We start from the raw sequence: 457,070 nt of genomic DNA, 5'->3' as shown, positions 1-457,070 counted from the left end.
GATCGTGCCCTACCCGAGCCGCCCCGCCCGGACTCTCCATCATCCTTGGCTGCGCCGACCTGACAGTCATCCACGAGAGGCACTCCTCTGGAGGCGTCAGAGCACGGGCAGGAAGTCAGCGATCTGATACGGCCCCGCCGATGCGGGTGCCCCGCCCTAATTCTGCGACGGCGCCCGGCGGTAGTCGCCGCTCCGCCCGCCGGACTTGGCGAGCAGGTGGACGCCCGTGATCTCGATGTCCTTCGTCACCGACTTGCACATGTCGTAGACGGTGAGCGCGGCGACGGACACCGCCGTCAGCGCCTCCATCTCGACGCCCGTCGGCCCCTCCGTCTTGACGATGGCGCGCACATCGACGGCGCCGGCCGCGTCGTCCAGGTCGAACTCGATCTCGACGTTCTGGAGCACGACGTCGTGGCACAGCGGGAGCAGGCGGCTCGTCTGCTTTGCGCCTAGCACGCCGGCCACGTTCGCGACCGTGAGCACGTCGCCCTTGCGGATGCCGTTTTCGCGGACGAGCCGGAGCGCCTCGGCGCCGACCACCACGCGTCCGGCGGCGACGGCCGTCCGCGCGGTCGCGGTCTTGCTGCTGACGTCGACCATGCGGGCGCGGCCCTGGTCGTCAACGTGGCTGAGGGCGGAAGTCTCGGTCATGGGAGCGGTGGGGGGGACGCAGTCAAGATAGCGGGGCGACGAGAACGATGAGGCTCCGCCGGGCGTGTCCACCGCCGACGTCCGCCCCGCCCACCGCGAGCAGGCAGGCCTCGCCTACTTACGGAAGATCTTCTGCCCGATGGCGATGGCCACGCCCACGGCGACCCCAGCCATGAGCAGGAGCACGTACCACGCCGTGGAGCCCATCTCGATGCCCATTACGACAAGAGAGCGTCTACGAAGCCTGCCTTGGCCTCGGCGTAGGCCGCCGGATTCCCTTCGTGCGCAAGGGCCAACTCGCGCTTGCGGTGGGCGTAGTGCTCCGCGAGCGCGGGGTCCGCGCGGAGCCGGTCGCGTAGGTCTAGGCGGCGCCTCCACACCGCCCCGCCCGCTTCAACGACGAGGAGTTCGTAGATCTTGAACGCCCGCGTCCCCCTCCAGAACGTCCGCAGCGGTGCTCCAGCCTCCTCGTGGTAGCCCAGGGCTTCGAACGGCGCGGGCGGGGCGGCGGCCGGGTCGTCCACGCCCACGAGCAGGTCGATCGTGGGCCGGGCAGCCAACCCCGGCACCGCTGTGCTCCCGACGTGCTCGACCGCGTGGACACCCTCGACGGACCGCACAGCACTCGCCTCGCGCTCGAAATGGAGCGGCCACTCGGGGTCGTAGTTAGCGATAACGAGGCTCATGCTCGGGCGGGGCGGGTAAAGAGTACGCCACCCGGCGGGCGCCGTTCACCAGGGCGCACACCGCCCCGCCCAGCGACGAGGGCGGGGCGCGCGTCCTTCGCCGCCCCGCTCGTGTGCTCTAGCTCCCCGAAGGCCGCTCGGGGCGGGGTGGCTCAGTCGAAGTCCGCAACGAAGCCGATGTCGCTGTCCGCCCGCTCCTGGCGCGCCAGGAGGAACCGCTGGCCACCGGGGAAGACGGCGAGCCCCGAGTCTTCGGGCACGTCCTGGGCCGTGGCGACCGTCACGCGGCGCCCCGTCGAGGGGTCAAGGCGGACGACGGTCGCGGCTCGGTCGTAGCGCCGCTCTAGAACGTAGACGTAGGGGCCGGAGACGGTCCAGTTGGCCCAGTCGGCCGGCGAGAGGTTGGCCGGCAGGCGCCGAGCAGCGGCGTCCTGGGGGAGGCCGTCCGTGCCGGGCGGGAGCAGCCACAGGCCGCGCTTGTCGGGGCGGATGACGAGGAGGCCGCCGCCCGGCGCCTCAGCCGCCGCCACCCCGCCCCCGACCGTCACCGGCTCAGGGTCGCCGCCGGCCGCCGGCACGCGGTAGATCTGCCACGTGTCGCCGCGGTCGGACGCGAAGTACACCCACATCCCGTCGCGCGACCACGACGGCGCTACGTCGTCGGCCGAGTCGGTCGTGATCTGGCGGGCCTCGCCGTCGGGGAGCACGACGAACACGTCGGCGTTCCCCTGCGCCCGGGCCGAGACGGCCAGGCGCCGGCCGTCGGGGCTCCAGCGCGGCGAGCTCACGCGCGCGCCGCCAAAGTCGGTGAGCTGCCGGGCGCCCGAGCCGTCGGGGGCCGCCGACCACACCTCGTGGCTCCCGCTCCGCGTCGAGACGAACGCGGTCCGGGAGCCGTCCGGGGCCACGGCCGGCTGGAAGTCGTCGCGCGTCGAGCGGAGCAGGAGGCGGCCCCGGTCGTCGCCCGGGGCGAGTTGGATGATCTGGGACTGCACCCGCTGCTGGGCGAACGCGATGCCCCGCCCGCGGCGGGCGACGGACGGCCCGGCGATCTCGCCGCCGTCGGAGCCCAACGCGATCCATCGCGGCGCACCGCCCTCGCGCGGGACCCGCCACAGGCCGGCCGCGCCGTCCCGGTTGGCGGCGTAGACGACCTCGCCGTCGGCCGTCCAGTCCAACCCCGTCACTCCTTTCTGCTCGCGGGCCAGCCGGCGAACTGGTCCGCCCTGGACCGAGACGACCGCCACGTCCTGACGCCCGTCGAGCGCCGTGCGCACGAACGCGAGCCGCTGGCCGTCGGGCGAGAACGCCGGGGCGAGGTCGCCGGGGTACGTCGAGGCCGGCGACGTCAGCCGCTGCGGGCGCGAGCCGTCGAGCGGGAGGAGGTGGAGGCTGAACGCGCCCTGGCGCCCGCGCCGGGCCGAGAACGCGAGCGTCTGCCCGTCGGGGCTCCACACGAGGTCCTCGACGGCGAGCCCCTCGGGCTCGGCGAGCGTGCGGGCCGCCCCGCCCCCGGCGCCGACGACGTAGACGCCGCACTCGCCGCCGACCCCGCACCGGACGAACGCGACGCGCTGGCCGTCGGGGCTCCAGGCCGGGCTCCGCTCGTCGGCGGGATGGTTCGTGAGCCGCGTCGGGGCCGCCCCGCCCCGGGCGTCCTGGACGTAGACGTCGAACGCGCCGGGCTCGCCGTCGGCCGCTTCGCCGTTCCACGCGAACGCCACGCGCGAGCCGTCGGGCGAGAGGGCCGGGTCGCGCTCGTCGCCGGGGTAGCTCGTGAGCGGCGTGGTCGCGAGCGGGCGGACGCCCGCGACGCCGGCCTGGTAGGCGAGGACCGCGCCCAGGGCCACGACCGCGACGGCGGCCAGCGCCCACAGCACGACCGTCGGGCGCGTCCGCGTGGGGAGCTCGGGACGCCGGAGGTCGAGTCCGGGCGGGGCGGCGAGCGAGACCGCGCCCGGGGCGGCCTCGACGGCGACGCCGTCGACGGCCGTGGCCTCGACGTCGGTCTCGACCTGGGCGATCAGGCGGTAGCCCCGCTTCCGGATCGTCTCGACGTAGGACGGGCTCCGGGCCTTGTCGCCGAGCGCCTTGCGGAGCTCCGAGATGCACCGGGCCAGGACGTCGTCGGTCACGATCGTGCCGGTCCACACCTCGGCCATGAACTCGTCCTTCGTCACCGTCTCGCCCGGCACGGCTGCCATGCACGCGAGGACCTCCATGACCTTGGGCTCAACGCGGCGGACGGTCTCGCCACGGGTGAGCTGGTTCGCCATTGGCTCAGCCACCCAGTCCCCTACGCGGAAGGGAGCCGAGAGGATCGGGTGCGCAGGGGGACGGTCCGTCGTCTCCATGATCGAGGTCGCAGGGGTCCAGGGAAGGGTCGGTCGGCGAGACCTGGTGGGTCTCGGGCAGGGGAAACGAGGCGGCCTGCCCTGTCATGCCCAGCGCTGTCAGACAACGCAGGATAGCCGCAGTCCGCACAACGCGCCTAGAGCGGCGCGGACCTCTTTCCTGGGCTAGAACCTGTTTTTATGAGGCATCGGTTCCGATCCATCACCTAACCCTCACGCTCCTCGCACTCCGCCCCCATAGACTCCGCCCCGCCCTGCCCCATCTTGCAATCGCTCGCCCCGCTGCCCTCGTCTCTCTTCTCCCCTCCCCCAGGCAGCGCTGGCGACGTCTCTACTCCGAACAGACGCGCAACGGGTTTTGTGAGCCACCCCGCGCGCTCTGAGGCCGGCACATCCCCACCCTGCCGGCCGCCCGGGCCATCTCTGGCCCGCTCGCTGCCCGCCCCGACCCTCTGCGTCGGGGCGGGCAGCGTTGGGTTTACACGGCGCCTCGGGCGGGGCGGGCGACGGCGTGTCCTCGCTGAGCGCAGCGCCGGGCGCTCGCCGGCCGGCTTGTGCCCGCCCCGCCCGAGAGGGCGGGGTGGTCTCGGGGCGGGTCCCGCTCCTAGCTAGCAGGAGTATTTCTCGGGGGAGCACATCTGCGAACGTTCCTGTGCCGTCGTCCCAGCGGAGGCCAGTGTACGACCGGCGTCGTCCACCTCTGCCGGCGTGCTGGACTCAGACCACCGGCAGCATCCCTCTTCGGGGAGTTCAGAGACGGTTTCTACAGACGAAATCGGCTTCCCCGCCCCCTCCAGAGGTCTCCCCACGAGGAGGGGCGGTCGTATCCGAGGGGGCAGCGTTCGGGCGGGGCGGTCGGAGGCGCGGCCCCCCACCCCGCCCACGGCCCGTCCTGCAAAGACGGCGCCACCTGTGGAACGCATGAGAGCGCGCGCGTTGGGGACCCGCTGGAGCGCAGGTGCCCCGCCCGGTCCTCCATCACGACAGCGTCAGGGAATCCCGACCTCACCCACATGGGGTCGCGGCGGCAGCGGCGGACCTTGGCCGTCCCTGATCAACCACACCCCACCCATGACTACCCACCCCCTTTCGTTCTCCCGGACGGCCGCCGCTACGGCGCTGTGCCTCCTGGCCCTGCTCTTCTCGGTCCCTGTGTTCGCGCAGGAGGTCCCCACCGAGCCCGTCCCGGAAGAGACGCTCCCGGAAGAGACACTCCCGGAAGAGACGCTCCCCGAAGAGCCCGCTTATGAGGAGGAGGCCACGTATGAGGAGCCGGCCGCCGAGGCCACGGGCTCTGACGTCGCCGCGACGCTGGCCGCCGACGGCCGGTTTAGCGTCCTCCTCGACGCGCTGGCCCAGACGGGCCTCGACGCGGCCATCGCCGAGGGCGGCCCGTTCACGGTCTTCGCCCCGACCGACGACGCGTTCGCCACGCTCCCCGCGGGCACCCTTGAGGCGCTGTCCGACGACGACCTCCGCGCGGTGCTCCTGTACCACGTGGTCGAGGGCGAGGTCGGGCCGGACGCCGCCACGCTCGGCGAGCCCGTCGCCACGCTGGCCGGGCCGGCGCTCGAGTTCAGCGACGTCGACGGCAGCCTCGTCGTCAACGGCACGGCTGCGGCCGGCGAGGGCGTGACCGTCTCGAACGGGCGCGTCTACGCGCTCGGCACGGTCCTCCTGCCGCCCACGGCCGACATGGACAGCGACATGTAAGCCACGGAGGCTCGTCCCCCCCGCCCGCCCCGCCCCGCTCACGTGGGGCGGGGCGGTCTCGTTTAGTCGGCCTGGTAGACGGGCGCGCCGTCGAGGTACGTGGCGAGGACGCGGGCGTCGAGGATGGCCTCGGGCGGGGCGGTCATGATGTCCCGGGACAGGAGCACAAAGTCGGCCCGCTTGCCGGGTTCTATGCTGCCGACCTCGTCCTCCATGAAGGCGGCGTAGGCCGCGTCGAGGGTGAACCCGCGGAGGGCCTCGGCGCGCGTGAGCGTCTGGTTGCCGTACCACCCGCCGGCCGGTGCGTCGGCGGCGTCCTGGCGCGTGACGGCCGCGTGGAAGCCGAGGAGCGGGTCGACGCGCTCGACCGGGAAGTCGCTGCCGAGCGCGAGGCGTGCGCCCGAGTCGACCAGCCGGCGCCATGCGTAGGCGCCCCGCGCGCGGTCCCCGCCGACGCGCGTCTCGACCCACGGCATGTCGCTCGTGGCGTGCGTCGGCTGGACGCTCGCGATCACGCCGAGCGCGGCGAACCGCTCCAGGTCGTCGAGCGAGAGCACCTGGGCGTGCTCGATCCGGTGCCGCCCTGCCCCACCGTCCGCCCCGCCCGTGGCGGCGAGGGCCGTTTGGTAGGCGTCGAGGACCTGGCGGTTGGCGCGGTCGCCGATGGCGTGCGTGTTGACTTGCAGGCCGCACCGCATGGCGTCCTCGACCGTCTGGCGGAGCGCGGCGTCGGGGTGGAACAGGAGGCCCTGGTTGCCCGGGTCGTCGGCGTAGTCGGCCAGGAGCGCGGCGCCGCGGCTGCCGAGCGCGCCGTCGGCGTAGACCTTGAGCGAGCGGGCCACGAGGCGCCCGCCGTGCTCCAGCCCATCCGGGTACCGCTCGCAGAACGCGCCGAGCTCGTCCTGCGAGAGCATGGCGTAGTTGCGAATCGGGAACCGGCCGGCGTCGATGGCCCGGCGGTACAGGTCGAGCGACTCGATGGGCACGCCGGCCTCGTGGACGCCCGTGAGCCCGTACCTCGTCGTCTCCTCCAACGCACGCCTCAGCGCCTCCTCAGCCACCGCAGCGTCGGGGGCGGGGAGGGCGCGCGCGACGAGCGCCTCGGCGGCGTCGACGAACACGCCGGTCGGCCGGCCGGCCTCGTCCCGGACCACCGCCCCGCCCTCGGGGTCGGACGGGGCGGGCGCCTCGGGGTCGATGCCGGCGGCGCGGAGGGCGGCCGTGTTGGCCCACGAGGCGTGCCCGTCGATCCGCCCCAGCCAGACGGGCCGGTCGGGGAAGGCGGCGTCGAGGTCGGCCCGCGTGGGGAACGGCTCGCCCTCGCCCCAGTCGTTCTGGTCCCAGCCGCGGCCCGTCACCCAGGCGCCGTCGGGGAGGTCGGCGGCAAAGGCCTGGAGCCGCTCGACAACCTCGGCCCGCGACGTGGCGCCGACGAGGTCGGCCTGGAGGAGCGACGTGCCCAGCCCGAGCAGGTGGGCGTGCGCGTCGATGAGGCCGGGCACGACGGCCGCTCCGCCCAGGTCAAGGCGCGGCCAGTCGGGGTAGGCCGCCCGCACCTCGGCCTCGGACCCGACGGCTACGAACCGGCCGTCCTCGACGACGAACGCCTCAGCCGTCGGCCGGTCGTCGTCGACGGTGTACACCACCCCGCCCGTGGCGACGTAGCGTGCGGGCGGGGCGGCCTCCTGGGCGACGGCGAGCGCCGGGAGCAGGACGGCGAGGAGCAGGAGCAGGCGGGTCATGGGCGGGGCGGCAGCGGCGGGCGGGGTGGGCAAGATCGCAAGAGCGACGGCACGCAGGCGCCACCGTGCGGGGCGGGAGGTCGGACTGTGCGACGAGAGCAGGTAGAGCGACGAGAGCAGGTGCCCGCCCCGCCCGCACGGCGCGGCAAGGGCGGGGCGGGAGGCGGCCGGAACCTTTCGGAATCGCCCCGCCCTGCTCTACCTGCTCTACCTGCTCTACCTGCTCTACCTGCTCTACCTGCTACCCCCGCGGCGGCCGCTCGACCCACAGCGTCACCGGCCCGTCGTTGACGAGCGCCACCTCCATCTGAGCCCCGAAGACGCCGCGGCCGACCGCCCCGCCCAGGTGCCCCGAGAGCTCGTCGCAGAACGCCTCGTAGAGCGGCTCCGCGATGTCGGGCGGGGCGGCGCGCGTGTAGCTCGGGCGCGTCCCTTTGCGGGCGTCGCCGGCGAGCGTGAATTGGCTGACGACGAGTGCGCCGCCGCCCACGTCCATGAGCGAGCGGTTCATGCGGCCGTCGTCGTCGGGGAACACGCGGAGCCGGGCCATCTTGTCGGCCAGCCAGTCGCCTTCTGCGGCCGTGTCGCCCACGACGACGCCGAGGAGCACGAGCAGGCCGCGGCCGACCTCGCCGACGACCTCCCCGCCCACGCGGACCGAGGCGGAAGACACGCGCTGAACGAGGGCGATCATGGGCGGGACTGGGGACTGGGGACTGGAAGGTGCCCGACCACCCCGCCCTCGTCAACCCTCCCTCTGGCTCTTGGCGGGGTGGTCTGGGCCGAACCCTCTGCCGGCGCCCGGTCGCCTACTCCCCCGAACGCAGCGAGCGCACAAACGCGTCGAGCGCGCGTCCGCGGTGGCTGATCCGGTTTTTCTCCTCGGCCGTCATCTCCGCGAACGTCCGGCCGTCGCCTTGGGCGGGGCGGAACAGCGAGTCGTAGCCGAACCCGGCCGTCCCGGACTCCTCGGTGGCGATGAGCCCCTCGCACACGCCGTCGAACGTGCGCACGCCGTCGGCGTCGGCGTAGGCGAGCACGGTGCGGAACCGGGCCGTGCGGCTCGGCGCGCCGGCGATGTCAGCGAGCAGCTTCCGGCGATTGTCCTCGTCGTCCGCGTCGTCGCCCGCGTAGCGCGCGCTGCGGACGCCCGGCGCCCCGTCCAGCGCGTCGACCTCCAGGCCCGTGTCGTCGGCCAGCGATGGCGAGCCGGTAAAGTCGAGTAGCGCGCGTGCCTTTTTCTCGGCGTTGCCCGCGAGCGTGTCGGCGTCCTCCTCGACCTCGGGCGCGCCCAGGTCGGCGGCCGAGACCAGGTCGATGTCGAGGTCGGCGAGCCGAGCGGCCAGCTCGGCAATCTTGCCGGGGTTGCGGGTGGCGAGGACGAGGCGCATGCGGGTTCGGGGTTCGGGGTTCGGGGTTCGGGGTTCGGGGTTCGGCAAGATGGCCGTTCCACCCCGCCCACGCCACGGGGCGAACCCGCCGGCCGGGGCGGGGCGGCCTGAGAGGGCGGGGCGGCTGCACGGGGCTTCCCCTTGTATTCACGCCGTCCGACGGCCCCGTTCTTGGACTGCCCCGCCCCGCCCCCTAGATTCGGGGGCTTGACGTGGTGCGACCCCGCGCTCTCGGTCCGCCCCGCCCCTTCCCCCTCCACCAGACTGGTATTGCCTTGGCTATCGGCATCAAAGTTCGCGACAAGGAGTCCATCGACCGCGCCCTCCGCCGCTTTAAGCGGACCGTCAACCGCGCCCGCGTGCTGCGGACGTACCGCGAGAACATGGCCTTCACGAAGCCCTCCATCGTGAAGCGCGAGGAGCGCAAGGAGGCGGCCAAGAAGGCCCGCCGCGCGAACCGCCGCCGCTACTAGCCGAGGCCCGAGCGGGACCGCCGCCCCGCCCTCTGGGTCCGTACGCCCGTTCCTCCGCGTGGAGGGACGGGCGTTTCTGTGCGCGGGCGGGGTGGCCTACTCTCCCTCCGCCGAGGGCGGGGCGGGCAGCTCGTCGAGGTCCGCCGGCCGGCCGCTCGCCCGCTTGTTCCGGCGGAGGTCGCGCAGCCCAATCACCGGCACCTCCACCCCACCCCAGTCGACGACTTCCCGCTGCGCCCAGCACTCGTCGAACGAGACGCCGGAGACGGACGTGAAGACCTTCGCACGGTTTGGAGGCACGCCCATCCGGATGATCTTGTCGTCGCCGAGGAGTGCGGTGGGGACGAGTCCGGGGACGTCGAATCCGAACGCGCGGAGGGCGGTCACGACCCGCTCCGCGTTGTCCGGGCTCTGACGAACCCACACGTCGATGTCGCCCGTGGCTCGGGGGTACCCGTAGTAGATGACCGCGTAGCCGCCGACGAGGAGGTACTCAACTCCGCTCGCGTTCAGCGAACTCAATAACTCGCTGAAGTCGGGCGGTAGCCGCGTCTCCATAATTCACCTCGCGGAGGTACTGTGCCGTTTGCAGGCGGAACTCGGGCGTCTGCGCCCACCACCACGCGCGATCGGCCTCCTCGGCCTCCTCGAACGAGGAGGCGACCGAGAAGGCCGAGCGGTCCATGCGGGGCGGGGCGGGGCGGTCAGGCATCGAGCCCGAGCGCCTCGCGCACGATCCGCTCCTGCTCAGCCGTGTGGACCTTGGCGCTGCCGGCGGCCGGCGAGGCGGCGGCGGCGCGGCCGGCGTAGACCACGCGGTGCGAGCAGTCGCCCGTGACGTCTTCCAGGAGCGCGTCGAGGCGGTGGCGCACGAACGACCACCCGCCCATGTTGGCCGGCTCCTCCTGGAGCCACACGACGGGCTTGCCCTCGAAGCGGGCCAGCTCCTCGCGCACGTCGTTCTCGGGGAACGGGTAGAACTGCTCCAGCCGCGCAATGGCGACCGACGCGGGGTCGTCCAGCGCCTCGCGCGCCTTGAGCACGTCGTAGTACACCTTCCCCGAGCAGATCACGAGGCGGTCCGCCCCGGCGGTTTGCGCCCCGCCCTCTTGCGAGGGAATGAACGGGCGGTAGTGGCCGTCGGACAGCTCCTCCACCGACGTCACCGCCTGCGGGTGGCGCAGGAGCGACTTCGGCGTCATGACGATGAGCGGCTTCTTGGCGTCCCGCTTCACCTGGCGCCGGAGCGCGTGGAAGTAGTTCGCAGGCGTCGAGTAGTTGGCGACGATGAGGTTGTCCTCGGCGCACGCCTGGAGGAACCGCTCGAGGCGGCCCGACGAGTGCTCCGGCCCCTGCCCCTCGTACGCGTGCGGGAGCAGCATCACGAGCGACGACGTCTGCCCCCACTTGGCCTCGGCCGCCGTCACGAACTGGTCGATCATGATCTGGGCGCCGTTCACGAAGTCGCCGAACTGGGCCTCCCAGAGCACCAAGGCTTCCGGCTCGGCGACCGAGTACCCGTACTCGAACCCGAGCGCGGCGTACTCGCTCAGGAGCGAGTCGTAGACCTGGAACTTAGCGGCCCCGTCGCCGAGCTGGTTGAGCGGGGTGTGGCGGTGGCCGTCCGTCTGGTCGTAGAGGATGGCGTGGCGCTGCGAGAACGTCCCGCGCCCCGAGTCCTGCCCGCTCAGGCGGACCGGCGTGTCCTCCAGCAGGAGCGTCCCGAACGCGAGCGCTTCGGCGAGCGCCCAGTCGATCTGGCCCTCCTCGAACTGCTTCTGCCGGCGGTCGACGACGAGGCGGCCCAGCTTTTTGTGGACCTCGAAGTCGTCGGGCAGGTCGACGAGCGCGCGGATGACGCGGTCGAGGGCGGGGCGGGGGGCCGCCGTCGCGACCGGCTCCTCGGGCTCGACCGGGACCGGCGGCGGGACTGGGTCGAGGTCCTTCCGCTGCTCGGCGAGCTCCTTCGTCTCCTCGAACGCCCCGTCCAGCTTCCCCTTGAAGTCGTCGAGGATGCCCTCGGCCTGCTCCGGGGTTAGCTCGCCGCGGCGGAGCAGGAGCTCGAGGTACAGCTTCCGCACGCTCCGGTGGCCGTTGATCTCGGCGTACATGAGCGGCTGCGTGTAGCTGGGCTCGTCGCCCTCGTTGTGGCCGTACTTCCGGTAGCACACGAGGTCGACCACGACGTCCTTGTTGAACACCTGGCGGTAGTCCAGCGCCAGGCGCGCCACGCGGACGGCGGCCTCGGGGTCATCGCCGTTGACGTGGAAGATGGGCGCCTGGATCATGCGCGCGATGTCGGTCGCGTAGACCGAGGAGCGCGAGTGCATGGGGAGCGTCGTGAACCCGATCTGGTTGTTGACGACGAGGTGGACCGTCCCGCCCGTCCGGTAGCCTTCGAGCTGCGACAGGTTGAGCGTTTCGGCGACCACGCCCTGCCCGGCGAACGCGGCGTCGCCGTGGATGAGGACGGGGAGCACGCGGTCGCGGAGCTGCTTCTCGCTCGCGTCCGGCGTGGCCTCGACGATCCGCTGCTGCTTGGCCCGCACCATCCCCTCGACGACCGGGTTGACGGCTTCGAGGTGCGACGGGTTGGAGGCCAGCGTGAGCTCGGTCGTCGCCCCGCTCGGCGACGTGTGCGTGCCGGTCTGGCCGAGGTGGTACTTCACGTCGCCCGAGCCGTGGACGGCGTCGGGGTCGATCGTCCCCTCGAACTCGCCGAACACGCGGTCGTAGGGCTTACCGAGGATGTTGGTGAGCACGTTGAGGCGGCCGCGGTGGGCCATCCCGATCACGACCTCCTCGGTCTCCTGGTCGGCCGCGTCCGAGAGGACGGCGTCGAGGAGCGGGACCATGGTCTCGGCGCCCTCCAGCGAGAACCGCTTGTGCCCGATGTACTTGGTGTGGATAAACTGTTCAAGAGCCTCGGCCTCGTTGAGCTTCTCGAAGATCCGCGTTTTCCGGGCCGGGTCGATGGGCTCGCGGAACTGCTGCGGCTCGATCCGCTCGATGAGCCACCGCTTCTCGGCCGGCGACGAGAGGTGCATGAACTCGCTCCCCACGTGGCCCGTGTAGGTGTCCCAGAGGATGTCGAGGATCTCGCGGAGCGTGGCCCGGTCCTTCCCCGCGAGCCCGCCGCCCACGCCGGCCATGCCGCCCGTGAGGAACTCGCGGTCGAGGTCCCAGACGGTGAGGCCGTAGCTGGCCGGGTCGAGCTCGGTGTGGTTCCGGGGCTCGTAGCCGAGCGGGTTGGTGTCGGCGAGGAGGTGGCCGCGGACGCGGTAGGCGCGGATGAGCTCGTAGACGCGGGCCTGCTTCTCGATCTTGGCTGCCTTGCCGGTCGCCCGGAGCCGCCCCGTCCCCAGCGACGGCGTCGAGTCGGCGGCGCCGCGGAACGGCGGGAGGTGGAGCCCGAGCGACTGGAATACGTCGTCGTAGAAGCCGTCCTCGCCCTGGAGCAGGCCGGCCACGACGTTCAGGAACTCGCCCGACTCGGCGCCCTGGATCACGCGGTGGTCGTAGGTTGAGGTCATCGTCATGACTTCGGAGAGCCCGAGCCGCGAGAGCTCCTCCGGCGCCATGCCGGCGTACTCAGGCGGGTAGCCGATGGCGCCGACGGCGACGATCACGCTCTGACCCGGCATGAGGCGCGGGACGCTCATGATGGTCCCGATGCCGCCCGGGTTGGTCAGCGTGGCCGTCGTGCCCTGGAAGTCCTCGACGGCCAGCTTGCTGCCGCGGGCGCGCTTGACGACGTCGTTGTAGGCGCCGAGGAACTCGGCGAACGACATCTGGGCGGCCTCCTTGATGTTGGGCACGAGGAGCTGCCGCTTCCCCCGCTTCTCGATGTCGATGGCGAGCCCGAGCGCGGTCGAAGCCGCCTCGATCCGCTCGGGCGCCCCGTCCTGCTCGCGGAACGCAGCCTTCATGCCGGGGACCGCCTCCATGCCGCGCAGGATGGCGTGGGCGATCAGGTGCGTGAACGAGACCTTCGCCCCGCCCGTCGCCCGCTGGTGGCGGTTGATGAGCCGCCGGTTCTCGGCCAGCAGGCGGACCGCGATCTCGCGCACGGACGTGGCCGTGGGGATCGTGAGGCTGGCCTCCATGTTCTCGACGATCCGGGCGCCCACGCCGCGGATCGGGGCGGCCTCGGCACCTTCGGGGAGCGGCACGGTGGGCGCCTGTAGACGGGCGGGGAGGCTCGCCGGGGCGCCGTCGCCGCCGGCGGCCCCATTGCCGGAGGGCGGGGCGGGGCGGGCGGGCGCGGGCGGGGCGGCGCTCGACGCGTCGGCGGCCGGGGCGCTCGCGGCGGCCTCGGGCGCGCCGTCGCCGGAGGTGTCCGCCCCGCCCGGCGCGCTGTACGCCGGCTTCGGGTCGAAGTCGGCGAAAAAGTCGCGCCAGCTCTCGCTGACCGACTCGGGGTTTTGGAGGTACTGGGCGTAGACGTCTTCGACGTAGCCGCTGTTGAAGCCGAACATGCTCGCGGGGCGTGGGAGGGCGGGGCGAACCCTACGCGCCGCGCCGGCCGGCGGATTCCCGAAGACGGCAGGAACCACCCCGCCCCGCCCACGCGCGCGCCGAGGGCGGGGCGGGGCGAGCTGTTCGGTGCAAGAGCGGGGTGGCCGTGTCCGACCACAAGCGCGCGCCCTACAGCCACCCCGCCCGTCGGTACCACGCGACCGTTTCGGCCAGGCCCTCGCCGAGCGGAACGCGCGGCACGTAGCCCACGGCGCGGCCCGCCTTCGCCGACGAGCACGTCCAGGCGTAGCGGGCCGCGACCGCCTTGTCGCGCGTGAGCGGCGGGAGCCGCCCGACGAGCCCGCCGACGCGCTCCGCGAGCGCACCCGCCCCGCCCACGAGCGCCGCGGGAACGGGCAGCCTCAGCGTCCGCCGACCGAGGGCGCCTTCGACGGCGCGCCGCACCTCGTCCCACGCGTAGGCCGGGCCGCCGACGAAGTACGTCTCGCCCGCCGCCACCGGCGCCTCCACGAGGTCGACCATGCCGCGCGCGAGGTCGCGGACGTGGACAAGCGAGAGGCGCGGCACGTCGCCCCGCCCGACGACGGGGAACAGGCCGCGCGAGGAGCCCTTGATCATCTCGTAAATGTCGGTTTCGCGCGGGCCGTAGACGGCCGGCGGCCGCACGACGGTCACGTCGAGGTCGCCGTAGCGCTCGCGGACGGCGGCCTCCATGCGCGCCTTGCTCCGGCCGTACATCGAGATCGGGCGGGGCGAGTCGGCCTCGGTCGCCGGGACCGGCGTGCCGTCGGGGCGGACAGCGTTCGGCCCCATGGCCTCCAGGCTGCTCGTGACGAGGACCCGCCCCGCCCTGGCGGCGTGTGGCGCCTCGGCCGCCACCCCGCCCCGCTCGCGGACAGCGTCGAGGAGGGCGAGCGTGCCATCCACATTCGCGCGGTCCAGCATGGCCTGGTCGCGGGCACGCGTGAGGCCGGCGACGTGGACCACGAGGTCGGCCCCGGCGACGCCGGCGCGCAAAGCGTCGGCGTCGCCCAGGTCGCCGCGGATGGTCTCGACATCGTACTCGGCCAGCCACTTCGGGTCGCTCCGCACGAGCGCGCGGACGGCGTAACCCCGCCCCAGCAGCTCCTCCACGACCCAGCTCCCGACGAACCCGGTGCCGCCGGTGACGAACGCGAGACGAGACGGCATGGACGGACGCAGAGGGCGGGGCGGGGTGGCGCCCTACGCCGTGGGCGGGGCGGAGGTCCGCGCCGCTCGCCGCCCGCCGCGGGCGGGGCGGTCAGGGTCCTCCCGATCCGGGGCGGGGCGGAAACGCCGGCGCGCGCCTCGCTTTAGAGCAACTACCTCTCCCACCCCGCCCGATGACGCTCGCCGCCCTCTTCGCCTTTATCTGGGGCGCTATGATCGGCCTGTTCATGGCCGTCTGGCACTTTATGGGCAAAACGTCGGGCAAGGCGCTCGGGATCGCCCACGGGCTGTTCACCGTGTCCGGCGTCGTCTTGCTCCTGGTCGGCCTCCTGACGCACGAGGCGAACACGGGGTGGTGGCTCTTGGTCGCGTTCCTGGTGACGGCGGCGGGCGGGGCGTACCTGTTCTCGCGGCAGATCCGCGGCGAGCCGTGGCCCGGCTTCGTGATCATCGCCCACGGCGGACTCGCGATCGCCTCAATCGTCCTGCTGGGCCTGTTCCTGGCGGGCGACGAGCCCCCCGTTCTTGAGGACCCGGACGGCGACGTGCCGGCCGCGTCGACGGAGAACCAGCCGGTCCCGGTCGACTCGCTCACGCAGTAGCGACGACCGACCGCCCCGCCCCGCTGGACCGGGCGGCGGCCGGGTCTCTCCCACCCCGCCCGAGCCGTTCCCCGCCCCGCTCAGGCCAGGCGCAGGCCGACCACGCTCTCGACGTGGTGCGTGTGCGGGAACATGTCGACCGGCTGGACGGCCTCGACGGTGTAGGCGGCGGCTTCCAGGAGGTAGTGGAGGTCGCGGGCCTGCGACGTCGGGTTGCAGCTCACGTAGACGATGCGCTCGGGCCGGAGGTGCGCGATCTGGCCGACCACCTTGGGGTGGAGCCCGGCGCGCGGCGGGTCCAGGACGAGGACGTCCGGGCGGCCGTGCGCCTCGACGAGGTCGGGCTTGAACAGCTCCAGCATGTCGCCGGCCACGAACGTAGCGTTCGTCACGCCGTTGGCCGCCGCGCTCGTGCGGGCGTTCTCGACCGCCTCCTCGACCAGCTCGACCCCGACCACCTTCTCGACGGCGTCCGCGAGCGAGAGCGAGATCGTGCCGGCCCCGCAGTACAGGTCGTAGACCGTGTCCGTCGGCTTCAGGTGCGCGAACTCGCGGGCGACGGCGTAGAGCCGCTCAGCCATGACCGTGTTCGTCTGGAAAAAGGCGTTCGAGGCGATCTCGTAGGTGTAGTCGCCGATCTTGTCGCGGACCGTGCCCGGCCCGAAGACGACGTGCGCCTCGCCGTACGACGTCTGCGCGACGCCCTCGTTGACCGTGTTGACGAGCGTCGTGACCTCGGGGAACTCGGCCTGGAGGAAGGCCGCGAACGCCGCCATCCGCTCCTCGTCGCGGCGGCTCGTGACCAGGTTCACCATGCGGTCGGCCGTGTGCGCCGGCGTGCGGAGGCCGAGGATGCGGAGAAAGCCCGTGTGCTCGCGGGCGTGCCACGGCTTCCACCCGTGCTCGTGGGCAAACGCGCGGACGCCGTTGACGAGCGCCGCGCTCCACTCGCTCTGGAGGTAGCACGCCTTGAGGTCGAGGACCTTGTCGAACCGGCCGGGCACGTGGAGGCCGAGCGCGAAGCGGGTGTCGAACGTCTCGCCGGAGGCCACCTCCCAGTCGGTCAGCCAGCGCTGGGCCGAGAACGAAAACTCCATCTTGTTCCGGTAGAAGTACGTCCCGCCCGAGCCGTCGCGGAGTTCGGCCCCGAGGGCGGGGCGGAGCTCGGCGGCGCCCAGGTCGATCCCCGCGTGGCGCAGCGCGCCGACGGCGGCCTCCCCCTTCATCTGGAGCTGGGCCGGGTACTCGACGTGCTGCCACTTGCACCCGCCGCAGGCGTCGAAGTACTCGCACCGCGGCTCGGTGCGGAGCGGGCTGGGCTCCAGGAGTTCGAGCACGCGCGCCTCGGCGAAGCTCTTTTTCCGCTTGATCACGCGCGCGCGGACGCGGTCGCCCGGGACGGCGCCGGCGACGAACACGACGAACCCGCCCCGCCCGGTGCCATCGGGGCCGGTCTCGCCGCCGAGGCGGGCGAGGCTCTTGCCGCGGTCGGCGAACTGCTCCAGCGTGAGCTCGACCTCGCGGCCGCGCTTGAGGGCGGAGGGGGCGGGCGGGGCGGGGGCGGACATGGGCACGGGGCGGGGAGCGGGCGCCGAAGATACCGGCCGGGCGGGGCGGCCCCGTGGAGCGCGCGGGGAGTCGGCGGCCGCCCCGCCCCGACCGAACGTCCCCGGCGGACGGTGCCGCCCCGCCCGGCGTCCTCCACGGCGGGCGCCGCGTCCGTCCCGCCCGTCGGCGCCGGGGGCGGGGCGGACGCGCCCGCGCGCCTGGGCGACCCGGCGCGCCCTTTGCGTAGTCCCACCCCGCCCGCCGCCGTCGGCCCGCGCCGCCCTGGCGCGCCCGCCTCCGCGCCCGTCCGGCCAGGACCCGTTACCCATCGTGCCGGTCCGCTTCGAATCTCCCGCATGGCTTCGTCCGAGACCGCCCCGTCCGCCCCGCGGCTCCTCCTCTACCAGGCGCTCCTGTTCGTGGGCGGGGCGGCGCTCGTGACCATTGGGGCGGCGTACGCGCTCGGCGAGGGCACCGTGGGGCCGGCGGCGGGGCGGCTCGCGCTCGGGCTCTCGGCCGTGGCGCTCGCCGGGATCATGGTCACGAGCATGTGGGCGCGGCGGAACATGCTGGTCCTGGTCTACGCGCTCTTCCTCGTCGTCTCGGTGTGGCAGATCGGTCTGAGCTACGTCGGCGGCCTCTCGCCGGCGACGGCGTTCGGGGTCGTGCTCACGTTCGTCGGCTGCGCGGCGGGGATGACGTCGACGCGCGGCGTCGTCGCGTTCTCGGCCGCGTTCCTGACCGCGGCGGCGGCCGTGGCGCTCGCCGTCGAGGACCCGCTCGTGCCGACGAATGCGTACCTCGCCACGCTCGTGTCGCTCGCCGTGCTCTCGGCGCTCGTCTCGCGGACGGTCCACCGGAGCCTCCGGCTCATGGACGAGGCGCGGCGCGAGGCGCTCGGGGCGGCCCGCGCCAAGTCGGAGTTCCTGGCGACCATGAGCCACGAGATCCGCACGCCCATGAACGGCGTCATCGGGATGACCGAGCTGCTCGCGGCCAGCGACCTCACGCGCGACCAGCGCGACTACGTCGAGACGGTGCAGGCGTCGGGCGAGGCCCTGCTCTCGATCATCAACGACGTCCTCGACCTGTCGAAGATCGAGGCCGACCGGGTCGATCTCGAAGAGGTGCCGGTCGGGGTCCGCCCGTTCTGCGACGAGGCCGTCGGGCTCGTGGCCCGGGCGGCGGCCGAGAAGGGCGTCGAGGTCGTGTGCCGGGTCCGCCCCGAGGTCCCGTGCGAGGTGCTCGTCGACCCCGTCCGGCTCCGGCAGGTCCTGCTCAACCTGCTCTCGAACGCCGTCAAGTTTACCGACGCCGGCTCGGTCGTCCTGGACGTCGCGTGCGCGGAGCGGCGGCGGGGCCGCGCGGCCCTCCACGTCCGCGTGGTCGACACCGGCGTCGGGCTGGCGCCCGGGAGCGCCGAGGCCATCTTCGACTCGTTCGCCCAGGCCGACGCCTCGACCACGCGGCGGTTCGGGGGAACGGGCCTCGGCCTGACCATCTCGAAGCGGCTCGTGGCCCTCATGGGCGGGGAGGTCTGGGCCGAGGGCGAGCCGGGCGAGGGGTCCACGTTCCACGTCACGCTGTCGCTCCCCGAGCTGAGCGGGCCGCCGCCCCGCCCCGCCCCGACGGGCCGGACGCTGCTCGTGGTCGAGGACCACGACGACGCGCGCCGGGCGGTCGCCGACCTCGCCGCCGGCGCCGGGCTCACGGTCCGCGCCGCGGCGTCGGCGGCCGAGGCGCTCGCCTGGGTAGACGGCGGGGGCCGCTACGACCTGGCCGCCGTCGACCTCACGCTGGGCGCGGGCGGGGCGGTCGGGCTCGCCGAGCGGCTCCGGCTCCACCCCGACCTGGCCGACCGCCCGCTCCTCCTGCTCGCGCCGCTCGGCGCGGCCGTCCCCACGGCCGGCCGGTTCGACGCCGTCCTGACGAAGCCGCTCCGCACGGCGGCGTTCGAGGCGGCCCTGACCGGCCTGGGCGGGGCGGACCCGGACACGTGCGACGCTCCGGCGGCGCCCTCGCCGCCGGCGTTCGGCGGCCTCCGCGTGCTGCTCGTCGAGGACCACGCGGTCAACCAGCGCGTGGCGCTCGGGCTGCTCCGCCAGGCGGGCGTCGAGGCCGACCTCGCCGAGGACGGGGGCGGGGCGGTCCGCGCGGTCACGGCGGCGGACGCGGGCGGGCGCGGCTACGACGTGGTGTTCATGGACGTCCAGATGCCGGGCATGGACGGGCTCGAGGCCACGCGCCGCGTCCGCGCCGCGCTGCCGCCCGAGCGCCAGCCGCGGATCGTCGCGCTGACGGCCAACGCGTTCTCGACCGACGCCGCCGCGTGCCGGGCGGCCGGGATGGACCGGGTGCTCGCCAAGCCCGTGCGCCCCGGCGCGCTCCGCGACGCGCTCCGCGAGACGGTCGCCGGGCGCTCCGCCCCGCCCGATGGTGCACGCCCCGCGCCGACGGATGCCCCGCCCGCGGAGCCGGACGCCGCCCCGCCCGAAGCCGCCCCGCCCGAAGCCGCCCCGCCCCCGACCAGCGGCTCTGAGGGCTCGCTATCGGCCGACGCCGTTCTCGACCACCTCCGACCGATCTGCGAGGGCGACGACGGGCTCGTCGGCGAGATCCTCGACGCCTACCTCCGCACCGACGTCTCGCTGCTCGCCGAGCTGTCGGGGTCGGCGGCTGAGGTCGTCTCGGCAGCCCACAAGCTGAAGGCGGCCGCCGGCACGCTCGGCGCCGACGCGCTCGCCGCGCAGGCCCACCGCCTCGAGGTCGAGGCCCGGACGGGGTCGGCCCCGCGTGACGGCGTGCGGGCGCTCGAGCGCGGCCTGCTCGCGTTCCGCGAGAACGTGGCCGAGGCCCGGGGCCGGCTCCACACCGCCCCGCCCGTCGTCTCGCGCTGAGGCCGCCGCGGGCGGGGCGGTAGGCGGGCAGGGCGGACACGGGGCACAGGGGCAAAGCGGTGCGCGGGCGGGGCGGCCAGAACGCCCCGCGCTGGGACGGCCCCGCCCCGCGGGGGTACACCGGCCGGATGCGTCACGCTGGCGCGTACAAATCGTGCCGCCGAACGGGCGGCGCGGGCGGGCGAGCGCGTGCCCTCAAGGGAATGGTGTAACCCTCCGATACGTTCTGTGCCCCTCACCCCCCGCCCCGCCCCATGCCCGCACGCCCGATCCTCCGCCACCGCGGTTTCGACGTCGTTGTCCAGTCCGTCCCCGAGGGCACCCGCTTCGCGTTCGCCGTCCTGCACCGGGGCCTCCAGCTCCACGCGTCGACGCCCGAGTTCCGGTCGGCCGTCTCGGCGGACCGCGCCGCGCGCCGGTTCGTCGACGACGCGCTCGGCGTGTTCGCGTTCGGAGAAGCCGCGGCCGCGGCCTAGGGCGACGCCGGACCGCCGCCTCCGCCGTGCCACCCCGCCCGGGCGGGGCGGAGCCCCTTTCTACGAAAAGGCGCCGGCGGCGGGGTAAGCGGGCGCGAGATCCCGCCGGGGCTAGGCGCCCCCGCCCCGCTCAGTCGTCCTCGTAGTAGAAGTCCTCGTTGTGCGTCGGGTAGTCCGGCCACACCTCCTCGATGCTCTCGTACGGAGCGCCGTCGTCCTCCATCTCCTCCAGGTTCTGGATCACCTCGGCGGGCGCCCCCGTGCGGTCGGCGTAGTCGATGAGCTCGTCCTTCGTCGCCGGCCAGGGGGCGTCTTCGAGGGTCGCGGCAAACTTGAGCGTCCAATACATGGTCTCGCGGGGATCGTCGGGAGGAGGGTCGTCTAGAGCGCCGGCGCACGATAGGACCCGCCGCGGGCAAATGCAACGCCCGCCCCCGTGCAGGTTCCGTGGGGACGGCCGCCCCGCCCGCTCCGCCGGCGCCTCCGGGCGCTCTCCCCGGCCCTTCGCCGCGGGCGGGGCGGTCCCTAGTCGAACGACGCCGTCGGCGCCCGCGCGGCGGCCAGGATCTGGCGGTACTCGGCCGGCGCCACGTCCGGGACGAACGTCGTCACCGGGTTGAGCGGCGTCCGCGCCGCGTCCAGCTGGCGGACCTCGTAGTGGAGGTGCGGCGACGTCGAGAGCCCGCTGTCGCCGCTGTAGGCGACGGTCTGGCCGCGGCGGACGCGCGCGCCCTCGCGGACGCCATCGGCCGCGCGCGACAGGTGGGCGTAGCGGGTAAGCTTGCCCGCGAGCGGGTGCTCGATCTCGACGACGGTCCCGTACCCGCCCCGCGTCCCCACGAAGCTGACGCGGCCGTCGCCGGCGGCGTAGAGCGGGGTGCCGACCGGGGCCGCGAAGTCGACGCCGGCGTGGAGCCGCGAGACGCGGAGGATCGGGTGGCGGCGCATCCCGAAGCCCGACGTCAGCCGCGCGTTCTTGAGCGGGAGGATCGCCGGCTGCTGGCGGAGCACGGCGTCGCGGCGGGCGGCCAAGCTGCGGAGCTCGTCGTACGACTCACTCTGGAGCGCGAGCTGGCGTTCGAGCCGGTCGAACGCCTCGGTCGTCTCCTCCAGGAGGTCGGCCGTGGGCTCTGAGAAGCGGGCAAACGCGTCGTCGCGTACGCGCCGCACCGGAACGACGGGCGCCGCGTTCTCCGGCTCTGTCTCGCCGACCGCCCCGCCCGCCGGAACCGGGTCCGCCTCCAGGACCGTGCGGTACAGCTCCCGGTCCGTCTCCGCGAGCACGTCGACGCGCGCGGCGAACGAGGTGAGCCGGGCGTTGGCCGCCGCGAGCTCGCCCCGGAGCACGCTGATCTCCTCGGCCTGCGTGGTCTCGGCCGGCGCCGCGGCCGCCCCGGTCGACGCCTCGCTCGCGACGCCCATCCCCACGACGCCGAGCACGAGGGCCGCGGCCGCGCCCACTTTTGCCCACCCCGCCCGCCGCCCCGCCCTGCGGCCCGCCTCGACGGCGACGAAGGCGCCCGCGTCGTGGTCGTAGTAGTAGTAGCGGTTGGAGGACATACGGGCGGGGTGGTGGACCCAGAGGTGGAGGCCCGGCGCAACAACCGGGCCGGGGGCCGCAGCCCTCCCGCCGTCGGCGGACCAATCGCCAAGGTAGGGGCGTGGGGCGCCCTTTCGCCACCCCGCCCCGGTCTCCCCCCGCCCGCCCCTTCCGCCCCGCCCTACGGCCGGACGAGCGCTCCGGCGCACCCGGCACGTTATTCCACGTCCTCCTCGAACCATTCGACGCCGCGGCGCCCGCCGGGCGCGGCGCCCGCGCCCTTCGCCTGGATCCGGTCGCGGAGCCGGGCCGCAAACGCCTCGGCCGGGTCGTACCCGTAGTGCCGGAGCAGGTGGTTCATCGCGATCACCTCGCAGATGACCGTCACGTTTTTGCCCGGCGTAATGGGGAGCTTCACGAGCGGGAGGTCCACGCCCAGGAGCGGCGTCATCTCCGTCACCATCCCGATCCGCGTGTACTCCTCGTCGTTGTCCCAGGGGTGCACACGCACGACGAGCTCGATCCGCTTCTGGTGGCGGACCGCGCGGACGCCGAACATGGCCCGGACGTCGATGATGCCCAGCCCGCGGATCTCCATAAAGTGGCCGGCGAGGTCGGTCCCCGACCCCATGAGCACGCCCTCCGACTTCCGCGACGCGATCACCACGTCGTCGGCCACGAGGCGGTGGCCGCGCTCGACGAGGTCGAGGGCCATCTCCGACTTCCCGATCCCGGCCGCGCCGGTCAGCAGCAGGCCGATCCCGTACACGTCGACGAGCGAGCCGTGGACCGTCAGCTGGAGCGCGAACTGGTCCTCGAGAAATGCCCGCACCCGGTCCAGGAGCGGGACCGTCGGGAGCGCCGTCCGGTAGACCGGGACGTCGGCGTCGTCGGCGAGCGCGAGGAGGTCGTCCGGGAGCGCGTTGCCGGCGGCGAGGATTACGCACGGCGGGCCGAACGCGAGCAGCTGCCCGAACGCCTCGCGCGCGCCCTCCTCGCCCCGCCACGCGAGGTACCGGCACTCGGTGTTGCCGAGCACCTGGAGCCGCTGGTGCTCGAAGTGCTCGGCGTAGCCGGCCAGCACGAGCCCGGGCCGGTGGACGTGCCGCTCGGTGACGACGTGGTCCGACGCGTCGACGCCGTTGGCCGACTCGATCTCGATCCCGACCCGGTCCCGGAGCCGCGCGACGAGGTCGCGGACCGTGATCGACTCTTTCCGAAACGGCTGGGGCTGACGCACGGGGTACGGGGTACGGGGTACGGGGTACGGGGTACGGGGTACGGGAAGATGGCGGCGTGGCGCCACGGGCGGGGCGGAAAACGACCGGAATATCGGCGGGCAGCGAAAATGCCCCACCCCGCCCGCGGTGCATGAGGGCGGGGCGGCCGTCGTAGCGGCGTTGCATGCAACGCCGTCAGGCCGCGGCGTCGGGCGGGGTGGCGACGGGCGGGGCGGCGGGTCGTTCACCGGGCGGGGCGGCGTCATGCCGGACGTCTCGCCCGCGTCACAACCACCTCGCCCTTTGGGTCCTAGCCCCTCTTGGCTGCGCCGACGCTGCGCGGAGGCCAGGAGGGAAACTGCCGCCGCCGCCCGTTGACGGCGGCCTCGCCGCTCACCACCCCGCCCATGTCTACACGGGGCGGGGCGGAACAAAACCGGCGCCACCCCGCCCGCGCGTCCCTTTTCCCTTTTCCCTTTTCCCTTTTCCCTTTTCCCTTTTCCCTTTTCCCTCTTCTACGGCACGTCGACGGCGTCGAGCACGCGGCGGACGACGGCGTCGGAGGCGACCTCCTCGGCCTCGGCCTCGTAGGTCACGGCCACGCGGTGGCGGAGCACGTCGAGCGCGAGCGCGCGGACGTCGTCGGGCGTGACGTAGGCCCGCCCCGCCAGGAACGCGTGCGCGCGGGCGGCCAGCGCGAGCGCGATCGACGCGCGCGGGCTCGCTCCGTAGGCCACCAGCCCCTCGACGTCGGGGAGCCCGTAGCGGGCCGGCTCGCGCGTGGCCAGCACGAGGTCGACCACGTACTCCTCGACGCGGGCGTCGACGTACACCCCGCCCACGACGCGCCGCGCGTCGAGGATCTGGTCCGGCGTCACGACCGGCGCCGCCGGCTCGAGCGGGGCGCCGCGCGACATCCGCCGCATGATCTCCAGTTCCTCGTCGCGCGTCGGGTAGCCCACGACCGTCTTCAGCATAAAGCGGTCGACCTGGGCCTCGGGCAGCGGGTACGTCCCCTCCTGCTCGACCGGGTTCTGCGTGGCCAGGACCAGGAACGGCCGCGGCAGCGGGTACGTGGTCTCCCCGATCGTGACCTGCCGCTCCTGCATGGCCTCCAGGAGCGCGCTCTGCACCTTGGCCGGCGCCCGGTTCACCTCGTCGGCCAGGACCACGTTGGCGAAGATCGGCCCCTTCTGGACGCGGAAGCTGGACTCGGCCTGGTTGTAGACGAGCGTCCCCACGAGGTCGGCCGGGAGGAGGTCGGGCGTAAACTGGACGCGCTGGAACCGGGCGTCGATGGCCTGCGCGAGCGTCGAGACGGTCAGCGTCTTGGCCAGCCCCGGCACGCCCTCCAGGAGCACGTGGCCTCCGGTGAGCAGCCCGATCACGAGCCGCTCGACCATCTGGGCCTGCCCGACGACCACGCGCCCGACGGCGTCGAGGAGCGGGCCGACAAACCGGCTGGCCTCGGCGACCTGCTCGGTCAGCGCGCCCAGGTCGGGCGCGTCCGCCTCGGGGGCGGGGCGGGGCGGGGCGACGGGGGACGGGTCGGTCATGGGTGCGGGAGGGGCGCGCGGGGGGGAACGCCGGGGCGGGCGCAGCCCTCCCCCTACTCGCCGAGGACGGCGCCGGTGCCCAGGTCGGCCCCGTTCAGAAAGTCGGCCACGCTCATCCGCCGCTTCCCCTGGCGCTGCACCTCTAGGACCTCGACGGCGCCCTCGCCGCACGCGACGACGAGGCGGCCGTCGGCCTCGACGACGGCGCCCGCGGCGCCCACCGCCCCGCCCTCGGCGTCGACGCGCGTGCGGAGCACCTTGAGCGTCTCGCGCTCGCCCGCGGGCGCCCACGCGGTCCACGCGCCGGGGTACGGCGAGAGCGCGCGGACGTGGTCGTGGACGGCGCGGGCGGGGCGGGACCAGTCGATGCGGGCGTCGTCGCGGAACAGCTTGGGCGCTGGGCTGGCGAGTGCGTCGTCCTGCGGCTCGGCGTGGGCCTCGCCGGCGGCGATCCGGCGGACGGTCTCGACGACGGCCTCGGCGCCCAGCGCCGCCAGCCGGTCGTGGACGTCGCCGGCCGTGTCGTCCGGCCCGACGGCGAGCCGGCGCCGCAGGATGACGTTGCCCGTGTCGACCGTCTTCTGGAGGAAGAACGTGGTCACGCCGGTCTCGGCCACGCCGTCCATGAGCGCCCGCTGGATCGGGGCGGCCCCGCGGTAGGCCGGAAGCAGCGACCCGTGGAGGTTGAACGCGCCGAGCGTTGCCGCCTCGTAGACCTCGGGCGGCAGGATGCGGAAGGCGACGACGGCCAGGATGTCCGGCCGCAGAGCGCGGAGCGCGTCGTGGAACGCCTCGTCCTGGAGCGACGCGGGCTGGAGTACGGGCAGCCCGTGCCGCTCGGCGGCCTTCTTCACCGCCGAAGCCCGCACGCTCTGCCCCCGCCCCGCCGGCTTGTCGGGGACGGTGACGACGGCGACCGGGGCGAGGTCGGCGGCGACGAGGGCGTCGAGAGAGGGCACCGCGAAGTCGGGGGTGCCCATGAACACGGTGCGCGGGGAGTCGGCCATCCCGGAAGCTAGCGGCGCGCCCAGGTGGCGCACCGCGGCACGGGCGGGACGCGGGCGGGGCGGGCGTCTCCACCCCGCCCCCGGCGGGCGTATACCGACGCGCACGGGAGCGGCCCCGTGTCAACGCCGCGCGTTGTTCAGGGCGGGGCGGGGACTGGCGCTGCATTGACACGCCCCTCTTCCAGGCTGCGCCCTCCCCACGGGGCAACCGCCTACTCACACTCCTCGAACCCCCTCCGATATGAAAACCTACAGCACCCCCGCCCTCGCCGACCTCGGCGACGTCCGCACGCTGACCGCGGCCGACCAGCAGTCGACGCAGACCGACCAGATCTTCAACAACGGCGAGTCCATCGGGACGAGCCAGGGATCGCTCGACGCGTGCGTCTCGCCGAGCCCGAACCCGCAGCCCGGCGACACCTGCACCTGAGGTCTCTAGACCGCTCAGGCAGGACTCGCGAGCCCCGTGCTTCGGCGCGGGGCTCGCTCTGTTGGTGCGACCACCGAGCGCAGCCCGCTCGTCTGCGACTGTCCCTCTGGCCCGACGAGCACGTCTATCATATAGAACGGCAACGCGTTGTAGCGACAGTGACGCAAGGACGTTCTATACCCTGAGGGTCGCTCTACGCCTGCTCTCGGTGCCCGCCCAGCCGTGGCACAGCGCGTGCACAGGCGTTTCTCCTACGATGCCTCGCGGCGGCGCCCTACAGCGGGCCGCTCCCAGGCGCCGTACGCTTCGATCCCACGTCCACCATCCCAGCACAGCCATGAAGACCTATACCCCCCCCCAACTCACCGACATCGGCGACGTCCGCACGCTGACCGCGGCGGACCAGACGTCGATGCAGACCGACTCGATCCTCGACTCCGGCAACCAGATCGGGGAGAGCACAGGCTCGCTCGACGCCTGCGTCTCGCCGGCCAAGCCGCCGCGCCCCGGCGACCTCTGCAAGTAGAGGCCCCGCCCGCGTAGTCCGAGTCCCGGCGCCCTCCGCCGGCCGAGCCCCGCGCCCTCGTGGCGCGGGGCTCGCGTGCTTTATGGCCCTCGCCCGCCCCGCCCGCAGCAAGACGGCCGTCTCTGGCGAGAGGCCGCGCTCGACGGCCAAGGACCACCCCGCCCGAAGGTGTAGGGCGGGGCGGCGGTCCCGGAACGTCGAGAGAGAGGTATTGAGGAGGTGGCCTTCAGGTGCGCTTCAGGTGATGAACCCGCGAGGCGCGCCCCTGGACGGGGCTGCTAGAGTGATTTTCGGCGCACCGCCCCCTCGTAGTGCCGCGCCCTACGCCGCCCGCCCCCCCCCGCCCCGCTAGGTTGGTCACTCCCCTCTCACCAACCCACCTCGCCATGAAGCCCTACACCTCCCCCGCCCTGATCGACCTCGGCCACGTCCGCATCCTGACGGCGGCCGACCAGACCTCGGCGCAGACCGACCAGATCTTTACCAACGGCCAGGTCGTCGGCACCTCCAACGGGTCGCTCGACATCTGCACCACGGCGGACGACCAGACCTGCACCTGAGCAGGCGGCCAGGCCGCCGAGCGGCCTGAGCACGACGCGAGCCCTACGTCCTTCGGGTCGTAGGGCTCGCTCTGCGTTGTGGGCTCCGCAGCCGCCCCGCCCACGCTCACCGCCCGCCCGTGCCTCGGGGGCGGGGCGGTCTACATCCGAGTTCGCTCGTCCCACGTGGGGATCGCGAGCCGGAAGTCGCCCGACCCCGTGGGGTCGGTGAAGATGAACTGGCGGCCCAGCTCGTAGTACCGCCACACCTGGTACGGCCGCGTGCCGTAGTTCGAGCCCCGCTCCTGGACCTCGTCGGGCTCCCCGAACTGGATGTAGACCTCGCCGAAGTCCGTGTTCCACCCGCTCACGCGGCCGCGCGAGTACCGCCGGTTGGCCGACGCCACGCGCCCGTAGTACTCCTCCATCCGCTCGTTGCGGAGCGTCCCCGGCGAGGGGTCGCGGCGGTCCCAGAAGGCGAGGAACCGCTTGTACCGCTCGGCCGGCGTCGCCGCCCGGCGGATCGCGGCGATCACGTCGGACCCGGCCACGTGGCGAAGCTGGTCGATGGCGCGGTCGACGTCGGCGATCTGGCCTTCGAGCCCGGTCCAGCGGACGGCGAACGGCTTGGCCGTCTCGGCGAGGAGGTCGCCGCGGAGCGTCTCGAGCCGGAGCGTCAGCGTGTAGTCGCCGACGTCGAGGCTATCGGCGCCGACCTCGACGGCCGCCTCGGTCCGCCCCGCCCCAACCGCGAGCGCCGTCGTGACGGCGACGCCGTAGTCGGCGGCGCGGCGCGGTGCGAGGCCGAGGAGCGCCCCGAACGACGGGCGCTCACGCGAGCCGCCCCGCTCGGTCACGACGGTCGTCACCTGGAGATCGCGACGGGCCGCGCTGTAGACCTCGAACGAAGCCCAGAACGAGCCCGCGTCGGTCGGGATCGTGGCCCCGACGACGGGCTCCGAGGCCGGCGTGCCGGGCGCGGAGCGGAGCAGGAGCAGGTCGCTCACGGCGACGGCCCCGCGCGTGAGGGGCCGGACCGTGTGGACCTCCTCCGTCGTCGCCGTCCGCCCGCTGGCGCCGTCCTCGACCGTCACGCGGACGAGGTAGCGGCCCGGCGCGAGGCCGACAGGGAGAACCGCGCGGTCTTCGACGGCCGGGTTCTGCGTCGACCCGTAGTTGGGCGCCGCCACCTCGCGGGCCGCCGTACGGCTGGCGACGGCGGCGCCGAGGTCGCCGTCGTCGCCGGCGCGGTACACCTGCGCCGTCACGGCGTAGCGGGCCTCGAAGGCGTCGCCGCGCGCGAGGAACTGGAGCGACGTGTGGGGCACGGCCACGTAGACGTCGAGCCGCACCTGGTCCGCCGCCCCGCCCGAGACCGGACCGCCGGCGCGGCGCGTGACGAGGTCGACGGCCGGGCCGCCCGTCTGGGCGGCGGCGACCGGAGGCAGGATGGCGACGAGGGCCGTCAGGACGGCGAGCGCGGCGAGGTAGCAGGCGCGCATAGGCTCAGGGCGAGCGCGGGGTCGAGGGGTGGAAACCGGCAGAAACCCGGATCCCTAAGGTCGGGCGGGGCGGGGGCGCAGACGCGGCGGACGCGGCGAACCGTCGCGCGTGCCGAGCGAACGGGCGGGGCGGGGCGGCGAGCCGGCGCAGCGGTCGAAACGGAGCGGCGGGCGCAGCACTCGGGGCGGGGCGGGAGGCGCTCTACCCGGCGCTCTGCGCGCCGTCGCCGAACAGGGCGTCGACGAAGGCCGAGCGGTCGAAGACCTGGAGGTCGTCGATTCCCTCGCCCACGCCGATGTATTTAACGGGGATCTGGAACTCGTTGGAAATGCCAATCACGATGCCCCCCTTGGCCGTCCCGTCGAGCTTCGTGAGGACCAGCCCGGTCACGTCGACGGACTCGGTAAAGGCCTCAGCCTGGCGGAGCGCGTTCTGGCCCGTCGACCCGTCGAGCACGAGGAGCACCTCGTGCGGAGCGCCGGCCACCTGACGGTCCATGACCCGGCGGACCTTGGCGAGCTCGTCCATGAGCCCGACCCGGTTGTGGAGCCGCCCCGCCGTGTCGATGAGGACCACGTCGGTATCGCGGGACTTGGCCGCAGCCAGCGTGTCAAAGGCGACCGCCGCCGGGTCGGCACCCTGGTACTGCTTGATGATGGGGACGCCGGCCCGCCCCGCCCACACGTCGAGCTGCTCCGTCGCCGCAGCGCGGAACGTGTCGGCGGCGCCGAGGAGGACCGACTTGCCGGCCACCTTGTAGCGGTGGGCCATCTTGCCGATCGACGTCGTCTTGCCCACGCCGTTGACGCCGACGACCATGACCACGTGGGGCGTCGACGGGAGCGGGGCGTCGAAGTCGGCCGGGCGCTCGGGCGCGTTCTGGAGCAGGAGGTTCGCGATCTCGGCCCGGATGAGCCCTTGGAGCTCGGCCGTCGAGACGTACTTGTCCTCGGCCACGCGCGCCTCGATCCGCCGAATCACGTCGACCGTCGTCGTGACGCCCACGTCGGACGTCACGAGGACCTCTTCGAGGTCGTCGAGGACGTCGTCGTCGACCGTGTCCTTGCCGGCGACGGCGCGGCTGAGCTTGTCGAACAGGCCGGTCCGCGTTTTTTCGAGGCCGGCCTCGAGCGTCTCTTGCTCCTGCTCCTTCTGCTTTCTCTTGAACCCGAACAGGGCCATCACGTCGGTCGGTGGTGCCCAAGCGGTACCGGCGGGGCGGGGCGGGGGATCCCCGGCGCGTGTGCGGAGAGAGCGGAGAGAGCAGGGAGAGCGGAGAGAGCACGTGCCCGCCCCGCCCGTGCGGCGCAAGGGGCGGGGCGGGAGCCGCCGTGGAACTTTTCGTCGGCCGCCCCGCCCGCTGCTCTACCTGCTCTACCTGCTCTACCTGCTCTACCTGCTCTACCTGCTCTACCTGCTCTACCTGCTCTACCTGCTCTACCTGCTCTACCTGCTCTACCTGCTCTACCTGCTCTACCTGCTCTACCCGCCTCCGCCGCCCCGCCCGCCGACGCGGTGCTCGGGGCGGAGCGTGTTGCCGTCGGCGTGGAGGGCGGCCGGGCCGTGGCGGACGATGGCGACGAACCGGAGGCCGTACTTGACGATGGAGACGGCCATCGCGGCGGCCGTCAGCCCGACGAGGGCGTCGAGGACCGGGGGGCGCGCGGCGAGGAGCGCGGCGACGACCGTCGCGGCGAGCGCGGCCACGGCCACCTTCCCGCTCCACAGGGACGACGTGAACCGCCCGAGCCGCCGCGTCTGGACGAGCCCGCCGGCGGCGAGCAGCACGTCGCGCGAGACGGCGAGGGCCACGAACCACAGCGGGAGCGACGGGCCGGCCTCGGGCGGGCGCACGAGGAGGGCGACCGTGACCGCGGCGGCGGCCAGCTTGTCGGCCGTCGCGTCGAGCACCTTCCCCCACTCGCTGACGGTCCCGCTCCACCGCGCCACGCGGCCGTCGAACCAGTCGGTCGCGATCGCCAGCCCGATGAGCGCGAACATCCACCCGATGGGGCCGCCGTCGTAGACGAGCTTCGCGATCGGGACCACGAGCACGGCGCGCGACAGGCTCAGCACGTTCGCCGCCGTCCAGAACGTGCCCATCTCCGGGAACCGCCCGACGGTGGCCGGGCGGGGTGGAGCGGGCGGGGCAGGCGGCGTGGGCATGGGTGGACTCCCGCACGCGGGCGGGGCGGCGAAGATAGCCGGGCTCCCGCGGACCGATCTTGGGCGTCTCCCCGACGTCCCGCCCCGCCCCCCGAGTCCGCCTTGCGGGTCTGCCCCCAATCCGCCCTGTGCTGATGTCGCTGTCCGTCTGGCTCGCCGTCCTCGTCGCCGCGTTCGTCGTGCAGGCGCTGGGGTGGGCGTGGGCCGGGGCCGGCCTCCGCCGCGTCCAGGAGGGCGGGGTGGAGCCCGACGCGCCCCTCCCCCACCCCGCCCCGTTCCCGGTGAGCGTCGTCGTGGCGGCGCACGATGAGGCCGAGCGCCTGCCGGTGCTCCTCGACGCCCTCGGGCGGCAGCGGTACGACGGCGCCGACGGCCGCCCCGCCTTCGAGGTCGTCGTGGTCGACGACCGCTCGACCGACGCCACGGCCGACGTGGTGGCGCGGCGGGCGCAGGTGTGGGAGCGCCAGGGCGGGCCAGCGCTCCGGCTCGTGGCGGTCGCGCCGGGCGAGCCCGAGGCGGCCGGGCTCCCGCCCAAAAAGCACGCACTCGCACAGGGCGTGGAGGCCGCCCGCCACGACCGCCTCGCCCTCACCGACGCTGATGGGCGCCCGCCGCCGACGTGGCTCGCCGCGCTCGCCCTCTGGGCCGGCGGGGCGGACGGCGCGCCCGACGACGGCGCCGTCCTCGTCGGCTACGGGCCGATGGAGCCGGGGGCGGGGTGGACCAACCGCTTTGCCCGCTACGAGACGGTCCAGACGGCGACGCTGGCCGCGGCCGGGGCGGGGTGGGGACGGCCGTGGCACGCCGTCGGCCGCAACCTGTCGTACCCGCGCGGCCTCCCCGCCCGCGTCGGTGGCTTTTCGGCCGCGTCGCTCTCGGGCGACGACGACCTGCTCGTGCAAGCCGTCGCGCGGCAGAACGCCGCGCCGGTCGACTACGTGCTCGACGCGCGGGCGGCGGTGCCCTCGCCCGCCCCGCCCTCGCCGCGCGCGTTCTGGCGCCAGAAGCGGCGGCACGCCGGAGCCGGCGCGCACTACCCGGCCGGCGTGCTGGCGGCGCTCGGCCTGTTCCACACGGCGAACCTGGCGCTCTGGCTCGGCGCCCCGCTCCTGCACGTCCTGGGCGGGGCGCCGTACGGCTGGGGACTGCTCGCGGCCAAGCTGCTCGTCCAGCGGACGGCGCTGCTGCCGGCGTTTGACGCCTTCGAGGCCGAGGGCGACCTCCGCCTGTGGCAGCCGGTCCTCGACGGGCTCTCGGCGGGGTACCACGCCGTCCTCGCGGTGCTCGGCGCCCTGCCCAGGCCGCAGCGGTGGTGACGGTCCCGAGCCCACCGCCCCGCCCGCCCAGGGCGGGGTGGTGAATCCCTGCCGCCCCGCCATCCTGTAGCGCCGTCCCATGCGACGGCGCTACGCCGATGTCGACCCGTGCCACACGGCGCCGCCCCGCCCACACCGCGTGGACCGGCGGCCTACCGGACGCGCCCAACGACCACGTCGTACACGTTCGGCGCCCGCCGGTCCACGCGGCCGCCGCCGGTCGTCGCCGAGACCTCCTCGGCCACGCGCCGGAACCGCCCCGCCCCCTCGCCCGGCTCGAGCGCGCCGACGAGCATGGTCACGGTCGCGCCCCGCCCCAGCGGGGGGACCACGAACGACGGCAGCGCGAACCGGAGCGAGCCCGTGGCCGGCTCGAACACGGACTGCCCCGCCAGCTCGCCCACGCGGCGGCCCGCGGCGTCCTCGACGACGAGCCCGTCGCCGACGAACACGACGTACTCGTAACCCTGGTCCTCGGGGAACGCGTAGTCGGCCCCGTTGCCGACTGTGGTCTGGCCGCCATCTTCGGTGTCGATCGCGAACGCCACGATCGTCTGCGGGTCGCGCGGGAGGGCCGCGAACTCGGCGCGGACGTAGGTCGTCGAGTCGTCGCGGGCCACCTCGAGATAGGTCGCGTCGAGGGCGCCCCGGGCCACGCCCTCGGGGTAGACGAACGTGCTGGTCGCGCCCCAGTCGTCGCCGTCGGGGTCGGTCTGGCTCAGCACGACGCGCGCGCGGGGGTTGTCGCGGAGGATCTGGTCGGGGCCGAGATCGCGCCGGCTCTCGACCGCGCGCATGACCGGGTACTCGTCGCGGAGGTCGGGCGTGGCGAATGCGAACGCGCTCCAGTCGGCGGCGCGGTCGGCGAGCGGGGCGGAGTCCGTCAGCTCGCCGTCGAGCGTGGCGCCCTCGGGCGTGACCGCGACGTCGAACGGGTCGCGCGCGACGGTCAGCGTGTCGCCCTGGCTCCGCCCGAGGGGGACCACGACGCGCCGGCCGGACTCCTCGAAGACGATGGCCGCCCCGGCGGGGAGGTCGCCTTCGGGCTCGACGCGGGCGTCCAGGCCCGTCGCCGTGCCCGCGAGCGTGAGGCGGACCGCCCCGCCCCCCAGGCGCATCCGCACCGTCGTCTCGCCCCAGAACTCGGGCAGGCTGGGCGCCACGACGAGCGTGTCGGCGCTCTGGTAGCGCGCGCCGACCAGCCCCTCGACCGTCCCCCGGACGTAGCTCGCCAGGCTCCACGGGTTGACCGGCGCCCCGCCGACCGCCGGCGGCGTCTCGGCCGTGCGCGGGTGCCCGGCCACGAGCTCGGGGATCGCCCCGATCACGTCGCGGTCGAGGAGGAGCACCGTCTGGTTGCGCATGAGCTCGGCCGCCGCCCCCGCCCCGCCCGTCTCCGCGAACAGCGTCGCGACCGGACCCGCGAGCCACGTCCACACCGCCCCGCCCGTGCGCGCCGCCTCGGCCGGGTAGTAGTCGGGGGCGTCGAGGTACGGGTGGAACAGCGTGTCCGTCTGGGCCAGCGACGCGACGCCGTACGGGAACACGAGGCGCTCGGCGAGCCGCTGCGCGAGCGCCCCGCGCTCCTCCGTCGGGAGCCCGTCGAGGAGCGCGAGCGCGAGCAGGCCGCCGGGCCGCTCGCCGGGGGCGGGGCGGCCGCCGTCGACTCGGTCCGCGACGTCGCCGGCGCGCACGAACCGGCGCTGGAACTGGTCGAGCAGCACGTCCGACGTGTCGGCATACCACGACGCCGACGACCGCTGCGAGACGCCCATGATGCGGGCAAACTGCGTGGCCGTCTCGAGCGCCTGGTACAGCGCGCCCTGCCCCTCGGCCGTCGCCCCACGGCGGACCGCCCCGCCCCGCTCGGGGTCGCCGTCGAGGAACGTGCCGCGCGGGCCGCGGGACACGAGGAAGCCCTGGTCGTCGGTCGCGCTGCCGTTGCGGGTGTCGGGCTCGTAGATGCCGCGGAGCGCGAAGACCGTCTTGAACCAGAAGTCCGACCCGCCCGTCACGATCGAGCGGTCGCCTGTGGTGCGGACGTAGTCGCCGGCGGCGCCGAGGAACAGGGGCGTCCCGTCGGCGGACGCGAACACGGGGTCGCCGTCGTAAGGGACGAGGTCGGGCGCGCGCCCCAGCAGGTCGATCCGGCGGTCGAACCGCTGGGCCGCCCCGAGCGTCGTGACCAGGTCGCGGGCCGTGTCCCACTGCCCCAGGTCGAGGAACGCCCCGACCGTCCACGCGGCGGACGGGTACGAAGCCGGCTCGGCGCCGGGCAGCCCGGGCGCGAGGTACACGCGGCCCGAGTCGCGCCGGGCGAGCGCGTCCAGCGAGAGGGCCGCCCAGCGGAAGGCCATGTTAGTCGCCTCGTCCTCGGTCTCGAACCCGATGTCGTCGACGACGGCCGCCAGCCGGCGGCTCCGGCGCTCGCGGAGCGCGCCGGCGTTGGCGAGCGCACGCCGGGCCTCGGCGACGGCCGCCGCCGCCGTCGGGCCGGTCGACACGGCGACGGCGCCGGGCGTCTCGAAGGCGATCTCGCCCAGGCGGAACGCGGCGTCGCGGCCGCCCTCCGGCACGTCGGCCGCGACGGAGACCGACCGGACCGCCCCGCCCGCGGCCACGGCGGCCGTCCACACCGGCCCCGTCGCCGCCGAGTCGGCCGCGAGGTCGGCCGGGGCGAAGGCGAGCGCGTCGCCGGCCTGCTCGACGCGGTACAGCCCGGCCGCCCCGCGGTCGCCGCGGACCGGACGAAACGCGACGACGCCCATCTCGTCGGGGACCTCGACGAGCAGCGCGCCCGGCCGCCCCGCCCCGCCGTCGAGCAGCGTCACGCGCTCGCTGAGCCGGGCGGGGCGGCGCCCGCGGATCTGGTCGAACAGCTTGACGAGGAACCCCGACGTGTCGCGCGCCAGGTACGACCGGAGGGCCACGTCAGGCCGGGCCACGCCGCGGACACGCTCGCGCGGCCCGAGCGTCGTCGAGTCGGCATCGGTCCACCAGCGCCACCCGTCGAGGACCGGCCGGCCGTCGACGGTGTAGCCCATGGCGGCGTCGTCGCCCGGCGCCGCGAGCGCGTCGTACCACACGGAGCCGGCCTCGTCGGCCTGGAACGTGGCGCGGGCCTCGGCGAGCGAGTCGCCCTCGGCCGGCGCCTCGACCTCGACGGCGAGCGCGGCGAGCACGGCCGGCCCCTCGCCCGCCAGCCGGGTCTCGGCCGGCTCGTCGCCGCACGCGGCGAACGTGAGGAGCAGGGCGAGCAGCGCGGCGGCCCGCCCGACCGCCCCGCCCCGCCCGTCGCTGGGGGCGGAGGGGCGGGGTGGCACGACCGCCCCGCCCTGGCGCTCGGACCCACCCTTCACCTTCCCGCCCTTTCCAGACGAGTCATCCCCGCGCAGGCGGGGACCCATGCGGCCTTCCCACGAAGAACCCCGGCTGCCCGGCTGGCTCTCCAGGTCCGCCCACAGGTCCCGCCACGTCGGGTTCTGCTCGCGGATGATCCGCAGCTTCCACGCCCGGTTCCATTTTTTCAGCCGCTTCTCCCGCTCGATCGCGTCTTGAATGCTGTCGTAGCGCTCCACGTAGACGAGGCGGTCCGCGCCGTACTCGGTCGTGAACCGGGAGGCCGCCCCGCTCCGGTGCTCACTGATCCGGCGTGCGGGGTCACTCGTCACGCCGACGTAGAGCGTCCCGTTGGGCTTGCTGGCGAGGATGTAGACGAACCCGGGACGAGCCACTCTGTGGGGGGAATCGGATGGGTCCCCACCTGCGCAGGGATGACGACCTCGTGTGGAACTGGGTGTAGAACGAACCCGCCCCGCTTGTGCGGGTGGTACCCGGTCTCCAGCGTCGGGGTCCGGGGCGGGGCGGTCCGGCGCAAGATGCACACGGCGCCCCCCGCTGCCCACCCCGCCCGAGCGGCGGGCTACTCGTCCAGCCCGCGCGGGCGGACGTCGGGTGCGCGGGCGGGGCGGAAGACGACGGCTGCGCGGGCGGGGACGCGGAGGCCGTACAGCACGTCGGCCTCGCCCACGCTCACGACGAGCCCCGGCAGGTCCTCCCCGCCCGACGACGCGAACACGGCGACGAACGGGGCCGGCGGGGCGCCGCCGGGGAGCGCGAGAAAGCGGTCCTCGCCCCTCCGGTTGAGGGCCACGAGCCGGCGCTCGCCGTCCACGACGCGCTCGACGGCGAACGTCGAGTCGTCGCCGGCGAACGGGGCGAAGCCGCCGCGGCACAGGGCGGCGTCGGCGCGGCAGAGCGCGGCGAGGTCGGCGCACGCCGCCCCGCCCGGCGCGCACGGGGCGGGGCGGTCGGCGGTGACGGCCGCGAACGCGGCCTCGGCCCGCGCGAGGTCGGCGGGCGGGGCGGTCTGTGCCGCCGCCCCGGCTGCGAGGAGGAGGCTCAGCGCGACCGCCCCGCCCAGGCGAAGGCGCCTTAACGGGGCCGAGCGGCCGGCGGGGCGGACGAGCGGAGCGGGGCGGGCAGCGGTCACGGGCGGGCGGGATGGGCCGCGTAGAACGCGCGGCGCGCTGAGATCGCGCGGCGGCCCGCTACGCCGAGGGCGCCGTGGCCGCCCCGCCCGTCGTCTCGCGGACCACGAGGCGCGGCGCGAAGACGGTGTGCGAGGGCGGGGCGCCCGGGTCGTCGAGGCGGCGGCGCAGCTTCTCCGTCGCCAGCTGGCCCATCTCGACCATCGGCTGGTGGAGCGTCGTGAGTCCGAGGTAGGCGCTCGCGTCGACGTCGTCGAACCCGACGACGTCGAGGTCGCCCGGGACGCGGAGGCCGGCCTCGTGGGCGGCCCGGAGCGCCCCGAACGCCATGATGTCGGCGGCGACGAACACGGCCGTCGGCCGCTGGGCGGGGCGGTCGGCGAAGCGGTCGAGCAGGACCTGCATGGCTCGGTAGCCCGCGAACCGCGTAAAGCCCTGGAGGTCGTGGTGCCAGTCGGCGGAGACGACGAGGTCCGGGTCGGGCTCCCGCCCCGCCGCGGCCAGCGCGTCGTGGTAGCCGGCGAGCCGCTCGTCGCCGGGCGTCGTGCCGGGCACGGGCAGCAGGAGGCCGACGCGCTCGTGACCCCGCTCGATCAGGTGCTCGACGGCCACGCGCCCGCCCCACCGGCTGTCGACCGTGATCGAGTCGAACGCCTCGTGGGCGTCGTCGACGAGGACGACGGCCTGGGACGTCGCCTGGAGCCGCCGCACGCGGTCCGGCGTCGGGCGGACGGAGACGAGGAGGAGCCCGTCAGAGCGCCCGCGCTGGAGCGCCCGGCCGAGCTGGGCGTCGACGCCGGAGAACGTCCGGCTGGGGTAGACGAGGAGGTCGTAGGGGCTCCCGTCGAGCCCGCCCTGCGCCCCGCGGAGCACCTCCATAAAGAAGAACGAGGTCATCACCGGCACGACGGCCGAGACCAGGTTCGTCCCCTTCCGGGCCAGGCTCTGCGCGCCCGTGTGCGGCTCGTACCCCACCCGCTCCGCCACGCGGAACACGCGGCGGCGCGTGTCTTCGGACACCCGGGGGTGCTCGTTGAACACGCGCGAGACCGTCGCGATGGACACGTGGGCCTCGTCGGCGATGTCGTAGATGGTGACGGCCAAAACGGGGGCGGGGCGGTGAGCGAAAGCGCTTTCAACGAGCAGAATACGTCCCGCCCCGCCCGGACACGAGGCGGAGCAGCAGAACGAACCCGGAGAGGCCGGTGAGGGCCGCCCCGCCCGCGGGTGCGGGAGGGCGAGTCGGCGGTGCGCTACGCCTCGTCGTCCCAGCGCTCGATGAGGTCGATCACGGCGTCCGCGATCTCGCCCTGGTCGACGGTCCCCACGATCTTGCCGTGCTTGAACAGGTGCGCGCGGCCCCGCCCGAGCGACACGCCGAGGTCGGCGCCGGCCGCCTCGCCCGGCCCGTTCACGGCGCAGCCCATGAGCGCCACGTTGAGGTCCTTCTCGAACCCGCGCTTGGCGACGGCCTCTTCGACCTCGTCGACCACGGAAAAGAGGTCGCCCGCGAGGCGCCCGCACGTCGGGCACGCGATGACGTTGACGCCGGGGCGCCCGAGCCGGAGCGACTTGAGGATCTGGTGGCCCACGAGCACCTCGTTGACCGAGTCGGCCGCGAGCGAGACGCGGATCGTGTCGCCGATGCCGTCGGCGAGGAGCGAGCCGATCCCGATCGACGACTTGATCGGCCCGGTCTTGAGGCTGCCCGACTCGGTCACGCCCAGGTGGAGCGGGTAATCGGTCTCGGCGGCGAGCAGACGGTAGCTCTGGATCATGAAGTACACGTCCGAGTGCTTGACCGAGATCACGACGTCCTCGAACCCCTCGCGCTCGCAGACCTCGACGTGGCGCATCGCGCTCTCGAACAGGGCCTCGGGCCGCGGGAAGCCCCACTTGTCGAGGATGTCCTTTTCGAGCGACCCCGAGTTCACGCCGATCCGGATGGGCACGCCCCGGTCCTTCGCCGCGCGGAGCACCTCGCGCTCCCACTCGGGCTTGCCGATGTTGCCCGGGTTGATCCGCACCTTGGCGACGCCGGCCTCGAGCGCCTGCAGGGCGTACTGGTAGTTGAAGTGGATGTCGGCCACGATGGGCACCGGGCTCCCCGCGACGACCGCCGCGAGCGCGTCGGCGTCTTCAGGCCGCGGCACGGCCACGCGGACGACGTCGGCGCCGGCCTCGGCGAGCCCGCGGATCTCGGCGAGGCAGCCGGGCACGTCGTGGGTCTTCCCCGTCGTCATGGACTGCACGGAGATCGGGGCGCCGCCGCCGATCCGCACCTCACGCTCCTCGCCGTCGACCGTGTGGCGGAGGACGACCTGGCGGCTGTGGCGGCGCGGGCGCTGCGGGGCCTGGCCGGCCTGCTGCGATTCTTCTGTGGACAGCTCCATGCGGGCGGCCCCGTGGGCGGGGCGGGGTGGGTCTCGGAGGGTACGGCGGCGGCACGCGAACGTTCGGCCGCCCCGCCCGCGTGCGCCGCGCCGTGCCCGTTTTCGCCCGGCGCTCACCGGAGGGCGGGGCGGGGTGGGTCTATCCGCGGGCGGCGACCTCGGCCACACGCGCGGCGAGCCGTGCCACGAACGCGCGGAGGCTCGTCGTCGGGCTAACGTCGCGGAACCGGCCCTCCGCCCCGCCCTCAGCGCCTGACAGCAGGACGGTCGCAGCGTCGTAGAGGCCCTCGCGGACGAGCCTCCCGCACAGGATCTCGTAGCGCTCGGCGTAGGACGCCCCCTCGAACACAGCGTCCGGCTCGAAGTGGCCCGACGACACACGGACGGCGGACGACGACCCGGGAGCCTCTTCGAGGAGCATGAGGTAGCCAGTGAAAGGGCGGGGCGCGTCGCCGATAAGGCCCTCTCGAAAGGCCACGCGCAGGTCCTCTCCCATTCCGACGACCTCCTCCGCTCGGTTGTTGAAGTTGTTGCCGAAGCTCCCGACCTGGCTCTTGAGTTCGACGGCGGCCACCAGTTCGTCGCCGTGGACGACGAGAGCGTCCCAGTCCTTGCTCGGGCGGTAGTACCCGGGCAAGACCGTGTGCCGCAGGCGAGGCGTCCCTTGCGTGCCGCAGTAGACGGTGTCTTCCCCGAGCCCATTCGCCACGACGACAGCCCGGATCAGGTCGAGGAACCCGTCGAGGTTCTTTCCTGCCGTGACAGCCCCCCGGCTCCCGATGTCGGTCGTGCCCGATGCTGCCGATGCACGCTTCCGCGTACTCCAGAATACCTGCACAGCCTCTGTAGCACGCCGTTCGAAATCCGCGAGGTCAACAGCCATCAGTTCTCAAGTGTCTCGCAGATGGTAGCCCACTCCGCGTCTGACACACTGAACAGCTCCCGAGCTGCCTGGTCGCACGCCTCGCGCGGCCCGACCGCGGCGGCCGCCAGCGCCCTGCGCTGCAGGGCAGGCACCCTAGACCAGCGGGGAAGACGGATGCGGCGGAGGTACTGGGCCTGAAACCGGAGGTACCCCCCCCGCATCCGCACCGCGTACGCGGCGACCTGGAACTCGGCCACCCGCGAGCGCAGGACGGCCTGGAGCGCGCGCACGTCCCACTCGTCGGACGTGACGAAGTACAGGTTGTGGTGCGGGTACAGCTCTCCCGGGTCATACGCGACGACCGCCCCGCCCTTGATGTCGGGGATCAGGAGCTTCGGGGTCTCTCGGAGTCCGGGGCGCACTTTGTCAATGGTGCGGTACCACCTTTGAGGTGCCTTGCGAGCGACGTGCCGGTTGCGAACGACCTCGCCATGACTCTCGAGGTACGCGCGCAAGAGGGGGTAGGCGCCAATGTCTACGAGCGCACCCTCGTCGTCGAACGGATTGGCGAGCGCGCGGCCGGACCACTGGAGCGTGCCGTCCTCCCGGACGTCCTTCGCAACAGCCAGGGGGAGGACGCGGTCCGGCTCAATGGGGAGGTCAGGGGCGGGGCGGATAAACACGCGGTCAGCCCCGGTCGCTACCCCAATCCCGACTCGGCACTGGGCATCCTGGATGGTCGGGTGCTCGTGTTCTAGCCGGCGGAGGAGGTCCAGCGCGTCGGACGCTTCGAGGACCCAGGGAGCGGAACCCGACCCTACGCTTGTCACCATTCGCACGTCGTCACCCTCCCCCGTTGGGGCCTCCCCTCCTCGGGTGACGATCTTCGCAAGACGCGCAAGGTCAGCCGGTCCGACAGACGGGTTCTCTACGACTGCAATCTGGGTACGCTGCGCTCTGCCCTGCTGAATCGTGAACACAGACGGGTAAGCGTCCACCTCTGCGTCGAACACGTCGGCCCCGTGGAGCGTCACGACGTGGCGGAGCGCGTAGCCGCGCGTCACCATCTCGCGGAGTGGGCCGCCGTAGCGGTTCTTCATCCAGCGGTCCGCGCAGATGTACGTCAAGTGCCCGCCGTCGCTCAGCAAGCGAAGCCCACGTTCAATAAACGGGACGTAGAGATCGGCTCGGTCGTAGACCGTCTCGTAATCAGCTCGGTAGCGCGCGACGAGCGGGGCGGCGACGGCGTCCTGACGGACGTACGGCGGGTTCCCTACGACCACGTCGAACGGTCCGTCGAGCGGGGTGAGCAGGAAGTCGTCTTGCCGTAGCCACTCGTCCAGGAGCGCGTAGGCCTCGCCCTCCGGGATCGCGCGGTCCGCAAGCAGAGCGAGCAGCCGGGACCGCGTCGCCGCGGCCGTTGCCCGGTGGACCTCGACGGCCCGGATGCGCCCCCTGAGCTGGTCGATGGTCCGGTCTGGCGTCTGCTCCCACACGTCCAGCAAGCGCCGCACGGCGGCGATCAAAAACACGCCCGTCCCGAACGACGGCTCGAGCAGCCTCATGCGCAGGAGGTCCGCCGACGTGCGCCACCCCGCCAGGTCGAGGACGAACCGGGCGATATCGGGCTTGGTGTGAACGGCACCACGGGCCTCGGCTGGCGCCGTCGCCATCGCCTCCACTGCCGCCTCGACCGCCCCGCTCCGGCTCACGCCCCCGAAGATGTCGAACTGGACGGCGGGATCAGCAAGTGTCTTCATGCTCGAAACTACCGCCCGCGTGCGCCGCCCCGCCCCCGTTTTCGCCCGGCGCTGCGCGGCGTCCCCGGGCCGATTTCCTTTATCGTTCCCCGTCTGCCGGACGGTCGCGGGGGCGGGGTGGGCATCTTGTGCGTAGCGTCTCTGGCCGCCCCGCCCTCCCCCATCGATGCCCGACGCCCCGCCCGCCGACGACCGCCACCCCGCCCTCGACAGCCCCGCCCCGGAGGCCGACGGCACGAACGACGGCACGAGGATCGAGGAGGCCGCCCGCGAAAAGTTCGGGCTCCGCCGGTGGGACTGCCCCGCCCTCTACCGCGACACGGCCGACGCGGCGACCGACACCGACCTCCCGTTCTGGCTCGTCCTCCTGCTCTCGGGCGCCATCGCCACGCTCGGGCTCGGGCTCAACCAGACGGCCGTGGTCATCGGGGCCATGCTCGTGGCGCCGCTGCTGGGGCCGCTGCTCGGGCTCTCGCTCGCGCTCGCCGTCGGCGACGGGCGCCTCGCGCTCCAGACCGCGCTGACGATCATCATCGGGGCCGCGAGCGTCGTCGCGCTGGCGGCTGTGCTCGTGTTCGTGCTCCCGTTCCAAGACGTGACGCCCGAGATCGCCTCGCGCACGCGGCCGACCACGCTGGACCTGGGGATCGCCGTGTTCTCGGGCCTCGCGGGCGCCGTCGTGACGGTCTCGCGCGAAAAGCGGCTTTCGGCGTCAATCCCAGGCGTGGCGATCGCCGTCGCGCTCATCCCGCCGCTCGGCGTGGCCGGGTTCGCGATCGGGACGCAGCGGTGGGACCTGCTCGAAGGGCCGCTCCTCCTGTTCGGGGCCAACCTCGGCGGCATCGTCCTGAGCGGGATGGGCGCCTTCCTCCTCGTCGGGATGCACCGCGACGACGTGCTCGCGGCCGCGCGCGACTGGCACCGCAACACGTCGCTGCCCGGCCTGGCGGGGCGGATCGACAGGTCGCCGTCGCTCTCGTCGGTCCGCGTGTTCGAGTCGACGTGGGCGCGCGTCGGGCTCGTCGTCGCGTTTATCGCCGTCGTCTCGTTCCCGCTCACGACGTCGCTCATGCAGTTCCTGCGCGAGACTCGGGTCGAACGGGCCGTCAGTGCCGCCGCCGCACAGATCCAGGCCCGGGGCGACGCGTCGGTCCTCTCGCGCGACGTGACGCTGGGGGTGGGGACCTCGGACGTCCGGTTCCGCGTGGCGACGACGGGGTGGATCGACGAAGACGAGCGGGGCGGCGTCGAGCGGCTGATCTCGTCGGGGGCCGGCGAGCCGGTGACGGTGCGGTTCGAGCAGCTCCTGGCGTCGGACGGCGACCTCGACGCGATCGCCTCCCGGTTCTCGACGAGCCTCGCCCCGACCGAGTCCGTCGTCGCACCCGACCCGCCCTCGGTCACGCTGCAGCGGCTGGGCGGGCAGGTCACGGACGTGCTGGGCGACCTCGCGCTCCCCGACGGCGTCCGCCCCCTCGGCGCCGACGTGTCCGTCGGGGCGGGGCCGACGCGCGTCGTCGTGACCTACGCCGCCGCGCGGCGGCTGCCGCCCGAGGCCGAGGCCATCGTCGTCCGCCAGGCCGCCGCCGCCCTCGAGCTCCCCCCGGCCTCCGTCGGCGTGCAGTCCGTCGTGGTGGGCGCCCGGCCGGTCCCGGCCGACTCGGTCGGCGTGATGGGATTGGCTGGCCTCGCCGCCCGGTTCCCCAGCCTCCGTCTGACCGTCACCGCCGACTCGGCTGGCGTCGAGGGCCTCCGGCGCCGGTTCCTTCAAGCCGGCGCCCCGGCCCGTCAGGTCCTCGCGCGGCCCGGGGCGCCCGGCGTCCGGCTCTCGGTCGCGCCGCCGCAGAGCTAGCGCAAAGCACAGGTAGAGGCACAGGGTACTCGCGGTACGCGCGCCGAGGTCGGATCGGGCCGTACCTCGCACCCCGTACCCACCCGAAGGGCGCGCTAGCGCGCGAGGTCCGTGCGGAGCCACCTCGTGACCGTGGGCGTCTCACGCTCCTCCGCCTCGGCCCCCGGCCCGCGGCGGGGCGGGGCGGTCGGCGGCGGCGCCCCCGAAGCCAGCAGCTCGACGCCCACGCCGAGCGCCTCGCCGGGCGCGACGGCGACCGGGCTGTCCGCCCCGAGCGGGACGCGGAGCTCGACGACGAGGGCGCGGTCCGTCCACTGCGCCGCCGCCTCCAGCCCGTCGAGGCGGTCCACCGCGAACGTTTGCTCCGCCCCGCCCCCGCGCTGCACCGCGACCCGGTCCAGCCGCTCCTCGAACCGGCGCTTCTCGACCGAACCGCCCCGGGCGATCCCGGTCGGGAGCGGGAGCGGGTAGCCGATCCCGAGCACGCGCTCGGTCCCGCCCTCGGGGTCGAGCCACAGGCGGAGGCCGCCGGCCGAGACGCGCCGGATCTGCCGCTCGTCGCCGGCCACGAGCACCACGTAGAGCGCGTCGTCCGTGTGGCGGAGGCCGACGGTCAGGCCGCCTTCGCGGGGCACCGGCCGGAGCGCTTGCGGCCACTCGCCGGCCGCGCCGTCGACGACGACCGGGGCGGTCTCGGCGACGGGCTCCGAGGCGTAGAGGGGCGGGGCGGGCGTGCACCCGGCGGCGAGCGCGAGGCCGGCGAGGCCGGCGGCGAGGCGTCCCGTGAGCGGGGTCGTGGGCATGGGCGGGGCGGGGAAACGTGGGCACGCAACGGGCGACCGCCCCGCCCTCGCGCGTGCGCGGGACGAAGAAGGCGCCGGCCTCCATGCGGCCGCCCCGCCCGCGTACACGACGCGGGCGGGGCGGAGGTCCGTCGGAACGTGATTGGGGCGCCGACCCGCTGACGGACCGGCCTGCCGCCCCGCCGGCTCTAGGCCCGCTCGATCTGGGCGAGCCGCTTGCCGAACCGGAGGTCGCCCGACTGCGCGAGCACCTGGTCCACGAGGTCGGCCGGGACGTCGACGAGCGTCTGGGCGTCGTGGATGAGGATCTTGCCGAGCGCCTTGCCCGGGATGTCGGCCGTCCGCGCGATCGCGCTCACGACCTGGCCCGGGCGCACCTGCGCGTCGTAGCCCGCGTCGATGGCGAGGCGGACGTAGCCGGCCTCCCCGCCCTCGCTCCGGGCGCCACGGTGGGGTGCGCCGCGGTCGCGGCTGGGGGCGGGGCGGTGGCCGTGGTCGCGCCGCGCGCCGGGAAGCTGGATGCGCTCGACGGGCGCCTGGCCCCGCTCGCGGCGGGCGAGCGCGAAGGCGGCCGCGGCCACCTCCATCGGGTCGCGGCCCTCGGTGACGAGGTCGAGGACCAGCTGCCGGTCGGCGTCGGTGGCCGTCTCGAACGCCGCCACGACGTCGGCCTGGAGGCGCTGGGCGCGGACCGCCTCGACGTCCTCGACCGACGGCAGCTCGGCCTGCGGGATGGCCCGGCCGGCGGCCCGCTCGACGCGCTTGAGCAGGCCACGGTCCTGCGGCGTGACGAGCGAGAGCGCCACGCCGTCCCGCCCCGCCCGGCCCGTCCGCCCGACGCGGTGGACGTAGGCCTCGGGGTCGTGCGGGAGGTCGACGTTGAACACGTGCGAGACGTGGTCGATGTCGAGCCCGCGCGCGGCCACGTCGGTCGCGCACAGGATGCGGACCGTCTTGTTCTTGAACCGCGCGAGCACGGCCGTCCGCTGGGACTGGCTGAGCTCGCCCGAGATCTCCTCGGCCGCGTAGCCCCGGCGCGAGAGGTCGGCGGCGAGCGCCGAGGCGCCGGCCCGCGTGCGCACGAAGCACAGCGCGCTCGTCACGTCCTCGGTCTCGAGCAGGCGCACGAGCGCGTTCAGCTTGTCGCGGCCGTTCACGTAGTACCCACGCTGCTCGACGTCGGCCGCCGTCCGGTCGCCGTCGGTGACGGAGACGACCTCGGGGTCACGGAGCCGCTTCTGGGCCAGCCGCTTCACGGCCGGCGCCATCGTCGCCGAGAGCAGGGCCGTCTGGCGGTCGTCGGGGAGCGCGTCGAAGATGGCGTCGAGGTCGTCGGCGAAGCCCATCGAGAACATCTCGTCGGCCTCGTCGAGTACGACCGTGTGGACGTGCCCCAGGTCGATGGCCCCCTGCCCCACGAGGTCCACGAGCCGGCCCGGCGTGGCGACGACGACGTCGACCCCGCGCCGGAGCCGCTTGATCTGCTTGTGGTACGGCTGGCCGCCCGTGATGGGCAGCGTCCGCACGTCGAACGCGCGGCCGTAGGTGTGGACGGCGCTCGCGACCTGGACGGCCAGCTCGCGGGTCGGCGTGAGGACGAGGACCTGCACCGCCCCGCCCGCGGTCCCGGCCATCTTGTGGAGGGCGGGGAGGGCGAAGGCGGCCGTCTTGCCGGTGCCCGTGCGGGCCTGGCCGATGGCGTCGCGGCCGGCGAGGAGCGTGGGCACGAGCGCCTCCTGGATCGGGGAGGGCGCCTCGTAGCCCAGGTCGGCGGCCGTCTGGACGAGGGCGGGGTGGAGGCCGAGGTCGGAGAACGTCATAGCGAGATCGGCCCGCGCGCAGCGGGCGGCTGGAGAAGGCGGCCCCACCGTGGGGGTCGCCGGAATCGGTGTGTGCGGGGGCGTTTCCGCCACGCGGTCCACGCTCCGATTCCGCCCGCCCCGCCCTCTCGGGGCGGGCTGCGCGGGCACCTCTGATCGTCGCCTGGCTCCGTCCGGCCGCGCCCTTCCGGGCCGCCGGTCACGTATGGTCCCAACGTGCACAGGCTACGGCCCCGCCCCGCCCGCCGTGCGCGGTCCGGGCGACGAGCGCGCGAAGAGACGGTGCGGGCGGGGCGGCCAAGCCGGGGCTGGGGCCGCTCGTCCTACACGCCACCCCGCCCCGCCCACGGTCGGGGCGGGGTGGTGTCCTGACCCCTCTCCTCCCCGCCCCTGCGCGCGGCGGGGCGGGCGATATTGGGGCATGGATTCCTTTACCCTGTTTGGGCTCGACGGCGTCTGGGCCGTCGGCATCGGCCTTGTCGTCTACGGCCTCGGCTTCCTCGCGGTCATCGACGCGGTCATGAACACGCGGACGCCGCAGGGCGCGACGGCCTGGGTGTTCGCGCTCGCCACGCTCCCGCTCGTGGCGCTCCCGCTGTACCTCGTGTTCGGGCGGAGCAAGTTCGAGGACTACGTCGAGGCTCTCCAGGACTTCAACGTCCGGGTCCGGGAGGGCGTCGAGGGCGCCCGCCACGGGCCACTCGCCCCGTTCCTCGTCGAGCCCGGCGAGGACGCCGGCGAGGGCGGGGCGGAGGACGCCCGCGAGGCCGGCGAGATGCGCGCGTTCGGCGCCCTCTCGACCACCCCGTTCACGAGCGGCAACCGGGTCCGCCTGCTGGTCGACGGCGACGAGACGTTCGAGGCCATCTTTGCCGGCATCGACGCGGCCGAGCGCTACGTGCTCGCCCAGTTCTACATCGTCCACGACGACCGGATCGGGACGGCGTTCAAGGAGCGGCTGATCGCGGCGGCGCAGCGGGGCGTCGAGGTCCGCTTCCTCTACGACTCGGTCGGGAGTTGGAAGCTGCCCCGGCGCTACAAGCGTGAGCTGAGCGAGGCCGGCGTCGAGGTCTGCCGGTTTACCGGGCCGCGGAACTGGCTGAAGAAGCTGCGGCTCAACTTCCGCAACCACCGCAAGATCGTGGTCGTCGACGGGCGCCGGGCCTACGTGGGCGGGCTCAACGTGGGCGACGAGTACCTGGGCCGCGACCCCGACATCGGCCCCTGGCGCGACACGCACCTGGACGTCGAGGGGCCGATGGTCCAGGGCCTCCAGCTCTCGTTCGCGCGCGACTGGTTCTACGGGTCCCGCGAGCAGCTCGACGGGCTGGTCTGGGAGCCCGCGGCGGCCCCCGACGGCGACGAGTGCGGGCTGGTCCTCGCCTCCGGCCCGGCCGACGACCTCGAAACGTGCGGGCTCCTCTACGCCCACGCCATCGAGAGCGCTGAGGAGCGGATCTGGATCGCCACGCCGTACTTCGTCCCCGACGGCCGCGTGCTGGGGGCGCTCCAGCTGGCGGCGCTGCGCGGCGTCGACGTCCGCGTGCTCATGCCGCGCACGTCGGACAGCCTCCTCTTCAAGTACGTCCCCTACGCCTACCTCGACGAGGTGGCGCGGGCCGGCGTCCGGACGTTCCTCTACGAGGACGGGTTCATGCACCAGAAGGTGGCCCTCGTCGACCGCGACTTCGCGGCCATCGGCACGGCCAACTTCGACAACCGCTCGTTCCGGCTCAACTTCGAGGTCACGGCCGTCGTCCGCGACGAGGGCTTCTGCGACGACGTGGAGTCCATGCTCGTGCGCGACCTGGGTCGGGCGACGGAGATCTCGTACGAGGACCTGGAGGACAAGTCGTTCCCGTTCCGGTTCGCGGCGAATGCCACGCGCCTCCTCGCGCCGGTGCTGTAGGGGTTCGGGGTTCGGGGTTCGGGGTTCGGGGTTCGGGGTTCGGGGTTCGGGGTTCGGGGTTCGGGGTTCGGGGTTCGGGGTTCGGGGTTCGGGGTTCGGGGTTCGGGGTTCGGGGTTCGGGGTTGCCCCGCGCCGGCCTGGTCCGTCGATGAAGACCCGCCCCGCCCGCAACGCGAGAGGTCGTAGGGGCGACCGTCAGTCGCCCGGGGGCGGGGCGGTGTCATATGCAACGGTGTTGGCCAACGGCCTCTGGGCGGGGCGGCCAAGGCCAGACCGCCCCGCCCGCATCCTCCACCACCCCTAGGCGACGTTGACATTAGGCGAGCAGGATGAGCGTCGAGACCGCGTGGACGACCGAGAGGTCGTTGCGCGCCGTCTGCTCGTAGCGCGTACCGATCCGCCGGTAGCGCTTCAGTCGACCGATCAAGCGCTCGACCTGGTTGCGCTCGCGGTAGACCTCGCGGTCGAACGGCGGCTTCGCCGACCGCGCACCGTTCGGCTTGATCACCGCACCGATGCCCCCCGCCGACAGCGCCGCCCGGTGCGCGTCCGAGTCGTAGGCCGCGTCGGCGAGCACGGCCCCCGCATCGAGCCCCGCGATCAGCGGCAGCATCTCGTGGCCGTCGGGGGCCTGCCCGCCGGTGAGCGCGAAGCGCACCGGGTTGCAGAGCGCGTCGCAGGCCACGTGAAGCTTCGTGGTCAACCCGCCGCGGCTGTGCCCGAAGCCTTCGCGGTGGTTGGCCAGCTCGCTGGGCCCCCCCTTTTTGGCCGCCTCGCAGCGTCCTGGTGCACGCGCAGGATCGTGGAGTCGACCATGAGCCATTCCAGGTCCGGGTCCTGGACGCTCTCGAAGAGGCGCTGCCAGACGCCGCGTTTGCTCCAGCGGTTGAAGCGTACGAAGACGGAGTTCCACTTGCCGAAGCGTTCGGGCAGGTCGCGCCACCGCCCGCCGTTGCTGGCGACGAAGAGCACGGCCTCGAGGAAGAGCTTGTTGTTCGTCGCGGTGCGGCCTCGGTCGCCGGGCTTACCAGGGAGCAGGTGCCGGATGCGGTTGAACTGCGCGTCGGAGAGCGTATGGCGAGGCATGGTAGCAGCAAGAAGGGGAGGCTGCTATCGGCACCGACCCGCCCAACTCAAATGTCAACGTTGCCTAGCCCCTCCTGGCCAGGAGGGGGACTGCCGCCGCCTCGAGACGGCGGCGTGCCTGCCACGACCGCCCCGCCCCCATTTGCCCGCTGCTCGCCGCCCGCTGCCCGCTCCGGTCCCACGGGGGCGGGGCGGAACAAATCGGGCACCACCCCGCCCACGCGACTTTCCACTTTCCACTTTCCACTTTCCACTTTCCACTTTCCACTTTCCACTTTCCACTTTCCACTTTCCACTTTCCACTTTCCACTTTCCCCGCCCTACGCCTCGTCGCCGGCCACTTGCGCCTTCCGCTCCTCGGAGCCGGCGCGGCGGCTGTACCACGCCATGACGGGCGTGACCGAGAGGCCGTGGACGACGACGCTGGCCGCGATTGTGACGAGGACGAGGCCCAGCAGGCGCTCCGAGAAGCCGTCGTAGAGCCCGTGCGTCTCGGCGAACATGAGGTAGTAGACCGACCCGATCCCGCGGACCCCGAACCACGCGACGAGCTCGCGCTGGAGGTCCGACGTGGACGAGAACGCGAGGCCTACGGCCACGGCCGCCGGGCGGACGACGAGGAACACGACGGGCACGAACCACAGCGCGTCGAACGACCACTCGGCCAGGTGCAGCAGCGCGCCCACCAGGACCACGAGCGCGACCGCCCCGATCCGCTCCAGCTGCTCGGCGAACCCGAGGATGGCTGACGCCATAAAGGCCGGGGCCACGTGCTCGTCGACGGCGACCTCCTCCTCCTCCCCGTTCTTCGCCATCGCCTCGACGTCCTCGGCCGCCTCGTCGCCCGTCTCGCGGCGCTCCTCGTAGCGGAGCGCGAGGCCGGCGGCGAAGACTGCGAGGAAGGCGTAGGTGCTGATGAGGAGGGCCACCCCGTAGGCCAGCGCGACGAGCCCGAGCGCGAGGAAGTCGTCGGTCCCGATCGCCTCCTTGTGCGTCTTGCGCAGGTACACGACGAGGCGCCCGACGCCGAGGCCTAGGACAGCGCCCAGCGCGATCCCCCCGAAGATGGCCCACAGCACGTCGACCGCCACCCACTTCCACCCAAACTCGCCCAGCTCGTGGAGGCCCAGGAGCCCCAGCCCGAGCATGACGAAGGGGAACGCGGCGCCGTCGTTGAACCCGGCCTCGCCGGTGAGCGAGAACCGGAGGCGGTCGGTGTCGTCGGGGTCCTCGATCTGGACGTCGGACGCGAGGACGGGGTCGGTCGGGGCGAGGACGGCGCCGAGCAGGACGGCCGCGCCGATCGGCAGCCCCAGCCCCCACACGCCGAGCGCGGCGATCCCGAAGACCGTCAGCGTCATCGAGATCGTCGCGAGGCGGAGCGGGAGCCGCCAGCGGCGGTCCGTGAGCGGCGTGCGGAGCTTGAGCCCGGCCGCAAAGAGCGACAGGATGACGGCGATCTCGGAGAGGATCTCCAGCGGCTTCGCCTGCTCGATAGGGTCGATCACGAGGAGCCCGATCCCGAGCGGCCCGATTCCCAGCCCGACCAAGAGGTAGAGCTGCGCCGTCGAGAGCGGGAGCCGCTTGAGCGTCGTGCCCCCCAGCGCCATGAGGGTGAGGAGCAGACCAGCAACGACGAACCAGAGCGAAAAGGGCACAGGCGGCGGGAGGCAAAAGAAAAGAGGGCGCCCTCCGACGCCGCGCCCCGCCTGAGGGTCCCCCGCCCCGCCCGCTCAGGAAGCGCCCCCGGCTTCGGACGCGAGCTGCGCCAGGAAGGCGCGGAGGAACGCCGCTCGGCGCTCGGCCTCGGCCCGCCCCGCCCGCGTGCGCATCGTGGACGGTAGGCGGAGCAGCTTTGCGTAGACGTGGTCCGTCGCGTAGCGTCGGTCGTCGAGCGGGCGGGGCGGCTCGGGCGGGGCGGCATCTGGCGGGGCGGCGTCCGGGTCGGCCCACGTCGGCACGGGATCGGTCGGGTGCGTGAGCGCCGCGCCCAGCGCCCCGGCCGTCGCGTAGCACCGGGCCACGCCGATCGCACCGAGCGCGTCGAGTCGGTCGGCGTCCTGGACCACGCGCGCCTCCAGCGTCCGCGGCTCGACGCCGGCCGAAAAGCTGTGGGCCTCGATGGCGTGGGCGACCGCGGCGACGCGCGCCTCGGGCTCGCCGTGCTCCCGGAGCCACGCCGCCGCCCGCTCGGCCGCCCGCCGCGACGCCTGCGCGCGGGCGGGGTGGTCCTTCGGGAGCACGACGCAGTCGTGGAGCCACGCCGCCGGGAGCACCACGTCGAGGTCCGCCCCTTCGTCGCGCCCGATCCGCCCCGCCCACGCGACGACGCGGCGGACGTGGGCGAGGTCGTGGGCGGCGTCGCCGGCGACGTGCTCCCGCAGGAATGGCTCGCAGAGCGCGGCCCACCGCCCCGCCCGAGCGTCGAGGTTGCCGTCTGGGGGCGGGGCGGTCACGCCCACGCCTCGCGGTAGTCTTCAGCAAACTCGCGGAGCGAGCGGGGCGGGCGCCCGAGCAGCCGCTGGACGCCGTCGGCGAGGCGGCCGGCGAAGCCGAGGCGGGCGGACGTGTACAGTCCCATCATGACGGCGGCGTAGCCAGGTTCGGCGCCACGGGCGCGCTCGTGGCGGTAGAACTGGACGAGGCCCGGCCGTGTGTAAACGACGCGGCGGCCGAGGACGTCAGAGAGCACGGCGGCCACGTCGAAGTAGTCCAGCGACTCCGGCCCCGTCAGGTCGTAGGCGACGGCGCCCGCCGCCGGCGTCCGGTCGGCGTCCGTCAGCCAGACGGCCGCCGCGTCGCCCACGTCGCGGGCGTCTACGAACGACGTCCGCCCCGCCCCCGCCGGCACCACGATCTCGCCGTCGCGGACGTCGGCGGCGTGGACGTCGGAGAGGTTCTGCATAAAGTAGCTGGCCCGGAGCAGCGCGGTCTCCATCGACGACGCCTCCAGGTGCTTCTCGATGCTCCGGTGCGGGAGGACCGGGTTGCTCTCGGCGCCCAGGACGGACAGGAACGCGATGCGGCGCACGCCGGCGGCCTGGGCCGCGTCGATCACGCCGTTCATGTTCGCGCCTTTGCCCGGCGGGAGCATGAGGAATACGTTGTCCGCCCCCTCAAACGCCGGCCCGTACGTCTCGGGCTTTGTGACATCGAACGCGACGGACGCGGCGCCGTCCGGGAGATCGCGGTCGCCCGCGTGGCGAACGGCGGCGACGGCCTCGTGGCCGTCTTGGAGGAGGCGGCGGAGCACGGCGCTGCCTACGGTTCCGGTGGCGCCGGTGACGACGGTTTTCATGACGACGGGACCCCGGGCGGGGCGGCTGGAAACTCAGGACCACCCCGCCCTCGGTCCCAGGCGGGGTGGCCTAGACTCGGGGCGGGGCGGGCGGGTTCTCTCCGCCCCGCCCGCGCGGCCGTTGCCGGGGATCGGCGCCGCCCCGCCCCCCGCGTTCCCCCACGGGCGGGGCGGTTGCGGGCGGGGCGGGCGTCCAGCGGGCGGGGCGGCTACGCCACGACAAAGTTGACGAGCCGGCCCGGCACGGCGATCTCCTTGCGGACCGTGCCTTCGGAGAGGTAGCGGGCGACGTTCTCCTCCTCACGCGCCGCGGCGAGCATCGCGGACTGGTCAGCGCCAGCGTCCACGGTCACGGTCCCGCGGAGCTTGCCGTTGACCTGGACCGCGATCTCGACGGTGTCGGCCTGGAGGAGCGCTGGGTCGTACTCGGGCCACGGCGCGTAGGCCAGCGACTCGTCATGGCCCAACCGCTGCCACAGCTCTTCAGCGAGGTGCGGGGCGAACGGGGCGAGCAGGAGCACGAACGGCTCGACCACGCTCCGGGGCACGTGCTCCCACTTGGTCGCCGCGTTCACGAACTCCATCATGGCCGCGATGGCCGTGTTGAAGCGGAGGCCGTCGACGTCGTCCGTCACCTTCTGGATGGTGGCATGGAGCACGCGGAGCTGCTCGCGCGTCGGATCGGCGTCCGAGACCGCCACCCCGCCCTCGCGGTCGAGGACGAGGCGGTAGGCCCGCGCGAGAAAGCGGTGGACGCCGTCGACCGAGCGCGTATTCCACGGCTTCGTCTGCTCCAGCGGACCCATAAACATCTCGTACAGCCGGAGCGAGTCGGCCCCGTACTCGGCCACGATGTCGTCCGGGTTGACCACGTTGCCGCGGCTCTTCGACATCTTGTGCGCCCGCGACTGCACGCGGACGTCCGGGTACTCCCGGAGCACGAAGCCTTCTCCGCCCTTTTCGACCTCGTCGTCGCTGACCGTGACCGCCACGAGGCTGGAGCCGTCGCGGGCGTCCTGCCACGCGATCTCGTCGTCGTCCGTCGGCGCGGCGTGCTCCGCCGAGACCCAGCCGTAGGCGTCGCCCGACTCGTCGAGGCGGCGGAACGCCGTGTGCTCTACGCCGCCCAGGATCATGCCCTGGTTGACCAGCTTCTGGAACGGCTCGTCGGTGCTGACAACGCCGGCGTCGTAGAGCACCTTGTGCCAGAAGCGGGCGTAGAGCAGGTGCAGGACGGCGTGCTCCGCCCCGCCCACGTAGAGGTCGACCGGCATCCAGTACCGCTCCTTTTCGGGATCGACGGGCGCCCGGTCGTTGTCGGGGTCGATAAAGCGGAGGTAGTACCAGCACGAGCCGGCCCACTGCGGCATCGTGTTCGTCTCGCGCCGGGCGGGGCGGCCGGTCGCGGGGTCCGTCACCTCGACCCACTCCTCGATGCCCGCGAGCGGGCTCTCGCCGGTCCCCGTCGGGGTGTAGCGGTCGACCTCGGGGAGCGTGACCGGGAGCATGTCCTTGCCCAACGCGTGCGGCTCGACGCGGCCGTCCTCGTTCTCGACGTGGAGGACCGGGATCGGCTCGCCCCAGTAGCGTTGCCGGCTAAAGAGCCAGTCGCGGAGCTTGTACTCGGTGCGGCGCCGGCCCACGCCGTTGTCGTCGAGCCACGCGAGCACGGCGTCCGTGGCGGCCGGCGTCTCGAGCCCGTCCAGCGACGTGCCGCGGTCGGCGATGTCGGCGACCGCCCCGCCCGAGGCGTCGGAATGGAGGTGGCGGCCGTCGCCGGTGTAGGCGTCGGTCCAGTCGCGCGTGCGGTCGAGGTAGGCCGCGTAGAGCTCGGTCTCGTCGTCCGTCGACACGTCGGCGGGCGCGTGCGCCTCGATCCACGAGGCCGGCGGCTTGACGACCGTGCGGACCGGGAGCCCATGCGCGACGGCGAACTCGAGGTCGCGCGCGTCGTGGGCGGGGACGGCCATGATGGCGCCGGTCCCATACGTCGATAGGACGTAGTCGGCAATCCAGATGGGGATTTTCTGGCCGTTGACAGGGTTTGTCGCGTGCGCGCCCGTGAACACGCCCGTCTTCGCCTTCGACTCGATTCGGTCCCGCTCCGTCTTGCGCGCCGTCGCCTCGACGTAGTCGCGGACGGCGAACACCTGGTCCTCAGTCGCGATCTCGGCCACGTAGGGGTGCTCCGGGGCGAGGACCATGTAGGTCGCCCCGAAGAGCGTGTCCGGCCGGGTCGTGAACACGCGGAGCGTGAGCTCGTCGTGGCCGAACACGCGGAAGTCGACCTCGGCGCCCTCGCTCCGCCCGATCCAGTTCCGCTGCATGGCCTTGACGGACTCGGGCCAGTCGAGCCCGTCCAGCCCGTCGAGCAGGCGGTCGGCGTAGTCCGTGATCTTCAGCATCCACTGCCGCATCGGGCGCTGGACGACCGGGTGCCCGCCGATCTCGCTCCGCCCGTTGACGACCTCCTCGTTCGAGAGCACGGCCCCGAGCGCCGGGCACCAGTTGACTGGGGCGACCGACTCGTAGGCCAGCCCGCGCTCGTAGAGCGTGAGGAAGATCCACTGCGTCCACCGCACGTAGTCCGGATCCGTCGTGTTGATCTCGCGGCTCCAGTCGTAGGAGAACCCGAGCCGCTGGAGCTGGCGCCGAAACGTGCCGACGTTGCGCTCGGTCGTCTCGCGCGGGTGCGTCCCCGTCTCGATGGCGTACTGCTCGGCCGGCAGGCCGAAGGCGTCCCAGCCCATCGGGTGGAGCACGTTGAACCCCTGCATCCGCTTGGTGCGGGCGACGATGTCGGTCGCCGTGTAGCCCTCGGGGTGGCCCACGTGGAGGCCGGCGCCCGACGGGTAGGGGAACATGTCGAGCGCGTAGAACCCGGGCTTGCTCGCGTCGAAGCCGGCGTCGCCGGGGCCGGGCTGGCGGAAGGTCTCGTGGTCGCGCCAGTAGGCCTGCCACTTGCGCTCGATCTCGTCGTGGGGGTATCCGGCCATGCTCGTGTCGTGGGTCTCGGGGGCGGGGCGGCCGAAGCTACGGCGGCGCCTCGGCGGGGGTCCCGGGACCGCCCCGCCCCGCCAGGGCGCGCGGGCGGGGCGGGGGCACCGCGCGCGGCGTCTGCCGGAGCGGGCGGGGCGGCCGAGCGCTCTCCACCCCGCCCCCTGTTCACGGGGCGGGGCGGCCCCGAATTCCGAGGCCGGTCGGACCCGAAGGGCCGGTTGGTCAATTTACACGGCCTGTTCCTTCCGCCCCGCCCCACCCCGCCATGTCTGCCCAGGCCTTCCGTGACGCCCGCGACACGCTCCTCGACACCCGCACCGACCTCGCCGCGGCCCGCGAGCGGTTCACGTGGCCCACGCTCGACCGCTTCAACTGGGCGCTCGACGGGTTCGACGCCTGGGCCGCGGAGCATGCGGACGCCCCGGCACTTTGGATCGAGGGCGATGAGGGGACCGCGGCCCGGCTCTCGTTCGGGGAGCTGTCGGACCGCTCGGACACGTTCCTCCGCCGCCAGGGCGTCGGGCGGGGCGACCGCGTGCTCCTCATGCTCCCCAACCGCGTCGAGCTGTGGGAGGCGGAGACGGGCGAGGGCCGCCGCCCGAACGAGTTCTGGGAAGAGGACTTCGAGGCCGAGCTCCGCGGGTAGGACCGCCCCGCCCTCTGGCGCTCGGGCGGGGCGGAGGAGCGCTTCGACGCGCGCGGCCGGCGGGCGGGGCGGTCGGCCGGAGCGCCTCCGGTCCCACGGGGCCGTGCCGCGCGGGCGGGGCGGCGTCAGGCCGGAGGTGTCCGCGCGGCGAGGCCGCGGAGGACGTGCCAGACGGTGAGCGCGGCCAGCACCACCGTCCGCCCGTCCGTGTCGTGGGCCGGATTCAGCTCGACGACGTCGACCGACTGGACGTGTGCGCTCCGCCCACACACCTCAGCCGCCCGGAGCCACACGGCGGTGGAGAGCCCACCCACGCCCGGCGCGCTGACGCCCCGCGCGGCGTCGACGGCGTCGAGGTCGAACGAGGCCAGCGTCGGCCCGTCGAGGGACGCGACGAGGGCGTCGGCGCGCTCGGCCGTCAGGTCGTCCGCCCACACCACCCCGCCCGACGCCTCGGCAATCGCCGCGTGGTCGGCGGCGACGCGCCACGGGAGCAAGCCCGCGACCGTATACCCGCGGCACAGGCCCGAGTCGTGGTCGAGCAGCTGGCGGAACGGCGAGCCCGAGTGCCCCCGACCATCCGCCGGGGGGCGGACGTCGGCGTGGGCGTCCCAGTTGAGCGCCCGCACGGGCCGCCCCGCCCGCACGTAGCCAAGAAAGTGGCCGTACGCCGTCTCGTGGCCGCCGCCGAGCACGATGGGCACGACGCCGCGCGCGAGGAGCCCGCCGACGCGCTCGCCCAGCCGGGCCTGGTCGGCCTCTAGGTCGCCCGTCACTTCGACGTCGCCCACGTCGGCCGTGCGCTCGAGCAGGCCGACGAATGGGGCGGGGCGTCGGGCGTCGGGCGTCATCCGCGCCAGCGCCGCGCGGATCTCGGCGGGCGCCTGCGCGGCTCCGGGCCGCCCGCCGTTGCGGCGGACGCCCTCGTCGGACGGGAAGCCGACGAGGGCGACGCGTGTGTCAGTGGCGAGCGGGGCGTCGCGGAGCCAGTCGCCAAGGCGGGGGTCGGACATGGTGAAGGGCGGGCAGCGGGCAGAAGATGCACCACCCCGCCCACGCCGGGGGCGGGGCGGGGCGGGGCGGGGCGGGGCGGGGCGGGGCGGGGCGGGGCGGCACCGGGCGGGGCGGCGCCTGCCCAAACCGCCCCGCCCTCGTCACAACCACCCCTAGCCCCTCCTGGCTGCGCCGACGCTGCGCGGTGACCAGGAGAGGGACTGCCGCCGCCCTCTTTAGGCCTCAACGGCGCCAACGATCGCCCCGCTCGCTGCTCGCCGGCCCCACAGGGCAGGGCGGAACAAAACGAGCGCCACCCCGCCCGCACCCCTCATCCCTCATCCCTCATCCCTCATCCCTCATCCCTCATCCCTCATCCCTCATCCCTCATCCACACCGTCTCGCCCGCGGCCACGGCGCGGGCCGCCGGCTCGGCGCGCCAGCCCGCGAGCCACGCGTCCAGTGAGGGCGCCTCGAACACGGCGACGTCGGCCACCCCGCCCGGCACGAGCGTGCCGACGCCGTCCAGGCGGAGCGCGCGGGCGGCCTCGACGGTCGCGCCGCGGAGGGCCTCGGCCGGCGTCATCCGCTGGCGCGTGCAGGCGAGCCACATCGCGAGCGGGAGGCTCGCGCTCGGCGCCGAGCCCGGGTTGAAGTCGGTCGCCACGGCGACGCGCACGCCGGCGTCGAGGAGGCGCCGCGCGGGCAGTGGCTCCTGCCCCAGCACGAGCGTCGCGATCGGAAGGCTCACGGCGACCACGCCGGCCGCGGCGAGCGCCGCCCCGCCCGCGTCGGACACGTACTCGAGGTGGTCCGCCGACGCCGCGCCCACGCTCGCCGAGAGCGCCGCCCCGCCCGTGTCGCTGAGCTGATCGGCGTGGAGCTTGGCGCCCAAACCGTGTGCGGCCGCGGCCGCGAAGATCGTCCGGGCCTCGGAGCCGGTGAACGCGCCCTGCTCCACGAACACGTCCACGAACGCCGCCAGCCCGTCGGCTGCGGCCTTCGGGATCATCTCGTCCACGACTAGGCGGACGTAGCCGGCCCGGTCGTCGGCATACTCGGGGGGGACGGCGTGCGCGGCGAGCAGCGTCGACACGATCCGCTGCGGCCCCGCATCCGCCAGCCGCCGGTGGACGCGCAGCGTGCGCATCTCGTCGGCGACGGTCAGCCCGTAGCCGCTCTTGGCCTCGACCGTCGTCACGCCCTGGCGGAGCATGGCGTCCAGACGCTCCCGCCCCGACGCCTCCAGGTCGGCGTCGGACGCCGCGCGCGTGGCCCGGACGGTCGACAAGATGCCGCCGCCCCGCCCGGCGATCTCCAGGTAGGGCGTCCCCTCGATGCGCTCGACGAACTCGCCCGAGCGGTCGCCCGCGTGGACGAGGTGCGTGTGGCAGTCCACGAGCCCCGGCACCACGAGCCCGCCGTGGGCTGACAGGCGCTCGGCATCCGCAAAGCGGGCGGGGAGGTCGGCCTCGGGACCGGCCCACACCACGACGCCCTCGTCCCACACGAGGGCTGCGCGGTCGACGAGCCCGGCGCCCGGGTCGTCGGGCGGGCACGTCGCCAGCTGGCCGATGTCGGTGAGCGCGGTCATGGGAGCGGCCCTGTTTGGGTTTCGGCCGCGGCGACGAGGGCGCCGGAGCGGACGAGGTCCGTGGCCGCCTCGAAGTCGGCCTCGAAGGCGACGTCGTCGGTCCGCTGCGCCACGCGCTCGCGGAGCACGGCGTGGGCCGCCTCGACGCCCCGCCCCGCCCGGAGCGGGCGCCGAAACGCGAGCGCCTGCGCCGCGCACAGCGCCTCGACGGCCAGGACGCGCTCGGCGTTCTCGACCACGCGGAGCGCCTTACGCGCGCCCCACGCGCCCATCGAGACGTGGTCCTCCTGCCCGCGCGACGACGGGATCGAGTCGACCGAGGCCGGGTGGCACAGCGTCTTGTTCTCGCTCACGAGCGCGGCCGCGGCGTACTGCGGGATCATGAACCCGGACTGGAGGCCCGAGCGCTCGACGAGGAACGGCGGGAGCCCGTCGCCGCCGTCGACCAGGAGGTACGTCCGGCGCTCCGAGATCGAGGCCCACTCGGCGACGGCGATCGCCGCCGTGTCGAGGGCGATTGCGAGCGGCTGCCCGTGGAAGTTGCCCGCCGAGACCACGTCGGCCGCCCCGCCCGCCCCGCCCTCTGCCGGGGGCGGGGCGGCGACCTCCGAAGGAGACTGCGAAGCAACCTCCGCAGGAGATTGTGCAGCAAACACGAGCGGGTTGTCGGTGACGCTGTTCAGCTCGCGCTCGACCACGCCGGCCGCGAACGCGAGCGCGTCGCGGCTGGCGCCGTGGACCTGCGGCACGCAGCGGACCGAGTACGGGTCCTGCACGCGGCCGCAGGCGGCGTGGCTCGGGCCGATCTCCGACCCGTCGAGCAGGCGGCGCACGGCCTCGGCGGACTGCGCGTGGCCCGGGTGCGGGCGGAGCGCGGCCACGCGCGCGTCGAACGGCCGCGCTGAGCCCAGCCGGGCCTCCAGCGTCATCGCGGCGACCACGTCGGCCGTCGTCGCCAGCCGGCGCGCGCGCTGCGCGACCTCGACGGCGTAGGCGAGCATAAACTGGGTCCCGTTGATGAGCGCCAGCCCGTCCTTGGCGCCCAGCGCGACGGGCTCCAGGCCCGCCTGGCGGAGCGCGTCGGCGGCGGGGGCGGGGCGGCCGTCGTCCCACACCGAGCCCTCGCCGATCAGCGGGAGCGTGAGGTGTGCGAGCGGGGCGAGGTCGCCCGAGGCGCCCAGGCTCCCCTGCTGCGGCACGACCGGCACGAGGTCGGCGTCGAGCAGCGCCAGCAGGCCGGTCACAACGGCCGGACTGACGCCCGAGAAGCCCCGCCCGAGCGCGTGCGCCTTGAGCGCCAGCATCCGCCGCGTAAGCGCGGGCGGGGTGGGATCGCCGACGCCGCAGGCGTGCGACCGCAGCAGGTTGACTTGGAGCTGCGCGACGTCGTCGGGGCCGATCCGCTCTGACTTGAGCGCGCCGAAGCCCGTGTTGAGGCCGTAGTGCGCGCGGCCGTCGGCGAGCGCGGCTTCGACGAGCGCGCGGCTCTGGGCGACGCGGCCGTCCGGCCGGGCCAGGTCGTCGGCGAGCGCCGCGAGCGACGCCGCGAGGTCGGCGTCGAGCGTGTCGAGGCGCAGCGCCGGCATGTCGAGTTCGACCACCCCGCCCATCACTGCGGGTCCCCCGCCGAGGGGAGGTCGACGCCCCGCTCGCGCGCCGTGTCGAGGGCGACGTCGTAGCCGGCGTCGGCGTGGCGCATGACGCCGGTGCCGGGGTCGGCCGTGAGCACGCGCTCCAGCCGGCGCCCGCCGGACTCGGTCCCGTCGGCGACGCACACCATGCCGCTGTGCATCGAGTACCCGATGCCCACGCCGCCGCCGTGGTGGAGGCTCACCCACGACGCGCCGCAGGCCGTGTTGAGCATGGCGTTCAAGAGCGGCCAGTCGCCAATCGCGTCGGAGCCATCGAGCATCCCCTCGGTCTCGCGGTTCGGGGAGGCCACGCTGCCCGTGTCGAGGTGGTCGCGCCCGACCACGAGCGGCGCGCTCACGCGGCCCGTTTCGACGAGCCAGTTGAACCGCTCACCCGCCTCGGCCCGCTCGCCGTATTCGAGCCAGCAGATCCGCGCCGGGAGCCCCTGGAACTGCACCTTCTCCTGCGCCAGCCGGATCCAGCGGTGCAGGTGTTCTTTCTCGGGGAACAGGTCGAGGAGCGCCGCATCGGTCGCCGCGATGTCGGCGGGGTTGCCCGAGAGCGCGGCCCAGCGGAACGGGCCGGAGCCGCGGCAGAACAGCGGGCGGATGTACTCGGGCACGAACCCCGGGATCTCGAACGCCTCGGTCCGCCCGCGCCGGTCGGCCACCTGCCCGCGCAGGTTGTTGCCGTAGTCGAACGCGACCGCGCCCGCCCGCTGGAGCGCCAGGAGCGCGTCGACGTGCGTTTCCATGCTGTCGAGGACGGCCTCCTCGTAGGCCGCCGGGTCGGCTTCGCGGAACGCGTCGGCCTCACCCAGCGAGACGCCCGCCGGCAGGTAGCCCACGCGGAGGTCGTGCGCGCTCGTCTGGTCCGTCACCACGTCGACCGCTACGCCGCGGCGGACCAGCTCGGGCAGGACGTCGGCCGCGTTGCCGACGAGCCCAACCGAGAGCGCCTCGCCCCGCTCGCGGGCGCCCTCGACGGCGTCCAGCGCCTCGTCGAGGCTGTGCGCGAGCCGGTCGCAGTAGCCGGTCTCGACGCGGCGGCGGATGCGGCTCTCGTCCACGTCGACGCCGAGAAAGGCCGCGCCGTTCATGGTCGCCGCGAGCGGCTGCGCCCCGCCCATCCCGCCCAGCCCGGCCGTGACGACGAGCCGGCCGCTCAGGTCGCCCCCGAAGTGGCGGCGCGCGCACGCCGCGAACGTCTCGTACGTCCCCTGGAGGATGCCCTGCGTGCCGATGTAGATCCAGCTCCCGGCCGTCATCTGGCCGTACATGGTCAGGCCCGCCGCCTCGTGCTCGCGGAAGCGGTCCCACGTCGCCCAGCGCGGGACGAGCCAGCTGTTGGCGATGAGCACGCGCGGGGCCTCGTCGTGCGTGCGGAACACGCCGACCGGCTTCCCGCTCTGCACCAAGAGCGTCTCGTCGTCCTTCAGCCGCCGGAGCGTCTCGACGATCCGGTGGAACGAGGGCCAGTCGCGCGCGGCCTTGCCCGACCCGCCGTAGACGACGAGGTCCTCGGGCCGCTCGGCGACCTCGGGGTCCAGGTTGTTCATCAGCATGCGCAGCGCGGCCTCCTGGTGCCAGCCCTGGCAGGAGAGGTCGGTGCCGCGCGGGGCGCGAATGGGCGGGGCGGTCGTCATCGAGGGCGGGGCGGGGTGGCGCCTACAGGCTAGGACCGCCCCGCCCTCGCGCCCAAGGGCCGACCGATGGTACTGTGCCCGTCTCGCCTTCGATCCGATGGCGACCGCCCCGCCCTACGTTCGCTTTGGATATGGACACGCTCGACCACCGCCTGCTCCGCGAAGTCCAGGCCGACGCCCGCCTGAGCTACGCCGAGCTCGGCCGGCGCGTCGGGCTCTCCCCGCCCGCGGTCGCCGAGCGCCTCCGCCGCCTGGAGGCGTCCGGCGTCGTCACCGGCTACCACGCCGCCGTCGACCCCGCGCGGCTCGGGCGCCCGGTCCAGGCCATCCTCCACATGCAGGTCGACCGCGCCCGCTTCCAGCGGAGCGTCGAGCAGATCCAGCAGCTCGACGACGTGCTCCAGTGCTACCGGACGACCGGGAGCAGCTCGCTCGTCATGGTGGTCGCCGTCGCGTCGACCGAAGCGCTGGAGGCGCTCATCGACCGCCTGCTCCCCTTTGGCGAGCCGGTGACGCAGCTCGTGCTCTCGGTGCCGGTCCCGCGCCGGCCGGTGGCGCCCAACTCGTAGCGCCCCAGCCACGGGCGGGGCGGTGCCGCGCCTGTGCCGCGCCTCCTGCGCCCGCCCCGCCCGCTTTTCTCTCTACGCCGTTCGGGATGCCGTTCGGGCGGGGTGGCGCTGCGGTCCGGCGTCGCCCGGCTGCGCCCTCCGCCCGTTCCCGCCGCGGAACCGGGTCTCGACGAGGTCCACGATGAGGAGGCTCGCGACCAGCCACGCGGCGCCCGAGAGCCACCCCGCCACGACGTCGGTCAGAAAGTGGACGTTGAGGTAGACGCGCGAGAGGCCCACGGAGATGATGAGGAGCGGGCCAACGACGGCGGCGAGCGCGCGCGCCCACGCCTTCTCGGTCAGCCGCCAGACGAGGTAGACGAGCATCCCGTAGAACACGGTCGACGCGAAGGCGTGGCCGCTGGGGAAGCTGTAGCCCTCGGCCGGGATCACCTGGTCGACCGGGCGCGCGCGGTGGAACAGCCCCTTCAGCCCGAGCACCACGAGCCCGCCGCCCCCGCTCGCGAACGCGACGCGGAAGGCGGACCAGTACCGCTTCGCGGCGACGAGCGCGAGCGTCGCCACCACGACGAAGGTGATGAGCGTGAGGTTGTTGCCGAACCACGTCACGGCGACGCCCAGTTGCGGATCGGCCCCGAGCGCGTTGAAGACGACCTCGTGGGCGCGGGCGTCGAGCCGCGCGAGGTCGTCGCCTTCGGAGACGGCGTCGACGACCTCGACGAACCCCCACAGGAGCAGGGCGACGGCCACGAACGCGAGCGTGGCGCTGAGCCCGTACGGCACGCCCCGCTCCAGGCGGCGGCGGAGAAAGCGGGCGATGGCGGCCGGGGCGGGGCGGTCGGTCACGGGGCGGCGGGTCAAAACAGGAGGACGACGAGGGCGACCGCCCCGCCCAGGATCACGAGCCCGTTCAGCGCGAACAGGCCGACGAGCGCGAGCGCGAACGGGAGGCTGGCGAGGCGGAGAAAGCGGGCGGCCCCGACAATTCGGACCCACGCTCCCTTCGACGTGAGCGCGAGCCCGCGCGCCGCCCACAGCGCGCGACCCACGCGGAGGAGCCGGCTCCGCCCCGCCCGGCGGGGACGCGCCTCGGCGGGTTGCGCGGCGTCGGCGCGGCCGGTCGCCGCGAGCGCCGCGTCGCGGAGCTGGCCCGGCAGCGAGGCGAGGTCGGCCAGCGTCCACCCTGCGAGCGCGGCGGCGGCGGCGGGGACCAGCAGGAGGAGGGCCACAATGACGGCCACCCCGCCCACAGCGCCGGACCGCAGCGCGCCCTCGAAAAGGGCGAGCCAGATGACGGCCGCGGCCACGGCGCTCGCCGCCGCCGTCCGGTACGCGAACCGCACGAGCGCGCCGACGCCGGGGACGATCCGGCCCAGCCGCGCGAGCGCGCCGGGCGACGCGGCCTCCAGCGCCGCCCCGCCCTCGCCGCCGGGCGGGGCGGCCGTCTCCAGCACGGCGGGCGCCTCGGGCGCGAGGGCCGGGCGCAGACTGCCGGGGCGGGGCGCGGAATCCACGGGCGGGGTGGGCGGGTTGGACACGCCCCCCTTACGCCACCACGTACGCTTTGAGTTCGCCCGACCTCGCCGACGCCCTCCGCTCCGCCCGCACGATCGCCGTCGTCGGCTGCTCGCCGCGCGGGTTCCAGACCAGCCACCGGATTGCCCAGTACATCCAGCGCGCCGGCTACCAGATGGTGCCCGTCAACCCGAACCACGACGAGATCCTGGGCGAGACGGCCTACCCCGACCTCGCCTCGATCCCCGACGACGTCGTGGTCGACATCGTCGACGTGTTCCGCCGGTCCGAGTTCACCGCCGACGTCGTCCGCGACGCGTCGAGCCGCATGGAACGGACCGGCCAGACGCCCCTCATCTGGACCCAGCTCGGCGTCCACTCCGCCGAGGCCGAGCGGCTCGCCGCCGAGGCCGGCCTCCCCTACGTCGCCAACCGCTGCCTGATGGTCGACCACGCGGCGTTGGTGTGAGGGATAGAGGAATAGGGAATGGAGGGATGAGCAGACTCGTCATCCCCCGCTCCATCCCAACCCGCCCCCCCGGCCCGCCCGCTCTGCCCATCCCTCTACCCCTCCTCCTCCCTCCTTCATGTCCGTCCCCCCCGCCATCGACACGCAGAAGCTCCTCGACGCCATGAAGGGGGGCGGGGCGGCCGGCCTGAAGGTGCCCCCGCCCGTCTTCGAGGACATGGAGGCCGAGGTCCGCGACTACCGCCCCGGCGACGCCGAGCGCGACGGCGTCGGCGCGTCGATGCGGACGCGGTTCCCGGTCCTGGAGCGCTACCAGAACCCGATGGGCGTGATGCAGGGCGGGATCGTGGCCGCGGCCGTCGACAACGTGGTCGGCCCGCTGAGCTACCTCGTCGCCCCGCCCAGCGTGACGGCCCAGCTGTCGATGACCTACCTCGCCCCGGCCGCGCCCGGGACGGAGTACGTCGAGGTCGAGGCCCGGCTCGTCTCGCGGGCGGGGCGGCAGCTCGTGTTCGACGCCACGGTCACGGCGCCGGACGGGACCGAGATCGCCGTCGGGCGGCTCACGAACACGATCGTGCGCCGAGGCTGAGGACCGCCCCGCCCGCGTGGCGGAGTGGCGCGGGGCGGGGTGGCGCGCACCGGCATTTCCCGCCCCGCCCGCCGCGCCGGCACGTTGTCTTGACCATCGCACCGCAGGGACCGCGCCGTAGGGACACCATGCGTGGTGTCCCCGAACGGGGCACAGGGCCGCGGATCCGCGCCCGCGTGGCGCGAGGGCGGGGTGGCCTCGCACCGTTCCCGCCCCGCCCCTACGCCGCGTCCATCACGACCGTCTGCACGGGCGGGGCGGAGGAGCGGTCGAACAGGCACCCCGCCTCGACGCCCAGCGCCGCGAGCGCGCCGGCCTCCACCCCGCCCCGCTCGGCCTCCGGCCACCGCGCGTACATAGCGCCGAGCGCGTAGGGCGCGCCCGAGCCCATGGCCCAGAACCGCGAGAACTCGTGGACCTCGCGCATGTCGTAGACCCCGAAGATCCCCGTCGGCGCGGCGACCACGAGCGACACCTGCGTCGACTCGTACGGGTCGCCCTCCTGGCCCGAGTCCGGGAGCAGGTAGTAGTCCTCCTTGAGGACCGGGTGGAGCGCGCGGAACGTCTCGAAGAGGCCGCGCCGGCTCCCCAGGTCGGCGTCCTCCATCCGCTCCAGCGCGTCCTGGATCACGAGGACGTGGGCCGTGTAGCCGACGATGCCCACGTACGCCTCCCCGCCCGGCGTCTCGACGCGGACGATCTTCTCGCCGGCCGCGTCCATCTCGGGCGGCAGCCGCGTCTCGTCGAACGTGGTGAGCGCGTCGGCCGCGATTGCGATGCGGCCCCCGACACGGGCGACGGTGATCGTAGACATAGGGCGGGGTGGTTCGGGGTACGAGGTACGGCTGCTGACCCTCCACGTGCTACGTACCCGGTACCGAGTACCCCGTACCTACAGGTACAGGAGCGTCGCGACGGCGAAGAAGATGGTCAGGCCGAGGATGTCGTTGGAGACCGTGATGAACGGCCCCATCGCGAGCGCCGGGTCGATCCCGACGCGGCTCAGGCCCAGCGGGACCGTCGCGCCGATGAGCGTCGAGAGCACGATGACGACGAGGAGCGCGAGCCCGGACGTGAGCGCGAGCCGGGCGGGGTCCTCGCCGAACCCCGACACAACGACGATGAGCGCGAGCGCGAGAGCCAGGACGACCCCGTTCAGGAGCGCTACGGCCAGCTCCTTCCCCAGCCGACGCGCCAGGTCGCTCGACCACAGGTCGCCGGACGCCAGCCCCTGCACCGCGATCGCCGACGACTGGATGCCCGCGTTGCCCGCCATCGCCATCACGATGGGGATAAAGAGCGCGAGCACCGGGGCCACCTGCAGCGCCTCCTCGAACCCCACGATGACGAGGCCCGACACGTAGGCCCCGCAGAGCCCGAGCAGCAGCCACACGAGCCGCCCCCGGCTGACCGCGAAGACGGACGACGACAGCTCCTCCTCGCCCGTGATCCCGACCGCCCGCTGGATGTCCTCCTCGGCCTCCTCGCGGACCACGTCGAGCACGTCGTCGACCGTGATCCGCCCGACGAGGCGGCCGCCGGCCGAGACGACCGGGAGCGCGACGAGGTCGTACCGCTCCATGACGCGGGCGACCTCCTCCTGGTCGAGGTCGGGCTCGACCGCGATCGGGTCCGGCTCGGCCACGTCGGCCACGAGCGCGTCGGCGCGGGCCAGGAGCAGGCGCTTGAGCGGGACCACGCCCACCAGCCGCCCCGCCCCGTCGAGCGCGTAGACCACGAACACGGGGTCGACCGTGGCCGCCTTCTCGCGGACGGCCTCGGTCGCCTCGGCGACGGTCGCCGACGCCGGGACGGCGACGAACTCGGTCCCCATGAGCCCGCCGGCCGTGTCGTCGCCGTAGCTCAGCAGGGCCTCGACGTCGAGCGCGTCTTCGAGCAGGACGAGCACCTTTTCGACCTGGTCCAGCTCGATGTCGGCCAGCACGTCAGCCTGGTCGTCGGTGTCGAGCGGGTCGATGAGGGCGACGAGCGCGTCCGTCGAGAGGCCGTCGAGGAGCCCGCCCCGCTCGGCGCCCTCGAGCTCGGGGAGCACGAGGCTCCGGGCCTCGCCGGGCATCCACGCGAACACCTCGCGGGCGGCGCCCAGCGGGAGGTGCCGGAGCAGCGTCGCCTGGTCGGCCGCCCGGAGGTCGGCGACGAGGTTGACGACCATGCCCCGCTCGCCGCCCTCGACGAGCGCCTCCACGTTGCCGACCACCTCGTCGTCGACGACCGGACCGCCGGGCGGGGCGGGGTCGAGCGCGGGGGGGGCGTCGGTCACGGGCGGGGTGGGCAGGCCGCCCCGCCCGAGCCCCAGGCGGGGCGGGCGCTAGGCGGCGTCGAAGTGGCGGGCGAGGCGGACAAAGTCGGCCGGCGAGACGGCCTCAGGGCGGAGCGTGGCGGCCCACTCGGGCACGGCCACGCCGGCGGCCTCGGCGACCGTCCCGAGGCTGTTGCGGAGCATCTTCCGCCGCTGGCCGAACGCGGCGCGGACGACCCGCTGGAGCGCCGGGAAAGCTACGTCCGGCCGCTCGGCCGCCCCAAAGTCCAGGGCGACGACGGCGCTCTCCACGGCCGGTTTGGGCCGGAAGCAGTGGCGGGAGACGGTGAAGAGCGTGCGCGTCTCGGCGTAGAGCCCGAAGTACACCGAGAGCGTCCCGTACGTCTTCGACCCGGGCGGGGCGGCCAGCCGGTCGGCCACCTCCTTCTGCACCATCACGACCGCCCGCGCCACGTGCTCCCGGGCGTCGAGGAGAGCAAACAGGATGGGCGAGGTGATGTAGTACGGGAGGTTGCCGACGACGTAGAGCGCCGGCGGCGCGGGGACGAGGGACGGGGGATGGGGGACGGGGGAATGCGTCTCGGACCGCCCCGCCCCGCCCGACGTGAGCGGGGCGGGCCGGGAAGAGTCCCCCTCCTGGACAGGAGGGGCTAGGGGTGGTTGATGAACCGAGCGGGGCGGCTCGGAGTCCGCCGCCCCGCCCCGCCTCGCGAGAGCGCCCCAGTCTGCCTCCAGCACGTCGCCCTGGCGCACGTCGAGGGCGGGGTGGGCGGCGCGGAGGTGGGCGACCGCCTCGGGGTCCACCTCCAGCGCGACGAGGTCCGGGTAGCGCTCCAGGAGCACGCCCGTCAGCGCCCCCTCGCCCGGCCCGATCTCGACGACGCCCGCGCCGGGCGGGGCGGCGACGGCGTCCGCGATCCGGCGGACCGTGTTGGGGTCGGTCAGGAAGTGCTGGCCGAGGCGCTTTTTCGGACGGACGGACACGGGCGGGGCGGTAGACTGGGTGCCCTCAGAGCCCCGCCGACCCCGTGACGTTCCCCCGCCCCGCCCGCGCCGTCGTTCTCGGCGCCCTTTTCGCCGCGCCGGTGGCGGCCCAGGACGCTCCGGCCGACTCGGCCGCCGCCCCGCCCGCGGCCGTCCGCCTCGACGTGCGGCGGCTCGACGTGGACTCGCTGAGCGTCACGGCCCAAACGCTCGACGCCCGGCTCAACCTCGACGCCCACGTCGGCGACCTGGTGCGGATCGAGGCCGGCGTCCGCGTCCGCCTCGACAGCGTCGACGTCGACGTCCGCGGGGCCGAGGCGGTCGCCGACCTCCGCATCCAGCTCGACGCCGTGGTCCGGGTGCTCCTGGAGGCGCTCGCGGCCGTCCGCGAGACGCCCGCGCTCGTCGAGGGCGCCCCCGACGCGGCGGCGGGCGGGGCGAGGCGGGACTGAGCGGCGGCCGGCCTCCGGCTACTCCGCCCCCGGCTCCTCCGCCTCCAGGAGCGACCGCAGCAGTGCGAACGCGCTCGGGAGCGGGTCCTGAAACAAGACCTGCGGGTCGAAGCGGAAGCCCTCGACCGCCCCGCTCTCGAACACGCCGCCCGCCCACGCGGCCCGGTACGCCCCACCTGGCCGGTACGGCTCGCCGTCGAGGCGGTAGAACGTGGCCTCGCGGCGGACCGGGTCGACGAGCCAGTACTCGGGCACGCCGACGCGCTCGTAGCCCTCGAACTTCGTCTCGCGGTCGCGCCGCCCGGACGACGGCGACACGATCTCGACGGCAAGGTCGACCGGCGCCCGCGCGTCCTTGACGTCCAGGATGCCGAGCCGGTCGGCCCGGATAAAGAGGACGTCGGGCTCGTAGCCGTTCTCGTCGTCGACGCGCATCGTTGTCCGCGACCCGAGCACCTCGCCAAGCCCCTTTGCTTCAGCGTAGCCCTCCAGGAGGATGAGGAGGAACTTGAACAGGCGTTCGTGGAGGACGCCCGTAGACATGTCGATGACGGCGTTCCCGTCGATGAGGTCGCCTTTCATCCCGTCCGGGAAGAGGGCGACGTACCGCTCGTACGGCGTCATCTCGGCCGGCGCGTCGGTCGAGGGCGGGGCGGGAGCGGGGCGGGGCAAGGCCATGTCTAGAACCTACGGCACGTTAGCGGACCCGCTTCCGCCGGTTGCGGACGTAGTCCTCGAACAGGAACCCGCCGAGCTCGTCGAGGCCGGCGTAGTAGGCCCGCCCGTGGTTGACGTCGGTCAGCTGGCGCACGAAGTCCTGGAGGTACGGGTCGCGCGCGATCATGAACGTCGTGATCGTGACGCCCTCGCGGCGGCAGATGGCGCCCTCGTCCAGGACCTTGTTGATGATCTTGCGGTCGAGCCCGTAGGCGTTCCGGTACATCCGGCCGTTCTCGACGTGGCACGACGGCTTCCCGTCGGTGATCATGAAGATCTGCTTGTTCCGGTTCTTGCGGCGGCGCAGGATCTGGCGCGCGCGCTCCAGTCCGGCCCGCGTGTTCGTGTGGTAGGGGCCGACCTGGAGGTAGGGGAGGTCCTTCATCTCGACCTCCCACGCCTCGTTCCCGAAGGCCACGATGTCGAGCGTGTCCTTGGGGTAGCGGGTCGTGATGAGCTCGGCGAGCGCCAGCGCCGTCTTGCGCGCCGGCGTGATCCGGTCCTCGCCGTAGAGCACCATCGAGTGGCTGAGGTCGATCATGAGGACCGTGGCCACCGACGTGTGGTGGTCGGTCTCGAACACCTGGAAGTCGTCCTGCTGCAAGCTGAACTCGCCGATGCCGCCCCGCCGGAACGCGTTCGAGAGCGTGCCGGTGACGTCGAGGTCGTGGACGTCGTCGCCGAACGTGTAGGGCCGCGTCTCGGGCTGGCGCTCACTGCCCGCGCCGGCGAACGGCGTCTTGTGGTTGCCCCGCCCCGCCTTGCGGAGCGACGTGAAGATCTCCTCGAGCGAGCGCTCGCGGAGCCCGCGCTCGGCCTTGGCCGTGATGGACACGACGCCGCTCTCCTCGTCGCGGTCGATGTAGCCCTGGTTTTTCAGCTCGTCGATAAAGTCTCCGAGCCCCATCTCGTCGTCGGTGACGCCGTACTCGTTGTCGATGGCCGTGAGCCACCGGAGCGCCTCGTCGGCGTCGCCGCCGGTGTGGAGGAGGAGCTGCTGGAAGAGGTCGAGGAGCGTGTCGAACGTCGAGCGCTGGCTGCCGTGGCGCGCGTCGTCCCACTCCGAATAGCGGAACCGCATGGACGTAGAGGAATCGTTGGAGGCACAGCACGACGAACGCGCCGCCCCGTTCCGCCCGTGCCCGCCTGCGGCGTCCGCCCCGCCCCCGGCGAGCGGGGCCAGCGGGCGGGGCGGTTCCAGCCGTCCCCCCATGCCGGGAGCCTCCCGTGGCCCCGTATTCTTTACGGCCCCGACCGGGCGTGCGAGGACACCGACCGCCCCGCCCGCCGAGTTGTCGGTGAACCTCCCCCCTTAGACGGTCCCCCCATGAAGCGCCGCGTCTACCTCGTCGAAGACCACCCCGTGACCCGCGAGGGCCTCCGCGCGCTCGTGGACAAGACCGCCGACCTCGCCGTGGTGGGCGAGTCGGGCGCGGGCGCCGACGTGCTCGACGGGATCGAGCGGACGTCGCCGGACGTGGCCGTCGTCGACATCACGATCGCGGGGACCGACGGGATCGAGCTCACCAAGCAGATCCGGGCCGTCTACCCCGACCTCCCGGTCCTCGTGCTCTCGGCCCACGCCGAGACCGTCTACGCCGAGCGGGCCGTCCGCGCCGGCGCGCGGGGCTACGTGATGAAGCAGGAGCCGCCGGGCGTGCTGCTCGCCGCCATCCGCTCGGTCCTCGACGGCGACCTCCACCTCTCGGACGCCATGCGCGACCGGGTCGTCGGGAGCTACCTCACGTCGTCGGCGCCGGCGTCGTCGGCCGTCGACGAGCTCACCGACCGCGAGCTCGAGGTGTTCCGCCACTTCGGCCACGGCATGACGACGGTCCAGGTGGCCGACGTGATGATGGTGAGCCCTAAGACGGTCGAGACCCACCGCGTCCACGTCAAGCAGAAGTTGGGCATCGAGACGACGAACGAGTTCGTCCAGCGGGCGACGCTCTGGGTGTCCCAGAACGACGCGTAGACCGCCCCGCCCGGGCACCGCGTGGGCGGGGTGGCGGGACCGACGGGCGGGGCGGGTCAGTCGGGGAGCCCGAACGCGGCCTGGACGGCCTCGTAGTCGCGGAGGTCGACGCGCGCGGCGGCCTGGTTGGTGAAGAACAGCTCGTCGGGGATGACGACGAGGCGGAGATCGATCTGGTCCGGCCCGTCCTCGACGCGCTGCGGGAGGATCAGGTTGAAGAGCGCGTTCGGGTCGGCGAACCTCGACGAGGGGATCGAGGAGACGACGTCGAAGTAGAGGTTGCCGTTGTCGAACGAGTACTCGTAGCTCGCCAGCAGCGTCGTCGCGAGGATGTCGCCGTCGGACACGTCATCGTCGTTGGTGTCGCCGAACACGATGTCGTTGAACCCGCGCGTGAGCGGGAGCGCGGCCCACGTCCCGTTTTCGGCCCCACCGGTGAGCGAGACAAGCTCGACGTCGATGTAGAGCATGACGAGATCGCCGTCGCCCGCGGTCGCGAGCGCGTCGCCGAGCGCGTCGCCGGACGTCTGCGCGTTGCCGCCGTAGAACGTGGCCCTCAAGCCGTCCGGGCTGGGGTCGAAGGTCCGGGCGTCGAACCGGAGGTCGGTCACGAACACCTCCAGCGCGGTGTCGTCGACGTCGTTCGAGTCGCAGGCGCCGAGCGTGAGAACGAGGGCGGCGAGGAGGGAGAGGCGGCGTAGCATAGGGGTCCCGGGGGGCGGGGAGAGGGAGGTGCTGGACAGGCCGCCCAGAGGCGGGACCGGGTAACGCCGCCGGGCGGGGCGGATCGTATGGCCCGGGACCCCGCCGCGCCCCGCCCCGGTAGAGGAGCCGCCCCGCCCGTTGCTCCCCGGCCCGCCCCGCCCCCATGTCCGAGACCGCCCCCGACCACGTCGCCGTCGAGGCCGCCGGCGACGGCGTCCTCCACCTCGTCCTCGACCGGCCGGCCAAGAAGAACGCGCTCACGCGCGCCATGTACGCCCGCCTCGCCGACGCGCTCGCCGAGGCCGCCGACGACGCCGACGTCCGCGTCGTCGTGCTGAGCGGGCGGGGCGGCGTGTTCACGGGCGGCAACGACCTGGGCGACTTTATGGAGGAGCCGCCGACGGGGCCGGACAGCCCGGTCTTCCGGTTCCTCTCGGCCGCCGTCGGGTTCCCCAAGCCGCTCGTGGCCGCCGTCGCCGGCCCGGCCATCGGGATCGGGACGACGGTCCTCCTCCACTGCGACCTCGCCTACGCCGCCGCGGACGCCGTCTTCAAGATGCCGTTCGTGGACCTCGGCCTGGTGCCCGAGGCGGCGTCGAGCCTGCTGCTCCCGCGCCTCGCCGGCCCCGCTCGGGCCGCCGAGCTCCTCCTGTTCGGCGAGTCGTTCACGGCCGAGACCGCCCGCGAGATCGGCCTGATCAACGCCGTCGTCGGCGGCGACGTGGTCGGCCACGCGGTCGAGCGGGCGCAGGCGCTCGCGCAGAAGCCGCCGGCCGCGCTCCGCCAGACGAAGGCGCTCTTGCGGCGGGCCTCGGCCGACGAGGTCGGCGAGACGATCGCCCACGAGGGCCGCCTGTTCGTCGAGCGCCTGGGCTCGCCCGAGGCTGCCGAGGCGTTCACGGCCTTTTTCGAGAAGCGCGCGCCGGACTTCTCGGCGTTCGAGTAAGAGGCTGTTTGGATGTCCCCCCCCCTACCGGAGGAAGGCCGGGTGGGGGACAGATGTCGACCCGGGGCGGGGCGGGTGGATCGTCCCCACCCTCCCGACCTCCCCCCGCTGGGGCAGGGCTGTTAAGTTCTGAGGATCGCGAGCATCGCGCGCACCCGGTTCGCCAGTCGCGACCGCGCCGCCGTCGGCGACCACTCCCCGTTGTGACGCAGCACCGACAGCGTCGCGCCCCGGATCAGCGAGAGCACCGCCGCGCCGGCCTTCGAGCGCACGCCCCCGGCGTCTTCGTTCTGGAGCACGTCCTTGCACCAGTGCAGCCGGTTCTCGACGTGCCAGTGCGAGCGGACGAGGTCGGCGAGCACAGCGGCCCCGTCGGTCCGGCTCGTCACGTAGAGCCCGGTCCGTTCGTACACCGCCCCGTCGCGCACGCCCGAGCGGGTCACCCGGACCACGCGCCCGACCTCCGGCCACTCGCCCTGCCACGCGGGCGGCTCGTAGACCTCGACGACTCGGCGGACGAGCCGCCCCCGCGTCCGTTCGGTGGTGTCGCTCACCGACAGCGGCGCGCCCGAGGTCTGCGCCTCGGACTCGGCGTAGAGCCGGGGCGCGTTCCGCTTCAGCTTGACGAGCCAGTCGCCGCCGGCGTCGTGGACGGCGCGGAGTGTTTTTTTGAGCAGTGCAGCGCGTCGAGCGTCACCGTGGCCCCCGTCAGGTCGAGCGCGGCGGCCAGGTCGGCGATGAGGTCCTGGGCGGCTGCGATCTCGCTCGTGTCGCCGTTGCGGTAGGCCGTCGCCGAGGCGACGATGCCGGAGCGGACGCCGTAGGCGGACGCGAGGGCCACGAAGTCTTGCTCGGCGGTCGCGTGGCCGTCGGCGTCGAGGCCGGAGACGGTCGAGCGGACGGCCTTGGCGTCGAGGGCGAGGACCTCGCCCTCGGGGAGCCGGTCGGTGGCCCAGGCTCGGAACGCGGCCGAGAGCGCGGCGGGGTCGACGGCCTGGAGCACGGCCCGGACGGTGACGTGGGACGGCAGCGCGTGGCGCTTGAAGCCGAGGTGCTCGCGGAGCGCGTCGGCGTTGTCGCGGAGGAAGCGGCTGATGGGCCGGTAGCCGTGGTGGCCGCTCATCGTGGCCATGACGGCGCCGCCGAGGATGGCGTGGAGCGGGTGGCGGAGCCCCTGGGGGCGGCGCGGGTCGGGGACGGTCGCGAGGTGGTCGAGCAGGGTCATGCGCAGAACTTACCAGCCCTGCCCCGCTGGGGGGAGGAGAATGCTGTACAGTCCCAAACAACCTCCAAGAGGCGGTAGGGTCCGGCCACCCCGCCCGCCGAGCAGCGCGGGCGGGGCGGTGGCAGGCACGCGCGGGTGGGACGGGCATCACGGCGGACGCGCGGGCGCCGCCCCGCCCGTCCGGCACCACCCCGCCCGTCCCCAGAAAACGCGCCGTCCCACCCCGTCAATCCACGTCCGGCGCACACGACCGGGCGGGGTGGCCGCGTAGTTTCAAGCCCCGCCGAACCCCCGCCTAGACATGGTCGGACCTATCGGGCACGTCGCCCTCGTCGTCGCGTTTGTCGCCTCGCTGGCCGCGCTCGTCAGCTTTGCCCTCTCGTCGCGCGACCGCGCGGACTCGGCCTCGTGGGCGCGCGTCGGGCGGTGGAGCTGGGCGGCCATGGCCGGGGGCGTCGCCGTGGCCTCGGCCATGCTGTGGACGGGCCTCTTCGGCTACCACTTCGACCTCGCCTACGTCTACCAGCAGACGTCGACGGCGATGCCGTTCCGGTACAAGTTCTCGGCGTTCTGGGCCGGCCAGGAGGGGTCGCTCCTGCTCTGGGGGATCATGACGACCGTCGTCGGCGGACTCCTCATCCGGTGGTCCACGCGCGCCGCGGGCGGGGCGGAGACGGTCGGACCGCAGGCGGGCGGGGCGGCCGCCGAGGCGCGGCGGCTCTTCGCCGGCCCCGTCCTGGCCGTGGTCGCGCTGTGCCAGGCGTTCGTGCTGTCGATGATCGTCGGGCTCAAGCTCGGCCCCGTCACGATCGGCGCCAACCTGTTCCAGCCGCTCGCCGAGCGGTTCCCCGACGCCCCCATGCTCCAGGTCGCCGGCTTCGTCCCGGCCGACGGGCAGGGCCTGAACGACCTGCTCCAGAACCCGTGGATGACGATCCACCCGCCGATGGTGTTCGTCGGGTTCACGCTGCTCATGGTCCCGTTCGCGTTCGCGGTCGCCGGCCTGTGGCGGCGGCGGTACACGCAGTGGGTCCGCCCCGCCCTGCCGTGGGCGCTCGCCGGGTCGGGCGTGCTCGGGGTCGCCATCATGATGGGCGGGTGGTGGGCCTACGAGACGCTCTCGTTCGGGGGCTGGTGGGCGTGGGACCCCGTCGAGAACTCGTCGTTCGTGCCGTGGCTGTTCGCCGTCGCCGGGCTGCACGCGATGGTCGTGCAGAAAAAGACGGCCGGCGGCCACAAGGCGGCCCTCTGGCTGACGGTCCTCGCCTTCCAGCTCTGCATCTACTCCACGTTCCTCACGCGGAGCGGCATCCTGGGCGACGTGAGCGTCCACAGCTTCGTCGACCTCGGGCTCTACAACCAGCTCCTCCTCTGGATCGGGACGATCGGGGCGCTCGGGTTCGGGCTCCTCGTGTGGCGCTGGCGCGACCTGCCCGCGCCGGCCACCCCGCCCGCGGCGCTCAGCCGCGAGTCGCTCGTGTTCACGGGCGCCCTGCTCCTGGCCGTCGCGGGCGGGGTGATCGCGTTGGGCACGAGCGCGCCGATCCTGGGCCGGCTCTTCCGCGACAACCCGAGCGCGGTCCCCGTCGCGTTCTACAACACGTGGACGCTCCCGCTCGCCGTCGGCGTGGCGTTCCTGGCCGGGATGGGCCAGCTGTTCTGGTGGCGCAAGATGACGGTCGAGGACGCCAACCGCGTGCTCGTCCGCCCGGTCCTCGCGACCGTCGCCTGCACCGTCGCCGTCATCATCGCGACCCCGTTCGTCCAGGAGACGGTCGACCTCGGCCCTGGGCTGGGCGTCGAGGCCCCGCGCGTGGCGTCGGCCGAGGCCGGGCTCCTGCCGGGCGGGGTGGGAGACTTTTTCGCGACGCACGGGACGAGCATCCTGCTGCTCCTCTTGCTGTTCTCGGCCTTCTTCATGCTCTGGGGCAACCTCTCGGTCATGCTCCGGGTCGGGCGCGGCAACGCGAAGATGGTCGGCGGCTCGCTCTCGCACGTCGGGTTCGCCGTGCTGCTCCTCGGCATCTTTGCCTCGTCGGTCTTTAACGACCCGATCTCGGACGGCGCCGGGACCGACATCCAGGGCAGCCGCGAGAACGTCGTCGTCCCGCTCGGGCGGACGGTCGCGGCCGACGGCTACCGCTGGACGTACACCGGCCAGGACGTGAACGAGGACGGCCGCCCGGTCTACCTCATGGACGTCGTGGACCGCCAGGGGCGCGCGTTCCAGACACGGAACGTGGTCTACAAGGACGGCCGCGACCAGTGGATCCAGCACCCTGACGTCCGTGAGGGGTTCACGCGCGACCTCTACGTGGCCGTCTTCCCGTCGGCCATGAACGAGCAGCCCGAGGGCGAGACCACGGCGACGCTGGCGCCCGGCGACTCGGTCCGCCTGGCGACCGCGGGCAACGAGCACGCCTACACGGTTCGGTTTACGAACTACGAGCTCGACGTGGACGCCGACGCGGCCGGGCTCGACCGCGACGCGGTCGACCTCGCCGTCGCCGTCCGCCTCGACGTGACCAACGAGACGACGGGCGAGACGCGCGCGCTCTTCCCGGTCTACGTCATCACGACGGACGGCATGCAGGAGTACGTCCAGAACCGGGCGACCGACTGGGGGCTCGGCGTCGCCTTCGTGGGCATGCAGGTCGACGACGGCTCGATCCGGCTCATGTTCGACGGCGCGCACCTGGCGACTGAGGAGTGGGTCGTGGTGCAGGCGTACGAGAAGCCGTTCATCTCGCTGCTCTGGATCGGGACGGGGCTCCTCGGGTTGGGGTTCGCCGTGTCGTTCCGGCGCCGGCTGGGCGAGGCCCGGCGGTAGGGCGCCGCCCCGCCCGCGCGCTGTGGGCGGGGCGGACGTCTCCGCACCGGGTCGACGGGCGTGAGCGGCCTGCCGCCCCGCCCCTGCGTCCTCTCGGCGGAGGGCTGACACCGAGTGGGGTGGTTCCGACCAGCGTCGCGGGGCGGCCGCCTCCACCTCACCCTTGCACGGTCAGCCGAGCGCCACGTCGAGCGTCATCATGACGGCGAAGCCGCCGAGGGCCGCCATCGTCGCGAGGTCGCCATAGCGCTCCTCCGCCTGGCTCTCGGGGACCAGCTCCTCGATGACGACGAAGATCATGGCGCCGGCCGCGAACGCGAGCGCGTAGGGAAGCAGCGGGCGGACGGCCAGGACCGCGAGCGCGCCCAGGACCGCTGACACCGGCTCGACGACGCCCGAGAGCTGGCCGTACCAGAACGCCCGACCGCGGCCCATCCCGTCGCCCCGGAGCGGCATCGAGACGGCGACGCCCTCGGGGAAGTTCTGGAGCCCGATCCCGATCGCCAGCGCGACGGCCCCGGCGAGCGTGGCGCCCCCATCGATGCCCGCCGCCGCCGCCCCGAACGCGACGCCGACGGCCAGCCCCTCGGGCACGTTGTGGAGCGTGATGGCCGTGACGAGGAGCGTCGAGCGGCGCCACGTGCTCGGGACCCCTTCGGTCTCGCCGCGCATGCCGTGGAGGTGCGGGAGCACGGCGTCAGCGAGCCGGAGCACCGCCCCGCCCGCGAGGAACCCGACGACGGCCGGGACCCACGGGATCATCCCCTGCGCCTCGGCCATGTCGATGGCGGGCGCGAGCAGGCTCCAGAAGCTGGCCGCCGTCATCACGCCGGCGGCGAACCCGAGCATCCCGGCCAGGAGCGCCCGGTTCACCGTCCGCGTGACGAACACGAGGGCGGCGCCGGCCGCCGTCATGCCCCAGGTGAACAGGCCGCCGTAGAGCGCCTGCTGCCACGGCGGGAGGTCGCGGACGAGGTCGTAAGCAGTATCCATTGAGAGGAGATAGGAGTGGGGGGGCCAACGACGCCTCGTTGGCTCGGGCGGGGCGGTCTCCCGCCCGTCGCCTGCTACTCGCCCACGTCGTCGAGGAAGAGGAAGGGCGGGGCGGCGGCGCCCAGCGAGACGGTCTCGCCGGCGCGGTCGCCCGAGAGCAGGTGGAGCACGACGGCCCCGTCGTCGCCGACGGCGTCCAGGCGGAACCGGGTGCCGGGGTAGAGGCCCGCCCCGCCCACGGCGCGGAGCAGGTCGGCGTCGTGGTCGCTCACGCGCGCGACGGTCGCCGCCTGCCCGGGCTCGAGGCGCGCGAGCGGGAGCAGGTCGCGCTCCGAGAGCACGAGGTCGGGCGAGGGGATCGGCGCCCCGTGCGGGTCGTGCGTCGGGTGCCCGAGCGCGGCGTCCATCCGCTCTTCGAGGTCCTCGGAGAGCACGTGCTCCCACGCCTCGGCCTCGTCGTGGAGCCGGTCCCACGGGACGCCCAGCGCCTGGTGGAGGTAGGTCTCGACGAGCCGGTGGTGGCGGATCGTCTCGACGGCCACGAGCCGCCCCGCCTCGGTCAGCCGCGCGCCCTGGTACTTCTCGTGGGCTACGAGGCCCGAGGCCGCCAGCTTTTTCAGCATCCCCGTCACCGACGCCGGCGACACGCCGAGCCGGTCGGCCAGGGCGCTCGTCGTGGCCGCCTCGCCCGAGCGGCCGAGGGCGTAGATCGACTTGAGGTAGTCCTCGACGGCGGGCGTGTGCGACATGAGAGCGGGGGCCAGAGGGCGGGGCGGCCCAGAGTCAACGCGGGAAGGTCGGTGCGGGTGCGGGGCGGGACGGTGAAGATTTTAGGCTTGCCGAAATCAGCCTGCTGTTTTAGGTTGGCCTAAATCTTTCGCCGCCCCGCTCATGCGCCTCGTCGCCCTCCTGCTCACGCTCGCCGCCCCGCCCGCGCTCGCGCAGGTCGAGTGGGCGCCGCTGCCCGCGGCCTTGGAAGCCGCCGAGGCCCAGGACCGCCCCGCCCTCGTCTACGTGCAGGCCGCGTGGTGCGGGCCGTGCCGGCGGCTCGAACGCGAGACGTTCGCGGACCCCGCCGTGCAGGACCGACTGCGGCGCTTTACCCGCGCGCGCCTCACGGTCGACGACCGCGACCGCCAGCACCGCGTGGACGCGTGGCGGCTGAGCGAGGCCGAGTGGGCCGCGCACTACGGCGCCGAGGCCACGCCGACGCTCGTGTTCCTCGCCCCCGACGGGACCGTCCTCGGACGTCAGTTCGGGTTCTTGCCCTCTAGCGGCCTGCTCCCCATCCTCGACACCGCGCTCGCCGCGGCGGCGCCCGCCCCGCCCGAAGGCGAAACGAGGAGGTGAGGCCGCCTGCCTGCCGCCCCGCCCTCGGTCGCCTCCTGCTCTACGTGTTCTCCGCCCCGCCCATGCCCCGCGTTTTCTACGCCCTCGCCCTCGCCGCCCTCTTGGGCTCCTCCGCCGCGGCCCAGACCGTCGAGGGGACCGTCACGTCCGACAGCGCCTCCGTCCCGCTCGCGACCGTCCGCCTCGTCGGCGCGCCGGGCGGGGTGGCCGCCGACGCCGAGGGCCGGTTCCGGCTCCGGCTCCCCGGCCCGGGCACGTTCACCGTTTCGGTCTCGGCCGTCGGCTACGCGCCGGCCCAGCGCAGGGTGACGGCCGGAGCGGGCGAGACGGTCCGCCTCGACGTCGCGCTCGACGCGGCGACCTACGAGGCCGGCGCCGTCGTGGTCACGGGGACGCTCGAGCAGATGGCCGTCCGCGACTCGCCGGTCAAGGTCGAGGTCGTGCCGGCCCGGTTCCTCGAGACCACGCCGTCGGCCAACGTCATGGACGCCGTCGAGCGCGTGAACGGGCTAACCCAGCAGATCGACTGCGGCGTGTGCTACACGAACAACATCCGCATCAACGGCATCGACGGGCCGAACACGGCCGTGCTCATCGACGGCATGCCGGTCATGTCCAGCCTGGCGACGGTCTACGGGCTCAACGGGATCTCGCCCATGCTCATCAAGCAGGTCGAGGTCGTCAAGGGGCCGATGTCGACGCTCTACGGGTCCGAGGCGCTCGGCGGCGTCATCAACATCATCACGAAGGAGCCGGCGACGGCCCCGACGCTCTCGACGAACGTGTTCTCGACGACGCACGCCGAGATGGCGGCCGAGTTCGCGGCCGTCCCGCTCCGGGGCCGCACGAGCGCGCTCGTGAGCGGCACGCTCTTCCACGTCGCCGACTACCACGACAACAACGGCGACGGCTTTTCCGACCGCCCGTTCGAGACGCGGGTCGCCCTCTTCGGCAAGGCCACGCGCCAGGACGAGCGCGGGTTCGAGCGGGCGAGCCTCGTCGCCAAGGCGTACGTCGAGGACCGCGCGGCCGGCGTCGAGCCGTTCCTCGACGACGTCTCCGGCCTGCGCGGCTCGGACCGGGTCTACGGCGAGTCGATCGTCACGCGCCGCGCCGAGCTTATCGGCACGTGGGTGCCCCGGCCCGACCTCACGGTCCGGGCCTCGGGCGCGCTCCACGACCAGGACTCGTACTACGGCGACGTGCCCTACGCCGCGACCCAGGCCGACGGGTTCGGCCAGCTCGTCTGGACGCCGCCCACCGAGGGCACCGCGCTCGACGGCCACAACCTGCTCGCCGGCGCCGCCCTCCGCGCCATCCGCTACGACGACGGCTCGGCCGCGACCGGCGTCTACGACGCCGCCGGCGCGCTCGTCGAGAACCGCCCCGACACGCGCGTCGTGCCGGGCGTGTTCGTCCAAGACGACTGGCGCGTAAACGAAAAACTCCGCCTGCTCGGCGGCCTCCGCGCCGATGTCCAGCCGGGCTACGGCGTCATCCCGAGCCCGCGGGCCGCCGTCAAGTGGCGGCCGGCCGAGGCCACGACGGCCCGGCTCAACGTGGGCACCGGCTTCCGCGTCGTCAACCTGTTCACCGAGGACCACGCGGCGTACACGGGCGGCCGGGCCACGCTCATCCTGGAGGACCTGGAGCCGGAGCGGAGCGTGAGCACGACGGCCAGCCTCCAGCAGATCCTGGGCTCGCAGAGCCCGGTGACGATCGACGTCGACGCCTTCTGGACCCGGTTCTCGAACAAGATCGAGCCCGACTACTCGGTCCCGGGCGAGATCCGCTACGCCAACCTCGACGGCGGCGCGACCACGCGCGGCGTCGCGCTCCAGGTCCAGGGCTCGCTGAGCCGCGCCCTCCGCTACACCGTCGGCGCCACGGTCCTCGACGTGTTCGTGGAGCAGGACGGCGAGACGCGCCCGCTCGAGTTCGCGCCCGACTACCAGGGCATGGCGGGCGTCACGTGGGAGGCTCCGGGCGGGGTGGTCCTCGACTACTCGGCGCGGCTGAACGGGCCGATGGCGCTGCCCCCGTACGGCGCCGACGTCGCGGCCGCCTACCAGGCGGCGACGGGCGCCCCGCTCCTGTCGGAGTCGCCGGTCTACACCGTCCACAACGTCCAGCTCACGAAGGACCTCCGGTTCGGCGGGCGGATGGCCCAGCTCTACCTCGCCATCGAGAACGCGTTCGACTACAAGCAGTCGAGCCCGCTCATCGGGTTCTACGAGGGCGTGCCCGGGTTTGGCCCCACGTTCGACACGGCCTACGTCTACGGCCCCATCGAGGGCCGGCACTTCGGGGCCGGCGTCCGCTTTACGCTGCCCTAGCCGCCCCGCCCGCGCCGATGTCGCTCACGGGGCCAGGTCGAGAGGCGTCCCGGCCGGAAGCAACTCGGCGGCGACGATGGCGAGCGAAGCGCTGTCGAGCGTGAGGCGGACCGGCGTCCCCGGCGCGATCCCGTCGAAGGCGCCCGGCTCCTCGACGCGCATCCCCATCTGCATGGCGTCCATCCGCCCCGGGATCGTCTCGTGGTCGACGAGCGCGGCCTGCCCCTCGAACTGCGGCCCGACGTAGACGCCGCGGACAGTGAGCGTGGGCGGGGCGGGCTCGGCACACGCGGCGACGGCGAGGAGCACGCCGAGCCACCCCGCCCACAGAAAGCGACCGCCCCGCCCTCGGCGGGGGCGGGGCGGGAGGCGGCCGGCGCGGGCGGGGCGGCTCAGCAGGCGGCGTCCAGCGGCGCCACGCCGAGCGTGCAAAGCCGGGGCTCCGGCACGACGCTCGGGGCTTGGCAGGGATACTGCCCGGTGCCCGATCGGCTGCGAGGCGCGGACGGCCTCCTGGGTCTGGATGCCCCCGGCCGCTCCGAGCCGGCCGCACCCGGAGACGGCGGCGAGCGGTCGCCTTGCGAATGAGGTCGGAGACATGGGCGGGGTGGGGGGTCAGGGGCAGCGGTGGGGGAACTCGGGCCGGGGCGCCCGGTGCCAGCACGCCCCGCCCCGCTCTCCGGGTCCACTCTTCGGATCCGCACCCGGTCGACGGGCGGGCCGTGCTCTCCCTCCCGACTCTTCGCTCGTGACCCACACCACCCGCATCCCCATCCGCTGGGGCGACCTCGACGCCCTCGGCCACCTCAACAACGCGACCTACCTCACGCTCTGCGAGCAGGCCCGGATCGAGATGCTCGCCGACGTCGGCGCGGGCGACTGGGACGACGCCGGCCCCGTCCTCGCCGCCGTCTCGCTCCAGTTCCGGCGCCCCATCCACTACCCGGCCACGGCCGTCGTGCGGACCACGCTCGGCACGCCCGGCCGGTCGTCACTCCCCTTCACCTACGCCATCTCGGTCGAGGGCGACGAGGACACGACGTACGCCGAGGGCGAGGGCACGCTCGTCTGGGTCAACACGCAGACGGGCGCGTCGACGGCCCTCCCTGCCCCGCTCCGCGAGGCCGCCGAGGCGCCAGCGTCCTGAGACAGCACGCGGCCGACGCGTAGCCCCCGAACGGGGCGCTTCAGCAGCAGGCGCCGTCGCAGCACGCGTGGAGCCCGTCCAGGAGGCCGCCGAGGGCGGCGGACGCCGCGGCCACCCCGCCCCCGTCGAGGCAGTAGCACGAGCGCGTGCCGTCGGGCGTGCCGCGCACGAGCCCGGCCTCGCGGAGCACCTTGAGGTGCTGCGAGACCGTCGACTGCGCGAGCCCGACGACTTCGACCACCTCGCCGCACACGCACGTCCCCTGCGCGCCGAGCGTGCGGAGGATGGCGAGCCGGGCGGGGTGGCCGAGGGCCTTGGCCCAGCGGGCGAGGTCAGCGTCTGTGGCGGCGGCGGAAACGGTGGCGGTCATGGGCGGGGAGGGCAAAAAAAAGGGGCGGGGCGGTCGGGCCGAAGCCGCGCCACCCCGCCCGGTTCGCGGGCGAGGCGGCTAGCAGCCGCAGTCGCAGGCGCTGCCGCAGCAGCACCCGTCGTTGCAGCAGTCGCAGTCGCAGCAGGCGTTGGTCTTCATCGGTCTCGGGGGTTGGTGGAACAGGTTTATCGTCGATCGACGATGAATGGTACGACGCCTCTGGCTCCTTGTCAAGCCGCCCCGCCCCACGTCGCACCGTTGCAGGGCGGGACGAGAGCGGGGCGGCCGGGAGGCACCACCCCGCCCCCGCTTTGCCGCGCGGGCGGGGCGGTCAGGCCGCGGCCCGTTCCTGGTCGGCGTACTGGAGCTCGTAGAGCCGGCGGTAGAGGCCGCCCTGGGCCAAGAGCGCCTGGTGACTGCCCCGTTCGCGGACCTCGCCCTTGTGGAGCACGAGGATGGTCTGGGCGTCCTGGACCGTCGAGAGCCGGTGCGCGACGACGAGCGCCGTCCGCCCGTCCATGAGCACGTCGACCGCGCGCTGCACGGCCTCCTCGGTCTCGGTGTCGACCGACGACGTGGCCTCGTCGAGGACGAGGACGGCCGGGTCGTAGAGCAGCGTGCGGACGAACGACAAGAGCTGGCGCTGCCCGAGCGACAGCGTCCCGCCCCGCTCGCCGACGTCGGAGGCGTAGCCGTCGGGGAGCCGGTCGATAAAGCGGTCGGCGCCGACGAGCTCGGCGGCCCCGACCACGCGCTCGCGCGGGACGTCGGCGCCCAGCGTCACGTTCTCCTCGATGGAGCCCGAGAACAGGAACACGTCCTGGAGCACGAGCCCGACCTGCCGGCGGAGCTCGTCGAGCGGGAGGTCCTTCACGTCGATCCCGTCGATGGTCACGCGCCCGCGCTGGGGCTCGTAGAACCGGAGCAGCAGCGAGAGGATGGTCGACTTCCCCGAGCCCGTCGCCCCGACGAGCGCGAGCGTCTCGCCGGGCTCGGCCACGAACGAGACGCCGCGCAGGACCCAGTTCCAGTCCGGGAGGGATGGGGGATGAGGGGATGAGGAGGGATGAGCAGAGTCCTCGCCGCCGGCCGCCCCGCCCCTCGTCTGCCCATCCCTCTCGATCCCCGATCCCTCCCCATCCCTCTCCGCCTCCGGCAGGCGCTCGTAGGCGAACCACACGTCCTCGAAGGCGATCCGGCCGCGGGCGCGGCCGCCGTCGAAGTGGGCGGGGCGGGGCGGGGCGGCCAGCGACTGGTCGTCGTCGAGGAGGTCGAACACGCGCTCGGACGCGGCGAAGGCGGCCTGGATCGAGTTGAGCTGGTCCGACAGGTTGCGGACCGGCTCGAAGAACATGCGGACGTACTGGACGAACGCGATGAGCGTCCCGACCGTGACCGCCTCGCGCATGGCCTCGGTCCCCCCGAACCAGACCACGAGCCCGAGCGCGACCGACGCGATGAGGTCGACGACGGGGTAGAACAGGGCGTAGTAGTAGACCGTCTGGACGTGGGCGTCGCGGTGGGCCGCGTTGACGTCCTCGAACCGGCGCTGCTCCTCGCCCTCGCGCCCGAAGATCTGGACGACCGACATGCCCGAGACGTGCTCCTGGAGGAACGCGTTGAGCCGGCCGACCTGCTTGCGCGTCTCGCGGTAGGCCCGCCGCATCTTGCGCCGGAACACCTCGGTCGCGAGCACCATCGGCGGGAGCGCGAGGAGCGCCACGAGCCCCAGCTCCAGGTTCAGCGACAGCATGAAGTAGCCGATGAACAGGAGCCGCCCGAGGTCCCCGATCATGGTCACCGCCCCGGCCGAGAGGAGGTCGGCGAGCGCCTCGATGTCGGACGTGGCCCGCGTGATGAGCGTGCCGATGGGCGTCTTGTCGAAGAACGCGAGCCGCTGGCGCTCGACGAACCGGAAAACGCGCGTGCGGAGGTCGTAGAGCGCGTGCTGCCCGACCCACTGCGTGAGGTAGGTGAGCGCGAACGACGCGACCCCCTCGCCGAGCAGCACGAGCCCGATGAGCGCGACGACGCGGAAGAGGCCGGGCAGGTCGCCGGTCGTGATGTGGTCGTCGACGGCGATCTGGACGAGCCGCGGGCGGAGCGGCCCCAGGAAGGCGACGGCGAGCGTCAGCGCGAGCGCGCCGGCGACTTGCCAGCGGTACGGCCACAGGAGCGCCCCGAGCCGGCGGGCGAGCCGGCGGGGCGGCCGTTGGTTGGTGTCGGGTGCGTCCTCTGCCACGGGGCACGGTACCCCGCCCCGCCGCGCCGCGGTTCCTGCCCCACCCCGCCCGCGAGCGACGGGCTCGGGCGGGGCGGTCCGACACAGCGAAAAGAGCCCGCCCCGCCCCGCCCACAGGCGGACGCCTCGGGCAGAGTCAGACGGTCTTCATGCGTGACCGGGGTTCAGGCCGAGCGGAGCGAGGAGTTCCCCTCCTGGTCAACCGCCAGGTCAGCGCAGCCAGGAGCGGTCAGGGGTGGTTGTCGAATCGAGCGCCCAGCTCCGACTCCGCGCACGAGGCACTCTGCCGCTGAACGAGGCGCGTGGCGCCCCGCCCGGCCGGGGGCGGGGCGGCCGGTCGCCCTACCTCGCGCCGTGGCCCCGCCCGACCTCCGCCCCCTCCTCGACCGCGTGCCCAGCGCGCAGGCCGTCTACCTGTTCGGCTCGCGCGCGGGCGGGGCGGGGCTGCGCGAGGAGGCCGCCGCCGATCCTGGGCTCGCGGACCAGACGCGGCAGGGCGCGGTCGTGCTCAACCTTCAGCGGGCGTGCCAGGCGGCCATCGACCTCGCCATGCGCCGCGCCCGCATGGGCGGGGCGGGCGTGCCGCAGACCAGCCGCGACGCCTTGGCTAACGCCGTCCCTTCGGGGTCCGCCTCCTCGTCAAGGCCGGCAGTCTCCCCGCCCCGCTCGGGGACCGGATGCAGCGGATGGTCGGGTTCCGCAACGTGGCCGTCCACGACACCCCCGGAGGGGACGGCGCAGCCAACCAGGCCGTCAGCCTGCCCATCGTCCGGGCCATCGTGGCGGACCACCTGGGCGACTTGGCTGCGCCGACCTGACGGGTCGAGGCGTTCGTGCGGTGGGCGCTCCAGGACTGAGCCGCCCCGCCCGCGCGGGCGGGGTGGTGAAGCGGCCCGACCGGAGCCGCCCCGCCCCCACGCGAGCGGGTCGCCGGACTACGGGTGGGGCGGCTACCGCCGGACCTCGTACCGCTCCAGTTCCTCGGCCGCGTCCGCGTTCTCGAACACCTCGCGAGCCTCGGCCACGAGCGGGGCGGCGTCGGTGTAGCGGGCCGAAAAGTGCGTGATGAGGAGCCGCCCCGCGTGTGCGTCGCGGGCGACCTCGGCCGCCTGCCGCGCCGTCGAGTGGCCGACGTCGGCGGCCCGCTCGGCGTGCTCGTCGGTGAACGTGGCCTCGTGCATGAGGAGGTCGGCGCGGTCGGCGAGGGCGCGGCCGCCGTCGCAGGGGACCGTGTCGAGGACGTAGGCGAAGGCGGCGCCCGGCTTGGGCGGCCCGACGAGCCCGTCCGGCGCGAGTGTGCCCCCGCCCTCCAGGTCGACGGTCTCGCCGCGTTTGAGGGCCTCGTACTGCCACCCCTCGGTGACGCCGGCCGCGCGGGCGCCCTCGCCGTCGATCGACCCCGGCCGCTCCTTTTCCTCGTACCGGAAGCCGGCGCAGAACACGCGGTGCTCGAGCGGCCGCGCCTCGATCGTCACGTGCTCGTCCTCGTACACGACGGCGTGCTCGAAACCCTCCTCCAGTTCGACGTAGCGGATCTCGTAGGGGCCGCCGTCGCCGAACCCGGGGATGGCGCCCAGGATGGACGCGAGCCCGGGCGGCCCGACGATCGTCAGCGGGTCCTCGCGCTCCAGGAGCGCCAGCGTGGTGAGGAGGCCGGGGAGCCCGAAAAAGTGGTCGCCGTGGAGGTGCGTGATGCACACGGCGTCGAGCCGGCCCCGCGTGAGGTCGCCGCGGACGAGCTGGAGCTGGCTCCCCTCGCCGCAGTCGAACAGGACGCTCCGCCCCTCGCGGCGGACGACGGTCCCGGCGAGGTGGCGGGTCTTGGTGGGGAGCGCGGAGCCGGTCCCGAGCGGGACGACGTGGAACATGGGGGCGGGGCGGAGAGCGGCGGGGCGTCAACCGGGGCGGGGCGGCGGGGGTCCCGCGGCGAGCGTCCTGAGGCGGCAGTCGGGGCGGCCCTCCCCGCCCTCGCCGCGGGCGGGGCGGCAGCGGGCGGGGCGCGTTCGGGAACTCGGGGGGCGGGGCGGCGCGTGGTGCGAGCTTCCCCCCCGCCCCGCCCCGACCGCCCCGCCCATGCCCATCGACCCGACCGACCCCGCCGCCGTCGGCGCCCTCTCCGACGCCTACGGGCGGCTCCGCCGCGAGGTCGGCCGCGTGGTCGTGGGCCAGGAGGCCGCCGTCGAGGGGCTCGTGGTCGCGCTGCTCGCGCGCGGGCACGTCCTCCTCGTCGGCGTGCCCGGGCTGGCCAAGACGCTCCTCATCCGCACGCTGGCCGACGCGCTCGACCTCTCGTTCAGCCGCGTCCAGTTCACGCCCGACCTCATGCCCGGCGACATCACCGGGACCGAGGTGGTCGACGAGGACCGCGAGACGGGGCGCCGGAGCTTCCGCTTTGTCCAGGGGCCGATCTTCGCCCACGTGGTCCTGGCCGACGAGATCAACCGGACGCCGCCGAAGACGCAGGCGGCGCTCCTCGAAGCCATGCAGGAGCGCCAGGTGACGGCGGCCGGCCACCGCTTCGAGCTGCCCGACCCGTTCTTCGTGCTGGCGACCCAGAACCCGATCGAGCAGGAGGGGACGTACCCGCTGCCGGAGGCCCAGCTCGACCGCTTCATGCTCAACCTGTGGCTGGACTACCCGCCGTTCGCCGACGAGGTTGCCGTGGTCAAGGCCACGACGGGCGACGTGCGGGGCGGGGCGGAGCCCGTGCTCTCGGCCGAGGACCTCGCCGCGTTCCAGGCCCTCGTCCGCCACGCGCCCGTCGCCGACCACGTCGTCGAGCACGCCGTCCGCCTAGTGTCGCGGACGCGGCCCGGTCGCGAGGGCGCGCCCGACTTCGTGACGCAGTACCTGTCGTACGGGGCCGGGCCGCGTGCGAGCCAATACCTCGTGCTGGGCGCCAAGGCGCTCGCGCTCCTCGACGGCCGCGTGACGCCGCTCGCGGCCGACGTCGACCGGATCGCGGTCCCGGTCCTCCGCCACCGGATCGTGACCAACTTCAACGCCGAGGCCGAGGGCGTCTCGGCCGTCGACGTGATCGGGCGGATCGTGGGGCTGGGGGAATAGAGCGGGAAGCGGGAAGCGAACGTGCGGCCGCCCCGCCCGAGCGGTGGGCGGGGTGGGACCGTAGGGGCGACCGGCGGTCGCCCGTGGGCGGGGCACGGCACGCCGCCCCGCCCGCACCGCCCGTGGGCGGGGCGGGGCGGGGCGGCAACCGTAGCGGCGTTGCACGCAACGCCGTCGGGCCGCGGCACCGCCATCAGGCACCACTCCGCCCTTCGAGTCCGTCCGCGCCATGAGCGGGGCGAATGCGACCGCCGGTCGCCCGTCCGCGCACGGCGCGTGATGCGGGGCGGGGCGGGGCGGCATCGGGCGGGGCGGTGCCAGGCCGAACCGCCCCGCCCTCGTCGCAACCACCCCTAGCCCCTCCTGACCAGGAGGGGGACTACCGCCGCTCCTCGTAGACCTCGGTGTCGTCTCGGGCGCCCCTCTCCGTGGGTCCGCCCGCGGCCCTTGCCCTGAGCGGCGCGCCCGGGAAACCCCCGTCGGCACCAAAACGCGAGGCGGGGCGGACCCTCCCGGCGCCGCGCGCCTTTGGAGCTTCACCCTCCCCACCCCGCCCATGCCCGCGCTCCCCCAGACCGCCGCCCTCGACAGCTCGCTCGCCTTCATCAGCGACCCCTACCGCTTTATCGCCCACGAGTGCCACCGCCTCGGGACCGACGCGTTCGAGACGCGCCTCATGTTCGAGAAGGCCATCTGCATGACGGGGCCGGAGGCGGCCCGCCTGCTCTACGACACGGAGCGGTTCGAGCGGCGCGGGGCCATGCCCGGGCTCGTCGTGCGGACGCTGCTCGGGAAGGGCGGCGTGCAGGGGCTCGACGACGCCGAGCACCTCCACCGCAAGACGATGCTCATGTCGCTCATGACGCCGGACCGGATCGAGAGCCTGGCCGACCAAACCGCCGCCGAGTGGACCGCGGCCGCCGAGCGGTGGGCGGGGCGGGACGAGGTCGTCCTGTTCGACGAGGCGTGCGAGGTCCTCGCGCGCGCCGTCTGCGCGTGGGCCGGCGTCCCGCTCCCCGAGGACGACGTGGACAAAAGGACGCGCCAGCTCACGCTCCTCTTCAACGGGGCCGGGTCGATCGGGTGGCGGCACGTAGCCTCGCGGATCGCGCGCAAGCGGGCCAACGCGTGGGCCGAGGGGCTCGTCGAGGACGTTCGCGCCGGGCGGCTCCAGCCGGCCGAGAACACGGCGGCCCACGTGATCTCCTGGCACCGCACGCTGGACGGGCAGCTGCTGGACGCCCACATTGCGGGCGTCGACCTGCTCAACATCCTCCGGCCCGTCGTCGCGATCGCCGTCTACGTGGCGTTCATTGGCCACGCGCTCCACGCCCACCCCGCCGTCCGGGACGCGATCGCCGGCGGCGCGGGCGACGCCGCCGCCGAGCGGTTCGTCCAGGAGATCCGCCGCGTGTACCCGTTCTTCCCAGCCGTGGCCGCCCGCGTGCGGCACGACTTCACGTGGGAGGGCTACACCTTCCCCAAGGGGCGGCGCGTGATCCTCGACCTCTACGGGACGGACCAGGACCCGCGCACGTGGGACGACCCGGAGGACTTTCGGCCCGAGCGGTTCAAGAGCTGGGACGAGAGCCCGTTCAACTTTATCCCGCAGGGCGGCGGCGACCACTTCGAGAACCACCGCTGCGCGGGCGAGTGGATCACGATCCGCTTGATGAAGGAGACCTCCCGGTTCCTGGCCGGCCTCCCGTACCGCGTCCCCGAGCAGGACCTCCAGGTCGACTTTTCGCGCCTGCCGGCGCTGCCGAAGAGCGGGATGGTCCTCCGCGACGTGGGCCGCCCCGCCCCGGCCGCGCAGGCGTAGCGGCGCGATTGCGCGGTCGCCGGAGCCGCCCCGCCCTCAACGGCGGCTCTGACGTTCATCCCCCTCCCCGCCCTTTGGGTCCGGCACTTCCCCGGTGGAGGAGGAACTCGTCCCGAACCGCTTCCGGGTTCGCACGGGCGGACCCGACGGGCGGGGTGGCTCGCCGTGGCGCGGGGCGGGGCGGGGCGGGGCGGGTGCAACCGGCGCCGCGGGCGCGAGTACCCGCCGCCCCGCCCTCCGACCCCGCCCGATGCTCGACCTCCGCGACCGCTTTGCCACCCCGCCCCCGCCCGCCGTCGAGCTCCGGGCGTTCACGCACGGGCTCATGCCGCGGACCGTGCCGGCCATGATGCAGGCGTTCTGCGACGACTGGGCCGAGCGCGGCGTCGACGCCTGGAACCGCGTGCCCGACCGCTGGGACCTGGGGACCGACGTCGGGTGGTGGTCGCTGCCCGAGGCGCTCGGCGACCGCTGGCTCGCCCCGCTCCTCGGCGCCGAACCGGGCACGTGCATCCTCCAGCCCAACGTGCACTGGACGGTCCAGTGCCTCCTCTCGTGCGACGAGCCCTTCGAGGGCGAGGGCGGGGCGGGGCGGACCGAGGTGGTGCTGACGGACGCTGAGTTCCCGTCGGTCCGCCACTCGGTCCAGCGGTGGACCGGGCTCCGCGACGTGCGCCCGGTCGAGGTGGCCGCCGGGGCGGACGGGTTCGTCGACGTCGACGCGGTCTGCGACGCGGTGACGGACCGGACGGCCTGGGTGGTCGTGTCGCACGTCGGGTTCGCGACCGGCGAGGTCCTGACCGACGACGCCCTCCGCCGGATCGCCGACGCCGCCCACCGCCACGGCGCCCTGTTCGCCATCGACGGCTACCACGCGACGGCGTCGGTCGTGGTCGACGCGGCGGCGCTCGGGGCCGACGTGTACTTCGGCGGGCTCCTCAAGGAGGCGTGCGGGTCGACCGGGAACGCCTACCTCTGGGTCCGCCCCGGGCTCGACCTCCGCCCGCGCCTGGCGGGGTGGCTCGCCGACGCCGACCCGTTCGCGTTCGCCGACGCGCCGGCCGACCACCCGTCGGTCCGCCGGCGGTTCCTGGCGGGGACGACGGCCGTGGCGTCGATGTACCACGCGGTCGAGGGGCTCCGCGTGCTGCTGGGCGAGGGCATCGCGGCCGTCCGCGCCGACACGCTCGCCAAGGGCGCGCGCGCCATCGAGCGGGCCGAGGCGCTGGGTCTCGGCGTCCGCTCGCCGCGCGAGGCCGAGCGGCGCGGGGCCATGCTCGTCCTCGAGGTCGAGCACGCCGACCGCCTGGCCGCGTGGCTCAAGTCCCAGGACGTCTACGCTGATAGCCGGAAGGGCCGCGTCCTCCGCCTCGCCCCGTTCGTCTGGAACCCGCCGGCCGACGTCGACCGCGCGTTCGACGCCGTCGACGAGGCGCTGCGGACGGGCGCGCACATGGAGTACGAGGCGCCGGCCGAGGGCGGCCCGGTCACCTAGAAGACCCCCCGGGCGGGTACGGGGTACCGGGTACGAGGTACGGTCCGATTCCGCCTCGGCGCTCGCGTACCTCGTACCGAGTACCCCGTACCTCCCCGAACCTAGGCGGGCGGGGCGGATGGAGCCGCCCCGCCCCGATTCTACCCGCCCCGTTACGAATGCGTGCTCGGCGGAGACGGGCGCCCGGCGCACCGGGCGGGGCGGACGGAGCGCCGGAAACGAGCGCGAACGCCGTTTGACGGGGCGTAGCGGGACTGTGGGGGTTCCCTCAGCGCCCCCTGAAGGCCGTCGGCGGCGGCAGGGGGCGGGGCGGGCGGGCCGTGGCACCGGGCTTGCAGAAGGGGGAATCGTCGCTCGACGCGGCCTCTTCCCTCCCACCCGGCCCGCCACACCCATGACCTCTTCGCTCCAGGACGCCGTCGAACGCTACGTCGTCGAACGAGACGCCGAGACCAGCCACGTCGACGAGCACGCGCGGGCCGTCGCCGTCGCCGCCCTCCCGCTCGTCCGCTCGCTGGCCCGCCGCATCACGCTGCCCGACCACCCGCTGGCCACCTACCGCGACCTCGAGAACGCGGGGATGCTCGGGATGCTCCAGGCGCTCGGGTCGTACGACCCCGACCGCGGGACGCCGTTCGCGTCGTTCGCCTTCGGCCGCATCCGCGGCGCCCTCGTCGACTTCCTGCGGACCATCGACTGCCTCTCCCGCGACCGCCGCCGCCGCGTGGCCGAGGCGTCGCGGACGGCCGAGGTGCTCAGCCAGGAGCTCGGGACCGAGCCGCGCGCGGCCCAGGTCGCCGGCCGGCTCGGCGTGAGCGTCCGGTCCTACAACCGGCTCCTCGGCGACGCCCAGCAGCGGTTCGCGCTCTCGCTCTACGACGGCGGCGACGACCGGCCTACGCCGCTCGACGTCGTCGCCTCGCCCGACGCCGAGCCCGCCGACGCCAGCGCCGAGGCCGCCTCGACCAACGGGTTCGTGGGCGCGCTCGTCGGGCGGCTCCCCGAGCGTGAGCAGCGGATCGTCCACCTGTATTTTTTCGAGGGCCTCACGCTCCGCGAGATCGCCGGCGAGTTCCACCTGACCGAGGCCCGCATCTCGCAGGTCCTCTCGAAGACGCTCCGCACGCTGCGCGGCCAGTTCGAGACCCACCGCGTGGCCGCCTAGACATCCACCGCCCCGCCCCCGCAGGCCGTCCTCGGAGGCGGCGGGCGGGGGCGGCACCGAGTCCCCAAAGGGGAGAGAGAGAGGCGGGCCGAGGCTCGGGGTTCGCCCCGCCTCGGCCCGCTTTTTTGTGGGGAACGGGGAACGGGGAACGGGGAACGGGGAACGGGGAACGGGGAACGGGGAACGGGGAACGGGGAAGATGACCGCCCCGCCCCACGGATGCCAGGGCACCACGTAGCGCCGTTGCATGCAACGGCGTCGGGCGGGGCACCGGGCGGGGCGGACGTCGGGCGGAACCGTCCCGCCCGCCCGACGACCACCCCTATCCCCTCCTGGCTGCGCCGTCCCTTCGGGGTGGCCAGGAGGGGGACTGCCGCCGCCTCGGGACGATGTCCTGCCGTCCCTGGCCGCCCCGCCTCCGGGTTCACCCCGCCCCCGCCGGGTTCGCCGCCCGCCCCACGGGCGGGGCGGCACTGGGCGGGGCGGCAGCGGGCGGGGCGGCGCTGCCCCCGAGCCCACCCCGCCTCGGGTTCGCCACCCGCTTCACGGGCGGGGCGGCCAATCGGCGTGCCCCACCCCGCCCCTCTGCCCGTTCCCATTTCCCTATTCCCCGTTCCCGGCGAGCCGAGCGAGCCCCCACCCCGCCCCGCTCGTTTTTTCCCCGGGGCGCCACACGGCGCGGGCTAGCTTCCGGGTTCCCTGAGTCGAGCCGGCGCTGCCGGCGCCTAGCGCTTGCGGCGACCGCCGCCCCCCAACCCCCGCGCACGCGGAGCGAGACATGGCCGGAGTGATGAACAGCATTCGAGAGCGGGCCGGCGGCGTGCTCGTCGGCGTCCTCGTCGTCGCCTTCGGCGGCCTGTGGGCGCTCCAGGACTCGGGCGCGTTCGACAACGTCGGCCGCGGCCGCGACGGGCGGACGATCGGGACGGTCGACGGCGTCGCCATCGACGGCGAGCTGTTCAACAACGCGGTCCAGCAGCAGGTCCAGGCGTACCAGGCCCAGGGCGTCCCGGTCTCAAACGGGCTCCAGGCCCAGATCGAGAACCAGGTGTTCGACGCCCTCGTCGACAACGCGCTCGTCGAGCGCGAGATGGACCGGCTGGGCATCCAGGTCACCGACGACGAGGTCTACGAGCTCATCGAAGGACCGAACCCCGACCCGCTCATCCTCCAGGTGCTCGGCGACGGCCAGGGCGGCGTCGACCGGGCCGCGCTCCAGCAGGTCGTCGAGGACCCCCAGTACACCGAGCAGCTGATCGCCATCGAGGAGCAGGTCCGCCGGAACCGGCGCCAGGCCAAGCTCGCCGCCCTGATCGGCGCCTCGGCCCGCGTCTCCGACGCCGAGGTCGACGCCGCGTTCGTCCGCCAGAACCGGCGGGCCGGCGCCGAGTTCGTCGCCCTCCGCTACGCCGACGTCCCCGACAGCGAGGTCCAGGTAAGCGACGACGACCTCCGCGACTACTACCGCACGCACGAGGCCGACTACGAGCGGCCGGCCACCTACGCCGTCGAGTACGTGGCCTTCCCGAAGACGCCGACGGCCGAGGACTCGGCCCGGGCCACGGACGAGCTCCGCGGCCTCGTCGCCGACTTCCGCACGGCACCCGACCCCGTCTCGTTCGCGCGGCGGAACTCGTTCGGCGGCGAGGTCGCGGCCCAGTACGTCGGCGCCGGCGACCTCCCGGCCGCGCTCGCGACGGCCGTGTTCCAGAACCCGACCGCCGGCCGCGTCGTCGGCCCGGTCGTCGCCGGGGGGCAGGCGTACGTCGCCCGCATCACGGACGTCCGCCCCGCCAGCGAGTCCTCGCTCCGCGCCCGCCACATCCTGCTCCCCGCCGGACAGACCGAGCGCGCCCGCGAGGTCAAGCAGCAGATCGAGTCCGGCCAGCTCTCGTTCGAGCAGGCCGCCCGGCGGTTCTCGACCGACGAGAGCAACAAGGACCGGGGCGGCGAGCTCGGGTGGTTCGGGCGCGGCCAGCTCAACCCCGAGTTCGAGCAGGCCGCCTTTGCCGCCCCGCTCGGCCAGGTCGTCGGTCCGGTCGAGACGCCCTACGGCGTCCACCTGATCGAAGTCGAGGACCGGGCCGACCAGGAGGTCGAGCTCGTCCGCGTCTCACGCCCCGTCGAGGGCGACATCGACCGCGTGATGGGCGAGGCCGAGGACTTCCAGGCGTTCCTCGACCTCGAAGACCAGGACTTTGCCGAGGCCGCCCGCGAGCGCGGGACCGCCCCGACCGAGACGCAGATCCAGGCCGACCAGATCGGGATCCCCGGCCTCGAAGTTGGCCGCGAGCTGAACCGCTTCCTCCGCCGCGCCTCCGAAGGCGCCGTGTCGGACCCGATCGACGCCGGCGACAGCTTCATCGTCGTCCGCCTCGTCGACGAGCGGCCCGAGGGCGTGGCCCCGTTCGACGAGGTCCGTGACCAGATCGAGTCGGCCGTGCTCCTCGACAAAAAGGAGGCCGTCCAGAAGGACCGGCTCCAGCAGGCGCTCGCCGCCGGCTCGCTGCCCGGCATCGCCCAGGCGGCTGGGACGGACGTCGAGCGGGCATCGGACCTGTCGCTGGCCGACCCGGTCGTGCCGCAGTTCGGGCGCGAGCCGCGGGCCGTCGGCGCCGCGTTCGGGCTCCAGCCCGGCCAGCGGAGCGGGGTCATCGGGGGCGACCAGGCCGCGTTCGTCGTCCGCACGACGTCGCTCGTCGGCGGCACCGACGCCGAGCTGACGCCGGAGCTCCGCGAGCAGATCCGGCAGCAGCTCCTCCAGCAGAAGCGGCAGCGTGTGCTCCAGGCGTGGCTCGAAGGGCTCCGCGAGGACGCCGAGGTCGAGGACTTCCGAGACGACCTGCTGTAAGGAGGGATGCGGAATGGAGGGATGAGGAGGCATCCATTTTCGCCCCTCTGCTCATCCCTCCGCTCCTCTATCCCTCCCCATCCCTCTCGCCCTCTCGGCCAGGGCGGGGCGGTCCGGTTTCATGCCCCCCGCCCCGCCCCAGGCGTAGACGGCGACGGGCACCATAAAGCCGGGGAGCGTCCGGCGGAGCGCGGCCCGCAGGCCGTCCGCGTCGGGCGGGGTGGCACTCGTGGTGCGCACGAAGGCGGCGGGGCGGTGCCCGAAGTCGGCGTCGGGGACGGGCACGACGACGGCCTCGGCGACGCCGTCGAGCGCGAGGAGCGCGGCCTCGATGGCTTCGGGCTGCACGTTCTCGCCGCCCGACACGAACAGGAGGCCGCGCCGGCCCGTCACGACGAGGCGGCCGGCACCGTCCAGGTGCCCGAGGTCGCCGGTCGCAAACCACGCGCCGGGCGGGGCGAGGCCGTCCGGCCCGAGGTAGCCCGCGAAGAGGGCCGCCCCGCCCACCTCGATCTCGCCGCTGGCGGCGACGCGGAGCGCGCGGCCGTCGAGGACGTCGCCCGACGTGGCGAGGGCGGGGCGGTCGGCGCCGGCCGCCGTCGCGGTGACGGTCGACGTCATCTCGGTCAGCCCGTACGACGTGGCGACGGGCAGGCCACGGGCGGCGGCCTCGTCCAGCAGGCTAGCTGGGATCGCGCTGCCGCCGAGGAGCACGGCGCGGAGGCTCGCGGCGCCGCCAGCCGCCCCGCCCAACGCGTCCAGGAGGCGGCGGAGCTGCGTCGAGACGAACGAGGCATGCGTCGGCCGCAGCACGCGGACGGCCTCGGCCGTGCTCATGCCCTCGCCGGGGAGAACCATCGCAGCGCCTTCGAGCGCGCACCGGACCACGACGCCCAGCCCGCCGACGTGGTACAGCGGGAGGTCGAGGAGCCAGCGGCCGTCCGCCCCCAGTCCAAGGCGCCGGTTCACGCCGCGCGCGCTCGCCACGTGGTTGCCGACCGTGTGGAGCGCCGCCTTCGGCACGCCCGTCGACCCCGACGTATGGACGACGGTGAAGGGGGGGTGGGAAGTTCTGGGTTCAGGGTTCGAGGCCCGGGCGCCCCCCCGCCCCGCTTCCGCTCCGACGCCTCCCGCCCCGCCCCCCTGTAGCGTCGTTGCATGCAACGACGTGGTCGAGGATGCCACCGTGGACTGGGCGACCTCCCCCACCCCGCCCCGCTCCTCTGCCCCGCCCCGCCCCGCCTGCACGAGCGCGTCGAGTGGGGTGGCGTCGAGACCGGCCGGCGCGCCGTCGGAGCCGTCGACCACGAGCGCGTCCAGGCCGAGACGGTCGAGCGCGTCGGCGACCGCCGCCGCCAGCCAGCGCGTCGAGAGCGGGACGAGCGTCCGCCCCGCCCGGAGCGCGGCGAGCGTCAGCACCACGAGCGCCGGCGAGGTGTGGGCGCGCACGGCGAGCGGGGCGGCGCCTTGCCACACGTCGGGCGCCCGGGGCAGGGCGGCGAGTCGCGCGGCGCAGGCGCCGACGCGGGCGTCCAACTCGGCCCACGTCCACACCGCGTCGGGCGTGACGAGGGCGGGCGCGCTGGGGCGGGCGCAGGCGTGGTGGCGGACGGGGTCGGTCACGGGATGCGGACGGCGGGCGGGGCGGCGAACAGGGCGGGCAGGTCCACGCGCGGACGGTCGAACGGGAGAGCGGGCACGACGTCTTCCACAAGCCAGCGGTACGTGTCGAGGCCGGCCGGCTCGGCGCCCGTCGCGGCGGCGATCGCGGCGACGCCCCGGAGCCCGACGCCGCTCTCGAACGACGCGCTGAGCACGGCCCGCACGCCGACGGCACGCGCGGCGGCGGCGAGGCGGAGCGCGGCCGCGAGCCCGCCCACGAGCGTCGGCTTGAGGACGGCCGCCGCCGCCCAGCCCCTCACGTGCGCCGCCCCGCCCGGCTCCTGGAGCGTCTCGTCGAGCGCGACCGGCAGGCCCGTGTCGAGCCACAGGGCGGGGTGGTCGCCGGGGTCCGGCGTCGGCTCCTCGACGTAGTCGAGCGGGACGCCCTCGACGGCGCGGGCGAAGGCGCGCGCCTGGTCCGCCGTCCACGCCCGGTTGGCGTCCAGGCGGAGGGCCGCCCCGCCCAGGGCTTCGCTCACGGCGCGGGCCGTCTCGGCGTCGTCCTCGACGGCCTGCCGCCCCACCTTGAGCTTGGCCGCGGCCCAGCCCTCGGCCGCCAGCCGCCCCGCGTGAGCGACGACGGCCTCGCGGTCGCCCATGAGCAGCCCGTTCAGCGGGAGGACGACCGGCGGATCGGGGTGGAGCGCCTGCGGGAGCGTCCGGCCCAGGTCCTGCGCGATGAGGTCGGCGAGCGCGAGGTCGAGCGCGAACCGGGCCGACGACGGCAGGCCGGCGGCGTCGAGCGCGGTGTGGAACGGGCCGTCCGGGCGGAGCACGTCGCGCGCGTCGAGGTCGCGGCCGTCGAGGGCGGGGAGGAGCGCGCGGAGGGCGGCCTCGGCCTCGGCGACGGTCTCGCGGCTGAACCCGGGGAGCGGAGCGGCGTCGCCCCACCCCGCCCGACCGCGCTCGTCGTGGAGGCGGAGCAGCACGCCCTCGCGCGTCTCGCGGCGCTCGCCGTTCCACACGACGGGGTCGGCGAGCGGGAGCCGGTAGGGGTAGAGGTCGAAGGCGGTGACGCGCATGGCGGAGTGATGAGATGCCTGATGCCCTGGCCACTTTCGCTGCGGCCGCTGCATGAGGTGTTGTTTGTTAACCTTCCTGCTCCTCTCCCGACGAACGCTTCCGCCCCGCCCATGAGCTTTGCTGATCGGCTCGCAGCCCTCGCCCAACGCGCGCCCTCCCTGATCGACCACCTCGCCACCGAGGAAGCGACGAAGAACGCGCTCGTCATGCCATTCATCGCTGCACTCGGATACGACGTGTTCAATCCGCAAGAGGTTGTTCCCGAGTTAACAGCAGACGTGGGCGTCAAAAAGGGTGAGAAGGTGGATTACGCGATCAAGCAGGATGGAGAAGTCATCGTTTTAATCGAGTGCAAGACCGCGGGGGTGAACCTGAGCGAGGCCAACATGAGCCAGCTCTTCCGCTACTTCACCGTCACGAAGGCTCGGATCGCCATCCTCACCAACGGCGTCTACTACAGGTTCTACTCAGACCTGGAGGAGCCGAACAAGATGGACTCGCGGCCCTTCCTCGAACTCGACCTGCTCGACCTCCGCGAGCACCACGTTGCCGAGGTCATGAAGCTGGCGAAGGGATCCTTCGACCTCGACCGGATGCTCGACGCAGCGAGCGAATTGAAGTACCTCCGGGAGCTCCACAAGGTGTTGGCAGATCAGTTCGAAGACCCGGATTCGGACCTTGTTCGCTTTCTCTACCTCAAGGTGAACCCCGACGGTCGATTCGTCGCCAGCGTCCGCGAGCAGTTCAGTACGCTCGTTCCGAAGGCGTTCCAGCAGTTCATCAGTGAACGCGTCAGCGGGCGCCTTCGAACAGCTCTGGCCCAAGAGGACGTCGTGGCGGGGCGGAAACAGGAAGAGCCGGCTGCTGACAACGAAGCGGAAGACGAGGAGAGGGGAGCAGAGACAGAAACCACGGCGGAGGAAATCGAAGGTTTCCACATCGTCAAAGCCATCGTTCGCGAAGTTGTAGACGCAGATCGGATTGCCCATCGTGACACAAAGTCGTACATGGGAATCCTGCTTGACGACAACAATCGCAAGCCGATTTGCCGCCTCCACTTTAACTGGACACAGAAATACCTCGGCTTGCTTGATGCTGACAAAAACGAGACGCGGCACGAGCTAAAGACGATCGACGACATCTACCAGTTCTCCGACCAGCTGAAGGAGACTGCACGCCGATACGACTCGTAGCTCTGGATATCAGACTGGGTGCGCGGGCGGGGAGGTCACGTCAGCGCCCAGCCCAGCGCGAAGGCGACCGAGTACAGGAACAGCAGGCCCGCCGTCTTGCCCAAGAGCGGGTTGAGGACGGCCGGGTCGTCCGACACCGCGAGCGTCCGCCCCAGCCGGCGGCCGAGGACGGCCACGAGCGCAGATGCTGCGAGCACGCCGACGTGGTCGCGCGAGACGAGCGCGAGCGCGGCCGGGACCACGAGCGCCCCCGACAGGCACGCGTTGTAGAGCCGGACCCCGAAGCCGCGCCCGAACCGGACCGCCAGCGTCCGCTTGTTTGCCGCCCGGTCCTCCTCGACGTCGCGGACGTTGTTGGCGATGAGGATGGCCGTCGCCAAAAAGCCCGGCCCGAGCCCGGCGATGGGGACCCACGTCGGGAGGTCCAGCGCCTGCACGTAGTACGTGCCCCCGACCGCGACCGGGCCGAAAAAGACCAGGACGAACAGGTCGGCCAGGCCCGTGTAGGCGAGCGCGTAGCGGCCGGCCGTGTACGCCACGCCCGACGCGATCGAGACGAGGCCGAGCGCGAGCACCGGCCACCCGCCCCGCCAGATCAGGAAGCCGCCGGCGGCGACCGCGAGCGCGAACGCGACGGCCGCCGCCGCGCGCATCTGGCCGGCCGTGACCGCCCCGCTCGCCGTCGCCCGGCGCGGACCTTTGCGGGCCTCGGTGTCGGCGCCGCGTACGAAGTCCTCGGCGTCGTTCGAGTAGTTGGTCCCGATCTGGATGAGGACGGCGCCCGCCAGCGCGCACGCCGCGGCGAGCGCGTGGAACGCGCCGGCCTCCCACGCCAGCCCGATCCCGACGAGGACCGGCGCGATCGCCGCCGGCAGCGTCTTCGGCCGGGCGGCCTCCAACCACAGACCCACGCCGGCGGGCGGGGCGGGCGTCGGGGGCGGGGCGGTCAGACGAGCCACAGCTCCAGGCGGTCGAGGAAGGCGTCAAGGGCGGGGCGGTCGGCCCGCTTCACCTTCAGCGTCAGCGCACCGTTCGCGGCGCCCGGAATCTCCGTCACGCGCTCCATCGGCCGCGTGCGCAGCGTGAGCGTGTCGCCCCAGAACCGGCGCGTGTGGCGGATCTCCTCCAAATCGGTCATGTCGAAGCTGTAGGTGCGGACCGTCTGCTTGAACGTCGGCAACGGCCACACCTGGACCTCCACGACGATGTCGTCCCCCTGGAGTCGGATCGTGCCCTGCCCCTTGAAGTAGCCGCCGCGCAGGTCGAACGTGGACTTGGCTTTGAAAGGAACGCTCTTCATGGAGGATCGGGACCGCCCCGCCCATACGCGCGGGGGCGGGGCGGAGGTTCGGACCACCCCGCCCAGACGACGGGGCGGGGCGGCCGGGCGGATCGCCACGCCCGAAGGCGGACACAACGAGCCGTGTCCCTACGGGTGCTCCCACCGAGCAGGGCGGCGTGGGGGCGGGGCGCCCGACGCGCCGAAACGGACGCAGAGGGCGGGGCGGCCACCCCGCCCACCACTCGCTACTCATCACCCGCTACGGCCGGTAGCCGTCGGCGTCGAAGTCCGGCGCGCGGCGTTCGAGGTAGGCGTTGCGGCCCTCCTGCCCCTCCTCGGTCATGTAGAACAGCATGGTCGCGTGGCCGGCCAGCTCCTGGAGCCCCGCCCCGCCGTCCTCGTCGGCGTTGGCCGCCGCCTTGATCATGCGGATCGCAATGTTCGAGTTGGCGAGGATCTCGCGGCTCCACTGGACCGTCTCGCGCTCCAGGTCCGCGAGCGGCACGACCGTGTTGACGAGGCCCATGTCGAGCGCCTCCTGAGCGCTGTAGGGCCGGCAGAGGAACCAGATCTCGCGGGCCTTTTTCTGTCCAACGATCCGCGCGAGGTGGGCCGTCCCGTAGCCGGCGTCGAACGAGCCGACCTTGGGGCCGGTCTGCATAAAGCGCGCGTTGTCGCTCGCGATCGTCAGGTCGCAGACCACGTGGAGCACGTGGCCGCCGCCGACGGCCCACCCGTTCACGGCCGCGATGACCGGCTTGGGCATCTTGCGGATCCGCGTCTGGAAGTCGAGCACGTTGAGCCGCTGCGTGCCCGTCTCCGCCCCGCCCTCGACCTCCTTGTAGCCGTGGTCGCCGCGGATACGCTGGTCGCCGCCGGCGCAGAACGCCTGGTCGCCGGCGCCCGTCAGCACGAACACGCCGACGGAGGGGTCGTCGCGGGCGTCGTCGATGGCCGCGATCATCTCGGTCACGGTCGTCGGCCGGAACGCGTTGCGGACCTCGGGCCGGTTGATCGTCACGCGCGCGATGCCGGCCGTATTGGTGCCGGCCGCGCCCTTCTCGTAGACGATGTCCTCGAAGCCCCCGACGCGCTCCCACTCGAAGGGGCCGGAGACGGTGGGGCGGTCAGTCGTGTGGTGGGCGTTCTGTTCGGCCATCAGGAGAGGAGGGACTGGAGGAGGGCGGCGAGGTCGGAGGGCCGCTCGGCGGCGACCATGTGCCCCGCCCTGCCCAGGATCACGGGCTCGACCGGACCCGCCCCGCTCGGGCGGGGCAGGCGCTCGGACATGGCGTGCGCGAGGGCGACGAACTTGGGGTCGAGCGCCCCCGCTACGGCCGTCGTCGGGGCGGTGATCCCCGCGAGCGCGCCCCAGTGCGACGGCTGCGCGCCCGTCCCCATGCCGCGGAGCGAGCGGCCCAGCTCGGACGCGTCGTTGTGAGCCGCGCGGTCGGCCACGAGGCGGTCGCGGAGGGCGGGGTGGAGGCTCGAAAAGAGCGGCATCCGGTACCACGCCCAGAGGAAGCCGGGCAGGTCGCGGGCGACGGCGACGGCGCGTTCGGCGTCGAGGCGCCGGCGCGCGGCCCGCTCCGCCTCGGTCTTGAGCCCCGGCGAGCCGGACACGAGCACGAGCCGCCGCACGCGGGGCGCGTGGCGCACGGCGAGGTGCAGCGCGAGCCGCGCGCCCATCGAGTAGCCCACGACGTCGACCGCCCCGCCGGTTTGCGGTCCGCCCACGCTAGCGAGCACGCGGTCGGCGGCCCCGTCCATCGTGTAGTGGCCGTCGTCCAGGCCGACGGCCGCGCCGTGCCCGGGCAGGTCGGGCGCGCGCACGTCGCGGGCAGGGAGGCGCGCGCGGACGGCGTCCCAGTCGGCCCCGCGCCCGAGGAACCCGTGGAGGAGCAGGACGGGCGGCCCCGCCCCGCCCGCGGGCGGGGTGGCGTCGGGCGGGGCGGTCACGTGTCGTCCCCGGCGAGCGCGGCGTCGACGGCCGCGGCGGCGGCGGCCTCGATCCGGCGGCGGAGCGCGGCCTGCTCCTCGCGGTCCGTCCGCACCTCGATCAGGGCGGACGCGCCCGAGCGGACGGCCCCGTCGAGCGCGGCCTCGAACGCCGGCATCGTCTCGGGCCGGTGGTACGCGAGCCCCACCTGGCGCGCGGCGTCCTCGAAGCCGAGCCCGTGGGGCGTCCCGAAAAAGCGCTCGAAGGTGTCGCTGTCGAGTTCCCCCACCCCGCCCGCGGCGACCGGCAGGCGGTGGAAGATGCCGCCGCCGTCGTTGTTGATGACGACGACGACGACGGGCGGGCCGGTGCGGAGGAGCGCCAGGCTGGTCTGGTCGTGGAGCAGCGCGAGATCGCCGGTGAGGAGGACGGCCGCCCCGCCCCGCCCCCGCACGTAGCCCGCGGCCGTGGCAACGGTCCCGTCGATCCCGCTCGCCCCGCGATTGGCGACCGCCATCACCTCGGGTCCCCGGTCCGTAACAGCGTACGATTCGAGGTCGCGGACCGGCATAGACGCGGAGGCGACGAGGGATACGAACGGGCGATCCCCCTCTGGCAACCCCGTCTGACGGGACACGCTGCGGGCGACGGCCGGCTCAGACAATCCGCTCGCGCCGCCGATCACCCGTTCAAGCACCTCACCGACCGCGGCCGAAGCCCGACCCCACGTTTGTTGCCAGCGAGTCGACTCCTGACGCGGGCCGAACGGCCAGACAGGGAGAGCCTCGCCTTCCCCGAGGTCCACTCGGTGGGTGACGAGCGCGTCGGCGTCCGTCCGGTCCCGCTCTGGACCGACCAGCACATACGTCGCCGGCTCCGACTCGCGGAGGTACTGCCCGAGCCGCTTCGAGACAAGCCGCCCCCCTAAGTGGACGACGGCCTCGGCAGGGCCGCGACGGCGGAACGACTCGCTCGTCAGGACTAAGTCGGCGTAGGGGACGGGCCGCTCCCAGTGCGAGGCGCCCACACGGAGGCCCGGCGACCGGAGGTCGGCCAGGAGGGGCCATCCCAGGCGCCACGCGACGTCGTCGGCGTCGAGCGAGGCGCCGTAGCCCGCGACGACCACGCCCCGCTCGACGCTTCGTAGGCGCTTTGCCAGTTGGTCGAACTCGGTCTGTGGTTGTCCGCCGGGCCACACCCGGCCGACCGGCTCGGTGAACCTCTGCGACAGGAGGCCGCTCCCCCACCGCCCCACCCCGCCCAAATACGCCGCCGCGTCGGTCCCGTCCGGCTGCGCCCCCAGCGGCTCGCGGAACGGGAGGTTGAGGTGGACCGGCCCGGGCGGGGCGGTCGCCCGGTGCGCGGCGTGAGCCGCCGTCGAGAGCACCCACCGCGCCGGCACGTCCGCCGTGGGGACCGGCCAGTCGAGCGACCACCGCGCGACGTCCTGGAAGATCGGCGGCTGGCGGACCGCCTGGTTCGCGCCCGTCTCGCGCAGCTCCGGCGGCCGGTCGGCCGTGAGGAGCAGCATCGGCACGCCGTCAGCGTCGGCCTCGACGGCGGCGGGGAGCAGGTTGGCGACCGCCGTCCCGCTCGTCGTGATCACGGCGGCGGGGCGGCCGGTCGCGCGGCCCCACCCCAGCGCCACGAACGCGGCCGCCCGCTCGTCCCAGTGCACGAGCGCCTCGGCCCGCGGGTTCTGCCCGACGGCGACAGCCAACGGCGTGCTCCGCGAGCCGGGGCAGACGACGAAAAAGGTCGTCCCCTGGCGGACCAGCTCTTCGACCAGAAGCCCCGCCCACAGGTGGTTGACGTTGGGCGCAGACGCGAGGTGAGAGAGCACGGGCGGGGTGGCGAAGACAACCGCCCCGCCCTCGTGGGGCAGCCGCAGGGACGCGGCTCGCTGCGTGGGCGGGGTGGGACGGGCGACGGAGCAGACCACCCCGCCCACAGCGCGCGGGCGGGGCGGGGCTCCTACGACTCGGCGCGGTCGGTGAGCCCGAGCACGCGCGCAAAGTCGCCGATTTTGTGCTCGATCTCGGCCCACTCCGCCGCCGGGTCCGACCCGACGACGATGCCGGCCCCGGAGTAGAGCGAGAGCGTGCGGCCCTCGACCAGACCCGAGCGGATGCCGACGGCGACCTCGGCCGCCTCCCGCCCCGCCCCGTCGCGCCCGACCCAGCCGACGGGGCCGGCGTAGAGCCCGCGGTCGAACGGCTCCAGGCGGTCGATGGCGTCGAGCGCGAGCGGGGTGGGCGTGCCGCCGACGGCCGGCGTCGGGTGGAGGGCGCGGAGCACGTCGAGCGCGCCGACGCCGTCGGCGAGCGTGCCGCGGAAGCCGGTGTAGAGGTGGCGGCCGCGCGCGAGCGTCATGGCCGAGGCGTCGCCGTCGTCGTCGAGCGACACGGTGAGCGGGGCGAGCGCGGCCGCGATGCGCTCGCGGACGTAGCCGTGCTCGCGGCGGTCCTTCTCGCTCCCCATCAGCTCGTCGCGGAGCCGGTCGTCGTCGGCGTCGGACGCCGCGCGCGGGCGCGTCCCGGCGACGGCCTCGGTCTCAACGGTCCGCCCATCGAGGCGGAACAGGCGCTCGGGCGTCGCAGTGAGGAACGCGGCCGGCGCGCGGTCCGCCCCGCCCGCCTCGACGAGCGCGTGGAAGCACCGCGGCGTGGCCGCCTCCAGCCGGCGGAGAAGCGCGAACGGGTCGACGGCCTCCTCGAAGGAGAACCGCGCGCGCCGCGCGAGGACCACCTTCTGGAGCGGGCCGGCGCTAGACAAGGCGCCCAGCGCCCAGCGGAGCATGCGGCCCCAGTCGGCCCGGTCGGGGTCGTCGCGGCGCATGAACGGGAGCGGGAGCTCGGCCGTGGCCGGCGCCGCGCTCGGGCGGAGCGCCTCGACGGCGGCGCGCGCGGCGTCCGGCGCCTCGCCCGGCGCCAGGTGCACGGCGACCGACGCCGCGCGCCCGTCCGTTCGATACTCCACGCGGGGGAGCACGAACCGGACCGCCCCGAACGGCGCCCACTCCGCCCCGCCCTCGGCGCGCGCGTCGAACCGGGCCGTCGCCGTGAGGCGCGCGTGGGCGGGGAGGGCGCCGAGGAGCCGGCCGAGCGGGGCAGCCACGGCCTCCAGCGTCAGCCCCTCAACAACGGCCGCGGCCCCGACGGACGCCCGCGCCTCGGCCTCGCCCCGCCCGCGCCAGTACGCCCGGTGCGGCCCGGCCTGCGCCTCCAGCCACCCGAGCGCGTCGGCGGGCGGGGCGGGCGCCTCGGCGCGGAGGACGGAGCGGCCGTCCCACGAGCGCAGCGCGTCGGCGAGGGCGCGGCGCAGCGGGGAGAGGGCGAGCGGGGTGGGGGCCGTGTTCGACACGCGGGCGGGGAGCGGCGGGGAGATCAGGAGCTACCTGAGCTGGAGGCTTCAGGTTTCAGAAAAAAATGAAAGCAACACGCGTTCCACTCTCCCCCGCCCCGCCCTGGAGCCTCTGCGATAGGTTCGGCGTCCTCGATCTGAGGCAGCGGCTTCGAGCACCCTTCGGGTGACGGGGTGCCGGGTACGAGGTACGGCCTGAGAGGGCTTCCCGGGCCGCGTACTCTGTACCCTCTCGAAGCGTGCTTTGGGACGTTGCGCCCACCGCCCCGCCCGCCGCGACCTTTTCCCCCGCCCCGCATGAACAAGCCCCCGATCGGACCGGCCCCCGGTAAGCGCGCCCACGTCGAGGCCATGTTCGACGAGATCGCCCCGCGCTACGACCTCCTCAACCGCGTGCTCTCGTTCGGGATCGACGTATGGTGGCGGAAGCGGGCCGTCGCCCTGCTTCGCGCCGGGCTGGACGGGCCGCCCCGCCGCCTGCTCGACGTGGCGACGGGCACGGCCGACCTCGCGATTGAGGCGCTCGCGCTCGGCCCGCAGGAGGTGGTCGGCGTCGACATCTCGGAGGGGATGCTCGCCGGCGGGCGCGACAAGCTCCGCCGGCGCGGCCTCGACCGCCGCGTCCGGCTCGTCCAGGGCGACGCCGCCGACCTCCCGTTCGACGACGGCGCCTTTGACGGGGCACTCGTCGCGTTCGGCGTCCGCAACTTCGAGGACCTGGGTGCCGGGCTCCGCGGGATCCGCCGCGTGCTGCGGCCGGCCGCCCCGCTCGTGGTCCTGGAGTTTAGCCACCCGACGGCGCCGGGCGTCCGGCAGGGCTACGAGGCGTACTCGAAGCACGTGCTCCCGCGCGTGGGCCAGGCCGTCTCGGGCTCGGCCGAGGCGTACGAGTACCTCCCCGAGTCGGTCGCCGCGTTCCCCGACGGCGAGGCGTTCCTGGACGAGATGCGCGCGGCCGGCTACCGCGGCGTCCTCGCGCGCCCGCTCACGTTCGGGATCGTCAGCCTCTACCGCGGGACGGCATGAGGGGAGGGATGGGGGATGGAGGGATGAGCAGAGGGCGGGGCGGCGCGTTGCCCACGGGTTCTCCACCCAGCCTCCGACCCTGGGCGCCATCCTGTAGCGGCGTTGCATGCAACGCCGCGACGCCAAGGCCACCCCGCCCGCGCCTCGTCCCCAAGACGGACCGCCCCGCCCACACGCCTGCGGGCGGGGCGGCCGTCTCTGCCCTCGTCCCTCATCGTCCCGCCTGGGCGGGGCGGTTCAGTCGGACCGGGCGGGGCGGCCCAAACACCCTCTGCCTATCCCTCTATGCCTCCCCGCTCTCTCCATGCCTCGACCGTCAGCTCAGCGGCGCCTCGACCCAGAGCACGGCCCGCTGCATGAACTCGGCGGCCCGGTCGATGCCCAGCTTCTGCTTGATGTTCGTCCGGTGCGACTCGATGGTCTTGAGGCTGAGGCCCATGACCTCGGCCACCTCGCGCGTGCTCTTGCCGCGGCCAAAGTGCTCGAACACCTCGAGCTCGCGGTCGGTCAGCCGCGAGACCGTCGGGGCGGGGTCGTTCCCGAACCCGAAGCGGTCGTTGAGGAAGCGCGTCCGCAGCGAGTCGCTCAGGAACAGCTCGCCCGAGATCACCTGGCGGACGGCCTCGACGAACCCCTTGGCCGACTCGTGCTTCATGAGGTAGCCCCGGGCGCCGGCCCGGAGCGCGCGCTCGGCGTAGAGGGCCTCGTCGTGGGCCGAGACGACGAGGACCTTGACGTCGTCGTCGATCGACCGGAGCCGCTTGATGAGCTCGACCCCGTTCACGCCAGGCAGCGAGAGGTCGACGATGGCCACGTCGAACTCGAGGTCCGCCGCCTGGTCGAAGGCGTCCTCGGCCGACGACGCCTCGCCGACGACGTCGAGGTCGGGCTCGGCGTTGATGAGGCTGACGTACCCCTCGCGCATCACGGGGTGGTCTTCGACGATAAACACGCGGTGAGTCATGATTCTGCAGAGGGTGGTGAGGGCCGTGGGGCCGTGGCAGGATAGCCCGCACCGCCCACTAGGCGTCCTAAGATTATCCCTTAGACGCTCTCTCCTCCCCGCCCTGTGGAGCCGTTTATGAGTAGGGCGCGGGGGACAGAGAAAGCCGAGTGTAGGGGCCATCCCCGCGCGGCCGCCCCGCCCTTAGGCCGCCCCGCCCCGGCGCACGACGGCGGCCGGGAGGTCCGCGAGCGAGCGGGCGCCGACGAGCCCGAGCGTGAGGTCGAGTTCGGCGAGCACGTTGCGGATCACCTCGCGGACGCCACGCTCGCCGGCCACGGCGAGGCCGTACACGTAGGGCCGCCCGAGGAGCACGGCCCGTGCGCCGAGCCCCAGGGCGAGGGCCACGTCCGCCCCGCCCCGGACGCCGCTGTCGAACCATACCTCGAGATCGCTGCCCACGGCCTCGACCACGGCCGGGAGCGCGTCGAGCGCGGCGACCGACGCGTCGACCTGGCGCCCGCCGTGCGTCGAGACCACGACCGCGTCGACGCCGTGCCGGACGGCCTCGCGGGCATCGTCCGGGTGGAGCACGCCCTTGAGCACGATGGGGAGACGGGTCATGGCCCGGAGCTGGTCGACCTGCGCCCACCCCAGCGACGGCCGGCTGTAGGTGCCGACGAACCGCTGGACGGCCTTCCGCGCGCGGCCGCTCGTGAGCGCCGGGCCGGTCGGGCCGGGAAACCGCCGGGCCTGCCCGACGCCCGCGCGGACCGTCGAGACGGACAGGGGCGGGGCGGCCGCGGCGTCGGGCAGCGGGTGGTCGAGCTTGCTCAGGAACACGGGGTCCGACGTGTACTGGGCGATCCCCTTGCCCTGGAGGAACGGGAGCGCGGCGAGGTCGAGGTCGCGCGGCCGCCACCCGAGCAGCGTCGTGTCGAGCGTGAGCACGACGGCCGAGCACCCGCACCGTTCAGCGCGCTGGACGAAGCTGCGGACGAGGTCGTCGTCGGTCGACCAGTAGAGCTGGAACAGCCGCGGCGCCCCGGGCCGGACGGCGTCCATGTCCTCAGCGCACGCCTCCATGGGCACGCTGGCCTGGCTCGAAAACACGAACGGGACGCCTTCGGCCGCCGCCGCGCGGGCCACGGCGAGGTCGGCCTCGGCGTGCGCCTCCTCCAAAACGCCGATCGGCGCGAGCATCAGCGGGGCGGGGTGGCGCGCGCCCAGAACGGTCGTCGACAGGTCGCGCTCGTCCGTCCCGGCCAGCTGGCGGGGGACGAGCGCCCAGCGGTCGAACGCGGCGCGGTTAGCGTCCTGCGTCCGCTCCAGGCCCGCCCCGCCCGCGACGTAGGCCCACGCGGCCGGGCTCATGGCGCGCCGCGCCGCCTCGGCGAGCGCGTCGGGCGCCACGGGGACGGCCGGCGTGCGGCCGGCGACGCCGTCGAGGAACACCTCGCGCTGCCGGCGCGACCCGGGGCCGAGGTGGAAGTCGGGGTCGAAGGGCACGGGTCGGTGAGTCGGTGAGTCGGTGAGTCGGTGAGTCGGTGAGTCGGTGAGTCGGTGAGTCGGAAGGTGCCCGCCCCGCCCGCGTCGCGCAAGGGGCGGGGCGGTGGATTCCGGTCCCGCCCCGCCCCGCCCTGCTCCCCCGGCCAGCCCGTAGCCGCTCTACTGATCTTCCTGACCCACTGCTTCACCGATCCTACTGCCCACCGGAGCCGGAGCCGAGGCGGGGTGGCGTGAGTCCTCGAAGATCCCCGCCCCGCCCGCGCGGCGCAACCGGGCGGGGCGGCGGTCCCGGAGCGCCGTTCTGGAGCGGTCCGCCCCCGCGCGCGGGCGGGGCGGGCACCGACCCATTGACCTACTGCCCCCCTGACTCACTGGCCCGGCGGCGGAGGACGAAGTAGTCGACGCGCGCCGGCGTGGCTGCCGGGTCGCGCACGCCGAGGCCGTCCGGGTAGCGGAGCGCGACGGGGACCGAGCCCGCGGTCGTGTCGCGGGCGATGTCGGCATAGTCGACGACGGCGCGGAAGGCGCCCGGCTCGAGCGCCCGGTCGTACGCCTCGCCCTGGCTGGGGACGTCGAACGCGACGCGGACCGTGGCCGGGTCGAACTGGACGGCCTCGACGCCCGGCGGCAGGTTCTCGACCTCGACCGGGACGTCGCGGCTGGCGCCGGTAAACTGGCCGACCTCGACGGACACCATCGTCGACCGCGCCGACGGCGTGAGCAGGCCGCCGAACGTGTCGCTCAGCGCGACGACGCGCGTGAAGTCCTCGTCGACGTCCTGGGCAACGAGCGTCTCCGTCGGCCAGTCGGCGAGGCGGCCCAGCAGCGACTGCGCGCCCGACACCGTGACCGAGTCGGGCCGGAGCACGGGGGGCCGGAGGAGCCCGTAGGACGGCCGCGTCTCGATGCGGCGGCGGAGGCGGATCGGGAGCCGCCGCGTCGTCCGCGCGTCGAGGGCCAGGTCGACGACGCGCGGCTGGACGCTCTGGACGCTCACGCCCGACGGCAGCCCCCGCTCGCGGAGCGAGGACGCGAGGTCGACGGTCGGCCCAGTCGCCGCGATGCGGATGGCCGGGCGCCGGCGCGTGAGCGTGAGCAGCGTCCACCCCTCGCCCTGGAGCGTGACCGTCGCCGAGGCCGGCGGCGGCTCGCGGAGGGCCTGCCCCGCCGGCAGCGACGCGACCTGGACCGGGACCTCGACGGCCACCGAGTACGCCTCGCGCATGCTGAAGCTGAACCACAGCACGGCCGCGACGACGAGCGAGAGCCCGAGCGCCAGGCTCCGCCGCCCGGCCTCGTCGTCGGGCGGGGCGGGGCGGCGGGACGGGAAGAGCGCCCGGAGCCGGCCGCGGACGCCGAGCCGGTCCCAGCGCCGCGGGGCCGGCGCGCTCACCGGGCGTCGAGACCGCGGAGGAACGCCACGAGCTCGTCCTTGGTCGCCCGCGAGATGTCGCGGCCCTGGAGCGCCGGGTCGTCGCGGTCGCGGGCCAGCACGCGGAGCTCGCGGACCGTCCGGTCGTCGTAGTCGGCCGCCCCGCCCTCGTCGGAGGGCGCGTCGCTCCCGTCGGCGTCGTCGCCCTCGGGCGGGGTGGACGCCGCCCCGCCCCGCCCCGCGCGCGGGGCGAGCAGGCGCCAGACGCCGTCGGACGGGCTCGGGATCACGTGGCTGGCCGCCACGCGGCCCACGCGGGCCGCCGCCGCCGCGCCCGCGTCCACGGCCGACTGCACGGCGGCCGTCTCGCCCGTCACGACGTGCGTGACGAGGCCGGGCACCGTCCGCTGCTGGGACACCAGGCGGACGTCGGCCGCCTTGAGCATGGCGTCGGCGGCCTCGACGGAGGCCACCAGCCCGAGCGTTTCGAGCAGGCCGAGCGCGCCGGTCGGCGTGCCGTCGGGGGCGGGGAGGGCCACCGGGCTACTCGCCCGGGAGGATCCCCTCGACCTCGGTGTGCGGGCGCGGGATGACGTGGACCGAGATCAGCTCGCCCACGCGCTCGGCCGCCGCTGCGCCCGCGTCGGTCGACGCCTTGACGGCCCCGACGTCGCCGCGGACCAGGACGGTGACGAAACCGCCCCCGATCTGCTCCTTCCCGATCAGGTTCACGCGGGCGGCCTTCACCATCGCGTCGGCGGCCTCGATGGCGCCGACGAGGCCCCGCGTCTCGACCATTCCGAGCGCGGCGCCGTAATCTCCGTTGGGCATGTCAATCGTGTGCTAGAGAGCCGGCGGCGGAGGGTCCGGGCCGGGCGGGGAAGGTAGCTCCCCGTCGGATCGGGTGTCAACGCGGGCGGGGCGGCTCGTTGCCCGCCCCGCGACGGCGGAGTGCGCCGGCCGCCCGCGCGAGGTCGGCCCGGCCGTAGACGCCGAGCGCGACGAGGAGCGCGGGGTAGGCCAGCGCGATCCCGCCCCGCCCCGCCAGGCGCGCCGCCGTGGACCACGCCGCCGTGGGCTGCGCCGCCGCCCACAGCCCGGCCACGACGGCGACCACGACGGCGAGCGCCCGCCACGGGTAGGCCACCGGCGTCGAGCGCTGCCCGAGCCGGGCCGTCACGACGGCGAGCGCGGCGTAGGCCACGAGCGTCGCCCACGCGGCCCCGGCCGCCCCGAGCGTCGGGATGAGCGCGAGGTTGAGCGCGAGGTTGAGGACCGCCGCCCCGCCCACGGTCGCCGCGACCGCCCCGGTCCGCCCCGCCGCGTAGAGCACGTTGACGACGACGAAGTAGAGGCCGTAGAACGCGAACCCGCCGGCCACGAGGACCGTGAGCCCCTCGGCCTGCGCGTAGGTCGGGTCGTCGGGGAACAGGACGCGCGCCACGTCGCCCATGAACAGGCCCAGCCCGAGCACCATCCACCCCGCGACTGCCGCGAGGTGCCGGAACGACTGGCGGTGGAGCTCGGCGTCGCCCCGCCCCGCCCCGCCCCCGAGCGCCTTCAGCCCCAGGACCGTAAACGCCAGGTTGAAGCTCTGGACCAGGAACACGTTGACGACGCCGCCGAACCGCGACGCCACCTCGTAAACCGCCGTCGCCTCGCCGCCCAGGAAGTGGAGGAGCAGGAAGCGGTCGCCCAGGTTGAGGAACCGCCCGGCAAAGCCGGAGACCACGAGCGGGAGCCCGAACACGAGCATCGGCCGGACGAGCCCCGCCGCCACGCGGCGGTCCACGCGCGCGAGCAGGAGCGGGGTGGTGACCGCGGCGAGGGCGGCGGCCGAGACCGCGTACCCCTTCATCACGCCGACCAGCCCCTGCCCCTGGACCACCAAAAACCACAGGACGGCGGCAACCAGGAGCCCCATTTCGAGCGTGCCCAGGAGCACGAACGCGCCGGCCTTCTCGCGCTGCCGGAGCACGGTGTACGCCACGTCGGCGACCGTTTTGAACCCGACGTAGACGGCCAGCCAGCGGACGACCTCGGCCCGCCCCGCCATCCCGAACGCGGCGGCGACGGGCGGGGCGGCGGCCCATCCGAGCGCGGCGACCACGCACCCCGCGACGGCCGCGAGCGCGAGCGCCGTCGCCGGGACCGCCGCCCGCTCGCGCTCGCCCAGCGCGGGCGACGACGCAAACTGGATGATCCCCAGCGGGAGCCCCGCGCCGGCGACGAGGAGCGCGAACGCCTTGGCCGCGTCGAGCCCGCCGAGGACGCCGAGGTCGGCCTTCGGGAGCACGTCGGGGTCCGCGTAGAACACGAGGAGCACGAACCCGCTCGCCTTGGCGACGACGCTGGCGAGGGCGTAGACCGAGCTCTGGCGCGCGAGCCGGCGGAGCATCAGACGGGAATCGGCTGGCCCGGCGCCCGCCCCGCCTGGAGCGCGTCGTAGAACGCGACCAGCCGCCGGCCCTCGGGCGCCCACGTGTAGCTCGACTCGACGGCCGCCCGGCCGCGCGCGCCCATCGCCTCGGCCTGGGCGGGGTGGTCCAGGATCCACCCGACAGCCCGGCCGATTGCGTCCACGTCGAGCGGGTCGACGAGAATCCCGCACTGGGCCGGCTCGACAAACTGGCGGATCACGGGGAAGTCGCTGGCGACGAGCGGGAGCCCCGCGGCCATGTACTCGAACAGCTTCGTCGGGTACGCTTCGAGGTACTTCGGCGTCGGGTGGAGCACCGAGAGCCCGGCGCGGACGCCGCCCAGGAGCGCCGCGACGGCCGGCCGGTCGAGGACGCCGTGGACGACGACGCCGCCCCGCCCGCGGAAGGCGTCGGCGAGCGCGGGCGGGTGGAACGGGCCGGCCAGGTGGAGCGTCGCGCCGCGCCCGGCGACGGCCCGCGCCATCTCCTCGGCCCCGCGCGCGCGCGTGATCGAGCCGACGTAGGCGACGGCCGCCGGCCGCTCGGCGTAGGGCGCCGCCCCGGGCGCGGCGAGCTCGCCGAGGAGCGGGAAGTTGCGGACGAGCGCCGTCTTGGCCGCCGGGTACCGCCGCGCGATCGCCGGCTCGGCCGCGACGACGCCCGCGAACAGCCGGCCGCCCAGCGCCTCGGCCGCCCCGTACGCCCACCCCGCCGGCCGCCGGAGCCGCGCGGGGATCCACGGCTGGTGGAGCGCCTGCCGCGGCGTGTCCTCGTGGGCGTCGTAGACCACGCGCCGGCCGCGGAGCGCGAGCGCGAGCCCGTGCGCCAGCAGGTCAGCGTCGTGGAGGTGGAAGACGGTCCGCGGCCCGGCCTCGGCGAGCGCCCGGCGCACGACGGCCGGCGTCGTGCGGAGCACGCGGTCGCGGCCCGTCGCCGGCCGCTCGACGCCGTAGACCGCCACCCCGCCCGGCCCGACGCCGTCGCCGTCGTGGGGGAGCACGAGGCCCACGCGGAGCCCGGCCTCGGCCAGCGTCCCCGCCTCCTTCTGGGCCACGCGCGGGTCGCCGGCCGTGTGCGTCGTGGCCAGGTGGAGCACGTCGGGCGGGGCGGTCACGGGCGCCGCCCCTCGACGGCGTACCACCGCGGCGTCACGCGCCGGAGCGCCGGGCGCACGCCCAGCGGAAGGCCCGACGACGCTGGCCGCCACCGCTCGCGGCGGACGACCTCCCACCCGGCCTTTTCGAGGAGCCAGTCGAACTGCCAGTCCTCGAACTCGTGGAAGTGCCGGTCGCGCGGGTCGGTCGCGCTCCGGTACGCCGGCGCGAACCACAGCCGCCGCGGGACCGTCGCGAACAGCCGCCGCGCCGGCGACGCCCGCAGCACGCCGAGCGGGTTGACGAGGTGCTCCAGGACCTCGAACGCTATGAGCGCGTCGGCCGGGGCGCCAGCCGCCTCGGGGCGGTCGTCGAGGTCCGCCCCGCCCGTGTTCTCGACGGCGTAGCCCGCCGCCCGAAGCTCGCGCGCGAGCGCGTTGTCCGGCCCCACGTCGAGGAGCCGGGCCGGCGGCGGCAGCCCTGCGCGGACGAACGCGAGCGTCCGCTCAAAGCGGTCGCGGTGGGCGGCGGACGGGGCGGTGGCCGAGGACATGGCGGAAGATACCGGGCGGAGCCGAGGGCTGAGACCACCCCGCTCGCGTGGGCGGGGCGGTCGAATGGGCGCTGGGGTACGAGGTACTGAGTACGAGGTACGGCCTCCGTGCCCGGCACTCCTTTCCCCGTGCCCGACCAAAACGCGGACCCGTCAGTGCGCGCCCGCCCCGCCCCGCCCACGGGTGCCCGGGCGGGGCGGCGACCACACCGCCCTACCCGCCGCCCCGCCTTCTCCGCTCCACCACGGCCTCGCGGATGACGTCCGCCAAGCGCGCCGTCTGCGCCCGGCGCGTGTACGGGGCGAGGCGGTCGCGCGGGGCTCCGTCGAGCGGTGCGCCCGCGGCCCAGGCGTCGTAATGCGCGCCGAGCACGGCGGCCAGACCGTCCACGTCGTCGCGCGCGACGAGGGCGCCGCCGCCGGTCTCGGCCAGCAACGCCGCCGCGTCACCGTCCGGCGGCCCCACGCCGATGACCGGCCGACCGGACGCGAGGTACTCGTAGAGCTTGCCCGTAACGAGCCCCTCGGCGTGCGGCCAGTCTTCGAGCACGAGGAGCAGGGCACCGGCCCCGGCCATCTCGCGGACGGCCGCGTCGTGGGGCACGTAGGGGACCACCTCGACCGCCTCGCGCAACCCGTACCGCCCGACGGCCTCGTCCACGGCCGCCGGAACGTGCCCGACGAGCCGGAGGCGGAGCCGCCCCGCCCCGGCGGGTTGCGCCCCGGCCGCGCGTAGCCGCGCGAGCGCCCGGAGCACCGGGTCGGGCGTCCCGTAGAGCGTGCCGACGTGCGTGAGCGTAAAGCGGTCGGTCGGCGGGCGCCCTTCGACATCCTCGAAGTCCTCGGCGTCGAACCCGTTCGCGACGACGGCGAAGGCGCGGGCGGGGCGGTCGACCTTGGCCGCGAGCAGGTCGCGCCACCGCCCGCTCACGACCGTCACGCGGTCGGCCGCGCGGAGCACGGCCCGCTCCAGGCGCGCGTCGGCCCAATGAGCGGGGTGCGTACGCGGGAGCCGCTCGTAATAGTGGATGTCGGTCCAGGGGTCGCGGAAGTCGGCCACCCACGGCAGGCCGTGCCGCCGGAGCGCCCGCCCCACGAGGTGCGCCGAGTGCGGCGGCCCCGACGTCAGCACGGCGTCGAACGGCCGCGCGCGGTGAGCGCGCCGCGCCGCGCGGACGGCGAACGGGACCCACCCGACGCGGGCGTCGGGGACCACGAGGTTGGCCCGGACCCACCGGGCCGCCCGCTCCGCGGCGCCGGCCGGCGCGCTCCGCAGCTGGTCGGCGACGGCCTCCTGGCGCGTCCGGCCCGTCAGCCGGCCGTAAAGCGCGAACGGGTCGGGCGCGGGCGTACGGAGGACGGCCACGCCCGGCGGGACGTCGGCGGCCATCGCCGGGTCGAGCTTCGGGTACGCCCCGGCCTCGACGGTCAGCACCGTGGGCTCGATGCCGGCCGCGCGGAGGTACTTCGCGAACTTCAGCGTCCGCTGCACGCCCGCCCCGCCCGCCGGCGGGAAGTAGTACGTGACGAGGAGGAGACGGATGGGGGAGCGGGGAACGGGGAACGGGGAACGGGGAACGGGGAACGGGGAACGGGGAACGGGAAGATGACCGCCCCGCCCGCTGGATGCCAGCGCAGCGCGTGTAGCGTCGTTGCATGCAACGGCGGAGGGCGAGACGCGGGGGCGGGGCGGCGTCGTAGGGCAGGACGCGGGACGGGGTGCTTGAGCGGGCGGGGCGGCCCCGCGCGACGGTCCCGCCCGTCACACGCCCGCCCCGCCCGCTACACCGGCTCCTGTCCGCGGCGGTACCACAGGAGCCCACCGACGACGACGACGCCCACGTACGTCAGCAGCGTGGCGATCCACGAGATCAGGCGGCCCGTCCGCTTCGTCTCCGGCACGTAGCGCATGGTCACGATGTGCTCGCCGGCCGGGACCGGCACGCCGCGGAGCAGGAAGTCCGTGCGGAGGATGGGCGCCGGCTCCGAGCCCACCGTCACCGTCCACCCCGCCGGGTAGTACACCTCGCTCGCGACCAGCAGCCGCGGCCGGTCGGTGCGGACGCGCCACACGATCTCGTCCGGCTCGAACCGCTGGAGCTCGACCGACGCGGCGCCCGAGTCCGGGGCCGCCCCGCTCCAGGCCGCCGCCCCGCCCGGGGGCGGGGCGGCGAGGAGCGCCGTCTCGCGCGGGTCGAACGCCGGGTCCCGGATCGCGGCCACGAGCGCGTCCTCGTCCGGCACCACGCGGACCTCGTCGGCGAGGAAGGCGCGGGGGAGCGCCGTCGAGTCCTCGGACACCACGAGCCCCGTCTGCGGGTCCTGGAACACCGGCGTGAGGCCGGGCACCACCCCACCCGCGACCACGTACCGCGTCGAGAGCAGCCGGAGCGCGTTCCGGTTCAGGCCCGTCTGGTCGTCCGGGAGCAGGCGGTCGAAGTAGTCCTGGATAAGCGTGAGCTTGGCCCCGTGGTACCCGCCGACCGACTCGTAGAAGTACGAGGGCACCGCGTTCTGGGTCGGGTTCGAGGGCAGCACGCGGAAGCGGCCCGCCCCGCCCGCGGCCTCGACTTGCTGCACCACGAACTGGTCGGCCGCCGTCTCGGGGATCACGGCCTCGACGCTGGACCGCCGGCGGAGCGCGTCGTTGTCCTCGTTGAAGTACCGGCGCCCGACGCCCCACAGGTCGACCGTGACGAGGAGGGCGAGGCCGGCGAGGACGGCCCACGACGCCGCCCTCCGCCACAGGAGGAGCGCCACGAGCCCCAGCGCGAGACCGAGAAAGAGGAGCGACCGCGCGGCGTCGGCGGCGAACAGGCCGGCGCGCTCGGCCTCGACGCCCGAGAGGTACTGGTCGGCCGCGGCGCGGACCTGGGGGTCACCCGGCGAGAGCCCGAACTGCTGGGCCGCCGCCGCCTCGACCTGGGCCGCCTCGCCCGCGCGCTCGAACGCGAGCCCCGCCCCGCCCGCGAGCCACAGGCCGCCGACGAGGACGGCGAGCCCGGCCCCGACGATCAGCACGATCCGCCGCTTGCGGTCCTCGGCCTCGGTCGTCGCCTCGCGGCGCTGGAGGTAGTACGCGCCCCACCCCGCCAGGAGCGCCAGGAGCAGGACGGTCGCCGCGAGCCACGTCTCGGGCACGCGGAACGCGTTGAAGAGCGGGATGGCCTCGAAGGCGAAGCGGTTGAGGGCCGGGAAGTTCTCGCCCAGCGCGAACAGGACCGTCAGCAGCGTGGCCACGCCGAAGGCGGCGACGGACCGCCGCGCGACGCCGGCCACGCCGACGAGCGCGAGGAGCGCCACGACGGTCCCCACGTAGTGCGGACCGGCCGTGAACGGCTTGCCCCCCCAGTACGTCGCCCCGCCCCCGCCGTAGGCGTTGGGGATCACGAGCGTGAGGAGCTCGCCGAACCCCTGACTCCACGACATGGCGTACGCCCACCCGAGCCCGCCGCCCGGGCTGGCCGCCCGCGTCGTGAACGCCTTGTACTCCCACTGCGCGAGGTACGGGTCGGCCACGAGCGCGAGCCCCAGGGCGCTGCCGACGACCAGGAGGCCCGTCGAGACCGCGAACGCCCCGCCCCGCCCCGCGCGCACCGCCGCGACGCCTTCGGCGATCCACCAGACGGCGGCCACGACGACCACGTAGTACGTGATCTGGACGTGCCCCGCCCGCAGGTTCACCGACGCCGCGATGGCGAACAGGAGCACGAGCAGCGCGCTCATCATCTTCGACGACTCCGGTCCGCGCCGGACGAGCGCGCCGAAGGCCAGGAGCAGCCACGGCGCGTAGGCCAGCGCCACAAACTTCGAGTTGTGGCCGGCCGTGAGGATGACCGGGAGGTACGTCGAGAGCCCGTACCCCACGGCCCCGATCACGCCGGCCAGCGACGACCGCGTGAGGTAGAACACGAGGGCGTACATCCCGCCGAGCAGGACCAGGAAGTGGGCGACCGGCCACAGCCCGATCCGCCGCAGCACGCGCGCGACCGAGTCGGCGCCGGGCACGGCCGGGCTCCCGATGATGAGCGTGCCCGGCATCCCGCCGAACACGTTGGGCGCCCAGTTCGCCTCGTCGCCCGTCGCGGCCTCGTACTGGAGCATGGCCTCGGCCGTGGCCCGCCACTGGACCGTGTCGCCGCCGACGAGCGTCCGCCCGCCGAACGTGGTCGGCCAGAAAAAGCCGACGGCGACGAGGAGCAGGAACGCGAGGCACAGCCCGTGGCGGGCGGCGCCGGGGAGGCCCTCCCACCACGTCGCCTCGCGGAGGGCCGGCCCGGCGCGGCGGACGCGGCTCCGCGAGCGCCAGACGTCGTTGCCTTCGAGCGGGGCGGGGCGGTTGGAGCGGCGCGAGGTCCGGCTCTTCTGGGTCTTGGCCATGCGTGCAGTCTACGCCCGGGCGGGGCGGGGGAAGGAGCGGCAGCGCCAACGCCCGGACCCGCGGGCTGGCGCCGCCCCGCCCCGCCGCCGCCCCGGATTCGACGACGCTTGACGCGGCTCCGCCCCGCCCCGGGCAGCCTACTCGCCCTCGTTCGTACCGGGCGGGGCGGCGTGGCCGACCGTCCCGTACCGGCCGAGCTCGGCTTCGAGCGCCGCCCGCACGCGCTCGCCCAGCTCGCCCGCGTCGCGGCGCCGGAGCCCGGCCGTCGGGATCGGGGTGCCCAAAACGAGGTGGACCTCGCCCGGCCGCGCCGCGAGCGCCTTCTCGTCGGCGACGCCCGTGTGGCCGACCAGGGCGACGGGCACGATGGGGACGCCGGCCTCGATGGCGAGCAGGAACGGGCCGCGCATGAACGGGGCCAGCGCGTGCCCGTGGCTCCGGCCGCCCTCGGGGAACAGGAGCACCGACTCGCCCGCGCGCACGCGGTCGGCCGCGGCGCCCAGGCTCTTGAGCGCCTCGCGCGGGTTGTCGCGGCGGATAAAGATGCACGCGGACTTCTCCAGCACCCACCCCACGATGGGCCACGCCCGCAGCTCGTGGCGGGCCACGTAGAGGAACGGCCGCGGCAGGCCCACCGACGTCGCCGGAATGTCGATGGCGTTCTGGTGGTTGGCGACGAACACGACCGGGCCGTCCGGGAGCGCCGCGCGCTCGACCACGCGGAGGCGGATGCCCGCGCACGCGAAGATGGCCCGCGCCCACGGCCGCATCCACGCCCGGAACGTCTCCGCCGTCGGCCGCGAGGCCGACTGGAGCACGAGGCCCGGGCTGAGCGTGGCCGAAAACAGCGCGGTCCACCCCAGCAGCCACCCGAACCACACCCGCGCGGCGGCGGTCGGCGGCGGCGGGTCGAGGCGGACGGCGCGGGCGGCCTCGGGCGGGGCGGCTCCGGGCGGGGCGGGGTGGGCGGCGTTCACGCCCGGAAGGTAGAGACGACCGGGGCCGCCCCGCCCGGCGGGCGTGCGGCGTGCGGCAAGATGACCGCCCCGCCCACGGTGGGCGGGGCGGTCAACGACGGACACCGGGCGGGGCGGCGCTGTAGGGGCGACCGGCGGTCGCCCGTGGTCCGGGCAGCCCACGTCGGCCGGTCGCGTTGCGCGCCGAGGCCGCCCCGCCCATCACCACCCCGCCCCGCCCCGCGTGTGCGGGCGACCGCCAGTCGCCCCTACTCGTCGACGAACGGCGAGGCCAGGTCGTAGAACGCGGTCTGCCCGTCGGGGCGGCGGACGCGGAGGAGGGCGGGGCGGTCGCGGCGGGCCTGCCGCGCGAGCGCCGCGCGGGCCTCCTCGGCCGTCGCGACCGGCCGGTCCTCGACCTCGACCACGACCGTGCCCCGCGGGAGCCCGTCGAGCTCGGCCGCGCTCCCGGGCGCGACGGATTCGACGAAGGCGCCGGACTCGAACTGGCGGCGCTCGGCGCGCGTGAGGTCGCGGAACTGGACGCCCCAGTTTGGCGCCTCGGTCCGCTGGAGCGCCTCGGGCGGGGCGGCCTCGGGTGCGGACGGGAGCGCGACCGCCGGGGTCCGGCCCGCGAACCACGTCTCCAACCCGGGGTCGCCGGGGTCGGCGAGGACGGCCCGGAGCTCGTGGCGCCCGCCGTCGCGCCACACGGCGAGCGAGACGGCCTCCTCCGGGCGGGCCATCGCCAGCCGGCTCTGGAACTGGTTGGGCTCGTCGACGTGGCGGCCCTCGATCTCGAGGAGCACGTCGCCCGAGCGCACGCCGGCGCGCTCCGCCGGCCCGCCGCGGACAACGCCGCCCACGAGCACGCCCGCGACCTCGGTCATCCCGCGCTCGCGGGCGTCGGCGGCGTACATCGGCAGGACCTCGACGCCGAGGTACCCGCGCCGGACCTCCCCGTACTGGATCAGGTCCTCGGCCACGCGCCGGGCCAGGTTCATGGGCACAGCGAACCCGTACCCTTCGTAGTACCCGCTCTCCGACGCGATCGCCGTCACCACGCCGACCACCTCGCCGCGGAGGTTGACGAGCGCGCCGCCCGAGTTCCCCTGGTTGATCGCCGCGTCGGTCTGGATAAAGTCCTCGATGGCGAACTCGCTCTCGATCGCGTAGAGCCCGCCCCGCCCGAGCGCCGAGACGATCCCCGAGGTGAACGTGTTGGTGAGCCGGAACGGGCTGCCGACGGCCAGCACCCACTCGCCGACCTCGAGCGCGTCGGAGTCGCCGAGCGAGGCGACCGAGAGCGGGGCGTCGGGGTTGAGCTCGAGCAGGCGGAGCACGGCGACGTCCGTGGTCGGGTCGGCGCCGACGACCTCGGCCTCGTACTCGCGCTTGTCGGTCGGGAAGTAGACCACGACGTCGCCGGCGCGGGCGACGACGTGGGCGTTCGTGAGCACGTAGCCCGACGGAGAGAGGATGACGCCGCTGCCGGCCTCGGTCGCCACGCGGCCGGCCCCGCCCGGCGCCGGCGTCGAGACCTCGACGTAGACCACGGTCGGCTCGACGGCCCGGGCGACGGCCGTCGTCTGCTGGCTGATGTCGACGAGGTCCGGCACCTGCGTCGGCGCCGCCGGCGGCGGCCCGTCGGCCCCGATCTGGACCGTCTCGACGACGGCCCGCGGCGCCGCCTCGCGCGCGGCGTCCGCCCCGCCCGCCGTGGGGCCGGCGTCGGGCTGCACGAGCCGGATAAGGGGCAGGCCGACGAGGACGCCGACGGCGAGCGCGGCGAGGCCGAGAAGGAGTCGACGGAACGTCACGGGCGGGGAAGGGGGCCGAGGGCGAGCGCGGAGGGCGCTCGGGCGAGCCGCTCGGGGCCGTCCGTAACATACGTTTGGGCGCCCCGCTTCGTCTCCGCCGCACCTCCTTGGAGGCCCCCTGGCGCGCCCCTATTCCGCTGTCTCCGCCGCCCGTGCCCGCCCCGCCCCGGGTCGTCTTCGCCCTCCTCGGGGACCCCACGGGGTCGTCGCGTGCGCTCCGCCAGCTCCGCGCGCTGCGCGCGCTGGGCCTCGACGTCCGGCTCCTCGCGGTCGGCCCGATGCGGCGGCCCGACGTGCTCCGCGGCGTCGTGGGCGGGGCGGTGGCGGCACCCTGGCCGGCGGGGCGGGGGCCGGCCTTCTTCTGGCGCGCCGACCGCGCCGTGCGGCGGCTGGCCGGGCGGACGCCGGCCGCGCTCTACCTCGCGAGCGACCTCTACGTCCTCCCCGCCCTCGCGGCCGCGGCGCGGCGCCACGGCGGGCGCCTCGTCTACGACAGCCGCGAGCTGTACGCCGCGCTCGACTCGTCGGCCGGGCGGCCCCACGTGGCGGCGGCGTGGCAGGCCGTCGAGGGCCGGTTTATCGGCCGCGCCGACGCCGTCCTCACGGTCGGCGACCAGATCGCGGACCGGCTGGCCGAGGCGTACGGGATCGCGCGGCCGACCGTGCTCTACAACGCGCCCGCCCCGCCCCCGCCGGACGGAGAGGGCGGGGCGGACCGGGCGCGTGCGGGGCGGGACGCGCTCCGCGCGCGGCTCGGGCTGCCCGACGACGGCCGCGTCGTGGTGCTCTACCAGGGGCTCTTGCGGGCGGGGCGGGGACTGCCCGCGCTCGTCGAGGCCGCGCGCCGCGTCGATGGCGTCCGCCTCGTCGTGATCGGCGAGGGCGAGCTGTGGGACGACCTCGCGCGGCTCGGGGCGCCGCTGGGAGATCGGTTCCGGCTCCACCCGTTCGTGCCGCCCGACGCGCTCGCCGCGCTCACGCCCGGCGCCGACCTGGGCGCGTGCCTGATCGAGCCGCTCACCGAGAGCCTCCGGCTGAGCCTCCCCAACAAGCTGTTCGAGTACCTCGCCGCCGGCGTCCCCGTGATCGCGAGCCCGCTCCCCGAGATCCGCCGCGTCGTCGAGCGCGGCGTCGGCGTCCTGGCCGACCCGGCGGACCCGGCCGCCGTCGCCGCCGCGCTCCGCCGCGCCCTCGACGCGGACGCGCGGGAGTCGTGGGCGGGGCGGACCACCGAGGCGCTCGCGCCTTACGCGTGGGACCGCGGGCGGGGCGTGTTCCAGGACCTCGTGCTCGGGCTCCTCCGGTGAGGGGCGACACCTGTGAACCGGGCGGAGCGCATCTGGAGGCCACGCTGCGGCGGCACGTCGGCAACGAATAGCGCGGCGGCCCGTTCGGCCCCTCCCCCACCCCGCCCCCGATGACGCGCCGCCTCGCCCTCCTGCTCCTGCTCGCCGCCCCGCTCGCGGCCGGCGCGCAAGACGCCTCGGTCGTCCCCGACGACGCGCCCGACTGGCTCTCGATGGGCGACGCGATCGCCGCGGCCCAGGCCGAGGGCAAGCTGCTCCTGGTGTACGGCTACGCGCCGTGGTGCGGGTACTGCGTCCGGTTCGACCGCGAGGTGTTCACCGACGACGCCGTGCAGGCGTACCTCGCCGAGCACTTCGCGCCGGTCCGCCTCAACCTGGACAGCGAGGCGGTCGTCCCGTTTTTCGACGTGTCGGTCAGCGAGGCCGAGCTGGGGCAGGCGATGCGGATCGCGGGGACGCCGACGTCGGTGTTCGTGGCGGCCGACGGCGAGATGATCACGAAGTTTCCCGGCTACAGCGACCCCGAGACGTTCGGGCTCGTGCTCCGCTACGTCCGCGAGGAGGCCTACGAAACCGCGACGTTCGAGGACTTCCTGGAGGCCCGCCGGTCGGTGAGTCAATGAGTCGGGAACGATCAGTGGATCAGCGCGCCCGCCCCGCCCGAGCGGGCGGGGTGGTGCGTCGCTCTGTGGTGCTCCACCCCGCCCTTGGGGGCGGGCGGGGCGGCCGAGCACCCACGGCCCTCCCGACCCGCTGACCTACGGACCCACCGCCCTTGCGCGTTTCGTACCACGACGGCTACGTCGTCCCGCTGCCCGAGCGGCACCCGTTCCCGATGGCCAAGTTCGCCGTGCTCCGCAACCGGCTAGTGGCCGAGGGCGTGATTTCGGAGAGCGAGATCGTGGCCCCGCGCGAGGCAGACTGGGCCGACCTCCTGCTCGTCCACACGCGGCGCTACCTGGACGCGCTCGCCGCCGGGGCGCTGACGAAGGCGGAGGAGCGGCGGATGGGGCTGCCCTGGAGCCCCGCCCTCGTCCGCCGGAGCCGGCTGGCCGTGCAGGGCACGCTCAACGCGTGCTGGATGGCGCTCCACGACGGGGTCGCCGGCAACCTCGCCGGCGGCACGCACCACGCCATGCCCGACCGGCCCGAGGGGTTCTGCGTGCTCAACGACGTGGCCGTCGCGCTCCGGTCTCTGCGGCGGGCGGGGTGGCTCCGGCGCGCGCTCGTGGTGGACCTGGACGTGCACCAGGGGAACGGGAACGCGGCCTTTTTCGGCGGCGCGCGGGCGTGGCCGGCGGGCGGCGTCTACACGCTCTCGGTGCACGGCGACAAAAACTTCCCGTTCGACAAGCCGCCCTCGACGCGCGATGTGCCGCTCCCCGACGGGACCGGCGACGACGCCTACCTCGACGCCCTCGCGCGCCACCTCCCGGCCGCGCTCGCCGAGGCCGAGCCCGACCTCGTGGTCTACCTGGGCGGGGTGGACGTGGTCGCCGGCGACCGCTTCGGGCGGCTCGCGCTCTCGCGGGCGGGGCTGGCGGCCCGCGACCGCTACGTGTGCGAGACGGTCCGCGCGTCGGGCGCCCCGCTGTGCCTGTTGCTGTCGGGCGGCTACGCCGCGCGCCGCGAGCCAGGCCAGGCGCCGGAGACGCTCTACGCCGAGACGGCCGACCTCCACGCGACGATGTACCGCCAGGCGAAGGCGGTGTACGGCTGAGGGTACGGGGTACGGGGTACGGGGTACGGGGTACGGGGTACGGGGTACGGGGTACGGGGTACGGGGTACGGGGTACGGGGTACGGGCAAGATGACCACCCCGCCCGCCGGCATGTGTTGCGGGAGAACGAGATAGCCGGAACTTTTCTACCCCGCACCTCACTTTCCACTTTCCACTTTCCACTTTCCACTTTCCACTTTCCACTTTCCACTTTCCGAGGGGCGGAGCGGTCTCGGGGACTTCCCGACGACAGAGAGGTGGCACCCGCTCGCCCGATCTTGTCCGCTCACCCGCCGTTCGAGCGCCCCCTCCCTCTTCCCCCTCCCGACATGGCCACGCCCGAAGACCAGAAAGACACGACCACGAACGCCCAGAAGGACCCCGACAACTGGACGACCGGCGACGAAGAGATGACGGGCGCTCAGCGCTCGTACCTCCACACGCTCGCCCAGGAAGCCGGCGAGGACCCGAAGCAGTACGACGGACTCACGAAGGCCGAGGCGTCGAAGAAGATCGACGAGCTCCAGGGCGAGACCGGCCGCGGCGAGTAGTCCGCCCCGCCCTCGCGGTCAGCGCCCGCTCCGGCTCGGCTGGGGCGGGCGCGTCTGCGTCCGGGCGGGGCGGCGCTGCGGGGGCGCACGCCGCGAGCGCGAGCGGAGCGGCGAGGGCGGGGAGGTCGCGCAGACCGAGGAGAGCGCGCCTCATGCCGCAACGCCGGCTCCGCCCCGCCCGCGCATCGAGTCCTCCTGTCCCGCGGGCGCGCTTACGGGTGGGCGGGGCGGCGAGCCACGGCGATCCGGTCGCGGCCGGCGAGGTCGGGCAGCACCTCGGCCGCCTCCAGCCCCGCCCCGCCCCAGAGCGCGGCGATGTCGGCGCCGAAGTCCGCGTGCGTCTCGGCGACGAGCCAGCCGCCCGGGCGCAGCAGGCGGTCGGCGTGGCCGGCGAGGGCGCGGTAGAACACGAGCGGGTCGGCGTCGGGGACGAACAGGGCGCCGCCGGGCTCCCAGTCGCGGACCTCCACCTGGAGCCCCGCCCGCTCGGCGGCCGGCACGTAGGGCGGGTTGGAGACGACGAGGTCGAACGTGGGCGGGACGGCGTCGGCGAACGCCGGGCGGAGCGCGTCGGCGCAGACGAACGTGACGGCGAGGCCGAGCCGCTCGGCGTTGCCCGCCGCCACGGCGAGCGCCTCGGCCGACACGTCGGCCGCGACGACGTGGGCGTCGTGGCGCTCGTGGGCCACGGCCAGCGCGACCGCCCCGCTCCCGGTCCCCACGTCGAGCACCCACGGCGCCTCGAACGGGCGGAGCCGGCGGAGCGCCTCCTCGACGACGGCCTCGGTCTCGGGGCGCGGGATGAGGACGGCCGGCGAGACCTCCAGGTGGAGCCCGTAGAAGTCGGCGTGTCCGAGCACGTACTGGACCGGCTCGCCGGCCGCGCGGCGCGCGACGAGCCGGTCGACGCGGGCGGCCTCGGCGGGCGTCGCTTCGGCGTCGCGGGCGGTCAGCGCGAGCCGCCCCGCGCCTGTCACGTCCTCGACGATCCACTCGGCCGTTCGCCGTGCGCCCTCGACGCCGGCGGCCTGGAGCCGGGCGGTGGCGGAGTCGAGCAGGGCGCGGCGGGTCACGGGCGGGGCGGTCCGAGAGGAGAGGGTAGAATAGCGCGGTCCGCCTCCGCCCCGCCCGCCGAGTCCGCCCAGTCCCCCGCCCCGCCCGTTGTGCCCATGCCCCTCGATTACACCGGCCGCACCGCCCTCGTCACCGGCGCCTCCGGCGGCATCGGTGCCGACCTCGCCCGCGGCCTCGCCGCGCGCGGCGCGCGCGTCCTGCTCGTCGCCCGGAGCGCGGACCGCCTCGACGCCGTCGCCGACGAGATCCGCGGGCGGGGCGGAGCGGCCGAGGCGCTCGTCGCCGACCTCGAGCCGCCCGGGGCCGCCGGCGCCCTCGCCGCCCGCCTCGATGGCGCCGGCGAGCGCGTCAGCGTGCTCGTCAACAACGCCGGCTTCGGCGTGCAGGGGCCGTTCCTCGATGCGAGCGCCGAGGCGGCCGAGGGCGTCATCGGCCTCAACGTGACGGCGCTCACGTCGCTCACGCGGCGGCTCCTGCCAAGCGTCGTCGCCGAGCGGGGCGGCGTCCTCAACGTGGCGAGCACGAGCGCATTCGTCCCGGCGCCGGGGCTCGCCGTCTACGCCGCCACCAAGGCCTACGTCCTCTCCTTTACCGAAGCACTCCACGCCGAGCTGGGCGGGGCGGGCGTCCGCGTGACGTGCCTGTGCCCGGGGCCGGTGCCGACGGGCTTTGCCGAGCGGGCGGGGATGGGCGACCGCTTTTTCGCCGGCGGCCTCTCGTCCGAGCGCGTGGCCCGCGAAGGGCTCGACGGCCTCGCCCGCGGCCGCCTCCGCGTCGTGCCGGGGTGGACCAACAAGGTGCAGGTGGCGGCCACGCGCTTTACCCCGCCCGCGCTCGCGCTCCGCGTCGCCCGCGCCGTCGTGGGCCGGGGGGACCGCCCCGACGCAGTCGGACCCACCGTGACGAGCGGGGCGGCTATCGGTGCTCGACCGTGAACGCCTTGAACCCGCCCTCCGCCCCGCCCCGCTCGGCGTCGACGTCCTCGACGACGGCCGGCGGCGGGCCGCCCCAGATCAGGCGCACGAGCCGGTCGAGGCCGTCCGCCCCGCCCTCGGCCACCAGGCGGACCGTCCCGTCGGGCTCGTTCCGCACCCACCCAACGAGGTCCAGCTTGCGCGCCCACTTGCGGACGTAGCGCCGGAACCCGACGCCCTGCACGCGGCCGCGGACCGTCGCCGTGAGGCGCTCGGCGTCTGCCGACGCGGGCGGGGCGGGGCGGCCGTCAGGGACCGCCCCGCCCCGTGGGGAGCGCGCGTCGCTCATCTCAGGCGTCGGCCTGGAGCAGGCCTCGGCCGACGGCCCAGGTCCTGAACTCGGTCACGAGCTGGTCGAACGACTCGGCCACGAACAGGACCGGCTGGAGGTGCCAGACCTCGTAGTCCTGGTCGATCACGGCGTCGACCGAGAACGGCCGCTGCTCGGCCTTCTCAAGCGCGTGGAGCACCTCGTCCTTCGACGAGTTGACGCCGGCCCCGAAGATCCGGATCTCCTCGGGGTCCCGGATCAGCCCGAACTCGACGGTAAACCAGTGGAGCCGCTCCAGGCTCTGCCGGTCGACGCCCTCGGCGTTGAGAGCGGCCTTGCCGAAAAGCTGGTAGAAGTCGGCAAAGTCCGGCTCCGTCAGCATCGGCATGTGGCCGAAGATGTCGTGGAAGAGGTCGGGGGCCGGCGTGTAATCGAGCTCGTCCTCGCCGCGGATGTAGTCGGTCGAGGGGAAGACGCGGTTCGAGAGAAGCGTAAAAAAGTCCCGCTCGTGGAGCAGCCCCGGGATGCGGGCGACGGTCCAGCCGGTCGCCCGCTCCATCGTCTTCGAGAGGTCGGCGAGCGCGGGGATCCGGTCGGACGTCATGCCCAGCGTGTCGACGCCTTTGAGGTAGGCCGCGCCGGCCCGGCCGGGGAGCATCTCCATCTGCCGCTCGAACAGGAACTTCCAGTTGGCGTGGTCCTGCTCGGAGTAGTCGGGATAGACGATCTCGTCGCCGATGGGCGGGTCGCCGTCGAGCTCCTGCGGGAGGCAGCGCGGGTCGACCTCGCCGCCGTCGGAGCGTTCCTTCTCGTAGGCGGAGACGGGGGCGTCGGGGTTGGTCATCGGAGGAGGGGGCGGGGTGGGGAGAAAAGCGCTTCCGGAATCTACGCCCGACGGCTAGAGCCGGTCCCGAGTCTCCGTCACCTCGCCCTTCGGGCGGAGCGCGACGTAAACGAGCGCGGCGGCGATGAGGGCCGCGACGACCGTGACGGTCCACGAGACGGCCTCGCTCTCGGCGTAGCGCGGGACGACGACGGCGACCACGCTCCCGACGCCGAGCGCGGCGATGAGGGCGAAGATCCAGCGGTAGTTGGTGAGCATCGGGGGCGGGGCGGACGTTAGGGGCCGCGGTCGTGGAGAGAGCGGACGGCCCGGAGGAGGAGCGCGAGGAGGAGCGTGGCGCCGAGCGGAACGGCCGCTCGGAGCGCGGCGACCGACGTCCACCCGACCCCGAGGCGGAAGCCCTCGACGGTCCAATAGACGTAGGCCGCGGCGGCGATGCCGAAGCCGAACGCTAGAACGAGCCGCTCCGAGGGAAGGTTCAACGGCGGAAGGTGGAAGGGCGCCCTCCCCTACCCGAACGACGGGCCGGACCGCCCCGCCCCCGCTGCGCGCGACGGCGTGGCAGGACGGGGCCGCCACGGGCGGGGCGGCACCATCCTATGCCCCGCCCTTACCGTCCGATCCGCGCGCGGAGCCCGATCGCTAGCGTCCGCGGGAGACCCGGGCGGAGGCCAGCGGGGCGCCGCGCCACGGCGTACGTCGCGTCCGTGAGGTTGATGGCGCGGGCCGTGAGCGCCACGCCGCCAGGCAGCGGCGCCTCGGCGACGAGGTCGAACGTCACGTGCGCGTCGATCCGCTCCGACGCCGGGATCGCCCCCTGCCCCGCGGCCGTCCGCATGTCCGAGACGGCGTTCGCGAGCACCGCCGTCGACCACCCCGCCCGCTCGACGCCGGCCCGGACGTAGAGCCGGTGGCGGGCCTGGTACGGGAGCGCGTCGCCCTCGGCGACCGTGCCCCAGGCGTCGAAGTCGCTCTCGAACGCGTTGCGGAAGCGGCCGTCCGTGAGCGTGTACGCCACGCGGAGCGGGGCAGCCCACCCCGCCCGAGCGGCGGGCGGGGCGGCCAGTCCCACGAGGTCGGCCGTCACGCCCACCTCGGCGCCGAAGACGTCGACGCGGCCGCCGTTGAACTGGTCGCTCGTGCCGCCGCCGCCGGCCGCCGCCAGGTCGCTCCCCAGCAGGTTCTCATACGCCGTCCAGTAGCCGGCCACCTGGACCTCGACGTCGCGGCTCCCGTAGCGGACGCCGACCTCGGTGTTCACGCTCGCCTCGGGGTCCGTCTCGGGGCGGCTGTCGGGCGGGGCGAACCCGCGGTGGACGCCGCCGAACGCGCGCCACCCCGCCCCCAGGTCAGCGACCGCGCCGAGCCCGGGGATGAACGCCGTCGCCGTGTTCTCGCGGACGGCCAGGTCGGCGCCGGTCCGGTCGGGGTCGCCCTTGCCGAAGTCCTCACGCCGCAGGCGAACCGACTCGACGCGGACGCCCGGCGTGAGCACGACGCGCCCGAGCGGCACCTCGGCCTGCACGAACCCGGCGACCGCCCGCGCCGACTCGATCCGGTTGCTGTCCGTCCCCGGCGTGCCCGCGACGGCGAGCGCCGTCTGGGCGTCGGCCGTCGCGTACTCGTCGACCCACTGGAAGCGGTCCATCTCGTCGGCGTGGAGCCGCAGCCCGGCCTCGACGAGCGCCCCGCCCGTGCGGAGCCCGGCGACCGTCTGGACGCCGCGGCTGAGGTACTCGCGGTTGTTCGCCTTGACGAACAGGCGGCCCGGCGCCGCCCCGCGGAGGGCCGCGTAGGCGTCGGCGTACTCGCCCGGATCGTCGAGGAGCGCAGCGATCCCGACCGCTCCCCCCTCAGCCCCGGCCGCCTTGTCGAGCTTGTACCAGTTGCGCGCGAACGCATTCCGGTAGACCGTCGTCGTGAGGTCGGCGTGGTCCGAGAACACGGCGACGTGGCGGGCGCGGAGCGCGCGGTGGTCCGCGTCCATCTGGTCGCGCTGGCTGCCGGCGTAGCGGGCGAACGGCGTCGCCGCAAAGTCGTCGTCGGTCAGGCCGAGGTACGTCTCGTCCGAGACCTCGTCGGTGAGCCCGGCCGTGAGCGTGAGCGACTGGTAGACGGCGGCACCCGGGGCCGTCGCCACGCGGAGCCGCCCGAACAGGTCGAGCTTTTCGAAGCCCGTCGAGAGCTCGTCGCCTTCCGGCCCCAGGAGCGCCGCCCCGCCCGGCCCCTCGATCGTCTTGAACCCGTCGACGTTGTCGGAGCGGACCTCGGCGACGAACCCGACGCCCGCCCCGCCCAGCCAGCCCGCGCTCGCCGTCGCGTCGCCGACGCGGGCGTGGAGCGTCCGCTGGTCGTTGGCCCCCAGCCGCGCCTCGCCGCGCGCCTCGAAGCCGTCCGGGATCTGCGCCGCGACCAGGTTGAGCGCGCCGCCGGTCGTGGCCGGGCCGTACTTGATCTGGCCCGCGCCCGTCCGCACCTCGACCCCGTCCATGCGGCCGGTCGTGGGGAAGTAGTACGCAGCGGGCGCGGCGTACGGGGCCGGCGCGATCAGGACGCCGTCCTCCATGAGCGTGATCGTGCCGGAGCGCTCCGCCCCGCTCCCGCGGAGCCCGACGTTCGGGCGGAGGCCGTAGCCGTCCTCCTCCTGGACCGTCACGCCGGGCACCTCGCGGAGCACGCGGTGCACGTCGTAGTCGCCGACGGTCTGGAGCGTCTTCGCGCCGACGTAGTGGCCCGAGCCGGGCAGGTCGAGCGTGCCCCGCCCCGTCAGCGTCTCGCGCGCCGTGACGACTACCTCGCCCGGGTCGAGCGCGGCCTCGACGAGCACGAACTGGACCTCGGCCCGCTCCCCGGCCGCGACCTCCACCCGCTCCGTCGCCGGCGCGTACCCGACCGTCGAGGCCGTCACGCGGTAGGCGCCGGGGGCCAGCCCGCCGACCTCGAACCGGCCGTCGAGGTCGGTCGCCGCCCCGCGTGCCGTCGCCTCGACGAGGACGGTGGCGCCGGGCAGCGGGACGCCGTCGGTGCCGACGACGCGGCCGGCGAGGGTCCCCGTCTGGGCCGCGACCGACGCGGCGAGAAGGAGCGGGAGGGCGAGGGCGGGGAGGCGGCGCATGAGGCGGGCTTGTCTAGACCGAATCCAAGCTAGGCCCTCTGCCTGGACGCCGTCTAAACAAGAACCTCCTCCCTCCCCTCTTCACGGACCGATACGGCCCGGCCCCGACCGGCGCCTCTGAAACGGCTCCGCCCCGCCCTCAACAGAGTGGGGCGGGGCGGGGCGGTAGAAGCGGGGCCGGCGTGCTACTCGGCCTCGCCCGACTCCGTCGGGTCCTCGTCCGGCTTGCCCTCGGCGCCCTCACCGAGCACGGTGTCGATGATGCCGTACTCCTTGGCCTCCTCGGGGCTCATAAAGTTGTCACGGTCCGTGTCCTTCTCGACGCGCTCGACGGTCTGGCCGGTGTGGTGGGCGATCACCTCGTTCATCCGCTTCTTGATGTAGAGGATCTCCTCGGCCTGGATCTGGATGTCCGAGGCCTGGCCCTGCGCGCCCGACGACGGCTGGTGGATCATGATGCGGCTGTTGGGGAGCGCGGCCCGCTTCCCCTTGGCCCCGCCGAGCAGGAACACCGATCCCATCGAGGCCGCGAGGCCGACGCAGATCGTGGCCACGTCGGGCTTGATAAACTGCATCGTGTCGTAGACGGCCATCCCCGAGTACACCGCCCCGCCCGGCGAGTTGATGTAGATGTTGATGTCCTTTTCGGCGTCCTCGGCGGCGAGGAACAGGAGCTGGGCCACGGCCAGGTTGGCCGTCGTGTCGTTGACCTGCGTCCCGAACAGGACGATGCGGTCCTTGAGCAGGCGCGAGAAGATGTCGTACGACCGCTCGCCGCGCGTCGTCTGCTCGACGACCATCGGGACGAGGGCGTTGATGGGGGCCTCGTCGAAGCCGCCCGAGTAGATCCCGCCGGGCATCGACGTGATGCCCTTGGCGAAGGTGACAAAATCGCTGATCTGGCTCATCCTGGGGAGTGTCTCGTGTGGGGGACGTGTTTGGTCGTGGCACCCGACCCCGCCGGCCACGGTTCCGCCCCGCCCTCTGCAACCGCCCCGCCCGCACGCCCGGCGGCCGCAGCGGACCTAATACCACATCGTTGACTTCCTACCTCATGCTCCAACGCCTCCAGAGGAGTTCCCCTCCTGGACACCCCGAAGGGACGGCGCAGCCAGGAGGGGCTAGGGGTGGTGGATGGGTGGGGCGGGGCGGCTCGGGTGAGGCACAAACCTCCAGAGCTGGTATAAGGGGCAGGGTGGAACGACGCCGCCCCGCTCGCGGCAGGCGCGGGCGGGGCGGTCGGAGGTCTGAGCGGGGCGGCGCTACTCGCTCTCGGCGGGCTCGTCGGCCGAGGCGTCGTCGGCCAGGGCATCGTCGGCGTCGGCCTCGTCGCTGAAGTCGGGCGTGAGCTCGACGGGCGCGTCCTCCTGCGCCTTCCGGCGCTCGGCCGCCTCGCGCTCCAGGTCCTCGCGCGTCTTGTCGACGATCGTGAAGCGGCCTTCGAGGGCGCCGAAGATGCGGCGGTTCAGGAGCTGGTCGCCCATCTGCTCCATGAGCTGGGGCTGCGCCGTGAAGTACTGCTTGACGAGGTCGAGGTCGGCGCCGTCGGACGCGAGCGTGGCGAACTCAGCCTCGAAGTCCTCGTTGGTGACCTCGATCCCCTCGTCCTCGACGAGCCGGTCCTTGACGAGCAGCCACCGGACCTGGTCCTCGGCCTGCTGGCGGTTCTGGTCGCGCCACGCGTCGACCTCGAACGTGGGCGGAAGCTGACCCTGCGCCTTCTGCTTCGTCTCTTCGAGCATGGCGTCGAGCGCCGCCTCGGTCAGCGTCTCCGGCACGGGGACCACGTCGCGGTGGGCGAGCACGAACTCCTCGACCATCCGCTGCTCCATCGCCTGCCGCGCGCGGGCGTTCCACGAGCGCTCGAGGTCCTCTCGGATCTGCACCTTGAGGTCGTCCAGGCTCTCGCTCTCGCCGTTCGTCTGGCTCTTGATAAAGTCGGCGTCCACCTCGGGCACCGCGCGCTCCAGCACGTCGACGACCGTGAGGCGGTAGCGGTCGGGGTCGGCGCCCTCGACCGGGGCCATCTCGCCGTCGTCGCCGGGCTCCAGCGGGGCGAGCTCGACGGCCGTCTCGTCGCCTGTCGTGAGGCCGGTGAGCACCTCCTTCATCTCGGCGCGAAGGTCGGGGTTGGCCATGACGATCTGGGCCGCGTTCTGCTTCGGCCCCGTCGGCTCGCCGTCCTCGTCGACCGGCTGGATGTCGATGACGGCGATGTGGTCGGGGCCGATGGCCGTGCCCTCGGGGGCGTCCTCCTCGGTCGCCGCGAGGTCCCGCCGGCGCTGGAGGTCAGCGTCGACGTCCTCGTCCGAGAACTCGCGGACGAGCCGCGTCACGGGGACGCCGTCGAGGTCGGCGAGCCCGAACTCGGGGCGCACGCCGAACTGGACCGTCGCCTTGAGCGGGGCGCCCTCGACCTCGGCGTCGAAGTCGAGCTCGACCAGCCGCGGCTGCCCGAGCGGCTCGATCTCGCCGGGCTCGACGACGGCCGTCCGGTACGCCTCGCCGATGGCCTGCTCGGCGACCTCGACGGCCACCTGCGGCCCGACCATCTTGCGCACGACGTTCATCGGCACCTTCCCGGGCCGGAACCCCTTCAGGTTCATCTGCGCCCGCTGCCGCTTGAGGGCGGCCGTGATCTGGGGCTGGAGGTCCTCGGCGGGGACGGTCAGGTCGAGGACGTAGTCGACGCTGTTGAGGGCTCGGACGTCGGTCTGCATGGGCGGGCGGGGCGGACCCGGAGGGCGAGGAACACAAAAACAGGCGCGGCGGCCATCAACAGGACGCCGCGCACATGGGGACTCCAAAGCTAGGGGCGCGGAGCCCGCCCCCCGGTGAGGATGCGGTGACGTTGCAGCGGACAGCGGGGGCACGACCACCGCCCCGCCCACGGCACGGGCGGGCACGACAGGCCAGGTTCGTAAAGACACCACGCGTGGTGTCCGCATTCGCCCGATCACGCGCCACGTCGCGGGCGGGGCGGCCACGGGCGGGGCGGCCACGGGCGGGGCGGCGCCGTCCAGAACCGCCCCGCCCGCCCCGGACACGACGAGTCGTGTCCCTACGGGTGCCCGCCAGTGGGCGGGGTGGAACAAAACGGGCGCCACCCCGCCCGCGCGCCCCCATCCCCCATCCCCCATCCCCCATCCCCCATCCCCCATCCCCGCGAGCGCAGCGAGCCTAAAAGTCCAGTCCGGCCGAGAGGTACAGCCGTCCGTCGCCGAACCCGGTCCCGTCGAACGGCCACGCCCAGTCCAGGCGGACGGGGAACCCGAGCACGACCGTCCGCAGCCCGGCCCCGACGCCGAGGAGCGCATCGTCGAAGGCCCGCCGCGTCGTCGTCTCGCCGTCGTCGCCCGTCACCTCGGCGTCGCGGAACAGCTCCACCCCGCCCTCGGAGATGAACCCGGCGTCGACGAAGCCGACGGCCTGGACGTCGTAGAGCGGGAGGACCGGGAGCGGCCCCGGCAGGAGCGCGGCCACGAGCGGGAGCCGGAGCTCGGCGTTGACGAGCGCGAAGCGGTCGCCGGCCGTCTCGTTGAACCCCGAGCCCCGGAGCGGGAGGACCGGCGTGGCAAACACGAAGTCGCTCGCGTTGCGCACGGGGACGGTCTCGACGTCGGCGTTGACCCAGTTTTGCACGCCGGCCGCGTAGAACCGCTGCGGGTCCGGCCCGACGCTGATGCCGGCCGAGCCGCGGAGGGCGAGCGTGTAGCCTGGCCCGAGCGTCCAGTACCGGCGGGCGTCGACGAGCGCCGAGGCGAAAAAGGCGTTCGGGCCAGGCGAACCCGAAACGCTCGCCGCCCACCGCGACCCCGACCGCGGCCCGAGCACGCCGGGCACGGTCACGTCGCGCGTGTACGTCAGGCGGGGGACGGCAAAGAGCCGGCTCCGCGGGCGGCGCCCGAGGTCGGAGAGGTCGGCCAGCGAGACGCCCACGAGCCCGACCTCGGCGTCGAGCCGGCGGAACGTGTCGAGCGGGTAGGTCGCCCGCCCGACGAGCCCGTAGTTCCGGTAGCGGACGACGGTCGCGTTGGCGAAGTCGCTGAACTCGCGGACCACCTGGAAGGACTCGACGGCGTAGTCGGTCCGCCCCGCCCGATAGGCGTAGCCGAGGACGTAGTTGATGTTTCGGAGGTCGAACACGAGGTTCGTCGTCAGGCTCACCTCGTGGTTGCCGAGCACGTCCGAGAACCGGACCTGCGTCGCCGTCTGGATGCCGTAGACCGTCTCGTAGCTCCCGGCGACGACCGCGTAGTCGTGGGAGAACCGGAGCCGGTAGGGCCGCGCGACGAGGACGCCGGCCGTGTCGCGGGCGGCTTCGGTGAGGAGCGGGCGGTGGGCCGCCCCGCCCTCGAAGGCGTCGGAGAACGCGTAGTCCTGGTAGGCCACGCGCGGCCCGCGGGCGGGGTCGGCCGGGTCGAGCGCGGCCGGGTCCGCCGAGGCGAGAAAGTCGGCGGGCGGCCCGAACAGGGCGAGCACCGAGTCGGCAAAGGCGACATCCTCGGCCGAGGGCGGCTCGCGCCGGCCGGGCGCGTCCGGCGGGGCACCGTCGGCGGCGTCGCGGAGGAACGGGTTCCGCTGCTGCGTGGCCGCGCTCGCGAGCCGCAGCGACGGGGCCTCGCCGGCGGCCCCGGCCCGCCGCTGCGCCCACACGGTCGGCGCGAGCACGGCTGGCAGGTCGCCCCGCCCGAACGGGTCGCGGAGCACGAACACCGACGGCGCGCCGCCGGAGAGCGCCAGGAGCGCCGCCCGGCCCCCGTCGGCCGCGAGCGAGACGTCGAGGACGCCCGCTTCGAGGTCGGTGAGCGGCCGGGCCGCCCCGCCCAGGCCCGCCCCGCCCGTCGCGGCCGCGTCCGTCGCCGCCGCACCCGTCGCGGCCGAGTCCAGGGCCGCCCCGCCCGCCCCGGCTCCGTCGGGCGGGGCGGGCGGGGTGGCGTCGCTGGGCGGGGCGGGGAGGTCGAGCGCGTAGAGGTTCGGGATCCCGTTCCGGTCGCTCACGAACAGGAGCCGCACGCCGCCGCCCGGCCCCGGCGCGAGGGCGGGGCGGGTCTCGTCCCACACCGGGTCGTCGGTCAGCCGCTCGGCGCGGGCCGGGCCGTCGACGGCCACGCGGTACAGGTCGTAGCCGCCCCGCCCGAGCGCGTGGGCGTCGAACGCGCCGGAGCGCGCGGCGGCCGCCGTCGCGCGGCCGAGCTCGACGGCGGCGCCGCGGTCGGAGTGGAACACGAGCGAGCGGCCATCGGGCGCCCACGCCGGCGCGTGGTCGGCGTAGAGGTCGCGCGTGAGGTTGGCGAGCGCGCCCGTCTCCAGGTCGAGCACGTAGAGGTCGGACTGCGCGCCGGAGACGCCCTCGAACGCGACGCGCCCGCCGTCGGGGCTCCACGCGACCGAGACGACGGCGTCGACGCGGTCCGGGCGGAGGCGCTCGATGTCGCCGCTCTCGACGTCGACGAGCGCGATCGTCTCGTCGGCCCCGCTCGTGACCGCGACCGCGAGGCGACGGCCGTCGGGGCTCCACGAGAGCCCGGGCGAGAGGATGCGGAGGCGCTCGAACGACGTGTTGTCCTGGCCGTCGAGGAGCTTGGTCGGCTCGCCGCCGCCGACGGCCGGGGCCACGAACACGTCGAACAGCCCGTCGTGCGAGGCCACGTAGGCCACGCGGTCGCCCTGCGGCGAGAGCGCGGGGCTCGCGTGGTAGCCCGCCCCGCCCGGGTCGCTCGTGGCGACGGGCCGGGCCACGGCGGCGGCCTCCTCGCGGGCGACGGCCTCGGGGAAGTACACGTCGCGGAGCGCCCGCTTCCACCGCTCCGAGAGCTCACCCAGCCCCAGCCCCGTCGCCTGCTCGAACGCCCCGCCCACGCTCCGCCCCAGGCGGAGGCCGTCGAGGATCTGCGTGACCGTCTCGCGCCCGTACTCCTCGGCCACAAAGTCCCACACGCCTTGCCCGCCGCGGTAGGCGAAGTAGCCCCGGAGGTCGGGGATGTCGGCCAGCCCGTCGTTCAGGACCGCCTCGCGGACGTACATGTCGGACTCGGTGTCCCACGTCTGCGCGCTGTACTCGGCCAGCCCCTCGTTGAACCACGCCGGGATCTGGACGCCCGCCCCGCCCCGCGAGAGCGAGAGGAACGGGCCGCCGTCGTACACGTCGTTCACGACCGCGTGCACGAGCTCGTGGTGGACCACGCGCCGGAAGTCGCGCCAGTCGCCCGTGAACGGGACGACGACCCGGTTCTTGAACCGCTCCGTCACCCCCCCGATGGCCTCGGCGCCGACGGGGAGGTCGGCCGCGTTCGTGACGGCGAACGCCACGTGCGTGGGGTAGACGAGCAGCGGGACGCGGCGCTCGAGGTCGGCCGCGAAGAGGGCCGCGACCTCGCCGTATGCCTCCTCGGCCGCCTCGGCCGCGAACGACGCCAGCACGTAGCCGCTCGGCGCCCGGCCCGCCGGCTCGTAGTAGAACACGTCGAAGTGCTCGGACTGGAGCACCTCCCACGCCTGCCCCTCGTACTGCACCCGGTTCTTCCCGAACCCGAAGTACTGCGCCCGCGCCGGCCCCGCCGCGAGCACGGCGGCGAGGACCAGGAGCGCGACCCGCAGGGTCAGCGCCGTCAGCGGGGCGGGGCGGCAGGTCAAAGGCGACGGTGCCCGGGGGCGGGGCGGCCGGGGCTGAACGGGGCGGCGGGCTAGAACGTGTACGACAGGCCGAGGTAGGGGACCGGGACCGACGAGAACTCGCCCTCCGCCACGCCAAAGGCGACGGCGACGTCGGCCGCGAGTTGGTCGCCGAAGAACCGGACGCCCGTGAGCGTCCCGACTCCGACCGCCCCGCCCTCCTCGAACACGAGGCCTACGTAGTTCTCGCTGACCAGCTTGATGTTGTTCGAGACCTGGCGCTCAAGGCCGATCAAGATCGCCGTTCCGTTGCCGAACTCGCTGTCGGAAAAATCGGTAGCGTAAAACCCGTACGCCCCGAGCGTCACGGCGCCGGCCTCGCCTCCGATCGTGACCACCCCGTAGATCGTCCCCCCGACGCCGGGCGTCCCCTCCGTCGAGATCGGGACGAGGACGCTGCCGCCGACGGCCGCGGCGACGCCCTCGCGCTGCACCAGCGTCGCCTTTACGTTCCCGTTGAGGACGGTGGCCGCAAGTCCAGGTACGACGAGCGGGATCGACGCGCCGACCGAGAGATCCACGCGGTCGCCGACGCCGACGGCCAGCGACGGGAATAGGTAGTACGCCGAGAACCGCCTCGCCCCGCTCCCCAGCGACCGCGCCGTGGGCGAGAAGAACAGCCGGGTCCGGGCCGGGTCGTAGCGCGTGAACCGGCCGCCCAGGAGGTCCGTGACCTCGGCGACTTGGTCGCGCGCGACGCGCTGCTCGACCCCGTTGGCGGCGACCACGACGACCGCATCGGCGGAGTCCTCGACGACCCGCCCGACCAGAACAGTTCCGTCGACCAGGACGACACGTTGGACCGCCTCGGGCGGGGCGGGGCGGTCCTGCGCCGAGGCTGAGGCGGCGGTGCACACGAGAAGGAGCAGGAGGAGCAACCGCGGCATGGGCGTCGGGGGCGGGGTGGGGAGACGCGGCACGAGCCGCCGCGAACAGCCTCAGGGTATCGCCGCCCCGCCCGAACGCCCTGGTGCAAACGGACTACCCCACCCCGCCCGACCCGCGGGGGCGGGGTGGCTCCTCCTCCGCCCCGCCCGCTACGCCGTCCGCACCCAGCGCCAGAGGTCGCCGAACGTGGCCTTTTTCCCGTACATCAGGATGCCCACGCGGTAGACCCGGGCGGCCACCCAGATGGCCCCGAGGAACGCGACGGCCAGGAGCGCGAGCGCGAGCGCCGTCTGCCACACCGGGACGTCGGTGGCGATCGCGCGGACCGGCAGCAGGATCGTCGAGAACGGCGGGAGGATCGACAGGACCACGCTCAGCGTCGAGTCCGGCTGGTCCAGCATCGGCTGCAAGAACAGGATGGGGACGATGATGGGGAGCGTGAGCGGGAGCATGAGCGACTGCGCGTCCGACTCCTGCTCGACGGCGCTCCCGACGGCCGCGAACAGGGCGGCGTAGAACAGGTAGCCCCCGAGAAAGCACAGGACGAGAACGGTGAGGAACCCCGGCGTCAGGAGCGCCCCGATCGCGCCGACGTCGAACGGGAGCTCGGCCGCCCCGCCCGCGGCCACCCCGCCCGCGACGCCGGCGCCCGGGGGCGGGGCGGGGCCGCCGGCGAACAGGGCGAGGACCGGGCCGAGCACGGCGAGCACGCCGGCCCCGAGCACGCCCCACGCCACCACCTGCGTAAGCCCGACGGCCCCGATCCCGAGCACCTTCCCCATGAGGAGCTCGAACGGGCGCACGCTCGACGCGATCACCTCGACGATCCGGTTCTGCTTCTCCTCGATCACGCCCCGCATCACGAGCTGGCCGTAGATGAACATGAGGAGGTAGATGGCGAACCCGACCACGAACCCGATGATCGTCGCCAGGAGCGCGCCGTCGGCAGCGTCGCCGTCCTCGGTCACCGTCACCGACCGGACGCGGGGCCGCTCGGCGAGCACGGCCTGGACCTCGTCGGGCGCGCCGACGTCGGCGAGCCGCACGTCGCGGACCGCCCCGCGGACGGCGTCGCGGACGTCGTCGAGCTGGGTCAGCCCGCCGCCCGAGCGGCCGTACACCGACGCCTCGCCCCGCCCCTCCAGCAGCGACGCCGGGAGCACGAGGGCCACGTCGAGCCGCTCGTCGAGCACGCGCACGCGGAGCGAGTCGAGCGGGGCGGCGGTGCGCTCGACCGCGAACCGCTCGGGCGCCGCGGCGGCCACGGCCTCGTAGAGCCGGCCTGACTCGTCGAGTATGGCCACGCGGCGCTCGGCGTCGTCGCTCGACAGGGACCCCAGCACGGCGGGCAGAACGAACAGGAGCACGAGCCCGAGCGGGGCCAGCAGGACGCCGACCAGGAACCCCTTGGTCAGGACGCGGCGGAGGTACTCGCTCCGGGCTATGAGGAGGGTCTTGTTCACGAAGGGTTGGGGGGTTGGAAGGTTCGGGGTTGTGCCGGACGGGTCGGAGCCGCCCCGCCCGGAGGCGCGGGGGCGGGGTGGGCGTCGGGCGGCCGCGTCAGCCGGCGACCCGTGGGGGCGGGGCGGTCTCGGCGTCGAGGGTCGGGCTGCTCACGACCCTAGAACCCTGAACCCCCTCGGCCACGGCCGTGCGGAAGATCTCGGTGAGCGGCGGCGCGTGGACCCCGAACTGCGTGACGTCCGCCCCGCCCGCGAGCGCCGCCGCGAGCACGTCGTTCGGCGACGCGCCCGCCAGCCGGAGCTCGGCGCGGCCCGCCGCGCGCGTGAGCACGCGGACCGCCCCGCCCCCGACGAGCCGGTCGAGCCAGCCGTCGGCGCCGCCGAACTCGACGGTGACCGTGTCGCGGCCGTAGCGGGCCTTGACCTCGGTGACCGTCCCCCGCAGGACCACGCGGCCCTGCGAGATCAGGCAGAGGTCGTCGCAGAGGCGCTCGACCTGCTCCATCCGGTGCGACGCGAACAGGACCGTCTTGCCCCGCTCGCGGAGCTCGACGATGGTCTCCTGGAGCACGTCGGCGTTGATCGGGTCGAGGCCCGAGAACGGCTCGTCGAAGATGCACAGGTCGGGGTCGTGGGCGACGGTCGAGACGAACTGGACCTTCTGCTGCATCCCCTTCGAGAGCTCGTCGACCGCCTTCCCGTACCACTCGGACGCCCCGAAGCGGTCCAGCCACGCGCGCACGGACCGCTCGGCAGCGACCCGCTCCATGCCCTTGAGCTGGGCGAGGTACACGAGCTGCTCGCCCACCTTCATCTTCTTGTACAGCCCGCGCTCTTCGGGGAGATACCCCATCCGCCGCTGCGTCTCCGGCCCAGCCTCCACCCCGCCCAGCGTGACCGTCCCGGCGTCGGGCGTCGTGATGTAGGTGATCATGCGGATCGTCGACGACTTGCCGGCCCCGTTCGGCCCGAGCAGTCCGAACAGGCGGCCGGGCTCGGCCGTGAACGAGACGCCGTCGACGGCGAGCGTTTGCCCGTACCGTTTGGTCACGTGATCGAGACGAAGAGCAAGGGCCATGTAAGCGGCGGGGCGGGCGGAACGGGGCGGGCAGGGTCGGGTACGGGGCCGGCGTTAAGAGGTTACTGCTCCACAGCCTCCAGCGCCGGCTCCGTCTCTCTCCCCTCTCGGACCACCCCGCCCGGCCATGCCCCCGCTCCCACGCGTTCTCGCCCTTCTCGCCGTGTGCCTCCTCGCCGCCGGCTGCGACGCCGACGAAAGCCTGCTCGGCGAGTTCGAGGGCCGCATCGACGTCGACCGCTCGGCGCGGCTCGTCGAGGGCGAGGCCGTCTACACGATCCTCGACGGCCCGCGCGGACCGGAGTTCGTGCTCGGTCTGTTCGTCGGCGACCTGTTCGAGAGCGACATCGAGGACTACGACTACGTCCTCTTCCGCCGCCCCGGCGCCCGCCCCGGTGTCGGCGCCTACGCCGTCGACGCCGACCCGGCGTACGCCGTCGCGGCCACGATCGCGAACGTGGACGAGGCCGACGACCCGCTCAAGGCGCGCGGCGAGGTCCTGCGCGGGCTGGAGGGGACGCTCGCGCTCACGCGCATCGACGACTACGGCTTCGTCGCGGGCACCTTCCAGTTCGACGCGGCCGGGTTCTTCGTCCAGCGCCCCGCCCAGGCCGTCACGGGCGCGGCGAGCGGGACGTTCGAGGCCCGCTACGAGCCGCCCGCCACGTTTCGAGCCCTCGGCCTCGACCTCTGAGCCGCCCGGGCCAGGCGGCCAGCGAGGGCGGGGCGGGGCGGGGCGGGTGAGGCGCAAACCTCCAGAGTTGGTAGGAGTCCACCCCGCCCCAGCCGAAGGCACCACGCGGGCGGGGCGGCGGGCCATCATCTCCAGAGCAACCCTCAGGAGGCCGCGGGGCTCACGAGGCTTGCTCAAAACCGTACCCGGTACCTCGTACCGGCCCGAAGGGCGCTCTCAGATGAGCCCCACGCGGTCGTCGGGGATCGGCATCACGTATTGCGGCTCCAGCGTCTCCTGGTGCACGCCGAGTTGGCCGGTCCCCCGGAAGTCGACGAGCACGTGCTTTTCGGTCCGGCCCAGCACCTCGCCGATGCCGTAGAACGCCGGGGCGGGGCCGTAGTAGACGAGCTCGCCGGCGGCCACGTCGTTCGCCCGCGCCCGGCGGTAGAACGGGGGCACGACGGGGAGCAGCTCCAGCCGGTACGGCGGGCGCGGGTTGGGGAACGTGTCGGGGGCGGGTCCCACGGGGCGGGGCGGGCGTCGGGGCGGCGGCCCGGACCAACTGCCGGGGCCGCTCGGTAGTATAGGCCACGCCGCCCGTGGCTCCCTCTTCCGCCCCTCTCCCGATGCCCTACGACCGCCGCATCCTGGACCGCCAGGTGGGCCGCAACGCCCAGCTCTACGCCGAGGCCGTGGGCGCGCTACCGTCGCCGGCCGAGCGCTACCCCTACGTCCGCATCCTCGTCTCGCTGATCGAGACGGCCCACCCGGAGTGGGGCCAGGCGCCCCAGAAGGCGTCCCAGATCTCGGAGCTCGCCGCGGCCCTCTCGGACGGGACGCTCGCCCGCTCCGAGGTCGCCGACGCCGTCCGCGTCCGCGACGAGGAGCGGGGGTACGGGCAGTAGGTCAGCGGGTCAGTAAAAGTGCCCGCCCCGCCCGTGGGCGCAAGGGGCGGGGCGGCGCGTTGTCCCGGAGTTGTCCACAGCGCCGCCCCGCCCGACGCTATGCGGACTCGCCGCCCTACTGCTCCCGCACTGACCGACCGACCTACCGGACGCGCCCGGGGTTGGCCTTGATGAAGGCGGCCCAATCCTTAGGCGCCCCGCCCGAGGCGGCCGGCCCCGCCTGCGTCCGGCGCGCGTGGGCGAGCGCGACGGCGAGCGCGTCGGACGCGTCGCGGCCGCGGTCGTCGGTGGTGCCGAGGAGGGCGCGGATCATGAACCACACCTGGTCCTTCGTGGCCCGGCCCTTTCCCGTCACCGACTTTTTGACCTCGGCCGGGGCGTACTGCGCGACCGGGATCTGGCGGTGCATGGCGGCCAGCATGACGGTCGCCTCGACGCGGACGAGCTTCCGCATCGACTGCACGTTGTGGCCGAGGAACGGGACCTCGACGGCCACCTCGTCCGGGTGGTGCCGGTCCACGAGCTCGATGATCCGTTCGTAGATCCGCTGGAGGCGGAGCGTGTGGTCGAGGTCGGCCGGCAGGTCGATCGACCCGTAGTCGAGCGCCCGCTCGGTGCGCCCGCCCCGCCCCGACGTCTCGACCACGCCGAAGCCGGCGGTCCGCGTGCCGGGGTCGATGCCGAGGACGATCATAAGGGGGAGGGATGGGGGATTGAGGGACAGAGGGATGGGTGCCCGTGCCCCCATCCCGCGCCCCCTATCCCTCCAAGGCGGCGAGCGTGGCGTCGTCCACGTCGAGGGTCGAGTAGACGGCCTGGACGTCCTGGTGGTCGTCGAGCTGGTCGAGGAGGCGGAGCACCTTGGCGGCGTCGTCGGGCGGGAGCGCGGTCGTGGTCGTGGGGATCCGCTGGAGGGCGGCCTCGGCGGGCTCGACGCCGGCGCCCGCGAGCGCGGCCTGGACGTCCCCGAACGCCTCGGTCGGCGCCTCGACCACGAACACCGCCCCGCCCTCGCCGTCGTCCTCGCGGCGGAGGTCCTCGGCGCCGGCGTCGGCGACGAGGAGGAACAGGTCGTCCTCGGTGAGCCCGTCGGCTGGGATCTCGAAGACGGCCTTCTGGTCGAACAGGAACGCGACCGAGCCCGACGTGCCCAGGTTGCCGCCGGCCTTGAGGAACAGGCTGCGGAGGTCGGCGACGGTCCGGTTCGCGTTGTCGGTGAGGGCGTCGACGAAGACGGCGATCCCGCCCGGCGCGTAGCCCTCGTAGGAGAGCTCCTCGTAGTCGGCCCCCTCGATCTCGCCGGTCCCGCGCTTGATGGCGCGCTCGATGTTGTCCTTCGGCATGTTCTCCGCCTTCGCCTTGTCGACGGCGAGCGCGAGCCGGGCGTTCATGTCGGGCGAGCCGCCGCCCTCGCGGGCCGCGACCTGGATGTCGCGGGCGATCCGCGCCCAGACCTTCGACCGCTTGGCGTCGGCGGCCCCCTTCTTGCGCTTGATCTTCGACCATTTGTTGTGGCCGGCCATAACCGTTCCCCATGCTTAGGATCCGCGGCCACCCGCGTGGCGCCCGCTGCGCCAAGGTACGGACGGGCGGGGCGGTGTCGCGGGCAGCGGGGGCAACGCACGCCACCCCGCCCGCGCCGAGGGCGGGGCGGCTAGCGCGCGACGGTCTCCCAGGTCTCCACCACCTCGTCGCCGTCGACCACGAACAGCTCGCGCCGCGTGGCGACGGCGACGCAGGCGTGGTTGGGCACGACGAACACGGGGTCGCCGACCTCCCAGATCGCCCCGCCCGGCGTGTCGACGAACCCGTGCTCCTCGCTGAGCGCAGTGACGCGGGCGTGGGGGTGCGCGATCATCGTGCGCGGGCTGTAGAGGACGGTCCCGAAGCCGGCGAGCCCTGCCCCGCCGTCGCTGGTCAGGACCTTTTTGCCCGCGTCGGTGATCGTCCGCTCCGTCCCGTCGTCGTCGCGGCGGACCGAAAGCGTGGTCCCGACGCAGAGGAGGGCGCAGTCCTGGAGCCGCGCGGCGCCCAGCGCGACCTGGCCGGCGTCGTAGAACACGTAGGTGCCGGGCCGCGCCTCGGTCACACGGAGCCCGCCCCGCCCCCCGCCCTCGGCGGGCCGGAACCGGCCGAACGCGGGCGTCGAGCCGATCGAGACCTCGGCCGTCGCGGCGTCCAGCCAGCCCGCCTCGACGAGCGCCTCGGCCGCCGCGAGCACGCGGTCGCGCTCGGCGTCGGCCGCGTGCTGGAGCGCGTCGTCGGCCGTCTCGCCCGCGCGCGGCCCGTCGTACGACATGCCGCCGTGCGTGAGCACGCCGACGAGTTGGACGGCCTCCGCCCCGCCCGCGACGGCGCCGAGCTGGGCGAGGGCGGGGCGGTCGTCCCACTCGACGCCGCACCGGCCGTGGCCGGAGTCGACCTCGATGAGCACCTCGGCCGTCTGCCCCGCCTCGGAGAACGCGCGGCTCGCGCGGGCCACGCCGGCCGCGCTGTCGACCGTGAACGAGACGCGAACGCCCTCGCCCTGGAGCCGCGCGAGCCGGGCCAGCTTGCCGGCGCTCACGACGGGCGTCGCCACGCGGATGTCGTCGAACCCGGCCGCCGCGAACGCCTCGGCCTCGTCGGTCGTCGCGACGGTCAGCCCGCGCGCGCCGCGCTCGGCCTGGAGTCGCGCGAGGTCCGGGCTCTTGTGCGTCTTGGCGTGGGGCCGGAGCGCGACCCCGAGCGCGTCGGCCCGGGCCTGCGCCGCGTCGAGGTTGGCGTGGAGCCGGGCGCGGTCGACGAGGAGCGCGGGCGTGGGGAGGTCGGAGACGAGCACGGGCGGGGCGGGGGCAGGACAGCCCGACCAACGCGCTCCACCCCGCCCGCGTTCTACTTCACGAAGCGGACCGTGAGCGGGTAGCGGTACCGCACGCCTTCGTTCGCGCGCACGCCGCCCACAACCGTCAGCACGAGCCACGCGAGCCCGAGCACGACGAGCATCGGGATACCGATGAGGACGAAGGCCAGGATGCCAGCGGCGACGAACGCGAGCGTGATCGTGATCTGGAAGTTGAGGGCCTCCTTCGCTTGGTCGGCCACGAACGCCGAGCTGTCGCGCTTGACGAGCCAGACGACGAGCGGGCCGACGATCTGCCCGAACGACGGGAGCACGAACGTGGCGAACGCCGAGAGGTGGGCGACCATCGCCCACATCCGCTCGTCCTTGGTCGGCGACAGCAGGCCGTCGCCGTCGAAATCGGAGTCGTAGGGGCCGGTCTTGATCGTGCGGGGTTCCATGGTCGGTCGGGGCGGTCCCAAAGGGCGGGGTGGTCCTGCGCGGTACGGCCGCCCCGCCCCCGTGTTGCGGGCGGGGCGGGCACGGCACACACTCCCCCCGCTTTGCTCCCATCGCTGCGCTCAGGGGAGCAAAGCTGTCCCCCTCACGCGTGAGGGGGACAGTCCGAGCGCTTCGGAGCGGAGGCGGAGCCTCTGCGATGGGCGCACGGACGGGGGGAGCGCGGGCGGGGCGGCACGAGCGGGAGGAAGCGCGGGCGGGGTGGAGCGCGGCCCGCCCCGCCCCTACATCCGGTCCGGCGCCGAGATGCCGAGCACGGCGAGCCCGTTCGCGAGCGTCGTCCGCGCCGCGCGCGCGAGCGAGAGCCGGGCCGCCGCGAGGTCCGGCGCCTCGCCCACGATCCGGCAGTCGCGGTAGAACGCGTTGAACGCCGTCGCCACGTCGCGGAGGTACACCGACGCCAGCCGGTGCGGCGCCCGCGCCTCGGCCGCCGCGCGGACCTCGTCGGGGAACTGGAGGAGCGTCTTGACCAGCGCCTCTTCCGACGCGTGCGTGAGGAGCCCGAGGTCCGCCCCGCCCTCGGCGACGAGCCCGGTCTCCTCGGCCTTCCGCTCGATCGACGCGATGCGCGCGTGGGCGTACTGGAGGTAGAACACGGGGTTCTTGTCGCTCGCCTCCTTGGCCAGGTCCAGGTCGAAGTCCAGGTGCGTGTTCGGGCTCCGCATGAGGAAAAAGAACCGGACCACGTCGGCCCCGACCTCGTCCATCAGCTCGTCGAGCGTGACGTAGTTGGCCTTGCGCGTCGACATCTTGACCGGCTCGCCGCCGCGGACCAGCGTGACGAACTGGTAGACGACCACGTCGATCTTCCCCGCGTCGGCGCCCAGCGCCTCGACGCCGCGGACGACGTCGGGGTAGGTCGCGATGTGGTCGGCGCCGAACACGTCGAGCACGAGGCTGAACCCGCGGCCCAGCTTGTCCAGGTGGTACGCGATGTCCGGGAGCCGGTACGTGGGCTCGCCCGACGACTTGACGAGCACGACGTCCTTGCCCTCCTCCCCGCCCTCGCGCGTCGCCTCGGTTTTGCCCAGCGCGCTCGTCTTGAACCACGTGGCGCCGTCGCGCTCGTAGGCGAGGCCGGCCTCTTTGAGGCGGTCCACGACCTCCCACACCGCCCCGCTCTCGTAGAGCGTGCGCTCGTTGAACTGCTCGTCCATGCGCACGCCGAGCCGGGCGAGCGTGGCCTCGATCTCGGCGAAGATGGCGTCGCGCGCCGCCGCCGTAAACGGCGCCTCGTCCGGGGCATCCAAAAGGGCGTCGCCGTGACCGTCGGCCAGCGCCCGTGCGATGTCCGTGATGTACGCGCCGCGGTAGCCGTCCTCGGGGAACGACTCGGGGACGACCACCCCGCCCTCGATCTCCTTCGTCGGCGTGTCCGGCCGGACGGCGGCTTGGTACCGCGCGCGGACGCTCTCGCCCAGCACCCGCATCTGGCGGCCGGCGTCGTTGAAGTAGTACTCGCGTGTGACGCCGTAGCCCGTCCATGCGAGGAGGTTGGCGAGCGTGTCGCCCAGGACCGCGTTCCGCCCGTGGCCGACCGTCAGCGGGCCGGTCGGGTTGGCCGAGACGTACTCGACGAGCGCCGTCTCGTCCGCGTGAGTGTCGGTCCGCCCCCAGTCGGCGCCGGCGTCGAGGATCTGGGCGAGCCCCTCGGCCAGGTGCGCGCTCGCAAAGCGGACGTTGATAAAGCCCGGCCCGGCCACCTCGACGGCCTCGACGCGGGCGGGGTCCGGCGTCCAGTGCGCGACGATGCCCTCGGCGATCTGGCGCGGCGCGCGCTTCAGCGGCCGGGCCAGCTGGAGGGCCACGTTCGTGGCGAGGTCGCCGTGCGAGGCGTCGTTCGGCGTCTGGAACTCGACCTCGACCGCCCCGGCGTCGAAGCCGTCGGGCAGGTCGGGAAGCTGGGCGAGCGCGGCGCGGACGCTCTCGGCGAGGTGGCTCTCCATCGGACAGGCCCAGAGGGCGGGGCGGGGTGGGGCGAGCGAGCCCACCCACCGTGGGCAGGCCCGACGGGCGGGGCGGGGACCGCTCAAGCTAACCGGGGCGTTTCGGGGCCACCCCGCTCCGCCTCCCGGTCCGCCCCGTCTTCACCCATGCCGCAGCCTCCGCCCCGCCCCCGCGCCGCGGCCCTTTTCCGCCCCGCCCTCGCCCTGCTGGCGGCGTCGGTCTGGGCCGGGGCGCTCGCCGCGTGTGGGGCCGACCCGTCGGGCCCGGTTGTCCGTCACAGGCCGTCGCTCTCGGTCCGCGCCGACTCCGTGCTGCGCGGTGAGCCCGCGCTTCGGTACACGGTCCGCATCGGGTACCCGCAGCTGACCGGGGCGGCCGGTGAGCCCGTGCCGCCCACAGTCCGAGCCGTGAACGCGGCCGTCCGCGACTCGGTCGAGGCCCTCGCCGACGCCTTCCGCCCCGACTCCGCCCCGCCCCCAGGCGAGGTCTCGCCGGCCTACGTGGTCGACGTCACGGGCGGCTACGACCGCGTGCTCGTGACCGACGACCTGTTCAGCGCCCTCGTCGACGTCTACGCCTTCACGGGCGGGGCGCACGGCAACACGTTCTTCCAGCCGCTCACCTTCGACCTCACGACCGGCCGGCCGGTCCTCTTTGCGGACCTGTTCGCCTCGAACGCGCCGGCCGGCGACACGCTCGCCGCCTACGTCGAGCGCGCCGTCGTGACGCGCCTCGCCCGCGGCCTCGAAACGACGGTCGACTCGGTCCGCGCCCATAACGGGTTCTTTTCCGAGGGGCTCGGCCCCATCCGCGAGGGCCGCCTCGCGTTCACGCTCGGGGCCGACTCGCTCCGCGTCCACGTCCCGCCGTACCAGCTCGCGCCGCACGTGGCCGGCGCCTTCGACGTGGGCGTGCCGTACGGGGCGCTCGTCCCGTTCGCCCCGCCGGGCGGGGCGGTCCGGCGCCTGGCCGAGCGGTAGCCGCCCCGCCCTCGCTGCGGGCAGGGCGGGGCGGTTAGGAGTACACCGCGAACTCGTCGCGGCGCGCGTGCAGGTTGAGCGCGATCGCCAGCATGGTCGTGTTCGCCAGGAGCGCCGAGCCGCCGTACGAGATGAACGGGAGCGGGATACCGATGACCGGCATGAGTCCGATCGTCATGCCGACGTTGATCAGGATGTGGACGAGGAAGATCCCCGTCACGCCGGCGATGAACAGGCGCGGCAGCGCGAACCCGGCCTGCACGCCCAGCCCCGCCAGCCGGATCAGCAGGAAGGCGAACAGGACGAGCACGGTCATGGCGCCCACGAACCCGAACTCCTCGCCGATGATCGTGTAGACGAAGTCAGTCGAGTTCTCGGGGATGTAGGCCAGCTGCGTCTGCGTCCCGTTCGTGAACCCCTTGCCTAAGAGGCCGCCCGAGCCAATCGCGGCCTTGGCCTGGATCACGTGGAAGCCGGCCCCGTAGCGGAACGCCTCGGGGTCGTCGAAGGCCACGAGCCGGTCGACCTGGTGCGGCTCGAGGATCTGGAACAGCCCCACGTAGGCCGCGATCGCCACCCCGCCCGCGACGGCCACCGTGAGCGCACCCATGGCCCGCGACCGCGTCCACAGCACCATCCCGGCCGCCGCGAGGGCCACGAAGACGGCGGCGTAGGTCGGGTTCACGATGACGAGGTAGACGGCCACGGCCGGGGCCGCGAGCATCGCCATCCACGTCAGCGGGACCGCCCCGCTCCAGAACATCATGACCGGGATGAGCGCCAGGAAGACGAGGCCGGTTCCGGTGTCGTTCTGCATCACGACGAGCACGGCCGGGATCAGGATGAGCACGACGGCGCCGATGAGGTAGGGGATGCTCCCGCGCCGGGCCTCCTTCCGCGACAGGAGCGCCGTGACCGCCAGCACCGTCCCCACCTTGGCGATCTCGGCCACCTGGAGCGAGACCGGCCCGATCTGGAGCCAGCTCTGCGCCCCGTTGATCACGCGCCCGAACACGAGCGCGGCCACGAGCAGCCCGATGCAGAAGGCGTAGGCCACAGGCGCCATGCGCACGATGAACCGGGCGGGGAGGAGCAGGATGATGCCCAGGAACGCGGCCGAGATGCCGACCCACTGGAGCTGCCGGTTGAAGTTCTGCTGGACCGACTCGAGCAAGAACTCCTTGGCCGGCCCGTGCGTCGCGCTGTAGATCGCGACGAGCCCGATCGAGGCCAGCGCCGCCCACAGCGCGAGCGAGACCCAGTCGAGGTTTTTGTACCAGCTTCTCATGTGCGGTTCAGGGTTCAGGGGTGGGCAGTTCAGGGTCTGGGCGGGGCGGGCTTTTGGAACCCTGAACCCCGAACTCATCAACCCTGGACCCGCATCAAATCCGGCCGACCGAGCGCTGGGCGCGGACGAACTCGACGAGCTGGGGCCGCGTGACGGTCCCCCGGAAGTACTGCTCGATCATGAGGCTCGCGATCGGCGCCGCGGCCGTCCCGCCGTACCCGGCGTTCTCGACGATGACCCCGACGGCCACCTGCGGGTCGTCGGCCGGGGCGTAGGCGATAAAGACCGAGTGGTCCTTGCCGCGCGGGTTCTCGGCCGTGCCGGTCTTGCCGGCGACGGGGATCTTGGGGAAGTCGTCCACGGCGTCGATCCGCGCACGCCGCGCCGTCCCGGCGCCCTCGACCACCTCGCGCATCCCGGCGCGGACGACGGCGAAGTTGCGGGGCTCGATCGGGATCTGGCTCGGCCGCTTGTACGCGGGCTCGCGCGTCACGCCCGTGGCCGGATCCGTGATGGACTTGACGAAGTGGGGCGTCACGAGCGTGCCGCCGTTGGCGACGGCCGCCGTGTAGCGGGCGAGCTGGAGCGGGCTCGTGCCCATGTTGCCCTGGCCGATCCCGAGGTTCACCGTGTAGCCCGGCCCCCAGCCCGCCGGCCACCGCTCGTCGTAGTACGACGAGTCCGGGATGAGGCCCGGCCCCTGGTTGGGGATGTCGAGCGGGGCGAGCTGGCCGAACCCGAACTGCCGCGTCCAGTACCCGAAGCGGTCGAGGTCCATGGTGATGCCCTCGGGGTGCTCCGCGTTCACGAACGTGTCGTTCATGAGGCGGAAGAAGAACGTGTTGCACGAGACGCGGATGGCGTCCTCGACGGCGATGTCGCCGTGGGCGCCGCCGTGGCAGCGGTAGAGCCGGCCGCCGATCCGGTAGCCGCCGGGGCAGTAGAGCGTGGTCTCGGGCTTGATCATGCCCTCCTCAAGCGCGACGGCGGCCATGAACGGCTTCCACGTCGAGCCCGGCGGGAGGCTCGCCTGGGTCGCCCGGTTAAAGTCTGGCTTCTGGGGGTTCCGGTAGAGGAAGTCGACCTCGGCCTGCGTGAACCCGTCGCGGTAGATGTCGAGGTCGAAGTCCGGCGCCGAGACCATCGAGATGATCCCGCCCGTGTTCACGTCGATCATGACCGCCCCGCCCCGCTTGTCCACGAACAGGCTCTCGGCGAGCGCCTGGACCGAGGCGTCGACGGCCAGCGTGAGCGCCGCGCCCGACTGGGGCTCGACGTTCTCCGCCCCGCCCTCGTACGGCTGCACGTCCATGCCGTGGACGTTGACGAGCCAGAACTCGCGGCCGACGCGGCCGCGCAGGATGGGCTCGTACTCGGCCTCGAGCCCGGTCTTCCCGATCCGGTCGCCCAGCCGGAACCCCTGCTCCTCCATCCGGTCGAGCTCGTCCTCGTTGATCTCGTTCACGAACCCGAGCGCGTGCGTGAGCTTCGCGTCCGAGTGGTACCGCCGCTGCTGGTCCTCGCGGAAGCCGATCCCGCGCAGGCGGTACTGGTTCTCCTGGAGCCGCGCGAACGTCCAGAACGGGACGTTCTTGAGCAGTACGTCCTCCTGGTACCGGCTCCGCTCGGTGATCTCGGCGTACCGCGCGGCCACCTCGTCGAGCGGCCGCCCCGCCAGTTCGGCGACGAGCGGGAGGTCGGCCTCGTCGAAGTACCGCGGGGCCACGGTCACGCTCAGCGTCGTCTCGTTGTCGACGAGGAGCACCCCGTTCCGGTCGTAGATGTAGCCCCGGGCGGGGCGGACGATCTTGGTCTCGATGGCGTTGCCCTCGGCCTCGGTCGCGTACTGCTCCGTGTCGAGCAGCTGCATCTGGACGAGCCGGGCGGCGAGGAACGCGAGGACGGCCAGGACCACGACGCTGAAGATCCGGTAGCGGACCTGGGCGTCGTCGCGGGCGGTGGCGGCGAGCGTGGGCATAGGCGGGGGCAGAGGGAGAGGGGCGGACCGGAGCGTCGGGCGGGGCGGCCTCGCACGCGGTCCCCCTGGCGGCCGGGGCGGGGTGGAAAAAGGGGGCCGCCCGCGTCCACAGATACGAACGCCGCCGCCCGGCGGTTCGTGCGGCAGGTGGACGGGCAGGACGTGAGGAGGGCGGGGCCGCCCCGCCCGCTCAGGCCCCTCCCGGGGGTGTGTTGAGGGGTTCGTGAGAACTCCGCTAGAACCCGCCCCTGGGCGCCCGGTTAGAACCGGACGCAGGAGACGCCCCGGGGTCTTTCCGCGTGCCCCCCGTGACGCGGCCGCCGCCCCGCCCGGCCCTGCCCCAAACTCCCCGCCCCCATGCGCCCTACTGCCCGCCGCCTCGTCCACGGCCTGCTCCTCGCCGCCACGGTCCTGGCCCTCGCGCCGGCGGCCCAGGCCCAGTACTTCGGCCGCAACAAGGTCCGCTACGACACCTTCGACTTCCAAGTGCTCGAGACCGAGCACTTCGACATCTACTACTACGAGGGCATGGACCAGTCGGTCCAGGACGTGGCGCGGATGGCCGAGCGGTGGTACGACCGGCTCTCGACGATCCTCGACCACCAGTTCGAGGACCGCAAGTCGATCGTGCTCTACGCCGACGACGCCGACTTCCGGCAGACGAACATCGCCAACATCGGCGAGGGCACGCAGGGCGTGACCGAGGGCGCCCGGCTCCGCGTGGTGCTCCCGGTCGCCTCGACGTACGCCGCGACCGACCACGTGCTGGGGCACGAGCTCGTCCACCAGTTCCAGTACGACATCGCGCGGACGTCGGGCCGGTTCGCCCAGTTCGTCCGGCTCCCGCTCTTCGTCATCGAGGGGATGGCCGAGTACTACTCGGTCGGGCGCCGGGACGCGCTGACGGCCATGTGGATGCGCGACGCCGTGCTCCGCGACGACTTCCCGACGCTCGACGAGCTCCAGCGCTCGGGCCGCTACAACGAGTACCAGTACGGGCAGCCGTTCTGGGCCTACGTCGGCGGCACCTACGGCGACGAGGCCGGCGTCCAGCTGTTCCGCACCGCGCTCGACATGCCGCTCGACTCGGCCCTCGTCGCCGTCACCGGCGTCCGCCCCGACAGCATTTCGGCGCAGTGGGAGCGCGCGCTCCGCGCGACGCTCGTGCCTCCGGCGGAGGGCCGCTCGGTGCCCCGGCCGCCCCGCACCCCGGAGGAGCTCGAGGACATCGCCGAGGAGCGCCGCGAGCGAGCCGAAGCGTTCGCCGAGGGCGAGCGACCGGGGCCGCCCCGCTACCTCGCCTATCCTGACTCGCTCCCCACCATCGACGCCACGCGGCTCCTGGCCCGCGAGCGCGAGACGGGCGGGACCAACATCGCCCCGCAGCTCTCGCCCGACGGCCGCTACGTGGCCTTCCTCTCCGAGCTCGACCTGTTCGGGATCGACCTGTTCCTGGCCGACGCCGAGACGGGCGAGGTGCTGACGAAGCTGGAGTCGGTAGGGACCAACACGCACTTCGACGCCATCCGCTTTATCGAGAGCGCCGGCACCTGGAGCCCCGACAGCCGCTACTTCGCCTACGTCGTGTTCGCCGGCGGCGACAACGAGATCGCCGTCCTCGACGTCGAGAACCGCGACGTCGTCAAGCGCCTCACGGTCGAGGGCATCGGCGCCATCAAGGACCCGTCGTGGAGCCCGGACGGCTCGACGATCGTGTTCGCCGGCGTCCAGGGTGGGATCTCCGACCTGTACGCGGTGGGCGTGGGCGGGGCGGACGACGGCGTCGTGACCCAGCTCACGAACGACCGCTACGCCGACATCCAGCCGGCCTGGAGCCCGGACGGCTCGCAGATCGCGTTCGTCACCGACCGCGGCCCCGAGACCGACTTTGTCCGCCTCACGTTCTCGCCCGTGCAGATCGCGCTCTACGACGTGGCGACGGGCGGGGTGGAGGTGCTCGACCTCTTCGACGACGTCAAGCACATCAACCCGGCGTGGAGCCCCGATGGGCAGAGCCTCTACTTTATCTCGGACCGGGCCGGGTTCAACGACGTCTACCGCTACGACGTCGCGACCGGCGACCGCTACCAGGTGACGAACCTGGCGACCGGCGTGGCCGGCATCGCCGACCTCTCGCCGGCGCTCTCGGTGGCCGACGAGACCGGCGAGCTCGCCTACTCCGTCTTCGAGGCGCAGCGGTACTCGGTGTACCGGACGCCGGCCGAGGAGGCGGTCGGGACGCTCGTCGGGGACCCGCCGGAGGAGGTCGTCGCCGACGTGCTCCCGCCGGTCGAGGCCATCGGGACGTCGTCGATCCAGGCCTACCTCGCCGACGCGACCGACGGGCTCCCCGTGGCGCAGACGTTCCCCACGCGGGGATACTCGCCGCGCCTCTCGCTCGAGTACATCTCGCAGCCCCAGGTGGGCGTCGGGTACGACTCGTTCTACAACTCGGGCTTCGGCGTCGCCGGCGGCATCTCGTTCCTGTTCGCCGACCAGCTCTCGGACAACCTCGTCGGCGTGTCGGTGGCCGCGAACGGGACGTTCAAGGACATCGGCGGGCAGGCCCTCTACCTCAACCGCGGGCGGCGCTTGAACTACGGGGCCATTGTCGGGCAGATCCCGTTCCTCCAGGTGTTCTACGGGGCCGCCCCGCCCGAGGCCGGCGGCTACGGGACACGCCTCTACTACCGGACGTACGTCACGCAGGTCGGCGGGCTCGCGTCGTACCCGCTCAACCAGAGCCAGCGGATCGACGCCAACGTCGGCTACCGGCGGTACGGGTTCGACCTCGACTACGACGCGTTCCGGCGCGGCCCGAGCGGGTTCGGCGTCTTCGAGGGCCGGCGGTCCTTCGAGGGGTTCGACCCCGACCCGCTCCACCTTGCCGAGGCCGGGGCCTCGTTCGTGGGCGACGCCTCGTTCTTCGGGTTCGTCTCGCCCATCCGCGGCTACCGCTACCGCCTCGGCGTGGACGGCACGTTCGGGTCGCTGGACTACGCGACCATCACGGCCGACGCCCGGCGCTACCAGGTCGTCCGCGTCCCGGGCCTCCCGCGCCGCGTGCCGTTCACGGTCGCCGTGCGCGCGCTCCACTTTGGCCGGTACGGGGGCGACGCCGACAACTTCCGGCTCAGCCCGCTCTTTATCGGCTACGGCCAGTACGTGCGCGGGTACTCGTTCGGGTCGTTCGAGGACAACAGGGCCTTCGGGAACTTCCAGGAGCGGCTGTACGGGAACAAGCTGGCGGTCGCCTCGGCCGAGGTCCGCGTGCCGTTCCTCGGCGTGCCCCAGCTCGGCCTGATCTCGTTCCCCTACCTCCCGACCGAGCTCTCGCTGTTCGCGGACGTGGGCATGGCGTGGGGGACGATCCCGACCTCGCGGTTCCAGGCGAGCGCGGGCGCCGACGGGCCGAGCTTTGGGCGCTCGTTCGGGGACCAGCGGCCCATCTTCTCGGCCGGCGTCTCGGCCCGGGTCAGCGTGCTCGGCGCGCTCGTCGTCGAGCCCTACTACGCCTTCCCGTTCTCGCGCTGGGGCGACGACGGCGACCTCGCGGCCGGCCGCGGCGTGTTCGGCCTCAACCTGACGCCGGGATGGTAACCCGAAGTCTGAACGGCGAACGCTGAACGCTGAAGGGGCGCCGTAGGCCGGCGCCATCGGGGGCGGGGTGGTTCAGTAGCGACCTTACCGCCCCGCCCGCGCGGCCGTCGTGCTCCTTCGTCGTTCACCGTTCAGACTTCAGCGTTCGTGTCCTACCGCCGTCTCCGCCCGCTCCTGTTCCGCCTCGACGCCGAGCGTGCCCACGGGCTCGCGGTGCGGGCGGGGCGGCTCGGGCAGCGCCTCCCCGCCCTCACGGGCGCCCTGTTCGGGGCGGCGGACGCCGGGCTGGAGCAGACGGTGTGGGGGCTCCGGTTTCGGAACCCCGTCGGGCTCGCGGCCGGGTTCGACAAGAACGCCGAGCTCGTGCGGCTGTGGGCGGCGCTCGGGTTCGGGCACGCCGAGGTCGGGTCGGTCAGCGCGCGGCCGAGCGCGGGGAACGCGCGGCCCCGGGCGTTCCGGCTGCCGGCCGACGGCGCGCTCGTCAACCGGATGGGGCTGAACAACGACGGCGCCGCCGCCGTCGCCGCGCGGCTGGCCGCGACCGCCGCCCCGCCCGGGCTCGTGGTCGGCGTGAACGTGGCGAAGACGCACAGCCCGGACATCCTGGGCGCGGCCGGCGTCGAGGACTTCCGGGCGTCGGTCCGCGCGCTCGCCCCGCAGGCCGACTACCTCGCCCTCAACGTGTCGTGCCCGAACACGGCCGAGGGCAAGACCTTCGAGGCGCCCGACGCGCTCGACGCGCTGCTCGCGGCGGTGGCGGACGAGATGGGCGGGGCGGTAAACGTCGCCCGCCCCGCCCCCGAAGGTGACCGGCACCCGAGCAAACGTTCTTCCCAGTCCCCAGTCCCTGGTCCCCGGTCCCGCGAGCCGAAGGCGAGCCCCCCCCTCCTCGTCAAGCTGTCGCCGCCGCCGACGGGCGGCGTCGACGTGGGGGCGACGGACGAGCTGGTCCAGATCTGCCTCGACCGGGGCGTGGCCGGCTTTATCACCACCAACACGGCGGCCGACCGCGACGGGCTCGCCACCCCGCCCGACGCCGTGGGGCGCATCGGGCGGGGCGGCCTGAGCGGGCGGCCGCTCGCGGCGCGCGCGACGACGCTCGCGCGCCACCTCTACCGGACGACCGGCGGGCGGGTCCCAATCGTCGGCGTGGGCGGCGTGGACTCGGCGGAGGCGGCGTACGCCCGCATCCGGGCGGGGGCGTCGCTGGTCCAGGTCTACACCGGGCTCGTGTACGAGGGGCCGGGGCTGGTCGGCCGCGTCAACCGCGGCCTCGTGCGCCTGCTGGAGCGCGACGGGTTCGGCTCGGTCGCCGAGGCGGTCGGGGCCGACGCCTAACCGCCTGGGCGGGGCGGGGAACCGCGGCGGCGCGCGGTCGCAGAAGGCGGCGCCTGCCCCCTGAGCCCGCCCCGCCCCGTGTTGTACGACGACCTGCTCGACCTCCTCCGCCGCCGCCGGAGCCCGTACGCCTTCGACGGCCGGGCCGTCTCCGACAGCGACCTCGCGCGCGTGTTCGAGGCCGCCCGGTGGGCACCGTCGAGCCGCAACGAGCAGCCGTGGCGGTTCATCGTCGGCCGCCGCGGCGACGCGGCCTACGATGCGATCCTGTCGACGCTCACCGGCCGCAACCCGACCTGGGCGCGGACGGCGCCGGTCCTCGGCCTCGGCCTCGCCGCCCGCACGTTCGCGCGGGGCGGGGCGGACAACGGGCACCGGCGCCACGACCTGGGCGCGGCCGGGCTCGCGCTCTCGCTCGCGGCGGCCACGCGGGGCCTGGGCGTCCACCAGATGGGCGGCGTCGACGGCGAGGCGGCGGCCGAGGCGTTCGGCGTGCCCGACGCGTTCGAGGTCGTGGTCGCGTTCGCGCTGGGCCACCCCGCCCCGGACCCCACCGCCCTCGTCCCGGCCGACCTCGCCGCCCGCGCGACATCGCCCAAACCGCGGCGGCCGCTCGGCGAGACCGTGTTCGGGCCGTCGTGGGACGAGCCGCTTCTGTCGCCGCCGGCCCTCCAGACGGCCGCCCCGCCCGAGCGCGACGGGCCGTGACCGGCTACCCGGGCCGCCGGGGGTGAGGAGAACACGCGCGTCTGAGGACAGGCCGCCCCGCCCATACGGCTCGGGCAGCAGTCTGAGAGCGGGCGCGGCGGGGTGGCACAACGGCGTGCCCTGGCCGCGAGAGGCGTACGAGGCAGAAGGAGGCTCCGTTAGGCGGACTCCTTCACCTCCTCTCTGCCTCATGCGGCTCCTCGTTACTGCCCTCGCCCTCGCCTTCGCCCCGCTCGCCGCCGCGCAGGTGGCCGCGCCTCCCGCCACCCCGCCCGCGTCCGAGGCCGCAGTGCCCGAGACCGCCCCGCCCGTTGGAAGTCTCCCCACCGGCTTCTTCGGAGAGGTCTCCGCGTCGGGCGGCTACGGCGGCAGCGGCATCGGCCTGATCACGACGAGGACCGGCGCCATCGGGTACCACCTCCCCAGCGGCCTCTCCGTCGGCGCCTACGCCTCGCGCAGCGACTTCGGCGACATCAGCACGTCGTTTGTGATCGGCCCCGAAGTCCGGTACGAGCGGGCGCTGAGCGACCGGACCACGCTGAACCTCGACCTGAACGGGGGCCTTGGGTTCTACCGCGGTCTGGGCGCCGACGTGGCGCAGTACCGGGCGAACGGAGTCGGCTCGCGCCTCGAAGGCTCCGTTACCCGCCGGTTCGCCCTCGGCCGCGGCGTGTCGCTCGCCACGACGGGCGGCCTCTACGGCGGGGCGACGTACTCGCTCAACGACAGCGACTTCGCATTCGACCGCGGGGCGAAGCTAGGGGCACACGCCGGAGCCATTCTCGGCCTCCAGGCCGAGTTCGAGGCGTTCGGCGGCCGGTTCGCGATCGGCCCCTACGGCGGCGTCCCGCTCGTGAGCACCGAGACTCTCGGCGGGATCGGATTCGACGCCTACCGAAGCCGCGGCGGCCGGAGCCGCGGACTTATCGGGTTCACGTTCTAGCTCAGCAGGCCGCCCCGCCCATGAGGGCGGGGTGGCGACGGCTCGGGCGGGGCGGTGGCTTAGAGCCCCGGCACCTCGACGGGCAGGCGGCCCGTCGCCCGGCGGCGCCCGGTGAGCACGTCGGCGACGGCCGAGGCCGTGCGGAGCGTCTCGTCGTAGGCGACCACGACGCCGGCCGCGTCCGGCACGAGCGCCGCGGCGTACGGGTTGCCCAGGACCACGACCACGACCGGCGTGCCCGTCGCCTGGACCGCCTCGACCGCCCGCCGCTGGGCGTCCGTGAGGCGGGGCGGGGCGCCCTGCTTCACCTTCAGGTGGAGGGCTACGACCGCCACGTCCGCCCCGCTCGCCGCGCGCGCGGCCTCGCGCCGCCCCGCCCCGCGCCGGCTCACGCGGACGGCCACGCCGGCGCCCAGGTCGCGCTCGAGCCGCGTCATGGGGTCGCCCGCGTTGAAGTTGCCCAGCTGCACGAGGGCGACCCGTTGGGCGGGGCGGAGCGGGAGCGGGCCGGGCCGCACGACCGTCACCGACGCCTGCGAGAGCGCCCGCGCAAAGGCGGCCCCGCGGACCGACGTGAGCATCCGGTCGAGCCGCGCGCGGTCGGTCAGCCGCTGCCGGTGGAGGCCGAGCCGGGCCTTGGCGAGCAGCACGCGCCGCGCCGACGCCGCGACCTGGGCGCGCGGGATCTCGCCCCGCTCGACGGCCTGGACCACGTCGCGGATGCCCGACCGCGGGCGCGCCGACATGAGCACGAGGTCCGCCCCGGCCTCGATCGGGCGGACTACGCGGTCGGCCGCGTCGTAGTGCTTGCGGATGGCGCCCATGTTGAGGGCGTCCGTCGTGATGAGCCCCTCGAACCCGAGGCTGTCGCGGAGCACGTCGGTGAGCGCGCGGCGGCTGAAGGTCGCCGGCGTGGCCTCGGCGTCGAGCGCCCGCGCCCACAGGTGCGTCGTCATGACCACGCCGGGGCGGGCGGCGAGGGCGCCGCGGAAGGCCGCCAGCTCGGTCCGCGAGAGGTCGTCCCAGTCGCCGCCGATGGACGCGAAGTCGACGTGCGTGTCGGTGTCCGTGTTGCCGTGGCCGGGGAAGTGCTTGAGCGTCGCGAGCACGCCGTGGGCTTGGGCGCCGCGCACGTAGGCCCCCGCGAGCCGCCCGACGGCCGCCGGGTCGGACCCGAACGAGCGCGTGTTGATGATCGGGTTGAGGGGGTTGTTGTTGACGTCGGCCACCGGCGCGAATACGACGTTGATCCCCATCGCGCGGGCCTCAAGCGCCGTCACCGCCCCGCCCAGGCGGGCCAGTTCCTCGCTGCCGGCGGCGCCGTAGGCCATGGCCGCCGGCAGCGACGTGAACGTCGACGTCGCCGTCCCGACGCCCCACTCGAAGTCAGCCGTCATGAGGAGCGGGAGCCGTGCGGCCCGCTGGAGCCGGTTCGTGGCCGCGAGCGCCTCGCGCGGCGGCATCCTCCGGCTCACGTGGAACCCGCCGACGCCCTCGGCCGCCAGCCCCGCCGGGTCGCGGGCGCCGCCGAGCTCGACGACGAACAGCTGGGCCACCTGCTCGCGGAGCGTCATCCGGGCGAGCACGCTGTCAGCCCACGCCTGCGCCTCGGCCTCCGGCACGGCCGGCGGCGACTCGAACCCGGCGTACTCCGCGAGGAGCGTGTCCAGAGGGGCGGGCGGGGCGGCAGCCGCGGGCGCATCGGGAGCCACGGGCGGGGCGGCCGGCGGAACCGCGGCGGGCGGCGGAGCGGCGGCCGCGGGCGGCGGGGCGGCCGGAGTTGGCGCGGCGGGAGTCGTCGGCGGCGGGGCCGGTGCCGTCTCTCCCTGAGTGGAGGCGCACCCGGCGACCGCGAGCGGGGCGGCACCGACGACGAGGAGCAGGAGGGCGAGGCGCACGGGCGGCGTGGGGTCGGGGCGGGGTGGGGAGCCAGGTATCTTCGGCCGGCGCGGCGCTCCCCCGACTTCCGCCCCGCCCTCCCCCGATGATAGACCGTTTCCAGGCGGAGTGGCAAGCGCTCCGCGCCGCCCTCCGCGGCCTCTCCCCCGCCGCCCGCCAGGCCATCGTCGTGCTCCTCGCGGCGACGCTCCTGGTCCTCCTCCAGCTCCAGGTCGGCAGCCGGCGGTTCTACCGCGACGTGACGGGCAACGTGTTCGGGTTCGAGGACATCGACCTGGGCGCGTGGGCGTGGTGGTTCGGGTCGCAGGGCGTGACGGGCTTCGTCCTCCCCGCCCTCCTCCTCCTCCTCGCGTTCCGCTGGCGTCCGGCCGAGGCCGGGCTCGGGCTGGGTGACTGGCGGCTGGCCGGCGCGCTCGCGCTCGCCTACGTCCCGCTCGTCGTCGTGGGCACGTGGGTGCTCTCGGACGGCGCGGCGTTCCAGGCCCAGTACCCCCACTACGACGTCGCGAAGGTGGACTGGGGCGCGTTCCTGATCTACGAGGCGCTCTTCCTGTTCTACTGGGTCGGCTGGGAGTACCTGTGGCGCGGGTTCGTGCTGTTCGGGACGGCGCCGGCGCTGGGCGCCCCGCTCGCGATCGTGGTGCAGACGGTGCCGTTCGCGATCCTCCACGCGCAGAAGCCGCCGGCCGAGGCGTACCTCTCCGTCCTCGGCGGGCTGGCGCTGGGCGCGCTCGTGTGGCGGTGCCGGAGCTTCTGGATCGCCGTCCCCATCCACGCCGCGCAGATGGTGGCGCTGGACCTCTGGGCGACCCTCCGCTTCCGCACGGGCGCGAGCGGGGTGGGGCTGGAGGCGCTCGCGCGGGCGCTGGGCGGGGCGGGGTAACAGCGGGCAGCGGGCAGCGGGCAGCGGGCAGCGGGCAGCGGGCAGCGGGCAGCGGGCAGCGGGCAGCGGGCAGCGGGCAGCGGGCAGCGGGCAGCAGAAAATCACCGCCCCGCCCATGGCACGGGCGGGGTGGACGGCGTAGGAACGACCGGCGGTCGCCCGTGGGCGGGCACGACGGGTCCGATTCGTAGGGACACCACGTGTGGTGTCCGCATTCGCCCGACCGCGCACCACGCCACGGGCGGGGCGGACGCGGGCCGGGCGGTGCCATGCCGAACCGCCCCGCCCTCGTCACAACCACCCTAGCCCCTCTTGGCTGCGCCGACGCTGCGCGGTGTCCAGGAGGGGGACTGCCGTCGCCTCCAGCTGACGTCGGCCTCGCCGGTCACCTCCCCGCCCAGATGCGGACGGGGCGGGGCGGAACAGAACGAGCGCCACCCCGCCCGCGCGCCCCATCCCTACAGCCCCAGGCGGACCGTCGCCATGTGCATGAGGCCCGTCCCGAACGGCTCCAGGACGGCCGCGTAGTCGATGCGCGCGTCGAGCTCGCCGAACCGCTGCTGGAGCCCGAAGCCGGCCCCGGGGCGGAGCTCGCCGGCCTCCCCCGCGCCCACGCGGTCGACGCCGGCGCGGACGGCGAACTCGTCGGTGATCCAGACCTCCCCGCCCGCGCGGCCCACGACGTCGGCCAGGCGGTAGTCCAGCGTCTCGGTCCGCTCCGTCACCGAGAGGTCGGTCACGCCGGCGGGGGCGGGGCGGACGGACTCGGCCGGCTGCACGGACACCTCGACTTCTGCCGACACCGTCGCCCGCGGGCGGCCGTCGCCGCGGCTCCCCAGCCCGTAGGCCGCCCCGCCCCGCACGCGGACCGGGAAGTAGTCGGTCGCCGAGGCGCTGACCGGCCCGCTCTCGTTCCACTCGTAGCGCGCGAACAGGTCGTCGACGGCGAGGCCCAGCGCGAGCCGCTCGGACGGCCGCGCCGTCACGCCGGCCGAGACGCCGATCGCCGTCGGCGCGCGGACGCCTTCGAGCAGTTGCGTCCGGTACAGCCGGAGCCCGAGCCCGGCCGAGACGGCGTCCGAGAAGCGGGTCCCGAACGCGACGAAAAAGGCGTACTCGTCCGACGCGTACGTCCCGTCCGCCGTCGGCGCGTCGATGGGCTGGCCGCTCGCGTCGCGGCCGTCGATGTTGGAGACGCCGCCGTGGACCACCCCGCCCGCGAACCCAGAGCGCGGCCGGAGCGGTGACCCGACCTGGACCGCCTGCCACTCGCGGTCGAACCGGAGAATCCCGGCCGAGAGCTCGACGGCTTGCGACGGCTGGAACGGGGCGAGCGCCGGGTTGAGGTACGGGCTCCCGTAGCCCGAGAGGTCGGCGACTTGGGCCGGGAACGCGAGCGACCGCGCGCCCATCCCCATCCGCGAAAACGGGCCGGCGCCCTGGGCCGCCGCGGGCGGGGCGGCCAGGAGCACGAGCAGCGCGAGGGCAGCGAGGGCGGCGAGGGCGGGGCGGCTCATTCGATGACCAGGATGCGGCCCGAGCGCGAGGCCCCGGCGCCCTCGACGACGTAGATGTAGGCCCCGTTGGCAACGCGGAGCCCGCCGTCGGTCCGCCCGTCCCACCGGACCTCGTTCGGGCCGGCGGGGCGGCCCGGCGCGTCCAGCGTGCGGACGAGGCTCATGGCGAAGTCGAAGATGCGGACCGTGAGGTCGGCCGGCGACGCCAGGTCGAGCCGGACGCGGACGGCCCCGTCGCGGCTCGGCGCGAACGGGTTAGGGTAGGCGTAGACGTCGACATCGCGGGCCGAGCCGGCCTCGGCGGGCTCACCGTCGACGTCGGTGCCGGGCGCGACATCGGCGCGGAACAGCGTCCACGTCCGGGCGCCGTCGGTGCTCTGGAGGAGGCCGCCTGAGGAGCGGTCGGCGCCGCCCAGCCCGACCCAGACGGCGCCGGGCGTCGTGGCGACGGCGCGGACTTGGTCGTTCGGGTTCAGCGGGAGACGGCGGCCAGCGGCGTCCCGGAACACGCGGACCACGCGCCAGGAGGCGCCGTCGTCGTCGGACACGTAGAGGCCGTCGGCGGGGGCGGCCACGTAGGCGCGCTCGGCGTCGAACGCGATGTCGGTCGCCGCGACTCCGAGCAGGACGGGCTCGAAGACGGCGAACCCGTCGGCGTCGTCGCCGCGCCACACCACCACCCCGCTCTCCTCCTCGGGCGCGGCCGCTCCCAGGACCGCCGAGCTAAAGGCCGCAATCCACACCGGATCCCGGCCGTCCGGGTCGTCGCGCGCCGCGAGCGCCCCGACCACGTTGCCGACCGGCCCGCCCCCGAGCGGGTCGTCGACGTAGCGGAGCCACGCGAGGTCGGCGGCGTCGGGCAGCCGGACCGAGCGGTTGAGGCCGGCGTTCGTCCCCACCCAGACCGTTCCGGCCTCGTCGACCAGAACGGAGTTGGGGATGTTGTTGAGCGAGACGGGGACCGCGACCGGGTTGCCGTCGGCGTCCTGGCGCGGCAGGCGGCGGTTGTCGGGGACGTAGAGGAACGCCTGCGGCTCGCGCGGGTCGAGCACAGCCGCCGAGTCGGGCGGGAGCACGACGCGCTGCCACGTGGCGCCGAGATCGGTCGACCGGCGGAGCCCGGCGAGGCCGGACGCCGCGTAGACCGTGTCGGCCCCGGCCGTGAGCGCGAGGCTGCCCGTGGCCGCCCCCTGCGGGACCGTCGCCGGAACGGCCCGGAGCACCGACGCGCCGACCGTGACCGTCGTGTCGACGGACTGGTCGAGGGCGGGGCCGCGCGACGTCCACGTCCGCCCGCCGTCGGTTGAGACGGCGAAGCCGGCCGCCGTCGAGGGCGGGGCCTCCTCGTCGGACGTGACGTCGTTGAACCCGAGCGCCACGACGATCGTGTCGCCCACGGCCTCGACGTCGAACACGCGGGCGCCGACGGCCGTGGCCGGGTCGAACGCGGGGTCGCCACCGAGGAACCGGAGCGTCCCGTCGGGCTCGACGGCGACGAGGCGCGGGCCGGCGTAAAGCGTGCCGCCCTCGGCGTCGAGCACGAACACACCGTTGCGGGCGCCGGCCGGGAGCGCCGTAAAGGCGCCGTCGCCGGCCTCGACCGTCTGGGCCGCGGCGGGCGGGGCGGCCACCCCGCCCACGAGCGCGCCGCCCACGGCGAGCGCAAAAAGGAGGCGCCGCATCACTGGATGGTAAAGGTGAACCGGGCCGGCTCGCTGACGGCCTCCGCCCGGTCTACGGCGACGACCTCCAAGGCGTACGTCCCCGGCGGGAAGCCCGACCCAACCTCGATGGCCGCCGAGTAGACCCCGTCGCCGGCCACCTCGTCCTTTCCTTCGCCGTCGTCTAGCAGGCGGCCGATAAAGCGGCCAGACTCAGGGTCGCGCACGATCACGAGCGCCACATTCGCGATCCCGTCTGGGTCGCTGACCGCTGCGACGATGGGCACCTGCACCGTGTCCTGCCCCGTCGGGAGCGGGCGGGGCAGCGGCGGGTTGACCGCCACGACCGGCGGCCCGAGGTTGGTCGCCGCAAACCGGAACACGGCCCGCGCCTCGTCGCCCAGGCGCCCGTCCGGCCCTTCGGTCGTGACGACGACGTCGTAGGCCCCGGTCGCCCCGCGCGGGAGCGCGAGCGGGACCTCGACGCGGACCGGCCCCGGCTCGACCTCGACCTCGGCCTGGCCCGCCAGCGAGTCCGTCTCGGCGTAGCGGACGCGGACGCGGACCGTGATCGGCCCCGCCCCGCCCACCTCGGTCTCGACCACGAGCGGGACCTCGGCCGTCGGCGCGCTGGAGGCCAGCGAGTCACGAAGAGGCGTCACGCGGACGTCCTCGATCACGGGCCGGGCGGACTCGCCGGGGATCCCGGGCGCGGCGTCGCAGGCGGCGAGCGCGGCCCCGAGCAGGGCCGCCACGGTCAGCAGGACGGGGGCGGGGCGGCCCCGGCGGGCTACGGGCATCGAGTGCGGGCGCTCACGACGAGCGGCGGCGCGGAAACGGCAAACGGCGTAGCGGTCGGGCGGAGCGGCGGGCGTGAGTCCGGCGCTGAACCTAGCCCCGGCCGGGGCGGGCGGGGCGGGGGGCGGCCGTTTTTCCCCCGCGGGCAGCGGGCAGCGGGCAGCGGGCAGCGGGCAGCGGGCAGCGGGCAGCGGGGGCAACGTGCACCGCCCCGCCCGCAGAATGCGAGGGCGGGGTGGCCGGGCATCGCCCGCTCGTGTCGGGCGAACGCACCCCCCGTTCGTGCGACGGGGGAGCGCAGCGACCGGAGCGCGAACGGGGGGTGCACGGGCGGGGCGGCGGCGGGCGGGGCGGCCACGGGCGGGGCGGCGGCTTTCCCGACCACCGCGCCCTCGTCTGCCACGGGGCGGGGCGGAACAAAACGGGCGCCACCCCGCCCGCGCGCTCCCCAGTCCCCAGTCCCCAGTCCCCAGTCCCCAGTCCCCAGTCCCCAGTCCCCAGTCCCCAGTCCCCAGTCCCGGCGAGCGCAGCGAGCCCTACCCCATCACGAACTGGATGGGCTGGATCGAGAAGCAGAGCGCGAAGATCACGAGGCACAGGTAGCCCAGCGCCTTCCGCGCCGGCGTCAGCGGCTCGCGGACCTGGACCGGCGGGTGGTCCACGCGGACGACGAGCAGGATGAGCCCGATCCACACGAGCCAGCCCGTGTAGCCGACCGCCGCCGCCAGCCCCGGCGTGGCGAACACGACGAGCGCCGTCAGCGCCAGCGCCCCGCCGACGGCCGACGCCACGAGCGACCACACGCCGTCGAACAGGCGCGCGAACGCGAGCGCGTAGAGCAGCCCGAGCGCCAGCCACCACGTCCACCCCGCCCCCGGCGTCGTCACCAGGCCCACGCCGCCCGAGAGCAAGAGGAGGATCGTCGTCACCCGCGCGACGACGCGGTGCACGGCCGGGCCGAAGAGGGCGTAGACCACGTGCCCGCCGTCGAGCTGGCCCACGGGGAGCAGGTTGAGCGCCGTAAAGAACAGGCCGAGCCACCCCGCCAAGAGCACCGGGTAGTGCATGATCTCGTGGCCCGGGACGCGGTACGCGCCGAGCCCGCTCAGCAGGTGGAACAGCGGCGTGTCGCCGAACACGAGCGCCTGCGACCCCGGCGCGACGGCCGCCGCGTCGAACGCCGGCAACGCCCCCGTCTGCGCGAGCGCGGCGGCCTCTTCCAGGTGGCCCGGCACGGCGAGGAGGTACTCGGCCGGGGGCAGCGCGTAGACCGCCGCGACGAGCACGCCGACGGCGACCACGAACCCGGCGAGCGGCCCGGCCGCGCCGATGTCGAACAGCTGGCGCGTCCGCCGGAGCGGCTCCTTGATGCGGATCACGGCGCCGAACGTGCCCAGCGAGCCCAGCAGCGGGATCGGGATGTAGTACGGGAGCGACACCCGCGTCTTGACGACGCGGGCCGCGACGTAGTGGCCGAACTCGTGGACCGTCAGGAAGAGCAGGAACGGGACGGCGTAGAGGAGCCCGTCGCGGACGAAGTCGGGGTCGCCGAGCAGGCTCAGGCCAGTCGCGTCGAGGAACGGCCACGCCGCCGGCTCGGTCGGCCACAGCATGGCCCGCCCGACGAGCGCCCCGCCCGCCCACACCATCGACGCGAACGTGAGCGCGAACAGGAGCGCGTGGACCCACAGCCGATCGCGCGCGGGCTCGGCCGCGGGCGGCGTGTAGTCGGTGAGGACGCTCTCGGCGCCGGCCTCACGGTGGCCGCCGCCGGCGGTGCGGTCGGAGGCGCGGGGGCGGGGCGGGTCGGGCACGGTCCGGGGGTGGAGGTGCGGGCGTACGCGGACGGGCGGGGCGGGGTCCGCGGGCGGGGCGGCCTGCGGGAGCGCCCCCAGGCGGAACGTCTCCAGACGCCGCCCCGCCCCCGGCACCGATGGCAGGGGACGGGGCGGGCGTCGTCACGACAGGCGGGGACAAGCGCGCTCGGTCGTGGAGGGCGGGGCGGCTACCGCAGCGCCTCCCACCCCGCCCCGATCCGGTCGCACGCGCGCATCAGCGTGTCGAGGTCGGTCGCGTACGAGAGCCGGACGCCGGCGTCGGACCCGAACGCCTCGCCGGGGACGAGGGCCACGCCGTGCTCGTCCAGGAGGTACGTGCACAGGTCGACGCTGCCCGCGACCTCCGCCCCGCCCGGCGCGCGGCGGCCGTAGACGGAGGAGACGTCAGGGAACAAGTAGAAGGCGCCCTGCGGCGTCGGGCACGCGACGCCGTCGAGGGCGCGGAGCCGCGCGAGGACGGCGTCGCGGCGCTCGCGGAAGGCGGCCACCATCGTCTCGACCGGCTCCGGCCCCATCGTGAACGCCGCGAGCGCCGCGTACTGCGTGATCGAGTTCGGCCCGCTCGTCAGCTGGCTCTGGATCTTCGACGCCGCCGACGCCCACCACGGCGGGCCGGCGAGGTACCCCAGCCGCCACCCCGTCATGGCGAACCCCTTTGAGAACCCGTTGACCGTCATCGTCCGCTCGGCCATCCCGTCGAGGGCCGCGAAGGACTGAAAATCGGCGTCGAATACGACGTACTCGTAGATCTCGTCCGACACCACGAGGACGCGCGGGTGCCGGCGGATCACGGCGGCCAGCGCTTCGAGCTCGCTCGCGGTGTAGACGGCGCCGGTCGGGTTCGACGGGCTGTTGAGGATGACCGCACGCGTCCGCTCCGTGATCGCGGCGTCGAGCTGCTCCGGCGTGACCTTGTACCCCGCCTCCGCCGTCGCCTCGACGGCGACCGGCTCGGCGCCGGCGAGCCGGACCATCTCGGGGTAGCTCACCCAGTACGGGGCCGGGATCACGACCTCGTCGCCCGGGGCGCACACGGCGAGGAGCGACTGCGCCACCGCCTGCTTCGCTCCGTTCGAGCACACGACCTGCCCCGCCTCGACATCCAGCCCGTTCTCGTCGCGGAGCTTCTGCGCGACCGCCTCGCGGAGCTCGGGGAGGCCGGCGCTCGCCGTGTACCCGAACCGCTCGTCGCGGAGCGCCTGGTGCGCGGCCTCGACGATGGGCGCCGGCGTGGGAAAGTCGGGCTCGCCGGCCGAGAGCGCGATGACGTCGCGGCCCTCGCGGCGGAGGGCCGAGGCCCGGGCCGAGATGGCGAGCGTCGCCGACGGCCGCATGGCGGCCACGTTCGGGTTGAGGGCGTCCAGGGGCGGGGCGGTCATCGAGGCTCGGGGCGGGGCGGGGAGTCGGAAGGTAGAGCCGCCCCGCCCGCGCCGAGAGCCGCGGCGACGGCCGCCCCGCTCGGGCCGACTCGCTCTACCGACCCAGGCCGAGCGTCACGTTGAGCCACGGGGCCACTTGGGGCATCGTGCTCGCGTACGCCTCCGCGTCGTAGGCGAACAGAACACCCACGTCGACCGCCGCACGGCCGACCGCGAACCGCGCGGCCGTCCCCAGCGAGAGGTCGTAGTACACCGAACTGCGATGGAGACCGGGGTCCTGTACTCCCGGCACCGGGTCGATCAGGTAGCCGCCGTCGCCGCCCACGCGGTACGACAGCGTCCGGTCCGGCAAGGCGCCGGCTTCGAGCAGCAGCGTGACGGCCTCCGACGCCCGGACCTCCAGGCCTGCAAAGGCGGCCGGCGCCGGCACCACGTCGACCCGGTAGGCACCGCGCTCCCCGGTGTAGACCCCGACGTCGATGGTGGGAGCGCCGATGAGGCGCTGGAACGGGCGGCCCAGGTTGACCCGGCCGCCGACGCCGACCGTGCCCGCCACCCCGCCCACGACGGCCGCGTTGCCGACCGTGGTCACGGCGTAAGGTGTGACCGCGACGTCGACCCCGAGCGCACCGAACGGGTCGATCCGACCCGTCGCCCCGAGCGCGACGGCGAGGCCGGGCCGGTCGACGACGCTCCACTTGGGCTCGACGAACACCGTCCCAACAAACTCAGAAGCGGGCGATGCGATGACGCCGGCCCCCAGGCTCAGCCCGCCCCCGCCGCCCACGGCCGCCGTCGGTACGATGAACTCGGCTACGCCCAGGCGCCACTCGCCCGCCGGGACCGGCCGCGCCGTCGGCGCGATGAGGAGGCGGTGCGCCCCCGGGGCGGGGCGGGCCGACTGCGCGAGCGCCGGGACGGCGGGCACGGCCGCGAGCAAAAAGGCGAGGAGCGCGAACAGCGCGCGGGGCGGGGCGGGACGCATGGCAGGCGGCGGAGGTGGACGCCCAGGCTAGGGCCACCCCGCCCGTGCAGCCAATCCCATCCTTTGTGCCCAAACGGCCTACGTCGGGTCCGCCCCGCCCCGCCCCGGCCGCGCCGCGAGGGCCTCGGCCACGACCGGCGGCACGAACGACGACACGTCGCCGCCCCAGTGGTGGATCTCGCGGACGATGGACGCGGCGACGAACGTGTGCGCCTCGCCCGGCATCAGGAACACGGACTGGAGCTCGGGGAACAGGCGCCGGTTGGCGAGCGCCATGCGGAACTCGTAGTCGAAGTCCGACACCTGCCGGAGCCCGCGGACGAGCGCCACCGCGCCGGTCGCCCGGGCGTGGTCGACGAGGAGCCCCTCGAAGGCCGTCACCGTCACGCGGTCGGCGCCCTCGACGCCCTCGACGCTCGCCTGCACCAGCCCCACGCGGTCCTCGGTCGAGAAGAGCGTCTGCTTCGACGCGTTCACGGCGACCGTCATCTCGATGCGGTCGAACACGCGGAGCGCCCGCTCCAGCACGTCGAGGTGGCCGAGCGTGATGGGGTCGAACGTGCCGGGGTAGAGGGCGAGCTTCATGCGGGGCAAGGGGCAAGGGGCAAGGGGCAAGGGGCAAGATCGGCCGCCCCGCCCCGTGCCTCATCCCTTTTCTCCCGTCCCCTCGAACAGGCTCACGACGGTCCCGCCGTAGGCGCGCGAGAGGAGCCAGCCGGGGGCGCCGCCGAACGCGTGGCGCGCGTCGTGCTCGACGGCCAGCAGGCCGCCCGGCGCGAGGGCGGGGCGGGCGAGGGCGGGGAGGTCCGGGAGCTCCGCGAGCTCGTAGGGCGGGTCGGCCAGGACGAGGTCGCACGGGCCGAGCCCACGGGCCAGCGCCTTGAGCGCGTCGGCGCGGACGAAGGCGGCGCGGTCTTCGACGCCCAGCGCCTGCGCGTTCCGCCGCGCGAGCGCGAGCGTCGGCCCGTGGCGCTCGACGAACGTGGCGCGTGCGGCGCCGCGACTGAGGGCTTCGAGCCCCAGCGCCCCGCTCCCCGCGAACAGGTCGGCCACGACCGCCCCGCCCAAGTCCAGGCGCGCGCCGAGCAGGTTGAACAGCGCCTCGCGGACGCGGTCCGTCGTCGGCCGCGTCCGGCTCCCCTTGGGGGCCTCGATCGTGCGCCGCGCGAGCGCTCCGCCGACGATCCGCACTAGCCCGCCCTCTCTGGCGACGCGGCGCCTCCGGCGCGGGGCGCGGGCGGGGCGGTCGACGTCACGCCGCCCTAGAGCGAGCCGCCGAGGACCGGCGCGAACGCGGCCCGCTCGGCGGCCGAGACGTCGGGGCTCCGGCCGAACGGGGCGAACGGGTCGAGCGGCTCGAGGTCGCGCCCCAGGAGGTCGGCCGCGAGCGCGAGGCGGTCGGCGTCGGCCGCCGTCCCGTAGGTCCGCAGCCGGCTGGCGGCCGCGGCGTCGAGGCCCGCGTGCTGGAGCGCCGAGAGCGCGAAGTAGGCCGTGTCCTCGGGCGTCGTGCCGGCCCCGCTGTGGCCGAACAGGAACGCCCCGCCCTGGCAGAGCGCGACCTCGGTGTGCGCTGCGTAGGCGCCCACGACGACCTCGACCGGCGCCTCCGCCCCGCCCGCGGCGCCGTTGGCGGGGCGGTCGGCGAGCGCGGCCACGGCGCGCGTCGTGTCGGCGAGGTCGTAGGCCGGGACGCCGAGGGCGTCGGCGAGCAGCGAGAGGCGGATGTGGACGGGCTCGGCGGCGTGGACCACGTGGTACCACCGCCGCCCGCCGCCGGGGCCGGACTCGGACCGCACCGGGACGGCCCGCACGCGGACGGCGAGGTCGGGCGCGAGGTCGGCCAGGAGCGCCGTCTCCTGACGGAGCTGGGAGTCGCGGGCCTCGTCCGAGATCCCCGCGGGGAGCGGGGTGAAAAACGTCGTCGTGGTCGTCGGGTGCGCGGCGACGACGAGCACAGACGCTTCGGTGCCGCCCAGGACCTCGCCGAGCGCCTCGGCGACTTCGCTCAGGGCATCGGGGGCGCCGTCGCCCAGGACGGCCCGCTCGACGTCGAACGCGAAGTCGAGCACGCCGAGCCGCCGGAGCCGGGCCGCCCCGCCCTCGTGGACGACCTCGGCGTAGCGCAGGTCCGGGCCGCTCAGCGACACGCCGGCGACGACGCGGCGGGCGGACGACTCCCGCTCGGGCGGGGCGGTCGTGGGGTTAGGAGCGGCCATGTCGGCGGCGGCGGCGCGGTGCCGGACTCTACTCCCAGGAGGCGGCGTTGCGGAGGGCCGGGTTCGGGTCGCGCGACCCGATCGAGTCGCCCAGGGCGTCGGGGTCGGCCAGCCAGTAGATCTCGAGGCCGCTCGTATCGCGGACGACCTGATAGTCCAGCCGGGAGCCGGTCCGCGGCGAGTACATCAGCGAATCGACCGCGACCGGCGCGAGCCGCTCCTCCTGGCGCGAGATGCGGGCGTTGAAGACCGAGTCGGTCCGCGCGAACATCGCGAGCGAGTCGAGCGACCCGGGGTACCGGCCGACCGAGTCGCGGTAGGCGATGAGCGCCGTCCGCACGTCGTCCATCCGCTCGCGCGTCAGGTCCGTTTGGCGCTGGGCGGCCTCCGCGCGCTGGGCGGGCACGACGGTGACGAAGAACAGCCACACGACGAGGCCGATGATCGCGAGGCCGAGGACGATGCGGATGGCGAGGTTGCTGCCGCTAGGGGCGCCGGCGGTGGCCATTCGGGAGGGGGGGTGGGCGAAGGGAACAGAGGGGGCAGCCGATACCACGCGGCCCCGCTGAGGATAGCCCTGGCCCGCCCCGAAAGGCAAGGTGGCCTCGCACGGCCGGCGCGAGCACCCCGCCCCTCGGCTCCGCCCCGCCCGGCCGCCCCGCCCAACATCCGCCCCGCCCGCTCCGGCGGGGGCGGGGCGGATCGCGCGCCGCGCGCCGTCGTACGTCCTCTATGACCCAACTCAGCGTCAACCTCAACAAGGTGGCCCTCGTCCGCAACGCGCGGGGCGGCGGCCGCCCCGACGTCGCCGCGCTCGGCCGCGTGTGCCTCGACGCCGGGGCCGCCGGCCTCACGCTCCACCCCCGCCCCGACGGCCGCCACGCCCTCGCCGCCGACGCCGACGCCCTCGCCGCCGTCGCCGCCGAGGCGGGGCGCGAGCTGAACGTCGAGGCCAACCCGTTCGCCCCGCCTGCGCAGACGGACGGCTACGCGTACCCCGGACTCGTCGAGATCGCCCGCCGCGCCCGCCCCGCCCAGGCCACGCTCGTCCCCGACGCCGCCGGCCAGCTTACGAGCGACCACGGGTGGGACCTCGCCCGCGACGGCGACCGCCTGCGGCCCGTGATCGAGGAGCTCAAAGACCTGGGCTGCCGCGTGAGCCTGTTCGTCGACGCCGACCCCGCGACGGTCGCCGCCGCCGCCGCAGTCGGCGCCGACCGTGTCGAGCTGTACACCGGCCCCTACGCCCACGCGTTCGCCGACGGCCACCCCGCCCCGTTCCTCGACCGCCACCGGGCGTCGGCCGAGGCCGCACGCGCGGCGGGCCTGGGCGTGAACGCGGGCCACGACCTCGACCTTGCCAACCTCGGCCCGTACCTCGCCGCCGTCCCCGGCGTCGACGAGGTGTCGATCGGTCAGGCGCTCGTCGCCGACGCCCTCGAGCGGGGCCTCGCAGCGGCCGTCCGCGCCTACCTCGACGTGATCGGCGGAGCGTAGCGCTCTCCACCCAGCGGCCACACGGGTGCGCGCCGCCCTCAGGACCCGCGCCGCCAGGGCCGGCGTTGGCGCCGCCCCCGCCGCCCGCCTCGCCAAACTGCCCGTGCCCGACGCTCCCGACCGCCCCGCCCCGCCCGACGCCCCCGCCGAGGGCGGGGCGGCCCTCGACTCCGCCCCGCCCGAGCCCGCCGTCGAGGGCGGGGCGGCGGACGTCCACCGGAGCGGCTACGTCGCGCTCGTGGGCGCCCCCAACGTGGGCAAGTCGACGCTCCTCAACCGCTGGCTGGGGACCAAGCTGTCGATCGTCTCGCCGCGGCCGTCCACCACACGCAACCGCGTGCTCGGCATCCTCTCCGAAGGCGACGACGCGGAGCACGGCTACCAGCTCATCGTCCTCGACACGCCAGGCGTGGTCCGGCCGAAGTACCGGCTGCACCAGCACATGATGCGCGACGTCGACCGCTCGCTCGGCGACGCCGACGTGACGGTCTTCCTGGCCGACGCCACGCGCGACCGGCTGACGCACGACGACCAGCAGGCGGCCGAGCGCGTCCGCGGCTTCCGCGGCCCGCTGCTCCTCGCGCTCAACAAGGCCGACAAGCTGGGCATGGTCGACGAGGCGCTCCCGCTCGTCGACCTCTACACGGACGCGCTCGGGCGGGGCGTCGACGCCGTCGTCCCGGTCTCGGCCCTCAAGGGGACGGGGACGGCCGGGCTCCTCGACCTCGTCCTGGAGCGGATCCCGCCCGGCCCGCCGTACTACCCGAAAGACCAGCTCTCGGAGCACCCCGAGCGGTTCTTCATCGCCGAGATCGTGCGCGAGGCCGTGTTCCACCAGTTCCGCGACGAGGTCCCCTACGCGACCCAGGTCGTCGTCGTGACCTACGAGGAGCGGCCGGACGGCAAGGACTTCGTGGCGTGCGACGTGGTCGTCGAGCGGGACTCGCAGAAGGCCATCCTCATCGGGAAGGGCGGCCGTGCGCTCAAGCGGCTCGGGCAGGCGGCCCGCGAGGAGATCGAGGCCTTCCTCGGCCGCGGCGTCTACCTCCAGCTCTACGTCAAGACCCGGGCCGACTGGCGCGACCGCGAGGGCCACCTCCGCGAGTACGGCTTCGGACGGTAGCGGGAAGGCGGAAGGCAGAATGTTCAAAAGGAGTCCGCCCCGCCCGCGCAAGACGTTGGGCGGGGTGGTGCTGCGGAACGTCCGCATAGCCTGCCGCCCCGCCCGAGCGGTCCCGCGTTCTCTTCCGCGTTCGTCATTCAACATTCCGCATTCCGTTGCTTCTCGCCGTCGACCTCGGGCTTCGCACCGGACTCGCGCTGTACGGGCGGGACGGGCGGCTGGTCTCGTACCGCTCGCAGAACCTGGGCACGCGCGCCCGACTGCGGCGGGCGGCCGGCTCGGTGCTGAACAACCACGCGGGCGTCGAGCGCCTCGTGCTGGAGGGCGGCGGCGACATCGCGGAGATCTGGAAACGGGCCGGCGAGCGGGCCGGGCTCCGCGTCCGCGTGGTCGACGCCGAGACGTGGAGGCGGCCCCTGCTCCTCCCTCGCGAGCGCCGCTCCGGCGCCGACGCGAAGGCGGCGGCCGACGGCCTCGCGCGCGCCGTCATCGAGTGGAGCGGGGCGCCCCGCCCCAAGGTGCCGCTCCGCCACGACGTCGCCGAGGCCATCGCCGTCGGCCTGTGGGGCGTCGTCCGGGCGGGGTGGCTCGACGGCGTGCCGGAGGCGGTCCGCCGGCGGTAGCCAGTGGGTCGGCGGGTGCCCGCCCCGCCTGCGTGGCGCAGAGGGCGGGGCGGACCCAAGGGGCCGGGTGGCGCCCGACGTCGCAGCACACCGCCCCGCCCGACCGTAGCGCCGTTGCGTGCGTCGGCGCAGCGCCGACGTCCCCATCCCGGTGCCCGCCCCGCCCGTGTAGCGCGGGGGGCGGGGCGGGGCGGCGCGTCGTCCACAGTGCCGCCCCGCCGGACGCCAGGCGCCCCCACTGCCCTACGGATCTTCTACCGACCTACTGACCCGCTGATCTTCCACTGGCCTGCTGCCTCCTACCGTATGCCGAACGTGTTGGTCACGCGGACCCAGTTCGGCACGTTGACGCCGCGCGACTGGCCGGCGCCCTCGCGGACCCACGCGTCGGTGTACTCGCCCTCGATGGCCCGCCGCATGGTGATCTCGTCCAGCGTCGTGCCCGTCCCCTCCAGGAGCTCGACGGCGACGGGCTCCTGGTCCGGCGTGAGGTACACCTGGACCGCGACGCGGCCGCTCACGTCGGCGAGGCTGTCCGGGACCACGAGCGGATCCGTGCGGGGGACGGTCTGCGCCGGGTTGTAGCGCTGGAAAAAGTCGGCCTTGACGCTCTTCACGAGGGCGTCCGCCTCGGTTCCGTAGTTGCCGCCCGACGGCACGCCGTCCTCGACGACCACGAGAAAGTCGGCGCCGAAGACCGAGTCGACGACTTCGGGGTTCGTCCGGTAGAGGTCGGTCATCTTCTCCTGCGACCACCGCACGAACTCGGACCCGTCGCGGGCGACGCCCATGCCCTCGATCGTCGAGAGGTCGCGGAAGGCGGCCGACGTGTCGGTGCCCGGGACCCACCAGCGGCCGCCATCGGCGGTCCACCCCTCGGGCGGGGCGGCAGGCGGGCCGGGCTCGGCGCAGCCGGCGGCGAGGACGAGGACGAGGGCGGCGAGGGCGGGGCGCATGGCAGTCGGGGCGGACCCAGGGGCGGGGTGGCGGAAGCTACTCCGCCCCGCCCGCGCGCACCCGCCGTGGCCCTACTCCTCGACCACGCGGACGATAAACCGCCGGCGGTCGAGCGCCACCACGCGGACCCGGCTGCCGGCGGCCACGAACGCCCCCTCGGTCTCGACCTCGAGGCGCGCCCCGCCCACCTCGGCCACCCCGCCCGGGCGGAGCGGGGTGAGCGCCGTCCCCGTCTGCCCCAGCATCCGCGCACGCCCCGCGTGCTCCTCGGCGTCGGCGTCGGCGTCGCGGCGGAGGCTGTCGGAGAGCACGAAGCGGTCCCACGCGCCCGAGTCCCACAGGAGGTACGCCACCCCGCCCGCGGCCAGGAGCGTGGCCGCGAGCGTGGCCAACCCGCCCGCCCACCCGAGCTCGACGAACGCGTAGACCACGCCGACGGCCGCGCCTACCACCCCCAGCACGCCGACCGCGTTGAGGCCGGGCACGACCGTGACCTCGACGGCCACGAGCGCGAGGCCGACCAGGATCAAGAGGGCGGGGATCAGGAGCTCCACGTTGGGGCGGGGCGGGGGGAAAGGGCACGGGGTACCCGGTACGGGGCACGCGTCCTGTCGCGCCACCCCGCCCGTACCACGAGCCCGGCACCTCGTCCCCGCATCAGGCCACCTCGCGGACGACGACGCGCGACCCGGCCGCGCTGACGACTTCGACGGGGGCGCCCGGCGCCACGAACGTCCCCTCGGAGACGACGTCCACGCGGACGCCGCCGACGGTGGCCGTCCCCGACGGGCGGAGGCCGGTGAGCGCCGTCCCCCGCTGCCCGACGAGCGCGGCCACCGTGTCGGCCGACGTGTACCCCTCGAGGCTCGACAGCGTGGGCGCGAGAACGAGCCGGTTGAGGCGCTCCGACTTGGGCAGAAGCCGGCCGAGCGAGATGGCGAACAGCACGACGAGCACGAGGGCGGCCGCCAACGTCGTCGACGCGCGGGCGATCTCGACGTCGGTCGGGAACGCGAACCCGATGTTCGGGATGAGCGCGATAAAGAGCGCCCCCAGCATGGCCACGATCCCGGCGATCCCGAACACGCCGAACCCGGGCGTCACGAACACCTCAACGAGCAAAAGCCCGACGCCGACCACGAACAGCGCGATCTCCCACGCCTGGACGAGCCCGAGCAAATAGTGCGGGGCGAAAAAGAGGGCCGCGCCGACGACCGCCACGGCGCCCGCGAACCCGACGCCGGGCGTCTGGATCTCGAAGTACAGCCCGCCCATCATCATCATCATGAGGATCGAGGCGAGCACCGGCGAGCCCAGAAAGCGGAGCACGCGCTCGGCCGTCGACGCCCCATGTGTGACCTGCTCGCGGTCGGCCAGCCCGAGCGCCTCGACGGCCGCGTCGACCGACGGCAGCTCGGCGTCGGCGACGCCTAAGAGGACGGCCTCGTCGGCGGACAGCGTGAGGAGCGTGCTGTCGTCGACCACGCCCGGCACCACGATCGTCTCGTCGACCATCGCCTCGGCGATCTGCGGGTCGCGGCCGGTCGCCTCGGCCGTCGCGCGGATCATGCCGCGCGTGTAGCTCTGGACCTTCTCGGGGGCGTACTCGCCCGCCCCGTTCACGGCCGTCGCCGCGCCCATCGAGGCGCCGGGGACGAACACGATCCGATCGTTGGCGTAGGCGATGATGGCCCCGGCCGAGGCCGCGTTCCGGTCGACGACGGCGACGGTCGGGACCGGCGACGAGAGGACGGCCTTGCGGATCTGGTCGGCCGCCTCCAGGAGCCCACCGAACGTGTCGATCCGAAACACGACGGCCGCCGCGTCCGCCGCGGCCGCGTCGTCGAGCGCGCGCTGGACGTACTGGGCGAGCGCGTTGTCGATCATCCCGTCGATCGTGACGCGGTAGACGGGTCCGGCGCCGGCGTCGTCGAGCGGGACCAGCGCCGGCTGGGCGGCGGCCGCCCCGCCCACGAGGACGAGAGCGGCCAGGCAGACGGCCGTGCGGAGGGCGGTCATGGTGTGCGGGGTTGGGTTCCCACCGGGTACGACTGCCCGCTGGGAGGTGTTGCGCGCGGGCGGGGCGGGCGCGGAGCAAAGAGCGAAGGGTGACGAGCCCGCCCCGCGCCTCCACCCCGCCCCCGGCGGAGCCGCCCCGCCCTCGCCGCCACGGGCGGGGCGGCGAGCGCTCTACCCGTAGCTCGTCGCTCTACGGCTCGATCACGATCGGCGTCCCGACCTCGACGTAGGCCCACAGCTCGTCCATGTGCACGTTGCGGAGCGCGACGCACCCGCGCGTCCACGCACGGCGGCGGCCGGAGCCGTTGCCGTGGATCTCGATGAGCCCGCCGAGCCGCGTGCCCATCGGCGGCTCGCGGCCCTCGCGGTCGGCGTCCACGATGGCCTCGTACTGGGCCTGCGTGATGAGCCCGCGCTCCAGCCCGCGCAGCGCGTGGACCGGGTTGGGGTAGCTGACCACGAACGCCCGGTAGTACTGGGAGGCGTCGTTTTTCCGGCACACGAAGAACACGCCCTCCGGCACCCGGTAGTGGTCGGCCTCGCCGCGCGCCGACCGGCGGACCTTGTCCTCGTCGCTGCGCGAGACGTCGGCCGGCAGCTCGCGCACGAGCCGGTCGCCGCGGTACACGTACACCGTCCGGTCCGACTTGTCGACGCGGACCCAGACGTTCGAGATCGCCTCGGCGCGGACGTACCCGCGGTCCGGCCCGTACTGGACGAGCCGCCACCCCGCCCCGCCCGCCTCGTCGCCGAGCACGCGGACGCCGTCGCGGACGCGGAGCGTCAGGACCACGGCCGCCCGGTCGTCGGGCGCCGCGCGGAGCGCGACCTCCGGGGCCGTCACGTAGTACGCCGGCGCGGCGTCGACGTCGTAGGCCCGCTCGATGGGCGGCGGCGTGGGCTCGGTGCGCGCGTCGAAGCCGCCCGCACTCGCCTGTCCGAGGGCGGGGCCAGCGGCGAGGACGAGCAGGAGGACGAGGGCGGGGCGGGCCATGAGGTGAGTCCGGGGGAGTGGCAACATATAGGCCGCCCCGCCCGGAGGCAACGCTCACGTCACTCACGAGCCGGCACGGGGAGAGCGAGGGCGGGGCGGGCACCGAACGAGCGAACGCGCACCCCACCGCCGGTTCGTGCGTCGGCGCGTCAGAAAACGCCCTCGCCCCGCGTGCTCGGCGGCGCCTCTCGGACTCCGGGGCTACCCTCTGCCGCCCCTAGGCGGCGACGTCCAAGCCGTTGCGGCGGAGGCAGACGCGGTACGCCTCCAGCACGCCGTCGAGCACCGCCCCCTCGGTCACGACGTCGGCCGCCTCGCGGGCAGGGCGAGCGCCGTTGGCCGGCGCGAACCCCAACCCGCACGCGGCGATCGCCGGGGCGTCGCCGTTCGTGTCGCCGATGAAGGCGATCTCGGCGAGGTCCAGCCCGTCCGCGTCCGCCAGCCACTGGAGCGCCAGCACCTTCGTCAGCGCCGCCGGCACCACGTCGACGGAGTACGGCGTGTGGTAGGCGACGAGGTCGGGCGCGTGGGCCGCGACGAACGCCTCGACGTCCGGCAGGTGCCGCTCGCACTCGCCCGGCACCGGCCCCACGATGCCGGCCTGGCTCCGCTTGCCGTAGTCGAACAAGACGGTCTCGGAGCGCGGAACGACGGCCTCCAGCAAAAACGCCCGCACGGCGTCGAGGTCGCGCTCGACCTCGGGCGTGAGGGCGGGGTTCCAGGTGATCCGGGCACCTTCCAGGTCGAACCGCCCGCCCCCGCTCTCGAACAGCGCCGGCGCGCGGAGCCCGAGCGCCTGGGCCACGGCCTCGACGTAGGCGTACGCGCGCCCCGAGCAGATCCCGAGGCGCGGGTAGCGCGGGTCGGTCTCGGCCCGCCCCGCCCACCGGCGCAGCTGCGCGAAGCCGTCGAGGTCGTACGCCGTGTACGGCTCGCTGAGGCAGCCGTCGATGTCGGAGAGGAAGAGGCGGATCACGGGAAGGCGGAAGGCGGAAGGCGGAAGGCGGAAGGCGGAAGGCGGAAGATGGCCGCCCCGCCCGCGGAAAAGTGGGCGGGGCGGGGAGGTTGTCTCAGAGTTCTCCGCCCCGCCCAGGGCGCCGTCGGTCGACGGGGGCGGGAGCCGTAGCGCCGTTGCGCGCAACGGCGTTTGGGCAACGAAGCATGGCCGTAGGGGCGACCGGCGGTCGCCCGTGGGCTGACGACCGCGACGGGCGGGGCGGCCACGACAGGCGGCAAGGGCCGGCCGCCCCGCCCTCACGGTCCAACGGGCGGGGCGGCGGCGCCCCGCGCCTACTCCACGCGGAGCAGGATCCCCACCGGCTCCACCGTCGGCGCGTCGGCGCCCAGTAGGCGAATGGAGCCCGCCGTGGCCGCAACGAACCGCCCCGCCCCGCCACCCTGGCGGACAAAGAGCTCGAACGGGACGCCGTCGAGCGTGCCGCCGTCGCCCGTCACCGTCCACGAGAGCGTTTGCGTCGCGCCGTCCCACCGTGTTTCGAGGGCGGGGAGGCCCTCGCCATAAACCCACACGCGGAAGACGCCGCTCAGGTCGCGACCCGTCTCTCGCTCCAGTGCGCGCTGGAACGCAGCCGTCGAGAGCGGGCGGTCGGCGTACGCCTCGCGGACGCGGCGGAGCCCATGCCAGAACGCGGCGTCGCCCAACGTCAGGCGGAGCAGGTGGAGGACCGCCCCGCCCTTGTTGTACACCGTCGCTGAGAGCACGTCGGCCGGGTCGTCGAGCGACGCCGGAACGAGGCGGCGGGCGGCGTCCTCAAGGCCGATCTCGCGCACCATGCGGACAAGGTGGCGGCGCCCGGCGTCCTCGCCGTCGAGACGGCGGTAGACCTCGGCCGTGAGATACGTAGCCGGCCCCTCGCTCAGCCACAGGTCGCGCCAGTCGGCCGGCACCACGTCGTTCCCCCACCACTGATGCACGAGTTCGTGGACGTTGACCTCCTCGACCGCGTTGCGGACCGGCGCGTCGGCGCCGTAGAGGTCGGCGCGGAGGAACGGGGCGGCGGCGTTCTCCATGCCGGCGTAGCGCATGGGCACCTGGACCGTCGCGTAGGCCGCGTACGGGTACGGCCCGAGGAGGGCGGCGAGCGTGTCGAGCGCCGCGCCGGTCCGCCCGAGCCGCCCCGCCCGGCCGCGCTCGCCGGCCAGGAGCACGTGGCGGAGCGGCACCGCCCCGCCCGCGGCCGCCCCGCCCTCGACCACGTCGAAGTCGCCGACGGCGAAGGCGGCCGTGTAAACCGGGGCGGGGCGGTCGAGCACGAACCGGGCCACGCGCCGCCCGCCCCCGACGGAGTCCGACGCGGCGACGCCGCTCGCGGCCACGTCGAACGCCGCCGGCACGTCGAGCGTGAGGTCGAGCATCGTCGGGTCCGACGGGTGGTGGACGCCCGGGAGCCAGCCGGCCGCGCGGTCGGGCCAGGCGTCGGTGTAGACCACGCGCTGCCCCGGCGCCTCGCCCGCGTAGAGCCCGGCCGCCGGCGTGCCGTCGTAGTCCACGTCGACCACGACCACCCCGCCCGCGCCGCCGACCGGGACGCCCAGCGCGTCGCCGTCGCGGAGGATCTCCACGGGCCGCCCGTCCACGCGCACGGCGCGGACGGTGAGCGCGTCGTCGAGCCCGAGCACGAGCGTGCCCAGCGTGTCCGGCACGGCGACCACGAGCGACACGCGGCCGCCGAGCGCCAGCGCCTCAGGCTCCAGCCGGAGGTCTGCGATCGTCTCCAGCACGTCGACGCCGTCCTGCGGGGGCGGGGCGACGACGCTGGCGTCGGGGTCCGCGAGGCACCCGACCAGGAGGAGCGCGAGCGCCGCCGCCCCGCCCAGGCGCCAGAGCCGACTCGCCCTCATGCGTGGGCGGGGTGGAGCCCCTCCCCCGCCCCGCCCGCCTGCCGGGGGCGGGGCGGTCACGGGCGGCTCGCCCAGACCACCCACACGATGAGGACGGCCTGGAGCGGGAGCCGCGCCCACAGCGCCCACGCCGGCGCGAGGCCCGCGAACCGCTCGGCGTGCGTGGCCATGAAGACGTTGGCCGGGAAGACGGCCACGAGCAGCGCCACCAGCCCCCACCCCGCCCACGGGCGGACGGCCGGGACCAGGAGCCCCAGCCCGCCCAAAATCTCCGCCGCCCCGCTCACGAGCACGAGCAGGCGCGGGGCGGGGAGGGTCGGCGGGACGATCGCCTCGAACGCCTGCGGCCGCACGAAGTGGAGCGCGCCGGCGCCCACGAACACGAGCGCCAGCACCACGACGGACGCCGCGCGGAGGCCGCCGTCGGGGAGGCCGATCATAGGGACCCCGGGTCAAGCTCGAAGAGCGCCACGCGGACGATCCGCGCCCCGCCCGTGGCGATTACGCCGACGACGCCATGCCGGTCGCCGTACGAGGCACCGACCTGGTAGAGCCCCGGCGCGAGGGTGGCCTGAAACCGGACAGGACCCTCCCCAGATAGCCGTTGAAACGTGGGCGGGGCGGCGCCCTCCATCTGCACCCCACCCCACCACTCCGTCACGCCGACCTGGAGCGTGCTGTCGGTCGGGACGGGCGCCCCGCTCACTCCATCCACGACCGTGACCGTGAGCGTCGTAGGAGGACCGGACGGATCGAGCCGCTCGCCCCCACCGACGCCCCCGAAGCGGGCTGCCGCTGCGTCCAGCCACCCGAACAGGTCACCGCCGAGGCCGCCCAGTTGCGCCACTCCCCCGCCGATGGAGTAGCCGGTTGCCCAACCGTCCGCGACGTGGCCGAGTTGGATGGGCGGGGCGGTCCAGCACATCTCCGTCGTGAGCCCCCCACCCTCGGTCCACCGCGCGAACACGAGAAACCAGTCGCCCCTGTCGAAGGCAGGCGCGTAGGAGCAATTCCACCCGTCGTTCGATATGACGACCCGGTCCTCCACCCCGCCCCGCCACCGGCGGCCGACCTCGAAGACGTACTCGTTGGCGCCGAACCCGGCGATCGTCTGGGCCTCGAACGGCACGCGCTCGACGACGCGGCCGGCGAACACCTCGTCGTGGCTGGTGAGGAGCGCGAGCATCCGGTCGGGCTCATCGAACGCCTCGGCCTGGAAGGCCGGCCCCATCGCCATGCAGTCGCAAGCGGCGGCGGGCGCCGCCCAGAGCGCCACGAGGACGAGGACCCACCCCGCCCGCGTCACGAGTCCTCTCCGACGGTCCCGCCCATCTGCTCGACGAGCGCGTCGGAGATGCCCATGGCAGAAAAACCGCCGTCGTGGTACAGCGTCTGCATCGTCACCATGCGGGCGTAGTCGCTGAGGAGCGTCACGCAGTAGTCGGCGCAGCTGGCGGCGTCGGCGTTGCCGAGCGGGGCCACCTTTTCGGCGAAGTCGAACAGCGTGTCGAACCCGCCGATCCCGCCGCCGGCCGTCGTCCGCGTCGGGCTCTGCGAGACGGCGTTGATGCGGATGCCGCGCCGGCCCAGCCGGTAGCCCAGCGAGCGCACGATGGACTCGAGGAGCGCCTTCGCGTCGCCCATCTCGCTGTACTCCGAGAAGATCCGCTGGGCGCCGATAAAGCTCATGGCGAGCACCGAGCCGCCGTCTTTCATGGCGTCGCCGTCGAGCGCGGCCCGGACCATCCGGTGCAGCGAGACGGCCGAGATGTCGAGGGTCTTGAGGTACCACTCGTACTTCAGCCCCTCGTACGGCTTCCCCTTGCGCACGTTGAGGCCCATCCCGATCGAGTGGACCACGAAGTCGAGCGGGCCGCCCAGGTGCTCTTTGGCCTCGGCGAAGAGGGCGTCGAGGTCGTCGTCGTTCGTCGCGTCGGCGTAGACGATGGGGCTCCCGCCCGTCTTCTCGGCGAGCTCGTCGAGCTGGCCGAAGCGGCTGGCGACGGGCGCGTTCGTGAGGACGAACCGGGCGCCCTCGCGGTGGGCGGCCTCGGCGAGCGCCCAGGCGATGGAGTTGGGGTCGAGGGCGCCGGAGATGACGCCGACTTTGCCGGCGAGGAGTCCGTGCCCGGCGGGCGTGTCAGCCATGAGGGGGAGGTCAGTCAGGGGCCGCCAAGCTACCGCCGCCCCGCCCCGCCCGGCACGAGGGGCGGGGCGGCGGAGAGACTATCTAGTATCCAGAGACTATCTGGTATCCAACGTCCCGTCTCCTCCCCCCAGCGGGGCAGGCTGGGAGGGGGACCTCGGCCGGCCGCCCCGCCCTCGCCCTGGCCTCCCATGTCTGTCCCCCACCCCGGCCCTCCCCCGGTGGGGGAGGGAGACTCCTACCAAACAGTCTCTGAGAAGAGGCGGGAGGCGCGGCGCGTGTCTTCCTCCTCTTCTCCTCCGCCCCCCCTACGCCGCCCCGCCCAGCAGGTCGCGGACGGCTTCGAGCATCGGGGCGCGCAGGACCGGCTTCGAGAGGTAGGCGTCGAACCCGGCCGCGAGGCAGCGTTCGCGGTCGGCCGACGAGGCGTGGGCCGTCAGCGCGAGGGCCGGCACGGCGGCCGTCGCCCCGCCCGCGCGGAGGCGCGCGACGAGTTCGATGCCCGTCATGCCGCCCTGGTAGTTGAGGTCGAGGAGCGCCGCGTCGACCGCCCCGCCCTCGATCTCGGCGAGCGCCTCCTCGGCCGTCGCGACCGCGACCACGTCGTACTCCTTGCGCAGGTAGATCGAGAAGAGCGTCCGGTTTTCGGGGACGTCGTCGGCGACGAGGACGCGGGGGCGGGGCATGAGGCGGCGCGTGGGGCCACCGAGTATCGCCGCCCGGGCGGGGCGGCTAAAGCGCGTCGCCCTCCACCACCTCGCGGTACGCCCGCCCGAGCGGGGCGGCGACCTCGGCGAGCGCGCCGAACACGCCGGGCGCCGCGGCGACGAGCCCACCCGTGGCGACGGGGTCAGCGCCGGGCCACAGGCCGGCCACGCGCCCGCCGGCGGCCTCGACGAGTGCGACCCCGGCGGCCACGTCCCACGGCGCGAGCCCGGCCTCGAAAAAGCCGTCGAACCGCCCCGCCGCCACCCACGCCAGGTCGATCGCCGCCGACCCGTGGCGACGGACCCCGCGCGTCCCGCGGATCGCGGCCTCGAACGTTTCGAGGTACGCGTCTACGTAGCGGTAGTCGCGGAACGGGAAGCCCGTCGAGATCAGCGACTCGTCCAGCCGCTCCGCCTCGGCCACGCGGGCGGGGCGGCCGTCGACGGTGCAGCCGCCGCCGCGCACGGCCGAAAACGTTTCGCCGGACGTCACGTCGACGACCACGCCGACGGCCGCCGCCCCGCCCTCGCGGAGCCCGATCGAGACGGCGTACGGCGGGACGCCGCGCGTAAAGTTGGTGGTGCCGTCGAGCGGGTCGACGATCCACACGCGGGGCTCAGCCAGGCGCGCCTGCACCTCCGACGCGCCCTCCTCGCCCAGCATCGTGTCGTCGGGGAACGCCTCGCGGAGCGCGTCGAGCACGATCCGCTGCGCGCCCTCGTCGACGAACGTGACCAGGTCGTGCGTCCCCTTCGAGCGGACGTCGGAGGCGTCGAGCCCGCCGGCGTGCTCGCGGATAAAGTCTGCGGCGGCGTGGGCGGCGGCTTCGGCGACGGAGCGCTCTCGGTCGAGGGACATGCGTGCGGGCGGGGCGGGGCGGTCGGGGGCCGCTGCAACCCGGCGGGGCGGGGCGGGTTCTGACGAGCGCCCCCACCCCGCCCATTCGAGTCCGCCTGCTTTGCTCGTCCGCCTCGCCGTCACGTTCGCCCTCCTCAGCGCCGTGGGCGGCTGCGCGGCCGACGCGCCCCCAGCGGCGGCGCCGTCGGAGGCCGACCGTTTGCTCGCGAACGTGACCCAGGACGCCCTAGCCGGCGCCTTCGCCCGGCTCGACTCTGCCGGCTACGTGGCCGACCTCGACGTGACGCAGCGGGACGCGAGCGGGGCCGAGGTGGGCGCGGTCGCCCTCACGCTCCGGTCCAACGGCGGCGCGCTCCGCGTCGAGGACCGACGGGGCACGGGGACGCTCTCCGCCCCGCCGGACGACCCGCCCCGCCTCCGCGACCCGATCCGCTCGGCCCTCCCCGCCGAGCCCGCGTTCGTCGACCCGGCCTCGCGCGAGCAGTACCGGCGCGCGGTCGTGGGCGACACGGTCGTGGCGGGGCGGGCGCTCTGGCTGGTCGAGGCCGTGCTCGTCGACACGACGGCCGAGCAGGCGGTCCGCCGCGTACGCGCGGCCGTCGACCCGCAGACGGCCCGGCCGGTCGTCGTCGAGGTCGAGCGCCGGGCGGACTCGGCCGTCTACACCGAGGCGAGCCGGGTGCGCGTCGCGCTCGCGCCGGGGCGGGGCGGCGCGTGGCTCCCACGCGAGGTCGAGACCGACACGCGGACGGACGTCCCGCTCGCGGCCCCCGTCCGCCTGCGAACCGTGTGGACGGTGCGGGCGGGGCGGTGAGGAATGCGGGATGGAGGGGGCGCCGTCCAGCGGGGCAAGCTCCTCAGACCGCCCCGCCCTTCCCGGACGCGGTACGTCGCGTCCCGATCAGCGCAGGCCGCCGGGCGGGGCGGTGCTCGTCCAGGCCGCCGTGCTCGCCCGACCACCACCCCTATCCCCTCCTGGCCAGGAGGGGGACTGCCGTCGCCTCGGGACGGTGTCGGCGCCATCCCAGGTCTCCCCGCCCGCCCCGGACACGGCACGCCGTGTCCCTACGGGTGCCCGCCGTCGGGCGGGGTGGTCGGGGGCCGCCCCGCCCACCGGCGGTTGCCGGCGCGGGCGACCGCCGGTCGCCCCTACGCCCCACGGGCGGGGCGAATCTGACGCCACCCCGCCCCGCGTGCGCCCTATTCCTCTATCCCTCCGTCCCGCATCCCTCCTACCTTCCGCCATGCCCGTTCGCCCACTCGGCCACCCCGCCCGCCACCTCGACGCCGTCGGCTCGACGATGACCGAGGCGGCGGCGTGGGCCGAGGCCGGCGCCCCGCACGGCGCGCTCGTCACGGCCGCGCACCAGCGGGCGGGGCGGGGCCGCTGGGGGCGGACCTGGGCCGACGCGCCGGGCCAGAGCCTCATGCTGTCGCTCGTGCTCCGCCCCGCCCTCGATGCCGAGCGGCTCGGGCTCGTCGCGCTCGCGGCCGGGCTCGCGCTCGCCGAGGCGCTCGACGCGTTCGGCGTGGGCGCCCGGCTCAAGTGGCCGAACGACGTCCGCGTGGGCGGGCGGAAGCTGGCCGGCGTGCTCGCCGAGGCGACGTGGGCGGGGCGGCGGCCGACCGTCGTGCTGGGCGCCGGGCTCAACGTCGAGCAGGCGGCGTTTCCCGACGCGCTCGCCGACCGCGCCACGTCGGTCCGCCTCGTGACCGGGCGGCCCGTCGAGCGCCTCGCCCCGCTCGACCCGTTCCTCCGCCGCCTCGAAGCGCGCCTGGCCGACGCCGAGGGCCGCCCCGCCCGGCTCGTCGCGGACATTGAGGGGCGTCTCGAACAGCGCGGCGAAACCGTCGCCGTGGGGTTTCCCGGGACGGACCGGCCGCCGGTCGAAGGCCGCGTCGTCGGCCTCGCGCCGACGGGTGCGCTCCGGCTCGCCACCGACGCCGGCGAGGTCGCCCTCCACGCCGGCGAGGTCACGCTCGCCGTCCCGTCGTGATCCTGGTCACCGGCGCGACCGGGTTCGTCGGGTCGGCGCTCGTGCGCACGCTCGTCGCGGGCGGGACGGCGGTCCGCGTGCTCCGGCGGCCCACGTCGCGGCTCGACCTGCTGGGCGGGGCGGCCCGCGAGGTGCAGCACGCGCTGGGCGACGTGACCGACCCGGCCTCGGTCCGCGAGGCGATGGGCGGCGTGGACCTCGTGTACCACGTGGCGGCCGTCGTCGCCTTCGGCCCGGCCGCGCGGCGGGCGCTCCGCGCGGTCAACGTCCGCGGCACGGCGCACGTCGTCGACGCCGCGCTCGACGCCGGCGTGGGCCGGCTCGTCCACACGTCGAGCATCGCGGCGCTGGGGCGGCCGGACCACGCGGGCGGGGCCATCGACGAGACCGCCGTGTGGACGCCCTCGCGCCAGAACACGGCCTACGCGGCCAGCAAGCGGGACGCCGAGCTGGAAGTGCTGCGCGCCGTGGCCGAGGGGCTCGACGCCACGACCATCAACCCCGCCCTCGTGTTCGGCCCGGGCGCGCGGCCGGACGAGGGCACCGGCCGGCTCGTCGCGCGCGTCGCCGCCGGCCGCCTCCCGCTCGCCCCGCCCGGCGGCACGGCCGTCGTGGACGTGGCCGACGTCGTCACGGGTCTCCGCGCGGCGGCCGAGCGGGGCGGGACCGGCGAGCGCTACGTGCTGGCGTCGGAGAACCTGAGCTGGACGGCGATTCTGGGCACGCTCGCCGCGGCCCTCGGCGCCGCCCCGCCCCGGGCGACGGTCCCCCCCGCCCTGCTCCGCCTCGCCGGCGCGCTCGGCAGCCTGGGCGGGGCGGTCACGCGGAGCGAGCCGCCGCTGACGCAGGCGACCGCGCGGACGGCGGCGGAGACGCACCGCTACGCGAACGACAAGGCGGTGCGGGAGCTCGGTGTGACGTTCCGCCCATTTGCCGAGACGGCGGCGAGGATTGCGGAGGCGAGCAGGTAGAGCAGGTAGAGCAGGTAGAGCAGGTAGAGCAGGTAGAGCAGGTAGAGCAGGTAGAGCAGGTAGAGCAGGTAGAGCAGGTAGAGCAGGTAGAGCAACCTGTTGACGGGGGCGAGGCGGGTCAAGGCTTTCTGCTCCTCCACGCACGGCTCCCGCCCCGCCCTCGCACGCGAGCGGGGCGGGCGGGCACCCGACCTGCTCTTCCCGCGCTCTCTCTTCCCGCTCTCTCTTCCCGCTCTCTCGCTCTACCTGCCCCCTCCGCTCATTCCCACACCAGCGGCAGCGCCATCAGCGCGATGCCGAGCACCATCATCACGAGCTGGCCGACCGCCTTCGACGCCGGGTAGCTGTGGCGGCGGTTGAGCTCGGGGATGAGGTCGCTGCCGGCGATGTAGAGGAACGCGCCGGCCGTGACCGGCAGGAGCCCGTCGGCCAGGCCGTCGACGCGCGAGCCGAGCAGGAGCACGAGGCCCGCGCCGACGAGCCCGACGAGGCCGGCGGCGAAGTTGTACAGGAGCGCCTTCCGCGGCGCGTAGCCGCCGTAGACGAGCACGCCGAAGTTGCCGATCTCCTGCGGGATCTCGTGGAGCATCACGGCCAGCGTCGTGACCACGCCTGTGGGGATCGAGACGAGGTAGGCCGCGGCCACGACCGCCCCGTCGATCAGGTTGTGCGCCACGCTCCCCGCCAGCGCGACGAGCGCGAACGGGGCCGCCCCGCCCTCCGCACTGCCGGCCGCCCCGCCCGGCGCCCCGTGGGCGGGGTGGTGCGCGTGGCCCGTGGCCCCGGCGATGGCCTCGGGCGCCCCGTGTTGGTGGCGCCAGTGCAGGAACTTCTCGAGGACGAAAAAGGACAGCACGCCCGCCAGCACGAGCAGGCCGGTCTCGGGTCCGCCGCCGAACGCCTCGTACGACTCGGGGATGAGGTGGAGGAGCGCCCCGCCCAGCATGGCGCCGACGGCGAACGAGACGAGCAGGAAGATGACCCGCTCCAGGCGCCCTTTTTTCAGCGACAGCGTGAGCGCGCCGGCCAGCGACACGAGTGACAGGCCGAAGACGGAGAGCAGGGCGGCGGCCCAAGCGGGCATAATGGGGAGGGCGGGGTGGAGGCGCCCTCGACGGGGGCGGGGCGGCACATCGTACGGACACGCGCGCGGGCGGAAACGGCTCCCGCCCCGCCCGCGCGGCCGCGTGAAGCTCCCGGGCGGGGCGGGCATTCCCGGTCCTCCACCCCGCCCTATTCTGGACGATCACCCGCCCCCGCTGCCCATGCCGCCCCGCCCCCACGGCCCCGCCGTCACGCTCATTACGGGCGCCGCGAACGGGATCGCCCGCCAGTTCGCCCGCGACCTGCTCGCCGAAGGCGACCGCCGCCTCGTCCTGTGCGACCTCGACCTGGACGGGCTGGAGGCCGCCTTCGGCGACACGCCCGCCCAACTCCGGCGGCTCGACGTGTCTAGTCTCGCCGCGTGGCGCGACGTCGTGGGCGGGGTGGTCGAGGAGCACGGTCGGATCGACGCCGTCTGCAACATCGCCGGCGTCCTCACGCCGGGATGGATCTGGGAGATCGACGACCGCCAGATCGACCTCCAGGTCGACGTCAACGTGAAGGGCGTGCTCTACGGGTCGAAGGTGGCCGCCGAGCAGATGGTGTCCCAGGGGTGGGGCCACATCGTCAACATGGCGTCGCTGGCCGGCATCGCGTACACGCCGGGCAACGCGATCTACGGCGCCACAAAGCACGCCGTCCGCGGGTTCTCCGTCTCGATCGCGTGCGAGCTGAGGGAACGGGGCGTGGCCGTCAGCACCGTGTGCCCGGGCGTGGTCGACACGCAGATGCTCGACGACCAGATCGACCGCGACGAGGCGGCCGTGACGTTTCTGACGGGCACCCCGCTCACGACCGGGCAGGTCTCGACGCTCCTCCAGGACGTGCTCCGCGACCGGCCCGTCGAGGCGTGCCTACCCAACGCGGCGTCGGCCAAGCTGATGAACGCCGCGCCCGGCCTCGCAGTCAGGGCATACCGCGTGATCGCGGCTCGGGGCCAACGCGCCGCCGCCCACCTCCGCGCCCGCCGCGCCTGACGCCGCCCCGCCCCGAAACGCCACCGCCCCGCCCACGAGCGCGGGCGGGGCGGTGGGCGGCAGACGGGCCACCGGACTCTACTGGTACCCCTTCCCCTCGCGCTCGGCCTGCCGCACCTTCTCTTCGTCCAGCTCGACCGTCGGCTTGTCGACGCCGAGCGAGCCGGGGTCCTGCGGGCCGGCGTTGACCTGGGGCGGGACCTCCTCGGAGTAGTCCACGCCGTCCTCGTTGTCCTCGCCCACCTTGTCCTCGACGTAGTCGGGGCGCTCGTCGCGGAGGTGGAGGGGGTCCTTCTTGGTGGAGAGATCGGCCATCAGATCGTAGGTGTGTGGAGCGGTCCTACCCCGAGCGGCGGGGCGGAGGTCCGGCCTCGGGGGCGCCCCGGTCTTTCCTGACCGCCCCGCCCTCGCGCGGGCGGAGCGGCGTTATTCGGCGAACGCGAGCGGGTAATCGGTCTCGACGTCGCCGCGGGCGATGGCCTTCAGGCGGCGCTGGAGGAGCCGCCGGCGGAGCGGCGAGAGGTGGTCGAGGTAGAGGACCCCGTCGAGGTGGTCGAGCTCGTGCTGGACCACGCGCGCGAGCGGCCCCTCGGCGTCGAGCTCCTGCGGCTCGAAGTGGCGGTCGAGGAACCGCACGCGGAGCCGGTCCGGCCGCCACACGGTCTCGCGGAGGTCGGGGATGGACAGGCACCCCTCCTCGGCGTCCACGTCGTCGCACGCCTCGTCGACCACGATCTCGGGGTTGATGAGCACGAGCGGGCCGCGGGCGTAGTCGGGCACCTCGCCGCCGTTGTCGCGCGCGAGGTCGTCGGCGTACGACGAGAGGTCGGCGACGAACACGCGGAGCGCGCGCCCGACCTGAGGCGCCGCGAGGCCCGCCCCGTTCGCCCCGCGCATGGTCTCGATCATGTCGTCGAGGAGCGTCTGGAGCTCGGGGCTGTCGGCCTCGATGGGCGCCGCGCGGTCGCGGAGGACGGGCTGGCCGTAGGCGTAGATCGGGAGGATCAAAGCAGGAGTCGGAGGGCGTGGCGGACACAACGCGCGAGGAGCGGCCGGGAGCCGCCCCGCCCCGCCCTTTCACACGGCCTCCCCGCCCTCGGCGAGCCAGTCGTCCAGGATCACGCACGCGGCCGCCGCGTCGAGCGCGCCGCGCCGGCGGCCGCGTGGCACGCCGGCCTCGACGAGGTCCGCGAGCGCCCGCTTCGACGACCCGTGCTCGTCCTGGACCTCGACGCGGATGCCCGGGACCGCCTTTTTCAGCCGCCCGATAAACGGCCGCACGCGGTCGACGGCCTTGCCCTCCGCGCCGTCCACGAGCAGCGGCCACCCGACGACGGCGACCTCGATGCCCTCGCTCGCGTGGAGCGCGGCGAGCACGCCCAGCGCCTCGCCCGGCCGGTACGTCCCCAGCGGCCGCGCGAACAGCCGGAGCGGGTCGGCCACGGCCACGCCCACGCGCCGCGTGCCGTAGTCGATGCCGACAAGGCGGGGGCGGGGCGGGGCGGTCATCGCAAGGCGGAAGGCGGAAGGCGGAAGGCGGAAGGCGGAAGGCGGAAGGCGGAAGATGCCCCACCCCGCCCTCGGCGTGGGCGGGGCGGCCGACGGTGCGGCATGGCATGCGACGCCGTCGGGCCGCAGCGTCTGGGCGGGGCCGTAGCGTCTGGGCGGGGCCGTAGGGGCGACCGGCGGTCGCCCACCGGGCGGGGCGGACCCACGAACGGCGCACGGATGGGCTCCCCCCAAACGGCGCCGCCCCGCCCCGCGGTCGTGCGGGGCGGGGCGGACGCGCCAGCGGGCGGGGCGGCTAGGCCGCCTTCGCGCGGCGGCTCGGGTGGTCGGCGCTGCCTTCGGGGATCTCGTAGCCCAGCTCTTCGAGCGGCGTCTGGAGCTCCTGCCGGAGGTACTTGCCCGGCTTAAAGTGGGTCTTCCGGCGGGCCGGAATAAACACCGTCTCGTTCGTCTTCGGGTTGCGGGCCTTCGGCTTGGCCTTCGTCTTCTTGACCTCGAACACGCCGAACTCGCGGAGCTCGACGCGGACCTCCGGGTCGGCCGAGAGCATCATGTCGCGGAGCGACTCGATGGTCGCCTGGACCCACGGCTCGCACTTGTAGAGCGGCTCGCCGGTGGCCTCGGACACGCGGCGCGCCAGGTCTTTCTTGGTCAGGGTGGGGGTTCGGTCGGGGGAGCTCATGTGTGGTGGTGTCGGGCGGGGCGGAGTCGGCGCGTGCACATGCGCCGCGGGCCGCCCTCGAATCGGGGGACTCAGCCGGAGGCGCCCGCACGCGCCCCGAGCTGCTGAGCCTTCTGAACGCTCCAAAGGTACCTATTGTGTTCCGGCGCCTGCCGGTCTCACCCGATTGTTCTGAATCGCAAGGGCTTCCGGCGCAAGCTCAGGGAGCGGACCGCACATAGGCTCAGGAACTCCCCGCCCCGCCCATACCGCCGCCCCCTAATCGTCGCGGTAAACGCCGTAAATCCCGTCGAGTCGGCCCAGCCGTTTCACGATCCGCTTGAGCTGTCCGACGTCGCTCACGTAGAGCACGATCGTGCCTTCGAACATACCGTCTTCGCTCGTCACCGTGATCGAGCGGATGTTGGTCTTGAGGCTCTTCGAGATCACCGCCGTCATGTCGCTGACGATGCCGACCCGGTCCTCGCCGACGACCCGGAGCGTGGACGAAAACTGGACGTCCTTCTGGCGGCTCCACTCGACCGGGATCACGCGCTCGCCGTGGTCGGCGTAGAGGTGGGCCGCGTTCTTGCACGACCGGCGGTGGACGTTGACGGCGCCGGTCCGCGAGAGGAACCCGAACACGTCGTCGCCGGGGATGGGGCCGCAGCAGGCCGCGTACTCGACGACGAGGTCCGTGTGCCGCTCGCCCTCGATGACGAGCGCGGTCCGGCCGCCGCCCCGCTCGCGGGCGTCCTCGCGGAAGTCGACGGCGTCGACTTCGAGGAGGGCCGGCGACGCGCCGCCCTCGTCGGCCGGGACCTCGGGCTCGGGCGCGCTCCCCTTCTGGAGCGCAGCGACAAAGTCGTCGGGGTCGTAGAGGCCCGCGCCGACCTCGAAGAACAGCTGCTGAGCGTTCGGGAACCGGAGCGCCGCCGAGACCCGGTTGATCGTCTGCTCGTCGGGCGCCAGCTTGGCGCGGGCCAGCTTCTTGTCGAGCAGCTCGCGGCCGTGGGCGACGGCCTTCCGCCGGCGCTCGTTGATCCAGTGGCGGATGCGCGACTGCGCCTTGTGCGTGACGACGAACCCCGCCCAATCCGGATTGGGCGTCTGCCGCTTCGAGGTCAGGATCTCGACCTGCTCGCCGGACTGGAGCACGTACGAGAGCGGGACCATCTTGCCGTCGGCCTTGGCCCCGATGCAGTGGAACCCGACCTCGGTGTGGATCTGGAACGCGAAGTCGACCGGCGTGGCGCCCCGCGGCAACGTCACGAGGTCGCCGCCGGGCGTGAAGACGTAGATCTCCTCGTCGTACAGGTTGAGCTGGAACTCGCGCACGAACTCGCCGGCGTCGCCCGAGGCCGGCGTTTCGAGCAGGTCGCGGACCCACGCGTACATCTCGTCGAGGCGGGCGTCGCCGGCCCCGGCCGCCCCGCCCACGCCGGCGGGCACGGTGGGCGGGGCGGCGCCGTCGCCACCGGGGTCGGCCTCCTTGTACTTCCAGTGGGCCGCCACGCCGCGCTCGGCGATCTCGTGCATCTCGCGCGTGCGGATCTGGATCTCGACCGGCCGCCCGCCCGGCCCGATGACCGTCGTGTGGAGGCTCTGGTAGCCGTTCGACTTGGGGACAGAGAGGAAGTCGCGGAAGCGGTCGGTGACCGGCGGGTAGAGCGCCGTCAGCGCCGAGTAGACGCGCCAGCAGTCTTCGCGGCCCTTTTTCCCCGTCGACTCGAGGATGACGCGGATCGCGAACAGGTCGTACACCTCGTCCAGCGACACGCCCTGCCGCTGCATCTTGTTGTAGATGGACGTGATGCTCTTGGGGCGCCCGTAGATCTCGAAGTCGAACCCGCCCTCCTCCAGCTCGGCGCGGATGGGCTCCACGAACTGCTCGACGTACCGCTCGCGCTGGCGGCGCTTGGCGTTGAGCCCGCGCGCGATCTCCTGGAACGCCTCGGGCTGGAGGTACTTCAGCGACAGGTCCTCGAGCTCCGTCTTGACCTCGTGGAGCCCGAAGCGGTGCGCGAGCGGGGCGAACAGGTTCTGCGTCTCGGCCGCGATCCGCCGCTGCTTCTCCGGCCGGACCGCCCCCAGCGTCCGCATGTTGTGGAGCCGGTCGGCGAACTTGACCAGGATCACCCGGACGTCCGACGCCATCGACAGCATGAGCTTGCGGACGTTCTCGGCCCGGCCCAGCCCGCGGTCCTCGAACACGCTCCCGATCTTGGTCACGCCGTCGGTGATTTGCGCGACCTCGTCGCCGAACTCGCTTCGGAGCAGGTCCAGCGAGAGGTCTGTGTCCTCGACCGTGTCGTGGAGGAGGGCCGCCGCGACGGTCACGTCGTCGATGCGGATGTCCTTGGCGGCGATGAGCGCGACTTCGAGCGGGTGCGAGATGTAGAGCTCGCCGGACGCCCGACGGTCGTCGCGGTGCGCCCAGTACGCGACCCGGAACGCGCGCCGGATCATGGCCTCGTCGACCGACGGCAGGTTCCGGCGGCAGTGCTCAATGAGCACGCGGAGCCCGCGCTCGTACTCGGGTGCGACGACGAGCCCGTCGAGGTGGGCGTGGAGCTCTTGGGAGGCCTGGAACATGGGCGCCGGGCGGGGCGGGGTGGTCCTGTACAGGTGGGGTCGCGAGCCTGAACGCCCGAGCGCCGGAGTTGTGGCGGGCGGGGCGGCTGGGCTCCCACCCCGCCCGAGCGCCGCCACCCCGCCCACGTTTCGCGGCCCCACAAGCGACCGAGCCCGCCGAGGTCTCGACGCGCCGTGAGGGCGGGGCGGCGAGTGCTGCCCTCCAGCGTGTACCACGGACGTTTCCCCGAGCGTCCCCCGATGACAGGAGCACGGAGCGAGGGCGGGGACCAACTCCCGAGAACCAACCGCCCCGCCCCCGGTGCCCGCCCGTGTTCTATCCAGATCGGAAGCCCATACGGTGAGTCTGGAGAGGGAGTATTCCTGTCGCGAGCCGCTCCCTGAGGGCGGGGTGGAAACTGAACGCGGGACCCCGCCGCAAAGGCAGGGTCCCGCGGGGACCGTTCGGGCGGGGCGGCCTAGCGGTGGTCGCCGCTACGCCCCTGGTTCTCAGCGCCCGCCTCCGGCGGCGGCTCGCCGGTGCCCGGCGCCGCCCCCTGCTCGGCGTCCCCGTGGTCGGGGTGGTCGCCGCTCTGGGGGACCTGCGGGTTGCCGGTCTCGACCGGGTTGGCCGCGTTGGACGCGACGGCCTCGGCCTCCTGGCTCTCCGGCGCGCCCGCGGGGGCGTCGGCGGGCGGGGCGGCCTGGGCCTCCGCCTCGCGGGCCTTGGCCTCGGCGGCCGGGACCGTCGGGGCTGCGTTGTTGCCCCTGGAGCGGCGCGAGCGGCCAGACCGGCGCGTCTTCCGCTTCGAGCCCGCCCCGCCCTCAGGCCGGACATCGTTGAAGTCGACGAGCTCGACGATCGCCATCTCAGCCGCGTCGCCGTCGCGCTGGCCCAGCTTCACGATGCGCGTGTAGCCGCCGGGTCGGTCGCCGACAGCCGGCGCCACCTCGTTGTAGAGGGTCTTGACAGCCTCCTTGTTGCCGAGCCGGCGGAAGGCCTGCCGGCGCCCGTGCGTCGAGTCGTCCTTGGAGCGCGTGATGACGGGCTCGACAAAGCGGCGGAGCGCTTTGGCTTTGCCGAACGTGGTCGTGATCCGCTTGTGCTCGAGGAGCGCGGCCGACATCGACTCGAGGGTCGCCTTCCGGTGGGAGGCGTTCCGGCCGATCTTAAGGATCTTCTTTCCGTGGTTCATAGCGGGTACTGGGTACGAGGTACAGGGTACTCGTACGAGGGCGTACCCCGTACCCAGTACCCCCGTACCGTCTAGTTCAATTCGCCGTAGCGCTCGACGTCCATCCCGAAGCGGAGGCCCCGCTCTTCGAGGACGACGGCGAGCTCCTGGAGGCTCTTGCGGCCGAAGTTGCGGAACTTCAGCATCTCGCTCTCCTCCCGGCGCACGAGGTCGCCGATCGACTTGATCGACGCGGCGCGGAGGCAGTTCTGGGCGCGGACCGAGAGGTCGAGGTCGTCGACCGACTGGTTCAGGATGGCCCGAATACGCTGGACCTCGGCGTCCACCTCGGTCTCCTCGGCGTCGTCGCCGGCCGTCGTGTCGACCTCGACGAAGAGCCCGATGTGGTCGCGGAGGATGGCCGCCGCGCGCGTGAGCGCGTCCTCGGCCGTCACGCTCCCATCGGTCTCCACCTCGAGCGTCAGGCGCTCGTAGTCGATCCGGTCGCCCACGCGCGTCGGCGTGACGTTGTAGCGGACGTTGAGGATGGGCGTAAAGATGGAGTCGACTGCGATGACACCGATGGGGTCGTCGGGCCGCTTGTTCTCGTCAGCCGGCACGTAGCCCCGCCCCTGCTCGACGCGGAGGTCGATGCGGACGTCGGCGTCCTCGGCCAGCGTGGCGATGTGGTGGTCCGGGTTGAGGACCTCGAAGTCGGCCGTGTTGTCGGCGACGTCCTTGGCCGTCCAGGCGCCGGCGCCTTCGAGGTGGATCGAGACCGAACCCTCCTCCTCGTCCTCGGCCCGGAACCGGACGCCCTTCAGGTTGAGGATGATGTCGGAGACGTCCTCGGTCACGCCCGAGATGGTCGAGAACTCGTGCTGGACGCCGTCGATACGGACGGCCGTGATGGCAGTCCCGCTCAGCGACGACAGGAGCACGCGCCGGAACGCGTTCCCGATCGTGACGCCGTAGCCGCGCTCGAGCGGCTGGACGACGAACCGCCCGTAGGTGTCGGTCATCTCCTCGACCGTGACGCCGTCGGGCATCTGGAGCTGCATCTGTGCCATGATCATTTAGGTAGGGGGTCGATGGGTGACGGGCACGCCGCCCCGCCCTCGGGTCCGCCCCGCTCGTGACGAGGGGCGGGGCGGCGCACCGGGCGATTACTTGCTGTAGAGCTCGACGATGAGCTGCTCCCGGATGTTCTCCGGGACGTCCTCGCGGACCGGGTAGTCGAGGAACTTGCCCTTGAGCCCGTCGCGGTCGACCTCGAGGTACGGGTACTGCCGGCGGTTCGTCGAGAGCGCGTCCTGGATCGCGTCGAGGTTCTTCGACTTGGGCCGGACCTCGACGATGTCGCCGGGGCGCAGCGTGTGCGACGGGATGCCCGAGACGCGATCGTTGACCATGACGTGCCCGTGCGTCACGAGCTGCCGGGCCTGGCGGCGCGTCCGCGCGAAGCCCAGGCGGTAGACGACGTTGTCGAGCCGCGCCTCCAGAAACTGGAGCAGGTTCTCTCCGGTCACGCCCTTCTTGCGGGCCGCCTTCTCAAAGAGGTTCCTGAACTGGCGCTCCAGGAGGCCGTAGGTGTACTTCACCTTCTGCTTCTCCTTGAGCTGCGTGGCGTACTCGCTCTCGCGGCGCCGCCGGGCGTTCCCGTGCTGGCCGGGGCCGTAGGGCTTGCGCTCGAGAGCCTTGGAGGGGCCGAAGATGGGCTCGCCAAAGCGGCGGGCGACTTTCTGCTTGGGTCCGCGGTAACGGGCCATATCGTTCTCGTGAGTCTGTGCCTCGCGCGTTCAGAGGGTGCGGGGCGGGGTGGTGACTACGTGCGGTCCGCCCCCGCGTCCGGTCATGCCGGGGCGGGGCGGGCGCAGCCGGGCTTAGAGCCCTCGCGTCGCTCGGGGAGGGATGAAAGAGAGACAGGGGATGAGGAATGAGCGTGCCCATCCCTCCATGTCCCGTCCCTCTATCCCTCACACGCGGCGACGCTTGGGCGGCCGGCAGCCGTTGTGAGGAATCGGGGTGGTGTCGCGGATCGAGAGGACCTCGAGGCCCGCGTTGGCGAGCGAGCGGATGGCGCCCTCGCGGCCGGAGCCCGGCCCCTTGACGTACACGTCTACGCGGCGGAGCCCAAGGTCGTGCGCCTCCTTCGCGGCCTCGGCCGCGGCGACGCCAGCGGCGTACGGCGTGTTCTTCCGCGAGCCGCGGAAGCCCATCTTGCCCGACGACGACCACGAGATCGTGTTGCCGTACGCGTCGGTGATGGTGATGAGGACGTTGTTGAACGACGCCTTGACGTAGGCATGACCGTTCGACTCGACCTGGACCTTCTTCTGGTTGCGGCGGGCGCCGCGCTGCTGCTTCGCCATGAGAGCGTGCTGAGGAGGCCGGAGCCTCGGAGGTGGAAATCAAAACCGCCCGGCGGGGCGGGGTGGCGCGTCAGGGGTGGTCCCACCCCGCCCCATTGACTCCAGGGCGGGAGGATGCCTGCGTGCGCCGGCGAACGGCCAGAGGGCGGGGTGGCCGAAACCGCCCCGCCCCCGCGACTACTTGCGCGGGGCCTTCTTCTTCCCGGCGACCGTCTTCTTGCGGCCCTTCCGGGTGCGGGCGTTCGTCTTCGTCCGCTGGCCGCGGACGGGGAGCCCCTTGCGGTGGCGGAGCCCACGGTAGCAGCCGATGTCCATCAGCCGCTTGATGTTGAGCTGCGTCTCCGTGCGGAGCGAGCCCTCGACGACGTAGTTGTCTTCGATAAGGGACCGGACACGGCGCGTCTCGTCCTCCGACCACTGATCGGGGTACGTGTCGGCGTCCACGCCGGCTCGCTCTAGGATCTCCTGGGCGCGGCTGTCGCCGATGCCGAAGATGGACGTGAGTGCGACCGCGCCGCGCTTGCGGCCGGGGACGTCGACTCCTGCGATTCGAGGCATAGGTCTGAATGCTGAATGGTGAACGCTGAACGATGACGCCTGAGGGTCGACCCCTTCCGCGTTCGTCGTTCGGCGTTCAGAATTACCCTTGGCGCTGCTTGTGCTTGGGGTTCTTCTTGTTGATGATGTAGATGCGGCCTTTCCGGCGGACGATCTTGTCGTCGGCCGACCGCTTCTTGACGCTGGCGCGGACCTTCATGATGCTTCGGGAGGGGGAGCGGACTCGGGGCGGTCAGACAAGAACGCGACACGGTCGGGGAGGAATGCCGACGGCGCCGTGAAAAGCCCGCCGAACCGGCCGCCCCGCCCGTACAGCTGTTCGTGCGGGCGAGGTGGCGTGAACGCGCCCCGCTCCGCCCGCGCTACTTGTAGCGGTAGACGATCCGGCCCTTCGTGAGGTCGTACGGCGACAGCTCGACCGTCACGCGGTCCCCGGGGAGGATGCGGATGTAGAACTTCCGCATCTTGCCGGAGAGCAGTCCCAGGATCTCGTGCCCGTTCTCGAGCTCGACCCGGAACTGGGCGTTAGGGAGGGCTTCGGTCACTTTGCCGTCTTGTCGGATCGCGGGCTGCTTCGCCATAAAGTGGAGTGTGTTACTGCGGGGAGGCCGCCTCATGGGCGGGCGGGGTGGCGGGCGCGCCGGCCTCGGCCAGGGCGCGCTCGATCAGGTCGTAAGAGGAAAGAACCTCGGCGTGCCCCTTCTGAACGAGCACCATGTGCTCGAAGTGCGCGCTCGGGCGCCCGTCGGCCGTGCGGACCGTCCACCCGTCGTCGTCGACGGTGACGTCGGAGGTGCCGCCGTTGATCATGGGCTCAATGCAGAGCGTCATGCCGGGCTTGAGCTTTTTGCCCACACCCTTGCGGCCGACGTTCGGGACGTTCGGAGGCTCGTGGAGGCGCCGCCCCACACCGTGCCCCACGAGGTCGCGCACGACACCGTAGCCCCGCCCCTCGCAGTAATCCTGCACGGCGTGCCCGATGTCGCCCGTGCGCCGCCCCGCCCCCGCCTGCCCGATGCCGAGGTAAAGAGACTCTCGGGTGGTGGCAAGCAGCTCCTGCGTCTCCGCCGACACGGTGCCCACGGGGAACGTGTAGGCAAAGTCACCGAAGTAGCCGTCCAACTCGACGCCGCAATCGACGGAGACGATGTCCCCCTCCTGGAGGGCGTACGAGCTTGGGAAGCCGTGGACCACGACGTCGTTGACCGAGATGCAGAGCGACCCGGGGAACGGCGGCGTGTCGCCGCCCATCCGGTAGCCCTTGAACGCTGGCCGACCGCCCGCGTCTCGGATGACGGCTTCGGCCGCGTCGTCGAGCTCCTGCGTCGGCGTTCCCGGCCGAACGAGCCCGGCGGCCGCAGCGAGCGCGCGCTCGACGACCGCCGCCGCCTTGCGGATGCCCGCGACGTCTCGGTCGGTCTTTAGAACGATTCGGCCCGTCGCCATCTAGCGGCGCCGGCCGCGCACGCGGCCCGTCTTCATGAACCCGTCGTAGTGCCGCATCAGCAGGTGGCTCTCGATCTGCTGGAGCGTGTCGAGCGTCACGCCGACGAGGATGAGCAGGCTCGTGCCGCCGAAGAACTGGGCGAACCCAGGGAGCACGCCGGCCTGCGCCGCGATCGCCGGCAGGATGGCCACGAACCCGATAAAGAGCGCGCCGGGGAGCGTGATCCGCGTCAGGATCGTGTCGATAAACTCGCTCGTCTGCCGGCCGGGCCGGACGCCCGGGATAAAGCCGCCCTGCCGCTTCATCGTGTCCGCCATCTCCTGCGGGTTCACGGCGATGGCCGTGTAGAAGTAGGTAAAGAAGACGCAGATGACGAAGAACAGGACCGAGTACCAGACGCCGAAGATGTCGCCGGTCGCATTGCCCACGCCCACCCAGAACGCGCTGTCAGGGAAGAAGGCCGCGATCGTGCTCGGGATGAACATGATCGACTGCGCGAAGATGATCGGCATCACGCCCGCCGCGTTAACCCGGAGCGGGAGGTACTGCGTGGTCCCGCCGTACTGCTTCCGCCCGACGACGCGCTTGGCGTACTGGACCGGGATCCTCCGTGTCCCCTGCGTCACGAACACGACGCCCATGGTGACGAGGAAGAGGGCGCCGAGCTCGATGAGGAAGACGAAGATGTTGGCCACCTCCGTGAACTGGTTCGCAAGCGCCGCCGGCAGGAAGGCGATGATCCCGATCATGATGATGAGCGAGATGCCGTTCCCAATCCCTTTCTCCGTGATCCGCTCACCGAGCCACATCACGAAGACGGTCCCCGCCGTCAGACAGATGACGCAGACGAGCGTAAAGGCCCACGCCGGAATCACGATCGCTGTCCCGCTCGTGGCTTGGAGGTTGATCGCGTAGCCGATCGATTGGAGCGCCGTGATGGCAACCGTCCCGTACCGCGTGAGCTGCGTGATCTTGCGCCGGCCGTCCTCCCCCTCGCGTTGGAGCTTCTGGAAGTACGGCACCACCGCCCCCAAGAGCTGGACGATGATCGACGCCGTGATGTAGGGCATGATGCCCAACGCGAACACGCCCGCCCGGAAAAACGCCCCACCCACGAACAGGTTGAACAGCCCGAACAGGCCGCCCTGATTCGGGTTAGCGTCCGTGAGCTGCTGGAGCGCAACCGCGTCGATACCCGGCAGGGTCACGTACGACCCCAGCCGGTAGACGACCAGGACGCCGAGCGTAAAGAGAATGCGCTGCCGGAGCTCCTGGATCTTCCAGATGTTGCGGGCAGATTCGACGACCGAGGCCATGGGGTAGAGCTGTCAGCGTTCAGCGCCGGCAAGGAGCCGGCCTGATGCTGGGTTAGTCAACGACAGTGGCGGTGCCACCGGCGGCCTCGATCTTCTGGCGCGCCGAGGCCGAAAAGGCGTGGGCGTGAACGTCGAGCCGCGACGAGAAGTCGCCGTCGCCGAGGATCTTATAGCGGCCGTTCTTGCCGCCGATCCCGAGCGCGCGGAGCGTGTCGGGCGACACCATCGCCCCCTCCTCCAGGCGGCCCTCCTCGACGAGGACGGCGAGACGGCCGATGTTGATCGGGTCGTACGCGACGCGGTTGCGGTTCTTGAACCCGAACTTCGGCACGCGGCGCTGGAGCGGCATCTGCCCGCCCTCGAACCACGTGGGGACGCCGCCGCCCGACCGGCTCTTCTGGCCTTTGTGGCCGCGCGTCGAGGTGCCGCCGTGGCCGGAGCCCTCTCCGCGGCCGACACGCTTGCGCTTCTTGGTGGAGCCCGTTGCGGGCTTCAGGTTGCTGAGGTCCATCGTATGAGTGGCTAGAGACGCCCGCCCCGTCCGTTGTAGGCCAGAGGCAGACTCGCGATGCGCCTGACGGCGCCTGCGCCGATGGCGGCGCGACAAAAAAGATAGGCGGCGCCCCAAGAGAGGGCGGTCGCCTTTTGCGTGAAAGGCCCACCCCGCCCTCGCATACGCGGGCGGGGCGGCGGCTTAGTTTTCGTCGACGGAGACGAGGTGGCGGACCTTCGCCACCATCCCCTGGATCTGGGGGGTCGCCTCGTGCTCGACCGTCCGGCCGATGCGGCCGAGGCCGAGCGCCTGGATCGTCCGCTTCTGGACGCCGGGCCGGCGGATGACGCTCCGCGTCTGGGTAATCTTGATCGTTGCCATGACTAGGGGGAAGAGGGGTGGGGGAAGCGGGAAGGGGCGGGGCGGCCTGAAAGGGAGCGTTCTCCCTTGCCTCTTGCCCCCTCCCTCTTACCCTTCAAACACCTGCTTGATGGTGACTCCGCGGCGGGCGGCGACCTCGGCCGGGTCCTGAAGCTGATTCAGGGCGTCCATCGTCGCGCTCACCTGGTTGTGCGGGTTCGACGACCCCTGGCTCTTCGAGAGCACGTTGCGGATGCCGGCGCACTCGAGGACCGCCCGGACACCGCCGCCGGCGATCACGCCCGTTCCGTCGGATGCCGGCTTGAGGAGGACGGAGCCGGCGTCGTGGCGGCCGCGGACGGCGTGGGGGATGGAGCCCGTGCCCGTCACCGGCACGCCAATCAGGTTCTTCTTGGCGTCCTCGGTCCCCTTGGAAATCGCATCGGCGACCTCGTTGGCTTTGCCGAGGCCTTGCCCGACTTGGCCGTTCCCGTCGCCGACGACGACGACGGCGTTGAACGAGAACCGCCGGCCACCTTTGACCACCTTCGCCACGCGGTTGACGGAGACGAGCTTCTCGATAAGGTTGGAGCGGTTGGCGGCGTTGTCACGCCCGTCGTTGCGACGGCCTCGGCCCCGGTTTTGCTGCTGTGCCATGGGAGTGTGTGCTTAGAGGGTGAGCCCAGCGGCGCGGGCGCCCTCGGCGAGGGCCTGGACGTTGCCGTGGTAGCGGTAGCCGCCACGGTCGAAGACGGCGCGGTCAACACCGGCCTCCTTTGCGCGCTCGGCGATCCGCTGCCCGACCGCCTTCGACGCCTCTACGCCGCCGCCCTCCACCCCGCCCTCGCGGGTCGACGCGGCGGCAAGCGTGGTGCCGGCGAGGTCGTCGATAAGCTGGGCGTAGATGTGCTTGTTCGAACGGAACACGCTCAGGCGCGGGCGCTGCGGTGTACCAGACACCTTGGAGCGGATGCGGCGCCGGATGCGTTGGCGCTGAGTGACTTTGCGGGCAGTACGTGCCATCGTAGGGTGCGCTTGGGGCCGACGGTCTGAGCCGTCGTGCCACGCGAAAAATGAAGGGGCGGGGCGGTTCTAGCGGGCGGCCGTCTTGCCGGCCTTCCGGCGGACGAACTCGTCGACGTAGCGGACGCCCTTGCCCTTGTAGGGCTCCGGGGGCCGGAGCGCGCGGATCTTGGCCGCCACCTGACCGACGAGCTGCTTGTCGATGCCGCTGATCTTGACGCGGGGGTTCTGCCCACGTGCCGACTGCGCTTCGATGGTGATGCCCTCCGGCGGCACGAAGTAGATGGGGTGCGAGAATCCGAGGGCGAGCTCGAGCACGTCGAGGCCCGACACCTTGGTCGCTTCGGCGCGGTAGCCCACGCCGATCACCTCGAGCTCTTTGGTGTAGCCGTCGGTGACGCCCTCGATCATGTTAGCGAGGAGCGACCGGGTCAGGCCGTGGAGCGCGCGGTGCCGCTTCTGGTCGGTCGGGCGCGAGACGACGAGATCACCGTCCTCTTCGGCGACCGAGAGATCGGGGTCAACGGCGAGGCCAAGCTGGCCTTTCGGCCCCTTGACGGTCGCGTGGTTCTTGCCCGAGACGTCGACCGTGACGCCGTCGGGGAGCGGGATGGGCTGCTTGCCGATTCGAGACATGAGTGCTGCAGGTGCTGGAGGCCGCCCTCGGCCTCGGGGGCGGGGTGACTAGCTGACGGTGGCGATGACTTCGCCCCCGATCCCGGCGCGCCGGGCCTCCTTGTCCGTCATCACGCCGCGGGACGTCGAGATGATGGCGATGCCGAGCCCGTTCATCACGCGCGGCAACTCGCCGGCGCCGACGTAGCGGCGGAGCCCAGGCTTGGACATCCGCGTGATCGTCTGGATCACGGGCTTGCCTCCACGGAGGTACTTGAGGTAGATCCGAATCAGCCCTTGCTTGTTGTCCTCGACGTTGACGTAGTCTTGGACGTAGCCCTTGTCGAGGAGGATCTGCGTGACCGCCCGCTTCAGCTTGGAGGCCGGGACGTCGACGTAAGGGTGGCGTGCCTTTTGGGCGTTGCGGATCCGGGTGAGGTAGTCCGCGACAGGGTCTGAGAGTGCGCTCATTGCGTCTTCGGCCGGTTCGGAGCAGAGCTCCGCCTGACCGCTAGAGGGTGTAAGGTTCGAGGTCGGTGGGTTCGGAGTCCAGGGTTTGGTTCGGGAAACAACCCGGAACGCTGGACCCTGAACCTCTCCCTACCAGCTCGACTTGCGGATGCCGGGGATCTTCCCCTCCATCGCGAGCTCGCGGAACACGTTGCGGCAGACGCCGAACTTGCGGAGGTAGCCGCGGGGGCGCCCCGTGAGGGCGCAGCGGTTGTGGAGGCGGACTGGGCTCGCGTTGCGCGGGAGCCGCTGGAGCCCCTCGTAGTCGCCGGCGGCCTTGAGGGCGGCCCGCTTTTCGGCGTACTTCGCGACGGCCTCGCGGCGCTTCTTCTCGCGGGCGATGACGCTCTTCTTGGCCATGTTGGGTTCGGTAGAGTTCTAAAAGTGAGGGCGGGGTGGCTACGCCACCTCCTGCGTCTCGCGGCGGACGAAAGGCATGCCGAGCGCCTTGAGCAGCGCGTAGGCCTCCTCGTCCGTCTCGGCCGTCGTCACGAACGTGACGTCCATGCCGGAGACGCGGGAGACCGAGTCGATGTCGATCTCCGGGAAGATGATCTGCTCCCGGACGCCCAGCGTGTAGTTGCCACGCCCGTCGAACGAGCGGTCGGGGATGCCGCGGAAGTCACGCACGGCGGGGAGCGCGAGCGTTATGAGGCGGTCCACGAACTCCCACATCCGGTCGCCCCGGAGCGTGACGGCGACGCCCACGGGCATCCCCTCACGGAGCTTGAAGTTCGAGATCGACTGCCGCGCGTTGCGGACCGCCGGCTGCTGGCCGGTAATCTTGCGAAGCTCCTCAACGGCGTCGTCGAGGATTTTCTTGTTCTGGGACGCCTCGCCGATGCCCTTGTTGATCGTCACCTTGAGCAGGCGCGGGACCTCCATCGGGTTCGAGTACCCAAACTGCTCCGTGAGGGCGGGGGCGATCTCGGAGCGGTAGCGCTCCTTGAAACGGGGGGTGTAGTTCTCCATGGTGTGTGGTTGTCGGGGGCGGGGTGGCCGCCCCGCCCTGGGAGTCCGCTCTAGCTGTCCAGCTCCTCGCCGGTGGTCTTGGCGTAGCGGACCCAACGGCCCCGCCCGGTCTCTACGCTCTCGACGCGCTTCCGCCCGATTCGCGTCGGCGCGCCGTTCCCGTCGACCGGCATCACGTTCGAGATGTGGATCGGCCGCTCCGCCTCAATGCGGCCGCCGTTCGGGTACGCCTGGTTCGGCTTCGTGTGCTTGAGCCGAAGGTTGACGCCCTCCACGAGGACCCTGTCACGGCTCGGGTACACCTCCAGCACGCGGGCCTGGTACCCCTTAGGACGGTCGTTCTGACCGCCGCCGTGGGCCGTAATCCGCTTCGTCAGGACGACTTGGTCGCCCTTTCTGACGTGGAGCTTTTTCTGCTTGTTCGTGGTACGCGGCATCGGTCTAGAGGACTTCGGGGGCGAGGGAGACGATCCGCATAAACTGGCGGTCGCGGAGCTCGCGGGCGACGGGGCCGAAGATGCGCGTTCCGCGCGGCTCGTCGGCGTCGTTGAGGAGGACGGCTGCGTTCTCGTCGAACCGGATGTACGAGCCGTCAGAGCGCCGGTACTCTTTCTTGGTGCGGACGATGACGGCGCGGGACACGTCGCCCTTTTTCACGTTGCCGCCGGGGATCGCGTTCTTGACCGACACGACGATCGTGTCGCCGACGCGGGCGTAGCGGCGGCCCGAGCCGCCGAGGACGCGGATGCAGAGGACCTGCTTGGCCCCGCTGTTGTCGGCGACGTTGAGTCTGGATTCTTGCTGGATCATGGGAGCCGAGGGCGAGCCGCCGGAGCGGCCGGGTGCACGGGGTTATCGGGCGCGTTCGACGACCTCCACGAGCCGCCACCGCTTCGTCTTCGAGAGCGGGCGGGTCTCCTGGATGCGGACCACGTCACCTTCGCCGGCGTCGTTCGTCTCGTCGTGCGCCTTCAGCTTCGTCGTCTGCTTGATAAACTTGCCGTAGATGGGGTGCTTCACCTGGCGCTCGATGGCGACGGTGATCGTCTTGTCCATCTTGTCGGAGACGACGAGGCCGACGCGGTACTTCCGCGCGCTGCGCTCGGCGGCCGCCGTGTCGGCGGTCTGTGTTTCGTTGGCCATAGCCTGGAGGCCCCTGGGGGGCGGTGCTAGTCGCTTGGTGAGCCGGTACCTCACCAACTACGGAAGGGCGCGGGCGCCCGCTGGGCGGGGCGGCGCCGACCGGCCGGCGCTCAAGCGAGCGGGCCGGGCTGAGCGATTGAGGATACGGGCGGGGCGGGTGAAGGCGCCGTCAGGACCGCCGCCCCGCCCCGCCCCCACTGAAGCTTCACGCGTCGGTCGCCGTCGCACGCGGCGTGTCAGGCGTCTGCTTCTCGCGGAGGACCGTCTTCATACGGGCGATGGCGCGCCGCTTGTCGCGGAGCACGATCGGGTTCTCGAGCCCCGTCACCGTCCGGCGGAACTTGAGGTCTGTGATGTCGCGGGTCTCCTCGTCGATGCGCTGCTCGATCTCGGCAGCGCTCATCTCGCGGATGTCGTTGGCTTTCATGTCTCGTAGGTACAAAGCGCCCCGGCGGCCACGTGGGCGCCGGGGCGGGGTGGTCTAGGCGCTGGCGGGCGGCGTGTTGCCGTCGTCCGACGTGTTGTCGCCCTGGTTCTGCGGGTTCGGGCCGGCGTTCTGCTCGGCCGACTCGTCGGCGTCTTCGCCCACGGGGCGCTCGACGGCGTCTCCCGTCGGGGCCTCCGGCTCGTCGGTGTCGACGACGTTGCCGTCCTCCTCACGGAGCGCGTCCACGTAGTCGTTGAACGCGTCGAAGTCGCCGTCGGCGAGGTACTGGGCCTGCTGAGTCCACGTCTCCTCGTTGACCGACTGCTGGTCGGTCCCGTCGGCCTCGACGATCTCCCGGAGACGGTCCAGGCTGAGACCGGCGAGCCCGGCGTAGGTCGTGATGCCCTGCGCCTCGAACGCCTCGGCGAGCGTGTCGCCCAAGCCGTAGAGGTTCGTGAGGTCGTCGTTTTGGACGTCGGCCGTGAGGCCGGAGGCGTCGCCGGTCACGTCGGCAGGGGGCGGGACGGGCGCCGACTCAGGCCGAACAACGATCTTCGCCTTAACCGGCAGCTTCTGGATGGCGAGCCGGAGCGCTTCGCGCGCCAGGTCCTCGTCCACCCCGCCGATCTCGAACACGATCCGGCCTGGCTTGACGACGGCCACCCAGTACTCGGGCGAGCCCTTGCCCTTGCCCATGCGGGTCTCGGCCGGCTTCTTGGTGATCGGCTTGTCGGGGAACACGCGGATCCACACCTTCCCGACGCGCTTCATCTTGCGCGTCATGGCGATACGGGCGGCCTCGATCTGGCGGCTCGTGAGCCACCCCGCTTCGAGGACCTTGATCCCGTAGTCGCCGAAGGTCACGCGGGCTCCGCGCTGGGCGAGCCCGGTCACGCGGCCCTTCTGCATCTTGCGGAACTTGGTCCGCTTGGGCATCAACATAGCTGTCCTGTCTGTGCTCTAGAAGAGGGGTGTGGGAGTTACCGGCGGCCGCGGCCGCCGCCGCCGCCCCGCCCGCCGCGGTCGTCCCGGCCGCCGCGACGGCGGCGCTCGGGGACGCTGGGGGCCGCGTTCTGCTGGCGCTGCGCCGTCGCGTTCGGGCTGAGGTCGGGCTTGCCGAGCACCTCGCCGTGGAAGATCCAGACCTTGACCCCGCAGGTGCCGGCGGTCGTAAAGGCCGTCGCCTCGGCGTAGTCGATGTCGGCGCGGAGCGTGTGGAGAGGCACGCGGCCTTCGAGGTACTGCTCGGTCCGGCTCATCTCCGAGCCGCCCAGCCGCCCGCCGAGGCGGATACGGATGCCCTGGGCGCCCATCCGCATGGCGGCCCCGAGCGCCTGCTTCATCGCGCGGCGGTAGGACACGCGGCCCTCCAGCTGCTGCGCGATGTTCTGCGCCACGAGCGAAGCGTCCAACTCGGGCCGCTTGATCTCGTTGATGTTGATCTGGATGTCCTTCGAGGTCAGCTTCTTCAGCTCCTCGCGCAGCTTCTCGACCTCGGAGCCGCCCCGCCCGATGATCACGCCCGGGCGCGACGTGTGGAGCGTGAGGATGACGCGCTTGGGCGTCCGCTCGATGACGGTCCGGCTGAGGCCGGCGCGCTTGAGGCGGGCGTCGAGGTAGCGGCGGATCTCCTGGTCCTCGACGAGCATCTCGGAGTACGAGCCGTCGGTGTACCAGTTGGAGTCCCAGCCTCGGATCACGCCGAGACGGAAGCCGATGGGGTTTGTTTTCTGACCCATGAGTCGGGGTGTCTGGGTGTGGTTACGCCTCGACCGCCTCGGCCGTCTCCGCTTCGGGCGTGCCGACGACGACGGTGAGGTGGCTGGAGCGCTTGAGGATGGGGTGGGCGCGCCCGCGCGAGACGGGCTGGAACCGCTTGAGGACCGGGGCCTGGTCGACCATGATCGTCTTCACGATCAGGCGGTCGTCGTCGATCCGCTCGTCCTGGTTCTGGTCCACGAGGTTGCCGTAGGCGTCCTGGATCGCGCGGCGGACCATCTTGGCCGCCTTCTGCGGCATGAACTCGAGCGTGTCGATGGCCGTCTGGGCGTTCTTGCCGCGGACGACGTCGGCCACGATCCGCATCTTTCGCGGGCTGATGCGGAGGTACCTCCGCTTGGCGCGTGCTTCCATGTCTGGTGTGTCTCTAGGGTGGGCGGGGCGGGGCGGAGCGTTGACCGCCCCGCCCGCCCGACGGCGTTAGCGGCGGCGGTCCTTTTTGGCGCCGGCGTGGCCGCGGAACGTCCGCGTCGGGGCGAACTCGCCCAGCCGGTGGCCGATCATGTTCTCGGTCACGTAGACCGGGACGAACTGCTTCCCGTTGTGGACGGCGAACGTGTGCCCGAGCATGTCGGGCGTGATCATCGAGCCGCGGCTCCACGTCTTGACGACGCGCTTTTTGCCGCCCTCGTTCATCTCGTCCACCTTCGCACGGAGCTTGTAGTGGACGAAGGGGCCTTTCTTCAGCGAGCGTGCCATAGGAGTTACTTCTTAGCCTTGCGGCGGCGGACGATGAACTTGTTCGACGCTTTCTTCTTCTTGCGCGTCTTGAAGCCCTTGGCGTAGACGCCGGTCGGGCTCTTCGGGTGGCCGCCGGAGGACTTACCCTCGCCGCCGCCCATCGGGTGGTCGACCGGGTTCATGGCCACGCCGCGCGTTTGCGGGCGGATGCCGAGCCAGCGCGAACGGCCGGCCTTCCCGATGTCGATGTTCATGTGGTCCGGGTTCGACGTCTGGCCGATCGTGGCCAGACAGTCGACCGGGACCCGGCGGACTTCGCCGGACGGGAGCTTGAGGTTGGCGAACCGCCCCTCGCGCGCCGTCAGCTGCGCCGACGTCCCGGCGCTCCGGGCGAGCTGCGCGCCCTTCCCCGGCTTCATCTCGATCGCGTGGACCTGCGTGCCCAGCGGGATGTTGGCCAGCGGGAGGCAGTTGCCGATCTCAGGCGAGGCGTCCGGCCCGCTCACGAGCGTCTGGCCGACCGTCACCTTGTCGGGCGCGATGATGTAGCGCTTCTCGCCGTCGGCGTAGACCAGGAGGGCGATGCGGGCGCTCCGGTTCGGGTCGTACTCGATCGACGCGACGCGAGCCGGGATGCCGTGCTTGCCCCGCTTAAAGTCGATGATCCGGTACCGGCGCTTGTGGCCGCCGCCGCGGTGGCGGGAGGTCTTGCGGCCGTTGTTGTTGCGGCCGCCGGAGCGCTTGCGCACGTCCAGCAGGCTCTTTTCCGGCTCCGACGTCGTGATCGTGTCGAAGGCCGAGACCGAGCGGTGCCGCTGACCCGGTGTGGTCGGGTTGAGCTTACGGATAGCCATGTGTGGGAGGGCCTACGTGCCGCCGGCCGAGCCGGGGCTTTGCGCCCTAGTGGTTCAGAACAGTCAGGATCGCCCCGAGCGGGGCGGAGAACCGAGAACGTTAGACGGACTCGTACAGGTCGATCTCGCCCGAGCGCAGCGTGATGACGGCCTTCTTCCACGCCGCCTGCCGCCCGCGGACGAGGCCGCGCTTGGTGAACTGGCGCTTCCGCTTGCCGCGGACGACCATCGTCCGCACCTCGCCGACTTCGACGTCGGGGTAGCGCGTCTCGAAGGCCTTGCGGATCTCGATCTTGTTGGCCGTCTTCGCCACCTTGAAGGTGTAGTGCTGCCCCTCTTCGATGAGGCGCGTCGACTTCTCGGTGAGGACGGGCTCGATGATGATCTCGTTCATGGTTAGGCCTCAGTCTGGGTGTCGTCGTCGGAGTCCGCCTCCGCCCCGCCCTCGGCGGCGGGCGGGGTGGTGGGCACGTCCGGAGCGGCGGGGTCGGCGGTGGTCGGCGCGTCCTCCATCGGGACCGGGAGGTCCGTCTCCTCCACCCCGCCCTCGGTGGCGGGCGAAGCGGCGGCCTTGGAGCGGGCCGCCTCCGGCGGAGCGGATTGGCCGTCGACGGTCGCCTTCTGGGCGGGGCGGAGCGCCTCGGTTAGCGCCTCGACGGCGCCCTCCTGGAGCAGGATCGTCTTGGCACCGATGAGGTCGAGCGTCGACGCCTGATCGGCGGCGAGCACCTTCACGCCTGGGATGTTGCGGGCCGAGCGGTAGAGCGTGTTGTCGAGGCCGTTCGAGAGCACGAGCGTCTTGCCGCTCACGCCGTTGCTCTTGAGGAGGTCCGCGATCTCGCGCGTCTTAGGCACGGCAAGGTCGAGGTCCTCGATCACGCGGAGCGTCGAGTCGGTCAGCTTATAGGCCAGCGCGCTGCGCCGGGCGAGCTGCTTCGTCTTGCGGTTGACGCGGACGGTGTACTCGTGCGGGCGGGGGCCAAAGATGGTGCCGCCGCCCTTGCGGAGCGGGCTCTTGGCGTCGCCGGCGCGGGCGTTGCCCGTCCCCTTCTGGCGGTACAGCTTGCGGCGCGACTTGGACACTTCGCTGCGCTCCTTCGTCTTGTGCGTGCCCTGGCGCTTATTGGCCTGAATGCTGCGGACGTCGAGCCAGATGGCGTGGTCGTTCGGCTCGATCCCGAAGATGGCGTCGTCGAGTTCGACCTGGCGTCCGGCCTCGGCGCCGGCGCGGGTGTAGACAGAGAGTTTCATGGTTCTGTTGCGTGATGCGTGATTCGTGACGGCCTGGATGCGCGGGCGGGGTGGCGCCGCGTGCATCATTCGTCACGCATCATGCCTTGCGAATCTCGACGATCCCGTTCTTGTGGCCCGGCACGGCGCCCTTGACGAGGATCAGGTTGTTGTCCGGGAAAACGCGGACGACGCGGAGGTTCTTGACCGTCACGCGCTCGCCGCCCGTCCGCCCCGCCATGCGCGTGCCCTTGAACACGCGGCTGGGGTCGGACGCCTGCCCGATCGAGCCCGGCGCGCGCTGCCGGTTGTGCTGGCCGTGCGTGGCGTCGTTGACGCCGCGGAAGTTGTGGCGCTTGACGACGCCCTGGAAGCCCTTGCCCTTCGACGTGCCCGAGACGGCGACCGTGTCGCCTTCTTCGAAGCGCTCGACGGTGATCTCGTCGCCGAGCGAGACGTCGTTGTCGAGGTCGGTGCCTCGGAACTCGACGATGTGGCGCTTGGCGTCCACGCCGGCGGCCTCGAAGTGGCCGGCCATGGCCATCGTCGTGTGCTTGGACTTTTTGTCCTGGAAACCGATCTGGACGGCGCGGTAGCCGTCGGTCTCGTCGGTCTTGATCTGGGTGACGGCACACGGGCCGGCTTCGATCACCGTGCAGACGGTCTGCCGTCCGCTGGCGTCGTAGACGCTCGTCATGCCGACCTTGCGGCCGAGAATGGCGCTCATTGAACCGGGGGGTTAGTTAAGCGGAAAAGAGAGCGGGCGGGGTGGTTGCCCCGCCCGTACATGTCGGTCGGGTCAGACCTTGATTTCGACGTCCACGCCGGAGGGGAGCTCCAGCTTCATGAGGGCGTCGACGGTCTTCGACGACGTCGAGAGGATGTCGATGAGGCGCTTGTGGGCGCGCGTCTCGAACTGGTCCCGCGCCTTCTTGTCGACGTGGGGACCGGAGAGGACCGTGTAGATCGTCTTGCGCGTCGGGAGCGGGATCGGCCCGCTGACGACGGCGCCGGTCGACTTGACCGTGCGGATGATCTTCTCGGCGCTCTTGTCGACGAGCGTGTGGTCGAACGACTTGAGCTTGATGCGGATCTTCTGATTCGCCATGTGTCATGGCCTGAGGCCAGAGTCAAAAGGGGGCGGACTCAAAGGGCGGGGTGGCGTATGGACCACCCCGCCCTGTGTCAGCGCGTGTGCTTAGTCGAGGATTTTGGAGACGACGCCGGCGCCCACCGTCCGCCCGCCCTCGCGGATCGCGAACCGCAGCCCCTCCTCCATCGCCACCGGCACGATGAGGTCCACCTTGAACTGCGTGTTGTCCCCCGGCATCACCATCTCCACCCCCTCCGCCAGCTCGATGTCCCCCGTCACGTCCGTCGTCCGGAAGTAGAACTGCGGGCGGTACCCCTTGAAGAACGGCGTGTGCCGGCCGCCCTCGTCCTTCGACAAGATGTACACCTCGCACTCGAACTGCTTGTGCGGCGTGACCGAGCCCGGCTTGCACACCACCATCCCGCGCTCGACCGCGTCCTTCTCGATCCCGCGCAGCAGCACGCCCGCGTTGTCCCCGGCCTGCGCCGAGTCCAGGAGCTTCCTGAACATCTCGACGCCCGTCACCGTCGAGGCCATCTTCTCCTCCTGCATCCCGATGAGCTCCACCGGCTCGCCCACCTTGATCTGGCCCCGCTCGACCCGGCCCGTCACCACCGTCCCCCGGCCCGTGATCGAGAACACGTCCTCGACCGGCATCAGGAACGGGCGGTCGACGGCCCGCTCCGGCGTCGGGATGTAGTCGTCGACGGCCGTCATGAGCTCCATGACCTTGGCCACCCACGCGTCCTCCCCGTTCAAGGCGCCCAGCGCCGAGCCCTGCACGACCGGGAGGTCGTCGCCCGGGAACTCGTACGACGAGAGCAGCTCGCGGACCTCCATCTCGACGAGCTCCAGGAGCTCCTCGTCGTCGACGAGGTCGGCCTTGTTCATGAACACCACCACGTAGGGCACGCCGACCTGGCGGGCCAAGAGGATGTGCTCGCGGGTCTGCGGCATCGGGCCGTCCGTGGCGGCGACCACCAGGATGGCCCCGTCCATCTGGGCGGCGCCCGTGACCATGTTCTTCACGTAGTCGGCGTGGCCCGGGCAGTCGACGTGGGCGTAGTGCCGCTCGGCCGTCTCGTACTCGACGTGGGCCGTGGCGATCGTGATGCCGCGCTCGCGCTCCTCGGGGGCGTTGTCGATGTCCTCGAACGCCTTGGCCTCCCCGCCGGACGCCTCGGCGAGCACCTTCGTGATCGCCGCCGTCAGCGTCGTCTTCCCGTGGTCGACGTGGCCGATCGTGCCGACGTTGACGTGCGGCTTCGTCCGCTGGAACTGTTCCTTCGCCATGATTCTCGTGGTCTGAGTGGTGTGCTGTCTAAATGTGGTAGGCGGGGCGGGGCGGCCTGAGCCACCCCGCCCCCGCGTGCGCTAAGCCGCGGCGGCCTCCTTGGTGCTGGCCGAGATCTCCTCGGCGATGGACTTCGGCACCTCCTTGTAGTGGTCGAACTGCATCGAGTAGATGGCCCGGCCCTGCGTGTTGCTCCGGAGGTCGGTCGAGTACCCGAACATCTCGCTCAGCGGCACCATCGCGTCGATGACCTGCGCGTCGTTGCGCTGGCCCATGCCGTCGATCTGGCCGCGGCGGCTGTTGAGGTCGCCGATCACCTCGCCCATGTACTCTTCGGGCGTGATGACCTCGACCTTCATGACCGGCTCCATGATGACGGGGCTCGCGCGGCGCGTGGCCTCGCGGAACGCCATGCGCCCGGCGATCTCGAACGAGAGCTGGTCGGAGTCGACGTTGTGGAACTTGCCGTCGTAGAGCCGGGCCTTGATGCCCTCGATGGGATAGCCGGCGAGCGGACCCTGGTCGAGCGCGCTCTCGATCCCCTTCTGGACCGACGAGATAAACTCGCGCGGGATGGACCCGCCCTTGATCTCGTCGATGAACTCGAGGCCGACGCCGCCCTCCTCCATCGGCGAGAACTCGATCTCGACGTGGGCGAACTGGCCGCGGCCGCCCGACTGCTTCTTGTGCGTGTAGGTGTGGTCGACCGACTTGCGGATGGCCTCGCGGTACGACACCTGCGGGGCGCCCACGTTGGCCTCGACCTTGAACTCGCGCTTGAGGCGGTCGACGATGATCTCGAGGTGGAGCTCACCCATGCCCGCGATAAGCGTCTGGCCCGTCTCGTCGTCCGACGACACCTTGAAGGTCGGGTCCTCCTCGGCGAGCTTCTGGAGCCCGACGCCGAGCTTGTCGATGTCGGCCTTCGTCTTGGGCTCGATGGCAATCTTGATCACGGGCTCCGGGAAGTCCATCGCCTCCAGGACGACCGGGTGGTCCGGATCCGTCAGCGTGTCGCCGGTGCGCGTGTCCTTCAAGCCCACGATCGCGCAGATGTCGCCGGCCTTGACCTGGTCGACATCCTCGCGCGTGTTGGCGTGCATGAACAGGAGCCGCCCCGCCCGCTCCTTCTTCTCGGAGGTCGCGTTGAGGAGCGCCTCACCCTTGTTGAGCGTGCCGGAGTAGACGCGCGAGAACGTGATCCGGCCGACGTAGGGGTCGGTCGCGATCTTGAAGGCGATCGCCGCAAACGGACCGTCGGGGTCCGCCTCGCGCGTCACGATGTCCTCGGTCCGCGGCTTGTGGCCGGAGATCGGTGGCACGTCGTTCGGCGACGGGAGGTAGTCGACGACGCCGTCGAGGAGCCGCTGAACGCCCTTGTTCTTGAACGCCGAGCCGCAGAAGACCGGCGTGATGTCCATCGAGATCGTCGCCTTGCGGACGGTGGCCTTGATGTCGTCGACGGGGATGTCCTCGCCTTCGAGGTACATCATGAGGAGCTCGTCGTTGTGCTCGGCGATGGCCTCAAGGAGCGCGATCCGGGCCTTCTTGGCGGTCGGCTTCAGGTCCTCGGGGATCTCGACCTCGTCCCACGTCGCGCCCTGCGTCGTGTCGTCGAACACGATGGCCTTGTTCGCGATGAGGTCGATGACCCCCTGGAACATCTCGCCGTCGCCGATCGGGATCTGGACGGGGACGGCGTTCGCGCCGAGCCGGTCCTTCATCATCTGGACCGCGTTCTCGAAGTTGGCCCCCGTCCGGTCCATCTTGTTGACGAACGCGATGCGCGGCACGTTGTACTTGTTCATCTGCCGCCAGACCGTCTCGGACTGCGGCTCCACCCCGCCCACGGAGCAGAACAGCGCGATCGCGCCGTCGAGCACGCGGAGCGAGCGCTCGACCTCGACCGTGAAGTCGACGTGGCCGGGCGTGTCGATGATGTTGATCCGGTGGTCGTCCCACTCGGCCGTCGTCGCGGCCGACGTGATCGTGATGCCGCGCTCCTTCTCCTGCTCCATCCAGTCCATCGTGGCGCCGCCCTCGTGGACCTCGCCGATCCGGTGGGTTTTGCCGGTGTAGTAGAGGATGCGCTCGGTCGTCGTCGTCTTGCCCGCGTCGATGTGGGCCGAGATCCCGATGTTGCGGGTCTGGTCGAGCGAGAAGGTTTTGCCGGTGAGGTCAGCCATGTCTGGGGGATGCTGGGCGCGCCCGGGCGGGGCGGGGCCGGTGAGAGCTAGCGGTAGCGGGCGAAGTGTGCAAACGCCTTGTTCGCCTCGGCCATGCGGTGCGTGTCGTCCTTCTTCTTAACCGCACCGCCTTCTCCGCGGCTGGCGGCGATGAGCTCGGCGGCGAGCCGGTTGGCCATCGACTTGTCGGCCCGCTGGCGGGCGTACTGGAGCAGCCACCGGAACGCGAGCGACGTGCGCCGCTCGGGGCGGACCTCGATGGGCACCTGGTAGGTGGCGCCGCCGACGCGGCGGCTGCGGACCTCGACGAGCGGGGCGGCGTTCGTGAGCGCCTTGCGGAACACCTCGACGCCGGGCTCGCCGGTCCGGTCCTCGATCAGGTCGAACGACCCGTAGACGAGGCCCTGGGCCACGGACTTTTTGCCGTCGCGCATGACGGCGGCCACGAACTTGGCGACGGTGACGTCGCCGTAGATCGGGTCGGGGATCGGGATCCGCTTGTCGGCTTGCTTTCTACGCATGGGGAGTCAGAAATGCAGGAGCAGGGGCGGGGCGGCCAGACACGGCGGCCCCGGCGATGCGGGGGCGGGGCGGGGCGGCGAGAGGCCGCGCCCAGGGGCGAGACGTGACGGGCGGGGCGGCCTGTCCGAGGCGCCCCGACGGCCGCCTACGCCTTCGGCTTCTTGGCGCCGTACTTCGAGCGGCTCTTGCGACGGTCGGCGACGCCGGCCGTGTCGAGCGCGCCGCGCACGATGTGGTACTTGACGCCCGGGAGGTCCTTGGCACCGCCGCCGCGGACGAGGACGATCGAGTGCTCCTGGAGGTTGTGACCCTCGCCGGGGATGTAGGCGATGACCTCGTACCCGTTCGTGAGCCGGACCTTGGCCACCTTGCGGAGGGCCGAGTTCGGCTTTTTCGGGGTCGTCGTGTAGACGCGCGTGCAGACGCCGCGGCGCTGCGGGTTGCCCTGGAGAGCAATCGACCCGGAGGTCTTGCGCTTCGGGGTCCGTCCCTTGCGGACGAGCTGGTTGATCGTAGGCACTGCGGTGCGGCGTGTTCGTGGTCGGGGGCGCGGCTGCGGTGCCGGCGCGGTCGGACAACCTACTCATTTGGCACGGCCACCTGCAACGCAGGACCACTCCGCCCGGGCTCCAGAAGCGCGCGACAGGCCCGGAAACGCGCCAAGCTTGCATGAACAAGTTTATGTGGTCTAAACCAGTAGACCGCGTTTCTCATTTCCTCCACCCCGCCCACCTGTGCGCGGGCGGGGTGGAGATGGGAGCTGCGGCGGTGGTCCGCTTCCCGGCGGGCTTCCACGGCCGCGACGACCTCGCGGGTACAAGCCAACACCTCCGCGGCTAGCGCTTCGACATCATCCCACCCCGCCCTGTCCAGCGTGTGGAGCGGGAGCCGGGCTAGCGTCTCGGACGAGAACCCAAAGAGGAAGTGCGCCGGCTCTCCAGCGCCTGGGCGCCTCGGACTTCGGCAGCCGCAGACGGAGCGATCACACCTGCGGCGGCCGCCCCGCCCCGCCCACGGGGCCGGGCTCCTGCGAGGCGCCGTCGCCCCCCGTCTCCGCCCCGCCCATGCGCGGCGACGGGCCGAGCGGGGTGGGCGCGTCCGAGAGGCCGTCGCCCTCGCCCGCGAGCGGGGCGGCCGGACCGTCCGGGGGCGCGTTGACCGGCTCGCCCTCGGCCGTCACGCCGGGCTCGTGCTCCGGCCGCTTGTACGGCCGCGGCCCGAGCACCTCGCGGAGGTCGTTCTCATTGAGCACCTCCTTTTCGAGGAGCGCCTGCGCGAGCTGCTCCAGCTTGTCCATCCGCTCGGTGAGCACCTCGCGCGTCTGCTGGCGGACGTCGCCGATGATCCGCTTGACCTCCAGGTCGATCTTCCGGGCCGTCTCGTCCGAGTACGGCTTGTCGAACTGGGGCTGGTCGGTCTTGCCCGAGAGGTTGAACGAGACGTAGCCGATCTCCTCCGACATCCCGTAGTCCACGACCATGGCGTAGGCCATCATCGTGATCTTCTCCAGGTCGTTCTGGGCGCCCGTCGTGATGCGGCCGAAGATGAGCTCCTCGGCCACGCGCCCGCCCATCGTCATCACCATGCGGTCGACGAGCGCCTCGGTCGTGTACAGGTAGCGCTCCTCGGGAAGCGACTGCGCGTAGCCCAGCGCGGCCATCCCGCGCGGGACGATCGACACCTTGACCACGGGGTCGGTGAACTCGCGGAACCACCCCGCCACGGCGTGGCCGGCCTCGTGGTAGGCGACGATCTCCTTTTCCTCGGGGCTGATGAGCTTGTTCTTTTTCTCCAACCCGCCGATCACGCGATCGATCGCGCGCTCGAAGTCGATCATCTCGATCGCGTCCTTGCCGTCGCGGGCGGCCAGGAGGGCCGCCTCGTTGCAGACGTTGGCGATCTCGGCGCCGGCAAAGCCGGGCGTCTGGCCGGCCAGGAGGTCCGTGTCGAGGTCCGGGGCGAGCGTGAGGTTCGCGGTGTGGACCTTGAAGATGGCCGCCCGCTCGCGGCGGTCGGGGCGGTCGATGAGGATCTGGCGGTCGAACCGGCCGGGCCGAAGGAGGGCCGAGTCCAGCGTGTCGGGCCGGTTGGTGGCCGCCATCAGGATGACGCCCTTGTCCGTGTTGAACCCGTCCATCTCGACGAGCAGCTGGTTGAGCGTGTTTTCGCGCTCGTCGTTGCCGCCCATGATCGCGCCCCGCCCACGGCTGCGGCCGACGGCGTCGATCTCGTCGATAAAGATGATGCACGGCGCCTTCTCCTTGGCCTGCTTGAACAGGTCGCGCACGCGGGCCGCGCCCACGCCGACGAACATCTCGACGAAGTCGGAGCCCGAGAGCGAGAAGAACGGGACCTGCGCCTCGCCGGCCACGGCCTTGGCGAGCAGCGTCTTGCCCGTCCCCGGGGGGCCGACGAGGAGAACGCCCTTGGGGAGCTTGCCGCCCAGCTTCGTGAACCGCTGCGGGTTCTTGAGGAACTGGACCACCTCCTCGACCTCCTCCTTGGCCTCGTCCAAGCCGGCTACGTCGGCGAACGTGATGGGGGCGCCCTCGGTCTGGTCGAAGAGCGTCGCCTTGTTTTTGCCGATGTTCAGGACCTGCTGGCCCGGCCCGCCCATGCGGCGCAGGATGAAGATCCAGAACACGGCGAGCAGGCCCAGCAGGAGCACCCACGAGAGGATGCCGCTCCACACGCTCGACGTGTAGTCGGCCGTGAACTCGATAGGCGTCTCGCCGGCGGCCACCCGCTGCTCGTTGATGGTCTGGACGAACTCCGTCAGGTCGTGGTCGGCCGGCTTCGTGGTGCGGAAGCGGCGGCCGGCGTCGGCGTCGGCCGTGCGGCCGAACGAGGGCTCGGGCGCGGCGACCTCGACGCGTCCCGCCTCGACGGCCTCTTCGGTGTAGGCGCCGCGGATGTCGGTTCGGTCCTGGACCTCGAACGAGGCGATGTCGCCCTCCTGGAGCTCCTCCAGGAACGCCGAGTACTCGACCTCGGACGACGCCGCCCCGCCCGAGAGGAACGTCTGGACGGCGAGGAGGAGGAGCGCGACCAGGACGAACAGGTAGAACGTCCCCAGCGACAGCTTGGGCTTTTTGTTCTTGTCGTTCTTGCGGCCGGACTGTCCGTCGCGGGGGTTGCCGGGCTTGGGGGTCGGCGTGGCCATGAAGCGGGTGGGGGAGGCGCCCGCGTCGGGGGGCGCGTGGGACGCTCGACGGCCCCTGGCGCGGCGTCGGAGTCCAAGGCAAAGGCTAGGCCGTACCCGGCCTATAGGGGGAGGTTCCGGCAGCCGGCGCGGGTCCAGGAGCCCTGCCACAGGCCCGGCGCGTGCCGGCGCCGTCCTGTAACGCGGAGCTAGGGGCGCAAGTCTCCCGCCCCGCCCTCGTCCCGTGGAACGACCGAGAAGTCGTCCAGCTCGACGACCTCGGCCCCCTCCTGCGCCCACGGCGGGAGCGCGTCGCGCGCGGCCTCGGCCGCCCCGGCGGTCTCGAACTGGCCGACGACCACATAAAAGGCGTCGCCGTCGGTGACGGTGGCGGCGCGGAAGCCGCCGCGCCTCAGCCCGCGCTCCAAAGCCGCGCCCTCCGTCGCGACGGAGAGCGTGCGGAGTCGGAGCGCCACCCCGCCCGCCGCCGGGTCGATGGGCGCCGTCCCCCGCAGTTCGGGCAGTGCCTCGCCGGCGTCCTCGGGCGGGGAGGCGTCCGTCGGCTCCTCGTCCGCGACAGGCTCCTCGTCCTCGAAGGGCTCTACCGCCGGCGCGCCGTCCACGGCGGCGGGCGGGGCGGCGGCGGGGAGCGGACCGGCGGGCGGATCGCCCGCGGGCGGGGCGGACAGCGCGTCCTGCATGGCCTGGGCGCGCTCGGCGTAGACGGTCCGCGGGTAGAGCGCGACGATGGCGCGAAGGTGGTCGCGGAGCGTGAACGAGGAGCCGGATGGGTCCACCCCGCCCCGCCCGCTGCCCACGGGGGGCGGGGCGGGGACGATCGCGGGCGGGGCGGTGTCCCGTGGGCGCTCGGCGGGCGGCGCGAGCGGCTCGGGCACGGTGAGCGAGTCGGCGGCCCGGCGCTGCGGGCGGAGCCGGGCTTCGGGCTCCTCTCCGCCCACGGGCGCGGGCGCCTCGGCAACGGCGGGAATGTCGGCGAACGGGCGCTCCTCGTCGGCCGGGTCCGGCTCGTCCTCGAATCCGGGCTCCGGCTCGAAGCTTGATCTGTCGTTGTCCTCTCGCTCGTCCTCGAACGGGGCGGGGCGGGGCGGGGCATCCGGCGCGCGCGGCGCGCGGCGGAGGACGGGCGAGACGAGGTCAGCCGGGAGCGGGCCGGTGAGAAGGGCGGCGTCGCCGTCGGCCCAGGTGGCGATGGCGGCGGCGGCGGCGAGGTAGGCCCGGGCCGCCGAGGCGCTATCCGGGTCGGCGTCGGCGAGGGCGACGAACGCAGCGGCCGCCTCGCGCGGCGCCCCGTCCCGCCACTGCGCCCGGGCCGCGTCGTAGGCGGCCGACGTCTCGGCGGCCGTCCGCAGCGTGGGGGCGGGGCGGTCGTCCTCCAGGCCCAGCCGCACGCGCGAGGCGCGCGCCAAGTCCGACGTCGGGGCGGCGGCGATGACCTCCTCGTAGAGCGGCCGGGCCGCGTCCTCCCGCCCCGCCCCCCGCTCGATCTCGGCGAGCGCGTACCGGGCGCGGACGGCCGTGGGGAGGTCGGGCGTCTCGGTGAGGATGGCGCGGTACAGCGCCGCGGCGGTGTCGGCGCGACCGGCCGAGAGGAAAAAGGCGTTGGCGAGCTCGTAGCGGAGCTGGGCCAGCTCGGTGTTGAGCTCCTGGAGCTTTGCGAGCGTCCGCGGAACGCGCGCGATGTCGAGCGGCGGCGGCCCCTGCCCCAGCGTCGTCCGCGGCCCGGCGATGTTGTCGGCGACGCCGCCGACGTCGGACGCGAGCGCCGTCGCGCGGACGTCGGACAGGCGGCGCCAGTTGGGGACGAGCGGGCGGCTCCCCCACCGCTGCTCGAAGGCGACGAGGCCGGCCTGGATCGTGCCCGGGTTCCGGTAGGAGAGGAACCCGACGTCCGCCCCGCCCACCGGCGCCTGCGCGACCGCGGGGCCTCCGGGGGAGTCGCCCTCGAAGCGGGTGCCCTCGCCCGAAAACGCCTGGGCTGCCCGCTCCGCTTCGAGCCGCCGCTGCTGGTCCTGGAACACGCGGAGGCGTTCGGCCTCGATGGACTCGATGCGGGCGGCGAACGCGTCGTCGGAGAGGGCGCCGAGGGCCAGGAGAGAATCCGCCTCGCTCACGCGGCGGGCCGTTTCGGCGAGCGCCGCGTAGGTCCGCGCCTGCTGGCCGATCCCGACCACGGCCGCCCGCGACGGTCGGACCTCGAGGGGCGGCTCGCGGAGGGCCGTCGCCGCCGTGTCGAAGTGAGCCGAGGCGCGGACGTAGTCGTCGAGCGCGTCGCGATAGAACTCTCCCAGCCGGTAGTGCGCCTCGCCGCGGACGCGCTGCCCGTCGAGGTCGGGGTCGTAGAGGACGTCGCGGAACCGGGCCTCGGCCGCCGCCGTGCGGCCCGCCGCCGCGAGCAGCCGGGCGCGGACGAGGGCGAGCTCGCCCCGGCGCTCGTAGAACTTGTCGTCCCCCTCCATGCGGTCGACCAGGGCGAGCGCCTCGTCGGTCTTTCCGGCGTCGAGGCCCACGACGAGCGCGCGGCTCACGGCCGCCGCGTAGCCCAGCTCGAACGCGGGCTGCTGGTCGAGGGCCGCCGTGTACGCCTCGGCCGCTCGGTCGTACCGCTCCGCGTACTCCTCGACCTGCCCGAGGAGGACGTAGGCCCGCGCGGCGAGGTCGCCGTCGTCGACCTCGGCCGCCCCCTCGCGGAGCACCTCGGCGGCCTCGTCCCACCGCCCCGCCAGCGCGTACAGCTCGCCCAGCGCGAGCCGCATCCGCGGGCGCCACCGGCGGTCGACGTCGTCGCGGGCCAGCCCGTCCTGGAGCACGGCCACGCCCTCGTCGTAGCGCTCGGTCGCCGCGTAGGTCCGCCCGAGCCAGAACTGGGCCTCGTCGCCCAGCCGGCGGTCGCCGGTCGCCTGCGCGGCGGCGGCCGTCTCCTCGAACTTCTGCTCGGCCCCGGCAAAGTTGCGCTGGTAGAAGTACGCCTTCCCGATGACGAGGAGCGCGTCGTCGGCCCACTTCGACGTGGGCCGGTCGCGGAGCAGGTCGGCGCTCTTCTCGACGGCGTCCTCGAACGGCCCGCCGCCCGCCCCGCCCGCGGCCACGACGGGGAACACGCGGAGCAGCTCGGTGCGGTCGACGACCGCGGCGTCGTTTTGGAGCGCCTCCTCCCCCTCCTCCAGGCTCCGCGAGGCGTTGTAGTACGTGTTGTAGAACGCCCGGAAGTTGTTGTAGCGGTTGCCCAGGGCCGTCCCCGGCCGGCACCCGGGGGCGGCGAGGAGCACGCCCGCGAGGGCAATGACGGCGAGGGCGGGGCGGCGCACGGTCCGGGGCGGCTAGAGGAGTCTCAACGCGGCAGGCCGCTCATGCAGAACCGGGGGCGGGGCGGCCAGGATACGGCCCGGCCTCGGGCGGGGCCGGTCAAACGGGACCGCCCCGCCCGGGCGTGTGCCGAGCGGGCAGCGGCGCCACCCCGCCCACGCCGAGGGCGGGGCGGCTGCCGTAGCGGCGTTGCATGCAACGCCGTCGGGCGGTGCCGTCAGGTGACGCGCGGCCGTAGGGACGACCGCCGGTCGCCCACGTGGGCGGGGCGACGCCGGGCGGGGTGGCGCGGGGCGGCGGCGACAGACCACCCCGCCCCCGACGGCCCGCGCGCCCGCCCCGCCCTACCGCTCCAGGCGAACGAGCGCGTACGACTTTTTCCCCTTCCGCAGCACGACGACCGCCCCGCCCACGGCGTCGGACGCGGTCACGGCGGCGGCGGCCTCGACCGGCTCGTCGTTCACGCGGAGGCCGCCGCCGCGCGCGAGCCGCTTGGCCTCGCCCTTCGAGGCCGCCAACCCGGCCTCGACGAACAGGTCCACGACCGGGACGCCGTCGCCCTCGAACCGGGCGGCCGGGAGCGCGACCGACGGGGCCTCCTCGAACACCTCGCCCAGCGTCTTCGCGTCGAGCGACGTGAGGTCGCCGTCGCCGAACAGGACGCGGCCCGCCCGCTCGGCGGCGTCGGCGGCGTCGGCGCCGTGGACCATCGTGGTCACCTCGCGGGCGAGGGCGCGCTGGGCGGGGCGGGCACGGGGGGCTGCCTCGGCCTCAGCCGCGAGCGCCTCGACCTCGTCCGGGCCGAGCCACGTGAACGCCTTGAGGTAGCCGACCGCGTCGCGATCGTCGGTGTTCAGCCAGAACTGGTAGAACTGGTACGGCGACGTCCGCTCCGGGTCGAGCCAGACTGCCCCGCCCTCGGTCTTCCCAAACTTGGTCCCGGCCGCGTTCGTCACGAGCGGCATCACGAGCCCGTGCCCCTGCCCGCCCGCCGCGCGGCGGATGAGGTCGGCGCCGGCCGTGATGTTGCCCCACTGGTCGGAGCCCCCGATCTGGACCGTCACGCCGTCGCGCTGGTACTGGACGAGAAAGTCGTAGGCCTGGAGGAGTTGGTAGCTGAACTCAGTAAACGACAGGCCCTGCTCGCTTTCCAGCCGGCTCCGCACGGACTCCTTCGCCGTCATGGCGTTGACCGTGAAGTGCTTGCCCACGTCGCGGAGGAAGTCGAGCAGCCCCGCCCCGCCCAGCCAGTCCAGGTTGTTCGCCATCCGCGCCGCGTTCGGGCCGTCGAAGTCGAGGAACCGTTCGAGCTGGCCGCGGATGCCGGCGGCGTTGGCCTCGACGTCGTCGCGCGTCTGGAGCGTCCGCTCGGCGCGCTTGCCCGAGGGGTCGCCGATGAGGCCGGTCCCGCCGCCGACGAGGGCGACCGGCCGGTGCCCCGCCTGCTGGAGCCGCGCGAGCCCCAGGGCCGGCAGGAGGTGCCCGACGTGGAGGCTGTCGGCCGTCGGGTCGAACCCGCAGTAGGCCGTCCGCACGCCGCCGGCGAGGTGGTCGGCGAGGTCCGGCGTCTGGTCGTAGAGCAGGCCGCGCCAGGCGAGGTCGTCGAGAAGGGTCATGGGGAACGATGAATGATGAACGCTGAACGATGAAAGGACGGGGCCGACCGCCCCGCCCGGCGGGACCGGGTGCGTCGGGGCGACCGGCGGGCGTCCGATCCTTTCACGCGGGCGGGGCGGCCGCGTGTGCGGGCGGGGTGGTAGACCGGGACGAACGCGCCGCCCCGCCCACGGCGAGTGGGCTCGTCAGCTTGTGCCCGTCACGCGTCGCCCGCGGCCACGCCCTCGGCCTCCAGGACGGCGGCGAGGGCGTCCTGGAACGCCCGGTTCTCGCTAGCGGTGCCGACCGACGCGCGCGCCCAGCCGGGGCGCCCGTCGCGGCCCGCGAGGGCGGGGTAGCCCGTCACGTTGCGGACGAGCACGCCCCGCTCGGCCATCCGCGCGATGAGGTCGGGGACGGCGAGCGGCGTGCGGAAGAGGAAAAAGTTGGCGGCGCCCGGGAGCACCTCGACGCCGTCGAGCCGCCCCGCCCACGCCTCCAGGCGCGCGCGCTCGGCCTTCATCTCGGCCACGCGCTCGGCCACGAGGTCGGCGTGGTCGAGGGCGGCCAGGCCGATCGCCTCGCCCAGACGGTCGATGAGGAACGGCACGCGGGACTTCTCGATCTCGGCGATAAGGGCGGGGTGGCCCGCCATCATGCCCAGGCGGACGCCCGCGAGCCCGAGCGCCTTCGAGAACGTCCGCAGGACGAGCACGTTGGCGTGGTCCTTCAGCAGGTCGGTGGCCGTCGGGCCGTCGAGGAACTCGTGGTACGCCTCGTCGATGACGAGCACGCCGGGGACGCCGGCTGCCAGCCGCTCCAGGTCGGCGTGGGCGATCGCCTGCCCCGTCGGGTTGTTCGGCGTGGTCACGACCGTGAGCGGGGCGGACGTCCGCTGCGCGGCCTCCAGGATGGCGTCCGGGTCGTGCCGCAGGTCCGGGCCGGCGGGGACGTCCACGATGTCGGCCGCGTGCATCCGGGCGACGCTCGCGTAGAGCGCGAACATCGGGCTTGGGAGCACGACCGGCGTCCCGCGGTCGAGGAAGCACAGGGCCAGCGTCTGCGCGAGCTCGTTCGATCCCCGCCCGACGATGACGCTGCCCTCGGGGAGCCCGTTCTGCGCCTCCAGCGCCGCGACCAGCCGGTGCGGCCGGTCGTCGGGGTAGCGGTTCCACGGCGACTCGCCAAAGTGGTCGAGCGCGGCCCGCTTCATCTCGTCGGGGAGGTCGTACGGGCTCTCGTTCTGGTCCAGCTTGGCCGCCGCCTCTACGGTCGTGGGCACGCGGTACACCGTCTCGGCACGGACGGCGGGGCGGACGAGATCAACGGGCGGGGTGGGCATCGGGGTGGGGGTACAGGGTGCGGGGTACCGGGTACAGGTGGAGAGTGGCGCTACGCTTCGGCGGCCGTACCTCGTACCTCGTACCCCGTACCTGGATCGAGCCGCAAGCGAACGGCGAGGGCGTGGGCGTCGAGCCCTTCGGCTTCGGCGAGGCGGGCGATGGCCTCGCCGGTCTGCGCCAGGCGCGCGGCCGAGTAGCGGAGCACGGACTGCCGGCGCAGGAACACGCCCACGCCGAGCGCCGACGCGAACCGGGCCGTGCCGCCGGTCGGGAGCACGTGGTTGGGGCCGGCGAAGTAGTCGCCGACGGGCTCGGGCGAGTGCGGGCCGAGAAAGACGGCGCCGGCGTGCCGGACCTGCGCCCACAGCGCCTCGGCGTCGTCCGACAGGATGACGAGGTGCTCCGGCGCCAGCTCGTCGACGCACGCGACGGCCTCGTCCATCGTCTCGGTCACGATCGCGGCGCCGTAGGCCGGGACGGACTCGCGGAGCACGTAGGCGCGGGGGAGCGTGGGGACGAGGCGTTCGACCTCGGCCTGGACCGCCTCGGCGAGCGACAGGGACGGCGTGACGAGGACGGCGCTCGCGCGGCCGTCGTGCTCGGCCTGCGCGAGCAGGTCGGCCGCCGCGAACGTCGGGTCCGCGTCGGCGTCGGCCAGCACGACGACCTCGGAGGGGCCGGCGACCGAGTCGATCCCGACCTGCCCGACGACGAGCTTTTTGGCCGTCGCCACATATGCGTTGCCCGGCCCCACGACCACGTCGACGCGCGGGACCGTCTCGGTCCCGAACGCGAGCGCGGCGACGGCCTGCGCCCCGCCCACGGCGTAGACGTGCTCGACGCCGAGGAGCCGCGCCGTCGCCATCACGAGCGGGTGCGGCCGCCCGTCCGGCCCCGGCGGGCTGCACAGGTGGAGCTCGCCGACGCCGGCCACGAGCGCGGGCACGGCGTTCATGACCACGCTCGACGGGAGCGGGGCGGTCCCGGCCGGCACGTAGAGCCCGGCGCGGTCGACCGGCATCACGCGCTGGCCGTACGCCACGCCGTCGCCGTCGTCGCGCATCCACGACGCCGGCATCTCGGCCTCGTGGAACCGGCGGACGTTCGCGGCGGCCGCCTCCAGCGTCTCGCGCAAGCCGGCGTCGAGCGCGTCGAGCGCTGCGTCCAGCTCGTCCGCCGTCGCCTTGAGCGGGGCGGGGCGGACGCCGTCGAACCGCTCGGTCAGGTCCAGGAGCGCCGCGTCGCCCCGCCCGCGCACGTCGTCGAGGATCGCGCGGACGGCGGCCTCGACGGCGTCGTCGAACACGGCGCGCCGGTCGAGCACGGCCGCGAGGCGGTCGCGGCGCTCGGCGTAGGGGACGATCGGGAGCAACGGCATCGAACGAACCTACCGCCCCGCCTGCGGGCGGGGCGCGAGGAGATCGAGGAGAGGGCCGCCACCCCGCCCCGCCCAGACTGCGAGTGGGGCGGTGCGGGCGGGGTGGTCTTGGGCGGGCGGGGCGGTCTCGGGCGCGTCTGCCCGCTACGCCTCCTCCGCCTCCGGCTCGTCCTCCTCTACGTCGTCCGTGTCGTCGTCGTCGTCGCCACTCACGAGCGCGTCGAGGTCGATGGGGCGCACGTCGAGGCCCGCCCCGCCCGCGCGTGCGAGCTCCTCGGCGAGGAACGGGGCCGTTGGGCTGTCGGCGTCCGCGAGCCCTTCGGGCGGACCGGCGTAGAGCAGGTGGCCGCCGCCCGCCCCGCCCTCCGGCCCCAGGTCGAGGACCCAGTCGGCCTGCTTGGCCACGTCCATGTTGTGCTCGATGACGAGGACCGTGTTGCCCTTGTCGACGAGCGCCTGGAGCACGATGAGCAGGTGGCGGACGTCCTCGAAGTGGAGGCCCGTCGTGGGCTCGTCGAGGATGTAGAGCGTCTGGCCCGTGCCCGGCCGCGAGAGCTCCTTCGACAGCTTGATCCGCTGCGCCTCCCCGCCCGAGAGCGTCGTCGCCTGCTGGCCGAGCCGGATGTAGCCCAGGCCGACGGCGTCGAGCGTGCGGAGCTTGCGCGCGATGCGCGGCACGGCGCCCAGGAACGCCAGCGCCTCCGACACCGGCATGTCCAGCACTTCGGCGATGTTCTTGCCCTTGTAGCGGACGGCCAGCGTCTCGGCGTTGTAGCGCTGCCCCTTGCACGTCTCGCACTCGACGTAGACGTCGGGGAGGAAGTTCATCTCCAGCTTCACGATGCCGGCCCCCTTGCACGTCTCGCACCGCCCGCCCTTGACGTTGAACGAGAACCGGCCCGGCTTGTAGCCGCGAATCTCGGACTCGGGCAGCCGCGCGAACAGGTCGCGGATGAGCGTGAACAGGCCCGTGTAGGTCGCCGGGTTCGACCGTGGCGTGCGCCCGATCGGGCTCTGGTCGATGACGATCGTCTTGTCCAGGTGCTCCAGGCCCTCGATCTCGCGGTACGGGAGCGGGACGGCCGTCGCGTTGTGGAAGTGCGACGAGAGGATCGGGGCGAGCGTTTGGTTCACGAGCGACGACTTGCCCGAGCCGCTCACGCCCGTGACCACGGTCAGCGTGCCGAGCGGGACCTCGACGGTCACGTCTTTGAGGTTGTGGCCGCGCGCGCCCTCCAGCCGCAGCACGTTGCCCGTCCCCTTCCGGCGCTCGTCGGGCGCCGGCGTGGGCACGGCGCGGAGGCCGGAGAGGTAGGCCGTCGTGAGCGACGCGGGCGGGGCGCCGTCGCCCGACACGTCGGCGATCTGGGACGGCGGGCCGGCCGCGAGCAGCTTCCCGCCGTACTCCCCAGCGCCCGGCCCGAGATCAACGACAAAATCGGCCGCCTCGATCATCTCGCGGTCGTGCTCGACCACGAGGACCGAGTTGCCCAGGTCGCGGAGCGCCGTCAGCGACGCGATGAGCTTGGCGTTGTCGCGCGGGTGGAGCCCGATGGACGGCTCGTCGAGCACGTAGAGCACGCCCGTCAGCTGCGTCCCGATCTGGGTCGCCAGCCGGATCCGCTGCGACTCCCCGCCCGAGAGCGTGCGGGCGGGGCGGTCGAGCGTGAGGTAGTCCAGGCCGACGTTGAGGAGGAAGTCCAGGCGCTCGCAGATCTCCTTGACGACCGGCCCGCCGATCGTCTCCTGCCGGCCCTCCAGCTCCAGACCCTCGAACCACGCGCGGAGCGCGCGGAGGTCGAGCTGCACGAGGTCCGCGATGCTCTGGTCGCCCTCGTAGGTGTGCGTGTTGCCGATCCGGTAGCTCAGCGACTCCGGCTTGAGGCGGCCGCCGCCGCAGACGCCGCACGGGAGGAGCCGCATGAACGCCTCGGCCCACTGGCGCTGCGTCTTCGATGAGGCGTTGTCCAGCGTGTGCTGGACGTGCCCGTAGACGCCGCCGTAGCGGTGCTGGTAGACGACCTCGCGGCCCTTGTACTTGTAGGCGATGTCGAACTGCTCGTCGCCCGCCCCGCCCAGGAGCACGCCGCGCTGGGCGTCGGTGAGGTCGCGGACGGGCGTCTCGAAGTCGAACCCGTAGACCTCGGCGACGGCGCGGAGCTGGCTAAAGACCCAGACGTCCTTGGGCTTGCCCAGCGCCGCCACCCCGCCCTGAGCGATGGTTTTGGCGTCGTCGGGGACCACGAGGCCGGGGTCGATCTCTTTGCGCACGCCCAACCCGTTGCACGCCGGGCACGCGCCGTAGGGGCTGTTGAAGCTGAACGTGTTGGGCGAGGGGTCCTCGTAGCTCAACCCGTCCTCGGGGGCCGTGAGGTGGCGCGAGAACAGGACGTCGCCGGGCTCGACTACCACCCCGCCCGCAGCCGCCCCGCCCCCGCCGTCCGCGGGCGGGGCGGGCACGCGGTCGACCTGGGCGATGAGCGTGCCGCCGCCCATGCCGAGCGCGATCTCGGCCGCCTGCGCCACGCGCGGCCGGATGCCGTCTTTGACGACGAGCCGGTCGACGACGACCTCGACGTCGTGGATCGCGTAGCGGTCGAGCTGCATCCCCTTCTCGATCTCGCGGACCTCGCCGTCGGCGCGGACGCGCGAGAACCCCTGCTTGGCGACCTGCTCGAACAGGTCGCGGTAGTGCCCTTTTCGCCCGCGCACGACCGGCGCCAGGATCTGCACGCGCGTGCCCTCGGGGAAGGCGGCGATGGCGTCGATGATCTCGTCGTCCGACTGCCGCCGCATGGGCCGGCCCGACTTGTACGAGTACGCCTCGGCGGCGCGGGCGTAGAGGAGCCGGAGAAAGTCGTAGATCTCCGTCACCGTGCCGACCGTCGAGCGCGGGTTGCGGCTCACGGTCTTCTGCTCGATGGCGATGACCGGCGAGAGCCCGTCGATAAAGTCGACGTCCGGCCGCTCCATGACGCCCAGGAACTGGCGCGCGTAGCTGGAGAGCGACTCCATGTAGCGCCGCTGGCCCTCGGCGTAGATCGTGTCGAACGCGAGCGACGACTTGCCGCTCCCCGACAGGCCGGTCACGACCACGAGCTCGTTGCGGGGGATGTCGAGGTCGACGCCTTGGAGGTTGTGCTCGCGGGCGCCGCGAATCAGGATGCTATCGTCCACGGGGTTGAGCTGGGCCAGATCGGGGGCTACACGCCGCCCTACCCTGCCGTTCCACCCCGCCCGCCGAGTCCGCTGTCGGGCGGGGCGGGCAGAGCAAGGCGGGTCGGGGGCGGGGTGGCCTGGGAGAACGGGGCGGGGCGGCCCACGAGTACCGCCGCCCGGTGACGACGCTGTGACATCGGCCGGCCCGGCGGGTCCGCCCCACCCGAGGCGAGCGGTGCAACGCGCGGGCGGGGTGGCCTACGGCGTCCGCCCCGCCCCGCCCTCAGGAAGCGGCGCGGTGCACCGCTCTACTCCACGCGGGCGGGGTGGACCAGCGCGAGCGGCGAGCGGACGATGCCCGCCCCGCTCCCATCCTGCGGGGATGGCGCACGGGCGGGGCAGCCCGCGGCGTCCGCCCCGCCCTCCGGCGGACACGGCGAGCCGTGCCCCTACGACATGGCCCACCACCCCGCCCGACGCGGACGGACCTGCCGGGCGGGGCGGCCTGACCCACCGGCCTACCGCCCCACCCCGCCCGAGACGACCGGCGCCTCGGCCGCCGTCTGCCAGTCCAGATCCGGCCACCACCGCTCGGGCGGGGGCGGGGCGAACGGGAAGACGCTCTCGCCCGGGCGCGGCACCGCGGTGGGCACGCCGGCGGCGCCCGCGGCCACGAGCGCCCGCTCGACGGGCTCGGTCCACCCGTGGAGCGCGAGGTCGAACGTGCCCCAGTGGACCGGGAGCATGAGCCCGCCGCGGGCGTCCTGGACGGCGCGCACGGCCTGCTCCGGCCCCATGTGGATGTCGGCCCAGAGCGCGTTGTACGCGCCGACCTCGACGAGCGTGGCGTCGAACGGCCCGAGCCGCCGGCCGACCTCGGCGAACGCCGCCTGGTACCCGCCGTCGCCCGTGACGTAGACGCGGCGGTCGCGTCCCAGGACCGCCCACCCGCACCACAGCGTCCGGTCGCGGTCGCCCAGCGTGCGGCCCGAAAAGTGGCGGGCCGGCGTAGCGACCACACGGAGCCCGGCGACCGTCGCCTCCTCCCACCAGTCGAGCTCGGTGATCCGATCGGCCGGCACGCCCCACGCCTCCAGGTGCGCGCCGACGCCGAGCGGGACCAGCCACCGCGGCACGCTCGGCACGAGCGCCCGGACGGTCTGCCAGTCGAGGTGGTCGTAGTGGTCGTGTGTGACGAGGACGGCGTCGAGCGAGGGGACCTGGTCGAGCGGGAGCGGCGGCTCGAAAAAGCGCCGCACCCCGAACGCCGCGCCCGGCGACGCCGTCGGGCTCCAGACGGGGTCCGTCAGGAGGCGCGCGCCCTCTACTTCCAGGAGCGCCGTCGAGTGGCCGAGCCACGTCACGCGGAGGTCCTGCGGGGCCGTGAACGAGACGGCGCGGCGGGGCACCGTCGGGACCGCCCCGCCCGGGCGGCGGTCGGCGGCCCGGTCCGTCAGCCACGCCCACGCGGCCCCCGGCGAGGCGCCCACGCGCGCGCCCTCGGGGTTCTGGAACCGGCCGCCCCGCCACTGCGGCGACCGCCGCATGCGGGCGAGCCGCTCGCCCTCGGGCGCGGCCCCGAACACGGGGTGACGGAGGGCGGCGGCGCCGGCGGCGACCGCCCCGCCCACGAGGGCGGAGCCGACGAGCGTGCGGCGAACGAGAGGCGACATGGGCGGGGCGGAGGGGGGAGGAGGAGGAAGGAGGAGGGGGAAGAGAAGAGGAGGGGCATCTTCCGGCCTCGTCTCCTCCGCTCCTCTCTTCTCACGAGGCGGCGGGCGTGGGGCGGCCCATCCTACGCACGCGGGCGCCGCCGCCCCGCCCGGCGGCGGACTCCACCGATTCTGCGCGTGCGGGGCGGGGTGGGGTGGTACCGGGCGGGGTGGCGCGGCGCGGCGCCTCCGTTACCGCTCCGTTCGGAGGACGGCCTGCTCGGCGTCGGCGCGGGCGACGGCGGCGAAAAAGGCGCGCGCCTCGTCGTACGCCTCCGCTGGCAAGCGCGGCGTCTCCACAACGAGCTCGCGGACGACGACGAGCGCTCCGTCGTCCGTCGTCTCCGCCTCCAAACGGTAGCGCCCGGCCGGGCTCACAATCTGGACCGGCTCGGGGAGGCGGTACACGCCGTAGCCCTCGGGGAGCACGAAGCGGACCGTGTCGCGCTCGGCCGAGGCCGACCCCAGCCACACCGGCTGCGCGCGCGCGTCCACATGGGGCAGCGCCGGCGCCGCACCCGCGAACGGGGCCAGGCCGACCAGGAGCCGCCCGCCCGCCCGCCGCGCGGCGTGGGCGATGCGGAGCCGCGCGCTGATCGTGACCTCGTCGGGACGCTCGGCCGCGCCGGACAGGTCGAAGTCGAGGACGTCGAGGCTGGGGAGGCCCGTCACCTCGCGTAAGATGCCGGCGTGCTCGGCCGACGTGGTCCGGTCGAACACGGCGAGGGCGTCGGCGCGCGGCTCGCCGCGCAGCGCCCACGCGACGTCGGCCTCCGCCCCGCCCCGCTCGTCGAGGCGCACGGTCGCCGTGCGGAGCGTTCGGTTGGCGTCGGGCGCGCTCACGGGCGTTTGGACCAGCTCGCCGCCGGTGTCGGTCACGCGGAGGGCGGGGCGGCCCTCGGTAAAGGCGCCGAGGTGGTCGAAGGCGGCGTAGGGGCTCGTGCATTCGAGCCACGCCGCGCCCGCCCGAATCGGGGCCGTCCGCATCGGCAGTTCGGCCTCGTCGGGGAGCGCCACGCGGAGGACGACGTGGTTGAACGCGTTGTCCGGGAAGTCCTCGGCGAGCGCCGAGCCGTGCTCGCCGGCCTCGACCAGGACCGGGTCGGACGCGATGCCGGCCTCGGCGAGCAGCGCCTGCATGTAGTTCGTGAGCGCCTTGCAGTCGCCGTAGCGCCGCTCGAACACGTAGGCCGCGTCGAACGGCTGCCAGCCGCCCAGCCCGAGCTGGACGCTCACGTAGCGCGTCGTCTGCTGGAGGTGCCGGTACAGGCGCCGCGCCTTCTCGCGGTCCGTCGCTGCGCCCTCGATGATCTGGTGGACCGCGGCGCGGGCGGCCTCAGGGAGCGCCTGCCGGTCCTGCGACAACCCGCCGTACCACGCCCCAAACGCGTCCCACGAGTCGAGCCGGCCCGGAGCGTCCCCGATCTCGAAGCGGTCGGTCCCCAGCCGGAGCACGGGGAGTTGGTCCCACCACGGCGGCCCGAACGGCTCCGCCTCGGCGGCGGGGCGGCCGGCGAGGCCCCACGCGTAGCGGTCGCGCCCGCCCGACCGGACGCGGACGCCCTCGCCCAAGTCGCGCGTCCACGTCCGCACGAGCGTCTCGGACGGGACTTCGAGCCAGAACGCGGCCGACTCGACCGGGCGGCCCTCCGGCTGCGGCCGCCACGTCGGCCAGCCGAGGACGCCGCGGTGCTCGATCTCGTACGCCCACTCGACCGTGAACGGGTAGCGGTCGCCATAGAGCTCGACGGAGCGGAGCCGGAGGTCCTCGTAGAGCGACGTCAGCGCGCGGTCCTCGCCGTCGCGCCCGCCCGCCGTGCCGACGACGCGGCCGTCCGCGTCGCGGAGCGTGCCCTCGACGCGGCGCAGGTCGCGGAACCCGCCGTGGACGAGGCGGAGCGCCCCGGCCGCCTCCCGCCCCGCCGGCCCGAACGCCGTCGTCACCAGGCGCACGCGCGTCGTCGCGCGTCCGGGCGAGGCCACGTCGTATTCGGTCTCGTAGAGCCGGACGACGGCCGGAGCCCCGTCGGCGAACGCGGCGGTCTCGGGCGTGACGGCGAACGCGGCGTCCTGGGCGCGGGCGGGGAGGGCTGCCAGGACCGCCGCGGCGAGGCACCACGCAGCAAAAGTCAGTCGGGGCGGGGCGGTCATCGCTGTCCCCCCGTCTCGGAGGCGGCCTCCGCCCCGCCCGTGGCCGCCCCGCCCGTGGGCGCCTCGCCCGCGGCGGCCTCCTCTGTAACCGCTTCGTCTGGGGCCGCCGGGGGCGGGGCGGCCGTCCGCGTCAGGACGACGGCCTCGCCCTCGGCCGCTACGATCTCGTCGTAGAGCCTCCGCAGGGCGGGGTACTCTTCGGGCGACACCTGCGCCTGAGCCACCGTCAGCACGGCGCGGACGACGAGCCGGCCCGGCTGCGCCACGACGGCCCGGCGGTAGGTCACGGCCCGGCTCGGGATCGTGAGCGCGAGCAGGTCGGGCACCTCCTCGACGGCGTAGCCCTCGGGGAGCGCGAGGTCGGCGACGTACGTCCGCGTCGAGGGGTAGGCAAAGTCGACGGGGAAGGCGCGCGTCGGGCGCTCGAACGGGTTCTCGTCGAGCCGCATGAGGAGCGCCGGCGTCAGGTAGATCTCGTCGAGGACCACCTCGCCGGCGTCCGGCGCCGCGAACGTGGCGTCCATCTGGAGCGGGGCGTACGGGTCGCCGGCGCCCTCGACCGAGACCACCTCCATCTCGACCTCGTCGGGGGCCTCGGCGGCCGCCTCGGCGGCCTGCGTGGCGGCCGCGGCCGGAGCGCCGGCGGCCTCCTCGTCCAGTCGGGTACGCGCGTCGAGCGCGGCGTACCCGTCCAGCCGGAGGCGCACGCTCCCCGCCGCCCCGCCCTCGGGCGCGACCTCGGCCTGGACGGTGATGGAGGTGGAGGTGCCGCCGGGCGCCCCGAAGTCGATCCACTCGGGGCGGTCGCGGTCGGCGAGCCAGCCGGCCCCGCTGAGGGCCTGGACCGGGAGGAGGCCGTACGGCCGGTTCGGGTCGGTCGCGTCGAGAAGCTGGGGCGGCTCACCCTCGACCTCGGCCAGCACCACGACCCAGTCGAACTGGTTGACGAGCGGGTAGACGTCGAGCGCCCGGCCGTTCCCGCGCGTCGAGAGCAGGACAGGCGTGGCCGCGACGCCGGCTTCGCGGAGGAGCGACGCGAGGAGCAGGTTGAGCTCGGCCGCCGTCCCCCCTTTCGCCTCGACGACGTCCTCGAGGTTGCGCTCCGCGAACACCCCGCCCCGCTCGTTCCACACGTACTGCGTGCGGACGAGGTCGTAGAGCGCGCGGGCCACCTCGCCCGGCGTCCCCGACGCGTCGGCGGCGAGCGCACGGACGCGGCGGCCGGGGCGGAGGCGCCGCCCGAACTCGTTGTGGCCGTCGAGCTCGTTGGCCACCTTCTCCCACGTCCCGAGAACGGTCCGCGTCGGCTGGTTGCGCGGGTTGATGCGGCGGAGCTGGAGGAGCACCTTCTGCTCGTAGTCCGCCTCGGTCGTCGTAAACGGCTCCTCTCGGAGGGCCGGGACGTCGTGGGCCGTCCACCGCAGCGTGGTCGTCCGCCAGTCGCGCCGGTAGTCGCCCTGGGTCGGCTGCACCTCGACCTGGCCGCCCTGCGTGTAGGCCATGTAGTCGAAAAACTCCGGAACCTCGAAGCGGTACTCGCTCACGAGCGTCGGCTCGCCGGACTGGAAGACCCACGGCGGCGGCGAGAAGATGTTGTCGCTCTCGTAGACGTACGAGAACTCGAAGATGGCGCCTGGGGTGAGAGCCGGCATCGAGAACCGAACCTCGCGGAGGTCCTCCCCGACGTCGCCGTCGAGGACCGCCCCGCCCTCGAGCTCGACGCGCCGCATCGAGCCGTCGGGTTCGGGCACGAACGTCTGCCCCTTCACGCTGCGGACCTTGTTGTCGCGGTGGTAGCGGTAGGCGAACTCGCCCAGCTCGTAGCCGCTCTCGCGGAGCACCTTGACGCGGCGGTGGCGGCGGACCGTGTAGCGGAAGTCGTTCCGGTACCGGTCGTATTCGAGCTCCGCCACCCCGACGTCGCCCAGCACGACGGCCGCGGCGTCGGGGTCGTCGGGGGCCGCGTCGAGCGCGCGCTCGGCGTCGGTGACGTCCCCCCAGCGGATGGGGAGGTCTTGGGCCGCCGCAAGGGCGGGGAGGAGCAGGACGACGAGGGGCAGGAGCCGGCGCACAGGCGGGAGAGGGCGCGTGAGTGGATCGGTATCGCGCGCGCCGGCCGAATCTACATTTAGGCCCTTACACCGTCTCCTTTGGTACACCAAAATGCCCCATGTCCCTCGGCTGGCATTCCCACACGGCGCGGCGGCCTCAACGCCCGCCCCGCCCGTGCCGTGGGCGGGGTGGCGGATCGGCAACGGACCCTGCCGCGCCCCGGTGCCGAGTAGGGCGGGGCGGCCTCCCCGCCCGACGACCGCCCCGCCCGCGGTGGAGCCAACAGGCACGCAACGAAGGGCGAGGGCGGGGCGGCCGCACCCCTGCCGCCCCCGCCCCGCCCTCGGCGTGGTGCCTGGGGGGCGGGGCGGCGCTATCCCTCCTGCGCCACCGAGGCCGGCCGCGCCTCGATGGCGGCCTCCGGCGCCATGCCGGCCGGCGTGGGATCCGGCGGGAGCGGCTCGAACCACGAGCGGCCGTCGTGGGCCAGCATCCGGTCGGCCGCGGCCGGCCCCCAGGTGCCCGAGGCGTAGTTCGGGAACTCGGCCGGCGGCGACTCGGCCCACGCGTCGAGGACGGGCTGGACCACCTCCCACGCCGTCTCCACTTGGTCGGCCCGCATGAACAGCGTGGCGTCGCCGCGGATGGCGTCGAGGAGCAGCGTCTCGTACGCCTCGGGCGGGGTCTCGAACGCGTCGTCGTAGTCGAACCGCATGGCGACCGGGTGGAGCAGCATCGACGGGCCGGGCCGCTTGGCCTGGAACCGGAGCACGATGCCCTCGTCGGGCTGGATGCGGATGACGAGCCGGTTCGGCTGCCACGCCTCGTCGGCCCCGGCCGGGAACGCCCGGTGCGGGACGGGCCGGAACTGGACCGAGACCTCCGACACGCGCCGCGGCATCCGCTTCCCCGTGCGGAGGTAGAACGGGACGCCGTGCCAGCGCCAGTTGTCGACCTCGAGCTTGAGCGCGGCATACGTCTCGGTCGTCGAGTGCGGGTCGACGTTGGGCTCCGCCCGGTACGCCGGGACCTCCGCCCCGCCCAGGAACCCCGACCCGTACTGGCCGCGCACGGCCACCTCGTGCACCCGGTCGGGCGCGATCGGGCGGACCGCCCGGAGCACGTCGACCTTCTTGTTGCGGACCTCGTCGGCCTGGAACGCGACGGGCGGCTCCATCGCCACCAGGCACAGGAGTTGGAGGAGATGGTTCTGGACCATGTCGCGGAGCGCCCCGGCCCCCTCGTAGTACCCGCCCCGGTGTTCGACGCCGACCGTCTCGGCCACCGTGATCTGAACGTGGTCGACGTAACGGGCGTCCCAGATCGGCTCGAACAGGACGTTCGCGAACCGGAAGGCCAGCATATTCTGGACCGTCTCCTTGCCCAAGTAGTGGTCGATCCGGTACACCTGGCTCTCGTCGATAGTCTCGGTGAGCGTCCGGTCGAGCGCCCGAGCGCTCTCGAGGTCGTGACCGAACGGCTTCTCGATGACGATCCGGCTCCGCACGATGTCGTCGAGCAGGTGCGCCTCCGTCAGCCCGCGCACGATGGGCTCGACGAGGAACGGGGCGACCGACAGGTAGAACACGCGGTGCGGGGCCTCGCCGTCCGGGGCGAGCGCGTCGAGCCGCTCGCGGAGCCGCTCGAACGTCTCGGCCTGCGTCACGTCGCCCTGGACGTAGGCCAGCCGCTCCTCGAAGGCGTCCCAGTCCTGGTTGGCCGCGTCCTTGGGGAAAAAGCGGCCGAGCGAGGTGGCCGCGTCGCAGGCGAACGACGCGAACCCGCCGTCGTCCATCTCCGCCATGTCGACGCCGACCACGTCGACCTCGGCCGGCAGGTGCCCCTCGCGGTGGAGGTCGTAGAGGGCCGGGACGAGCTTCCGGTGGGCAAGGTCGCCACCGCCGCCGAAGAGGACGAGCTGGACCGTGGGGGGGACGCGCATTACGGGTAATGGGTTATGAGTGATGAGCAGGAGGGAACGGTGGGGGCGGGGTGGTTGAGCAGGCGCCACCCCGCCCTCTACTCGTCACCCGTCGCTATCAGAAACCGTTTAGTAGAGGTTCCCCCTCCCCCACCGGGGGAGGGCCAGGGAGGGGACAGACATCGGAGCGGCCAGCGAGGGCGGGGCGGCCGTCCTGGGTCTCCCCTCCCGACCTCCCCCGCCGGGGGGGAGGAGACTCGGAGCCGGCGGCTCAACAGTTTCTCACAGCCCAGCCGGCGCCCACTGGGCGTGGAACACGCCGTCGCGGTCGACGCGCGAGAACGTGTGGGCGCCGAAGTAGTCGCGCTGGGCGGCGACGAGGTTGGCCGGCAGCCACGCGCTCCGGTACGAGTCGAGGTAGGACAGCGACGCCGAGATCGCCGGGACCGGGATGCCCGCGCGGACGGCCTCGGCCGTGATGTCGCGGATGTCCTCCTGGTGCCCGTTGAGCTCCTTGGCCACGACCGGCGCCACGAGCAGGTTGTCCAAGTCGCCGTCGGCCCGGAACGCCGCGCGGAACGACTCGAGCATGGCGGCGCGGATGATGCAGCCGCCCCGCCAGATGCGCGCGACTTGGCCCAGGTCGAGCCCGAACTCGTAGGCGTCCGACGCCCGCTTGAGGAGGGCGAAGCCTTGGGCGTAGGTGACGAGGAACGCCGCGTGGACGGCGTTCCCGAGCTGGCCGACGACGTCGGCCTCCACCCCGCTCACGCGGCCGGCCGGCGTGCCGAGCAGTTCGGCCGCCGCGACGCGCTCGGGCTTGAGCGCCGAGAGGTAGCGGCTGGTGACGGCCACGTCGATCGTCGGCGTGGGCACGCCGAGGTCCATGGCGTCCTGGCTCGTCCACTTGCCGGTCCCCTTCTGGCTCGCGTGGTCGGCGATAAAGTCGAGGAGGTAGCGGCCGGTCGCGCCCTCGGGCGGGCTCTCGTCGCTGGGCTCCTCGTCGGGCCGGACCCCGGCGGCGTCGGGCTGGTGGAGGATGTCGGCCGTGATCTCGACCAGGAAGGACTGGAGCGCGCCCTCGTTCCAGCGCCCGAACAGGTCGCCCATCTGCTCGTTGCCCATGCCCAGGCCGCGCTTGCACACGTCGTAGGCCTCGGCCAGGATCTGCATGAGCCCGTACTCGATCCCGTTGTGGACCATCTTGACGTAGTGGCCTGCGGCGCCGCCGCCGAGGTGGGCGACGCACGGGTCGCCGTCGACCTTGGCCGCCATGCCTTCCAGGATCAGGGCCACGCGGTCGTACACCTCGCTCGGCCCGCCGGGCATCATGCTCGGCCCGTGGCGGGCGCCCTCCTCCCCGCCCGAGACGCCCATCCCGAAAAAGTGAAGCCCGGCCTCGGCCATCTCGGCCTGCCGCCGCTGCGTGTCGCGGAAGAACGAGTTGCCGCCGTCGATGAGCAGGTCGCCCTCGGACAGTTTGCCCTTGACCGACTGGATGACCGAGTCGACCGGCGGGCCGGCGGGGACCATCACGAGCAGGTTCCGCGGCGTCGGGAGCGCGTCGAGAAAGGCGTCGAAGTCGGTCGTCGCGGCGACGGCGCGGCCCTCGGCCTCCTGCTGGAAGCCCTCGACGGCGTCGGCGCCGAGGTCGGCCCCGGCGACGGAGACGCCCTCGTCGAGCGCGTTGAGGGCGAGGTTGCGGCCCATCACGCCGAGGCCGATGACGCCGAGGGAGGGTTGGGAGCTAGACAAAGCGGGAAGGGGGGTGGTGTGGGAGGGGACGGACCTGTACGCGCGTCGGCCGCCGGGGAGCCCCGAAGAGGGAAAATGGGGAAGGGAAAAGGGAGGACGGGCAGAGGAAGCCCGCCGGGCGGGGTGGTGCGCTCCTCCCCGCCCCGCCCACCGGGGCCGCTCCCGCAGAGCGCCTCCCCAGCTCGGGCCACGGCACTTCAGAGGCCACGCCGGACGTGGGGAGCCAGGGCGAAGGCATCTCACTCCCCTTCCTGCTCCGGCCTGCTCGGAACGGTCGCGGCCGACGTTCGAGCGGGCGGGGTGGAATCCACGGCCCGTCCGCGAACGGCGACCGGGCGGGGCGGTACCACCCGGAGCCACCCCGCCCCCGCCGTGCCCGACCGCCCGACCTGCAACGCCCACGGGTTCGACCGTTACCACCACGCCGTCCGCGCCGACCTGACGTACGGCGGCGGCGGGTGGTTCGCGCTCTTCAACGGCGTGTCGAGCGCGCCCAAAAAGATCGCGTTCACGTGCTCGCTCTGCGGCGAGACGTTCGAGACGACGCGCGACCCCGAGGTCCTGAAGCAGTACCGGAAGTACCCGTACGTCCGCAAGCCCGCCGACGTCCCGGTCGCCCCGCCCTCCGGCGGCCGCCCCGCCCCGCCCGACGGCGTATGACGGCCCGGCCCCAGCACAACGGCTCGGCGGCCGAGTGGGACGACTGGCGCTGGCAGATGCGCCACCGCGTCGACACGGTCGAGGCCCTCGAACGGTACGTCCGCCCGACGGCGTCGGAGCGCGAGGCGATCGAGGCCACGCACGGCGTGTTCCGATGGACCATCACGCCGTACTACGCCAGCCTCATGGACCCCGTCGACGAGCGCGACCCGGTCCGCCTCCAGGTGGTCCCGCAGCGGGCCGAGGTCGAGCCCGACATCGTCGGCGTGGTCGACCCGCTGGACGAGGGCGGCCACAGCCCGGTCAAGAACCTCGTCCACAACTACCCGGACAAGGTCGCCTTTTGCGTCACGTCCGAGTGCGCGGTCTACTGCCGCTACTGCCTCCGCAAGCGGATGGTCGGCGACGCCGACTTTATGATGCGGAAGGACGAGCTGCGGGCGGGGCTCGACTACCTCCGCGCGCACCCCGAGATCCGCGACGTGCTGCTCACCGGCGGCGACCCGCTCGTGTTCTCGGACGCCAACCTCGACTGGCTGCTCGGCGAGATCCGCCAGATCCCGCACGTCGAGGTCGTCCGCCTCGGGTCACGCTTGCCCGTCGTCAACCCGATGCGGGTCACGGACCAGCTGTGCGCGGTGCTGGCCCGGCACCACCCGGTCTGGCTCAACACGCACTTTAACCACCCGAAGGAGCTCACGCCCGAGGCCCGCGCGGCGTGCGCGCGGCTGGCCGACGCCGGCGTCCCTGTGGGCAACCAGACCGTCCTCCTGGCCGGCGTCAACGACGACGCCGAGACGATGCGGGCGCTGTGCGAGGGGCTGGTCACGATGCGCGTCCGGCCGTACTACCTCTACCAGGCCCAGCTCATCGGCGGCACGGCCCACCTGCGGACGCCGATCGAGACGGGCATGGCGATCATGCGGCAGCTCCGCGGCCACACGTCGGGCTTCGCGGTCCCGACCTACGTGCTCGACACGCCCGACGGCAAGGTGCCGCTCACGCGCGATTACGTCCTCGGCCGCGCCGGAGATCACGTGGTCATGGAGACGACCCGGGGCACGCTCTGGGCCGAGCCCAACCCGCTCGACGGCGCCGCCCCGCCCGTGCACCTCCCCGAAGTCGAGATGCCCGACGAGGCGCGGACCGTCCCGACCGGGGCGCCGCGGTTCGTATATGGAGAGACCGCCACCCCGCCCGGATAGCCGTGTCTGACCCCGCGATGCTCGGAGCCGCCGCCCAGATCGAGCGTGCCCGCGCTCTCCGAGACGAGCTGGACGCCATGCGCCCCCTCGATCCGGAGCAGGTCGGGAAGGCGATGCAGCGGCTCCGCCTGGAGTGGACCTACCACTCGAACGCCATCGAGGGCAACACGCTCACGTACGGCGAGACGCGCGCGCTCCTCCTGCACGGCGTGACGGCGCAGGGGAAGCCGCTCAAGGACCACCTCGACATCAAGGGCCACCGCGAGGCGCTGGACCACCTCGAACGGCTCGCCGGAGCGGACGAGCCGCTGACGCTGGCGGCGGTCCGCGAACTGCACCGGGCGCTCCTCGGCGAGCCCTACGAGACGTGGGCTGAGACGGCGGACGGCCAGCGCGTGCGCCGGACCGCCACGCCCGGCGAGTTCAAGGCGTTCTCGAACAGCGTCAAGACCGTGACCGGCGAGACGCACTACTACGCGCGCCCCGAGGAGACGCCCGCTCTCATGACCGACCTCGTGGACCGCTACCGAGCGGGGTGGCGAGAGGTAGAGGAGGGCGGGGCGGACGCCGTCGTGGTCGCGGCTGACTTCCACCACCGCTTTGTCGCGATCCACCCGTTCGACGACGGGAACGGGCGGATGGCGCGCCTGCTCATGAACCTCGTCCTGATGCGGGCGGGGTACCCGCCGGCAGTCATCCGCCAGGGGAACCGGCCCGCCTACTACGGCGCGCTCGCGGAGGCGGACGCCGGCGACCTCGGCCCGTTCGTCCGCTTCATGGCCGGCGAGCTGACGGCGACGCTCGACCTGTACCTCCGCGCCCTCCGCGGCGAGCCGGACCCGACGGCGTTCAGCCGCCGGGTGGCGCTGCTGAAAAAGGAGGTGGAGGCCTCGGACAAGACGGCGAGCCGGTCGCCGTCAGCGTTGGCACGGATTACGCGGGAGCTTATCGCTCCGCTTCTGGAGCGCGTTTATCAAGGGCGAGATGAATTAGCCCCTTTGTTTTCAGAACCGGGCACGTTTTTGATATACGCCAACTGGGGTGGTGTATATCACACAATGCATGAAATTAGTATAGACGATCTAATTGATACTTACTGGTCAAGTTTTAAGTTGGTAGTAGACTTCATAGGGTTTACTGGATATAAGAATCTAAATATGTGTTTAGAATTAACTGGTGAGTCCGGAGAGGATCATGTCGTAATTTGGTTGAGGGACCTGTCTGTTCCTATGATTCGGGTTGGTTACGATCAGGTAATTGGCGAGGACGAACCGGCTCGGCTCGCCGACCGGGTACTTGAGCACGTAATGGACCAGGTCGAGCAACTGCACCGCGAAGCGCAGGGCGGCTAGGCCCCGCCCTCGGGCCTCCCCTGAGCCGCCCCGCCCGCGGACCGCGCCGGGCGGGGTGGGCGTCGACACCGGGCACCACCCCGCCCCGCCCGCACATGGCCGACAAAACGATCGACGACTGGCTCGACGAGACCGACATCGACGCGTCCGACATCCCCGACGACTACAGCGAGAAGTACGATGACCCCGAGCTCCGCTGGCGGATCAAGGAGGCCATCCAGGCCAGCGGCAAGGGCGGCGACGAGGGCGAGTGGTCGGCCCGCAAGGCGCAGCTCCTGACGCAGGAGTACGAGCGGCGCGGCGGCGGCTACGCCGGCGACAAGGCCGAGAGCCAGAAGAGCCTGGAGGCGTGGACCGACCAGGACTGGCAGACCCAGGACGGGGCGGCCGACGCCGACAGGGGCGACCACACCAGCCGTTACCTCCCGCGCGACGCCTGGGCGCTCCTCACCGACCGCGCCCGTCGCGAGGCCGAGCGGACCAAGAAGGCGGCCGACGACGCCGGCGAGCAGGTCGCCGACTGGCCCGACCGCGTCCGCCGGACGATGGCGGAGCTGGGCCACGCCGACGGCGACGGGCTGACCAAGGACGAGCTGTACGAGCGCGCCCAGGAGCTCGACGTGAGCGGCCGGAGCACAATGACGAAGGACGAGATCAAGAGCGCGATCCTCGACGCCTACCAAGCCGAGCGCTGAGGGCGGGGCGGGGCGGGGCCGCGCGGCGCTCGGCACGGAGCGCCTCCACCACCCCGCCCCACATGCTCGTCGTCCTCCGCCGGATCGAGCCGCTGTCCCTCGCCAAGGTCTACACCGTCGTGACCGGCGCGCCGATGCTGCTGTTCGCGGTCTCCGCTGGGCGCGGACTGGCGCTCGTGGGCGGGGCGGTCGGGAGCGAGCCCGGCGACTTCAGCCCAACTGGCGTCTTGTACCGCCCCGCCCGCGTGGGCGGGGCGGTCAGGCGTCGTAGCGGTCCGTGGGGACCGGACCGTCGAGGACGTGGGCGGCCGCACGGCGGGCGGCGAGCCGCGCGACGCCGGCCACGACCGACGCCGCGACCGTCCACGTGAGCGCCTCGGTCCAGGCCGTCTCCGACGAGGCCGGGTTGAGGGGCGGGTCCTCGCCCGTCGCCGCGTTCCAGCCGACTTTGAGGAGAGAGCGGGTGGCAAAGGCGGCGGCGACGGCCGCCCCGCCCGAGACGAGCATCCAGGTGTGTTTCTGCGAGAGCATGGGTGGGAGAGGTGTGGCCGCCTCCTACGCCCTCGCCGGGTCCCGTGTCCCGCCCCGCCCCCGCGTTGGGCGGGGCGGTCCCTCTTGCCCCTTTGCCCGTCTCCCTTGCCTTCTTACGCTGTCGCGCCGCCGCACGAGGAGCCCGCTCCGGCCGTGCACCCGTAGCAGTGGCGCGCCGTGCGGACCGCCCGCGCCTGCCACGCGTCGAGGTCGAAGTCGGCCACGTGCTCGAACGGGACGGCCGCGTCCATCTCCAGCTGCTGGTTGAAGTCGCAGTCGTAGACCCGGCCGTCCCACCCGACCGAGACCGTGTTCCGGCACATGACGCCGTCGATGGCGCCCGGGTTGAACGCGCCCAGCAGCCGCTCCATGTACGTCTCGAGCTGGCCTTTCTCGATCAGCCACTCGAGGTAGCGGCTCATGGGCATGTTGTTGAGCGCGAGCAGGCGGTCGAACGAAACCCCGTGGTTCCGCGCGAGGGCCGCCTTCCACTCGTCCTCCAACGACGCCTGATTGCCAGCGAGGAAGCTCCCCACCGGGTTCGTGACGAGCGTGAGCACGCGCTCGGGGTCGCTTTGGCCGTAGCCGGCGTCGTTGAGCGCGCGGAGCGCCTTGAGCGACTTGGCGTACGTCCCCTCGCCGCGCTGCGCGTCCGTCCCCAGCTCGCGGTAGTGAGGGAGCGAGCAGGCCACCTCGACGCCGCGCTCGGCGAACCACTCGGGCAGGTGCCGGTAGCGGCGGACGGTCAGGATGGTCAGGTTGCAGCGGTCGATCACGTGGAGGCCGCGCGCCACGCACTCGTCGACCAGGTACTCGAAGTGCGGGTTGAGCTCGGGCGCCCCGCCCGTGAGGTCGACCGTGTGGAGGGCGCAGTCGGGGTGGGCCAGGATCCGGTCGATGGCGCCGAGGCAGGCGTCGACGGCCTCGCGGTCCATGTTCTCGGTCGTCCGGTCCGGGCCGGAGTCGACGTGGCAGTGCCGGCACGTCATGTTGCACAGCTTGCCCACGTTGACCTGGACGATCTCGAGCGGGGCGGGGCGGAGGCCGCCGGGCCAGCCGGACGCCGCGAGGTCGGCGTGGAAGCTCCCGGTCCCGGTCGGGCCGAGAGCGAGCGGGACGGCGTCGAGCGCGGCGAGCTGGACGTCCGGCTCGGCGAGCGGCGTCCGCCGCCCGTACAGGCTGGTCGTCCGCTTTGGCCCGTCCTGGACGTCGGCGACGAGTTCAGCGGAGAGGACGGGGAGCGAGATCGGCTGAGCGGAGCCGTCGCCGGTGGCGTCGAACGACATGCAGAGGCGGGGCGGAAAACGGGGAGGAGAAAAAAGGGAGGGAAAGAGGGAGCGGGCTCCCCCCGCCCCGCCCTCACATCGTCTGCGCCTTGACGCCGTCGAGCATCTGGAGCCCGTGGACGAGCGACGCCCCGCCCCGGATGGCCGTCGCCACGTGGACGGCCTCGGTCATCTGCTCCAGGTCCGAGCCCTTCGCGAGCGAGTCCTGCGTGTAGGCGTCGATGCAGTACGGGCACTGGACCGTGTGGGCCACGGCGAGCGCGATGAGCGACTTTTCGCGCGCCGTCAGCGCGCCGTCCTCGAACACCTTGCCGTAGTAGTTGAAGAAGGCGTCCGCGAGGGGCTTCGAGCCCTCCTCGATCTCGCCGAATCGCGGCAGGTGCTCGGGCTTGTAGTAGGTCTCCACGGGAGGGGCGGGGTGGGGTGGGAGGGGCCGGGCCGGCGGCGGGGCCGTCCGCGGCGCGGGCGGAGAGACGCACCCGCGGGCGGGGCGGTCCCGGTTGTGGAGCGCCCGTCGGACGGATACCTTACTCGGCCCGCCCCGTGACGCCGCCCCGCCCTCGTGTCCACCCTCGGTTGGTTCCTCCTGCTCCTCGTCGCGGCCGCCGTCGCGTGGGTCGTCCTGCGCGGCCGCCGCGCGACGCCGCCGCCGCGCCCGGCGCTCGGCCGCGACGACCTGACGAGCCTGGGGCTCTCTGAAGTTCGCGCGCGCGAACCGGGAGCGTCGCCCGTCCGCGAGTCCAGCGCCTCGCCCGCCCGCGCCGCCGCCCCGCCCCGCCCCGGCCCGGCCCGGCCCGCCCCGGCGGCCGCCCCGCCCGCGCTCGCCCGGCCGTCCGGCCCGGTGGCGGACGGCGAGGTGAGCCCCGACGCCACGCTCTGGCCCGACGGCGCCGAGCCGGCCCGGCACCTGCTGGCCGCGCTCGCGGCTCACGCGGGCGGGGCGGCCGGCGTCCTCCGCTACGACGCGGAGGCCGACGCCTACGTCGCCGAGGCCGCCGCCGGCGCCCGGCTCCCCGAGCCGCTCCCGGCCGACCGCTGCCCGCTCCACCGGGCGCCCCAGGACGGCGAGCTCACGCTCCTCGACGAGCCGAGCGGGATGGGGCCGTTCACCGGCGACGTCCTCGTCCGCGCGCTCGCCGCCCCGCCCGCGGCGCGGGCGTTCCTGGTCGTGGCGCCGGCCCACGCCGACGCCGCCGTCGGCCAGGTGGGGCCGTTCGCCGACCTCCTCGCTGGCCTCTCCGACCTCGCGCCCGCCGCCCCGCCCGTGCCCGCGCGCCCCTCGCGCGCGGCCGTGATCCGGGAGGAGCAGGAGGCGGCCGAGGTCGAGGGCCGGCCGCTCGCGTTCGCGCTCGTCACGCTCGCCGACGCCGAGGAGATCCTCGCGCGCGAGGCGCCCGACGAGGTCGCCGAGGCGGAGGCCGGCCTCCGGCGGCGCCTCGCCGACCACCCCGCCGTCCGCCGGACGGAGCCGTTCGGGGACCTCCTGGTCGGCGCGTTCCTCGACCTCGACCCCGACGGCGTGGCCGCGTGGTGCGAGTCGACCTCGGCGAGTGCCCCGGCCGTGTTCATCGGCGCTGTCGCCCCGGTCGACGGCGACGCCGCCGACGTCCGCGCCGCCGCCGCCGACGCGCTCCACGACGCCTACGAGCAGCAGCGCGCACAGGTCGTGGCGGGATAAGGGATGTGGCGCGCGGGCGGGGTGGTGCCCGTCTTTGTTCCGCCCCGCCCCGCCCCGCCCCGCCCCGCCCCGCCCCGCCCGGCGCCGGCCACCCCGCCCCCGCAGGCACCCGCGTTGGACACGACGCGTCGTGTCCAACGCGGGCGGGGCGGTCTTGTGTGTCGCAGACATCCGCCCGAGGCGAGGCAGTCCCCCTCCTGAACACCGCGCAGCGTCGGCGCAGCCAGGAGGGGCTAGGACCCAAAGGGCGGGGTGGTTGCCGGGCGGACGGGGCGGTCCGAACAGTCGCCGCCCCGCCCCCGAGGCCTGCAGGCCCGCCCCAATGCGGACACCACGCGTGGTGTCCCTACGAATCCGCCCCGCCCACGGCAGGGCGGGGTGGTCGCATCTTCCGTCTGCCTCGTAGCGCTCCGCCCGGCCTCTTCCCGTTCCTCGTTTCCCGCCCCCCATGGTCGTCCTCGTCATCAACGCCGGCTCGTCGTCCCTGAAGGTGGACCTCATCGACGCCGCGGCGCAGGAGACGCTGGCGTCGGGGCAGGTCGAGCGGGTCGGGGCCGTCTCCAGCCTCGCCTCGTTCCGGCTGGGCGAGGGCAAGCCCGACCGCGTGTCGCTCTCCGCGCCCGACCACGCCGTCGCCCTCGACGTGCTCCTGGGCAAGATGCGCGAGGCCGACGGCCCGAACCGCGACGTGCTCCCCCCCATCGAAGCCGTCGGGCACCGGGTGGTCCACGGCGGCGAGCGGTTCGCCGAGTCGGCGCTCATCAACGGCGAGGTGGTCGACGCCATCCGCGACGCGTTCGACTTGGCTCCACTTCATAACCCGGCCAACCTCCGGGGCATCCTGGCCGCGCAGAAGACGTTCCCCGATGTGCCGCAGGTGGCCGTGTTCGACACGGCGTTCCACCAGACGATCCCGCCCCACGCCTACCTCTACGCGCTCCCCAACCGGCTCTACCGGCGCCACAAGATCCGCCGGTACGGGTTCCACGGGACGAGCCACTACTACGTCTCGCGGCGGCTCTACGAGCTCGCGGAGCTCGACAAGACCGACAGCCGCGTGCTCACGCTCCACCTGGGCAACGGGTGCTCGGCGTGCGCCATCCGCGACGGCCGGAGCGTGGACACGTCGATGGGGATGACGCCGCTGGAGGGGCTCGTGATGGGCACGCGCTCGGGCGACCTCGACCCGTCGATCGTGTTCGACCTCGTGGACAAAGAGGAGATGCCGCTCGCCGAGGTCTACACGCTCCTCAACCGCTACTCGGGGCTCCTGGGGCTCAGCGGCTACGCCGCCGACATGCGCGACCTGCTGGCCGAGGCCGCCGACGGCGACGTCCGGTGTCAGCAGGCGATCGACGTGTTTTGCTACCGGGTCAAAAGCTACGTCGGCCGCTACCTCGCCGTTTTGGGCGGCCTCGACGCCGTCGCGTTCACGGCCGGGATCGGCACGTTCGCGGCGCCCGTCCGCGCCCAGATCCTAGATGGTCTGGAGGGGCTCGGGATCGTCCTCGACGCCGACGCCAACGAGGCCGCGAGCGGGGCGGAGGCCCGGATCTCGACGCTCGACAGCCCGGTCCAGGCGTGGGTGGTCCCGACCAACGAGGAGCTCGTAATCGCGCTCGACACGATGAAGCTGGCGGGGGCGGCCCAGCAGACGCCGTTCGTCTAGCCGCCCCGCCCGGCACCACCCCGCCCCACTGGCCGGGGGCGTGTGCCGAGGGACGCCGCCCGCGCGGGTTCGCCCCGCGAGCGGGGCGGGGCGGTCGTCGTAGATTCAGGGTCTATAGATCCCTTCCACTATGATGTCCCGCCGCCCCGCCCTATCGGGCCTCGCCGGCCGCTCCGAGCCCGACCGCCTGGCGGCCTGGCTGGACGAGAGCGACGCGTTCCAGTTTTTGTCCCGGACGCTCGGGGACGTCCTCGTGGTCCTCGACCCCGACGAGCGCGTGGTGTACGCCGGCACCGGCGCCGACGCCCTGTTCGGCTCCGGCACCCTCCGCGGATGCCCCGTCCGGTCGGTCCTCGCCGGCGGCGGCTCGCTGCCCCCGTCGCTGACGGCCTCGGGCGTGTGGGAGGTCCAGCTGGCCGACGGGCGCTGGGTGAGCCTATCGGCGTCCGGCCTGGGCGGGGTGGAGGTGGATGGGCTCGGGCCGCTCGACGGGTACGCCCTCCTGCTCGCGCGCGAGATCGGCGAGGAGCGCGTGGCGCGCGACCGGCTCGACCTGTTCCGCCGGGCGCTCGACGCCACCAACAACCTCGTCGTCGTCTCCGACGCCACCCAGGACGACCTCCCCATCACGTTCGTCAACCAGCACTTCCTCGACGTCACCGGGTACGAGCGCGAGGAGGTGCTGGGTCGGAACTGCCGGTTCCTCCAGGACCGCCCCGACGGCACGCGCGACGGCGACCAGGACGGAGTCCGCCACCTCCGCCAGAGCGTGTCGGCCGGCGAGGCCGTCCACGTCCTCGTGCGCAACTACACGAAGGGCGGGCGGATGTTCTGGAACGACCTGTTCGTGACGCCGGTCCACGACGCGGCGGGGCGGCTCACGCACTACGTCGGCGTCCAGAACGACGTGACGGACCGCGTCAAGGTGGAGGCCGAGCGCGACGCCCGCGGCCGCCTGCTCGGGGCGTTCTTCGAGGGCGCCCCGTGGCTGATGGGCGTCGTCGAGGTCGGCGAGGGCGGGGCGCTCGCGTACCGGCGCGTAAACCGGGAGCTCGCGGCCGCCTACGGTGCGCAGCCGGCCGACCTCGCCGGCCGGCCGCTCGCCGCGCTCGGCCACGGCGAGGCCGAGCGTGCGGCGTGGCAGCGTGCAGTACGGGCGTGCCTCGACGGCGGCGGCCCGGCCCAACTGGACGCCGTGTGGCCGCCCGGAGCCGACCCCGACGCCATCGGCGCCCGGCACCTCCGGATCACCCTGACGCCGGTCGACGACGGCACCGCGGCCGTCGTGATCGAGGACGTGACGGAGTTTGACCGGCTCGTGGCGGCCCAGGCCGAGCGGACGGCGGCGCTCGAACAGGCGGCCGACGCCGTCGTCATCACCGACGGCCGGCTGGACTCGCCGGGGCCGTTTATCCACTACGTGAACCGGGCCTTCGAGGAGATGACCGGGTGGACCCGGGCCGAGGTCGTCGGCCGGAGCCCGCGGATCATGCAGGGGGCCATGACCGACCGGGCCGAGCTGGACCGGATGCGGCGGGCGCTCGGGGCGGGGCGGCCGTACCGGGGCGAGCTCGTCAACGAGCGGAAGGACGGGACGCCGTACCTCGTCGAGGTCGACATCGCCCCGCTCCGCGACGCCGCCGGCGCCGTCACCGGCTACGTCTCGACGCAGCGCGACGTGACCGAGCGCCGGCGGCTCGAGGGCGAGGTGCTCTCGGCGGCGGCCCAGGCCCAGGAGGACGTGGCCCGCGACCTCCACGACGGGCTCGGCCAAGTCCTCTCAGGGACGGCGTACCACCTCCACGGGCTCGCCGAGAGCCTCGCGGCCGAGGGCTCAGCCTTCGCCGCCGAGGCCCAGCGGGCGGCCGACCTCGTCCAGAACGCCCAGCGCCAGGCCCGGTCGCTGGCCCACGGCCTCTCCCCTGTCGCCGTCGGCGTCGACGGCCTGGCGGCCGCGCTGGTCCGGCTGACGCGGGACGTGGCCGAGACGTACGACGTGGCGTGCCAGTTTGTGAGTTCGGGGGCGCCGGCGGTCCGCCCCGTCGAGGCCGCTGGCGACCTGTACCGGATCGCCCAGGAAGCCGTCGCCAATGCCGTCCGCCACGGCCGGCCGTCGTCCGTCGTGGTCCGCCTGGACCCCAGCCACGGCGGCGACGGCGACGGCCGCGCCCTGCTCGCGATCGAGGACGACGGGGCCGGCATCCCCGAGGCCAACCTCGACGGCGCCGACCACGACGGGGCCGGCGGCCTCGGCCTGCGCACGATGCGGTACCGCGCGCGGCGCGTCGGCGGCACGTTCGACGTGTTCCGGCGGCCCGGCGGCGGCACGGCCGTCCACGTCCGGTTCCCCACCGCCGCCGGGGCCGCGCTCGCGGACCCGCCGCAGCCCGCGTGAGCCCACCCCGCCCCGCCCGCCGCGGGCGGGGCGGCCGCTCTGCCCCACCCGACTCCGTCCGCCGCCCCGCCCGATGGTCGTGGGCGGGGTGGGCCGTCGCCGCCGTCGTCGCCCTCGCCGCCTGCGCCGAGCCGCCCCGCCCGCAGGGCGACGCCGAGGCGCTCGCGCTCCTCGACCGCGCCCGGGCGGTCCACGGCTCGGCCGCGCTCGACCGCGCCGACGTCCGGTTCGAGTTCCGCGGGACGCCGTTCACGCTCCGCCGCGACGGCGGCGCCTTCCGCTACGCCCGCACGCTTACCGACTCGCTAGGCCGGACTGTCGAGGAGGCCGTCGACAACGAGGGCGCACACCGGACCGTAGGCGGGGCGGCGGTGCCGCTGGACTCGGCCGAGGCCGCGCGCCTCGCGACGGCCGTCAACTCTGTGGCCTACTTCGCCCTCCTCCCCGCCCCGCTCGCGGACCCCGCCGTCCGCGCGCGGTCGCTGGGGCCGGGCCGCGTCGGCGGCGAGGCCTTCGACCGCGTCGGCGTCACGTTCGCGCAGGACGGGGGCGGGGCGGACTGGGACGACCGCTACGTCTACTGGCTCCGCCCCGACGGCCGGGTCGCCTACTACGCCTACACCTACGCGGCAGACCCGGCCGACACGTCGCGTGCCGAGACGGGCACGCGGTTCCGCGCGCTCGACGGCGAGCGCCGCGTGGACGGCGTGCTGTTCCAAGACTGGCGGAACCTGACAGCCGACTCGGTCAGCGCGATCGAGGACTACGGCGACATCCACGACGCGGGGCGGACGTTCGAGGTCTCGCGCGTGGCGCTCGACTCGGTCCGCGTGCAGACGCGGTAGAGAAGGCGCCCGGGGCACAGCCGGGGAGATCCCTGAGCGCCGGGCCGGATAGATTGAGCGGTTCCCCCAAACGCATGCCTGAGACCACCCCGCCCGAGCCCGACTTCCACTTTGACGGCCAGGACGCGTTCGAGGCGCTCTCCGCCGCGCTCGCCGACGCCGTCCTGATCGTCGACGCGGGCGGGGCGGTCCGTTACGTCGGCCCCGGCCTGGTCGACGTCCTCGGCCTCGACCCCGACGAGGCCCTCGGGCGCCCGTTCCTCGACCTCGTCCACCCCGACGACGCCGTCCAGCACGAGGGCCGCCCCTTCTGGGCCGCCCCGCCCCCGTTCGAGCGCGAGGTGCGGATGCGGAACGGGCGGGGCGGGTGGGCGTGGGTCCGCGTCCAGTCCAGCCGCATCCGGCCCGACGGGGCCGTGCCCGAGGCCGTCGCCCGCGTCGTCGGCGACGGGACGCTCCTGTTCCTCCGCGACCGCTTCGAGGGCACGGTCCGCGACGCGAGCGACCTGATCCAGCGCGCCTTCGACGCCGTCAACAACCTCGTCGTCGTCGCCGACGCCCGGCTCCCGGACACGCCGCTCGTCGTCGTCAACCAGAACTTTCTCGAGACGACGGGCTACGAGCGCCACGAGGTCGTCGGCCAGAACTGCCGGTTCCTCCAGACACGCGCCGACGGGACGCGCGACGACGACGACGACGGGCAGGCCGAGGCGCTCGACAAGGTGCGGACGGCCGTCGGGCGGGGCGGCTCGACCGACGTCGTCCTCCGCAACTACCGCAAGGACGGGACGCTCTTCTACAACCGGCTCTACATCTCGCCCGTCCGCGACGCGGCCGGCGAGGTGACCCACTTTGTCGGCGTCCAGAACGACGTGACCGGGGAGGTCGAGCAGGCCGAGGCCGCGGGCGTCCACCGCGGGCTGCTCGCGTCGTTCTTCGACAGCGCTCCGTTCCTCATGGGCGTCGTCGAGCTGGTCGATGGCGGGCTCCAGCTGCGGGCGGCCAACACGGCGGCGGTCGGCCTGTTCCAGTCCGAGGGGGCCACGTTCGACACGTTCGAGGGACGCGCGCTCACCGAGGTCGGGTTCACCGAAGAGGAGGCCGGCATCTGGTTCGACCACGTCCGCGAGGCGGCGGCGTCGGTCGGGCCGGTCCACTTCGACACGACGTTCCCATGGGGCTCGGACCCCGAGGGCAAGGGCGTCCGGGCGCTGGCCGTCGTCGTCAATCGGGCAGACGGGCGCGAGCCGCTGTTCTCGTACGTGGCCGAGGACGTGACCGAGATCCGCCGGACGAGCCGCGAGCGCCGGCTGCTCGCCGCGGCCATTGAGAGCGCGGCCGAGTCCATCCTGGTCACCGACGCCACGCTCGACGCGCCCGGCCCGCACATCCTCTACGCGAACGCGGCCCACCGCCGGATCTTCGGGTACGACCTGGACGAGGTCATCGGCCAGTCGCCCCGGATGTTCCAGGGGCCGGCGACCGACCGGGCCGTGCTCGACCGGATCCGGCGGCGCCTGAAGGCCGGCGAGCCCGTCCAGGCCGAGACCGTGAACTACCGCCAGGACGGGACGCCGTTCGTGCTCGAGTGGGAGATCGCCCCGGTTCGCGACGAGGGCGGCCAGATCGTGCAGTGGGTGGGCACGCAGCGCGACGTGACCGAGCGCCGCAACCTCGAACGCGAGATCCTCGAGGTCGCCTCGAACGAGCAGGAGCGGATCGCGCAGGACCTCCACGACGGGCTGGGCCAGGTGCTGACCGGGGCCACGTTCAAACTCCAGACGCTCCAGAACGCGCTCCGCCGCGGGGGCAACGACGCGCTCGCCGCCGACGCCGAGCGGGCGCAGGAGATGATCGAGCAGGCGCTCGGGCAGGCCCGGGCCGTCGCGCGCGGCCTGTTCCCGATCGACGTCGAGTCGGACGGGCTGGAGGCCGCGCTCCGGCGCCTCGCCGAGGACGCGTCCGAAGCGTTCGGGGTCGACTGCCGGTTCGTGTCCGTCGGCTCGGCGCAGGTGGAGCCCCGCGAGCGCGCCGGCCACCTCTACCGGATCGCCCAGGAGGCGCTCGCGAACGCGGCCCGCCACGGCCGGGCCAGCGCGGTCACGATCACGCTGGCCCACGAGGACGGCGCCGGCGTCACGCTCACGGTCGAGGACGACGGCGTCGGCATCGCAGACGGGGCGCTCGAGCGGGGCGGCGGGCTCGGGATGCGGACGATGGCGTACCGCGCGCGGCGCGTCGGCGGCGCCCTCGACGTCCGCGCGCTCGACGACGGCGGCACGGCCGTGAGCGTCCGGCTGGAGTCCGCCCCGCCCGGGCCGAGCGCGGCGTAGGGCGGGGCGGGACGCGTGGAGTGGGGGAGCAGCAGGTAGAGCAGGTAGAGCGGGAGGGCATGTAGAGCGGAACCGGCCCACCCCGCCCCGCTCGTGGGAAAAGGGGCGGGGCGGCAAACGAGCGTGCCCCACCCCGGCCCGCTCACAAAACCCGCTCGTCAAAAAGGGCGGGGTGGCGAAGAAGGCCGCCCCGCCCCGCCCGTGCTGTCACCTTCTGCTCTACCCGCTCTACCCGCTCTACCCGCTCTACCCGCTCTACCCGCTCTACCCGGGTTGCACGCGCGATCCACGGCGGGCGGGGGCGGGGCGGAGTAGCTTGAGCGGAAGCCCTTCCGCCCTCCTCCGCCCCGCCCCATGTCCAACTCCGCCCCGCTCCGCATCGCCTCCGGCCAAGGCTTCTGGGGCGACCTCCAGCGCGCGCCCATCGACCAGGCCCGGCGCGGCCCCATCGACGTGCTCGTCATGGACTACCTCGCCGAGGTGACCATGTCGATCCTCCAGAAGCAGAAGCTCCGCGACCCGGAGATGGGCTACGCCCGCGACTTCGTGGACGTCGTGACCGAGCTGGCCTCAGACATCCGCGAGAAGGGGTTCAAGGTGATCTCGAACGCGGGCGGGGTGAACCCCGTCGCCTGCGCCGAGGCCATCGTCGCCGGCGCCCGCGAGCGCGGCGCGCACGGCCTGAAGGTGGCGGTCGTCACGGGCGACGACCTGCTCGACCGCCTCGACGACCTCGTCGGGCGGGGCGTGGAGCTAAAGCACATGGAGACCGGCGAGCCCATCTCGACGGTCCTCGACCGCGTCGTGAGCGCGAACGCCTACCTCGGCGCGCGGCCCATCGCCGAGGCGCTCGCCCAGGGCGCCGACGTGGTCGTGACCGGGCGAACGACGGACACCGGCCTCACGCTCGCCCCGCTCGTCGACCGCTTCGGGTGGGACTGGGACGACTGGGACAAGATGGCCGCGGGCACCGTCGCCGGCCACATCCTCGAGTGCGGGGCGCAGTCGTCGGGCGGCAACTTCACCGACTGGCAGGACGTGCCGGACATGGCCGGCATCGGGTTCCCCATCACCGAGGTCAACGCCGACGGCTCGTTCGTGGTCACGAAGCACGAGGGGTCGGGCGGGCTCGTCAGCCGCGGGACCGTGGCCGAGCAGCTGCTCTACGAGATCGGCGACCCGACCGACTACATCACGCCCGACGTCGTCGCCGACTTCACGTCGATCCGGCTCGACGACGAGGGCTCCGACCGCGTCCGTGTGAGCGGCATCGAGGGCGGGGCGGACACGGAGTTCCTCAAGGTCTCGGCCGCCTACGCCGACGGCTGGAAGGCGACGTCGACGCTGGTCTACGCCTGGCCGAACGCGGCCGAGAAGGCGCGGGCCGCGGCCGGCATCCTGCGCGACCGGCTCGACGCGCTGGGCCTGGAGTTCGACGAGTACCGGGCCGAGATCCTCGGCGCCGGCGCGCTCTCCGAGGTGGACGAGGCCGCCCCCAAGCGCGAGGCCGACCTCGACGAGGTCCAGCTGCGCGTGTCCGTGCGCGGCCAGGACAAGGCGGCCGTCGAGCAGTTCGGCCGCGAGATCGCCCCGCTCATCCTGACCGGCCCGAGCGCGGTGACGGGGTTCGCCGGCGGGCGCCCGCGCCCGAGCGAGGTCATCGCGTACTGGCCGGCGCTCATCCCAAAGTCTGAGGTCAAGGCGGAGGTCCGCGTGCTCGAGGTGTAGGGCGGCCCGCCACCCCGCCCGCGTTTCCACCCCGCCGCCCTGCGTGGGCGGGGTGGCGACGAAACCAGGGGCGAAATGAGCGGCGCGGTTTAGTCGGCGGCGCCGAGCGCCGATACGCGGGGGGCTCTTCTTCCGCCGCCCCAGCCCCGCCCGCTTCCGTGGAGTCGATCCCCGCCCCCCGCGTCCTCCTCGTCGACGGCGACGCCGCCGACCGCCGCGCCGCGCTCGACCTGCTCCGCCGCCTCGGCGTCACGGCCGACGAGGCCGCCGACGGCGAGGCCGGCGTCCGCCGGTGCCTGGGGACCGCGTACGACGCCGTCCTGCTGGCCCTCCGCCTGCCGGCCATGGACGGCGTCGCGGCGCTCCGTGCCGTCCGCACCTCGCTGCCCGCCGAGCGCCGCCCGTGCCTCGTCGCCGTCGCCGACCACGCCGAGGGCGGGGCGCGGGAGGCGGCGCTGGCGGCCGGGTTCGACGCGTTCTGCGCCAAGCCGTTCGGGGCCGAGGCGCTCGTCGAGGCGCTCGGGCTCGCCGCCCCGCCCGCCGCCCGCCCCGCCCCGCCCCACGAGGCCACGGTGGCGGAGACCGTGCAGACGCTCTACGACCAGGTCTGCGCCCACGTGACCGACATGCTGGGCGAGGAGGACCCCGAGTTCGTGGCCGACCTCGTCGAGTCGTTTGCCGCCTCGGCGCGCGAGGCCGTCGCCGAGGCCGAGTCGACGCGCTCGGCCGGCGACGTGGCCGGGCTGGCCGCGGCGGCCCACCAGCTCAAGGGGAGCGCCTCGAACGTGGGCCTGAACACGATCGCCGGCCGCTGGGGCGAGGTCGAGGCGATGGCCCGGGGCGGGGCGGCGAGCGACGAGGCCGTCGACCGGGCGCTCGACGAGACCACGCAGGCCGTGGACCTGCTCGCGGACCGCGTCTAGGGCAGCGGCAAGGGGTCTCATGTGCCCCGCCCCGCCCGGTCCACCACCCCTGGCTACGCCGTCCCTTCGGGGTGTCCCCTCCTGGCTGCGCCGACGCTGCGCGGTTGTCCCGGAGGGGGACTCTTCCCACCCCGCCCCGTCCGGTCAGAACGCTGATAACGCAGAAGACCCTTTGATCCCGCACTAGCTCCCCCCCTTCCCAGCGGCCCCGCCCGCCCCGCCCGAGGCCTCGGCTCCACCCCGCCCGGCGCGGGCGGGGCGGGGTGGCGGCGCGTGAACCGCGCGCCCGAGCCGGCGTTGGGGCAGGCATGGCTTCCCCCCTCCGCCGTCTCAACGCCGACCTCTGGCGCCGCCGCTGGCTCATCGGCCCGGGGCTGCTGTGCGCGTTCGTCTCGTCGCTGTTCGCGCTCGTCGTCCCCAGCGTCATCCGCGAGGCGATCGACGCCATCCCGCGCATGGTGGCCGTCCAGGGCTACGCCGCCGGGACGGCCGCGGGCGACCTCCTCTACGGCGACTTCCGCAACACGCTCGTCCTGCTCGGCGCGCTCGTCGTCGCGCTCAGCGCCGTCGCCGGCGTGTTCGTGTTCCTCATGCGGCGGCTCGTCGTCGTGGCGAGCCGGCACATCGAGTACGACCTGAGGAACCGGCTCTACGCCCACCTCCAGCGGCTCTCGGCCGACTTCTACCACCACTACCCGACGGGCGACGTGATGACGCGGGCGACGTCAGACGTCGAGAAGGTCCGCCGGTACGTCGGCCCGGCGCTGATGTACCTGGCCCGCGCCGTCGCCGCGATCGTGACGGCGCTGGCGGTCATGGTGGTCATCTCGCCCACGCTCACGCTCTGGGCCGTGCTGCCCATGCCCATCCTGGCCGTCGCCGCGTTCTTCGTGAGCCGGCTCGTCCACGTCCGCACGGACCGCCAGCAGTCGGCGTACTCGTCGCTCACGAGCCGCGTGCAGGAGGCGCTCTCGGGCATCCGCGTGGTCAAGGCGTACGCCCAGGAGGAGGCGTGGGGGCAGCGGATCGACGGGGCCTCGGCCGATTACCAGGACCGGGCGCTCGACCTCGCGCGCGTCGACGCCGCGTTCCGGCCCGTCCTCACGACGCTCATCGGGGCCTCGACGGTGCTCGTCGTCGGGGTCGGCGGGCGGCTCGTGATCGAGGGCCAGCTGTCGCTGGGCAACATCGCCGAGTTCATCATCTACGTGACGATCCTGACGTGGCCCGTGGCCTCGTTCGGCTACGTGGTCTCGATGATCCAGCAGGCGTCGGCGTCGATGAGCCGGATCGCCCAGATCCTCGACACCCCGCCCACGGTCACCGACGCGCTCGCCGCCGGCGACGGGGCGGCGGGCCGCGCGGGCGGGGTGGAAGTCTCGGCCGGCCGCGGCGCGGGCGGCGACGGCGCGGGCGGGGCGGTCGAGGGTCGGCTCGCGTTCGACCACGTGACGTACCGCTACACGCCGGACGGCCCGCCCGTTCTCGACGACGTCTCGTTCGACGTCCCGGCCGGCTCGTCGGTCGGCGTCGTCGGGCGGACGGGCGCGGGCAAGTCGACGCTCGTCGAGCTCGTCCCCCGCCTCATGGACCCGACCGAGGGGCGCGTGCTCATCGACGGCGTCGACGCCCGCGAGATCCCGCTCCAGACGCTCCGCGGCGCCATCGGCTACGTGCCGCAGGAGGTGTTCCTGTTCTCGGACACGGTCGGCAACAACGTCGCCTTCGGGGTCCCAGACGCGGGCGAGGAGCAGGTGCGCGAGGCGGCCGAGGAGGCCGACCTGCTCGCCAACGTCGAGGACTTCCCGCGCGGGTTCGACACGCGCGTGGGCGAGCGCGGCATCACGCTCTCGGGCGGCCAGAAGCAGCGGGCGGCGATCGCCCGCGCCCTCATCCGCCGCCCGCCCATCCTCATCTTCGACGACGCCCTCTCGGCCGTCGACACGCGGACCGAGGCGACGATCCTGGAGAACCTCCGCGCCCAGTTCGGCCAGCGGACCGTCGTCGTCGTGAGCCACCGGGTCTCGGCGGTCCAGGACGCCGACCAGATCGTGGTCCTCGACGACGGCCGCGTGGCCGAGCGCGGGACGCACGCCGAGCTCGTCGCCCAGGGCGGGGCGTACGCGGAGATGGTGCGGAAGCAGCAGCTGGAGGACGAGCTGAAGGAGGTGTAGGGCCGCCACCCCGCCCCGGTCTGCACGGGCGGGGCGGCCGAGCGTCGGGCCGGAGCGGAGGAGGGGTCAAGGTGCCGCCCCGCCCCGCGCGCGCCGAGGCGCTCGGGTACCAAGCTGCTGGAACCGCGCCTCACGTTCCACCCCGCCCGTAGCGCTGCGTCACAGCTGATCTAATGAGTTGAGGTTGTGTTCCGTGTTGCGTATTCCGTCCCCGAGGGCACCCAACACGCAACACGAGACACGCAACGGCTCTCAGCGAACCCGTCGGAAGACGGTCGATGCGCCAGTAGCCTCTCCACCGAGTTCCCTCTCGCGTCGAGGGCGGGGTGGGGCCGCCGTCCCGCTCGCGTGCCGCTCCGCCCGTGCGTAGCGTTCGGCCGCCCCTGCCGCCGCCCCGCATGCCGATCGTCCTCCGCCCCGCCCTGCTCCTCGTGGTCCTCGCCGTCGCCGGGTGCGCGTCGAGCGGGCCGGCCGCCCCGCCCGCGCCCGATCGGGCGCTGACGGCCGAGCGGGCAGAGCGCCTGGACGCCGTGCTGGGCGGCCTGCTCAGCCGGTGCCGCGCGGGCGGGTGCGCGCTGCCCGTCGGGCGGGGCGTCGAGGTCGACTCCGTCGTCGTGGCGGGGGGGGCGGTCGAGGTCCGCTTTTCGCGCGACCTGGGCGACGCGCCGGTCCGCCCGGCGACGGCGGCGGCGTTCACGCACGACGTGGCCGCGGCGGTCGGGCGCGTGCTGCCCGGCGTGCCGGTTCGCGTGGTCACGCGCGGCGCGGCGCTGGAGGCGCTCGTCCCGAACGCGTACCGGGATTCGCTCAGCCGCGACCCGTCGCGCCTGTTCGCCCCACCCGAGCCCACGTACCCGCTCACGCGGCCGGCCGCCCCGCCCGCGGCGCCGACGGCCGGGCTCGCCGGGCGGCACGTGGCGCTGTGGCCCAGTCACGGGTGGCTGTTCAACCCGGAAACGGACGACTGGGGCTGGCAGCGGGCGCGGCTGTTCACGACCGTCGAGGACCTGCTCACGGTCCAGCTCGTGACCCAGACGCTCGTGCCCATACTGGAGCGGGCCGGCGCCGTCGTGCTCCTCCCGCGCGAGCGGGACCCGCAGGCGGCCGAGGTGGTCGTCGACGACGGCGGCCCCGGCTACGCCGAGGCAGGCGCCTGGGCCGACGGCGGGCCGGGCTTCGGCCTGCGCGCGCAGTACGGCGACGGTCAGAACCCGTTCGCGCTCGGCACCACGCGCGAGGGGCAGGGCGCGGCCACGTGGACCGCTGACCTCCCCGCCCCCGGCGCCTACGCCGTCCACGTGAGCTACGCGGGCGGGGCGGGGCGGGCGGACCGGAGCGAGCGAGCGCGCTACACGGTCCGCCACGCGGGCGGCGAAAGCGCGGTGCTCGTGAACCAGACGATGGGCGGGGGGACGTGGGTCTACCTCGGGACGTGGGAGTTCGACGGCCCGGCCTCGGCCACGCTCACGAGCGAGGGCGGGGCGGTCTCGGCCGACGCCGTTCGCTTCGGGGGCGGGGTGGGCGTCGTGGCGCGCGAGGGGCAGACGAGCGGGCGCCCGCGGTGGACCGAGGCGGCCCGCTACTACGAGCAGTATGCCGGCGCCCCGCCCGCCGTCTACAACGTGACCGGCGAGCCCGACGCCGACTACGTCGACGACTACCGGAGCCGCGGCGAGTGGGTCAACTGGCTCCGCGGCGCGCCCTTCGGCCCGTCGTTCGCGCCGGACGACCCCGGGCTCGGCATCCCGGTCGACCTCTCGCTCGCGTGGCACACGGACGCCGGGATCGACCGCGACGGGACGGTCGGGACGCTCCTCATCTACGACTCGCCGGGCATGGACTCGACGGGCACGTTCGCCGACGGGACCTCGCGGCTCGCCAACCGCGACCTCGCCGACCGCCTCCAGACGACGATCGTGGACGACCTCCGCGCCACGTTCGACCCGGCGTGGACCCGGCGCGCGCTGTGGGACCGGAACTACTCCGAGGCCGCGCGGCCGGCGGTGCCGTCGGCGCTCCTGGAGCTCCTCTCGCACCAGAACTTCCGCGACATGCAGTTCGGGCTGGACCCCCGGTTCCAGGCTGTCGCCGCGCGGGCCGTGTACAAGGCGATGGGTCGCTCGCTCGCCGAGCAGCGAGGGCGCTCGTTCGTGGTCCAGCCGCTCCGCCCGACGCACCTCCAGGCGACGTTCGAGGGCGGGGCGGTCCGCCTCGCGTGGCGCCCCCAGGCCGACCCGCTGGAGCCGACGGCAGCGCCCGACGCCTACCTCGTCCAGACGCGCGACGGCGAGCGCGGGTGGAGCGAGGGCACGCTCGTGCAGGAGACGCATGCGAGCCTCCCCGCCCCGCCCCCAGGCGTCGTGCGGAGCTACCGGGTCGTCGCGGTCAACGCGGGCGGGGCGGGCGCGCCGTCCGTGGCGCTCGCCGTGGGGCTCGCGCCCGGGGCGGGGCGGCCGGTCCTCGTCGTCGACGCCTTCGACCGAGTCGCCCCGCCCGCGTCGGTCGCCCTCGCCGACAGCGCTGGGTTCGTCGACACCGTCGGCGTGCCGGACGGGCGCAGCGTGCTCACGGTCGGCGCGCAGCGCGTGTTTGACCCGGACCTCGCCTACGAGAGCGACGCGCAGCCGGGCTGGGGCGCGAGCGGGGCGGAGCTGGAGGCGACGGTTGTCGCGGGCAACACGCACGACCACGCGGCGGCGCACGGGGCCGCGCTCCTCGCCCTCGGCCACTCGTTCGTCTCGGCCACGGACGAGGCCGTCGAGAGCGGGGCAGTGGCGCTGGACGACTACGCGGCCGTCGACCTCGCGCTGGGCCTGGAGCGGCGGACGCCGCACCCCGACTCCTCGCGCGCGCCGGACTTCGAGGCGCTCCCCGCCCCGCTCCGCGACCGCCTCGGCGCCTACCTCGACGGCGGCGGCGCGCTCGTGGTCTCGGGCGCGCACTGGCTGAGTGACGCGGCGGCCGACCCGGCCTCGGCGGCGTGGGTCCGCCGGTACCTCGGTGCTGAGGCGGGCGGGGCGGCGCCGGACGCCTACGCGCTCGACGCGGGCGCCGGGCTCGTCCCGTTCGCCGCGTCCTACGGCCCCGACCGCTACGCCGTCCGCGCGCCCGACGTGGTGCGCGCGGGCGGGGCGGGGCGGCTCGTCGCGCGCTACGCAGACGGGCAGGGCGCGGCGGTCGCGTCGGGGCGGACGGCCTCGTTCGGGGTCCCGCTGGAGGCCGTGCCCGACGTGGGGCAGCGGGCGGCGCTCCTGACGGCCGCGCTCGCAGCGGCCGGCGTGCGCTGAACCGCCCCGCCCTGGGGAGGCCGCCCCGCCCGCGGCAGCGAGGGCGGGGCGGAGGCTTTTCGTGCACCGCGAATCGCCCGCCCCGCCCGTTCCGCCCGCCCCGCCCAACGAGCCGACGTCTACGGGCGAGGCTCCCGCGTCGCCCGCACCCGGTCCAGGAACGCCTGGTAGACGCGGGCGAACTCCGGCTGCTGTTGGACGTCGCCGTGGCCGGCCTCTGCGATGACCGCGAGCGTTTTTCGGCTGGCCGGGAGCGGGGAGGCCTCGTAGAGCCGGCGTGAGAGCACGGGCGGCGTCGTGGCGTCCTCGTCGCCGGCCAGGAGGAGCAGGGGCTCCCCAATCCGTTCGACCTCCGCCCGGTTGTCCACGATCCGAAGCGGGCCGTCGACCTGGACCGTGACGAACGGCCTGTACAGGCTCGGGATGCGCACGCTGGCCCACTCCTCGGGCGTCGTCGCGGAGCTCTCCAGCACGACCCCGGCCGCCGGGCGGTTCGCCCCAACGTGGCCCGCGAGGAAGCTCCCCAGCGAGAAGCCGTGGGCGACGAGGCTCCCCAGGTCCGGCAGCGCGGCGGCGTGGTCGAACACGTCGAGGGCGTCGGACTGCAACAGGCTTACGGTCGGTGTGCCGTCGCTCCACCCGTACCCCCGGTGGTCGATGAGGAGCAGGTTGATGCCGAGGGGGAGGAGCGCCTGCGCCGTTCCGAGCCCCGAGCTTTCGACCGTGAACTCGTTGCCGCCGAAGTAGAGCACCGTGAGGTCCGCCCCGGGCTGGCGGAGGAGCGCGCCGTAGAGGATCGTCCCGTCCGCCGCCTTGATCCGCTGCTCCTCGTAGGCGACGCCCGGAAACGCAGCAGCGACGGCACCGGGGACGACTTCGGGAGAGGACTCGGCGCGCCGGGGATGGATCAGCCCGTGCTCCGTGATGTCGATGGAGGAGCACCCCGACGCCGAAACCAGCAAGGCCGCAAGACAAAAGGCTCTGGACATCGGGGATCCATGGAGTGTGGCGCGACGGTCGAGAGTCCACGCGAAGCGTGGTGTGCCGGCAGCACAGGTTACGCGAGACCTCGTCTCAACCCACTGCGTCCCAAGTGAATCGCTCCTCTCGTCTCCTTCAGCGGGCGGGGTGGCGGGCCGTGCCGGAGCACCCGCCCCGCCCGCACTCTCCGCCGCCGCTGAGGTTCGGGCGGGGCGGTACCCGTCCGGCACCAGGGCCAAAAAAAGAGGCGCGCCCGGTCGTCGGGCGCGCCTCGAAACGCGGCGGGCGGAGCAGGCTCCGCGGGTGGGGCGGCGCCCGCTAGTTCGTGCAGATCGACCGGAGCACCTTGCGGCGCTCGTCGAGCGTGTCGCGCCAGCGGTGCTCGGCGACCTCGTCGTCGCCAAGGAAGTAGGCCCAGTGCTCGACGGTGTCCTCGGTGAGGAGGACCGGCGTGCTCATGTGGGCCGTCCGCTTGAGGAGCGGCTGGAGGCCCATTTGGTGGACGAACGTGATCTTGCAGTCGCCGTCCTCGACGCGGCGGACGGTGAGCCAGTTGTCGCCGCAGACGTGGCAGGTGAAAAAGCGCGCTTCCTGGTCGTCGACGAGCGCTTCGAAATCATCGGTCTCGTCGGGCTCGAGGTCCATCGGGAGCATCGAGAGCGAGCCGCAGGCCTTGCACTGGAGGCGGTCCATTCGGTGTTCGGGGTGGGTGTCGGGAGGATAACGGGCGGGGCGGGATCGCCGCGCCCCGGCGCGCCGTCTTCACCCCCGCTCCCCCCCGCCCCGCCCGTGCCCCGCGACGCGCCCGACGCCCCCTACCTCTCGACGCACCTGGCCGCCCCGCCCGACGGCGACGGCGGTGTCGTCGGCCGCTCGCTGACGGTCGCGTCCTACAACGTCCACCGCTGGGCCGGCGTCCGCGGCGGCAAGGCGTACCGGCCCGAGCGGGCGTCGGCGGTCATCGAGGAGATCGACGCCGACGTCCTCGCGCTCCAGGAGGTGCTCCGGCCCTCGGACCGCGACGACGACCCGATCACGGACGTGGCCGAGGCGCTGGGCTACCACCTCGCGTTCGTCGTCACGCGCCAGCACAAGCGCGGCGAGCTGGGCAACGCCGTCCTTTCGCGGTGGCCGCTCGCGGGCGCGCTCGCGATCGACCTCTCGTTCGGGCGGCTCGAACGGCGCGCGGCCCTCGCCGTCCGCCTGCGGAGCGAGGTCGGGCTGGTGACGGTCGCCGCGACGCACCTCGCGCTCGTCGACCGGACGCGGGCGCGGCAGGTCCGGGCGCTCCTCGAACACCCGCAGATCGCGAGCGGACCGGCGGTCCTCCTCGGCGACATGAACGCGTGGCGGCCGACGCGGGCGTCACGCGCCCTCGCCGAGGCCTTCGAGGCCCGGCACCACAACCGAGACTGGCCGGCGTCGTATCCGTCGGTCCGCCCCGTGCTGGCCCTCGACCGTCTCTACGCCCGCGGCGCGACGGTCGTCTCGCTGAAGACGCACGCGACCGAGGCCGCGCGGAAGGGCTCGGACCACCTCCCCATCGTGGCCCGCCTGCGGCTGGAGTAGACCGTGGATCAGTAGAATCAGTGGAGGATCAGTGGGTCCGTAGGGCGGGGCACGCATCTTTTGAACGACGCGCCACCCCGCCCTCACTCGCTGCTGGCGGGGCGGCCACACACCAACTCACCGATCTACCGGCTCCCCGTCCTGCTCCTCGTGCTCGCCGCCCCGCTCGGCCCGGGCGGGGCGGCCCAGGAGGCGCCCCGCCCCGCCCCGCCCCGCCCGCGCCGACATGGACCGAACGCGTGGCCGCGCTGGAGACGCCGGCCGTCCGCCGCCGGATCGCGGCGGTCAACGTGGGCGGCACGGCGGCGCTCGTGCTGGGGCGGGGCGTGCTCGAAGGCGGCGTCCGCGACGCCGGCGACGGCGCCGAGGCGCTCGCGTGGGGCGCCGCGGCCGGCGCCGCGTTCTACGGCGCCAAGGTGGCCGCCGGACGCGGCCGCCCCGCCCTGGGCTACGGCGTGGCTATCCTGGCGGCGTCCGTCGCCGAGAACGCCGCCGGGCGGGCCGGGCCGTTCAGCCACCTCCGCGTGCCGCTCGGGCCGATCGACCTCCGCCTCCGCACGCCGTTCGCGCGGGCGGGGCGGCGCTCGGGCGTCCGGGGCGGGGTGGAGGACGTGGCGTTCGAGCTGGACCCGCTCGCGCTCGTCGCGTCGGTCGCCGTCCCGCTCTCGGGCGGGCGCCCGCGGCTGCGGCGCGGCGTGCCCGTGTGGGAGCTCGACGACCTGGGCGGCCGGCCCGGCTACACGCGCCGCGGCCGGACGATGGGGCGGACCGTCCTCGTCGAGGCCGACGCCGCGCCCCTCGTCCTCGCCCACGAGACCATCCACCGCATCCAGGGCATGCAGACGGCGGCCGTCACGCCGTTCGGGACGCTGGGCGCCATCGTGCCGGGCGCCCGCGCGACCGCCGCGGGCGGGGCGGTCGCCGCCGACGTCCGCGCCGAGTGGTTCTACGGCGTCCAGGTGGCCCTGTGGCTGAGCCTCGCCGACTACCTTGACCGCTGGCCCGAGGTCGAGGCTCGCGCCCTGGACGAGCCGCCGAGGGAGAGCGGACCGTGAGGCGCGACGGCCCCACCCCGCCCCCTCACCCCGCCCCGCCCACGATCTGCTCGTAAACCGCGAGGTACTCGCGAGCCATCCGCTCGCGCGAGAACCGGGTCTCCGCCCCCTCCCGGATGGCCGCCCGGTCGAGGGCGACCACCTCGGGCAGCCGCTCGACGGCCTCGTCCACGCCCGCGACGAGCGCCCCGTCGACGCCGTCGCGGACGAGCTCGGGCATCGACCCGCGCGGGCGCGCCACGACCGGCGTCCCGCACGCGAACGCCTCGACCACGCTCAGCCCGAACGGCTCGTCGAAGTGGATGAGGTGCAGGAGCGCCGCCGCCCCGCCCAGGAGCCGGTCGCGCTCCGCTGGCCCCACGCTCCCCACGTACTCGACCCGCTCGCCCAGGTGCGGCTCGACGGCCTCGCGGAAGTAGCCCTCGTCCTGCACGATGCCGGCCAGGACCAGGCGCCGCCCCGCCCGCCGCGCGACCTCGATGGCGTCGGCCGCGCCCTTGTCGGGGTGGATGCGGCCGAAAAAGAGGAGGTAATCGTCCGCGTCCGTGCGCGGCGTGAACGCCTCCAGGTCGATCCCGTGCCACACCGTCGCGGCGTACGGGAGGGCGGGGTGGCGGTCGGCGTCCGAGATCGAGACGTAGCGTGTGCGGTCGGCGTAGGCGCGGTAGGCCGGGAGGATCCGTTCGGACGAGAACCCGTGGATCGTCGTCACGACGGGCGTGTCGACCAGGCCGGCGTAGGTGAGCGGCCGGAAGTCGAAGTGGTTGTGGACGACGTCGAACCGCCCCGCCCGCTCCATCGCGTAGCCGATGTGGAGCGCGCTCCACACGCCGGCGTCGATGTCGGGGTCCTCCTCGTACGGGCGCGGGCACACGCCGTCGAGCGTCGCCCGCGTCTCGCTGTCGAGCGTGGCGAAGAGCGTCACGTCGACGCCGAGGTCGACCAGCCCTTCGGCGAGTAGGCTCACGACGCGCTCCCACGGGCCGTAGTGGCGGGGCGGCACGCGCCAGGCGATCGGGGCGAGAAGGGCGACGTTCATGGGGCAAGAAGGACGAGGGAAGAGGCAAGGGGGGCGAGTTCTCCACCCCGCCCCGCCCGCTTCGTCTGGGCGGGGCGGGGCGGCCTACGCCGACGGCACGAGCACGGCCCCCTCCCACGGGGCCAGCGCCAGCGTCGGCCCCACGTCGGCCGGCTCGGCGTGGTGCGTCGAGACCGCGCGGCGCCACCCCGCCCCGACCTCGACCGTCCGCCCCGCCCTGCTCAGGCACAGGACGGCGAGCGCGCGGTCATCGCCGGCGCGACGCTCCCAGGCGAACACGTCGGCGGGCACGCCGTCCAGCACGCGGACGCTCCCGGCGTGGAGGGCGGGGCGGGCACGGCGCAGCGCGAGGAGCCGACGGTACAGGCTCAGCATGGAGTCAGGGTCGCTCGCCTCGGCCTCGACGTTGATCGCCTCGTGCCCGTCGTGGAGCGGGAGCCACAGCGCCTCGGGCGGGGCGGACGAGAAGCCGGCGCTCGGGGTCCCGTCCCACGCCATCGGCGTGCGGCCGGCGTCGCGGCCCAGCCCGGCGATCCCCGTGCGGAGCGCGGCCGGGTCGCGGATGCGGTCGGGCGGGACGTTGACGTCGGGCGTCCCGATCTCGTCGCCGGCGTAGAGCGTCGGCGTGCCGCGGAGGGCGAGGAGGAGCACGGCGGCCTGACGCGCCTTCTCCGGCCCGAGCCGCCCCACCAGGCGCCGCTCGTCGTGGCTCCCGAGCACATAGCTCGGCCAGCCCCACGCGGGCACGGCCGCCTCGACGGCCTCGACGTGGGCGCGGAGCGCCGGCGCCGTCCACGCCGTCCCGAGGAGGCCGAAGTTGAGGGGCAGGTGGAGCGCCGCCCCGCCCGAGTCGGCTCCGCCCCGTTCCGCCCCGCCCGAGGCCAACCCGCCCTCGTCGGTCCCGAAGTAGGACGCCCAGGCGTCGAGGTCGTGAGCGAGGAACGTCTCGCCGAGCAGGACGCGCTCGCGGCCCGGCTCGTGCCCGTCGACGAGCGCGCGGACCTCGCGGTACAGGTCGATGGCGTCGGGCTGGTCGCGGTCGTGGACGTGCCGCTGCCGGTCGTACGGCGCCGTCGGCTTGTGCCCGCCGCTCGGGGCGGGGTGGGGCGGGTTGTCGCGGAACGCCGGGTCCTTCAGCACGTGGTTGGCCACGTCGACGCGGAACCCGTCGACGCCGCGGTCGAGCCAGAACCGGAGCACGTCGAACATCGCCGCGCGGAGGGCGGGGTGGCGCCAGTCGAGGTCGGGCTGCTCGGGGAGGAACGAGTGGAGGTAGTACTGGCCCGTCCGCTCGTCGAGCGTCCACGCCGGGCCGCCGAACGCGCTCAGCCAGTTGTTCGGCGGCGAGCCGTCGGGTCGCGGGTCGCGCCAGACGTACCAGTCGCGCGTCGCGCTCTCCCGCCCCGCCCGGCTCTCCACGAACCACGGGTGCTCGCTCGACGTGTGGTTGGGGATCCAGTCGACGACCACGCGGAGGTCTCGGGCGTGGGCCGCGGCGACGAGACGGTCGAACGCCGCGAGGTCGCCGAACAGCGGGTCCACGTCGCAGTAGTCGGCCACGTCGTACCCGAAGTCGGCGCCGGGCGACGGGTAGAACGGGCCGATCCAGACGGCGTCGACGCCCAGCCACGCGAGGTAGTCGAGCCGCGCCGTGACGCCGTCGAGGTCGCCCACGCCGTCGCCGTCGGTGTCCTGGAAGGAGCGGGGGTAGACGTGGTAGATCACGCCGGTCTGCCACCAAAGGCGGGGCATGGGAGAGGGATTGGGGATGAGGGATCGAGGAATGTGCAGAAGATGCGCCACCCCGCCCGCCGCGAGGAGCAGGGTGGTCGGGAATGCCGCGCACGGCGTCTGCACCCGGCCGCCCCGCCCTCACCGCGGGCGGGGCGGCCCCTTCGTGCAACCACTTCGTAGGGACACCATGCATGGTGTCCGCATTCGAACCGCCCCGCCATGGGCGGGGTGGCCGAGGTCGTAGGCGTGGTGTCCGCCTTCGCCCCGCCCGCGGTGTCAAGGGCGGGGCGGGGTGGTTGCCCCCGAGTTGTCCACCCCGCCCAGAGTCCGCCAGCTCTGAACCCTGAACCCGACAACCCCGAACCCGATGCGCCCTCACGCTAGCCCCAGGCGGCGGAGGCCGCGCGCGAGGAGGGCGGCGAGGAACGCCGGGTACGGCTCGCCGGCGAGCTCGGCCAGGATCGCGAACGTGCCGTCGGGCGCGAACGTCGGGAGCGGGTTGGTCTCGATAAAGACCGGCCGCCCCGCCCGGTCCAGGCGGAAGTCGGCGCGGCTAAAGTCGTGGCACTCGAGCGCGCGGTGGACGGCGAGCGCGTCGCGCTGGAGGGCCGCTTCGAGGTCGGGCGTGAGGGCGCCGTCGAGGTCGTAGGCGAACGGACGCGCGGGGTCCTCGTCGAGCGCGTGGAGTCCGATGCCCGTCGCGCGCTCCGTCGCGCGCTGAAGGACCGGGAGCGCCTCGGCGTCGTCGCCCGTGCCGACCACGCCGACCGTGAACTCGGGGCCGTCGACGAACGCCTCGACCACGAGGTCCTGCCCGTAGAGCGCCCGCTGCCGCGCGACCTCGGCGCGGAGGGCGGGGCGGTCGGCGCACCGGCTCGTCGGGGCGATCCCCTTGGCCGTCCCCTCGTAGCGCGGCTTGACGATCACCGGGAACCCGAGGTCGGCGTCGGCCACGCCGAGGACGCCCATGCTCTCCGCCCCGCCCTGCTCCACCCCGCCCCCGGGCGGTGTGCGCCCCGGGACCACGATGCCGGGCGGGGTGGCGACGCCGGCCGCCGCGGCGACCGTCTTCGTGAGGTGCTTGTCGAGCGAGACCGACAGCGCGAGCGCGTCGCTCCCCAGCGCCGGCACGCCGGCCAGTTCCAGGAGGACCGGCGCGTGGGCCTCGCGGTTGCGGCTCCCGTAGCTCTCGGCGATGTTGACGGCCGCGTCAAGGCCGAGCCCACCCCGCCCCGCCCCGCCCCGGCACACGGCGGCGAGCAGCGCCGGCACGTTCCCCACGCGGACCGGCTCGTGCCCCAGGTGGCGGACGGCGTCTTCGAGCGCGGCGACGGTCGCCTCGGGCTCGTACTCGGCGTCCCAGTCGGGCGGGGCGTCGGGCGGGGCGGGCGCGTCGCCGAAGCGGTCGTACACGAGGCCCACGCGGAGCGGGCGGGGCGGCCGGGCGGGCACGGGGCGGCTCGGGGTCATCGTCTAGGCCCGCGTCCGCCGCGAGGGCGAGGCCGGCTGCTCCGGCGCGTCGAGCGCCTCGCTCGGGCGGGGCAGGTCGTCGAGGTCGAGCCGCCCCGCCCCGCCCTCGGCGTCGGGGGCGGGGCGGTCCTGCACGGGCGCCGCGGCGACGGGCGGGGCGGCAGCGGGCGGGGCGGCGTCGCGGGCGAGGAGCTCGAACTGGTCGAGGAGCGCGTCGAACTGGCCCTGGCGGCGCTGGTGCCACCGCTTCTGGCTCTGGCGCCCGAGCAGCGGGAGCGCGACGGCCAGCGCGGCAAATATGGAGACGAAGGCCCAAAACCCGGCGTCCCCCCCGCCCTCGCTGAAGACGCCCAGAAAGGCGAAGGCCGCCGCCATCGTGCCGAAGAGGGCGGCGACCATGCGATGTTGCGCCGCCTCGCTCGCTTTCGACGTCGTCAGCGTCACGCGTGTGCCCTCGGGCACCGGCTCGACGGTCGCGTAGAGGCTCGAGTTCGGCCCGCTCGTCCACTCGCGGATGCGGCCGACGTCGGTCGGCGTCCCTTTGGACTTGAACGTCTGCCGGAGACGGGCGACCATCTGCTCCCACACCTCGTCCGTCACCCCGCCCGGAATCACGCGGCTTGCGCGCGGCTCCACGTCGACGCCGAGGAACGTCGCGGGCGGGGCGGGCGCCGGCGCGCCGCGCACCTCGGCGACGGCCGCCGCGACGTGGGCCGGGTCCAGCCCGGCCGCCCGGCCGACCTCCTGGAGCTCGGCTAGCGACAGCCCCTCCGCCGCGGGCTCGGCGGCCTGCTGGCGCTCGGCGGCCCGCGCGAAGATGCGGCGGGCGTCCTCCTCGGAAAAGCGCTCGGGCATGGGCGGACTCGACGGGCGGGGCGGCGGCCCCGGGAAGCTACCGACGCCCTACGCGCGGCCCCGCGACCGCGTGCGGACCGCCCCGCCCTCGCGGCTCGGCGCAGCGGGAACGGTCGGCGGCGGCCTCCTGGAGCTCGGCGGCGCGTTCGATGACACGGGCGATCTCGTGCTGGTCGTACGTCCGGTGCGACATGGGCGGGGCGGCCCGGACCTACCGCACGTAGCTGGCCGCGTTCACGTCGACCGTCGTCCCCGTCGCGTGGTCGGCTAGGCCGGACGCCAGGAAAACGACCGTCGGCGCCACGTCGTCGGGCTCCGTCAGGCGGTCGAGGGCCGCCCCGCTCGTTGCGGCCTGCTCGCCGTGCTGAGCGATAAAGTCGGCGGCCATGTCGGTCCGCGTAAAGCCCGGGGCCACGCCAAACGCGGCCAGCCCGCCGCCGGCGCGGGCGAGCGACTTGGTGAGCGCCACGACGCCACCCTTCGAGGCCGCGTAGGCCAGGAACTCGGGGTCGTCGCCGCGGAAGGCGGCCCGGCTAGAGACGGTCACGAGGCGGACCGCCACCCCGCCCTCGCCCTGGCGCGCGCGGGCGTGGAGGAGCGCCGCGCGCCCCAACTCGGCCACCGCCCGAAGGTTGACCGCCATCGTCCGGTCCCACGCCGCCAGCCAATCGCCGGTGGGAGCGTCGGGCGGGGCGGCCTCGAACACGCCCGCGTTCGCGACCGCCACATCGACGTGCCCGAACGCGGCGAGCACCTCGTCCCACAGCGCCGTCGCCGCGCCGGGCGCCTCCAGGTCCGCCCCGAACGCGCGGCTCCCGTTCCCCAGGCGCTCCGCGAGCGCCTCCGCCCCGCCCCGGCTCCGCGCGTAGTGGACGGCCACGCGCGCGCCGGCCTCGCCCAAGCGCAGGGCCACGGCCCGCCCGATGCCCCGGCTCGCGCCGGTCACGAGCGCCGTGCGTCCGCTGAGGTCGATCCGCACCTAGCCCTCGACGCGGACCAGGTGGACGACGAGCCCCGTCGGGTCGCGCAGCACGAGGAGGTCCTCGCCCAGCACCTCGTACCGGACCGGCGGCGCGCCGGGGCGGACGATCGCCCCGCCCTCGGTCTCGAACGGGAACGCCTCCGCGTGCTCCTGGAGGTCCAGGTCCTGCATCACCTCGAGGCGGACGTGGGCCGATCCACCGGCCTCGAAGTCGCAGTCCATCCCTTTGATCTCGCCCCCGAACGTGCCGATCTCGCCGGCCTCCTCGACCTGGAGCAGCCTCCACTCGCCGACGAGATTGGGGTCGACGGTCGCCTCTGTGCGCTCGGTCGCCGGCCGCTCCGAGTCGCTGTCCCGAGCGGCCTGCGCCGACGCGGGGAGGGCCGTGAGGAAGAGGGCGAGGAGGGCGAGCAGGCGCATACGGGCGGGGCGGGAGCGGGGAGAGGCAACGGACGGACCGCGACCGTTCGCGCCCCGCGCGCCTACGCGCCCGCCCGGCGGAGGACAATGCGGTCGCCGCGGTCGGGGTCCTCAAACACGAGGGCGTCGCCGTCGACGCGGTAGCGGCCGAGGCCGCCGTAGCCCGTCTGCGTGCCGCGGTCGGACGGCCAGCACGAGACGAGGCCGTCGGCCTCGGCGCACGTCGCCGTAAAGTCGCGGGCGGCGTGGCGGTTGCCCAGACTCAGCGAGTCCCGCTGCGTCACCCGGTTGCCCTCGACGCGGATCCACAGCCGGTGGATCGTCGGGCCGGCGTCGTAGGCCGGCGCCTCGACCATCTCCCACGCCCCCTGAAGCGCCGCCGGCAGCGGCGGGAGGTCGGCCGGCGGGACGTCCGCCTGGGCCGCCGCCCCGCCCGCGGCGGTCAGGAGGAGGACGAGCAGGACCGGACGGAGCATCGGGCGGGGCGGCGGGACGTGGGTCGGTAAGGTAGCGGCCTCAGCCCCGCGGCGGCCCCGCTGGCTTCACGCCGGCCGGCTTGACGCCCACGGGCTTCGCGGCCGCCGGCTTCGCGGGCCGCCCCGCCCCGCCCGCACCGGGGGCGCCCGCACCGGGGGCGGGGCGGCGCCACACGGGGACGGACGAGCACGCCTCGCCGTACAGGACCTTCGAGGCGACGCCCTGGAGCCGGCGCGTGGCCTGCACGAACCCGTCGAGCGGGACGACGTCGTTCCCGCACCCCTTGACCACGACCGGCTTGCCGGCGTAGCGGTCCCAGTCGGCGGCGTCGAGGGCGGCGGCGAACCGCGCCCGGCGGACCTCCTCGGGCGGGGCGGCCGTGACCGACGCCGCGCCCGTTTCCGCGGCGCCCAGCTTCGCGGCGACGAGCATGAACGCCCACGTCGGCACGAGGGCGTCGGCCGAGCAGAAGACGGCCACGTCGCGGCCGGCGTAGGCCGTCCAGTCGTGGTCCTTCAGGGCCTGCCGGAACTCGCGCTCGCGGAGCACGAGGCCGCGGTACAGGTGCGGGGCGAGGTCGAAGGCGACGACGTCCTCGGCCGGCGCGATGGCGGCGAGGTCGAGCGTCTCGATGGCGCTCTCGGCGACGCGGTTGACGAGCGGGGCGGTGTCCACGGGTTCGGGGGTTCGGGGGTTCGGGGGTTCGGGGGTTCGGGGGTTCGGGGGTTCGGGGGTTCGGGGGTTCGGGGGTTCGGGGGTTCGGGGGTTCGGGGGTTCGGGGGTTCGGGGGTTCGGGGGTGCCCCGCGCCAGCCTCGCCTGTCAGCGAGATCCCGCCCCGCCCGCGGAGGCGAGGGCGGGGCGGCGAATGGTCCCCGAGGGTTCCACCCCGCCCTTCAGGTCCGCCCGCCCCGCTCGTACGGCCCAGACCCTGAACCAGACGGCCCCGAACCGCGAACCCCTTACGCGGCGGCGCGGCGGCGGACGGCGTGGACGGCCTCGGCGATGTGGCCGACGGCGGCGTCGACCTCGGCCTCGGTTGTCGGGCGGCCCAGGCTAAAGCGGACGGTCGAGAACGACTGGTCGGGCGTAAGGCCCATGGCGGTGAGGACGTGGCTGGGCTGGCCGGTCTGCGACTGGCACGCGGCGCCGGTCGAGGCGGCCACGTCGCGCAGGACCGGGAGCAGGTGCGACGTGCGGACGCCCTCGAACCGGAGGCTCGACGTGTTCGGCAGCCGCGGCGCGCCGGCGCCGTTGACGTGCGTGCCGGGGACGGCCTCGCAGACGGCGGCCTCGAACCGGTCGCGGAGCGCGCCCACGCGCTCGGCATCGGCGGCCTGGACGCGGCGCGCGAGCGCGGCGGCGGCCCCGAGCCCCACCACGCCGGGCACGTTCGTGGTGCCGGCCCGGTGGCCCGTCTCCTGCTCCCCGCCCGTGACCTGGGGCTGGAGCCGGACGCGCGGCCCGCGCTGGCGGACGTAGAGGGCGCCGACGCCCTTCGGCCCGTACAGCTTGTGGCTCGAAAGCGCGAGCAGGTCGACGGGCACGCTCTCGACGGCGACGGGCACCTTGCCGACGGCCTGCGTGGCGTCGGTCATGACGAGCGCGCCGACCTCGCGGGCCGCCGCGGCGATGTCGGCGAGCGGCTGGATCACGCCGGTCTCGTTGTTGGCCCACATCACCGACACCATCAGCGTCTCCTCAGAGAGCGCGTCGCGGAGCTGATCGACGTCGACGAGGCCGTCCGCGTCGACGGGGAGGTACGTCACCTCGTAGCCCTCGCGCTCCATCGCCGCGCACGTTTCGAGCACGGCCTTGTGCTCGGTCTGGACCGTCACGATCCGGTGCCGGCGCCCGCCGTAGATGCCGCCGGCGCCGCGGACGGCGAGCGAGACCGACTCCGTCGCCCCGGACGTGAACACGACCGTCCGCGGCGTGGCCCCGATGACCCGGGCCGTCCGCTCGCGGGCCTGCTTGACGGCCTCGTCGGCGGCCCACCCGTAAGCGTGCTCGCTGGACGGGTTGCCAAAGTGGTCCCGGAAAAACGGGAGCATGGCGTCCAGGACGTCGTCGGCGACCGGCGTCGTGGCGTTGTAGTCGAGGTAGATCGGGGCGCTCATGACTAGAGACGAGGGGGCCGCGCCCGCTCGCACGGCGGCACAGAAATCGTTCTGATGTATACGTCTCCCGTCCCCCCGGTGTTGTGGAGTCTCGCTGGAGAGGGCCGTCCCGCCCCGGGCGTTCCGCGGGCGGGGCGGAGTGAGCCCCGGACGGCGGTACTCTCCCCGCCGCGCCACCCCGCCCCGCCCATGCCGCTCCGCCTGCGCCTCGCCGCGCTCCTCGCCCTCGTCCTCGCCCTCCCCGCCTGCGACGGACTCGTCAACGAGACGATCCCGCCGGCCGAGCCACCCGACGAGACGGTCCAGAACGGGGTCAGCTTTGGGCGGCTGTTCGGGGAGCCGACGGCGGCCGAGCTCGCCGCCGTCGAGGCGGACTGGGCGGGGCGGAACACGGCGCCGTCCGAGGGCCGCGTCGTCGGGCAGGCCCGGGCGGGCGGGGCGACGCTCTACGTGGTCGAGCACGAGACGGTCGCCAACGGCTCGCCGACCGTGACGCACTACGGAATCGTCCGCGTCCCCGACGGCGTGGCCGACGCGCCGGTCGTCGTCGTCCACCACGGCGGCGACGGCGGGGTCCAGGTCGCCGCCTTCACGGCGAACGACGGGGTGCTCCCGTTCGCCAGCGTGTTCGCCCCGATCGCGGCCGAGACCGTCCAGGTGTTCCCCGTCTACCGCTCCGAGACCGTCGACACGGGCGCCCTCCCCGCCCTCGGCGGCCCGTACACGGCCGGCGGCGCCCCGAGCCCGTGGGACTACGACGTCGACGACGCGATCGCGCTGCTGACGGCGACGTTGGAGCTGTTCGGCGAGGAGACCGACGAAGACCGGGTCGCGGCCATCGGGTTCAGCCGGGGCGCGAACGTCGCCTTGCTCCAGGCCGTCCGCGACGACCGGATCGACGCGGTCGTCGACTACTACGGGCCGGCCGACTTTTACAGCGAGGGCGCGCAGCGGCTCACCGGAGCCCTCCTCCTCCCCGAGTCCAACCCGACGTTCCAGCAGGCGATCGGGCTCCCCGGCGCCCCGTACCTGCTGAACGAGGTGCTCGACCCGCTCCGCGCCGCCGACGACACGTACGACGCGGACGCCGACTACGGCCCGGCCCGGCTCGACATCGCGCGGCGCTCGCCCGGCCTCTTCGCCGACCGGCTCTCGGCCGTCCAGGTCCACCACCACTACCGCGACGGGATCGTCCCATTCTCGTTCTCCGAAGCCTTCGCCGCGCGCGCGGGCGGGGCGGCCGCGTCGTTCGAGCTGTTCCCGTACGGGGCGCCGCCGGCCTCGGCGGGCGACCTCAGCATCCTCTACCACGCCCCCGAGGCGGAAGACATGCGACCGAGCATCCCGACCGTCCTCGCGTTCCTCGGCGCCGAGCTCGGGCTGCGGGCCGGCGCCCCCGTCCCAGCGCTCTAGCCACCCCGCTCCCGACTGCCCATGCCTACCACCCCGCCCGTGATCCGCGAGGCCACGAGCACGGCCGACTGGGAGGCCGTGCGCGCCGTCCGCCAGGCCGTGTTCGTGGACGAGCAGGCGTGCCCGCCCGAGGAGGAGTGGGACGCGCACGACGCGCCTGAGCGGCGGGGCCGCACGACACACCACCTGCTGGCCGCCGAGGGCGGAGCGGCCGTCGGGTGCGCCCGCTGGCGGGCCGTCGAGGGCGGGGCGGCACGGCTGGAGCGGTTCGCCGTCCTGCCCGCGGCGCGAGGGCGGGGCGTGGGCCGCGCGCTCGTGGCGCGAACCCTCGCCGACGCGCGGGCCGCCGGGCACCGCCGGTTCGTGCTCCACGCGCAGACGGCCGCCGCCCCGCTCTACGCCGCGTTCGGCTTCGAGCCCGAGGGCGAGGCGTTCGACGAGGCCGGCATCGAACACGTGAAGATGACGTTGGCGGACCCGTAGGGGCCGGTCGGCTTTTATATTGGCGCTCCCGCTCGGCCCTGGTTGGCCGGGCGCCTCTACGCCGCCGCGTTCGTCTAGAGGCCTAGGACGCTGCCCTCTCACGGCGGTAACACGGGTTCGAATCCCGTACGCGGTACCACGCCCCGGCGCTCCAGCAGCGTCGGGGCGTTCTCGTTGAGCGGCCGCCCGCTGCCCGCCCCACCCGTGAGAGGTACGAGGGCGGGGCGGGCACGCGCGCCGAATTCTTCCGCTTCCGGGATCTGGGGGGAGGTTACCGGGTAGGTTGGCCCTGTACCGAGCCCGTGGCGACCGCCCCACCCGGCGCGCCGCCGCGGGTTCCCTGTTTCTCTTGCAGAGCACGCGGGGCCGACAGATCCGAGTCGAGCTTTCCGGCCCACCGTTTTCGAAGACCCCTGTCGGCGCTCTCTCAACACCCCGCATTATGAACATCTACGTCGCAAACCTCCCGTACACCTCGGGAGACGACGAGCTTCGGAGCCAGTTCGAGGCCTTCGGGTCCGTCGACAGCGCTACCGTCATCAAGGATCGCGACACCGGCCGCTCGCGCGGATTCGGCTTTGTCGAGATGCCGAACAAGGAAGAGGCCGAGACCGCCATCGAGCAGCTCAACGGCACCGAGATGGGCGGCCGCCCGCTCACCGTGAACGAGGCCCGCCCGCGTGGCGAGCGCTCCGGCGGTGGCGGTGGTGGCGGCGGCTACCGCGGTGGCGGTGGTGGCGGCGGCTACAGCGGCGGCGGCGGTGGCGGTGGCTACCGCGGCGGTGGCGGTGGCGGCGGCAACTACGGTGGCGGCGGCGGCGGCTACCGCTAGCGCCACCCGGCTCCCACGCCTTAGAGGGCGGCGGCTCGCAGGAGCCGCCGCCCTCTTTTTATGGCCGCCCCGCCCGCCGCTCCCTCCCCGCCGCCCCGCTCGGGCGGGGCGGCGGATCGGATGCGCGGCCGCCCCGTTCCCCCGCCGTGACGTACGCCGCCCCGCCCCTCTCCGTCCTCGGCGACGACGACCTGGCCGACCGGCTCGACCGGGCAGGGCTCCCGATCGCGGGCGCGCCCTCGGCGGGCGGCGTGGCCGTCGTGGGCGGGGCGGTCGGTCAGCGCGCCGCGGCGGCGGGACGCGTGGCGGCGGCGGGCGCACACCCGTTCGCGCTGTGGCCCCCTGGCGTCTCGGCCGCCGACGCCGACGCGCTCGCGGCCCGTGCCGAGGAGGCCGGCGTCGAGGTGGGCGTGGCCCGCCCCGCCCTCGCGCGCGGCGCGGCCGGGCTCGGCGGGTGGACGGCCGGGCTCGTCTCGCTCTCCCTGGCCGCCCCGCCCGACGGGGCGCTGGGGGCCGGGGGCGCACTCGGCGGCGCGCTCGACCTCGTCCTCGCCCTCGTCGGGCGGGGCGCCGTCGGGCGCCTCGACGCCGCCGCCGAGCGGGACGGCGCCCGCCTCCGCGCGCTCGCCGCGAGCCTCCGCTTTCGAAGCGGCGCCTTCGCCCAGGTATGGCTCCGTGCGGACGAGGACGCAGGCGGTCTCGCCACGTCGCTCCACGCCTCGCGCCCCGGCTCCCACATCGACGCCACGCGGCTCGACCGGCCGCTCGTCGTCAGTGGGCAGCCCGCCCCGCCCGCGGCGCCCGACGCAGACCCGCTCGTCGCCGAGGTCGCCGCGTTCGTCCGCGCCGTGGGGGCGGGGCGGCGGCCTGCGTACGGGCTCGACGCGGCGCTCGCCACGCTCCGCCTCGTCGAGCGTGTGCAGGGCCACCTGCGGTGACGGCGAGGGGCGCCTGCCCCGCCCATTGGTGTGAGGGTGGGGCGGAGCAGAACCGGCGCCACCCCGCCCTCGCGCCCCATCCCCCGCCAGAATCGGCCTTTCCTCCATGCCGGCGTGCGAGCGCGCCGGCGATCTTCCCCCGAACCGCCCCGCCCTGCCGTGACCCGCCCCGCCCTCCCGTTCGAGCCCGTCCTCCGCCGCGTCGGCGCCGCGGCCGACCGGATCGGCGTCGAGGCGTACGCTGTGGGCGGGGCGGTCCGCGACGCGCTCTTGGGGCGCGCGACGACCGACCTCGACGTCGTCGCCGTGGGGCCGGGCGCCGGCGTGGCGCTCGCCGAGGCGACGGCCCGCGACGTGGGCGCCCGCGCGCCGGCCGTGTACCCGGCGTTCGGGACCGCCGCGGTCACGGTCCCCCGCCCCGCCCTCGAACGTTTCCTGGGCGGGGCGGAGGACGTTCCCGAGCGCCTGGTCATCGAGTTTGTCGGTGCGCGGCGCGAGAGCTACCGGGCCGATTCGCGCAAGCCGATCGTCGAGGACGGGACGCTCGCCGAGGACCTCGCGCGGCGCGACTTCACGGTCAACGCCCTCGCCTCGTCCCTCAACGGCGACCGGTTTGGGGAGGTGGTCGACCCGTTCGGTGGGCTGGGAGACCTGGAGGCCGGCCGCCTCAAGACGCCGCTGGACCCGGCGGAGACGTTCGCCGACGACCCGCTCCGCATGTTCCGCGCCGCCCGGTTCGCGTCGCAGCTAGGGTTCGAGGTCGTGCCCGAGGCCGTCTCCGCGATGGAGGCGCAGGCCGGGCGCGTCGAGATTCTGAGCCAGGAGCGGGTGACGGACGAGCTCTCCAAACTGCTCGCCTCGCCGTCGCCGTCGACCGGGCTCGGGCTCCTCTACCGGACCGGGCTGCTGGAGCGCGTGCTCCCCGAGCTCACCCGGCTCGCGGGCGTCGAGGAGGCCGGCGGCCGCGCGCACAAAGACAACTTCTGGCACACGCTCGAAGTCGTCGACAACCTCGTCCACCTCCAGCGGGCCGTCGGCGTGGGCGAGCGGGCCGACGGCTACGACCTATGGCTCCGGTGGGCCGCGCTCCTCCACGACGTGGGCAAGTACGTGACCAAGCGCTACGAGCGCGGGGCGGGGTGGACGTTCCACGGGCACGAGGACGTCGGCCCGCGCGAGATCATCCCGGCCGTGTTCCGGCGCCTCAAGCTCCCGCTCGGCGACCCGCTCGACTTTGTGCAGACCGTCGTCCGCCTCCACCACCGGCCGGCCGCGCTCGTCGACGAGGACGTGACCGACTCGGCCGTCCGCCGCCTGCTCATGGACGCCGGCGACGACGTCGACGACCTCATGCTCCTCGTCCGCGCCGACGTGACGAGCAAGAACGCCCGCCGCGTGCGCCGCTACCTCGCCGGGTTCGACCGCGTCGAGCGCCGGTTCGCCGAGGTCGAGGAGCGGGACCGGATGCGGAACTGGCAGCCGCCGGTCGACGGCGACGAGATGCAGGAGCGGCTGGGGCTGGGCGAGGGCGTGGCCGTGGGGATGCTGAAGGCGTGGGTGCGCGAGGCCGTCCTCGACGGCGAGGTCCCCAACGAGCACGACGCGGCGTGGGCCTACGTGCTCGCGCGGAAGGACGAGGCCGTCCGCCGCGGCGCCCTGTTCGACGATGCCCTCCGCACGCTGTCCGGCCCCGAGCGCGCGGCGACGGGCGCCGTCAAGGAGGCCCTGTTCTGGGACGACCTGCCGGCCGACGACGACGCGGCGCGCGCGCACGTCGCCGCCATCAAGGCCGCGGCCCTCGCCGCGCGGCGGGCCGGGTGACGCCGCCCCGCCCCGCCCGTCGGCCGCCGCACGCGCAGAGCGGGGCGGCCGGCGCGCTGGCAACCTCGCCCCGCGCCGCCCACGGTCGGCGGCGCGCGCGCAGGCGGGGCGGGGCGGCGCTGGCCCTCGTCCTCCTCCCCGCCCTCGCGCTCCCCGCTCTCGCGGCCGCGCAGGGCGGGGCGGACGACTGGGCTATGGTCGAGCCGGCCCTCGGCGTGGCGTCCCCGCTCGCGGGCGGGTTCGGGCCGGAGTGGGCGGCCCGCCCGGGCGCCGCCGCCCGCCTAGAGGCGCCGGCGTACGGGGGCCGCGCGCGCCTCGCGCTCCGCGTGGCGGGCTACGAGGCCGCCCGGCCTGACCTCCCCGCGTTTTCCGCCGTCACCGCGCTCGCCGGGTGGGGACCGTCCGTAGCGCTCGGGGCCGGCGTCCGGGGCGGGGCGGGGCTCCAGGTCGGCGCCGTGCGGTACGCGTTCGACGACGGCGGCGAGTTCGGCGGGTTCTTGCAGAACGAGACCGAGGCCGCGTGGGGCGCGTGGCTCCGCCTCGACGCGCCGCTCGCCGGCCGGCTCCGCGTGTGGGCCGAGGCCGAAGCGCTCCGCGTCGCGCTCGCGGACCCGGCAACGGTCGCGACGGCCTCGGCCGGGCTCGCCCTCCGGCTCGACGCGCCGGCGTGGCTCCGCGCCGTCCTCCGGTGACGGCGCTGGCCGCGCTCCTCGTGGCGCTCGCCCTGGCCGCCCCGCCCCGCGCGGCCGCCCTGCTCGCCCCGCCCGGTATGCCGTGTCCCGGCGGCCGCGTCCTCACGCGCGCCGACCTGGAGGCGGGTGGGGCGCGCCACCTCCGCGACGTCCTGCGGCTGGCCGGCCTCGACGCCGTCACGGTCGACGGCTACGACGTCGAGCCCGTCGTCGCGTGGGGACTCCCGTCGGCGGCGCGGCTCCGCGTGCTCGTCGACGGCGCGCCGGCGGCGGCGGCAACGTCGCTCGAACCGGCCGGCTTCGAGGCGCTCCCGGTTGCGCTCGGCGAGGTCGCCCGGGTCGTCGTGTGCCCCGGGCCGGGCGTCGCGGGCGGGGCGTGGGGCGGGCCGTGGATCGACGTCGAGACCGCCCCGCCCGCGCGCCACGCCTACGGCGCCGTCGACTACGGGAACGAGACGGGCGACCCGGGGCCGGACCGCTACCTCGACCGCTCGCTCCCCAACGTGGACCATTGGGGGCCGGACGCCGAGGGCGCGCTCGTCGCGCCGTGGCGGAGCGCCGGGGGCGGGGCGGCGTGGGCCGTGCTCCGCGAGCACCGCCTCCTGCCGACCGACACGGCGATCGCGCCGCGCGTGTTCGCGGCCGTCGCGCCGGACCGCTACCCGTCGCGCGTGCTGAGGACGGCGGCCGCCGCGCTCGACGCGGGCGGCGTGCGCGTCCGCGCCGGGGGGCGCTGGGGCGATGACCTCCCGCACCTAGCCGAGCTCGGCCGCGAAATGCCGACCTCGCGGCGCTCGGTGCAGGCGTCGGTGTCGGCCGCGCGCGGCGCCGGTCCGGTCGCGCTCCGCGGGCACGTCGCGGCCGCCCGGTTCTCGCTCGACCGGCCGGCGTGGGGCCGCCTCCCCGCCCCGCTCGGGTGGACCGAGACGCGCCTCGACGCGGCGGTCTCGGCCCGGGCGGGGCGGCTCGCGGCGGGCGTCCAGGCCGAGCACACGGCGGCGAGCGGGCCGGGCCTGACCGACGGCGCGGTCGGCGCCGGGCGCGCGTGGGCGCAGGTCGGCCGCCCCGCCCGGCGGCTCACGGTCCAGGCCTCGGTCTCAGAAAGCGCCCTGAGTGTGGGCGGGGCGGCCGAGGTGGCGCGGCGCGTGGGGCCAGCCCAGCTCCGCCTCACGCTGGCCGTCGACCGGACGCCGCCGCGCCCGGGGCCGGCGCTGTGGGCGCGGCGCGGCTACGCCGGCCTCGACGTGCCCGGCCGCCCCGCCCTAGACGCCGGCCCGCCCCGCCCGACATCGCTCGCGCTCGCGCGCCTGGGCGCCGTGGTCGAGCGGGGCGGCGCGCGCGTTGAGGCGTCGGTCGAGGCGCAGGGCGCGCGCGGTCCGATCCTCCGCCCCGCCCTCGTGCCGGGGGGCGTGGCGGTCGGCGGCGCGTTCCGGTCGGTCGAGGCCGAGGGCGTCACCATCGTCGCGCGCGCCGCGGCGTCGGGCGGGGCGGGGTGGCTGGCGCTCCGGGCCTCAGCGACCGCCCGCGGCGCGCTCGTGGGCGACGACGCCTTCGCGCTCGCGTGGCGCCGGCTCCCCGCCGTCCGCGGGCGCGTCGAGGCGACGGTCCGCCCGGACGAGCGGCTGTCGCTCCACGCCGCGCTCTCGGCCTGGAGCGGCGCGGCGTGGACGGGCTACCCCGAGCCCGACGTGCCCAGCGCCGTCGTCCTCAACCTCGCGCTCGGCAAGCGGGCCTGGGGCGACCGCCTCCGCTTCGCGGTCACGGCCCGCAACGCGCTCGACGCGCGCGAGCGGACTCACCCGCTCGGGGCCGTCCTCGCCCCCCGCCTGTTCGCCCGCGCCGAGGTGAGGCTGTAGGCGCGTCTACAGCAGGCGCCCGACGCGGAACGTCACGACCGGCGTCCAGAACGTCTTCCGGGACGGGCTCTCGACGCGCGCCGGGTCGGCTTCGAGCAGGTCGACGGGCGTGGGGAAGTGCGCGGCCTGGAAGCCGACGCGGACGGTCTGCGTCGTCCCGCCCCGCCCGAAGTGGGCGCCCACAGCGATCGTCGCGCCCACGCCGAAGCGGGCGTCGCCCCGCCCCAGCCCGCCCGTGGCCCCGAGCACGGGCTCGCCCTCGTCGCGGACGCCGTCGCCGTCGACGTCGTCGAAGTACGGCCACTGGTACGCGAGCGTCGGCCCGGCGGCGAGCGACACGTACGGGCGGAAGTTGTCCTCGATCTGCTCGCGGAACAGCCGGCGCTCCAGGCCCAGGTGGAGCGGGACGAGGGCGACGTAGTTCCGCTTGAACGGCGTCACGGTGTCGCCGAAGAAGCCGACGAAAAAGCGCTGCTCGCGCTCGTCGCGCCCCGCCCCGACCGAGAGCTCGGCGACGGCCGAGAGGTCGCGGCTGAGCCCGAGGCGGACCGCCCCGCCCCCGCCGAGCCCGTACTCGGACAGCTCCAGGGCGACGGCCGCGCTCGACGTGTACCGCGCCGCGGCCGTGTCGCGCCGGGCGCCCTGGGCGGACGCCGCGGACGCGGCCAGGCAGAGGGCGCAGAGCGGGACGAGGCGCATGGGCGGGGCGGAGCGCGGCCGCCGCGGAGGCGCTCCGCGGCCGTCCGTAGATACGGCCGGAACGGCGCGCCCGTGCCCGGGCGGGGCGGCCCCGCCGAGGCGCCGTAGATTGACCCCGCGCCCGGATGGCGGAATCGGTAGACGCAGCAGACTCAAAATCTGCCGGCCTTCGGGTCTTGTGGGTTCGAGTCCCACTCCGGGTACTCGGGCGGGGCGGCCGCCTCGGTCGGGGCCAGCGCCTCGGGCGGGGCGGCTGCCCCGGTCCGCCGGCGGTCGCCGCCCGCTCGCCTGTCGCTTCCGACCCGCCGGTCGCCTCTGCCCCGGCGGTCGACGCCCGCACGGCGTTCGACGCCGGCCCCCTCGGCTGTCGGGAGGCGGACCGTGACCGTCGTCCCCACGTCCTGCTGGCTCTCGACCTCGACCGCCCCGCCCATGAGGGCCACGAGGCGGTCGGCGATCGAGAGGCCCACGCCGGTCCCCTCGTGCGTCCGGCTGTGGCCCTGCGACGCCTGCGCGAACGGCTCGCGGGCGCGGGCCACGAACGCGGCGTCCATCCCGATGCCGGTGTCCGTCACGCGGACGCAGGCGCCATCCGCCCCGCCCCCGACGTCGACCGTCACCCCGCCCCGCTCGGTAAACCGGACGGCGTTGTCGAGGACCGCCGAGAGCGCGCGGCGGAGCGCGTCGCTGTTCGCCGCGGCGACCTCGCCGGCCTCGCGGCCCACGTCGACGGGCGCCGTGTCGAGGTGGCCCGCCCCGCCCTCGATCCACGCCAGGTCCAGCATGCTGTTGAGCGTGGCTGAAAGGCGCCGGGCGCCGCGGTCGATGAGGAGCAGGAGGTCCCGCTGGTCGTCGCCGACCTCGTCGGCCAGCACCTCGGTGCCGCCCAGGATGGCCGTGAGCGGCGTGCGGACCTCGTGGCTCATGTTCTCGAGGAGCGAGTCCTTGGCCCGGTTGGCCGCCTCGGCCCGCGCCTGCGCCCGCGTCCGGGCCTCGAGCTCGACGTGGAGGGACGCGTTCGCCTCGCTGAGCTGGTCCGAGAGGCTGCGGAGGTGGCCCACGAGGGGCCGCTCGTAGGCGGCCACGAGCGCGATCACGAACAGGGCCGCGCTCACAAAGTTGAGCGTCCAGTGGAAGGCCACGTCGGCGGGCGCGAGCGGGCTCGGCGGGACGGCCCCCGACAAGGTCCCCACGCTGAGCACGATGCCGATGCCGGCCGACGCGACGCCGGTCCGCCACCCCAGCTTCGCCCCGCCCAGGAAGAACGCCGCGAGCGGGAGCACGACGAGCCACACCATGGCCCCCGACCGCGTCCCCCCGTCGAACAGGGCCACGACCGTGACCGACGCCGCGGTAAATGCGATAAAGCTGGGCGCGAGCCAGCGGAGCCCGAACCGGCGGAGCCCGAACGGCAACCCCACATTGACGGTCATCATCCCCAGCAGGGCATAGGCGGCCGCGTGGCTGGTCCCCTCGACGTGGTGGACGATGTGGAGGGTGGCAAAAAGGGCCGAGTTTCCCCCAATCAGAAGGCAGAGCGCGACGCAGAGCCGCTGGCGGAGGCGGAGGAGGTAGTCCGTCTTCTCGTCCTCAGCGGGCAGGAAGCAGTCGACGACGCCGAGGGCGGTCGACGCCAGGGAGCGGGCGGCAGGTCGTGGAGGAGCGGACAACTCGGGGCTAGAGAGATGGGCGAGTGCGGAGTATCACCGCTCCTGGCGCTGGATTAAATCGGCCTCGCCTTCGGCACCGGCTGGTCGCCCTGCGAAACGCCGCCGTGTGCGGCCGTTAGAGCGGGCCACGCTGCGAGAGCCGAGGCGTTCCCTGAACGCGGGCACCCGCCCCGCCCCGGTGCCGCCCCCGGTGCCCCGTATCCTCCACACGCCGCGGCTGTCGCGGTCCGCCCCACACGGCCCTGCCCGCACCGAGGGACCGCCCCGCCCATGCCCGCCACCGACCAAGCCCCCTGCCACGAGGCCGCCGTCCGCGCCGCGCCGTCGTCTGGGGGCGGGGCGGGCGAGGGCGGGGCGGCGGGGCTCGACGACGCCGGCCGGCGGTGGGTGCTGGCGGCGGCGGTCGGGGGCAGCTCGCTCGCGTTCATCGTCGGGTCGGTCGTCAACGTGGCGCTGCCGGCGCTCCAGCGCGACCTGGGCGCGAGCGTGGCTGAGGTCCAGTGGGTCCTCAACGCCTACCTCCTGCTGCTGGGCTCGCTGCTCCTCGTGGGCGGGGCGGTGGGCGACCGCGTGGGCCGCCGGCGGACGTTCCTCGCGGGCGTGGCCGTGTTCGGCGCGGCGACCGCCGCGTGCGGGCTGGCCCCGACAGTCGGGTGGCTCGTCGCGGCCCGGGCCGTCCAGGGGCTCGGCGCGGCGCTCCTCGTGCCGACCTCGCTCGCGCTCGTCTCGGCGGCCTTCCCCGAAGGCGAGGCGCGCGGCCGGGCCATCGGGACGTGGGCCGGGTTCTCGGCGCTCACGACCGCGCTCGGGCCGGTCCTGGGCGGCTGGCTGGTGGACGCATTCTCGTGGCGGTGGGTGTTTTTCGTCATCGTGCCGCTCGCGGCCGCCACGTTCGCGCTCGGCGTGTGGAGGGTGCCGGAGAGCAAGCCGTCGGGCGAGGAGGGCGCGCTCGACTGGCCGGGCGGGGCGCTCGCAGCCCTCGGGTTCGGGGCCGCCGTCTGGGGCCTGGTCGCCGCCGGCGAGCGCGGCTGGGCCGACGCCGCCGTGTGGGCGGGGCTCGCGGGCGGGGCGGCGCTGCTGGCCGCGTTCGTGTGGTGGGAGAGTCGGGCCGCCGCCCCGCTCGTCCCGCTCGGCCTGTTCCGCTCGGCCGCGTTCAGCGGGGCGAACGCGATGACGCTGCTCCTGTACTTCGGCCTCAACGGCGTCCTCTTTTTCCTCCCGTTCAACCTCATCCAGGTCCAGGGCTACTCGGCGACGGCGGCCGGCGCGGCGTTCCTCCCGTTCTCGCTTACGATGGGGCTCCTGTCGCGGCGTGCGGGCGGATTGGCGGAGCGGTGGGGCGCGCGCCGCGTGATCGTCGGGGGCGCCTTCGTGGCGGCGGTCGGGATGGCGCTGCTCGCCGTGCCCGGCGCGCGGGGCGGTCCGCTCGGGGGCTCGTACTGGGCCACGTTCTTCCCGCCCATGCTGGTCCTCGGGCTGGGCATGACGCTGGCCGTCGCCCCGCTCACGGCCGTCGTCATGAACGCGGCCGACGACGCACACGGCGGGGCGGCGTCGGGCGTCAACAACGCGGCGGCCCGCATCGCGGCGCTCCTGGCGATCGCCGTGCTGGGCGTCGTCGCGCTGGGCGTGTTCGGCGGCGCCCTCGACGAACGCCTGGCGGACGCCCCGCCCGGGGTCACCGAGGCCACGGCCCCGTTCCGCGAGGACTTGACGGGCGCCCAGTTCCCGGACGGCCTGGGCGGGGCGGAGCGCGCTCAGCTCGAAGCCGTCGTGGGCGGGGCGTTCGTGGTCGCCTTCCGCTGGGTGGCCGGGATTGCGGCGGCGGCGGCGGCGCTCAGCGCGCTCGTCGCGGCGCTCACCATCCCGGCCGCCCCGCCCGAAGTCGACCGGGACGAGATGCCGGACGACGACTGACCGCCCCGCCCGAGCAACCGGAGCGGCGGCATCCGGGCGGGGTGGTGGACGGGCGGGGAGGACAATTGGCCCGGTCTACGCGGGCGGGGCGGCGTCCGCCACCGCGTGCAGGGCGTCGGCGAGGCGCTCCGAGATGGCGCGCCAGTCGAACCGGGCCTCGGCCTCGCGGCGGAGGTCGGCGGCGTAGGCGCCGGGCGCGTCGAGCGCGGCCGTCAGCCGGTCGGCGAGGTCGGAGACGCGGTGCTCTGCGTCGGGGCGCGTCAGGAGGAGCGGGCGGGCGGGCTCGGGCAGGCCCGCGGCGAGCGCGCGGAGGCTGTCGCCCATGCCGCCCACGTCGGGGCCGACCGGGAGCACGCCGGCCGCGGCCGACTCGGGGACGACCAGCGGGCTCGCCTCGCGGACGACCGACGGGAACGCGCCGGCGTCGGCGAGGCCGTAGAGCGGGCCGAGCGCGTCGTGGTCGAGGAAGCCGGTGAACACGACGTGCTCCGGCGTGAGCGTCCGCGCGGCCGTCGCGACGTAGTCCGCCACCCCGCCCTCGGCGTCGAGCGCGTCGAGGAAGGCCTGCCCGGCGAAGAACGGCTCGGCGTCGAGCCCGCCGCCGCCCTCCAGCGCCCCGCCCAGGCGCACGAGCTGGCGCACGAGCGCCTCGTCGCCTTGGGAGAGCGCCCAGACGAGCGCCTCCAGCCCCTCGCGGAGCCCGCCCGTCCCGGCGACGATGGCCCGGACGTCGGGGTGCGCCTCGGCCACGAGCGGGAGGGCCAGCACGAGGTCCGCCGGCCCCTTCGCCGCGATCAGGCGGCCGACGTAGACGACGGTCCGGGCGGCGTCCCAGTCGACGGCCCGGAGCCCGGCCTCGACGTCGGCGTCGGGCGCCGAGCGTGGGTAGTCGAACTCCAGCGCCGCCAGCACGTCGGCGTCGGACGGGTCGGCGCCGAGCGCCGCCAGCCGCCCGTGCAGGTCGGCCGTCGCGCGGGCGGGGCGGCCCCGCTCGACGCCCGCGACCACGCCGGCGATCCGCTCGACGGTCGCCGCGCGGTCGGCCCGGTCGACGAGTTCGAAGACGGACGTGTCGGTCCCCACCGGCATCCGCGCGAGCTTGTTCTCGACGCCCTCGACCGACCCGAACACGTCGCGGATGCGGCCCTCCATCTCGCCGTTGAGCGCGAACACGGCCGCCGCCCCGCCCAGGGCCTCCTCGGCGAGCCGCCGCGAACGGTCCTCCCGCTTGACCACGTACTCGATGGCGCTCCCGTGCGGGAGCACGGCGTACGGCGCCCCGCCCCGCCCGCGCGCGCGGTGCGCCGCCGGTGCCATCAGGACCGTGTGGTTGACGACCCAGGCGGCCACGCCCGCCTCACGGGCCACGCGCTCCAGCACAGCCGCGTTGCGCGCGAGGTAGCCCTCGACGGCCGCGTCGTCCAGGTCGGGGATGTAGACGACGTAGTCCGAGGGCGTGCTGGGGCGGACGTAGGTGGGCAGCACGGCGAGGGCGGGGCGGTGGACCGTGACGGCGCCCGGGTAGTCGGTCTCGCGCTCGAACAGGATCTCGGGGTGGCCGTCAGCGCCGTAGGCGACGGCCTTCGAGACGAAGTCGTACCGCTCCGGCCGGCTCTCCTGGCACACGGCGTGGACGGCGTGCCCGCCCTGCGCGAGCGCCCGCAGGACGGCCCGCGTCCACAGGTTCGAGCCGGCGCCGGCGAGGCCGTAGCCGTGGACGACGCCGAGCGGGGCGGGGGAATCGGGCATGGACGGGCGGGTGCGTCTTGTGCTGAGAACTTGTCGGGTACACCTCCCTCCCCCACCGGGGGAGGGCCGGGGAGGGGGACGGACGTGGGCTGAGGGCGGGGCGGCCAACCCAGGCACCCCGCCCGACTCTCCTCCGCTGAGGAAGAGGCTCTGGGTCCGCTACTCGGCACCCTCTGAACCGCCCCGCCCCACGCCGGTTCTGCTCCCGCCCCTTCCGCTCCCATCCCCCACATCCCCTCCGCATGGACGCCATGATCCTCGCGGCCGGGCTCGGCACCCGGCTCCGCCCGCTCACGAACCACACGCCGAAGGCGCTCGTCGAGGTCGACGGCGTGCCCATGCTCGAACGGGTCGCGCGGCGGCTGCTCGCGGCCGGGGCCGACCGGCTCCTCGTCAACGTATCCTACCTGGCCGACCAGGTCGAGGCCTACGTCGACGCCGCCGACTGGCGGACGGCCGAGGGCAGGGCGGTCGAGGTCGTCGTGAGCGACGAGCCGGACGGGCCGCTCGAGACGGGCGGGGGGATCAAGAAGGCCGCCGCCTTTTTCCGCCGCGACGCCCCGTTCCTCGTCCACAACGCCGACATCCTGACCGACGTCGACCTGCGGGCGCTCTGGGAGGCGCAGCGCGACGCCGACGACGGCCGCCTCGCCACGCTCGCCACGGCGCCGGCGCGGACCGACCGGGCGCTCCTGTTCGACGACGCCGGCCTCGCCGGCTACACGCTCGACGGCGGCGAACCGAGCCTCGTCCGCGAGGGGAACGGCGCGGGGCGGCTCGTCGACTTCTGCGGCGTCCAGGCGTGCGCACCGGCGCTCCTCGACGTCATCGAGGCCGAGCCCGCGGACACGTTCTCGGTCATGGACACCTACCTCCGCCAGGCGAAGCGCGGCCGGCGCGTGGCCGCGTTCGACGGCGCGGGCGGGGCGGGCGGGGCGGCCCACCGCTTTCTCGACGTGGGCACGGCCGAGCGGCTGGAGCAGGCCCACGCCGTCGTCGCCGCCGGCGACTTCGCCTAGAGCAACGTGCAGGGAGGTACAGGGTACTCGGTACGAGGTACGCGCGCGCTGAGGTCAGATCGAGCCGTACCTCGTACCCACCCGAAGGGGGCGCCAGCGAGACTCCAACCCGCCCCGCCCGCCCCGCCCTCGCGTCCTCCCCGCCCATGAGTCACAGCCCCCGCTTTGTCGCCCTCGTCGACCGCGCCCGCGCCGACGTCACCGAGACCAGCATCGCGGCCGTGCGCGAGCGCGTCGAGCGGGGCGGCGACGTCGTCCTCGTCGACGTCCGCGAGGCGGACGAGTGGACGGGCGGCCACCTCCCGGGTGCCCGCCACGTCTCGCGCGGCGTGCTGGAGCGCGACATCGAGGAGACGTTCCCCGACCTCGACGCGCCCCTCGTCCTGTACTGCGGCGGCGGCTACCGCTCGGCGCTCGCGGCCCGGTCGCTCGGCGAGATGGGCTACACGAACGTCCAGTCGATGACCGGCGGCTGGCGCGCGTGGACCGAGGCCGGCTACCCGACCGAAGGCGGACCTACCGAGACCCACACGCCGTAGCCCCGGGCGGCCGCCCCGCTCCCCCACACCCATGCAAGTCGTCCCTACGGAAAACGTCCTCGGCGGCCCGCTCCAGACGTGCGGCCGCGACCCGCTGACCGGGTTCTACCGCGACGGGTGCTGCGAGACCGGCCCCGACGACGTGGGCACGCACGTAGTCTGCGCCGTGATGACGGCCGCGTTCCTCGCCTTCACCGCCTCGCGCGGCAACGACCTCTCGACGCCTCGCCCGGCGTTTCGCTTTCCGGGGCTCGCGCCGGGCGACCGCTGGTGCCTCTGCGTGAGCCGGTGGAAAGAGGCGCTCGCCGCCGGCGTCGCCCCACCCGTGGTGCTGGAGGCGACGCACCAGAAGGCGCTGGACGTCGTCTCGCTCGACGACCTCCGGGCGCACGCCGCCGCCTGACGGTCGCCGCCCCGCCCTCGCGGCGCGGGCGGGGCGGAGACGGCAGGTTGTACCGTGCCCGGAGCGGAAAACCGTGCCGCCGGGCGGGGCGGGGAGGCGCGCAGAGGCGCTCCAGAGGGCGGACGGCCGCCTGGCAGCGGGTTTGACAGGGACGGGGCAGACCTCCCCGCCGCCCATGCTCCTCCGCCTCCGCAACGCGGCCACCTCGATGGCCGACATCGTCCACCGCCAGGACCGGACGGCCAACAACCTCGCCAACGCCAACACGCTCGGGTACCGGCGCGACCGCTCGTTTACGGAAGTGCTCCGGAGCGAGATCGACGCCGAGGGCTCGCCCCAGAGCGACCGCCGGACCGTCGGCCAGGCTGACCTCGTGGCCGGCGCCCTCGACCCGACGGGCAACCCGCTCGACGTCGCCCTCGGCGGCGAGGGCTTTTTCGTCGTTGACGGCCCCGATGGGGCGCCGCGCTACACGCGGGCGGGGCGGTTCCTGACCGACGCCGACGGTGGGCTCCGCACGGCGAACGGGGCCGCTGTCCGCGGCACGGACGGGCCGATCCAGCTCCCGCCCGGCGGCCCCATCCTCATCACCGAGGGCGGGGAGGTGACGGTCGGCGGCCAACGGGTCGGGACGCTCCAGGTGGTCACGTTCGAGGACGCGGGCACGCTCCGCCGCCTCGACGACACCTCGTTCACGTCGGCCGCCCCGCCCGTGGCCGTCGGCGCGCCCGTCGTGCGGCAGGGGTTCGTCGAGGGCTCGAACGTGGACCCCATCCGCGAGATGGCCGACATGATCGCCCACGTCCGGCTCTACGAGGCTCAGCAGAAGACGGTCCAGACGACGGACGCCATCCTCGGCCAGGTCGCCCGCGACCTCGGCTCGTTCTAACCCGGGCGGGTCCGCCCCGCCCTTGCCCCCCTCCTCATGCTCCGTGCCCTCCGCACCGCCGCGCTCGGGATGAGCGCCCAGCAGACGTCCGTGGACAACACGGCGAACAACCTGGCCAACGCCAACACGACCGGGTTCAAGCGCGCGACCGTCGTCTTTCAGGACCTCCTCTACCAGTCCGTCCAGCGCGGCGGCGAGGGCGACCAGCGGCCGGCCGCGATGCAGCTCGGGAGCGGTTCGGCCATCGTCGCCACGCAGCGGACGTTCCTCCAGGGGAGCCTCATGCAAACCGGGAACTCGCTCGACCTCGCGGTCAACGGCGAGGGCTTCCTCCAGGCCCGGCGCCCGGACGGCTCCGTCGTCTACACGCGCGACGGCGCGTTCACGCTCGACGCCGACGGCCGGATCGTGACGCAGTCCGGGCTCGCGCTCGAACCCGACCTGGAGGTGCCGCCGGAGACGCAGGAGATCCAGATCAGCTCGGACGGCGTCGTCCGCGTCCGCCTCCAGAACGAGCCCGACGCGCTCGAAATCGGCCGCATCGAGGTGGCCCAGTTCTCGAACCCGGCCGGCCTCCGCTCCATCGGGGCCAACCTCTACGAGCAGACCGAGGCCAGCGGCGAGCCCCAGATCGGCCCGCCGGCCGAGGGCGGGGCGGGGCTCCTCCAGCAGGGGTTCCTCGAGACCTCGAACGTCGACGTGGTCCAGGAGATGGTCGACCTCATCACGGCCCAGCGGGCGTATGAGATGAACTCGAAGATGATCACGACGAGCGAGGAGATGCTCCAGATCGCCAACAGCATGAAGCGGTAGTGAGCGGTCTTGGGTCCCCTGCTGACCGTCTGGCGCCCGCCGGGCCTCGGCGGGCGGGGCGGCCGCATGCGTCCTGTCCTTCCGAGAGGCTGTCCGAGATTCTCCCTCCCCCACCGGGGGAGGGTCGGGGAGGGGGACGGACGTCGAGCGGGCGGGGCGGCCGCCCCGGATCTCCCTTGGCTGCGAGCCCAAACGCCTACCGGCCAGCGCAGCCGCAGAGAACGACGACCGCCCCGCCCCGCCCTGCCCTCGCCGCCGCGTTCCGCGTGGCCGCCGCCGTCGTGCTCGCCGCGCTCGCCAGCGCGCCCGGCGCGTCGGCCCAGGCCGCGCCCGAGGCCCGCGTCCAGGCCGCCGCCGAGGCCCTGCTCGCCGAGCGGTTCCCCGAGGCCGCCCCGCGCCTCGCGCCCCGCGTGCTCCGCCTCGCCGCCGACGTCCCCCCCGGCGCGCCCGTCCGCCTCGCGCTCGCCGAGGCCCGCGGCGTCCCGCGCGGCCACACCCGGGCCGACGTCGTGACCGACGCCGGGCGGGCGGGGTGGGCGCTCCTCTACGTGGCCCACTTCGACTCGGTCGCCGTCGCGCGCCGCGCGCTCTCGCGCGGCGACACGCTGGGGTCGGGTGCCGTCGAGGCGGCGTGGATCGAGACCACGCGGTTCCACGGCGACCCCGTGGCGCCGGCCGCGCTCCGGGGCGGGGCGGCCCCGACCGCGCGCCGCACCGTCCGCGCCGGCGAGGCCCTGCGCCAGAGCGTGCTCGCGTGGCCGACCGCCGTCGGCACCGGCGACGCCGTCCGCGTCCGCTACCGGCGGGGCGGGCTCCTGCTCACCGTCGACGCGACGGCCCGCGAGACGGGCGCCGTCGGCGAGGCCGTCCGCGTCTACTCCCGCTCCACGGGCGCCACCTACCGGGTCCGCGTGACGGCCCCAGGCCGCGCCGACTGGATCGAAACCCTCTGACCCACCCGCTGCCATGACCGCCCCGCCCCGCCCCGCCCTCATCCGGGAGTCCGCCCCGCCCCGACTCGTCGCGGCGCTCGTGGCAATCGTCGCTTTTGCCGCGTTCGCCCCGGCGGTCGCGGCGCAGTCGCTGTTCGCCGACGTCGTCGCGCGGCGGCCGGGCGACGTGATTACGGTCGTGCTCGCCGAGCGGACCGAGGCTCAGCGCCGGAGCACCTCCGACGAGCAGGCGCAGGCCGGGCTCGGCGGGAGCGCGTCGGTCGGCGGCAGCCTCGCCGGCCAGTTCGGGGCCGACACCCAGTACTTCTCGGACGCCGCCGCCCGGAGCCGCTCGGCCCAGAGCGACCTCTTGAGCGGGACGGTCTCGGTCGTCGTGACCGGCGTCGACGACGCGGGCAACCTCGTCGTCGAGGGCGAGCGGAGGATGAACGTGAACGGGTCAGGCCACCGGCTCCGCGTGGCCGGGCTCGTCCGCCCCGACGACGTGCGGGCGGGGAACGTGGTGTTCTCGTACCAGATCGCGAACGCCGAGGTCGACTACCGCCAGGACGGGCTCCGCAACCGCTTTTTCAAGCCCAGCTTTTTCGCGAAGGCGGCCGCCATCGTGCTCGTTGTGGCCGCCGTCGTGTTCGGGGCGAGCCAGATCGGCGGCGACGCCGCCGAGGTCGCCGCCGAGGTCGCCCCGTGACCATGCGCTTTCTCCTCCTCCTCCTCGCCATCGCGCTCGCCGCCCCGCCCGCCGGGGCGCAACCCGCCGGGCAGCCAGCGGCCGCGCCCAGACCGGGCGGGGCGGCGGCCTCGGCCCGGCTCAAGGACCTCGTCGTGCTCGAAGGCGCCGCGCCGGTCCAGCTCGTCGGCTACGGCCTCATCGTCGGGCTCGACCGGACCGGCGACCGCGCGCGCGGACGGTCCAGCGCGCCGTACACCGTCCAGAGCATCGCCAACATGCTCCGCCGGTTCGGGACCACGGTCGACCCGCTCCGGCTGGGCGCCCGGAACGCGGCGGCCGTCATGGTCACGGCTACGCTCGACCCGTTCAGCGGGCCGGGCGGGCGGCTCGACGTGACCGTCTCCGCCATCGGCGACGCCACGTCGCTCTCGGGCGGGACGCTCATCCAGACGCCGCTCCTCGACCCGCTCACGAACCTCCCGCGCGTCGTCGCGCAGGGGGCCGTCTCGACCGGGACGCTGCTGGCCTCGGCGGCCGGGTCGAGCGCGCGGACCGGCCCGACGAACACCGGCCGCGTGCCGGGCGGCGGCCTCGTGGTCGAGGCCGTCTCGCCGACTCTCGACGGCACGACGGCCGGGCTCATCCTCCGCACGCCCGACTTCACGAACGCCGCGCGCGTGGCCGAGGCCGTCAACGCCCGCTTCCCCGCCGCCGCCGAGGCCGTCCACGCCGGGCTCGTGCGCGTGGCCGTCCCCGAGGGCGGGGTGGTCGCGCTCATGGCCTCGCTCGAATCGCTCCAGATCGCCGTCGACGTGCCGGCCCGCGTCGTCGTCAACGAGCGGACGGGGACGATCGTGGCCGGCGGCGACGTCCGCATCAGCGAGGCCATGATCACCTACGGGAGCCTCGTGATCTCGACCCAGGTCGACCCCGTCGTTTCGCAGCCCGGGCCGTTCTCGGACGGCCAGACCGTAGCGGCGGCCGTGGGCGGGGTGGCCATCGACGAGGCCCAGGCCCGGAGCGTCCTGCTCCCGCCCAACGCCGACGTCGGCGAGCTGGCCGCCGCGCTCGACGCGCTCGGCATGACGGCCCGCGACGTGATCGCCGTGTTCCAGGCGCTCTCCCGCGCCGGCGCCCTCCAGGGCGAGCTGGTGATCCTGTGAGCCGGTGGGTCAGTGGGTCGGTGCGGGTCCGTGGATCAAGACGCCGACGCCCCGCCCCGCCCGCCACACGCTGACCTACTGACCCACTGACTCACGGACCTGCTGCGCCCATGACCCTCTCCACCCCGCCCGGAGCCGCCCCGCTCTCCCCCACCCCGCCCGGCGCGTCTCGGAAGCCCGGCACGCCCGAGGAGGCGGCCGAGCAGTTCGAGGCCGTCCTCGTGCGCCAGTTCGTGTCGGCCATGACGGACGGCCTGTTCAAGAACGCGTCCGGCGGCGCGGGCGCGACCCAGGCCGACGCCCAACGCGACGCCATGACGACGGCGCTGACCGACCAACTGGTCGAGAGCGGGTCGCTCCGGTTCCGCGACCTCCTCCTCCGCCAGTGGGGCAAGGACGGGGGCGGAGCGGCCGGAGCCGAGGGCGGGGCGGCGACGGGCGCCGAGGCCACGGGCGGGGCGGCCGAGGCGGGTCCGGCTCCGCCCCGCTCCGGGCGCGCGCGGCCGGCGCACGTCGAGCCGCCCCGCCCCGTGCAGGCGCCGGCGTCGGGCGACGCCCACTTCGACCTGCTCCGCCGGGCGGCCGCGCTCGGAAAATCCAGCGGCCGCCTTTAACTGGGCCGTCTTCCAGCCGACAACATGATGGACGCCCCCCCGCCCATGACCGACCCGCTCCTCGCCACGCTCGCCGACGAGGCCAAGACCCTCGGCCACCTTGCCGCCTGCGCCGACCGCCAGCTCGCGGCGCTCCGCACGGGCGCGCTCGACCCGTTCGACGCCGCGGGCGCCGAGACGGCCGAGGCCGTCGCCGCGCTCGACCGGGCGGGGCGGCTCCGCCTCCGCCAGCACGCCGACCTCGCGCGGGCGCTCGGGGCCGACGAGAACGCCCCACTCGCCGAGCTCGCCGCACGGCTCCCGGCCGCCGAGGCGCGACGCGTCGAGGCCGCCCGCGAGCGCGTCCGCACGGCGGCCGGGGCCGCCGACGCCCGGTGCGACGCGCTCGCGTTCTCGCTCCACTACGCCGTCGACCTGGGCCGCGAGACGCTCTCGGCGTGGCGCGACCTGGGCGCCGAGCGGCCGGCCCACGTCTACACCGCGGCCGGCGCCGCGGCGCCGGCGGCCGGCGGCCGCCCGCTCCTCAACCAGACCGGCTAGCCATGAGCATCAACGGACTCTTCCAGACCAGCCGGCGCTCGCTCCGCGTCCTCGAAGGCGCCATCCAGACGGCCGGCCAGAACATCGCCAACGCCGGCACGCCGGGGTACTCGCGCCAGCGGGTCGCGCTCCGGGCCGACAGCGTGGTCGCCTACGGGGTCCACTCGGGCGTGCGGCCGGGGACGTTTACGGGCGCCGGCGTCTCGGTCCAGGGCTACGAGCGGCTCCGCGACGGGCTCCTCGACCGCGCCGCCCGCGACGCGCACTCCGACTTGGGCGCGGCCGACCAGGAGGTCCGCACGGGGAGCGCGCTCGAAGGCGTCTTCGCCGTCGGCACGCAGGGCAGCCTGACCGAGTCGGTCGCCGCCTTCTGGGACGCCTGGACCGACGCCGCGAACGCCCCCACCGACCGGAGCGCCCGCGGCGTGATGCTCGACCGCGCCGACGCGCTCGCCGGCGTCTTCCGGCGCCACGACGAGGGCCTCACCCGGCTCGCCGACGAGACGCGCGGCGCCCTCGCCGACGGGGTCGACGGGTTCAACGCGATTACCGAGCGGCTGGCGGGGCTCAACGAGCAGATCGCGAACGCCCGCGCGGCCGGCGCCCCCGACCTGGGCGCCGAGGACGAGCGCGACCAGGCCGTCACGGAGTTGGCCGCGCTCGCCCCGCTCGGCGTCGCGGCCGAGACCGACGGGACCTACACGATCACGGTCCAGGGCATGGCCGTGGTCCAGGGCGCCGAGACGACGACGGTCGAGCACGTCGGGCCACCGGCCGAGCCCGATGACGCCGTCCGTTTTGCCGGCACCGACGTGGCGTTCCGGCCCGGGGCCGAGGGCGGCGGCGCGCTCGGCGGCTGGCTCCGCACGCTGGGGCAGGCGGTGCCCGAGACGCGGGCCGGCCTGGACGCGCTCGCCGCCCAGATCACGACGGACGTGAACACGGCCCACGCGGCGGGCTACGGCCGCGACGACGTGACGGGCCGCGACTTTTTCGAGCCGACCGGCACCACGGCCGCGACGTTCGCCCGCTCGGCGGCGCTCACCGACCCCGACCACGTCGCGCTCGCGGGCGGGGCGGGCGACCGCGGCGACGCCTCGGTCGCGCTCGCCCTCGCCGACCTCCGGCCCGGCGTCGAGCGCGACGCGGCGGCGATTGCGGGCGGGGCGGGGCGGCGGCTCCAGGGCGCGTCGGCGCGGGCCGACGCGGCGTCGGCGCTCACGGGCCACTACGAGGGCCTCGCGGCCGGCGTCTCCGGCGTCTCGCTCGACGAGGAGATGACCCACCTCATCGAGTACCAGCAGGCCTACGCCGCCTCGGCCCGCGTGCTCACGACGGCCCGCGACATGTTCGACACCCTCCTCGCCCTCTAGCCATGTCGTCGATCTCGCCCCGCCCCCTCGCCGTCTCGCTCGAACGCGGCCTCGCCGCACGGACGCCGGACCGCGCCGTCCGCGCGCTCCAGGGCCGGCTGGCCGAGCTCCAGGAGCAGGCCACGACCGGCCTCCGCGTCAACCGGCCGTCGGACGACCCGACGTCGTTCGAGCGCGCCCGCTACTTCGAGGCCCAGAGCGGCCGGATCGACGGGCACCTCCAGACGGTCGGAGCCTCCCGCCTCTGGGTCGACGAGACGGGCGCGGCCCTCTCCGACCTCGCCGACTACGCGGCGACGGCCCAGACGCTCGGCGTCCAGGGCCGCAACGACGCGCTCGGCGCCGACGAGCGCGAGGCGCTCGCCCAACGCGTCGAGAGCCTGCTCGCCCAGTCCGTCGACCGGCTCAACGCCGAGGTCGACGGCGAGTCCCTGTTCGCCGGCAACCGGACCGATCAGCGGCCCTTCAACGCCGACGGGACGCCGGCCTCCGGCACGCTCGCCGACTACGGCGGCGCCCGCGTCCGCCGCGTCGGCCCGACCATCGACCTCGCGCTCAACGTGACCGGTGAGCGCGTCCAGACGCTCCCCGACGGGACCGCCCCCACCGACGCGCTCCGCGCCCTCGCCGACGCGCTCCGTGCCAACGACGGCGCGGCCATCGAGACGGCGCTCGGCGGCGTGACCGAGGCCCGCGACCACTTTATCGAGCTCGAGTCCGAGAGCGGGGAGGTGTCGGCCCGGTTGAGCGAGGCCGAGGCCCAGCTGTCTGGCGCCGACGTCCGCGCCCAGGCCCGGCGCTCCGAGCTCGAAGACGCCGACCTGTTCGAGGTCGCCTCCGGCCTCCAGACCACGCAGGGCCACCTCGAAGCCGCGTTGCGGACCGTCGCGTCGGTCCGCCAGCGGTCGCTCCTGGACTACCTCCGTTGATCCCCCCGCCCATGTCCGCCGCCCCGCCCGTGCCCGCCCCGCCCGCGCTCGCCGCCCCGCCCGAGGCCTCGTCCCCGAGCGCTCTCGACCTCCGCTGCCCGCTCCTCCCGCAGACGCTGGCCGAGGCCGCCCAGATGCTGGCCGAGTCCGACCACATCGAGGCCGACGCCGTGATCGCGATGGTGGAGCGGGACCCGATGCTGCTGGCGCAGCTCCTGAAGTCGGTGAACTCGGCGTACTACGGGCTCAGCCGCACGATCGCGTCGCCGGCCCGGGCCGTCATGCTGCTCGGCCCGGTCACGGTCGTCGGCCTCATCGCCGGGATGAGCATGACGCGGCTGCGCGAGGCGGCCACGCCCGCCGCCGCCGCCGCCTCCGACCTCGTCGTCCGCCACAGCCTGGCGTCGGCGTACCTGGCCCAGCGCCTGGTCGAGACGATCGACCCGGCCCGGCGGCCGGCCCAGAGCGGGGAGGCGTACACGGCGGGGCTGCTGCACGACCTGGGCAAGCTCGTCCTCCTCCACAACTTCCCCGACGAGGCCGCCGCCCTCTACGGCGGGACCGCTCCCGAGGCGCCTGAGTCGGAGGAGGTCCTGTTCGGGTGCGACCACGCCGAGGCCGGGGCCGTGGCCGCCGAGCGCTCGAACTTTCCCGAGGCCCTCGTCCGCGTCATCCGGCTCCACCACGCCCCGGCCGCGCTGGCCGGCGAGGGCCTGGACCCGGCCGTCGGGCTCCTGCTCCGGGCCACGGCCGCCTCCAGCCGCGGCGCCGCCGCGCTCGGCTACCCCGCGGGGCCGGTCGACGACGCCACCGTCTGGTCCGAGATCGCCCGGTGCGACCTCCCCGAAGCCGGAGGCCCAGAGGGCCTCGAGCTCCTGTTCCAGGACGAGGCCGCCCCGCTCGCCCAGTACCTCGACGCGCTCCTGGCCCCCGTCCTCTAGGCCCGCCCCGGGCGGGGTGGACGCGCCGCGCCGCCCCGCCCCGCTGCCATGCCCGCTTTCCCCCCGCCGACCGGCCGGGGCGCCCTCGGCCGCCTCGACCTCCGCTGCCCGCCGCTCCCGCAGACGCTCGTCGGAGCGGTGGCCCTGCTGGAGACCCCGGACGCGATCGAGGCCGACGCCGTGATCGCGATGGTGGAGCGGGACCCGATGCTGCTGGCGCAGCTCCTGAAGTCGGTGAACTCGGCGTACTACGGGCTCAGCCGCACGATCGCGTCGCCGGCCCGGGCCGTCACGCTGCTCGGCCCGGTCACAGTCGTCGGCTTGGCGGCCGGCATGGGGATGGCCCGGCTCTCCCCACTCGTGACGGCGCGTGCGCGGGCCGTGGCCGACCGGATCATCCGCCACAGCTTGGCGTCGGCGTACCTCGCCCGGGCGCTCGTCGGGAGCGACCCCACCCGCGCGGCGCTCGCGGGGGGCGGGGCGTACACGGCGGGGCTGCTGCACGACCTGGGCAAGCTCGTCCTCCTCCACAGCTTTCCCGACGAGGCCGCCGCCCTCTACGGCGACCGCGCCCTCGACGCCGTCGTCGCCGCCGACGACGGCCGCGAGCACGAGCGGCTCCTGTTCGGGTGCGACCACGCCGAGGCCGGGGCCGTGGCCGCCGAGCGCTCGAACTTTCCCGAGGCCCTCGTCCGCGTCATCCGGCTCCACCACGCCCCGGCCGCGCTGGCCGGCGAGGGCGTGGACCCGGCCGTCGGGCTCCTGCTCCGGGCCACGGCCGCCTCCAGCCGCGGCGCCGCCGCGCTTGGCTACCCCGCCACCCCGCCCCCCGCGGCCTGCGCGGACAGCGCCCCGGAGCCCGACGACCGGTGGGCCGGCGCGGGCGGGGCGGACAGCGTCCGCGCCCTCCTCCGCGCCGAGGCCCCGGCCCTCCGGCGCTACGTGTCTACGATCGCGCCGTCCCCGCCGCCGCGCCCGCGGCTCCGCCTGGTCCGCTAGCGCCCGCGAGCGGGGCGGGGTGGTCTCTGTGGGCGGGGCGGGGTGTTGGGGCGAGAGAGCGCCGCGACCACGCCGCCTCCTGGTTTTTTTGCACCCGGCCGCTTAAGCGCTCGGCGCGGGGCCGGATAACAGGGGAGTGCGGCGGCGCCCCCGGCGGCCCCGCAACGACCCGCCCCGCCCCCCGGCCCCCATGGAGAAGTCCACCCCGATCGGCCTCGTCGCCGCCTGCGTCCTCGTCTTCGGCACGATCCTCATGGGGGACGGCTGGCAGACGTTCGTCGACGTCCCGTCGATCGTCATCGTGGTCGGGGGGACGGTCGCCGCGCTCCTGGCCGCGTTCACGCTCGAGCAGGTCAAGGGCGTGCCGGGCGCACTGAAGTCGCTCTTCGGGTACACCCCGCCCGCGCTCGACGGGCTCATCGCCGAGTTCGTCGAGCTCGCCCGGCTCGTCCGCCGCGACGGGCTCCTCGCCCTCGACCGCCGGCTCGGCGAGACCGAGGACGACCTGACCCGGTTCGGGCTCGAGATGGCCGTCGACGGGATCGGCCCCGAGGAGGTCGACGACCTCATGCAGACGCGGATCGACCGGGATGTGGGCGGGGCCATGTTCCTGGTCAAGTTCTTCAACACGGCCGGCACCTACGCCCCGGCGTTCGGGATGGTCGGGACGCTCATCGGGCTCATCCAGATGCTCCAGAACCTCAGCGACCCCACGGCCATCGGGCCGGCCATGGCCGTCGCCATGATCACGACGTTCTACGGCGCGTTCCTCGCCAACGCCGTCTTCCTCCCGCTCGCGAACAAGCAGAAGGAGCAGGCCGAGGTCCTCATCAAGCAGTGCGACGTGACACGTGAGGGCGTGCTCGGGCTCGTCCGCGGCGACAGCCCGACGCTCATGGAGCGCCGGCTCCGCCAGTACGTCGGCGGCGAGGGCGGGGAGGCCGAGGCGCCCCCGGCCGACATGAAGCTGGCCGCCTAGCGCGCCGCCCCGCCCGCACCGACCCGTCGCGCCCGACGCCGCCCCCGCCCGATGCCCCGCCGCCCCCGCCGCCCGCCGCCCGAAGACGACCAGCCGACGGCCCCGTTCTGGATGGCCACCTTCAGCGACATGGTCACGCTGCTGCTGGCCTTTTTCGTGATGCTCGTGGCCATGTCCGAGGTCGAGGTCAAAAAGTTCGAGGAGGCCCTGAGCTACTTCCACGGGCACACCGGGATGCTCCAGAACGAGATGGCCCTCGTGGCCGGCCCGACGACGCCGGCCACGGCCGAGAACCAGGCGGTCCAGCAGGCCGAGCGCTACGAGGAGCTTCTAGAGCGGCTGGAGGAGGCCGGGCTGAGCGACGCCGTCGAGGTCTCGCTCACGACCGAGGGCGTCCACGTCACGATGCTGGACTCGGTCATGTTCGCGTCCGGGACGTCGGCCCTGCTCCCCGACGCCGAGCGCGTGCTGGCCGCGCTCGCCGCCGTCGTCGCCCCCGACGTCCAGAGCGTGTCGGTCGAGGGCCACACCGACTCCGTGCCCATCCAGACGGCGACGTACCCGTCGAACTGGGAGCTCTCGACGGCCCGCGCCGCGTCGGTCGTCCGGTTCCTGCTCGCCCACGAGGGCGCCCTCGCGCCCGACCGCTACCGGGCCGCGGGCTACGCCGAGTTCCGCCCCCGCGACTCGAACGCGACCGCGCCCGGGCGCGCCCGCAACCGCCGTGTCACCATCCTTATCAGCACCGTCCCATGGCCGACGTCGTCGACCCCGATTCGCCCGTAGAGGCGCCCAAAAAGCGCAAGATCCTCCTGATCCTCCCCGTCGTCGCGCTCCTGCTGGGCGGCGGCGGCGGCTACTACCAATACCAACAGGCGACGGTCTCGGACGAGCCCGCCGCCGAGGAGGCGGCGGAGCTGATCGAGTACGGCCAGTTCGCCAAGGTCGACGGGATCATCGTCAACCCGGCCGAGTCGGGCGGGCGGCGCTACCTCATGGTCGACCTCGCGCTCGAGGCGGCCGACGAGGAGACGCTCGCCGAGGTGGGCGCCCACGAGGTCGTCATCCGCGACGCCATCGTCCGCCTCCTCGGCGAGCGGACGGTCGACGAACTGGCGGCCGTCTCGGGACGGGCGGCGCTAAAGGACACGATCCGGGCACACGTGAACGGGATCGTCACGGGCGAGATCGACCGGCTCTACTTCACGCAGTACGTGCTCCAGTAGACGTCCCACAGCGGCGCCGCCCCGCCTCACGGCGAGGGCGGGGCGGGCACGTCCGGCGCCACGGGCGGGGTGGACACCTACGGCGCTCCGGCGCGCGGACCGCCCCGCCCCACGGCGAGGGCGGGGCGGTCGGGCTCCGCGGCGTGCTCCCACGGCGAGGGCGGGGCGGCGGGCTGACTACGCCACGGTCACGGCCGGGACCGGGCTCACCGCTGCCAGCCGCCGGTCACCCGTCACCAGCAACGCGCAGGAAGGCGTGCGTGCGCCCGCTGAACGGCCCGCCCGCAAGTCCGTGCCCGGACGTCCCGCCCCGCCCGCGCGTGACGGCTCCCCGTGCCCCACCCCGCCCCGCCCTCTCCAGGCCGCCCCGAAATGCACCGCCCCGCCCGCTGGAGCAGCGGGGCGGGGCGGACTCGGACCAAGCGGCTCCGGGCGGGGTGGAGCCGGGCGGGGCGGCGGCGCTACGAGACGCGCGACGGGCCGCTGGGGAAGATCACGTGGTGCGAGCGCTGCGCCTCGCTCTGCTTCGCCGTGAGCGCCTGGCGCACGACGTCCATCAGCTCGTCGACGGCGAACGGCTTGGCGAGGTAGTAGTCGGCCCCGGAGATCCGGCTCCGGCTCTCGCCGAACGGGCTCGCGTTGCCGGTCATCATCACGATCGGGACGCCCTTCGTCTCGGGCCGCTCGCGGAGGGCCTGGGCCGTCGCGTAGCCGTGGCCGTTCCGCATGTGGACGTCGCAGAGCACGAGGTCGGGGCGGCGCTCGCGGGCGAGCTCGAGGCCCTCGACGCCGCTCGACGCCGTCAGCACCTCGTGCTCGCTCTGCTCGAGCACGAAGGAGACCGTGTTCGAGAACAGCTCGTCGTCGTCGATGATCAGAATGGTCGCGGTCATGGCGTGGGCGGGGTGGTGAGAAGCGTTAGGCGGACGGCGCGGGCGGGGTGGCGAGGACCTCGTCGAGGGCCTGGAGGAGGTCGCCGGCCTGGAACGGCTTGGGGAGGAAGCCGGCAAAGCGGGCGCCACCCGCCGCGGCCTCGCCGGGCGTCGTGAGCCCGCTCATCCCGATCACCGGGAGGTCCGGCGCGCGCTCGTTGAGCGCCCGGGCCAGCGCCGGGCCGTCCATGACCGGCATCATCATGTCGGTGAGGACCGCGCAGACGGGGCCGTGAGCGTCGAGCTGGTCGAGGGCGTCGGCGCCGTGGGCGGCCGGGACCGGGCGGTAGCCGTGGGACGCGAGGACGCCGCAGGCCGCGCCGCGCATGGCCTCGTTGTCGTCGACGACCAGGACCGCCCCGCCCGCGTCGGCCAGAGGCTCGGCCGCCCCGCCCCCGGCCGCCTCGGGCGGGGCGGAGGTCTCGGCCGCCGGGAGGAACACGTCGAACCGAGTCCCCGCCCCCTCGGCGCTCTCGACCACGACGAACCCGCCGTGCCCCTTGACGATGCCGACCACGTTGGCCAGGCCGAGCCCGGTGCCCCCTTCCTTCGTCGTGAAGAACGGGTCGAACACCCGGTCGAGCACGTCGGGCGGCATACCTACGCCGGTGTCCGAGACGGTGACGCGGACGAAGCGGCCCACGCGCCCGTCCCGGTACCGCTCGGCCTCGGCCGCGTCGACGGTCCGGTCCTCGACGGCGACGGCGAGCGCACCCCCGCCCGGCATCGCGTCGCGCGCGTTGATGGTCAGGTTCATCAGCACCTGGTGGAGCTGCGTCGGGTCGGCGACGACGTGCGGGAGGTCGTCGGCGACGGCGAGGTCGAGGGCGACGTTGGACGGGAGCGTCTCCTGGAGGATCTGGCCGACCTCGTCGACGAGCGGCACGACCGACACCGGCGCCCACTCGCCGCGCGCCCCGCGCATGTAGCTGAGGAGCTGGCGGACGAGGCCGGCCCCGCGCGTGGCCGCGCTCTCGAGCGTGCCCAGGAGCTTGCGCGTCGCGTCGTCGTCGCCGGCCCGCATCGCGAGCAGCTGGAGCGACATGAGGATCGGGCCGAGCACGTTGTTGATGTCGTGGGCGATGCCGCCCGCGAGCCGGCCGAGGTCCTCGACGCGGCGCGCCCGGAGCAGGAGCGCCTTCCGCTCGCTCACGTCCGTGTTGACGACGAGGATCGAGCCCAGGTCGTCGCCCTCGCCCTCGACGAACGTCCACCGGCTCTCGACGACGATGTCGGTGCCGGCCCGCGTCCGCTGGCGGAGCTCGCCGGCCCACTCGCCCTCGGCGAGCGCCGTCCCGAAGGCCTCGGCGTGGCGCGTGTCGAGCGGGGCGCCGAGGAGGTCGCGGATGTCGCGGCCCAGCCACTCGACGGGTCCCCAGCCGTAGAGCTGCTGGGCGCTCCGGTTGGCGTAGGCCGTGACGCTCTCGGCGTCGAGGACCCAGATGGCGTCCTGGGCGCGGTCGAGGAGCGTGCCGAGCTGCGTGATCCAGCGCTTGTCGTGGCGGCGCTGGCGGATCTCGACCTCGAGCTGCTCGCTGGTCTCGGCCAGCGCCGCCGTCCGCTCGGCGACCCGCTCCTGGAGCCGGTCCTTGTCCTGGCGCAGCCGCTCGGCGGCCTCCCACTCCTCGGTCGCGTCGCGGACCACCTTGCCGAACCCGCGGAGCCGGCCGGGGCCGCCGTCCGCGCCGGGCTCGTCGCGGAGGGCCGTGACGGTCCCCGAGACCCAGAACCGGGACCCGTCTTTGCGGACGCGCCAGCCCTCGGTCGTCGCCGAGCCCTCGGCGGCCGCCCGGCGGAGGACCTCGTCGGGGACGCCGGCTGCGACGTCGTCCGGCGGGTAGAACGCGCGGTACGGGAGGCCGATGGCCTCGGCCGCCGTGTAGCCCTTGAGCCGCTCGGCCCCGGCGTTCCAAGTCTCGATGCGGCCCCCGGCGTCGATCAGGAAGATGGAGTGGTCGGGGACGCCGTCGATGAGGAGCCGGAGCTGCTCCTCGCTCTCGCGGAGCACGACCCTGGACTCCTGCCGCTGGACGGCCGCGCCAAGCGACGCGGCCACGACGCGGAGCGCGTCGACCTCGGCCTCGGCCCACGTCCGCGCCGGGTCCCCGGTCTCGAGCCCGAGGACGCCCCACCACTCGCCCCCGGCGAGGACGGGCACGGCGACGACGGACGCGGACCCGCGGGAGGCGAGCCGCCGGCGCTCGGGCTCGGGCGCCTCGCTGGCCCGCACCGTCACGGTCTCGCCCCGCCCGAGGCGCTCGGCCCACCACGCGGCTACGCCGGGCGGGGCGGCCGCGCGCGCGCCGGCGGCCCACGCCTCGACGCCCGGCGCCGTCCACTCGCCGACCGCCCCGCCCCGCCCGCCGGGGGCGGGGCGGGCGCCGATGACGTAGGCCCGGCCGGCGCCGGTCGACCGGCCCAGGTGAGCGAGGAGCGCGTGGAGCTCGTCGTCCCAGGCCGCGCCCCGGAGAAAGTGGAAGTCGGCCGCGCGCCGCAGCGCGTCGGCGGCGGCCCCGGCGCCTTCGAGGATGGCCTCGCGGCGGCGGCCCGTCTCCTCGGCCCGGTGGCGCTCGGTCGCGTCGGAGACGAAAGCCGTCAGGCCGCGGGCGTGGGGGCAGACCCGGACATGGAACCACGCGTCGCCCTCGCTGGAGCCCAGCTCGAACTCGTCGGGGCGGCCCTCGCAGACCGCGCGGCGGCACGCCGCGGCCAGCCGCACCCCGCGCTCACCCGGGACGAGGTCCTCGATCGTCGTCCCGACGAGCGCGTCCGCCCCGCCCCCGGCGAGCGCGGCGGCCTGGGCGTTGAGGTAGGTCAGCCGCCCCGCCCCGTCGAAGGCGAAGAGCGCCTCGCCCATGCCCTCGAGCACGTGCTCGGCCTGCTCCTTCTCGGCCGCCAGCGTCCGCTCGGCGGCGCAGCGCTGGGCCACCTCGCGGCGGAGCTCGAGCTCGGCCACGACCGTCGCCGCGAGGTCGCGGAGCGGGGCGAGGTCGGGGGCCTCGCGCGCCTCGACGCCGATCACGCAGAGCGTGCCGACGCAGTGGCCGTCGGGCGTCGTGAGCGGGGCGCCGGCGTAGAACCGGACGCCGGCCGGGCCGGTCACGAACGGGTTGTGGGCAAACCGAGGGTCGACCTGGGCGTCCTCGACGACGAGCGGCGCACCAGACCGGATGACCGGGTCGCAGAAGGAACCGCGCCGCGGCGCCTCACACAGGTCGGCGCCGACGGCCGCCTTGAACCACTGGCGCTCCGCGTCGAGGAACGAGATGAACGCGATGGGCACGTCGAACAGGGCCGCCGCGAGCCGGACCGCCCGTTCGAACGACTCCTCGGGCGGGGTGTCGAGGATCGCGTAGCGGTCGAGCGCCACGAGCCGGGCGCCCTCGTCGGGCGGGGCGGGGCGGACGACGAGCGGGCCGGGGCGGACGACGGCGGGCAAGGCGGGGCGGGGCGGCGTCACGAGCGGACGCGGTAGCAGGAGGCCCAGCCGTAGGCGACGCGCTCGAACGCCGGGTCCAGGTTGAGCGTGGTCTCGGACGCCCCCAGGAAGAGCGACCCGTCCGGGCGGAGCACGCGGCGGACCTGGGCCAGGATGTCCTGCTTGGTCTCGGTGTCGAAGTAGATGAGCACGTTGCGCATGAACACGATGTCCATCTTGGGGAGCAGCGGCCACGGCTCGATCAGGTTCATCACGCGGAACTCGGCCATCTCGCGGAGCGGCGCCTTGATCCGCCACATCGGCCCGGCCTGCTCGAAGCTCTGGACGAGCTGGCGGGCGGGGAGGCCGCGGTTGACCTCGAGCGTGGTGTAGGCGCCGTCCCGCGCCCGCTCCAGCATCTCGGTCGAGAGGTCGGTCCCGAGGATCTCGACGTCCCAGCTCTGGAGCTCGGGGAAGCGGTCGCGCAGGAGCATGGCGACGCTGTACGGCTCCTGGCCGCTCGAGCACGCGGCGCACCAGATCCGCAGGCGGCGCTCGCCCGCCCGCCGCTCGATGAGCTCGGGGACGATGTGGTCCTGGAGCGCCTCGAACGGGTGGGCGTCGCGGAAGAACGAGGTCTCGTTCGTCGTCATGGCCTCGACGACGCGCGCGTGGAGGTCGCCGAACGGCTGCGACCGCAGCTGGCCCACGAGGTCGCCGATGGAGTCCAGATCCTCGCGGCGGACGATCGGGGCCAGCCTCGACTCGAGGAGGTACTCCTTGCCCTCGTCGAGGACGATCGCGGAGCGCTCGCGCACGAGCGTGCGCACGTAGGAGGAGTCGTGGACGGCGAGGGACATCGGAGTCGGTAGTGGACGAGTAAAAGACCGTTAGGGAAAGCGTCTGTCTCCTCCCCGAGCCCGGGCAGGAGAGCGCGCCGGCGGGGTCAGCCGGTGCCGGCCAGGGCGGGGCGGCGCGCGACGCGGTCCTCGACCTCGGCGGCCACGCGGTCGAGCGGGACGACGGCGTCGGCGAGGCCCGCGCGGACCACGGCGCCGGGCATCCCCCAGACGACCGACGTGGCCTCGTCCTGGGCCACCACGCGGGCGCCGGCCCGCGTCAGGTGCTCGGCCCCGACGCGGCCGTCGTGGCCCATGCCCGTCAGCACGACGCCCAGCGCGTTCCGGCCCCAGACGGCCGCGGCCGAGCGGAACAGGACGTCAACGGCCGGCCGGCAGTTGTTCTCGGGCGGCCCCTCGTGCGTGCGGAGCCGGACCGCCCCGCCCTCGCGGACGACGTCGAGGTGGAGGCCGCCGGGCGCGATCCACACCGTCCCCGGCGTGGGCACGTCGCCGTCGGCCGCCTCGCGGACGGCGAGCGCCGAGGCCCGGTCGAGCCGGTCGGCCAGCGACTTCGTGAACAGCGGGGGCATGTGCTGGACCACGAGGACCGGCACCGGAAAGTCGGCCGGGAGCGCCGGGAGCACCTCGACGAGCGCGTTCGGCCCGCCCGTCGAGACGCCGACCACGACGGCGTCGACGCGCGCCGCGCGCCCGGACGCCGCGCGGACGGGCGGGGCGGCGGGCGGGGTAGCTGACGGCGTCCGGCGGCGCCCGAGCGCCTTCACCTTGGGCACGAGCTGCTCCCGGACCTGCTCGCGCGCCTCGAGGATGCCGCTCGTGTTCGTCGGCTTCGCCACGTAGTCGCGGGCGCCCAGCGCGAGCGCGTCGAGCGTCGTCGACGCGCCCCGCTCGGTGAGCGAGCTGAACATGATGACCGGGAGGTGCGGGTGCTCGTCGCGGAGCACGCGGAGCGTCTCGAGCCCGCCCATCACCGGCATCTCGACGTCGAGCACGACGACGTCGGGGGCCACCATCGGCACCTTCTGCAACGCCACGCGGCCGTTCGGGGCCGTCGCGGCGACGGTGATCTCGGGGTCGGCTTCGAGCACGTCCGACACCAGCTTCCGCACGATCACGGTGTCGTCGACGATCAGGACGCGGATCGGGGCCATCACGAGGTCGGGTGGAGGTCGAGCCCGGCGAGCCGGAGCTTCTGGTCGAGGATGTCGCGCGTGAACGGCTTCATCACGTACTCCGTGGCGCCGGCGTCGAGGGCCGCCGCGACGCTCCCGACATCGGACTCGGTCGTGACCATCACGACCGGGACGCCGTCGAAGGCGGCGTTGGCGCGAACGGTCCGGACGAACTCGAGCCCGTTCATGACCGGCATGTTCCAGTCCACGAGCATGACGTCGACCGCCCCGCCCGTGCGGAGCTGGTCGAGGCCCTCGCGGCCGTCGGCGGCCTCGGCCACGTCGAAGCCGAGCGCCGCCAGGTGAGCCCGAACGACGGCGCGGACCGTTCGGGAGTCGTCGATGAGGAGCGCGCGCATGGGCGGGGTGGGTCGGGGCCGCCCCGCCCCTGGAGCGGGGCGGGCGGCGCGGAAAAGGGGCCGCCCCGCTCGGGGCGGGGCGGGGTGGAGCGGCGCCCGGCGGGCGCGCGGGGTCAGGCGTACTGGAACTTGGAGACCACCTGCTGGAGCGTCGCCGCCATGCGGGCCAGCTCCGTCGAGGCCTGCTGGCCGTCGCGGGCGCCGCCCGAGGTGCTCTCGGCGGCCTGGGCCACGCCGGTGATGTTCTCGGCGATCTCGGTGCTCCCGCGGGCGGCCTCGTTCACGTTCCGCGCGATCTCGGCGGTCGTCGCGCTCTGCTCCTCGACGGCGCTCGCGATCGTGCCCTGGATGTCGTTGATCTGGCCGATGATGTCGCCGATCTGGCCGATGGCCTGCACGGCGTTCTGGGTGTCGCCCTGGATCGTCTCGATCTTCTGCCCGATGTCCTCGGTCGCCTGCGCCGTCTGCTTGGCGAGCTCCTTGACCTCGTTGGCGACGACGGCGAAGCCCTTGCCGGCCTCGCCGGCGCGGGCGGCCTCGATCGTCGCGTTGAGCGCGAGGAGGTTCGTCTGCTGCGCGATCGACGTGATGACCTTGATGACGTTGCCGATCTCGATCGAGCTCTCGCCCAGCTTCGAGACGGTCGCGTTCGTCCGGTCGGCGGCGGCGACGGCCTCGGCCGCGATGCGGGCGGCGTCGGCGGCGTTGCCGGCGACCTCCTTGATGCTCGCCGACATCTCCTCGGCGCCCGTCGCGACGGTCTGCACGTTCTTGTCGACCTGCTCGGCGGCCGAGGCGGCGGCGCCGGCCTGGCCCGACGTGGTCTCGGCGTCGGTCCCCATCTGGGTCGAGATCGAGCTCATCTCCTCGGACGCCGCCGCGAGGTGCTGCGCGTTCTCGGCGATCTGGCCGACGTCGGTCCGCAGGCCGGTGAGGAACTGGCGGAGCCCCTCGGCCATCTGCCCGATGGTGTCGTCGCCGTCGACGTCGATCTCCTGCGTGAGATCGCCCTGGGCCGCGGCCTGGACGGTCTGGAGCATGTTCTCCACGCTCTGCTCGAGCCGGAGCCTCGCTTTCACTCGGTCCGAGATGTCGCTGGCGAACTTGACGATCTTGACCAGCTCACCGCTGCGGTTGTAGATCGGGTTGTACGAGGCCTGGATCCAGACTTCTTCGCCGTCCTTCCCGATCCGACGGAACTCGCTGGCCTGGTACTCGCCGCGGGCGAGGGCCTCCCAGAACTGCCGGTACTCGGCGCTCTGGGCGTGTTCGGCGTCCACGAACATCCGGTGGTGCCGGCCCTCGATCTCGTCCAGCGTGTAGCCGAGCGTCTGGAGGAAGTTGTCGTTGGCCGTGCGGATCGTCCCGTCGACGTCGAACTCGATGACGGCCTGTGCCCTCCCGATGGCCTCGATCTGGCCTTGGAAGTCAGCGTTCTGTTCGAGGAGCGCGTTGAGCTCGTCCTTGATCTGGCTAAAGTGCTCGGTCCGGTCGGTGCCGGGGTCGGCCTCGATGACCGTAACGTCCATCCCGAACGACTCGACGGTGCTCAGGAGGAATGAGTCGGCGATGGCCTGTAGGTCGAGGTTCCAGACCTTCTGGAGCGCCTCCATCGCGCGATCGACGTACTCGGCGTCGGGGTGCTCCCGGCCCAGGTGCTCGCGCGTGAGCCGGCCCAGCTCGGAGTACGCCCCGGCGTACCACTTGAACGGGAGGTTAATCCGGTCGTGGACCTTCCCGATGTGGAGCCGCGTCTCGAAGTACGCCACGTCGTAGCCGCTGGCGGCACCGGCGAAGCAGCCTGTGAAGTAGCCGGTCTGGGCTGTTTCGAGGTGCTGGCGAAGCGAACCGAGCGTGTGGCCGCCGGTCTCAGCGAACGACTCGAAAAAGCGGACGGTCGGGCCAAACTCGAACTGCCAGTCGTAGAACTCGCGGACGACTTCAGGGCCGTGCTCCTCGGCCCACGGCGTGAGCTCGGCGAGGATCTGGAGTTCGGCGTCGCCGAGGCGGATAAACTGGCGGCGGAGGTCGAGCGTCTGCTCATCGATCCCAAACCTGTCGGCGAGCGGGTGGCCGCCCCTGGTCGGGCGGGCGGGGCGCCCCGGGGCGGGGCGGGTGGCGGCGATGCGGCCGGTGTGTCCGTTGGTGCGGAGCGTTTCCATGGTCGGGGGGGCGGGGTTTGTGCGGGGGGAGAGCGCGGCGCGCGTCAGGCGCGGGCGGGGAGGTTCAGCGTGCGGTCGGCGTCCATCACGAGGAGGAGCTGGCCGTCGAGCTTGTAGACGCCGGTGACGACGTCGCGCACGCGGCCGGTGAGGGTCTCGGGCGGCGGTTCGAGGGCGTCGGCGGCCGGCTCGACGACGTCGCCGATCTGGTCGACGAGCAGGCTCACGGTGTCGTCGCCGGCCCGGACGATCACGTTCATGGGCTGGTCCTCGGGGGCGAGTCCGTCGAGCGGCCGCTCGGCGAGCCCGAGCCGGAGCCGGAGGTCGACGGCAGGGACGACCTGGCCGCGGAGGTTGATGAGCCCGCGCGTCTCGGGCGGGGCGAGCGGGACCGGGGTCATCTCCTGGAACCGGAGGACCTCTTGGACTTGGAGGACGTCGACGCCGAAGTGGAGGCCGTCGAGCGAGAACGTGCAGAGCTGCATGTGGGCGGCGTCGGCCGCGGGCGGGGGCGTCATAGCGAGGCGAGGTCGAAGGCGGGGGCGAGCGGGGCGGTGGCGGCGCCGTCGCCGGACGGGACGGCGGCGCCGGCGGCCTTCCCGACGAAGTGATCTACGTCGACGAGCTCGGTCACGCGGCCCTGGACCACGGCCACGCCGGCGAGCCCGGCCGCGCCGGCCGCCCGGCGCTGGACCTCGACGGCGTCCTCGACGATGTCGACGACGGCGTCGACGACGAGCCCGACGGGCGCCCCGCCCCGCTCGCACACGACGACCTGGAGCGGGTCCGAGGCGGCGTCGGCGCCGAGCAGGCGGACGAGCGGCATGAGCGCGCCGCGGTACTGGACGAGCTCCTCGTCGCCGGCCCGCTCGACGCGGTCGGCGGCGATCTCTTCGAGGCGCGAGACGGCGGCGAGCGGGAGGGCGAGCCGGTCGTGGCGGCCGGCGCGAGCGAGCAGCAGCGACTCCCGGTCGTCGGCGCGCGCGCGGTCGGCCTCGGCGGCCACGCGGCCCTTGGCCTCCTCGGAGAGCACGCGGGCGCGCTCGGCGAGCCCGAGCACGTCGAGGATGAGCGCGACCCGGCCGTCGCCCATGATCGTGGCCCCGGCGTAGGTCGCGAGCGCCTTGAGCTGCGTGCTCAGCGGCTTGACGACGATCTCCTCGGAGTCGACGACCTCGTCGACCACGAGCCCGAACGTCTGCTCGTCGGCCTGGAGCACGACGATGTTGAGCGGGGTGGGCTCGTCGCCGCCGGGCTCGCCGTCGCCGGGCGGGGCGGGGGCCAGGAGGCCGGGGCCGAGCCCGAGCTGCTCGGCGAGCGAGACGAGCGGGAGCAGCTTGCCGCGGAGCCGGTAGACCGGCGCGTCGTGGATGGTCTCGATGCCGGCCCCGACCGCCCCGCCCTCGAGGCGGACGAGCTCGAGGAGGTTGACCTGGGGGATGGCGAACCGGCTGCCCCCGGCCTTGACGAGGAGGGCCGGGATGATGGCGAGCGTGAGCGGGATCTTGATGCGGAAGGTGGTCCCGCGCCCGAGCCGGCTGTGGACGTCGACGGTCCCCCCGATCTTTTCGATGTTCGTCTTGACGACGTCCATGCCCACGCCCCGCCCCGAGATGTTGCTGACGGTCTGGGCCGTCGAGAAGCCGGGGAGGAACACGAGGTGGAGCGCCTCGCGGGCGCTCATGGCCTCGGCCGCCGACGCGCTGATGAGCCCGCGCTCGACGGCCTTCGCCTTCATCTTGTCGGGGTCGATGCCGCCGCCGTCGTCGACGATCTCCATGTTGACTTGGCCGCCCTCGTGGTAGGCCCGGAGCAGGAGGAGCCCCTCGGCCGGCTTCCCAGCCGCCACGCGCTCGGCCGGCCGCTCGACGCCGTGGTCGCACGCGTTGCGGACGAGGTGTGTGAGCGGGTCCTTGATGGCCTCGATGATCGTCTTGTCGAGCTCGGTGTCGGCCCCCTCCATCTCGATCTGGATCTCCTTCTCGCACTCGACGGCGAGGTCGCGGACGATGCGGGGGAACTTGTTCCAGACGTTCCCGATGGGCTGCATCCGCGTCTTCATGACGCCCTCCTGGAGCTCGGTCGTGAGGAGGTTGAGGTGCTGGGACGGCACGAGCAGCTCGGCCTCGTCGCGGGCGTTGGCGTACTGGAGGATCTGGTTCCGCGTGAGGACCAGCTCGCCGACGAGGTTCATGAGCCCGTCGAGCAGGTCGACGTCGACGCGGATCGTGCTGTCGGCCGCCGACACCCGGGCGGGGGCTTCGGACGGCGCCGCGGGCGGGGCGGGCGCTGCGGGCGGGGTGGGGACCGCGGGCGGGGCGGGCGCCGGAGCCGCCCCGCTCGGCGCCTCGGCGGGCGGCGTGGCCTCCGCGCTCTCGTCGGCCTCGGCCACCCCGCCCGGCTCGTCGGCCGGCGGGGCGGGCGGGGCGGGCGCGGCGCCGGCGGGCTCGTACGTGCCGTCGCCGTGCATGACGAGCAGGCCGGCCTTGTTGAGCGCCGTGAGGTGGTTGCGGACGGTCCCCTCGGTGACGCCGCGCTCCTCGGCGAGCTGGTCGATGGGGATGGGGCCGCCGGCGTCGGCGTGGAGCCAGCGGAGCACGGCGAACGTCTCGTCGGGGCCGGGCGAGCCGGTCCCCGCGGGCGGGGCGGCGGGGCGGGGCGGGGCCGCCGCGCTCGGGGCGTCGGGCGCCGCGTCGGCCGCGGGCGGGGCGGCGCCCGGCTCCTCGGCGGGCGGGGCGGTGTCGGCCGGCTCCTCGGCGGGCTCGGGCGGGGCGTCGCCGGACTGGAGGGCCTGGAGCGTGGCGACGAGGGCCGAGAAGTCGTCGTCGCCCTCGGTGCCGTCGGCCTCGACGTGGGCGAGGATCCGCCGCATGGCGTCGAGCAGCGACAGGAGCGCCGCGGCCAGCGCCGCGCTCGGCTCGACGGCCCCGGTGCGGAGCAGGTCGAGCAGGCTCTCGCCCACGTGCGTGATGTCGACGAGCTTGTTGTAGCCCAGGAAGCCGCTCGTCCCCTTCACCGTGTGGACCCCGCGGAAGATGCGCGAGAGGAGCTCGGCGTCGCTCTCCCCGCGCTCGAGCGCGAGGAGGTCGTTGTCGAGGGCGTCGAGGATTTCCGAGCACTCGACGAGGTACTCCTGGACAAGCTCCTCCATAGGGGTTCGGGGCGGGGGGGGGGACGGGCGGTTCCCCCACCCTATCGGCCTGGCCGCCCCGCCCCCTTAACCGGCGGCCCCTTTTTTTCTCGGGGGCGGGCCAGCCCTTAAGGGGCGGGGCGGCGCGCCGATACCGCCGCCTCACGTTCCCCCACCCCGCCATGAAATTCCTCGTCGTCGACGACTCGTCGACCATGCGGCGCATCGTCTCCAACGCGCTTCGCGACCTCGGCTACACCGACATCGTCGACGCCGCCGACGGAGTCGAGGGTCTCGCCCAACTCGAAGCCGCCCGCCCCGACTTTCTCGTCACGGACTGGAACATGCCCAACAAGAACGGGCTCGAGCTCACGCAGGCCGTCCGGTCCCACCCCGAGTTCAGCGAGCTCCCGATCCTCATGATCACGACGCGTGGCATGAAGGAGGACGTGGTCGCCGCCATGCAGGCCCGCGTCAACAACTACGTCGTCAAGCCCTTCACGGCCCAGGTCCTGGGCGAGAAGATCGACGCCATCCTCAAAACCGCGTAAGCCCATGCCCACGGCCTCGAACCCCGCCCCCATCCTGGACCGGCTCGTCGAGCTCCGCACGGTGTTCGAGGCCGGGCAGCGCGCGGTCTCGTTCGCCGAGGAGCTCTCGTCGCTCATCCTCGACGTGCTCCCGCTGCTCTCCGAGATCGACGGGTCGCTCCGCGAGAGCGCCGGCCAGATGCCGGAGGCCACGCTCCAGATCCAGAGCGTGACCGAGGCGACGGAGGTGGCGACGACCGAGATCCTCGACCTCGTCGACGCCGTCCGCGCCCGGCTCTCGCCGCCCGCCCCGCCCGACGGTCCGCCCGGGGCCGCCGACCGGCTCCGCAGCCTGCTCCGCGACCGCCTGGACGACGCCGCCCTCCTGGCCGACGCCGAGGCGCTCCTCGACGAGGCCGACGCCGACGAGGCCGCCCGCGCCGAGGCCGAGGCCGCGCGGCTCGACGCGGCCCGGCGCGACCTCGACCGAATCCTCGTCTCGCTCCAGGTCCAGGACATCACGGCCCAGCAGCTGGCCTCGGTCAACCACCTCATCGAGTCGGTCCGCTACCGGCTCAACAAGCTCGTCCGCTGGGTCTCGGCCGAGGGCGGGGTGGCGCCCGACGACGACGGCCCGCCGGTCGACGCCGGCACGTTCGACGCCGACGCCCGCTACGTGCGCCCGGACTCGCTCCAGGCCGACGTCGACCGCGCGGCGGCCGAGGCGCTCGCGTCTGGCGACGGCGCCTCCGCGGCGGCCGGCCCGACGAGCCAGGACGACATCGACGCCCTGTTCGGCGCCTGACGCCGGCGGCCCGACCGTTCTGCCGCCCCGCCCCGCCCCTCCGGCGCGGGCGGGGCGGCTCGTTTGGGCAACCCCGCGAGGCGCCCGCGGGCGGGGCGGACGGCGGCGTTCGTCGCCCGGCCGCCGAGGGCGGGCGCTGCGCGGACCGGCACTCGCCGCGCGAGGCGCCACCCCGCCCCGCTCGCCACCAAGTTCTGTGCAGAGAGAGCGGACGCGCCGCCGCCGCCGAGGGCGGGGCGGCACCTGGCGACCGCCCCGCCCGGGCACATTTTTCCGGCCGCCCGTGCCGGGGCGCCCGCCACCGCTGCGGACGCCGCTCCTGACGGCGAGCCCGCGTTGGCACGCCGCTTGGTGTCCCGCGGGACCCCGCCCGGCCGCCCCGGCCACCCCGCCCGCCCGCATGTCCAAGACCCTCAACCAGGCCGAGATCGACTCCCTGCTCAGCGGCCAGCTGGGGGGCGAGCCGCCGCCGCCCGGCGGGGGCGGGGCGGGCGCCGCCGCGGCCCGCGTGTCGCCGTACGACTTTACGCGGCCCCGCCTGTTCTCGCAGGAGCAGATGCGGGTGCTCCAGCGGGTCCACGAGCTGTTCGCCCGCGACATCTCGGTCTACCTCTCGTCCCAGCTGCGGACGATGGTCGAGGTCTCGCTCACGGCCGTCGGCCAGGTCACGTACTCCGAGTACGTGGCGTCGAGCGCGTGGCCGTCGGCGCTGTACATCGGCGAGGTCGAGGAGCTGGGCGACCGGCTCCTCTTCGAGATCGACCCGGCGTTCGTGATCTACACGGTCGAGAAGCTGTTCGGGGGTCCCGGGCACTTTCTGGAGGTCCCCCGCGAGGTCTCGAAGATCGAGCAGCGGATCATGAGCCGCGTGATCCGCAAGGCGTTCTCCGAGCTGGAGGCGGCGTGGGAGCAGGCCCACCAGGTCACGATCCACGAGGTCGGCTTCGAGAGCAACGCCGAGTTTATCCAGATCCTCCCGAGCATGGAGCCCGGGATCGTCGCGGCCTTCGAGATGCGGGTGCAGGGGCGCCTCGTCCCGCTCAACCTGTTCTACCCGTACTCGCTCCTTGACAAGATGGTGGGCGGGGCGGGCATGCGGCGGTGGGCGGCCAACGCGACCCAGGAGGTCCCGGCGCCCGTCCGCGACCAGTACGAGGGCGCCCTCCGGTCGATGGACGTCGAGCTCCGCGCCGAGCTCGGCCGGACCCGCCTCTCGATCTCCGACATCGCCGGGCTCCGCGAAGGCGACGTCATCCCGCTCCAGCGCTGGACGAAGGACCCGCTCCGCGTCACGATCGGAGAGCGCGAGACGCTCGTCGCCGCCGCCGGCCGCGCCGGCAAGCAGTACGCCCTCCGCGTCCTCGAGGTGCCGTCCGTGGCCCTCCACGCCCCTCCCCCTACCCCATGACTCCAGACGCCCTCGCCCCGCTCGTCGCGGAGGCCCAGGAAGCCCTCCGCTCGTTTTTCGCCGCGCTCCTCGGCGCCGACGCCCCGCTCGACGCCGGGCCGGCGGAGCCCACCGACGATCCGGCTGCGCCTGAGGGCGCCGTCGTCCTGGGCGGCGTGCCCGCGGGCGGCGCCCCGTTTGCCGTCGTGCTGGAGGCGGGGTGGGCCGCCCGGCTCGCCGAGGCCATGGTCGGCGGCCCGGTCCCGGACGACGAGGCGGGCGACCTGCTCGGCGAGGCGGCAGGCCAGGCCTACGGCGCGCTCCGCACGCACCTCGCCGCCGACGGCCACGAGTTGCCCGAGGCCGCGTTCTCGGTCGCGGCGCCCGAGGACATCGCCGGCCTCGGCTGGCGGGTCCCGTTCTCGCTCGCCGACGAGGGCGGCCCGCTCGCGGGCGCCGTCTTCCTCGCCGACGAGGTTGTGTCCGCCCCGCCCCCGACCGAGGCGGGCGCCGCCCCGCCCGACGCCGCGCCGCCGCAGGCCGCTGCGCCCCCTGAGGCGCCCGCCCCGCCCGTCGCGGTTGCGGCGGCCGCGTTCGAGGACCTAGGCTCCGAGGCCATCGGCGACGGCGCGGCCCCGGACCTCCACCTGCTCTCGGACGTCGAGCTCGAGGTCACGGTCGAGCTGGGCCGCCGCCGGCTCCCGCTCGCCGACGTCCTCCGCCTAACGACGGGGAGCGTGGTCGAGCTGGACAAGATGGTGGGGCAGCCGCTGTCGGTGTTCGCCAACGGCCGGCTGATCGCCGAGGGCGAGGCGGTCGTGATCGACGACCAGTTCGGCGTGCGCGTGACGGGGCTGGCCTCGACCCCGCGTCCGCGCACGGCGCTCGTCTAGGGCGCCCTCCGGCTGGGTACGGGGTACCGGGTACTCGGTACGGGTGCGGTTCGGCCGTTTGGTACGGGAGGAGTCGCCCTCCTGGCTGCGCCGGCCTCACGGTTGTCCAGGAAGAGAACGTCCCTGCCGACGTCGACGACCTCCCCGCCCGGCGATCGCGGCTTGACGAGGCAGTCCGGCCACGGATCCGGCACCTCGGACTCCGCCCCATCCTGCACGCTGGGGGCGGGGTGGGCGCCTGAGGCGGGGCGGACAAGACCCGAGAGGCGCGCGGTCACACGGCGCACGCGGAGCCAGCGCAGCGCCACGCCCAGGGAAGCCCGCCGGACGCCACCCCGCCCGCGGCCGAATGTTCCGGGCGGGGCGGCACCGTTTTCGCCAGAGTGGGGGGAGACCGCCGAGGCCACCCTGCGCCCCGTCGGACGCGCCCGCCCCGCCCCCTTTTGCCGCCCCTCCGGCACGATGTTCCGCCTCCCCTCCCTTCCGGCCTTCTCGCGGCGCCCGCTGAGCCCGTGGCGCCGCGCGGCCCTGTTCGGAGCCGGCCTGCTCGTCCTGTGGCTCGCCCTCCAGCTGGCGCCCGGCGCTCCGGCGCCAGCGCCGTCCGAAGCCCGTCCGGCCGACGTTGCCGAGCGGCTCCCGGTCCGCGACGGCGCCGGCCCGGTGGCCGCCCACCCCGCCCCGCGCGAGCGGGCGGGGCGGGGGCTGCTGAGCGTGGGCAACCTCGCGGCCCTGCTGCTGCTGGCCGGGGGCGGGGCGTGGGCCGTCTTCCTGCGCCACCGCCCGTCGGCGGGCGGGGCGGAGGGACCCGCGCCCACGCTCCGGTCGCTCGACGCGCTCGCGCTCGCGCCGGGCCAGTCGCTCCGGCTCGTCGCGGTCGGCGACGAGGTGCTGCTGCTGGGGCTCGCCCAGGGCGGCGTCTCGCTGATCCGCCACTATGCCGCGGGCGAGGCCCCGGCCCTGGCGCCCGCCCCGCCCGACGCCGACACCGCCGCGCTCGCCCCGCCCGACGCCACCGCGCCCGCGGCCACCGCCCCGCCCCGCGCTCCCGGTTTTGCCGACCTCCTGCGCCACGCCCAGACCGCCCCGGTGCACCATGGATAGCGCCGCGCCCCGCTGCCGCTGGGGGCTGTGCGCCCTCGGCCTGCTGCTCCTCGCCGCCGGCCCGGCCCTCGCGCAAGAGGCGGGCGGGGCGGGCGCCTTCCCCGCGCCGACGGCCGCGGCGCCGCCCGACGCCGCCCCGCCCACGACCGAAGTCGAGCCCGGCGACGGCACGCCCGCCGACCCGGGCGCGCGGGCGCTCCCCGGCCTCCGCCTGACGCGCGACGGCGAGGACTACGAGCTGCCGATCCAGCTCCTCCTGATGCTCACGGTGCTCACGCTGGCGCCGTCGATCATGCTGCTCATGACCAGCTTTACGCGGCTCATCGTCGTGTTCAGCATCCTGCGGACGGCGCTCGGGATGCAGCAGTCGCCGCCGAACCAGGTCCTCATCGGGCTCGCCCTGTTCCTGACGCTGTTCATCATGGCCCCGGTGATCTCCGACGTCAACGACAACGCGCTCCGGCCGTACCTCGACGGCGAGATCTCGCAGGAGGCCGCGTTCGAGGTCGCCGCGGCGCCGACCAAGGAGTTCATGCTCGCCCAGACCGGCGACGACGACCTCCTCCTGTTCATGGACATGGCCGGCGTGCAGTCGTTCGCCTCGGCCGTCGACGTCCCGCTCCACGTGCTCGTGCCGGCGTTCGTGATCTCCGAGCTGCGGATCGCCTTCCAGATCGGGTTCATGGTGTTTATCCCGTTCCTCATCGTCGACCTCATCGTGGCGAGCGTGCTGATGTCGATGGGCATGATGATGCTCCCGCCGGTCATGATCTCGCTCCCCATCAAGCTGCTCCTGTTCGTGCTCACGGACGGGTGGCACCTCCTCGTCGAGTCCGTCGTCCGCGGCTACATCGGCGCCTAGAGGGTACGGGGTACGAGGTACGAATGTCCTCCCCGCCCCGCCCTCGTCGAACGTCGCTCTGTACCTCGTACTCCGTACCCCGTACCCCCATGAATAGCGACGTCGCGCTTTACTGGCTCCAGCAGGGGATCCGGGTCTCGCTCCTGGTCGCCGCGCCGATGCTGGCCGTGGCCCTCGCGGTCGGGCTCCTGACGAGCCTGTTCCAGGCCGTGACTTCGATCCAGGAGATGACGCTCTCGTCGATCCCGAAGCTCCTGGCCGTCGCCGCGGTCCTCATCCTGCTCGGGCCGTGGATGCTCCAGCACCTCGTCGACTTTACGACGAGCGTGTTCGCGTTCATCCCGAACGTGTCGCGCTAGTGCGGGTCCGAGCCGCCGCCCGCGTCGTGGCGTCCCCCGCCGGGGCGGGGCGGGGCGGGGTGCGCCCGTCCGCCGACCGCCCCGCTCAGGCCTCGGCGCCGGCGAGCGGGGCGGGGTGGCCCTGCGCGCGATGACGATCGAGGCCGACACCGTTTTCCGGGTGCTCCTCGTGTTCGTGCGCGTGGGCGGGCTGTTCGTGGCGGCCCCTTTCTTTAGCCGGCCGTTCATCCCGGTCCTCGTCAAGGTGATGCTGGCGGCCCTGCTGGCGTTCGTGCTCGCGGGGTTCGCCGCCGGCCCGCTGCCGGCCCACGTCGAGCACCCCGTCGGCTTCGCCGTCGCCCTGACGATCGAGGCGGCGACGGGACTGCTGCTGGGGTACGGCGCGCGGTTCGTCTTTTTCGCGGTCCAGACGGCGGGCGAGGTTATCGGCTTCCAGATGAGTTTGAGCATGGCTCAGGCCTACAGCCCGACGGCCGACGGGAGCGCCGGACCGATCGGCCAGCTCCTCTCGGTCACGTTCCTGCTCCTCTTCCTGCTCCTGGACGGGCCGGCTCATTTGGTCCGCGCGCTCGTGGGCTCGTTCGAGGTGATCCCGCTTGGGGGCGCGCGCCTCACCGCGGGCGGGCCGCTCCTGATCGAGTGGACGGGGGCCTTTTTCGCGACGGCCCTCCGGCTGGCCGCCCCGTTCATGGTCGCGCTCCTGCTCCTCGACGTGGCGCTGGGCATCTTCGCCCGCGTCGTGCCCCAGGCCGACCTGTTCGCGATCAGCCTGCCGGCCAAGCTCGTGCTCGGGATCGCGGCGCTCTTCGTGTTCGCTCAGGGGTTCGTCGCGCTGGCGCCGTCGCTGCTGGACGGCGTCATCCGCGACCTGGCGGAGATGGTGCGCGCGCTGGCGCCCTAGCCCCGCCCCGCCCCGCCCCGCGAACAGCCTATCGGGCGGGGTGGTCGCTACAAACAACCCGCCCGACGCTTTCGCATCGGGCGGGCCGGCAAGCAGGGAGGTCCCTGTTTTGTAGAGTCACCCGGCGGGGCCGAGTGCTGCGCCCAAGGTACGGCGGGGCGGGGACGCTCGGCAAGCGTGCCCCGCCCGCCGGGGGCGGGGCGGATCCCACGACCGAGCCGAGCGGTTCCGGTGCGACAGCGCCGCCCCGCCCATGGCCGCCCCGCCCATGACTGCCCCTCTACACGCCCGCCCGATCGGCGTGGTCGGCGGCGTCGGTCCGCGGGCGGGGCTCGACCTCGTGCAGAAGGTCCTGGCCGCGACGCGCGCTGAGCGCGACCAGGACCACCTGCCTCTCACGCTGCTCTCGCACCCCCACCGGATCCCAGACCGGACGGCGTTCCTGCTCGGCCACGACACCGAGAACCCCGGCGAAGCCATCGCCGACCTCGCCAGCGCCCTCGTCGACGGGGGCGCCGAGGTGGTCGGCGTCCCGTGCCACACGGCCCACGCCGCGGCCGTCTTCGACGTGGTCCGCGAGCGCGTGGCGGGGCGGTGCACGCTCGTGGACATGGTCGAGGAGGTCGGCCGCGAGATCACCGAGCGTTTTCCCCGCGCCCGCCGCGTCGGCGTCCTGTCGACGACGGGGACCATGGCCGCGGGCGTGTACCCGGACCGGCTCGGGCCGCTCGGGCTCGAGGTGCTGCAGCTCCCCCCTGCCCTCCAGCAGACGACGGTTCAGCCGGCCATCTACGACCCGACGTACGGCCTCAAGAGCGTGTCCGACCCCGTCAGCGCTCGGGCTGCGGGCGGCCTCCAGAGCGGGCTCGACCACCTCCTTCGGGGCGGGGCGGAGGTCGTCGTGCTCGCCTGCACGGAGATCCCGCTGGCGCTCCGCGAGCCGACCGTAGGGGGCGTCCCGCTCCTCGACGCCACGGCGGTGCTCGCCCGCGCGCTTGTCCGCGAAAGCTGCCCGGCCGCGCTCACCGATCCATGAGCGAGCGGGGCGGCGCCACCCCGCTCCCATGTCGGCAGCGGTAGACTCCCGCCCCGCCCCGCCCCCGACGCTGTGACCCGCCTCTCGGTCTGGACCGCCGCCCTCCTGCTCGCTGCGACGGCTGCCCACGCGCAGAGCGGGGCGGAGCGGCCACGGGCGCGGGACGTCGGCGTCGTCGTTGGCATCCTGCCGCCGGGGCCGCTCGACGCGATCACCGACGTCGCAGGCGTGCGCGTGGGCCACGCCACCGTCGTCGAGGGCGACTCGGTGCGGACCGGCGTGACGGCCCTCCTGCCCCACGGCGGCAACGTGTACCGCGAGCCGGTGCCGGCGGCCATCGTCGTCGGGAACGGGTACGGAAAGCTGCTCGGGGTGACGCAGGTCCGCGAGTTGGGCGAGATCGAGACGCCCATCCTCCTGACGTGCACGCTCTGCGTCTGGACGGCGGCCGACGCGCTCGTCGACCTCCTGCTGGCGGCGCCGGGCATGGAGGAGGTCCGGTCGATCAACCCGGTCGTGGGCGAGACGAACGACGGGTTCCTGAACGACATCCGCCGCCGCCCCATTCGCCCGGAGCACGTGGCCGAGGCGCTCGCGGCCGCCTCGGGCGGGGCGGTCGCCGAGGGCGCGGTCGGCGCGGGCACCGGCACCGTCGCCTTCGGCTGGAAGGGCGGCATCGGGACCAGCTCTCGCGCCGTGCCGCCGGCGCTCGGGGGCGGCACGGTGGGCGTCCTCGTGCAGTCCAACTTTGGCGGCGTGCTCACGGTCAACGGGGCGCCCGTCGGGCGGGAGTTGGGGCCGTTCGCCTTCCAGAGCGGGCTCGGCGAGAGCGCCGACGGCAGCATCATGATCGTCGTCGCCACCGACGCGGCCCTCGATGCCCGCCTGCTGGAGCGCCTCGCGTCGCGGGCGCTGGCTGGCCTCGCGCGGACCGGCGCGAGCCTCACCAACGGCTCGGGCGACTACGTCATCGCGTTCTCGACGGCCCGGAGCGGCGAGCCCCTCGTTCCCAACAGCGCCATGTCGCCCCTTTTCCAGGCGGTCGCCGAGGCGACGGAGGAGGCCGTCTACAACTCCCTGTTCCGGGCGACGACGGTAGCGGGGCACCGGGGCACGGTCGAGGCGCTCCCGCTGGACCGCGTGCTGGAGGTGCTCGACGCGTACGGCGTCCGCGGCTGGGACCGCTCGCTCCCACCGGGCGGGGACCGCTAGCCGGGGGCGGGGTGGCCGCGTTGCGCCGGCGCGTCCACCGCCCCGCCCTCGCTTCGAGCGGGCGGGGCGGAACGCGCGTCCTCCCGCCGTTGGGTTCAGTCGCGGAGCGTAACCTCGCCGCCGGTCCCCGCCCCGCCCTCGGTCGCCGCGAGCGCGGCGGCCGTCTCGACGAGGCGGACGAACTCGGCGCGGTCGCCGTGCGGGTCGGCGCCGCGGGCCGCCCGCGCGAGCGCGAGGGCGTGGTCGTAGCTCGCGCCCGGGGCGTGGTCGCTCCGCCGGAGCAGGAGGCCGGCCTCGGTCACGGCGACCGCCCAGCGCCCGGCCTCGGACGCCTGCGCGAGCGGCACCACCCCGCCCGCGACCGGGACCGCGAGGCGGACGCTCTCGTCGGCGAAGGTGCCGGCGGTCGTCGCCGGCTTGTAGCGGAGGCTGACCGTCAGCCACTCGCCGGACCGGGCGGGGCGGTCGGGACGCACGGACTCGCGCGGCGCCTGGTACTTGAGCGCGTCGACCCTCGCCGACGGCACCGCGACGCCGACCGGGACGACCTCGTAGAGCGCGGTGACGGTGTGGCCCGCGCCTAGCTCGCCGGCGTCCTTGCGGTCGTCGTTGAAGTCCTCGGCCGCGAGCGTCCGGTTCTCGTACCCGATCAGCCGGTAGCCCGCCACGCGCGCCGGGTTGAACTCGACCTGGAGCTTGACGTCCTTGGCAATGGCGAAGAGCGTGCCCCCGAACTCGCGGACGAACACGCGCTCGGCCTCGCGGACGCCGTCGATGTAGGCGTAGTTGCCGTTGCCGTGATCGGCCAGCGTCTCCATCTTCGAGTCCTGGAGGTTGCCGGTCCCGAACCCGAGCACCGACAGCATCACCCCGCCCTCGCGCTCCTGCTCCACGAGCCGCTTCATCTCGGCGTCCGACGAGACGCCCACGTTGAAGTCGCCGTCGGTGGCCAGGACCACGCGGTTCGTGGCGCCGGCGTCGAAGTGCTCGCGGGCAACCCGGTACGCGAGGCGGAGGCCCTCGGCGCCGCCCGTCGCCCCGCCCGCCTGGAGCCGGTCGAGCGCGGCCAGGATGCGGCCCTTCTCGGTCCCCGGCGTGGGCTCCAGCACGACGCCCGAGGCGCCGGCGTAGACGACGATCGCCACGCGGTCCTGCGGCCGCATCTCGCGCACGAGGAGTCGGAACGCGCGCTGGAGCAGCGGGAGCTTGTCGGGCGCGCTCATCGACCCGCTCACGTCGAGGAGGAAGACGAGGTTGGCCGGCGGGAGGTCGTCGGTCTCGACGCGCCGCCCCTGGAGCCCGATGCGGACGAGGTGGTGGTCGGGCGCCCACGGCGCCTCGGTCACCTCCGTCGTCACGGCGAACGGGTGCCCGCCCCGCCCGTCGGCCGCCGGCCCGGGCAGGCCGTAGTCGAACGCGTTCACGAGCTCCTCGATGCGGACGGCGTCGGGCGGCGGGAGCCGGCCGTCTTCGAGGAACCGCCGCGTGTTGGCGTAGCTCGCGCGGTCGACGTCGATCGAGAACGTCGAGAGCGGGGTGGCCGCGACGGTCTTGAAGCCGGCCTCGTCGATCGGCGCGTAGCCCTCGCGGTTGTAGTCCCGGTCGGGCGCGCGCATCGGCTGCCCGCCGGCGCTGAGCGGGGCAGTGTAGGCCATGCCCCGGGCCTGGGGCGGGGCGGGGGCCGCCGCCGGGGCGCCCACCATGTCGGCCGCCACGGCCCCGCCGCTGACGTGGTCGACTTCGGCGGCGTCGGGCGTCTCCTGCGGCGGGTGGGACGTCCCGCACGCAGCCAGGACGAGGGCGAGCACGAGCAAAACGAGCGGGCGGATCATAGCGGATGCGTGGGCGGGGTGGTCCCGAGACACCGCTAAGCCGCCGCCGTTGCCCTCCAGGTCACGCCGCCCCGCCCGGCGGCCTCTCCCCCACCCCGCCCAGCGCATGGGCGGGGCGGTCCTACGCGAGGCGGACCTGCCGGATAAACCTACGCACGGCGACGGTCGACGCCAGGAACCCGAGCAGCACGCCCAGCGCGACGACCGCGCTGACGGCCAGCAGCGGCGTTCCTCCCGGCCACCCGACGCCCGTCGCCACCCCGCCCGCGTCGGGACCGCCCGCGGCGACGTCGGCCGCCCCGAGCCACCGGAGGAGGAGCCCGTAGAGCGCCCACAGCACGGCGCCGGCGACGAGCCCCGCCGCGAGCCCCTGCGCCGCGCCCTCAATCAGGAAGGGCCGGCGGATAAAGCCGTTCGTCGCGCCCACCAGCTTCATCGTGCGGATCAGCATCCGCCGGGCGTAGATCGACAGGCGGACCGTGTTGCCGACGAGGAGCAGCGCGGCCAGGACCACGAGGAGCGCGACGGCGGCGCCGATGCCGGAGAACACGCGCCGGTTGCGCTCGATGGCCTCGACCGACGCCCGGTCGTAGGCCACGTCCTCGACCGGCGCCCACGACGTGACCTCCTCGGCGAACCGCGCCAAGCTGTCCGGCGCGGCCCAGTCGGCGCCCAGGCGCACGCGGTAGCTGGCGGGCAAAAACTGGGCGTCGTCGAAGATCTCGGCGCCCTCGCCGAACGCCTCGCGGAAGATCTCGGCGGCCTCCTCGTGCGACACGAACCGCACCGAGTCGACGCCGGGCGACGCGCGGAGCCGGTCGCCCAGGTTGGCGGCGACTTCGGCGTCGGCGGCCTCGTCCAGAAACACCTCGGCCTCGGACGCCCGCTGGCGGAGCGTCTCGGACACGGCCTGCCACTGCCACGCGAGCAGGGCGACGATCCCGATGAGGACGAGGGCGATGGCGAGCGCGGCCACGCTGGCGGCCGTCGCCAGCTTGGCGCGGCGGAAGCCGGCGAGCCCCTCGCGGAGCGTGTAGGAGAGGGCCACGGGCGTCTGGGGGGAAGACGGCGGAAGGTAGCGAGCGGCGAGCGGAAGATGCCGCCGCCCCGCCCGTCGGAGCGCATGGGCGGGGCGGTCTGGCCGAGCCAAAGACGCCCGCCCCGCCCCGCTCGAAGCGAGCGGGGCGGTTACGTGGAAAGGCGTCCGCGGCTGGCCGGGAGCACGGCGTCCAGCTCCTCCTTCACGCGGGGCCAGCCGAGCACCTCGACCGTCTGGAGCCGGCCGCCCTCCATGTCCACGACGGCCACCCCGCCCTCGGCCTCCAGGTCCAGACTCTCTGCCAGTGGGTACACCGGGTCGGGCGGGGCGGACCGGGCCGTGACAACGTAGAACGTGGCGCAGTCGGGCTACCCGCACCGGCACCGACAGACGAGACAGAGGCCGCGCACCTGCGCCGCCAGCTCCGGCGAGCCGGACGCGGCGAGCAGCCGTTCGAGCTCGCCCGCGAACCGGGGCCGCGCGTCCCCGACGAGCGGGGCGGCGTCGGGCGCGCGGCGGCTCACGGACGCCCCCTCATGCCACCCCGCCCACGGCCACGGGCGGGGCGGTCTCGGCCGCCAGCGTCGTTTTGCGCACGAACGTGCCGAGCAGCGTCGCGCTCGTGCAGTCGTCGACGCGGACGACGGCGTAGTCGCCGCGCTCGACGTGGGCGGGGCGGTCGAAGACGACCATGTGGCTCGTGTCCGTCCGCCCGCGGAGCTGCGCCTCGGACCGCTTCGACGTGCCCTCGACGAGCACGACCTCCTCGCGGCCCACGCGGGCGGTGTGGCTGGCGAGCGCGTGCTCGCGCTGGAGCGCGACGATCTCGGACAGACGCGCGCGCTTGACGTCGTCGGGCACGTCGTCGGCGTACTTGCGCGCGGCGTAGGTGTCGGGCCGCTCCGAGTAGGCGAACGTGAAGGCGTGGTCGTAGCGGACGGCCTCCATGAGCGAGAGCGTGTCGGCGTGCTCGGCGTCGGTCTCGCCGCAGAACCCGGCGATAATGTCGGTCGAGAGCGAGACGCCGGGGACGATCGCGCGGGCGCGCTCCACCAGGTCCAGGTAGTGCTCGCGCGTGTACGTCCGTCGCATCCGCGCCAGCACGTCGGTGTTGCCGTGCTGGACCGGGAGGTGGATAAAGTCGCAGACCGTCGGCCGCTCGCGGTGGACGTGCAGCAGCTCGTCGGAGCAGTCCTTCGGGTGGCTCGTCGAGTACCGGATGCGGAGCTCCGGCGAGAGCAGCGAGATCCGGTACAGCAGTTCGGCAAAGTCGACGGCCGCCCCGCCCTGGTCGACCCGGTACGAGTTCACGTTCTGGCCCAGCACCGTCACCTCTTTGTAGCCCGCGTCGACGAGCTGGCCCACCTCGGACAGGATCGAGGCGACCGGCCGGCTCCGCTCGCGGCCGCGCGTGAACGGGACCACGCAGAAGGCGCACATGTTGTCGCACCCGCGCATGATCGACACGAACGCGCTCACGCCGTTCGAGTCCAGGCGAACCGGCGCGAGGTCGGCGTAGGTCTCCTCGCGCGAGAGCTGGACGTTGACGGCGGCCTGGCCCGTCGCCTCGCTCTCGGCCAGCAGCCGCGGCAGGTCGCGGTAGGCGTCCGGCCCGACGACGAGGTCGACCAGCCGCTCCTGCTCCAGCAGCTTCGACCGCAGCCGCTCGGCCATGCAGCCGAGCACGCCGATCTGGAGGGCCGCCCCGCCCTCGGCCGCCTGCCGCTCCTTCCGCGCGCGGACGTGCGTGAGCCGCCCGCGCACGCGGTCCTCGGCCTTCTCGCGGATCGCGCACGTGTTGAGGAGCACGACGTCGGCGTCCATCTCGTCGCTCGCAATCGCGTACCCCGCCCCGCTCAGGATCGACGCCACGAGCTCGGAGTCGGCCACGTTCATCTGGCACCCGTAGGTCTCGATGTAGACGGCCCGGCCGTTCGTCCCGCCCCGCCCCGCCACCGGGCGCGGGAGGTCGAGGGTACCCGCCGCGTCGGGGGCGGACGAGACGGGGGCGACGGCGTCGGGGAGCACGTCGAGGTCGGCGATGGGCTGCATGACCGGGTGTGTGTCGGATGTGCGGCGAAGCTACGGGACGGCCCCACGCAGCGCCGCCCCGCCCTGCCGGTGAGGGCGGGGCGGGGCGGCAGAAGCCAGGCGGCGGGTGGACCGACGACGGTCCGGGGCTCCGAGATGTGCCGCCCACAAAACGGGGCGGACCCAAAGGGTGGGGTGGAGCCGAGACGGGACCGCCCGACAGACGGGCGCTCGGGCAGGCCGAGCTAGAACATCATGAGGCTGACGAGAGCGGCCGAGACGGCGCCGAGGCGGATCAGAAGGGCGGACGGACTCGCGAGACGGGCAGAATGGAGAGAGGAGGCAGTCATGCGTCTGGGGGCATGTGATGGTGCGGGAGTCCCCTGCACGGTGCGTGCCACCGGCGGCCATCTGCCCCTTCTGTCAGGGACAGGCGGGCCGCTTGCCCGAGTGCCCCAGGGGCCGCTGAGAGTTTCCCCTAGCGCGCCCTGCCGTTCCGTCTTCACGGAGCTTTACGCCTGCCGCTCGCGCCCTGCCGTTTCGTCCTGCCGCCGCGTCGAGCGGAGCACGTACTTGCCGACGAGGTCGAACTCCAGGTTCACGGCTTGTCCGACCCGCCACCGCCCCGCCGACGTCTTCTGCCAGGTGTGCGGGATGACGGCGACGGCGAACGTCCCCGCCGGCTCGTCCAGCCGCGCGACCGTCAGCGAAACGCCGTCGACGGTGACGGAGCCGACCGGGATCAGGTTGTCCGCGAACCGCTCGGGGTAGGCGATGCGGACGAGGTGCGAGTCGCCGAGCGCGTCGACGGCCTCGACCGTTCCCGTCGCGTCGACGTGGCCCTGCACGAGGTGGCCGTCGAGCCGGGCCGGCAGACGGAGCGCCCGCTCCAGGTTCACGCCGTCGCCCGCGCGGCGGTCGCCGAGCGCCGTCTTCGCCAGCGTCTCCTCGACGGCGACGGCCTCGAAGCCCGCGCCGTCCTGCGCCACGACCGTCAAGCACGCGCCGTCGACGGCGACGCTCTCGTCCACGCGCAACTCGTCCGCGAACGAGCACGCGACGCGCAGCCGCTTCCCCCCCGCGAGCGGGGTGACGGCGTCGATCTGGCCGACCTCTTCGACGATTCCGGTAAACATGATGGGGCGGGGTGGTGGGGGCAGCAGATGCGCCACCCCGCCCTCGGTGTGGGCGGGGCGGCCGTCGCGGCGTTGCATGCAACGCCGTCGGGCGGGGCGGACGGGCGGGGCGGCGGGCACGACCCAACCGCCCCGCCCGCGCGACACATAGACGAGAGCGGGCGGGGCGGTCCTTACACCGCGCGGCGGTAGCCCCGGAGGAGAACGTCGTCGCCCACCGTCTCCCACACCGCGTCCTCGAACGCGAGCGCGTCCGCCATCCGCCCCGCCCCGAGGCTGCCCAGGGCCGGCGTGCCGGCGCCGAGGAGCTTGGGGGCGACGAACCAGCAGACGCGGTCGGCGAGGTCGGCGGCCAGAAGCGCCGTCGCCAGCCCCGGCCCGGCCTCGACGAGCAGCGACTGCACCGGGCGCACGCCGTTGGGCAGGTCCGCCCCGCCCCCGAGCGCGTCGAGCGCGGCGCCCAGGTCGAGGTGGCCGCCCCGCTCGGGCACGCGGAGCACCGCCCCGCCCGCGCGCCGGAGCGCGTCGGCGTAGGGCGGGGCGGCGCCGTCGGAGACGAGGGCGACGGTGGGCGCGGCGCCGTCGGTGAACAGGGCGAGCCCGGGCGGCAGCGCGCCTGCGCGGTCGAGGACGACGCGGAGCGGCTGCCGCTGACCCGGCCCGAGCGGCGCGGCGCGCACCGTCAGCGCCGGGTCGTCAGCGTGCGCCGTGCCGGCGCCCACGAGGACGGCGTCGGCGTCGGCCCGCATCCGGTGGACGAGCGCCCGGGCAGGGCGGCCCGTCACCCAGCGGCTGTCGCCCGACGCCGCGGCCACCTGCCCGTCCAGCGTCGCCGCCGTCTTGAGCGTCACGAGCGGGCGCCCCGTGCGAACGTGCGTGAGGAACGCCTCGTTCAACCGCCGCGCCGCCCGCTCGCGGACCCCGACCGCCACGTCGACGCCGGCCGCGCGGAGCCGCCGGACGCCCCGCCCCGCCACGGCCGGGAACGGGTCCTCGTGGGCCACGACGACGCGCCGGAATCCGCGGTCGAGGACGAGACTGGTGCACGGCGGCGTTTTGCCGGTGTGGCTGCACGGTTCGAGCGTGACGTAAAGCGTCGCCTCCGTCAGCCGGTCGCCGTACCCGTTCCGCTCCGCGTCGCGGACGGCCCAGACCTCGGCGTGCGGTCCGCCCCAGGCGCCGTGCCAGCCCTCCCCCCAGACCGCCCCGCCCGGGCTGACCACGACGGCGCCGACAAGAGGGTTGGGGCTGACGGCGCCGGCGCCCCGTGCGGCGAGCGCGAGCGCGCGATCCATCCAGCGGTCGTCGTCGGTCGTCATGCGTCGAGGCTCTTGAGCCGGTCTGCCAAGTCGGCGGGGACGGTGAACACGAAGGCGCGCCCCTGCTTCCGCTTGTCGAGGAGGCCGCGGGCCGCGAGGTCGAGGAGATCAGCCCGCGCCGTCGCGTAGGCCACGTCGTGGCTCCGCCGGTGCGACGCGATCGTGTACGCCGCATCGGGGCGGCGGATGGCGTGGCTGAGCAGCGCGAGTTGCCGGTGGTTCAAGTCTACCGTCGGCCGAAGGAGCGCACGGGCCTCCTGGACCTCGCGGGACTTCTGTTCGAGGTGCTCGCCTAGCTCCTGAACGGCCAGCTCGATCACGCGGAGCTGTGCGAGGATGAAGTAGGTGAGGTCGTTGTCGTCCGTCTCCGTGTAGAGGAACGACTTCGCGTACCGCGCTGGCGCCCGCTTGATAACCGTCGAGATCGACAGGAACTCAGCCAGCCAGAACCCCTCGCGCAGCATCGACCAGTAGAAGAGCGCCCGAGCCGTCCGCCCGTTCCCGTCCACGAACGGGTGATCGTAGGCGAGCCAGAAGTGGAGGAGGATTGACTTGAGGGCGGGGTGGAGAAAGACCCCGGTCTCAGCCTCGTTGGCGAACGCGCACATCCGCTCCAGCCGCTCCGCGATCTGGTCCGGCGGCGGCGGGGCATGAAGAAGCTGGTCCTGATCGTCGTACACCGCGATCCCGTCGCCGGCCTGGCGGAAGGGGCCGCTGCCGTCGAGCGTCCCCTCGGTCACGACCCGGTGGAGGTCTGTAACGACGTCCGGCGTGAGCGGCTCGTCGACGCGCTCTCGGACGGACTCCATCGCGCGGTAGTTGTTGAGGATCATCTGCTCCGACCGCGTCCGCGGAGCCCGGCCCGTCCGCAGCATCTCCTTCGCCACGCGCCGCGTCGTGGACGCGCCTTCGAGTTGACTCGACGCGATGGCCTCCTCGCGGAGCGACCGCATGAGGTACCGATCCCGCTCGCCCTCCGTCGCTGTCCGCTCGGGAAGCGCAATGCGCCCTGCAGCGTCTCGGTCGATCCGGTGGAGCCGCTCCAAGACAGGATCCACGAGGGCATACCGGAACGGCTCGCCCCGCTTGTCGAGAAGGGGAACCATACGGTAGAGTCCCATCCGAGCCATCTTCCGCGCGGCCCACACATCCTCTGCGCGGAGTCCCTTGGGGGACGGGACGTGCCGGAGACTGTCCCAATGACGGTACTTGCCACCAGGGGCAGGCCCCTTCTCCATCTCGCGCGTGAACGCGGCGAGCGCCGCCCCGCCCGGCTCCAACCGCTGGAAGACGGCCGAATACATGTCGGCGCGGGCCGGGGGCGGGGTGGGGAGCTTCATCCGGGGTAGCTTATCAGCTATCTATCAATCTACTATCAACTGATAGATGGCGCCGTCTACACCGCCTCCGCCCACTCCGGCGGCGGGTCGAGCGCCCACTGTTCGAAGTAGAACGTGTGCTCGCCGCGCGCGCGCCGGTACGGCGCCACGAACCGCCGCACGCCGGGCGGGGCGGGGTGGCGCGCGAACGCCTCGCGGAGCGGGCCGTCGAGCGGGCGCCGCGCGAACACGCTCCAGTCCCAGCCGTCGTGGGCGGGTTCGGGGAACAGGGCCGCCCCGCCCTCGGCGGCGAGCACGCGGCGGAGGGCGTGGAGGGCCTCCCGGCGCTCCACCCCGCCCGCCCCGCCTGCCGCCGCCTCGGCGAGCGCGTCGAGGGGGACGTCGCCGAGCGCGAGCGCGAGCGCGCCGGCGGGCGCCCGGAGGGCGGCGGCCGCCTCGTCTGCGCTCACCGCCCCGCCCCGCCCGTCGGCGCCGAGGTGGGTCCACGGGCGGTCGCCGGCCCAGGCGAGGAGCGGGGAGAGCCAGGCCGACGGCTCCGCCAGCGCCGTCAGGCCGACGCGGGGCGGGGCGGCGCTCAAGTCGGTGCCGGCGAGGTAGGCGCGGGCGTAGGGCGGGGCGGGGCGGCCGAGGAGCGCGTCGAGCGAGCCCAAGCCGGCGCCGCGGCGTCGGGCGTCGGGGTCGGCGTCCGCGGCGACGACTTCCAGGCCCGTGGGCTCCTCGACGAACACTTTGACGACGTCCATGCGGGGGGAATCGTCGGCGACGGTGCTGCGTTCCAGCCGCCCCACCCCGCCCGCATGAAAGCCGTACAGTCCGTCCTGACGTGGGCCGCGATCGCCGTCCTCGTCCTCCTCGCGCTCCCCGTCATCGCCGTCATCCGCCTGTTCGACCGGACGCCGGCCCGCGTCCGCACCGGGCGCGCGTTCCGCGACCTCGGCGCGCTCGTCCCGAGCATCAACCCGGCGTGGTCAGTCCGGGTCGGCGGCGTCGACCCGGCCGCGCTCCGCCACCCGTACGTCGTCGTCTCCAACCACCAGTCGCTGGCCGACATCCCCGTGATCTCGAAGCTCCCGTGGGAGATGAAGTGGGTGACGAAGGCCGAGCTGTTCCGCGTGCCGGTCATGGGGTGGCTCCAGCGGATGGCCGAGGACATCCCCGTCGACCGCCGCGATCCGAACAGCCGGTCGGCCGTCGTGCTGCGCGCGCGGCGCGTGCTGGCCCAGGGCTGCTCGGTCATGTTCTTCGCCGAGGGCACGCGCTCCCGAGACGGCCGGCTCAAGCGGTTCTACGACGGCGCGTTCTCGCTCGCCGTGCAGGCTGGCGTCCCCGTGCTCCCGCTGGCCATCGACGGCACGATGGACGCGATCCCCAAGCACGGGTGGACGTTCGGCCGCGCCGACGTGCGCCTCGCCGTGCTCCCGCCGGTCCCCACCGAGGGCTTGACCGAGGCCGACGTGCCGGCGCTCCGCGAGCGCGTGCGCGGGATGATCCTCGACCAGATCGCCGCGTGGCGCGAGCGGCCGCCGGACGCGGTCGACGCCCTGGCCCGCCCCGCCCTCGGCGCCGCGGGCGCGCAGGGCGCGGGCGGGGCGGAGATCGAAAACAGGGTGGAGACGCCCCACCCCGCCCCGCGCGGTTGATCCGCGGCCGGTCGGCGCCGTACGTTTCCGGTCCTCCGCTCCGGCGGAGACCCTGCCCGATAGCTCAATTGGCAGAGCGCCAGTTTCTGGATCTGGAGGTTCAAGGTTCGATTCCTTGTCGGGCAGCCACGGCGGCCCCTCGCACCTAAGCGGGGGGCCGCCGCTGCGTTCGGGCGGGGCGGCGGGTTTCCGAAGGCGCCGGGCACGGCGGTGTAGGCGGGGCGGCCGGCCGGCGAGTACCCTGTACCGCGCACCCCGTACCCGAGCCCCCATGCCCACGCACGTCCTCGCCCTCGACCAGGGCACGACCTCGTCCCGCGCCATCCTGTTCGACCGGGCGGGGCGGATCGCCGGGACCGCGCAAAAGGAGATCGAGCAGCACTTCCCGCGGCCCGGCTGGGTCGAGCACGACCCGACCGAGCTGTGGTCGTCGCAGGCCGGCGTGGCCGCCGAGGTGCTCACGCGCGCGGGCGTGGCCCCGAGCGACCTCGCGGCAGTCGGGATCACGAACCAGCGCGAGACGGTCGTCGTGTGGGACCGGCGGACCGGCCAGCCCGTCCACCGCGCGATTGTGTGGCAGGACCGGCGGACCGCCCCGCTCTGCGACGCGCTGAGGGAGGCGGGACACGAGGCGACGGTCCGCGAGAAGACCGGGCTCGTCCTCGACAGCTACTTCTCGGGCACCAAGGTCCGCTGGATCCTCGACCACGTCGACGGCGCCCGCGAGGCCGCCGAGGCCGGGCACCTCGCCTTCGGGACCGTCGACAGCTGGCTCGTGTGGAACCTCACGGGCGGGGCGGAGCACCTGACGGACGTGACCAACGCCTGCCGGACGCTCTTCTTCAACCTCCACACGGGCGACTGGGACGACGACCTGCTCGCGCTCCTCGACGTGCCGCGGTCGATGCTCCCCGAGGTCCGGTCGTCGTCCGAGGTCTACGCGCGCACGAGCGGGGCGCTGCTCTCGGCCGAGGTCCCTGTCGCCGGCATCGCGGGCGACCAGCAGGCGGCCACGTTCGGCCAGCGGTGCACGGCGCCGGGGCTCGCGAAAAACACCTACGGCACGGGCTGCTTTCTGCTGATGAACACGGGCGGGGAGGCGGTCGCGTCGGCGAACAACCTGCTCACGACGGTCGCGTGGCGGCGCGGCGACCGCCCCGCCCAGTACGCGCTCGAGGGCAGCGTCTTCGTGGCCGGCGCCGCCGTGCAGTGGCTCCGCGACGGGCTCGGGATCATCCGCTCGGCGTCCGAGGTCGAGGCCCTCGCGCGGCGGGTCGAGCACGCCGACGGCGTCGTCCTCGTCCCGGCGTTCACCGGGCTCGGCGCGCCGCACTGGGACGCCGACGCGCGCGGCACGCTCCTCGGTCTCACGCGCGGCACTACGGCGGCGCACGTCGCCCGCGCCACGCTCGACGGCATCGCCTTCCAGGTGGCCGACGTGCTCGACGCGATGGAGGCCGACGCCGGCCTCGCCGTCTCCGAGCTCCGCGTCGACGGCGGGGCGGCGTCCAACGACCTCCTGATGCAGATCCAGGCCGACCTCCTCCAGGTCCCCGTCGTCCGCCCCGCCGTGACGGAGACGACGGCGCTGGGGGCGGCCCTCCTGGCCGGCCTCGCCGTCGGGTTCTGGACCGAGGACGAGGTCGACGCGCAGTGGCAGCTCGACCGCCGCTTCGAGCCGGCCATCTCCCCCGACGAGGCCGCCGACCGCCGGGCGGGGTGGGGCCGCGCGCTCGACCGCGCGCGCGGGTGGGCCGCAGCTTGACGGCGGGTACGAGGTACAGGGTACTCGGTACGGTCGCCTCCTCGGCATCCCCGGACCGGGCACATCCACCCCGCCCCGCCCGTGGTGCCGTGGGCGGGGCAGCCTAGTTGTTTACAAGGAGTCTCCCTCCCCCACCGGGGGAGGGCCGGGGAGGGGGACGGATGTTGGGGCGGCCACCGAGGGCGGGGCGGCGCCCGCCCCACGCCCGGACCACCCCGCCCCGCCCGACGTACGGGCCACCCCGCCCCCACCCCGCCCCCACATGCTGGACCGAGACACCGCCCGCCGCGCCATCGACGAGGCCACCGAGCCCTGGGACATCGTCGTCGTCGGGGGTGGGGCGACCGGGCTGGGCTGCGCCATCGACGCCGCGGCCCGGGGCTACAAGACGCTGCTCCTGGAGCGCGACGACCTCGCCAAGGGCACGTCCAGCCGCTCGACCAAGCTGGTCCACGGCGGCGTCCGGTACCTCCGGCAGGGGAACGTGTCGCTCGTGCTGGAGGCGCTGAAGGAGCGGGGCACACTCCTCAAGAACGCCCCGCACCTCGTCCACGACCTCGCGTTCGTGGTCCCGAACTACGCGTGGTGGGAGGGGCCGTTCTACGGGATCGGCATGAAGGTGTACGACCTCATGGCGGGGCGGTCGGGGTTCGGGCGGAGCCGCCGGCTCTCGCGCGAGGAGACGCTGGAGCGCCTCCCGACGATCGAGCCCGACGGGCTGGACGGCGGCGTGGTCTACTACGACGGCCAGTTCGACGACGCCCGCCTCGCGGTCAACATGGCGCAGACGGCGGCCGAGCAGGGGGCGGCAATCCTCACGTACTGCGAGGTCACGGGGTTGACCAAGGACGGTGTCGAGGTGACGGGCGTCGTCGCCCGTGACGGCGAGACGGGCGAGACGGTCACGATTCCGGCCCGCGTCGTCGTCAACGCGACCGGCGTGTGGACCGACCGCGTGCGGCACATGGACGACGCCGCCGCCCCGCCCATGGTCCAGGCCAGCCAGGGCGTCCACATCGTGCTCGACCGGAGCTTCCTGCCCGGCGACAGCGCCATCATGGTGCCGAAGACCGACGACGGCCGCGTCCTCTTCGCGATCCCCTGGCGCGACGTGGTCGTCGTGGGGACGACCGACACACTGGTCGACGGCGCCGCGGCCGAGCCGCGCGCGCTCCCTGAAGAACTCAACTTCCTGCTCCGCCACGCCGCCCGCTACCTCACGCGCGACCCGTCGCCGGCCGACGTCAAGAGCGTGTTCGCCGGCCTCCGCCCGCTCGTCGCCGACCCGTCGGCCGAAGGCGGGACGGCGGCGCTCTCGCGCGACCACGTCCTCCACATCGCCGACTCCGGCCTGGTCACGATCACCGGCGGCAAGTGGACGACCTACCGCAAGATGGCCGAGGACACGGTCGACCAGGCGGCCGTCCTCGCCGGCCTCCCCGAGCGGCCCTGCCCCACCGCGGACCTGCCCATCCACGGCGCGGGCGGGGCGGGCGGGGCGGAGGCGGGCGGGGCGGGCGACCTCGCCGCCTACGGGTCCGACGCTCCGTTGCTCCAGGCGCTGATGGACGACCACCCCGCCCTCGGTGAGCGGCTCCACCCCGCCCGGCCGGTCCGCGCGGGGCAGGTCGTGTGGGCGGCCCGCCACGAGATGGCGCGGACGGTCGAGGACGTCCTCTCGCGGCGGACGCGCGAGCTGCTCTTGGACGCCCGCGCGAGCATCGAGATGGCCCCGCGCGTGGCGGCGCTCCTGGCCGAGGAGCTAGACCGCGACGGCGACTGGGAGCGCGAGCAGGTCGCGGCCTACACGGCGCTCGCCGAGGGCTACCTCGTGCCGGACGACGCGGGCGGGGCGGGGTGAGCGGGGCGGGGCGGCGACTACCGTGAGACGGAGATCACCCGCTCGGGCGCAACGCGAGGGAACGCCGCGTTGATGGACGGGACGAGCGGAAGCAGGTCGTCGATGTCATTGCTCGCCGCCGAGAGCACGATGAGACAGAGGTCGATCCCGCTCAGGTTCTGCTGGTGCTCAATGCCCCGGTCCATCGTGAGCAACACGTCGAACTCGGCCGCGGCGAGGTGGAGCAGCCGCCCGTTCTTGACCCCGCCCCACCCGCGCTCCGGCACGGTCACCGCCTCGGCCTCCAGATGCCGCTTCAGCTTGCGCGGCACGTTTTCGTCGAGGAGGACCCGGATCACGCGGCCAGCTCCCGCCCCGCCAGCTCAAGCAAGGCCTCCGCTTGGTCGCGCGTGACCGTCGGAAAGTCGTCGCGGAAGTCCTCAATCCGCTTCCCCTTGCGCAGATAGACGAGGAGCGTGTCGATGGGCACGCGGGTTCCGGTAAACACAGGCGTGCCGCCGAGGATTTCGGGGTCGGAGTGGTAGACGTCGGCGCGGTCCATCGGTCCGTGGGTGGGGCGTAAGCCAACGTACGGCGCCACGCCCTCGTGCTCCGCCCCGCCCTAGTCCGCCGCCCCGCCCAGCCGCTCCGCCAGCCCCGACGCGCGGGGCGCGTCCGTCGCCACGGCCCGCTCGACGGCGTCGGCGTCGCCAAAGACGACCACCCCGCCCCGGGCACGCGTGGCGGCCGTGTAGAGGAGCCGCCGCGAGACGAACGCGGCCCCGCGCGTGCCCGGCTCGGGCAGGACCACGCCGACGGCGTCGAACTCGGACCCCTGGCTTTTGTGGACCGTCAGCGCCCACGCCGGCTCGTGGGCGGGGAGGCGCTCGAAGGCGATGGGCTCGCGGTCGGGGAAGACGACCACGTCGCGGTTCTCGACGCGCCACAGCACGCCGACATCGCCGTTCGCGAGGCCGGTCGTCCGGTCGTTCTGGGTCACGAGGAGCGGGCGGCCCGGGTAGAGGCGGTCGCCGTACGGGCTCCACCGGACGTGCCCCGCCTGGCGCAGCGCCCGCTCGACCGCCTCGTTCAGCCCCTCGACCCCGCGCGGCCCTCGGCGGACGGCCGCCAACAAGCGGAACCGGCCGAGCGCCTCTAGCGCCGCCTCCGGCGTCTCCGCCGTCACCACGTCCGGCGCGAACCGCCCCGCCCAGGCGACGGCGGCCCCGGCAGGGTCGTCCTCCACCAAGTCCAGGGCGGGGCGGTCCCGGAGCGCGGCCACCGCCCCGCCCGCGTCTCCGTCGCGGACGGCGACGGCGAACACGCCCACGTCGGAGTCGGCCGTAAACCGGCGGCTCTCGGTGAGCGCCACGACCGACGCGGCGAGCGGGGCGGCGTCGGGATCTGCTTCCACCCCGCCCAGGCCGAGCGCGCCGCAAAACGCGTCCAGCCCGGGCGGGGCGGGGCCGGTGCCGGCCGCGCACAGGTCGGCGAACGTGGAGCCGACCTCGACCGGCGGGAGCTGGTCCGGGTCGCCCAGGACGACGAGCCGGGCCTCGGGGCGGAGCGCCGCGAGCAAGGCGTCGAACAGCGGCAGGTCCACCATTGAGCCCTCGTCGACGAGCACGAGGTCGTGGGGGAGCGGTGCGCGCGCGTCGTGGCGAAAGCCGGCGCGTTCGGGGTGCGCCCCGAGCAGCCGGTGCAGCGTGACGGCCTCGGTCGGCAGGCCGGCGCCGCGCTCACCCAGGTCAGCGACGCCACCCGCGAGGCTCTCGCTCAGGCGGGCCGCGGCCTTCCCCGTCGGCGCGGCGAGCGCGACGCGGAGGTCGGGCTGAGCGGCGCGCAGGAGGGCGAGGATGCGGGTCGCCGTGTAGGTCTTGCCCGTGCCCGGCCCGCCGGCCACCAGCAGGACGCGCTGGCGGAGCGCGGCGGCGGCGGCCAGCGCCTGCCGGTCCAGCGCTCCATCCGCGCGCGGCGGGAACAGCGCCCCGAACGCCTCGGCGGCCGCCGCGGGCGGGGCGGCGAGCGCCGGGCCGACGCGCGCGAGCACGGCCGCGGCCGTCCGCCGCTCGGCGTCGACGAACCGGCGCAGCGCGAGCCGGTCGCGGTCGAGGACGAGCGGGGCCGCCCCGCCCGCGGCCGCTCCGACGGCCGGGCTCGCCTCCAGGTGTGCGCGCCACGCGTCGAGAGCGGGGAGGATCGGCAGGCCGCGCCCGCCCCGCCCTGCGGAAGCGGGCGCGTGCTCGTCCTCGGGGAACGGGAGGCCGGCGTGCTCGCCCAGGGCGACAGCGCTGTGGCCGTCGCGCCGCGCGCGGCTGACGAGGGCCGTCGAGAGCGCGAGCGCCCGCGCGCGGTCGGCGTCGGGCGCGCCGTGCTCGGCGTCGAGGCCAGCGACCATCCGCCCGAGCGCGAGGTCGATGGGCGCGGCGGCCTCGGCCTCGGCGAGCCGGTCGAGCGCGTCGGCGACGGCGTGCGGGAGCCTACGCATAGGGCGGGGTGCGGGCGGGGCGGGGTCTACGCCCCCGGGTACCTACAGCCGGTCGTGCGCCTCCGGCTCCACGTCCGGCGCCTTCGCCAGCACCGCCAGCAGCTTTTCCCGCCCCCCCCGCTTTGCCCGCTCGGCCAGGTAGTCCACCGTCGCCACCGACGCCACCTTCTCCGCGAGCGCGAGCGTAGCGAGCTCCCCGACGGAGACGCCCTCTCGGGCCGCCAGCGCCTCGGCTTGCTCCTGGAGCGAGCGCGGGATGTTCAGGCTCAGCGTGCTCATGGCGCGGGAGGGCGAGTGGAACGGTTAAGGTATCGCGCCGATCTCCCGGAGGAGCTCCTTCGGGTCGGCCACGCTGACGCCGAACCGCTCAGCCCCGGCAAAGTCGGTCCGGTTGTAGGTCACGACGTAGTCGCACCCGGCGGCCACGGCGAGCTCGAGGACGTGTTCGTCGTCCGGGTCCCGGAGGTACGGCCGCCACAGGAAGTAGATCCGGTGGGGGACGGCCAGGGCACACAGCGAGTCCACGATGTCGTCCACATCGCGCCGAGACAGCCCGATCTCCTTCCGCTGGCGGGTCAGGACGGCCTCGTACTCGAACGCGAGCGGGACCGAGAGGTGGATGTCGAACGCGCCGGTCCCGATAAGCGAGAGGAGGAGCGACGAGGCCCCGCACCCTGACCGTTGGGCCGCGACGACGACGTTCGTGTCGATGACGATCTGGGGCGGACGACTCATCGGCCGCCAGAATACGGAGCCGCCCGCCGCGCAACGGAGCCAGCTACACAGCCGAAGGGCGGCGAAACCGTAGCCTCAACGGGTTCGGCGCTTCGCGAGGCTCCGCAACACTCGATCCGTTCGCCCCCGCTCTACCCCGCTAGCAGCCCGTCCAGCGCCTCCACGAGCGCCGCCGACGGCCGGTGCCGGAACAGCCCCGCCGCCCCGCCCCGCCCCGCGTCGTCCGCGTCGTCGGGCGGGGTGGCCGCCCCGCCCAGTCCGCGGAGGAACGCGTAGACCGCCCCACCCACGTGCGTCTCGTAGGCGTAGGCCGCGCCCAGACGTGAGCGGAGGTAGCGGTGGAGGCCCAGCGTGTAGAGGTGGAGCTGGAGGCCGTAGTGGTGCTCCAGCATAGTCGCCTGGAGCGCCTCCGGCGCGTAGGCCGAGGCGTCCGCCCCCAACCGGTTGCTTTTCCAGTCGACCACCCACCAGCGGTCGTCGGCCAACGCCACGAGGTCGGCTGAGCCCACGAGGAAGCCGTCGACGGCGGCCGGCGACAGGCGCGCGAGGGCGTCCGCGTAGTCGGCCCCGAAGGGCGCCGCGCCGTGGGCGCGGAACACGTCGGCGAGGGCGCCCGGCGCCACGCGCGCGAGGGGCAGGGTAAAGTCCCACTCGGGCGCGAGCGCCGCCGCCTCCACGTCTCGGAGCGCCACCCCGCCCAGGAGCGGGGCGGTCGCCACGCGCTCGACGAGGGCCAGGACCTCGGCCGCCGGGTCGATGCGGGCGCGGTGGCGGCGCGGCAGGGCCAGCCCGTGCCGCTCCAGGCGCCGGGCGACCGTCTCGCGGTTGGCCTCGGCGGCGTCCTCGTCGTCCCCCCACTTGGCGTACTGGAGGATTTCGTGGAGGCACGTCCCCGGGCCGGCGCCGGCGGCGAAGGCGTGGAGGCCGGTCGGCTCGGCGTCGGCGCGGGCCTCGGGCGGGGCGGCCGGTTCGTCCGACGCCGCGAGCCCGCCGCCCCGCCCGTCCGCGTCGCGCCCGGCCGTCCACGCCGTAAACGAGGCCCGCTTCCAGGGCGAGTCCAGGCGCCGCCGCGCGTCGTCCGGGAGCGCGAGCGCCGCCCCGCCCCGCGCGGGGGCGGGCGGGGCGGGCGGGGCGGCGTCGTCGAGCGAGGGCGGGGCGACGACGGCCATGAGCCGGCCGGTCGGGTCGAGCGCGTGAACCGAGGCCAGCACGTCGTCCTGCGCCGCGCGCTTGCGGGCCGCCTCGACGTGGTCGGCCAGGCCGCCGCCCCGCTCGGCGTCGTGGCCACACAAGAGGTAACCCAGGCTGGACACGTTGTCGACCCGCGTGCGCCACGACGTGACCGGCCCCCAGACCACGTAGCACCGCTCGCGCGCCCGCGTGAGCGCCACGTACGCCGTGCGGACGCCCTCGGCGAGCGCGTCGGCCTGGCGGAGCCGGTCGTGGTCGTCGGCCTCGGGCGAGCCCAGGTCGTAGACCACCCCGTCCGGCGTCCGCGCGAGGACGGGGTCCTGCCGCTTGTAGGCCCGCTCGCTGACGGCCCAGAGGTACGGGAGGAACACGACCTCGTACTCCAGCCCCTTCGCGTTGTGGTGCGTGGTAATCGTGACGGCCGCCGCGTCGCGCTCCAGCCGCAGCTCCTTCATGCCGCGCGAGGGCAGCGCCTGCTCCGTCCGGTGGCGGAGCCAGTGCAGGAGGTCGTCGGGCGAGCGTGCGCCGGCCCGCTCGATCTCGTGGAGGAGCTCGGCCGTGTGGCGGAGGTCGGTCGCCCAGCGCTCGCCGTCGGGCCGGGCGAGCAGCCGGTCGAGCACGCCCTCGGCCTCCTGGAAGGCGACGAGCACGCCGAGCACGCCGCCCCGCCGCCACATGCGCTGCCACTCGCGGAGCCGCCCCGCGACGGCCGCGTCGGTCTCGGGGTCGTCGTCGAGGCCGGCGATCTCGCGGGCCGTCCACCCCCAGAGCTCGGTCGAGAGCGCGGCGCGGCGCGCGCGCTCGTCGCCCGCCCGGAGCACGGCGCGGAGCACGAGCTCGACGTCGGCCATCGCCGCGCTGTCGCGGACGTCGTTCGACCGCGACACGACCGACGGCACGCCGACGCCCTGGAGCGCCGCCTGCACGTCGTTCGCCTGGAACCGCGTGGGGACGAGCACGGCGATGTCGCCGGGCTCCAGCGCGCGGTCGCCCAGCCGGGCCTCGGCCAAGAGCCGGCGCACTTCGGCGGCCACGAACGCCGGGATCTCCGCCTGCACGGCCCCCTTCCCCATCGGCTGGCCGTCCTCCTTCGTCGGCATCGGCCACCACACGAGGGGCGGGGTGGCCCCGCCGTCCCCTCCAGGTGTGGCGCCGTCCTGCAACGCGGGCTCGCGGCGGGCGGCGTGGACGGGGCGGAACGGGATGTCGTCGAACAGGAACGCCCGCTCGGGCCGCGCAAAGACGGCGTTGACGGCGTCGACCAAGCCGGCCGCGCTGCGCCAGTTGGTGCCCAGCGTGAACCGGCGGTCGGCCTCGCGCTGCGCGCCCAGGTAGGCGTGGACGTCGGCGCCGCGGAAGGCGTAGATGGCCTGCTTCGGGTCGCCGACGAAGTACAGCGGGCGGCCCGCAAACGCCGTCTTGAAGATGGCGTACTGGAGCGGGTCGGTGTCCTGGAACTCGTCGATGAGGGCGACCGAGAACTGGCGGCCGATCGTCTCGGCGAGCGCCGGGCCGGTCGCGCGGTCGTGGAGCGCGTCGTGGAGCCGCGTGATGAGGTCGCCGAACGTGAGCTGCCCGCGCCGCTCCTTGATCGCCTCGATCTGGTCCTCCACCTCGACGATGAACCGGCGGACGAACGCGAGGTCGACGGCCCGCGCGGCCTCCATGACCGCCTCGCACGCGGCGAGGGCGGGGTGGGCCAGGGCCGCCGCGACGGCCGCCTTCTGCGCCTTGCTCCGCGTCGTCGCCTTTTTCTGGACCGCCTCGGCTGTGCATAGGGCGACGGCCGCGATCGCGTCCGGCTCCGCCCCGCCCGCGAACGCCGCCACGCGGCGGAGGACGTCCGCCCCGCCCGGCCCGTCGAGCGGGGCGTCCTGGTTCCAGTCGAGGGAACCGAGGAGCGCGCCCACGGCGTCGGCGTCCCAGGCGGCGTCGAGCGCGGCCCGGGCCTCGGCGAGCGCATCGAGCGCGGCGTCCAGGTCCGGCGCCTCGGGCAGCACGCGGACGTGCGGGAAGTCGGCGACGGCCGCGTGGTGGGCGACGAGGGCGTCGGGCGTCCGGCCGTGGTGGAGCGCGAGCGCCGTCAGGAGCGGGTTCGCGTGCGTGAGCCGTGCCCAGGCGTCGGCGGCGGCGCGCGCGCGGAGGGCGGCGCTGTCGGCGTCCTCGACAAAGTCCAGGTCGAACGGCGTCCCGCTCTCGAAGGCCGCCTGCTCCAGCACGCGCCGGCAGAACCCGTGGATCGTGAAGATGCCGGCCTCGTCCACGCGGTCGAGCGCGGCGAGCAGCCGGCCCTCGGCGCCGTCGCGGGCGAGGAGCTCGGCGAGCGGCCGCGTAAGGTCGTCGGGTTCGACCTGCCCACGCGCGACGGCGAGCGCCTGGCGGAGCGCCGCGCGCACGCGCGTCCTCAGCTCGTCGGTCGCCGCGTTCGTGAACGTGACCACGAGCAGCCGGCGGAGGTCGGGCGCCGCGCCCAGCCACTCGCCCTCCAGCACGAGGCGGAGCACGAGGCCTGCGATCGCAAACGTCTTGCCGGTCCCGGCACTCGCCTCGACGAGCGTCCGCCCGGGCTCGACGGGCGTGGCCCAGTACTCGAACGGCGGCACGTCGGCCGCCCCGCCCGGGCGTGGCACGAGGGACAGGGCCGCCCCGCCCCGCTCGGGCGACTGGGGCGGGGCGGGGCGGTCAAGAGTGCACCCCCCGTCCGAGCGCCCATCGCTGCGCTCAAGGGCGCTCGGACTGTCCCCCTTACTAAGGGGGACAGCCGATGCCGCGCGGAGTGGAGGCGGAGCCTCTGCGATGGCGGCGTCGGCGGGGGGTGCGGGCGGGGCGGCCTCGGGCGGGGCGGCCTCGGGCGGGGCGGCCTCGGGCGGGGCGGCCTCGGGCGGGGCGGCGGCACCTGTTCGGAGTCCCCCTCCCCCACCGGGGGAGGGCTGGGGTGAGGGGTCCACCCCGCCCCGCCCGTCAGCGGCAGGTCGGGACGCCGTGCTCGACTCCTCCACCACCCCTAGCCCCTCCTGTCCAGGAGGGGGACTGTCTCCGCCCCGCCCTTCTGGAGTCGGCTCAGCACCTGCGCCCATCTCGTCCCCCGCCCCGCCCTCGCTGACGGGCGGGGCGGCCGCGCCGTCGCCGCCGGCCTCGCCGCCGGGCGGGGCGGCGCCCTCGGGGGGCGGGCCGTCGAACAGGGACCGCTGGCTCACGACGGGACGCCCTCGCGGCGGGCGTGGAGGAGCGGCGCCCACAGCGCGAGCGACCACTTGGCGAACGGCTCCTCGCGCTCGAACGGGTCGCGGCCGCGCGTCGCGAGCGCGACGTAGGCGTCGTCGCGGTCGCCGCGGGCGTCGCCCCACGGGTCGAACGCCTTGCGCGCGGCGATGACGGCGCCCGTCGCCGGCCGGAACGACCGGGAGCGGCGGCCCTCGACCACGCGGCCCGCGTAGTCGGCCAGGTCGCGCGAGGAGAGCTTGTCGGCGTAGGCGTGCGAGGCGCGCTCGTAGACCGGGAGCCGCCCCGCCCGCGCCTGGTGGTAGCCCTTGGCGAGCGCGCCGAGGAGCGCCCGCGCCTCGTGGGCGGGGACCGACTCGAAGTGGGCCGTCCCGTCGATGCCGACCGTGCACGACCTGCCCGCCCCGCCCTCGACCGCGCACAGCGCGAGGTGGTCGAGCCAGGACGCCACGAGGTGCCGCGGGCGGACGGCGCCGGCCCGGTAGCGGAGCGCGCCCCGCTCGCCCAGGTGCGGGACGGTCCCCACGACGCGCGTGCCGGCGACGTCGACCTCGACCGCGCGCGGCTCCGTCGGCCCCCAGGCGCGGACGGCGTCGACGACCGGGGCGGCCTCGGCGCGGATCCGGCGGAGGAGCGCGGCGCCCGGCGCCCCGCCCGGAAGCAGGCCGCCGCGGAGCAGGAGCGCCTCCAGATCGGTGTCGCTCAGCCCACCCAGCGCGCCCTCGACGACCGCCTCGCGGACGCGCCACCGCTCAAGCCCGCCCAGCGTCACCGGCTCGTCGTCGCGGACGGCGTCCTCCTCCAGGTCCAGCGACACCTTCAGCCGGCGGCGGACGGCGAACTGGCTCGGGTTCGTCCACGCCGCGGCGAGGTCGGCGAGCGTGACCTCGCCGGCGTCGTCCTCGTCGGGGAGCGGGCCGCCGTCGTGGTACGGGCGGGGCGGGGCGGCCTGAGCGCGCGCCACGAGGTGCTGGCCGGCGTAGCTCGTCGGGCCGGCGCGGTCGAAGTAGCTCTCGGCAAACGGCTGGAGCCGGTGGCGGACCACGAACTGCTCCCGCCCCGCCGGCCCCCAGTGGAGGTCGCAGGCGTCGAGGAAGGCGTCGAGGCAGACCGAGGCGGCGCGCTCGGCGTTGTCCTTCTCGGACCGGCCGACGTAGGACAGGACGAGGCGGTCGCCTGCGGCCAGCACGGCGTCGACGAACAGCTGCTTTTCGGTCGCCCGCGGCGAGGCGTCGCCCGGGTGCGGGTGCTGGGCGAGCAGGTCGAACCCGGCCGGCGTCTCGGGCCGCGGCCACACGCCGTCGCCCAAGCCCAGGAACGCGACGACGCGGAACGGGGCGTGGCGGAGCACGAGCGGGTCGGCGACGGTGATGCGCCCCGTGAGGACGGCCTCGCGCTGCTCGAACGAACCGGCCGCGCCGTCCAGGTGCGCGCGGACCACGCGGAACGGGACGTCGGAGCCCGGCGACGAGGCCAGCTCGTCGAGCCCGGCGAGGTCGGCGGCGAGGCCGCGCAGGAACACGACGGCCTCGACCTCCTCCTCGGCCTCGGCCGCGAACACGCCGTCGAGGAACCGGAGCAGGTGCCCCGGCCACTCAGCGAGCGGGGCGGGGCGGTCGATCGCGCCGAGCGCCGAGAACAGGGCCTCGGCCCACTCGCAGAACCGGCCCAGGAGGTCGGCGCCGTCGAGCCCGGCCGCGTCGCAGGCGGCGTGGCCGAGGACGAGGCCGGCCCCGCCCTCCGCCCCGCCCGCGGCGGTCTCGGCCGCGGCGTTCTCCCCCGCCCCGCCCGTCATGACGCCGAGGAGGAGCCGGTCGAGCCCGTAGCGCCACGTGTGGAGGTCGTCGGCCGGGAGCCCGAACCGCTCTTTGCGCTCGCCGGTGAGCCCCCAGCACACGCCGGCCTCCTTCACCCAGGCCCGGAGCCGCGGGAGCTCGTCCTCGCGGATGCCGGCCGCCTGCCGCACGACGGGGTAGCCCAGCAGGTCGAGCAGCTCCGACGCCGTCACGCGCCCGTCGTGCATGCGGAGCGCCTTGCGGAACGCCTCGACCACGCGCAGCGCCGGCGCGTGCGGGTGGTTCACGACGTGGACCGGGAGCCGGACCACCGCCCCGCCCCCGTCGCCGGTCGCGCTTTCGGCCTCGAACACGGCGTCGACGAGCGGGGCGTAGACGGCGAGGTCGGGGACGACGACGAGCACGTCCGACGGCCGCAGCCCGGGCACGTCGGCGAAGGCGTCGAGGAGCGCGTCGCGGAGCGCCTCCAGCTCGCGCCGCGGCGAGTGGCAGTCGTGGACCCGGACCGACCGGTCGGCGGCGTCGAGCGGGACCGGCGCCGCGGGCGGGGCGTCGGCGCCGAGCGCGGCGCGCAACTGAGCGAGCGCTGTGGGCGGGGCGGCCGCGGCTGTCCGAGGTCCCCCTCCCCCACCGGGGGAGGGCTGGGGTGGGGGACAGACGTCGGTAGGGGCGGGGCGGTCGCCCCCCCTCCCGGCCTCCCCCCGCCGGGGGGAGGGGAAAGACCCGCCCCGCCCGTCGGCGGCAGGTTGGGACGCCGTGCTCGACTCGTCCACCACCCCTAGCCCCTCCTGGACAGGAGGGGGACTTGCCCGCCCCGCCCCGACCTCGGGCTGGGCGGCCAGCCGCTCGGGCGCCGGCGCCCCCAGCTCGGCCTGGACGCTCCAGAAGTCGCGCGTGCGGCCCGCGAGGGCGCGGAGCAGCGGGTGCGCGTGCGGCTCCGTCGTCGGCTCGTGCCCCGGCGTGACGGCGTAGACCGTGACCGGGACGTGGCGCGCGAGCGCGGCGAGCATCCCGGCGTAGACCGGCGGGAGCACGAGGCCGCCGAAGACCGAGATCCGCGGCGGCAGCGCGAGCCGCGGGGCGGGGCGGTCGAGCTGAGCGCGGAGCCGGTCGAGCAGGAGCCCGCGGTGCTCCAGGCCGTCCGCGAGGAGCGCCCGCCAGAGCGCCGCCTGCCACGCTCCGTGCGCGAAGTCGGGGATCGGGTCGGCGCCCTCGGCCCAGGCCGCGAGCACGTCGGGCCGGTAGACCTGGTAGTCGTCGAACAGGCGCGCGAGGCGCGACGCCAGCGGCATCGTCTGCCCCGTCTTGTCGAGGTACGACCGGAGCGGGGCGGTGACGGGGTCGCCGTCGAGCGCCTCCAGGATCGGGGCGAGGCGCCACGCGAGCGGGCCGGCCTCGAACGGCTGATCGCCCTGGCGCGTCCCGGCGAGGCGGTCGACCAGGCCCACGACGGCGGGCAGGTCCAGCGACGCCGCGCACCCCACCCGCTCGGCGAGCGCGTGCGTGAGCCACGCCCGCAGCCCGGCGTTCCGCGACACGACGACCGTCTCGCGCTGGAGCGGCGGGAGCGGGGCGGCCTCCAGCGTCGCCGCCAGCCGCTCGAACAGCGGGCCGAGGCCGGGGGCGGTGACGACGGAGAGGCCGGGCGGGGCCACAGGGGCGGGGGGAAACGGGCGGAGCGGCAAGCTACGGACCACCCCGCCCCGCCCGAAGCGTCGGGCAGTGGGCAGCGGGCAGAATGCACCACCCCGCCCATGCGTGGGCGGTGAGGCCGACGTAGCGGCGTTGCATGCAACGCCGTCGGGCCGCGGCGCCCACGCATGGGCGGGGCGGACGTCGTAGGGGCGACCGGCGGTCGCCCGCACCTCGGGCACGGCGCCCGCGGCCGAGGCGCCTGGCACGGGCGGGGCGGCGCCTGACCGAACCGCCCCGCCCGCCCCAGACACGACGAGTCGTGTCCCCATGGGTGCCCGCCGGTGGGCGGGTCGCACCGGGCGGGCCGGCGCACGTCCAGACCGCCCCGCCCGCACCCGCCGCCCGGGGGCACCGCGTTCCGCCCGCCCCGCCCCACGAACCCGCCGCAGGAGCGCGCGTTCGACGCCGCCCATGCGCCTGCTCCTCCTCGCCGCCGTTTTCCTCGCCGCGTGCGACCGCCCCGCCCCGCCCCCGGCGGCGGGCGGGGTGGCGAGCGCGACGGCCGCCGTCCCGTATCGGCTGGCCGAGCCGGACCTCGCCCTCACGCTCCCGGCCGAGCTGCGCGAGGTGTCCGGCCTCACGCTCCTGCCCACGGGCCGCCTCGGGGCGGTCCAGGACGAGGACGGCCTGATCTACGAGGTCGACCCCGGGAGCGGCGCCGTCCTCACGCGCGAGCGGTTCCACGGCGCGGGCGACTTCGAGGGCGTCGAGCTCACGACCGACGCCATCTGGACCCTCAAGAGCAACGGCGACCTGTTCCGCGTGCGCCAGACCGACGACGGGCGCGTCGAGGCCGACCTGTTCGAGACGCCCCTCGCGAGCCGGAACGACGCCGAGGGCCTGGGCTACGACCTCGCCCAGAACCGGCTGCTCATCGCGTGCAAGGAGGACCCCGGCCTCGACCTCCGCGGCGTCCGCGCCGTCTACGCCTTCGACCTCGCCACGCTCGCGCTCTCCGAGCGCCCCGTGTTCACGCTCGACCGCGCCCGCGTCGACGGCGACCACGCGTTCAAGCCGTCTGCACTCGCTGTTCACCCGGCGACGGGTCAGGTTTACGTGCTGTCGTCCGTCCGAAAGGCGCTGGCCGTCGTCGAACCCGACGGCACGCTTTCTGCCGTCGTCGAGCTTCCGCCCGCCCTCTACCCGCAGCCCGAGGGCATCGCGTTCGCCGCCGACGGCACGCTGTTCATCTCGAACGAGGGGCCGGTCGGGTCCGGCACCCTCCTCCGCTTCGCGCCCCCCGACGCTTGATGCCGCCGACCCCGTTTTCGAGGCCCCGCCCCGCCCCGCTCGCCGCCCCGCCCGTGCGGCTGCTCCTGCTCGGCCTCTGCGTCCTGTTCGCCTCGGCGTGCGCGTCGACGGGGACGTACGTGGCGGGCGCGTACCAGGACGAGCCGGTCCCCCCGCTCCCCGCCGACGAGGTCGCCCACACGGTTTTCCTGACCGGCAACACGGGCGACCTCGACACGGGGGCCGTGCTGCGCGCGCTCGGCGCCGACGCCCGCGGGCGGGGCGGGGCGGCGACCGTCGCGTTCCTGGGCGACGTGACGACGGACGGCGTGCCGGCCGCCGGCGCCGGCGACCGAGCCGAGGCGCTGGACAAGCTCGACGCGCTCGCCGACGCGCTCGCCGACGCGCTCGGGGCCTTCGAGGGCGAGGTCGTCGTCGTCCCCGGCGACCGCGACTGGAGGCAGGGCGAGAACGGCGTGCGCCGGCTCGAAACCGTCGTGGACAGCCTGTTCGGCGGCGACGCGCTCGTGCCCGGCGACCAGTCCGGCGGCCCGCGCGAGTGGGAGCCGGCCGAGGGCCTCCGCCTGGTCGCCCTCGACACGGGGTGGTGGCTGCTCGACGCCGACGCCCGCCCGCCGGGCGAGGCCGAAGGCCAGGACGTCCGCACGCCGGGCGACGTAGCCCGCATCCTCCGGCAGATCGTGGTCGACCGCGACGACAGCCGGATCGTGGTCCTCGCCCACCACCCGCTCCAATCGCGCGGCGAGCACGCCGGCTACCGGACGGTCGGCCAGACGCTCGCCACGCTCGGAATCGGCGCGCTCGCCGCGCGGACGTTCGGGCGGGACCGCCAGGACCTGGCCTCGCCCGAGTACCGGGCCATGCGCGCCGTGCTCGAAGCGTCGACGGCCGGGCACGACCGGCTCGTGTGGGCGGCCTCCCACGACCACAGCCTCCAGACGCTCCCCACCGACCGCTCGGTGACCGTCCGCCAGTTCAACCTCGTGAGCGGGACCGGGGGCGGGGCGGTCGACCCGGTCTCGTCCGAGGGCGCCCTCCACGTCGCCGCGCGGCCCGGCTACCAGCGGCTGCTCTACTACCCCGACGGCCGCTTGTGGGCCGAGACCGTCGAGGTGGACCCCGAGACCGGAGCCGCCGAGGTCGCGTTTCGGACCGAGCTGGCCGGCCCGATCCCCGAGCTCGTCGACCCCGAGGTGCCGACCGACGTCGAGGCCGAGGAGCTGCCCGAGACGCTGGGCGAGACGGTCGTGGCCGAGCTGGACGCCGGCTTTTCGCAGTCGCCCCGGTTCTCGGAGGGCGCCGTCGCGCGGACCCTCTTCGGCGACCGCTACCGAGACGCGTGGCACACGCGCGTCGAGGTCCCCGTCGTGGACATGGGTACCGAGGCCGGCGGGCTCACGCCGATCAAGCGGAGCGGGGGGAACCAGACGACCGGGCTCCGGCTCGAGAGCGGCGACGGCCACGTGTACGACTTCCGCCTGCTCGAAAAGGGCGGGACGGGGCAGGTCCCGGCCGATCTCCGCGACGGGCTCGTGTCCGACGTGGTCCTCGAGCTCCGCGCGGCGGCCATCCCCTACGGCGCGATCGTGACGGCCGAGCTGTCGAACGCGGTCGGCGTGCCCACGCCCCGCCCCCGGATCGTCTACGTCCCCGACGACCCCCGACTCGGCCGCTACCGCGACCAGTTCGGGGACCGCCTGGCGACGCTCGAGCTCCGCCCCGACGACGACGTCTCGGACGTGCCCGAGTTCGAGGGCTTCACCGACGTGATCTCCGACGAGAAGCTCCGCGAGGAGCTCCGCGAGGACCAGGACCACTACGTCGACCAGCGGGCGTTCCTCCGCGCCCGGCTCGTCGACATGCTGGTGGCCGACTGGGACCGGCACGCGGGCCAGTTCCGGTGGGGCGCCTTCGAGCCCGGCGAGCTGGACTCGACGCTGACGGGCGACGCGGCGACCAAGGGCAAGGTGTACCTCCCGGTCCCCCGCGACCACGACTGGGCGTTCTACGGGATCGGCGGGCTCCTCCAGCCCGCCCTGTTCTCGTTCGACGACCGGCTCCAGGGCATCGGCGAGTCGTACGGGAGCATCGCCGGGCTGACGCGGAACGGGTTCGACCAGGACCGCCGGTTCCTCAACGCGCTCACGCGCGAGGACTGGGAGGCCATCGCCCGGGACGTCCAGGCGGCGCTCTCCGACACCGTCATCGCGCGGTCGCTGGACGTCCTCCCCGCCCCGGTCTACGACGAGCTGGCGCCCGGGTGGGAGCGGGCCTTGGAAGGCCGCCGCGACCGGCTCGTCGACCTCGCCCGGCGCTACTACGACATCCAGGCGCGGATCGTCGACGTGCTCGGGAGCGACGAGCGCGAGGTGTTCGAGATCGAGCGGCTGGCCGACGGTCGCCTCCGCGTCACCGTCCGCTCGTACAAGGGCGGGGAGGTCGGCCGCGAGCTGTACGCCCGCACGTTCTCGCCCGACGAGACCGCCCAGGTCCGGCTCTACGGGATGGCCGGCGACGACCTGTTCCACGTCGTCGGCGACGGGCCGGACGACATCGGCCTCCGCATCATCGGGGGCGCCGGCGACGACGTCGTGGACGCCCCGGCCGGCCACCTCGCCCTCTACGACACGCCGGGCGGGGCGGTGTTCGAGACCCGCGGCCCCGGCGTCAAGGACCGGCGCTCCGAGGACGCCGACGTCAACCTCTACGACCCGACCGAACGGGTCCGGGGCATGCGCCGGGTGTTCCCGGACGTCGGCTACCAGTCGACGGACGGCGTGATCCTGGGGGCGGGCATCACGTGGTCGGTGCCGGGCTTCCGGCTCCGGCCCTACGCGGCCGTCCACTCGGTCTCGGCCAACATCGCGACGGCCACGGGCGGGGTGGCCGCGCGCTACACCGGCTACATGCGCCACGTGATCGGGCCGCTCAGCCTCACGCTCGACGCGCAGGCGTCGACGCCGCGCTACGCCCGCAACTTCTACGGGTTCGGGAACGGGACGGCGGACGTGGGCTCCGACCTGGCGCGCGTGAACCTGGCCCGGGCGCAGGTGCGGGCCGGCCTGGGCACGCCGCTCGGCCAGGGCGCCCTCGTCTCGTTCGGGCCGAGCGTCCGCTACGCCGACGCGAGCGCGCCCGACCTGGACGACCTCGACCTCGGCTTCGACCGGCCGAACGGTACCGTCGTCCTCCCCGCCCCGCCCGCGCTCGCGCTGGGCGCCGACGCCTTCGACCCGCAGACGCACGCGGGCGCGTTCGGGCGGTTCGAGGTGGCCGCGCTGGACCGGGCCGTGAACCCGCGCCAGGGCGTCCGCATCGCGGTCGAGGGCGACGTGCTCGCCGGCCTCACGGGGCCGGCCGAGACGTACGGGGCCGTCCTCGGCGAGATCGCCGCCTACGTCCCGGTCGCGGCCGCGCCCCAGGTCACGCTCGCGCTCCGGGGCGGGGCGGAGACGCGCGTGGGCGACTTCCCGTTCTACGACGCGGCCGTGATCGGCGGGCTGGGCACACTCCGCGGCTACCGCCGCGAGCGGTTCTCGGGGCGGACGGCGGCGTCGGCGTCCGCCGAGGTCCGGGCGGCGCTGTTCGACGTGAGCACCTACGTGCTCCCGGTCCAGGTCGGCGTGCTCGGGTTCGTCGACGGCGGCCGCGTCTGGGCCGACACGCCCGAGTGCACGGACGCGCTCTCGCCCGAGGCGTGCGCCCTCGTCGACTTCCAGGGCGTCGACCCCGACGCGGGCGACGGCCTCCAGTTTGGGTACGGGGGCGGCCTGTGGTTCGGGTTCCTCGACCGGGCCGTCGCCAACGTCACCGTCGGCGTCTCCGACGAGTCGACGCTCGTGAGCGTCGGGCTCGGGTTCGCTTACTAAGTTCAGCGCCGGCGCGTTCTGCCCCCTTTTCTACCCCACTCCGATGGCCGACCCCGCCCCGCCCACGCCCCCGGCCGACGCCGCCATCGGCGACGGCTCGCCGGGCGTCGCGCTCGCCCCTCAGACGCCCGCCCTGCCCGCCGAGACGCTCGACATGAGGCAGGTGGCCGGTGAGCGTCCGGCGGTGCCCCAGCCGGCAAAACCGGGCAAGAAAAACGAGACGTCGATGACGGCCGTCGGCCCCACCGACGGCGCCCTCTCAACGGCCGACCAGAACCTCGTGGACCTGGGCACGAAGCGGGGCATCGAGACCCTGTTTCGGACGAGCTACCGGACCAACATGGACCTCACGTCGCTGGCCGACGCGAAGGCCAACATCATGATCTCGATCAACGGCCTCATGGTCTCGATCCTGATCGCGTCGATCGCCCCCAAGGTCGACGCCAACACGTGGCTCTACTACCCGACGTCGCTCATCCTTATCGGGTGCCTGGGCTCGCTGGTGTACGCGGTCCTCGCCGCCCGGCCGCGCGTGCAGAGCACGGTCGTGACCGTCGAGAGCGCGCTCCAGAACCGGACGAACCTGCTCTTCTTCGGCAACTTCCACCACATGACGCAGGCCGAGTACGTCTTCGCCATGAAGCAGGTGGTCCAGGACCCGACGCAGATCTACGAGATGATGATGAAGGACGTCTACGGCATCGGGTCAGTCCTCCAGAAGAAGTACGAGCTGCTGCGCAAGTCGTACACCATCTTTATCGCCGCGCTCGTGGTCGGCGTCGTCGCCTTTATCGCCACCTTCTGGTACGCGGCGGCCTACGAGTCCGGCCCCAACGGAACCGTCGTCACGTACGAGGCGCCCGTTCCCGTCGCCCCGGCCGACGGCACGCCGCTCCCGCCAGGCGCGCAGCCGGGCACCGGCGGCATCTTCCCGTAGCCCCCACCCCGCCCCAGGCACCGCCCCCCGCATGAAGACGCTCCTCCTGCTCCGCCACGGGAAGTCCGACTGGGACGCCGACTACGGGGCCGACCACGACCGGCCGCTCGCGGAGCGGGGCCAGAAGGGCGCGCGGAAGATGGGCCGGTTTGTCACGACGGCCCGGCTCGTGCCGGACCGGGCGCTGACGTCGTCGGCCGTCCGCGCCCGCGAGACGCTGGCAACGGCGGCCGAGTCGGGCGGGTGGACCGGGCCGGCGCGCGTGACCGAGGCGCTCTACGACGCGACGCCCGAGGCCGTCCTCCGCGAGATCCGAGCGACCCCCGACGACGCCGACACGCTCGTCGTCGTTGGGCACGAGCCGACGTGGTCGGCGCTGGTCTCGCTGCTTATCGGGGGCGGGGCGGTCGAGATGAAGACGGCGGCTCTCGCGCGCGTCGACCTCGACGTCGACCGCTGGGCCGACGCGGCGGCGGGGCGCGGCGTGCTCGCCCTGCTCCTGCCGCCCCGCTCGCTCCGCCCGAACGCGTACCGGAAGCTGAAAGACAGCATCGAGCGGGCGATCGAGGCCCAGCGCGAGGCCCGCGAACGGGCCGAGAGCACGGCCGCCCCGCCCGAGCCGGACGTCCCGCGCCTGCCGGAGGCGCCGCCCGGGGGCGGGGCGGCGTAGGCGGGGCGGCGGGAACGACGTGATACGGAGTCGCGGAGTTCGTGCGGGCCTTACCCCGCCGCCCCGCCCGAGCACCCCTCACCCTGGCTGCGCCGACGCTGCGCGGTGTCCCTCTCCCGGGGACCTCGTAGGGCGGGGCGATGCCCAACGAATCGTCAGAGCCCGTATCAGGGGCGGGGCGGCTCCTAGCGCACGGGCGGGGCGGGGTCCAGGCCCAGGACCTCCGTCCCCTGCTCGAACACGACGTCGACCGGGACGCCCGCCGCGGCCACGCGGTCGAGGCTGCGCGCGAGCGACGGGTCCGTCCGCCCGTACTGGCGGACGAAGGCGTCGACCGCGTCGTAGTCGCCGTCGCCCTGGAGCGTCAGGATGCGGCGGGCGAGCGCCTCGACGGCCGGCCCCATCTGCTCGGGGACCACGCGCCAGACCTCGCCGTCGGGCGTGGACTCGGGCACGATCGCGCCGCGCTCGCGGAAAAAGTTGAACCGGACCAGGTTCGCGCGCCCGTGCGCGCTCGACGCCCCGAACCGGACCGACCGGAAGACGGACGCCATGAACGTCACGTAGTGCTCGTCGAGCGTCGCCTCGTCCCACTCGCCGCGCTCGATCAGCTGCTGGACCATGTAGAGCCCGAGCACGTCGGCCTTGCCCTCTTCGAGCGCGCTCGCCCGGTCCTGGAGCGCCTCGCGGACCGTCCCCGCCCCGCCCACGACGTTCTTGACGCCCAGCCCGTGCGCCACCTCGTGGAACATGGTGTTGCCAAAGAAGGCGTCGAACGTGACGAGGCCGCGCTGGTCCTCGGCGAGCAGCACGCCGGCGATGGGGACCAGGATGCGGTCGAACTTGGCCCGCATCGCGTTCTTCAGCTGGAGCCGACGCGAGCCCTTCGCGAGCTGGACGGCCTCGTCGTTGGGCAGGTTGATGGCGATCGTCTTCGAGCCTGCATTCGCCTCGCCGGCGGCGTAGACCACGTCGTAGGCGCCCAGGTCGGCGTCCGTCCCGGGCGCCTCGGCCTTGTAGGCGTCGTCGACGGGGAGCCCGCGCTGGAGGGCGGGGAGGAGCGCGGCGTAGCGCTGGAGCCGCGCGCTCCACGCCGGGTCCTTGACGAGCACGTACGCCTCGTGCGACGACTTGTAGCCGGCGAGCCCGTCCTCGTACGTCTCGATCGGCCCGATGACGAGGTCGAGCGGGTTGTCGCGGACGTCCATCCACGCCAGGTCGCTCGCCTGGTAGTCGTCGGATTCGAGCGCGTCGGCGCGGAGGCGGAGGTAGCGGGCGAATGAGGCGTTCTCCGACAGGTCGGCCGCCGCGCGGAGGTGGGCCGCCGCGCGCCGGTGCTCGTCGGCGAACGCCTCGTGGTACGGGACGCCCTCGAGCCCGCCCCGCTCGGTCTGGCGGACGAGCGTGTAGGCGCTCGTGAGGCCGCGGTCCGGGTAGAGGTCGGCCACGCGCAGCAGCTCCTCTTTCGTGAGGTCGTGCGGGTAGAGGTTCGAGCCCGCCGGCTTCGGCCCGACGCCGGGCAGGAACGGCGCGTTGCCGTCCAGCCGGTCCCACGGGCCGACGTTGATCTCGGCGTAGCGCCGGGCCGGCTCCGAGAGGCCCGCGAGCAGCGAGTCGCGGTCGCCGTACGCCTGGACCCAGAACACGTCGTCCATCTCCTCGGCCGCCGCGATCAGGTGCGGGATCATCCGCCGCGTCGAGTCGGAGAGGCTGGAGAGGTCGGCGTCCAGGCGGACCGTCGTGTATTGGCCGAGGAGGTCCTGGATCACGGAGTCCTCGGGCGCGAGCGCCCCGAGCCCGTCGGTCGTGGCCGTCGGCGAGGGGCCGTCGGCGGGCGTCTCGAACTGGCACCCGAGGGCGGCGAGGAGCAGGGCGGCGCAGGCGAGTTTCATGGCGGACGGAAGGCGAAAGGCGGAAGGTGCGCCACCCCGCCCGTGGTGTGGGCGGGGCGGCCGTAGCGGCGTTGCGTGCAACGCCGTCGGGCGGTGCCGTCGGGCGGTGCCGTCGGGCGGCACGCGGGCGGGGCGGGACCGTAGGGGCGACCGGCGGTCGCCCACGGGCGGGGCGGCGTCCGCGCCCAAGGTACCGGGCGGGGCGGCGGCCCCCGCGCGACCGCCCCGCCCTACCCGTCCGCCCGCGTCAGGACCACCACCCCGCCCGCGTCGGGTTCGGCTGCGTCGGGCGGGGCGGACAGGTCGGCGGCCGGCTCGAAGATGACCACGAGCACGCGGGCGTCCGGCGCCTCGCGCGCGAGGTGCTCCGGGATGCCCAGCCCGCCCGCGCTGTGGAAGCTCCCGTTGAGGTGGACCACGAGCGCCCCGCCCCGCCCGGCGTCCGCGATCCGGTGGGCCATCGTGAGGTCGCGGAGGTTCTGCGCCGCCAGCATCCCGCCGGCCGACGGGCCGCCGTGCCCAGCCATGCCGCCCATCGCGTCCGCGAACGCCGCCGCGAGCGCGTCCGACGGTCCGGCGAGCGGGCGGGGCGGGTAGACGGCGAGCGACGCCGCCGGCAGCCGGTCGAGCGCCTCCACCCCGCCCTCGCGCGCCACGAGGCGGACGTGCCGAGCCGGCGCGTTCGTCGCCACGACGGGCAGCCCGTGCGCGCGGGCATACTCCACGAGCGGCCGGTAGTCGGCGTAGTTGGACCACGGGCGGGCGCCTTCGGTCAGGTCGCGCTCCTGGGCGGCGCCGGCCAGGTACTCGTCGAGCACCGGCTGCACGTCGGCCTCGAACATTTCCAACCCGAGCGCGACGGGCCGCCCCGCCCCCATACGCTCGTGGACGCCCTGGAGCACGCGGAGCTGGAGCGCGTGGGCGACCGTGTCGTCGTGGCGCTCGCCGAGGAGCACCACGTCGGCCGCCGCCGCCGCGTCGACGACCGCGGCGAGGTCGCTGGGCTCGCCGTCCACGTAGACGGCGTAGCGGCCGGCTAGAGAGTCCGGCTGGGCCGAGGCGGCGGAGGCGAGCAGGAGCACGGCAACGAGGGCGGGGCGGAGCATGGGCGTGGGAAAATGTCGGGGGGAGGTCGTCACAAAACGGACCGCCCCGCCCCCGGGCAGGCGAGGGCGGGGCGGTAGAACCGTGGAGCAGTGGGTCAGCGAGAAGCGTTAGGCCGTGGCCGTCTTGAACCTCGCCGACTTACTCGCTCTTCTTGCTCCGCCGGCGCTTCCGCTTCGGCTTCGTGGCCTCGCCGTTGTCGGCCGCCCCGCCCTGCGGGTCGTCGGCGGGGGCGTCGTCGAACTCCGCGTCGGCGCCGGCCGCGAGGGCGACGCCGCCCTCGGCCGTGAAGGCGTAAGGCTCGTCGACGGGGCGGCGGCGCGAACCGGCGGCCGCCTCGGGCTCGCCGCCCCGCCCGGAGCGGCGGGAGCCCGAGCGGCCGCCCCGCTCGCTGCGGGCCGAGCGGTCGTCCGAGTCGTCGCGCTGGGCCTCGCCGCGCTCGGCGGGGGCGGGGCGGTCGTCGTCGCCGTCTCGGTCGGTGGGCTGGTCGCCACGGCCGGCCGGCTCGTCGCGGCGGGAGCGGCGGGACCGGCCACCCCGCCCGCGCTCGCCATTCCGGTCGTCCCCGCCGCTCTCCCCGTTCCGCTCCTCGCGGGCGGGGCGGGCCGAGACGTCGTCGCGGGCGTCGGCGTGCGGGGCGTCGTCGTCGTCGAGGGCGGGGCGGTCGTCGTCGTCGCGGCGGCGCGAGCGGCCACGCATCTCGTCGCGGCCGCGCCCGGTGCGGTCGCCGTCGCGCGCTTCGCGGGCCTCTTTCGCCTCGCGCTGCTGGACGTCGTACTCGCTCTCCGTCCGGTCCATGGCCGGGCCGGCCGGCGTGTCGTGGAGGCTCGCCTGGTAGACCCGGTCGAGGAGCATCGCGAGCAGTTCGGGCTCGCCCTCCTCGACAAACTGGCGGGCGACCGGCACGAACCGCTTCTGGCGCTCGCGCTCCAGGTTCGAGCGGCCGCGGAGGTCGTCCTCCAGGATGCGCGTGAGGCGCTGGCCGACGCGGTTGCCCAGCTCGTCGGGCGTCGGCAGGTCGATCTCGTCGAGCGGGATGTCGTACTTCTTGGCGATCTGGCGGAGCGTGGGCATGTCGCTCGCCGTCGTGATCGCGATCGAGACGCCGGCCTTGCCGGCCCGCGCCGTCCGCCCCGAGCGGTGGACGTAGTACTCGCGGTCCTGCGGGATGTCGTAGTGGAACACGTGGCTGAGGTCCTCCACGTCGATCCCGCGCGCGGCCACGTCGGTCGCGACCAGGAACCGGAGGTCGCCGTCGCGGAGCCGCTTCATCGTCTTCTCGCGCGCCTTCTGCGTGAGGTCCGACGAGATGCCGGCGGCGTTGTAGCCGTAGTTGTTCAGGAACGTGGCCAGGTACTCGACGTCGCGCCGCGTGTTGGCGAAGATGATGGCGCTCGACGGGTTCTCCCACTCGATGAGCGTGGCGAGCGCGCGGTCCTTCTCCATCGGCGCCACCTGGGCCGCCCGGTGCGTCATGCGCTCGACGTGGACCGTCCCGCCGGCCGTGGCGATAAAGACGGGGTCGGTCAGGAACTCCTGCCCGATCCGCTGGACCTGGAACGGCATGGTCGCCGAGAACATGTACGAGTCGCGCTCGCGCGGGAGGTAGCGGCGCACCTTGAGCATGTCGGGGAAGAACCCCATCGACAGCATCTCGTCGGCCTCGTCGAGGATGATCGTCCTGAGGCGGTCCAGCTTGAGCGTCCCGCGCGAGAGGTGGTCGAGCACGCGGCCCGGCGTGCCGACGACGAGGTGGGCGCCCTTCTCGAACGCCTCGATCTGCGGCCCGTAGGCCGTCCCGCCGTAGACGGGCACCGCGCGGAGGCGGTCGGCCTCGTCGAGCCCGGCGTTCATGCGCTGGAACTCGTCGTGGATCTGGCGGGCCAGCTCGCGCGTGGGGCACAGCACGAGGGCCTGGCACGTGTCCTCGTCGGGGTCCAGCTTTTCGAGGAGCGGGAGCAGGAAGGCGCCCGTCTTGCCGCTCCCCGTCCGGCTCTGGACCACGAGGTCCTGGCCGTCGAGGATGTACGGGAGCGCCTCGGCCTGGACTGGCATGAGCGCCGGCCACCCGAGCGCCTGGATGCCGGCCTGGAGCCGGGCGGGGAGGTCCTGGACCGAGACCGCCTCGGCGTCGGGGTCGGGCTCGGAAAACGGGGTCTGAAGCGGGCGGCTGGCCTTGGCCTCGTTCTGGGCCTTCTGCGTAAAGTCGAAGACGGCTTCGTACGCCATGTGTCGTCGGGGGTCTGGGGGTGGGGTGCCGCCCGGGTCCCTGTCACTGCCCGACCGGCGTCGCAAGGCGCGGGGCCACGAGGCCGCGCGCCGACGCGGCAGGCGCCGCGTCTGCGGAGACTACGGGCCGCCCGCGCGCGGTCGTCCCCACGCGCGGCGTCTTCCGCCCGAGTTCTTCACCGCCCCGCTCCGGGCACGGCCCGCCGTGGGCGGGGCGGGTGCGATGCCCCTCGGGGCGGCCGGCGGCCCTGCCACCACCCCGCCCTCGGCGGCAGACACGGGCGGGGCGGGCGCGTCGGGCACCGCCCCGCCCGGCCGGACCGGCGCCCGTTAGCCGCCTGAGCTGGCGATGAAGGCCGCCTCGGGCGTTTCCTCGTCGAGCACCTCCAGGATCACCGACACGAGCCGCGCCGCAAGGCCCTGCTTGGGGAGGAACCTGGCGGCCCCGGCCTCCAGCGCCCGCCGCGCGTAAACCTCCTCGTGGTGGGCCGAGATGACGAGGGCGGGGAGGCCCGGCCGCTCCTCGCTCAGACGCCGCACGAGGTCGACGCCGCTCATGCCCGGCAGCCGGAGGTCGGTCAGGACGAGGTCGCACGGTGTCTCCCGCAGCGCGTCCAGCGCCTCCTCGGCAGTCTCGACGGACTGGCTGAGCACGAGCCGGGGCTCCGTCGCGAGCAAAGCCGCGTAGGCCTCTCGCATGACGGGGTGGTCTTCCACGAGGAAGACACGGTGGGGGGACGACAACATGGGAAGCGCGCGCAGTGTGAGCGGGGCGGCACGCGCAAGATGGAGCACGGACGGGACATCTGCGCGCCTGCGCGGGCAAGCCGGGCCAAGGACGACGGGTGCCCCCCGCTCTTGGAGGTAGAGGCAACCAGGGAAATCCCCACGCAGCCCCACCGGATGGGTACCGCCGCCGGACGCAAAGCCCCGCCCGAACGCCGCGGGCGGGGTGGGCGCGCGTCAGGCCTCCGCCCCGCCCTCGCCAGCCGCCCCGCCCTCGACGGCCCGCTCCGCCGGCACGACGAACGCGATCCGAGTGCCGCCGCCGGGCGACGAGTCGATCTCGACCCGGCCGCCCACGAGGTCGAGGCGGCCTTGGACGCTTTCGAGCCCGAGCCCCGTCCCGCCCCGCCCGGCGGCCTGCTCCGGGTCGAAGCCGGCGCCCTCGTCCTCGACCGCCACGACCACCGTGCCGCCGTCGCGGCGGGCCGTGAGGCGGGCGCGCTCGACGTCCGCGTGCTTGACCACGTTGAACAGGGCTTCGCGGAGCACCTGGTAGAGCGTGGCCCGCGTGCTCCGGTCGGCGATGCGGCAGCCGGGCTCGACCTCGACCTCGACCGCGAGCCCGTACCGCGCCCGGACGTGCTCGGCCAGCCACTCGAAGACCTCGACCACGTCCTCCATGCGGAGGACGGCCGGGCTGAGCTCCGACGCCAGCGTCCGCGTGAGCGCGACGGCGTCGTCGAGCGTGGCCGTCGCGCGGTCGAGGAGCGGCGCGTTGGCCGCCCCGCCCTGGCGGAGCACGGAGAGCGTCATGGACAGGCCGTAGAGCTGCTGCTGGAGGTCGTCGTGGAGGACCTGCGCGATCCGTCGGCGCTCCTCCTCCTCGGCCACGGTCAGCCGCGCCAGCAGGCGCCGCGCGAGCGCCGTCCGCTGGCGGACCCGGCGTTCGAGCGTCTCGTTGAGGGCCTGGATCTCCTCCTCGGCCTGCACGATCTGGTCGATGTCCGTCACCGTCCCGAACCACCCCGTCAGGGCGCCGGCGTCGTCGCGGACGGGCTGGGCGCGCGTGAGGAACCAGCGGTACTGGCCGCCGGCGACCTCCATGCGGTAGCGGGCCGCGTACGGCTCCGTCCCGCCCCGCCCCGCATCGAGCACGGCCTCGGCGGCGGCCCGGTCGTCGGGGTGCACGAGGTCCTCCCACATCTCCGTCCCCAGCGCCGCGTCGGCGGTCTGCCCCGTGACCTCCATGAACCGGGGGTTCACGTAGCCGATCCGGCCGTCGGGGTCGGCCGTGAACAAGATGTCGGGGACGGTCTCGGCCGTCCGCCGGAACCGCTCTTCCGACGCCCGCAGTGCGTCCTCAGCCTCTTTGTGCGCCGTGTTGTCGCGGAGCACCTTGGCGAACCCGCGGACCGCCCCGCCCTCGCCGCGGAGTGCCATCATGACGCCGTTGGCCCAGAACCGCGAGCCGTCGGCCCGGGCGTGCCAGCGGTCGTCGGCGGCTTGGCCCGTCTCGCGGGCCGTGTCGAGCTCGGCCTCGAACACGCCCGCGGCCCGGTCCTCGGGCGTAAAGATGAAGCGGGCGGGGCGGCCGAGCGCGTCGGCCTCGGCGACCCCGAAGGTGGCCTCGGCGCCCCGGTTCCACATCGTGACGCGGCCCTCGGCGTCGGTCATGAACATGGCGTAGCCCGTGGCGCCTTCGACGAGCACGCGGTAGCGCTCTTCAGACGCCCGAAGGTCGGCCTCGGCGTTGGCCCGCGTCACGGCCTCCCACGCCCGCTCGGCCGTCTCCTCGACCAGCGCCACCTCGGCGTCGGTCCAGTCGCGGGGCTCCGCGCTGTGGACGACGAACAGGGCCACGCCCCGCCCGTCGCGGACGACCGGCGTGAGCACGTACGCCCCGATGTCGAGCGCGAGCGTGGCCTCGCGGGCCGCCGTGCCCAGGCGCGGGTCGGCCGCCACGTCGCGGACCACGAGCGTCCGCCCCGCCCGGAACTCGTCCATCGCCGCCCGGCCGTACCCGTCCAGGTCGTACGTCCCGACCACGCTGGGCACGCCGTCGTGGTAGTCGGTGCGGACGGTGCCGGTCGCGCCGTCGGCCGAGACCGCAGCGCAGTGGACGCGGCTGGCCCCCAGGTACTCGCCCAGCACACGGGCCGCCGCGCCCTCGACGGCGAGCGCGCCGGCCGACGGGCGGAGCGCGTCGGCGAGCGCGGCGCGGAAGGCGTCCCGCCCCGCCCCGGCGCGGAGCGCCTCGGCCGCCTCGCGCTGCTCGGTCACGTCGGCGTTCATGCCCACGTAGCCGCGGATCGCCCCGCCCCCGTCGCGGAGCGGGGTGGCCCGGGTGTGCGTCCACCGCCAGGTCCCGCTGGGGCCGTGGCGGAGCCGGTTCTGGTGGTCGTAGTCGGCGCCCGCCGCGACGGCCCGCCGCCACGCCGCGAGCGCCTCGGCCCGGTCGTCGGGGTGGACGGCGTCGGCCCACCCCTCGCCCTCCCACTCGGGGGCGGTCTGGCCCGTGAACGCCCGCCACGACGGCGAGTCCTCGACGATCCGGCCCTCGGCGTCGGCCGACCAGACGATCTGGGCCGAGGCCTCGACGAGCGCCCGGAACTGCTCCTCGCTCCGGCGGAGGCCCTCCTCGGCCTGTCGCCGCGCGGTGATGTCGATGAACGTGACCACGACGCCGTCGATCCGGTCGTCGACCGTCCGGTAGGGCCGCGTGTGGACGAGGTACCACCGGCCGTCGGCGCCCTGGACCTCGCGCTCCTGGACTTCGAGCCGGTCGAGCACGGCGCGGGCGTCGTCGGCCAGCACGGCGCCGCCGAACGTCGGGGCAAAGTCGGACAGGGGCCGCCCGAGGTCGGACGGCCGGAGGCGGAAGTGGTCGCGGACGCTCGGCGTGAACCGCTGGACGCGGAGGCTCCGGTCGAGGAAGAGCGTGGCGATCTCGGTCGACGTGATGAGGTTTTCGAGGTCGCCCTTGGCCCGGGCCAGCTCGTCCACCTTCGCCTTCATCTCGTCGTTGACCGTCTGGAGCTCCTCGGCCATCGACTGCGCCTCCTCCTTCGACGTCTCCAGCTCCTCGGCCGTCGAGCGCAGCTCCTCGTTGATCGACTGGAGCTCCTCGTTCTGCGCCTTGAGCTCCTCGCGGCTGGTCTCGAACTCCTCGACGGAGAGCTGGAGCTGCTCGCGGACCTCCTGGACCTCGGCCTGGAGCGCCGCCTCTCGGTCGGGCGGGTCGACGAGCGCCGCCCCGCCCTCGGCGGGCGGGGCGGTCTCGAACAGGACCTGGACGGAGTCGCCCTCGGCCGTCGCCCGGGCGCGGACGCGGACGGCCCGCTCGGCGCCCTCGACCTCGACGCGGACCGGCCCCGAGGCGACCTCCCCGCCCTCGCGGCGGGCCTGGTAGAGCGCGGCCTGCACGGACGGCCGGAGGACGGGGAGGACGAGCCGGAGCACGTTCCGCGTGGGCTCGCCGGACCCCATCTGGAGGAACGCCCCCGCCCCGCCCGACAGGTGGACCACCTCGCCGGTCTCGCCGACGAGCACGCTGGGCGGGGCGGCCTCGGCTCGGAGCCGCCGGTGGACGTCGGCAAACGACACGGACGGACCGACCTCGCCGTCGGGACGCGCGGGCGGGGCGGGCGCCACGCCCACCGACGGGATGCGCGGCGAGCGCGGGAGGGCGGGGAGGGCGACCTCGACGTCGCGGCGCCGGTACAGCCGGGCGTCCTTGTCCTCGGCCTGGTAGAGCGCCGAGGCGGCGTCGGCGGTCTCGCTGGAGCCCAGGAACAGGGCGCCGCCCGGGTCGAGCGCGTAGTGGAACAGCTCGAGCACGCGCTGCTGGAGCGACCGCTGGAGGTAGATGAGCAGGTTCCGGCACGTGACGAGGTCGAGGTGCGCGAACGGCGGGTCCTTGAGCAGGCTGTGCGGCGCGAACAGGACCGTCTCGCGGAGCGCCTCCGTCACGCGGTAGCCGCCGGTCGAGCGCCGGAAAAAACGGCGGAGCCGCTCGGGGCTCACGTCGGCCTCGATGGACTCGGGGTAGACGCCGGCCCGCCCGACGGCCACGGCCCGCTCCGACAGGTCGGTGGCGAACACCTGGACGCGGGGCGGGGCGGCCAGCTGCCCGGCGAACTCGGCGAGCAGGATGGCGACGGAGTACGCCTCCTCGCCCGTCGCGCACCCGGCCACCCACACGCGGACCTCGTCGTCGGGTCCCTTCCCCTCGAACAGCGACGGGACGACGGCCGCTTCCAGGACCTCAAAGGCCTCGGGGTCGCGGAAAAAGTTGGTGACCGAGATGAGGAGGTCGTCGAGCAGCCGGGCCGGCTCGCCGGGCGTCCGCCGGAGGGCGTCGAGGTAGGCGCTCGGCGAGTCGGCGCCGACGACGTGCATGCGCCGGGCCAGCCGCCGGAGGACCGTCGAGCGCTTGTAGTGGGCGAAGTCGTGGCCCGTCTGCGCGCGCAGGAGCGCGAGCACCTGCTGGACGGCGCGGACGTCGTCGCGGCCGAGGGCGTCCTCGTCGGGCGGGAGCCGGGCGGCCTTGAGCCGGTCGCCGTAGGCGATGGCCTCGCGGGCGAGCTGGCCCGCCGTCCCGACGGTGTCGGCGACGCCGGCGGCGATCGCGCTCCGCGGCATCTCGTCGTAGCCCGCGTCGGCGGGGTCCTGCGCGAGCACGAGCCCGCCGAGCTCCTGGAGCCGGCTCGCCCCGACGGTCCCGTTCTGCCCCGTCCCCGAGAGAACCACGCCGACGGCGTGCTCGCCGTAGGCCTCGGCGAGCGTGCGGAAAAAGTGGTCGATCGGCCGCCGCCGGTGCCGCTCGTCTTCGAGCGGCTCGAGCCGGAGGTGCCCGTCCTCCATGACGAGGTTCCGGTTCGGCGGGATCACGTAGACGTGCCCCGGACAGACCTCCTCGCGCTCGGTGACCTGCGTGACGGGGAGCGGCACGGACCGCTCCAGGATCTCGGCCAGCTGGCTCTCGCGGTCCGGCGCCAGGTGGATGACGACGACGAAGGCGGCCCCGTCGGTCTTGGGGAGCCCGGCGAAAAACGCCTCCAGCGCCTCCAGCCCGCCCGCGCTCGCGCCCAGCCCGACGACGAGGAACGGCGAGGCGTCGGGGTCGCGGTCGGGGCCGAGCGCGCCGCTCGCGTCCATCTCGGACTCGGGGGCGGGGCGGTCGTCGGGGGCGTCGCCCTCGGGGGTGTGAGGCATGTGTGGCCAGGGGGAGGGAGCCCACGCGTTGGAGGATCCCCCTATCTACGAAAAGCGCACGCCGCCGTTCGCCAACGACTTGGAGGGCGTGAGACAAAGGCTCGAAGGCCGCGTGACACCGCCCCGCCCGCTGCGGCCTTCCGGCGCCCTGACGGTGCAGCCGGAGGCATACCGCCCCGCCCGAGCGGGGCGGCGGCGCGTGCTCGGGCGGGGCGGCCGGCGGCGCCGGCTCCTCCCGCTCGGGCACGGGCGGGGCGGTCCTACCGCGCCTGGCTCGGGTCGACGGGGCGCACCAGCCCCTCCTGGACCGCGCTGGCCACGAGCCGGCCCTCGGCGTCGTAGACGGCGCCGCGCGTGAACCCGCGGGCGCCGGCCGCCGTCGGCGAGTCGATGGCGTAGAGGAGCCAGCCGTCGGCGCGGAACGGGCGGTGGAACCAGATGGCGTGGTCCAGCGACGCCGCCTGGATCGACCCGTCGAACACGCTCCGCCCGTGCGGGAGCAGCGCCGTCCCCAGCAGGCCCCAGTCGCTCGCGTAGGCCAGCAGCGCCTGGTGGACGGCCGGGTCGTCGGGGAGCGGCCCCGACGCCTGGATCCACATGTCGGCCGTGCCCGGGCGGGGGTCGGGGCGGAGCGGGTCGGCGGGGTCGACCGGCCGGTAGTCGAAGGGCCGGTCGCGCGTGAGCACGGTCCGCAGCGGCTCGGGCACCCGGTCGCCCAGCGACTCGACGAGGTCGCGCTCGCTGGGGAGCCCGTCGGGGCCGTCCACGCTGCGGCCCAGGTCGTCCTGGTGGTCGAGCCCGGGCTCGGCGCGGTGGAACGAGAGCGAGGCGTTAAAGATGGGCCGCCCGTGCTGGACGGCCGTCACGCGCCGCGTCGAGAACGAGCCGCCGTCGCGGAGCGCCTCGACCTCGTAGACGATGGGGGCCTCGACGTCGCCGGGGAGGACGAAGTAGGCGTGGAGCGAGTGGCACGGCCGCCCCGCCCCGCCCTCGCCGCCGTTGACGGTTCGGTCGGCGGCGACGAGCGCCTGGGCCAGCACCTGGCCGCCGAACACGCGGGGGCTGGCGAGCGGCCGGTTCCGGCCGCGGAAGATGCGGTCCTCGATCCGTTCGAGGTCGAGAAGGTCGAGAAGGTCGTCGAGGGCGGTCACGGAGCGGGCGGTCGGGGCGGCCCAAGAAACCGCCCCGCCCGCGCGGGCGGGGCGGGAAGCCGGGATTTCACAGCGGGCGGGGCGGGCGCCGGACTCTGCGGGGGCGGGGCGGCCCACCATCATTTCACGGTCCGAACGCTTGGAGAAAGGCGCCCCCAGGGATCTACCTTCGCGCGCCCTGCAGGCCGAGCCGGCGTGCGGGGCCATCACCCTACGCGCGCCCCCGGGCGCACCCTCCCCCCGATGAAGAAGACCCTGCTCGTCGCCCTGGCCGTCGTCGGCCTCCCGCTCGCCGGCTGCGCCGAGAACGAGGCCGTCGAGGCCGTCACGCCCGCCACCGACGCCCCCGTCGTCGAGGAGCCCGCCCTCATCGCCGAGCCGCTCGCGGCCGACACGCTCGTCGTCCCCGAGGCCGAGATGACCACGGAGCCGATGACCGACGAGGCCCTCGTCGCCCCGATCGAGGGCGAGGCCCCGGCCCAGGACGGCACGACGATGTAGTCCCGCCCCCCGGTCTGGACTCCGGCCGCCCCGCCCGCGCTCCGTGGGCGGGGCGGTCTGCGTTTGGGGGCCGCCCGCCCGGGGCGGGGCGGCTAGCCCGTCGGCCCGGGCTGCGAGGCCGGCGCGGCGCCGGGGTGGAGCCGCTGCGCGCTCGACGTCGCCGCCTGCTCCGGCGCCTCCGGCGTCTGGTTCGAGCGCCGGCGGTTGCCGCCAGCGTCGATGGCCCGGTCGATGTTGTAGGCCGCCGAGATCAGGCCGAGGTGCGAGAACGCCTGCGGGAAGTTGCCCAGCGCCTGGCCCCGGAGCCCGGTCATCTCGGAGAACAGGCCGAGGTGGTTCGAGTAGCCCAGCATCTTCTCGAACATGACCCTGGCCTTTTCGAGGTAGGCCGGCTCGACCCGCCCCGCCCGCGCGAGCGCCTCGACGAGCCAGAACGAGCACATGTTGAACGCGCCCTCGTCGCCGCCCACGCCGTCGTCGACCTCGGTCGTGTTGTAGCGCCACACGAGGCAGTCCGAGGTCAGCCCGCCCTCCTCGGGGGCCTTCAGCGTCTGCTCCAGCGTCGAGATCATGCGGGGGTCGTTGGGGCCGGTAAAGAAGACGAGCGGCATGAGCAGGTTCGAGGCGTCGAGCGCGTCGCTCCCGAACGCCTGCACGAACGCGCCGCGCTCCTCACTCCAGCCCTTCTCCATGATGGCCCGGTAGATCGCGTCGCGCGTGGCCGTCCACCGCGCGCGCGGGGCGGGGAGGCTCCGCTTGTCGGCCAGCCGGAGCGCGCGGTCGAGCGCCACCCAGCACATGAGCTTCGAGTACACGAAGTGCTCTTTCTCGCCGCGGACCTCCCAAATGCCCTCGTCCGGGCGCTCCCAGTTGGCGCACACCCAGTCGACGTACTTGCAGATGTCCTGCCAGAACTCCCACGCGATCGGCGTCCCGTACTTGTCGTAGAGGTACACCGAGTCCAACAACTCGCCGTAGATGTCGAGCTGGAGCTGGCCGGCCGCCCCGTTCCCCACGCGGACCGGCTTCGAGCCCATGTAGCCGTCGAGGTGCGGGAGCTCGAACTCGGTCAGCGTCCGGCGCCCGTCGACCCCGTAGACGATCTGGAGCGGCCCGTTCGGATCGTCGACCATGCCGGCCTCGCACCGCTCGCGGAGCCACCCGATAAACTGGCGGGCCTCGGTCGTGAACCCGATCCGCAGGAGGCCGTAGAGCGAGAACGCCGAGTCGCGGATCCAGGAGTAGCGGTAGTCCCAGTTCCGGCCGCCGCCGATGTGCTCCGGCAGCGACGTCGTGGGCGCGGCGATGATGGCGCCCGTCGGCTCGAACGTGAGCAGCTTGAGCAGGAGCGCGCTCCGGCGGACCGTCTCGCGCCACCGCCCGGTGTAGGTGCAGCCGCGGAGCCAGTCGCGCCAGAAGTCGGTCGTCTTGCGGAACAGGGCGTACTCGTGCTCGCGCGAGAGCGGCTCCTCGAGCGTCCCCAGCGGGTCGAGGTAGCGGAGCTCGAGCGTGACGCGGTCGCCCCGTTCGAGCTCGAACTCGCGCACGACCGCCGGCCGCTCGGGGTCCGAGTCGTCGACGTGGAGCGCGCGGACGGTCGAGAGCCCGAGCCGGATGGGGCCGCCGTCCGGCCCGCCCGACGGCGCCGAGAACACGGCCCCCTCGCTCGTCAGCTCGACCGTGTGCGGCGCCCGCCCGTAGTCGAACGCCGGCGCCACGCGGACCCGGACGCGGACGCGCCCGCGGAGCACGCGGACGTGGCGGATCAGCCGGTGGTACCCGGCGTCCGGCCCGATGTCGCCGACGGGCATGTAGTCGACGACCTCGGCGGCCCCGTTCTCGTCGGTGTACCGCGTGACGAGCACGTTCGAGTCGGGGAGGTACGTCTGGCGCCCCGTGAGGTCGCCCTCGACCTCGACGTGGAAGCGCCCGCCCCGCTCGGCGTCCAGGACGGCCCCGAACACGCTCGGGCTGTCGAAGTGGGGCAGGCAGAGCCAGTCGATCGACCCGTTGTTGCCGACGAGCGCGGCCGTCCGCATGTTGCCGATCAGGCCGTAGTCCTCGATGGGGAGGTAGCCGGGCGGGGCGGAGCCGTTGGAAGAGGCCATGGGACGACGGGGAGGGGGCGGTGTGAGCGGGTCGGGAGCCGGTCGGCCGGCAAGGCCCGTGCCGGGCGCCAGTGGCGGGCTTCCGCCGTCGTGCGGCACGTCCGCCGCCCCGCCCGGCGGAGCGGGCGGGAGCCTGAGGGCGGGGCGCGTAGACGTCCTGAGCCGGTGCAAGGTCGCACCGGAGCGCGGGCCGGGGCGGGCCGCGAAACGGTTCCGGCGCTTCCTTACAACCGTCCCGCTCGTACCGGGGCGGGGCGGCCGGCGAGCGCGCACCCACCGCCCTGCCCAGGAGAGCGCAGCAACGGACGTACGCGCGGGCGGGGCGGTCTGCGGGCAGGGCCGCCCCGCCCTGATCCCGCCCTTACAGGAACGCCCGCAGGTAGGCGACGACGGCGTCGACGTCCGGCAGGCGGTGGCCGGCGACCGTCTCGCCCTCGCCCACCTTGACCGTCACAGCGGGCTGGCGGAGCGCCTGGAGCGCGCGGAAGGCGTCCTCGTCCGTCACGTCGTCGCCGAGGTAGACCGGCGTCCGGTCCGGGTGCTCGGCGGCGAGCGCGGCGACGGCCGTTCCCTTCGAGACGCCGGCCGGGCGGAGCTCGACGACGCGCTTGCCCCAGATCGGCGTGAGCCCGTCCGGCACGGTCTCGGCCCACGCCTCCAGCGCGGCGCGGGCCGCGTCGGGGTCCGCCGCCGCCCGGTAGTGGACGGCGAACGCGGCGCCCTTGTCCTCAACGACCACGCCCTGGGCGTCGGGGACGGCCGCGCGGAGCCGGTCGAGCGCCTCGCCGTGCGCCTCGGTCGCCCGCTCCTCGACGGTCCCGTCGCTCCACCCCGTCTCGACGCCGTGGAGCCCGACCGCGCGGACGCGCGGGCCGCCCGCCCCGCCCAGGAGCCGCCCCAGCGCAGCCAGGTCTCGGCCCGTGATCACGACGACGGGGTGGGCGTCGACCAGGCGGGCCAGCAAATCCGGCACGTCCGGGTGCGGGACGGCCGCGGCCGGGTCGTCCACGATGGGCGCGAGCGTCCCGTCGTAGTCGAGAAAGAGCAGCGGGCGGGGCGGGACGGGCGGCATCGGAAAGGCGGAAGGCGGAAGGCGGAAGGCGGAAGGCGGAAGGCGGAAGATGCCCACCCCGCCCCGCCTTTTCCATGGGCGGGGCGGCCGTTGTAGCGGCGTTGCATGCAACGCCGGGCTTGCAGCGACGAGACTGTACGACGCCGGGGCGGCGGGGCGGTACAACGCCGCGGCGGCGACGGCAGCAAGGGTATCGCCCCACCACCCCGCCCCAGCACGCGGGCGGGGCGGCCACTCCACATCCCCCCTCCCGACCTCCCCCCGCTGAGGGGAGGAGAGTCAGGGTTGGTTACCAAACAGCCTCTCAGGCGGGGTCGGCGACGGCCTCGGCGCCCTCGGGCTCCGCCCCGCCCTCGCCGTCTGCGGGCGGGGCGGGGCGGCCGTCGAGCGAGGTCAGGAAGCGGTCGGCCCAGACGTGGACGTCCAGCCGCTCGACGGCCGCGCGGAGGCTGGCCAGCCGGCGGCGGCGGTCGTCCTCCGGCAGGTCGAGCGCCTCGCGGAGCGACCGGGCCATGCCCTCGGCGTCGTACGGGTTGACGAACACGGCGCCGTCGAGGTAGTCGGCCGCGCCCGTGAGCTCGGAGAGCACGAGCGCGCCCCGCTCGCTGACGGCGGCGAACTCGTGGGCCACGAGGTTCATCCCGTCGCGGAGCGGGGTCACAAACGCGACGTCGGCCGCGCGGTAGAGGACGGCCAGCTCCTCCTGCGTGAACGAGCGGTAGCGGTAGCGGACCGGCGCCCACGCGCCCTGCGCGAACCGCCCGTTGATCCGCCCCGTGATCTCGTCCATGTCGCGGCGGAGCCGGTCGTAGGCCGGCACGCCCGTCCGCGACGGCGTCGCGACCTGGAGCAGCGTGACGCGCCCGTGCATCTCGGGGTAGAGCTCGAGGAACCGCTCAAACGCCTCCATCCGCAGCAGGAGCCCCTTCGTGTAGTCCAGCCGGTCGACGCCGAGCACGATCTGGACGTCGCCCAGCTCCTCGACGAGCGCCTCGGCCTGCGCCTGCGTCTCGGGCCGTTCCCCGAACCCCACGAACCGCTCGACGTCGATCCCGATCGGGTGCGCCTCGACGCGGACGTGGCGGCCCTGCCAGTGCACGCCCTCCGGGTCGATCTCGGCCCCCAGCAGGTCGCGCGCCGACTCGCGGAAGTTCTCGGCGTAGCCCTCGGTGTGGAACCCGATCAGGTCCGACCCCAGCAAACCCTTCAGGAGCGCCGTCGCCGACGGCACGATGCGGAACACCTCGGACGCCGGCCACGGGACGTGCCAGAAAAAGCCGACCTGGGCGCCCGCGAGCGCTCCGCGGATCATCTCGGGGACCAGCATCATGTGGTAGTCCTGGATCCAGAACTGGACCGCCCCGCCCTGCTCGCGGGCCACGTCGAGGGCGGCGTGCGCGAACCGGCGGTTGACCGCGCGGTAGGCGTCGCGGAACGTGCGCTCGGGCTCGACGTGCTCGACGAGGTAGTGGGCCAGCGGCCACAGCACGCGGTTGGCCATGCCCTGGTAGAACGCGGCGTATTCGGGCTCCTCGAGCGGCACGCGGCGGACCGTGAACCGCGGGTCGTCGTCGGGGTAGCGCTGGAACAGCGGGGTCCGCTCGTCGGGCTCCTGCATGGCCACCCACGCCCCGCCCTGGGCCTCGAGCACGGGGAGGAGCGCCGACGCGAGCCCGCCCAACGCGGGCGCCCACCCCGTCGACGTCGGGCGGATCGGGGCGCGGTTGGCGACGAGGACGAGCGACACGGGCGGGGCGGGAGTGTCGTGTGGGTACGCCGCCCCGCCCGCGCTGTTCGCCTCGGCCGCCGCCGCCGCCCCGCCCAGGGCGTTCCTGACGGCGCGGGCGGGGCGACCGGCGTTGCACCGCCCGCGCCTTACGGCTCGGGCACGAACCGCGCGCGGAGCCAGCCGCCGTCGACGCCGGCGCTCGCGAGCCGGTAGTAGGCCAGGAACGCCGGGAGCGTCACGTTCCGGCGCTGGTTGCGGACCTGGACCACGAGGTCGTCGCCGAACTGCTCGGCCTCGACGTCGGCGTCGTCGGCGTAGGGGACCTTGATCGAGACGGTGTAGGCGTCGCCCTCGTTCTCGACCGTGTAGGACGGCTCGGCGTGGTAGACGGCGGCCGGGTCGCGATCGGCGTAGAGGCCGGCGCCGATCTGCTCCAGGAGGTCGAGCCCGAACACCTCCTGGCCCAGGTGCGGCACGCGCAGGACCGGGAGCGGGGCGAACGTCTCCTCGATCTCCCTCAAGTAGCCCGCCTGGGCCTCGACGTACTTTGCCATCACGCCGCCTGCCTCGTCCTCGGGCACCACGCGGTTCACGATCGCCGCGTCGACGCCGTAGCCGTAGAGCTGGAGGTAGGTGTAGGCGCGCTTGGCCTCCTGGATCACCATGCGCTCGGGGTTCATGACCAGGCGCGCGCTCGTCACCTGCGGGTCTTGCAGGACCTCCTGGACCTCGCCCAGCTTCCCGAACAGGGCGTCGAGCTCCTCGTAGCCGCGGTCCAGCGGGATCCCGGTCGTCTTGCGGACGGCGAACCCGACGGTCTTGATGGCCGTCTTCTGCAGCGGGAACGCCTTCTGGAGCCACCACTGCGTGACTTGGGGGAGCGTGAGGAGCGTGAGCGTCTCGCCGGTCGGGGCGGCGTCGAGCACGATCACGTCGTAGTCGCCCGAGCGGTAGAACTGGTCGAGCCAGAGCAGCGCCGAGCCCTCGCCCATGCCCGGGAGCGCGGCGAGCTCCTCGGCCGCGATCGCGTCGGCGCCCTGGAACCGGAGCACGGCGCGGACCAGCTCGCGCATGTTGCCCCAGTACTTCCGCATCGAGTAGTACATGTCGACCTCCATCGCGTCCAGGCGCGGGGCGATCTCCTGGGGCTCCGGCCCGAGCGGGCGGTCGACGGCGTCGGCGAGCGAGTGGGCGGGGTCGGTCGAGAGGACGAGCGTGCGCTTCCCCTGCTTGGCGCAGGCGAGGGCCGTGGCCGCGGCGCAGGTCGTCTTCCCCACCCCGCCCTTTCCGGTAAACAGCAGGACGCGAGGCATGGCGAGTAACGGGTGATGAGTGATGGGTGAAGGGTCCAGAGGCTGCGCCGTTCCCTCCGGCCGCCCCGCCCTCTGGGTCCGCCCTGTGCTGCGTCAGGCCAGATCGGGCCAGCGGCTTCGGGATCGACACGTGATTCGTGATGCGTGAGGGTGCCCCAGAGCGACCTCACGCATCACGAATCACGCGCCCCGGCTCGGCGAACCCACTCCTCACGAGACCCCTGGCACAGCACCAGCCGCCCCGCCCGTCACTCTTCACTCGTCGCCCACCGTCCGACCACCCCGTCCGTCACCCGTCGTCCGCCCCGCCGTCGCGGGCGTCGCGGATCATCTCCTCGGCTGTCCGGCCACCCCGGTTGTTGGGGTTCGTCACGGGCGCGGGCTCCCGGGGCGGGGCAGTCCGGGGCGGGGCGGCCCCGGCCGGCTCGCGCGGCGCCTCGGGCGCGCGCGGCGCGCCTGGCCCGCGTAGGCGGGGCGGTGGCTGGCCCCGCGGGTCCGGCGGCCCGATGCGGCCGCGGTCGGCCGCCCCGCTCCACCCGGCGTCGCGGGCGGGGCGGCCCGACCCGAGCGCGGGGCGGTCCTGCTCGGGCCGCTCGATGTCCAGACTGTCGCCGCGGAGCGGCCGGTCGACGTCCCACCCCGCCCCGTAGGCGCCGTCGCCCCACGGGTCGTCCTCCCACGAGCCGCCGCCCCAGGGGTCGCCCGTGGTCAGCGAGTCCGCGCCGAAGGCGAAGTCGAACGTCTCGGGCGGGGCGGGGAGCGTGGCCGGCGGGAGCCGGTCCTGCACGCGCGAGAGGAAGCCGGCGACGACGGGCAGCGCCGTCTTCGACCCCTCGCCGGTCGCCTTGGAGCGGAACGTGACGCGCGGGTCGTTGAACCCGACCCAGGCGCCGACGGCGAGGCCGGGGCGGAGCGCGATAAACCAGCCGTCGGCGTAGCGCTGCGTGGTCCCGGTCTTGCCGGCCAGGTCGCCGGTCGCGCCCAGCCGGCGGAGGTCGCGGCCGGTCCCCCGGTCGACGGCCGCGCGCAGCATCTGGACGAGGTTGCGGGCGTCGCGGCGCGTGAGCACCTGCGCGCCGGTCCCGCCGAACGTGTCGAGCACCTGGCCCGACGCCGTCTCGACGCGCGTGATGAGCAGGGGCGCGCGGCGGAGGCCCTCGTTGGCGGCCGTCCCGTAGGCGCTCACCATTTCGAGCAGCGTGACCGGGCTCGTGCCCAGGCCGATCGACGGGACCACGTCGAGCGGGCTCTCGACCCCCATCTGCTGGGCCACGAGCGCGACCCGGTGCGGGCCGACCTCCTGCGTGAGCCGGGCCGTCGCCGCGTTCTTCGAGTAGGCCAGGGCGTCTTCGAGCGTGCCGGCGCTGACGCCGCCGGTCGGCGTCCACTCGGTCCCGTCGTCCAACTCGACGGTCGCCGCCCCGCCCTCGATCTCATCGTCGGGGGCGTAGCCGCGCTGGAGCGCGCTCGCGAACACGAACGCCTTGAACGTCGAGCCCGGCTGGCGCCGCGCGACGCCGGCGTGGTCGTACTCGTCGACGGCAAAGTCGCGGCTGCCCACATAGGCGCGGACGGCGCCGGTCTCGGGGACGAGCGCCACGAGCGCGGCCTCGACGCGGCGGACCGCCCCGCCCACCGAGTCGACGAGCGCGCGGTCGGCGAGCGCGTCGGCCTCGGACGCGCCGCCGTCGCGGAGCCGGGCGTAGGCGTCGGTCCGCCGGAGCGCGGCGTCGAGGGCGCGGCGGGGCGGCCCGCGCCGCCACTGGGCGTCGGCCGTCCGCTGGAGCCGCTGGGCGCGCTCGGCGACGGCGGCCTCGGCCTCGCGCTGGAGGCCCAGGTCCAGCGTCGTCCACACGACGAGCCCGTCTCGGTCGACGTCGTACCCGCGCGGGACGGCCCACGCGTCGAGCGCGGCGCGGACGGCGGCCGTAAAGTGCGGCGCGGCGCTGTAGGTCGACGGCTGCGGCGCGAGCTCGACGCCGAGCGGGGCGGCCTGGTAGCGCGCGGCGTCGGCGCGGGAGAGCGCGCCGGTGTCGGCCATGAGCCGGAGCACGAGGTCGCGGCGCTTTTTGGCCGCCTCGGGGCGGCGGACCGGGTTGTAGGCGTCCGGCCCCTTCAGCATGGCCACGAGCGTGGCCGCCTGCGGGACCGTCAGGTCGGGGGCGTGCGCGCCGAAGTAGGTCCGCGCGGCGAGCTCGACGCCGGTCGCGTTGTACAGGAACGGGACCGTGTTGAGGTAGGCCTCCAGGATCTCGCGTTTGGTGTGGTCGCGCTCGATGGCGCGGGCCGCCAACATCTCCATCGTCTTCCGGCGGACCGTCCCCTCGCTCCCGATCTCCTCGGGGAACAGGTTCCGCGCCAGCTGCTGCGTGACCGTCGAGCCGCCCTCGCGGCGCCCCCTCGCCGTGTTCCACACGGCCGCCGCCGCCCGCCGGACGTCGACGCCGCCGTGGGCGTAGAACCGGCGGTCCTCGGTGGCCAGCAGGGCGTCGACGAGGTGGAGCGGGATGGAGTCGAGCGGCACCCACTCGCGGAAGTCGGGCTCGAACTGCGTCAGCCGCTTCCCGCGTACGTCGAGGACCACCGTCGGCTGGGACCGCGTGGCCCGGGCCAGCGCGTAGGCGTCGGGCGTGCTCTCCGCGAGCCGCCACGCGTAGCCCGCGAACGCGAGCGCGCCGACGAGCGCGAGCGCGAGCGCGAACCCCACCGCCCCGCCCACGGCCGCCATCAGCCGGCGCCCCCACCCCGCCTCCGGGTCACGGACGGCCTGCGCCCACCGCACGAGCGGGTTCCACGATCGGCGAGCGGGCGCCCAGCGCTTGGCGGGGCGGCCGATGGAGCGGCGGGACGACACGGGCGGGGCGGGCAGGAGACCGGGAGCCTACGACGCCTGCGAAGGCCGTGCCACCGTCGGGCCGCCCCGCCCAGCGCCCTCGCACCAGACGGGCCATGAGCGGGAGGTCCGTAGGTTGCAGAGCCTCCGGCCGAGCGCGGGCGGGGCGGCCGGCACGGGCACGCCACCCCGCCCTCACCGGGCGGGGCTGTCAGAGACTGTTCGGTAGAGGTTCTCCCTCCCCCACCGGGGGAGGGCCGGACCCAAAGGGCCGGGAGGGGGACAGACGTCGGAGCGACCGCCGAGGGCGGGGCGGCCGACACGGGTCCCCCCTGGCTGCGCCGGCCTGACGGTCCCCGGCCTCCCCCGCTGGGGGGAGGAGACTCGAAGCAGGCTACCTAACAGCCTCTCAGACGGGGCGGGGCGGCTGCTCGTTTCCTCTTTCCCCGCCCCCGTTTCCCCTGCTAGTACCGCGTCGTGACCGACTTCCGCTTGAGCGCGCTCAGCCACCGCGTGATGTCGATGCCCTTGGGGCACGCCTGGACGCAGTTGAAGATCGTGTAGCACTTCCACAGGCCGTCCTTCGAGTCGACCACCTTCAGGCGCTCCTCGGGCTCCGTGTCGCGGCTGTCGAACACGTAGCGGTACGCCTTGAGCATGGCCGCCGGGCCGAGGTAGTCCGGGTCGGCCCAGGTCGAGGGGCACGAGTGCGTGCACGCCCCGCACATGATGCACTTGGTCGCGTCCTCGATCACCGCGTGCTGCTCGGGGCTCTGGATCCGCTCCTTGACCGGCGTCGCCTCGTCGTTGATGAGCCACGGCATGACCGCCCGGTACTTGTCGAAAAATCGCGACTGGTCGACCACCAGGTCCTTGATCACCGGCGCCGCCGGCAGCGGCTCGAACGTGACCGTGTCGCCGTCCTTCAGGCCGAGGTCCTGGACGAGGATCGAGCAGGCGAGTTGGTTCTCGCCGTTGATCTTCATGGCGTCCGACCCGCAGATGCCGTGGGCGCAGCTCTTGCGGAATGTGAGCGTCCCGTCGAGGTGCCACTTGACGTAGTGGAGCAGGTCGAGCGCCCGGTCCATGGCCTCGGCCGGGACCTGGAACGCGTCGAAGTGCGGGCGCTCGTCGGTCTCCGGGTTGAACCGCTTGACCTTGACGGTCAGCGTCATCGTCGGCGCCGCCCCGCCCGCACGGCGGCGCGGGGTGTTCGAGGGCGACTTTTCGGCCTCCTCGACGCGGTCTTCGATGGGCTCGGTGACGGGTGTGGGATCGTCGGTCATGGGATGAGAGGTCGAGGGGTGCGGGGTGGAGAAGTGCGGGCGGGGCGGGACGGCGTTCTGCTCGTCCCCCATCCCCTATCCCTCTCCATCCCTCCTTTAGTATTTCCGCTCCTTCGGCTGGAACTGGGTGATCACGACGTCCTTGTAGCCGATCTCCACCCCGCCCTTCTGGTCGCTCCAGAACAGCGTGTGCTTGAGCCACTCGTCGTCGTTCCGCTCCGAGTAGTCCTCGCGGAGGTGGGCGCCGCGGCTCTCGGTCCGGTTTCGCGCCGAGACCGTAATCGCCTCGGCGTAGTCGACCATGAACTGGACCTCGACGGCGTCCATGAGGTCGGTGTTGAACCGCTTGCCCTTGTCGTCGCACGTGACGTGGGCGGCCCGCTCGCGGAGCGACTGGAGGTCGCCGAGCGCGTCCTGCAGAGTGTCGTCGGTCCGATAGACCGAGACGTTCTTCATCATGGTCTCCTGGAGGTCCGTGCGGACGACGACAGCCTTTTCGCCGGCGTCGACGGGCCGGCTCAGGATCGAGTCCAGCATCTCGCGCGTCCGGGCCTCCGGCTTGTCGCCGAGCGGGAGCCGCGCGTTCCCCTCCTGGCGGATCTGCTTGGCCATCGCCATGCCTGTCCGGCGCCCGAACACGACGAGGTCGAGGAGCGAGTTCGTCCCGAGCCGGTTGGCCCCGTGGACGCTCACGCAGGCGCACTCGCCGACCGCGTAGAACCCCTCCACCTTATCGTCGCGGCTGGAGGACTTTACGACCTGGCCGTCGGCGTTCGTCGGGATCCCGCCCATCGCGTAGTGGCACGTCGGGGCGACCGGGATCGGCTGCTTGACCGGGTCGATGCCGAGGTAGACGCGGCTAAAGGTCGAGATCTCAGGCAGCTTGTGCTCCAGCACGTCCGAGCCCACGCCCGTCATGTCGAGCACGACGTGGTCCTTGCCGTTCACGCCCCGCCCCTCGCGGATCTCCTTGTAGATGCACTGCGAGACCATGTCGCGCGGCGCGAGGTCCTTCACCGTCGGCGCGTAGCGCTCCATAAAGCGCTCGCCCTCGGAGTTGCGCAGGATGCCGCCCTCGCCGCGCGCGCCCTCGGTGATGAGGATGCCCAGGCGGTAGAGGCCCGTCGGATGGAACTGGATAAACTCCATGTCCTCCAGCGGAAGGCCAGCCCGGAGCGCGAGCGCGAACCCGTCGCCGGTCCCGGCATGCGCGTTCGAGGTCGTCTTAAAGGCCCGGCCGTAGCCGCCCGTCGCGAAGCACGTGATGGACGCCTCGAACGTGTGGACCTCGCCGGTCAGGATCTCGTAGGCGACGCAGCCCGCGACGGCCTCGCCGTCTTCGGCCGTGATGAGGTCGAGGACCTGGTACTCGTCGTAGAACGTGACCTTGTTCTTGACGCACTGCTCGTAGAGCGTGTGCAGGATCATGTGGCCCGTCCGGTCGGCCGCGTAGCACGCGCGCCGGACCGGGGCCTCACCGAAGTTGCGCGTGTGCCCGCCGAACCGGCGCTGCGCGATCTTGCCCTCGCGGGTCCGCGAGAACGCCACGCCGTAGTGCTCGAGCTCGATGATCGTGCGCGGGGCGTCCTTGCACATCTGCTCGATCGCGTCCTGGTCGCCCAGGTAGTCCGAGCCCTTCGTCGTGTCGAAGGCGTGCCACAGCCAGTGGTCCTCCTCCTCGTTGCCGAGCGCCGCGCCGATCCCGCCCTGGGCCGCGCCCGTGTGGCTGCGGAGCGGGTGGAGCTTCGAGACGACGGCGACGTCCGCCCCGCCCTCGCTCGCGTAGAGCGCGGCCATGAGGCCGGCCCCGCCGGCGCCGACGATAACGATGTCGTGGGAGAGAGTCATGGGAGTGGAGGGATGTGGGATGGAGAGGGATGCGAGAGGGATGAGGAATGCGCGTTCTGCTCATCCCTCCATGCCCCATCCCTCCACCCCTCTGTCTACAAGCCGGCGACGATGACGGAGTACGAGCCGACCAGGAGCAGGACGAGCGCGAGCGTCCACGACAAGGCCGTCGCGCCGACGCGGGCGAGGTCGTTGCGGATGTAGTCGGTGAGGACATTGTTGAGCCCGTAGAACCCGTGGTGCAGCGCGAAGAGCAGGAACAAGAGGTTGAACCCCTTCCAGAGCACGGAATACACCGGATCGGCGAGGCGGAGCATGAGGACGTCGTACGGCGTCACGCTGGCCTCGCCCGGCGGGTGCGTCGGCCCGGGCGCCCCGCCCACGATCTCGCTGTCCTGGGCCGGCACCACGCGCGGCGTCTCGACCGTGCGCACGCCGTCGCGGAGGCGGGCGGCGCGGACGGCCTCGGCGGCCTCCTCGCTGTAGAGCGGGAGCACGCCGGCCTCGGCGTCCTCGGCCGTCACGACCGAGTGCGAGATGGACGCCGTCGTGCGGTCGTAGTGCTGAACCCAGAAGTGGGTGATCAGCAGGAAGATGAGGAACGTGCCCGTGATCCGGTGGGTGAACCACTGAAGGGCGCTGGAGCGGGCCGTGCGGCCGTAAGACGTTGCCATGGCGAGGGCGGGGTGGGGTAGACCGGGCGGTCCTTAGCTGCTGAACCAGTCGACGAGCGCGGCGATCGACGGGTACCCGCCGATGGCGAAGAGCACGGCGGCAACGGCGCCGAGCGTCCAGAACAGCTTCTGCTGGTTCGGGCTCCACCCCATAAAGTCGATGAGCACGATGCGGAGCCCGTTGAGCGCGTGGTAGATCACGGCGCCCAGGAGCAGGAACTCGCCCACCTTGAAGATGGGCGCGTGGTAGCTCGTGATGAGCGCGTTGTAGGCGTCGGGGTTCGTGACCGCCTTGAGCCCCCACACGTGGACCACGAGGTAGCCCACGAGCGCGAGCCCCGTCAGGCGGTGGAGCATCCACGCGAGCATGCCCACGCGGACGCGGTAGCGCTGGACGGTCTTCGGGGTGTACTCGCGGACGGTGTCGGCGGCGACGGCCATGGCGGCGTGGGGCCTGGGGGTGGAAAAGGGCTACCGCCCGGCAGACAGCGAGGTTTCACTCTGGAGTGAAAGTTACGCCCGGGCGGTCGCCCAAAGTACGTCGCCACCGGCGCCTCGTGCCCTCTTTGCACACGCTCCCCCCGACGGCCGGCGCCGCTCGCGCCGCACCGGGCGCTCTACCTTGCCGCCTCACCCATCCCGCCCCGCCCTGGACACGTTGGACGAGGTCCTCGCCTACATCGAGCGCATTCCGGAGCGGATGTGCGCGCCGCCGCAGCCCCGATTTCTCCACGACCTGTCGGCCGGGCTCCAGGGGCGTGGGGCCGTCGTCGAGCTGGGGACGCACGCGGGCAAGTCGACGATCGCCCTGGCGCACGCGCAGCGGTCCCGCCCCGACGGCCGGCCCGTCCACACGGTCGACCTCGTGGAGCACCCGCGCCTCGCGGAGCATCTGGCGGCCACCGGCCTCACCGATTGGGTCGTCCAGACGCAGGCGCGCTCTTCGACCGTCGCGCACGGCTGGTCCGGCCCCATCGAGCTCTTGTGGATCGACGCCGACCACAGCGCGCGCGGGCTGCTCTCCGACCTCCGGCTGTGGACGCCCCACGTCGTGGGGGGCGGGGTGGTGGCCGTCCACGACTACCCGGGCTTCCACGGGGCCGACCAGAAGGCCCGCGCCGTGCGCCGGTTCCTCCTCGCGCGCCCCGACCGATGGCGCGTGATCTCGGACCGGGAGGCCGGGAGCATCTTCGCCGTCGAGCGGCTCCCGCCGGCCGCCCCGCCCTCGCTCCTGCGGCGGAGTCTCGGCCGCGCCCGCTGGGCCGCGCACAGCGCCCGGTTCGTGGTCTCGGAAGCGCTCGACCTCCGGCGCGGCTGACGGTCGTGAGGGCCGCCCCGCCCGCGACCTCAACAACGATGCGGGGGCGCGACCCGAAGGCCGCGCCCCCGTAGAGCGCCGTCGGAGCAGGAGGCCGCTCGGGCGGGGCGGCTAGCCGCGGTCGCCGACCGGCGTCACCGTCTTGCCGCGCGCGCCGACGTACTCGGCGCGGGGGCGGATGAGGCGGTTGTCCTGCCACTGCTCGAGGAGGTGGGCCGTCCACCCCGTCATGCGGCTCATGGCGAAGATCGGCGTGTAGAGGTCGGCCTCGATGCCGAGCAGGTAGTACACGCTGGCCGAGTAGAAATCAACGTTGGCGTCGAGCCCCTTCCGCTCCTTGACCGTCGAGCGGATCGTGTCCGACATCTCGAGCCACCGCGTGTCGCCCTTTTCCTCGGACAGGCCGGAGAGCAGGTTGCGGAGAATCGTGGCGCGCGGGTCGAGCGTCTTGTAGACCCGGTGGCCGATGCCCATGATCTTCTCCTTGTTCTCGATCTTGCGGTCGACGAACTCCTGGGCTGTCTCGCCGGACTCGTCGAGCTCGAGGAGCGTCTTCATCACCTCGATGTTGGCGCCGCCGTGGAGCGGCCCCTTCAGCGCGCCCACCGCGCCGACGACGGCCGAGTACATGTCGGCCAGCGTCGACCCGATCACGCGGGCCGTGAACGTCGACGCGTTCAGGCCGTGCTCGGCGTGGAGCACGAGGGCGGCGTCCATGATCTCCTCGGCGGCCGGGCCGGGCGCCTCGCCGTTGAGCTGGTAGAGGAAGTCGTGGGCCGTCGAGCCCTCGCCCGTGGGCGCGATCACGTCCTTCCCCTTGCGGATGCGGTCGAACGCCGCGACGAGCGTGGGGAGCTTGGCCGTCAGGCGGACCGCCTTGCGGTAGTTGGCCTCGGGCTCCATGACGTCGGCCTCGTCGTCGTAGGCCGAGAGCATGGACAGCGCCGTCCGCATGGCGGCCATCGGGTTGGCGCCCTTCGGCGTGTGGTGCCGGAGGTGGTCGAGCAGGTCGGGGTGGACCTGCCGGGCCTCGCGGAGCTGGCCGTTGAGGTCGTCGAGCTGGCTCTGCGTCGGGAGCTCGCCCTTCCACAGGAGGTAGGCCGTCTCTTCGAACGAGGCGTTCTGGGCCAGGTCCTCGATCGTGTAGCCCCGGTACAGGAGCTCGCCCTTCTGGCCGTCGATGAACGAGAGCTCAGTGTCGAGCGCGGTCACGCCTTCGAGGCCGCGGGACTTCTGGGGCGCCCCGTTGCCGGCGGCGTCGGTGGAGGTGGATGCGGTCGTAGGCTCTGCCATCGGAGGGGTGGGGCGGGGCGGCGGGGCGGGCCGCCGGTGAGACGGGATGCGTGAGATCAGCCTACCCGCCCAGGGCGCTTCGGGTTCGCCCCCGGCCGCCCCATCGGCCGCCCCGCCCGTGATTCCCACGGGATTCCACAGACGCCGCCCCCGCCGCGGTCTTCGCGCCGGATCTGCGAGCGGCCGTGCGGCTGTGCCGTACTTTCGCCGCACGCGAGGAGTGTGTCCGGACCCTCTGATTGACTGGTCTGTTTGCTCCGGCCCCGCCCCGCCCCCCCTCTGCGACGCCGAGCTCCCGGCCTCCCCCGCCTTCGCGGCAGGACCCCGGTTCTCGGCGCCCCCCGACGCGACCGCGTCGCCCATGCACTCGGTGCCCCTCCCGCTCCGCACGCTCGCCCGTTGGGCCGCGCTCCTGGCCGTCTGGCTGGACGCGCGGCCTTCCGTGCGCGTCGCCGCGCGGGCTCCGGCCCCGCCCCGCCCGCCCGCCCCTCGGCCGGCCGGCCGGCGAGCCGCCCCGACCGCCCGACCCCGCGCTGCGGCGCCGGGCGGCCCCCGGAGGCCCGAGCGCCCCGCCCCTGTACCCCTTGAAAAAGCAAATCGTCATCAACGCGAGCAAAGACCGCTCGCGGATCGCCATCGTCGAGGACGGTGAACTCGTCGAGCTCTACGTCGAGAACCCCGACAACGTCCGCACGATCGGCAACATCTACCTCGGACGCGTCCAGAAGGTGATGCCCGCGCTCCGGGCCGCCTTCGTCGACGTCGGACAAAAGCAGGACTGCTTCCTCCACTTTTCCGACCTCACCGACAACTTCCCCCAGCTCCAGGCGCTCGCCGGCGAGGACGTCCCCGGACTCGACGAGCCGGTCCTCGCGCTGGCCCCGGCCAAGCGGATCGCCGAGGACGCGTCGGAGCCCGACGTCGAGGAGACGCTCGAAGTCGAGACGCCCGCCGAAGAGTCGCGCACCCGGTCGTCCCGGAGCCGCCGGGGACGCGGGCGGGGTCGCGGGCGGGGTCGCGGACGCGGCCGGCGCGAGGAGGAGGAAGAGCAGGAAGAGTCCGGCGACGGCCGCCGGAGCCTGCCCGGCGTCATCGATCTGAGCTCGCCGCCCCGCCCGCGCCGGACGGCGAAAACCCGCGAGGCGCCGGAGGACAAGCCGGAGCGCTCCAAAGCGGACCGCTCCCAGGACGAGCCCCGCTCCGAAAGCGCGTCCGACACCTCAGCCCGCCGCCGCCGCCCGCGCGCGGCCGACGCGTCGCCCGACGAGGGCGGGGCGGAACCGGCCGACGCGCCGGCCGGCCGACGCTCCCGCAAGCGGGGCGACAAGCGGGAGGAGACGCCCGCGGAGACGAAGCAGGAAACCACGGGCGGGGCGGAGCCGGCCGCGGAACCCGCCTCGCCGTCCCGCCGCTCGCGCCGCCGCCCCGCCCGCGATGAGGGCGCCGACGACTCGACGGCGGGCGCCGAGCCCGCCGACACCTCCTCGTCCGACGACGCCGACGAGCGCTCCTCCGGCGGCCGCCGCCGCCGTCGCAGCCGCCGTGGGCGGGGCGGTCGGGGCCGTGGCGCCTCGACCGACGCCGCCGAGCAGGGCGCCGAGGCGCGACGCGACGAAGGCCAGGACAACGCTCAGCAGGACAAGAAGAAGGGCCAGGACGACACGCCGCGAGGCCGCCGCTCCCGCCCGTCCCCAAAGGCTGCGGACGCCGGCGCGGGCGAGACCGCAAAGGCGGACGCTAAGAAGGCGGACGACGAGCCGAAGGCCGACGACGCGCCGACCAAGCGCCGCTCGGGGCGCGCGTCCTCGAAAAAGACGCTGCCGTCGTCCATCGACCTGACATCGGGCTCCGGCACGACGTCCGACGACCGCCCCGCCCGCTCCAAGGGCGACGGCGACGGGCGCTCCCGGCGCCGCTCGCAGCGCGACGACGCGGGCGGGGAGGCGACCGACCGGGCCGCCGACACGGCCGACGCCGGCGCAGACGACAAGAGCTCGTCGCGGCGGCGGTCCCGCCGTGGGTCGTCGTCCGACCAGGGCGCGGCCGAGCCGCGCGGGCGCCGGGGCCGCTCGGCGGACGCCGACACGGAGACGACGGGCCGCACGTCCGACGACCCGGACCAGAAGGACCGTGACGAGACCAACGGCGGGCGGGGCGACCGCTCGCGCAGCGGCGGCCGGTCGAACGGGCGCGGCGGCCGCTCGCAGGGCGGCCGCGGGCGGGGCGGCTCGTCCCAAGGCGGCCGGGGCGGGGCCTCGAAGGGCGGGGCGGTCCCGTCCAACGAGGACCTCCTCCGGCGCGACGGCTCGATCATCGTCAAGATCACGAAGGAGCCCATCTCGACGAAGGGGCCGCGCGTCTCGACCGACCTCTCGCTGGCCGGGCGCTTCCTCGTGCTCGTCCCGGCGGCCGACTACGTGGCCGTCTCGAAAAAGATCGAGAGCGCGAAAGAGCGGAAGCGGCTCCGGACGCTCGCGTCGAGCCTCAAGCCCGACGGGTTCGGCGTCATCGTGCGGACCGTGGCCGAGGGCCGCGACGCCAAGAGCCTCGACCAGGACCTCCGCCTGCTGACCGACAAGTGGCGGAAGATGGAGAACAAGCTCAACGAGAAGCCCTCCCCGCCCGTCCTCCTCTACGAGGACGTGAACATGGTGTCGTCGGTCATCCGCGACCTGTTCTCGGACGACTACGACCGCATCCTCGTCGACGACGAGAAGGTGTACCGCAACGTCAAGGCCTACGTCAAGGCCGTGGCGCCGCAGATGGCCGACAAGGTCGAGCTCCACAAGGGGCGGACCTCGGCGTTCCGGTCGGTCGGCATCGAGAAGCAGGTCGAGGAGGCGTTCTCGCGCCGCGTCAACATGAAGGGCGGCGGCTACCTCTACATCGAGACGACGGAGGCCATGCACGTGGTCGACGTGAACTCGGGCCGGGCGGGGCGGGGCAAGAGCCAGAAGCAGAACCTTATCGACGTCAACGTCGAGGCCGCGCGCGAGGTCGCCAAGCAGCTCCGGCTGCGCGACCTCGGCGGCATCATCGTGGTCGACTTTATCGACCTCCGGTACGACCGCGACCGCAAGAAGGTGACCGACGCGCTGAAAAAGGCGTTCGAGAAGGACCGGGCCGTGACGAAGCTGCTGCCCATGTCCGACTTCGGGCTCGTCCAGATCACGCGCCAGCGGCTCCGCCCGTCGATCACGACGCGGACCACCGACGAGGACGGCGAGCCTCTCGCCGGAGCCGCCGCGGCGGCGGCGGCCGGGGCCGGCGAGATCGGCGAGGTCGGCGGCCGGGCCGAGCCCGAAGCCCCGCTCGTCGACGACGTCCCCGAGCCCGACGACCTCCGCGGCGACCCGCGCGAGACGGCCGCGCGCGGGGCGGGGCGGAGCGACCGCTCAGCAGACCGTTCGGCGGACCGCCCCGCCCTCGCCCCCGAGGAGGTCACGCCGCAGGCGCTGGCCGGCCGCATCCGCACGTGGCTCGAGAGCTACCGGCAGTCGGTCGCCGAGGAGTACCAGGGCCGCCCGATCGTCGTCCGCGTGCACCCGCTGCTGGGCGCGTACCTGCGCCGCGGGTTCCCATCGCCGCTCACGCGGTGGCGGCTGAGCCTGCGCGGGCTCCCGTTCCAGATCGACGACGACCCGACGGTCGACCCGCTCGCGTTCGACGTCCGCGACCAGAAGTCGGGCCGGCCGCTCCTGAAGAAGTACGCGGCGTGAGGGATGAAGGGGTGGGGGATAAAGGGATAAGCAGAGGGGCCGCCCGTCCCTCCCCTCCCCGCATCCCTCGATCCCTCCCCCATCCCGCATTCCTCCCCCCGTGAAGCCCCCCGCCGTCATCGCTGCGCTGGAAGACGCCCTCGGGCAGCTCGGCGTGCGCGTGCGGCGCGAGCGGGGGCCGTTCCGGGGCGGCCTGTGCGTGGTCGACGGCGAGGAGGTGGTGGTCGTGAACCGGGCGCAGCCGCCCGAGGCGCAGGTCGCCGTGCTGGCCGAGGCGGTCCGCGCGAGCGACCACGACGGGCTCTACCTCCGCCCCGCCGTCCGCGCCGCGCTCGACGACGCCTGGGCCGCCGCCGACGCCGGCCGCGCCGACGGACCCGACGCGGGCGGACCCGACGCGGGCGGGGTGGAGGACGGGGACGCCGCGTGAGCACGCCGCCCCGCCCCGCCCCGCCCGATGCGCACCCGTCTCCCGCCCCGCCCCGCGCGGGCGGGGTGGAGAAGACGAGTTCGGGCGGGGCGGAGACGGCAGGCGAGCCCGCGGAGGGGCGCCCGGCCGAGACGGCGCCGGCGCTCACGGTGACGCTGCTGGGGACGGGGACGTCGACGGGCGTCCCAGTCATCGGGTGCCGGTGCGCCGTGTGCACGTCGGACGACCCGCGCGACCGGCGGCTCCGGACGTCGGCGCACGTCGTGGCGCACACGGCCGCCGGTGACGTCCACCTCCAGATCGACACCGGGCCGGACTTCCGCGAGCAGGCGCTCCGGGCGGGCGTCTCGGCCGTCGACGCCCTCCTGGTGACGCACGAGCACTTCGACCACGTCGTCGGCCTGGACGACCTCCGCCCGTTCTTTTTTGAGACGAAGGCGCCGGTCCCCGTCTTTGCCCAGCCCTCGACGGCGGACTCGCTCCGCGACATGTTCCGGTACATCTTCGACCGGACGTACCCCGGCTCGTCGGTCCTCGACCTCCACCCGGTCGACGGCCCGTTCGTCGCGTCGGCGCGCGAGGCGCCGGCGGCGCGCGTCGAGGTCGTGCCCGTGCCAGCGGTCCACGGGCGGTTCCGGGTGCTCGGGTTTCGGATCGGGGCGTTCGCCTACCTTACCGACGTGAACGGCGTGCCGCCGTCGAGCCGGGCGCTCCTGGAGGGTGTCGAGACGCTCGTGCTCGACGGGCTCCGGCCCGAGCGGCACCCGTCGCACTTCTCGTTTGCCGAGGCGGCCGCGTTCGCCCAGTCGCTCGGCGCGCGCGAGACGTGGCTCACGCACGTGACGCACGCGGTCACGCACGTCGAGGCCGACGCCTCGCTGCCGCCGGGCGTCCGCCTGGGGTACGACGGGCTGGTGCTGGAGGTGGCCGCGGCGTAGCGGCCGCCCCGCCCCAGGGGCCAACGCGCGGCGGGGTTTCCAGCGCACGTGGCCGGCGCCGGCGGCGCGCGTGGGGCGGGCGGGGCGGCGTAGGGAGCGCCCCCACTCCAATTCCAACTTCGGCGCAAGGCCGTGCATCGCAGAATCCGGCATCTACCTTGCGGGTTGGCTCTCCTCCATTTTGGCGCCCTGCGCCGATCCACCACGACGGTTTCCTCTATGCCCTTTTTGTCACCGCCCCGCCCGCTCGTCCGGCAAACCCTGACCCGCGCGGCCTCAATGCTCGCCCTGCTCGCCCTCGCGGCTGGCCCGGCCAGCGCGCAGTACGCGACAGGCCTCGCCGCCCCCTTCGGGATCACCCAACTCGCCGACGGCCGCGTCGTTGTCACGGAGGCGTTCGGCGGCCAGGCCACGATCGTCACCGAGGAGACCGCCGGCGGCGCGCTGTTCCCGGGGAGCGAGGCGCTCGTCACGCCCACCGGCATCATCCAGCTCCCCGACGGCGACGTGCTGATCGCCGACTTTAACGAGGACAACGGGCGCCAGCCTGACCAGGTCGTGCGAATCTCGGACGGGGTCGCGACTCTATTCGCGACGGGCCTGAGCAACCCGCAGGGCCTGACCCTCCTCTCCAACAACGACGTCCTCATCACAGAGGGCGGGTCGGGCCGGATCAGCCGGATCAGTAACGGCACGCGGTCGGTGTTCGCGGACACTACCACTGCCCCGCTCAGCGCTCCGAACGGGATCATCCAGATCGCAGATGGCCGCATTTTGGTCGCGAGCACGAACGCGGGCAACACAACGGACCCCAACGGCCCCGACGACAAGATCTTAGCCTTCGACGTCGATGGGAATCTCCTCGGGACGTTCGCGACGCTGTCGGCGCCCCGAGGGCTCACGCAGCTCGCAGACGGCCGGATCGCGGTGACGGCGGACAAAAGCCTCGTGCTCTACAACCCTGATGGGACTGTCAGCAACGTGATCACGACAAGCCTCATCAACCCGTTCGGCGTTACCCAACTCCCCGACGGCCGCATCCTCGTGGCGGACCCGAACTTGTCGAGCACGGGGACGACGGGCGAGACGGGCACAATCCGCGCCTTCCCGCTTCCCCCGCCGGTCTCGTCCGAGCCGGCCGCGTCGGCCGGCGTGACGATCGGCGATGCGTTCCCGAACCCGTCGACGGGCCGGGCCACGCTCGAGCTCACGGTCTCCGATCCCCAGGCCGTCCGTGTGACGGTGTACGACGTGCTCGGCCGCGAGATGGCCGTCGCGTTCGACGGCGCCGTCCGCCCGGGCGCCACGGCGCGCGTGGCGCTGGGCGGGGCGGACCTCGCGCCCGGCACCTACGTCGTCCGCGTGTCGGGCGAGGCGTTCGCCGAGTCCCGCCGGCTCACGGTGGCGCGCTGACGCATCCGCCCCGCCCGCGTGGGCGGGGCGGACGATTCGACCGGCGAGGCCGGGGCTCCTCTGGGGGTCCCGGCCTCGCTCGTTTCGGCCCACCCCGCTCCCGACTCGGGCGGGGCGGCAGAGCAGGGCGGTACCTTGCGGCTCCCCCCGCTGCCCGCATGCCCGCCCCGCCCGTCCTGGTCCTCAACGGACCGAACCTGAACCGCCTCGGCCTCCGCGAGCCCGACGTCTACGGCACCGAGACGCTGGCGGACGTCGAGGCCGGACTTCGGCGGCGGTTCCCCGACGTCGACCTCCGGTTCGAGCAGCACAGCGGCGAGGGCGCCCTCGTCGACGCGCTCCACGCGTCCGACGGCTGGGGCGGGGTGGTCCTGAACCCGGGCGGCTACGCCCACACGTCGGTGGCGCTCCGCGACGCGGTCGCCTCGGTGTCGGTGCCGGTCATCGAGGTCCACGTGTCGAACGTGTACGCCCGCGAGAGCTTCCGCCACCGGTCGCTGGTGGCGCCCGCCTGCGCCGGCGTGATCGTCGGGTTCGGCGTGGCCGGCTACTCGCTCGCGGTGCAGTACCTCGCGGACCGGGCCGAGCGGTGAGCGAGCGCCCCGAAGGCGAGCCGCCCCGCCCGGGCGGGGCGGGCTCCGAGCGGCCCGACGACGTGCGGCCGGCGCCGCAGTCGGTCGCGGAGCCGCAGACCCCCGCAGGGGACGGCGAAGCCAACGAGCCGTCGCCCGACGACGCGCTCGCCCCGAGCGGGCTGAGCGCGCCCGACCCCGGCGCCGAGGCGCTCGCTGAGGCCGACGCCGCGCCGGGCTCGCCGGCCGAGGCCGCCGACGTCGACCCCGAGGCCGCCCCGCCCCCAGCCGATCCACCGCGCGCCACCCCGCCCAGCGACGCCGAGGGCGGGGCGGGGCAGGGTGAAAAGGGCGCCTCGGGCGGGGCGGGCTCCGGCGCGCTGCTCGTGGCCGCCGGCATCTTCGCGAGCCGCGTGATCGGGCTCGTCCGCGACCGGGCCGTCGCGTTCTTCTTCGGGAGCGGGGCCTTTGCCGACGTGTACCGGCTCGCGCTGCGGGCGCCCAACTTCCTCCAGAACCTGCTGGGCGAGGGCACGCTCTCGGCGTCGTTCATCCCCATTTACTCGCGGATGCTGGAGGAGGGCCGGGAGGAGGAGGCCGGGCGGTTCGCCGGCGCCATCTTCGGGCTGCTGGCCGCCGTCGCGTCGGCCGCGGCCGTCCTGGGCGTGCTCCTCGCCGAGCCGTTCGTGGCCGTCATCGCGTCGGGGTTTCTGGACGACGCCGACAAGCTCCGGGCGGGGACGATCGTAGTCGACCGCTTCGAGCTGTCGGTCCGCGTGGTCCGGCTGACGTTCCCGATGACGGCGTTCCTGGTGCTCAGCGCGTGGGCGCTCGGCGTCTTGAACAGCCACCGGAAGTTTCTGCTGTCGTACTTCGCGCCGGTCGCGTGGAACGTGGCCCTCATCGCGGCCCTCTTCGGCGGGGCGACGCTCTACTTCGACGACCCGCTGGGGATCGGCGCGCTCGACGTGGTCCCGGCCGACGCGCTCAGCCGCCTGCTCGTCGCCGTGTTCGTGGGCGGCATCGTGGGCGGGATCCTCCAGTTCGGCGTCCAGCTCCCAACGGCGCTGAAGCTGATGAAGGGGTTCCGGCCGCGGCTGTCGCTGCGCGTCGAGGGCGTGCGCGAGGCGATCCGCGCGTTCGTGCCCGTTGTGCTCGGGCGGGGCGCGTACCAGCTCTCGGGCTACCTCGACTTCTGGCTCTCGACGTTCGTAGCCGCCGGCGCGCTGGGCGCGATCGGCTACGCGCAGACGCTGTACCTGCTGCCGATCTCGCTGTTCGGGATGAGCGTGGCGGCCAGCGAGCTCCCCGAGCTCAGCCGGATCTCGAAGGCCGAGCTCGACCGCTTTCTCGGCCGCGTGTCGGGGTCGGTCCGGCAGATCTTCTACCTGATCGTCCCGACGGTCGTGGGCTACCTCGGGTTCGGCTCGCTCGTCGTCGGCGCGTTCTACCAGACGGGGCAGTTCGACCTCAACGACACGTGGCAGGTCACGTTCGTGCTCATGGCCTACACGCTGGGCATGACCGCGACGACGGCGGGGCGGCTCCTGCAGAACGCGTTCTACGCCCTCAACGACACCAAGACGCCGGCGCGGATCGCCGTCTGGCGCGTGGCGGTCTCGGCTGTCATCGGGGCCGCGCTCATGTTCTACCTCGACCGCTTTAGCGTGAGCGGGCTCCTGGGCATCCCGTCCGAGGGCGAGCCGCTGCGGCTGGGCGCCGTCGGCCTGGCGCTGGGCTCGGCGGTGGGGGCGTGGGTCGAGCTGTGGCGGCTCGTCCGCGCGCTCCGGGCGCACGAGCCGGCGTTCCGGCTCCCGTGGGGCGGGGCGGCGCGGATGCTCGGGCTGGCCGGGCTGGCGGCGATCCCCGCGGCGGCCGTGCGGTGGCTCGTCCCGGCCGACCCGTTCCCGGTCTGGCTCTACGGGGCCGGCGTCGTCGCCGTCTACGGGCTGGCCTACCTCGCGCTGGGCCACCTGCTCGGGCTGCCCGAATCGGACGCCTGGCTCGGCCGGTTCCTCCGCCGCGCAAAGCGGGGGTAGCGGGTTCGGGGTTCGGGGTTCGGGGTTCGGGGTTCGGGAAGATGAGGGCCGCCCCGCCCCTGGCGTCGAGGGCGGGGCGGCGCGTTGTCCCGACGTTGTCCACCCCGCCCCGCCCCGCCCGCACGCTCTGCGCCGCCCGTACCCTGGCGTTTGGGTTCTGACCCTCCGAACCCTGAACGTCTGAACCTCGAACCTTGAACCACCCCGCCCTGTGGCTGGATACCGCGGACACCTCGCCGGCGCCACCGTCTTCTACGGCCTCTACCTGGCCGCGCTCGCCCTCGTCTACTCCGTGGACCAGGCGTACCGCCAGTTTTCGGACCTCGAACTCGTCGCCATCCCCATCGCTCTGTTTGGCCTGTGCCTGATGTTCGGGCTGTGGCCGGACGTCGACACCAACTCGAAGGGGCAGAACCTGTTCTACTCGATCTTCTTCGTCGTCGACGTGGTCCTGATCGCGACGCGGCACACCGAGGAGGCGGCCTACCTCGGCCTGTTCTGCATCCTTCCGGCGCTGGGGAAGCACCGCGGGTGGACGCACACGACGTGGGCCATGCTGCTCATCCCGAGCCCGCTCCTGGCCCTGCCCCTGGTCCTCGCGCCCGACGCGCCGCTCGCGGGGCTCCCGTTCTACGGCGCCGCCGTCGTGGGCTACTTCAGCCACCTCGTCATGGACGGCCTCGTCGTCCGCCTGCCGGGCCGCCGCCGCCGGGCGGGGTGGTAGCGGGCAGCGGGCAGCGGAAGACCACCGCCCCGCCCACGCCGGAGCGGGGCGGCGGCTGTAGCGGCGTTGCATGCAACGCCGTCGGGCTGCGGGACGTGGGCGGGGCGGCGACGGGCGGGAACGTCCCAGACCGCCCCGCCCTCACGAACTGGGCGGGGCGGTGACCCTGGCCGTGTCCCGCGCGTGGCGGAACCGCCCCGCCCACGGGCGACCGCCGGTCGCCCCTACGACGGGCGGGGTGGGCGGAACTTTTTGCGGCGCCCGCCCCATCCTCCTCTCCTCCTCTCCTCCTCTCCTCCTCTCCTCCTCTCCTCCTCTCCTCCTCTCCTCCTCTCATGGACTTTCTCTTCAAGTCGTGGACGTCGCTCGGCAAGACGATCCTGACGGCCGCCCTCATCTACCCGCTCCTCATCGTCGTCCTGCGGGCGGGCGGCAAGCGGACGCTCTCGAAGATGAACGCGTTCGACTTTATCGTGACCGTCGCCATCGGGTCGCTCCTGGCCTCGACCGTGCTCTCGACGGCCTCGCTGGCCGAGGGCGTCGGAGCCATCGCGGCGCTCGTCGTGCTCCAGACCCTCATCACCTGGCTCTCCATCCGGTCCGACCGCTTCGAGAAGCTGATCAAGTCGCAGCCGACGCTCATCTTCCACGACGGCCAGTACATCGAGCGGGCCATGCGGGACCAGCGCGTCACGCGCGAGGAGATCCGCAACGCGATCCGCACGTCGAGCTCGGCCTCGGTCGAGGACACAGCGGCCGTCGTCTTGGAGTCCGACGGCTCGTTCTCGGTTCTGTCGAAGGTGAAGGACGGGAAGGCCGAGGCGCTCGCGGGCGTCGACGGCGCCGAGGGGCGCTGGGACATCGACCCCGTGCAGGGACCGTTCACGAACCCCGAGCCCGGTGTGAGTTAGGCCGCCCCGCCCGCGCTACCAGCCGGCGCGGCGGCGCCAGACGAGAGCTGCGCCGAGCGCGGCGGCACCCGCGGCGAGCTTGAGGGGGAGCGGGTCAGGCACCGGCGGCGGCAGCGCCACGATGCCCGTCTCGTCGGCGACGGCCGGGGCGCGCCCGTAGCGGTGGCCGACGGGGACCTCGACGTGGCCGTCGTAGGCGCGCAGCAGCGTGCCCACGCTGAGGCCCGTGATCGGCAGCCCGTGCCCGGCTCCGACCGCCGTCGGGTCGAGCTCGGCGAGGCGGTGGACGCTCGCCTGCGTGGCCTCCCAGTCGGGCGTGAACGGGGCCGGCGGCCGGTCGATCTGCTTCGGCTTCGTGACCTGGGCCGTCCAGCTGTCGAGGTCCATTGTGGCAAAGGCGTCGCCGGCCAGGAGCAGGCGATCGTCGTCGCGGAGCAGGGACACGTGGCCGGCCGTGTGGCCCGGCGTGTGCAGCCACCGCCACCCGGGCAGGCCGGGCACCGAGCCGTCGTCGGGGAGGGCGCGGACGCGGTCGCCGAAGTCGTACCCGGTCGTCGGGAAGAGCCGGCTGAGGGTGGAGATGGCGCCGGGGATGGTCGGGTCCTGGGGCGCGTAGTCCGAGCGGCCGGTGAGGTAGGGGAGCTCAAGCGGGTGCGCGTAGACGGGCACGTCCCACGCGCGGGCCAGCGCGAGCGCCGAGCCCGCGTGGTCGAAGTGCCCGTGCGTGAGGACGATGGCCTCGGGCCGCGCGCCGGCCCCGAACCGGGCCTCGGCCGCCGCCCGCGTCAGCGCCGCCGTCTTCGGCAGGCCGGTGTCGACGAGCACCCACGGCTCGCCCGGCGTCCCGACGAGGTAGGCGTTGACGAACCCGATGGGCACTCGGGCGACTCCAGGGGCGAACGGGTCGACGGCGAACGAGGCGGTCATGGGCGGTCCGGCGGGCGGGGTGGCGTCGGTCAACGCGCCGCCCCGCCAAGCGTTCGCGGCACCGGGCGGGGCGGCACTGGGCGGGGCGGCAACGGGCAACCGCCGGTCGCCCCTACGGGGTCGTGCGCGGGCGGGGCGGAACAAAACGGGCACCACCCCGCCCCCGCGTCTCATCCCTCATCCCTCATCCCTCATCCCTCATCCCTCATCCCTCATCCCCCGCCTACGCCACCGCCGACCCCAGGAACGTGACCGTCCCCGCGTCGGCGTCGACGCGGGCGGGGAGGCCGACGGGAACCGTGTAGACCGGCGAGGTGTGGCCGATGGGGGCGCCGAACACGGTCGGGCAGTCGTAGCCCCGGAGGTGCTCGCGGATCGTCCGCTCGGCGGACCACGTCGAGTCGCCGTCGGTGCACCGCGCGCACTGGCCGAACACGACGGCGGCCGGGGCGCGGAGGAAGCCGGCCATCTCGAGCTGCGTGAGGAGCCGGTCGACCCGGTAGGCCTCCTCGGACACCTCCTCGAAGAAGACCACGGCCCCGTCCGTGTTGGGGAGGTAGCCCGTCCCCGCGAGCGCGGCCAGGACCGAGAGGTTGCCGCCGACGAACGGCCCCTCGGCCACCCCGCCCCGGACCGTCTGCGTCTGGTCCCGGATGAGGCGCGTCTCGGGCGCGAGCGCGAGCGGCTCGCCGTCGACGACGGTCTGGAAAAAGCTCTCCACCACCTCGTCGCTCCACGACGAGATGCCGACCGGCCCGTGGAACGTGACGAGCCCGGTCCGCGCCCAGATGGCGACGAGGAGCGACGTGATGTCCGAGTAGCCGACGATGGGCTTGGGGTTGGCGGCGATCGCGTCGAAGTCGAGGAGCGGGAGGATCCGGGCGGCCCCCCACCCGCCGCGGATGGCGACGATGGCGTCGACCGCGGGGTCCTCGACCATCCGCATAAAGTCCTCGGCGCGCTGGGCGTCGGTGCCGGCCAAGAAGCCCTGCTTGGCCAGGACGTTGCGGCCCAGGCGGGTCTGGAACCCGAGCGCGCGGAGGTCCTGGATGGCCTCGGAGACCTGGGTCGCCGACTCGATCACGCCGGCCGGCGCGACCAGCCCGACCGTCCCGCCCCGCTGGAGGCGCGGCGGGAGCACGAGGGACTGCGCGGGCGGGGCGGCTTCCGCGGGCGGGGCGGCCTCCGCAGGCGGCGCGGCTTCAGCAGGCGGGGCAGGCAGCGGGGCGGCCTCGGCGACGGGCACGTCGCCGGCGGGCGGACGAGCGGGCGGGGCGGGCGGCGGGCGCCACGCGGTGCCGCACCCGGACAGGGCGGCGCCGGCGGCGCCGACGCCGAGCCAGCGGAGCGCCTCGCGGCGGGACGAGAATCGGGAGTCGGACAACGGCGGGCGGAGCAGGCGGGCGGGGCGGCGAGTGTAACGAGGGCACGGCCCCGCTGGCACCGAAAGATCGCCGGGCGGGGCGGCGACGTGCGGCCGCCCCGCCCTCGTCACGGCCGCCCCGCCCGGCGCGGCGGCCGGGGCGCGTAGCTTGGGGCCTCCCCCCGACCCGACGACCCGTGGCCCGCATCATCCACGCCGGCGACACGCCGGCCAAGCGCCGCCGCGCGCACACCCGCTCGTGCGCCGAGGCCCTCCGCCTGCTCGCCCAGCGCCCCGGCCTCGCCGCCGGCGTCTTCGACGCCGAGGCCAAGGACCTCGCCGCGTTCCTCGCCTTCCACCTCCGCGGCATCGAGGGGACGATCGAGGGGAGCGCCCAGTCGTGGGACGACCGCGGCTACTGGAAAAAGGCCGAGGCGCTCCGCGAGGACTACCGCTGGACGCGGTGGACGGCCGAGTCGCTCGAAGAGCTCCTCGTCGCCCAGAGATGGGACGAGGTCGTCCCCGTGCTCCTCGACCTCGTCCCCCGCTTTGCCGACGTCAACGTGAGCAAGATGACGCGCGACGCCGACCAGTGGGTCGGGGCCTACCGCGCGCTCGTCCGCCGGCAGGAGGCGTGAGCGGGGCGGACGCGGGCGGGGCGCCCGGGCGGGGCGGCCTCCGCACGCGCGACGACGGCGGGCGCCGGCTCGTCCACGACCCGGTCCGCCGGCGGTGGGTGGCGCTGACGCCCGAGGAGCGGGTCCGCCAGGAGCTCCTGCTCGACCTCGTGGCGCTGGGCTACCCCGTCGGCCTGCTGGCCGTCGAGAAGGGGCTCGCCTACCGCGGCCTCTCGTGGCGCGCCGACGTGGTCGCCTACGGCCGCGACGGGCGCGCGCGGCTGCTCGCCGAGTGCAAGGCGCCGGGCGTGGCCATCGGCCAGAAGACGTTCGACCAGCTCGCCCGCTACAACGCCGTCCTCGACGCCCCCGCCCTCGTCGTCGACAACGGCGCCGCGCGGTACTGCTGCGTCCGCGACGGGGCGGGGTGGCGCTTCGTCGACGCGCTGCCGGCGTTCGGGGAGGGCGAGAGCAGGTAGAGCGGGAGAGCGGGAGAGCGGGAGAGCGGGAGAGCGGGAGAGCGGGAGAGCGGGAGAGCGGGAGAGCGGGAGAGCGGGAGAGCGGGAGAGCAAGATTCCCGCCCCGCCCCGCGCGCGCCACCGGGCGGGGCGGAACTTTTCGCCGACCGCCCCGCCCCCTGCTCTCCCTGCTCTCCCTGCTCTCCCTGCTCTCCCTGCTCTCCCTGCTCTCCCTGCTCTACCCGTCCAGCCCCGCCCACAGCGCCGCGATGCCCTCGCGGAACCGCGTCGCCCCGCCCTGCGACGGGTGGCGGACGTAGACCGGGCCGGCGCCGACCTCCTGGAGCGCCCCCTCCGCCTTCCGCCCGACGGCGACCACGCGGGCGGGGCGGAGCGCGTCGACGGTCTCGGCCAAGAGGCCGTGCCACCGCCGGACCTCGCGGACGCCCGGCGTCCGAATCGTGAGCGGCTCGCCGGCCTTGTGCGGGTGGAGCGGGACGGCGTTCCACGTCCAGAACCGGCCCCAGTGCGGGAGCATGGCGCCCCAGTAGATCGACCCGCTGTACTCCTTGATCGGCTCGCCCGTCGCCGCGAACCGAGCCGACGACGGCTGCCCGTCGACCGGGAACGCGGGGTCGAGGAGCTGGCGCTCGTTCGTGAACGGGACGCCCGAGAAGCGGCAGCCCCACGGGCCGGGCGCCTCGGCGACCACCAGCACGTCGGGCCGCCCGCCCGGCGCGGCGCGGGCCACGGCGTCGAGGGCGGCGCGGAGGTTGGCCCGCCGCGTGGCCGCCGCCCCGCCCGCGGGACCGGCGGCGTCGTGCTCGGGGTCCTCGTCGCGGTACGGGTTGAAGAGGCGGTCGGCGGGCGGGGCGGCGAACAGGTCGCGCTCGTAGGCCGCCCAGAGGCGGTCGGTCCAGTCGGCGGGCATGGGCGGGGCGGTGGGCTCCCGGGAGCAACGCCGCCGCCCCGCCCCCCGGATCCTGCGGGCCGCGTCCTGCGGGCGCGACGGATTCCCGACGTGAACGCGGGCGCGCGGCAGCGGGGGATCAGGACCGACGCGCCCGCGTCCTAGCTCGTCCCCCTCCCGGCCCGCCACCCCGCCCCGACCGCATGGCCTCGTCGCTCTTCACCCGCATCGCCGACTTGCTCGCCGAGTCCGAGCCCTTCGACATCCTCACCGACGACGAGCGCAGCGGGCTGCTCCAGAAGATGACGCTCGAGCTCTACGCGCCGGGCGAGGTCATCCTCCAGCAGGGCGACGACATCCACCGCGCGCTCTACGTCGTCGAGTCCGGGCTCGTCCGGCTGACGGCCGCCGAGACGGGGAAGACCATCGACATGGCGGGCGAGGGGTCGCAGTTCGGGTCGTACGGGCTGATCCAGGGCGGGGCGCTCCCGTACGAGGCCCGGGCCGTCGAGCAGACGTCGTGCGCGCTCATCGCGGCCGACAGCTTCGGAGCGCTCCTCGACCGGAACGAGGCGTTCAAGGCCTACTTCGACGCCGACATCAAGCGCTACGTCCGCACGGCCGACGACGACATCGACGCCTCAGGCGCGTTCCTCCTCTTCGACACCACGCTCGGGAGCGTGCTCCGCGCGGCGGCCCCGACCGTCGGCACGTCGGCGACGGTCCGCGAGGCGGCCCAGACCATGTCCGAGGTCGAGGTCGACGCCGTCGTCGTGGTCCAGGACGAGGTCCCGGTCGGCGTCGTGACCGAGGGCGACCTCGTCGAGCGCGTGCTCGCCACGGGCGGCGACACGGGGCAGCCGGTGATGGCGCTCGTCGACCGCCCGCCGATCGCGCTCGGCGCCGACGAGAGCCTGTTCACGGCCGTCCGCACCATGATGCGGCACCGGATCCGCAAGGTCGTCGTGGTCGACCCCGAGAGCGGGCGGCTCCGGGGGCTCCTGACGGCCGAGGACGTGAGCCACTACCGCGGGCTCGACCCCGTCGCCACGACCGAGCGGCTCGAGCGGGCGCAGTCGGTCGAGGAGCTCGCCGCGCTCCGAGCCGACTCCAACCGCCGGCTCTACCGGCTCTACCACCAGGGCGTCCACTCCGAGGAACTCCTCGACGTGGTGACCGAAGTCGACGACCAGCTCAAGCAGCAGGTGCTGCGGACGGTCGAGCGCGATCTCCGCGAAGAGCTCGGCGCCGACGCCTACGACGGGCCGTGGGCGTGGCTCGCCTTCGGGGCCGCCGGCCGCCGCGAGTCCGTGCTCCGGGCGTGGCAGGACAACGGCCTCGTCTACGCCGACCCCGCCTCGGGCGACGCCGAGCGCGCGGCCACTTACTACGGGACGCTCGCCACGCGGGCCGTGGCCGCGCTCAAGACGTGCGGCTATGGGGATCCCGAGAACGGGATCGACGCGAGCGCCGAGCCGTTCCGCCAGCCGCTCGCGGCGTGGCAGGCCGCCTACGAGACGTGGTCGGCCGGCGTCGACGGCGAGTCGACGGCCCGGGCGGCGCTGTGCTTCGACCTCCGCGTGCTGTGGGGCGACGACGACTTGGGCGAGGCGCTCCGCGGCACGATCCGCGGCCACCTCCCCAACGAGCGGCTCGCGCGGCTGCTCGCGCGCCAGGGCACGCGCGGCGACATGCCGCTCTCGACGTTCGGGCGCATCGAGGTCGAGGAGGTCGGCGGGCGGACCGGGCTCGACCTCCGCGAGAGGACCCTTCTCCCGGTCGTCCGCATGGCGCGGGCGATGGCGCTCGACGTGGGCTACCTCGACACGACGAACACGTTCGACCGGCTCCGCCACGTCGCGGCCAGCGACCACCCGCTCGCGCCGACGGCCGGCGGGCTCGTCCCCCCGTTCACGACGCTCGTCGACCTCCACCTCCGCGGGCAGATGCAGGCCGCCGAGATCGGCGAGCGCCCGACGGACCTCATCGACCCGGACGCGCTGAACAAGAGCCAGCAGAACCTGCTGAAGGAGACGCTCAAGGAGGTCCAGCAGGCGCGGTCGAATGTCCGCTCGCATTACGGGCTGGGGTAGGGACTGGGGACTGGGAAGATGACCGCCCCGCCCCGCTCGTTGGGTGGGCGGGGTGGTGAGTTGTCCACGCGTTGCCCACCCCGCCCGGGCGTCCTGCCCCACCGCCCCGCCCGCTGCGGGGGCGGGGTGGCGAGTGGTCCCCGTGTCGTCCGCCCCGCCCGGATGTTCTGCCCCGCCGGCCTGGCCGTGGCGAGGGCGGGGTGGAGAATCCCGGCCTCCACCCGCACACGCCCTCCAGTCCCCAGTCCCTCATCCCCAGTCCCCCGAGCGGAGCGAGCCCCTCAGTCCAGCAGCGCCCAGAACACGCCGAAGCGGAGGACGTGCGGGGCCAGCGGCTCGCCCTGGAGGACGGCGGCGCCCGTCGTGACGCGCTCGGCGAGCGCGTTGTCGTAGCGGAGGAAGATCGAGGCCCGCTCGCTGAACGTGGCCGTCGCCTCCAGCCCCAGCGTCGCCTGGGCGGGGAGGGCAATGGCGAACGGTCCGGCGGGGGCGGGGAGGGCAAGGAGGCCGGTGGTGGGCTCGATCCGGCGGCCCGTGAACGCCGACCACGCGCGGCCGACGGCCGCCAAATCCAGGTCGAGCACGCCGTCGCCGACGCCCTCGGCGCGGACGCCGACGCGGAGGGCGCCCCACGCCCGCGGCAGCGCCGCGTCGAGGCGGGCGGGGAGGCCGTCTTCGGCGCCCGCGAGCGCCCGCGCCGTGCCCTCGCCGCGGACGTAGAACCCGCGCCGCGCCGCCTCGCGCCACCCCGCCGAGACGCCCACCCCGCCCTCGCGGAGCGCGCCGGGGACCAACGCGAAGGCAAAGGCCGCGCTGTCGGTGGCGACCAGCTCGCGGACGCCCGTCCGCCGAGCGCCGTAGGCGCGGAGAGCGAGGCGCCACGGGCCGCCGCGGAGGGCGAGCCCGGCCTCGGCCGCGAGCGCCCGCTCGCCGTCGCCGGGCGACGGCTCGAACCGGCCCGCCAGCCCGCCCGCGTCGACGCGCGCCCGCGCGCGTCCGCCGTAGCGGACGTCGGCGTAGAGCGGCCCGGCCTCGGCGCGGAGAGCGGCCGTCGGCACGAGCGCGCCGCCCAGCCGGCTCGCCCCGCCCTCGGCCGCGAGCGCGAGCGGCCCCAGGCGGACCGAGTCGCGGAGGGCGAGGTGGAGGTCGAGCCGCGCGTCGTCGCGGTCGCGCTCCACGCGGAGCCCCGGGGCGACGAGGCGGCTCCGGGCCGCGCCCTCGGCCACGACGTCGAGACGGAGGCTCAGGCGGTGCGCGCCGGCGCGGCCCGCTTGCTCGGCAAAGGCCGTCAGGCGACGGCCCGAGAGGCGGAGCGTGTCGGCCTGCCCCTCCCCCACCACGAGGCGCTGGAACGCGACCGCCCCGCCCACGTCGAGCGGGGTGGCGCCGAAGACGGGGAGCCGCGCCCGCGCCCACGCCTCGGTGCGGAGCGTCCGCCGCGTGGCGGCGGCGTCGGGGACGGCGGCCGTTTCGAGGAACAGGCCGTCGAACGGATCCCGACCCGCCGCCGCGACCACGCCCAGCCGCGCGCCCACCGTCCGGTCCGCGTGGACCACGCCGAGTTCGGCGGCCAAGCCAGGCCGCGTGAGGAGGAGCCGGCCGAGCACGTCGAGGTGGCGGAGGGTGCCGCCGGCCGCGACGCCGTTCGAGCGCCGGTTGGCGACGTGGAGCGTGCCGGTCAGGCGGGCGTCGTCGCTGCCGCCGCGGAGGAACGCCGGCGGCCGCCGCGTCTGCGCGTGCGTCCCGCTCACCTGCTGGACGCCCTCCCCGCCCGCCCCGTACCGGATCTCGGTAACGGGCACGCCCAGCCGGAACGGGCGGACGGCCGCGGCCACCCCGCCCGGCCGCCCAAACGCGGCGCCGACGAGACGGAGCGGGCCGACGGCGGCGGCCGGGAGCAGGTCGTAGCGCGGCGCGCCCGTAAACGGGTCGGTGTAAGGGCGGCCGTCGAGGGCGAGGGCGGGGAGGTCCAGGCCGAGCCCGTCGAAGGCGACGCCGCCCACGCGGCCCGGTGCGCTCGCGGCGTAGGCGAACGCCCCGGGCCGGTCGGCCAGCAGCGTCTCGACGGCGAGCGCGGCCGTGAGCGCGGGGACCGGCGTGACCGGCCGCCCCGGCGCCGGCCCGAACGGGGCCACGGACGGGCGCGGCAGCACGGCCGCCCCGCCCACCTCGACCGAGTCGGCCGGCGTCGCCTCGGGCGCCGGCTCGGTCACGGGCGGCGGCGCCGCGGGCGGGGCGGCCGTCGAGTCGGGCGTCTGCGCGCGGGCGGGAAGGGCGAACGCGAACAGCGCGGCGAGCAGGAGCGCGCCCCGCCCCGCCCCGCCCGCGGCTCGCCGAGGCGGGGCGGGGGCGTCTCGAAGACCCCTCACCCGGTCCCTCTCCCCACGGGAGAGGGCACCTCGTAGCGGGCGGGGCGGGGGCTCACGCGCATCGGACCCGCGCCCTACGTCCCGACGGGGAAGAGGCCGAACAGACGGCTCTCGATCCGGCTCAGGATCTCGTAGCGGTCGGCGTCCTCGTTGACGAAGTCGAGGTCGTCGGTCTCGACGACCATCTTGGGGTGCGGGTAGCGGTCGATCCAGTCCTCGTAGAGCTCGTTGAGCCGCTCGAGGTAGTCCAGCCGGATCGACGACTCGAAGGCGCGCCCGCGGCTCTGGATGTGGCTGACGAGGGTGGGCACGCTCGCGCGGAGGTAGACGAGGAGGTCCGGCGGGCGGAGGTAGGCCGTCATGATCGAGAACAGGTCGGCGTAGTTCTCGTAGTCCCGCTCGTCCATGAGCCCCATGTCGCCCAGGTTGCGGGCGAAGATCTCGACGTCCTCGTAGATCGAGCGGTCCTGGACGACCGAGCCGGCCTCGGCCTCCATTTCCTTCTGGTGCGTGAACCGGCTGGAGAGGAAGAACACCTGGAGGTTGAAGCTCCACCGGCGCATGTCCTCGTAGAAGTCGGCGAGGTACGGGTTGTTGTCGACGGACTCGAAGAACGGGCGCCACCCGAAGGCGTCGGCCAGGATCTGCGTGAGCGTGCTCTTGCCGGCGCCGATGTTGCCGGCGACGGCGACGTAGAGCTTGCGCGTGGCGCGGTCGTCGGGGGGCGGGGCGAGGTCGGTCTGCATCGCGGGGGTCCGGGGGCGCGGGAAGCTACGGCCGGGCGGGGCGGAGGCCGGGGTTCGGGGTTGCCCGCCGGCGAGGACCCGCCCCGCCCGCGAAGGCCGGGGCGGGGCGGTGGTCCGGGAGGTGCTCGCCGCCCCGCCCAGCCGCTGCCCACCCTGAACCAAACGACTCCGAACCTCTTGGGGCGGGGCGGCAAACAGGCCCGCCCTTTGCACGCGCCCGTCGGCCCTCCCGTACCCTGGTGCCGGTGCCCCCCCACCCCGCCCGCCCCATGCGCCCTCTCCTCCCGCTCCTGCTCGTCCTCGCGTTGGGGGCCTCGGCCCAGGACGCGCCGGTCCCGGCGGCCGACTCGGCGGCGACGGCGCCGGACTCGGTCTCGGCCCAGGCCCTCACGTCGCGGCTCTCGACGGCGTCGGGCGCCTTGGGAGACTACGCCGAGGCGTACTACCAGCTCGACGCGCTCAACGCCGGCCTCGACGCGCCCGACGAGCCGGCCAACCTCCAGACGCCTCAGGCCGCGCTCGAGCACTTTGTGCGGGCGGGGCGGGCCGAGCGGTTCGGCGAGGCGGCGCAGGCCCTCAACCTCAACCTGATCCCGGCCGACGAGCAGGCTGAGGCCGCCCCGCTCCTGGCCGAGCACCTGTTCTACGTGCTCGACACCCAGCTCGGGTTCGACTGGGAGGGGCTGCCGGACCGGCCAGACGGGGCGAGCACCGAGTCGACGGGGTCGAACGACGCCCTGCTCGGGCAGCCGCGCCGGAGCCTCCGCCTGGGCACGCTCGACCTCGACGGCCGCGACGTGGCCCTCCGCCTCCAGCGGGTTCGCGCGGGCGGGGCGGCGCCGGTCTGGGTGGTCTCGGCGCAGACGGTCGAGAACGTGCCGGCCCTGTTCCGGCGGTACGGCCCCGGCCCGGTCGACCGCGCGGTGCCGGCGTGGGCGCGGACGCAGGTGCTGGGGCAGACGCCGCTGTGGGCGTGGCTGGGGCTCGCGCTCGGGGCCATGCTCGTGGCGCTCCTGGCGTGGGCCGTCCGCCGGTTCGTGAAGCGCCGGCTGGAGGGGTCCGACGCGGACTGGGCGCGCGAGATCGCGGAGCGCGTCGCCACGCCCGTCGCTGTGTTCGGGGGGCTGCTCGCGCTCTACCTGCTCGCCACGGCCGTGCTCTCGCTCCCGGCCGTCGTCACGACGGCGCTGCTCGTGGCCGCCGTCGTCGCGTTCGTGTGGCTGGCCATGCGGGCCATCGGCGCGCTCTCCGAGTACGTGGCCGGGCGCCAGGGCGTCGACGACATCTCCGAGCTCTCGGGCGACGAGAAGACCGACGAGCAGCGGTGGCTGACCTACCTCTCGGTCGGGCGCCGGGTGCTCCTGTTCGTGCTCGTGACGTTCGCGCTGGGGATCGTGCTCAGCCAGTTCGAGTCGCTCCAGGCCCTCGGATTCTCGCTCGTGGCCTCGGCCGGCGTGGCGACGGTCGTGCTCGGCATCGCGGCGCAGCCGGTGTTGGGCAACATCGTCGCCAGCGTCCAGATCGCGCTCGCCAAGCCGGTCCGCATCGGCGACAGCGTGGTCTACGACGGCGACTGGGGCTACGTCGAGGACGTGACCTACACCTACGTCCTCATCCAGACGTGGGACCAGCGCCGGCTGGTGGTCCCCATCCGCCACCTCATCACGCACCCGTTCGAGAACTGGACGATCCGCAACGCCCACCTCGTCAAGCCCATCTACCTCTACGCCGACTACACAATCGACGTGGGCCGCGTCCGCGACAAGTTCGACGAGCTGCTCCGGGCGTCGGACGACTGGGACGGCGAGAACGAGCCGGCGGTCTTGGTCACGGGCATGACCGACGAGACGGTCGAGATCCGGGCCACGTGCAGCGCGAAGGACCCGTCGACGGCGTGGGACCTCCACTGCGCGCTCCGCGAGGAGCTCGTGGCCTTCCTCCGCGACCTCGACGACGGGGCCTACCTCCCGCGCCAGCGCGTCCTCACGGTCGGGGGCGACGGGGCACGCGCGAGCGTCGGGGCAGCCGTGGCGGGCGACGGGGCAGGGTGAAGCAGGCGCGTAGGCGTGTAGGAGCCTAACCGCCCCGCCCGCGCCACACGCCGTAGCGCTGGGGCGGGGTGGCCGCCTCGTCCCCACCCCGCTCGCGCCGGGGGCGGGGCGGCTCCCGCGGCTAGGCGAGGCCCAGGCGCGTCGCCTCCGACGCGAGAAACGCCGGCGACCAGGCGGACTCGCGGCGGCGGCCGCGCGTCGAGCGAGTAGACAGGCACCCACACCGCCCCGAGCGGTCCCGGCGCGGGCGGGGTGGTCCCGCGCAGCCGGCGAGGGCGGGGTGGTCCCGCGCAGCCGGCGAGGGCGGCCAGACCGAGGAGGTAGGACAGGAGGCGCATGGCGGGCAGCGGGCGCAAGATGCACCACCCCGCCCCACACCGCGGGCGGGGCGGAGCCGTAGGGGCGACCGGCGGTCGCCCGTGGGCAGGGCACGATGGGCGGGGCGGGCACGACGGCCCGGATCCGTAGGGACATCACCCGTGGTGTCCGCATTTGCCCGGCGACACGTCACGGATGGGGCGGGGCGGCAATGGGCGGGGCGGCGCTGGGCCAGACCGCCCCGCCCACCCGACAACCACCCCTAGCCCCTCCTGTTCAGGAGGGGGACTACCCGTCGCCTCGGGTCCACCTCCACGCTGGCAGGGCCGCCCCGCCCGCTGCTCGCCGCTCGCCGGCCCTGCGGGGCGGGGCGGAACAAAACGGCGCCACCCCGCCCGCGCGCGCCACTTTCCACTTTCCACTTTCCACTTTCCACTTTCCACTTTCCACTTTCCACCCCTCACACCCGCACCACCAGCCCCTCCGTCGCCAGGTCCGTCGCCGGGAACCGCTCGCGGGCCTGCTCGCAGATGCGCGCGAGCGCGGCGTCGTCGTGGGCCGGGTCGTGGTGGAACAAGAAGAGGCGGCGGACACCGGCGTCCGCCGCGAGCGCTGCCGCGTGCCTCCACGTCGTGTGGCCCCAGCCCTCGCGGAGCGCGTACTCGTCGGCCGTGTACTGGGCGTCCGAGATCAGGACGTCCGCGCCGCGCGCCACCTCACGGAGGCCCTCGTCGTGGGACGGCGACCCGTGCTCATAGTCGGTCGCGTAGACGACGGCCGCCCCGCCCGCCTCGACGCGGTAGCCGTGGCAGCCCTGGGGGTGGAAGAGCGGGAACGGACGGACTGTGATCGACCCGACCTGGAACGGGACGCCGGGCTCGACCTCGACGGTCTCGATCGCCGCAGCGAGTTCGGGGAAGGGGACTGGGAAGTACGGCGGCGACATCTGCGCGCGGAGGAGGCCGCGGAGCCGGTCGGCTCCGGTCGCCGCGTAGAACCGGACCGTCTGGCCCGGGATGTAGAGCGGGGCGAAAAACGGGAGGCCCTGGAGGTGGTCCCAGTGGAAGTGCGAGAGGAGCACGTGGGTTTTGCCTGGCCCGCCGGCGGCCTCGGCCGCGAGCGCGTAGCCCAGCCCGCGCGCGCCCGTGCCCGCGTCGAGCACCACGCGCGTCCCGTCGGCGGCCCGGACCTCGACGCACGACGTGTTGCCGCCGACGCCGAGCCACCCCGCCTGCGGCGTCGGCGTGGAGCCGCGGACGCCCCAGAAGCGGACGGTCAGGCGGGCCAGATCGGGCGGGGCGGGCATGGGGCGGGGCGGAAAAGCGGTCGCTACAGGTGGTACCGGCGGAGGCTCACGGCGGTCTCGACGAAGAACACCTTGAGCACGGCCGCCGCCGGCACCGCCAGCGCCATGCCGAACACGCCGGCCACGCGCCCGCCGACCAGGATGGCGATGAGCACGAGGGCCGGGTGCATCGACACGTTCTTCCCCGTGATCCACGGCTGGAACACCACGTTCTCGACCGTCTGGAGCACGGCGAACAGGAGGAGCACCGGGACCACCCCGCCCATGCCCCCCGTCGTCACGACCGAGACGAGGACCGAGAGCCCGGCCGAGACGACGAACCCGGCGTAGGGGACGAAGTTGGCCAGCCCGGTCACGAATCCGAGCACGAAGTAGTAGTCGACGCCCAGGAGCCCCAGCCCGATCGTCGTCGAGACGCCGACGAGGAGGGCGATCAGCGCCTGCCCGCGGAGGTAGCCGCCCAGGTGCGCGTCGGCCTTGAAGGCGACGGTCATGGCGAACTCGAAGTAGCGGTTGGGGACGATCCGGAGCACGCGGCGCCGGAGGACCGGGCCGTCCTTGAGGAGCGCGAACAGCACGAACGGGACCACGACCGACGTCCCCACGGCCTCGAGCACCGTCGGGACGTAGTCCACGAGCGCCGCGCCCCCGGGGTGGACCGCCGCCTGGACTGACCGGACCAGCCCGAGGTCGGACGCCTCGACGACCGAGAGCCGGGCGGCCAGGCGGGCCTCGACGTCCTGGACCAGGGCCAGGAGCTCGCCGCTGTCCCACCGAGCCTGGAGCGACGTGAGCTGCGCGAACACGACCGGCACGGCCAGCACGGCGACGGCCACGAGCGCGGCCGTGATCACGGCGAGCACGAGGACCGACCCCGCCGTCCGCCCCACGCCCCGCCGCTCGAGCGCGTTGACGACCGGGACGAGCAGGTAAGCGAGCACGGCCCCGAGCACGACGAGGCCGGCGAGGTCCGGGGCCGCCCACAGCACGAGGACGAGGGCGGCGAGCGCCGCGAGCGCGGCCCACGTGCTCAGCCGGCTGGGCGGGGCGGCGCGCGCCGCTGGGGGCGGGGCGGGCGCGCGGCGCGGCGGGCGCTCAACCATCGGCGGCCGGCGCCTCGTCCGCCCCGCCCCGCCCGGCCTCCTGGGCCTCGCGGAGCCGGTCGCACTCGCGCGTGAGCTCCTCGACCTCGTCCGACACCTCGACGAGCCGGAGCCCGACGAGCCGCGAGAGCGCGAGGAGCACCTTGACGCCCAGCCGCGGGTTGCGGTCGAGGAGGCTGAGGAGGTCGGGCTGGAACAGGCTGAGGAGGTGGCAGTCGGTCTTGGCCCGGGCCGTCGCCGTGCGGATGACCTCGTTGAGGAGGGCGATCTCGCCGAAAAAGTCGCCGTCGGCCAGCTCGACCAGCTCGCGCCCCGTCGGCTCCGACTGGATCGAGACCACGCCGCGCGCGATGATGTACATGCCCAGCCCGGGCTCGCCCTCGACGAACACGGACTCGCCGGCGACGTAGTCGCGGCGGTGGAGCAGGCGGCGGACGGCGTCGATCTCGCGGCCCGAGAGGTCCTCGAACAGGGGGACCGACCCGAGCAGGGCGTCTTCCGACGACTCGGTCCGGCCGCCGAGCAGGCTCCTCCAGAGGCTTTGCATAAGGGGCGGGGTGCGCAATCGGGCAAGCTACGCCGCCGGCGCGTCGGGGCGCCGGGGCGGGGTGGCCGGGAGGGTCACGGTGAACGTCGTCCCGCGCCCCTCCTCGCTCTCGACCGCGAGCTCGCCGCCGTGGACCTGGGCGACGATGTCGTGGGCGAGCGAGAGGCCGAGGCCGGTGCCCTCGCCGGACGGCTTGGTGGTGAAGAACGGCTCGAACACGCGGCGGCGGACGGCCTCCGGCATGCCCGTCCCGTTGTCGGCGATCTCGACGGCGACCGCCCCGCCCTCGCCCGCCCCGCCCTCGCCGTCCAGGCGCCGCGTGCGGACCGTGACCGCCCCGCCGTCGCCGCCCGCCGCGGCGACGGCGTGGAACGCGTTCGCGAGCAGGTTGATGAGGACGCGGCCGAGCTCCTGCGGGACCACCTCGACCTCGCCGGCCGCCTCGTCGAACTCGCGGACGAGGTCCACGGTGAAGCCCGAGTCGTTGGCGCGGGCGCCGTGGTAGGCCAGGTTCGCGTACTCCTCGACAAAGCGGTTGACGTCGACGCGCGCGCGCTCCTCCGCCCCGCCCCGGCTGTGGAGGAGCATGGCCCGCACGATCCGGTCGGCCCGCTGGCCGTGCTCGTGGATGCGGCGGGCGTTGTCGGCGAGGTCGTCGAGGAGCGGCTCGACGTCGGCGAGCACGTCGCGGGCGGGGCGGGGCGGCTCGGCCGCGGCGGCGTCGGCGATCTCGTCGCGGAGCTCGGCGGCGAGGTCGATCGAGAGGTCGGCGAAGTTGTTGACGAAGTTGAGCGGGTTCTTGATCTCGTGGGCGATCCCGGCCGTGAGCTGCCCGAGCGAGGCCAGCTTCTCGGACTGCACGAGCTGGGCCTGCGTCGCCTGGAGGTCCTGGATCGAGGCCTCGAGCCGCTCGTTGGCGGCCTCGAGCTGGGCGTTGGCCTGGGCCAGCTTGGCGTTCGCCTCCTCGACCTCGCGGGCACGTTCGAGCTCGGCCTGGACCTTCCGGTGCTCGGCCTCGGCCGTCTCGGCGCGGAGCTCGGCCTCGCGGTGCTCGGCCCGCTCGCGTTCGCGGCGGAGCAGCCGCGCCCGCTGCCAGCGGTCGGCCTGGACCAGCCCGACGACGCCGAGCGCGGCGAACCCGGCCAGCGCCCACCACGTCCGCCACCACGGCGGGCGCACGACGACGCCGATCGACGCCGCCCGCGGGCTCCACACGCCGTCGGCATTCGCGGCCTGGACCTCGAACGTGTAGTCGCCCGGCGGCAGCGTCGTAAAGGACGCCTCACGCGAGCGGCCGACCGGGCGCCAGTCGTCGTCGAGCCCGTCGAGGCGGACGCGGTACGTGTTCTGGGCGGGGTCGGAAAAGTGGAGGCCGGCGTAGTGGATCGTGAGGTAGTCCTGGTCCGGCCCCAGCGTCACGCGCCGCGCGAGCGGGGCGGCCGCGTCGAGCGTCCCGCCGCCGGGCTCGACGGGCTGCCCGGCCACGTCGACGCCGGTGACGACGACGTCGGGCGGGGTGGCGTTGCGGGCGCGGAGGCTCTGCGGGTCGAAGGCGAGCAGCCCGCGCGTGCCCCCGAAGTAGAGGCGGCCGTCCGGCCCGCGCGCCGCCGCCGTGTTCAGCGTCCGCTCGGTCCCGCCGCCGCCCAGGCGCGGCGCGAACGTCTCGGTGACGGGCTCGAAGCGGGCCACGCCGCCGCTCGTGGCCAGCCACAGCGTCCCCGTCTCGTCGGGGACGATGGCGTAGACGTCGTCGCCCGGGAGGTCGGTCGCCTCGGCCGTGTAGCGCGTAGTGCTCGCCCCGCCCGAGGCCGCCCCGCCCAGGCGCACGAGGCCGGCGTCGGTGCCCGCCCAGAGCGCGCCGCCGCTGGCGTGGAGGGCGTAGACGGTCTGCCCCGCGACCTCCGGCGGGCACGCGAGCGCCTCGCCCCGCCCAATCCGGCAGAGGCCGGCGTCGGTGCCCACCCAGAGCGCGCCGTCGCCCGTCTCGGCCATCGCCCGGACGCGCGGCGCCCCGCTCGGCCCGGACGTGGCCTGCCCCACTCCGCTCTGCCCGCCCGCGCCGGGCGGGGCGGGGCGGACCCAGCGGGCCTCGCCCGTGTCGCGGTCGTAGAGCGCAAGCCCGCGCGCGGCGGTCCCCACCCAGAACCGGCCGTCGGACGCCTCGAACAGCGCCGTCACCGCCGGCGCGCCGCCCGGCGCCGCGAGCGGGGCGGGGTCGAGGCCGTCGGGCGTCACGCGGAAGAGGCCGCCCGGCGTCCCGGCCCAGACGGTCCCGGCGCGGTCCTGGTGGAGCGCCGTCACGCGGGCGCGGTCGCCGGTGCCCGGTACGGGCGTGTGCGCGAACGTCTGGCCGTCGGTCGTCCGGTCGAGCGTACGCCCGGCGCCGACGTAGAGCGTGCCGTCGGCGGCCGGGAGCACGGCGCGGACCGTGTTGCTGGCGAGCGACGTCAGGCGGCGGTCGTCGTGGAGGAGGCGCGTGGCCGTGTCGCGCGCCCGGTCGAAGCGGTCGAGGCCGCCGTAGGTCGCCACCCAGAGCACGCCCTGGCGGTCTTCGTAGAGGTCCGTCACCTCGTCGCTGGCGAGCGAGGCCGGGTCGTCGAGGGCCGCCGTGTACACCGTGGCCGCGCCGTCCGGCCCGATCCGCCGGAGCCCGCCGCCCATCGTGCCCACCCAGACCACGCCGTCGGCGTCCTCCCACACCGACGTCACGTCCGACGCGAAGAGGCCGGGGCCGACGCCGACCGGCGCGAGCCGCCCCGCCCCGCCCGCGACCGCGAACAGGCCCTCGCCGAGCGTCCCCACCCAGACGCCGCCCCGCCCGCGCGCGGCGAGCGCCGAGACGGCCACGTCGGCGGCGACCTGGCGGACGCGGCCGCTCTCGGCGTCGCGCCGGAGGAGGCCGGCGGCCGTCCCGATCCACACGCCGCCGTCTGCGTCCGAGAGGAGCGCGCGCACAGCGACGGCCGGGGCGCCCGCGCCGGCCTCGGCCGCGCCGGCCGCGTCGACGTGCGCGAGGCCGGCCTCGGTCCCCACCCAGACGCCGCCCCGCCCGTCGGGCGCGAGCGCGCGGACGTCGGGGGCGGGGAGGCCGGCGACACGGCGGACCCGCTCGGTCCGGGCGTCGAACCGGGCGAGCCCGCCGGCCGTCCCGATCCACACGCCGCCGTCGCCGGCCGGCGCGAGCGCCTGGACCACGTTGCTCGGGACCGACGCCTCGCCCGACGACCGCCGCAGCTCCAGCGTCCCGACGCCGTCGTAGCGGACGAGCCCGTCGAGCGTCCCGATCCACACGAACCCGAGCGAGTCCTGCGTGACCGCCGTGACGGCCGCGTTGGGGAGCCCCTGCTCGACGCCCAGGTGCAAAAACTCGACGCCGCCCCGCCCCGCCCGCGGCGCAGGGTCGGCCGGCTGCGCGACGGCGAGGAGCACGCCGCTCAGGACGAGCGCGACGGCGGCGGCGAGCGCGGCGGCCGCGCGCACGGCGCTCCGGGCGGGGCGGGGCGGCCGCAGAAACGGCCGCGCGGACGGCGCGGGGCGGGAGGGCGGGGCGGGGCGGGCCATGATCCGTGCGGGGCGCGGGCCGTTAGGAGCGCGCGGCGAACGCCTCGGCCGCCTCGGGCGGGACCGACGAGAACCGGAGCCCAAGGGCCTGCCCGTCGCCGACGTCCTCGACCTCGGTCACTTTGGCGTAGACGTCGACGGTGCCCCCCGGGAGGTCGAGCGAGAGGCACACGTCGGTCCGCGGCTCGACCTCGGCCTGGGCCGCCACGCGCGCTCGCGCGCCGGTCTCGGCCAGCGCCACGAGCGCGCCGTCGTGGGCGTCGGCGGCCAGCCTCTTCCCGTCGAGCGTGGCGAGCCGGAACGGGAGCGGGTCGGCGAGGTCGCGGAGCGAGGACTCGTCGGCGGGCACGGCGCCGGCGCCCTCGACGGCCGCGACGCTGTGGACGGCCACGGGCTCGGCGAACCCCTTCAGCGACACGCGGCGCGTCCCGTCCAGCCGGAGCGGCCCGTCCGCCCCGCCCGCGGCGGCGTACGTCGCGTCCGAGATGAGGACCTCGCCGGGGACCGCCAGCGACTGGATCCGCGCCGTGAGGTTGACCGGGCTCCCGACGACCCCGTACTTCGCCCGCGTCTCGGACCCGATCGTGCCCACGACGACCTCGCCCGAGTTCACGGCCGCCGTCATTTCGAGGGCGGGGAGGCCGCGCTCGGCGAGATCGGCGTTGACGTCGCCCATGCGGGCCTGCATGGCGACCGCGCAGGCCACGGCGCGCGCGGCGTGGTCGGCCATCTCGAGCGGGGCGCCGAAGATCGCCAGGACCGCGTCGCCGATAAACTCGTCGATGGCCCCGTCGTGCTCGTCGACGACCTCGGTCATGGCCCCGAGGTACACGTTGAGGAGCTCGACCACGCGCTCGGGCTCGAGCCGCTCGGCGACCTGGCTGAACCCGGCGATGTCGCTCATGAGCACCGACACCTCGCGGCGCTCGCTTGCCTGGACAGCGTCGGGGTTCGAGAGGACGGCGTTCGCGATCTTGTCCGACAGGTACCGCGTGATCGTTCGGCGCACGCGCTCGGCCTCGCGCTCGCGCTCGACGGCCCCGCGCGCCTGGCCCAGCGTGACGTCGAGGTCGGCCATGTCGATCGGCTTCGTGAGGAAGTCGAAGGCCCCGCGGTTCATGGCCGTGCGGATGTTCTCCATGTCGCCGTAGGCCGTCACCACGACCGCCTTCGTCGGCCGGCCGAGCTCGCCCAGCCGCCCCAGCAGCGTGAGCCCGTCCATCCGCGGCATGTTGATGTCCGTAACCACAATGTCGATGTCGGGATCGGCCTCGAGTTGGTCGAGCGCCTCGACGCCGTCGGCCGCGAACACGAGCGCGAGCTCCCCCGACCGGACCTGCGACCGGAACTTCTGACGGATGAGGGGGACGAGGTCCGGCTCGTCGTCGACGAACAGGATCTTGAGGGCCTCGGGATCGGGCATGGGCGCGTCGCGCTCGGGGGGCGGGGCGGAAGATCGCCCCTCGGGGCGGCGCCCTCCCCTACCTTGGAAGGGCCGTCGGGGTCCCGAGCAAAGATCGGACCCTGCAGACGCCGGCGCCGGAGGCCCGAGACCCGAGCGGTCCCGGGGCCGCCCGCCGCCGGCCCCACCACACCCCGCCCGATGACGACGACGACCGCCGGCCGCGCGCCCTACGCCGCGCTGCGCTCCCCCAGGCTCCGCCCCACCCTCGCGCTCGCCGCCCTGCTCCTCGCCGCCGCCCCGCCCGCCGCCGCCGCCCCGCCCGCGACGCCGGCCGACTCGTCCGAGGTCAGCCCGCTCGACTGGGCGCGCCGCGTGGTCGAGGCCCGCCGCGCCGTCGGCGCCGCCGAGTCCGAGGCCGACCCCGAGCGCCAGGCGGCGCTCGGCGAGGCCGCCTTCCGCCAGGCCCGCGCCCTCGCCGACGCCCCCGCCCTCCGCGGCGACGGGCCGGTCCGCGACCTCGTCCTGCGCGCGCAGGCCGTCTACGAGGCCCACCACGGCGCGTCGCACGCCCTCCCGCTCGCGCCCGACGAGCTGGCCGCGCTCCGCGGCCGGTCGTTCGCGGCGCTCCTCAGCGACGAGGGGCCGCCGCTCCGCGACCCGGCGGTCGTGGCCGCCGAGACGGCGGCGGCGGCCGAGGCCGCCCGCCGCGAGGCCGCCGAGGCCGAGCGCGCGGCCGGACCGGCGTACCTGTTCTACCCCGCCGAGGCCGACCAGCTCGTGGCCGACCAGCGAGCGGTCGCCCGCCGGTTCGCCGGGCTCCGCCGCCAGATGCGCCGCCTGTTCCCGTCCGTCGAGCGGGCGCTCCGCCGCCGCGACCTCCCGACCGACCTCAAATTCGTGGCCGTCATCGAGAGCGGCTTGAACCCCCAGGCCGAGAGCTGGGCCGGCGCGCGCGGCCTGTGGCAGTTCATGCCCGAGACGGCCGCCGAGTACGGGCTCGACTCGCTGAGCGTCGCGGACCCCGCGGCGTCGACGGCCGCCGCCGCCCGCTACCTCCAGTGGCTCGGGCGCCGGTTCGACGGCGACTGGCAGCTCGCGCTGGCCGCCTACAACTGCGGCGTCGGCCGCGTCGAGCGACTCGTGGACGAGCACCGCGAGGAGACGGGCGACGACCCGACGTTCTGGGACCTCCACGCCGCGCTCCCGGCCGAGACGCAGGCCTACGTGCCGCGCTTTATCGCCGTGGCCGAACTGCTGGGCGGGTAGGGGCGGGGCGGGCACACGAGGAATCCGGGCGGGGCGGACCCAACGGGCGGGGCGGGGAGCACCGGGCCTCTCCAACCTGACACCAGGGCGGGGCGGCCTCGCCGGCGGAGACGCGCGCCGCGGGACCAGTCGGCGCCGCCCGAGCGGCCGGCGCGTGCCTGGGCGGGGCGGCGCCGCCCCGCCCTCGGAAACCCTTTCCGCCCCGCCCGCGGACGCCCTTTCCCCGCCCGACGCCAGGAGCCGCCGCAGGGGCGTCGTGCGCGCGCGGCCCGCCGTTCGCTAGCGAGCAGGGTGTTCCCCACCCCCCGCCGTGAGCGACAAGCCCGACCGACAAGAAAAGGTCCACGACCCGTCCCCCTCGCGCCTCCGCAAGGCCCGGGAGGACGGGAACGTGTTCAAGTCGAAGGAGCTCATCTCGGTCGGCGTCCTGGGCGCGGGCGGGGCGGCCCTCGTGTTCGGCGCGCCGGCCGCCTTTGCGACGCTCCGCGAGCTCTCGGCCCGGCTCTTCCTCGGCGCCGCCTCCACGCCGCTCGACGTGGACAGCATGCCCAGCCTGTTCGCGGGTGTCGGCGTCCCGGTGCTCGGGCTCCTGCTCCCCTTTTTCGCCGTCGTCATGGCGGCGGGCGCGGCGGCGAGCGTGGCCCAGACCGGGTGGAACGTGACGGCCAAGCCGCTCACTCCCAAGGGCAGCCGCGTGTCGCCGCTGGAGGGCCTCAAGCGGCTGTTCTCGACCAAGGGCGTGTTCGAGGCCGGCAAGGCGCTCACGAAGGTCGCCGTCGTCGGCCCCATCGCCTACGGCGTGCTCCGCGACCGGGCCGACGAGATGCTCGGGCTCTCGACGCTCCCCGTCGACGCCATCGCCGCGGTCACCGGGACCTGGGTCGTCGACCTCGGCGCGCCCGTGCTCCTCGCGCTCCTCCTGCTCGCCGCCGTCGACTATGCCTTCGAGAAGCACAAGTGGACGTCCGACCTCAAGATGACCGACAAGGAGGTCAAGGACGAGGGGAAAGAGCAGGAGGGCGACCCCCACCTCAAGGGCAAGCGCCGCCAGCGCGCCCGCGAGCTCGCCACGCGGCCCCGCCTCGACCACGCCGTCATGCAGGCCGACGTCGTCGTCACCAACCCGACGCACTACGCCGTCGCGCTCCGGTTCGACCCGGCCGCCGGCGGCGCCCCGGTCGTGCTCTGCAAGGGCGTCCGCAAGCGGGCGCTCGCCATCAAGGGGCTGGCCGCCGAGCTCGGTGTGCCGACCGTCGAGGACCGCCCGCTCGCCCGCGCGCTCCACGCCACGGTCGACGAGGGCGCGCCCATCGACGAATCGCTCTACGCCGCCGTCGCCGCCGTGCTCGCCGAGGTCTACCGCCGCCGCGCCGCCTAGATGCCGACCGCCACCGCCCCGCCCGCCACCCCGCCCGGCGCCCGCGTGGGCACCGAGGCCGTCGCGGCGTCGGGCCTCGTCCTCATCCTGCTCGTCATGGTGGTGCCCCTCCCCGGGTTCCTCCTCGACCTCCTGCTGACGACGAACATCGCCGTCAGCCTGGGCGTGCTGCTGACGGCGTTCTACGCCCGCCGGCCGCTCGACTTCGCCATTTTCCCCGGGCTCCTCCTCATCACGACGCTCTTTCGGCTCTCGCTGAACGTGGCGTCGACGCGGCTGATCCTGGGCGAGGCCAAGGCCGGCGCGCTGATCGAGGCGTTCGGGAGCTTCGTCGTGGCCGGCAACTTCGTCGTCGGCGCCATCGTGTTCCTCGTCCTCGTCCTGATCAACTTCGTGGTCATCACGAAGGGGTCGGGGCGGATCGCCGAGGTCGGCGCGCGGTTCACGCTCGACGCGCTCCCGGGCAAGCAGATGGCGATCGACGCCGATCTGGGGGCCGGGCTCATCGACGAGGACGAGGCCCGCCAGCGCCGGTCCGACGTGTCGCGCGAGGCCGACTTCTACGGGGCCATGGACGGCGCCTCGAAGTTCGTCCGCGGCGACGCCGTGGCCGGCCTCATCATCACGGCCGTCAACATCGTCGGCGGGCTCGTCATCGGGGCCACGCAGCACGGGATGACGATGGCGGAGGCGGCCAGCACGTTCACGCTCCTCTCGATCGGCGACGGCTTGGTGAGCCAGATCCCGGCCCTCCTCATCTCGACGGCCGCCGGGCTCATCGTGAGCCGGGCCTCGGGCGAGGGCAACATCGCGGGTGAGGTCCAGACGCAGCTCCTGGCCGCGGCCGTGCCCCTCTTGGTGACCGGCGGGTTCATGCTCCTGCTCGGGCTCATGCCGGGGCTCCCGATCGTCCCGTTCTGGGCGCTCGGCATCGGGGCCATCGCGCTCGGGCGGAGCCGGCTCGTGGCCGACCGCGCGGCCGACGCCGAGGCCGCCCGCCCCGCCCCGCCCGAGGCCGAGCCCGAGCCCGAGCCGGCCGACTTCCTCCTCGTCGACCCGCTCGAGCTCGAGGTCGGCTACGGGCTCATCCCGCTCGTCGACCCGGCCCAGGGCGGCGACCTCCTCGACCGCGTCAAGCGGCTCCGGCAGCAGCTGGCCGTCGAGCTCGGGCTCGTGATCCCGCCCGTCCGCATCCGCGACAACGTGGCGCTCGGGGCGAATGCCTACGCCGTCAAGCTCCGCGGCAACCCGGTCGGCGAGGGCGAGGTGATGCCGGGCTACGGCCTGGCCCTGCTCCCCGAAGGCTTCGACGGGTCGGCGCCGGGGCTCAAGACCGAGGACCCCACCTTCGGGCTCCCGGCCGTCTGGGTGCCGGAGCGGGCGCTCCCCGACGCCGAGCGCCAGGGGCTCACGGCCGTCGAGGCCCCGGCCGTCGTCACGACGCACCTCCTCGAAGTCCTCCGCACGCACGCCCACCGCCTCCTCGACCGCCAGGAGGTGAGCGCGCTCGTCGACAAGGTGAAGGAGACGGCCCCGGCCCTCGTCGGCGAGCTCACGCCGGCCCTCCTCTCGATCGGCGACATCCAGAAGGTGCTCAAGGGGCTGCTGCGCGAGCGCGTCCCGATCCGCGACCTCGTCACGATCCTCGAAGCCCTCGCCGACCACGCCCCGCGGACGAAGAACGTCGAGGTGCTGGTCGAGTACGCCCGCGCCGCGCTCGCGGCGACGATCACGCGCCAGTTTGCCGGCCCCGACGGGCACGTCCACCTCGTGGTCCTCGACCCGGTCTTGGAGCAGCACCTGCTCGAGCGGGCCGAGGCCGGCGCGCTCAACGCGAGCACGCTCGGGCTGGCCCCGGAGCGGGCGCAGGCGCTCCTCGAAGCGGCCGAGGCCGCGGCGGGGCGGCTCCTCGTCGACGGTCACCCGCCGGTCCTCCTCACCTCGCCCGTGCTCCGCAGCACCGTCGCCGCGTTTCTCGCCGGCGTCGAGGGCGAGCTCGCCGTGCTCTCCTACAACGACCTCACCGCCGACGCCGCGCTCGACGTCGTGGACCACCTCTCGATCCCCTAGCGCCGCCCCGCCCCGGCCGCCCCGCCCATGCAGATCAAGACGATCCCCGGCTCCAGCATTCAGACCGCCCTCGCCGAGGCCCGGGCTACGCTCGGCGACGGCGTCGTGCTCCTCGAATCGGTCGCCGCCGCCGACGGCCGCCCCGCCCAGATCACGGTCGCGCTCGACGCCGCCCCGGCCGCGCCCCGGCCGGTCGCCGCGGGCGGGGCGGACACGCTCGCCGACGACGCGGGCGGGGCGGGTACGCGCCCGGCGCTCGCGGGCGGGGCGGGCGAACCGCTCGGGTTCGGGTACGCCGCTGCGCGGGCGCCCGCGCGGACGGCGGCGCCGCGCCCGCTCTTTACCGCCCCGCCCGCCGTGGCGCCGCCGCCCCGCCCGCCCGGCGCCGCGCCGGCGCCCGAAGTCCTCGACCGCCTGGAGCGGCTGGACGCCCGGCTCGCCGGGCTGGGCGAGCTGGCCGGCCGGCTCGACCGGCTCGAACACCGACTGGGCAACGCGCTCCTCGGCGGATCGCAGACGTGGGCGGCCCACCCGCTCTACGGCCGCCTCCTCCGCTCCGGCCTGGCGCCGGCCACGGCGACCGACCTCCTCAACGGGGCCGTCGAGGGCAGCCCGGACCCGGACCACCTGGGCATGGACGACCACCAGACGCTCTTGTGGTCGGTCGCGCAGACGCTCCGCGACCGGCTCCGCCCGACGACGCCCCGGCGCTACGCGGCCGACACGCTCGTCGCCATCGGCCCGGGCGGGGCGGGCAAGACGTCGTTCCTCAAGCGGCTAGCGACGGACCCCCAGTTCTACGGGCGCCGCGAGGTGGGCGTCCTCACCGTCGTGCCCGAGGGCACGTCCGGCGACCCCGGGGCCGAGTTCCGCGCCCTCGGGATCCGCACGCGCGCCGCGCGGACGGCCGACGAGGTCCGCGAGGCCCTCGAACAGTTCCACGAGACCGACGCGCTCCTCGTCGACACCCCGGCGCTCCCGGCCGACGACGCCGCCGCGCGGCGGGCGCTGCACGGGCTGGCCGAGGTGCTCGCCCCGCTCACGGCGTTCGACGTCGTCCTCGCGCTCGACGCCGCGCGCGCCCGGCCGCCCCTCGACCTGAGCCGGCTCGACACGCTCCCGCTCCAGCCCACGCTCGGCGTGCTCACGCGGCTCGACGAGGCCGGCGACTGGGGCCGCCTCGCCGAGTGGCTGCTCGCGTTCGGGCGCCCGGTCGGGTTCGCCACGACCGGCCCGCGCCTGGACGAGTCCCTCATCTCGTACTCCCCCACGTGGTTCGCCGAGCGCTACGCCCACCGCCTCCACGCCTGACCGCCCCCACGCCTGACCTTCCCCACCCCGCCCATGACTTCCCCCCTCACGCTCGCCGTCGTCAGCGGCAAGGGCGGCGTCGGCAAGAGCGTGCTCTCGGTCAACCTCGCCGAGACGTTCGCCGCCGCCGGCCGCCGGACCGCGCTCGTCGACGCCGACTTCGGCCAGAGCGCCTGCCCCGTCCTCCTCAACGAGGCCCCGCCCGTGACGGCGCTCGACGTGGCCGTGGGCCGGGCCGAGCCCGCCGACGCGCTCTGGACCACGGACTCGGGGCTCACGCTGTTCCAGGCCGTCCGCACGCCGGGCGAGGCCGACGGCCACGAGCCGGCGCTCTACGACGCGCTCGACATCGGGCTCGACGCCCTGTGCGGCGACCACGACGTCGTCCTCATCGACGCCCCGGCCGGGACTGGCCCCGCCGTGCGGTGGGCGCTCGACCGGGCCGGCGCCGGGCTCCTCGTCCTCGTCGGCGAACCGACGGCCGTCGCCGACGCCTACGGGCTGGCCAAGCTGGTGTGGTCGGCGGACCCGGACTTTCCGCTTGGGGCGGCCGTCAACTTCGCCGATACCGAGTCCGAGGCGGAAAACGTGGCGGCCCGGTTCGCGGCCGTGACGCGGCCGTTCCTCGGCGTCGCCCCGGCCTACCTCGGCTGGGTCCCCTACGCCGTCGCCGTGAGGCGGTCGGTGCAGCGCCAGCGGCCAGCCGTGCACGAGCCCGGCGCCACGCGCCTCGCCTTCGACGCCCTCGCCGCCGCCGCCGCCCGCGGCCCGGCGGCCTGGGCCGGCGCCCCCGCCGTCCTCTAACGCCAGTAGGTCAGTGAGTCGGTGGGCCAGTGGGTCCGTCCATCCGGCGGGACTCTCCCGCCGACTACAGCGCCCGCCCCAACTCCGCCCGGACACCACCCCGCCCCACGGACTCACCCGCCCCGCCCATGCCCGCGTTCGCCGTACGGCTCAGCGCCGCCGCCGCCCTGGCCGCCCTGTTCCTCCACCTCCTCGCCGGCGCCGGCCTCGAGCACGCCGTCGTCACGGCGGCCGGCGTGGGCGGGGCGGGCGCCCTCGCGCTGACCGCGGTCGGCGCGGCGGTCCAGCGCGCCCGGCGCCACGCGCGGACGGAGCCCGACCCCGCCCCCTGATGGCCCCGCCCGACCTCCAAGACGCCGTCGACCGCTACCTCGACGACCCGACCCCGCGGCGCCGCGAGGCCGCCGTGCTGGCCGCGCTCCCGCTCGTCCACTCGATCGTGGGCAAGGTCCGGGCGCCCGACCACCCGCTCACGTCGCCCGAGGACCTGGAGGGGTCGGCTATTGAAGGGCTGCTCCAGGCGCTCGACTCGTACGACCCCAACCGCGGCGTTCTGTTCGCGACGCACGCCTACCGCCGCGTCCGGGGGTCGGTCGTGGACGCGCTCCGCGCCATCGACGTGCTCTCGAGCGCCAAGCGGAAGCGGATGGGCGAGGTGCGCCGGGCGACCTCCTCGCTCCGCCAGACGCTCGGCCACGAGCCCAGCGACGACGACGTGGCCGCGGCCGTCGGGCTGTCGGTCCGCGACTACCACGCGCTCCTCTCGGAAGCCCAGCTCCGGTACACGCTCTCGCTCGACCGCCCCGCCAGCGCCGACCCCGAGGCGGCCGCGCTAGGCGACCTCGTCGCCGACGCCGACGCCGGGGCCGGGTTCGAGGCCGTCGAGCAGGGCTCGCTCCAGGCCCAGCTGGCGCGCGAGATCCCCCGGCTCCCCGAGCGCCAGCGGACGATCCTCGCCCTGTACTACCACGAGGACCTCACCCTCCGCGAGGTCGGCGAGGTCCTCGGCGTCAGCGACGCGCGGATCTCGCAGATCCTCGGCAAGATCCTGCTCACGCTCCGCGGGCGGCTCATGGCCGAGCGCGCCGCCGCGTAGGGCGAACGGACGGCCACCCCGCCCCCGCGAGCGGCTCCGACGCACGACCGCCCCGCCCCGACATGGGGGCGGGGCGGGGCGGCCGGGCCAGACGGAGCGGGGCTTAGCGGCGGACGTACGGGCCGTACCCGACGCCGAACTCGTCGCTGCTCAGGCGCCCGTCGCGGTCGGTGTCGAACGTGCCGAACACGCCGGTGCGGTACTCGTCGTCGGTGACGAACCCGTCGCGGTCGGCGTCGAACGTGCCGTAGTCGTAGCCGTAGTCGGCCGTGCCGGCGCCGAACTCGTTCTCGTCGAGGCGGCCGTCGCCGTCGAGGTCGTAGTCGTTGTAGTACGGCGTGGCGCCGAAGCCGACGCCGAACTCGGCGTCGCTGATGAAGCCGTCGCGGTCGGTGTCGTACGCGTCGAAGTCGTCGTCGGCCGTGCCGGTGGCCGTCGAGGCGCAGCCGACGAGGAGGAAGGGGAGGACGAGGTAGAAGCGTCGCATGAAACGTGGGATAGAGAGAGAGAGCCGTTGGGGTTGTACCCGGCGCTCCACCCCGCCCGTTCCGCTCAGCGGTAGGGGCAGCCCCCAGGGCGGCGCAAGGAATACGATCCTCTCGCCCACGGGGCGGGGCGGGCGAACGGCTCGAGCGGGGCGGGCGAGCGCGCGGGCGGGGCGGGGCGGAAGAGGGCAACGCTCGGCCTACATAAAGGCCCCGACGGTGGCGAACCCCGCGACCGCCACGGTGCCCGCGAGGAGCGCGTACGGGAGCTGCGTGCGCACGTGGGCGATGTGGTCCGTCGCCGCCGCGAGCGACGAGACGATCGTGGTGTCGGAGATGGGCGAGGCGTGGTCGCCGAAGATCCCGCCGGCCAGCGAGGCCGCGAGGAACGGCGCCAGCGGGAGCCCGAGCGCCGCCGCGGCCGGGACCGCGATCGGGATCATGATGGCGAACGTGCCCCACGACGTCCCCGTCGAGAACGCGACGAAGCCGCCGGTGAGGAACACGAGCGGGAGCAGGAGCGCCGGCCCCACGCCCGCCTGCGCGACGCCGGCCGCGACGTAGACGCCGGCGCCCAGCTCGCGCGTGACGCCGCCGAGCCCGAGCGCGAGGAGCAGCACGAGCGCGATGCCGACCATCCCGCCCGCCCCCTTCAGGCCGACCGACGTGAGCTGCTCGACGGTCAGCGCGCGCTGCGGGAGGAGCAGGACCCACGCCACGGCCAGCCCGGCGAGGACGGCCCACAGCACGCTCGTCGAGCCCGAGCCCTCCAGCATCACCCCGAACCCGGACACCTCGCCCGGCATCAGCCGGCCCTCGGCCACGGCCGCGGCGACGGCGGCACGGCCCGTGACGAACAGCCCGAGCGGCATCGTCAGCACCAGGACCACGAGGGGGACGACCATGTTGACCGGGCGGGGCGGGACGGCCCCGATCGGCGCGGGCACGAGCGCCTCCTCGTCGACGTCGGGCGCGGCGCCCGGGGCCGACACCTCGCCGCCGGCGGCCCGCTCCTCGGCCCGCCGCATCGGCCCGACGGCCCACCCGGTCACGGCCACGAACGCGGCCAGCGCGACGGCCGCGAATGCGTACACGTTGTACGGGACCGACAGGGCGAACAGGCGGACGGGGTCCTCGACGCCCTGCTCGGCCAGCAGCGACAGGACGTAGGCGCCCCAGGCGTTGAGCGGGATGAGGACGCACACGGCCGCGCTCGTCGAGTCGATGAGGTAGGCCAGCATCTCGCGGCTCCGCCGGTGCCGGTCGAAGAGGGGCCGCGAGACGGCGCCGGCCACGAGCACGGTGATGTTCGACTCGATAAAGATCACGACGCCCACGAGGAACGCGAGTACGCGCGCCCCGCGCGGCCCGGTCACGAGGCGGCGGCGCTCGAGCCAGTCGACGAACCCGGCCACCCCGCCCGACGCCTCGACGGTCGCGATGAGCGCGCCGATGACGAGCGTGAACAGGAGCACGCGCGCGTTGCCCGCGTCGCCGAGCACGCCGACGAGCCCGTCGATGGCCGCGCCCAACCCGGCAAACGGGTCGCCATCGGCCAGGATCGTGAACCCGAGCCAGACACCGGCCCCGAGCGAGAGGTACACCTGCCGCGTGCCGATCGCGAGGCCGATGGCGAGGAGAGGGGGAAGGAGCGAGGTCCAGCTGGGGTCGGGGGGCACAGGCGGGGCGGGGCGGGGCGGGGCGGGGCGGGGCGGGGCGGAGGTTACGCGCGGGCCGCCGGAGGACGCGCGGGGCAGCCGATCCCGCACGCGGCGCTAGGGCCTGCCCTCCCCGGCCGTGCGCCGCGGACGCAGCGGGCCGGCGCCGCTCGCGCACCACAGCGTGACTCGATGCCCGCTCGATTCCCGTCTTTGACAGTAAGGCGCCGGTGCCCCCGAAGCGGCAGGAGACCCCGTTCAACCGCCCTGGCCGTCGCGCCTGGCGCACCTCTGCGGGTGACAAAGCGGCTTCGGGCGGCGGCGGCATCGTCAGCGCACGGCCTCCGCCGCCCCGCCCGACGGTTTTTCTCACAGCGGAAGAGCCGCCCGCGCGTGTCAGATGCGCCAGGTTCCGCACGACTTGGCGCGCTGCCCGGCCCCGCAGTGCCGTACTCTATGCTCCTATGACCGGCTTCCTCGCTCTCGTCGGACCGACCGCCCCGCCCCGCTCGGCGGGGCCGGACGTGGACGCGTGGGCGGGCGGGGCGGCCCGCCTGTGGGCCGAGCGCACGGGGCGCCCGAACGGGCCGCGCATCGCCACGCGCGGCCCGCTCGCCGTCGCCGCCGACCTCCGGCTCGACAACCGCGACGACCTCCGGCGGGCGCTCGGCGTTTCGCGGGCCGGCTCGGACGCCGACCTGCTCCTGGCCGCCTACGAGCGGTGGGGCGAGAACGCCGTGGAGCGCCTCGACGGCCCGTTCTCGTTCGCGCTGTGGGACGGCCGGGCGGGGCGGCTGCACGCGGCCCGCGACGGGACCGGCCTCCGCCCACTCTACCGCGCCCGCGTCGGCAGCGCGTGGGCGTTCGGGTCGAGCCTCCCCACGGTGCAGTCGCTCGTCCCGTTCCGCGTCGACCGCGCGGCGGCGGCCGACTTCCTCACGGGCGCCCTCGACCGCACGACGCGGACGCTGGTCGAGACCGTCGAGCGCGTGCTGCCGGCGACCGCCGTCGTGGTCGCGCCGGGCGGGGCGGGGCGCTCGCCGGCGGTGGGCGAGCGCCGGTTCTGGTCGCCCGACGCCGCCCTCCGGCTCCCCGACGACGACGCGGTCGTCGAGAGCGCCTTCCGCGACGCGTTCGACCGCGCGGTCCTCGCGCGCCTCGACGGCGACACGGGCGCGCTGCTCTCCGGCGGCCTCGACTCGTCGTCGATCGTGGCGACGGTCCGGGCGCTCCGCCCCGCCCTGCCGCTCTCGACGTTCTCGCTCGTCTACGACGAACGGACGGCCGACGAGCGCCGCTATGTCGACGCCGTGGTCGAGGGCGGCGGCCTCGTGCCGCACCGGGTCCAGGGCGAGGGGGTTTCGATGTTCGACGACCTCGACCGCGACCTCGCCGCGGTCGGCGAGCCGTTCCCGGCGCCCAACCTGTTCCTCACGCGCCACCTCTACGAGCGGGCGGGGCGGGCGGGGCTCGGCGCCGTCCTCGACGGGTTCGCCGGCGACAACGTGGTCGCCCACGGCGAGCAGCGGATGACCGAGCTGGCCTACGGGCTCCGCCTGCCGTCGCTCCTCCGCGAGGGGCGGGCCGTCGCGCGGCGGTCGAGGAGCCCGCGGCGCATGGCGCTCCACCTCGTGCGCGACTACGTGCTCGCCCCGCTCGTCGCCCCGCTCCGCCCCGCCCCGCCCGCCGTGCACTTCGGGCGGGGCGGCGTCGTGACCTCCCGCGGCGAGCGGGACCTCCCATACCGGACGGTCCGGGCCTCGCACCAGGCCGAGCTGTCGTCGCCGCGGATCCCGCGAGCCGTCGAGGTCGCCTACGCGGCGGCGGCGGCGGCCGGAGTCGAGCCGCGGTTCCCGTTCCTCGACCGCCGCCTCGTCGAGGTGTGCTTTGCCGTCCCCTCGGCCCAGCGGCTCCGCGACGGCCTGACGCGGTCGTTCCTGCGGCGGTCGCTGGCGGACCGGCTGCCGGAGGCGCTCGTTCAGCGAGCCGACAAGGCCCGGTTGGCCACCAACTTTGTCGACGCCTTTTTCGTCCGCGAGGCCGCGTTCGTCCGCGGCGTCCTCTACGACGGGGCCGCCGCGGCGGCCGACGCCCTCGACCTCCCCGCCCTCCGCCGCGCCTACGAGCGGGCCGAGCGCGACCCCACCCTCCGCCTGAACCTTGTGCTCCCGCTCTGGCGGGCCACGGTGTTCGCGCGGTGGACGGCGACCGCCCCCGGGCGCCTGTCGCCGGTCCCAGAGGAGACCCTTCTCCTCGCCCCGCCCGCGCCCGCGGGCTCCTTTTAACCACCCCTCCACCCTCATGACTCCTGACACCCTCTCTCCCTCGACCGATACGGACGCGCCGGCGGCCCTCAAGCCGTACGCCACCCCCGTCTACACCGAGTTCGGCTCGATCTCCAGCCTGACGGCGGGTCCCGGCGCGGGCACGCTCGACCAGCTCATCGGCGGCGATGGCGGCTTCGACCCCACCTCGTGACCCCCGTCGAGTCACGCATACGCGCCGCCCCGCCCGATCCGTCGAGCGGGGCGGCGTCGTACTCGGTCTTCGGGCTCCGGCTCCGGTCGGCCCTGCCGCTCCCCGGCCTCCGCCCCGCCCCGCCCTCTGGCGCGGGCGGGGCGGAGGTCGTCGTGCGGCGCGGGCCGGTCGATGCGCCCGGCCCGGCCAGCGCCTACGGCATCGCGGGGTGGCCCGGCGACGATGCCGACACCATAGTCTGGCGGCGCGACACGCGGCTCCGCATCACCGCGAGCGACATCACGGTCGACACGGCCGACGACGCGTTTGCGCGGCAGTGCGTGCTCGGGCCGGGGCTGGGTGTCCTGCTCCACCGGCGCGGGCGCCTCGTGCTCCACGGGAGCGCCGTCGACGTGGGCGGCCGCGCGGTCGTCCTGGTCGGCGATAAGGGCGCGGGCAAGTCGACGACGGCGGCCGCCCTCGTCGCCCGCGGCCACCGGCTGCTCACCGACGACCTCGTGGCCTTGGACGAGGACGCGGGCGGGGCGGCAGTCCTCCCCGGCCCTACGCAGATGAAGCTGTGGAGCGCCTCCGCCAGCGCGCTCGGCGTCGAGACCGAGCCGTTCATGGACGGGATTGACAAGGGCGTGTGGCACGGGGCCGCGCCGGCCGAGCGCGCCGCCCCGCTCGCGCTCGTCTGCTCGCTCGGCTGGGGCGAGCGCGTCGCGCTCACCCCGCTCGCGGGCGGGGCGGCGTTCGGCGACGTGTTCGGCCACGTCTACGCCCCGCGCTTTCTGGGGGCGCAGGCCGGCGCCCCGCTCGTCGGGCGCGTGGCGGGGCTCCTCCAAGGCGTCCGGGCGGGGCGGCTCGTGCGGCCCCGCGACCTGGGCGCCGTCGACGCGCTGGCCGAGGCCATCGAGACGGCGGTGGCCGCGTAGGCGCCTGCGCTGTCATGAGGGCGGGGCGGCCCGTTCCGCTGTTCCGGCCGCACGACCGTGCCTCCGCCCCGCCCTCGCGGCGGCGGAGTCGGGCGGAGCCTGAAGGCTGGGTGAGGGCGGGGCGGGCGGTGAACCTCGCACGCGCGCCCTCGTGGAACCGGCCGCACTCCCAGACGACACCGATGGCCGAAGTCCAAACCCCTACCGACACCGTCCGCCTCCAGGTGGCGGGCGCCCAAAAGCCCGACTTCGGGAAGAGCATCGCCCGGCTCAGCCAGGAGGCGTTCGCCGAGCTCGGCATCGGCCCCGGCGCCATCGTCTCGCTGACCGGCAAGCGGACGACGGCGGCCGTCGCCGTCCCGCCCTACCCCGCCGACGTGGGGCTGTCGATCATCCGCCTCGACGGGCTCCTCCGCGCGAATGCCGGCATCGGCATGGGCGACACGGTCGAGGTGGCGCAGGCCGAGGTCTCGCCCGCCCAGTCGGTCGTGCTCGCGCCGGCGCAGCCCGAGATGCGGCTGAACGGGCCGGGCGGGGCGCTCCTCCGCCCGCTCATCGGCCGCCCCATGACGGCCGGCGACACGATCTCGACGGCCGTCCCCGTGGACGGCATGCCGGGCGTGCCGCCCGAGGTGTTCCAGCGCGTGTTTGGGCGCCAGAAGCCGTTCGGGCTCCAGGAGATCCGCCTCGTTGTGGTCAGCGCGCACCCGCGCGGCATCGTCCAGATCACCGACCAGACCGACGTCACGCTGCTGCCGGAGTACCAGGAGCCGACCGACGGCGAGCCCCCGGTCGGGATCACCTACGACGACGTGGGCGGGTTGGGCGACACGGTCGACCAGGTCCGGGAGATGATCGAGCTCCCGCTGAAGCACCCCGAGCTCTTTTCGCGGCTGGGCATCGACCCGCCCAAGGGCGTGCTCCTGTACGGGCCGCCGGGGACGGGCAAGACGCTGCTCGCGCGGGCGGTCGCGAACGAGACGAACGCCCACTTTTCGGTCATCAACGGGCCGGAGATCATGGGCCGCTACTACGGCGAGTCCGAGGAACGGCTGCGGTCGGTCTTCGAGGAGGCGTCCCAGAACGCGCCGGCCATCATCTTCATCGACGAGCTGGACTCGATCGCGCCGGCCCGCGACGAGACCGGCGAGGCCGAGCGCCGCGTGGTCGCCCAGCTCCTGACGCTGCTCGACGGCCTGGAAGCACGCGGCAACGTGGTCGTGATCGGCGCCACGAACCGGCCGGACGCCATCGACGAGGCGCTTCGGCGGCCCGGCCGGTTCGACCGCGAGATCGTGATCGGCGTGCCCGACACGGCGGGGCGGCGCGAGATCATCGGCATCCACACGCGCGGGATGCCGCTCGCCGAGGGCGTCGACCTGGAGGAGCTGGCGCGGACGACTTATGGGTTCGTCGGGGCCGACCTGGGCGCGCTCGCCCGCGAGGCGGCCATCTCGGCGCTCCGCCGCATCCTGCCCGACATCGACCTGGACGAGGACGAGATCCCGGCCGACGTGCTGGACGAGCTCGTCGTCCGCGACGGCGACTTCCGCGACGCGCTCCGGCGCGTCCAGCCGTCGGCGCTGCGTGAGATCCAGATCCAGGTCCCCAACGTGGGCTGGGCCGACATCGGCGGGCTCGAAGAGACCAAGAGCCAGCTCCAGGAGGGCATCGAGCTCCCGCTGAAGCACCCCGAGGCGTTCGAGCGGCTGGGGATCCGCCAGGCCCGCGGGTTCCTCCTGTTCGGCCCTCCGGGCAACGGCAAGACGCTGCTCGCCAAGGCCGTCGCCCGCGAGGCCGAGGCCAACTTTGTCGCCACCAAGTCGAGCGACTTGCTGTCGAAGTGGGTCGGCGAGAGCGAGAAACAGGTGTCGAAGCTGTTCAAGCGCGCTCGCCAGGTCTCGCCGACTGTCATCTTCATCGACGAGATCGACGCGCTCGCGCCGGCGCGGGGCGGCCAGTTTGGGGACTCGAACGTGACCGAGCGGGTCGTGAACACGCTCCTCGCCGAGATGGACGGACTGGAGGAGCTCCAGGGCGTCGTGGTGATCGGCGCGACGAACCGGCCGACGCTCCTCGACCCGGCGCTGCTGCGGCCGGGCCGGTTCGACGAGCTCGTCTACGTCCCGGTCCCGGACACCGAGGGCCGGCGGACGATCCTCGGCATCCAGACGAAGGACATGCCGCTCGCGGACGACGTCGACCTGGACGCGATCGCGGGCCGGACCGAGCGGTTCTCGGGCGCCGACCTCGAGAACCTCGTCCGCAAGGCCGGGCTGCTCGCGCTCCGCCAGAACCTGGACTCCGAGACCGTCTCGGCCGCCCACTTCGAGTCCGCCCTCGCCGACACGCGCCCGAGCGTGACGCCCGAGGTCGAGCGCGAGTACGAGCGGATGCGGAAGCAGCTCAAGCAGGAGGACCCCCGCGGTCGGACCATCGGGTTCCAGATCGCCCCGCCCGAGGGCGACGGCGCCTGACGGGCGTCCCGCCCCGCCCAGGCGTCACGGTCGATGAAGAGCGGGGGCGGGGCGGCTGGAGCTGCCGGCCCTCGGCGCGTGCGTTGCGCGGGCGGGGCGGCGCACGCAGGTCCGACTCCCGGCGTGGATCGCCCCGAACCGCCCCGCCCGCTCCACGGGCGGGGCGGCTTCTTGCGCGCGCGTGACGTGCAAGTCATTGGGATCACGTAGGTAAGAGAGCACACCTCTCTCCCCCTACCCCTGGCCCCATGATGACTCGTTCGCTACGCCGCACCGCCGGCGCGCTGGCCCTGTTCGGCCTGCTCCTCGCCGCCCCGCCCGCCCTCGCCCAGGTCACGCTCCACACGGCCGCCGAGAAGGCGGCCTACGAAGCGGCCACGCCGGCCCGCCCCGCTCCGGCCGCCGCGCGGCAGGCGAGCGCGGCGGCAGGCGACCTGCTCGTCCCCCGCGACGACACGTTCACGCTCGCGCTCGCCGCCAACGACGACGGCTCGACCGACGCCATCCCGCTCCCGTTCGCGTTCAACCTTTACGGGACGACCTACGACGAGGTCTACATCAACAACAACGGGAACGTCACCTTCACCGAGCGGCTCGGGACGTTCACCCCGTTCGCGTTCCCGTCCGCCACCCCCATCGTCGCCCCGTTCTTCGCCGACGTCGACACGCGGGGGACCGGGAGCGGGCTCGTCTACTACAAGAGCGAGCCCAGCCGGTTTACCGTCGTCTGGGAGGACGTCGGGTACTTCAACCGCCAGACCGACAAGCGGAACACGTTCCAGCTCGTGCTCACCGACGGCGCCGACCCGCTCGTAGGGGCGGGGCGGAACGTGTGCCTGAGCTACGGCGACATGAACTGGACGACGGGCAGCGCCTCGGGCGGCTCGAACGGGTTCGGCGGGACGGCGGCCATCGCCGGCGCGAACGCGGGCGACGGCGCCTCGTTCTTCACGCTCGGACGGTTCGACCAGGCCGGCGACGCCTACGACGGTCCGGGCGGCGCCTCGGACGGCGTCGACTACCTCGACGACCGCGACGTGTGCTTTAGCACGAGCGACAGCGAGACGAACGTCCCGCCGATCGCCCAGGGCATCGCCGACGGCGACGCGTTCGACCTCGCGTTCGGGACCGAGTTGGTCATCGACTTCTCGTTCCTGAGCCCGGAGGCGGACCAGACGACGGAGATCACCTCGCCCGACTTCGACGCGTTCGGCGAGCCGTCGAGCGGCGGGGCCTTCGAGTTCTTCGACGGGACCGTCTCGTTCGACGCGACCGCCGGCAACCCGGCGACCGGCCAGATCCGGGCCTCCATCGCGCCGGGCCTCGGCGTCACCGGGGGCGGCTCGTACGACGTCGCCCTCGTGGCGTGCGACGACGCCGACGACTTCGAGTGCACCGAGATCACGATCACGATCAACGTCGAGTCGCTCGGGACCCGGTCGTGCGAGCCGGGCGACTGGTACGTCATCGACTTCAGCGCCGACGGCGAGCCCTCGCCGTTCTCCGGCGGCGAGTACGTCCGGGTCTACGCCTCCGGCCCGGGGCCGCTGGACCTGAGCGGGTGCGACTTCGTCGCGTTCAACCCGTTCTCGGAGCGCGTCACGCTCTCGGTCCCGCTCGACGGCGTCACGCTGGGCGCGTTCGAGGACGTCGTGATTCTGGAGGGCGGCGCGGACTTCCCCGAGGGGTCGATCCCCGACGGCCCGGGCGCCATCGCGTTCGTTCAGGGCGACGTCGCCGTCGGCGCGACGGTCCAGTCCGTGCTCGGCCGCGTCGCCCACTCGGTCGTCTACTTCCGCGACGACAACATCTTCGGCGTCTTCCCCGCCGGCAGCCCGCTCGACCCGGACCCCGGCGCGCGGCGCGCGGGCGGGGAGGCGGACCTGAGCGCGCAGCTCGCCGCGCTCCGCGCCGAACCCGGCGACGTCGGACCGGCGCTCGCAGTCGGCCCGAACCCGGTGCGCGGGGCCGGCGCGGTCGCGTTCCGGCTCGACGCTGAGGCCGACGTCCGGCTCGCGGTCTACGACGTGCTCGGGCGCGAGGTGACCGTGCTCGCGGAAGGCGCGTACGGCGCCGGCTCGCACCGGGCGTCGTTCGACGCGGCGGCGTTCCCGGCCGGCGCCTACGTCGTCCGCCTGACGGCGGGCGGGGTGGCGCACACGGCGCGGCTCACAGTCGTCCGCTAGGCCGCCCCGCCCTCGGCCACCCGGCGGCCCGCTCCTCCTGGGGCGGGCCGCCGCACGTTTCGGGCGGCGCCCGCCGGTCGTAGGTTGGAGGCGAGATGCCCCACCCCGCCCGCGCCCTCGTCCTGCTCGCCGCCCTGCTGGGCGGGGTGGGCGCGGTGTCGGTTCACCTCGTGCACCACGGGCTGGAGTGGGCGGCGTCGCAGGCGGAGCACCTGGCGCACGGGGCGCACGACGACGACGCGGACCTCGTGACGACGCCCTGCACGGGCGGGGCGGCGCACGAGGCTCCGTGCGCCGTGTGCACCGGGTTCGCCGGCGCGGTCCTGACGCCGGGCGCGGCCGTCGCGGAGCGGGCCGTGGAGGAGCGGGAACGGGCGGCCGGCGAGGCGCTGGCCGTGTACCGGCGCGCGGCGACGCCCGCCCGGGGACCGCCGGCGCCGGCCGCGTAGGTCCGGCCCGCGGCGTCCGTCGTAGGCCTCCGTCCGGCGCGCGCCTGCGTGCCCGGCCTCTGGTTCCGGCCGCGCGTCTGCGGCCCTGCGACAACTCCGCCATGCGCCACACCGCCCTGCTCCTCGCCCTCGTCGTGCTCGGGCTCTACGCCCCCGCCGCGCTTTCTCAGTCCCTCACCGGCCGCGTCACGGACGCCGAGACCGGCGCCCCGCTCCCCGGCGCCACGGTCGCCGTGCCCGCCCTCGCGCTCGGAGCGTCGACGGGCGCCGACGGCCGATTCGTCCTCTCCGCCCTCCCCGCCGGCTCAGCCCGCGTCGTCGTCTCGTTCGTCGGCTACCGGAGCGAGACGCGGACGGTCGACGTCGGCGCGGGCGGGGCGGGGCTCGACGTGGCGCTCGCGCCGTCGGTCGTCGAGGCGCCCGACGTGACCGTCACGGCGCGGGCGCGGGCGTCGGACGTGCTCTCGACGCCGCAGTCCGTGGCCGTCGTGGACGAGGAGGCGCTGGACCGCGCGGGCGGGGCGACGCCGTTCGACGCGCTCGACGAGGTCGCCGGCGTCCGCCTCTTGCGGACCGGGCCGGGCATCGCCAAGCCGGTCATCCGCGGGCTCACGTCGCAGCGCGTGCTCGTCGTCCAGGACGGGGTGCGGCAGGAGGGCCAGGGCTGGGGCGACGAGCACGCCCCGGAGGTCGGCGCGGCCGACGTGGACCGGATCGAGGTCGTCCGCGGGCCGGCGTCGCTGCTCTACGGGTCGGACGCGCTGGGCGGCGTCGTGCAGACGGTCCCCACGGACCTGTTCGCGCGGACCGCCCCGCTCGGCGGCGAGGCGTCGCTGGCGGGCGCGACGGTCGCGCAGCAGACCGAGGGGACGCTGGTCGTGGGCGGCGTGAGCGGCCGGCTGGGCTACGAGGTCCGCGGCGGGGCGCTCCGGGCGGGGCTCGTGCGCACGCCGTCCGGGCTCGTGCCCAACACGGCGCTCGACACCGAGACGCTGTCGGGCCGCGTGGGCACGCACGTGGGCGAGGGCGGGCGGCTCGTGGCGGAGGCCGGGACGTTCCGCCAGTCGCTGGGGCTCTTCGAGGACGGCGGGCTCGTGCCCGAGGCGCCGGCGGGGCGGTTCACCATCGACATGCCGCGCCAGACGGTCGCCCACGACCGGGCCGCGCTTCGCCTCGACCTCCCGCTCGGGCTCGACCGCCTCGACGTGGTCGCGGCCGTCCAGCAGAACCGGCGGCGCGAGTTCGAGGAACACGAGGACGAGGACCACCTAGGCGACGAACATGGCGACGAGGAGCACGGGGGCGGGGCGGCCGAAAACCTCCCCACCCTCTCGCTCCGCCTTACCACGGTCACGACCGACGCGCGCTTCCACCACCGCCCGCTCGGGCCGGTGTTCGGCGTGCTCGGCGTGAGCGGGATGTTCCAGCGGAACGAGACGCTGGCCGAGGAGGTGCTCATCCCGGGGGGGACGACGCTGAACGGGGCGGTCTACGCCGCCGAGCAGGTCGTGAGCGGGCCGCTCACGCTCGACGCCGGGGTGCGGTTCGACGCGCGCCACCTGGACGTGGAGGCGAACGGGACGCTGGGCGTCGAGGCCCAGACGCGGACGTACACGGCGCTCACGGGCGCGGTCGGGGCGGCGTGGCAGCTCCGGCCTGACTTGTCGGTCGCTGCCAACCTGGGCCGGGCCTTCCGGGCGCCGATCCTCCAGGAACTGTTCGGGAACGGGGTCCACGAGGGGACGCTCCGGTTCGAGCGCGGCAACGCGGCGCTCGCGCCCGAGACCAGCCTGGCCCTCGACGGCGTCGTCCGCTACCTGACGCCGCACGTCTACGCCGAGGTGAGCGGGTTCGTGAACGCGATCGGCGGCTACATCACGCCGCGCGCGACGGGCGGGGTGGACCCGGAGAGCGGGTTCCAGGTCTACGACTTCGTCCAGTCCGACGCCCGCTTGGTGGGCGCGGAGGCCCGGCTCGACGTGCACCCGCACGCGCTGCACGGCCTGGGCGTCCACCTCGCCGGCGACGTGACGCGGGGGACGGACACGGACGCCGACCGGCCGCTCCCGTTCGTCCCCCCCGCCCGGCTCCAGACGGCCGTCGAGTACCGGGCGGGGCGGCTCGGTCCGGCCCGCGACGTCGAGGCCCGGATCGGGCCGACGTTCGTGGCCGCCCAGCGCCGCGCGGACCTCCCCGAGGAGGTCCCGACCGACGCCTACACCGTGTGGTCGGCGAGCGCGTCGGCGTCGTTCGCCGTGGGCGGGGCGGTCGTCACGCCGACGCTCGCGGTCGACAACCTGACCGACGCCACGTTCGTGGACCCGCTCAGCCGGTACCGCCCGTTCGGGGTCCCGGCGCCGGGGCGGAGCGTGCGGCTCGCGCTGCGCGCCTCGTTCTGACCGCCCCGCCCTCGCGGGACCGCGGGGCGGGGTGGGACGGTGCGATCGCGCTCCTGGGGAAAGCTCTGGCTCGCGGACAGCATGGCGGCCGTGGGTGCGTCGTCGGTCGATACAGCGGCGCGGGGCTGACGGACCGCCCCGCCCGCTGAGTTTTCCGTGGCGGCACGGTTTCACCGTCTGTCCGCTTGAGCGGGCGGGGCGGGGCGGGTAGCTTGGCGGTGCCCCTATAGCTCAGCTGGTTAGAGCAGCGGACTCTTAATCCGCGTGTCGAAGGTTCGAATCCTTCTGGGGGCACTGCCGAAACCCGCCTCTGCCGTGCGCTGAGGCGGGTTTTTGTTAGAGCGGTGCCGGAGTGGTGTCACCCGCCTGCGGTAGAGTCCAAGAGGCTCCCCGGCGACGATGACTCCTCAGGTGAAACGGTGCGCGAAGTGTGAACAGACGTTACCGTCTGCCGCCTTCCACAGAAACCGGCGGAGAAGGGACGGCTTACAGACGTACTGCCGGGTATGCAAGGCCGAGGTTCAGAGGGAGTGGTACCGTCGGCGGGGGAGTACCCAGCGCGCTCGGAACGACGCATACAAGGTCCGGAACACGGGGCACCTATGAGACTACCTCGCCGCGCACCCGTGCGTGGACTGCGGCGAAACGGACCCCGTTGTCTTGGAGTTTGACCACGTGCGAGGGCGGAAGGTCGGCTCCCTGTCAGACATGGCCGTTCGCCAGTTCAGCCTCGCCAAGCTCGACGCCGAGATTGCCAAGTGCGAGGTCCGGTGCGCGAACTGCCACAAGCGAAAGACGGCGATTGAGCAGGGCTGGTACGCCAGCCTTACGCTGCCGCGGACGTAGCGCCCGAGGCGCGCGCCGTTCGCCGGTGGCCTCGCCGCTCCCACGTTGAGGCGCTGCAGAGCGCGCCACCCCGCCCTCTGCGTTTCCAGAGGCCGATGTCCGGGAAACCCGGGGCGGGGCGGTCTGCGTTCGTCTGCCCCTCTCCCACCCCGCCCCTCATGGCCGACAACACCGCCAAGCGCCGCAGCCCGTTCGGCATCGCCCTCCTCGTCGTGGGTGTGCTCACGCTCCTCCTCATCGTGTTCTTGCTGTCCCAGCGGGGCGGCGAGACGACGGGCGGCATCGGGGGCGGCGGGCTCGACGCGCCCGAGCAGGTCGAGCCGTCCGAGGCGCTCCCGTAGTCAGGACCGCTCGCCAGCGGGCGGTCCGCCGGGGCCGTTCCGGTTTTTCCAGTAGCCCCAGCTCGACGCGCGGACCCAGCCGGCGCCGGCGCCGGTGAAGAGCAGGAGCGGGCGGATCCACCCGTGGAGCGTCTTTCGCAGGCGGCCCTGCCGAAGCCGGCGGTGGTCGCGCTCGTAGACTCGGAGCGCCGGGGCGTAGACGACGCGCCACCCCGCCCGGCGGACGGTCCACAGCGCGTAGATGTCCTCGTTCGCCGTCAGCGCTGGGTCGAACCCGCCGGCGTCGAGGAGCGCGCGGCGCCGGAGGACCATGTTGGACCCCGACCCGGCCGGGACGGTGAGCCACGCGAGCACGCGGATGCCGAGCGAGAACAGCCGGTAGTACGTCCGGTACTCGGCGTCGGCGCTGTACTTGCCGCCCTGGACAGCGCCCACGCGCGGCCCCAGGTCGAGGGCCTCCCACGCGGACCAGTAGCCGCGGCCGAACGACACGTCGATGTCGGTGAACAGGATCCACTCGGTCTCGGCCGCCTCCAGCCCAATCTGCCGGGCCTCGGGGATCGAGCTCGGCACCTCCAGGACCGTCGTCCGCTCGGGGCGGAGGCGGCGGACGAGGTCGGCCGTCCCGTCCGTGCTCGCGTCGACGACGACCACGCGGAGGCGCGGGTCGAGGCTGGCCAGAAACGGGCCGACGTTGTGGGCCTCGTCCTTGGTGGGGACGACGAGCGTGAGGGCGTCGAGGGTCACAGGCGGCGGCGGGTCTGGGGGGAAGGTGCCCACCCCGCCCTCCAAACGCAACGGGGGCGCACGCGGCCCCGGCGCACGCGGTCCCGGCGCACCGCCCCTCCCCGACAGCGAAGCGCCCTGCTCATCCGTGCGCGGGCGGGGCGGCTCCGTCCGGCAGCCGGAGCGGACCGGGCTGCGTCCCGTCGACGTCTACGACGCCGACCTCGCGCGCGAGGTCGGCAGCGAGCAGCGTCTGCCCCGTGCGCAGGAAGGCCGTGGGGTCGGCGGCAAGCGCGGCGACGGCACGGCCGACGTAGCGCGGGCTCTCCGATCCGGCCAGCGCGGGCACGCGCGCCCACGTCCGCTCCGTCGCTCCATAGGCCGCCAGCACCCGCTCGGTGCGGACGAAGCCGGGCGAGACGGCCACCGACGTGACACCGCGCGGCCGGAGGTCCTGCGCCATCCCGAACGCGAGCCGCGCGAGCGACGCCTGCGCCACGTCGTCGTACACGCTGCCGGTGTACCGTCCGCGGTCCTCGAACGTGACCGTCGCCACGAGCGCGCCGTCGCGGAGGAGCGGGGCGGCAAACCGGGACGTGAGGAGCGCCGCCCAGACGCCCGAGCGCATGGTGGCGTCCCACCGCGCGAGCGGCTGCTCCCAGAACGGTCCGCCAGCCGCCGGTCCCTCGTGGCCGCCCCAGACGGCGTTCACGAGGAGGTCTAGTCCGCCCGCGTCGGCCTCGATGCGGGAGAGGAGCGCGCGGACGTCCTCGACGCGCGTGTGGTCGGTCTGGACGGCCACGCCCCGCCCGCCGGCCCGCGTCACGTCCGAGGCCGTCTCGTCGATGTTACCGGGCACGTCGCGGCGGCGCTGGCTCTTGAGCGTCCGCCCGGTGACGTAGACGGTCGCGCCGGCCTCGCCGAGCGCGAGCGCGACGCCCCGCCCGACGCCGCGGCTGGCGCCGGCGACGAGGGCGACGCGGGAAGACAGGTCGGGCGGGGCGGGCATGGCGGCGCAGCAGAGGCGGGGCTACGCGCGAGGGCGGGGCGGTGTCCGCCGAGGCCGCGCCTCCACCCCGCCCTCGGACATTTTTAACGGGCCGAGCGGGGCGGCCGACGGCGGGGTGGGCTACGCGTCCGTGACCATCGGGGCCTCGCCGGCAAAGCGGTCCGACGTGGCGAGGTCGAGCATCAGGTCGGCCACGTCGGCGCGAGAGACGCTGTGGCCCAGGCCCATCGAGAAGTAGCCGGTTTTGTAGCGGCCCGTCTGCGGCCCGTCGGTCAGGCGCGGGGCGCGGACGGCGGTCCACTCCAGGCCCGAGCGGCGGAAAGCGTCGACGTGGGCCTTGGAGTCGGCCAGGAGGGTTTTGGCGACCACCTTCATGATCCCGCCGACGAGCCGCGGGGCAAACCCGCCCGGGTCCTTGGGGTCCGTAACGCCGGCGCCGGTTTCGGTGACGACACGGCGGACGCCGTGCGCCTTCATGGCCGCGACCACGTTCTGGGCCGCCCGGGCCATGAGGTCCGGCGGCGACCCCTTCGTGTGGCCGAGCGTGAGGAGCACGGCGTCGGCGCCGTCGACGACGCGGTCGACGTCGGCCGCGTCCAAAGCGTCGCCCTGGACGACGGTGAGGGCGGGGTGGTCGATGCCGAGCGACGAGGGCGTCCGCGCGAGGGCCGTGACGTGGTGGCCGGCGGCGAGCGCCTGCTGGACGAGGGGGCGCCCGGTGCGGCCGGTGGCGCCGAGGACGGCGAGGGTCATAGGGGTCCCGTAGGTTTCGGCGAGGACGCCGGCGCGACGCCCACCGTTTCGGCCTGGACCCGAACGGGTTTCCGCCTGGTCCCCGCCCCGCCCGCTGCGGTCGCCCGACGTCCGCCCCGCCCTCGCTCGTCACGCCGCGCCGCGTCCGGCGGAAGAGGCCGTTGGCGCGGGCGGGGCGGCCGCCTCGTCGAAGGTGCCGGCCGCCGGGCTCCGCCGGCTCGTCGCCGCCCCGCTCGCCGCGGCCGGCCTCCACCCCGCCCGGGCGGGGCGCGGCGCCGTCCCTAGCCCGCCGTTGCGGTTGCGGGCCGGGCACGAGCGGGGGGCCAGAGCGGTTACTTTGCCGCTCCGTGTTCCCCGCCCCGCCGTGTTCCTGCACGAACTGAGCGCCGACCAGCGCCGCGCCTTCCTCGTCCTCGCCCGCCAGGTGATCGACGCGGACCGCCGCCTCTCCATCCAGGAGGTCGAGCGGCTCGACCGCCTCTACACCGAGTCCGGGCTGGAGGCCGAGCACGCCGACGCGCCCCACGCCGTCGGCGACCTGAACCTCCTGTTCGGGACCGAGCGCGCGCGCGTGGTGGTGCTCCTCGACCTGCTCCTGGTCGGCTACGCCGACGGCCGCCTGGACCCGCGCGAGGTCGAGGCGCTCCGCGAGGTGGCCGCCCGGCTCGAGATCGACGCCGGCACCTGGGAGGCCGCCCTCGACTGGGCCGAGCGCTACCACGCGCTCACCGAGGAGGCGCTGCACCTGGGGAGCCCGTCCTCGATCGGGACCCCGTAGGCGACGCCCGGGCGGGGCGGTCAGGGGTAGAGGGGCCGGAGTCGTCCGCCCCGCCCTCGTCCGAGCACCCGTAGGGACACGATGCGTCATGTCCTCGGGCGTGCCACCCCGCCCGCCGCAGGGCGCGGCCGCCTGGGCGGGGCGGCTCTGGGTTCGCCCTCCACCCCGCCCTGGCAAACGGGCGGGGCGGCCAGGGAGACGGAACGCCGAACCCCGAACCTCTCAACCACCCCGCCCCGTGTCCACCGCGAATCCACCGCGGGCGGGGCGGCGGCCGCCTAGCTTGGTCGGCACACAGACGCAGCGACCGTGAGCGACCAGAAAATCATCTTCTCCATGCTCGGCGTCGGCAAGACCCTGCCGACGGGGAAGAAGATCCTCGACAACATCTACCTCTCGTTCTACTACGGCGCCAAGATCGGCGTCCTGGGCCTGAACGGAGCCGGCAAGTCCACGCTCCTCCGCATCATCGCGGGCCAGGACGACAAGTACGACGGCGAGATCCAGAAGCAGCCCGGCATCACGATCGGGATGCTGGAGCAGGAGCCCGACCTGGGCGACCCGTCGCGGACGGTCCGCGACGTCGTCGAGGAGGGGATGTCCGAGGCCGTCGGGCTCCTCAAGCGCTACGAGGAGATCTCGGCCGCCTTCGCCGAGCCCGACGCCGACTTCGACGCACTCATCGCTGAGCAGGGCAAGGTCCAGGAGGACATCGACCGGCTCGGCGCGTGGGACGTCGACGCCCGCCTCCAGCAGGCCATGGACGCCCTCCACTGCCCGCCCGCCGACGCCGCGGTCGGCCCGCTCTCGGGCGGCGAGAAGCGCCGCGTGGCGCTCGTCCGGCTCCTCCTGCAAGCGCCCGACGTGCTCCTGCTCGACGAGCCCACGAACCACCTCGACGCCGCGTCCGTCGCGTGGCTCGAGCAGCACCTCGCGCAGTACGAGGGGACGGTCATCGCCGTCACGCACGACCGCTACTTCCTCGACAACGTGGCGGGGTGGATCCTGGAGCTCGACCGCGGCAAGGGCATCCCGTTCGAGGGCAACTACACGTCGTGGCTCGAGCAGAAGGAGGCCCGGCTGAAGCAGGAGGAGAAGGACGCCTCGAAGCGGCAGAAGACGATCCACCAGGAGCTCGAGTGGGTCCGCCAGAACGCCAAGGGCCAGCGGACCAAGTCGAAGGCGCGGCTCGCGCGCTACGAGGAGCTCCAGGCCGGGCTGCCGGACGAGCGCCGCGACGAGCTCGAGATCTACATCCCGCCGGGGCCGCGCCTCGGCCGCGTCGTCGTCCAGGCCGAGGGCGTCAAAAAGGGCTACGACGGGCGGACGCTCGTCGAGGACCTCACGTTCGACCTCCCGCCCGGCGGCATCGTCGGCGTGATCGGCCCGAACGGGGCCGGCAAGACGACCCTGTTCCGCATGATCACCGGGTCCGAGGCCCCGGACGTCGGCGAGTTCAAGGTGGGCGACACGGTCCAGATCGGGTACGTCAACCAGGACCGCGACCTCGACCCGAACAAGACGGTCTGGGAGACGATCTCGGGCGGGGCGGACTTTATCCAGCTCGGCACGCGCGAGGTCAACAGCCGCGCCTATGTGGGCCGGTTCAACTTTGGCGGGCAGGACCAGCAGAAGAAGGTGGGCACGCTGTCCGGCGGCGAGCGCGGCCGGCTCCAGCTGGCCGTCACGCTCAAGGAGGGTGCAAACGTGCTCCTCCTGGACGAGCCCACGAACGACCTCGACGTCAACACGCTGCGCGCGCTCGAAGAGGCGCTGCTCGCCTTCGGCGGGTGCGCCGTCGTGATCTCGCACGACCGCTGGTTCCTCAACCGCGTCGCCACGCACATCCTGGCCTTTGAGGACGGCGGCGTCTTCTTCTACCCCGGCAACTACGCCGAGTACGAGGCCGACCGCAAAGAGCGCCTGGGCGTCGCCGACGACGAGCCGACCGGCCCGCACCGGCGCCTGACGCGCGCTTGAACGGGTGATGGGGTACGAGTGACGGGTAATGGGCGGGGTGGTCGTTTCCCGCCCCGCCCTCGCCACGAGCGAGATGAACCGGGCGGGGCGGCAGGTTCGCGTGCCACCCCGAGTAGCGCGACGGGCGGGGCGGCGCCTTTCGCTCGCCACCCATCACTCGTCACCCACGGCCCCGCCCCGCCCGCTGACACCACGTCCGGCACCGCGGTCGCGGAGTTTCCCCCACGGCTCCGCCGCCCGCCCGACGGTAGCTTTCCCGTTCCTCGCGCCGTGCGGCGCGCCCACCCCGCCCCCGGGTTTTGCCCTCCCCCATGTCAGAGATCAAGTTTGGTACCGACGGCTGGCGCGCCGTGATCGCCGACGGCTACACGTTCGAGAACCTGGAGACCGTCGCCCGCGCGACCGCCGCGTGGGTCGGCAAGCAGACCGACGGCGACGGGTCGGTGGTCGTCGCCCACGACACGCGGTTCCAGGGCGAGGCGTTTGCCCGCTTCGTGGCCCGCGTGTTCGCCTCGAACGGCGTCCGCGTCCGCCTCGCGGACGGGTTCGCGACGACGCCGGCCGTGAGTTGGAAGACCGCCGACGGCGGCCACACGGCCGGCATCGTCATCACCGCGAGCCACAACCCGCCGGCCTACAACGGGTTCAAGATCAAGGCCCACTTTGGCGGCCCGGCCACGCCCGACATGATCGCCGCCGTCGAGGCCGGAATGGGGTCGCTGGGCGAGGCCGCCCCGCCCCGCCCGTACGACGACCTCGTCGGCGAGGGGCTTATCGAGACGTTCGACCTCCAGACCGAGTACGTCGACCTGCTCCGCGAGCGGATCGACGTCGACGCGATCAAGGAGGCCGGGACGAAGGTGGCCTACGACGCCATGTACGGCGCCGGCCAGGGCGTCGTGACCGAGCTCCTGGGCAAGACGCGCGTGGTCGAGCTCCACCACGAGCTCAACCCGGGCATGCACGGGCAGGCGCCGGAGCCCATCGAGAAAAACCTCGACGGCCTCCTCAAGGCCGTCATCGACAAGAACGCCGCAGCCGGCCTCGCCACCGATGGCGACGCCGACCGGATCGGGCTGGTCGACGAGGAGGGCACGTTCGTCGACTCCCACTCAATCCTCGCGCTCCTCGTCAAGTACCTCCACGAGGAGAAGGGGCTGAAGGGCGACGTCGTCAAGACGTTCTCGACGACCGACATGCTCGACAAGATGGGCCAGAAGTACGGGCTCACGGTCCAGACGACGCCCATCGGGTTCAAGTACATCGGCCCCAAGATGGTCGAGGGCGACGTGCTCGTGGGCGGGGAGGAGTCTGGCGGCATGGCCGTCAAGGGCCACATCTACGAGCGCGACGGGCTCTACATCGGCCTGACGGTCATCGAGATGATGGTCAAGCGCGAGCGGACGCTCTCGGGCCTCGTGCGCGAGCTGTCGGACGAGTTCGGCCCGCACTTCCAGGCCCGCAACGACCTCCACACGACGGACGCCCGCAAGCAGGCGGTCCTCAAGGAGCTGGCCGAGGACGGCCTGAAGACGGTCGACGGCCAGCCGGTCGTGAAGACCGAGACGCTCGACGGGTTCAAGTTCCGGGTCGAGAACGGGTGGCTCCTGTTCCGGCCGTCCGGCACCGAGCCCGTCCTCCGCGTCTACTCCGAGGCCGACAGCCAGGAGGCCGCCGACGCGCTCGTGGCGTGGGGCGTGGCGTATGTGAACGAAGAGGTTCCGGCGGAATAACGAACGGCGGATTCCGAGCCCCCGCCCCGCCCAGGTCTGCCCGGGCGGGGCGGTTTCGTTGAGGGCGGGGTGGTCGGCGCCCCGCCCGTCGCTTACCGCCCCGCCCCCAGGTCCACGCCTACGGTGTCGGTGGCGGCCGAGTCGACGCGGGCGTCCAGGTCGAGCGCCCGGTCGGTGAACGCGCCGCGGAACGGGGGAAACTGAGCGGCCGACGTGTCGGGGTAGGCGCGGAGCCGCTCGCGGAGCCGGTCGCGGTCGGCGGCGAGCGAGTCGAGCGCGCGCCCGAACCGGCCCGTCGTGTCGGCGGCGGCATACGGGCGGAGCGCGACGAGGCGCTCGTCGACCTCGGCGATCCCGCGCCCCGCGGCGGCTTGGAGCGCGGCGTAGCTCGGGGCGGCGTCGTAGCGCCCGCGGCGGACGGCCTCGCGGAGCCCCCGCGCCTGCACCAGAATAGCCGTTTGTGTCGAGTCGAACGCGGCGCGCGGGGCGGGGCGGAGGCTGTCGACGCGGACCTGGAACCGGCGGCGCTGCTCGCGGAGCCGCTCGAGGACCGGGTCGTACGCGGCCTGCACGACCGAGTCGGCACCGGCGGCCTCGCCTTCGAGGCGCGCGAGCGCGGCGTCGATGTCCAACGTCTCCTGGAACACGTCGGCCCGGAACCGCTCGACGTCGGCCTCGGGGACGACGACGGTCTGGTCGGGGTCGACCGGCGCGTCGGTGCCGCAGGCGGCGAGGGCGAGGGCGGCCAGGAGCAGGAGGGCGAGGGGGCGAAGCACGGCGGGGGGGAAACAGAGGCGGGCGGCCCGCCGGGAGACGGGCCGCCCGCGGAGGACGGAGCGGGGCGGGCTAGGCGGCCGAGTGCTCCTTGAACTTGTTCACGGCCCAGAGCAGGATGACGGCGCCGAGCGTCGCCACTAGGATGCTCCAGAAAAAGCCGCCGTCGGCGTCGACGAACGGGAGCAGGCCGACGACGAACCCGCCGATGAGGGCGCCGACGATGCCGATGACGATGTTCATGCCGAGGCCCATGTTGGCCTTCATGATCTTCTCTGCGAGCCAGCCGGCGATCGCGCCGACGACAATCCAAAAAATGAGTCCGGTGAGCATGGGGGCAGGGGTCGAGTGTGAGAGGGGACCCCAACGGGCGGGGTGGTGCGTCCAACGAGTCCTGCGCCCGGAAAGTTCAAGACGCCCTCCCCGCCCCGCTCAGGGAGCACCGGCCGCGCGGCCCGCGAGACGCCCCGTGGCCCACGCCCAGAGGAAGTTGTAGCCGCCGATGGGGCCGAACGCGTCGAGCACCTCGCCGCACAAGAACAGGCCGGGCCGCGAGCGGGCTTCGAGCGAGTGCGCGGCCACTTCGGAAAGCGCCACCCCGCCCCCCGTCACCTCAGCCTTTTTGTAGCCCTCGTCGCCGGTCCACGGCAGCGGATACTCGGTGAGGACGGCCACGAGGCGGCGGCGCTCGTCGCGGCGGAGGTCGGCCCGGTTGCGGTCGGTAGGCACGTCGGCCTCGGAGAGCAACGCTTCGGCGAGGCGGGCGGGGAGGGCATCACGCAGGTCGCCCAGGACCGTGCCGGGGCCGGGCGCTTGGAACGCCGCGTCCCACGCCCCGGCGTCGCGGTGGGCCCAGCGCACGAGGACCGGCTGGCCGCCGTCATCCAGGGTCCGCGAGAGCGTCGCGAGGTGCGACACGTCGAGGACGGCCGGGCCGCTGTAGCCGCGGTGCGTGAACAGGAACCCGCCGGACGCCTCGACACCACCCCGCCCGGCCTTTTTGTCACCGGGCGCGCGGACGGCCACGTCGAGCGAGACGCCCGAGAGGTCGGCGTGCGGGGCGGCCTGTCCGTCGCCCGCCGTGAGCGGGGTGAGCGCCGGGTACGTCGGCTCGACGCGCAGCCCGAGCGCCTCGGCCGCGCGGAGCCCGAACCCGTCGCTCCCGGTCTTGGGCACCGACAGGCCGCCCGTCGCCAGGACCACCGCGTCGACGTCGAGCGGGGCGGCGTCTTTCAGCCCGACGCGCCACCCCGCCGGTTTGCGGTCCGCCTCGCCCGGCTCCAGCGACGTCACGAGCGTATCGAACCGGAGGTCAGCGCCGGCCGCGCGGGCGGCGTCGACGAGCGCGTCGCGGACGTCGGTCGCGCGGTTCGACGTCGGGAACAGCTTGCCCGTCTCGGGTTCGAGCGAGAGCGGAACGCCCAGGTCGTGCTCGAAAAAGGCCCGCTGCTCGGGGAGCGGCCACGAGTCCAGGATCCGCCGGAGCAGGCGCGGCGACCCCGCCGTCACGAACCGGCCGGCGTCGACGGCCGAGGGGAGCACGTTGCACCGGCCGCCGCCCGAGACGACGATCTTCTTGCCGCCCCGCCGGGTCCGCTCCAGGAGCACGACGCGGGCACCGGCGCGCGCGGCGAAGACGGCGGCGACGAGCCCGGCCGCCCCGCCCCCGATGACGGCGACGGCGCGGGGCGGACCCGACGCGGGCGGACTCGACACGGGCGGGGCGGCGCTCACGCGGCGGCGGCGAGGTCCGCGGCGCGCTCCGCGGGCGGGGCGGCCAGGCCAAACGCCTCGGCCAGCAGCTCGTACGAGCGGAGCCGGTCGGCGTGGCCGTGCGCGTTCGTCGTCACCATCACCTCGTCGGCGCCGGCGGCGGCCGCGCGGCGCTCGATCTCGGCGCGGACGGCGTCGGGCGTGCCCACGACGGCGATCTGGCGGTACGCCTCGACGGCCGCGCGCTCGGGCGGGGTGTAGTCGTGCGCGAGCGCCTCCTCGGGCGACGGCAGCGGGTCGAACCGGCCCGTGCGGATGCGCGCCCACGCCAGCTCCATCGTGGCCGAGACGCGCCGGGCCTCGGCCTCGGTCTCAGCGCACACGGCGGCGACGGCGAGGACCGCGTGCGGCTCGGGGAACGCCTCGGACGGCTCGAAAGCGGCGCGGTAGGCGTTGAGGGCGGGCGCGGCCGGCGTCGGGCTAAAGTGGCTCGCGAAGGCGTAGCCCAGCCCGCGCGCGCCGGCGAACGCGGCGCTCGACCCGCTCGACCCGAGCAGCCAGATCGGCGGGAGCGCCACGCCTCCGGGCGTCACGCGGACCGACGCGAACGGGTGGTCGGCGGCGAAGGCGCCCTCGGAGAGCGCCGTCAACTCGGCGAGCTGGTACGGGAACTGCTCGGCGTCGAACGACCGGAGCGCGCGGATGTGGGCGGGGTCGGTCCCCGGCGCCCGCCCGATCCCTAAGTCGATGCGGCCCGGGAACAGCGCCTCCAGCGTGTGGAACCGCTCGGCGACGAGGAGCGGGGCGTGGTTCGGGAGCATCACCCCGCCCGAGCCCACGCGGATGCGCTCGGTGGCGGCGGCCGTGTGGGCGATGAGGATCTCGGGCGCCGACGAGGCCACGCTCGGCATCCCGTGATGCTCGGCGAACCACAGGCGCGTGTAGCCCAGCCGGTCGGCGAGGCGGGCCAGGTCGACCGTCCGCCGCAGCGCCTCACCGGCGTCGGCGCCAGTGGGGATCGGGGCGAGGTCGAGGACAGAGAGGGGGAGCGGCATGGTCGGATTCGGAAGACGATCTCAATAGGCCTTGGGTCAACGCCCACCACCCCGCCCCGATTCTGCCTCCACGGAGAGCGCACGGGCGAACCCAGAGGACGGACCCAAAGGGCGGAGCGGGGCGGTCGAAAAGAGGAGGGGAAGAGAAGAGGCGGCAGACGAGTCGCCTACCCGCGGCCCTCCCCGCCCGCGTCCACGACATCGACGTCCGGCCACCGCGCAGCGACGAGGCGGCCCAGGTGGCGAAGCCCCCACCGCTCGGCCCGCTCCTGGCCTACCGCCGCGACGAGCACGCCCGCCGCCTCCGCTGGCGCTACGCCCGGCCGCCGGACCTGGCCCGTGACGTACACGCCGACGCCGCGCTCGGCCGCCGCCTCGACCAGCGCTTCCGTCATAGCTCCCACGAGCGCCACGCGCGAGACTTCCACCGCCCCGCCCGCGTCGGCTCCGCCCGCTCCCGCCGTCTCCTCCACCCCGCCCAGCACGTCGGCAACGCGGCCGAGCACGTCGGCGGCGGTGAGCGGGGCGGGGAGGGCACCGACCAGGCCGACCACGTTGCCGCCGCGCATGAGGGGCTCGGCTTCGGGCTCCAGCCCCAGCTCGCGGGCGAGGGCGGGGTTGTGGCCAACCGCGAACCGCTCGTCGAGGGCGCGGTGGTAGGCGAGCACGCCGAGCCCGTCGGGGAGCCGCGCCGGCCACAGCCCGAACGGCCGGTGGAGCAGGACGGCGTCGAGCCCGTCGGCCCAGGCGTACGGCGCGCGCCCGGCCTCCAGCCGCAGCCCCAGCCGGCGGACCGGGCGGGGCGAGTCGAGCCAGACGCCCACAGGGTCGCCCTCGCGGAACAAGCGGTCGGCGTCGGTCTTGGCGGCGAGCGAAGCGGCGATCTGGGCGACAGTCGGCGGCATGGGCGGGGTGGGGTACAGGGTACTTGGTACGAGGTACAGGTAGGGTCGGAGCCGCACCCCGTACCGAGTACCCTGCACCAAGTACCCCGTACCGCCCCGAAGGGCGCCTAGTCGAACGGGAGCACGAGTTGCCGGCCCTCGCTGATGAGCCCCGAAACGGTCAGCCCCAGCAGCCGCACCGGCTCGGCGGGCGGGGCGGGGCGGTGGAGGAGCGCGGCGCCGCGGTCGAGGAGGTCGGCCTCGGCCCAGACGGGCGCGGCGAACGTGGCCGAGCGCGACGTGATCTCGAAGTCGGCGCTCTTGAGCTTGAGCGTGAGCGTGCGCCCGGCCGTCCCGTGGCGGTCGAGGCGGCGGGCCAGCTCGGCGGCGAGCGGGGCCAGCCGTTCGAGGAGCGCGTCCGCCCCGCTCACGTCGTGGGCGAACGTGCGCTCGACGCCCACCGACTTTCGCACGCGGTCGGGGCGGACGGGCCGCGCGTCGTCGCACCGGGCCACGCGCGCGAGCCACCCGCCGGTCTTGCCGAGGGCGGCGCGGAGCTCGGCCTCGGACCGCGCCTGGAGGTCGGCGCCGGTGCGGATGCCGAGCGCCCGGAGCCGCGCCGCCGTCGCGGGGCCGACGCCGTGGAAGTCCTCGACCGGGAGCGCGGCCACGAGCGCCGGCGCCTCGTCGGGCGTGATCACGCGGAGCCCGTCGGGCTTGGCGAGGCCGGACGCCGTCTTGGCGAGGAACTTCCCGAACGAGACGCCAGCCGAGCACGCGAGCCCGGTCGCCTCGCGCACCTCGGCGCGGATGCGCCGCGCGACGAGCGTCCCCGACGCCGGCCCGTCGAGCGGCTCGGTCACGTCGAGGTACGCCTCGTCGAGCGAGAGCGGCTCGACGAGGTCGGTGTAGCGCCCGAACACCTCGCGCACCTGGGCCGAGACCTCCTTGTAGACGTCGAACCGCGGGGCCACGACCACGAGGTCCGGGCACCGCCGCCGCGCCCACGCCATCGGCATGGCGCTGGAGATCCCGAACGGCCGCGCCTCGTAGCTCGCCGCGGCCACGACGCCGCGCCCGCCCCGCCCGCCGACGGCCACGGGCCGCCCGCGCAGCGCGGGGTCGTCGCGCTGTTCGACCGACGCGTAGAACGCGTCCATGTCGACGTGGAGGATCTTGCGGAGCACGCGGGCCAGGGCGGGGTGGGGAAGGCTACGGCGGGTCTCGTGCCACCGCCCCGCCCGCGGGTACGGGCGAGGTGGAAGGCTACGGTCGGCCCTGCGCCACCACCCCGCCCGTGGGTGCGAGCGGGGCGGTGGTTGCGGGGCGGGGCGGGCGCTCGTAGTGTCTCTACGCCGGGCGGGGCGGATCAGGCCTGACGCCGTCCAATGCTCGTTTCACCACGCCCTCTCGCTCCGGGCGGGGCGGCACTGTTGCCATAGCCTTCGACCACCCCGCCCTCAGTCCCAGAGCCCTGATCGGTCGTCGCCCCCCGCACTGACATGGCCGACGTCCTCCGCATCGCCGACGCGGACCCGCTCGGCGGTCACACCCTGCAGCTCACGTTCAGCACAGGCGAAGTCCGCGGGGTGAACGTGCTCCCGCTCATCGAGCGGGTAGGCGGGGCGGTGTTCGCGCCACTCCGGGGCCCGTCGTATTTCGCCCGGGTGAGCGTGGCCCCCGTGTGCGGGACGGTCGTGTGGCCGAACGGGGCGGACCTGGCACCGACGGCGCTGCACGAGTTGGAGGCGGCGGAGGTCGTTGTTCGGGCTGACTGACTCGCGGCTACAGACCGGCAAAGGGCGTCCGGGTTCTTAAGACACAACCACCGGGAGCAACCGTATCGCCCCCGCCCCGCCCGCGCTACCGGGCGGGGCGGGGGATGAGCAGGAGCGCCTCCTGCCGCCCGTCGAGGTAGCGGACCGCCTCGCCGTCGAACACGGCGTCCTCCTCCAGCATGAACCGGACGGCCTGCCCGCCCCACTCGGGCACGGCAACGGCCGCGTTGAGCTCGATCGAGTACGCTGTGCTCGGGTGGAGCGGGTAGTCGCCGCCGCCCGGGACGCCGCCCTGCTGGTCCCACAGGCCGATCGTCGGCCCCGCCCCGTGGCCGTGGAACCCGATCGGGTGCGTGTAGATCGTCGCGTCGATCCCCTCGGCACGCGCGCCGTCGAGCGCGGCGGCGAGGACCTCGTTCCCCGTGCGCCCGGTCGCGAACTGCCCGGTGAGGAGGTCCTGCACGCGGTTCGCCGCCCTCAGGCCGGCGACGAGGCCGGCGGGCGGGGCGGTCTCGCCGGAGCGCAGGACGTAGGCCATCTGCTGCGTGTCCGTGTGGAGCCCGAGGTACTCGATCCCGAAGTCGACCCAGACGAGGTCGCCGGGCTGGATGACGGTCTCGCCGGGGCGCCCCGAGAAGTCGCCCGACCGTCCCGTCCCGCTCGTGCGCTGGACCGAGACGCCGGGGTGGAACCACGACCGGAGCCCGAGCCCGCGGACGCGGTCGCGGTACCACCACGCGAGGTCGTCCGTGGTCGTGACGCCGGGCGTGACGGCGGCCGTCGAGAGCCCCTCGTGCAAGAGGCTCCGGGCGAGCGCCACGACGGTCGGGTAGACGGCGAGTTCGGCCGGCGTCCGCGTTTCGAGCCATGCGACCGCGAGCGGCTCGGCCGAGACGACGCGGCCGTGGTATCGGGCGGGGAGGGCGCCGAGGAGCGCCTCGTACTCGGTCGAGGCGAGGCCGTCGGCGAGCGCGAACGTGGGCGAGCGGTTGACGGCGATCCGCTGGGGGTCGCGCTCGGCCACGATCTCGGCGAGCCGCGCCCATTGGTCGGGCTGGTCCTCCGGCTCCCACGCCCGCGGGAACGGGCCGACGTCGTAGCGCGCGACGGCCAGCCGCTCGACCGGCCGCCCCGCCCCCGGGTCGTGGAACACCAGGACCGTCCGCCGCCGGGCCGAGAGCCACGTGGCCGGCAGCATCGTCTGGAGCACGGGGTCCTCGTTGTACTCGCGGCCCAGGACGACCCACAGGTCGACGCCGTGGCGGCGCATGAGGGCCGGAGCGACCGTGTCGAGGCGGTCGGCGAGCCAGCGGTCCTGGACGACCGCCCGCTCGCGCATCGGGAGCACGGCCGGCCGCTCGGCCTGCGCCTGGGCGACGGCCGGGCCGACCGCGAGCAGGCCGAACAGAAGGAGGACGCATCGCATGGGCGGGGCGGTCGGCGAACAAGAAGGGCCGAGGCACCCGGCACCGGGCGCCCCATCGCGGGCCGGTCTAACAGCGCAGCCTCGGCGGCGTTCGCCCGTGCTACCCCGCCCCGCCCCGAGATCCGCGGGCGGGGCGGCGGACCGTCCGCCCGCGACGGGCGTTCGAGGCGGCTCCTGCTCCTCCCCCGCCCCGCCCGTGGCCGATCGCCCCATCGCCGTCTACGGCGCCTTCGTCGCCAACCTCGCGATCGCCATCGTCAAGTTTGTGGCCGCGGCCGTGACGGGCTCGTCGGCCATGCTCTCCGAGGGGATCCACTCGCTCGTGGACACGGGGAACCAGGTGCTCCTGCTCGTCGGCGTCAAGCGCGGGCAGCGGCCGGCGGACGCGGGGCACCCGTTCGGGCACAGCTCGGAGCTCTACGTGTGGGCGCTGCTCGTCGCCGTGGCCCTGTTCGGGATCGGCGGCGGGCTCGCGTTCTACGAGGGCGTCTCGCACCTCCAGCACCCGAACGAGATGACGGACCCGACGTGGAACTACGCCGTCCTCGGGTTCGCCTTCCTCTTCGACGGGGGCTCGTGGCTGCTCGCGCTCCGCGAGCTCCGGCGCGACCACCCCGGCGTCGGCGTGTGGGAGGCGTTCCGCAAAAGCTCCGACCCCGCCGTCTACACGGTCCTCGCCGAGGACACGGCGGACCTCGTCGGCATCCTCCTGGCGGCGGGCGGGATCGCGCTCGGCCACGCGACGGGCAACCCGACGTGGGACGGGCTCGCGTCGATCGCCATCGGCCTGCTCCTGGCCGGCATCTCGCTCTCGCTCGTCGCCACGGGCCGGAGCCTGCTGACCGGCCGGGCGGCGGCCCCCGAGGTCGTCGCGTCCGTCCGCCAGATCGCCCAGGCCGACCCCGCCGTCGCGCACGCGGACGTCCCGCTGACGATGCAGATGGGGCCGGACGACGTGCTCGTCAACGTCGAGGTCGAGTTCCGCGACGGCCTCTCGGCGCCCGAGGTGGCCGAGGCGTCGGTGCGCATCGAGGCGGCGGTCCGCGAGGCGCACCCGGCCGTGTCGCGCGTGTTCACCGAGGCCGCCCCGCCCGACCGCCCCGCCCCGCCCGCGCCGTGAGGGCGGGGTGGGCCGCTCCTCACCCGCCGCCCCGCCCCGCCCGGTCAACCTGCAGAGCAGACGGCGCAGCCAAAGCCTCGCGGATCAGGGGCGGGGCGGCGACCGGCCGCCCCCGCTCGGCGTCCACGAAGCACAGCGTCACACGGCCCGAGACGAGCACGGCCGCCTCGCCCTCGCGCCGCACGGCGTAGTCGATGGGCACGCGGACGCGCGGCGGCTCGGGGAACGTGGTCTCGACCTCCACCACGTCGTCGTAGCGCACGCTCGCGTGGTAGCGGACGGCGACGTCCACGACCGGCATGATGACGCCGCTCGCCTCCAGCTCGGCGTACGGGAGGCCCGCCGAGCGGAGCGCCTCGGTCCGCGCCGCCTCGAACCAGTCGAGCACGTGGGCGTGGTAGACGACGCCCATCGGGTCGCACTCGCGGTACCGGACGCGGTGGCGGTGGACGTAGCGGAGCGCCGCGCTGTCGGCGAGCGGGGCGGAGCGGGTCGGTCCGCTCACGCGGCCGGCGCCGCCTCGCGGAACGCCCCGAGCGCGTCGAGCTTGGCGAGGCGCTGGTCGAGGAGCGCCTCACTGTCCAGGGGCAGGAGCGCGTCGAGGGCGCGGACGATGGCTTGGCCCGTCGCCTCGAACGTGGCGGCCGGGTCGTGGTGCGCCCCGCCGGTCGGCTCGGGGACGATCTCGTCGATGATCCCGTTCTGGATGAGGTCCGGGGCCGTCAGCTTGAGCGCGCGGGCGGCCTCCTCCTTGTGGTCCCACGAGCGCCACAGGATCGACGAGCACGACTCGGGCGAGATCACCGAGTACCATGCGTTCTCGAGCATGAGCACGCGGTCGCCGACGCCGATCCCGAGCGCCCCGCCCGACGCCCCCTCGCCGATCACGACGACGACGATGGGGACCGGCAGCCGGGCCATGACGAGCAGGTTGCGGGCGATGGCCTCGGCCTGCCCACGCTCCTCGGCCTCCAGCCCGGGGTAGGCGCCGGGCGTGTCGAGGAAGGTCACGACGGGCTTCCCGAACTTGGCCGCCATCTCCATGAGGCGCTTGGCCTTCCGGTAGCCCTCGGGGTTGGGCATCCCGAACCGGCGCTCCTTGCGCTGCTTCGTGTCGCGGCCCTTCTGGTGGCCGAGCACCATGACCGTCCGGTCGTCGCCGCCGTACGCCGATCCCTTGAACGTGGCCGGGCCGCCGACGAGGGCGCGGTCGTCCGAGAACAGGCGGTCGCCGTGGAGCTCGACGAAGCCCGTCGTCAGCGCGTCGACGTAGTCGAGCGTGTAGGGCCGCTCGGGGTGCCGGGCGATCTGGACGCGCTGCCAGCGCGTGAGCCCGCGGTAGATCGACTGCCGGAGCGTGTCGACGCGCGTCTGGAGCGCCTCGATCTGGCCGGAGAGGTCGACGGAGCCGTCGTCGGCCTCGAACTGGCGGAGCTCTGC

At 74.3% G+C, this 457,070-nt stretch carries 386 protein-coding genes, 4 tRNA genes and 4 pseudogenes (1 of these 394 cut by a window edge); 147 read left to right on the top strand and 247 right to left on the bottom strand.

The annotated features are described in order from the left end of the window. Nucleotides 1-156: 156 nt before the first annotated feature. From moaC to RQM47_RS06685, 3 genes are all read right to left on the bottom strand, one after another. The gene (gene moaC, locus RQM47_RS06695) at nt 157-654 is read right to left on the bottom strand and encodes a cyclic pyranopterin monophosphate synthase MoaC (protein ID WP_311664056.1); all 498 of its coding nucleotides are present in this window, start codon (nt 652-654) and stop codon (nt 157-159) included. A 218-nt stretch (nt 655-872) separates the two neighbouring features. Next, nucleotides 873-1,340, bottom strand: coding sequence for a GrpB family protein (locus tag RQM47_RS06690; protein ID WP_314008063.1), 468 nt, complete (start codon nt 1,338-1,340; stop codon nt 873-875). 152 nt (nt 1,341-1,492) lie between these two features. After that, nucleotides 1,493-3,694, bottom strand: a complete 2,202-nt coding sequence (locus RQM47_RS06685) for a winged helix-turn-helix domain-containing protein (RefSeq protein ID WP_314008060.1) — start codon at nt 3,692-3,694, stop codon at nt 1,493-1,495. 1,071 nt (nt 3,695-4,765) lie between these two features. Between RQM47_RS06685 and RQM47_RS06680 the strand changes: the two genes are divergently transcribed. Beyond that, nucleotides 4,766-5,407, top strand: a complete 642-nt coding sequence (locus RQM47_RS06680) for a fasciclin domain-containing protein (protein ID WP_314008057.1) — start codon at nt 4,766-4,768, stop codon at nt 5,405-5,407. 62 nt (nt 5,408-5,469) lie between these two features. Here RQM47_RS06680 and RQM47_RS06675 read toward each other — a convergent pair whose 3' ends face one another. The 3 genes from RQM47_RS06675 to rdgB all read right to left on the bottom strand — a co-directional run bounded on the left by RQM47_RS06675 (nt 5,470) and on the right by rdgB (nt 8,540). Beyond that, on the bottom strand, nt 5,470-7,149 hold the full coding sequence (locus tag RQM47_RS06675) for an amidohydrolase (protein WP_314008054.1): 1,680 nt from the start codon (nt 7,147-7,149) through the stop codon (nt 5,470-5,472). Nucleotides 7,150-7,390: 241 nt separating this feature from the next. Beyond that, a complete protein-coding gene (gene dtd / locus RQM47_RS06670; protein ID WP_314008051.1) occupies nt 7,391-7,843 on the bottom strand; it encodes a D-aminoacyl-tRNA deacylase in 453 nt (150 codons plus the stop codon). A gap of 115 nt (nt 7,844-7,958) precedes the next feature. Beyond that, nucleotides 7,959-8,540 (bottom strand): RdgB/HAM1 family non-canonical purine NTP pyrophosphatase, encoded by a 582-nt coding sequence (gene rdgB / locus RQM47_RS06665; protein WP_311664063.1) that lies wholly within the window; start codon nt 8,538-8,540, stop codon nt 7,959-7,961. Nucleotides 8,541-8,815: 275 nt separating this feature from the next. Between rdgB and rpsU the strand changes: the two genes are divergently transcribed. Beyond that, nucleotides 8,816-9,013, top strand: a complete 198-nt coding sequence (gene rpsU / locus RQM47_RS06660) for a 30S ribosomal protein S21 (RefSeq protein ID WP_311664065.1) — start codon at nt 8,816-8,818, stop codon at nt 9,011-9,013. Nucleotides 9,014-9,109: 96 nt separating this feature from the next. On the opposite strand, the gene RQM47_RS06655 is transcribed toward rpsU, so the two are convergent. The 4 genes from RQM47_RS06655 to RQM47_RS06640 form a co-directional block, all read right to left on the bottom strand. Next, nucleotides 9,110-9,571 (bottom strand): hypothetical protein, encoded by a 462-nt coding sequence (locus RQM47_RS06655; protein ID WP_314008048.1) that lies wholly within the window; start codon nt 9,569-9,571, stop codon nt 9,110-9,112. Beyond that, entirely contained in the window at nt 9,507-9,725 is a 219-nt protein-coding gene (locus RQM47_RS06650; protein WP_311664068.1) for a hypothetical protein, read from the bottom strand. The genes RQM47_RS06655 and RQM47_RS06650 overlap by 65 nt, the downstream gene beginning before the upstream one ends. Next, entirely contained in the window at nt 9,718-13,491 is a 3,774-nt protein-coding gene (locus tag RQM47_RS06645) for a multifunctional oxoglutarate decarboxylase/oxoglutarate dehydrogenase thiamine pyrophosphate-binding subunit/dihydrolipoyllysine-residue succinyltransferase subunit (protein WP_314008045.1), read from the bottom strand. Before RQM47_RS06645 ends, RQM47_RS06650 begins: the two co-directional genes overlap by 8 nt. A gap of 169 nt (nt 13,492-13,660) precedes the next feature. Further along, complete coding sequence (locus RQM47_RS06640) at nt 13,661-14,683, bottom strand: NAD-dependent epimerase/dehydratase family protein (RefSeq protein WP_311664072.1); 1,023 nt, start codon at nt 14,681-14,683, stop codon at nt 13,661-13,663. Nucleotides 14,684-14,856: 173 nt separating this feature from the next. On the opposite strand from RQM47_RS06640, the gene RQM47_RS06635 reads away from it, so the two are divergent. Further along, nucleotides 14,857-15,285, top strand: a complete 429-nt coding sequence (locus tag RQM47_RS06635) for a hypothetical protein (protein WP_311664074.1) — start codon at nt 14,857-14,859, stop codon at nt 15,283-15,285. A gap of 80 nt (nt 15,286-15,365) precedes the next feature. On the opposite strand, the gene rlmD is transcribed toward RQM47_RS06635, so the two are convergent. Then, nucleotides 15,366-16,853 (bottom strand): 23S rRNA (uracil(1939)-C(5))-methyltransferase RlmD, encoded by a 1,488-nt coding sequence (gene rlmD, locus RQM47_RS06630; protein WP_311664075.1) that lies wholly within the window; start codon nt 16,851-16,853, stop codon nt 15,366-15,368. 336 nt (nt 16,854-17,189) lie between these two features. Between rlmD and RQM47_RS06625 the strand changes: the two genes are divergently transcribed. Next, nucleotides 17,190-19,730 carry a response regulator gene (locus RQM47_RS06625; protein ID WP_311664076.1) on the top strand — a complete coding sequence of 847 codons (2,541 nt, stop codon included), beginning with the start codon at nt 17,190-17,192 and terminating at the stop codon, nt 19,728-19,730. 254 nt (nt 19,731-19,984) lie between these two features. After that, entirely contained in the window at nt 19,985-20,206 is a 222-nt protein-coding gene (locus RQM47_RS06620; RefSeq protein WP_311664077.1) for a hypothetical protein, read from the top strand. A 130-nt stretch (nt 20,207-20,336) separates the two neighbouring features. Here RQM47_RS06620 and RQM47_RS06615 read toward each other — a convergent pair whose 3' ends face one another. The 5 genes from RQM47_RS06615 to fmt form a co-directional block, all read right to left on the bottom strand. Next, nucleotides 20,337-20,555: a DUF2795 domain-containing protein gene (locus tag RQM47_RS06615; protein ID WP_311664078.1), complete on the bottom strand. Its 219-nt coding sequence runs from the start codon at nt 20,553-20,555 to the stop codon at nt 20,337-20,339. A gap of 176 nt (nt 20,556-20,731) precedes the next feature. Continuing rightward, nucleotides 20,732-21,766: a M23 family metallopeptidase gene (locus tag RQM47_RS06610; RefSeq protein WP_311664080.1), complete on the bottom strand. Its 1,035-nt coding sequence runs from the start codon at nt 21,764-21,766 to the stop codon at nt 20,732-20,734. 197 nt (nt 21,767-21,963) lie between these two features. Beyond that, on the bottom strand, nt 21,964-22,986 hold the full coding sequence (gene hprK, locus RQM47_RS06605; protein WP_311664082.1) for an HPr(Ser) kinase/phosphatase: 1,023 nt from the start codon (nt 22,984-22,986) through the stop codon (nt 21,964-21,966). A 495-nt stretch (nt 22,987-23,481) separates the two neighbouring features. Beyond that, nucleotides 23,482-24,522 carry an AAA family ATPase gene (locus RQM47_RS06600; RefSeq protein WP_311664084.1) on the bottom strand — a complete coding sequence of 347 codons (1,041 nt, stop codon included), beginning with the start codon at nt 24,520-24,522 and terminating at the stop codon, nt 23,482-23,484. Between the two features lie 53 nt (nt 24,523-24,575). Next, nucleotides 24,576-25,529 (bottom strand): methionyl-tRNA formyltransferase, encoded by a 954-nt coding sequence (gene fmt / locus RQM47_RS06595; protein ID WP_311664086.1) that lies wholly within the window; start codon nt 25,527-25,529, stop codon nt 24,576-24,578. Between the two features lie 241 nt (nt 25,530-25,770). On the opposite strand from fmt, the gene RQM47_RS06590 reads away from it, so the two are divergent. The 3 genes from RQM47_RS06590 to RQM47_RS06580 all read left to right on the top strand — a co-directional run bounded on the left by RQM47_RS06590 (nt 25,771) and on the right by RQM47_RS06580 (nt 27,045). Continuing rightward, on the top strand, nt 25,771-25,959 hold the full coding sequence (locus RQM47_RS06590) for a lasso RiPP family leader peptide-containing protein (protein WP_311664087.1): 189 nt from the start codon (nt 25,771-25,773) through the stop codon (nt 25,957-25,959). 337 nt (nt 25,960-26,296) lie between these two features. Then, entirely contained in the window at nt 26,297-26,485 is a 189-nt protein-coding gene (locus tag RQM47_RS06585) for a lasso RiPP family leader peptide-containing protein (RefSeq protein ID WP_311664089.1), read from the top strand. Between the two features lie 386 nt (nt 26,486-26,871). Then, entirely contained in the window at nt 26,872-27,045 is a 174-nt protein-coding gene (locus RQM47_RS06580) for a hypothetical protein (protein ID WP_311664091.1), read from the top strand. A gap of 140 nt (nt 27,046-27,185) precedes the next feature. On the opposite strand, the gene RQM47_RS06575 is transcribed toward RQM47_RS06580, so the two are convergent. The 3 genes from RQM47_RS06575 to RQM47_RS06565 form a co-directional block, all read right to left on the bottom strand. After that, entirely contained in the window at nt 27,186-28,526 is a 1,341-nt protein-coding gene (locus tag RQM47_RS06575) for a GWxTD domain-containing protein (protein ID WP_314008043.1), read from the bottom strand. A 202-nt stretch (nt 28,527-28,728) separates the two neighbouring features. After that, nucleotides 28,729-29,709 (bottom strand): signal recognition particle-docking protein FtsY, encoded by a 981-nt coding sequence (gene ftsY / locus RQM47_RS06570; protein WP_311664095.1) that lies wholly within the window; start codon nt 29,707-29,709, stop codon nt 28,729-28,731. Nucleotides 29,710-30,009: 300 nt separating this feature from the next. Continuing rightward, complete coding sequence (locus tag RQM47_RS06565; protein ID WP_314008040.1) at nt 30,010-30,693, bottom strand: CDP-alcohol phosphatidyltransferase family protein; 684 nt, start codon at nt 30,691-30,693, stop codon at nt 30,010-30,012. A gap of 134 nt (nt 30,694-30,827) precedes the next feature. Between RQM47_RS06565 and RQM47_RS06560 the strand changes: the two genes are divergently transcribed. Beyond that, nucleotides 30,828-32,009 (top strand): glycosyltransferase, encoded by a 1,182-nt coding sequence (locus tag RQM47_RS06560; RefSeq protein ID WP_314008037.1) that lies wholly within the window; start codon nt 30,828-30,830, stop codon nt 32,007-32,009. Nucleotides 32,010-32,161: 152 nt separating this feature from the next. On the opposite strand, the gene RQM47_RS06555 is transcribed toward RQM47_RS06560, so the two are convergent. From RQM47_RS06555 to RQM47_RS06530, 6 genes are all read right to left on the bottom strand, one after another. Then, entirely contained in the window at nt 32,162-35,743 is a 3,582-nt protein-coding gene (locus tag RQM47_RS06555) for a GIY-YIG nuclease family protein (protein ID WP_314008035.1), read from the bottom strand. Between the two features lie 188 nt (nt 35,744-35,931). Then, the gene (locus RQM47_RS06550) at nt 35,932-36,501 is read right to left on the bottom strand and encodes a hypothetical protein (protein WP_311664003.1); all 570 of its coding nucleotides are present in this window, start codon (nt 36,499-36,501) and stop codon (nt 35,932-35,934) included. A 58-nt stretch (nt 36,502-36,559) separates the two neighbouring features. Next, entirely contained in the window at nt 36,560-37,603 is a 1,044-nt protein-coding gene (locus RQM47_RS06545) for a LacI family DNA-binding transcriptional regulator (protein WP_314008031.1), read from the bottom strand. Between the two features lie 149 nt (nt 37,604-37,752). Continuing rightward, nucleotides 37,753-38,892, bottom strand: a complete 1,140-nt coding sequence (gene ispG, locus RQM47_RS06540; RefSeq protein ID WP_311663999.1) for a flavodoxin-dependent (E)-4-hydroxy-3-methylbut-2-enyl-diphosphate synthase — start codon at nt 38,890-38,892, stop codon at nt 37,753-37,755. Between the two features lie 139 nt (nt 38,893-39,031). Beyond that, nucleotides 39,032-39,775 (bottom strand): PaeR7I family type II restriction endonuclease, encoded by a 744-nt coding sequence (locus RQM47_RS06535; RefSeq protein WP_311663997.1) that lies wholly within the window; start codon nt 39,773-39,775, stop codon nt 39,032-39,034. Beyond that, nucleotides 39,775-41,517 (bottom strand): Eco57I restriction-modification methylase domain-containing protein, encoded by a 1,743-nt coding sequence (locus tag RQM47_RS06530; protein WP_311663995.1) that lies wholly within the window; start codon nt 41,515-41,517, stop codon nt 39,775-39,777. The genes RQM47_RS06535 and RQM47_RS06530 overlap by 1 nt, the downstream gene beginning before the upstream one ends. A 166-nt stretch (nt 41,518-41,683) precedes the next feature. On the opposite strand from RQM47_RS06530, the gene RQM47_RS06525 reads away from it, so the two are divergent. Further along, nucleotides 41,684-43,369, top strand: a complete 1,686-nt coding sequence (locus tag RQM47_RS06525; protein WP_311663993.1) for a TIGR00341 family protein — start codon at nt 41,684-41,686, stop codon at nt 43,367-43,369. Nucleotides 43,370-43,464: 95 nt separating this feature from the next. On the opposite strand, the gene RQM47_RS06520 is transcribed toward RQM47_RS06525, so the two are convergent. Together RQM47_RS06520 and RQM47_RS06515 are read right to left on the bottom strand one after the other, a co-directional pair. Continuing rightward, on the bottom strand, nt 43,465-44,172 hold the full coding sequence (locus RQM47_RS06520; protein WP_311663991.1) for a hypothetical protein: 708 nt from the start codon (nt 44,170-44,172) through the stop codon (nt 43,465-43,467). Nucleotides 44,173-44,360: 188 nt separating this feature from the next. Continuing rightward, nucleotides 44,361-45,992: a DEAD/DEAH box helicase gene (locus RQM47_RS06515; protein ID WP_311663989.1), complete on the bottom strand. Its 1,632-nt coding sequence runs from the start codon at nt 45,990-45,992 to the stop codon at nt 44,361-44,363. Nucleotides 45,993-46,413: 421 nt separating this feature from the next. Between RQM47_RS06515 and cls the strand changes: the two genes are divergently transcribed. Beyond that, complete coding sequence (gene cls, locus RQM47_RS06510) at nt 46,414-47,901, top strand: cardiolipin synthase (protein ID WP_311663987.1); 1,488 nt, start codon at nt 46,414-46,416, stop codon at nt 47,899-47,901. Nucleotides 47,902-48,217: 316 nt separating this feature from the next. Here the strand turns inward: cls and RQM47_RS06505 are convergent. From RQM47_RS06505 to leuS, 5 genes are all read right to left on the bottom strand, one after another. Then, nucleotides 48,218-48,987, bottom strand: a protein-coding gene (locus RQM47_RS06505) for an IS5 family transposase (RefSeq protein WP_311662008.1) whose coding sequence is annotated in 2 segments (ribosomal slippage) — nt 48,218-48,673 and nt 48,676-48,987 — 768 coding nt in all. Because the reading frame shifts where the segments join, the coding sequence is not laid out codon by codon here. Nucleotides 48,988-49,307: 320 nt separating this feature from the next. Then, nucleotides 49,308-50,645: a cation:proton antiporter gene (locus tag RQM47_RS06500; protein ID WP_311662006.1), complete on the bottom strand. Its 1,338-nt coding sequence runs from the start codon at nt 50,643-50,645 to the stop codon at nt 49,308-49,310. 75 nt (nt 50,646-50,720) lie between these two features. Further along, a complete protein-coding gene (locus tag RQM47_RS06495) occupies nt 50,721-51,443 on the bottom strand; it encodes an HD domain-containing protein (protein WP_311662005.1) in 723 nt (240 codons plus the stop codon). Continuing rightward, nucleotides 51,440-52,285, bottom strand: coding sequence for an NAD(P)H-binding protein (locus tag RQM47_RS06490; protein ID WP_311662003.1), 846 nt, complete (start codon nt 52,283-52,285; stop codon nt 51,440-51,442). The genes RQM47_RS06495 and RQM47_RS06490 overlap by 4 nt, the downstream gene beginning before the upstream one ends. Nucleotides 52,286-52,494: 209 nt before the next feature. After that, nucleotides 52,495-55,281, bottom strand: coding sequence for a leucine--tRNA ligase (leuS, locus tag RQM47_RS06485; protein ID WP_311662001.1), 2,787 nt, complete (start codon nt 55,279-55,281; stop codon nt 52,495-52,497). A gap of 269 nt (nt 55,282-55,550) precedes the next feature. Between leuS and RQM47_RS06480 the strand changes: the two genes are divergently transcribed. Next, the gene (locus tag RQM47_RS06480) at nt 55,551-55,931 is read left to right on the top strand and encodes an AMP-binding protein (RefSeq protein WP_311661999.1); all 381 of its coding nucleotides are present in this window, start codon (nt 55,551-55,553) and stop codon (nt 55,929-55,931) included. Nucleotides 55,932-56,056: 125 nt separating this feature from the next. On the opposite strand, the gene RQM47_RS06475 is transcribed toward RQM47_RS06480, so the two are convergent. From RQM47_RS06475 to hutU, 4 genes are all read right to left on the bottom strand, one after another. Beyond that, complete coding sequence (locus RQM47_RS06475) at nt 56,057-56,944, bottom strand: formimidoylglutamase (RefSeq protein WP_311661998.1); 888 nt, start codon at nt 56,942-56,944, stop codon at nt 56,057-56,059. A gap of 353 nt (nt 56,945-57,297) precedes the next feature. Continuing rightward, a complete protein-coding gene (hutI, locus tag RQM47_RS06470; RefSeq protein ID WP_314008029.1) occupies nt 57,298-58,518 on the bottom strand; it encodes an imidazolonepropionase in 1,221 nt (406 codons plus the stop codon). Continuing rightward, complete coding sequence (gene hutH / locus RQM47_RS06465) at nt 58,515-60,104, bottom strand: histidine ammonia-lyase (RefSeq protein ID WP_311661994.1); 1,590 nt, start codon at nt 60,102-60,104, stop codon at nt 58,515-58,517. Before hutH ends, hutI begins: the two co-directional genes overlap by 4 nt. Nucleotides 60,105-60,127: 23 nt before the next feature. Then, nucleotides 60,128-61,795: a urocanate hydratase gene (hutU, locus tag RQM47_RS06460; protein WP_311661992.1), complete on the bottom strand. Its 1,668-nt coding sequence runs from the start codon at nt 61,793-61,795 to the stop codon at nt 60,128-60,130. 131 nt (nt 61,796-61,926) lie between these two features. Here hutU and RQM47_RS06455 point away from each other — a divergent pair, with 131 nt between their 5' ends. Then, complete coding sequence (locus RQM47_RS06455) at nt 61,927-62,364, top strand: Lrp/AsnC family transcriptional regulator (protein WP_311661990.1); 438 nt, start codon at nt 61,927-61,929, stop codon at nt 62,362-62,364. Nucleotides 62,365-62,436: 72 nt separating this feature from the next. Here the strand turns inward: RQM47_RS06455 and RQM47_RS06450 are convergent, their stop codons facing one another. Further along, entirely contained in the window at nt 62,437-63,210 is a 774-nt protein-coding gene (locus RQM47_RS06450) for a phosphatase PAP2 family protein (RefSeq protein ID WP_314008026.1), read from the bottom strand. Nucleotides 63,211-63,221: 11 nt separating this feature from the next. Beyond that, complete coding sequence (locus RQM47_RS06445) at nt 63,222-63,878, bottom strand: hypothetical protein (RefSeq protein ID WP_311661986.1); 657 nt, start codon at nt 63,876-63,878, stop codon at nt 63,222-63,224. Nucleotides 63,879-63,928: 50 nt separating this feature from the next. On the opposite strand from RQM47_RS06445, the gene RQM47_RS06440 reads away from it, so the two are divergent. After that, on the top strand, nt 63,929-64,348 hold the full coding sequence (locus tag RQM47_RS06440) for a CoA-binding protein (RefSeq protein ID WP_311661984.1): 420 nt from the start codon (nt 63,929-63,931) through the stop codon (nt 64,346-64,348). A 118-nt stretch (nt 64,349-64,466) separates the two neighbouring features. Then, on the top strand, nt 64,467-64,940 hold the full coding sequence (locus tag RQM47_RS06435) for a PaaI family thioesterase (RefSeq protein ID WP_311661982.1): 474 nt from the start codon (nt 64,467-64,469) through the stop codon (nt 64,938-64,940). A 220-nt stretch (nt 64,941-65,160) separates the two neighbouring features. Here the strand turns inward: RQM47_RS06435 and RQM47_RS06430 are convergent, their stop codons facing one another. The 3 genes from RQM47_RS06430 to RQM47_RS06420 all read right to left on the bottom strand — a co-directional run bounded on the left by RQM47_RS06430 (nt 65,161) and on the right by RQM47_RS06420 (nt 68,205). Then, a complete protein-coding gene (locus RQM47_RS06430) occupies nt 65,161-65,754 on the bottom strand; it encodes a hypothetical protein (RefSeq protein WP_311661980.1) in 594 nt (197 codons plus the stop codon). A gap of 78 nt (nt 65,755-65,832) precedes the next feature. Next, nucleotides 65,833-67,221, bottom strand: a complete 1,389-nt coding sequence (gene mgtE / locus RQM47_RS06425) for a magnesium transporter (protein ID WP_314008024.1) — start codon at nt 67,219-67,221, stop codon at nt 65,833-65,835. Between the two features lie 48 nt (nt 67,222-67,269). Then, nucleotides 67,270-68,205: an rRNA adenine dimethyltransferase family protein gene (locus RQM47_RS06420; protein WP_314008022.1), complete on the bottom strand. Its 936-nt coding sequence runs from the start codon at nt 68,203-68,205 to the stop codon at nt 67,270-67,272. A 44-nt stretch (nt 68,206-68,249) separates the two neighbouring features. On the opposite strand from RQM47_RS06420, the gene RQM47_RS06415 reads away from it, so the two are divergent. Continuing rightward, nucleotides 68,250-68,657: a hypothetical protein gene (locus tag RQM47_RS06415; RefSeq protein WP_314008019.1), complete on the top strand. Its 408-nt coding sequence runs from the start codon at nt 68,250-68,252 to the stop codon at nt 68,655-68,657. An 18-nt stretch (nt 68,658-68,675) separates the two neighbouring features. Here RQM47_RS06415 and RQM47_RS06410 read toward each other — a convergent pair whose 3' ends face one another. After that, complete coding sequence (locus RQM47_RS06410) at nt 68,676-69,335, bottom strand: Uma2 family endonuclease (protein ID WP_314008015.1); 660 nt, start codon at nt 69,333-69,335, stop codon at nt 68,676-68,678. A gap of 19 nt (nt 69,336-69,354) precedes the next feature. Further along, the gene (locus RQM47_RS06405; RefSeq protein WP_314008012.1) at nt 69,355-70,455 is read right to left on the bottom strand and encodes a vWA domain-containing protein; all 1,101 of its coding nucleotides are present in this window, start codon (nt 70,453-70,455) and stop codon (nt 69,355-69,357) included. A gap of 246 nt (nt 70,456-70,701) precedes the next feature. Here RQM47_RS06405 and RQM47_RS06400 point away from each other — a divergent pair, with 246 nt between their 5' ends. Then, nucleotides 70,702-71,349, top strand: coding sequence for a response regulator transcription factor (locus tag RQM47_RS06400; RefSeq protein WP_311661969.1), 648 nt, complete (start codon nt 70,702-70,704; stop codon nt 71,347-71,349). 56 nt (nt 71,350-71,405) lie between these two features. Here RQM47_RS06400 and RQM47_RS06395 read toward each other — a convergent pair whose 3' ends face one another. After that, the gene (locus RQM47_RS06395; protein WP_311661966.1) at nt 71,406-72,053 is read right to left on the bottom strand and encodes a hypothetical protein; all 648 of its coding nucleotides are present in this window, start codon (nt 72,051-72,053) and stop codon (nt 71,406-71,408) included. Nucleotides 72,054-72,217: 164 nt separating this feature from the next. Between RQM47_RS06395 and RQM47_RS06390 the strand changes: the two genes are divergently transcribed. Beyond that, nucleotides 72,218-73,000, top strand: a complete 783-nt coding sequence (locus RQM47_RS06390) for an enoyl-CoA hydratase (RefSeq protein ID WP_314008009.1) — start codon at nt 72,218-72,220, stop codon at nt 72,998-73,000. 122 nt (nt 73,001-73,122) lie between these two features. On the opposite strand, the pseudogene RQM47_RS06385 reads toward RQM47_RS06390, so the two are convergent. Beyond that, nucleotides 73,123-74,225: pseudogene (locus RQM47_RS06385) on the bottom strand (ISAs1 family transposase). 301 nt (nt 74,226-74,526) lie between these two features. Between RQM47_RS06385 and ccsA the strand changes: the two are divergent. Beyond that, nucleotides 74,527-77,055 (top strand): cytochrome c biogenesis protein CcsA, encoded by a 2,529-nt coding sequence (gene ccsA / locus RQM47_RS06380; RefSeq protein WP_311661962.1) that lies wholly within the window; start codon nt 74,527-74,529, stop codon nt 77,053-77,055. A gap of 171 nt (nt 77,056-77,226) precedes the next feature. Here ccsA and RQM47_RS06375 read toward each other — a convergent pair whose 3' ends face one another. Together RQM47_RS06375 and RQM47_RS06370 are read right to left on the bottom strand one after the other, a co-directional pair. Continuing rightward, nucleotides 77,227-78,048, bottom strand: a complete 822-nt coding sequence (locus RQM47_RS06375; protein ID WP_311661960.1) for a ZIP family metal transporter — start codon at nt 78,046-78,048, stop codon at nt 77,227-77,229. A 74-nt stretch (nt 78,049-78,122) separates the two neighbouring features. Further along, nucleotides 78,123-78,797, bottom strand: a complete 675-nt coding sequence (locus RQM47_RS06370) for a metal-dependent transcriptional regulator (protein ID WP_314008006.1) — start codon at nt 78,795-78,797, stop codon at nt 78,123-78,125. Between the two features lie 142 nt (nt 78,798-78,939). Between RQM47_RS06370 and RQM47_RS06365 the strand changes: the two genes are divergently transcribed. Further along, nucleotides 78,940-79,398, top strand: a complete 459-nt coding sequence (locus tag RQM47_RS06365) for a thioredoxin family protein (protein WP_314008003.1) — start codon at nt 78,940-78,942, stop codon at nt 79,396-79,398. 62 nt (nt 79,399-79,460) lie between these two features. Further along, nucleotides 79,461-81,734, top strand: coding sequence for a TonB-dependent receptor (locus RQM47_RS06360; protein WP_314008000.1), 2,274 nt, complete (start codon nt 79,461-79,463; stop codon nt 81,732-81,734). Nucleotides 81,735-81,758: 24 nt separating this feature from the next. Here the strand turns inward: RQM47_RS06360 and RQM47_RS06355 are convergent, their stop codons facing one another. Then, nucleotides 81,759-82,334 (bottom strand): hypothetical protein, encoded by a 576-nt coding sequence (locus RQM47_RS06355; protein ID WP_314007997.1) that lies wholly within the window; start codon nt 82,332-82,334, stop codon nt 81,759-81,761. 148 nt (nt 82,335-82,482) lie between these two features. Here RQM47_RS06355 and RQM47_RS06350 point away from each other — a divergent pair, with 148 nt between their 5' ends. After that, nucleotides 82,483-82,881, top strand: a complete 399-nt coding sequence (locus tag RQM47_RS06350; RefSeq protein WP_311661952.1) for a thioesterase family protein — start codon at nt 82,483-82,485, stop codon at nt 82,879-82,881. Between the two features lie 40 nt (nt 82,882-82,921). On the opposite strand, the gene RQM47_RS06345 is transcribed toward RQM47_RS06350, so the two are convergent. Both RQM47_RS06345 and RQM47_RS06340 read right to left on the bottom strand, forming a co-directional pair. Beyond that, entirely contained in the window at nt 82,922-83,251 is a 330-nt protein-coding gene (locus tag RQM47_RS06345; protein WP_311661951.1) for a metalloregulator ArsR/SmtB family transcription factor, read from the bottom strand. 331 nt (nt 83,252-83,582) lie between these two features. Then, nucleotides 83,583-85,493, bottom strand: a complete 1,911-nt coding sequence (locus RQM47_RS06340) for an ABC transporter ATP-binding protein (RefSeq protein ID WP_311661950.1) — start codon at nt 85,491-85,493, stop codon at nt 83,583-83,585. Between the two features lie 677 nt (nt 85,494-86,170). Between RQM47_RS06340 and RQM47_RS06335 the strand changes: the two genes are divergently transcribed. Continuing rightward, nucleotides 86,171-86,311, top strand: a complete 141-nt coding sequence (locus RQM47_RS06335) for a hypothetical protein (RefSeq protein WP_311661948.1) — start codon at nt 86,171-86,173, stop codon at nt 86,309-86,311. A gap of 132 nt (nt 86,312-86,443) precedes the next feature. Here the strand turns inward: RQM47_RS06335 and rnz are convergent, their stop codons facing one another. Next, nucleotides 86,444-87,361, bottom strand: coding sequence for a ribonuclease Z (rnz, locus tag RQM47_RS06330; protein ID WP_314007995.1), 918 nt, complete (start codon nt 87,359-87,361; stop codon nt 86,444-86,446). A gap of 205 nt (nt 87,362-87,566) precedes the next feature. Between rnz and RQM47_RS06325 the strand changes: the two genes are divergently transcribed. The 5 genes from RQM47_RS06325 to RQM47_RS06305 all read left to right on the top strand — a co-directional run bounded on the left by RQM47_RS06325 (nt 87,567) and on the right by RQM47_RS06305 (nt 95,892). Next, entirely contained in the window at nt 87,567-88,559 is a 993-nt protein-coding gene (locus RQM47_RS06325; RefSeq protein ID WP_314007992.1) for an AAA family ATPase, read from the top strand. A 556-nt stretch (nt 88,560-89,115) separates the two neighbouring features. Next, nucleotides 89,116-90,381, top strand: a complete 1,266-nt coding sequence (locus RQM47_RS06320) for a cytochrome P450 (protein WP_314007989.1) — start codon at nt 89,116-89,118, stop codon at nt 90,379-90,381. Between the two features lie 250 nt (nt 90,382-90,631). Continuing rightward, complete coding sequence (locus RQM47_RS06315; protein WP_314007987.1) at nt 90,632-91,876, top strand: aminotransferase class V-fold PLP-dependent enzyme; 1,245 nt, start codon at nt 90,632-90,634, stop codon at nt 91,874-91,876. Between the two features lie 394 nt (nt 91,877-92,270). Continuing rightward, on the top strand, nt 92,271-93,041 hold the full coding sequence (locus RQM47_RS06310) for a sigma-70 family RNA polymerase sigma factor (RefSeq protein ID WP_311661939.1): 771 nt from the start codon (nt 92,271-92,273) through the stop codon (nt 93,039-93,041). A 790-nt stretch (nt 93,042-93,831) separates the two neighbouring features. Continuing rightward, nucleotides 93,832-95,892 carry a peptidyl-prolyl cis-trans isomerase gene (locus tag RQM47_RS06305; RefSeq protein ID WP_314007985.1) on the top strand — a complete coding sequence of 687 codons (2,061 nt, stop codon included), beginning with the start codon at nt 93,832-93,834 and terminating at the stop codon, nt 95,890-95,892. 51 nt (nt 95,893-95,943) lie between these two features. Here RQM47_RS06305 and RQM47_RS06300 read toward each other — a convergent pair whose 3' ends face one another. Continuing rightward, on the bottom strand, nt 95,944-97,515 hold the full coding sequence (locus RQM47_RS06300; protein ID WP_314007982.1) for an AMP-binding protein: 1,572 nt from the start codon (nt 97,513-97,515) through the stop codon (nt 95,944-95,946). After that, nucleotides 97,512-98,576, bottom strand: a complete 1,065-nt coding sequence (menC, locus tag RQM47_RS06295; protein ID WP_314007980.1) for an o-succinylbenzoate synthase — start codon at nt 98,574-98,576, stop codon at nt 97,512-97,514. Before menC ends, RQM47_RS06300 begins: the two co-directional genes overlap by 4 nt. A gap of 111 nt (nt 98,577-98,687) precedes the next feature. Here menC and RQM47_RS06290 point away from each other — a divergent pair, with 111 nt between their 5' ends. Continuing rightward, a complete protein-coding gene (locus RQM47_RS06290) occupies nt 98,688-99,770 on the top strand; it encodes a type I restriction endonuclease (RefSeq protein ID WP_314007977.1) in 1,083 nt (360 codons plus the stop codon). A 35-nt stretch (nt 99,771-99,805) separates the two neighbouring features. Here RQM47_RS06290 and RQM47_RS06285 read toward each other — a convergent pair whose 3' ends face one another. From RQM47_RS06285 to RQM47_RS06260, 6 genes are all read right to left on the bottom strand, one after another. Further along, complete coding sequence (locus RQM47_RS06285) at nt 99,806-100,729, bottom strand: 1,4-dihydroxy-2-naphthoate polyprenyltransferase (RefSeq protein WP_314007973.1); 924 nt, start codon at nt 100,727-100,729, stop codon at nt 99,806-99,808. Beyond that, complete coding sequence (locus tag RQM47_RS06280) at nt 100,717-101,070, bottom strand: hypothetical protein (protein ID WP_314007970.1); 354 nt, start codon at nt 101,068-101,070, stop codon at nt 100,717-100,719. The genes RQM47_RS06285 and RQM47_RS06280 overlap by 13 nt, the downstream gene beginning before the upstream one ends. A gap of 241 nt (nt 101,071-101,311) precedes the next feature. Continuing rightward, complete coding sequence (menB, locus tag RQM47_RS06275) at nt 101,312-102,211, bottom strand: 1,4-dihydroxy-2-naphthoyl-CoA synthase (RefSeq protein WP_314007967.1); 900 nt, start codon at nt 102,209-102,211, stop codon at nt 101,312-101,314. Continuing rightward, a complete protein-coding gene (locus RQM47_RS06270; RefSeq protein ID WP_311665375.1) occupies nt 102,211-103,011 on the bottom strand; it encodes an alpha/beta fold hydrolase in 801 nt (266 codons plus the stop codon). The genes menB and RQM47_RS06270 overlap by 1 nt, the downstream gene beginning before the upstream one ends. Further along, the gene (menD, locus tag RQM47_RS06265; protein WP_311665377.1) at nt 103,008-104,834 is read right to left on the bottom strand and encodes a 2-succinyl-5-enolpyruvyl-6-hydroxy-3-cyclohexene-1-carboxylic-acid synthase; all 1,827 of its coding nucleotides are present in this window, start codon (nt 104,832-104,834) and stop codon (nt 103,008-103,010) included. The genes RQM47_RS06270 and menD overlap by 4 nt, the downstream gene beginning before the upstream one ends. Nucleotides 104,835-104,965: 131 nt before the next feature. Beyond that, nucleotides 104,966-106,354: an isochorismate synthase gene (locus RQM47_RS06260; protein WP_311665379.1), complete on the bottom strand. Its 1,389-nt coding sequence runs from the start codon at nt 106,352-106,354 to the stop codon at nt 104,966-104,968. 297 nt (nt 106,355-106,651) lie between these two features. Here RQM47_RS06260 and ubiE point away from each other — a divergent pair, with 297 nt between their 5' ends. Further along, nucleotides 106,652-107,380, top strand: a complete 729-nt coding sequence (ubiE, locus tag RQM47_RS06255; protein WP_311665381.1) for a bifunctional demethylmenaquinone methyltransferase/2-methoxy-6-polyprenyl-1,4-benzoquinol methylase UbiE — start codon at nt 106,652-106,654, stop codon at nt 107,378-107,380. A gap of 316 nt (nt 107,381-107,696) precedes the next feature. Here ubiE and RQM47_RS06250 read toward each other — a convergent pair whose 3' ends face one another. The 12 genes from RQM47_RS06250 to RQM47_RS06195 all read right to left on the bottom strand — a co-directional run bounded on the left by RQM47_RS06250 (nt 107,697) and on the right by RQM47_RS06195 (nt 122,428). Further along, nucleotides 107,697-108,344, bottom strand: coding sequence for a response regulator transcription factor (locus RQM47_RS06250; RefSeq protein ID WP_311665383.1), 648 nt, complete (start codon nt 108,342-108,344; stop codon nt 107,697-107,699). A 183-nt stretch (nt 108,345-108,527) separates the two neighbouring features. Further along, nucleotides 108,528-109,832 (bottom strand): alpha-hydroxy-acid oxidizing protein, encoded by a 1,305-nt coding sequence (locus RQM47_RS06245; protein ID WP_314007965.1) that lies wholly within the window; start codon nt 109,830-109,832, stop codon nt 108,528-108,530. 352 nt (nt 109,833-110,184) lie between these two features. Continuing rightward, nucleotides 110,185-111,225 carry a hypothetical protein gene (locus RQM47_RS06240; protein WP_314007963.1) on the bottom strand — a complete coding sequence of 347 codons (1,041 nt, stop codon included), beginning with the start codon at nt 111,223-111,225 and terminating at the stop codon, nt 110,185-110,187. Beyond that, nucleotides 111,222-111,743, bottom strand: coding sequence for a BMC domain-containing protein (locus RQM47_RS06235; RefSeq protein ID WP_314007961.1), 522 nt, complete (start codon nt 111,741-111,743; stop codon nt 111,222-111,224). The genes RQM47_RS06240 and RQM47_RS06235 overlap by 4 nt, the downstream gene beginning before the upstream one ends. A gap of 4 nt (nt 111,744-111,747) precedes the next feature. After that, complete coding sequence (locus RQM47_RS06230) at nt 111,748-112,035, bottom strand: BMC domain-containing protein (protein ID WP_311665391.1); 288 nt, start codon at nt 112,033-112,035, stop codon at nt 111,748-111,750. A 76-nt stretch (nt 112,036-112,111) separates the two neighbouring features. Next, nucleotides 112,112-113,602: a lipopolysaccharide biosynthesis protein gene (locus RQM47_RS06225; RefSeq protein ID WP_314007959.1), complete on the bottom strand. Its 1,491-nt coding sequence runs from the start codon at nt 113,600-113,602 to the stop codon at nt 112,112-112,114. After that, on the bottom strand, nt 113,602-114,738 hold the full coding sequence (locus tag RQM47_RS06220) for a glycosyltransferase (protein ID WP_314007957.1): 1,137 nt from the start codon (nt 114,736-114,738) through the stop codon (nt 113,602-113,604). Before RQM47_RS06220 ends, RQM47_RS06225 begins: the two co-directional genes overlap by 1 nt. Beyond that, nucleotides 114,735-115,271, bottom strand: coding sequence for a methyltransferase domain-containing protein (locus RQM47_RS06215; RefSeq protein WP_314007955.1), 537 nt, complete (start codon nt 115,269-115,271; stop codon nt 114,735-114,737). Before RQM47_RS06215 ends, RQM47_RS06220 begins: the two co-directional genes overlap by 4 nt. Before the next feature lie 214 nt (nt 115,272-115,485). Continuing rightward, on the bottom strand, nt 115,486-116,763 hold the full coding sequence (locus RQM47_RS06210) for a glycosyltransferase (protein WP_314007953.1): 1,278 nt from the start codon (nt 116,761-116,763) through the stop codon (nt 115,486-115,488). 290 nt (nt 116,764-117,053) lie between these two features. Then, a complete protein-coding gene (locus tag RQM47_RS06205) occupies nt 117,054-119,651 on the bottom strand; it encodes a hypothetical protein (protein WP_314007951.1) in 2,598 nt (865 codons plus the stop codon). A 138-nt stretch (nt 119,652-119,789) separates the two neighbouring features. Continuing rightward, entirely contained in the window at nt 119,790-120,629 is an 840-nt protein-coding gene (locus tag RQM47_RS06200) for a lysophospholipid acyltransferase family protein (protein WP_311665403.1), read from the bottom strand. 248 nt (nt 120,630-120,877) lie between these two features. Then, complete coding sequence (locus RQM47_RS06195; RefSeq protein WP_314007949.1) at nt 120,878-122,428, bottom strand: trypsin-like peptidase domain-containing protein; 1,551 nt, start codon at nt 122,426-122,428, stop codon at nt 120,878-120,880. Nucleotides 122,429-122,580: 152 nt separating this feature from the next. Here RQM47_RS06195 and RQM47_RS06190 point away from each other — a divergent pair, with 152 nt between their 5' ends. From RQM47_RS06190 to RQM47_RS06175, 4 genes are all read left to right on the top strand, one after another. After that, nucleotides 122,581-123,735, top strand: coding sequence for a glycosyltransferase family 4 protein (locus RQM47_RS06190; protein ID WP_314007947.1), 1,155 nt, complete (start codon nt 122,581-122,583; stop codon nt 123,733-123,735). Nucleotides 123,736-123,845: 110 nt separating this feature from the next. Then, on the top strand, nt 123,846-124,358 hold the full coding sequence (locus RQM47_RS06185; protein WP_314007944.1) for a thioredoxin family protein: 513 nt from the start codon (nt 123,846-123,848) through the stop codon (nt 124,356-124,358). A 152-nt stretch (nt 124,359-124,510) separates the two neighbouring features. Beyond that, a complete protein-coding gene (locus RQM47_RS06180) occupies nt 124,511-125,455 on the top strand; it encodes a histone deacetylase (protein ID WP_314007940.1) in 945 nt (314 codons plus the stop codon). 329 nt (nt 125,456-125,784) lie between these two features. Next, nucleotides 125,785-126,006 (top strand): DUF3072 domain-containing protein, encoded by a 222-nt coding sequence (locus tag RQM47_RS06175; protein WP_314007937.1) that lies wholly within the window; start codon nt 125,785-125,787, stop codon nt 126,004-126,006. 212 nt (nt 126,007-126,218) lie between these two features. Here RQM47_RS06175 and prmC read toward each other — a convergent pair whose 3' ends face one another. Next, nucleotides 126,219-127,079 (bottom strand): peptide chain release factor N(5)-glutamine methyltransferase, encoded by an 861-nt coding sequence (gene prmC, locus RQM47_RS06170; protein ID WP_314007934.1) that lies wholly within the window; start codon nt 127,077-127,079, stop codon nt 126,219-126,221. Nucleotides 127,080-127,175: 96 nt separating this feature from the next. On the opposite strand from prmC, the gene RQM47_RS06165 reads away from it, so the two are divergent. Continuing rightward, nucleotides 127,176-128,015 carry an SDR family oxidoreductase gene (locus tag RQM47_RS06165; protein ID WP_314007932.1) on the top strand — a complete coding sequence of 280 codons (840 nt, stop codon included), beginning with the start codon at nt 127,176-127,178 and terminating at the stop codon, nt 128,013-128,015. Here the strand turns inward: RQM47_RS06165 and RQM47_RS06160 are convergent. The 11 genes from RQM47_RS06160 to RQM47_RS06110 all read right to left on the bottom strand — a co-directional run bounded on the left by RQM47_RS06160 (nt 127,996) and on the right by RQM47_RS06110 (nt 142,361). After that, nucleotides 127,996-128,343, bottom strand: a complete 348-nt coding sequence (locus RQM47_RS06160; protein ID WP_314007929.1) for an acylphosphatase — start codon at nt 128,341-128,343, stop codon at nt 127,996-127,998. The genes RQM47_RS06165 and RQM47_RS06160 overlap by 20 nt on opposite strands. A gap of 1 nt (nt 128,344) precedes the next feature. Further along, nucleotides 128,345-129,169, bottom strand: a complete 825-nt coding sequence (locus RQM47_RS06155; RefSeq protein WP_311665548.1) for a phenylalanine 4-monooxygenase — start codon at nt 129,167-129,169, stop codon at nt 128,345-128,347. 54 nt (nt 129,170-129,223) lie between these two features. Beyond that, nucleotides 129,224-129,427, bottom strand: a complete 204-nt coding sequence (locus tag RQM47_RS06150) for a hypothetical protein (protein ID WP_311665546.1) — start codon at nt 129,425-129,427, stop codon at nt 129,224-129,226. A gap of 17 nt (nt 129,428-129,444) precedes the next feature. Next, nucleotides 129,445-129,651, bottom strand: coding sequence for a hypothetical protein (locus RQM47_RS06145; protein ID WP_311665544.1), 207 nt, complete (start codon nt 129,649-129,651; stop codon nt 129,445-129,447). Nucleotides 129,652-129,779: 128 nt separating this feature from the next. Continuing rightward, complete coding sequence (locus RQM47_RS06140) at nt 129,780-132,284, bottom strand: TonB-dependent receptor domain-containing protein (RefSeq protein ID WP_314007926.1); 2,505 nt, start codon at nt 132,282-132,284, stop codon at nt 129,780-129,782. 185 nt (nt 132,285-132,469) lie between these two features. Then, entirely contained in the window at nt 132,470-133,144 is a 675-nt protein-coding gene (gene clpP, locus RQM47_RS06135) for an ATP-dependent Clp endopeptidase proteolytic subunit ClpP (RefSeq protein WP_349256334.1), read from the bottom strand. A 402-nt stretch (nt 133,145-133,546) separates the two neighbouring features. Further along, entirely contained in the window at nt 133,547-135,004 is a 1,458-nt protein-coding gene (tig, locus tag RQM47_RS06130) for a trigger factor (protein WP_311665539.1), read from the bottom strand. Between the two features lie 460 nt (nt 135,005-135,464). Then, nucleotides 135,465-138,920 (bottom strand): peptidase MA family metallohydrolase, encoded by a 3,456-nt coding sequence (locus RQM47_RS06125; protein WP_314007923.1) that lies wholly within the window; start codon nt 138,918-138,920, stop codon nt 135,465-135,467. A 50-nt stretch (nt 138,921-138,970) separates the two neighbouring features. Next, nucleotides 138,971-139,846, bottom strand: coding sequence for a hypothetical protein (locus RQM47_RS06120; RefSeq protein ID WP_311665535.1), 876 nt, complete (start codon nt 139,844-139,846; stop codon nt 138,971-138,973). Nucleotides 139,847-139,996: 150 nt separating this feature from the next. After that, on the bottom strand, nt 139,997-141,310 hold the full coding sequence (locus tag RQM47_RS06115; protein WP_311665533.1) for an ABC transporter permease: 1,314 nt from the start codon (nt 141,308-141,310) through the stop codon (nt 139,997-139,999). 97 nt (nt 141,311-141,407) lie between these two features. Beyond that, a complete protein-coding gene (locus tag RQM47_RS06110; protein WP_314007920.1) occupies nt 141,408-142,361 on the bottom strand; it encodes an ATP-binding cassette domain-containing protein in 954 nt (317 codons plus the stop codon). Between the two features lie 154 nt (nt 142,362-142,515). Between RQM47_RS06110 and RQM47_RS06105 the strand changes: the two genes are divergently transcribed. Then, nucleotides 142,516-143,082, top strand: a complete 567-nt coding sequence (locus RQM47_RS06105; protein ID WP_311665530.1) for a hypothetical protein — start codon at nt 142,516-142,518, stop codon at nt 143,080-143,082. A 216-nt stretch (nt 143,083-143,298) separates the two neighbouring features. Here the strand turns inward: RQM47_RS06105 and RQM47_RS06100 are convergent, their stop codons facing one another. Next, complete coding sequence (locus RQM47_RS06100; RefSeq protein WP_314007917.1) at nt 143,299-143,589, bottom strand: hypothetical protein; 291 nt, start codon at nt 143,587-143,589, stop codon at nt 143,299-143,301. A gap of 101 nt (nt 143,590-143,690) precedes the next feature. Between RQM47_RS06100 and RQM47_RS06095 the strand changes: the two genes are divergently transcribed. Beyond that, nucleotides 143,691-143,969 carry a DUF4290 domain-containing protein gene (locus RQM47_RS06095; RefSeq protein WP_314007915.1) on the top strand — a complete coding sequence of 93 codons (279 nt, stop codon included), beginning with the start codon at nt 143,691-143,693 and terminating at the stop codon, nt 143,967-143,969. Between the two features lie 142 nt (nt 143,970-144,111). On the opposite strand, the gene ruvC is transcribed toward RQM47_RS06095, so the two are convergent. From ruvC to argS, 5 genes are all read right to left on the bottom strand, one after another. After that, entirely contained in the window at nt 144,112-144,663 is a 552-nt protein-coding gene (gene ruvC, locus RQM47_RS06090) for a crossover junction endodeoxyribonuclease RuvC (RefSeq protein WP_314007912.1), read from the bottom strand. A 64-nt stretch (nt 144,664-144,727) separates the two neighbouring features. Continuing rightward, nucleotides 144,728-145,492 (bottom strand): YebC/PmpR family DNA-binding transcriptional regulator, encoded by a 765-nt coding sequence (locus tag RQM47_RS06085; protein WP_314007909.1) that lies wholly within the window; start codon nt 145,490-145,492, stop codon nt 144,728-144,730. A 131-nt stretch (nt 145,493-145,623) separates the two neighbouring features. Then, a complete protein-coding gene (locus RQM47_RS06080; RefSeq protein ID WP_314007907.1) occupies nt 145,624-146,790 on the bottom strand; it encodes an alanine racemase in 1,167 nt (388 codons plus the stop codon). 53 nt (nt 146,791-146,843) lie between these two features. Beyond that, complete coding sequence (locus RQM47_RS06075) at nt 146,844-147,251, bottom strand: DUF4870 domain-containing protein (RefSeq protein WP_311663742.1); 408 nt, start codon at nt 147,249-147,251, stop codon at nt 146,844-146,846. A gap of 282 nt (nt 147,252-147,533) precedes the next feature. Next, complete coding sequence (argS, locus tag RQM47_RS06070; protein ID WP_314007905.1) at nt 147,534-149,255, bottom strand: arginine--tRNA ligase; 1,722 nt, start codon at nt 149,253-149,255, stop codon at nt 147,534-147,536. Nucleotides 149,256-149,402: 147 nt separating this feature from the next. Here argS and RQM47_RS06065 point away from each other — a divergent pair, with 147 nt between their 5' ends. Beyond that, nucleotides 149,403-150,236: a DUF3298 and DUF4163 domain-containing protein gene (locus RQM47_RS06065; protein ID WP_311663738.1), complete on the top strand. Its 834-nt coding sequence runs from the start codon at nt 149,403-149,405 to the stop codon at nt 150,234-150,236. A 34-nt stretch (nt 150,237-150,270) separates the two neighbouring features. Here RQM47_RS06065 and RQM47_RS06060 read toward each other — a convergent pair whose 3' ends face one another. Both RQM47_RS06060 and mrdA read right to left on the bottom strand, forming a co-directional pair. Continuing rightward, nucleotides 150,271-151,524 (bottom strand): FtsW/RodA/SpoVE family cell cycle protein, encoded by a 1,254-nt coding sequence (locus tag RQM47_RS06060; RefSeq protein WP_314007903.1) that lies wholly within the window; start codon nt 151,522-151,524, stop codon nt 150,271-150,273. Between the two features lie 94 nt (nt 151,525-151,618). Beyond that, nucleotides 151,619-153,502, bottom strand: a complete 1,884-nt coding sequence (gene mrdA / locus RQM47_RS06055; protein ID WP_314007900.1) for a penicillin-binding protein 2 — start codon at nt 153,500-153,502, stop codon at nt 151,619-151,621. Nucleotides 153,503-153,859: 357 nt separating this feature from the next. On the opposite strand from mrdA, the gene RQM47_RS06050 reads away from it, so the two are divergent. From RQM47_RS06050 to RQM47_RS06035, 4 genes are all read left to right on the top strand, one after another. After that, entirely contained in the window at nt 153,860-157,102 is a 3,243-nt protein-coding gene (locus tag RQM47_RS06050) for a BamA/TamA family outer membrane protein (RefSeq protein WP_314007898.1), read from the top strand. A 147-nt stretch (nt 157,103-157,249) separates the two neighbouring features. Further along, nucleotides 157,250-158,440, top strand: a complete 1,191-nt coding sequence (locus tag RQM47_RS06045) for a quinone-dependent dihydroorotate dehydrogenase (RefSeq protein WP_314007896.1) — start codon at nt 157,250-157,252, stop codon at nt 158,438-158,440. Nucleotides 158,441-158,518: 78 nt separating this feature from the next. Next, on the top strand, nt 158,519-159,148 hold the full coding sequence (locus RQM47_RS06040) for a nitroreductase family protein (protein WP_314007894.1): 630 nt from the start codon (nt 158,519-158,521) through the stop codon (nt 159,146-159,148). 190 nt (nt 159,149-159,338) lie between these two features. Then, nucleotides 159,339-160,091: a hypothetical protein gene (locus RQM47_RS06035; RefSeq protein WP_314007892.1), complete on the top strand. Its 753-nt coding sequence runs from the start codon at nt 159,339-159,341 to the stop codon at nt 160,089-160,091. A 59-nt stretch (nt 160,092-160,150) separates the two neighbouring features. On the opposite strand, the gene RQM47_RS06030 is transcribed toward RQM47_RS06035, so the two are convergent. Further along, complete coding sequence (locus RQM47_RS06030) at nt 160,151-161,989, bottom strand: glycoside hydrolase family 3 protein (RefSeq protein ID WP_314007890.1); 1,839 nt, start codon at nt 161,987-161,989, stop codon at nt 160,151-160,153. A gap of 86 nt (nt 161,990-162,075) precedes the next feature. Between RQM47_RS06030 and RQM47_RS06025 the strand changes: the two genes are divergently transcribed. Beyond that, nucleotides 162,076-162,873: a CPBP family intramembrane glutamic endopeptidase gene (locus tag RQM47_RS06025; protein WP_311663722.1), complete on the top strand. Its 798-nt coding sequence runs from the start codon at nt 162,076-162,078 to the stop codon at nt 162,871-162,873. Nucleotides 162,874-163,331: 458 nt separating this feature from the next. Here RQM47_RS06025 and RQM47_RS06020 read toward each other — a convergent pair whose 3' ends face one another. From RQM47_RS06020 to RQM47_RS05975, 10 genes and pseudogenes are all read right to left on the bottom strand, one after another. Then, on the bottom strand, nt 163,332-164,390 hold the full coding sequence (locus tag RQM47_RS06020) for a hypothetical protein (RefSeq protein ID WP_314007888.1): 1,059 nt from the start codon (nt 164,388-164,390) through the stop codon (nt 163,332-163,334). Then, nucleotides 164,387-166,072, bottom strand: coding sequence for a FlgD immunoglobulin-like domain containing protein (locus RQM47_RS06015; RefSeq protein ID WP_311663718.1), 1,686 nt, complete (start codon nt 166,070-166,072; stop codon nt 164,387-164,389). The genes RQM47_RS06020 and RQM47_RS06015 overlap by 4 nt, the downstream gene beginning before the upstream one ends. Then, complete coding sequence (locus RQM47_RS06010) at nt 166,072-166,851, bottom strand: choice-of-anchor X domain-containing protein (RefSeq protein ID WP_311663716.1); 780 nt, start codon at nt 166,849-166,851, stop codon at nt 166,072-166,074. Before RQM47_RS06010 ends, RQM47_RS06015 begins: the two co-directional genes overlap by 1 nt. A gap of 534 nt (nt 166,852-167,385) precedes the next feature. Then, nucleotides 167,386-168,663: a site-2 protease family protein gene (locus RQM47_RS06005; RefSeq protein ID WP_314007885.1), complete on the bottom strand. Its 1,278-nt coding sequence runs from the start codon at nt 168,661-168,663 to the stop codon at nt 167,386-167,388. A gap of 191 nt (nt 168,664-168,854) precedes the next feature. Further along, a complete protein-coding gene (locus RQM47_RS06000; protein ID WP_311663712.1) occupies nt 168,855-170,066 on the bottom strand; it encodes a pyridoxal phosphate-dependent aminotransferase in 1,212 nt (403 codons plus the stop codon). A gap of 94 nt (nt 170,067-170,160) precedes the next feature. Continuing rightward, on the bottom strand, nt 170,161-171,051 hold the full coding sequence (locus tag RQM47_RS05995; protein ID WP_311663710.1) for a hypothetical protein: 891 nt from the start codon (nt 171,049-171,051) through the stop codon (nt 170,161-170,163). Between the two features lie 78 nt (nt 171,052-171,129). Further along, complete coding sequence (gene coaD, locus RQM47_RS05990; RefSeq protein WP_311663708.1) at nt 171,130-171,636, bottom strand: pantetheine-phosphate adenylyltransferase; 507 nt, start codon at nt 171,634-171,636, stop codon at nt 171,130-171,132. 60 nt (nt 171,637-171,696) lie between these two features. Then, nucleotides 171,697-172,254: pseudogene (gene rsmD, locus RQM47_RS05985) on the bottom strand (16S rRNA (guanine(966)-N(2))-methyltransferase RsmD); the annotation flags it as partial. Between the two features lie 59 nt (nt 172,255-172,313). Beyond that, entirely contained in the window at nt 172,314-173,267 is a 954-nt protein-coding gene (locus tag RQM47_RS05980; protein WP_314007882.1) for a hypothetical protein, read from the bottom strand. A 28-nt stretch (nt 173,268-173,295) separates the two neighbouring features. Further along, nucleotides 173,296-173,775 (bottom strand): hypothetical protein, encoded by a 480-nt coding sequence (locus RQM47_RS05975; protein ID WP_311663702.1) that lies wholly within the window; start codon nt 173,773-173,775, stop codon nt 173,296-173,298. Between the two features lie 224 nt (nt 173,776-173,999). Between RQM47_RS05975 and RQM47_RS05970 the strand changes: the two genes are divergently transcribed. The 3 genes from RQM47_RS05970 to RQM47_RS05960 all read left to right on the top strand — a co-directional run bounded on the left by RQM47_RS05970 (nt 174,000) and on the right by RQM47_RS05960 (nt 176,510). Further along, on the top strand, nt 174,000-174,764 hold the full coding sequence (locus RQM47_RS05970) for a pyridoxine 5'-phosphate synthase (protein ID WP_311663700.1): 765 nt from the start codon (nt 174,000-174,002) through the stop codon (nt 174,762-174,764). 103 nt (nt 174,765-174,867) lie between these two features. Then, nucleotides 174,868-175,887, top strand: a complete 1,020-nt coding sequence (gene era / locus RQM47_RS05965) for a GTPase Era (RefSeq protein ID WP_311663698.1) — start codon at nt 174,868-174,870, stop codon at nt 175,885-175,887. Between the two features lie 155 nt (nt 175,888-176,042). Beyond that, the gene (locus RQM47_RS05960) at nt 176,043-176,510 is read left to right on the top strand and encodes a hypothetical protein (RefSeq protein ID WP_314007879.1); all 468 of its coding nucleotides are present in this window, start codon (nt 176,043-176,045) and stop codon (nt 176,508-176,510) included. A gap of 299 nt (nt 176,511-176,809) precedes the next feature. Here the strand turns inward: RQM47_RS05960 and RQM47_RS05955 are convergent, their stop codons facing one another. The 11 genes from RQM47_RS05955 to RQM47_RS05905 all read right to left on the bottom strand — a co-directional run bounded on the left by RQM47_RS05955 (nt 176,810) and on the right by RQM47_RS05905 (nt 187,054). Continuing rightward, the gene (locus RQM47_RS05955; protein ID WP_311663694.1) at nt 176,810-177,466 is read right to left on the bottom strand and encodes a hypothetical protein; all 657 of its coding nucleotides are present in this window, start codon (nt 177,464-177,466) and stop codon (nt 176,810-176,812) included. Between the two features lie 72 nt (nt 177,467-177,538). Then, nucleotides 177,539-178,021 (bottom strand): NfeD family protein, encoded by a 483-nt coding sequence (locus RQM47_RS05950; RefSeq protein ID WP_311663693.1) that lies wholly within the window; start codon nt 178,019-178,021, stop codon nt 177,539-177,541. Between the two features lie 103 nt (nt 178,022-178,124). Next, nucleotides 178,125-179,486, bottom strand: a complete 1,362-nt coding sequence (locus RQM47_RS05945) for an NfeD family protein (protein ID WP_311663692.1) — start codon at nt 179,484-179,486, stop codon at nt 178,125-178,127. Between the two features lie 190 nt (nt 179,487-179,676). Then, nucleotides 179,677-180,480, bottom strand: a complete 804-nt coding sequence (locus RQM47_RS05940; RefSeq protein WP_311663690.1) for a L,D-transpeptidase family protein — start codon at nt 180,478-180,480, stop codon at nt 179,677-179,679. Between the two features lie 217 nt (nt 180,481-180,697). Further along, nucleotides 180,698-181,456, bottom strand: coding sequence for an HAD family hydrolase (locus tag RQM47_RS05935; protein WP_311663689.1), 759 nt, complete (start codon nt 181,454-181,456; stop codon nt 180,698-180,700). A 314-nt stretch (nt 181,457-181,770) separates the two neighbouring features. After that, entirely contained in the window at nt 181,771-183,342 is a 1,572-nt protein-coding gene (locus RQM47_RS05930; RefSeq protein WP_314007876.1) for a M1 family aminopeptidase, read from the bottom strand. A gap of 56 nt (nt 183,343-183,398) precedes the next feature. Continuing rightward, a complete protein-coding gene (locus tag RQM47_RS05925; RefSeq protein WP_311663687.1) occupies nt 183,399-183,782 on the bottom strand; it encodes a DoxX family protein in 384 nt (127 codons plus the stop codon). Continuing rightward, nucleotides 183,779-184,648: a hypothetical protein gene (locus RQM47_RS05920; protein ID WP_311663686.1), complete on the bottom strand. Its 870-nt coding sequence runs from the start codon at nt 184,646-184,648 to the stop codon at nt 183,779-183,781. The genes RQM47_RS05925 and RQM47_RS05920 overlap by 4 nt, the downstream gene beginning before the upstream one ends. Next, nucleotides 184,645-185,490, bottom strand: coding sequence for an enoyl-ACP reductase (locus RQM47_RS05915; RefSeq protein WP_311663684.1), 846 nt, complete (start codon nt 185,488-185,490; stop codon nt 184,645-184,647). Before RQM47_RS05915 ends, RQM47_RS05920 begins: the two co-directional genes overlap by 4 nt. Nucleotides 185,491-185,796: 306 nt before the next feature. Then, nucleotides 185,797-186,174 carry a response regulator gene (locus tag RQM47_RS05910; RefSeq protein WP_314007873.1) on the bottom strand — a complete coding sequence of 126 codons (378 nt, stop codon included), beginning with the start codon at nt 186,172-186,174 and terminating at the stop codon, nt 185,797-185,799. 46 nt (nt 186,175-186,220) lie between these two features. Beyond that, nucleotides 186,221-187,054, bottom strand: a complete 834-nt coding sequence (locus RQM47_RS05905) for an inositol monophosphatase family protein (RefSeq protein ID WP_314007871.1) — start codon at nt 187,052-187,054, stop codon at nt 186,221-186,223. Nucleotides 187,055-187,154: 100 nt separating this feature from the next. On the opposite strand from RQM47_RS05905, the gene RQM47_RS05900 reads away from it, so the two are divergent. The 3 genes from RQM47_RS05900 (at nt 187,155) to RQM47_RS05890 (ending at nt 190,022) form a co-directional block, all read left to right on the top strand. Then, a complete protein-coding gene (locus RQM47_RS05900; RefSeq protein ID WP_314007868.1) occupies nt 187,155-187,868 on the top strand; it encodes a hypothetical protein in 714 nt (237 codons plus the stop codon). Nucleotides 187,869-188,298: 430 nt separating this feature from the next. Next, nucleotides 188,299-189,051 carry a biotin--[acetyl-CoA-carboxylase] ligase gene (locus RQM47_RS05895; RefSeq protein ID WP_314007865.1) on the top strand — a complete coding sequence of 251 codons (753 nt, stop codon included), beginning with the start codon at nt 188,299-188,301 and terminating at the stop codon, nt 189,049-189,051. Beyond that, the gene (locus RQM47_RS05890) at nt 189,048-190,022 is read left to right on the top strand and encodes an SDR family NAD(P)-dependent oxidoreductase (protein ID WP_314007862.1); all 975 of its coding nucleotides are present in this window, start codon (nt 189,048-189,050) and stop codon (nt 190,020-190,022) included. Before RQM47_RS05895 ends, RQM47_RS05890 begins: the two co-directional genes overlap by 4 nt. On the opposite strand, the gene RQM47_RS05885 is transcribed toward RQM47_RS05890, so the two are convergent. Together RQM47_RS05885 and RQM47_RS05880 are read right to left on the bottom strand one after the other, a co-directional pair. Beyond that, nucleotides 189,932-190,144, bottom strand: coding sequence for a hypothetical protein (locus RQM47_RS05885; protein WP_314007859.1), 213 nt, complete (start codon nt 190,142-190,144; stop codon nt 189,932-189,934). The two genes, RQM47_RS05890 and RQM47_RS05885, sit on opposite strands and share 91 nt — an antisense overlap. Before the next feature lie 137 nt (nt 190,145-190,281). Continuing rightward, nucleotides 190,282-191,106 carry a ZIP family metal transporter gene (locus RQM47_RS05880; RefSeq protein ID WP_311663672.1) on the bottom strand — a complete coding sequence of 275 codons (825 nt, stop codon included), beginning with the start codon at nt 191,104-191,106 and terminating at the stop codon, nt 190,282-190,284. 181 nt (nt 191,107-191,287) lie between these two features. Between RQM47_RS05880 and RQM47_RS05875 the strand changes: the two genes are divergently transcribed. After that, nucleotides 191,288-192,103 carry an SDR family oxidoreductase gene (locus tag RQM47_RS05875; RefSeq protein ID WP_311663670.1) on the top strand — a complete coding sequence of 272 codons (816 nt, stop codon included), beginning with the start codon at nt 191,288-191,290 and terminating at the stop codon, nt 192,101-192,103. A gap of 78 nt (nt 192,104-192,181) precedes the next feature. Here the strand turns inward: RQM47_RS05875 and RQM47_RS05870 are convergent, their stop codons facing one another. The 50 genes and pseudogenes from RQM47_RS05870 to gndA form a co-directional block, all read right to left on the bottom strand. Continuing rightward, a complete protein-coding gene (locus tag RQM47_RS05870) occupies nt 192,182-192,418 on the bottom strand; it encodes a hypothetical protein (RefSeq protein ID WP_311663668.1) in 237 nt (78 codons plus the stop codon). A 111-nt stretch (nt 192,419-192,529) separates the two neighbouring features. Next, nucleotides 192,530-193,111, bottom strand: coding sequence for a peptide deformylase (gene def / locus RQM47_RS05865; protein ID WP_311663666.1), 582 nt, complete (start codon nt 193,109-193,111; stop codon nt 192,530-192,532). 69 nt (nt 193,112-193,180) lie between these two features. Continuing rightward, nucleotides 193,181-193,612: a Holliday junction resolvase RuvX gene (gene ruvX, locus RQM47_RS05860; protein ID WP_311663664.1), complete on the bottom strand. Its 432-nt coding sequence runs from the start codon at nt 193,610-193,612 to the stop codon at nt 193,181-193,183. 295 nt (nt 193,613-193,907) lie between these two features. Continuing rightward, nucleotides 193,908-194,294 carry an HU family DNA-binding protein gene (locus tag RQM47_RS05855; RefSeq protein ID WP_311663662.1) on the bottom strand — a complete coding sequence of 129 codons (387 nt, stop codon included), beginning with the start codon at nt 194,292-194,294 and terminating at the stop codon, nt 193,908-193,910. Between the two features lie 258 nt (nt 194,295-194,552). Then, complete coding sequence (locus RQM47_RS05850; protein ID WP_311663660.1) at nt 194,553-196,868, bottom strand: bifunctional (p)ppGpp synthetase/guanosine-3',5'-bis(diphosphate) 3'-pyrophosphohydrolase; 2,316 nt, start codon at nt 196,866-196,868, stop codon at nt 194,553-194,555. 458 nt (nt 196,869-197,326) lie between these two features. Further along, on the bottom strand, nt 197,327-198,043 hold the full coding sequence (gene rplQ, locus RQM47_RS17415; protein WP_349256317.1) for a 50S ribosomal protein L17: 717 nt from the start codon (nt 198,041-198,043) through the stop codon (nt 197,327-197,329). A 71-nt stretch (nt 198,044-198,114) separates the two neighbouring features. Continuing rightward, on the bottom strand, nt 198,115-199,092 hold the full coding sequence (locus RQM47_RS05840; protein WP_349256318.1) for a DNA-directed RNA polymerase subunit alpha: 978 nt from the start codon (nt 199,090-199,092) through the stop codon (nt 198,115-198,117). A 96-nt stretch (nt 199,093-199,188) separates the two neighbouring features. Continuing rightward, the gene (rpsD, locus tag RQM47_RS05835) at nt 199,189-199,791 is read right to left on the bottom strand and encodes a 30S ribosomal protein S4 (RefSeq protein WP_311663656.1); all 603 of its coding nucleotides are present in this window, start codon (nt 199,789-199,791) and stop codon (nt 199,189-199,191) included. Nucleotides 199,792-199,998: 207 nt separating this feature from the next. Continuing rightward, the gene (gene rpsK / locus RQM47_RS05830; RefSeq protein ID WP_311663654.1) at nt 199,999-200,394 is read right to left on the bottom strand and encodes a 30S ribosomal protein S11; all 396 of its coding nucleotides are present in this window, start codon (nt 200,392-200,394) and stop codon (nt 199,999-200,001) included. 177 nt (nt 200,395-200,571) lie between these two features. Continuing rightward, nucleotides 200,572-200,952: a 30S ribosomal protein S13 gene (rpsM, locus tag RQM47_RS05825; RefSeq protein WP_311663652.1), complete on the bottom strand. Its 381-nt coding sequence runs from the start codon at nt 200,950-200,952 to the stop codon at nt 200,572-200,574. 82 nt (nt 200,953-201,034) lie between these two features. After that, nucleotides 201,035-201,151 carry a 50S ribosomal protein L36 gene (rpmJ, locus tag RQM47_RS05820; protein ID WP_095510537.1) on the bottom strand — a complete coding sequence of 39 codons (117 nt, stop codon included), beginning with the start codon at nt 201,149-201,151 and terminating at the stop codon, nt 201,035-201,037. 163 nt (nt 201,152-201,314) lie between these two features. Next, nucleotides 201,315-201,533 carry a translation initiation factor IF-1 gene (gene infA / locus RQM47_RS05815; RefSeq protein ID WP_094549367.1) on the bottom strand — a complete coding sequence of 73 codons (219 nt, stop codon included), beginning with the start codon at nt 201,531-201,533 and terminating at the stop codon, nt 201,315-201,317. Between the two features lie 13 nt (nt 201,534-201,546). Further along, complete coding sequence (gene map / locus RQM47_RS05810) at nt 201,547-202,398, bottom strand: type I methionyl aminopeptidase (protein WP_311663647.1); 852 nt, start codon at nt 202,396-202,398, stop codon at nt 201,547-201,549. Further along, on the bottom strand, nt 202,399-203,715 hold the full coding sequence (gene secY / locus RQM47_RS05805) for a preprotein translocase subunit SecY (RefSeq protein ID WP_311663645.1): 1,317 nt from the start codon (nt 203,713-203,715) through the stop codon (nt 202,399-202,401). A 52-nt stretch (nt 203,716-203,767) separates the two neighbouring features. Further along, nucleotides 203,768-204,226: a 50S ribosomal protein L15 gene (rplO, locus tag RQM47_RS05800; protein WP_311663643.1), complete on the bottom strand. Its 459-nt coding sequence runs from the start codon at nt 204,224-204,226 to the stop codon at nt 203,768-203,770. Between the two features lie 183 nt (nt 204,227-204,409). Beyond that, nucleotides 204,410-204,589 (bottom strand): 50S ribosomal protein L30, encoded by a 180-nt coding sequence (gene rpmD, locus RQM47_RS05795; RefSeq protein WP_311663641.1) that lies wholly within the window; start codon nt 204,587-204,589, stop codon nt 204,410-204,412. An 87-nt stretch (nt 204,590-204,676) separates the two neighbouring features. Continuing rightward, nucleotides 204,677-205,225: a 30S ribosomal protein S5 gene (rpsE, locus tag RQM47_RS05790; protein WP_311663639.1), complete on the bottom strand. Its 549-nt coding sequence runs from the start codon at nt 205,223-205,225 to the stop codon at nt 204,677-204,679. Between the two features lie 12 nt (nt 205,226-205,237). Next, nucleotides 205,238-205,591 carry a 50S ribosomal protein L18 gene (gene rplR / locus RQM47_RS05785; RefSeq protein WP_311663637.1) on the bottom strand — a complete coding sequence of 118 codons (354 nt, stop codon included), beginning with the start codon at nt 205,589-205,591 and terminating at the stop codon, nt 205,238-205,240. Between the two features lie 69 nt (nt 205,592-205,660). Further along, a complete protein-coding gene (gene rplF, locus RQM47_RS05780; protein ID WP_314007854.1) occupies nt 205,661-206,227 on the bottom strand; it encodes a 50S ribosomal protein L6 in 567 nt (188 codons plus the stop codon). Nucleotides 206,228-206,275: 48 nt separating this feature from the next. Continuing rightward, a complete protein-coding gene (rpsH, locus tag RQM47_RS05775) occupies nt 206,276-206,677 on the bottom strand; it encodes a 30S ribosomal protein S8 (protein ID WP_311663633.1) in 402 nt (133 codons plus the stop codon). A 129-nt stretch (nt 206,678-206,806) separates the two neighbouring features. Continuing rightward, nucleotides 206,807-207,076 carry a 30S ribosomal protein S14 gene (gene rpsN, locus RQM47_RS05770; protein WP_314007852.1) on the bottom strand — a complete coding sequence of 90 codons (270 nt, stop codon included), beginning with the start codon at nt 207,074-207,076 and terminating at the stop codon, nt 206,807-206,809. A gap of 39 nt (nt 207,077-207,115) precedes the next feature. Further along, nucleotides 207,116-207,688, bottom strand: a complete 573-nt coding sequence (rplE, locus tag RQM47_RS05765; protein ID WP_311663629.1) for a 50S ribosomal protein L5 — start codon at nt 207,686-207,688, stop codon at nt 207,116-207,118. A 50-nt stretch (nt 207,689-207,738) separates the two neighbouring features. Next, nucleotides 207,739-208,125, bottom strand: coding sequence for a 50S ribosomal protein L24 (gene rplX / locus RQM47_RS05760; RefSeq protein WP_314007849.1), 387 nt, complete (start codon nt 208,123-208,125; stop codon nt 207,739-207,741). Nucleotides 208,126-208,129: 4 nt separating this feature from the next. Beyond that, on the bottom strand, nt 208,130-208,498 hold the full coding sequence (gene rplN, locus RQM47_RS05755; RefSeq protein WP_311663625.1) for a 50S ribosomal protein L14: 369 nt from the start codon (nt 208,496-208,498) through the stop codon (nt 208,130-208,132). Nucleotides 208,499-208,540: 42 nt separating this feature from the next. Beyond that, nucleotides 208,541-208,831 carry a 30S ribosomal protein S17 gene (gene rpsQ / locus RQM47_RS05750; protein ID WP_311663623.1) on the bottom strand — a complete coding sequence of 97 codons (291 nt, stop codon included), beginning with the start codon at nt 208,829-208,831 and terminating at the stop codon, nt 208,541-208,543. Nucleotides 208,832-209,036: 205 nt separating this feature from the next. Continuing rightward, complete coding sequence (gene rpmC, locus RQM47_RS05745; RefSeq protein ID WP_311663621.1) at nt 209,037-209,258, bottom strand: 50S ribosomal protein L29; 222 nt, start codon at nt 209,256-209,258, stop codon at nt 209,037-209,039. A gap of 534 nt (nt 209,259-209,792) precedes the next feature. Beyond that, a pseudogene (gene rplP, locus RQM47_RS05740) lies at nt 209,793-210,200 on the bottom strand (50S ribosomal protein L16); the annotation flags it as partial. Nucleotides 210,201-210,238: 38 nt separating this feature from the next. Further along, nucleotides 210,239-210,997 carry a 30S ribosomal protein S3 gene (gene rpsC, locus RQM47_RS05735; protein WP_311663619.1) on the bottom strand — a complete coding sequence of 253 codons (759 nt, stop codon included), beginning with the start codon at nt 210,995-210,997 and terminating at the stop codon, nt 210,239-210,241. Between the two features lie 22 nt (nt 210,998-211,019). Further along, on the bottom strand, nt 211,020-211,391 hold the full coding sequence (rplV, locus tag RQM47_RS05730; RefSeq protein ID WP_311663617.1) for a 50S ribosomal protein L22: 372 nt from the start codon (nt 211,389-211,391) through the stop codon (nt 211,020-211,022). Between the two features lie 66 nt (nt 211,392-211,457). Then, nucleotides 211,458-211,736, bottom strand: a complete 279-nt coding sequence (gene rpsS, locus RQM47_RS05725; protein ID WP_311663615.1) for a 30S ribosomal protein S19 — start codon at nt 211,734-211,736, stop codon at nt 211,458-211,460. A gap of 5 nt (nt 211,737-211,741) precedes the next feature. Continuing rightward, on the bottom strand, nt 211,742-212,572 hold the full coding sequence (gene rplB / locus RQM47_RS05720; RefSeq protein WP_311663613.1) for a 50S ribosomal protein L2: 831 nt from the start codon (nt 212,570-212,572) through the stop codon (nt 211,742-211,744). 100 nt (nt 212,573-212,672) lie between these two features. Next, nucleotides 212,673-212,966 carry a 50S ribosomal protein L23 gene (rplW, locus tag RQM47_RS05715; RefSeq protein ID WP_311663611.1) on the bottom strand — a complete coding sequence of 98 codons (294 nt, stop codon included), beginning with the start codon at nt 212,964-212,966 and terminating at the stop codon, nt 212,673-212,675. 2 nt (nt 212,967-212,968) lie between these two features. Beyond that, nucleotides 212,969-213,823, bottom strand: coding sequence for a 50S ribosomal protein L4 (gene rplD, locus RQM47_RS05710; RefSeq protein WP_314007845.1), 855 nt, complete (start codon nt 213,821-213,823; stop codon nt 212,969-212,971). Nucleotides 213,824-213,902: 79 nt separating this feature from the next. After that, entirely contained in the window at nt 213,903-214,529 is a 627-nt protein-coding gene (gene rplC / locus RQM47_RS05705) for a 50S ribosomal protein L3 (RefSeq protein WP_311663609.1), read from the bottom strand. 72 nt (nt 214,530-214,601) lie between these two features. After that, a complete protein-coding gene (gene rpsJ / locus RQM47_RS05700) occupies nt 214,602-214,910 on the bottom strand; it encodes a 30S ribosomal protein S10 (protein ID WP_311663608.1) in 309 nt (102 codons plus the stop codon). A gap of 90 nt (nt 214,911-215,000) precedes the next feature. Next, the gene (gene tuf / locus RQM47_RS05695; RefSeq protein WP_311666076.1) at nt 215,001-216,188 is read right to left on the bottom strand and encodes an elongation factor Tu; all 1,188 of its coding nucleotides are present in this window, start codon (nt 216,186-216,188) and stop codon (nt 215,001-215,003) included. An 81-nt stretch (nt 216,189-216,269) separates the two neighbouring features. Then, nucleotides 216,270-218,375: an elongation factor G gene (gene fusA, locus RQM47_RS05690; RefSeq protein WP_311663055.1), complete on the bottom strand. Its 2,106-nt coding sequence runs from the start codon at nt 218,373-218,375 to the stop codon at nt 216,270-216,272. Nucleotides 218,376-218,422: 47 nt separating this feature from the next. Then, the gene (rpsG, locus tag RQM47_RS05685; RefSeq protein ID WP_311663056.1) at nt 218,423-218,896 is read right to left on the bottom strand and encodes a 30S ribosomal protein S7; all 474 of its coding nucleotides are present in this window, start codon (nt 218,894-218,896) and stop codon (nt 218,423-218,425) included. Nucleotides 218,897-219,042: 146 nt separating this feature from the next. Further along, a complete protein-coding gene (gene rpsL, locus RQM47_RS05680) occupies nt 219,043-219,417 on the bottom strand; it encodes a 30S ribosomal protein S12 (protein WP_311663057.1) in 375 nt (124 codons plus the stop codon). Nucleotides 219,418-219,879: 462 nt separating this feature from the next. After that, complete coding sequence (gene ftsH / locus RQM47_RS05675) at nt 219,880-222,060, bottom strand: ATP-dependent zinc metalloprotease FtsH (RefSeq protein WP_409945629.1); 2,181 nt, start codon at nt 222,058-222,060, stop codon at nt 219,880-219,882. Between the two features lie 188 nt (nt 222,061-222,248). Then, nucleotides 222,249-225,365 carry a tetratricopeptide repeat protein gene (locus RQM47_RS05670; protein WP_311663058.1) on the bottom strand — a complete coding sequence of 1,039 codons (3,117 nt, stop codon included), beginning with the start codon at nt 225,363-225,365 and terminating at the stop codon, nt 222,249-222,251. A 342-nt stretch (nt 225,366-225,707) separates the two neighbouring features. Next, nucleotides 225,708-226,979 carry a tyrosine--tRNA ligase gene (gene tyrS, locus RQM47_RS05665; RefSeq protein ID WP_314007843.1) on the bottom strand — a complete coding sequence of 424 codons (1,272 nt, stop codon included), beginning with the start codon at nt 226,977-226,979 and terminating at the stop codon, nt 225,708-225,710. A gap of 200 nt (nt 226,980-227,179) precedes the next feature. Beyond that, on the bottom strand, nt 227,180-228,301 hold the full coding sequence (locus RQM47_RS05660; RefSeq protein ID WP_311663060.1) for a pyridoxal phosphate-dependent aminotransferase: 1,122 nt from the start codon (nt 228,299-228,301) through the stop codon (nt 227,180-227,182). A gap of 50 nt (nt 228,302-228,351) precedes the next feature. Continuing rightward, nucleotides 228,352-229,674 (bottom strand): histidinol dehydrogenase, encoded by a 1,323-nt coding sequence (gene hisD / locus RQM47_RS05655; RefSeq protein WP_409945961.1) that lies wholly within the window; start codon nt 229,672-229,674, stop codon nt 228,352-228,354. 150 nt (nt 229,675-229,824) lie between these two features. Then, nucleotides 229,825-232,857, bottom strand: a complete 3,033-nt coding sequence (uvrA, locus tag RQM47_RS05650; protein WP_314007839.1) for an excinuclease ABC subunit UvrA — start codon at nt 232,855-232,857, stop codon at nt 229,825-229,827. Nucleotides 232,858-233,357: 500 nt separating this feature from the next. After that, on the bottom strand, nt 233,358-234,512 hold the full coding sequence (locus RQM47_RS05645; RefSeq protein ID WP_314007836.1) for an MBL fold metallo-hydrolase: 1,155 nt from the start codon (nt 234,510-234,512) through the stop codon (nt 233,358-233,360). A gap of 231 nt (nt 234,513-234,743) precedes the next feature. Then, on the bottom strand, nt 234,744-236,702 hold the full coding sequence (locus tag RQM47_RS05640; protein ID WP_314007834.1) for a DUF3857 domain-containing protein: 1,959 nt from the start codon (nt 236,700-236,702) through the stop codon (nt 234,744-234,746). After that, the gene (locus RQM47_RS05635; RefSeq protein WP_314007832.1) at nt 236,699-238,774 is read right to left on the bottom strand and encodes a DUF3857 domain-containing protein; all 2,076 of its coding nucleotides are present in this window, start codon (nt 238,772-238,774) and stop codon (nt 236,699-236,701) included. Before RQM47_RS05635 ends, RQM47_RS05640 begins: the two co-directional genes overlap by 4 nt. Nucleotides 238,775-239,127: 353 nt before the next feature. Further along, nucleotides 239,128-240,696, bottom strand: a complete 1,569-nt coding sequence (gene zwf / locus RQM47_RS05630; RefSeq protein ID WP_314007830.1) for a glucose-6-phosphate dehydrogenase — start codon at nt 240,694-240,696, stop codon at nt 239,128-239,130. Between the two features lie 261 nt (nt 240,697-240,957). Beyond that, nucleotides 240,958-242,430 carry an NADP-dependent phosphogluconate dehydrogenase gene (gndA, locus tag RQM47_RS05625; RefSeq protein WP_311663067.1) on the bottom strand — a complete coding sequence of 491 codons (1,473 nt, stop codon included), beginning with the start codon at nt 242,428-242,430 and terminating at the stop codon, nt 240,958-240,960. 372 nt (nt 242,431-242,802) lie between these two features. Between gndA and RQM47_RS05620 the strand changes: the two genes are divergently transcribed. The 4 genes from RQM47_RS05620 to RQM47_RS05605 all read left to right on the top strand — a co-directional run bounded on the left by RQM47_RS05620 (nt 242,803) and on the right by RQM47_RS05605 (nt 246,342). Continuing rightward, entirely contained in the window at nt 242,803-243,090 is a 288-nt protein-coding gene (locus RQM47_RS05620; RefSeq protein ID WP_314007828.1) for a hypothetical protein, read from the top strand. Next, nucleotides 243,087-244,295, top strand: a complete 1,209-nt coding sequence (locus tag RQM47_RS05615) for a KamA family radical SAM protein (protein WP_314007826.1) — start codon at nt 243,087-243,089, stop codon at nt 244,293-244,295. Before RQM47_RS05620 ends, RQM47_RS05615 begins: the two co-directional genes overlap by 4 nt. A gap of 2 nt (nt 244,296-244,297) precedes the next feature. After that, entirely contained in the window at nt 244,298-245,647 is a 1,350-nt protein-coding gene (locus tag RQM47_RS05610) for a Fic family protein (RefSeq protein ID WP_314007824.1), read from the top strand. A gap of 95 nt (nt 245,648-245,742) precedes the next feature. Then, a complete protein-coding gene (locus RQM47_RS05605) occupies nt 245,743-246,342 on the top strand; it encodes a hypothetical protein (RefSeq protein ID WP_314007822.1) in 600 nt (199 codons plus the stop codon). A 258-nt stretch (nt 246,343-246,600) separates the two neighbouring features. On the opposite strand, the gene RQM47_RS05600 is transcribed toward RQM47_RS05605, so the two are convergent. The 3 genes from RQM47_RS05600 to RQM47_RS05590 form a co-directional block, all read right to left on the bottom strand. Next, nucleotides 246,601-246,873: a DUF4235 domain-containing protein gene (locus RQM47_RS05600; RefSeq protein ID WP_311663072.1), complete on the bottom strand. Its 273-nt coding sequence runs from the start codon at nt 246,871-246,873 to the stop codon at nt 246,601-246,603. A gap of 113 nt (nt 246,874-246,986) precedes the next feature. Then, nucleotides 246,987-248,159 carry an arsenosugar biosynthesis radical SAM (seleno)protein ArsS gene (gene arsS, locus RQM47_RS05595; RefSeq protein ID WP_311663073.1) on the bottom strand — a complete coding sequence of 391 codons (1,173 nt, stop codon included), beginning with the start codon at nt 248,157-248,159 and terminating at the stop codon, nt 246,987-246,989. A gap of 73 nt (nt 248,160-248,232) precedes the next feature. Beyond that, a complete protein-coding gene (locus tag RQM47_RS05590) occupies nt 248,233-248,565 on the bottom strand; it encodes an arsenosugar biosynthesis-associated peroxidase-like protein (protein WP_311663074.1) in 333 nt (110 codons plus the stop codon). Nucleotides 248,566-248,721: 156 nt separating this feature from the next. On the opposite strand from RQM47_RS05590, the gene RQM47_RS05585 reads away from it, so the two are divergent. From RQM47_RS05585 to RQM47_RS05545, 9 genes are all read left to right on the top strand, one after another. Beyond that, complete coding sequence (locus tag RQM47_RS05585; protein WP_314007820.1) at nt 248,722-249,837, top strand: hypothetical protein; 1,116 nt, start codon at nt 248,722-248,724, stop codon at nt 249,835-249,837. Between the two features lie 448 nt (nt 249,838-250,285). Then, nucleotides 250,286-251,506 (top strand): acetate kinase, encoded by a 1,221-nt coding sequence (locus tag RQM47_RS05580; protein WP_311663076.1) that lies wholly within the window; start codon nt 250,286-250,288, stop codon nt 251,504-251,506. A 130-nt stretch (nt 251,507-251,636) separates the two neighbouring features. Then, nucleotides 251,637-253,901 (top strand): PAS domain-containing protein, encoded by a 2,265-nt coding sequence (locus tag RQM47_RS05575; RefSeq protein ID WP_311663077.1) that lies wholly within the window; start codon nt 251,637-251,639, stop codon nt 253,899-253,901. Next, the gene (locus tag RQM47_RS05570; RefSeq protein ID WP_311663078.1) at nt 253,898-254,746 is read left to right on the top strand and encodes a DUF6503 family protein; all 849 of its coding nucleotides are present in this window, start codon (nt 253,898-253,900) and stop codon (nt 254,744-254,746) included. The genes RQM47_RS05575 and RQM47_RS05570 overlap by 4 nt, the downstream gene beginning before the upstream one ends. A gap of 74 nt (nt 254,747-254,820) precedes the next feature. Continuing rightward, nucleotides 254,821-257,079, top strand: a complete 2,259-nt coding sequence (locus RQM47_RS05565; protein ID WP_311663079.1) for a PAS domain S-box protein — start codon at nt 254,821-254,823, stop codon at nt 257,077-257,079. A gap of 354 nt (nt 257,080-257,433) precedes the next feature. Continuing rightward, a complete protein-coding gene (locus RQM47_RS05560; RefSeq protein WP_314007817.1) occupies nt 257,434-258,807 on the top strand; it encodes an acyclic terpene utilization AtuA family protein in 1,374 nt (457 codons plus the stop codon). Nucleotides 258,808-258,965: 158 nt separating this feature from the next. Then, nucleotides 258,966-259,730 (top strand): response regulator, encoded by a 765-nt coding sequence (locus RQM47_RS05555; RefSeq protein ID WP_311663081.1) that lies wholly within the window; start codon nt 258,966-258,968, stop codon nt 259,728-259,730. 308 nt (nt 259,731-260,038) lie between these two features. Next, on the top strand, nt 260,039-261,904 hold the full coding sequence (locus RQM47_RS05550; RefSeq protein WP_311663082.1) for an ABC transporter ATP-binding protein: 1,866 nt from the start codon (nt 260,039-260,041) through the stop codon (nt 261,902-261,904). Between the two features lie 398 nt (nt 261,905-262,302). Beyond that, complete coding sequence (locus RQM47_RS05545) at nt 262,303-265,191, top strand: hypothetical protein (protein WP_314007814.1); 2,889 nt, start codon at nt 262,303-262,305, stop codon at nt 265,189-265,191. A gap of 119 nt (nt 265,192-265,310) precedes the next feature. On the opposite strand, the gene RQM47_RS05540 is transcribed toward RQM47_RS05545, so the two are convergent. Together RQM47_RS05540 and RQM47_RS05535 are read right to left on the bottom strand one after the other, a co-directional pair. Continuing rightward, nucleotides 265,311-266,180, bottom strand: a complete 870-nt coding sequence (locus tag RQM47_RS05540) for a hypothetical protein (protein ID WP_314007811.1) — start codon at nt 266,178-266,180, stop codon at nt 265,311-265,313. A 310-nt stretch (nt 266,181-266,490) separates the two neighbouring features. After that, the gene (locus RQM47_RS05535) at nt 266,491-266,865 is read right to left on the bottom strand and encodes a hypothetical protein (protein ID WP_311663085.1); all 375 of its coding nucleotides are present in this window, start codon (nt 266,863-266,865) and stop codon (nt 266,491-266,493) included. Nucleotides 266,866-266,961: 96 nt separating this feature from the next. Here RQM47_RS05535 and RQM47_RS05530 point away from each other — a divergent pair, with 96 nt between their 5' ends. Next, nucleotides 266,962-267,741 carry an endonuclease/exonuclease/phosphatase family protein gene (locus tag RQM47_RS05530; protein ID WP_311663086.1) on the top strand — a complete coding sequence of 260 codons (780 nt, stop codon included), beginning with the start codon at nt 266,962-266,964 and terminating at the stop codon, nt 267,739-267,741. Nucleotides 267,742-267,980: 239 nt separating this feature from the next. Further along, complete coding sequence (locus RQM47_RS05525; protein WP_314007808.1) at nt 267,981-268,796, top strand: hypothetical protein; 816 nt, start codon at nt 267,981-267,983, stop codon at nt 268,794-268,796. A gap of 25 nt (nt 268,797-268,821) precedes the next feature. Here the strand turns inward: RQM47_RS05525 and RQM47_RS05520 are convergent, their stop codons facing one another. The 10 genes from RQM47_RS05520 to RQM47_RS05475 all read right to left on the bottom strand — a co-directional run bounded on the left by RQM47_RS05520 (nt 268,822) and on the right by RQM47_RS05475 (nt 277,891). Continuing rightward, complete coding sequence (locus RQM47_RS05520; RefSeq protein WP_311663088.1) at nt 268,822-269,835, bottom strand: glycosyltransferase family 4 protein; 1,014 nt, start codon at nt 269,833-269,835, stop codon at nt 268,822-268,824. 84 nt (nt 269,836-269,919) lie between these two features. After that, a complete protein-coding gene (locus RQM47_RS05515) occupies nt 269,920-271,587 on the bottom strand; it encodes an alpha-amylase family glycosyl hydrolase (protein ID WP_311663089.1) in 1,668 nt (555 codons plus the stop codon). A 357-nt stretch (nt 271,588-271,944) separates the two neighbouring features. Beyond that, complete coding sequence (locus RQM47_RS05510; RefSeq protein WP_314007805.1) at nt 271,945-273,021, bottom strand: D-alanine--D-alanine ligase; 1,077 nt, start codon at nt 273,019-273,021, stop codon at nt 271,945-271,947. A 21-nt stretch (nt 273,022-273,042) separates the two neighbouring features. After that, on the bottom strand, nt 273,043-273,894 hold the full coding sequence (locus RQM47_RS05505; protein ID WP_311663091.1) for a hypothetical protein: 852 nt from the start codon (nt 273,892-273,894) through the stop codon (nt 273,043-273,045). A 37-nt stretch (nt 273,895-273,931) separates the two neighbouring features. Beyond that, nucleotides 273,932-274,087, bottom strand: a complete 156-nt coding sequence (locus tag RQM47_RS05500; RefSeq protein ID WP_314007802.1) for a hypothetical protein — start codon at nt 274,085-274,087, stop codon at nt 273,932-273,934. A gap of 18 nt (nt 274,088-274,105) precedes the next feature. Beyond that, on the bottom strand, nt 274,106-274,873 hold the full coding sequence (locus RQM47_RS05495; RefSeq protein WP_311663092.1) for an SDR family oxidoreductase: 768 nt from the start codon (nt 274,871-274,873) through the stop codon (nt 274,106-274,108). Further along, entirely contained in the window at nt 274,874-275,296 is a 423-nt protein-coding gene (locus RQM47_RS05490) for a hypothetical protein (protein WP_311663093.1), read from the bottom strand. Nucleotides 275,297-275,358: 62 nt separating this feature from the next. Then, nucleotides 275,359-275,772, bottom strand: a complete 414-nt coding sequence (locus RQM47_RS05485; RefSeq protein WP_311663094.1) for a hypothetical protein — start codon at nt 275,770-275,772, stop codon at nt 275,359-275,361. A gap of 40 nt (nt 275,773-275,812) precedes the next feature. Next, the gene (locus RQM47_RS05480; RefSeq protein WP_311663095.1) at nt 275,813-276,448 is read right to left on the bottom strand and encodes a DUF2480 family protein; all 636 of its coding nucleotides are present in this window, start codon (nt 276,446-276,448) and stop codon (nt 275,813-275,815) included. Between the two features lie 285 nt (nt 276,449-276,733). Beyond that, the gene (locus RQM47_RS05475) at nt 276,734-277,891 is read right to left on the bottom strand and encodes a cysteine desulfurase family protein (RefSeq protein ID WP_311663096.1); all 1,158 of its coding nucleotides are present in this window, start codon (nt 277,889-277,891) and stop codon (nt 276,734-276,736) included. A gap of 189 nt (nt 277,892-278,080) precedes the next feature. On the opposite strand from RQM47_RS05475, the gene RQM47_RS05470 reads away from it, so the two are divergent. The 8 genes from RQM47_RS05470 (at nt 278,081) to RQM47_RS05435 (ending at nt 285,926) form a co-directional block, all read left to right on the top strand. Further along, a complete protein-coding gene (locus tag RQM47_RS05470) occupies nt 278,081-279,304 on the top strand; it encodes a dienelactone hydrolase family protein (protein ID WP_311663097.1) in 1,224 nt (407 codons plus the stop codon). 21 nt (nt 279,305-279,325) lie between these two features. Beyond that, nucleotides 279,326-279,787, top strand: a complete 462-nt coding sequence (locus tag RQM47_RS05465) for a GNAT family N-acetyltransferase (RefSeq protein WP_311663098.1) — start codon at nt 279,326-279,328, stop codon at nt 279,785-279,787. A gap of 63 nt (nt 279,788-279,850) precedes the next feature. Then, nucleotides 279,851-279,926: transfer RNA gene (locus RQM47_RS05460), tRNA-Glu, on the top strand. Between the two features lie 303 nt (nt 279,927-280,229). Next, a complete protein-coding gene (locus tag RQM47_RS05455; RefSeq protein ID WP_311663099.1) occupies nt 280,230-280,619 on the top strand; it encodes an RNA-binding protein in 390 nt (129 codons plus the stop codon). 146 nt (nt 280,620-280,765) lie between these two features. Then, the gene (locus RQM47_RS05450; protein ID WP_311663100.1) at nt 280,766-281,557 is read left to right on the top strand and encodes a hypothetical protein; all 792 of its coding nucleotides are present in this window, start codon (nt 280,766-280,768) and stop codon (nt 281,555-281,557) included. Nucleotides 281,558-281,716: 159 nt separating this feature from the next. Then, nucleotides 281,717-283,378 (top strand): CCA tRNA nucleotidyltransferase, encoded by a 1,662-nt coding sequence (locus tag RQM47_RS05445; protein ID WP_314007799.1) that lies wholly within the window; start codon nt 281,717-281,719, stop codon nt 283,376-283,378. Continuing rightward, nucleotides 283,375-284,070: a hypothetical protein gene (locus RQM47_RS05440; RefSeq protein WP_311663102.1), complete on the top strand. Its 696-nt coding sequence runs from the start codon at nt 283,375-283,377 to the stop codon at nt 284,068-284,070. The genes RQM47_RS05445 and RQM47_RS05440 overlap by 4 nt, the downstream gene beginning before the upstream one ends. Next, nucleotides 284,067-285,926 carry a hypothetical protein gene (locus tag RQM47_RS05435; protein WP_314007796.1) on the top strand — a complete coding sequence of 620 codons (1,860 nt, stop codon included), beginning with the start codon at nt 284,067-284,069 and terminating at the stop codon, nt 285,924-285,926. The genes RQM47_RS05440 and RQM47_RS05435 overlap by 4 nt, the downstream gene beginning before the upstream one ends. Nucleotides 285,927-285,932: 6 nt before the next feature. On the opposite strand, the gene RQM47_RS05430 is transcribed toward RQM47_RS05435, so the two are convergent. Continuing rightward, nucleotides 285,933-286,625, bottom strand: coding sequence for a hypothetical protein (locus RQM47_RS05430; protein ID WP_311663104.1), 693 nt, complete (start codon nt 286,623-286,625; stop codon nt 285,933-285,935). A 119-nt stretch (nt 286,626-286,744) separates the two neighbouring features. Between RQM47_RS05430 and RQM47_RS05425 the strand changes: the two genes are divergently transcribed. Then, a tRNA-Leu gene (locus RQM47_RS05425) sits at nt 286,745-286,828 on the top strand. 219 nt (nt 286,829-287,047) lie between these two features. Here RQM47_RS05425 and RQM47_RS17410 read toward each other — a convergent pair. Continuing rightward, nucleotides 287,048-287,551, bottom strand: a pseudogene (locus RQM47_RS17410) (sensor histidine kinase); the annotation flags it as partial. Nucleotides 287,552-287,744: 193 nt separating this feature from the next. On the opposite strand from RQM47_RS17410, the gene RQM47_RS05415 reads away from it, so the two are divergent. Next, entirely contained in the window at nt 287,745-288,077 is a 333-nt protein-coding gene (locus tag RQM47_RS05415; RefSeq protein WP_311663106.1) for a hypothetical protein, read from the top strand. Between the two features lie 488 nt (nt 288,078-288,565). Further along, a complete protein-coding gene (locus tag RQM47_RS05410) occupies nt 288,566-290,212 on the top strand; it encodes an MFS transporter (RefSeq protein ID WP_311663107.1) in 1,647 nt (548 codons plus the stop codon). A gap of 75 nt (nt 290,213-290,287) precedes the next feature. Here RQM47_RS05410 and RQM47_RS05405 read toward each other — a convergent pair whose 3' ends face one another. Continuing rightward, on the bottom strand, nt 290,288-291,961 hold the full coding sequence (locus RQM47_RS05405) for a glycosyltransferase (protein ID WP_311663108.1): 1,674 nt from the start codon (nt 291,959-291,961) through the stop codon (nt 290,288-290,290). A 242-nt stretch (nt 291,962-292,203) separates the two neighbouring features. Here RQM47_RS05405 and RQM47_RS05400 point away from each other — a divergent pair, with 242 nt between their 5' ends. From RQM47_RS05400 to fliL, 17 genes are all read left to right on the top strand, one after another. Continuing rightward, complete coding sequence (locus RQM47_RS05400; RefSeq protein ID WP_314007789.1) at nt 292,204-292,980, top strand: nucleotidyltransferase family protein; 777 nt, start codon at nt 292,204-292,206, stop codon at nt 292,978-292,980. A 146-nt stretch (nt 292,981-293,126) separates the two neighbouring features. After that, entirely contained in the window at nt 293,127-293,519 is a 393-nt protein-coding gene (locus RQM47_RS05395; RefSeq protein ID WP_314007786.1) for a rhodanese-like domain-containing protein, read from the top strand. A gap of 31 nt (nt 293,520-293,550) precedes the next feature. Then, nucleotides 293,551-293,922: a DUF2237 domain-containing protein gene (locus RQM47_RS05390; protein WP_314007783.1), complete on the top strand. Its 372-nt coding sequence runs from the start codon at nt 293,551-293,553 to the stop codon at nt 293,920-293,922. Between the two features lie 175 nt (nt 293,923-294,097). After that, nucleotides 294,098-294,811, top strand: coding sequence for a flagellar hook-basal body protein (locus tag RQM47_RS05385; protein WP_314007780.1), 714 nt, complete (start codon nt 294,098-294,100; stop codon nt 294,809-294,811). Nucleotides 294,812-294,847: 36 nt separating this feature from the next. Further along, nucleotides 294,848-295,624: a flagellar basal-body rod protein FlgG gene (gene flgG / locus RQM47_RS05380; RefSeq protein ID WP_311663113.1), complete on the top strand. Its 777-nt coding sequence runs from the start codon at nt 294,848-294,850 to the stop codon at nt 295,622-295,624. Nucleotides 295,625-295,800: 176 nt separating this feature from the next. After that, the gene (flgA, locus tag RQM47_RS05375) at nt 295,801-296,577 is read left to right on the top strand and encodes a flagellar basal body P-ring formation chaperone FlgA (protein WP_314007776.1); all 777 of its coding nucleotides are present in this window, start codon (nt 295,801-295,803) and stop codon (nt 296,575-296,577) included. A 13-nt stretch (nt 296,578-296,590) separates the two neighbouring features. Beyond that, nucleotides 296,591-297,265 (top strand): flagellar basal body L-ring protein FlgH, encoded by a 675-nt coding sequence (locus tag RQM47_RS05370; RefSeq protein WP_314007773.1) that lies wholly within the window; start codon nt 296,591-296,593, stop codon nt 297,263-297,265. 2 nt (nt 297,266-297,267) lie between these two features. After that, entirely contained in the window at nt 297,268-298,410 is a 1,143-nt protein-coding gene (locus RQM47_RS05365) for a flagellar basal body P-ring protein FlgI (RefSeq protein WP_314007771.1), read from the top strand. A 110-nt stretch (nt 298,411-298,520) separates the two neighbouring features. Beyond that, entirely contained in the window at nt 298,521-299,024 is a 504-nt protein-coding gene (locus RQM47_RS05360) for a hypothetical protein (protein ID WP_314007768.1), read from the top strand. Between the two features lie 45 nt (nt 299,025-299,069). Continuing rightward, nucleotides 299,070-299,564, top strand: a complete 495-nt coding sequence (locus RQM47_RS05355; RefSeq protein WP_314007765.1) for a flagellar export chaperone FlgN — start codon at nt 299,070-299,072, stop codon at nt 299,562-299,564. Between the two features lie 2 nt (nt 299,565-299,566). Continuing rightward, nucleotides 299,567-300,937, top strand: a complete 1,371-nt coding sequence (gene flgK, locus RQM47_RS05350; RefSeq protein WP_314007762.1) for a flagellar hook-associated protein FlgK — start codon at nt 299,567-299,569, stop codon at nt 300,935-300,937. Between the two features lie 2 nt (nt 300,938-300,939). Beyond that, complete coding sequence (locus tag RQM47_RS05345) at nt 300,940-301,866, top strand: flagellin (RefSeq protein WP_311663120.1); 927 nt, start codon at nt 300,940-300,942, stop codon at nt 301,864-301,866. An 11-nt stretch (nt 301,867-301,877) separates the two neighbouring features. Next, nucleotides 301,878-302,807, top strand: coding sequence for an HDOD domain-containing protein (locus RQM47_RS05340; RefSeq protein WP_314007759.1), 930 nt, complete (start codon nt 301,878-301,880; stop codon nt 302,805-302,807). Between the two features lie 48 nt (nt 302,808-302,855). Then, a complete protein-coding gene (locus tag RQM47_RS05335) occupies nt 302,856-303,806 on the top strand; it encodes an HDOD domain-containing protein (protein ID WP_314007756.1) in 951 nt (316 codons plus the stop codon). A gap of 190 nt (nt 303,807-303,996) precedes the next feature. After that, nucleotides 303,997-304,785, top strand: coding sequence for a motility protein A (locus RQM47_RS05330; RefSeq protein ID WP_311662584.1), 789 nt, complete (start codon nt 303,997-303,999; stop codon nt 304,783-304,785). A gap of 51 nt (nt 304,786-304,836) precedes the next feature. Next, nucleotides 304,837-305,571, top strand: a complete 735-nt coding sequence (locus RQM47_RS05325) for a flagellar motor protein MotB (protein ID WP_311662585.1) — start codon at nt 304,837-304,839, stop codon at nt 305,569-305,571. Next, complete coding sequence (fliL, locus tag RQM47_RS05320) at nt 305,538-306,011, top strand: flagellar basal body-associated FliL family protein (protein WP_311662586.1); 474 nt, start codon at nt 305,538-305,540, stop codon at nt 306,009-306,011. The genes RQM47_RS05325 and fliL overlap by 34 nt, the downstream gene beginning before the upstream one ends. A gap of 461 nt (nt 306,012-306,472) precedes the next feature. Here fliL and RQM47_RS05315 read toward each other — a convergent pair whose 3' ends face one another. The 8 genes from RQM47_RS05315 to RQM47_RS05280 form a co-directional block, all read right to left on the bottom strand. Further along, entirely contained in the window at nt 306,473-306,904 is a 432-nt protein-coding gene (locus RQM47_RS05315; protein WP_314007752.1) for a response regulator, read from the bottom strand. A 25-nt stretch (nt 306,905-306,929) separates the two neighbouring features. Then, nucleotides 306,930-310,382, bottom strand: coding sequence for a PAS domain S-box protein (locus RQM47_RS05310; protein WP_314007749.1), 3,453 nt, complete (start codon nt 310,380-310,382; stop codon nt 306,930-306,932). Between the two features lie 17 nt (nt 310,383-310,399). Continuing rightward, nucleotides 310,400-311,221 carry a protein-glutamate O-methyltransferase CheR gene (locus RQM47_RS05305; RefSeq protein ID WP_314007746.1) on the bottom strand — a complete coding sequence of 274 codons (822 nt, stop codon included), beginning with the start codon at nt 311,219-311,221 and terminating at the stop codon, nt 310,400-310,402. A gap of 86 nt (nt 311,222-311,307) precedes the next feature. Further along, nucleotides 311,308-312,375 (bottom strand): chemotaxis response regulator protein-glutamate methylesterase, encoded by a 1,068-nt coding sequence (locus tag RQM47_RS05300; protein ID WP_314007744.1) that lies wholly within the window; start codon nt 312,373-312,375, stop codon nt 311,308-311,310. Next, complete coding sequence (locus RQM47_RS05295) at nt 312,375-312,755, bottom strand: response regulator (protein ID WP_314007741.1); 381 nt, start codon at nt 312,753-312,755, stop codon at nt 312,375-312,377. Before RQM47_RS05295 ends, RQM47_RS05300 begins: the two co-directional genes overlap by 1 nt. Before the next feature lie 113 nt (nt 312,756-312,868). After that, nucleotides 312,869-314,917: a methyl-accepting chemotaxis protein gene (locus tag RQM47_RS05290; RefSeq protein ID WP_314007739.1), complete on the bottom strand. Its 2,049-nt coding sequence runs from the start codon at nt 314,915-314,917 to the stop codon at nt 312,869-312,871. 44 nt (nt 314,918-314,961) lie between these two features. Further along, complete coding sequence (locus RQM47_RS05285) at nt 314,962-315,435, bottom strand: chemotaxis protein CheW (RefSeq protein WP_314007736.1); 474 nt, start codon at nt 315,433-315,435, stop codon at nt 314,962-314,964. Beyond that, the gene (locus RQM47_RS05280) at nt 315,432-318,068 is read right to left on the bottom strand and encodes a chemotaxis protein CheW (protein ID WP_314007732.1); all 2,637 of its coding nucleotides are present in this window, start codon (nt 318,066-318,068) and stop codon (nt 315,432-315,434) included. Before RQM47_RS05280 ends, RQM47_RS05285 begins: the two co-directional genes overlap by 4 nt. Nucleotides 318,069-318,229: 161 nt before the next feature. Between RQM47_RS05280 and RQM47_RS05275 the strand changes: the two genes are divergently transcribed. The 10 genes from RQM47_RS05275 (at nt 318,230) to RQM47_RS05230 (ending at nt 327,133) form a co-directional block, all read left to right on the top strand. Beyond that, complete coding sequence (locus RQM47_RS05275) at nt 318,230-318,598, top strand: response regulator (RefSeq protein ID WP_311662595.1); 369 nt, start codon at nt 318,230-318,232, stop codon at nt 318,596-318,598. A 4-nt stretch (nt 318,599-318,602) separates the two neighbouring features. Beyond that, nucleotides 318,603-319,382: a chemotaxis protein CheZ gene (locus RQM47_RS05270; protein ID WP_311662596.1), complete on the top strand. Its 780-nt coding sequence runs from the start codon at nt 318,603-318,605 to the stop codon at nt 319,380-319,382. A gap of 400 nt (nt 319,383-319,782) precedes the next feature. Continuing rightward, on the top strand, nt 319,783-320,790 hold the full coding sequence (gene fliM, locus RQM47_RS05265; RefSeq protein ID WP_311662597.1) for a flagellar motor switch protein FliM: 1,008 nt from the start codon (nt 319,783-319,785) through the stop codon (nt 320,788-320,790). After that, entirely contained in the window at nt 320,787-321,662 is an 876-nt protein-coding gene (gene fliN, locus RQM47_RS05260; protein ID WP_311662598.1) for a flagellar motor switch protein FliN, read from the top strand. The genes fliM and fliN overlap by 4 nt, the downstream gene beginning before the upstream one ends. A 462-nt stretch (nt 321,663-322,124) precedes the next feature. Then, on the top strand, nt 322,125-322,763 hold the full coding sequence (locus RQM47_RS05255; RefSeq protein WP_311662599.1) for a flagellar biosynthetic protein FliO: 639 nt from the start codon (nt 322,125-322,127) through the stop codon (nt 322,761-322,763). Further along, the gene (gene fliP, locus RQM47_RS05250) at nt 322,756-323,625 is read left to right on the top strand and encodes a flagellar type III secretion system pore protein FliP (RefSeq protein ID WP_311662600.1); all 870 of its coding nucleotides are present in this window, start codon (nt 322,756-322,758) and stop codon (nt 323,623-323,625) included. Before RQM47_RS05255 ends, fliP begins: the two co-directional genes overlap by 8 nt. Before the next feature lie 89 nt (nt 323,626-323,714). After that, entirely contained in the window at nt 323,715-323,984 is a 270-nt protein-coding gene (gene fliQ / locus RQM47_RS05245; RefSeq protein ID WP_311662601.1) for a flagellar biosynthesis protein FliQ, read from the top strand. A 130-nt stretch (nt 323,985-324,114) separates the two neighbouring features. Continuing rightward, the gene (gene fliR / locus RQM47_RS05240; protein WP_311662602.1) at nt 324,115-324,885 is read left to right on the top strand and encodes a flagellar biosynthetic protein FliR; all 771 of its coding nucleotides are present in this window, start codon (nt 324,115-324,117) and stop codon (nt 324,883-324,885) included. A gap of 268 nt (nt 324,886-325,153) precedes the next feature. Next, entirely contained in the window at nt 325,154-325,921 is a 768-nt protein-coding gene (locus tag RQM47_RS05235) for an aspartate/glutamate racemase family protein (protein WP_311662603.1), read from the top strand. A gap of 105 nt (nt 325,922-326,026) precedes the next feature. Then, the gene (locus RQM47_RS05230; RefSeq protein WP_349256299.1) at nt 326,027-327,133 is read left to right on the top strand and encodes a P1 family peptidase; all 1,107 of its coding nucleotides are present in this window, start codon (nt 326,027-326,029) and stop codon (nt 327,131-327,133) included. 95 nt (nt 327,134-327,228) lie between these two features. Here the strand turns inward: RQM47_RS05230 and RQM47_RS05225 are convergent, their stop codons facing one another. From RQM47_RS05225 to RQM47_RS05185, 9 genes are all read right to left on the bottom strand, one after another. Continuing rightward, entirely contained in the window at nt 327,229-328,965 is a 1,737-nt protein-coding gene (locus tag RQM47_RS05225; protein WP_314007730.1) for a VWA domain-containing protein, read from the bottom strand. A 121-nt stretch (nt 328,966-329,086) separates the two neighbouring features. Then, entirely contained in the window at nt 329,087-330,013 is a 927-nt protein-coding gene (locus RQM47_RS05220) for a cell division protein FtsX (protein ID WP_314007728.1), read from the bottom strand. Between the two features lie 140 nt (nt 330,014-330,153). After that, nucleotides 330,154-330,318, bottom strand: coding sequence for a hypothetical protein (locus tag RQM47_RS05215; RefSeq protein WP_314007724.1), 165 nt, complete (start codon nt 330,316-330,318; stop codon nt 330,154-330,156). A 54-nt stretch (nt 330,319-330,372) separates the two neighbouring features. After that, on the bottom strand, nt 330,373-330,528 hold the full coding sequence (locus RQM47_RS05210; RefSeq protein ID WP_314007721.1) for a hypothetical protein: 156 nt from the start codon (nt 330,526-330,528) through the stop codon (nt 330,373-330,375). Nucleotides 330,529-330,538: 10 nt separating this feature from the next. Continuing rightward, complete coding sequence (gene miaB / locus RQM47_RS05205) at nt 330,539-332,056, bottom strand: tRNA (N6-isopentenyl adenosine(37)-C2)-methylthiotransferase MiaB (protein ID WP_314007718.1); 1,518 nt, start codon at nt 332,054-332,056, stop codon at nt 330,539-330,541. Between the two features lie 491 nt (nt 332,057-332,547). Continuing rightward, entirely contained in the window at nt 332,548-333,249 is a 702-nt protein-coding gene (locus RQM47_RS05200) for a riboflavin synthase (RefSeq protein WP_311662609.1), read from the bottom strand. 95 nt (nt 333,250-333,344) lie between these two features. Further along, nucleotides 333,345-334,490, bottom strand: coding sequence for a bifunctional diaminohydroxyphosphoribosylaminopyrimidine deaminase/5-amino-6-(5-phosphoribosylamino)uracil reductase RibD (gene ribD / locus RQM47_RS05195; RefSeq protein WP_314007715.1), 1,146 nt, complete (start codon nt 334,488-334,490; stop codon nt 333,345-333,347). After that, nucleotides 334,487-335,830, bottom strand: coding sequence for a Fic family protein (locus RQM47_RS05190; RefSeq protein ID WP_311662611.1), 1,344 nt, complete (start codon nt 335,828-335,830; stop codon nt 334,487-334,489). The genes ribD and RQM47_RS05190 overlap by 4 nt, the downstream gene beginning before the upstream one ends. Before the next feature lie 56 nt (nt 335,831-335,886). Then, nucleotides 335,887-336,573, bottom strand: a complete 687-nt coding sequence (locus tag RQM47_RS05185) for a hypothetical protein (RefSeq protein ID WP_311662612.1) — start codon at nt 336,571-336,573, stop codon at nt 335,887-335,889. A gap of 54 nt (nt 336,574-336,627) precedes the next feature. On the opposite strand from RQM47_RS05185, the gene RQM47_RS05180 reads away from it, so the two are divergent. The 4 genes from RQM47_RS05180 to RQM47_RS05165 all read left to right on the top strand — a co-directional run bounded on the left by RQM47_RS05180 (nt 336,628) and on the right by RQM47_RS05165 (nt 341,096). Continuing rightward, a complete protein-coding gene (locus RQM47_RS05180) occupies nt 336,628-337,470 on the top strand; it encodes a lysophospholipid acyltransferase family protein (RefSeq protein ID WP_311662613.1) in 843 nt (280 codons plus the stop codon). A 53-nt stretch (nt 337,471-337,523) separates the two neighbouring features. Then, a tRNA-Gln gene (locus RQM47_RS05175) sits at nt 337,524-337,599 on the top strand. A gap of 142 nt (nt 337,600-337,741) precedes the next feature. Then, entirely contained in the window at nt 337,742-339,235 is a 1,494-nt protein-coding gene (gene glpK / locus RQM47_RS05170; RefSeq protein WP_311662614.1) for a glycerol kinase GlpK, read from the top strand. A 262-nt stretch (nt 339,236-339,497) separates the two neighbouring features. After that, nucleotides 339,498-341,096, top strand: coding sequence for a glycerol-3-phosphate dehydrogenase/oxidase (locus RQM47_RS05165; RefSeq protein ID WP_311662615.1), 1,599 nt, complete (start codon nt 339,498-339,500; stop codon nt 341,094-341,096). Nucleotides 341,097-341,113: 17 nt separating this feature from the next. On the opposite strand, the gene RQM47_RS05160 is transcribed toward RQM47_RS05165, so the two are convergent. The 7 genes from RQM47_RS05160 to RQM47_RS05130 all read right to left on the bottom strand — a co-directional run bounded on the left by RQM47_RS05160 (nt 341,114) and on the right by RQM47_RS05130 (nt 352,162). Further along, entirely contained in the window at nt 341,114-341,434 is a 321-nt protein-coding gene (locus tag RQM47_RS05160) for a DUF5615 family PIN-like protein (protein WP_311662616.1), read from the bottom strand. Continuing rightward, the gene (locus tag RQM47_RS05155; RefSeq protein ID WP_311662617.1) at nt 341,431-341,637 is read right to left on the bottom strand and encodes a DUF433 domain-containing protein; all 207 of its coding nucleotides are present in this window, start codon (nt 341,635-341,637) and stop codon (nt 341,431-341,433) included. The genes RQM47_RS05160 and RQM47_RS05155 overlap by 4 nt, the downstream gene beginning before the upstream one ends. Nucleotides 341,638-341,697: 60 nt before the next feature. Then, nucleotides 341,698-343,563: an exodeoxyribonuclease V subunit alpha gene (gene recD / locus RQM47_RS05150; protein WP_314007713.1), complete on the bottom strand. Its 1,866-nt coding sequence runs from the start codon at nt 343,561-343,563 to the stop codon at nt 341,698-341,700. A gap of 42 nt (nt 343,564-343,605) precedes the next feature. Beyond that, complete coding sequence (locus RQM47_RS05145; RefSeq protein ID WP_311662619.1) at nt 343,606-343,842, bottom strand: toxin-antitoxin system HicB family antitoxin; 237 nt, start codon at nt 343,840-343,842, stop codon at nt 343,606-343,608. Nucleotides 343,843-343,866: 24 nt separating this feature from the next. Beyond that, complete coding sequence (locus tag RQM47_RS05140; RefSeq protein WP_314007710.1) at nt 343,867-344,298, bottom strand: PIN domain-containing protein; 432 nt, start codon at nt 344,296-344,298, stop codon at nt 343,867-343,869. A 131-nt stretch (nt 344,299-344,429) separates the two neighbouring features. Further along, complete coding sequence (gene recB, locus RQM47_RS05135) at nt 344,430-348,686, bottom strand: exodeoxyribonuclease V subunit beta (protein WP_314007707.1); 4,257 nt, start codon at nt 348,684-348,686, stop codon at nt 344,430-344,432. After that, a complete protein-coding gene (locus tag RQM47_RS05130) occupies nt 348,683-352,162 on the bottom strand; it encodes an exodeoxyribonuclease V subunit gamma (protein ID WP_314007704.1) in 3,480 nt (1,159 codons plus the stop codon). Before RQM47_RS05130 ends, recB begins: the two co-directional genes overlap by 4 nt. 451 nt (nt 352,163-352,613) lie before the next feature. Between RQM47_RS05130 and RQM47_RS05125 the strand changes: the two genes are divergently transcribed. Genes RQM47_RS05125 through RQM47_RS05110 form a run of 4 tightly spaced genes read left to right on the top strand, consistent with a single transcriptional unit; the run spans nt 352,614 to nt 358,929 of the window. Beyond that, on the top strand, nt 352,614-353,453 hold the full coding sequence (locus RQM47_RS05125; RefSeq protein WP_314007701.1) for an SdiA-regulated domain-containing protein: 840 nt from the start codon (nt 352,614-352,616) through the stop codon (nt 353,451-353,453). Beyond that, complete coding sequence (locus RQM47_RS05120) at nt 353,453-357,322, top strand: BamA/TamA family outer membrane protein (RefSeq protein WP_314007698.1); 3,870 nt, start codon at nt 353,453-353,455, stop codon at nt 357,320-357,322. Before RQM47_RS05125 ends, RQM47_RS05120 begins: the two co-directional genes overlap by 1 nt. Before the next feature lie 43 nt (nt 357,323-357,365). Next, on the top strand, nt 357,366-358,259 hold the full coding sequence (locus RQM47_RS05115; RefSeq protein ID WP_314007695.1) for a Pycsar system effector family protein: 894 nt from the start codon (nt 357,366-357,368) through the stop codon (nt 358,257-358,259). Between the two features lie 31 nt (nt 358,260-358,290). Then, nucleotides 358,291-358,929, top strand: coding sequence for a histidine phosphatase family protein (locus RQM47_RS05110; RefSeq protein ID WP_311662626.1), 639 nt, complete (start codon nt 358,291-358,293; stop codon nt 358,927-358,929). A 185-nt stretch (nt 358,930-359,114) separates the two neighbouring features. On the opposite strand, the gene RQM47_RS05105 is transcribed toward RQM47_RS05110, so the two are convergent. From RQM47_RS05105 to RQM47_RS05080, 6 genes are all read right to left on the bottom strand, one after another. Next, entirely contained in the window at nt 359,115-360,821 is a 1,707-nt protein-coding gene (locus tag RQM47_RS05105; protein WP_314007691.1) for a dipeptidyl-peptidase 3 family protein, read from the bottom strand. A gap of 230 nt (nt 360,822-361,051) precedes the next feature. Further along, nucleotides 361,052-361,927 carry a ChaN family lipoprotein gene (locus RQM47_RS05100; RefSeq protein ID WP_314007688.1) on the bottom strand — a complete coding sequence of 292 codons (876 nt, stop codon included), beginning with the start codon at nt 361,925-361,927 and terminating at the stop codon, nt 361,052-361,054. A gap of 139 nt (nt 361,928-362,066) precedes the next feature. Next, nucleotides 362,067-364,154: a DEAD/DEAH box helicase gene (locus tag RQM47_RS05095; protein WP_314007687.1), complete on the bottom strand. Its 2,088-nt coding sequence runs from the start codon at nt 364,152-364,154 to the stop codon at nt 362,067-362,069. Nucleotides 364,155-364,484: 330 nt separating this feature from the next. Then, nucleotides 364,485-364,901, bottom strand: a complete 417-nt coding sequence (locus tag RQM47_RS05090) for a response regulator transcription factor (protein ID WP_314007684.1) — start codon at nt 364,899-364,901, stop codon at nt 364,485-364,487. 216 nt (nt 364,902-365,117) lie between these two features. Further along, complete coding sequence (locus RQM47_RS05085; protein WP_314007682.1) at nt 365,118-370,094, bottom strand: PAS domain S-box protein; 4,977 nt, start codon at nt 370,092-370,094, stop codon at nt 365,118-365,120. A gap of 260 nt (nt 370,095-370,354) precedes the next feature. Further along, complete coding sequence (locus RQM47_RS05080) at nt 370,355-371,245, bottom strand: acyl-CoA thioesterase II (protein WP_314007679.1); 891 nt, start codon at nt 371,243-371,245, stop codon at nt 370,355-370,357. A gap of 243 nt (nt 371,246-371,488) precedes the next feature. On the opposite strand from RQM47_RS05080, the gene RQM47_RS05075 reads away from it, so the two are divergent. Next, a complete protein-coding gene (locus RQM47_RS05075) occupies nt 371,489-371,746 on the top strand; it encodes a hypothetical protein (RefSeq protein WP_314007677.1) in 258 nt (85 codons plus the stop codon). Nucleotides 371,747-371,838: 92 nt separating this feature from the next. Here the strand turns inward: RQM47_RS05075 and RQM47_RS05070 are convergent, their stop codons facing one another. The 9 genes from RQM47_RS05070 to sdhC form a co-directional block, all read right to left on the bottom strand. Beyond that, nucleotides 371,839-373,854, bottom strand: coding sequence for a glycoside hydrolase family 15 protein (locus RQM47_RS05070; protein ID WP_311662634.1), 2,016 nt, complete (start codon nt 373,852-373,854; stop codon nt 371,839-371,841). Between the two features lie 361 nt (nt 373,855-374,215). After that, complete coding sequence (otsB, locus tag RQM47_RS05065) at nt 374,216-374,926, bottom strand: trehalose-phosphatase (protein ID WP_311662635.1); 711 nt, start codon at nt 374,924-374,926, stop codon at nt 374,216-374,218. A 304-nt stretch (nt 374,927-375,230) separates the two neighbouring features. Continuing rightward, a complete protein-coding gene (locus RQM47_RS05060) occupies nt 375,231-376,673 on the bottom strand; it encodes a trehalose-6-phosphate synthase (RefSeq protein WP_311662636.1) in 1,443 nt (480 codons plus the stop codon). A 128-nt stretch (nt 376,674-376,801) separates the two neighbouring features. After that, a complete protein-coding gene (locus RQM47_RS05055; protein ID WP_311662637.1) occupies nt 376,802-377,968 on the bottom strand; it encodes an ArsA family ATPase in 1,167 nt (388 codons plus the stop codon). A gap of 289 nt (nt 377,969-378,257) precedes the next feature. Further along, nucleotides 378,258-380,822 (bottom strand): transglycosylase domain-containing protein, encoded by a 2,565-nt coding sequence (locus RQM47_RS05050; RefSeq protein ID WP_314007674.1) that lies wholly within the window; start codon nt 380,820-380,822, stop codon nt 378,258-378,260. A 443-nt stretch (nt 380,823-381,265) separates the two neighbouring features. Then, on the bottom strand, nt 381,266-381,976 hold the full coding sequence (locus RQM47_RS05045) for a succinate dehydrogenase iron-sulfur subunit (RefSeq protein ID WP_349256300.1): 711 nt from the start codon (nt 381,974-381,976) through the stop codon (nt 381,266-381,268). 207 nt (nt 381,977-382,183) lie between these two features. Continuing rightward, nucleotides 382,184-383,935 (bottom strand): succinate dehydrogenase flavoprotein subunit, encoded by a 1,752-nt coding sequence (gene sdhA, locus RQM47_RS05040; protein ID WP_311662640.1) that lies wholly within the window; start codon nt 383,933-383,935, stop codon nt 382,184-382,186. Between the two features lie 95 nt (nt 383,936-384,030). Further along, nucleotides 384,031-384,609, bottom strand: coding sequence for a succinate dehydrogenase (locus RQM47_RS05035; protein ID WP_311662641.1), 579 nt, complete (start codon nt 384,607-384,609; stop codon nt 384,031-384,033). Nucleotides 384,610-384,642: 33 nt separating this feature from the next. Then, entirely contained in the window at nt 384,643-385,050 is a 408-nt protein-coding gene (gene sdhC / locus RQM47_RS05030; RefSeq protein ID WP_314007672.1) for a succinate dehydrogenase, cytochrome b556 subunit, read from the bottom strand. 217 nt (nt 385,051-385,267) lie between these two features. Between sdhC and RQM47_RS05025 the strand changes: the two genes are divergently transcribed. Continuing rightward, a complete protein-coding gene (locus tag RQM47_RS05025; RefSeq protein WP_314007670.1) occupies nt 385,268-385,927 on the top strand; it encodes a class I SAM-dependent methyltransferase in 660 nt (219 codons plus the stop codon). 111 nt (nt 385,928-386,038) lie between these two features. Here RQM47_RS05025 and RQM47_RS05020 read toward each other — a convergent pair whose 3' ends face one another. Beyond that, complete coding sequence (locus RQM47_RS05020; RefSeq protein WP_311662644.1) at nt 386,039-387,220, bottom strand: citrate/2-methylcitrate synthase; 1,182 nt, start codon at nt 387,218-387,220, stop codon at nt 386,039-386,041. 584 nt (nt 387,221-387,804) lie between these two features. Here RQM47_RS05020 and RQM47_RS05015 point away from each other — a divergent pair. The 8 genes from RQM47_RS05015 to RQM47_RS04980 all read left to right on the top strand — a co-directional run bounded on the left by RQM47_RS05015 (nt 387,805) and on the right by RQM47_RS04980 (nt 397,966). Continuing rightward, nucleotides 387,805-390,939: an Rne/Rng family ribonuclease gene (locus RQM47_RS05015; RefSeq protein WP_311662645.1), complete on the top strand. Its 3,135-nt coding sequence runs from the start codon at nt 387,805-387,807 to the stop codon at nt 390,937-390,939. A gap of 100 nt (nt 390,940-391,039) precedes the next feature. Continuing rightward, entirely contained in the window at nt 391,040-391,369 is a 330-nt protein-coding gene (locus RQM47_RS05010) for a hypothetical protein (protein WP_311662646.1), read from the top strand. After that, entirely contained in the window at nt 391,366-392,307 is a 942-nt protein-coding gene (locus RQM47_RS05005) for an MBL fold metallo-hydrolase (protein ID WP_311662647.1), read from the top strand. The genes RQM47_RS05010 and RQM47_RS05005 overlap by 4 nt, the downstream gene beginning before the upstream one ends. Before the next feature lie 219 nt (nt 392,308-392,526). Further along, the gene (locus RQM47_RS05000) at nt 392,527-393,720 is read left to right on the top strand and encodes a T9SS type A sorting domain-containing protein (protein ID WP_314007667.1); all 1,194 of its coding nucleotides are present in this window, start codon (nt 392,527-392,529) and stop codon (nt 393,718-393,720) included. Between the two features lie 158 nt (nt 393,721-393,878). Beyond that, nucleotides 393,879-394,313: a type II 3-dehydroquinate dehydratase gene (gene aroQ, locus RQM47_RS04995; RefSeq protein ID WP_311662649.1), complete on the top strand. Its 435-nt coding sequence runs from the start codon at nt 393,879-393,881 to the stop codon at nt 394,311-394,313. Further along, nucleotides 394,310-396,331: a murein biosynthesis integral membrane protein MurJ gene (gene murJ / locus RQM47_RS04990; RefSeq protein WP_311662650.1), complete on the top strand. Its 2,022-nt coding sequence runs from the start codon at nt 394,310-394,312 to the stop codon at nt 396,329-396,331. The genes aroQ and murJ overlap by 4 nt, the downstream gene beginning before the upstream one ends. Before the next feature lie 211 nt (nt 396,332-396,542). Next, nucleotides 396,543-397,055 (top strand): metal-dependent hydrolase, encoded by a 513-nt coding sequence (locus RQM47_RS04985; RefSeq protein ID WP_311662651.1) that lies wholly within the window; start codon nt 396,543-396,545, stop codon nt 397,053-397,055. Nucleotides 397,056-397,390: 335 nt separating this feature from the next. Further along, nucleotides 397,391-397,966, top strand: a complete 576-nt coding sequence (locus RQM47_RS04980; protein WP_311662653.1) for a DUF421 domain-containing protein — start codon at nt 397,391-397,393, stop codon at nt 397,964-397,966. A gap of 15 nt (nt 397,967-397,981) precedes the next feature. Here the strand turns inward: RQM47_RS04980 and RQM47_RS04975 are convergent, their stop codons facing one another. Both RQM47_RS04975 and RQM47_RS04970 read right to left on the bottom strand, forming a co-directional pair. After that, nucleotides 397,982-398,893, bottom strand: coding sequence for an MBL fold metallo-hydrolase (locus RQM47_RS04975; protein ID WP_311662654.1), 912 nt, complete (start codon nt 398,891-398,893; stop codon nt 397,982-397,984). 223 nt (nt 398,894-399,116) lie between these two features. Continuing rightward, nucleotides 399,117-400,277 carry an LD-carboxypeptidase gene (locus RQM47_RS04970; protein WP_311662655.1) on the bottom strand — a complete coding sequence of 387 codons (1,161 nt, stop codon included), beginning with the start codon at nt 400,275-400,277 and terminating at the stop codon, nt 399,117-399,119. Nucleotides 400,278-400,453: 176 nt separating this feature from the next. Between RQM47_RS04970 and RQM47_RS04965 the strand changes: the two genes are divergently transcribed. Beyond that, nucleotides 400,454-400,894 (top strand): hypothetical protein, encoded by a 441-nt coding sequence (locus RQM47_RS04965; RefSeq protein WP_311662656.1) that lies wholly within the window; start codon nt 400,454-400,456, stop codon nt 400,892-400,894. Beyond that, nucleotides 400,891-401,352: a type I restriction enzyme HsdR N-terminal domain-containing protein gene (locus RQM47_RS04960; RefSeq protein ID WP_311662657.1), complete on the top strand. Its 462-nt coding sequence runs from the start codon at nt 400,891-400,893 to the stop codon at nt 401,350-401,352. Before RQM47_RS04965 ends, RQM47_RS04960 begins: the two co-directional genes overlap by 4 nt. Nucleotides 401,353-401,569: 217 nt before the next feature. On the opposite strand, the gene RQM47_RS04955 is transcribed toward RQM47_RS04960, so the two are convergent. Then, nucleotides 401,570-402,262 (bottom strand): uracil-DNA glycosylase, encoded by a 693-nt coding sequence (locus RQM47_RS04955; RefSeq protein WP_314007664.1) that lies wholly within the window; start codon nt 402,260-402,262, stop codon nt 401,570-401,572. A 182-nt stretch (nt 402,263-402,444) separates the two neighbouring features. Between RQM47_RS04955 and RQM47_RS04950 the strand changes: the two genes are divergently transcribed. Next, entirely contained in the window at nt 402,445-404,334 is a 1,890-nt protein-coding gene (locus tag RQM47_RS04950) for a putative nucleotidyltransferase substrate binding domain-containing protein (protein ID WP_314007661.1), read from the top strand. Between the two features lie 281 nt (nt 404,335-404,615). Here RQM47_RS04950 and RQM47_RS04945 read toward each other — a convergent pair whose 3' ends face one another. Together RQM47_RS04945 and RQM47_RS04940 are read right to left on the bottom strand one after the other, a co-directional pair. Beyond that, the gene (locus tag RQM47_RS04945) at nt 404,616-406,703 is read right to left on the bottom strand and encodes a hypothetical protein (RefSeq protein ID WP_314007658.1); all 2,088 of its coding nucleotides are present in this window, start codon (nt 406,701-406,703) and stop codon (nt 404,616-404,618) included. Nucleotides 406,704-406,777: 74 nt separating this feature from the next. After that, the gene (locus RQM47_RS04940) at nt 406,778-407,449 is read right to left on the bottom strand and encodes a deoxynucleoside kinase (protein ID WP_311662731.1); all 672 of its coding nucleotides are present in this window, start codon (nt 407,447-407,449) and stop codon (nt 406,778-406,780) included. A gap of 269 nt (nt 407,450-407,718) precedes the next feature. On the opposite strand from RQM47_RS04940, the gene RQM47_RS04935 reads away from it, so the two are divergent. Further along, the gene (locus RQM47_RS04935; protein ID WP_311662730.1) at nt 407,719-409,500 is read left to right on the top strand and encodes a mechanosensitive ion channel family protein; all 1,782 of its coding nucleotides are present in this window, start codon (nt 407,719-407,721) and stop codon (nt 409,498-409,500) included. A gap of 778 nt (nt 409,501-410,278) precedes the next feature. Here RQM47_RS04935 and RQM47_RS04930 read toward each other — a convergent pair. The 5 genes from RQM47_RS04930 to RQM47_RS04910 are packed head-to-tail and all read right to left on the bottom strand — an operon-like array spanning nt 410,279 to nt 417,758. Continuing rightward, complete coding sequence (locus RQM47_RS04930) at nt 410,279-411,124, bottom strand: MBL fold metallo-hydrolase (protein WP_311662729.1); 846 nt, start codon at nt 411,122-411,124, stop codon at nt 410,279-410,281. Nucleotides 411,125-411,147: 23 nt separating this feature from the next. After that, a complete protein-coding gene (locus RQM47_RS04925) occupies nt 411,148-412,227 on the bottom strand; it encodes an AI-2E family transporter (RefSeq protein ID WP_311662728.1) in 1,080 nt (359 codons plus the stop codon). Continuing rightward, nucleotides 412,220-412,774, bottom strand: a complete 555-nt coding sequence (locus RQM47_RS04920; protein WP_311662727.1) for a cyclic nucleotide-binding domain-containing protein — start codon at nt 412,772-412,774, stop codon at nt 412,220-412,222. Before RQM47_RS04920 ends, RQM47_RS04925 begins: the two co-directional genes overlap by 8 nt. A 27-nt stretch (nt 412,775-412,801) precedes the next feature. Then, complete coding sequence (locus RQM47_RS04915) at nt 412,802-416,335, bottom strand: two-component regulator propeller domain-containing protein (RefSeq protein ID WP_311662726.1); 3,534 nt, start codon at nt 416,333-416,335, stop codon at nt 412,802-412,804. A gap of 22 nt (nt 416,336-416,357) precedes the next feature. Further along, entirely contained in the window at nt 416,358-417,758 is a 1,401-nt protein-coding gene (locus tag RQM47_RS04910; protein WP_311662725.1) for an adenylate/guanylate cyclase domain-containing protein, read from the bottom strand. Nucleotides 417,759-417,938: 180 nt separating this feature from the next. Here RQM47_RS04910 and RQM47_RS04905 point away from each other — a divergent pair, with 180 nt between their 5' ends. The 7 genes from RQM47_RS04905 to RQM47_RS04875 all read left to right on the top strand — a co-directional run bounded on the left by RQM47_RS04905 (nt 417,939) and on the right by RQM47_RS04875 (nt 425,665). Beyond that, nucleotides 417,939-419,006 (top strand): lytic transglycosylase domain-containing protein, encoded by a 1,068-nt coding sequence (locus tag RQM47_RS04905; RefSeq protein ID WP_314007656.1) that lies wholly within the window; start codon nt 417,939-417,941, stop codon nt 419,004-419,006. Between the two features lie 310 nt (nt 419,007-419,316). Next, a complete protein-coding gene (locus tag RQM47_RS04900) occupies nt 419,317-420,384 on the top strand; it encodes an EscU/YscU/HrcU family type III secretion system export apparatus switch protein (protein ID WP_314007653.1) in 1,068 nt (355 codons plus the stop codon). Further along, nucleotides 420,385-422,454: a flagellar biosynthesis protein FlhA gene (gene flhA / locus RQM47_RS04895; protein ID WP_314007651.1), complete on the top strand. Its 2,070-nt coding sequence runs from the start codon at nt 420,385-420,387 to the stop codon at nt 422,452-422,454. Nucleotides 422,455-422,481: 27 nt separating this feature from the next. After that, entirely contained in the window at nt 422,482-423,765 is a 1,284-nt protein-coding gene (locus RQM47_RS04890) for a hypothetical protein (RefSeq protein WP_311662721.1), read from the top strand. A gap of 33 nt (nt 423,766-423,798) precedes the next feature. Continuing rightward, nucleotides 423,799-424,569 (top strand): P-loop NTPase, encoded by a 771-nt coding sequence (locus RQM47_RS04885; RefSeq protein ID WP_311662720.1) that lies wholly within the window; start codon nt 423,799-423,801, stop codon nt 424,567-424,569. Nucleotides 424,570-424,697: 128 nt separating this feature from the next. Next, the gene (locus RQM47_RS04880; protein WP_311662719.1) at nt 424,698-424,901 is read left to right on the top strand and encodes a hypothetical protein; all 204 of its coding nucleotides are present in this window, start codon (nt 424,698-424,700) and stop codon (nt 424,899-424,901) included. Then, nucleotides 424,901-425,665, top strand: coding sequence for a sigma-70 family RNA polymerase sigma factor (locus RQM47_RS04875; RefSeq protein ID WP_311662718.1), 765 nt, complete (start codon nt 424,901-424,903; stop codon nt 425,663-425,665). Before RQM47_RS04880 ends, RQM47_RS04875 begins: the two co-directional genes overlap by 1 nt. Nucleotides 425,666-425,768: 103 nt before the next feature. On the opposite strand, the gene RQM47_RS04870 is transcribed toward RQM47_RS04875, so the two are convergent. Both RQM47_RS04870 and RQM47_RS04865 read right to left on the bottom strand, forming a co-directional pair. After that, complete coding sequence (locus RQM47_RS04870; RefSeq protein ID WP_311662717.1) at nt 425,769-426,152, bottom strand: hypothetical protein; 384 nt, start codon at nt 426,150-426,152, stop codon at nt 425,769-425,771. Between the two features lie 198 nt (nt 426,153-426,350). Further along, nucleotides 426,351-427,829: a Na+/H+ antiporter NhaC family protein gene (locus RQM47_RS04865; protein WP_314007649.1), complete on the bottom strand. Its 1,479-nt coding sequence runs from the start codon at nt 427,827-427,829 to the stop codon at nt 426,351-426,353. A gap of 443 nt (nt 427,830-428,272) precedes the next feature. Between RQM47_RS04865 and RQM47_RS04860 the strand changes: the two genes are divergently transcribed. From RQM47_RS04860 to RQM47_RS04815, 10 genes are all read left to right on the top strand, one after another. Further along, nucleotides 428,273-430,093 carry an asparagine synthetase B family protein gene (locus RQM47_RS04860; RefSeq protein WP_311662715.1) on the top strand — a complete coding sequence of 607 codons (1,821 nt, stop codon included), beginning with the start codon at nt 428,273-428,275 and terminating at the stop codon, nt 430,091-430,093. A gap of 16 nt (nt 430,094-430,109) precedes the next feature. Then, the gene (locus RQM47_RS04855; protein WP_311662714.1) at nt 430,110-430,286 is read left to right on the top strand and encodes a hypothetical protein; all 177 of its coding nucleotides are present in this window, start codon (nt 430,110-430,112) and stop codon (nt 430,284-430,286) included. Continuing rightward, entirely contained in the window at nt 430,283-431,203 is a 921-nt protein-coding gene (locus tag RQM47_RS04850) for a hypothetical protein (protein ID WP_311662713.1), read from the top strand. Before RQM47_RS04855 ends, RQM47_RS04850 begins: the two co-directional genes overlap by 4 nt. 182 nt (nt 431,204-431,385) lie before the next feature. Then, nucleotides 431,386-433,680 (top strand): CDC48 family AAA ATPase, encoded by a 2,295-nt coding sequence (locus RQM47_RS04845; protein ID WP_311662712.1) that lies wholly within the window; start codon nt 431,386-431,388, stop codon nt 433,678-433,680. 248 nt (nt 433,681-433,928) lie between these two features. Next, nucleotides 433,929-435,866 carry a nidogen-like domain-containing protein gene (locus RQM47_RS04840; RefSeq protein WP_311662711.1) on the top strand — a complete coding sequence of 646 codons (1,938 nt, stop codon included), beginning with the start codon at nt 433,929-433,931 and terminating at the stop codon, nt 435,864-435,866. 95 nt (nt 435,867-435,961) lie between these two features. Continuing rightward, a complete protein-coding gene (locus RQM47_RS04835) occupies nt 435,962-436,315 on the top strand; it encodes a hypothetical protein (RefSeq protein WP_311662710.1) in 354 nt (117 codons plus the stop codon). A 101-nt stretch (nt 436,316-436,416) separates the two neighbouring features. Then, nucleotides 436,417-438,714, top strand: a complete 2,298-nt coding sequence (locus RQM47_RS04830; protein ID WP_311662709.1) for a TonB-dependent receptor — start codon at nt 436,417-436,419, stop codon at nt 438,712-438,714. 220 nt (nt 438,715-438,934) lie between these two features. Continuing rightward, nucleotides 438,935-439,008: transfer RNA gene (locus RQM47_RS04825), tRNA-Lys, on the top strand. Nucleotides 439,009-439,422: 414 nt separating this feature from the next. After that, entirely contained in the window at nt 439,423-439,560 is a 138-nt protein-coding gene (locus RQM47_RS04820; RefSeq protein WP_311662708.1) for a hypothetical protein, read from the top strand. Nucleotides 439,561-439,718: 158 nt separating this feature from the next. Beyond that, nucleotides 439,719-439,901 carry a hypothetical protein gene (locus RQM47_RS04815; RefSeq protein ID WP_311662707.1) on the top strand — a complete coding sequence of 61 codons (183 nt, stop codon included), beginning with the start codon at nt 439,719-439,721 and terminating at the stop codon, nt 439,899-439,901. Here the strand turns inward: RQM47_RS04815 and RQM47_RS04810 are convergent, their stop codons facing one another. The 3 genes from RQM47_RS04810 to RQM47_RS04800 form a co-directional block, all read right to left on the bottom strand. Beyond that, entirely contained in the window at nt 439,902-440,648 is a 747-nt protein-coding gene (locus RQM47_RS04810; RefSeq protein WP_311662706.1) for a glycosyltransferase, read from the bottom strand. It abuts the gene before it with no gap. Nucleotides 440,649-440,769: 121 nt separating this feature from the next. After that, entirely contained in the window at nt 440,770-441,636 is an 867-nt protein-coding gene (locus RQM47_RS04805) for an SDR family oxidoreductase (protein WP_311662705.1), read from the bottom strand. 120 nt (nt 441,637-441,756) lie between these two features. Beyond that, nucleotides 441,757-442,389 (bottom strand): SDR family oxidoreductase, encoded by a 633-nt coding sequence (locus tag RQM47_RS04800; RefSeq protein ID WP_311662704.1) that lies wholly within the window; start codon nt 442,387-442,389, stop codon nt 441,757-441,759. 364 nt (nt 442,390-442,753) lie between these two features. Between RQM47_RS04800 and RQM47_RS04795 the strand changes: the two genes are divergently transcribed. From RQM47_RS04795 to RQM47_RS04785, 3 genes are all read left to right on the top strand, one after another. Then, nucleotides 442,754-443,167 carry a TerB family tellurite resistance protein gene (locus RQM47_RS04795; protein WP_311662703.1) on the top strand — a complete coding sequence of 138 codons (414 nt, stop codon included), beginning with the start codon at nt 442,754-442,756 and terminating at the stop codon, nt 443,165-443,167. Nucleotides 443,168-443,476: 309 nt separating this feature from the next. Then, the gene (gene ettA / locus RQM47_RS04790; protein ID WP_314007646.1) at nt 443,477-445,147 is read left to right on the top strand and encodes an energy-dependent translational throttle protein EttA; all 1,671 of its coding nucleotides are present in this window, start codon (nt 443,477-443,479) and stop codon (nt 445,145-445,147) included. 311 nt (nt 445,148-445,458) lie between these two features. Next, complete coding sequence (locus tag RQM47_RS04785; RefSeq protein ID WP_314007644.1) at nt 445,459-446,880, top strand: phosphoglucomutase/phosphomannomutase family protein; 1,422 nt, start codon at nt 445,459-445,461, stop codon at nt 446,878-446,880. A 92-nt stretch (nt 446,881-446,972) separates the two neighbouring features. Here the strand turns inward: RQM47_RS04785 and RQM47_RS04780 are convergent, their stop codons facing one another. The 6 genes from RQM47_RS04780 to dinB form a co-directional block, all read right to left on the bottom strand. Beyond that, nucleotides 446,973-447,656, bottom strand: coding sequence for a hypothetical protein (locus tag RQM47_RS04780; protein WP_311662700.1), 684 nt, complete (start codon nt 447,654-447,656; stop codon nt 446,973-446,975). Between the two features lie 70 nt (nt 447,657-447,726). Next, nucleotides 447,727-447,987, bottom strand: coding sequence for a GlsB/YeaQ/YmgE family stress response membrane protein (locus tag RQM47_RS04775; RefSeq protein ID WP_311662699.1), 261 nt, complete (start codon nt 447,985-447,987; stop codon nt 447,727-447,729). Nucleotides 447,988-448,086: 99 nt separating this feature from the next. Beyond that, a complete protein-coding gene (locus RQM47_RS04770) occupies nt 448,087-449,370 on the bottom strand; it encodes an aminoacetone oxidase family FAD-binding enzyme (protein WP_311662698.1) in 1,284 nt (427 codons plus the stop codon). 14 nt (nt 449,371-449,384) lie between these two features. After that, nucleotides 449,385-450,422 carry an LLM class flavin-dependent oxidoreductase gene (locus RQM47_RS04765; RefSeq protein WP_314007641.1) on the bottom strand — a complete coding sequence of 346 codons (1,038 nt, stop codon included), beginning with the start codon at nt 450,420-450,422 and terminating at the stop codon, nt 449,385-449,387. 167 nt (nt 450,423-450,589) lie between these two features. After that, entirely contained in the window at nt 450,590-451,327 is a 738-nt protein-coding gene (locus RQM47_RS04760) for a Nif3-like dinuclear metal center hexameric protein (protein ID WP_311662696.1), read from the bottom strand. Between the two features lie 107 nt (nt 451,328-451,434). Further along, the gene (gene dinB / locus RQM47_RS04755; RefSeq protein WP_311662695.1) at nt 451,435-452,493 is read right to left on the bottom strand and encodes a DNA polymerase IV; all 1,059 of its coding nucleotides are present in this window, start codon (nt 452,491-452,493) and stop codon (nt 451,435-451,437) included. Nucleotides 452,494-452,808: 315 nt separating this feature from the next. On the opposite strand from dinB, the gene RQM47_RS04750 reads away from it, so the two are divergent. After that, nucleotides 452,809-453,084 carry a DUF2442 domain-containing protein gene (locus tag RQM47_RS04750; protein WP_311662694.1) on the top strand — a complete coding sequence of 92 codons (276 nt, stop codon included), beginning with the start codon at nt 452,809-452,811 and terminating at the stop codon, nt 453,082-453,084. Nucleotides 453,085-453,169: 85 nt separating this feature from the next. Here the strand turns inward: RQM47_RS04750 and RQM47_RS04745 are convergent, their stop codons facing one another. Further along, nucleotides 453,170-454,510, bottom strand: a complete 1,341-nt coding sequence (locus RQM47_RS04745) for a M24 family metallopeptidase (RefSeq protein WP_314007638.1) — start codon at nt 454,508-454,510, stop codon at nt 453,170-453,172. Between the two features lie 196 nt (nt 454,511-454,706). On the opposite strand from RQM47_RS04745, the gene RQM47_RS04740 reads away from it, so the two are divergent. Beyond that, entirely contained in the window at nt 454,707-455,630 is a 924-nt protein-coding gene (locus RQM47_RS04740) for a cation diffusion facilitator family transporter (protein ID WP_314007636.1), read from the top strand. Nucleotides 455,631-455,649: 19 nt separating this feature from the next. Here the strand turns inward: RQM47_RS04740 and RQM47_RS04735 are convergent, their stop codons facing one another. Together RQM47_RS04735 and RQM47_RS04730 are read right to left on the bottom strand one after the other, a co-directional pair. Further along, complete coding sequence (locus tag RQM47_RS04735) at nt 455,650-456,135, bottom strand: thioesterase family protein (RefSeq protein WP_311662691.1); 486 nt, start codon at nt 456,133-456,135, stop codon at nt 455,650-455,652. After that, a protein-coding gene (locus RQM47_RS04730; RefSeq protein ID WP_311662690.1) for an acetyl-CoA carboxylase carboxyltransferase subunit alpha crosses the window boundary here: on the bottom strand, nt 456,132-457,070 show its 3' portion. 54 nt of this gene lie beyond the right edge of the window; 939 of the gene's 993 nt are visible here — the last part of the coding sequence; its start codon lies beyond the right edge, outside the window; it ends in the stop codon at nt 456,132-456,134. Before RQM47_RS04730 ends, RQM47_RS04735 begins: the two co-directional genes overlap by 4 nt.

The organism is Rubrivirga sp. S365 (assembly GCF_032248475.1).
In the GTDB taxonomy this organism is placed as follows: domain Bacteria; phylum Bacteroidota; class Rhodothermia; order Rhodothermales; family Rubricoccaceae; genus Rubrivirga; species Rubrivirga litoralis.
This window is presented reverse-complemented; position numbering and strand designations above follow the sequence as displayed.

Bases quoted from the DNA above. Each gene is read 5' to 3' on its own strand.
- moaC (WP_311664056.1), bottom strand. From the start codon at position 654: ATGACCGAGACTTCCGCCCTCAGCCACGTTGACGACCAGGGCCGCGCC.
- RQM47_RS06690 (WP_314008063.1), bottom strand. From the start codon at position 1,340: ATGAGCCTCGTTATCGCTAACTACGACCCCGAGTGGCCGCTCCATTTC.
- RQM47_RS06685 (WP_314008060.1), bottom strand. From the start codon at position 3,694: ATGGAGACGACGGACCGTCCCCCTGCGCACCCGATCCTCTCGGCTCCC.
- RQM47_RS06680 (WP_314008057.1), top strand. From the start codon at position 4,766: ATGACTACCCACCCCCTTTCGTTCTCCCGGACGGCCGCCGCTACGGCG.
- RQM47_RS06675 (WP_314008054.1), bottom strand. From the start codon at position 7,149: ATGACCCGCCTGCTCCTGCTCCTCGCCGTCCTGCTCCCGGCGCTCGCC.
- dtd (WP_314008051.1), bottom strand. From the start codon at position 7,843: ATGATCGCCCTCGTTCAGCGCGTGTCTTCCGCCTCGGTCCGCGTGGGC.
- rdgB (WP_311664063.1), bottom strand. From the start codon at position 8,540: ATGCGCCTCGTCCTCGCCACCCGCAACCCCGGCAAGATTGCCGAGCTG.
- RQM47_RS06655 (WP_314008048.1), bottom strand. From the start codon at position 9,571: ATGGAGACGCGGCTACCGCCCGACTTCAGCGAGTTATTGAGTTCGCTG.
- RQM47_RS06650 (WP_311664068.1), bottom strand. From the start codon at position 9,725: ATGCCTGACCGCCCCGCCCCGCCCCGCATGGACCGCTCGGCCTTCTCG.
- RQM47_RS06645 (WP_314008045.1), bottom strand. From the start codon at position 13,491: ATGTTCGGCTTCAACAGCGGCTACGTCGAAGACGTCTACGCCCAGTAC.
- RQM47_RS06640 (WP_311664072.1), bottom strand. From the start codon at position 14,683: ATGCCGTCTCGTCTCGCGTTCGTCACCGGCGGCACCGGGTTCGTCGGG.
- RQM47_RS06635 (WP_311664074.1), top strand. From the start codon at position 14,857: ATGACGCTCGCCGCCCTCTTCGCCTTTATCTGGGGCGCTATGATCGGC.
- rlmD (WP_311664075.1), bottom strand. From the start codon at position 16,853: ATGTCCGCCCCCGCCCCGCCCGCCCCCTCCGCCCTCAAGCGCGGCCGC.
- RQM47_RS06625 (WP_311664076.1), top strand. From the start codon at position 17,190: ATGGCTTCGTCCGAGACCGCCCCGTCCGCCCCGCGGCTCCTCCTCTAC.
- RQM47_RS06620 (WP_311664077.1), top strand. From the start codon at position 19,985: ATGCCCGCACGCCCGATCCTCCGCCACCGCGGTTTCGACGTCGTTGTC.
- RQM47_RS06615 (WP_311664078.1), bottom strand. From the start codon at position 20,555: ATGTATTGGACGCTCAAGTTTGCCGCGACCCTCGAAGACGCCCCCTGG.
- RQM47_RS06610 (WP_311664080.1), bottom strand. From the start codon at position 21,766: ATGTCCTCCAACCGCTACTACTACTACGACCACGACGCGGGCGCCTTC.
- RQM47_RS06600 (WP_311664084.1), bottom strand. From the start codon at position 24,522: ATGACCGACCCGTCCCCCGTCGCCCCGCCCCGCCCCGCCCCCGAGGCG.
- fmt (WP_311664086.1), bottom strand. From the start codon at position 25,529: ATGGCCGACTCCCCGCGCACCGTGTTCATGGGCACCCCCGACTTCGCG.
- RQM47_RS06590 (WP_311664087.1), top strand. From the start codon at position 25,771: ATGAAAACCTACAGCACCCCCGCCCTCGCCGACCTCGGCGACGTCCGC.
- RQM47_RS06585 (WP_311664089.1), top strand. From the start codon at position 26,297: ATGAAGACCTATACCCCCCCCCAACTCACCGACATCGGCGACGTCCGC.
- RQM47_RS06580 (WP_311664091.1), top strand. From the start codon at position 26,872: ATGAAGCCCTACACCTCCCCCGCCCTGATCGACCTCGGCCACGTCCGC.
- RQM47_RS06575 (WP_314008043.1), bottom strand. From the start codon at position 28,526: ATGCGCGCCTGCTACCTCGCCGCGCTCGCCGTCCTGACGGCCCTCGTC.
- ftsY (WP_311664095.1), bottom strand. From the start codon at position 29,709: ATGGCCCTGTTCGGGTTCAAGAGAAAGCAGAAGGAGCAGGAGCAAGAG.
- RQM47_RS06565 (WP_314008040.1), bottom strand. From the start codon at position 30,693: ATGCCCACGCCGCCTGCCCCGCCCGCTCCACCCCGCCCGGCCACCGTC.
- RQM47_RS06560 (WP_314008037.1), top strand. From the start codon at position 30,828: ATGTCGCTGTCCGTCTGGCTCGCCGTCCTCGTCGCCGCGTTCGTCGTG.
- ispG (WP_311663999.1), bottom strand. From the start codon at position 38,892: ATGGAGCTGTCCACAGAAGAATCGCAGCAGGCCGGCCAGGCCCCGCAG.
- RQM47_RS06535 (WP_311663997.1), bottom strand. From the start codon at position 39,775: ATGGCTGTTGACCTCGCGGATTTCGAACGGCGTGCTACAGAGGCTGTG.
- RQM47_RS06530 (WP_311663995.1), bottom strand. From the start codon at position 41,517: ATGAAGACACTTGCTGATCCCGCCGTCCAGTTCGACATCTTCGGGGGC.
- RQM47_RS06525 (WP_311663993.1), top strand. From the start codon at position 41,684: ATGCCCGACGCCCCGCCCGCCGACGACCGCCACCCCGCCCTCGACAGC.
- RQM47_RS06520 (WP_311663991.1), bottom strand. From the start codon at position 44,172: ATGCCCACGACCCCGCTCACGGGACGCCTCGCCGCCGGCCTCGCCGGC.
- RQM47_RS06515 (WP_311663989.1), bottom strand. From the start codon at position 45,992: ATGACGTTCTCCGACCTCGGCCTCCACCCCGCCCTCGTCCAGACGGCC.
- cls (WP_311663987.1), top strand. From the start codon at position 46,414: ATGGATTCCTTTACCCTGTTTGGGCTCGACGGCGTCTGGGCCGTCGGC.
- RQM47_RS06490 (WP_311662003.1), bottom strand. From the start codon at position 52,285: ATGAAAACCGTCGTCACCGGCGCCACCGGAACCGTAGGCAGCGCCGTG.
- leuS (WP_311662001.1), bottom strand. From the start codon at position 55,281: ATGGCCGGATACCCCCACGACGAGATCGAGCGCAAGTGGCAGGCCTAC.
- RQM47_RS06480 (WP_311661999.1), top strand. From the start codon at position 55,551: ATGTCTGCCCAGGCCTTCCGTGACGCCCGCGACACGCTCCTCGACACC.
- RQM47_RS06475 (WP_311661998.1), bottom strand. From the start codon at position 56,944: ATGTCCGACCCCCGCCTTGGCGACTGGCTCCGCGACGCCCCGCTCGCC.
- hutI (WP_314008029.1), bottom strand. From the start codon at position 58,518: ATGACCGCGCTCACCGACATCGGCCAGCTGGCGACGTGCCCGCCCGAC.
- hutH (WP_311661994.1), bottom strand. From the start codon at position 60,104: ATGCCGGCGCTGCGCCTCGACACGCTCGACGCCGACCTCGCGGCGTCG.
- hutU (WP_311661992.1), bottom strand. From the start codon at position 61,795: ATGACGACCGCCCCGCCCATTCGCGCCCCGCGCGGCACCGACCTCTCC.
- RQM47_RS06455 (WP_311661990.1), top strand. From the start codon at position 61,927: ATGGACACGCTCGACCACCGCCTGCTCCGCGAAGTCCAGGCCGACGCC.
- RQM47_RS06435 (WP_311661982.1), top strand. From the start codon at position 64,467: ATGTCCGTCCCCCCCGCCATCGACACGCAGAAGCTCCTCGACGCCATG.
- RQM47_RS06430 (WP_311661980.1), bottom strand. From the start codon at position 65,754: ATGTCTACGATCACCGTCGCCCGTGTCGGGGGCCGCATCGCAATCGCG.
- RQM47_RS06410 (WP_314008015.1), bottom strand. From the start codon at position 69,335: ATGGCCTTGCCCCGCCCCGCTCCCGCCCCGCCCTCGACCGACGCGCCG.
- RQM47_RS06405 (WP_314008012.1), bottom strand. From the start codon at position 70,455: ATGCGGTTCCGCTATTCGGAGTGGGACGACGCGCGCCACGGCAGCCAG.
- RQM47_RS06400 (WP_311661969.1), top strand. From the start codon at position 70,702: ATGAAGCGCCGCGTCTACCTCGTCGAAGACCACCCCGTGACCCGCGAG.
- RQM47_RS06395 (WP_311661966.1), bottom strand. From the start codon at position 72,053: ATGCTACGCCGCCTCTCCCTCCTCGCCGCCCTCGTTCTCACGCTCGGC.
- RQM47_RS06390 (WP_314008009.1), top strand. From the start codon at position 72,218: ATGTCCGAGACCGCCCCCGACCACGTCGCCGTCGAGGCCGCCGGCGAC.
- ccsA (WP_311661962.1), top strand. From the start codon at position 74,527: ATGGTCGGACCTATCGGGCACGTCGCCCTCGTCGTCGCGTTTGTCGCC.
- RQM47_RS06375 (WP_311661960.1), bottom strand. From the start codon at position 78,048: ATGGATACTGCTTACGACCTCGTCCGCGACCTCCCGCCGTGGCAGCAG.
- RQM47_RS06370 (WP_314008006.1), bottom strand. From the start codon at position 78,797: ATGTCGCACACGCCCGCCGTCGAGGACTACCTCAAGTCGATCTACGCC.
- RQM47_RS06365 (WP_314008003.1), top strand. From the start codon at position 78,940: ATGCGCCTCGTCGCCCTCCTGCTCACGCTCGCCGCCCCGCCCGCGCTC.
- RQM47_RS06360 (WP_314008000.1), top strand. From the start codon at position 79,461: ATGCCCCGCGTTTTCTACGCCCTCGCCCTCGCCGCCCTCTTGGGCTCC.
- RQM47_RS06355 (WP_314007997.1), bottom strand. From the start codon at position 82,334: ATGTCTCCGACCTCATTCGCAAGGCGACCGCTCGCCGCCGTCTCCGGG.
- RQM47_RS06345 (WP_311661951.1), bottom strand. From the start codon at position 83,251: ATGACCGCCACCGTTTCCGCCGCCGCCACAGACGCTGACCTCGCCCGC.
- RQM47_RS06335 (WP_311661948.1), top strand. From the start codon at position 86,171: ATGCAGCGGATGGTCGGGTTCCGCAACGTGGCCGTCCACGACACCCCC.
- rnz (WP_314007995.1), bottom strand. From the start codon at position 87,361: ATGTTCCACGTCGTCCCGCTCGGGACCGGCTCCGCGCTCCCCACCAAG.
- RQM47_RS06325 (WP_314007992.1), top strand. From the start codon at position 87,567: ATGCCCATCGACCCGACCGACCCCGCCGCCGTCGGCGCCCTCTCCGAC.
- RQM47_RS06320 (WP_314007989.1), top strand. From the start codon at position 89,116: ATGCCCGCGCTCCCCCAGACCGCCGCCCTCGACAGCTCGCTCGCCTTC.
- RQM47_RS06315 (WP_314007987.1), top strand. From the start codon at position 90,632: ATGCTCGACCTCCGCGACCGCTTTGCCACCCCGCCCCCGCCCGCCGTC.
- RQM47_RS06310 (WP_311661939.1), top strand. From the start codon at position 92,271: ATGACCTCTTCGCTCCAGGACGCCGTCGAACGCTACGTCGTCGAACGA.
- RQM47_RS06305 (WP_314007985.1), top strand. From the start codon at position 93,832: ATGAACAGCATTCGAGAGCGGGCCGGCGGCGTGCTCGTCGGCGTCCTC.
- menC (WP_314007980.1), bottom strand. From the start codon at position 98,576: ATGCGCGTCACCGCCTTCGACCTCTACCCCTACCGGCTCCCGCTCGCC.
- RQM47_RS06290 (WP_314007977.1), top strand. From the start codon at position 98,688: ATGAGCTTTGCTGATCGGCTCGCAGCCCTCGCCCAACGCGCGCCCTCC.
- RQM47_RS06280 (WP_314007970.1), bottom strand. From the start codon at position 101,070: ATGAAGAGCGTTCCTTTCAAAGCCAAGTCCACGTTCGACCTGCGCGGC.
- menB (WP_314007967.1), bottom strand. From the start codon at position 102,211: ATGGCCGAACAGAACGCCCACCACACGACTGACCGCCCCACCGTCTCC.
- ubiE (WP_311665381.1), top strand. From the start codon at position 106,652: ATGAACAAGCCCCCGATCGGACCGGCCCCCGGTAAGCGCGCCCACGTC.
- RQM47_RS06250 (WP_311665383.1), bottom strand. From the start codon at position 108,344: ATGACTCACCGCGTGTTTATCGTCGAAGACCACCCCGTGATGCGCGAG.
- RQM47_RS06230 (WP_311665391.1), bottom strand. From the start codon at position 112,035: ATGCCCAACGGAGATTACGGCGCCGCGCTCGGAATGGTCGAGACGCGG.
- RQM47_RS06225 (WP_314007959.1), bottom strand. From the start codon at position 113,602: ATGCTCCGCCGGCTCGCGCGCCAGAGCTCGGTCTACGCCCTCGCCAGC.
- RQM47_RS06215 (WP_314007955.1), bottom strand. From the start codon at position 115,271: ATGTCCTCGGCCACCGCCCCGTCCGCCGCCCACCGCGACCGCTTTGAG.
- RQM47_RS06205 (WP_314007951.1), bottom strand. From the start codon at position 119,651: ATGGCCAAGACCCAGAAGAGCCGGACCTCGCGCCGCTCCAACCGCCCC.
- RQM47_RS06185 (WP_314007944.1), top strand. From the start codon at position 123,846: ATGACGCGCCGCCTCGCCCTCCTGCTCCTGCTCGCCGCCCCGCTCGCG.
- RQM47_RS06175 (WP_314007937.1), top strand. From the start codon at position 125,785: ATGGCCACGCCCGAAGACCAGAAAGACACGACCACGAACGCCCAGAAG.
- RQM47_RS06165 (WP_314007932.1), top strand. From the start codon at position 127,176: ATGCCCCTCGATTACACCGGCCGCACCGCCCTCGTCACCGGCGCCTCC.
- RQM47_RS06160 (WP_314007929.1), bottom strand. From the start codon at position 128,343: ATGAGCGACGCGCGCTCCCCACGGGGCGGGGCGGTCCCTGACGGCCGC.
- RQM47_RS06155 (WP_311665548.1), bottom strand. From the start codon at position 129,169: ATGACCAACCCCGACGCCCCCGTCTCCGCCTACGAGAAGGAACGCTCC.
- RQM47_RS06150 (WP_311665546.1), bottom strand. From the start codon at position 129,427: ATGCTCACCAACTACCGCTGGATCTTCGCCCTCATCGCCGCGCTCGGC.
- RQM47_RS06140 (WP_314007926.1), bottom strand. From the start codon at position 132,284: ATGCGCCGCCTCCCCGCCCTCGCCCTCCCGCTCCTTCTCGCCGCGTCG.
- clpP (WP_349256334.1), bottom strand. From the start codon at position 133,144: ATGCCCGGCGGGATCTACTCGGGCGGCTTCGACGAGGCCCCCATCAAC.
- tig (WP_311665539.1), bottom strand. From the start codon at position 135,004: ATGCAGACCGACGTCCGAGCCCTCAACAGCGTCGACTACGTCCTCGAC.
- RQM47_RS06120 (WP_311665535.1), bottom strand. From the start codon at position 139,846: ATGCCGCGGTTGCTCCTCCTGCTCCTTCTCGTGTGCACCGCCGCCTCA.
- RQM47_RS06105 (WP_311665530.1), top strand. From the start codon at position 142,516: ATGCCCCCGCTCCCACGCGTTCTCGCCCTTCTCGCCGTGTGCCTCCTC.
- RQM47_RS06095 (WP_314007915.1), top strand. From the start codon at position 143,691: ATGCCCTACGACCGCCGCATCCTGGACCGCCAGGTGGGCCGCAACGCC.
- ruvC (WP_314007912.1), bottom strand. From the start codon at position 144,663: ATGATCGTCCTCGGCATCGACCCCGGCACGCGGACCGCCGGCTTCGGC.
- RQM47_RS06085 (WP_314007909.1), bottom strand. From the start codon at position 145,492: ATGGCCGGCCACAACAAATGGTCGAAGATCAAGCGCAAGAAGGGGGCC.
- RQM47_RS06075 (WP_311663742.1), bottom strand. From the start codon at position 147,251: ATGGAACCCCGCACGATCAAGACCGGCCCCTACGACTCCGATTTCGAC.
- argS (WP_314007905.1), bottom strand. From the start codon at position 149,255: ATGGAGAGCCACCTCGCCGAGAGCGTCCGCGCCGCGCTCGCCCAGCTT.
- RQM47_RS06065 (WP_311663738.1), top strand. From the start codon at position 149,403: ATGCCGCAGCCTCCGCCCCGCCCCCGCGCCGCGGCCCTTTTCCGCCCC.
- RQM47_RS06060 (WP_314007903.1), bottom strand. From the start codon at position 151,524: ATGAGAAGCTGGTACAAAAACCTCGACTGGGTCTCGCTCGCGCTGTGG.
- mrdA (WP_314007900.1), bottom strand. From the start codon at position 153,502: ATGCCCACGCTCGCCGCCACCGCCCGCGACGACGCCCAGGTCCGCTAC.
- RQM47_RS06050 (WP_314007898.1), top strand. From the start codon at position 153,860: ATGCGCCCTACTGCCCGCCGCCTCGTCCACGGCCTGCTCCTCGCCGCC.
- RQM47_RS06035 (WP_314007892.1), top strand. From the start codon at position 159,339: ATGCGGCTCCTCGTTACTGCCCTCGCCCTCGCCTTCGCCCCGCTCGCC.
- RQM47_RS06025 (WP_311663722.1), top strand. From the start codon at position 162,076: ATGATAGACCGTTTCCAGGCGGAGTGGCAAGCGCTCCGCGCCGCCCTC.
- RQM47_RS06020 (WP_314007888.1), bottom strand. From the start codon at position 164,390: ATGAGCCGCCCCGCCCTCGCCGCCCTCGCTGCCCTCGCGCTGCTCGTG.
- RQM47_RS06015 (WP_311663718.1), bottom strand. From the start codon at position 166,072: ATGCGGCGCCTCCTTTTTGCGCTCGCCGTGGGCGGCGCGCTCGTGGGC.
- RQM47_RS06010 (WP_311663716.1), bottom strand. From the start codon at position 166,851: ATGCCCGTAGCCCGCCGGGGCCGCCCCGCCCCCGTCCTGCTGACCGTG.
- RQM47_RS06000 (WP_311663712.1), bottom strand. From the start codon at position 170,066: ATGACCGCCCCGCCCCTGGACGCCCTCAACCCGAACGTGGCCGCCATG.
- RQM47_RS05995 (WP_311663710.1), bottom strand. From the start codon at position 171,051: ATGCGTCCCGCCCCGCCCCGCGCGCTGTTCGCGCTCCTCGCCTTTTTG.
- coaD (WP_311663708.1), bottom strand. From the start codon at position 171,636: ATGAAGCTCGCCCTCTACCCCGGCACGTTCGACCCCATCACGCTCGGC.
- RQM47_RS05980 (WP_314007882.1), bottom strand. From the start codon at position 173,267: ATGGCCGCTCCTAACCCCACGACCGCCCCGCCCGAGCGGGAGTCGTCC.
- RQM47_RS05975 (WP_311663702.1), bottom strand. From the start codon at position 173,775: ATGGCCACCGCCGGCGCCCCTAGCGGCAGCAACCTCGCCATCCGCATC.
- RQM47_RS05970 (WP_311663700.1), top strand. From the start codon at position 174,000: ATGACCCAACTCAGCGTCAACCTCAACAAGGTGGCCCTCGTCCGCAAC.
- RQM47_RS05955 (WP_311663694.1), bottom strand. From the start codon at position 177,466: ATGCGCCCCGCCCTCGCCGCCCTCGTCCTCGTCCTCGCCGCCGGCTGC.
- RQM47_RS05945 (WP_311663692.1), bottom strand. From the start codon at position 179,486: ATGACCGCCCTCCGCACGGCCGTCTGCCTGGCCGCTCTCGTCCTCGTG.
- RQM47_RS05940 (WP_311663690.1), bottom strand. From the start codon at position 180,480: ATGGCCCGCCCCGCCCTCGTCCTCCTGCTCGTCCTCGCCGCTGGCCCC.
- RQM47_RS05930 (WP_314007876.1), bottom strand. From the start codon at position 183,342: ATGAGGGCGAGTCGGCTCTGGCGCCTGGGCGGGGCGGCGGCGCTCGCG.
- RQM47_RS05925 (WP_311663687.1), bottom strand. From the start codon at position 183,782: ATGATCGGCCTCCCCGACGGCGGCCTCCGCGCGGCGTCCGTCGTGGTG.
- RQM47_RS05915 (WP_311663684.1), bottom strand. From the start codon at position 185,490: ATGGCTGACACGCCCGCCGGGCACGGACTCCTCGCCGGCAAAGTCGGC.
- RQM47_RS05910 (WP_314007873.1), bottom strand. From the start codon at position 186,174: ATGCCCCGCCCCCGCGTCCTCGTCGCCGACGACGTCCCCGAAAACCGG.
- RQM47_RS05905 (WP_314007871.1), bottom strand. From the start codon at position 187,054: ATGTCCCTCGACCGAGAGCGCTCCGTCGCCGAAGCCGCCGCCCACGCC.
- RQM47_RS05895 (WP_314007865.1), top strand. From the start codon at position 188,299: ATGCCCGTTCGCCCACTCGGCCACCCCGCCCGCCACCTCGACGCCGTC.
- RQM47_RS05880 (WP_311663672.1), bottom strand. From the start codon at position 191,106: ATGCCCGCTTGGGCCGCCGCCCTGCTCTCCGTCTTCGGCCTGTCACTC.
- RQM47_RS05875 (WP_311663670.1), top strand. From the start codon at position 191,288: ATGCCGCCCCGCCCCCACGGCCCCGCCGTCACGCTCATTACGGGCGCC.
- RQM47_RS05870 (WP_311663668.1), bottom strand. From the start codon at position 192,418: ATGGCCGATCTCTCCACCAAGAAGGACCCCCTCCACCTCCGCGACGAG.
- ruvX (WP_311663664.1), bottom strand. From the start codon at position 193,612: ATGACCGCCCCGCCCCGCCCCCGCCTTGTCGGCATCGACTACGGCACG.
- RQM47_RS05855 (WP_311663662.1), bottom strand. From the start codon at position 194,294: ATGAGCTCCCCCGACCGAACCCCCACCCTGACCAAGAAAGACCTGGCG.
- RQM47_RS05850 (WP_311663660.1), bottom strand. From the start codon at position 196,868: ATGTTCCAGGCCTCCCAAGAGCTCCACGCCCACCTCGACGGGCTCGTC.
- rplQ (WP_349256317.1), bottom strand. From the start codon at position 198,043: ATGAACCACGGAAAGAAGATCCTTAAGATCGGCCGGAACGCCTCCCAC.
- RQM47_RS05840 (WP_349256318.1), bottom strand. From the start codon at position 199,092: ATGGCACAGATGCAGCTCCAGATGCCCGACGGCGTCACGGTCGAGGAG.
- rpsD (WP_311663656.1), bottom strand. From the start codon at position 199,791: ATGGCCCGTTACCGCGGACCCAAGCAGAAAGTCGCCCGCCGCTTTGGC.
- rpsK (WP_311663654.1), bottom strand. From the start codon at position 200,394: ATGGCGAAGCAGCAGCGCGGCGCCCGCCGCAACCAGAAGAAGGTCCAG.
- rpsM (WP_311663652.1), bottom strand. From the start codon at position 200,952: ATGCCTCGAATCGCAGGAGTCGACGTCCCCGGCCGCAAGCGCGGCGCG.
- rpmJ (WP_095510537.1), bottom strand. From the start codon at position 201,151: ATGAAGGTCCGCGCCAGCGTCAAGAAGCGGTCGGCCGACGACAAGATC.
- infA (WP_094549367.1), bottom strand. From the start codon at position 201,533: ATGGCGAAGCAGCCCGCGATCCGACAAGACGGCAAAGTGACCGAAGCC.
- map (WP_311663647.1), bottom strand. From the start codon at position 202,398: ATGGCGACGGGCCGAATCGTTCTAAAGACCGACCGAGACGTCGCGGGC.
- secY (WP_311663645.1), bottom strand. From the start codon at position 203,715: ATGGCCTCGGTCGTCGAATCTGCCCGCAACATCTGGAAGATCCAGGAG.
- rplO (WP_311663643.1), bottom strand. From the start codon at position 204,226: ATGGACCTCAGCAACCTGAAGCCCGCAACGGGCTCCACCAAGAAGCGC.
- rpmD (WP_311663641.1), bottom strand. From the start codon at position 204,589: ATGGCAACGATCAAGATTACCCAGACGCGGAGCGTCATCCGCCGGCCC.
- rpsE (WP_311663639.1), bottom strand. From the start codon at position 205,225: ATGGCACAGCAGCAAAACCGGGGCCGAGGCCGTCGCAACGACGGGCGT.
- rplR (WP_311663637.1), bottom strand. From the start codon at position 205,591: ATGGCACGTACTGCCCGCAAAGTCACTCAGCGCCAACGCATCCGGCGC.
- rplF (WP_314007854.1), bottom strand. From the start codon at position 206,227: ATGTCTCGAATCGGCAAGCAGCCCATCCCGCTCCCCGACGGCGTCACG.
- rpsH (WP_311663633.1), bottom strand. From the start codon at position 206,677: ATGAGCGCACTCTCAGACCCTGTCGCGGACTACCTCACCCGGATCCGC.
- rpsN (WP_314007852.1), bottom strand. From the start codon at position 207,076: ATGGCCAAGAAGAGCGTCATCGCCCGCGAGAAGAAGCGCCGCGAGGCC.
- rplE (WP_311663629.1), bottom strand. From the start codon at position 207,688: ATGGAGAACTACACCCCCCGTTTCAAGGAGCGCTACCGCTCCGAGATC.
- rplX (WP_314007849.1), bottom strand. From the start codon at position 208,125: ATGCCGCGTACCACGAACAAGCAGAAAAAGCTCCACGTCAGAAAGGGC.
- rplN (WP_311663625.1), bottom strand. From the start codon at position 208,498: ATGATCCAGCAAGAATCCAGACTCAACGTCGCCGACAACAGCGGGGCC.
- rpsQ (WP_311663623.1), bottom strand. From the start codon at position 208,831: ATGGCCAACGAAACACAGACCGCCGACACGGCGGCCGCCGAGCGCAGC.
- rpmC (WP_311663621.1), bottom strand. From the start codon at position 209,258: ATGAAAGCCAACGACATCCGCGAGATGAGCGCTGCCGAGATCGAGCAG.
- rpsC (WP_311663619.1), bottom strand. From the start codon at position 210,997: ATGGGTCAGAAAACAAACCCCATCGGCTTCCGTCTCGGCGTGATCCGA.
- rplV (WP_311663617.1), bottom strand. From the start codon at position 211,391: ATGGAAGCACGCGCCAAGCGGAGGTACCTCCGCATCAGCCCGCGAAAG.
- rpsS (WP_311663615.1), bottom strand. From the start codon at position 211,736: ATGGCACGCTCGCTGAAGAAAGGCCCCTTCGTCCACTACAAGCTCCGT.
- rplB (WP_311663613.1), bottom strand. From the start codon at position 212,572: ATGGCTATCCGTAAGCTCAACCCGACCACACCGGGTCAGCGGCACCGC.
- rplW (WP_311663611.1), bottom strand. From the start codon at position 212,966: ATGAACGAGATCATCATCGAGCCCGTCCTCACCGAGAAGTCGACGCGC.
- rplD (WP_314007845.1), bottom strand. From the start codon at position 213,823: ATGAAACTCTCTGTCTACACCCGCGCCGGCGCCGAGGCCGGACGCCAG.
- rplC (WP_311663609.1), bottom strand. From the start codon at position 214,529: ATGAGCGCCATTCTCGGCCGCAAGGTCGGCATGACGAGCGTCTACGAC.
- rpsJ (WP_311663608.1), bottom strand. From the start codon at position 214,910: ATGGCGAATCAGAAGATCCGCATCAAGCTCAAGTCGTTCGACCACACG.
- tuf (WP_311666076.1), bottom strand. From the start codon at position 216,188: ATGGCGAAGGAACAGTTCCAGCGGACGAAGCCGCACGTCAACGTCGGC.
- fusA (WP_311663055.1), bottom strand. From the start codon at position 218,375: ATGGCTGACCTCACCGGCAAAACCTTCTCGCTCGACCAGACCCGCAAC.
- rpsG (WP_311663056.1), bottom strand. From the start codon at position 218,896: ATGCGTAGAAAGCAAGCCGACAAGCGGATCCCGATCCCCGACCCGATC.
- ftsH (WP_409945629.1), bottom strand. From the start codon at position 222,060: ATGGCCACGCCGACCCCCAAGCCCGGCAACCCCCGCGACGGACAGTCC.
- tyrS (WP_314007843.1), bottom strand. From the start codon at position 226,979: ATGACCCTTCTCGACGACCTCGCCTGGCGCGGCCTGCTCTACGACCAG.
- RQM47_RS05660 (WP_311663060.1), bottom strand. From the start codon at position 228,301: ATGCCCACCCCGCCCGTTGATCTCGTCCGCCCCGCCGTCCGTGCCGAG.
- RQM47_RS05645 (WP_314007836.1), bottom strand. From the start codon at position 234,512: ATGTCGCCTCTCGTTCGCCGCACGCTCGTCGGCTCCGCCCTCGTGGGC.
- RQM47_RS05640 (WP_314007834.1), bottom strand. From the start codon at position 236,702: ATGACCGCCCCGCCCCGACTGACTTTTGCTGCGTGGTGCCTCGCCGCG.
- zwf (WP_314007830.1), bottom strand. From the start codon at position 240,696: ATGCGCGTCCCCCCCACGGTCCAGCTCGTCCTCTTCGGCGGCGGTGGC.
- RQM47_RS05615 (WP_314007826.1), top strand. From the start codon at position 243,087: ATGACGGCCCGGCCCCAGCACAACGGCTCGGCGGCCGAGTGGGACGAC.
- RQM47_RS05605 (WP_314007822.1), top strand. From the start codon at position 245,743: ATGGCCGACAAAACGATCGACGACTGGCTCGACGAGACCGACATCGAC.
- RQM47_RS05600 (WP_311663072.1), bottom strand. From the start codon at position 246,873: ATGCTCTCGCAGAAACACACCTGGATGCTCGTCTCGGGCGGGGCGGCC.
- arsS (WP_311663073.1), bottom strand. From the start codon at position 248,159: ATGTCGTTCGACGCCACCGGCGACGGCTCCGCTCAGCCGATCTCGCTC.
- RQM47_RS05580 (WP_311663076.1), top strand. From the start codon at position 250,286: ATGGTCGTCCTCGTCATCAACGCCGGCTCGTCGTCCCTGAAGGTGGAC.
- RQM47_RS05575 (WP_311663077.1), top strand. From the start codon at position 251,637: ATGATGTCCCGCCGCCCCGCCCTATCGGGCCTCGCCGGCCGCTCCGAG.
- RQM47_RS05565 (WP_311663079.1), top strand. From the start codon at position 254,821: ATGCCTGAGACCACCCCGCCCGAGCCCGACTTCCACTTTGACGGCCAG.
- RQM47_RS05560 (WP_314007817.1), top strand. From the start codon at position 257,434: ATGTCCAACTCCGCCCCGCTCCGCATCGCCTCCGGCCAAGGCTTCTGG.
- RQM47_RS05550 (WP_311663082.1), top strand. From the start codon at position 260,039: ATGGCTTCCCCCCTCCGCCGTCTCAACGCCGACCTCTGGCGCCGCCGC.
- RQM47_RS05545 (WP_314007814.1), top strand. From the start codon at position 262,303: ATGCCGATCGTCCTCCGCCCCGCCCTGCTCCTCGTGGTCCTCGCCGTC.
- RQM47_RS05540 (WP_314007811.1), bottom strand. From the start codon at position 266,180: ATGTCCAGAGCCTTTTGTCTTGCGGCCTTGCTGGTTTCGGCGTCGGGG.
- RQM47_RS05535 (WP_311663085.1), bottom strand. From the start codon at position 266,865: ATGGACCGCCTCCAGTGCAAGGCCTGCGGCTCGCTCTCGATGCTCCCG.
- RQM47_RS05520 (WP_311663088.1), bottom strand. From the start codon at position 269,835: ATGAACGTCGCCCTTCTCGCCCCGATCGCCTGGCGCGTGCCGCCCCGC.
- RQM47_RS05515 (WP_311663089.1), bottom strand. From the start codon at position 271,587: ATGCCCCGCCTTTGGTGGCAGACCGGCGTGATCTACCACGTCTACCCC.
- RQM47_RS05505 (WP_311663091.1), bottom strand. From the start codon at position 273,894: ATGCCCGAGCGCTTTTCCGAGGAGGACGCCCGCCGCATCTTCGCGCGG.
- RQM47_RS05500 (WP_314007802.1), bottom strand. From the start codon at position 274,087: ATGTCGCACCGGACGTACGACCAGCACGAGATCGCCCGTGTCATCGAA.
- RQM47_RS05490 (WP_311663093.1), bottom strand. From the start codon at position 275,296: ATGCGCCTGCTCGCCCTCCTCGCCCTCTTCCTCACGGCCCTCCCCGCG.
- RQM47_RS05485 (WP_311663094.1), bottom strand. From the start codon at position 275,772: ATGCTCCGTCCGGTCCTGCTCGTCCTCCTCCTGACCGCCGCGGGCGGG.
- RQM47_RS05475 (WP_311663096.1), bottom strand. From the start codon at position 277,891: ATGAGCGCCCCGATCTACCTCGACTACAACGCCACGACGCCGGTCGCC.
- RQM47_RS05470 (WP_311663097.1), top strand. From the start codon at position 278,081: ATGCCGCTCCGCCTGCGCCTCGCCGCGCTCCTCGCCCTCGTCCTCGCC.
- RQM47_RS05465 (WP_311663098.1), top strand. From the start codon at position 279,326: ATGCCTACCACCCCGCCCGTGATCCGCGAGGCCACGAGCACGGCCGAC.
- RQM47_RS05455 (WP_311663099.1), top strand. From the start codon at position 280,230: ATGAACATCTACGTCGCAAACCTCCCGTACACCTCGGGAGACGACGAG.
- RQM47_RS05430 (WP_311663104.1), bottom strand. From the start codon at position 286,625: ATGCGCCTCGTCCCGCTCTGCGCCCTCTGCCTGGCCGCGTCCGCGGCG.
- RQM47_RS05410 (WP_311663107.1), top strand. From the start codon at position 288,566: ATGCCCGCCACCGACCAAGCCCCCTGCCACGAGGCCGCCGTCCGCGCC.
- RQM47_RS05405 (WP_311663108.1), bottom strand. From the start codon at position 291,961: ATGCCCGATTCCCCCGCCCCGCTCGGCGTCGTCCACGGCTACGGCCTC.
- RQM47_RS05400 (WP_314007789.1), top strand. From the start codon at position 292,204: ATGGACGCCATGATCCTCGCGGCCGGGCTCGGCACCCGGCTCCGCCCG.
- RQM47_RS05395 (WP_314007786.1), top strand. From the start codon at position 293,127: ATGAGTCACAGCCCCCGCTTTGTCGCCCTCGTCGACCGCGCCCGCGCC.
- RQM47_RS05390 (WP_314007783.1), top strand. From the start codon at position 293,551: ATGCAAGTCGTCCCTACGGAAAACGTCCTCGGCGGCCCGCTCCAGACG.
- RQM47_RS05385 (WP_314007780.1), top strand. From the start codon at position 294,098: ATGCTCCTCCGCCTCCGCAACGCGGCCACCTCGATGGCCGACATCGTC.
- flgG (WP_311663113.1), top strand. From the start codon at position 294,848: ATGCTCCGTGCCCTCCGCACCGCCGCGCTCGGGATGAGCGCCCAGCAG.
- RQM47_RS05370 (WP_314007773.1), top strand. From the start codon at position 296,591: ATGACCGCCCCGCCCCGCCCCGCCCTCATCCGGGAGTCCGCCCCGCCC.
- RQM47_RS05365 (WP_314007771.1), top strand. From the start codon at position 297,268: ATGCGCTTTCTCCTCCTCCTCCTCGCCATCGCGCTCGCCGCCCCGCCC.
- RQM47_RS05360 (WP_314007768.1), top strand. From the start codon at position 298,521: ATGACCCTCTCCACCCCGCCCGGAGCCGCCCCGCTCTCCCCCACCCCG.
- RQM47_RS05355 (WP_314007765.1), top strand. From the start codon at position 299,070: ATGACCGACCCGCTCCTCGCCACGCTCGCCGACGAGGCCAAGACCCTC.
- flgK (WP_314007762.1), top strand. From the start codon at position 299,567: ATGAGCATCAACGGACTCTTCCAGACCAGCCGGCGCTCGCTCCGCGTC.
- RQM47_RS05345 (WP_311663120.1), top strand. From the start codon at position 300,940: ATGTCGTCGATCTCGCCCCGCCCCCTCGCCGTCTCGCTCGAACGCGGC.
- RQM47_RS05340 (WP_314007759.1), top strand. From the start codon at position 301,878: ATGTCCGCCGCCCCGCCCGTGCCCGCCCCGCCCGCGCTCGCCGCCCCG.
- RQM47_RS05335 (WP_314007756.1), top strand. From the start codon at position 302,856: ATGCCCGCTTTCCCCCCGCCGACCGGCCGGGGCGCCCTCGGCCGCCTC.
- RQM47_RS05330 (WP_311662584.1), top strand. From the start codon at position 303,997: ATGGAGAAGTCCACCCCGATCGGCCTCGTCGCCGCCTGCGTCCTCGTC.
- RQM47_RS05325 (WP_311662585.1), top strand. From the start codon at position 304,837: ATGCCCCGCCGCCCCCGCCGCCCGCCGCCCGAAGACGACCAGCCGACG.
- fliL (WP_311662586.1), top strand. From the start codon at position 305,538: ATGGCCGACGTCGTCGACCCCGATTCGCCCGTAGAGGCGCCCAAAAAG.
- RQM47_RS05315 (WP_314007752.1), bottom strand. From the start codon at position 306,904: ATGACCGCGACCATTCTGATCATCGACGACGACGAGCTGTTCTCGAAC.
- RQM47_RS05305 (WP_314007746.1), bottom strand. From the start codon at position 311,221: ATGTCCCTCGCCGTCCACGACTCCTCCTACGTGCGCACGCTCGTGCGC.
- RQM47_RS05300 (WP_314007744.1), bottom strand. From the start codon at position 312,375: ATGGCCCCGATCCGCGTCCTGATCGTCGACGACACCGTGATCGTGCGG.
- RQM47_RS05295 (WP_314007741.1), bottom strand. From the start codon at position 312,755: ATGCGCGCGCTCCTCATCGACGACTCCCGAACGGTCCGCGCCGTCGTT.
- RQM47_RS05290 (WP_314007739.1), bottom strand. From the start codon at position 314,917: ATGGAAACGCTCCGCACCAACGGACACACCGGCCGCATCGCCGCCACC.
- RQM47_RS05285 (WP_314007736.1), bottom strand. From the start codon at position 315,435: ATGACGCCCCCGCCCGCGGCCGACGCCGCCCACATGCAGCTCTGCACG.
- RQM47_RS05280 (WP_314007732.1), bottom strand. From the start codon at position 318,068: ATGGAGGAGCTTGTCCAGGAGTACCTCGTCGAGTGCTCGGAAATCCTC.
- RQM47_RS05275 (WP_311662595.1), top strand. From the start codon at position 318,230: ATGAAATTCCTCGTCGTCGACGACTCGTCGACCATGCGGCGCATCGTC.
- RQM47_RS05270 (WP_311662596.1), top strand. From the start codon at position 318,603: ATGCCCACGGCCTCGAACCCCGCCCCCATCCTGGACCGGCTCGTCGAG.
- fliM (WP_311662597.1), top strand. From the start codon at position 319,783: ATGTCCAAGACCCTCAACCAGGCCGAGATCGACTCCCTGCTCAGCGGC.
- fliN (WP_311662598.1), top strand. From the start codon at position 320,787: ATGACTCCAGACGCCCTCGCCCCGCTCGTCGCGGAGGCCCAGGAAGCC.
- RQM47_RS05255 (WP_311662599.1), top strand. From the start codon at position 322,125: ATGTTCCGCCTCCCCTCCCTTCCGGCCTTCTCGCGGCGCCCGCTGAGC.
- fliP (WP_311662600.1), top strand. From the start codon at position 322,756: ATGGATAGCGCCGCGCCCCGCTGCCGCTGGGGGCTGTGCGCCCTCGGC.
- fliQ (WP_311662601.1), top strand. From the start codon at position 323,715: ATGAATAGCGACGTCGCGCTTTACTGGCTCCAGCAGGGGATCCGGGTC.
- fliR (WP_311662602.1), top strand. From the start codon at position 324,115: ATGACGATCGAGGCCGACACCGTTTTCCGGGTGCTCCTCGTGTTCGTG.
- RQM47_RS05235 (WP_311662603.1), top strand. From the start codon at position 325,154: ATGACTGCCCCTCTACACGCCCGCCCGATCGGCGTGGTCGGCGGCGTC.
- RQM47_RS05225 (WP_314007730.1), bottom strand. From the start codon at position 328,965: ATGATCCGCCCGCTCGTTTTGCTCGTGCTCGCCCTCGTCCTGGCTGCG.
- miaB (WP_314007718.1), bottom strand. From the start codon at position 332,056: ATGCAGCCCATCGCCGACCTCGACGTGCTCCCCGACGCCGTCGCCCCC.
- RQM47_RS05200 (WP_311662609.1), bottom strand. From the start codon at position 333,249: ATGCAACGCCGCGACGGCCGCCCCGCCCACACCGAGGGCGGGGTGGCG.
- ribD (WP_314007715.1), bottom strand. From the start codon at position 334,490: ATGACGACCGACGACGACCGCTGGATGGATCGCGCGCTCGCGCTCGCC.
- RQM47_RS05190 (WP_311662611.1), bottom strand. From the start codon at position 335,830: ATGAAGCTCCCCACCCCGCCCCCGGCCCGCGCCGACATGTATTCGGCC.
- RQM47_RS05185 (WP_311662612.1), bottom strand. From the start codon at position 336,573: ATGGACGTCGTCAAAGTGTTCGTCGAGGAGCCCACGGGCCTGGAAGTC.
- RQM47_RS05180 (WP_311662613.1), top strand. From the start codon at position 336,628: ATGAAAGCCGTACAGTCCGTCCTGACGTGGGCCGCGATCGCCGTCCTC.
- glpK (WP_311662614.1), top strand. From the start codon at position 337,742: ATGCCCACGCACGTCCTCGCCCTCGACCAGGGCACGACCTCGTCCCGC.
- RQM47_RS05165 (WP_311662615.1), top strand. From the start codon at position 339,498: ATGCTGGACCGAGACACCGCCCGCCGCGCCATCGACGAGGCCACCGAG.
- RQM47_RS05155 (WP_311662617.1), bottom strand. From the start codon at position 341,637: ATGGACCGCGCCGACGTCTACCACTCCGACCCCGAAATCCTCGGCGGC.
- recD (WP_314007713.1), bottom strand. From the start codon at position 343,563: ATGCGTAGGCTCCCGCACGCCGTCGCCGACGCGCTCGACCGGCTCGCC.
- RQM47_RS05145 (WP_311662619.1), bottom strand. From the start codon at position 343,842: ATGAGCACGCTGAGCCTGAACATCCCGCGCTCGCTCCAGGAGCAAGCC.
- RQM47_RS05140 (WP_314007710.1), bottom strand. From the start codon at position 344,298: ATGAGTCGTCCGCCCCAGATCGTCATCGACACGAACGTCGTCGTCGCG.
- RQM47_RS05125 (WP_314007701.1), top strand. From the start codon at position 352,614: ATGCGCCTGCTCCTCCTCGCCGCCGTTTTCCTCGCCGCGTGCGACCGC.
- RQM47_RS05120 (WP_314007698.1), top strand. From the start codon at position 353,453: ATGCCGCCGACCCCGTTTTCGAGGCCCCGCCCCGCCCCGCTCGCCGCC.
- RQM47_RS05115 (WP_314007695.1), top strand. From the start codon at position 357,366: ATGGCCGACCCCGCCCCGCCCACGCCCCCGGCCGACGCCGCCATCGGC.
- RQM47_RS05110 (WP_311662626.1), top strand. From the start codon at position 358,291: ATGAAGACGCTCCTCCTGCTCCGCCACGGGAAGTCCGACTGGGACGCC.
- RQM47_RS05105 (WP_314007691.1), bottom strand. From the start codon at position 360,821: ATGAAACTCGCCTGCGCCGCCCTGCTCCTCGCCGCCCTCGGGTGCCAG.
- RQM47_RS05100 (WP_314007688.1), bottom strand. From the start codon at position 361,927: ATGCTCCGCCCCGCCCTCGTTGCCGTGCTCCTGCTCGCCTCCGCCGCC.
- RQM47_RS05095 (WP_314007687.1), bottom strand. From the start codon at position 364,154: ATGGCGTACGAAGCCGTCTTCGACTTTACGCAGAAGGCCCAGAACGAG.
- RQM47_RS05090 (WP_314007684.1), bottom strand. From the start codon at position 364,901: ATGTTGTCGTCCCCCCACCGTGTCTTCCTCGTGGAAGACCACCCCGTC.
- RQM47_RS05085 (WP_314007682.1), bottom strand. From the start codon at position 370,094: ATGCCTCACACCCCCGAGGGCGACGCCCCCGACGACCGCCCCGCCCCC.
- RQM47_RS05075 (WP_314007677.1), top strand. From the start codon at position 371,489: ATGAAGAAGACCCTGCTCGTCGCCCTGGCCGTCGTCGGCCTCCCGCTC.
- RQM47_RS05070 (WP_311662634.1), bottom strand. From the start codon at position 373,854: ATGGCCTCTTCCAACGGCTCCGCCCCGCCCGGCTACCTCCCCATCGAG.
- otsB (WP_311662635.1), bottom strand. From the start codon at position 374,926: ATGCCGCCCGTCCCGCCCCGCCCGCTGCTCTTTCTCGACTACGACGGG.
- RQM47_RS05055 (WP_311662637.1), bottom strand. From the start codon at position 377,968: ATGCCTCGCGTCCTGCTGTTTACCGGAAAGGGCGGGGTGGGGAAGACG.
- RQM47_RS05045 (WP_349256300.1), bottom strand. From the start codon at position 381,976: ATGACGCTGACCGTCAAGGTCAAGCGGTTCAACCCGGAGACCGACGAG.
- sdhA (WP_311662640.1), bottom strand. From the start codon at position 383,935: ATGACTCTCTCCCACGACATCGTTATCGTCGGCGCCGGCGGGGCCGGC.
- RQM47_RS05035 (WP_311662641.1), bottom strand. From the start codon at position 384,609: ATGGCAACGTCTTACGGCCGCACGGCCCGCTCCAGCGCCCTTCAGTGG.
- sdhC (WP_314007672.1), bottom strand. From the start codon at position 385,050: ATGGCCGTCGCCGCCGACACCGTCCGCGAGTACACCCCGAAGACCGTC.
- RQM47_RS05020 (WP_311662644.1), bottom strand. From the start codon at position 387,220: ATGGCAGAGCCTACGACCGCATCCACCTCCACCGACGCCGCCGGCAAC.
- RQM47_RS05000 (WP_314007667.1), top strand. From the start codon at position 392,527: ATGCCCTTTTTGTCACCGCCCCGCCCGCTCGTCCGGCAAACCCTGACC.
- aroQ (WP_311662649.1), top strand. From the start codon at position 393,879: ATGCCCGCCCCGCCCGTCCTGGTCCTCAACGGACCGAACCTGAACCGC.
- RQM47_RS04980 (WP_311662653.1), top strand. From the start codon at position 397,391: ATGGACTTTCTCTTCAAGTCGTGGACGTCGCTCGGCAAGACGATCCTG.
- RQM47_RS04975 (WP_311662654.1), bottom strand. From the start codon at position 398,893: ATGACCGCCTCGTTCGCCGTCGACCCGTTCGCCCCTGGAGTCGCCCGA.
- RQM47_RS04955 (WP_314007664.1), bottom strand. From the start codon at position 402,262: ATGCCCGCCGACTGGACCGACCGCCTCTGGGCGGCCTACGAGCGCGAC.
- RQM47_RS04950 (WP_314007661.1), top strand. From the start codon at position 402,445: ATGGCCTCGTCGCTCTTCACCCGCATCGCCGACTTGCTCGCCGAGTCC.
- RQM47_RS04940 (WP_311662731.1), bottom strand. From the start codon at position 407,449: ATGCAGACCGACCTCGCCCCGCCCCCCGACGACCGCGCCACGCGCAAG.
- RQM47_RS04935 (WP_311662730.1), top strand. From the start codon at position 407,719: ATGCGCCCTCTCCTCCCGCTCCTGCTCGTCCTCGCGTTGGGGGCCTCG.
- RQM47_RS04930 (WP_311662729.1), bottom strand. From the start codon at position 411,124: ATGCCCGCCCCGCCCGATCTGGCCCGCCTGACCGTCCGCTTCTGGGGC.
- RQM47_RS04925 (WP_311662728.1), bottom strand. From the start codon at position 412,227: ATGGTTGAGCGCCCGCCGCGCCGCGCGCCCGCCCCGCCCCCAGCGGCG.
- RQM47_RS04920 (WP_311662727.1), bottom strand. From the start codon at position 412,774: ATGCAAAGCCTCTGGAGGAGCCTGCTCGGCGGCCGGACCGAGTCGTCG.
- RQM47_RS04915 (WP_311662726.1), bottom strand. From the start codon at position 416,335: ATGGCCCGCCCCGCCCCGCCCTCCCGCCCCGCGCCGTCCGCGCGGCCG.
- RQM47_RS04910 (WP_311662725.1), bottom strand. From the start codon at position 417,758: ATGCCCGATCCCGAGGCCCTCAAGATCCTGTTCGTCGACGACGAGCCG.
- RQM47_RS04905 (WP_314007656.1), top strand. From the start codon at position 417,939: ATGACGACGACGACCGCCGGCCGCGCGCCCTACGCCGCGCTGCGCTCC.
- flhA (WP_314007651.1), top strand. From the start codon at position 420,385: ATGCCGACCGCCACCGCCCCGCCCGCCACCCCGCCCGGCGCCCGCGTG.
- RQM47_RS04890 (WP_311662721.1), top strand. From the start codon at position 422,482: ATGCAGATCAAGACGATCCCCGGCTCCAGCATTCAGACCGCCCTCGCC.
- RQM47_RS04885 (WP_311662720.1), top strand. From the start codon at position 423,799: ATGACTTCCCCCCTCACGCTCGCCGTCGTCAGCGGCAAGGGCGGCGTC.
- RQM47_RS04880 (WP_311662719.1), top strand. From the start codon at position 424,698: ATGCCCGCGTTCGCCGTACGGCTCAGCGCCGCCGCCGCCCTGGCCGCC.
- RQM47_RS04875 (WP_311662718.1), top strand. From the start codon at position 424,901: ATGGCCCCGCCCGACCTCCAAGACGCCGTCGACCGCTACCTCGACGAC.
- RQM47_RS04870 (WP_311662717.1), bottom strand. From the start codon at position 426,152: ATGCGACGCTTCTACCTCGTCCTCCCCTTCCTCCTCGTCGGCTGCGCC.
- RQM47_RS04860 (WP_311662715.1), top strand. From the start codon at position 428,273: ATGACCGGCTTCCTCGCTCTCGTCGGACCGACCGCCCCGCCCCGCTCG.
- RQM47_RS04855 (WP_311662714.1), top strand. From the start codon at position 430,110: ATGACTCCTGACACCCTCTCTCCCTCGACCGATACGGACGCGCCGGCG.
- RQM47_RS04845 (WP_311662712.1), top strand. From the start codon at position 431,386: ATGGCCGAAGTCCAAACCCCTACCGACACCGTCCGCCTCCAGGTGGCG.
- RQM47_RS04840 (WP_311662711.1), top strand. From the start codon at position 433,929: ATGATGACTCGTTCGCTACGCCGCACCGCCGGCGCGCTGGCCCTGTTC.
- RQM47_RS04835 (WP_311662710.1), top strand. From the start codon at position 435,962: ATGCCCCACCCCGCCCGCGCCCTCGTCCTGCTCGCCGCCCTGCTGGGC.
- RQM47_RS04830 (WP_311662709.1), top strand. From the start codon at position 436,417: ATGCGCCACACCGCCCTGCTCCTCGCCCTCGTCGTGCTCGGGCTCTAC.
- RQM47_RS04820 (WP_311662708.1), top strand. From the start codon at position 439,423: ATGGCCGTTCGCCAGTTCAGCCTCGCCAAGCTCGACGCCGAGATTGCC.
- RQM47_RS04815 (WP_311662707.1), top strand. From the start codon at position 439,719: ATGGCCGACAACACCGCCAAGCGCCGCAGCCCGTTCGGCATCGCCCTC.
- RQM47_RS04805 (WP_311662705.1), bottom strand. From the start codon at position 441,636: ATGCCCGCCCCGCCCGACCTGTCTTCCCGCGTCGCCCTCGTCGCCGGC.
- RQM47_RS04800 (WP_311662704.1), bottom strand. From the start codon at position 442,389: ATGACCCTCGCCGTCCTCGGCGCCACCGGCCGCACCGGGCGCCCCCTC.
- RQM47_RS04785 (WP_314007644.1), top strand. From the start codon at position 445,459: ATGTCAGAGATCAAGTTTGGTACCGACGGCTGGCGCGCCGTGATCGCC.
- RQM47_RS04775 (WP_311662699.1), bottom strand. From the start codon at position 447,987: ATGCTCACCGGACTCATTTTTTGGATTGTCGTCGGCGCGATCGCCGGC.
- RQM47_RS04765 (WP_314007641.1), bottom strand. From the start codon at position 450,422: ATGCCGCTCCCCCTCTCTGTCCTCGACCTCGCCCCGATCCCCACTGGC.
- RQM47_RS04760 (WP_311662696.1), bottom strand. From the start codon at position 451,327: ATGCCGCCGACTGTCGCCCAGATCGCCGCTTCGCTCGCCGCCAAGACC.
- RQM47_RS04750 (WP_311662694.1), top strand. From the start codon at position 452,809: ATGGCCGACGTCCTCCGCATCGCCGACGCGGACCCGCTCGGCGGTCAC.
- RQM47_RS04745 (WP_314007638.1), bottom strand. From the start codon at position 454,510: ATGCGATGCGTCCTCCTTCTGTTCGGCCTGCTCGCGGTCGGCCCGGCC.